This is a genomic window from Pseudarthrobacter sp. LMD1-1-1.1 (genome assembly GCF_040676255.1).
GTDB lineage: Bacteria > Actinomycetota > Actinomycetes > Actinomycetales > Micrococcaceae > Arthrobacter.
This window is the reverse complement of the sequence record NZ_JBEGHP010000001.1, coordinates 452,245-907,930: the sequence shown is the minus strand read 5'-3', so window position 1 is coordinate 907,930 and position 455,686 is coordinate 452,245. Positions and strand designations below refer to the sequence as shown.

Sequence of the window (455,686 nt, the reverse complement as noted above, 5' to 3'; positions counted from 1 at the left end):
TCCCCTGCGCCGACCGCCAGGGCCATTAGTTCGGCAAGGCTGGGGAACTCTGCCATCATCCGGGTTTCCCGTCGCCGGACCTGGACGCCGAGCCAGTAATCGCGCAGCACAAAGCCCGCTGCAGCACTGCCAATGATCACCCCGGCCGCGAGGAAAGGGCCGAACCTGCCCGCTGCGGCACCAATGAGGATGACGGTGAGCGAAAAAACGAAACCGGCCGCGGCCCACAGCAACTGCTCGGCTCGGAAGTCGATGGGTGACTTGTTGATTCCAGCCTGGGCAAGCCGCCGCGAGGTGGCCCCTGGCGAGGGGTTGAGTCTTCCCAGGGCGGACAGCCAGTCGCGGAAGACGGGACGGAGGATCCGTTCAAGGGGGCCGAATGGCGTGAGGTTCTGCTCGCCTGCGCGAAGGAGTCGCGACTCCAGGTTCTGCGACTTCAGCTGGGGCTCAATCCGCTCCGACAGTGTCAGGGGGCGCATCGGAGGGGACCGGAAAATCACGAGCCACAACCCCAGGCCGAGGCCGATTCCACACGCCACCGCTGCAGGAGAAGAGAGAATCATCGGAGCACCCTTTCGTCCTGCGGCAGCGCCCCGATCTTCAACATGATCGTGTAGCAGACCAAAGAGACCACCAAGCCCCCGAGCAGTACTGCGGCACCCATGGGCGTGTTGTATGCCTGGATTGCCTCGGGCCTTGTCGCGAGGAGGATCATCACGATCCACGGCGCAGCAACGGCGAGCCGGGCGGCATTGATGGTCCAGGACTGCCTCGCCTCGAGCTCGCTGCGGGTCCGCGCGTTTTCCCGAAGGAATTCAGCCAGTGTGCCCAGAAGCTTCCCCAGATCGGAGCCGCCTACTTCGCGCGTCAACCGGAGTGCTTCGATGATGCGGTCGGCAACGGGGTCGGCCAGCCGGTGTTTCAGCTTGTTCAGAGAGCCATCGAACTGGCCACCGGCGCGGTAGTCGGCACCGAACTCGCGAAAGAGGGGCCGCAGTTCCTCGGGCCCCTTGTCCCCGAGCTGGATAAGGGCTTCAGGCAGGGGCAGGCCTGCCCGGATTGCAGACCGCAGGTGATCGACGACGTCGGGCCAGAGCTGGCGCAGCATTGCCGTCCGTTTCCTGGCCCGCCAGCGGAGCATGGTGATCGGCAGCCACGCGCCGAAGAGCCCGAAGCAGCCGGCGATAGGCCAGGAGCGGCTAAGCGCGTAAAAGAGCAGTGCCACAAAGATCCCCAGCCCAAGGCACGTCCCCACCAGGCCGCGCGCCGAGACTTTGTCGACCCCGGCGGCCGCGAGCAGGTCGCCCACGCGGCCTGGCTTACGCTCGCGCTGACCGCGGCTCGGCGTTTCCCAGCACGACCACCAAATGAGGAAGAGGCCAACCCCGGCGACCGCTCCCACCAGAGTGGCCGTCATCGCGGTTCCAGCAAAGCGGCGACGTCGTACCCGGCCCTCGAGAATTTCTCCGCCGAAGGCATGGCGTTGGCGCGGGGATGCAGGGCGCCGTTCTCCAGGCCAAAGACCAGGGATGATTCGATGATGCCGTTCTCCACGCGGCGGCCCAGCGACAGGATCTGCGTGACTTGCCGCCGTCCGTCAGGATGCCTGCTGCAGTGCACGACGAGATCGATGCAGGATGCGACAGTGGGAACAACGAAAGCACTGGAAATGTTCTCGCCCGCCAATAGCGGGAGCGTGCATATCTTGGTGACTGCATCATGTGCCGAGTTCGCGTGGACAGTACACATTCCCGGCAGGCCGGAATACGATCAGACACAGTGCACACTCTGGCACCTGCGGGGAGAGAGGGCCGAGCCTTCGCTTCCCGCGCCCGCGGGGATGCAGGAGTGATGCTGTGGCCGGGCGCTCGAATCGTTTGGTGCGAATACAAGGACCTTTACCTACGTCCGCGGAGGCCCCAATACAGCATCGACCCAGATATTCACCTCAGCGACGCTGACGAAAAGCGACACGGTCTTGCCGCGCACCTCGCGCTTACGACGATGGGACAATCATCGTGACCAAAGTCGAACGAGTGGGGAAATGACAGAAGAATTAAGCATGGAGCCCTTGAACTGGACTGTGCGCAACGGCTCCATGCCAGTTATGCCGGGTAGCAGTCGAGACTTCAAAGAGCATTTGAAAGCCGTACTAAGCAGTGTGAAGCGTGACGTGTTCAATGACCCGCAAACGTCCATGCGCGACACTAGCGGAAAGACGCGACCGCTCTCCTGGTATGCCAATCAACTAGCGCCGGCGGGACTGCTAAAACGACAACCCGATCTTGGGATCCAACTAACGCCTTTTGCCCTAGCGTGGCTGGAAACAGACTCGCCCGAGATATTAGCCCGCGTTTTTCACCGCCACAACAGATACATTGGCGAACTCATGTCCCACTTGGCTGATGGTCCGAGGACGATTGTTCAACTCACGGCGTTGGCTAACACCGACTTTCGTCTCGGCTGGAAAAGCAACGACCCAGTTCGGCGACGAGTGAGTTGGCTTACAAATCTCGGCTTTTTATACGACGCAGGGGATCTTCGACACGGCCTCACTGAATCGGGCATGGAACTTCTAAAGTCTCTTTCGGTTGCCGAGCCGGCACTGCTTTGGCCCGAGCAGAGTGCCTCGGAGCAAGTCGAACTTTCCCGCCCAGGGCCAGAGGTAGCTGGCCTTTTGGATGCACTCCGTTCGGACGATTCGGAGCATGATAGACGGGGTCACGTCGTCTCTTACATCCCCACTTCGAGTGGAATGACGGCCGTTGATTCGTTGAAGCTCCTTACGTCTGCTGCAATTCCGGAGATCAATGTCGAGAACTTCGATGCCCTGTGCACCCAGCAATTCGGTATCAAGTCAAGTTCGGCAAAATCGGCGCTGACCACTATGCGCACCCTCGGGCTCTACAGAGCAGCAGGTCGCAATAGATTTACAGCCTCCCCGGCGGCTCAGGAATGGCTGGACGGCGGCGATGACACTGCCCTAATTCGAATCGCTCACTACCACGTCCGTTTTGTCGGCGAATTGCTTCGCCATGTGGACTCCCTTAAGCGGGCACCGAACCTGCATGAACTGGCAGCTTCTGAGTACGGGGTGGAAGCGGCCAACAGCTCGACGACATCTCGCCTGATGCAGTTGCTATACGCCACCGGCATGATCCATGATGTCGCGTACGCGCAGTATGAGACGACTCCCCTAGGAAGGCTCCTGCGGGAAGAACTGCCCCTGGCAACGCCAAAATCAGAGCGTGAACGAGCCGCGATACTCTCAGGTCTGGCGCCTTCTGAAGTAGTCAGCGATCTCGATTCCCTTGTAGCAGAACTGCGGGAGGCATCCGTCGACTCGGCCAATCCCACAAGGTTTGAAAAGAGCATCGTAGCCGCCTTTGAGAGCCTTGGTGTAAGCGCCCGGCACCTTGGAGGGGCCGGCCGAACCGACGTGCTGGTCGACTTGGGCGTGGGGGCGGTCTCAAGTGGACGCGCAATCGTCGATGGCAAGTCAGCAGGCTCTGGAATCGTGACCGAAAAGGCAATCAGCTTTCAGGCCTTGCGCGAGCATCGAAAAAAGCACGCTGCTAAGTATGCGGCGGTAGTTGCCCCATCATTCCAGGAGGGGCGGCTGCACGAGTGGGCACACGAGGAAGATGTCGCTCTGATCTCGATCGACCAGCTCGTCACTGTGTTGCAACGTCAGCTCGTCACACCACTCGCCCCATCGGAAGTTGCACTGCTATTCAAGCCCTCGGATGGGTGGGCAAACCTGGTCGACCTATGGGATGGATACGACCGAACCAACGAGCTAACTCGACTGGTGGTCGCAAGCCTAGTACGTGAAGCAAAGGAAGATGATCCCCTACTTGGATCGTCGCTGGACACTCGAAGCATCTACCGGGAACTTCGCGACCACATCCATCCCCGCCCGTCGGAAGAGGAACTACAAGGAGTTCTGTCATTTTTGTCCGCACCGTTCGTGCGGCTCGTTGAAGCGGGAAAAACCGGCTACACGCTATTGGAGTCCCCAGCAACGGCCGCCTATAGGCTGCGCTCCTTGTCAAGAGTGCTGGAATCAACGACGGAGTAACCCCCATGAGTTCTTTACCAACAGACATGCTCATTACCTATGGCTGCACCCAGTACATGCTGAGGGTGCTCGGAGGCTAGGCCGGCCGGACTTGCCTACTTCCGATTCTGTCGCGGCCCAAATGTCCACCAACCCTGTGGGAGTTACGGATCTCTTCCACATCGTCAATTTTCGGTTTGCGAAGGAATCGCGTGTATGCGGCAATCCTTCGGCTCACACCGCTAGCCGCGCTGCTTTTCCACCCGAACTTCGTATGCCAGAACGCTCTCCTGCGTCGTCCCAAACTCCCCACGGCCGCACGGAGGCGACCGCGCAGGTTCAAGTACTGCTTGACCAGTCGTTCGGGGAACCTCGCAGAGGGGCTTTCCTCATTCCCCGAGGGCGAATCTCAGCCGCGCGCTGACCCGCACCGCCTCTTCGTTGGAATAACCATCCTCGCCGAGCATGAGGTTGCACCACCGATGGGCCGTCCTGAGGTTCTCCGGGTCGTCCCCGCCATCGAACAGGCCAATAGATTCAATATGATCCAACGTCGGGTAGCGGTCGTCGGTCGGCCTCGCTTCGGGGTCGGTAGGAAGCATGCACACCTGGCATACCAATTTGTCCCGGTCCAGCACGAACTTCCGATGTTTGCTGTGACGGCTAACCGCCCGGCGCCTTCGTGCCGACGGCGAGACCGACAGAACGTCGGTAATGCCCTTTCGGCGCTTGCACTCGGGGCACCGGCAGCTATCCGACCGCCCCTCCCTGTCCAGCAACGCACGGCGGCATGTCTCATGCTCCTTTGCAAAATCGGCTCGAGATTGACCAGCTTCGTAAGGCCCTGCCCAGTAGTCGGCCTGACACCCCCAGCACATACCCAAGGAGTTGGCGGCCGCCCGCCGCATGAGCTTGCAAATGGTCGAACAGTAATCCCGGCTCCTGCTGTGGGACTCGAACTCGGCGCCGCACCCCTTACAGATCACTTGCTCGCGAATCACTAGCCCGCCGCCGTGCCCACCGATTTAGCAAACGCCCTGAGCTTTGGCATGGTAGGAAGGTCCACCCACATGCGGATCGAGTTCGGTGCAGGTGCCGCGCCGCCAACCCGGTAGGCACCGAAGCCGAGCTCGTCAAAGATGGGAGCCAGGGAGGCGGCCTTCGCTTCCGTCAGATGACCTATCTTGCGTCCCATGCCGTACACGGCGACGGCGTTGACGTCCCACTTGTTCTTCGGCTCGCGGACGAGCAGATACTCGGTGCCGCTGTGCTTGTAGCGGCCGGCGTCGGTGACCCAATACGCCGAGCCGACAATCCGGAACCGGCTGGACGGCAGCTCGCGGAGGTCGAGGATGGACATGGCGGCCTCGTCAAGCATGACCTTGTTCACGCCAGCGGCCTTCGGCGTAGGCTCCTGCTCCGGTTCCGGCCCCGATTCCTTGGCGGCGTGAGGCGGCAGCGGCGGCGCTTGTGGCTTTGGAGAGGGAGCAGGGGCAACTCGCGCTCCCCTCGGTCGTTGCGTTGTCGCCACGGCAAGCTCCGCCTCGCGCCGCTCCGGTGCCTCTACGTCCCGATGCGCGCTATTCAGCCAGCCGGTGAATTTCTTCAGCATCCCCATGAGGGCAGCGTAGCAGCGTGACCGACGCGCGAAGTGCTTCTAGCAACAGTAAGCACCCTCGTGTGTTTTCTAGGAGGTCCCTCACCGTCATAGCCACTTCAGGACGATCACGATCACGTCGGCCATGACGTATACGAGGGGCACCGTGGCGGCGACAATAGCGGTATCGAAAGAGTCCCCGACGGGACGGTATCGACGGTGCTTTTTGGCCCTAGAGCTACTCTTTCCTGGCGCTCCCCGGTCCCGGCAGTATCGCGTCGCCGCACGCCACTGGCCTTAGTTTTGCTGTGCACTGTCGACAACCTTTGTTATGAAGTTCACCATGTACTGAACCGCATCCGCCAGAGTGTCGGCAGTGGCTGTGTCGAGCGGCTCCCAAATGGCAATGTCTTCTTTTGACACTAGGCAATCCTCGGATTCCAGTTACGCACGAAAGAACCATCGGCGAAGACGGTAGTCTCACCGATGCCGTCAGCTTCCGGTACAACCGGTAAACAGTAAGCGGCCTCCGGGACTTGGAAGAGGTTCTCGCCTTCGAAGTTTTCCTCTGCCGACCAATTGTTCAACATGGAACGATGGAAGCTGCCCTGTAACAAAAGGCCGCTCTCGGCGCTCGCAGGCATTGATTCCCAAGCCGTGAGAGGGCTTTTTACTTTTCCGAGATAGGCTGCGGAAACGACTTGATTCAATTGGGGGAAACATGCAAAAAATGGCCGTGAGCGCTACCGCTCTTTCGCTCATTGCTTCTCTGTCTGGCTGTGGCGGTGCCGCCGAAAGCACCGGCCCCGCCGCCACAGCCAGTACGGCACCTGCTCCGACGCCTACTGTCACAAAGACGGTCACCGTCACGCCAACTCCAACCCCGACACCCGTCAAGACGAGCGGCTCCTACAAGGCAGACCTCGCCGCCCTCGGCGTGGTTCCGGACAATGTCCAGAGCTTCGCTGACTATATGACGAAGGAAATTTGCGACCAGACCGGGGACAATCTCGGCGTCTCCGTTAGGTCCATCGGCGGCAACTCCACCGGAGGCGGCGCCAACGGCGTCCGGCTTACCGTTGCCTACTTCTGTCCCAACAAGTTGCAGGAAGTCGAGTCCTATCTGGCCTACTTCAAGAAGTAACCCAACCGCATCAGCGGAAGAAGCCCCTCCCTCACATCGCAGTAGAGGGAGGGGCTTCTGTATGCTCTGCGGCTACTTATTAGGGCAATTCCGCTTGTCGTGGCCGTGGTAGTGACACACACTGCATTCCCCGGCAAATTGAGATACGGAGCACGACCTCCTGTCGTGGCCCGAAACCCCACACCATGAACAGCTCCGGCTACCCGGCATTGCTTCCCCTTTTACTCAACCTACAACTCCTGAAAAGCCCTATGGGGCCGCAAACAACAAGCGACTACTTATGCTGACTGGGATTCGATTTCGCCCCAACTCAGTGCGTGCGCCAACAAGAGACCGCGCAGTCGCCGTTGTTCTTTTTTGTCCACGTGCTGAAAATCAACAAAGCAGTGCCCAGGCGCCCGCATCTCACCCGTAGGTACAGGACATCCGCTGTCGTCCACGGCACGGAGAGATGCTTTGACTACTTCATCTACCGTCACCTTGAACACGCCCATTGACGAAGACCTGGCATTCTGGTTGTGCCAAGCACGGCTTTCCTGAGGCGTGACTTTTGTGGATCGCGAGTACGACGCCTTGCCCTTGTCCGCGTCGCTCGGCCCGAAAGCAGCGGCCCGAGGGCGCCCTACATTCTCGTCCCAGTGATGTGCGGGAATTTGGCGGTACAAGTCTTCCTGTTCATCCTCAAGTAACTCAATTTCACAAGACTCAAGCTCTACAAAATCGGTCACGAAAGAGCCTCCCCCACTCGCGCAATCACTTCTGACAGGTCTTCGGTATCGAATTCGGTGGCATCCCCGGAAGCCACATCAAGATGAAACAAGAAAAAATCGGGCTCCGGCGAGATTTCGAGCGTCACGACTCGCTGAGGAGAACTCCATTCAACTATCACTCCACCGTCTTCCCCGGGGTATACGCCCGGCGCGATCTCGCTCTTCTGTGTGGCTCGCAGCACTTCGCGGGCAGCATCGATCGCCGTGAACGAGATAAGCGGGCTCTTTTCCAGTTCCGGATGCCAGCTCTGTCCAAGGCTGGCCAGTTCCACGATTCTTCTCGACCAGGGCTCAGTCTCAATTTCGAGAAGTTCAACCTCATCCACAGTGAGAATCTGCTTGAGTTGATCCCCCAGCCAGCTCATTCGACCAGTAATACGAATCAGAGGAGCTTGAGCACTCGATTCGAGGACCTTTTTCAGATCCTCCAGCCTCTCGGCGTCCTTATAGCGTCCGTGCACCAGATCAAACAGCAGGGTCTTGATCTTGAAGTTCTTGGCATCTGCATTGAGTGCGATTAGGCGCCCAGCGACGGTCGAGGTGTACTTACTTCTTTCGAGCACCTCTTCCGCAGGCTCCTCGAGGTCAAGGGCAACCTGCTCGAAGATGGGACGAAAGACCCTGGGTGCAGTCTCAGATGTGATGCGTACTTCTTCGTGACTCTCGGTACCACTGAGAACCAACGAGTCTTCCTCGCGGAGGCTCGAACCGAAGTCACGGAAGGCGTCGAGTGAGGCGAGACTAAACAGAAGGCGTTGCTTCGACTGGGCAGATCTTTCCCTCTTACCACCTAATTCCGCGTCCGGTTCCTCAGGAGATTCCGTCGCCTCTGAACTAACGTCACCAAGCCCGATGCCGTCGTCGGCTTCACCTTCATTCTCGGCGATTGGCGCCTCTTCGTCCGACGCCTCGTCTTGCTCCGTGTCCGCAAGGACAACGCCGAAGTTCCGATTAATTATGTCCGCAAAAAGCGCTTCAACCTCGACACGGCCTGCATCGTAAAAACTATCGTAAGCAGACCGCGCTTTTTCCATCAATGGAACGGCACTGCCGTCCTCAATTTCTGTCACGGCTAAATCAAATGCACTGGAAAAGTCAGCCGGGACTTCTTCCCCAGGATTGGCTTCACGCCATGCCTGCTTAGCTGCCTCCAGAATCAATTCCCTGTATCGCTGCAATTCGACTAGCGCGTCGACCGGCAGTCTTCCCCCATTGAATCGTGCACCATCCAGCTTGAAGCTGGCGAAAAGGCCAGTTTCGTTGTCTGCTGGGTCTGCGTCGATTCCATCTGCGCCAATGGCGCCTTCGTCATCGTTCACGTGCTCAACATACAGGAGGGGTCTGTCAGAAGCGGCAAGCCATAGCCAAACCGTCACTAATTGTTACCCGCGGAAAACAATGCCGTGACCATTGCACACGCTCCACCGCAACGAGGAGGCTGTCGACGTACTCCAGCAGCGGCGCAAGCTTCCTGCGTGCGGAGAACTCCTACAAGGCCAGGACCAACTGCTTGCCACCCATGTCTCCCAGAGAATTGTCGAAAATTCTCTCCGACAGTTCACCCTTGCCCTCCGACCGACTCGCGCTGAAGCCCTGTGGGGCTCTGCCCTCGCGCCGACGGGCCGTGCCCTCAGTTCGGAAATATCGGGAAGCTGCATCCTCTGATAAGGCAGCCGAGGGGGAACGCTCAAGCCGAGTGCGGCAGTGTGACACCCGCAGATTCGCCTCTGCTCGAATCGTTCAGCAACCTGAGGGTCCTCCCCCCGCTGCAACTCCTGTTCGCTTGACGCGAACATTTTCACGCTTTTCAAGAAATCTGGGGGGCACGGACACTAATGGATGGCATGACCCGTTGCTTGCCAGTCCTCCAGTCCTCTCCCCATCCATGCACGGAGGGCTGCGGTGATGGGACGGCTCTCCAGCCAGCCGCCCCACCACCGCCACCCCCTGATGATGCACGGCGCCGTCAGGCGCTGCCGTGCCGATGAACGCGGTGAAGTCTGCGGGTCCGGTCAGGATCAGGGCAGCGCAACACTACCGAGTTCCCTCGACAAGGTGGAGGCATTCTGGGAAGGCCTAAGACCCAGAGGAATTGCCTCGTCAAGGACTGCAGGACTCCTGCCGTCAGCCGCAACATGTGCCCACGCCATTACAAGCAATGGGACCGCAAGTACGGCCATCTCCGCTGCCACTGGACTGGGTGCAAGGAGCATCAGGATGGCGGAGGACGCCGCATGAACGGCAAGTTCTACTGCCGGCTGCACGAGGTCGAGCACCTTCGCCAGACTCCGGAAGCAGAGCGCTTGAACTTGCTTCGCCTCGGCCTAAATCTCACGGCAAATGACAACGGATGCTGGCTTTGGTACGTCAACAACAACACCGGCAATTACGGCACATTCGTTCCCGAAGGTGCCAACGTCGCTAAGTGGCTGACCCACCGAGTCCTCTGGGACCTCCTTATTGGAGGCCATAAGCCTGGGATGGAGCTCGACCACAGGACCTGCAAACAACCTGCGTGCGCCAACCCACTGCACCTTGAACCCGTTACAAGGAGCACCAATCAGCGCCGGAAGCGCCAAGGACCTGAACGTCTTTGGCGCAATCCCGAGGCCTTGGCTTCACCGAAAGTTCTCACATTCGCGGCGACCTTCGGTCTGCCGCTCAAGGCACGGTTGTCGCCAGTAGCCCCTCCCCGCGCCGTCACGCGAAGGCCACCACGGCCTATCAAAACAGCTACTGAAACTACAACAGAAAGGAAGGCATGGCCGCCCACGACCCGGAAAGCCTCGTTCAGGCACAGGAATGGGAGCGCACGAAGCGTCACTATTTGAAATTAGGCCTCTGCGGCATGTGCGCAGCCCAGTCAGCGTGGGGTCACCAGAATGGATTCTCAAATTGCCGCCCGCCCTGCGCGGCCTGTGACGGTGTAGTAGCCCACTTTCCCACTATCGAGGTTGGTCCCTGGCGGAGCTTCGGGCGGCGCCTGGGAAGGGGAACCGCCCGGGCACGCTAGCAGGCGCTGCGTCAGGATCTATGCGTGGAGACAGGCGGCAAGGGTCCCATTCACCCGGGCGACTCTAAACCACGCGAAATCCGCTCGTGATGCGACATCCGATAGGCAGGTTGCTCCTCCAGGGAGCGACCTGCCTATCTTTCTTGGGCCTTCTGCCCTCAGAACAAGACCGGAATTGTTGTTATCCTCAAACTTTGTCCTGACAAAGTTCTTTAACCCGTACGGCACCATGAGCGCTATGACGGCCGGGCAGCCGCGTCTGTGGGTCGGGGTCTACCCCCAGGGGGTAAGCGAGGCCTCCGTCGTAAGGCGATCAATCATGGGCTTAGCGTCTTGGTGTTCGGTCGATCCCGAAGAGCTTCCCGGGCGGGAACCGGTCCGGGTATTTCGCTCGGTTCTCCCGGTCCCACTTGCGTACCAGCACGACCAGCAGGATCAGAAGTGCGACGCCTGCGACGATCACCACAGTCCAGGCTGTCATAGGGTCCATGTCCCCTCCTCTTCCATAATGGCCTTGTCCGGTGCGGCCTTCCGCTTGGCTTTCAGCACGTGCCATGCGACGACGGTGATAAGTGCTGAAGCTGCGAAAGCGTTACTGAGCGTGCTCGTCATATTGCCGCTGAAAAGGGCGGTCGTCCATACTGCGATGACGGCCCAGTAGACAACCTTGAGCGAGGTCACCATGCGGTCAGTTGTTGAGTGCTGCACGGGATTCATCGCCCCATTCCTGGTCTCAAGGCAAATTTTATCCCTGGTCCCGGCACCTGGAACAGGTGCATCTCGGCAGCCGCTCGTCCCCGCCAGCTCCGGCCTGGCAGCCTGATTGAAGTACCGATTGTTGTAGTTATAACAGTCATAACCAAGGAAAGCCGCCCACGTCCTCGTGAGACCGCTATGCTCCAAGCCATGCTCTTAAGCCCACCCCACGGGTCAGCGGAACGGGGCACTGGCGCAGGGCCTGGCGGACATCCTCCAAGTGCCCGCAAGAGACCGTGTGCTCGAAATTTTCGACAACGCCTGGGCAGGTTCGGGCGGAAGCCTCACCTGATCTCTAGGGTGTCTCCAGGGATCACTGGCGGGAGTCGCAGCGAGTTCTGGCGAGTAACGAAGGAGATGCTCGAGCAGTGCGGGGTCGGTCGATTACGGCAATCGGGAGCACAAGAGGCGGAGGTGAGCTCACGACGAGCCAAGGGCGCTTAAGACGCGGGTGACCTCCGTGCGCATCCGCATACCGACAAGAGACGCAGGTGCCCCAGGCGAATTTTCATTCCCCGTGTACCCAGTAGTTGGGGCGCATGGCCTTGGCTTGTTCCTGCGCCAGCTTTGCTCACGCCAGAGCGCGTAGGGTGGAAACCAAGTGCGACTATCTGGAAGGATGGAAACGTGAGGCAGCCCCGTCAGCCCCGTCAGCCGCGCCCCCCGCGGGAGCCCCGGGTGAAGGAGACTAATCGACTTACGCCCTGCCCCACCTGCGGGGCCCCGGTAGGCGAAGTCTGTTTCCGCGTCGAGACCGGCAAGGAGCTGGGCAAGACCCACCGCACAATCGCAAGGGACGCCGCCCGGCGCGAGGGCAGGTCCTCGTAAGAGCCCGTGCAGCTGATCGGATGGCGGGACGGGCCTTGCCTGCGCCAGGGCCGATTGGCAATTGATTTTTGGGCCCGTGAGGTCGTTGCGCGGTCGCTGATGGCCTCTTATAACCGGAAGTTCGACCGCCATGCCGTCGCGCAGGCGCACGTCAATACTTTCACAATCGCGGCTGGTCGTATTATTCACGCCACGTGATGTTGTCACGAATGTTGGTTATAACCGTCTTGGTAACGCCGTACTCCCGGGCCAAATGATTGATGGTTCCGCGTGGCCCCGGAAGTTGAGCACGGATGGCCCGGGCCTTTTCTTGGGTCAGCTTCGCGTGGGCATGTTTCTCCCCGCGCGGCACGGTGCCGTGCCGGAGCCTGTCCTGTCCAATGTTTTCCAGGGGTGTGGCCCAGCGAAGATTGTCGGGCCTGTTATCTGAAGGGTTCCCGTTGCGGTGCGCGGCATGCATTCCGGGAGCAGCAGGTGGGCCATTCCACGCCTCACAGACCAGGACATGAACGTCGCGAGGGTTGTTCTTGCCGCAGGAAACAGTGGCATAGCCGCGAGGGTCGATGTAGGGCTTCAGGATTATCCCTGTTCGCCCCCGAACTCGCCCCAACGAACTGACCCAATACCCCTCGTATAGCGTCCGGCGCCATTCTTCCCCGTCGATTTCATCATCAGGGTGGACATTGTGGGTGATCTCAGCAGCCCTGGCCCGACGGGCCTCCGCCTTGGACTCTTGTTCCAATCGTTCCAGAACGAAAGAGGAGGGTGGGGTTGTTGGTTTTGTCCTCACCTTTCCCCCCGCGAGCAAGCGAATGTATTGCGGTGTGCAGTCATACACTTGGGCAATCTTTTCGTAACTAACCCTGCGCTCGATCAAGGTGCGCATGGCGGCTACTTCGGCATCATTGAACCGCGCATGCGGGTTATTGAACCCACGCGAAGTGTTGTAGCGGCCTTGAGCCTTTCTGTCTGCCATATTCTCGGCATGCGTGCCCACGCGCAGATGCGTGATTTCCACGCAAAGGCGCGACTCGCATGATTCCGAGTGCAGCACGAACTGATCGGGCGATAGAACCTCTCCATACTCCAGTAGCCACGCAGCCCGATGGGCGGCCATCGTCCTGCCGCCCAGCACGAATTTTCCATACCCGCGATTGGTCCGTCCTGCAGTCCAGAGCAGACACCCGCCCGCGGACCTTGAAGTCTTGGCATAGAACCGCGCACGATCCGATCCGCGCGGATCTCCCGCTTCACCCGCGATGCGTAAGGGGAACGCCGTGCCGTCTTCCGGGGCGGCTTCCGATCTGCTGTCGGGAACGGGAGCAGAAGTTGTGATGCCTGCCGGCTCTTCGGCGACCATTTCATCTACCCTTCGACGAGTGAGCGGGGAATGAAATCCCTGCATGTATCACTAGTAGAGCAGACAAGACTGACAAACTTCGTTGGCATGGATGTATGCCCACTCGCCCGTACCAGTCTTCCGAGGAGCAAACGCTCCGCTGGGCGGAACGCAGGGCCGTGGTCGGAGCAAGAATTCGTGAGCTTCGCCTACAAGAGGGACTGTCTCAAGAGTCGCTGGCGTTGGAGTCCGGCCTCAGCCGCAACATGATCATTGGTATCGAGTGGGGGCGGAAGAGCGTCGCCTACGAGCGCCTCTGGGACATTGCCGCCGTATTGGGGTGCGATGTGAGAGACCTTTTTTCCCCAGCAGACCATCGGGCCAGGTCCGCTCCGTACCGAGGCGGACGCAAAGGCATGCAGCGAACGGTGTAGGCAGCGGGTCCTAAGGCCCCCGCTCCCGGAGCGATGTCACGTATTAGGGGAGCACCCGACCGCCCCTCCCCTAATAATGCACGCCCCCATCCATTCCCTTTGTGCCTTGGCTGCAGCGCGCTAGACGGGGAGTCTTCGCCCCCAATGCGCCGGAACTGTGCCTGGATTTATTGGACATGGGTCCCGGGCCCCATAAGGGTGCAGACAGCACCCTCAACGCGGCATCTCCCGGCAGAATTCATCGAACCTTATCTCCTCGTCGGTGCAATCCCCGGGGCCCGGCAATGCAACTTGCCGTGAGGCCCTGGGACGCCCTCGAGAGGCGACCACGCGTGGACCCAGGCGCGACATTCCATGTGGTGCCGCGAAGCCCAAACCACACAATTCTCCGCATGCCCGTCTCGTCAGACTTCGCACCCCATTGGAGCGTATAGAAACACATGGTTTACGAGGCACATCTGTTGGACATTCTCGCGAGGGGCCAATTTTCAAATCCGTAGGCCAAGCCTTCCGCTACGCCCTTCAGACTCGAGAAATCGCAGTGAAGTGCTCAAGCCCGGGGGGCTAAAGGGCGGAGGCTTCTGTGGACCGCTCTTGGCTCTGGCTCTGACTCGAAAAAGACATGAGCGGTTGTTTGTCGCATGCGCCGCACCTTCGCCGCGTGCCTACGCTGGCCTCGTTGACGACCAGGATCCGCCTCGGGTTCGTGTCCCATAGCTCCCCCACCTGACTGCACCACGCCGGATGGAACATCACGCCGGTCCTCGTAGCGTAGACCTGCCCGGGGCCGATCAGGGGGGCGTTGTCGGCCGGGTGGTGCCCTCGGCCCGGCTCCTCCTGCACGAGGACACCCATCTCATTGGCGCGCTTGTAGGCGAGGGTCACGCTCTTCTTCGTCCGCTTCTTCGACATGGCCCCCATACTAGAGGAAGCTGTCCGGCTCGGAGTGCTGGATGACCGTGGCGCACCGCGGCGTACCTGCCGTGCGGAATGGGACTGGCGCCGGTCACGTGGGGGCTTATCGGCGTGGCGGTTCTGAATAGCTTTGGTGTTCGCGGCGCGCATGTCGTTTTCACAAGTCGGCTGCACAAGCGCCCGCGGAATTCCGGGCTTGTGAAGCCGAGTATGGAAATTGAAATGTCAGAAGTGCCCTGCACGAGACTGCACTCTGCTCAATAGTCCTCTGCACCAAGCTGCCGGACCTACTTCTTTGGCGCCTGTGGCTCTCCTGTTGCCGGGACCCATCGGTAGAGGGTGGGTACGGAGACTCCTAGGGTGTCGGCGACCTCCCGGGGCGGTGTTCCTTGTTTGAGGAGTTTGCGGGCTGAGCGGATCTTGGCATCTGTCATGATGCGTTTGCGGCCGCCGACCCGTCCTTGTTGGCGGGCGGCCTGTAGGCCGGCCTGGGTCCGTTCGACCATGAGTTCCCGTTCCATCTGGGCCAGGGAAGCCATGACGTTGAAAAAGAAGCGTCCGGAGGCCGTTGTGGTGTCGATGGCATCGGTGAGGCTGACGAATCCGACGCCGCGGTCGCTTAGTCCGCCGGCGAAGTCCAGGAGGTCTTTCACGCTCCGGCCTAGGCGGTCCAGCTTCCACACCACCAGAGTGTCACCGTGGCGCAGGTTGTCCAGAGCCTGGTCGAGACCTGGGCGTTGGGACTTGGTGCCGCTGATGGTGTCTTTGTAGATCTTGTCGCATCCGGCCCTGTTCAGGGCTTCGACCTGCAGGTCCAGGTTCTGGTCCCGAGTGGAGACCCGGGCTGTGACTTTTGGCGCTAAACGGCGGTCTTTTCGCGGCGCTATTTGTCGCCTGGGCGGCGTTGCCGTGCTCTTTGGATGCGCAGTAGGAAGGGGTGAGGCTTTATTCGTTTCCCCTGGGCTGGGTTGCATCGAAGAACCACAGGTTGTCGCTGATGTGGGCTGCGCCCACGCCAGTACCTTTTTCGCGGATGAAGTCGAGATCTTCACTGGAGAGGATCATCTGACCGTGCTCATCGACTTCGAACTGGCCATCGGAATTGTTCTGGATCCGGGTAGTGATGGTATTCGGCACGAGCGCGCATGCTGGGTTGTCGAGAAGCCAGTTGCGTGTCTCTGAATCAAGTCGGTCCCACTCCTCTTTGAGGGTCATCTCCTTCAGCCCCATCCTCACTATTCCCGTTGAACTCGAATCCTCAAGCCGAGGGATTCCGCTTACAGTACGTCCGGGGTCCAAGAAAATACAGTGCCCCCTCGGCGAAGCCGAAAATTCGGGCAGGCATCCGGCGATGGCCCTGACTGTGGTGCGCTGGGGGTCTGGCATGCCCTACCCTGCCGAGCGACTGCTTTTGGGAGCGTCAATTCTGTGTGACCTGCCTGCCCGCCAGCCGCCGAGCTGCGCATCCAGCTTGCGTTCGTGTTCCTTGGTGAGAGTTCCGTTGCGGAAGCGTATTCGCTGCCCGTGCAGCCACGCCCCCAGCACCCGTTCTTCTTCGCTGGAGGCTTTCTGGAGCAGGGGCCAGTCGTTACCTTCCTGCCGGTATTGAACCAGTTCGGCCAGACGGCGGTCCCAACGGGCCGCGTTCTCCTCCGCCCGGGTCGGCTGCTTGTCCCAGCCGGGAATGGCGGCGAGGCCCTCACGGTATGCCGGGGAGAGCGTGCCGCGGGCGGCTGCCCTCGATCTCGAAAGGAGCCACGAAGCCAAGGCACGTTCACGCGGCATGCACCCGCCGCTGGATGGGAGCCGGCCCTCCCGTTCGTAGAAGCTGATGGTGTCGGCCATGTTCTTCAGCCCACCTGCTGTCGGCCGGGTGGCAGCACCCCTGGCTGCCTTGTGCTCGGCTTTGATGTCAGGTTCAGTCCGGGCTGCGATGGCCAGATGGTAGCGGACAGTGCTGTCCGCCACGCCCTCAATAGAAGCGATCTTCGATGTTGGAATGCCATTTCGGTACATCGTCACCCACTCCGCGTTGGGTGCTTTGCGTACGTTCCTTTGCGCGGGGAAGGGATGAGCTTGAGCGCCCTGTTCCTGACTCATTGCTCCCTCGGCTAATCGTTGCGGTCCAGCCGCTGGTGCGTACCAGCTCTCGCTTTTGCGAAATAGTATGCCTCGACAAATAGCCAGCCACGGAGTTGCGATCCTGAATGTCCATTCGTTGTTCTTGTGATTGCTTTGTATCATTTCCGTCGAAGGCCCGCGGTTCCCCCCAACCTGCGGGCCTTCTCCATAGGCTGGGATGTCCGTCCTGCTGGCTGATCATCCAAGATTGTGGACCTGGTGGAGAAATCTTGAGGCAACCTTGAGGTGCAGAAGCGAACATGGATCGGCCCCGTGAAGCAGACGCGGCGCTGGGCCCTGTGAGCCGACTTCTGTAGCAGCGCGGGAGTCGGGCCGAAGCCTGGATAGTGCGCCGTGGACGAGCAATAACGCCGCGACGCTGCGGCGCACTACTGAGCTCACACCGACTTCAGGGCGACTTCACGGCCCAGTTGCTCACCCCTCGCCCGGTAGACCACAGCTGTCGCGCCCTGCCCGATCAATGATCCGGTACCGTCCAGCAACCATAGGATCCGGCGATCCAGAGAGTAAATCCTCGGACACTGCCACTCCCACTTCCTGTAGACGATGAAACCCCGTCGGCCATAACCTGCGCCTCGGCGGCATTGGTCTCGGCCAATCGGCAGGCCGGATCTCCACCTGTTCAACTAAGCAGGGGCGCCCAGGTCAGGGGCTATTGCCGCCCGGTGGGGGCGATTATGCGGGGGCTGTTGTGGGGCGGGTTTGCCGGTGCAGGATCAGTGCGGTGGCGGCGAGGAGGACGGCGAGGCCCTGGGCTAGGGCGGTGAGGGTTTTGTCGAGAAATGTTGGAGATGGTAGGCGCCGGCGCCGTTTCAGTCGCTGCTGTCCTGACGGCTTGGTCGCATCCAGGAAGGGTTCGCAGTGAAGCTGCCTTCGCATCACTGGCCGGGGTGAATCCCTTACCTGCCTCAAGCGGTAACACCGTCAGGCACAGGCTCAACCGGGGCGGTGATAGACGCCTGAACGGGCCTTGCAAACCATCACCATGACCCGAATGGTCCACGATCCCGAAACACGGGACTACGTCGCCAAACGCACCCAGGAAGGCCGCAGCTACCGCGAGATCCGCAGATCCCTCAAGCGCTACCTTGCCCGAGCCCTCTACCGTCAGCTCAACACCCGTTTCGGCTCAACCAGGATCAGGCCGCCCAAGTGTTGCAGGGGCAGAGCCCAGGCAGCGCTTCCGAGCACAACGCGATTCCGCGCTACGCCTGGACCTCATCGCTGCCCCAGCGTCCTAGCGCGACGATCGCCTCACGCAAGGCAAGCCCGCGATCGGTCAGCACATAGGCCCGGGTGTTATGCCGGAGGGGCAGACGGGACAGTACCCCGGCCACCTCAAGCTCGCGCAGGCGGGTCGCGAGAATGTTTGTGGGCACTCCCAGATCGCGCTGCAGATCGCCATAACGCTGCGGTCCGTCGAGCAGCCGCTCCACGATGAGTAAGGCCCACCGTGCTCCCACGATTGCGAGGGCCGCGGCGAGGTCGCTCACTCGGTCGGATCGGCGTCCGGTTTCATGCAAAACGGCGAGTAGTGGTAGCCGTCAGGGTCGTCGAACTGGCGCTGGTACATGAAGGGGTAGTCGTCGGTGTCACCGATCCGCCCGCCGGCGGCGCCGGCACGTTCGACGAGCTCATCGACGGCCTCAGGGCTGCCGAGATCGAATGAGACCGTGACCTTCGAGGGCGTATCGGGTCCGCCGACCAGCTCCTCGGAGCCGCCGACGCTCGCATACATCTCGCGGCTGCCGAGCATGACGTACTGCTCGGGCGCGATCGCGAAGCATGACACGTTGTGATCGGACATTTCCGGGTTGAGGGTCCAGCCCAGGGCGGTATAGAAGGTGGTCGCGCGTTCGACGCTCTCGACCGGGCAGGTGATGAAAAGGCTCATGCGGCTCATACTTGCAAAATGCAAGTGCTCCGTCAAGACTCGGCCGCGATTCACGCCTTGTGGGCTTGCAGGAGCCCATTCAGGAGAGGCAGGGTACTGGGGACCAGACCTGCTTTTCGGCGGCGTTTAATGGGGGCTCTTTGGTGTCAGCGCCAGCGAGGAGAGTGTTTGCGGGCTGCTGCGCGGCAGCTCCGCGTGTTGTCTCTGGGCACCGTTCCCTGCTGCTGCTGGCGACGCCACTGTTCATGGAACTGCAGTCGGATTTCGCTGTCGGGTACCTGGCGGCTGCGACACGACGGTGCCGGTCCTGTGGCTTGAGTAACAGCACATTCGTGGCAGGCGGGTTGGGCCTGACGAACCAACACCGGCTGCGGCGGGGTTTTGACGGAAAGATTCTTTGGATGCATTGAGGGGCGCACCCTGGCTGAACTGGTCAGGCAAGGGGCGCCCCTCGTGGAGAGCCGAAAACTATTCGGCGAGTTTTGCTACTGACTGTGCCCAGACGAAGAACTTGTTGGTTCCGAGGTCTTTGACGGTCTTGATATTCAGGGCTTCCTTCAGCTTCTGGGCGTCTCCTTCGGAGAGGCCCTTTAGCGCTTCGACGGGAGCCTTGGCGAGCTCGTCGATTCCCTTGTCGAGGTATTCCTTGTCGAACTTCGCATTGATTCCAGCCATTGCGTCCTCCTGGTGCTAGGTGGTCCTGACCCATGCCGTAGTGGCATAGGCCACATTCAACCACGCGCACGGGCCTCTGCACCGCGAGTTGCAGTGGGCGCGTTGGGGCCGGCGGCAGGGTGGCATCCAGTCTCAGAGATGCCGCCGGCCGCCGGCCCTACCCCCATATACGGGTCCTGCCCCCAACAAGCGGGACCCTTGGCACCACGGTAGGTCCCGTACCCAAACGGCTGCCTAGGAACCGCACAAGGTTGGCTCAAGACCCGCTGGTTCTGCTGGTTATGTCGATCCGCAGGCGCCGTGTCAGGCCTGACGGTGGACGATAGGCTGGCACCATGACGTTGGGGGACGCGGCGGAGCCGCTTGTGCACATTCAGGACTTCCGGATGGACTTCGGGGACACTACGGTCATTAAGGACCTGTCCTTCGACGTGCAGGCGGGGGAGACCTTCGGGTTCCTGGGCAGTAACGGTTCGGGGAAGACAACCACGCTGCGGGCGCTGCTGGGCATTTACAAGCCCACCGCCGGGACACTGCATATCGGCGGTAAAGTCTTCGAACCCCGCGACGGGGCACGTCTGGGCTATCTGCCGGAGGAGCGCGGCCTGTATAAGAAGGAAGCCGTCCTGGACGTGATGGTCTACTTCGGCCGGCTCAAGGGCTTGTCCAAGGCCGCGGCCCGGACCTGGTCAGAGAATTACCTGGAGCGGGTAGGCATCCCGGAGAAGGCCAAGACCCGTCTGGACAAGCTCTCCGGCGGCCAGCAGCAGAAAGTCCAGCTTGGGGTGACCATCATGAACGACCCGGAGCTGCTCATCCTGGACGAGCCGACCAAAGGCTTTGACCCGGTGAACCGGCGCCTGCTGATGGACATCATCGAAGAGCACAAGCGGGCAGGGGCGACCGTCATCATGGTCACCCACCAGATGGAAGAGGTCGAACGGCTCTGTGACCGGGTCATCCTGCTCAAGGACGGCGTCTCCCGCGCCTACGGCACAGTCGAGGAAGTCCAGGAAGAGTTCGGCGGGACCGTCTACCGGGTCGGTTACGACGGCGTCCTGCCCGCCTCGGACCTGTACGAGATCATCTCCGCGATTGAGGGCCGGGCCGAGCTGGCACCAGGCCAGGGGGCATCCGAGGAGAAAGTCTTGCGGGAGCTCGTCGAGGCTGGGGTCAGTCTCCGGTCCTTCACCCCGGCACGGATCTCCCTGGAGGAAATCTTCATCAAGGTCTACGGCGAACAGCACGAACTGGCGGAGGCAAAGTAATGGCACTGAAGCAGCACAACCTCGGCACCGTGGTCGCCTTCGAATTCAGCCGGACCATCAAAAAGAAGGGCTTCGCCATCGCAACCTTGGCGATCCCCCTCCTGCTCATCCTGGTCTTCGCCCTGGTCTTTGCCTCCAACGCGAGCAGCAAGGACAGCGCGGACGCCCAGAAGAACGCCCAGTTCTCCTTCACATACAACGACGCCTCGGGCATCATCTTGGGCCCGGGCGCCAAGGCCGCCGGCGGGACGTACACGGACAACCCGGAGGCCGCGATCGCCGCAGTGCGGGACGGCAGCAGCGCGGCCTACTTCCAGTTCCCAGCGGACCCGACCAAGGAACCAGTGAAGGTCTACGGGGCTGACAAGGGCATGTTCGAGAACGGCAAGTACGAGGCCGTGGCGAAGCAGCTGCTGCAGGCCTCCGCCCAGTATGCGGTCGGCTCACCCCAGCTAACGGCCGCCCTGACAGGAAAGGTCCAGTTAGACTCCCAGACGTTCAAGGACGGCCAGCCCGCGGCCGGCATCGGGGGTGTGATCCCGCCCCTGCTGTTCCTGGTCATCTTCTACATCTCGATGATCCTGCTCTCGAACCTGATGCTGAACTCGACCCTGGAGGAGAAGGAAAACCGGGTTACCGAGATGATCCTGACGACCCTGAACCCCACCACCCTGATTACCGGCAAGATCATCTCCCTGTTCATGGTCGGACTTGTCCAGATCGGGGTGTTCCTGGCCCCGGTCGGGCTCGCGTACTTGTTCTTCCGTGATCGGTTGGCCCTGCCGGAGATGGACCTGTCCTCCCTGGTCTTCGAGCCCGGGCCCATGATTACCGGCGCCTTGCTGCTGCTGGGTGGATTCACTGTCTTCACCGGTGTGCTCGTGGCCATCGGGGCGATCATGCCGACCGCCAAGGAGGCCGGGACCATCTTCGGCCCGCTGATGGCCATGATGTTCATCCCCTTCTACACATTCAGCCTCGTCATCTCCAACCCGGGCGCGCTCATCGTGCAGATCTTCACCTACTTCCCGCTGACTGCCCCGGTCACTGCCCTGCTGCGCAACGGGTTCGGCACCCTGAACCCGGGGGAGGCCATCATTGTCATCGTCGAACTGTTCGTCGTCGGGATCCTAATCCTGCGCCTGGCGGTCCACCTGTTCCGCTACGGGTCCATTGAATACGGCCGGAAGCTTTCCATCGCCGGGACGTTCCGGCGCAGCGAACTGACCGCCAAATGACCACCGGCACCCTCGCAGAGCGGGGGTGAACAGGAACTGGTCGACAGAAAGCATGGGTGAATCGGCCATGGCAGAAATTGATCGGCATCCTGGTAAAGAGTCAGACCCCCGTCAGCAGAGCTCCGGGTGGGAAACTGTGGGCATGAACATCCAACAATGGTGGCTAAAGCTCCAGCCCTCCACCCAGCAATGGCTGATGGAGAACAACGGCGATGTTCTTCCCGACCGGATTACTGCGGAAATTATCGACGCTGGCGGTCCGCCGAAGGGTGATCCGTGGTGGGGTGAAATCCGGGAAGCGGAGGAACTTGTTCTTCCCGACGAGGCCATCGACTGGATCGAAGAGATTGCCAACGACGAAAACGCCAACTAGAGCTCTGCCACTTACCAGTGGGGGGAAACCTGACGGATGGTTGCCGGCCGGGTGGATGATGGTCGCATGCAGAGAATTCCCGGTTGGGTGGCAGCCGCTGTCATCACCACGATTGTCTTCGCGACCACGTACCTGGCCCTGCAACATATAGGCCGCCAAGCTGTCAACGATGCCCCGGCGGCGGCCGCAGCAGCACAGATCCAGCAAATCGGGTCTGATCCCGGGCTGGGACCGCGACTGGAACTGACGAAAGACAGCGGCATCTTTCTCATGGTCATTGGTGAGGACAACAAGGCAATTTCCACAACGGTCACCCTGCGCGGGAAAGTGCCAACCCTTCCGGTCGGTGTCCTGGACACCACCCGGGCAACCGGAACGGATGCTGTCACCTGGCAGCCGGAGCCTGGCCTGAGGATGGCTATCGTCACCCGGCAGGCCACCGGCAAAGTCGTTGTTGCCGGCCAATCCCTCACACCATTCGAAAACACCGATAAATGGACCCAGCTCATCCTGACGGCCGGATGGTTGACCAGCATGCTGGCTCTCGCCGCTGCCTACGCTGTCACGGCTTTTCTCACCCGGCACCACAAACCAAACCTCAGTACATCCGTCGGTGATCGCGAGGCCTAGTGCATTGCACTCCCGCTGATTCCAGGGGGCGTTTTCGCCATGTGTCCGATCCCGAGCTTAAGGCGGTCGGCCTTGGTCAGCAGCCTGCGCGCTGGCCTCTAGGATAGGAACAAAACCGCAGGCCAACAGGGGGTTAACTATGCCTGACGCTACTGCACACGGGCAGGACGGCGGCCGGCGCGACGATTTCGTAGACCGGTTCAAGTCCTGGGCCCTGCCGGTGCTGGCCGTGGTGCTGGCGGCCGGGTTTGGCACCACCAGCTTGGTCAACGGCCTTTCTGACCGGGACCGCAAAGCAGCGGAGGCCGCCGAGAGCCGCAGCGCTGAAACGATTCCGGTATGCGAAGTGACAGACCGGAAGGACCTGGCCCCGGCGTCCGGGGCCCTGTTCGGGGTCAACCTGAACCTGGACGCAAAACCACTGGCGCAATACGCGGCCGACCTTGGGCACAAGCCCGCGGTGAGCGTGTCCTTCGCTGACTTCCCCTACACCGCCGAAGAAAGCGTACACCTACAGCAGGCCGCGGCCCAGATCCGGGCCGACGGGCACATGATGCTGCTGACCCTTGAACCCAAGCAGGGCCTGGCCGCGATCACCCCCGACACCGTGACCGGCCTCGTGAACGACTTGGCGGCACTGAACGCCGAGGGCGTCCCGGTGATTGTCCGGCTCGCCCACGAAATGAACGGTTCTTGGTACCCCTGGTCCCAGCAACCCCTCGAATACAAGGACGCCTTCACCCGGGTGGCCGCCGCCGTCCACACCGGAGCGCCGGGTTCGGCGATGATGTGGGCGCCCAACTACGCCGGCGGGTACCCCTTCGCCGGAGGCCAGTACGAAGCCAAGCCCGGCACGCCGGACTTCGAGGCCCTGGACACCGACCACGACGGCACCCTGACGATGGCTGATGACTCCTATTCCCCGTACTACCCCGGAGACGAGGCGGTGGACTGGGTGGGCATGTCCCTCTACCACTGGGGCGCCCGCTACCCCTGGGGAGAAAACGAGACCCCCGAAGCCAACAAATTCGCCGACCAACTGACCGGCACTTACGCCGGGGCCAACGGTGACGACACCCTGCTCCCTGACTTTTACCAAATCTACGGCCAGGCCCACGGCAAGCCCGTCGCCATCCCTGAAACAGCAGCGCTCTACAACCCAGCCGCAGGCGGGGCCGCCGAAATCGACATCAAACGCATCTGGTGGGAACAGGTCTTCAGCCCCGACACCGCTGCCAGATTCCCAAACCTGAAAATGATCAACTGGTTCGAATGGGACAAAAACGAAGCCGAAGTCAACGGCCGGATCGACTGGACCGCCACCAACACCCCCACCATCCGGGACGCCTTCACCAACGCGCTGCCCGACTGGCTGCACTACGGCACCGGAACCAGCTGCCGGGCCGCCCAACAATAAAACCCCAGCGTTTCCCGCACTCGTGCCCGGTCTTTCGGGGCGCCAATGTCGTTTGTGTCCGTGTATGTGCAGCCCAGTAATCCGGGTATCAACCAAAATCCAGGGGGAAGGTGGGGCACTGTGAAGCTCACCGCGCGGATCAGGTCGGCCAGCGACGGATGGCTTGCCTTGGAGGTCATCGAGATGCCCGGTCTGGAGGCTGCGGCAAAGAGGTTTGAGGACATCCCCGATGCGGTGCGGGCGGCGGCTGCCCAATCCACAGGACGGCCACAGACGGAGTTCGACGTCGACATCGCGCTATAGGCGCCGGGATCAGCAGACGGTGACCGGGTTCGGGGTGCTGGACCAGGCATAGCTGGTGCCGGGTACCTTGTATTGCGCGTCGACACTGTAGGTCCATTTGTTGCCCGGGCTCGGCGCGGTGTAGCTCCCGCCGGGGTTGAGCGGGACAGGGGACGCTGCGAGTCCCGTGAAATCCTTCACGATTAACACATAGTTGTTGGCCTTGGCGACGGTGCCGTGGCTGGTGACCGTGATGGTGAGTCTGAATTTACTGCTGCCACCGTTCGGGGTACAGGTAACGGTGACGACATTACCCGTCGGGCTTGCCAGCTTGTAGGTACCCACTGAGGTGGTCCCGGCATTGAGGGTGCGGGTGAACACCGCGTTGGCGGCAGGCGCGCCGGCCATCAGGGACGCCATCAGGAGCCCGGCGATCAGGACCCGGCCCCGGTGTCTGAGGCACTTGACGATCCTCACCCCAACCCCCTCTCCCATGGACTTGCTAACTGATCTGCTGAAGCACCTCTATTGAGCTCCGTATCAACAATCCCTTTTAGACCTCAAGGATGAGTCAAGGGCGCATCATGTTGCCCGAAATTTGGTCCTCCAGGGATCCTCACGGCTCCAAAGTGGCTTTGACATGCGGAAACTTTGACGCTCTCTTGATGGAAGGCAAAGTCCTTCCTTGATGCGCCGGCGGCAGAGTTGTCCCCGGACAGGCCGATCGGGCTTGTAACAGCTCGGCCGGCCCTACTGGGGGAAGGCCCCCACACAGGAGAGCATCATGGGTATCACTCTGAAAACCACCACCGGCAAGATCATCGCTTCCGTCGCGCTGGTCGGCACGGCCGCCAGCGTCGCCGGCCTGGGCACGTTTGGTGCCTTCACCTCCACCACCTCAGCCAGCCAGGCTGTCACCGCCGGAACGGTCACGATCGCGCTGCCCGCAGCCGGCGTCGACAACACCCTGAACGTTCCCGTGACCGGGCTGCTGCCAGGCGACAAGGTGGAGAAGCTCGTCAAGCTCTCCAACACCGGCAACTCCGACCTGAACACCGTCACCCTTGCCACGGACGCCGGGGCGACCGCGTCGCTGCTGACCACCGATGGCACCAACGGCCTGCAGCTGACCATCGAGAACTGCAGCGTTCCCTGGACCGGAACCGCCGGCGCCTACGCCTGCACCGGTACGCAGTCCACGGTGCTCGCCAACGGCCCGATCATCACCGGCACCGCCAAGACCCTGGCCAACCTGACCGCACTGGCCGCCACGAAGGCGGACAACCTCAAGGTCACCACCGCCCTTCCCGCCTCCGCTGACAACACCTTTCAGGGCCTGACCAGCACCATTGGGTTCACCTTCACGGCGACCCAGCGCACCGCCGTCTCCAAGTAGACCCACCTGATTCCGGAACGGGGACCCACCCATGAGCGCCGCCATCAACAGCCCCAGCCTTACCCAACGCGGGACAGCAAAGGCAGACGGCGTGGGTCCTCGTTCCGGTACCCGCCGGGTCATTAAAGTGCTGCGCCGGGTGGTGTCCTGGCTGGCGACGGCCATGGTGTTCCTGGCCGTCGCTGCGTTCCTGGCCCTGGCGGTCGGTCCGCGCGTCTTGGGCTACCAGACCTCCACCATGCTGACCGGCTCCATGGCCCCACTGATCAACCCCGGTGACATCGTCATCACCCGGCCCGTACCGGTAGCGGACATCAAGGTCGGCGACATCATCACCTACCACATCCCGGTCGAGGACCAGCGGGTCGAGACGCACCGCGTCACCGCCATAACCCCAAAGCCGGACGGCACCTTCGTAGTGCAGACCAAGGGAGACGCGAACAACGGCGCCGACCCTTGGCTGGCCACGATCAGCACCCCTACCGTGGACCGGCACGCGCTGACCGTCCCCCACGTCGGAGAAGCCATCAGGGCCATCCGGCAGCCCCTGATACTGAACACCCTCATGTATGGGGCTCCCGCCCTCCTGGTCATCAGCATGCTCGCCGCGATCTGGCGCAAGATACCCGAGAAGACCGCAACGGGCGGCAATGACTAAAGTGCGAACCCTGTTTGATCCGCAAGTGATCCAGACGCTTGCCTGCACCATGGGCAACAAGCCCCTAGCGTTCCGCTTCCTCGGCGATTATTTCGACCTACTCCCCAGAAGGAAGCACCGCATCATCAGCGCCGTCCAGGACGAGGACCCGGAGGCGGCGATGGACGCCATCCTCAGCTTGAAAATCGCCTCAGCCATGGTCGGCGCCAGAGACGCTGAAGACCGGTGCCGGGTCCTGCAATCCCTGATCGCCAACCTAAACTTCCACGCGGCCGGCCCCGGAGCCATCGCTCTGGGATCCTCAGTCGATGCCCTGGTCGCCGACGCCCCAGAAATTCTTTCGACCCTTCGCCCCCGCCTGACCGGGTAATGACGTCCCTGCCACGCGCACAGTCCCCGACCATGAGGTGGGGACGTCCCCCCGGCCCTTACCGAGGCTCGCCGCCCGCATTGCCACCGTCGGTGACGCTGATTGTGGCTGACAGCTACTCTGAAGCTTCATCGTGTTGAACGGGAAGGCGGGCGGTTGTCATGTCCGAAGGGACGAAGGCTGATCCTTGGAAGCTTCTAACAGCCCCGGGGTCATCTGAATATCAGATGTACCGGGATCCCGATGCTGAACCTCCGGCGCTTGTCTGCCAGGTCGGAGCGACCACCTTGAAGTATCACCTCAGGGCGATCGAGGACCTGCACGCGTGGCTGACCGAACAAGGCGGCTGGGTTCCCCTGGGCGCTGCCGACGAATCCAAGCCAGCCCCGGACGGCAGCGTCGAGGCTTGGGGCCGTGACCCGGCAAACCCGGTCGGCGGCTGGTACGGGCTGCGTAAAGGCTACCGCGGCCGGTTTGGGATGTACCTTCCGCCACTGCTGGAGGCACTCGGGTTAGCAGAACTTACCCACGAGAAACGCAACAACACAGTCCGCGCCCTCCCCACGACCTAAACAACTTGTCTTGAAAAGCAAAAGCTTTTCGAGACACTGTTCAGGGCGTCGGGAGGAGCCAGCTGCGTGTCATTTTCAGAAGTCGGCTGCACAAGGGCCCGCGGAATTCCGGGGTTGTGCATACGAATATGGATATTGAAATGTCAGAAGTCGCCTGCACGAAGCTGCGTTCTGCTCAGTAGTCCTCTGCACCAACAGTCATCTTTCTGAAGCCGCCTGCACCAACCAGCAGAAGCTACTTCTTTGGCGCCTCGGTCGCGCCTGTTGCCGGGACCCATCGGTAGAGGGTGGGTACGGAGACTCCTAGGGTGTCGGCGACCTCCCGGGGCGGTGTTCCTTGTTTGAGGAGTTTGCGGGCTGAGCGGATCTTGGCATCTGTCATGATGCGTTTGCGGCCGCCGACCCGTCCTTGTTGGCGGGCGGCCTGTAGGCCGGCCTGGGTCCGTTCGACCATGAGTTCCCGTTCCATCTGGGCCAGGGAAGCCATGACGTTGAAAAAGAAGCGTCCGGAGGCCGTTGTGGTGTCGATGGCATCGGTGAGGCTGACGAATCCGACGCCGCGGTCGCTTAGTCCGCCGGCGAAGTCCAGGAGGTCTTTCACGCTCCGGCCTAGGCGGTCCAGCTTCCACACCACCAGAGTGTCACCGTGGCGCAGGTTGTCCAGAGCCTGGTCGAGACCTGGGCGTTGGGACTTGGTGCCGCTGATGGTGTCTTTGTAGATCTTGTCGCATCCGGCCCTGTTCAGGGCTTCGACCTGCAGGTCCAGGTTCTGGTCCCGGGTGGAGACCCGGGCGTAGCCAATGCGGTGCGTGGCCATGGGCGTTTTCTCTTCTCAAAACTCGGTTGGGGGGTCTTAGTTCGACTGTACCGTTTCGAGAACTATTTGTGAGAACAGGGGCCCGCGCTGCTCCTTTTTCTTCCTCAGCCCAATTTTCCGGGGCAGGACGTTACGCCACTGCGATGAGCGATCGTCCCCTGGATTCTCGATTCAAGCTGTTCTTGCAATCCTTCATTTTCGAGAAGCCCTCGCCTGACGCTACATTCGTCCCGTAACTGCCCAAATTAGGGCCATGAGCGTGTAAATAACGCCCAGAACTAGTCCCACAATCGCGAAGATCTTATTTTTCCTCGATGCCCCAAGTGGGCTCCGGACCAAGGCAATCGTAGATACGACGATGGCGGCTACGCAGATGAGCGGCCCAAGAACAGGAAATCCAAACAAGAAGAACGCCGCAATTCCCAGACCAAAACCCGTACCGGACGCCGCACTTACTCCACTTCCTGAGGAGCGCCGTGCGGCTGCCAGATGGGTGGAACCGGCAAGACCTGGAATCGCAAGTTCGGGGCCGGGTGGTGGAGCAGCCTGGACATGGTCCGTCCACCGGGTTCCGTCCCACCATCGAACTTGGTTGAAGTTCTCAGGGTTGGCATACCACCCTGCTGGAGGTTGGATCATGATGCCGCCTTCTGCTGGAGCTGATTTGGGTCGCTTGATTAGAGTTACTACACACCCTGCTGCGGCAGGGTTAGAAGGCCGCCTTGTCGTCCTTTGTTGCCGGCCTTGACGCTCTTAATTTGAAGCCAGCGGTAGCAAAAAGGGCGGCCCCCAGTCCATCAGGAATGATCCAGAAATCACGAGTTGCAGTCACCGGTATGAGTGGATTGAAGAGGAGTGCTGCGGCGGCGAATACAAGGCCCCATGCAGTTCTTTTTTGTTGGCCTGCAATGACACACATCCAGATGGCCATGGCGGACACGGCCCACCGCATTACGACGTAGAACTCATAGGGCGCTCCAAGAAAGGCCACGACGAGGAAGAAGGCGCCGATCACTGATGGGATGACAGCGGGGTACACGGTTATCAGCGGAGCGCCGTCCAACTGTTTTTCAGTAAAACCTGGGGCAGCAGGGTTCCGCTCTAGCGTGTGTATATAGGGACTAAATTCCACGGCTGGCTGTGGGTGCAAAGCGTCAACAGAAGGCTTGGGCGCAGCAGCTGGGGCAGACCCCCGATCATTACGATCGAAGGTGCGTGGGCTTCTGGACCAAGCGGGTGGTCGTTGACCGTTTTCTATACTCCTGACAAATTCCGCTGGTTCACCATCCACGGGATTTACTGCAGGTGATACCGGTCCAACTTCCCTCACGGAGGCTGCGATCGCATCGATAATTGGTCCGGCCTTCGTCTCCAGATTGCCCACTGCCCGAGGTGACGAGACGCCTCCAGTCCTGAGGCTTCCATAGCGCCAAACAGCGGCGCCTCCCTCGAGTCTGATCCATCCAACGAAGTCCGAATACGACAGCACCAGGATCGGCTCGGAAACGCCGTTTACGTAGATCGGCACAACCTGTCGGTTTAGGTCTCCGTGCACCACCTGGAACTGAATGCTCGACGTGAAGGCGCTGAATTTCTCACGCTTCTTACCCACAGGCACATCTCCAGTCCTCAGCCCTGCGGAACGCCCGCCCGGTCCCCTGGAGCTGATGGTACTCCTAGCTAAGGACAGGTGACTTCTGCCAAGAATTTCAGGTACGCGGTGCCTAGTGCAGGCGACTTTGGACATTCGTGCAGACGCCTTCGGAAACTGACAGCGTACCTGGATCGGAAACCCGTGCCAAGATCACTCGGTCAGCAAAGGTTTGCCCAAATGGATCACCAAGCCCAGCCCGGTCACACTGCCGTCTCGCAACCCATCGGTTACGAGGCACGTTGGATGAGACACGATCAGGCTCCATAAACAGCCCAAAATGTGTCTCACTACCATGTCTTGCAAGTTCCTGTTAATGTCTGAGTCTCCAACGACAGTTACGAGACAACTAGGAGGTAAATATGAGCAAGCTGATTGGGTATGCTCGCGTGTCCACGAAGGGCCAAGATTCGGAGCGGCAACAGGTAGACCTTTTGGCGGCTGGTGTGCGCCGCGATGATCTATACGTTGACCACGGCATTAGCGGCTCTCGTGCGAGTCGTCCGGCACTGGACAAAGCTTTGGATGCACTTCAGGAAGACGACACGTTGGTAATCGCGACCCTGGACCGCCTCGGCCGCTCGACGCAAAACATGCTCGCTCTTGCGAACGATCTTCAAAGCCGTGGAATCAACCTTCGGGTACTTAACTTAGGCGGCGGCGATGTGGACACGTCAACGGCCACAGGAGCGATGGTATTCACTGTCATGGTCGCACTCGCTCAGATGGAACTGGACATCAAACGCGAGCGTATCCGCGACTCAGTCAGCAAACGGCGCGCAGCAGGGAAGGACCTCGGCGGACGTCGCACGTCCTACACCGACAGTCAGATTGAAAACGCACGGCAGTTGGTGGCGGCCGGGAAACCCGCCAGCACGGTTGCTCGGGATCTGGGTATGTCGCGTGCAACGCTGTACAGGCGGCTCGCGGAACTCCCCCAGTAGGTCTACAGGAGTGGTAGCGGGCGGGACCGAAAGGTCTTGATCTCTTCTGCGGAGAGTGGCCCCCGCGCCCTACCGCGCTCCTGTGGGCGCAGCAGCACAGTGCCCGCGTCAAACACTCGTGGAGATCCCTTGCTGTGCGGATACAAGACCACATGGAACCCCCAGCGCAAAAAGTCACGGCGTGTATCGACGGGCAAATCCAGCCACTCGCGAGCATCCTCAGATGCAAGATCTACAGCCTTGGGCAACGTCATTCGGATCATGTCTGTGCGCGGAACGCCCTTCTCAGACACGAGTTCTACCATGCGGGCTTCCAGATCAGCTTGCTTCACCCTGATTTGTTCGGTCATCGTCGCTAGCTGAGCGAGCGAGATTATCCCTTCAGCGGCCATCTTGGCCGCGTCCGTCAAGCGCGTACGGAGGGCCTCTGCTTCCGCTTCCACCCCTTCCCGCTCGCCCGTATTGTCCGTCTTGACCTGCGACACCGACGAGGTCAGTATGCGATGAGCTATGACAGCACGATTGACTACCTCGTCCACATACTCAATTCTCTTGCCTACATGCCCCCTGCCCTTCTCAGGGCAGCGGTAAACAAAGTAGGACTCCCCATTGCGACCGACGACCGAGGCCGAACGCACTAGCGCCCCACAATGGCATTGGGCGATCCCAGCAAGAAGATGCCTGGCCTTATTGGACTGGGAACGGCGGCGACCGGGATCACTGAGGATGGACAGGACAGCCCGGTAAACATCTTCAGAAACGATTGCCGGGAACTCCGAGGGGCCGACGATCTCCCCTTTGAACTGGGCAAGGCCTGCATTGCGTGGGCGCTTCAGCATCTGCCCGAGCTGTGCATAGCCCCACGGCTTTCCGCGAGTGGTTGTTATTCCTTGGTCATTCAGTTCCCGGACTATTGACCCCATACTTTGCCCCTTGAGTACAGCTTGAAACGCATACCGCACCGTAGCGGCTTCAGTTTCATCGACGACCGGCCGATCACCGTCGACTTGCCAACCGAACGGGCGCGCTCCCCCCGTCCACTTACCCTTACGGGACAACTCTTCCATCTTGCGGCTGATTCGCTCGGCTTTGTGCTCCGACTCGTATCGCGCAAGGGTCCCAAGCATGCGGGCAGTCACGCGTCCCGAAGGCGTAGATAGGTCCAATTCGCCCGATCGCACCGCGAACGTCTTTACGTCATGCGCGGCACAAGCATCGATGTAATGCTCCAGTTCAACGGGACTTCGATGCAGCCGGTCCATGTGCCAGACCAAGACATAATTGACCATGCCCTCGCCTAGGCTCTTCAGCATCCTCAGGTAGGCAGGACGCGGCTTGGCACTGTAGGCACTAAGGTCGTTGTCCGCATACGTCGCGACGACCGTAAGCCCCATCGATTCCGCCAACTCTCGGCAGTCGGCCTCCTGGCGTTGCACGCCCAGCATCCCCCCGGTGCGATCCTGACTGATCCGGCAGTAGATGACTGCGTTCTTTCCCATAGGTAAAGCTTAATCTGCACTGTGCGTGAACGATAGTCGGGAAGGCCCGAGTTCAGGGCAATGAGCATGTCCAGGCTCTCGGCTTCGCGCACCTCCCCCACCATCAGCCTGTCCGGACGCATCCTCAGCGCTTCCTTCACCAGGCGCCGGAGTGGAATTTCACCCTCGCCTTCGAGATTCGGTTGACGGCACTGCAGGCCCACCACGTCCCGGAGGGCAAATTGCAGTTCGAAAATTTCCTCGACGGTGATGACACGTTCCCGGCTGCCGATGCTCGCGGCCAGGCAGTTCAGCATGGTGGTTTTACCTGCCTGGGTTGCTCCGGACACGAGGATGTTGAGGCCGCTGGACACCGCCGCGCCGAGAAAGCGTGCTGCCTGCGGCGTCAGCGTGCCCAACTCCACCAGATGTTCCAAGCGGCTGGCCTTCACCACAAACTTGCGAATGTTCACTGCCCAGTGACGGCGGGTGACATCTGGAATAACCACGTGCAGCCTTGAGCCGTCCGGCAGTGCGGCATCGACGAAGGGCGATGACATATCCAGTCTTCGGCCGGAGCTTTTGAGCATGCGCTCCACGAGATCGCGCACCTGCTGTTCCGTGAGGCTCAGCGACGTCAGTTCAGACTCGCCATTGCGCGCCACGTAGATTTCGTTGGGTGCATTGAGCCAGATTTCCTCGATGGAGGGGTCATCGAGGAGGGGTTGGAGTACACCGAAACCGGCGACGGCGTCGAAGAGGAACCGGCGGGCCGCATCAAGCGGGCCGAGGGGCGGCAGTGGCCCCATCAAAGCCCGTTCGTCATAGTCCGTGACGGCTGCTTCGACCAGCCGCCGGACCTCGCCTGCCTGCCTGAGCGGGTCCAGTCCGCGGCGGCGGATGAGCTCGCGGACTTCGTCCTCGACAATTCCCAGCGCGTTCATATGTTCCCCCATACAACTGCCGCCCCCGGCGGAGGCAGTGCGACTGGGCTACAGCCTAGGGAGCTTGCCCGGCGGCAACAAGTCATCCTCCGGCTGTGTGGATAACCGAGGAACCTCAAGATTGTCTCCAGTAGGCCTCAGGATTGGATCTGGATGACCACAGGATTCACATAAGTAACACCAGAATCACTGGTTTCGCTGGTAACACCGGTGCTATGGTGAGCGCGTTATTTATCGAAATAGCACTATCAGGTGCCTTCCTGGGGGAAATCACCTGAGCAGTATCCAAAGAGGCGCTTGGGGGAGCGCCCTCATTGTCTCCGGAGCACACATGAAGCGGAACCTGTCTCAGTCCCGTCGCCCAGTCCTGAAGTCTTTTGGGCTCGTACTACTTGCCTGCTCCCTTTTAACAGGACCGGGCCTGAGCGGAGTCGCCTTCGCCGTTGATTCCAGCCCGACGCCCGCTCCGTCACCGACGTCCACCGCGGCGCAATCCCAGACCGCGCCTTCGCCGGCACCGGCTTTGCAGGGTGCACCCTCTACAACCCCTCCGGCCGTCCCGACCGCTTCACCTGCAGCTCCCGCCCCTGCGCCGTCTCCCACCGGCACTAACCCGGCAGCGCCCTCCACCACGAAGAAGTTGTCCAGGCAGGAGCTGCTCGCTGCCGGTGGGGCCCAAATGGGACAGCGTTCCTCGCGGGTGGCACGTGATACGGCAATCGCGGCAGGCTCAGGCTTGTCGACGCAGTCTTTGTCCACGGAAGGCACTTGGAACCCAACATTTGGCGTCCTTGGACTGGACGTCAGCAAGTGGCAGCCAAGCGTGGACTGGCAAGGCGAGTGGAACAAGGGCGCGCGGTTTGCCTACGTAAAGGCGTCCGAAGGCACCTACTACACGAACGAATTATTCAACTCCCAATACCAGGGTGCACGGAACGTGGGCATGATTCGCGGTGCCTACCACTTCGCCCACCCGTCATCGACATCCGGCGCTGACCAGGCGCGCTTCTTCGTCAACAACGGAGGGGGCTGGAGCGCGGACGGCTACACACTGCCCCCGGTCCTTGACATTGAATACAACCCTTACGACGGCAACATCTGCTATGACATGACGCCCGCCCAAATGACGGCATGGATTGCGGACTTCGGCTCCACCATGCGGGCGTTGACGGGCCGGCTGCCGGTGATCTACTCAACCACCGATTGGTGGGCAACCTGCACCAACAACTCCGCCGCATTCGGGGACTACCCGTTATGGGTCGCTGCCTATCCGATGACACCGGCGTCATCGCCCGGAATGCTGCCGGCAAGCTGGAGCACCTACAGCATCTGGCAGTACAGCAGCACCGGTCCCTTTGCCGGCGACTCAAATGTATGGAACGGCGACTTCGCAGCACTCCAGCGGTTCGCGGGAAGCAGCGCTCCCACTATCCAGGTCCCGTCGCAGGCCACTCAGCAAATTGCAGCGTATGCAGGGAGCCACCCCTCCCTCGGCAGCCAAACCACCGCTATCACCTGCGGTTTAACCAGTGGCGGTTGCTACCAAGGGTTCCAGGGCGGGACCGTCATGTGGTCCTCAGCCTCCGGGGCTTTCGCTGTTTCGGCCGGACCGGTCACCGGCGCGTGGCAGGCCCTAGGCGCTGAGCGCAGTCCGGCCGGCTATCCGACCAGTGACTTGATCTGCGGACTGAAGAACAACGGCTGTTTCCAGAACTTCCAGGGCGGCAGCATCATGTCTTCCCCTGCCACAGGTGCCGCTTTCGTTCCATTTGGCGCGATCCGGGATGCCTGGGCGGCGCAGGGCTACGAAAACGGGCCATGGGGCTACCCGACGAGCAATGCGACATGCGGGCTGCGGTCGGGCGGATGCTTCCAACTGTTCCAGGCAGGATCGGGGCTGTGGAGTCCTTCCAGCGGCGCGCACCTGGTCAAATCAGGACCGATTCTTGATACCTGGGCAAAAGACGGGTTTGAGAACGGCCTCCTTGGCTTCCCCAGCACGGATGCGACCTGCACAGCTTCCGACTGCACCCAGCTGTTCACCGGCGGAGTTATTGGATGGACCTCCACAGCTGGAGCCTGGCCCATCTACATGGGCATCGGTGACACCTGGAAGGCAGCGCGCGCAAAGGGCGAACCGATCGGATTCCCCTTGGCCAAGGAAGTGTGCGGACTGCGTGGCGGCGGCTGCTACCAACTGTTCCAGGGTGGAAGCATCCTGTTCTCCCCCACATCAGGGGCGTACTCGATGACAGGCCGCATCCTCAACTACTGGGCGCAATCAGGCTTCGAAAACGGCCAGCTGGGCTACCCGACGGGTCCGGCCAGTTGCGGCGCCGTTCAGAGCGAATGCTGGCAGTCCTTTGAAAAGGGCACGGTCGCCTACTCCGCGGCCACACCGATCCAGACCGTCTCGGCCGGACCCATGGCCCAGGCGTGGAAGAACCTCGGCGCCTCAGGAGGGGCCCTCGGTTACCCCTCCTCAGCACAGATCTGCGGCCTCAAGGACGGCGGATGCTTCCAGATGTTCGCCAAGGGTGCCCTCATGTACTCCCCCGCAGCAGGCGCGCAGCCCAGCCTGCTCGGACCCATCCGTGACTTCTGGCAGAAGCAGGGGTTCGAAAACGGCGCCCTTGGCTACCCCGCCTCAAATGTTATTTGCGGGCTGGTCGGTGCCGGGTGCTTCCAGAACTACCTGGGCGGGACAGTGATGTGGTCCAATGCCAGCGCGGCGCACGCCATGTCGTTCGGCCCGGTCCGGGACGCCTGGATAGCTTCCGGTTTTGAGAACGGAATCCTTGGCTACCCAACGAGCGAACAGGTGTGCGGTCTGCGGAACGGCGGCTGCTTCCAGAACTTCGTCAACGGAACCGTGATGTACTCACCTGCCACCGGAGCCCAGACCATGTCATCGGCACCTATCCGCGACAAGTGGGCCACCACAGGCTTTGAGGGCGGATCGCTGGGCTACCCCACCAGCGGCGCCATCTGTGGCCTGCGGAACGGCGGCTGCTTCCAGAACTTCGAGAAGGGGACCATCATGTGGTCCGCCGCGAGCGGCGCCCAGATGATGATACCGGGACCCATCCAGCAGAGCTGGGCGGCGCAGGGCTTCGAAAACGGTGCGCTGGCATTCCCTACTAACGGCCAGACCTGTACCGCCGACAAGCTTTCCTGCAGCCAGACCTTCCAGGGAGGCACTGTCAGCTGGACCTCCACGGGCGGGGCGAAAACCCGCCTCAACTGACCCGGCCCGCAAACAGCAGGGGCGGGACCGCTTTCGCGGTCCCGCCCCTGCTGTTTTGTTTGTGGATCAGCGGCCGTGTTCCAGCAGCTCTATGAGGTAGGAGCCGTAACCGCTCTTGACGAGAGGCTCCGCCCGCTCACGCAGTTCGTCATCCGTGAGGAATCCCAGACGCCAGGCAATTTCCTCGGGTGCCCCGATCTTGAGCCCCTGCCGGTTCTCAGTGGTCCGGACAAAGTTCGAGGCGTCGTTCAGGTCATTGAAAGTTCCCGTGTCCAGCCATGCGGTCCCCCGCGGAAGAATCTCGACCTGCAGCTTGCCGCGCTCCAGGTAAGTGCGGTTGACGTCAGTGATTTCAAGCTCTCCCCGGGCGGACGGCTTAAGGTTCTTTGCAATATCCACGACGTCGTTATCGTAGAAATAGAGCCCGGGCACCGCATAGTGGCTCTTGGGTTCCGCAGGCTTCTCTTCCAGCGAGACCGCCTTGCCGTTCTCGTCGAACTCCACAACGCCGTAGGCTTTCGGATCGGCCACCCAGTAACCGAACACTGCACCACCGTCAATGTTTTCGAAGCGCCGCAGCTGCGTGCCCATGCCGTGCCCGTAGAAGATGTTGTCGCCCAGGACAAGGGCCACGCTATCGTCACCAATGTGCTCGGCACCGAGCACAAACGCCTGAGCGAGGCCGTCGGGAGACGGCTGCTGCTTGTAGGTGATGGAGACACCAAACCGGGACCCGTCCCCCAGGAGCCGCTCGAACTGCTCAGCGTCGTGGGGGGTGGTGATAATGAGGATGTCCCGGATGCCCGCGAGGATCAAGGTGGAGAGCGGGTAGTAGATCATGGGCTTGTCGTAGACCGGGACCAACTGCTTACTGACGCCCAAGGTGATGGGGTGGAGCCTCGAGCCGGTACCGCCGGCGAGTATTATTCCGCGCATGCACCCATCTTTCCTTTAGCTAAGTGCAGCGGCAAATCCGGTAGTCTTGGGAATTATGCAGCGACTTCTTGTTACCGGCGGTGCCGGCTTCATTGGCTCGAACTTTGTCCACTACGTTATTGAGAACACCGAAGACCATGTCACTGTTCTGGACAAGTTGACCTACGCCGGCAACCTCGCGTCGCTGCAGGGCCTCCCAGCCGACCGCTTCTCATTCGTTCAGGGTGACATTGCCGACCCCGCACTCGTGGACGGGCTCGTTGCCGAGGCAGATGTAGTGGTCCACTACGCAGCAGAATCGCACAACGACAACTCCCTGCACGATCCTCGGCCCTTCCTTGACACCAACATCATCGGTACCTACACCCTCATCGAAGCAGCGCGGAAGCACAACAAGCGCTTCCACCACATTTCCACTGACGAGGTCTACGGCGATCTCGAGCTCGATGATCCCGAACGCTTCACGGAACAGACCCCCTATAACCCGTCCAGCCCGTACTCCTCCACGAAGGCCGGGTCCGACCTTCTGGTCCGCGCCTGGGTCCGCTCATTTGGGCTCCAGGCAACCATCAGCAACTGCTCCAACAACTACGGTCCGTACCAGCACGTGGAAAAGTTCATCCCGCGGCAGATCACCAATGTGATCGATGGCATCCGGCCCAAGCTCTACGGCAAGGGGGAAAATGTCCGCGACTGGATCCACGCGAACGACCACTCCTCCGCCGTCCTGGCCATCATTGCCAAGGGGCGCATCGGCGAGACCTACCTGATTGGTGCCGACGGTGAGAAGAACAACAAGGACGTTGTTGAGCTGATCCTGAAGCACATGGGCCAGGCGCCGGACGCCTATGACCACGTCATCGACCGGGCCGGCCACGACCTGCGCTACGCGATCGATTCCACAAAGCTGCGGACCGAGCTCGGCTGGGAACCCCGGTTCTCCAACTTTGATACCGGCATCGAGGACACTATCGCCTGGTACCGGGACAACGAGGACTGGTGGCGCCCACAGAAGGCCGCCACCGAGGCCAAGTACAAGGAACAGGGCCAGTAGGGCATGTCCATCGAGTTCTCCAAAAAGCTCGCCGTCCACGAAACGCCCATTCCCGGCGTCGTTCTCTACGACCTTCCTGTCCACGGCGACAACCGCGGCTGGTTCAAGGAAAACTGGCAACGGGAAAAAATGGTTGCGCTCGGCCTGCCGGACTTCCGGCCCGTCCAGAACAACATCTCCTTCAACGAGAAGGCGGGTACCACCAGGGGGATCCACGCAGAGCCCTGGGACAAGTTCATCTCGGTCGCCACGGGACGGATCTTTGGAGCATGGGTGGATCTGCGTCAGGGGCCCACCTTTGGTGCCGTCTTCACCGCTGAACTCGACCCCAGCCAGGCGATTTTCATTCCGCGGGGCGTCGGCAATGCTTTCCAGACCCTTGAAGACACGACGGCTTACACCTACCTCGTGAATGACCACTGGTCCGCCGACGCCCAGGGCCAGTACACCTTCCTGAACCTGGCGGACGAAACCGTGGCCATCGAATGGCCCATCCCGCTCTCCGAAGCCGAACTGTCCGACAAGGACAAAGCGCACCCCCGCCTCGCGGACGTCGTGCCCATGCCACCGAAGAAGACCCTGGTCATCGGCGCCAACGGCCAGCTGGGTAAGGCACTGCGGAAAAAGTACGACGGCGACACTTCCGTTGAGTTCGCATCGCGCAGTGAGTTCGACCTCGGCAGTCCGGACGCGTTCAAAGGCCGCAACTGGAAGAACTACTCCACCATTATCAATGCGGCGGCCTACACGGCCGTTGACGCGGCGGAGACTTCGGAGGGGCGCGCAGCCGCCTGGGCCACCAACGTGACGGCGTTGACGCAGCTTGCGCGGATTGCCGTTGAGCATGACCTCACCCTGGTGCACGTCTCCTCTGACTACGTGTTCGACGGGGCCAAGGAAGTCCATGCGGAAACTGAAGCGCTCACACCGCTTGGTGTCTACGGTCAGACCAAAGCAGCAGGCGACGCCGTCGTCAGCGTGGTCCCCCGGCACTACATCGTCCGCACGAGTTGGGTCATCGGTGAAGGCAACAACTTTGTCCGTACCATGGCCTCGCTCGCTTCGCGCGGAGTAGAACCTTCCGTGGTGAACGACCAGTACGGCCGCCTCAGTTTCACTGATGACATCGCGGCAGGTATCCGGCATTTGCTGGACACCGGCGCTCCCTACGGCACCTACAACCTGAGCAACGACGGCGACCCGCAGTCGTGGGCGGACATCGCCGCGGACGTCTACGAATTGTCCGGCAAAAGCCGGGCCGCCGTGACGGGCGTGAGCACCAAGGAATACTTCGAGGGGAAGGATGCCGCCCCCCGGCCGCTCAACAGTGTCCTGGACCTCTCCAAGATCAAGGCAGCAGGCTTCGAGGCACCGCCGGCAGGGCTGCGCCTGACCGAGTACGTTAATTCGACCACGAGCGGATTCCCAGCATGACCGAAGCACGCCACGACACCCTCGTCATCATGCCGGCCTGGAACGAGTCGGAAGCAATCGGCAACACCATCGCGGAAGTCCTCGAGTTTGGACCCCCATGCGATGTGCTGGTGGTGGACGACGGCTCCCGTGACAACACCGCCAGGGTGGCACGCGCGGCCGGCGCCACCGTCGTGCAATTGCCGTTCAACATGGGCGTCGGCGGCGCGATGCGGACCGGCTTCAAATATGCCCAGATGCATGGTTACCGGCAAGTCATCCAGGTGGACGCCGATGGCCAGCATGACCCCCGGGACATCAAGGCAGTCCTTGACGGATTGCGCGACGCCGATATCGCCATTGGTGCCCGCTTCGCCGAGGCGGGGAACTACACCGTCCGCGGCCCCCGAAAGTGGGCAATGAACGTCCTGGCGTGGACAATTTCCCGGCTTGCACGGACAAAGCTCACCGACGTGACCTCCGGTTTCCGCGCAGCGAACACCAAAGCCATCCGCCAATACCTGGACCATTACCCCGCCGAGTACCTGGGCGACACGATTGATTCATTGGTCGTGGCGATCCGTTCAGGCTGCACTGTCCGCCAGGTTGGCGTTTCTATGAGGGAGCGTCAGGGAGGCACCCCCAGCCATGACCCGATAAAGGCCGCGATCTACCTCGGCCGCTCAGGGATGGCGCTCTTGTTCGCGCTGACGCGCAAGAAATCCACACCTTCCACCAACTAGGAATCCACATGTCCCTCCTTATGGGCTCCATCGTCGTCGTGGCGATTCTCTTCTTCGTCTTCGAAATGCTGCGACGGCAGAAGTTGCGCGAGAAATACGCTGTTCTCTGGATCGTCATCGGCATCGGCACTCTTCTGCTGGCGGCCTTTCCCGCCCTGCTTGAGCAAGCCAGTGGCCTGCTCGGAATCCAGGTCCCCGCGAACCTTCTCTTCATCACCACCCTCGTCCTCCTTGTCGGGGTATGCCTTCACCTGTCACGCGAGCAGTCGCAGGCCGAGGACGAGGTGCGCATTCTTTGCGAAGAGGTGGCCCTGTTGAAGGTAGAGCTTTCGGCACTGCAGCAGAGCGTCGGGTCACACCCGCGACAGGAAGGAACCACCGGCCCCGCTGCGTAGCAGAAGCATTTCCGCGGGCCTGGCCAGGCGGACCAAACAAAAAAGGGAGCGACCCCGCGGGGCGCTCCCTTTCCTATGCGGCCGGTCAGCCGAAGATGTGCTTTGCCAGCCGTGGGAGGGAGTCCACCTTGCCCATGGCCACAGACTTGACCACCAAGGATGCAGCATTCAGCCGCGAGGTGGTGTGGAAGGACGCAGCGCGGGCAGCGCGGTTCCAGCCAAGTTCCTTGAACCGGGCTGCCTGCCCCTCAAAGAAGCGCCGCTCTTCATCAAAGCGGCGTCCGTCCAGGGCACGCACGGAAGAATCTGACGCCGAGTGCCTCCGGTACAGAAAGGACAACGTGGGGTCCACCACAAGGGAGCCGCCTTCGGCCGCTATGTCCAGCAGCAGCGCGAGGTCCTGAACGACGTCCAGGCCGTCGGTGAAGCCGATCCGCACAATGGTCTCCGACCGCCAGGCCAACGACGGAAAGTATGCCCAGTCAGCACGTACCAGGCTCGTGGCCATCTGCTCGCCCTTGAGCTCGATCCGCTCACGGGTCTTCGGGGCGTAGGCCTTTTTGACGGCATCAGCCAGGGGAATGCAGGCAATGCCCTTTTCATCAATGACCTGGACACCCGGCTGGACAACGCTGGCATGCGGGTAGGTCTCGAACGCATCCACGACGACGTCCAGGTAGTTGGGCAGCATGACATCGTCTGCGCCCATGATGACCACATACGGTGCCTCGACCATGGTCAGCGCCTTGCGATAGTTGCCGTTGGCGCCCAGGTTTTTCTCGTTCTTGAGGTACGTAACGCGTGGGTCAGTAATCGTCGAGAACCAGCGTTCCGGCTCGGGGTCCGGGTAGCCGTCATCGATGACGATGAGCCGCCAGTCTTCGTTTTCCTGGTTCATCACGCTTCGGGCTGCGAGCTTCATCTGATCGACATCGCCGTAGTAGGGCAGCATTACGTCAACGGTCATGGACCTGGGATTCCTTCCGTGGGCTCCGCTCGAAGAACTCGGCGGCTTCCCCACGATTATAGTTGACCGGCCCCTGTCGGGCCTGTCAGGCACGGCTTGCTAGACTGCTTGGGGTCCTGCCCGCCCCGCTGGCACCGCCCGGAGTGAGGAGAATTACTTTTGGAGCCCACAACCACACGGCCGCGCATCAGTGTGTGCATGGCTGCCTACAACGGCGCCCGCCACATCAGCGAGCAAATCGATTCGATCCTTCCCGAACTTGGCCCCCACGACGAAGTCGTGGTCGTCAACGACTGTTCCACGGACAACACTGCTGCCATCGTCGCCGCCGTTCCGGATGGCCGGATCCGGCTGATCAATGCCGAACAAAACCGCGGCTACGTTTCAACATTTGAAAGAGCCCTTGGGGAGGCGCGGGGAGAGTTCGTTTTCCTTTCGGACCAGGACGACGTGTGGCTCCCGGGCCGGGTGGAACGCATGATCTCGGCCTTGGACGGCAAGGACATGGTGGTGAGCAACTGCCGGCACTTCGACGGAGCGCCCGGCTCATTCCATGAAATCCGTCTCAGGGCCAAGGATTCCACCCACCACGTGCGGAACCTCCTGGGCATCGTGGTCGGTTACCGGCTCCACTGGGGTTGCGCGATGGCCGTTCGGCGGAACCTTTTGGCGCAGGCACTGCCGTTCCCCCACTACATGAACGAATCCCACGACCAGTGGCTTGCCACTGTGGGCAACGTCAACCGTTCCATCGTCTACATGGAAGAAGACACCATCCTGCACAGACTTCACGGCGAGAACCTGACGCCCCACGGTATCCGCTCAGCCTCAAAAATAATCCGTGCACGGATCGCCTTCCTGCGCAACGTCTACATTGCAGTACGGCGCTCCCGGCAGGCGGGGCAGGCGTGATGGTCCAGCCCGGCCCGAACCCGACCATTCCCCACCCCGACGTGTGCGGAGTTGTATCGGCCTATAACCCCGGTGATGAAAATGTTGCCAACGTAAAGTGGCTGTTGCGCTTCGTCGCCCACGTCGTGGTTGTCGACGACGGCTCCCGCGACGATGTATCGCAGGCACTGGCAGAGATGGAGCAGGCAGGTGCCGTCGTTCTGCGCCTCGGCACCAATTCCGGCATCGCCAGGGCCCTGAACACGGGAATCAAGGAAGCACTCGAGCGCTGGAACCCGGAGTGGATTGTCACCATGGACCAGGACTCCAGGTTCACTGGAGACTACATCGGCGCCGCTCTCGCCACTGTTGCAGCATCCAGTGACCCGCACAGCGTAGGCATGGTGTGCGCGGAGTCGCACAACCACATCCCCCTGCCGGTATGGGGCAGTCAGGATGAGCCCCAGATCTTCGACCCCATGACCAGCGGCACGTTGGTGCGTGCACGCACGTTCGATGCAGTTGGCCTCTTCGACGAAGGGTTCTTCATCGATTGCGTGGATTCCGAGTTCAATGCCCGGCTCCGGGAGCACGGACTTCGTGCACTGGCAGGACGGGGCTGCAATCTCGAGCACAGCCTGGGCAGTGCACGGCCAATGAAGATTCTCGGCTGGCATGCGCACATCGGAGCCAAAAAGCTCTACATCTACTACCACGCGCCGTTCCGGGTCTACTACATCACCCGGAACTCGCTGACACTCGCGCGCCGTTATGCGCTGAAACAACCGGCCTGGGTGCTGCGCCGAATCTACATGGAAATCCAAAGCAACATTGTGCGCTTCGGATTTGGTCCCAACCGGCGCAAACACGCGGTTGCCGCTGCAGCCGGCATCCGGGACGCCGTTCGTCAGCGGATGGGCAAAATAGACGACGACCTCGCAGCCCGCCTGCGCTAGGCGCCGGCTCCCCCATTCCCCTGCACTGCCCGGTCAACATCGAAAGAAAACTCATGACCACCAACTCAGGATCAATCTTCGTCCTCTACCATCGTGGCTTGCGCACCGGAGGGCCCGAAGCCCTCCACCAGCTCGTCGATATGCTGCGTGAGCTTGGGCAGGACGCCTATCTGGTCCCGCACCCGCACACAGCAGGCAACGACCGCGTTGAGCAGTACGGGATTTACGACGCCCCGGAAGCACCTGAAATCATCGATTCCACCGAAAACGTGGTGGTCTATCCGGAGACCTACGTCCACGAGATGTCCCATATCAAGCAGGCCCGCCGCATGTGCTGGTGGCTCAGCATCGACAACTCGCTGACTTTCATGGCCGAGCGCATGTGGTACCGGAATACGGCCGGCCTGTTTGAAAAGGCAAAGGAAGCGGCCGTCCCCTTCGCCCGGATGTGGAAGAACGGCGTGACGCCGGCAAAACTGCGCACGGACAAGGACGTCATCCACCTCGTGCAGTCCTCTTATGCATGGGCCTTCGTTGCCACCAGGTTGGACGTCGTGCCATCCCTGGTCTCCGACTACACCCCCACCGGGGAGTTCCAGGCCACCGCCACCGCCAAGCGCAACCGCCAGCTGGTCACCTACAACCCCGCCAAAGGCGGACACATTATCGATGCGGTGAAGGCGGCGAGCCCATCCACCATTGAGTGGCAGCCAATCGTCGGGATGACCCGTGCCGAGGTTGTTGCGACCCTGCAGCAGTGCGGCGTTTATTTGGATCTGGGGCACCACCCCGGTAAAGACCGCATGCCTCGGGAGGCAACACTTTCCGGCGCCCTGACCATCGTGGCCCGGCGCGGATCCGGCGCCTTCTACGCTGACGTTCCCATTCCCTGGGAACACAAGATCACGCCGGGGGATACCGAGGTTGCCACTGCTGCAGCCATGCTTCCGCAGCTCATCGCCAACTTCGAGCAGGAAGTGGCGAAACAAGGCAGCTACCGCGAAACCATCCTCAACGAACGTTCCCGGTTCAAGCGGGAGGTTGAGGACGTCTTCGTCAACGGCCGCCTGGGCAAGGACGCCTATGACTATGTGTAGTCGACGCACCGCGGCCGGGACCACGGCATGATCAAAAGGATCGCGGCTTTCGCGGGATTGCCGCTGCTCGCCTCTCTTGCGTCATTCATCCTTTTGCCCATCATCGCCAGAGTGGGTGGGGCGCCGGCTTGGAATTCCCTCGCCGTAGGCCAGGCTGTAGGGGCAATCGCCGCGATCGTCATAGGTCTGGGGTGGCCGCTGACAGGCCCTGCCGCCGTCGCCTCAGAAAGCGATGCCGTAACCCGGCGCCGGCTTTACGCCACCAGTTTCGTCACCCGCGCATTTGTCTTCGTCTGCGCCCTCCCCCTTATGGCAGCCGCCCTCTCGATCACGGGAGCCAAAGAACAGTTCTGGGTTGCTTTCCTGATGGCCTGCGCCCAGGCGGCGGCAGGACTAACCCCGGCCTGGTACTGCATTGCCACCGGGCACGCTGGCAGGATCGCAAAATACGACGTCGTTCCCCGTATGGTGGCGACTCTGGGCGTCATCCCTCTTCTGTTCGCGACAGGTCAGATCTTCCTCTACCCACTGGCGCTTCTGCTGCTGGGCCTCGCGGGAACCATGTGGTTCAACAAGGATCATTCCCAACGGACGGACTTCGAGGGGCTGACGCCCCGCGCAGTGGTCCGCGAGATCTGGGCACTGAGGGGCGGTGCCGGCGTGACGGTCGCCGCAGGAGCGTACGCGTCCACCCCCGTCCTTGTGGTGCAGTTCGCCGCCTCTGCCTCCGGCCTGGCTGCGTTTGTATCAGCGGAGAAGCTGTACCGCATCGGACAGCTCGCGACGGCCGCGCTGGGAAACAGCCTCCAGGGGTGGGTCAACGAGTTCGGCTCAAACCATGCTGAGCGGCGAAAGTTTTCCCTCCTGGCTCTGTCAATCCTGGGAGCAGCCGGCTGGCTGATCCTTGCTGTTCTGGGTCCATGGGTCAGCACTCTCCTTTTCGGTTCAGAGCTGGCCGCTGACTTCTGGACCTGTTTCTGGTTCGGTCTGTCGTTCCTCCTCGTCTGTGTTACAACGTCCACCGGAGCCCACTGGCTGGTGCCCGCAAAACAAATGCGCACCGTTTTCTCCAGCACCATCGCAGGAGCCATCGTTGGGCTCCCGGCCATGGTCATCCTGGCGCACTTGATGGGCGGCCCGGGCGGCGCGCTGGGTCTGGTAGTGGGCGAAGTTGCGGTAACGGCCATACAGCTGCGTGCCATCATCCGTCTGCTGCGGGAACCGTCGCCGCAGGACAGGACTGAGGAAATTCCGTCGTGAACTGGCTGACCATTCTTCCGGCCTCGGTGGTCGCAATCCTGCTCCTGTATGTCCCCGGGGCCGCCATCGCGTCGTGCCTCAAGTTCCGGTTGGGCGGGGTTCTCGGCATCGCGCCACTGCTATCAACTGCAGCCGCCGGACTTGCCGGGGTCATCGGCGGGTACCTCCATTTGCCCTGGAGCGTCCTGCCGTATCTCCTCGTCAGCGCCCTCCTGGCTGCCGGAGCGTTGCTCCTGACTCGGCGCATTCCGTGGCGCCTGGCTGCCCCCGCCTGGAGGCAATCCCTGCCCCTCGCTGCCTTGGCACTCGCAACGCTGCCCATGACCTGGCGGTTCATCCAATTGGTGGGGTCACCGGACCACCCGTCGCAGGTCTTCGATAACGTCTTCCACCTCAATGCAATCCGCTTCATCATCGACAGCGGAAACGCCTCATCGCTGACGCTGGCGTCGATACAGGGAGTGCAGGGCCTGGACGCGGTCTATCCCGCGGCGTGGCATTCTTTTGCTGCCCTCCTGGTGCAGCTGGCTTCAGTGGATATCCCTACCGCCGAGAACGTCCTGAACCTGGTCATCGTCGTGCTCCTCTGGCCCGCGTCCTGCCTGTTCCTCGTCACGAAGACCATCTCGCGCAGGCCGGCGGCCCTCATCATCACCGCGGTGGTCGCCGGCACACAGGTCGCCTTCCCCTTCCTCATGATTGTCTGGGGCCCTTTGTTCCCGTACGCCATGGCCCTCAGCATGATGCCGGTAGTGATAGTCGAACTCGCAGCGCTGGTCCGCATCGGGCGGACGCGGACGGAACCACTGCCCAGCTGGGCAGCGGCACTGGTGTTGTCGCTGGCAGGCCTCGCATTTGCCCACACGAGCTCTATCAACATCACGGTGGCGCTTGGCCTTCCGATCCTCGCCATGTTGTGGTGGCGGATCATGCCGCGCCGGGAGATGTGGCGGGTGAACCCCGCCGGCGCGTGGCTGTTCCTTGGCGGGACCGTGGGGATCCTCGCCGTCGCCGCGGTCCTGTGGTTGAAGCTGCGCCCTGCCCCGTACGACAACTGGGGACCAACCGTGAAGCCGGGCGCCGCCGTCGGGGAAATACTCACAGCCAGCACGATGCAATCAGCCATACCGGCAGTAGTGGTCTCCATCCTGTCGGTCTACGGTCTCCTCACCACCTTCAAAGTGGGGAACTGGCGCTGGATGGCTGCGTGCTACGCCGTACTCGGCGGGCTCTATGTCGTTGCGGCGTCGTTTCCGAAAGGCAGCATTCGGGACCTCCTGATCGGCACCTGGTACCAGGACACCTACCGCCTCGCTGCACTCCTGCCCCTGCTGGTGACCCCACTTGCCGTCATCGGAGGTCTGCGCCTGTGGGACTCAGCCCGCTGCTCCCGCAGCGGTGCGCGGACGTGGCAGGTGTGGGAAGCTTCCATCGACCGGGCAGGCGCGAACGGGAAAACTGTGCTGTCCACGGCCGTTGTGGTGGTCTTCGCCCTCCTCGCTTCGTTCGCAGGACCGCTGAGCCACTACATCAATGGCGCCTCCTCCGTATACCGCTTCGACGCACATTCGGAGCTCCTCACACCCGATGAGCTGGCGTTGATACAGCGGCTCCCTGGTCACGTCCCTTCCGATGCAGTCATAGCTGACAATCCGTGGAACGGGAGTTCGCTCGCTTATGCCTACACCGGCCGCCGCGTCCTGACTACTCACCTGTTTTCAACAGACGACCCTGATACGGAACTGATTAATCAAAAGCTCGGAGACGCCGCGGACAACCCCGCCGTCTGCGCCGCCCTGCGCAATAAAAACGTGCAGTACGTCCTGGACTTCGGGCCCCGTTACCTGATCGACCTGCCAGGGTCCGAAAAGTACCCGGCGTTGACCAACCTTGCGCCGGGAAACGGAGTGACCCTGGTGGATTCGCAAGGCCCGGACGCACGGCTATACCGGATTTCCAGTTGTGGATGAGCGTGGCCTGCACCGGTGCGGCGCCGCCCGTGTCCCATACTTGCAGTGCTGGACCACTAGGCTGGATAGGTGATTCCCGTTTCTCGACGAACTAAAATCGGCGCCGCTGTTGTGCTGTCCGCACTCCTGCCCCTGTCCGCATGCGCAACCATGCCGCCGGGGACAATCGAGGGTGCCCTGACCGGAATTGGAAGCAATGCCGGCCAGGGAGCTGTCAGCGCGTGGGGCCTCGCATGGGGCAGCTCCGTGAAGGGAACCTACGTCAGCTACTCCCCCGACGGGTCTGCGGCAGGCCTGAAAGCGTTCCAGGACGGGCAGTCACAGTTCGCTGTTGGTTCCGCCCCACTCCCGGAAACCGAGGCTTCCGCGGTCCGGGGAATGTGCACATCCAAGGGTGCCATGTCCCTGGCTGCCGGTGTCCTGCCCGTGGGCGTAGCCGTCAAGCTCAAGGGCGTCAACGACCTCATCCTGGACGCCAAAACCCTTGCACAGATCCTGCAGGGGGGCATCACTCGCTGGAACGACCCCAAAGTAGCGGCACTGAATCCGGAGACTACCCTTCCGGACGTAGCCATCACGGTTCTGGTACAGGAGGGGCCCTCGGATACTGTCCGCCCGGTCAATTCCTACCTCAAGGACGCGGGAACTGACTGGAACGCGCCCGCCGAAGACAGGTGGCCGGGCAGCGTCAAAGGTCAAGTCCAGTCTCCCCCTTTGGATCTCGCGAACAAGCTGGACGACACCAACGGAGGCCTGTCAATCCTTGATGGAAGCATCATCGGAAACAGGTTTGTCGCTGCCCAGCTCGTCTTCGACGGCAAGCCCCGGCGGCTCCAGGCATCCTCAGTGGTCGACGCCGTGTCCACCGGTAACGTAGCCGCGTCATCAAGTGCAGTCACCCAAGCACTCGATGGGCGCTCGGGTTATGGCCTGGGCACCGTTATCTACATGTACATGTGCAGGGAGTACACCGACGACCATATGGGCCGGCTGGCCCGCTCATTCGCTGAAAGCGCACTCAGCGAAGAAGCACAAAAGAACGCGAACGCATTCGCCTTCGTCATGTCGCCAAGCAAGAAGGCGGTGAACGAAGGGCGCGCCCTCGTCAATGCAATTGGAGACGGACAGTGAGTTTATTCCTAAGAAGTGTTCGCGCGCGTTCCCTTCCCCGGCCCCTTCCCACCTTCGCGCTCCTGACTGGGATCTTCTTCCTGCTGTTTGGCCTGTGGTCCCTGGCAACACCCTTAATGGGCGTCCCCGACGAACCGGCCCACACCATCAAAGCGGCAGCCGTGGTCCGGGGCCAGGTCCTGGTTGAGGACGGCACATCATTTGGCCATGGCGTCCACGTCCGCGTTCCCAACTACATCGCCAGTCTCCATGCCCAGAGCTGCTACAAGTTCAACAGGGCGCAGGCAGCCGACTGCGCAGCGCCCATCTACGTGGACGATACGTTCACGAACATCGGTGTCACATCCGCAGGCTCCTACAACCCGATGTACTACTGGATAGTAGGGCTTCCCACCCTGTTCATGTCCGGCGCCCCCGCAATCTATGGCATGCGCCTGGTCAGCGCGCTCCTGTGCGCCGTGTTCTTCGCCGCTGGGTTCACAGCCTTGACTGAGCTGAGGCGGCCAAAGTACGCCGTCCTTGTCGCAGCCCTTGCAATGACGCCCATGGTTCTGTTCCTCGGCGGAGGCATCAACCCCAACTCGTTGGAGATTGCCGCCACAATGGCTGCCTTCTCAGGTTTCGTCGTCGTCCTTGACAACCGACGGGGCACCAAGCGTGTCCTGCCCGCCCTGGCCACCGTCGCGGCCGCGACGGTGGTGCTGGCCAATGCCCGGCAAATATCGCTGGTGTGGCTGCTGTGCGCCCTCGTCGTAGGGGTTTGCTCCTTCCGGCTCCGCAGGGTCGTAACCGTCTTCAGCGACCGGCGGGTCCTTACCGCCGTAGCACTGGCAGTTCCGGGGGCCCTGCTGGGCCTGCTGTGGATGTACATCGCGGCGAACGGCCCCGCCAACGTCGGAGTTGCTCCTGAGGGTATTGCCAGCCCGCACCCCGACGCTCCCCTCTACAGGGGCTTCATGATCATGCTTGACCAGACCTACGACTTCTTCCCGCAATACATCGGAACCATGGGCTGGCTGGACACGCCGGTCCCCGAACTGGTTGCCCTTGTGTGGGGCGGCCTCATGATTGCAGGGCTCGTGGTCCCCTTCTGCGTCCGCCCGCTGCGGAACTGGACGGGTTACTGGGTGGCGCTGGCCATGCTGTACCTGGTCCCGGCGCTCCTGCAAACCGCGTTGTGGCGCGGGATGGGATTCATCTGGCAGGGCCGCTACACGCTTCCCTTGGTGGTAGTTCTGTTTATCAGCGTGGGCCTTGGCCTGCGGAAGCTGCGGTTTCCCGGCGGCCCCCTGGCATTGCGCATTTCCAGGGTCTTCTTTTGGCTCATCGTTGCGTGCCACACGCTCGCCTTTGTCTATGTTCTGCGCCGCTACGTCGTCGGCATCAGCGAAATAGCCAACTGGCAAACACTGTTTTCGTCACCGCACTGGCAGCCGCCCCTGGGCTGGCTGCCTCTGACCGTCCTGTACCTGCTCGTGACGGCGGTGGGAGCCCTGCTCCTCTTCCGGTACCTCCACCCAGGAAGTCCCCTGGTGAAGGGAACTTTGTCCCGGAAGGGCAGAGCCCAACACAACTCAGGCCGGGCGGCAGATACAACGCAAGAAGTCGTTGGTCGGGAGACTGCGCCGTCAGGTGCACCTGCTGCGGCTGAAGCGCCGATGAGCGCCGGCGAGAGACTGCGGCAGGGAAAATAGACTGACCCGGGGCCACCCCGCGGGTCCGAGGGACTCTACCTTCGGGGCACCCCTGGGCCGCCCGTTGTCAACGTATTACACTGCAGACTGCCTGCCCGGCATCGAACGGCGGGCAGGCAGTCTTGCGGGTGGACGGACTGGGGCGTGGACAGCCGTCCAGCCAGCCGGTCCTCTACAGAATGGTTACGCCGGGCGGAATAGTCGCGCCGGCGGGCGTGGGTGGAAGCCTGAAGCGCACCACCCGCGTCGCCTTATGGGCGTGTCTCTTCCGGTGTACGCCGGAAGATCCAGTGCCGGTACAGGAAGTAATTCCACGCCGTCGTAAGGATCGTGGCAGCTGTCTTGCCGATGACGTAGGTCCAGCCGACGGCGTCAAACCCAGTGACGATGAGATCGCTGATCACGATGTTGACGATGACCAACAGGATGTACTTCAGCGCGCTGATGCTGCCACTGTTGTTGGCGCGGAACGTGAACAGGCGCTGCAGGAGGAAGTTGAAGACCAGGCTCACGATAAACGCGATGGGAGTCGCTATCCACAGCGGGACATCGAAAATTTCGTGGAGGATGGCCAGCAGCCCGAGGTCCAGGGCAAACGAAACGCCGCCAACGAGCAGGAACCTGACCACCGGGTGCCGGTAGAGCCCCATGACCATCCCCGGAACAGCTGGAGCAGCTTCGACGGGGGTTTCCGGTGATGAAGACGTGCCTGACGGCGGTGTTGGCATGGGTGGGTGATCCTCTCATGGTTGCGGAGTGTTCAGCCTCTGCACAGCCCGCCTCCAAGTATCCTTAAAGCTATCATGCCGTATTCCACTCGCTCCTTGCCCATGCCCAAAATCAGGACTGCCGGCCCGCGCCGCATCCCGCCGTCGCCCCTCCGGGTCCTCATCGTTGCTTGGCTGATTTTCGGCTCCATTGGCAGCGTCTGGAGCTTCGCGTCCCCCCTGATGTCCGTCCCTGACGAACCCGCGCACGCCATCAAGGCCGCTGCGGTGGCCAGAGGGCAACTTATGGGTACGGGATCGGGAGTGCAGGGCGATCCGTTGGTTGTCCAGGTCCCAGGATACATTGCGAACCTGAATGTCCGCAGTTGCTTTGCCCAGCACTCGAACATCACCGCGGACTGCGCCAAGCCGGTTGACGCAACGGACCGCGGCTGGACCGCAGGAAAGACGTCCGCCGGAAACTACAATCCTGTCTATTACGCGATCGTCGGCATGGGAAGCCGGGGCCTCAGTGGTGAGCCGGCAATCTACGCCATGAGAATCATCAGCAGCTGGCTCGTCGGATTCTTCCTGGCAGCAATCTTCACGGCCGCCTTCTCGCTTCGCCACTTCAGGCGGCCCGTCATCGCCGCCGCTGTTGCCCTGACGCCGGCGGTGTTCTTCCTCTCCGGTTCCATTAACCCCAATGCTCTGGAAATAGCAACCACCGGCGCCGTTTTCCTCAGCCTGTGCGCCGTCTTTGAACAGGTGGCTGGCAGGACATCACTGCAACAGCTCCCGCTGGTTCTCCTTACCCTGTCCGCATCGCTCCTGGCGCACACCCGTCCGCTTTCTCTGCTGTGGCTGGCGCTTGCTGCGATCGCAGCCGTGCTGTGCTACGGCTTCGGGACGCTTATGAAGACCCTGGCCCAGCGCGGCTTCCAGATCGCCATGGGCATCATTGCGTTGTCGTGCGTGTTCGCTCTGTGGTGGGTCTTCGCCGCCAGGAGCTTTGACAGCCTTCTTGCGGGCGCACCGATGCGGGCAGAAGACGCGGCCGTCGCCATGCTGGATAAGACGGTGTTCTTCATGGTCGAGTACGTCGGTGTCCTCGGCTGGATCGACACCATGCCCCCGCCGGGCACCCTTTACACCTGGGTACTCGGATTCGGCGCCCTGCTGTTTCTCGCCTACACAGCCCGCCCCGTGCGCGGCCGCTGGGTCATGGCCCTGCTCACGGTCACAGTCATCGCCGTGCCCACCGCGCTCCAGGCAAGTTCGAGTGAGAAGCTCGGCTGGATCTGGCAGGGCCGCTACGCACTCGCCATGGTGGTGACCTTGATTCTGGCAGCCGGGGTAACCACGCGGTTCCGCCAGTTCCGGATCACACCGTGGACCAAGTCCATGATCCGCTGGGGCCTGGTCCTGGGCGTCCTCGCCCACACGTACATCTTCCTGGAGGGACTGCGGCGCTACACCATCGGCATTCAGGATCACGTCAACTGGACTGAAATGTTTGATCCCCGCTGGCAGCCGCCGCTGACCTGGCAGGGCCTCGCCGTCATTTACATCGCACTTCTGGCAGCCGGTGCCGTGTGCCTGTACCGCCTGCTCACGGTGAAACCTGCAGGGGCCAGCCTGCCGAGTGCACATGCAGTATCCGCCGGGGACCGGGCCTAAGCCCCACCTGGAACGTGAAACGGCTGCCGGATGTGAATCCGGCAGCCGTTTCGTTGTTTAAGTGCAGCTACCCGTCCCCGTGGAAGGTTTTCCGCCACGCCTCCATGGATACCAGGTCCGCAAGCGCTGCGCGGTAGTCCGCCGCCAAGGCGTCCCAGTTTTTATAGAGCGCCGCGTGCTGAAGAGCGGACTGGCCCAGCATGGCTTTCAGCTTTTTTGGGTCGCGTTTATACCAGGAGGCGGCTGTTCCCTCGGCGTTGGATACTACGACGGAATCAAACTGCGCCGTACGGAACCACCTGTTGTCGACGTGGGCAAGGTAACCCTGCGGGCGTTCGAGCGAAGCCGGGGATGGCTGCTTAAGCAACTGCCGGGCCACTGTCGTCAGGCCCCACTTGACCATGTCCTTCTTCGCGGGCATCTGGCTGTCGGCCTGCCCCGAAAGTCCTGTCCCGAGGGAAGGTGCAGGAAAATCGTCAATGTCTTCACGCAGCTGTGCATCGGGGAAGGAGTCCCGCATCTTGTTGATGCTGGCCAGCTTGGTGGCGAGGGACGGATGCAGGTGGGAGGGACCGGTCATCAGGTCCGACCTCGCCGTCAGCCGGTTCTGCACCGTGAAGTACTGCAGCGAGACGAGGTGCTTTACGTCTTCCTGGAAAGATTCCCGCAATACGGAGCCGCCCTTCGGTTGGGGGCTGTGGAGGAGGGCGGTTATCAGGCGGTTCCGGTTATGGAAATATGCCTGCCAGCCAACCAGGTCGTCTTTGTCAATCCATGAGATATGCCAGAGCGCTGCGCCGGGCAACGATACGGTCCGGTAGCCGGCGGCCCGGGCGCGCAGCCCGTACTCCGAGTCGTCCCATTTGATGAACAAAGGCAGCGGAAGGCCGATGTCGCGTATGACGGAAGTGGGTATCAGGCACATCCACCAGCCGTTGTAGTCGACGTCGACGCGCCTGTGCAGCCACGGCGTCTGCCGGAGGTTCGACACACTGAAGTCGTGCCGCATCTGCATGTCCTGGTGTGGCTGGCTGGGTGAAAACCGCCGAGAATCAATCGTTTCGCCCATTGAATACAGCGTGCTGCGGCTGTACAGGTCGAACATGTGGCCGCCGACGATGGTGGGCTTACGGCAGCGGCCGGAGAACGCCATCATGCGCAGGATGCTCTCCGGCTCCATCACAACGTCGTCGTCAAGGAGCAGAACGTAATCGCTGCCGTTTTCAACAGCTTCATACATTCCGCGGGCGAACCCTCCGGAACCACCCAGGTTCGCCTGGTCGATCACTCGGAGCTTGGGGCCGATGCTGGCAGCGACTTCAGCGAAGCCGGGTTGATCGGCCACCTTTACGGTGCCCTGGTCAACAATCAGTACTTCCCGGGCCACCTCGAGCGCTTCCGGGTGTTCTGCCAGTGCACGGACGTTGGCAAGGCAGAAGTCCGGCTTGTTCATTGTGGTGATCTGAATGGTGGCTGTTTCAAGGGGGCGCTCTGCGGGAGCCCCTTCCCAGCGGGCCTCACCGAGGATAAGGTCACCCCGGCTTGAGGCCAGGTCGAACCAATACCACCCGCCGTCGCCAAAGGGTTTGATGGAAAGATTGAACTCTGTTCGTGAGTCGCCCTCGACTCTCGTGCCATCCACGCGTTGAATGGTGCCGCGTGCGTTTGATTTGTAGACGGTGATGGATCCGTGGCCGGACGTCTCGACCACCAGGCGAACCTCGCGCAGGTGTGTCCACCTCCGCCAGTAGCTGGCGGGAAACGCGTTGAAGTACGTTCCCAGCGAGATTTGCTCCCCTGAACGCACGCGGAGGGAGAACCGGGACAGCAGGTCGTCGAAGTGCACCTCCCGCTGGCTGGAACCCACAAGTTGCAGCTTGTCCTCTGCCCGTTTGGGATTCCGGGCCGACTCATCGCTTTCCCGGAAACGTATCCCTGTTGCCGGGCCGGGGTCCGCATAGAGCGACATCGTGTCGACTCCGGATTCCGGCGGGAATATCACCCGCTGGAGTGTCGCCCAGCCCGGCGAACCGCTCATGCGTCCACGCCTCCGCTTTCCAGCTTCACGCCGCTTTCGAAGTGCGGCCTGATCTTGTTGTCGAACATGCTCAGCGCGGACCCGATGGCCATGTGCATGTCCAGGTACTTGTAGGTGCCGAGGCGGCCGCCAAACAGGACATCCTTCTCCGCGTTGGCGAGGTCGCGGTACTTGAGCAGCCGCTCCCTGTCCGCCGAGGTGTTGACCGGGTAGTAGGGCTCATCGCCCTTCTCCGCAAAGCGCGAGAACTCGCGCATGATGACAGTCTTCTCACTCTGGTAGTCGCGCTCAGGGTGGAAGTGGCGGGGTTCGATGATGCGGGTGTAGGGGACGTCGTCGTCGTTGTAGTTCACAACGGACGTGCCCTGGAAGTCGCCCACCTCAAGGACTTCTTCTTCGAAGTCGATGGTGCGCCAGGACAAGTCGCCCTCGGCGTAGTCGAAGTAGCGGTCAACCGGGCCGGTGTAAACAACGGGGATGTTGCCCACCACTATGTTCTTGCTGTACTCGTGGGACTCATCGAAGAAGTCGGTGTTGAGCCGCACCTCGATGTTGGGGTGCTCCGCCATCTTCTCGATCCAGGCGGTGTAGCCGTTGGTGGGCAGCCCCTCGTACTTGTCGTTGAAGTACCGGTTGTCGTAGTTGTAGCGCACGGGCAGCCGGGAGATGATGCCGGCCGGCAGGTCCTTGGGATCCGTCTGCCACTGCTTGCCGGTGTAGTGCTTGATGAAAGCCTCGTACAGTGGGCGGCCGATCAGCTGGATGCCCTTGTCGTTCAGGTTCTGGGGGTCGGTTCCCGCCAGCTCGCCGGCCTGCTCCTGGATGAGGTCCCGTGCCTGGCCCGGTGTGAGGTTGGCGCGGAAGAACTGGTTGATCGTGGCCAGGTTGATCGGCAGCGAATAGACCTCGCCTTTATGGACGCCGTAGACCTTGTGCACGTAGTCGGTGAAGGTGGTGAACCTGTTGACGTACTCCCACACGCGTTCGTTGGAGGTGTGGAAAAGGTGGGCACCATACCGGTGGATCTCGATCCCGGTCTGTTCTTCCTTTTCGCTGTACGCGTTGCCTCCGATGTGGTGACGGCGGTCGATGACGACGACCTTCAGGCCGAGCTCGGTGGCGGCCTGTTCTGCGATTGTCAGGCCAAAAAAGCCGGACCCTACGATGACGAGGTCAGCGGTCACAAAATCTCCTGGTTCGAATGCGGGCAGCGCAAAGGCGTGCATTGTCTGCTGCTCCAGCCTACCCGAGGGACCGCAGGGCCCGTCGAATCAGCCTGCCCGCTGTGAGCTGGTGCACACGTCGTTTCAGGCAGGGCGCAGCACTCCGCCGCCCTCCAGGTAGGTGTCCCCCGTTTCCGGGCAGATCCACTGCCTGCCCTCCTGCAGGAGAGGCTTGCCCGCCTTCCCGACCCATCCGATTCGTCGCGCGGGGACTCCCGCCATCAGGGCAAAGTCCGGCACGTCCTTGGTGACGACGGCGCCTGCCGCCACCATGGCCCACGCACCGACCGTCACGGGTGCTATGCAGACGGCGCGGGCGCCGATGGCTGCTCCCTGCCGGATGGTGACGCCCACTTTGTCCCAGTCATCCTCCGTCTTCAGGCTGCCCTCCGGTGTCACCGCACGGGGAAAGACGTCGTTGGTCAGGACCACCGCCGGGCCGATGAACACTCCCGCCTCCAAAACTGCCGGCTCGTACACCAGTGCGTAGTTCTGGACCTTGCAGTTCTCCCCCAGGACCACGCCAGGGCCAATATAGGCGCCGCGGCCGACAACGCAGTTCTCCCCCAGGCGCGCTGCCTCCCTGATCTGGGCAAGGTGCCACACCTTGCTGCCTGCGCCTATGCGGGCTCCGGCGTCGACGTCCGCACTGTCAGCGATCGTGTTCAAAAGGGACTCCTTCGCTGCTGTCGGACCGCCTGGCCCGGTCCAGGGTGTAGTGATCCTAACCGGGCTGCCGCCTTCCGGGGAGGCCGGAAACCACACGTTTATCCACATAGGCCGTGAAACGCCTGCCGGGCGCGGCGCGCCCTGGCTAGCGTGTGGCTACATGCACGAAGGATCCCAAGCGATGACACTCAACTGCACACTGGTTGGCGGCCCGGGATCATCACAGGACCAGCCGCCCGTGGAACTGTCCATTAGCGCCCCGGCCGGCACGCCAGGCGAGATGATCCACGAGCAGCTGGTCCGGAAGTTCCGTACGGGCGCCGTCACCGTAGATGGGGAGGACCTGCGTTGCGTGGCCTTCGGAGTACCCCCGCTAATAGAGGCCGCGATCCTTGTCGACGGCGGCCCCATCCCGTCAACCCGGCGGCCGCGGCGCCGGCCGTCCCCTGAAGCCGCGGCTCCCCTGGCTCTTGCCGTCGACAGCGGCGCCGCCGCGGGGACGGTCGTTCCGTTGCGGCGCGGCAGATACAGCATCGGCCGAAGCGGAACGCGGATAGTCATCGCGGACCCGGAGTTGTCGCGTGAACACGCGCGGGTTGTGGTCACGGACACCGACATCCTGTTGATCGATTTGGACAGTGCCAACGGCACCTATGTTGACGGCGAAAGGATCCGGACCAAGGTCATCTCCACGGATTCCAGCATCAGATGTGGGCAATCGACCCTGTCGCTGATATTTGCAGACCCGCCAGGGCGGGCACTTGCTGACGCCGGCCAGTCCGTGACGGAGCCCATTGTCGTACCCGCCCGCGTTGACGCCGGAAACCGGGCAGCACTCGTTCTCACCGCGGTTCTCCCACTGGCAGCCGGGGTGCTGCTGGCCGTACTCACGGGGATGTGGATGTTCCTTGCCTTCTCCGCCGCTTCCGCATGCGCCGTCCTCGTTCCTGCTGCCAGCGGACGGCGGCAGAGACGGGACCTGTCCGCTGCCCTGCAGTCCGCGGTGAAGGAAGACAGGGAACGACGACGGCGGAGTGCACCGCCCCTGTCCCTCGTCGCCTTGACAGCACCACGGGGCAAGGAGACGTCCGGTCCCGGCTCCGGCGAAGGCGTCTGGTTGCGGCTGGGCCAGGCAGAGCAGGCGGCCAACGTCCGGATTGAACCGGCAGGCGCCGGTCCCGCGGTTCCACCGGCAGGGGCGGTCCCCCTGGTCCTGGACCCGGACCGCGGACTCACCACCATTGGCGGTCCGCGGTCCGCCACTGACGGCGCCATCCGGTCCATACTCATGCAGCTGGGTGGGTATCCGCGCGCAGGCGCAACTCACGTGCTGGTTCATGGGAAGCCGGGAAGCCTGCCACTCGCCGCCCGGTATCTGCCCAGGGTGACTCTCGCTGCCACACCACAGGCAGCCCTCAGTGTGGTGACCAGCGGTCATCCGCACGGCTGCGAGCGCGCCGTCCTGCTGATTCGAGGGGAAAGCGCTGAAGGGGCGGCTGATAACTCAATACGGGACGCAGCGATTCGACACGGATGGCAGGTACTCCACTTCCGGCCGGAAGAGGGGGAATGGCCCACACCGGACGTCTTTCTTTCCGAGCGCAGGTCTGTCCTCCTCGAGGATTCTTGCGAGACCTTCTTTGTTCCCGATCTGGTGCCGGAGGATGTCTTCAGCGGTTTCTGCCGGAGCATGGCAGGCGCTCCGCGGCAAGGCACGATGGAAGCGGGATCCGTTCCCGCCACCTGCAGCCTCGGCGAGATCCTGCCGTTGACGCCTGCAGCCACAGCCGACCGTTGGGGCTCCAGCGGGCAAAAGGACGGGCTGGCCGTACCCTTGGGCCTCGGTGCGGCAGGAACCAAGACCGTGGATCTGCACCACGACGGGCCCCACCTGCTGGTGGCGGGCACCACAGGCTCCGGGAAATCGGAACTGCTCCGCAGCCTTACGCTCGCACTGGCCCTCAGCTATCCGCCCGAGCGGGTCAACTTCTTCCTGATCGATTTCAAGGGCGGTTCGGGGCTTGGTCCGCTGAGTGACCTCGTCCACTGTGTGGGATTGCAGACCGACCTTTCCAGCTCCGAAATGGAACGGACACTGACCTCGCTCCGGGCCGAACTGCAACTCCGGGAGCAATGCCTTGCTGCGGCCCGGGTCCCGGACCTTTCCGCGTACCGCTCCACCAAGGCGGCGGAGGACTTTGTGCTCCCCCACCTGGTCATTGTCATCGACGAGTTCAGGATGCTGGTGGAGGATGCGCCGGAGGTGCTTCGTGAGTTGCTGCGCATAGCGTCCATCGGGCGTTCCTTGGGGATCCACCTGATCATGGCAACGCAGAGGCCGCAGGGAGCGCTGACAGCGGACATCCGCGCCAACGTTACTTCCAGCATCGCACTTCGTGTGCAATCCGACATGGAGTCGGTTGATGTGGTCAATTGCAGGAGCGCTGCGGCCATCAGTGTGGACGCACCTGGCCGGGCGTTCCTGGCCCGTGGGACGGAGGCCGCCGAGGAGTTCCAGGGTGCGTCACTGGCCGTGGCGGCGGGAGGTGACTCATGTCCCGTGGTTGTCCACCGGACGATCGATTTTCTGGCGGGCCAGGTTACCGGGCCCGGTAAGGCGCCAGCCTCTGTGCCAACTCCGGCGGAGGCTGTGGAACCCTTGGCGGCCATGGTGCGGAACCTCTGCACCCAGCAGGAGAAGCAGGTCCCGAGGAGGCCTGTCGCCCCTCCGCTGCCGGCGGATCTGGAAGTACCCGCCTCCGGTGGTCAGTCCCCCTGCTCTGCCGTTCCCGGTTCGCGGCCGCTGGAACCCGTCAACTTGTCGGGTGAAGTCCGCCTCGGCCTCATGGACGTGCCCGAACAGCAACGGGTGGAAGCCCTGGCGTGGAGTCCTGCCCGCCACAGCCACGCAGCATTTATCGGCAACCCTGCGTCCGGTGCCGGGGCGGCCTTGGAGCTGGCTGTCCACACATTGTCGACCCATGGCAGTGAATCCCACTTTTACATACTGGACGCCACGGGAGGTTTCCTCCCACTGGCCAGTGCGGGCCGGGTGGGAGCACTGGCCGGACTGGATGATCTGCGGCGTGGAGTTCGGATTCTGGAGCGGCTTGTCCGGGAGCTGGGTCAGCGGCGGAGCCAGCCAGCCTCCGGGAAGGTGCCTCTTGTTGTCGTCGTCTCCGGCTGGGGGTCCTGGGTGTCGGCTTTGCGTGCGGGACCGCTGGCATGGGCTGAGGACCTGGTCCATGACCTGGTCCGTGACGGCGCCCAGGCAGGGATAACGCTGCTGCTCTCCGGGGAGCGGGAGCTTGTCACTGCCAGGTTCTTCGGCGCCGTTCCCAATCGATTCTATTTTCCGGCTGGTTCCACCGAGGAGGGCCGTGCCATGTGGCCGCGAATGCCCTCGGTACCCGCCATTGAAGGGAGGGCTGTTGCCTTCGGCCCGGTTTCCAACGGCGGTCCGGCTGTCTGCCAGTTCTACCGGAGCCCGGCGCCGAGTGTCCTGGGCAAAAGCGGCGCGGGATATCCGGGTGCCTCGCTGCGGCCATTCCGGCTGGAACCCCTCCCCGAGCACATCACCGTGATGGAGGTGGCAGCAGTGGCGGCACCGGCACTCCGGCTGGGTCCATCAGCCGACGCCCAGCCAGGCCGGGAACCGGCCACCGCCGGTCATCAGCTGGGGCGGCCCACAACCCCCGTGAGGCAACGGGATGTCCTCCTCGGAGTGGCCGGGGATGAGCTCGCCGCGGCGTCCTTCCGCATTCCGGCCAGCGGGCTAGTTGCCGTGCTTGGCAACCCCGGAAGCGGCAAGAGCAATACCCTGCGCGCGTTGGAGGAACTCAACGCCGGCCAACTGTGGTGCGCACATGAAGGGCCGCCCCAGGACGCGGAGGGTTTTTGGGCAGATATGCTCCTGCAGGCGGGGAGTGGTTCTTTGCCGCGGGAGGCACTGCTGCTGGTTGACGACATCGACCAGCTCGCCCCTTCGGCACTGCGGGACGTGGGCCAACTACATGCCCTCGGCCATTCCCTGGTGGTAACCGCTGGTTACAGTCCTGCGCTTCTCCATCGTGTCCCGCTCCTCATGAATGCAAGGTCATCCGGCGTCGGGATACTGCTAGGCCCGCGTTCGATCGCTGACGGCGACCTTTTCGGGATACGGTTCGACGTCGAGTCCAATCCCCCACCGGGACGTGCTGCCCTCATCACCGGGGGCCGCGCCGTCCCCCTCCAGGTGGCGTGGGCTGGAGCAGGTGGGTGACCGGCCCGCGGCCCAGGAAGCGCACAGGGTCAGCCACGAATCGGGGACGGTCCAGCCTCAGAGGGCCGGCGGTGCACTCCCTGTGCGCGAGGCATGGCTGACAACCTTGTTGGTAAACAGGAGAACAATGGCGGTGACGGCGGGGATCAGCATCGCCAGGCCGGCCAGGACCAGGCCGCTGGTCATCGTGGGCACCCCGATCGTGAGGACGAATAGCTGGGCGACCAGCGCAGCCGCCCTGGTCCACCGGTAGCCCCGGTGGAGGAAGACTGCCACTGCGTACAGCCACGCCGAAAAAGCCAGCAGGAGTCCCAAAGTGAAGACCGCACCCCAGAAGGACAGGACCGGGCTGCCGCTGAACAACTCGTAGGCATACCAGCCTGCCGCCGCCAGGAGGGCAGTGGCCTCGGCAGCCGCAACGACGGCAACGACTTTAGCGGCTGCGGGCACCGGGTCCGGCCGCCCGCTGGTCCGGCGGTCGGGGACGCCGCCGGGTTGGTCGGAAAAGGATGGGGTACCTGCTGGGTCTACCGGGGGTCTTGACACACTGGCACCCTACCGGACATAGTCGGACACTGGTGAGGGCCGGAGCCGCCACTGTGATGCATCGCTCAGGTTTCACGGGATATCAGGCGTTATTACCCCTTGTTTACACAGCGTTAACATGACAGGCTTGATGCAGATGACCAAGGGGGCCCGGAGGGCCCTTTTCCTTTGTAGCCACTAGTGAATAATTTCACAAAGGCACTTCCCAGAAATGGAGCAACTGATCAGCATGGATTGGCGTAACCGCGCAGCGTGCCTCGACAAGGACCCGGAACTGTTCTTCCCCGTCGGGAATACAGGACCGGCCCTCCTGCAGATCGAGGAAGCAAAGAGCGTCTGCCGCCGGTGCCCCGTTGTCGACACCTGCCTGCAGTGGGCCCTTGAGTCCGGCCAGGACGCCGGAGTCTGGGGTGGCATGAGCGAAGACGAGCGCCGCGCCCTGAAGCGGCGCGCCGCCCGCGCACGCCGCGCCTCCTAGGAGCCCGGCGCCGGCAAGCCGGCACAGGACGACGCAACCGGCATAAAGAGGCCCTGTGACACATCCATTCCGGATTGTCACGGGGCCTCTGTCAGCTCAAGCCCGCGGCCAGGTAAACCACTGGCCGGAGCACACCTCCTACTTCCCGGCCAGGCTGAGCCGGATCTTGACTTCGGTCCCGCCGCCCTCGCGGCGCTCCCACGTGATGGTGCCGCCGAGCTCGCTCGTGACGAGCGTCCGCACAATCTGCAGGCCAAGGCCCTCCACATGCGGGGTCTGCGGAAGGCCCACGCCGTCATCGGCAATGGTTACGGTCAGCTCTTCGCCGTCCTCCGCTTCGGACCGGTCGGCAACCAGCCAGACGGTGCCGGCCCTCCCCTCAAGGCCGTGCTCCACAGCATTGGTCACCAGTTCGTTGATCACCAGGGCAAGCGGGGTGGCGAGATCGCTGGGGAGCTCCCCGAAGCTGCCGGAGCGTTCGGTCCTGACCTGCTGTGAAGGGGAAGCCACTTCCGCGGACAGCCGGAACTGGCGGCCGATCAGTTCGTCGAAATCGACGCTCTGCGTCAGCCCCTGCGACAACGTCTCATGGACCAGTGCGATGGTGGCCACGCGGCGCATGGCCTGCTCCAGGCCCTGCTTTGCTTCATCGCTCACCATGCGCCGGGACTGCATCCGCAGCAGGGCAGCCACCGTCTGCAAATTGTTCTTGACCCGGTGGTGGATTTCGCGGATGGTGGCGTCCTTGGTCACCAGCTCCATTTCACGGCGGCGCAGCTCTGAGACGTCGCGGCAGAGGACCAGCGCGCCGAACCGCTGCTGCTCATCCCGGAGCGGGATGGCACGCAGGGACAGGCTTACTCCCCTGGACTCAATCTCGCTGCGCCAGGGCATGCGGCCGGTGACTACAAGCGGCAGGGTCTCATCGACCAGCCGTCGGTCCTTGAGCAGGCCGGCGGTGACTTCAGCGAGCGAACGCCCCTCCAGGGACTCCCCGTCGCCCAGCCGGCGGAAGGCTGAAACTCCGTTCGGGCTCGCGTACTGCACCACCCCGTCGGCATCCAGCCTGATCAGCCCGTCGCCCACACGGGGAGCGCCCCGCCGGGAGCCCGTGGGCGAGGCAAAGTCCGGCCACAAGCCCAGGGTGCCCATCCTCAGGAGATCGTAGGCGCACTGCCGGTACGTCAACTCAAGCCGGGACGGCATCCGTGAACTGGAGAGGTCCATGTGGGTGGTAACAACTGCAAGTGTCCGCCCGTTGCGCACCATGGGGACAGCCTCGACCCGCAGGGCCATCTCACTGTTCCAGTTCGTCTCGCTGGAGCGCTCGATGGACCTGCTGTTCCATGCCTTGTCCACGAGCGGCTGCAGGTCGGAGCGGATGCCCTCACCCACGAAGTCACTGTGGAATGCCGTGTGCGTGGTGGAAGGACGCACGTGGGCCAGGGCAATGTAGCCAAGCTCCGGGTGGGGGAACCACAGCGCCAGGTCGGCGAACGCAAGGTCCGCAACCATCTGCCAGTCCCCCACCAGGAGGTGCAGCCATTCGGCATCGCCCGGCCCGAAATCAGCGTGCTCCCTGATGGGGTCCGTAAAGATTGCCACTGCACCTCCAGTTACGGCGCCTGCTTCCTAGCGCCGGACGATTGACCTCAAGAGCCTCAATGCTACCGACAGTGAGGCCATGTCGTCGGCCTCCAGTGCGTTCACCTCATCGAACATGCTCTTTGCCCGGCCCAGCTGCTCGGCATTCTGAGCCTCCCAGTCCTTGAGCCGCGCGTCCGGCGACCCGGTGGCGGACGTTGCGTCCAGCACCGCCGTCGTCATGTCCGACACCGTTGAGTACAGGTCATCGCGCAACGCTGCCCGTGCCAGCGCCTGCCACCGGTCCTGCCGGGGAAGGCTGCTGATCCGTTCAAGCAGCGAGTCCGCGTGGAACCGGTTGAACACGGTGTAGTAAACGGCCGCAATCTCCTCTACACGGTCCTTCCGGGAGCGGGCGATCTTGGCGATGTCCAGCAGCACGAAGCTCTCGAACAGCTCGGCCCAGCGCAGCGCAAGGCCTTCCGGGAGTTCCCACTCGCGGCCCTTCGCCAGCCACGCCGCCACACGATCGCGGTCGTCGCCGCGGAGGTAGTCCAGCAGCCGGGCCCGCATGGGATCCATCAGCGGCTTGAACTCTGCCACCACCTCGGCAATGGGGCGTGAAACACTTTCCTGGCTGAGCAGCCAGCGGACTGCCCGGTCCAGGAGCCGACGGATGTCCAGGTGCACTGTGCTCCAGTGCTCCGTGGGGAACGAGGCAGGCAGGCTGTTCAGCTCCCCCACCATCGCGTCCAGTTCATACACCTCGCGCAGCGCCACAAACGCCTTGGCCACGGCAACTTCGCTGGCGGACGTTTCCTCCATCACCCGGAAGGCAAACGTAATGCCGCCCAGGTTGATCATGTCGTTGGCCACCACCGTGGCAATGATTTCGCGGCGCAGCGGATGCGTGTCCAGTTCGGCGTCGAAACGTTCACGCAGCTGGTGCGGGAAGTAGGACCGCAGGGTGTCACGGAACCAGGGGTCATCGGCGAGGTCGCTGTCCCGCAGGGCCGACGCCAGCTCGATCTTCGCATAGGCGGCCAGTACTGACAGCTCCGGAGACGTCAGTCCCTGACCCTGCTGCAGCCGATCCCGCAGCGTTTCCGTCGTGGGCAGCGCCTCAAGGTCGCGCTTAAGGTCGGCGCTCTTCTCCAGCCAGTCCATGAGCCGCTCGTAACTTGGGCTCCACTCCGCCACGCGCGTCCGGTCGTTCAGGAGCAGGATGTTCTGGTCGATGTTGTCTTCGAGAACCAGGCGGCCCACTTCATCGGTCATGGAGGCCAGAAAGTCTGCGCGCTCCCCCGCCGGCAGCTTGCCGGCGGCAACCATCCGGTCAACGAAGATCTTGATGTTGACCTCATGGTCGGAGCAGTCCACACCGGCGGAGTTGTCGATGGCGTCCGTGTTGAGGATGACGCCCTGCAGCGCTGCTTCAATGCGGCCGCGCTGGGTCATTCCCAGGTTGCCGCCTTCGCCCACTACCTTGACCCGCAGGTCCCGGCCGTTGACCCGGATGGCATCGTTTGCTTTATCGCCAACGGAGGCGTTCGACTCGGAAGACGCCTTGACGTAGGTTCCGATTCCGCCGTTGTAGAGCAGGTCAGCCGGCGCCAGCAGGATGGCGCGCAGGAGCTCCGGCGGGCTGAGCTCAGCGGTTTCCGCCGGAAGCCCCAGCGCGGCCCGGACCTGCGGCGACACGGGAATGGACTTGGCCTGGCGGGCAAAGACACCGCCGCCTTCGCTGATCAGCGACTTGTCGTAGTCGTCCCAGGAAGACCGGGGCAGGTCGAACAGCCTCTGGCGCTCCGCGAACGAGGCTGCCTCATCCGGGTTGGGGTCCAGGAAGATGTGCCGGTGGTCAAATGCCGCCAGCAGGCGGATGTGCCGGGACAGCAGCATCCCGTTGCCGAACACGTCGCCGGACATGTCCCCCACGCCAACCACGGTGAAAGGTTCGGTCTGGGTATCCAGGTCCAGCTCGCTGAAGTGGCGCTTCACCGATTCCCAGGCGCCCCGCGCCGTGATGCCCATGGCCTTGTGGTCGTAGCCCACGGAACCGCCGGAGGCGAATGCGTCCCCCAGCCAGAAGCCGTACTCCGCGGACAGACCGTTGGCTATGTCCGAGAAAGTAGCCGTTCCCTTGTCCGCCGCGACCACAAGGTAGGAGTCGTCGTCGTCATGCCGGACAACGTTCGACGGCGGCACGAGCCGTTCGCCGTCGCCTTCGGTAAGGAGGTTGTCAGTAAGGTCCAGCAACCCGCGGATGAACGTCTTGTAGCTTTCGACGCCTTCGGCCATCCAGGCCGCGCGGTCGGTTGCGGGGTCCGGAAGCTGCTTCGCGAAGAAGCCGCCCTTGGCTCCCGTGGGCACGATGACGGCGTTCTTGACCGTCTGCGCCTTGACCAGGCCCAGGACTTCCGTGCGGAAATCCTCCCGCCTGTCGGACCAGCGGAGCCCGCCGCGGGCAACCTTGCCGAACCGCAGGTGCACACCCTCGACGCGCGGGGAGTAAACCCAGATTTCGAACATGGGCCGCGGGAACGGCAGCCCCTCAATGTGGGCGGGATCCAGCTTGAAGCTCAGGTGCGGCTTGTTCTGGTAAAAGTTGGTGCGGAGGGTGGCCTCGATCAGGTTGACGAAGGTGCGCAGCACGCGGTCGGCATCGAGAGTGGCAACTTTTTCGATGGACGCTGCCAGTTCCTGACGCACCGAAGCCTGGGCCTCACCGCGTTCACCATCGCTGATGGAGGGATCGAAGCGGGCCGCGAAGAGGGCGCTCAGCCCCCGGGTCACATCCGCGTTGGCCAGGAGCGTGTCCGCCATGAAGCCGAAGGAACTGCTGTTGCCCATCTGGCGCATGTACCGGGCGTAGGCGCGAAGCATGGTGATTTGCCGCCATTGCAGGCCTTCCCGCAACACCAGGCGGTCAAAGTTGTCCGATTCCGCAGCACCGGTGACGGCCGCGCCAAAGGAGTCGGCAAGGAGCCCGCCCGTCGACAGGGGGTCCACTCCCGCCGGGTACTTCAGCCCCAGGTCGTACAGGAAGAAGTCCCGGTGGTCTGCTGTTTCGATTTCAAAGGGCCGCTCGTCCAGGACCTCGAGGCCAAGGTTGTGGAAGTAGGGCAGGATCTGGCTCAGGCTCTTGGGCTCCAGCATGTAGAGCTTTACCCGGGCGTCTTCCTCCAGTGTTGCACCGGCGCCTTCGGGAAGATACACGTGGACTCCGGGACGGTCCTGCCGTGCCCCCGCACTCCGCTCGGCGGCGGCCCCGTACTTTTCGAACCGCGCGATGTCTTCGAGGGCGTCCTCTACTTCATAGTCCACCCGGTAGCTGGCAGGGAACGCCTCGGCCCAGGTGGCAGCCAGTTCCTTGGCTTCGGCTGGGTCCCGGCCCTCGCGCAGGACCTCCGCGATGCCTTCGCTCCAGGACCTTGCCGCCCGGACCAGCCGCTTTTCCAGCTCGTCACTGTTGACATGGCTGACGTCGGCGTCCTTGGGCAGCCGGATGCGGAAGAACAGGCGCGCGAGTGCCGATTCGGTCATGCGGGCTTCGTAGTCGATCGAGACTGCCTGGAAGGTCTCCCGAAGTTCTTGTTCGATGCGAAGCCGGACGTTGGTGGTGTACCGGTCCCGGGGCAGGTACACGACGGCGGACATGAAACGCCCGTAGATGTCGGGCCTCAGGAACAGCCGGGTACGGCGCCGTTCCTGCAACTTCTGGATACCAAGCGCAGTTGCGGCCAAATCGGGGATTTCGATCTGGAACAGCTCATCGCGTGGGTAGGTTTCCAGGATTCCCAGCAGGTCCTTGCCCGAGTGCGAGTCCGGCGGGAAGCCGGCGTTCTGAAGGACAGCATCCACCTTTTCCCGGACGATGGGGATGTCGCGGACGGAGCCGGCGTAGGCGCTGGTGGCAAAAAGGCCAATGAAGCGGCGCTCGCCGTTGACGTTGCCCGCAGCGTCGAAGCTTTTGATGCCGATGTAGTCCAGGTAGGCCGAGCGGTGCACGGTGGACCGCGAGTTGGCCTTGGTGATGACGAGGGCGCGCTTTTCCCGCGCCTTTTTACGGCCGGTATCGGTGAGGTGCTGGATGTGCGGGGAGTCCGCGGCTGCCCGCAGCAGTCCGAGGCCGCTGTCCTCGCGCAGTTCCAGGACGTCTTCGCCGTCGACGTTGAGCAGATCGTATTCGCGGTAGCCCAGGAACGTGAAGTTTCCGTCGTCCAGCCAGCGCAGCAGGTCCTTGGCCTGCCGCAATTCGGCAATCTGCGCAGAGTTGGCCACCTTGTCCAGGCTTTCGGCGATCTCCAGCGCCTTTTGGCGCATCCTTGGCCAGTCCTCGACGGCGGCCCTGACATCGTTCAGGACGCGGGTCAGGCCCGCGAGCAGGGAAGTCTTCGCTTCGTCGGAAACCCGGTGGACTTCGACGGCAATCCAGGACTCCATGTGCGAGGCATTTTCACCTTGCGCAATGAGGTGGGAAAGGTTGGGCATTGCCGCTGTGTCCCCGCTGGAAATGCCCAGATGTGCCGGAACCCTGTTGACCTTGACCAGTTCGCCCGTTTCCCGGTTCCTGGTGGCTACGAAAAGCGGGTGCACCACGAGCCGGATGGCCGCGTGCTGCCGGACAAGTTCGGCGTTGACGGAGTCGACCAGGAACGGCATGTCGTCAGTGACCACAAAGATGACGCTGCTGTCCTCTTCATCAATGATCGATATCTTCGCCTGCCCGGGCTGCCGCACGGACGCTGCCCGGCGGTGTTCCTCGGCACGGGCTTCCAGAACGTCCCGGGGGTAGCTTCGGGCATCCTCCTCAGCCAGGTGCTGGTAGTAGTCCCCCATGAAGCCTTCAAGGCCTTCAATGGAGAGGGGCTGGTCCTCCACACTGGATCCAGACGACATCGACAACGCCTCCATCAGAGATATTCGCCGCACCTTTGCAGCTCTTATGGCGAGCCTAGTCCTTTGCCCTTCGCCGTGGTGTGGAAGAAAATACAGAGGATTTGGCATTTCGCTGGGCTGGTGCACAAACCAATTCACGGATGGCACGCCGAAGCGCGGAGTCGGGGCAAGCTTCAAGCAGCAGTGACCCCGCAAGGAGTGCTGCGTCGGCGGCGCCGGCGTCGTAGGGCAGGAACGCTTTGATTTCCGACGCGGGACCGTACCGTTCCCAGGCATCCCGCAACTGGCGTTCCGGGGCTCTGCCCACGGAGGAGGAACGCACCTTGTTCATGACGATAGTGGGTGAGGCCTGCGGTACAGCGCCTTCGAGTTCGGAAAGCGCACGGACCATCCGTGGTACGCCCACGGGATCAGCCGCACCAACGGCGTAGACCTCGTGCGCCAGTTCCAGGGGACGCAGCGTCGCGGCGTTCCGCCGCGGCGCCATGGTGTCGAAGCTCAGCTCTTCATCGGCTTCGAGGCAAAAGCCGGTATCCACCACCACAACGTCCGCGATCTGCCGCGCCCGTTCAAGAACAAGTGCCAGGGCAGTGGCGCGCAGCTCGGTCCAGCGGTCCGCGCGGGTTATTCCCGTAAGCACCCGGAACGTCCCGGATGCAGTGGCGACTGTGGCGGCCACCTTCCTGAGGGCGTCCGGGTCCAGCAAACCCTGGTCGGCAAGCCTGCACGCCTGGGCAAGCCCGGCCGACTCATCCAGGAGACCCAGCACCGCCGCGACGCTTGCACCGTAGGTGTCCGCGTCGACCAGCAGGACATCCCGGCCATCGGCAGCCATCTCGCCGGCGATGTTCACCGCCACAGTGGTCCTGCCGGGCGCCCCGGCCGGACCCCAGACAACGATGAGCCTGCCCGCCGGTTCGCCCTCCGCATCAGGTCCAGGCTGCACGGGGTCCATGGCCAGCGCAGCTCCGGTGTCAGCTCCCGCGCTCAGGATGGCGGGACGGGCCGCACCTGTCAGCTGGGCAACGGCATCGGCGATCCTGTCCGAAAGCTCCGCTGAATCCACTCCCGTCAGCGCCGAGGCGACACCAATTTTGCGGAGCCGGGCCGCCTCCTCGGCATTGTCCGTCAGTGCGATGACCGCCACCCCAACAGCTCCAAGCCGGTCGACAAGGGAAGCCGTTAATCCGTCGGACCCCTCGGCCACTACGGCCGCCCTTGCCAGACCGCTTTGACAGGCAGCGAGAAGCTCGGGAAGTTCGGTGCATCGTCGAACCACTGTCACCGGACCGTGCAGCCTTTCGAGGCCGCCCACCAGGTCCTCCCGGCTTTGGCCAACGGTGACAACCGGGATACTCATCGGGCCCCGCCCGGATTCCACACAACGGATATCTTCGCGTCGTTGGCTTGGGCACCCAGCAACGCAGGCATCTGTTTGTCCTCCACCAGGACCATCAGCACGGTGGTCTTTGACGATCCGAGGGCAGTGGACCCGGTGGTGACCTCAGCGATTTCAGCTCCGGGAAGGACGAGTTTCGGCTCGCTGAATCCGTTCTTTGCATCCGGCTGCGCCACCCAGACGTCCACCCTCGCACCAGCAACCGCCTGGGACGGCAAAGTCTGCGCGATGTTGAGCGCCACCGGCTTACGGTCCAACCGGTCCACCTCCCCAAGACTTGCCCTGGGAACCAGCTGGTCCTTGGCGATCCGCTGCACAGCGACGACGTCCTGGGGCAGGCCGTCCTCCACGGTGATGTAGTGCTGCTCCGTGTCGCCCAGGCGGACCTTCGCGCGAACCACGTTCTCCGCTGTCAGGCGCTCACCCACGGCAATGCCGTCCCGCGCCGCGAAGACCTCGGTGGTGCGGTCCGCGCTGCCGACCAGGAAAGTAACCCCGGCGACGGAGACCAGGACCAGGAGAATGCCCACCAGCAACCGCGGGTCCTTCCAGGACGGGCGCTTCAGCCGTGGCGCCGTGGCGCTTGAATCAGGAACCATGCCGTTCTCCCCCTAGGTACACCGGACCTGCCCACTCTGGCCGGACTCCTCATTGTTACCGCCAGGGACCGGGAACAAAAGTCATTTGCCTAAATACCGGCTAACTGTGGAAAACGGGCACAAACAACGTCATGTGATGGCAAAATGGGCATATGCCAAGGTTCCTCACGCTCGCAGACGTCGCCGAGCAACTCCAGATCAACTCCCCCGCCGCGTACGCCTTGGTCCGCAGCGGGGAGCTGAAGGCCATCCAGGTTGGCGGCCGCGGGCAGTGGCGCGTCGAGGAGAAGATGCTGGAGCAGTACATCGAGGAACGCTATGCCGAGGCCAGCCGCATGATCCAGGAGTCCCGCTCCAAGTCAGTGTGACGCCTCTAAGCTCCGCCGGCCTTATGGGACCTGATCATCGCCAGCGCCGTAAAAGGTATCGCTGACACCTGGCCAACGCTTTGGGTCCTTCTTGCCTCGCCCGGAATCACCGCGGCAAGGTCGATGTAGTCCCGGCCAACCCGGTCAATGACGCCCTCCACCCGCGCGGCTCCGACTCCCCCGCCAATCGTCACGGTCACCTCCGTCCGATCCCGGGCAAGGGCACGCAGGGAATGGGCAAGTCCGATTGAACGGCGGACCGGGGAGTCCTCCGTCCGCACATGCCTGCCCAGGCCCACGTACCGGGCAGCGGCCGCGTAGGGAATGAGCACCTGGTGCCGTCCTTCATCCAGGACCAGCGCATCAGCTCCAACATGGGTCAGCTCCCCTTGCGCCGATTCGCCGCACAGGAGGTGGACCGTGATCCTGTAACCAACGGCCGCCCGCAGCCTGCCATCGAGCCGCAGGCCAACCATCTCGGCCCGCGTCCGCTCACTGATCTCGCTCTCGAGCGCCAGCCGGTCAGCCTCCGCTAGCTGGCTTTCCATGTCATTGAAGAGTGCATCCCAGCGCATCCCGCCAGCGTAGGTTCCCCTGCCCCGCCCGTCAACGCGCCCCTCATTTCACTCCAACGTCTGGACAAAACGCGCTTAGACGGTTCAGACTGTGTCAACCAGCATCAAACAGCATCAAACGACATCAAGGCGGTTGAAATGGGTCACTCTGATAGGACGGGAAGGTCGGATGCCGCGATAGCGCTGGCCCTGCTCGTGCTTGGAATCGTGCTCTGCATCCTGGGAGCGGGCCAGCTGGCGCAGTGGCAGGACACCGCTGCCCATCAGCAGGGGTGGACCGTGGAGGTCCTCCTGGCAGCGGCAGCAACAGCAGCCGGCCTCGGACTTTTGCTGTGGTGGGCATTTTCGATGCTGGCTGCTGGAGCCTCCGTCCTGCTGGAGCGGCTGGGCCGGAACCGGGCTGCTGCGACCGCCCGCCGGCTCTCACCTGCTTTCATGCAGCGGGCTGTGATTGCCGCCCTTTCGATGCAGCTGATAGCGGGTGCCGCGGCACATGCGGCCACCACCGCGCCGGGGCCGGAGTGGACACCCACGCACGAACAGTCCTCGGCGGCTTACGCCAATCCTGCAGCGGCGCACGTTGCTCCGACACCCCGCCAGGGCACTGGCCCGGCCCTGCATTTCTCTGTCCAACCAGGCCCAGCGGAGGTGCCACCACCCGGCCGGGAAGCCGCGTCGCCGGCATGGCAATCCACCGCGGCCCTGCCCACTGCCGCCACGCCCAGCCCGGGATGGCAACCGGCTTCCCCGGTGGTGGAGCCGGGCCTGCTCGCAGCACCGGAAACCAGGACCGCCGCCGGCACGGAGCCGGATCCGCGGGCAACGGGCGGCGGGGCGGGCCCGGTAACCGTGCTTGCCGGCGACACACTATGGGACATCGTGGCGGCCCAGCTGGGGCCGGAGGCATCGGATGTGGACATAGCCCTTGAATGGCCGCGGTGGTACGCAGCGAACCGCGGACTGATCGGCGGGAGCCCGGATGTCCTGCTTCCGGGACAGATACTCCAGGCGCCGCAGGCGCCATAGCCACTGACGCTTTCGGTGCTGCGCCGGCGCCGGGGCAGGCAATAGACCATCAGCTATTCCGCTATTCGAACCAAGGGGAACACCATGACCGCAGTGACACCTGTCCAGACCGCCCAGCGGCTGGCTGCCAACACCGTAAACGGCGGGAGGGTACTCGGGAAAACCGCGTCAGCGTCAACAACGGCGGTGACCGCAGGCCGTTCCCGCGCCGCGGACCCATCGTCCCTGAGGCCCGTCAGTGAAGCTGCGGAAGTAAGGTCCATCACCCGCGGAACGGTTCAGGCCGCCATGGAGGTCCTGGCAGGGATCCGTCCCATACACCAGCTGGCGCGCCGTCTGGATCCGCGGTGCCTGGCATCGCTGCAGCACCGGGCCGCGCTGATCAGGCGCGAGCTAACCAGGACGGGCAACCCCGCCCTGGCCCGGCTCCACCGAAACTCCACAGTCCGCTCGGTGCGGGTGTGCGAGGTGGCCGAGGGAATTTATGAGGCAAGTGCAGTCGTGGTGGATGACGTACGGGCACGTGCCGTTGCCGTCCGGCTTGAGCGCAGCAAGCAGGTCTGGCGCATCGTTGAACTCGTCATCGGCTAAGCCGTTGGGTAATTTGGTGCGCACCCGAGAGCACATGGTGCGCCATGCAAACAGGGCAGGGACCCATCGGCCCCTGCCCTGTCCATCAACGCCTGTGCACGTTTACGGCTGTGTTCTAGCGCTTTTTCTTCTTCGCCGGGCGCTTGGCGGCGTCCTGGGCAGCTGCCTTGGCAGGGTTGCCGGAGCGTCCACTTCCTGCCCGGGTTTCCACCCGGGTTTGTGTTCCGCCGGTCTCGCTGGGAGCCGTGTACTGCAACTGCGCGGGCTTTTCGGGGGCCTCAAGTCCGGCAGCATGCACCTGCGGGTCCACGTGCTCAGTGTGTCCGCCGGCGGCGTCCTGGACGACGACGTCCTGGGCCGGCGTCACCTCGACCTCAAGGTTGTACAGGAAGCCGACGCTTTCCTCCCGGATGGCTTCCATCATGCTTTGGAACATCGCGAAACCTTCGCGCTGGTACTCCACCAGCGGATCACGCTGCGCCATGGCGCGCAGGCCGATGCCCTCCTTGAGGTAATCCATCTCGTAGAGGTGTTCCTGCCACTTGCGGCCAATGACGGAGAGGACCACGCGGCGCTCGAGCTCGCGCATGCTTTCGGAGCCGATGACCTCCTCGCGGGCCTGGTACACCAGGCGGGCGTCGGAAAGGATCTCCTCCTTCAACAGCTCCACGGTGACCCTGGACTTGCCACCGGCCTCCTCGATGATGTCTTCGGGAGTAACGCTGACAGGGTAGAGCGTCATCAGGTTCGTCCACAGCTGGTGGAAGTCCCAGTCGTCGCCGTTCCCTTCCGCGGTGGCGGCGTCGATCAGGGCAGTGATGGTGTCCTCAATGAAGTACTGCACCTTCTCGTGCAGGTCATCACCTTCCAGGATCCGACGGCGGTCGCTGTAGATGGCTTCGCGCTGGCGGTTGAGGACGTCGTCGTACTTCAGCACGTTCTTGCGCTGCTCGGCGTTGCGGCCTTCGACCTGTCCCTGGGCAGAGGCGATGGCCCTGGATACCAGCTTTGATTCCAGCGCAACGTCGTCCGGCACGGAGCTGTTCATCAGCCGTTCCGCCGCCCCGGAGTTGAAGAGCCGCATGAGGTCGTCGGTCAGCGACAGGTAGAACCGGGATTCCCCCGGGTCGCCCTGGCGGCCGGAACGGCCGCGGAGCTGGTTGTCGATGCGTCGCGACTCGTGGCGTTCGGTGCCCAGGACGTACAGGCCGCCGAGGTCCAGGACTTCCTCGTGTTCGTCCTTGACGGACTGCTTGGCGGCTTCGAGCGCTGCGGGCCACGCGGCTTCGTATTGTTCGGAGTTCTCCTCCGGATCCAGCCCGCGCTTGGCGAGTTCGGCGACGGCCGTGAATTCGGCGTTTCCGCCCAGCATGATGTCAGTACCGCGGCCGGCCATGTTCGTGGCCACAGTGACGGCACCCTTCCGGCCTGCCTGGGCGACGATGGCAGCTTCGCGGGCGTGGTTCTTGGCGTTCAGGACCTCGTGGCGGATGCCCTCCTTGGCGAGCAGCTTGGACAGGTACTCGCTCTTCTCCACGCTGGTGGTGCCCACCAGGACGGGCTGGCCCTTTTCGTGACGCTCGGCGATATCGCGGACCACGGCGTCGAACTTTACAACCTCATTCTTGAACACGAGGTCCGGCTGGTCGATCCGCTGCATGTCCCTGTTGGTGGGGATGGCCACGACGCCCAGCTTGTAAGTGCTCATGAATTCGGCCGCTTCAGTCTCGGCTGTACCGGTCATGCCGGAAAGCTTGCCGTACATACGGAAGTAGTTCTGCAGCGTCACGGTGGCCAGGGTCTGGTTTTCGGCTTTGATCTCGACGCCTTCCTTGGCCTCGATCGCCTGGTGCATGCCTTCGTTGTAACGGCGGCCGGCCAGGATGCGGCCGGTGTGCTCGTCCACGATCAGCACTTCGCCGTCCAGGATGACGTAGTCCTTGTCACGCTTGAAGAGTTCCTTGGCCTTGATGGCATTGTTCAGGAACCCGATCAGCGGGGTGTTGGCGGACTCGTACAGGTTGGAGATGCCGAGGTAGTCCTCCACCTTTTCGATCCCGCTCTCCAGGACGCCCACCGTGCGCTTCTTTTCGTCGACCTCGTAGTCCTTTTCGGGCTGCAGCCGGAGCACCACTTTGGCGAATTCGCTGTACCAGCGGTTGGTGTCCCCCTGGGCAGGTCCGGAGATGATCAACGGGGTGCGTGCCTCATCGATGAGGATTGAGTCCACTTCATCGACGATGGCGAAGTTGTGGCCGCGCTGGACAAGTTCGGTCCGGTCCCATGCCATGTTGTCGCGCAGGTAGTCGAAACCAAACTCGTTGTTGGTCCCGTACGTGATATCGGCGGCGTACTGCTGGCGGCGGACGGCGGGATCCTGGTTGGCAAGGATGACACCGCTGGTCAGGCCCAGGAAGCGGTAGACACGGCCCATGAGCTCGGACTGGTATTCGGCGAGGTAGTCGTTGACCGTGACCACGTGGACGCCCTTGCCGGTAAGGGCATTCAGGTAGGCGGGAGCGGTCGCCACCAGGGTCTTGCCTTCACCGGTCTTCATTTCAGCGATGTTGCCCAGGTGCAGGGCGGCGCCGCCCATCAGCTGGACGTCGAAGTGGCGCATGCCCAGGGTGCGGGAGGACGCTTCACGCACTGCCGCGAAGGCCTCCGGAAGCAGGTCGTCGAGCTTCTCGCCGTCCTGGTGGCGGGCGCGGAGGCGGTCCGTCTCCTCGCGCAGTTCGGCGTCGGTAAAGGTCTTGAATGAGTCTTCGAGGGCGTTGATGGAATCGGCATAGTTCCGCAGCTGCCGGAGTGTTTTCTTGTCACCCGTGCGGAGAATTTTTTCGATAAGTGATGCCACGTGAAGATGCTCCCAGTCTGATGCCGCCGAATTCTGGCGTGTTCAGTCTACGGGAGAGACACGCCGCTGGTGCCCCTTTTCCCTGAGAGCGGATACTCCCTACGGACGTGCCAGCTCCTGCGCCAGCCGGGCGGCGAGGTCCCCTGCCGGCCCCACTTCCACATCCGGCAGGCCAAGCCACTGGCCCATAAGCTTCAGCTCGGCGGCAAGTTCGACGGCGGTATCCGCCGGTGCGTCGGGCTCGGCGAACGCGGCCCTCGCCAGCAACCGGCCGGCGGCCCGGTCCGCTTTCAAATCCACCCGTGCCACGATCCTGTCACGCAGCAGGAACGGCAGCACGTAATAGCCGAAGCGCCGGTTGGGTTCCGGGGTGTAGATCTCGATCCGGTAATGGAAGCCGAACAGCTCGGAAAGGCGCCGCCGCTCAAAGACCAGGGAGTCGAACGGGCTCAAGAGCGCGCGGCCGGTGGCACGCCGCGGCAGCAGCGAATCGACATGCCGGAAAATCTTCCGGTTCCAGCCCGCCACAGTGACGGGTTCCAGCCTGCCTTGCTCCACCAGGTGCTCCACAGCCAGGGCTGTGGCCTTGACCGGAGTCCGGAAGTAGTCGGCGAAGCAGCGGATGGTGCCGATTCCGTGGGCCTGGGCGGCCGCGTCGGTCAGGCGCCGGAGTGCAGCCTCGGGATCCTTCTCCCCTGCCGCGGCGGCCGCACCCGGGAGGACCTTGGAGGTCAGCGTGTACCTGCGTTCGAACTGCCCGGTCCGGGAGGCCGCCGACACCAGACCCGCTTCGAAGAGGTGTTCAAGGACCCGTTTCACCGCGTTCCAGTTCCATCCCCAGTTGTCCGCCTGTTTCTCTTCGACATGCCCAATCCGTGCCGTCAGTTCAGATGCCGTCATGGGCCGGGAGCGGGCGAGGACCGCCAGGATCCTGGCAGCAACATCGTCCCGGAGCACGGGGTCCATCCGGGACGCGCCCACCCAGGCCCGCTTTTGCCAGAGAAGGAGGTCCTGGTAATGCTCCGGCCGGATGTAGCTGGCTTCGTGTGCCCAGTATTCGAACATCCGTCGCGGGTGGCTGGCGGACATGCGCTGCAGGATGTCCCGGTCATAGTTGCCAAGGCGGGAATAGAAGGGCAGGAAGTGGCTGCGGACCAGGACGTTAACGGAGTCGATCTGGACCAGCTGGAGACGGGCAAAGGTACGGCCCACCGTCCGTGCTGTCACGGGGCCGGTGGGCCGTCCTTTGTGGAGTCCCTGCGCTGCCAGCGCGATCCGCCGGGCCTGGTCAAGGCTCAGCGTTGCCGACAATTCAGACCTCTCTGGTGGTTGGTACCACCTTGGACGTTGGCAGGTACGTCAGACAGTGGCGGCTGCGTCGTCGGAGCGGTAGGCAAGGACCTTTTCCTCCACGACAGTGTCGCCTGGCTCGCATTCGTGGTCCAGGGTGATGACGCCGTAGGTCCAGCCGCGGCGGCGGTAGACCACGGACGGCGTGTTGGTGGCCTTGTCCACGAAAAGATAGAAGTCGTGGCCGACGAGCTCCATGTTGTCCACGGCGTCGTCGAGGGTCATGGACGCAGCGGGGAAGACCTTGCGCCGGATCAGTACCGGCGAGCTCCCGGCCGGGATGTCATTCTCGACATCGTAGGGGGACTTTTCCTCCGGCGCCTGCGCTGTTTCGCTCCTGCGGTTGGCCTCGAGGTAGAGCGGTTCGTGCGCGCTGGCTGGTTCCAGGGAGGCGGTAGCTTCACGGACGGCCTTGGGCGTGTGGCGGCCATGGTGGACCTTTTTGCGGTCCTTCGCGCGCCGGAGGCGCTCAAGCAGTTTGTTGTAGGCGAGGTCAAAGGCGGCAAATTTGTCTGCGGCGCTCGCTTCGGCACGGATTACGGGGCCCCTGCCCAGGACTGTCACTTCAACGGTCAACTGGTCGCCGGTTTGCCGGGCGTTGGTCTCCTTGGAGACTTTCGTATCCACCCGCTGGATCTTGTCGCCAAGCGATTCGATCTTTGCGATCTTTTCCCCGGCGTATTCGCGGAACCGGTCTGAAACGGTCAGATTTCGTCCGCTGATCATAAACTCCATGGTGCCCTCCAAATGACTTCGGTGACACGACGGCGGCACTTCCCTGGGCCGGGCTGTTTGACAGTCGAGCCCCTCTCCGAGCCGCCATCGAAAGGTACATTCTGTTCTTGGTACCCACCACCGACGTTAGTTCATAGCCACCTGTTATTCATCCTTTCCCGGTTTATTTTTTTCTAAGTCATGGCTCCTTCCGTGCGGGCCGGCGGCGGGCGTGCCGGGGTCCCCCGCAGCGGGCGGGCGTGTCGCGGCAAGCACGACGGCGCCCCTCACCTGGGCTCCGGCCAGGTGCAGGGCACGGGCTGCTTCTCCGATGGTGGCGCCGGTTGTCAGGACGTCGTCGACAATGATGCAGGGACGGCCCACGACCTTGGTTCGGGCGCGGGATTTGACCTGCATGGAACCCCTGACACGCTGCGAGCGTGCGCCCCTGCCCAAACCTTTTTGGCCGCCCAGACCTTTCTGGCCGCCCAGAGCCTTTGGCCCTTCCAGACGGACCCGGGGCTTCTTGCCCAGGACATCCGCGACGTCGAGGCCTGGCAGTTGCCGTTCGGCCTCCTTCAGGAGCAGATGGACGGGGCTGAACCCCCGGTTGACGTACGCCGCGGTGCCGGTGGGCACCGGAACCAGCAGGAACCCGCTGCTGCCCCGGGCGGCTGCCCCGACTGCTACGGCCAGCGCCCGGCCAAGGTTCCTCCCAAGCTGGTGCTGGCCGTGCCTTTTGAATGACAGCAGGCCTTGGGCCAACTCGTCCCGGTACACCCCCGCGGCCACCACCGGCAGCATGATGGTCCCGTCGACATCCATCAGCGCGGGGGCTCCGCTTTCCGCACGGAAAGGCTCCCTGGTCAGCTGGCGGATGCGGCTGCCGCACGGGGCGCAAAGGGTGCGGTCTTCGGCCCCGCAGCAGACGCAGTCCACCGGCACCGCCAGGGCGAGGAGATCTGCCGCCGCGCCGGACACCCAGTCGGCAAGGCGCAGGAGCGCTGCGGCGTGCTCGGCCCTGTGCAGTGCCGGCCAGGGCGGCGGCGGTTCAAGGTCGGGGTCCATCCGTCGGGTCCCCTGCCGGCCAGGTCCAGCTGTTCCGCTTCCGCCGGATATTCCGTTCACTGCCCCAGCATGCATCAGATGCCCGGGCATCAGGAGGGCCTGGGGCGCCTATGTGGACAAGTCGGAGGACAGGGGTCAGCCCGGAAACGCGGGGTCGATGGGACCCTTGATCTGCGGCGACCAGCCGTTGCCGAGGCGCTGGAAGATACCCTCTCCGGACTGGACATAGATGTCGTCTGCACCGTTTCCGGCGCTGATGGCAACCAGGCCGGGCCAGGGAGCCAGCTGCTGCGGCTGTCCGGAGGTGAGGGACAGCAGCTCCGGCGTGACGTTCGCACCGGCTGCCTCCTTCATGACGGCAACGGTGGTTCCGTTCACCCACACGCCTTGGTCAGGATCGCCGGCGCTGACCAGAGTGATGGGCGCGGTCAGTTCGCGCGGTGTGCCGTCGCCGGCGCGGATCACGCCGGTCACCTGCACCTTGGACTTGCCGTTCTGCTCGGAGATGACCAGGGCGCGCACGCCGTCGCGTGAGATGCGGAACTCCTTCACCGTCCGGCCGGCAAGCCACGATGGTGCCAGCGTCACGGACGGAACAGGTGCCCCTTCCGCCACTCCGGCTGGATGGAACGCCACGACTTCGGTGGTACCCGTTGCACCCGGTCCGGCGGTCCATACCCAGTCGTTGATACTGAAGGACGGCCGGCTGAGGGTGCTCCGGGTGGTCAGGGAACGCGCCGGCTGGCCCGGGCTGATGCTGTACAGGGTGGTGCGTCCGTCATTGAGGAAGGCGGCGGTCTGCGACACCGGCGATTCCGCAGGGTAGCGCGGGTTGAGCGCAGAGACGGGCTGCATGTCGGGCAATGGGGAAATGCGGTTGTTTTCGTAGCGCACCAGGTCGTTGCCACTGATGGCGATCTGGCGCGAAGGCACTGTTTTATCCAGCACCGGGGGAAGGACGGACCCGTTGTCCTCCACCCGGACCAGGTCCTGGTTGGCGCGCAGCTCAACGTTGACCACATCCGGCTGGCTGCGGAACGTCAAGGTCAGCTGCATCTGCATGCGCAGCCGGTCCTCCGCCGAGGTTTCCGTCAGCTCCTTTGCCGTCAGGTCCACCTGGGCGGCCCCGGAGACTACCGGGACTGACTCGCGGGCCAGTTTGATTCCCGAGGGGAATGCGCTGGCGACGGCGCCGCGGAGGTAGGGGGCGGGGCCGGCCAGCAGCGCGCTGGTCATGGCCTTGACGGTCTTGTTCTTCAGGAACCAGCGGACATCCGGGATGGCGTAGGTGAACGTGGGGTCGTAAAAGTAGATGGGGTAGGCGCCGTAGATCACCTTGAATGTTTCCTCGGCAATGGCGGTCCCGTCCGGAATCGCGGAGATCCGCCACTCGCCGTCCACCTGGGTCACCGTCACCGGAATGCGTTCCACTGTTCCCGGCGGCGACTGGGTGGCGATGCCGTCGGCGTCCACTGTGTAGGAGACATCCAGCTCGTAGTTGAAGACGTTTTCCGTTGCTGTGGGGACGACGCGCGCCTCCCGGTAGACCAGGGCGCGTTTGTCCGGCTTCCAGGACACCGCCGACGCCTGCGTGAGGTACTGGCGGGCAACGGCGTAGTCGTCCTCGTAGCCGCTGCCGGCCCGGTAGAAGTAGTCGATGATTGTCTCCGGGGACGCACCGGGCTGGGGTGCTGCGGGAAGGAAGACGGGCGCGTTGACGTTGCCGGCGCTGCTTTCGCTGCTCTTCCCCACCGGGCCCGAGGTGGGGATCCGCGCGCAGCCCGACAGGAGGACGATGAGTAGCGCGAGCAGTGCCGCGGGGTACCTGGCGTGGCGCATCGAGGCCCTCATGGTGTCTCCTCGGGAGGCCGCACTGGAGCGGGACCGGCCGCACCAGTCTGGAGCAGCAGCATGTTCTTGTAGTCCTGTTCCGCGGGGATGGTTCCCGGCGCGCCGGGTATGGTGGCGTCCCTGGGTTCCAGTTGAACTGGTGACTCGGTGATTTCGCCGTCCTGGCGCAACGGAAGGGTCAGCCGGAAGTTGGCGCCATCGCCCTTCCTGCCCCACGCCTGGAGCCAGCCGTGGTGCAGTTTGGTGTCCTCCATGGCGATGGACAGTCCCAGGCCGCTGCCTCCCGTGGTGCGGGCGCGGGCGGGATCGGCACGCCAGAACCTGTCGAAGACCCTGGCCGCCTGCGATGGGTCCATTCCGATCCCGTGGTCCCGGACGGAAACGCCCACTGCCGTCTCGTTTGCCGCGACCGTGACGGTCACCGGCTTGCCCTCACCGTGCTCCACGGCGTTCAGGATCAGGTTCCGCAGGATCCTGTCGATCCGCCGGGCGTCCATTTCCACGATCACGGCATCGTCCGGGGCCGTGTAGAGGATTTCCGAGCCATACTCGGCCGCGACCGGGGCCGCGCCCTCAATGACGTGGGCGATCACTTGGAGCAGGTCCTCGGGTTCGGCATCGAGGACCGCTACGCCTGCATCGAAGCGGCTGATTTCGAGCAGGTCGGAGAGCAGCGACTGGAACCGCTCCACCTGGTTGTACAGCAGTTCGGCGGACCGTTTGTTGATGGGGTCGAAGTCGTCCCGGGCGTCGTAGAGAACTTCCGCGGCCATCCGGACGGTGGTCAGCGGAGTCCTGAGCTCGTGCGAAACGTCGGACACAAAGCGTTGCTGCATCTGCGACAACGTGGCCAGCTGCGTGATCTGCTCCTGCAGGCTGGCTGCCATGTGGTTGAAGGAGGCACCAAGGCGGGCCACTTCGTCCTCGCCCTTGACCACCATGCGCTCCTGCAGCTGGCCGGCCGCGAGCTTCTCGGAAACCATGGCGGCGTGACTCACCGGGCTGACCACGTTGCGCGTGACATACCAGGCGACGGCGCCGATCAGCAGGACCAGGACCGCACCGCCGGCCCAGAGGACGCTTTGGATCTCGTTCAGCGTTTGCTGCGCGGTGTTGAGGTCGTAGATCAGGTACAGCTCGTAGACGGTACCGTTGAAGGTCACCTTGTTGCCCACGGCGATTCCCGGCCGGTCCTCGGTCCCCACGGGAATGACCGTGGATGCCCAGTACTGGTCCTTCCCGGACTCCTGCACTGCTTTGCGCAGCTCAGGGGGGATGACGCTGACCGTCAGCTGGTCCGACGCGCGGGATTCAACCCAGCGGTTGCGGGGTTTGGTCTGGTTGGGCATCGCCTCGAAGACGTAGCGCCGTTGGATGACCGAACCGCGCCCTTCCACGGCGCTGAGCGTGTCCGAGACCAGGGTAATGACGCTCGACTGGTCGGTGACCTGGGCGCCGTCGAACGTCTCCTGAACCTGCTTCACGTTGTAGCGTGTCTCGGATTCCGCCTGCGTCAGCCGCTCTTGGAACAGGTTGTTGGCGATCTGGTTGGACAGGTAGGCACCCACCACGGCGAACGACGTCACGGCCAGCATCAGGGTGGTGAGAACGGTCCGGAACTGCAGGGACCGGCGCCAGCGCTGCTGCAGCGCCCGCCCAAGGTATCTCAGCCCCGGGAGGAAACGTCGGACTCCGGTCCGCACCAGCCGTGCAACGCGAAACGCCACGATCACGGCGCGGCGCTGCCAGATCCGTGCGCGGAAGGCAACATGCCGAAGACCGGGAGTCACGGAAGGTCCGGGCACGTCGGCCTCGTCGCCGCCCTGGGATGGGCTGTCCTGCCCGGCGCCGCTGCTCAAACCTTCATCACCGGCGTGCGGCGTTGCGCGCCGGCCGGGTTGCCCGTCCTGCGCAGCGGGGTCAGACCCCTGCTTTGTAGCCGACACCACGCACCGTCAATACAACTTCCGGAGCTTCCGGGTCCTGCTCGATCTTGGACCGCAGGCGCTGGACATGGACGTTGACCAGGCGGGTATCAGCGGCGTGGCGGTAGCCCCAGACCTGCTCCAGGAGCAGTTCGCGGGTGAAGACCTGCCAGGGCTTGCGGGCCAGTGCCACCAGCAGATCGAATTCCAGCGGCGTCAGGGAGATCCGCTCGCTGCCCCTGCTGACGGTGTGCCCGGCGACGTCGATAGTGATGTCCGCGATCTTAAGCGTTTCGGGCGCCTTCTGGTCGCCGGGGCGCAGGCGGGCGCGCACGCGTGCCACCAGTTCGGCCGGTTTGAACGGCTTGGGCACGTAGTCGTCAGCACCGGATTCCAGTCCGCGGACCACGTCTGAGGTATCGGACTTGGCGGTCAGCATGACGATGGGAACATCGGATTCGCCGCGGACCTGGCGGCAGACCTCGATGCCATCCATGCCGGGAAGCATCAGGTCGAGCAGGACAAGGTCCGGCCGCGATGACCGGAAAACGTCGAGGGCCTGGGCGCCGTCGGCGCAGAAGACCGGCTCGAAGCCGTCATTACGGAGGACAATTCCAATCATCTCGGCCAGCGCTTCGTCATCATCTACCACCAGAATGCGTGCCTTCATAGCTATATATTCCCTTATCGGGATGGGTTTGTCCTGTTGAGCGGCTTCCCGGCATGGCGGGACACTAGGCCGGCCGACGGCGGAACTATAGTCTTGGGGTCATGCCCTGCATTGCCGGTGCGCGCCTTCCGGCGGGCGGCCCGCGGGGCGGGCGGACTGATATGGGGGAGGAAATCAGTGTCAGCACAGGAGCCGGAGCGCGGGGAGCCAACGCCGGGGTGGCCCGGCGGCGGGCATGACGGTGGCGGACATGACGACGGCGGGTCCGCCGGCATCGGGGGACACAGCCCGGCAGCACCTGCCTGGGAGCAGCCGTGGGCGCCACCGGCAGGGCAGCAACCCGACGCAGGCCGGCAACCCGGCCCAGGACAACAATCCGCTGTCGGACAGCAGGGGGCGCCAAGGCATCCGGCGCAGCAGGCACCCGGGTGGGAGGAGCGGCGGCCCTGGCAACAGCAGCCGCCGCAACCGCCCCAGTGGCAACAGCGTGGACAGTACCCCTACCCTGCAGCGCCGCACTCCGGCCCGCAGTACCCCGGTCCGCCATACCCCGGTGCGCCATACCCCGGCGCGCCTTACGGAGCCTCCCCCTACGGACAACCCCGCTATGTCGCCCCTCCAAAGCCCGGCATCATCCCCCTGCGTCCACTGATGTTCGGGGAAATCCTGGATGGCTCGTTCCAGGGCATCCGGCGCAACGCCAAAGCGATGCTGGGAGCCGGCATCCTGGCCCAGTCCCTGTCGGCCATCCTCGCCGCAGTCCTTACTGGGGTCGTTGCAACGTCGTCCGGGTCGATTGAATCCTGGGCGCGGACGGCCAGCAGAGCCGACGTCGCGTCCCTCGGGATTGGGCTGATGGTTACCTTTGCCTTTCTGTCCATCCTGTCCGTCTTCATGTCCGTGGTTCTCCAGGGCGCCATGGTGGTCATCGTGGCAAGGTCCGTCCTGAACCGGCCCACCGGCTTCCGGCGCATGCTGTCACTGGTGCGTCCACGGATCGGGGCGCTGATCAGGCTGGCCGCGGTGCTGGTGGCTGCCGGGGTGGCCACGATGGCGCTTTTCTTCGCTGTCATCGTGCTCCTGTTCTCCAATGTCCGCGGCGCGGGAGCGCTGCTGGTCATCCCGCTGATGATGGGCTTCGCCGTCCTGTTCCTCTGGGTGGCGATCAAGCTCATGGTGGCGCCTGCCGCCGTCGTCATCGAAGAATTGGGCGCCCTGGCCGGACTGCGCCGCTCGTGGACCCTCACGCGGGCAAACTGGTGGCGCATCCTTGGCATCACCCTGGTGGTGGGAATCCTGGTCGCCGTGATCACCCAAGTGGTCCTGATCCCCGCAAGCATGCTGCCGACGGTCCTGTCGGGAGTCGTCTCGCCGCACGGCGGCAGCGGGCAGGACGCGGCGCTTACCGTGACCATCAGCATCATCACCGCGGTGGTCGGCGCCTTGGTGGGTGCGGTGGGCTACGCCTTCCAAACGTCTGTCATGGCCTTGCTCTATATGGACCTGCGGATGCGCAAAGACGGCCTGGACATCGTGCTGCTGCGCGATCTGGAGACCGGAGCGGATCCCGACGGGATCCCGGGCCGGAACGCCGGGACCGGGAGCACCCCGTACCCCGGGTACGGCACAGCGCCGGGGGCATGGCCGTATGGCCGCTGAGCCGCCGGTGCTCCCTGGAGCCGACGAGGCCCGGCAATGGGCGGCAGAAGAGTTGGCCAAACCTGAATACCGGGACGCCGCCCCCTCCTGGCTGGACGCTCTGTGGCGGAACTTCCTCGACTGGCTCCAGTCCCTGGACGGCTCCCCCGGGGACGCCGCACCAGTGCCCAGCCCCGTCATCGCCCTCGTCATTGCCGTCATCATCGCGGCCGCCATCCTCCTTGCCCGCCCCCGGCTGAACGCGCGGGCACGGAAGGCCAGCGACGTGTTCGAAAGGGAAACCGCGCTGACCGCCGGGGACTACCGGAACCGCGCGGAAGCCGCAGCCGCGGCCGCACAATGGGGAGACGCCGTCGTCGACCGTTTCCGTGCGGTGGTCCGCAGCGCCGAGGACCGGACCATCCTTGATCCGCAGCCAGGCAGGACGGCGGACGAGGCCGCGCAGGCGCTGTCCGTGCCGTTCGCCGGTGAATCCCGGCGCCTGGCCCGGGCGGCGGCCACATTTGACGGCATCCGCTACGGAAACAGGGCAGCGGGCAGCGGCGATTACCAGGAAATGGTGGCCCTGGACGCGGCATTGGGTGCCAAGAAACCCGCCGCCGCCGGCAGCACGGTGACGCCGATATGAGCGGACCCGCCATTGCCGGCACGGACCCGGCCCAAGGAACCCGGCAGTCCCAAGAACCTGGGCCGACAGGCCGGAACGTCCCCGTCCGCACGTTGAAGAAGTGGCTGCGGCAGCACCGTGCCGCCACCGCAGCAGCAGCGGTGGTGGCAGCTGCACTGGCCCTGCTCATCGGTACGCAGCTGGCGCCCAAGGGTGACAGGGTGCCCCTTTCAGTCCACAATGCCGGACCGGAAGGGGCCAGGGCGCTGGGCGAAATCCTGGGGCGGCACGGAGTTTCGGTCCATACGCCCGGCCGGTTCGACGCTGCGCTGGACGACCTGCACTCAAGCTCCTCCCCCACCCTCCTGCTCTATGACAGGAACGGTGTGCTGGACAGGCAGCAGGTGGCCGGCCTGATGGCTGCTGCTGGCCGCGTGGTGGTGGTCACCCCCAGGCTGGACACACTCGCCGCCCTTGACAGCGGCATCCACCAGGCCGGCGTCGTCCCCGACGCCTCTCCGGTCCTTGACCCCGGCTGCACCCAACCTGACGCGGAAGCGGCAGGACAGGTCACGGGCCACAAGGGATTCGTGTACGACGGCGGCACCACCTGCTACCGTGCGGCAGGAACCGCCGGGATGCTTGCCGTCAGCGGTGACGGCCGGCTGGCCGTCCTGGGCAGCACGGCGGTCCTGGGCAACGACAAACTGGACGAGCTGGGAAACGCCGCGCTGGCGGTCCGGCTGCTCGGCGCGGCACCGGACCTCGTCTGGTACCTGCCCTCGATCGAAGATGCAGCGGACAACGGGTCCGGGAAAACCCTCGACGACCTTGCACCGGGCTGGGCCCGCTTCCTGGGCCCCTGGCTGCTGCTGGTGGCGGTGGTCGCCATCATATGGCGTGGCCGCCGGCACGGGCCGCTGGTGTTCGAACCGTTGCCCGTGGTGGTCAAGGCCGTTGAAACGGCGGAAGGCCGCGCCCGGCTCTACCAGGATTCACGTGCCGTCGACCAGGCCCGGGACAACCTGCGCGCCGGCTTGCTGGTGCGGCTCTCCGGAAAACTGCGTCTGGGCCCCGGCGCCACCGCGGAGGACACGATTGCCGCGGCAGCCCGGCTCCTCGGCAGGGACGCCGCCGGCGTCCGCGCCCTGGTCAATGAACGCCCCACAACCGAAGCCCGGCTGGTGGCCTGGTCCCAGGCCCTGGAGAAACTGGAGAAAGAGGTCATGACCCGATGAGTGAACAGAGCAGTGGCCCGGGGGTCCTGAACCCCACAGACCCCAACAGCCCAATGAACGACGACGGCCCACGGCAGGCGCTGCTTGCCGTCCGCCAGGAGGTGGCCAAGGCAGTGGTGGGACAGGACGCCACGGTCACGGGCATGCTGATTGCCCTGCTTTCGCAGGGGCATGTGCTGCTGGAAGGCGTACCGGGGGTCGCCAAGACCCTGCTGGTCCGGGCGTTGTCCTCCGCCCTGAGCCTGGACACCAAGCGGGTGCAGTTCACCCCCGACCTCATGCCGGGCGATGTCACGGGATCGCTGGTTTACGACTCCCATACGTCCGAGTTCAGCTTCCGGGAAGGACCGGTCTTCACCAACCTCCTGTTGGCCGATGAGATCAACCGGACCCCGCCAAAAACCCAGGCTTCCCTCCTCGAAGCCATGGAAGAGCGGCAGGTGTCCGTGGACGGAGCCGCCAGGCGGCTCCCGGCCCCGTTCCTGGTGGCGGCAACCCAGAACCCGGTGGAATACGAGGGGACCTATCCGCTGCCCGAGGCGCAACTGGACCGGTTCCTGCTCAAGCTCACCATGCCCTTGCCCGGACGCGGTGAGGAGATTGAGGTCATCCGCCGGCATGCCGCCGGATTCGATCCCCGGGACCTGGCAGCAGCCGGAGTCCGGGCCGTGGCGGGCGCCGAGGACCTGGAACGTGCGCGGGAAGCTGTCAACCGGGTAGCGGTGGAACCGGAAATCATCGGCTACATCGTTGACCTGGTGCGCGCCACCAGGGCCGCGCCCTCCTTCCAGCTTGGTGTCTCACCGCGCGGTGCCACTGCCCTGCTCAATACATCCAGGTCCTGGGCCTGGCTCTCGGGGCGTCCTTTCGTCACCCCGGACGACGTCAAGGCCCTGGCCCTGCCCTGCCTGCGGCACCGGGTGGCGTTGCAGCCCGAAGCCCAAATGGACGGGGTCCGGGTGGACGACGTCCTGGGCAGCATCCTGGCCTCCGTCCCCGTTCCCCGCTGATGGCCGTCTCGGGGCGCTTCGTGGCGGTGGTGCTGCTGGGCCTGGTGCCGGTGCTGCTGTTCCCGGGATGGTTGACCGTGTTCACCACGGCCGCCGTGCTCGTTGCCCTGTTGGGCGTCGACCTGTTGTTGGCAGGATCCCCCAGGCGGGTGGGTGCGGTACGCGCGGAGCCGGAGAACGTCACGCTCAACAACGCGGTGGAAGCGGTCCTCACGCTCCGCAACGGGGGTACCCGCAGGCTCCGGGGATCGTTCAGGGACGGGTGGCAACCTTCCGCGGGCGCCCAAAATCCCATTCAGGCCATCGACGTCCCGGCGGGCGAAAGCAGGCGCTTCGCGGTCAGGCTCCGGCCGGTCCGGCGGGGGGACCTCGCCGCGCCGCACGTGACCATCCGTTCCTATGGGCCGCTCCGCCTGGCAGCCCGGCAGCGGACCATCGATTGCCCCGGCTCGGTGCGCGTACTGCCGCCATTCCATTCCCGCAGGCACCTGCCCTCGAAGCTGCGGAAGCTGCGCGAACTGGATGGCAAGGCCGCCGTCCAGATCCGCGGTGCCGGCACGGAGTTCGACTCCCTGCGTGACTACGTCCGTGGCGATGATGTGCGGTCCATTGACTGGCGGGCTACGGCCAGGCGCTCCTCGGTGGTGGTCAGGACCTGGCGACCGGAACGGGACCGGCGGGTGGTCATGGTCCTGGATACCTCCCGCACCTCGGCGGCGAGGATTGCCGACGAAACCCGGCTGGACACCGGGATCGAGGCTGCGCTCCTCCTGGGCGTGCTGGCCGAACGGGGCGGTGACCGGGTGGACTTCGTGGCCTTCGACCGCAGGACCCGGGCGCGCGCCGGTTCCGCGGGCCAGGACAACATCCTGGGCCGGCTGGTCCAGGCGATGGCTCCCCTTGAGGCAGAGCTGATCGAGATGGACTGGCCGGCTGTCCCGGCGCAGGTCCGCGCCGTCTCCGCGCACCGGTCCCTCGTGGTGCTGCTGACATCGCTGGACAGCGGAGCGCCCGAGGAAGGCCTGCTGCCCGTGGCGGAGCGGCTGGCCAGCCAGCACGTGGTGGTGGTGGCGGCGGTCCGCGACCCCCAGCTGGGCACCATGCTCCGGGAACGCACCGACGCCACCGGCGTGTTCCGTGCGGCTGCCGCCGAACGCGCCCTCCTGCAGCGCGCGGCGGTCACCGCTGAACTGCGCCGCTACGGCGCAGAGGTAGTGGACGCGGAACCCCACGACCTGCCACCCCGGCTTGCGGACATGTACATCCGGCTCAAGGCTGCCGGTAGATTGTGAAGCCGGAGGCAGACAGCGCCGCCGCAGGCAACAGGAGGTCCACGTCATGAACGTCCCCATCTACCGGCAGGCCCTGGGCACCGGGTTCTCCCGGCTGCAGCCCGAGCTCCAGGAGTACTTCTCGCTGGCACCGGGTTCCGGACAGTACGGGGTAGGGGAAGGAACGTTCGACGTCGTGGGGTGCCGCCAGCGGTGGCTGCGCCCTTTGCTGCGGCTGGCGGGCGGCGAAGAGGCCTTTTTCCCGGAATATGGTGAGAACATCCCGTTCCGGATCGAGAACCACGCCCACCAGGATCCGTTCGGCCGCTCCAGCCTTACCGCCCGCCGTGAAATCCGCTTCCCGGACCGCACCCGGCTCTTCCAGGACACCACCAGTGCCACCCATACGGGTGGCAACACCCAACTGGTGGACTACGTGGGACGCTATCGGCGCCTGGTGACGGACCTGAACCTGAGTGTCACGGCTGAGGGCAGGCTGCGCGGCGTTTCGGAGGCGTCGAGGCTCTTCATGGGTCCTCTGCGGGTGCCGCTTCCGGCCGCCCTCGACGCCAAGGCTTACGCCGAGCAGTGGTGGGACCCGGCCGAAGGCAGCAACGGACGGCACCGCATCCAGGTGAAGGTCATCCAGCCGCAGATCGGCCTGGTCCTGGTATACGCCGGGGCCTTCGACTACCGCTTGCGCCCGTACACCGGCGGCAGTTCCGCCCAAAGCTACCTGCCCCGATACGCCCAGCCGGACCGCTGGGAAAACAGCGTCTAGCTAACCCAGCGCCTGCTGGTTCAGGCCGTCGGCTACCTGGGTGAGCCGGTGCAGGACGGCCGTGGCCTGGGCAGGTGTGTGGCCGGCCAGGCCTTCCGAGGGCGTCACCCGGATGGCGGCCAGCAGCGACGGCGGCAGGCCCAGCTGGCGCCAGGGGCGCCAGACGGATTCCACGCACTGGGCCACTTTGGGCAGCGGACCGCCGGCAGGCACGTCCAGGGCACCAGCCCAGAACTGTTTCCCAGCCTCAACCGCTCCGGCCACCTGCTCCCACTGGCGGTTGGTCAATGCCTTCAGCGGCAACGCGACGCCGTCAGCCCCTGCCGAGAGGGCCAGGTCGATGGGGGCTTCGATTTCGGGGAAGGACACGACAACCTCGGCTGCACCGGCTGCACGCAGGGAGTCCAGGACCAGGCGCCATGACTCGCGTGCTTCCGATCCCGCAATCGCGCGGAGGGTGCGGTACCCGCTGGCGGTGGGTATGGTTCCGGCCAGGACGGCGGCAATGGCGGGCTCGTCCACCTGCACCACGAGCCGGGCGCCGGGCACGGCCGCGGCCACCCTGCTGAGGTAACCGGCCACGCCCGCCGCGAGGGAGGCGGCCAGGTCCCTTCGGGCGCCGTAGTCCAGCAGGGCGCGTTCACCGTTGTGCAGGTACAAGCCGGCGGCAAGGCTCAGCGGTCCCACCAACTGCACTTTGAGTTCACCCGCCGATACGTCTTCCGCGCCGACAACATCGGCCAGGACGTTCAGGTCGGTGGACAGCGCCGACGCTGACCGCCGCATGTCCTTGCCCGGGCGGTCCACGAGCCGCCAACCGTGCGGCTGCACATCCACCGCGAGTTCCTCCAGGAGGGAGGCGGTACGGCCCAGGGCGTCGGACCCTACCCCCCGGTCCGGCAGTTCAGCCAGGAAGGGAAGGTGCGGGCTGCCAAGCTCACCGCGGATGATCCGGGCAGCTTCCAGCGGATCTTCGCCCGGCCACGGGCCCATGCCGGTGGCCGTGACTTCCTTGGCCCGGGGCTGGGTGGCAGAGGCCGCGTTTGATGAGGCAGCGTTTGATGGATCACCGGTGAAAGGGGCACCCGCCGGACGCGGGCCGGAGCCCGCATTGCGCTGTTCCCGGTTCACGCCAGCGCGGAGGTCTGCGGCTGCTGGCCCGAGGAGGCCTGGTGGTCCTCGGCAATGGCCTCGTGGTGGCGGATCACTTCACCGATGATGAAGTTGAGGAACTTCTCCGCGAAGGCCGGGTCGAGGTGGGCATCCTCGGCAAGGCGGCGCAGCCGGGCGATCTGCGCGGCTTCACGCCCCGGGTCACCGGCGGGGAGTCGGTGGTTTGCCTTCAGGAAGCCTACTTTTTGCGTCGCCTTGAAGCGCTCGGCCAGGAGGTACACCAAGGTGGCGTCGATGTTGTCAATGCTGGAGCGGATGGACAGCAGTTCAGCCATCACGGAATCGTCCACGTGGCCTGCAAGGGAGCTGGCGGATGGATCAAATTCGTCGGCGCCAGGAGAGCTGGGGTTGTGCTGCGTCATGGCTCCAGTCTAGGGGAGCCGGAGGAACCACCGCGGGTGTGAAGCGCCGGTGCCGCCCATCTGGCGGCACCGGCGCTGTCCGCGGCTGGACTGCCTGCAGGACTTCCTGCGGGTCAGATTCCCAGGAGCGCGCGGTGCTCCTCCCGGCGTTTGGCCTGTTCGGCCGGGTCCGGCACCGGCAGGGAGGCGATCAGCCGGCGGGTGTAGTCGTGCTGGGGGTTGCCCATGACCTGGCTGCCGATCCCCTGCTCCACCAGTTTGCCCTTGTACAGCACGCCCACCCAGGAGGACAGGATGTCCACAACGGCAAGATCGTGGCTGATGAACAGGCAGCCGAACCCGAACTCCTCCTGGATGTCCCGGAACAGCTCCAGGACTTTTGCCTGCACCGAAACGTCCAGGGCCGACGTCGGCTCATCAGCGATCAGCAGGCGCGGGTTCAGGCTCAGGGCACGCGCCAGTGATGCCCGCTGCCGCTGGCCGCCGGACAGTTCGTGCGGGTACCGTCCCGCGTACGACGCCGGCAGCTGGACCGATTCAAGCAACTCGCCAACGCGCTTGCGGGCCTGGGCGTCGCTCGGCCGGGTGTGGATGAGCATGGGCTCGGCGATGCATTCGCCAATGGTCAGCTGAGGGTTGAAGGAAGCGGCAGGGTCCTGGAACACGAAGCCGATGTCCTTGCGCAGGGGCTTGAACGTGCGTTCCCGAAGGTTCAGCATCTCGTAGCCCAGCACTTTGAGGCTTCCGGCGGTGGTCCGGTTGAGCCCGGCGATGGCGCGGCCGATGGTTGTCTTGCCGGACCCCGACTCCCCCACCAGGCCGAAGACCTCACCCCTGGACAGGGTGAAGCTGACACCGTCAACGGCTTTGAAGGCCGGTGTCCCCAAGCGCCCCGGGTACTCGATCACCAGGTTGTCGGCGGCCACCAGCACTTCCTCATCCTGGTGGCGCCGCTCGGTGAGGCCTTCCGACGCCGAATTGCGGCCCAGGTGCGGCACCGCGGCAAGGAGGTTGCGGGTGTAGTCCTGCTTTGGTTCAGCGAAGAGCTTCTTCGCTGAAGCTTCCTCCACGACGTCGCCCTGGTACATCACCACCACCCGGTCCGCCAGGTCGGCCACGACCCCCATGTTGTGGGTGATCAGCACGATCGAGGTGCCATATTTGTCCCGAAGGTCCCGGAGGAGTTCCAGGATTTCCGCCTGGACGGTGACATCCAGGGCGGTTGTGGGCTCGTCGGCAACAATGAGGCCGGGGTTCAGCGCCAGGGCGGCCGCGATCACCACGCGCTGCTTCTGGCCGCCGGAAAACTGGTGCGGATAGTAGTTGACCCGGTGCTCGGGATCGGGGATACCCACCTTGCCCAGCGCCTCGATGGCCCGGGCTTTGGCCTCCTTGGCAGATACCCGCCTACCGCCGTTGGCACCCGCGTGGGCACGGATGCCTTCGGCAATCTGCCAACCGACGGTGAACACGGGGTTCAGGGCGGTTGAGGGCTCCTGGAAGACCATGGCCACGTCCCGGCCGCGGATCTGGCGCAACCGGCCGGGGCTGAGGCTGATGACGTTGGCACCATTGATCAGCACCGCGCCGGAGCTCACAGCCGTTTCCGGGAGCAGGCCAAGGATGGTCTTGGCGGTGACCGTCTTGCCGGAGCCGGATTCCCCCACAATGGCCAGGACCTCACCCGCCTTGACGTCCAGGCTGACATCCTTGACGGCGTATACGTCGCCACCGTCCGTGGCGAAGGTGACCTTCAGGTGGTCGATATCCAGTACTGTCTTCCGGTCCTGGTCCTGACGGCCGGACACTGAACCGGGATTTTCGTAACCGGGCTTCTCACTCACGGGTTGCTCAATTCTGTTTCGGTGCCGGATCCATGGGGAACGGCAGGAGTGGCCGGTACGGCAGCGGCTGCCGCCTTGCGGCTGCTGCGCTTGCGGCCGCGGAGCCGCGGATCGTTGAGGTCGTTGATGCTTTCGCCCACGAGCGTCAGCCCGAGGACTGTCCACACGATGGCGAGGCCCGGGAACAGCCCGGTCCACCAGATGCCCGAGGTCGTGTCGGCCAGCGCCTTGTTGAGGTCAAATCCCCACTCGGCCGCCGAGCTTGGCTCAATGCCGAAGCCCAGGAAGCCCAGCCCTGCCAGGGTAAGGATGGATTCAGACGCGTTGAGCGTGAAAATCAGCGGCAGGGTGCGGGTGGCGTTGCGGTAGATGTGCCGGGTCATGATGCGGATGTTTGACGCGCCCACCACCTTGGCGGACTCGACGAAGGGCTCCGCCTTGAGCCGGATGGTCTCGGCACGGATCACCCTGAAGTACTGCGGGATGAACACCACCGTGATGGAAATGGCCGCGGCCAGGATTCCGCCGAACAGGCTGGACTGTCCACCACTGATGACGATTGCCATGACGATGGCAACCAGCAGTGACGGGAAGGCATAGATGGCGTCAGCCACGACGACCAGGACGCGGTCCAGCCACCCGCCGATGTAGCCGCTCACCAGGCCGAGGATGACCCCGGCGAAGATGGAGAGGACCACGGCCACGATGATGACCAAAAGTGCCGTCTGGGTACCCCAGATGACGCGGGACAGGACGTCGTAACCGCCCACCGTGGTGCCCAGGAGGTGTTTCCCGCCGGGGGCCTGCTGGGTGGGGAAGCTGCCGTCGGCATCGGAAAGCTGCGCGAAGCCGTAGGGCGCCAGCAGCGGTGCTGCCAGCGCGGTGAGCAGGAAGATGCCGGTGAGGACGAGCCCCACCACCAGCATGAACCGTTGCAGGCCGACGCTTTTGTTGAAGTGCGAAACAACCGGCAGCCGCCGGAACAGGGAAGCCCGCGGGTTGGCGACGGGTTCGAGAGTTGTATTGGCAGACATTTCAGTACCTCACGCGGGGATCGATCAGCGCTGCGATGATGTCCACGATGAAGTTGGTGACGGCGACGATGACGGCCAGCAGCACAACGATGCCCTGCACGGCGACGAAGTCGCGCGCCGTGAGGTAGTTGGCCAGCTGGAAACCGAGGCCTTTCCATTCAAACGTCGTCTCAGTCAGCACGGCGCCCCCGAGAAGGACGGCGATCTGCAGGCCCATGACCGTGATGATCGGAATCAACGCCGGTTTGTAGGCGTGCTTGGTCACCAGGCGGAACTCGCTGACACCGCGTGAGCGCCCGGCCTCCACGTAGTCCTTGCCGAGGGTACCGATGACGTTGGTCCGGACCAGGCGCAGGAAAACGCCGGCCGTGAGCAGACCCAGCGCCAGCGCCGGAAGGACCGCGTGGGACATGACGTCGCTGAAGGCGGCCATGTTTCCGCTGCGCAGGGCGTCCAGCCAGTAGATGCCGGTCGGCGCCTCCAGCGCGGTCAGGGACAGTTCGGTCCTGGTCCCTGCGCGGCCGGCGACCGGAAGCCAGCCCAGCCATACGGAGAACACCAGCTTGAGCAGCATGCCGGCGAAGAACACCGGGGTGGCGTAGAACAGGATGGCGAGGATCCGGAGCACTGCATCCGGCAGGTGGTCACGCCGGTGGGCGGCGACCATGCCCAGCGGGATGCCGACCAGCAGCGCCACGATGATGGCGTTGATGGAAAGCTCCAGCGTGGCGGACCCGTAGGTGGTGAGCATCTCGGTGACCTTGCGGTTGTCCGAAAGCGTGGTGCCGAAGTTCCCTGTGACCAGTTGGCCCAGGTATTCGAAGTACTGCACGAGCAGTGGCCGGTCGTATCCGGCGGCGTGGATCCTTTCCTGCAGCTGTTCCGGGGGCAGCCGTCCGCCCATGGCGGCGGTGATGGGGTCACCGGTGATCCGCATCAGGAAGAACACCATGGTGACGAGGATGAGGATGGTGGGGAAGATCAGCAGGAAGCGGACCAGGATGTACTGGCCCAGCCCGCCTCCTGTTTGCTTTTTCTTGGGCGGAAGGAGTGCGTCGGCGTCACTGGGTGGCGCGTCAATCAAAGTTGTCATCGGTACCTGGATTCGTGGTGACCGGGAGCCAGCAGTCCCCTCGTTGCTGGCTGATGACCGGCAAAAGGCGGGACACCGTTGCGGCGTCCCGCCTCTGGCCCGTCAGAGCCCGATGGGGGTGGAGTGCTTACTTGGACAGGACGCCAAGGCGGGTCTTGAAGGAGGGATCCAGGGTCTTCTCGACACCCTTGACGTCCTTCCCGGCCACCAGCAGCTGCGAGCCCTGCAGGAGCGGCAGCGTGGACAGGTCCTTGGCAACGGCCGTCTGGACGTCCCCGATCAGCTTCTGGCGCTCGGTCTTGTCCGGCGTGGTGAGCTGCTTCTGCACGAGGTCCGTGACGGTGGGGTTCTCGTAGTGGTTCTTCAGGAAGTTGCCGGGGATGAAGAACGGCGTGAGGTAGTTGTCCGCGTCCGAGTAGTCCGGGAACCAGCCCAGCTGGTAGACGGGGTAGGCGTCGGCGGTACGTGCCTTGGAGTAGGTCACCCATTCGGTGGACTGCAGGTCCACGGTGAACAGGCCCGACTTCTCCAGCTGCTCCTTGACCATGGCGTACTCGTCACCGGAGGACTTGCCGTAGTGGTCGGGGTTGTACTGCAGCTTCACGTTGACCGGGCCGGTGACTCCGGCGTCCGCCAGGGTCTTCTTGGCCTTGTCCAGGCTGGGCTTGCCACTGCCGTCGCCATACAGGTCCTTCATCGGCTGGGTTGCACCAGGCAGACCATCGGGGACAACGGAGTACGCCGGGACATAGGTGCCCTTGTAGACCTGGTCGGAGATGGCCTGGCGGTCCACAATGTCAGCCATGGCCTGGCGGACGGCGAGTGCCTTCGCCGGGTTGGCTTCGGGAGTCTTGGCGCCGAAAGGCATGGTGTCGAAGTTGAAAACGATGTAGCGCAATTCGCCGCCCGGGCCCTTGTAGACCTTGACCTTGGAATCCTTGTCCAGGTCCGCGGCGTCGGTTGCGGTCAGGCTGCGGCCGGCAACGTCAATGTTGCCGCCCTGGACGTCCAGCTTGAGGTTGTTGGAGTCGGCGTAGTACTTGATGACGGCGCTGTCGTTGGCCGGCTTGCCCAGCAGTCCGTTGTAGTCAGCGTTGGCCTTGAGGCTGACAAGTTCGTTCTTCTTGTAGGAATCGATGGTGTAGGGGCCGGCAAAGGGCTTTCCGGCGACGATGTCCTCATCGCTCATCACCTTGTCCGCCGGGAAGACTTCCTCGTCGATGATGGGTCCGGTGTTGGTGCCCAGGACGCTGGGGAACACCTGGTCATTCCCTGCTTTGAGGTTGAACACCACGGTGGTGTCGTCCTTGACGTCAACGGACTTGAGGTTCGAGAGCAGGGACGCCGGCCCGTTGGGGTCGTCGATCTTCACCACGCGGTCGTAGGAGAACTTCACGTCCGAAGCGGTAAGCGCGTGGCCGTTGGCGAACTTCAGGTTGGGCTTGAGCTTCACCGTGAACTCTGTGGGCGAGGTAAAGGACGCGGACTCAGCGATGTCCGGGCTGACTTCAGCCGAGCCGGGCTTGGAGTTCATCAGGAAGGGGTAGACCTGGTTCATCACCAGGAAGGATCCTGCGTCGTAGGAGCCGGCGGGGTCGAGGGTGACGACTTTATCCGTCGTTCCGAAAGTGATGGCACCGCCACCGGCATTTCCGGTAGACGTTCCCCCGCCGCCGCCCGAGGGCCCTGTGCAGGCTGTCAGGGCCAGGGCGGAGATGCCTGCCAGCGCGATGGCGCGGTGCAGGGCCGTTGTGCTCTTGATCATCTGTGAACTTCTTTCCGATGAGTACGCGCACGCCCGCGGTCATAGGTTGATAGCCCCAGACGCCGGCGTGCAGTGCTGATCCCTAGATTGAATCAGAGAGTCAGCCCTCAGGACGGCCGTTTTTGTGAGTTCAAACACAAAATTTTCCTAAAAGTTACCCGGCGGAGCCTGGCAGCACCGTCAAGGGACGCCGCCCGGGCACAGCACAGCACCGCCACGGCAGAACCGTGGCGGTGCTGAAGGCGGACTCGTTACAGCGCGGCGCGCTGGAGCGAGCGGGCAGCGTCGATGGTGGCCTGCCCCAGCACGCGGCTGCCCTGGTAGAGCACAACCGTCTGGCCCGGCGCGACGCCGCGCAGCGGCGCCACCAGACGGACCACCAACTGGCTTGCCCGGGCGCCGTCAGTGGAGGGCTCCATCCGCGCGGTGGCCGGAACCGGATCCCCGTGCGCCCGGACCTGTGCGTAGCATTCGAACTCGGCGCCTGTCTCCACCTCGGCGATGGGCAGGCCCGCCCAGGAGACCTTGATGCCGCGGATCTCATCGATGGCCAGCAGCGCCTCGGGACCGACCACCACTTTGTTTTCCTTGGGCCGGATTTCCAGCACGAAGCGGGGCTTGCCGTCGGCGGCAGGGGTTCCGAGCTTGAGGCCGCGCCGCTGGCCGACGGTGAAGGCGTTGGCGCCGGGGTGCTCCCCTACCTTCGCGCCGGTTTCATCCACGATGTCACCCTGGGCCATGTCGATCTTCTCGGCCAGCCAGCCGGCGGTGTCGCCGTCGGGAATGAAGCAGATGTCATGGCTGTCGGGCTTGTTGGCCACGGAGAGGCCCCGCCGTTCCGCTTCGGCGCGTACCTCGGCCTTGGACGGGGTGTCCGCCAGGGGGAACATGGAATGCTTGAGCTGCTCGTGGGTGAGGACGCCCAGGACGTAGCTCTGGTCCTTGGCCCAGTCCGCCGCGCGGTGCAGTTCCCGGTTGCCGTCAGCGTCCTCGATGACCTTGGCGTAGTGGCCCGTGCAGACGGCGTCGAAGCCCAGCGCGATGGCCTTTTCCAGCAGGGCGGCAAATTTGATGCGCTCGTTGCAGCGCATGCAGGGGTTCGGCGTCCGGCCGGCGGCGTATTCGTCAATGAAGTCCTGGACGACGTCTTCCTTGAAGCGCTCGGAGAAATCCCACACGTAATAGGGAATGCCCAGCACGTCGCAGGCCCGCCACGCATCCCGGGAGTCCTCGATGGTGCAGCAGCCGCGGCTGCCCGTGCGCAGGGTGCCCGGCATGCGCGAAAGGGCCAGGTGGACGCCGACGACGTCGTGCCCGGCTTCCACCGCGCGGGCGGCGGCAACGGCAGAGTCAACTCCACCGCTCATGGCTGCTAGTACTCGCATGCTGGCTTTCTGTTGGGGGATGCCCGCTGCCCGGAGCCGTGCTGGGCGTACCGGCGGCGGAAACGATCTTCGCCTATCCATTCTACGGCGGCAGGCAAATCAACCCGCTCCCCGCCCGCCGGAGCGGGCGGCGGGACGCGCCGGCCGGCTCTCAAGCGCCCGGGAAACCCTGCCGCGCCGCGGTACCCGCGGTCTGGATGGAGGACTCATGTCCGGCCATGCCCGCCTGGCGGGCCCGCGAATAAGCTTCGGGCAGCGCTGCAAGGAGGGCGTCGACGTCGGCCTCCGTGGAGGCGTGCCCCAGGCTGAACCGCTGGGCTCCGCGCGCCGTTTCCTCGTCCAGGCCCATGGCCAGCAGTACGTGGGAGGGGCGGGGCACCCCTGCCGTGCAGGCCGAACCCGTGGATGATTCGACGCCGGCAAGGTCGAGGAGGAACAGCAATGAGTCCCCTTCACAGCCCGGGAACGTGAAGTGCGCATTGCCAGGGAGCCGGCGGTCGCCGGGCGCCCCGCGGAGGACCGCCTCCGGAACACGTTCGCGGACGCCGTCGACCAACCGGTCGCGCAGGGCTGCGATCCGGGCCGCCTCGGCGGGCAGCCCGGCAGCGACAGACTCCGCGGCGGCGGCGAAGGCAGCGATGGAGGCGGTGTCCAGCGTCCCGGAACGGACGTCGCGCTCCTGGCCGCCGCCATGCTGTACCGGGGTGAGTTTGACGGCCCGCCCCAACAGGAGTGCGCCAACACCCACCGGGCCGCCGATCTTGTGCCCGGAGATGGACATGGCATCCAGGCCGGAATCCTTGAAGTGCACCGGCACCGAGCCGAATGCCTGGACGGCGTCGGAGTGCACCGGGACGCCGGCGGCGTGCGCGAGTTCCACGATCTGCCTGATGGGCTGGATGGTGCCCACCTCGTTGTTTGCCCACATGACAGTCACCAGCGCCACGGCGCCGGGGTCACGCGAGAGCTCCTCTTCGAGGGCCTGGAGGTCAACAACGCCGTCACCGTCAACCGGCAGCCACGCCACGTCGGCGCCCTCGTGGCGTTCGAGCCATTCCACAGTGTCCAGGACTGCGTGATGTTCGACGGCGGAGCAGAGGATGCGGCGCCGCCTTGGGTCTTCTGCCACCCGGGACCAGTACATGCCCTTCACGGCGAGGTTGTCCGCCTCGGTGCCTCCGGAAGTGAAGATGACCTCCGAGGGATGGGCGCCGGCCGCGGCCGCGATGGCCTCCCTGGCGTCCTCGACGGCACGGCGCGCCCTGCGGCCGGAGCCGTGCAGCGATGAGGGGTTGCCGGTCCGTGCCAGTTCACGCGTCAAGGCAGCGAGCGCGGCACCGGAAAGCGGCGTAGTGGCGGCGTGGTCGAGGTAGGCGGGCATCCTCCAATTCTATCGCGGCCGGTCCTGGTGGCCGCCGCGTGGAGCGGTCAGCTCCCGCCGGTAATCCGTGCGCAGCAGTGGCCCGCAACGGGGACAACCCGGTCCTCGGCGCCGCCGCAGCCAACCGCAGCCCCCCGCAGGAAGGCGCCGTTCATGTCGCACACCACTGCCGCATGGGACCGCGACAGCCGGTGGAACGGGCAGTTGGGCAGCAGGTATCCCCCGTCCCCGTCGGGCTCCGGCTGGTAGCCCGTTTCTGCCAGGAACTCTTCCAGGCCTGCAGAACCTTCTGCCAGTTCCCGGCCTTTCCGGAAGGCGACGGCGCGCAATGACTCCCCTACCGCCAATCCTTCGCCCTCGGTGGCCTCGATGGCCTCGGCCATCAGCTCCCCGGCGAGGTCGTAGTTCCGGTCCGGTATGGACGCTCCCACTTCACTTCCAACCGGCCGGTACATCTTGGCGGGACGACCTGACCCCGGACCGGTCCTGCCGGCGGGTTTGTGGAATTCCACAGCCAGCAGGCCGTCCTGGACCAGCCTGTCCAGATGGAAGGAGACGGTGCTGCGCGCCATGCCGGCAGTTTCGGCCACCTCGTCGCGTCCCAGCGGGCGGGGTGAGGCTGCGACCAGTTCAAAAAGCTGCAGCCTCTTGGCGTCGGTCAGCGAGGCAACGGCAGCAATCCTGTCCGCCCAGGGAAGTCGGTACATGGCGCCTCCAATTCCAAAGTCAAGATGTCTTGATTATAGACCGTCATCTTTCTAAAATTGGCCTACCTACTTTTAGAAGGAGAGCACCATGAAATCAGCATCGGCAATGCGGGCCCAACATGCACCAGCCACCGTGCCGCCGGCGCGGCAGGCGTTCCTGCTCCTGCGTACCGTGTTCACCGTCGCACCGATCCTCTTCGGCCTGGACAAATTCACCAACATCCTCACGCACTGGACCATGTACCTGGCACCCCAGGCCACGGCCATCGTGCCGCTGCCGGCCCAGACCTTCATGTACATCGTGGGGGTCGTGGAAATCATCGCCGGCGTGGCCGTGGCGGTGCGTCCTAAATACGGCTCGTTGATCGTGGCCGCGTGGCTGGCCGGAATCATCATCAACCTGCTCCTGCTGGGCAGCTTCTACGACGTCGCGCTGCGTGACTTCGGGCTGTTGGTTGGCGCCCTGGCCCTCAACCGGCTGTCAGTGGGGACCAGCCGGACCACTGCGTGACTCCGCTGGCGGTTGCCGGGCGCAGGACATTGCAGCCACACAGACCCGCCGGCGGCTGAGCCCTCCAGCCGCCGGCGGTTTTGCGCCTGTCAACGCAGGGACTTACGCGGCCGGCGGCACCAGCGGCAGGTACCGGGCCACGTCCTGGCGGGCCGCGCCAAGTGTTGCCGCATCCGGACAGGACACCGACACGTAGGCCGATGACCCGGCAGTACCGAAAACCCTTGCCAGTAACGCAATGGCACGCCCGCCGGGAGCTGCCTGCTCCAGCGCCAGCACCTCCACGTTCCGGCCGGGAGCCTCCGGGGTACCACCCCACTGCAGGGTTGCCGTCTTCAAGTACGAGGGCTGGATGGTTGCGTCCAGGTACTGGAACAGGGCAACAGTGGACTCCCGGTCGTCACCGCGGACCAGCGCCGCCTGGCCGGTGGTGGCCCGTGCGGAAACGATGCAGCCATCGGCCTTGGCATATTGGCTGGCGCCGGCCACGTTTTCCTTCGCCAGCTTCCAGCCCGGCGCACCTTTGAGATCATCGGAGATTCCCACGGGCACTCCGGGAGCCAGGTCGCCGCCGGCAGCGAAGGGCATATCACGCGCTGCCACCGCCGCGGCATCATGGCCGGGGGTGATGGTGGGTGTGGCCAGCACCGGAGTGCCGGCGGGGGCTGCGGTGACGGAGGGATCCAGGACGTCAACGCTGCATCCGCTCAAAAGCACGGCCCCCAGGCAGCCGATCACCAGGGCCGCTCCCCCGTGCCATGCCCTGCCGGCCCGCTCCGCCGTCGTCGGCATCTCCATCTCCACTGCGTCACATCCCCTTCAACCGGTGTTCGCACCGCGCACGCACGAGTCTAGACTCCGGCCTTCCGGGAACCCACCAGCCCGGGATGTTCGTTGTCACCGCAGGCGCACCATCCACGATGGCTAGACTGGGCGGGCGCTCCGCTTTCCCGCCGGGACTGAGGAAGCCGCGCACCAAGAGAAGGAAGATTGCTTGACCGAGAGCAGCAGCTCCCATTACCAGGTCCTCCGGGTGGCCGTCACCGCCACCGAGAAAGAAATCAAGGTGGCCTACCGCCGCGCGGCCAGGATGGCCCATCCGGACCACGGGGGCGACGCCGCAACGTTCCGCCGCGTAACCGCTGCCTATGAGACGCTGATCGATCCGCAGCGCAGGAAGGCGTACGACCGCTCCTACGGCGCGGGCACCGTCCGGGACGCTTCGTCCGACGACGGCGCCCACTTTGATGCCCCCGCCGCTGGAAGCCGGGCGTCCGCCACAGTCCGCCGGCCGGGCAACGTCAGGAATACAGCGGGGGACCCGCCCGTATACGTTCCCCCCTACGAGGGAAACGACGCTCCGCTCATCCCGCTGGCACAGGCGCGGCAGCAGGTTCACGGAATGCCTCGGAAACGGGGAATTTTCGGCGCCGAGGCCCGCATCCAGCGGGAAATGCGCACCGTGCAGCTGCTGACCCGGCAGGTGCTGCCGGCCATCCCCGCCGCCCGGCTGATCAACGGCCTGCAGTCGCCGGCGGACAACAGCCACATCGACCACGCTGTCCTTTCCGGCTACCGGTTGGCCCTGGTCAACTCGATGCTCCTGCCCAAGGGCGCCTATGCCTGGGACGGACGGACCCTCAACCACGGGGGCCGCGCGGTGGCACCCCCGCAGCTCGCCCGGGTGGTGTGGGCCATGCAGGACATCTTTCCCGAGCTCAACGTCACGGGATGGACCGTGGTGCACAGCCCCGACGGCAACCTCCACGAGCCGGTGATCGATCACCACCGCCGCCCCGCAGGAGACCTGGAAACCGTCCAGATCGTCAACGCAGCGGGCATGGTGCGCGGCCTGAAGGAATTCCTGGCGTCCGGCCCGGCTCCCAACACCGTGAACATCCCGGTCCTGGCCAGGCTCCTGCGCGGCATGCACTGACCGTGGGTAGCTAGGATGGGGAGGTGTTCCGCATCCTTTTCCATGAACCTGAAATCCCCGGCAATACCGGCAACGCCATCCGCCTTGCCGCGATCACCGGTGCCGAACTGCACCTTGTGGAACCCCTGGGCTTCGACTTCTCCGACGCGAAACTGCGCCGGGCAGGGCTCGACTACCATGACCTCGCCGTCGTCACCGTGCACAAGACCATCGAAGACGCCTGGGAGCACCTGCAGCCCGAACGCGTCTACGCGTTCACTTCGGACGGCACCACCAGCTATACGGACATCGCCTACCGTCCGGGAGATGTGCTGCTCTTCGGCCGTGAATCAGTGGGCCTGCCGCCGGAGATGAAATCCGATCCCCACGTGACCGCCACGGTGCGCCTGCCCATGTTGCCGGCCCTCCGTTCCCTGAACCTGGCCAACGCCGCCTCCATCGCGGTGTACGAGGCCTGGCGCCAGCAGGGCTTCGCCGGCGCCAGGATCTAGCCCCGCCGGGCACCGGTCCACGCCGGCACGGAAAAACTTGCCGGCTGCCCCATCCACCCTCCACGCGGCACCGAATGGCTTTTGAAGACATTCGAGCGGACCAAGGAGCGGCAGGTGACCCTACTGGAGGCACGTTCCAGGCCGGACAACCGCAGTCGGCACGGCACTGCTGAGGATCCGTCGCCCGGAGACTTATGCTTGGAGGTAATGGAAACTCCCAACGCGCCGAACTCCGAAGGCTCCGCCGCGGTGACCGACCCACCTGCAGACCTCAGCCAACGCCTCTCGGCCCTTTTGGCGGGGATTGCCCGCGGGGACCAGGCGGCTTTCGCCGAGTTCTACCAGCTCACGTCCCGCCGGGTCTTCGGCATGGCACGCCGCGTCCTGATCGACCCTGAGCTCAGTGAAGACACCACCCAGGAAGTCTTCCTGCAGGTCTGGCAAAACGCTGCGAAGTTCGATCCGCAGGCCGGCAGCCCGTTGTCCTGGCTGATGACCATCTCGCACCGCCGCGCGGTGGACAAGGTCCGCTCGTCGCAGTCCTCCACGGACAGGGAAGCCAAGTACGGTGCCAGCACGCAGGAGATCGATCACGACAGCGTGTCCGATGAGGTGGGCAGCAGGCTGGAGGCCGAGGCGGTGGTCCGCTGCCTGGGGACGCTGACCGAAACCCAGCAGGAGTCCGTGCGCCTGGCTTACTACGGCGGCCTCACCTACCGGGAAGTCGCAGAACGGCTGAACGCAGCAGTGCCCACTATCAAGTCCCGCATCCGCGATGGACTGATCCGATTGAAGACCTGTTTGGGGGTGAGTTGAGATGAGTGGAATGGATGAAAGCCGCGACGGCATGTCACGTGCCTTCGGGGACACCGTGGCCATGGACATTGCTGCCGGCCGCGCCGTCGACCTTGCTGAGCTCTACGCCCTGGATGCGGTCACGGAGCAGGAACGCGAAGCCATCGACCGTTACATCTCGACTGCCCCGGAAACGGAACGCCGGGCCTTCCTTGAGCGTGTCCGCCAGTCCCGGGAGGCCTTGGTCCGCACGTTCCGTGCAGAGGAGGAACCGCCGTCGGACCTGTTCCAGCGGATTGTCGCCCAGCTTCCCGCCCAGTTCCCCGGGCAGGACGGCCTGACCGGCGGGGGCGCACCGACGCCGGCCGGCAGTACGGCACTGCCTCCCCGGCAGGGGCCACAGGACGAACTGGCAGAGGCCCGGAAGCGCCGGGAGCAACGCCGGGGCGGATCCGGCACCCGCCGGTGGCTGGTGGGCGTGGCAGCGGCAGCAGCCATCGCCCTGGGCGGCGTAGGCGTGGGCGCGTACATGGCTGACCAGAACGATCCCGTCAACCAGGTGGCCAGGGCCAACGACCTGCGTGAGGCCTCCGTGAACGTCGTGGGCGGCGGCAAGGCAACCCTCCTGATCTCCGCGTCAGAGGACGCAGCCGTGGTGAAGATGAGCGGTGTGCCCGCTCCCCCGGCCGGCAAGGTCTACCAGATGTGGCTGATACCCAAGGACGGCTCCGCTCCGGTGTCGCAGGGCCTGATGGACGAGCAGGCGCTGTCCAAGCCTGCCGTGGTCCAGGGCATCCACTCGGCGGCATCACTGGGCATTACTGTCGAGCCTGCAGGCGGATCCAAGGCACCGACGCTGCCGACGGTGGCGGCGGCCCCGCTGGGCGCGTAGCACCCGCAGTAACCGGAAACGCCTCAACCCAAAACGCCCCGTTCCTCCCACCGGAAGGAACGGGGCGTTTGGTTTAACTCAGAATCCCGCGATGGTGCCGGGCCCATTGATTGCCACCACATGGAACGCCTCCGCGCTGCGCCCCTCAGGGAAGCCGGCCCTGCCGGCGTTCAGGTGCATGCCCTGGCGGACGGTGGCCTCCATGGCCTCCACGTCCGGGTGCTGGCTCACATGGACGTGGATGGCGGCGAGCTTGGCTTCCACCTGGCCGGTGACGTCGACGAAGTGGTTTTCCCGTTCCCCGGGGCCGGCGTAGAGCCACAGCCACGGCAGCTTGTACGCTTCCAGGCCTGCTTCTGCCAGTTCCGGGTAGGCAAACGGGTTTTCGAGGGCCGGATACACCGCCCGGGTCACCGCCTCCCCCACGGCCAGGTGGTCAGGATGGCTCTTTTGGATCCGTTCCCAGTTCCGTTCCGGATGCATGGCAAGGACGACGTCGGGACGGATCTCGCGGATCAGCCGCACCACCCCTTTCATCACCTCGTGCGAGGCCTCGAGGTACCCGTCACGCTGGTGGAGGTAGTGGATGTCGGTGACGCCCACCAGTTCCGCCGCCCGGCGCTGCTCGGCGTCGCGCATCGCGATGATGTCGGCGCGGTGGGCGGGGTCGAAGCCGCCCGCGTCGCCGTCGGTCATGATGCAGTAACTCACCTGCACGCCCGCTGCCGTCCACGCGGCGATGGTACCGGCAGCGCCGAAGTCGATGTCGTCAGGATGTGCCGCAAAACAGAGCACCCGCCCAACCCGGTGGATATCCGGGTTGAACGGGCTCTGTGCCTGCTCGTGGGAGGCAGTCAAAGAATTAGCCTTTTCGTTTCTTGATCTCGGCGGTGGCCTGCGGCAGCACGTCGAACACGTCGCCGATGATCCCGAAGTCGGCGATCTCGAACACCGGCGACTCCGCGTCCTTGTTGACCGCAACAATGACCTTGGACGTCTGCATGCCGGCTTTCTGCTGGATGGCGCCGGAAATGCCTGCCGAAATGTAAAGCTGCGGGGAGACGGTCTTACCGGTCTGCCCAACCTGCGCGTCATGGCTGATCCATCCGGCATCCGTGGCGGCACGCGATGCACCTACGGCGGCGCCGAGGGCATCGGCCAGTTCCTCGACGGGGCCGAAGTTTCCGTCCATGCCGCGTCCACCGGCCACCACGATGCGGGCATCGGTGAGGTCGGGACGGCCGCTGGCCACCTTCTGCTCCCGCGCGGTGATCCTGGCCGCGGCGGCTACTGCCGGTACCTCCACGGTGGCGGTCTCCGGGCTGGTGGCGGCGGGAGCCGGTTCCGGAGTGACGTTGTTGGCTTTGAGGGTCAGCACGGACACAGGGGTGGTGGCCTTGCAGGCGGTGTTGTAGGAGCCGGCAAGGACGGACTTGTGCGCGGTGCCGTCCGGATCCACGGCGACGACGTCGGTGATGACGCCGGCATTCAGGCGGATACCCAGCCGTGCCGCTATTTCCTTGCCTTCCGGCGAGTTGTCCAGGAGCACGATGCCGGCGCCGCTGCTTTCAGCCGCGGCGGCCAGGTAGGCCGCTTTGGGCGCCACCAGGAAGTCGTCCAGGTCATCCGTTGCCGGACGCAGGATGGTTCCCACGCCGTACTCGGCAAAGGTGGCGGCGGCGGCGTCGGACAGGTCTCCGTTGAGCGCCACGGTGCTCTCGCCGAGGGAACGCGCCAGGGTCAGCAGCTCGAGGCTGCTCTTCTTGAGCGAGGCGCCGGGGTTATCGATGAATACAAGTACTTTTGCCATGTCGGTGTCCCTCTTAGAGCAGCTTCTGGGCGGCCAGGAAGTCAACCAGCTTGATGCCGGCGTCGCCTTCGTCGGTGATGATGGTGCCTGCAGTCCTGGGCGGCCGCTCTTCCGCACTGGTCACGGTGGTCCAGGAACCGGCGAAGCCCACCTGGGCGGGGTCCACCCCGATATCGGCCAGGGACAGCGTGCTGATGCTCTTGCGCTTGGCGGCGATGATGCCCTTGAAATTGGGGTACCGCGGCTCGTTGATCTGGTCCGTCACGGACACAACGGCGGGCAGCGGGGCCTCCACCGTTTCGGAGGAGGTGTCGGCATCGCGGCGGGCCGTCAGCCGGCCGCCGTCGACCTCCAGCGTGGAAGCGAACGTCACCTGCGGCAGCCCAAGCCGCTCGGCCAGCTGCGCCGGAACAAGGGAGGTCTCGCCGTCGGTGGATGCCATGCCGGTGATGACCAGGTCCACGTCACCCAGGTGGCGGACCGCGGCTGCAAGCGCAAGCGAGGTTGCCGCGGCGTCGGAACCGGCCAGGGCGTCGTCCGTGAGGTGGACCCCCTCGGTGGCGCCCATCTGCAGCGATTTCTTGACCGCGTTGACGGCTCCTGCGGGCCCCATGCTCAGGGCGATGACCTGGTTGCCCGCCTTGCTTCCGCCGCGTGCCTCCACCAGTTGCAGTGCTGCCTCGAGCGCGTATTCGTCAAGCTCGGACAGGATGCTTTCGTCGCGGTCCGCGGTATTGCCCTCCCCGTTGAGGTGACGGTCGAACTGGGCGTCCGGTACATGTTTGACCAGGACTACGATCTTCAATGTCTCTTCCACTGTTTCTACAGCAGCCTTCCATGCTTGTGGACAGCCAGCCGGGTGGGACATGGCCGCGAAATGCCCGGCAGGCGGGTAAACCCTAGCTAACCATATCGGCGCGTCCCGGCGCCCTCTTCCGTTAACGCCTGTGTCAGGCTTTTTACGGGACATGGCGACGGCGGCGCCCCCTCAGGTGGGGACGCCGCCGTCGTCATGTGCCTGGCGTTGATGCTGCCCTGCGTCAGCTGGCTGCAGCACCCAGCGTGACGTCGAACGTCTGCTCGCTGCCGCCGCGCTGGACGGTGATCTTCACCTTGGAGCCCGCAGGCTGTTCACGCACGGCCGCGGTCAGCTGGTTCGGTTCGCCGATGGTGAGGTCGTTGAACTTGGTGATGACGTCGCCAACCTTGATGCCGGCCTTGCCTGCCGCTGAATTGGGGTCAACGGTGGCCACGTCGGCTCCCACCGAGAATTCGGAGGACCCGCCCGCAGAGGCCTTGGCCTTGACGCTGACGCCGAGCTGCCCGTGGGATGCCTTGCCGCTGTCGATGATTTCCTGCGCCACCCGCTTGGCGTTGTTGATGGGGATGCTGAACCCAACGCCGATGTTGCCGCTTTGGGACGTTGACGTGCCGGACCCGGCGGATGCGATGGCCACGTTCACGCCGATGATCTCGCCCTTGCTGTTCACCAGGGCGCCGCCGGAGTTACCGGGGTTGATGGCGGCATCGGTCTGGATCACGTTGATGGCGATGGAGCCCTCGCTGGAGCTTTGCTGGCTCTGGCCGCCGCCGGGAGGGGCGAACTGGAATCCCTGGTCACCGCCCTGGCTGTTGTCACCGCCCTTGGGCGCTGCGGACGATGCCACGCTGATGGTGCGGTTGAGGGTGGACACGATGCCGTCCGTGACCGTTCCGGTCAGGCCGAGCGGGGAACCGATGGCAATGGCGGTGTCGCCAACGTTGAGCTTGGAGGAATCACCGAGCGTGGCAGGGGTGAGTCCTGACGTGTCGTCAACCTTGATGACGGCGAGGTCGGACAGCGGGTCGGTGCCCACCAGCTTTGCCGGCAGGACCTTTCCGTCGCTGGTGCGGATTTCCAGGGTGGCATTGGCGGTCTGGCCATCGAGGGTCACCACGTGCGTGTTGGTCAGGATGTGCCCCTGGTCGTCCAGGACGATGCCGGAACCGGTGCCCCCGGAGCTGCCGCTGGTGGCGCTGATGGTGACGACGCTCGGCGAGGCCTTCACGGCGGCAGCGGTGATGGCGTTGACATCGTCCTTGTTGTTGACGATGACAGTGCCGGGCTGGTTGCTGCTGCCGACGGCCGAGGTGCTGGACCCGGTGTTGCCAAACAATTCACCGGCACCAACCGTTGCCACTCCGCCGCCCACGAGCCCTGCTGCGAGGATGCTTGCCACCAGGGTACCGACGCCGAAGCTTGCCTTCCGGCGCGGGGCATCCTTGGGGTTTGGCGCGAGGCCGACACTTCCGTTGGGCGCCCCTTGGCCTCCGCCAGGCATAGCGTGGCCGTGCTGGTCCTGCTGCTGGCCATAATGTCCGGACTGGCCGTAGAAAGGCTGCCGCTGGGGGTAGACGGGGCGGGGTGCGCCCGGCAATTCCTGGGTTTCATGCGGCCCTGCGGGGCTGTGCTGCCGGTCCCCTGCGTTGTAGCCACGCTCCTGTCCGCCGGTGGCTCCGCCATTCCCATACTGAGCAGGTGCCGGGCGGTCTCCGGGCTGCTGCGGGCCCTGCTGCTGCCACGGGCTCCGGCTGTCCCCCTGGTTGTCCTCCGGGACCGGCCCTGGGGTTTGATTCTCAGTCATGGGACTTCCTTTCATGCTCGTCTGCCATTAACTATGACCCGTCCCGCTGGAACAAGCTCGGATGTTTGCTGAAAGCTTCCTGAATGCCGGGCCGATGGCTGTTGCGCCGCCGGAGCGTTTCGCTGGCGGCATATTCGGCCGCATGGACTGGCTGTGGGGTGCACCATAGAATCAAGATGAATTGCCACAGCGACCTGCGGCTTCACACCAAGCGTGGGGGCGCTGCTGGATTCGACGACTGATTCGTCCCGAATCGGTGTCAGGCGTGCTGAAGGGTTGCACATGCGGTCAAAGTTCAAACGTATCCTCGCCGTGATCGGCCTTGCCGGGCTGCTGGCGGTACCCGCCGGCGCCGCCTGGGCCGAAGACCCGGTAACCATTCCCTCCGGGACCAACATTGTTGATAACGCCAACGTGCTGGGCAGCCGGAAGGGTGAGGTCCAGGATGCGATCCAGAAGCTGCTGAAGGACCACAAGTACAACCTCTACGTGGTCACGGTAAAGTCCTTCGACAACCCCTCCGACCCCACGGCCTGGAGCCAGGTTGTGGCCAAGACCAAGGGTATGGGCAAGGCGGACGTCATCCTCGCCATCGCCACCGACCAGGGCAAGTACTACTTCTCCCCCAATTCGGCCAGCGCCATCTACTCCAAGCGCTCCAACATCACCCAGAATGCGGTGGTGGCCAACCTCGCAGGTGGCAAGAAGGACTACGCGCAGGCAGCCATGGACACCGCCTCCGCCGTGGGCGACGCCGCCGGCGGCGGCAGCGGCAACGTCTCTTCCGGTAATGGCGCCGGAGCCGGCCTCCTGGTGGGTGCAGGTGTGGTGGTCGCCGGAGGCGGCGCCTACCTGTACTTCCGCAACCGCCGGAAGAAGGCCGCCGGCCAGGTGGCCTCCAGCGGAAGCTACGGCCCCCAGGGCGCCGAACTCGATCCGCTGGCATCCCTCAGCGTGGAGGAACTTCGCCGGAAGAGCGGTTCCCTGCTGATCGAAGCGGATGATGCCATCAAGTCCAGCGAGCAGGAGCTCGGCTTCGCCCAGGCGCAGTACGGTGATTCCGCGGTCGGAAACTTCACCAAAGCCTTGGCGGAAGCGAAGGCCCACATGACGGAGTCCTTCAAGCTGCAGCAGCAGCTCGATGACCACATCCCGGATACCGAAGAGCAGCAGCGGACCTGGCTGGGTGAGATCATCCGCCGCTCGGAGGCCGCGCTCGAGTCCCTCCAGGAGCAGAAGGCGGACTTTGACTCCCTGCGCGAGCTGGAGAAGAACGCCCCGCAGGCCCTGGCAGCCGTCAACGCCGGAGCCCGCGAGGCCGACGGCAAGATCTCCAGCGCCGAACAGTCCCTGCAGGAAATGCGGTCCAAATACGCGGACAGCGCGCTGGCACAGGTTTCGGACAACATCGTGCAGGCCAAGGAACGGCTCGCCTTTGTGCAGAATGCGTCCGAAACCGCCCAGCAGAAGCTCGGTTCGGGCGAAGGCAGCCTGGCTGCCGTGGCCGTCCGTGCGGCCGAGGAAAGCCTGCACCAGACCAACGTCCTTTTGGATGCCATTTCCAAGGTCGCCACCAACCTCGACGAGGCCCGCAACGGCCTGGAAGCCGCCGTCGTGGACACGTCCCAGGACCTTGCCCAGGCGAAGGCAATGATCCAGTCCGGCACCCACGCGGAACTGGCCGGCCCCGTAGCCGCGGTAGAGGCTGCACTGGCACAGGTAAAGACCGAAATCCAGGGCGGCAGGATCGACCCCATCGCCACCCTGCAGCGGGTGGAAACCGCACACCAGTCCCTGGACCAGGCCCTGACCGGCATCCGCGACCAGCAGGAGCAGGCCCGCCGCGCGCAGGCATCCCTGCAGCAGACCATCATGTCAGCCCAGGCCCAGATCAGCGCCACCTCCGACTACATCACCGCCCGCCGCGGCGGCGTGGGCACCGAGGCACGCACCCGGCTTGCCGAGTCCCAGCGGAACCTCGACTACGCCCTGTCCATCGCCCGCACCGATCCCGTCACCGCCCTCACCTATGCGCAGCAGGCCCACGCCCTGGCCGCGCAGGCCACCCAGCTGGCCCAGGCCGACGTGGACCACTTTGACGGCTACGCGAACCAGGGCTTCGGCCGCGGCGGCATGTTCGGCGGCGGAGGCGGCGGCGGCCTCGGCGGTGCCATCCTGGGCGGCATCCTGATCAACTCCATCCTCAACGGGGGCCACGGAGGCTGGGGCGGCGGTGGCGGCTGGGGTGACGGCGGCGGCGGTGGCGGCTGGGGTGGTGACTCCGGCGGCTTCGGCGGCGGCGGGGACTTTGGCGGCGGCGACTTCGGTGGCGGCGACTCCGGCAGTTTCTAGAGACTTCCGCCGGATACGCCGGAAGATCCCGGCGGGCGGACAGACGCAGTACACCACTGTGCACCGGTTCCAGTGGTCAACACAGAGCAGGACGAAAGGCAAACACCATGGTTAAGCAGTCCATTTTCGGCCGGATCGCGCAGCTGGCGAAGGCGAACATCAACTCCTTGCTGGACAACGCCGAAGATCCGCAGAAGATGCTGGACCAGATGGTCCGCGACTACACCAACAACATCGCCGAAGCCGAGTCCGCCGTGGCGCAGACCATCGGCAACCTCCGGATGCTGGAAGACGACTACAACGAGGACATCAACAACGCCCGCGACTGGGGCAACAAGGCACTTGCCGCCTCCCGCAAGGCTGACGAGTTCCGCGCGGCCGGCGACGTAGCCGACGCCGAGAAGTTCGACAACCTGGCAAAGGTGGCCCTGCAGCGCCAGATGGCGGCCGAAAGCGAAGCCAAGGGCGCAGAGCCGAGCATCGCCTCCCAGCGCGAGGTAGTGGACAAGCTGAAGACCGGCCTGGACCAGATGAAGAACAAGCTCAACCAGCTGACCAGCAAGCGCAACGAGCTTGTTGCCCGGTCCAAGACGGCAGCGGCACAGTCACAGGTCCACGACGCCATCAAGAGCATCGACATCATGGACCCCACCAGCGAGGTGGGCCGCTTCGAGGAAAAGATCCGGCGCGAAGAGGCCAAGGTCCGCGGGCAGCAGGAGCTTGCAGCCTCCAGCCTGGACGCCCAGTTCAACCAGCTGGAGGACCTGGGCGAGCAGACGGAGATCGAAGCCCGGCTGGCGGCCCTCAAGGCCGGAAACTCCAAGCCTGCCCTGGGCGCCGCAAGCCCCACATCGTCCGAATCGACCGTCGACGAGGCCGACTTCGACAAGCTCTAAAGTTCGGGGCACCGCCTCCAGCTGAAGACGCAATGGCCGGGACCGTGGTCCCGGCCATTGCTGCGTCCGCGGTGTGTAGCGTGGTGCCATGACTTCTTCTGATGGCACGTCCCTGGTTTGGCTGCGCGATGACCTGAGGTTGGACGACAACCCTGCCCTCGCAGAGGCCGCCGGCCGGGATGCGCCGCTGACAGTGGTTTACATCCTGGACGAGGAGTCCGACGGCGTGCGTCCCCTCGGTGGGGCAGCGCGCTGGTGGCGGCACCACTCCCTGGCCGCACTGTCCGCCGACCTCGAAAGCAAGGGATCCCGCCTGGTACTCCGGCGTGGTCCCGCCGGCGACATCATCAGGGACCTTGCCATCCGGACGAAGGCAAGCCACCTTTTCTGGAACCGCCGTTACGGGCAACCCGAACGGACAATCGACGCCGGGCTCAAGGACTGGGCGGCCGGGAACGGGATCGAGGCGGCCAGCTACCAGGCGAACCTCCTCTTCGAGCCCTGGACAGTGAAGACCGGGGCGGGCGGACCCTACAAGGTGTATTCGCCCTTCTGGCGTGCGTGCCTGGCATCCCAGGACATCCGTGACCCCTACGAGGCGCCGGATGCGCTGCCCGGCCCCGCGCCTGCCGGGAAGGGCCTGCCCGGCAGTGACACGCTCAGCAGCTGGCAGCTCCTGCCCTCCAAACCCGACTGGAGCGCCGGGCTGGCCGCCACGTGGGTGCCCGGCGAAAAAGGGGCCCAGGAGCGGCTTGAGGACTTCCTTGACGGTCCCATCGAGGAATACGGCACTGGCCGGAACCTGCCCGGAACCGAGGGCACCAGCCGGCTCTCACCACATTTGCGCTTCGGCGAGGTGAGCCCGTTCCGCGTGTGGCGCGAGATTCGCCGCCGGCATCCCCGCAAGGTTCCTTCCGACGTCGGCACCTACCGGGCCGAACTGGGCTGGCGGGAATTCAACTGGCACCTGCTGTACCACAACCCCGACCTGGCGACCCGGAACTTCCGCCCCGCCTTCGACAACTTCCAGTGGGCCTCCCCCAGCCGGCAGGAGCTCGCCGCGTGGCAGCAGGGAAACACCGGCTACCCGCTGGTGGACGCCGGAATGCGGCAGCTGTGGCAGACAGGCTGGATGCACAACCGGGTGCGCATGGCCGCCGCGTCATTCCTGGTCAAGAACCTCCTGACCGACTGGAGGGTCGGGGAGGAATGGTTCTGGGACACCCTGGTGGATGCCGATGCCGCGAACAACCCCGCCAACTGGCAGTGGGTGGCCGGCTCGGGGGCGGATGCCTCGCCCTACTACCGGATCTTCAACCCGGTGACCCAAAGTAAGAAGTTCGACGCCGACGGCCGCTACCTGAGGGCGTTCATCCCCGAACTCCGGGAGCTCAAAGGCAAGGAGATCCACGAACCGTGGGCGGCGGACACCGATGGATACCCCCATCCGCTCGTGGACCTGCCCGAGTCGCGGGAACGGGCCCTGGACGCCTACCAGAAGCTCAAGGACGCCTGACGCCGCCCCTGCGGCGCCGCCCCGTCAGCGGCTGACCTTGCCCATCAGGGACGCGATGGGCCTCAGGAAGACCGGCCGGGCCAGGAACCAGGCCGCCACCATGACCGCCACGGAGGCGAGGAATACCCAGAAGCCAAACCAGCCGTCGTCGTCGCGGACCCCGTACATGTGGTTCAGGTTCCGCAGTGCGCCCGTGGCGAGCACCAGGAAGACGTGGACCACGATGAAGGCAACAAAGTAGATCATTACCGGGAAGTGGACGGCACGGGCCCATTCAATGGGGAACGCCTTGTTGAGGCCGGCTGCCTTCTTGGGCCACGCTGCGGACATCCGCAGGCCCGTGATGAACGACAGCGGCGCTGCGATGAAGACGGTCACGAAGTATGCCAGCAGCTGCAGGGCGTTGTAGTTGATCCAGCCGTCCTCGGTGGGCCAATCCAGCGACGCGTACTGCAGCGCGGCTGACAGCGCGTTGGGGAAGACGTCCCAGCTGGTGGGGACGATGCGCATCCACTGCCCGGTGGCCAATAACAGGACCGCGAAGATGAGCCCGTTGAGGATCCAGAGGGCATCCAGGGTCAGGTGGAACCACAGTTCGAGGCTGATCTTGGTGGGCGCGTTCCTGGTGCGGATCAGGCCTTTGTTGTTCCTGGTCCAGTACCCGCTGGGGCGGGTGGTGGTCCGGACCTGCCACCCCGTGCGGATGATCAGGAGCAGGAAGAACGCATTGAGGAAGTGCTGCCAGGCCAGCCAGGCGGGGAATCCTACGGGCGCGTTGTCCGGAAGTTCGGACCGGCCCGGGTAGTCGGCGACAAAGGACGCCACGGCCGGCAGCCCAATGAGCAGCCTGGCCACCAGCACAACCAGGACCAGTGCCACGAGGACGGCGGGAACCATCCAGTAAAGCCGGGACCGCTTACCCGTCGCGGAGCCGGGCTTCTTCGTGGGTGTGGCCATCGAACAACATACCTCTCAGGAATGACGGGGGGCTGCCCGCAGATCGCGGGACCCTTCGAAAGAGAATACTAGGAACTGGGCGCATCCAAGGAAAAGAAAGGCCCCGACCGGCGTAACTGCCGGTCGGGGCCTTCATAAGTTGCGGGGACAGGATTTGAACCTGTGACCTCTGGGTTATGAGCCCAGCGAGCTACCGAACTGCTCCACCCCGCGTCGCTTGATCAACACTACCCTACTTTCGCGGCCGCCCTGACCACTTCTCCGCGAACCCGCCGTCACCGGTGGATCCGCCAGTCACACCACAGCACCCGGGAAAGGCAAAAGACCCCGGACAAAGCAAAAGACCCGGACATTGTTTCCAATGTCCGGGTCTTTCCTCAGTTGCGGGGACAGGATTTGAACCTGTGACCTCTGGGTTATGAGCCCAGCGAGCTACCGAACTGCTCCACCCCGCGTCGCAAGAACTACTTTACCGGGAGGTGAACCGCAGGCCAAATCGTGGCGGCGTGACGTCCGTTACGCCGGCCCGGCACCCGGCCCCGCGGGGACCGGGTGCCGGGTGCCGCCGTCGTCCTACTGCCCTGCGGACGGGGACGGGGACGGTGACGGCGAGGACGAAGGCGACCCGGAGGCAGCGGGGGCCGGGCTGGCCTCCGGAGCCGTGACCGGAATCTTGGCCTCGGCGTCCATCGCCTTCTTCAGCGCGGCCGCAACCTTCTTCTGTGCGTCGCCATAGGCAGCGAAGTCGCCGGCTGCGAGCGCCGTTTGGCCTGCCTGGATGGCGGAGTTCGCCTCGTCCAGGGCCGCCTTGAGCTGCGCCTTGGCGTCCGCCTCTGCGGGCGTGGCAGGCGCTGAAGGACCGGCCGGCGTCTGGCCATTGTTGGCCGAGTCCCCCGCGGCTGCGCCGGAATCCCCACCGAAGAGCTGCTTGAGGGCTGCATCAAGTGTGGGCGCGAAGCCCACCTTGTCGCCGAAGGCCACCAGCACGCGCTGCAGCGTGGGGTATGACGTCTCACCCGTCGACTTGAGGTAGACCGGCTGGACATAGAGGATGCCACCGCCAACGGGGAGGGTGAGCAGGTTGCCGTTCAGCACGTCGGACGCGCCCTGCCGCAGCAGGTTGAGTGCCTGCGACACGGTGGGGTCCGAGTTGAACTTGTTTTGCGCCTGCCCCGGACCGGGCACCTGGGTTTCCGGCGGGATCTGCAGCAGCCGCAGCTTTCCATACCCGTCAGCCTTCACGCCGGCCTGGTTGCCTGCATCCGAATCAGCGGCGAGGAAGCCGTACAGGACGTTGCGCGCATTACCGTTTACGATCTGCGGGATGAAGGACGACGTCAGCTGGAACGCCGGCTTCTGCTGGTCCGGCATCTGCAGCGACATGTAGAACGGCGGCTGCTTTACGTCGGTGTCCACGGTGGGGTCAGCCGGCGTGCTCCAGGCGTCGTTGTTCTTGTAGAAGCTGGTGGGATCGGTGACGTGGTACTGCCCCAGCAACTCGCGCTGGACCTTGAACAGGTCCTCCGGGTAGCGCACGTGGCTCATCAGTGCACCGGACATCTCCGAATACGGCTTCAGCGTTGAAGGGAAGACCTTCTGCCAGGCCTTGAGGACGGGGTCGGTGTCGTCCCAGGCATACAGGGTGACCGAGCCGTCATACGCATCCACCGTCGCCTTGACGGAGTTGCGGATGTAATTCACTGTGCTGTTCGGCAGGGCCACGGCGCGGCCGGAACTGGTCTGCGAATCAGCGGTGGCATCGGACAGCTGCTTCTGCTGCGAGTAGGGGAAGTATTGGCTGGTGGTGTAGCCGTCCACGATCCACTTGACGCGGCCGTCCACCACAGCCGGATAGGCGCCGCCGTCAACAGTCAGGTACGGGGCCACCTTCTGGACACGCTCGCGGGGGTTGCGGTCGTAGAGGATCTGGGACTCGGGGTTCACGCCATCGGAGAGCAGCAGGTCCGAGGACTGGAACTTGATGGCGTAGAGGATCTTGTTGAAGAACGAGCCGACGTTCGGCCCGCCGTTGCCCTTGAAGGTGTACTGGGTTTCCCCTTCCCCTTCCTTGCCGGAGGGGCGGTCCTGCTCGCGCGGCGTGGCGCCGTCCGGCGCACCCACGATCGAGTATTCAGGCGAGGATTCACCGAAGTAGATCCGCGGTTCGTAGGTGGTGTCATTACCCAGGACGCCGGTGGACGGAATGCCGGACTGCAGGAACTCAGGCTTGCCGTCGACGGTGAACTTGTTGCCCTTGGCCGCCACAACCCCGTAGCCGTGCGTGTATACGACGTGCTGGTTCAGCCAGCCCTGCTGGTTGGTGGCCACGTTCGTGGGGTTCAGCTCCCGCACCGCGATCACGGTGTCCTGGATCTTGCCGTTCACCTCATAACGGTCCACGTTGAGGGCCTTGGGGAACTGGTAGTACGGGCGGTACTGTTCCAGCTGCGCAAAGGCGTCGGAGATCAGGTTCGGGTCCAGGAGGCGGATGTTCGCCGTGGTCTGCGCGTCGGGTGCAAGCGCCCCGGTGTTGGCAGTGTTGGTGGCGTCGTAGCGGGTTTCCTGGATGCCGTCCAGGCCGTAGGCCTTGCGCGTGTTTTCGATGTTGCGCTGGATGTACTTGCTTTCCAGGGTCTGCTCCGACGGGCGGACCTGGAACTGCTGGATGACCCACGGGTAGACGCCGCCGGCCAGGATGGAGGTGATGATCAGCATGGCTGTGCCGATCACGGGCAGGCGCCAGCGGCCGATGACGGCAGCAACGATGAAGAGGATGGCCACCAGGACGGCAGCAACGGCGAGGATGGCCTTGGTGGGGATGACGGCGTTGACATCGGTGTAGAGCGCACCGGCCCAGCGGCCGCCGTTGCTCTGCACGGACGAATAGCGGTCCAGCCAGAAGTTGACGCCCAGGAGCACCAGGAACGCGGCGCCGGTGACGGCGATGTGGATCTGCGCTGCCCGGCTGGTGAACACGCCGCGCTCCATGAGCCGGATGCTGCCGTACAGGTAGTGGGTGAGGATGCCGGCGATGCCTGCGATCACCACCACGCTGATCAGGAACCCGGTGACGAACCCGAGGAACGGCAGGGTCATCAGGTAGAAGCTGATGTCCATGTTGAACTGCGGATCGGGTTGGCCGAAGCCCACCTGGTTGAAGAACAGCAGGACTTTCTGCCACTGGCTAGCGGCTGCGCTGCCCGCGAAGAGTCCGAAGAGGACCGGCAGGCCGATCATGACAATCCGGCGGACCGGCTCAAGCTGGGCCTGGTACCGGTTGAGGTTGTCCCGGACCTCAGAGTCCGGGGCGTAGACGGGCCGGGCGTTGTAGGCAATGCGGATGGAGAAGAAAACCGCCGCGAACATGATGGCGAAGCCGGCCGCGAAGGTGGCGATCTTGGCAAGGTTTTCGGTGATGAAGACCTCGAGGAAGCCCAGCTGCCGGTACCAAAGGACGTCGGTCCAGACGTTGGCGAAGAAAATGAAGCCCACTACCACCAGGGCGACGACGATGAGGGTGGGCGTCAGGGCTCCCCGTCGCGATGGGGGCCTTCCTGTGGACGTGGTGCTGGCGGGACGGGACAAACTGGGTACCTCATAGCTGGTCGTCGAAACATTCGAAGCGTGCGAGCGACGTACGGTACCGGTCAAACGGCTGGTTTCGTCCGTCATCAGTGCCACGAGTGGCGGTAAAGCTTAGTTCCTGTCGAAACTGTTTGGGCCCAGTCTATGCATGGCGCAGGCGGCCTATTTGCCCGTGCACGCCGGAAGTGCGGATGTGTCCTGCCCGCTCCCGGCCAGTTCCACCGCGTGCCGTGCTTCCGCGAGGTTCTCCACGCGGACCACCTGGAGGCCGTCGGGGATGTGTCCGGCAACCTCGTCGCAGTTGGCGGCGGGCGCCAGGAACAGGGACGCTCCGGACGAGCGCGCACCCCGCATCTTCTGGCCGATGCCGCCGATGGGTCCCACCGCACCGTCCGGCGAAATGGTGCCGGTTCCCGCGATGTGCTTGCCGCCGGTGAGGTCGCCCGGCGTCACCGTGTCGATGATGCCCAGCGAAAACATGAGTCCGGCGCTGGGGCCACCCACCTTGTCCAGGGAGATCTGCACCTGGAAGGGGAAAGTAAACAGGTACTTCAGCATGACGCCGAGAATGAAGCGGCCCTGCCCGTTGTCCTTGGGCGTCACCTCGAGGGCAACAGGCTGGCCGGCCCGTTCCACCGTCACCGCGGCCGGGGCCCCCTTGCCCGCAGCCAGTTCATCCTGGATGACGGAAAGTGAGGTGATTTCCTTGCCGTTGATGGACTTGAGGATGTCCCCCTGCTGGATCTTGCCCGCAGATGCCGAGTCCTTGGACAGCCCCGCGGCCTGGAGCTGCTGGCCGAAAGGAATCTTGAGTTCGTTCAGGGCGGAGGCCACCGCGTTCTCCTGGGACGTGGCCATGGCCACCGCGCTCTGTTCCTGGGCCTCCTCCTTGGTGGTTCCCGTGGGATAGATCAGTTCCACAGGGTAGACGGCCTTGGAGTTGTCCAGCCACGCGGAGAAGGCGTTGAGGATGCTGACGGAGCCGGTGGGGCCGCCGTCGACGTACACCGTGGTCAGGTCCAGGCTCCCGGCTGCGGGATAGGTCTCGTGGCCGCTGACGTTGATGACCGGATGCCCCTGGCTCTCCCCCAGCGTGTTGTAGGTGGGCCCGGGCGACTCGATCACGTAAGGCACCGGAAGGGTGCCCACGGCAATCCCCAGCCCCAACGCCGCCAGCCCGGCAACCATCATGGTGGAAAGCCGCCTGCCCGGGCGTCCGCCGTCGGCCGCCCTGGCGCTGCTGCCCGCGCCTGCCACGCCGCTTCCGCCCGGGCCTTCCGGCGGACTGCCGGCCCCAAAGGGGCCGGGGCTGGAGAAGGGGGAAACATCGGGAACGTGGTCCTCGGAGGGGTGTCCGCCACGGGTTGTAGTCACCCCACCAACAGTACGCGGTGGCGGCGCGCCGGGGCGCTTTGCCTAGAGCGAACGACGGCGGCGGGCGGCAGACAGCCGACCCCCACCGGGGTACCGTGAAGGTTGATCAACAGTCACACCATCGATCGGCGGGACCATGACCTCCAACCCACTCAATCCGTCCAACGGCGACGACACCCCTAAGGATCCGTTGACCGAAATGCTGCAGAACCTGATGGGCGGCAAGGGGATGGAAAACTTCGACCCCTCCGAACTCGCCAAGGCTGCCGGCCTGCCGGACGACCCCAACCTGCTGGCCCAGATGTTTTCCCAGGTGCAGGCCATGATGAGTGCACCGTCCGAGGGCCCGGTCAACTGGACGCTGGCCCATGACAACGCCCGGCGCGTTGCCGCCGGCAGCTCCGACCCGTCGGTTTCGGCCCAGCAGTCGCGGGAGGTGGACGAAGCCCTCCGCCTCGCCGAGCTGTGGCTGGACCCGGTCACGGACCTGCCCGCCACCGGCCTGATCGGCAAAGCCTGGTCACGCGCCGAATGGGTGGAGGCCACCCTGGGCACCTGGAAGCGGCTGACCGAACCCGTGGCCAACAGCATCGCCAATGCGCTGTCCTCCGCCATGACGGAGCAGATGCCGGAGGAGATGAAGTCCATGATGGGCGGCGCCTCCTCCATGCTGCAGAACATGGGCGGCGCGATCTTCGGCATGCAGCTGGGCCAGGCCATCGGCGCCCTGTCCAAGGACGTGGTGAGCTCAACCGATATCGGCGTCCCGCTGGCCGACCTTGAAATGGCACTGCTGCCGGCAAACGTTGCCGCCTTCGGCGAGGGCCTGTCCCTGCCGGAGAACGATATCCGGCTGTTCCTTGCCGTGCGGGAAGCCGCCCACGCTCGGCTCTTCGTGCAGGTGCCCTGGCTGCGCAGACACCTTCTGGGTGCGATCGAGGCCTATGCCCGCGGCATCCACATCGACACCTCGCGCATCGAGGAACTGGCCCGCGACCTGGACCCGAGCAACCCGGAGGGCATCCAGGAGGCGTTGTCCCAGGGTGTGTTCATGCCGCAGCGGACCCCCGCCCAGGAACAGGCCCTGGAGAAGCTCGAGACGGCGCTCGCCCTGGTGGAGGGCTGGGTTGACGAACTGACGGCGGCGGCCACCGAGAAGGTGCTGCCGTCGGCCGGGGCGCTCCGGGAAACCGTGCGGCGGCGCCGGGCAACGGGCGGTCCGGCCGAGCACGCCTTCGCCTCCCTGGTGGGGCTGGAGCTGCGGCCGCGCAGGCTTCGAGATGCCGCATCCCTCTGGGCCACGCTGAAGGACGAACGCGGGATCGAGGGCCGGGACGCCATCTGGCACCACCCCGACCTGCTGCCCACGGCCGAAGACCTGGACGATCCGAAGGGCTTCAGCTCACGCCGCAAGCTGGCCGAGGCCAGCGACAGCGAAGTTGATGACGCCCTGCAGAAACTGCTGAGTGGCGGGTTTGACGATGCCTCCGCTGAAGACGGCGGAGCCGCGGACACCAAAGATGCCGGGGACAACGACGACGACGGAACCGGCCAGCCCAAAGGCTGACATATAGAGACCCAAAGAAAGACCCCGGTGGGCCAGGATTTCCTGGCCCACCGGGGTTTTCAGCATCCGATCGGTGTTCCGGACGTGGGCTGGCCGGCGACGCCGCTGCCGGCCGTGCCGTCCTTCTGCAGCCCCTCCAGCCCCCGGGACGTCGCGAACGAAACGCCCTCCAGGAATGCTTTGGCCCGCTGGGTTTCCGGATACGCCTCCAGCAGCTTCCAGAATGCGGCGTTGTGTGAGGCCACCAGGAGGTGGGCCAGTTCGTGCAACAGGACGTAGTCGATGACCCATTGGGGCATCGGCCGCAGTTTGTCCGACAGCCGGATGGTTCCGTCGGCCGGCGTGGCGGAGCCCCACCGGGAGTTCTGGTTGCTGACCCAGCGGACGGACGTGGGCGCCGGCCTGCCGCCGAGGTACTGTGCCGACAGCTGTGCGGCGTGGGCTGCAAGGGCATCATCGGTGGCGGGGCGCCGCCGCCCGGCTGCAGCCCGCCGCTCCCCCTGCTTGTGCAGCTTCGCCAGCATGCGCTGCACCCACTCCCGTTCCTGGGCAGCAGTGAAACGCGCCGGAATGGCGACCACCGCCGTTCCGTCCTCCCAGAATGCGGCTACCGTCCGCGTCCGCCTGGCAGAACGCCGCACCTCAACCGGAGAACCGTGGGATGTGGTCAGTGATGCTGCCTGCGGCGTGCCGCTGCTTGCCGGGCTGCCCCGCCTCACAGGACGGAACTTTCGACCAGGACCCGGAGGACGTCTTCACCGTACTTTTCGAGCTTTGACGGGCCGACGCCCGCGAGGCCGGCGAGCTCCTCCAGGGACGCCGGCCTGGCTTCGGCAATGGCGGTGAGGGTGGCATCGGTGAAGACGACGAACGCAGGGACGTCCGCCGACTGGGCCACCTCGCGGCGCCAGTTTCGCAGGGCGTCAAAGGTCTGTTCCTCGTACGTGGGGGGACAGGCGTTGCAGCGGCCCACCTTGCGTTCGGCCCCGGTGGCGAGCATGGTCCCGCAGACCCGGCACACAGCGGGCGCGGCAGCCTTCCTCCGGGGCGGGGTTCCCTTTCCGCGGGCACTTGAACTTGCCACCGAGTCAGGCCGCAGCCCGTCCAGGAACCGGGACGGCTTCCGGTTGGCGCGGCCGCCGGGAGTCCGGGCGGTGCTCCACGAGAGGGACAGGTGCTCACGGGCCCGGGTGATGCCGACATACAGCAGCCGGCGTTCCTCATCCACCGATTCGGGAGAATCCGCGAAGGAAATGGGCATCAGGCCCTCACTGAGCCCCACCAGGAAGACCGCGTCCCATTCCAGGCCCTTGGCTGCGTGGAGGGAAGCGAGGGTCACGCCTTGGACGGTGGGCGCGTGCTGGGCCAGGGAGCGTTCCTGGAGTTCGTTGACGAAATCGGCCAGGCCAAACCCGGCACCACGGTTTTGGACGAGTTCATCGGCGAGCGCCACCAGCGCCGCGAGCGACTCCCACCGCTCACGCAGGGCTCCCCCGCTGTGCGGGGCAGAATCCGTGTACCCGAGGGACGAGACGATGTCCCGGACCAGCTGGCCCAGGGGTTCCGGTGTATCGGTTTCGGAAACGGCCCGGGTGGCTGCGCGCAGCTGGAGGATGGCGTCCCGGACCTCCTTGCGGGCGAAGAAGCGTTCGCCGCCCCGGAGCTGGTAGCCGATTCCTGCCGCCGCGAGCGCCTGTTCGTAGGCTTCCGACTGGCCGTTGGTGCGGAAAAGGACGGCTACCTCGCTGGCGGGAGTCCCGGCGTCGAGCAGTGCCTTGATCTTCTGCGCCACCGTGGCGGCTTCGGCCTCGTCATCCGAGCATTCGGTGAACTGGGGCGCCGGGCCGGCGGGGCGCTGCGCCACAAGCTGAAGGGGAGCTGCCCAGGCGGCGTCAGCGGCAGGGCCACCACTCCGTCGGCCGGCCAGCAGGTCATTGGCCAGTTTCACCACCTGCGGGGTGGAACGGTAGTCCCGGACGAGCTTGACCACATTGGCCTGCGGATAGCGGGTTTTGAAGTCCAGCAGGTGCCTGGGCGATGCGCCGGTGAAGGAGTAGATGGTCTGGCTGGCGTCGCCCACCACGCACAGTTCGTCACGGCCGCCGAGCCACAGCTCCAGGAGCCGCTGCTGCAGCGGGGAAACGTCCTGGTACTCGTCCACGACGAAGTGCCGGTACTGTTCCCGGACCGTGGCAGCAACCTTCTCGTCCTCCTGCAGGATGCCCACCGTGATCAGCAGGACGTCCTCGAAGTCGATCACGTTGCGGTCCGTCTTGACGTCCTCATAGGACTGGAAAACGCGGGCCACCGCAGTAAGGTCGAACCCGCCGGGAGCGCCCCTCCCCTGCGCGTTTTCCAGGTAATTGGCGGGGGTAAGCATGGACACTTTGGCCCACTCGATCTCAGACGCAAGGTCGCGGATGGAGGCCCGGTCCGTACTGAGCCGGAGCCGCCGGGCGGCCTCGGCAAGCATCTGGGCCTTGTGGTCCAGCAGATTGGGCAGCGTGCCGCCCACGGCCTGCGGCCAAAAGAACTGCAGCTGGCGCAGGGCCGCGGCGTGGAACGTCCGGGCCTGCACATTTCCGGCACCGAGGTCGCGCAGCCGGCTTCGCATTTCCGCCGCCGCCCGGGCAGTGAAGGTCACGGCGAGCAGGCGCTGAGGGCTGTAAACGCCCGAGTGGACGCCATAGGCAATGCGGTGGGTGATGGCACGGGTCTTGCCGGTCCCCGCGCCGGCCAGCACGCACAACGGGCCGTTCAGCGTGCTGGCCACCTCACGCTGTTCTGCGTCCAGCCCCCCAAGGATCCGGTCCTCAAGGGAGGCTGCTCCGTCAAAATTTTCTGTAGTCACTTCTGCTGCTTTGTTTCTCGACTACCGCGTGCTGGAGTCTGGTGGATGGAATAACTTAGTCGCCGGTCCGGTCCTGGATCCGGCCGCCGTACCAGTGCTCAATGAGGGAGCGGGCAATGGAGAGCCTGCTGGAAATGGTGATCTCACCACTGAGCACCGCTTCCTGGAGTTCCTCGCGGCTGAACCAGCGGGCCCTGGTGACCTCCACGCCGTCGGGCGTTGCCTGGGCGTCCTCGGTGACGGCGGTAAATCCAAGCATAAGGGAGGCCGGGAACGGCCATGACTGCGAGCCGAGATACTGGCAGGCAGTGACCCGGACGCCGACCTCTTCCTGGATCTCGCGGACCACAGCATCCTCCAAAGACTCCCCCGGCTCAACAAACCCGGCCAGGGTGGAGTAATTCCGGGCGTCCACGGGGCCACCCCCGCCAAGGAGCAGCCGGCCGCCCGGGCCGACGACCGTGACGATGATGGCGGGATCGGTCCGTGGATAGTGCTCAGAATTGTCGGCCGGGCAACGGCGTACCCAGCCGCCGGCTTCAACGTCCGTCGGTGTGCCGCAGCGGGGGCAGTGTGTGTGGGCTGCATGCCAGTTGGCGATGGCGCTGGCTTCCACGAACAGGGCTGTGGAGGTGGCGGTCAAGCCTGCTGCGACGTCACGGAAGCCGGCCCAGGACGCATCCGCGGGAATACCGGCGGTGCCGGGATCCGGAGGTGCAGGCAGGACGAACAGCAGCAGCTCGGTCCCCGCCGGAACGTCCGAAGCAGGCAGGGCGGATCCGAGGTACACCACGAGCTCCGGCGCTGATCCCGCCGCTTTGAGGTGTGCCAGGAGTTCCCTGGCCCCGGTCAGGACCAGGTTGCTGCCGCGCACCAGGCCTTGCCGGCCTGAGAGTACTGCGGCCAGCGCGTCCGGCCCGGCCAGCAGGTCATCAATCATTCCGGCCCTGATGCGGGCGGCTGATCCGCGGTCCACCAGTGCCGGCCTGACCGGCAGCAGGGTGTCCACCAGATGGTTCGCCGGCAACGGCGCCGGTACAGCCTGGTGGACGGTTACAGCGGACTCCGTGTGGCTCATGCTTCCACCGTACTGACTGCTACAGACATTTCACATTTCGGCCGGGCCCCATCGGCCCCGGGGTGCCCCCTAATTCCAGCTATCTGGAGACTCGCCGCGGCCAGACCGCCGTCAGGGACGGCGCGCAATCTACCGTGGAACGGTGAGAAGAAAACCGATTGAACTGGCGGCGATTGCAACCGCGGCAGTCCCCGGACTGACCCCGACAGCTGTTAGCTCTGCGCCGGACGACCCCGCGGACTTCGACTCGGCCCTGCTCCTCGATTCCGAAGGCAAGCGTTGGCGGGTCCGGTCGCCGCGGCACGCCGAAGCCAGCGCACGGCTGGAAACGGAGTTCCTGGTGCTGCGCGCCTTCGCTCCCGCTGTCCGGGCGGAACTGCCGTTCCTGATGCCAACGGTCGCCGGCAGTGTCCGGCTTGGAAGCCTGACCACCTTCGTCTACTCACACCTGTCCGGGAGCACGCGCAGCGTGGAAGAGCTGACCTCGGGACCGTCAGGGCTTGCCCGCGAAATCGGTTCCGCGCTGGCCGCGGTCCATGACCTCCCCCGGTCGCTGGTCAGCAATGCCGACCTCCCCAGCTACACGCCCAATGAGTTCCGCCAACGGAGGCTGAACGAACTGGACCAGGCGGCAACGACGGGCAAGATCCCCGCCGCACTGCTGCGCCGCTGGGAACATGCCATGGAGGACGTATCCCTCTGGCGGTTCAACCCCTGCGTTGTCCACGGCGACCTGCACGAGGACAACCTGCTGGTGGAGTCAGGCCGGGTGACTGCGGTAACCGGCTGGACGGACCTGCGCATCGGCGACCCCGCAGACGATTTCGCCTGGCTGGTGGCCTCCAACGAACAGGACTTCATTGATGCCGTACTGAAGTCGTACACGTCCAGCCGCCGCGACGTGCCGGACCAGCACCTGCTGCGCAGGGCCGCCCTGTCAGCCGAGTTTGCCTTGGCGCAGTACCTGGTCAAGGGCCTCGCAGCCGGCGACCACAACATGGTCAGCGAGGCCGAGGGAATGCTCGAAAGCCTTGCCAGCGACATCGCCGAATTCGGCGGCCAGCCGATCAGTGTGGAGCCGCTGCCGGCCAAAGGCACTCCCGCCGGACCGGCAGCAGCCGTACCGGCGGCGGCCGGAACGTCCGCTGCAGTCCCGGCCCCCTTGCATGGCAGTTCCGCGGTCAGTCCCGCAGTGACGGTCATCCCCGTCCCCGCCGAACCGGCAGCAGACACCACGCCGGATGTCCCGGCGCCGGCGGCAGTTCAAGCACAGCCCGCCGTCCACGTGGCCCCCATCCCGGCGGAGCCTGCCGCCACGGATGCTGAGGCCGCGGAGGTGCGGGCCGGTGACACCAAGGCGGCGGACGACACGTCCACGGCAGCTATCTCGGTCATCAACGCGAACCGGAGCTGATCCGGACAGGCCGGCCCCCTGAGGAACCACCGTGGCGTCCCTCAGGTGCGGGCGCGGCCTCAAGGCCGGGTAATCGCAGCGGCAACGATTCCTTCCAGGTCGGCTGCCGTCCCAAGGTCGTGCGGCCGCACTACCGCGTTGTCAGCAACGTAGAAGAATGCCGCCCGCACTTCCTCCAGCGGAACATCCTTGAGCCGCGCCCATGCCAGCCGGTAGACCGCCAGCTGCACCGCCCGGGTCTTCAGCTGCTGTGCGGACGGCGGCCGGCCGGTCTTCCAGTCCACCAGGTCCCAGCGGCCGTCGGCGTCCTGGAATACTGCGTCCACCCGTCCGCGGACCACCACTTCGCCCACCCTGGTTTCCACGGGAACCTCGACGAAGGCCGGTGACCTGTCAGCCCAGGGGGAAGCCTTGAAGGTGGCCACCATCTCATCAAGGTCGTAGGCAGCATCGATGTGGTCGTCCGAACCCGGTGCTTCGCCGAGGTCCAGCATGCCGGCCTTTCCGAAATACTCCTCCACCCAGGCATGGAACGCCGTACCCTTCCGCGCCGACATGCCCGGTTCGCGCGGCACAGGGCGGCGCAGGCGGCCCAGCACTGCCGTGGGGTCGTCTCCAAGGTCAACAAGGGTGGAAGCCGATATATGGGTGGGCAGGTGCACGTCCTGGCCACCTGACCTCCTTGCCCTGCGATCCAGCAGCAACGCAGCTTCGCGTGCCCAGCCTGCAGCGGCCCCCGTGAGGCCTGGCAGTGGACGGCCTTCCTCTCCGGGCTTGCCCGCCTGCCCTGTCCCCCCAGTCCGAGGCGGCCGGGCGGAACCGGCGGCCAGTAGTCCGAGCACCTGTTGCGCCGCCGTTTCCATGGCCGTCCTGCGCCCGCCGGCCAGGCGCAGGCGTTCACCCGTGCGTGGGTCGACGGGTCCTTCAAGGGGATCGTAGGGCCAGCGGGCTTCTTCCGTCTCCTGCGTCAGCGGGCTCTGTTGGGGCAACGCTGCCTCTTCCAGCGAGAACGGATGGACTACAGCCGGCACCCGGGATCTGCCATCAGCCGGTTGCGTGAGGGCTTCCAGTTCCGCGAGGAACGGGGACATTTCCGCGCGACCGGCCCGCGATCCCACCCAAGCGGCACTGGACACCCACAGGACATGCTTGGCCCTGGTGTAGGCGACGTAAGCCAACCGCCGTTCCTCCGACTCCCCGTGGGCCTGCACGCCGGCTTTGTACTCTTTCTCGGCATCCAGCCAGCCTTTCTGGTCCGGCTGGTCGAGGTCCCACTGCGGCAGGTCTGCCCGGTCCCCACGCAGCGGCCAAGGCAGCGCAGCAGAGCCGCTGCTCCAGCGTGAATCCCGGTCGCTGGGGAAGGCGCCCGCGTTCATCCCCGGGACAAACACGACATCCCACTCCAGGCCCTTGGAAGCGTGCACCGTCAGCAGCTGCACGGCTTCCCGGTTGACGCCGCTGGCCGGCGCCTCCAATCCGTTTTCCTCCGCCGACGCAGCCTCAAGCCAGGACAGGAAAGCGAGGATGTCCACCCGTTGGGAGGTGCGGAGGAACCCTGCCGCCGCATCCTGGAAGGCGTCGAGGTTGCGGCGGGCCTGATGGATGCTGATTCCGGGGCGGGCGGCCACCTCGATGTCCAGCAGCATGGCCCTTTCGACCTCCCCCAGGAGCGTGGTGAGGTCGTCCCCGAGGTAGCCACGAAGTTGCCGCAGCTCGGCTGACAACCTGGCCAGCCTGCTGCGCGCCTCCGTGCTGAGGGTGCGGCCATTGGACGAGGTCCATCCGTCCCGGGGCAGGAAGTCCAGGGCCTCCACCAGGCTGGCTCCGTCGGTCAGGTCACCCTCGAGGATGGGGGCATCTGCTTCGTCGTTGTCCTGGACGTCGTCATCGAACCCCTGCGCAGCCTTCCCCCGGCTGCGTGCCAGCTGGCCGGACCAGTCGCGCAGGGCCATGAGATCGGCAGGTCCTATCCGCCACCGGGCACCTGCGATAAGCCGCATGAGGGCATCAGACCGGCCTGGGTCTGCAAGGACGCGCAGGGTGGCCACCAGGTCCACGATTTCCGGGGTGTCCAGGAGGCCGCCGAGGCCCACGATTTCATAGGGGATGCCCCGGGCCTCGAACTGCCGCCGGACGGGCTCCATCTGCGCGCGTCGGCGGCACAGCACGGCGAGCGCAGGGGGCTCCGGTGTACCGTCCGGCTTCAGCTCGAAATCCGTCACCCGGTACCGCAGGACATCGTCAGCCAGGGCAGCAGCTTCCTCTACGTCGCTGGCGAAGCGCCCCAGCACCACGGTTCCGTCCACGGCGTGCGGGCTCGGTTGCAGCGGCGGTACTTCAGCAGCGGCCGGCCTGCTTCCGGCAGGTCCATGCTGCGCAGCTGTCCGGCCAAGGGATTGGGACATGATGTTCGCAGCTGCGAGGATCGACCGGCCGTTCCGCCATGCAGTGGTCAGGAAGGAGGTGGGCGCGGGCGCCCAGCCGGTTCCGTCCTCCGCTTCCCCGGTGCGCACGGGAAACTCGCGAACGAAGTGGAACAGCTGCCCCGCCGAAGCGCCGCGAAAACCATAGATCGACTGGTTGGGGTCGCCGACCGCCGTCACGGCATGGCCGCCGCCAAAAAGGCGGGAAAAGAGCACCAGCTGGGCATACGACGTGTCCTGGAATTCGTCGAGCAGAACCACTTTGTATCTTTGGCGTTCCATCTGGGCCGCCAAAGGAACATCCTGCGCCACCTTGGCAGCGAGGGCCACAAGGTCGCCGAAGTCGAGCGCCCCGCGGGCCCGTTTGGCGGCGGCGTAGCGGCCCACCATGTCGACGACGCTTGCCCGGGTCCGCAGCATACCGCCGAGGTCCAGCGCCGCCTTTGGTGTGTTCCTCTTCTTGTCGGCCAGGTACGGCAGGGATTCAAACTCCGAAAGACGCGCCATCAGCCACGCTTCCACGTCTTCGGGTTCCTGAAGGTGTTCGGCGCATTCACCAGCCAGCTGTATGACGGCCTTGACCAGGGTGGACTTTGCGGCGCGGAAGTGCTGGTATTCGCCGTCGTAGGCTTCAACCACCTCGCTGGCCAGCTGCCAGGCCTGCGCACCCCCCAACAGAACCACGTCCCGCTCCACCCCGAGCCGCAGGCCGTAGTCGGAAACGATGCCGCTGGCGAATGAGTGGTAGGTGGACACTTTGGGCTCCAGGGCGTCACTGCTGAGCAGCCCCGCCGGGAAAAGCTCCCGGTGGTCGTCCTTCGCGGCAAGGCGCTGCAGCGCCAGGAGTTTTGACCGGATCCGGCTGGCGAGTTCACCCGCAGCTTTGCGGGTGAAGGTCACGCCCAGGACTTCCTCAGGGGTAACCCATCCGTTGGCCACCAGCCATACCACCCGGTCCGCCATGGTGGCGGTCTTGCCCGATCCGGCGCCCGCGATGACCAGCCGGGGCGCCAAGGGCGACGAGATGATGGCGGATTGCTCGGGCGTGGGAGTGTTCTTCTCGCCGAGCAGCAAGGACAGTTCTTCGGGGCTGAAACGCACCGCCGGGGTGGCTTCCACAGCAGGCAAGGCCCCACTCATTCGGTCACCTGCCGTCCACGCACGCACAGCGGGCACACCTCGGGAAGACGGCAACCATGACCGCCGTGGCTGCCCTTGGCAGGATCGTGCCGGGCAATGAATTCACGTCCACCCATGACGGCTGCGGCCTCCTTGACCATGTCCAATGCCCAGTTCTCCTGTGGGTCGAGTGGTTCCTGCTGTTGGATCGCTGGACTTTTTGCCCCGGTCCCGAGCTGCGCCAGCACGGCCCCGCCGGACAGGCCCTGGCCGCCGCCGGAAGCGTCAAACCCGCCCGCGAGCACTGCTGCCTGGTACGCGCCCAGTTGCGGATGGCGGGACAGTTCGTCCTTGCCCGGCTGCCTCTTGCCGGTCTTGAGGTCCACCACTACCAGCCGGCCTTCCCCATCGATCTCCAGCCGGTCCACCTGGCCGCGGAGCACGGCGTCCCGCGGCGGAGCTTCATCCACCGCCACCCCTCCGAGGGCCACTTCGAAGTCCTGTTCAACACCCAGCAGGCTGCGGCCCTCGTCCCTCATGGACAGCACATACTGCGCCAGCTTCCGCACCATGGACTCGGCACGCTGGAAGTCCAGTCGGCCCTCCCAATTGTCCTTCATGCCCAGCGCAGGCCACCGGCGCACGAGTTCGGCAACGTACTCGGATCCGGGTGCGTCCGGCATGTCCTGCGCGATGGCATGTACCAGGGTGCCCAGGCTGCGGGCGAAGTCCGTGGCAGGCTCCCCTCCCGCTGCCTGGACGAACCAATCCAACGGCGACTTCTGCACCGTCTCCACCTTCGACGGGGACACGGACACAGTTCCCCCGGGCGGGACCACAGCCTCGGATGTGGTCAGGGGGGCGAGTCCCCACCAGCTGCCAGGGTGGGCTCCTGCCACAGCTGGTTCGGCCGCTGCGAGCTGCGCCAGGATCCTGGCGGCTTCCGCCGCCTGTGGCGCCGCGGCATCGAGCTGGGCATGCTGCCTGAGCTCCGCCACCAGGGCGCGGAGTGTCATGGGCCGTTCCACCTGGGTGAAAGCCCGGCCCTCGGCTTCCGGCCCCAGGGGTGAAACAAAATCCAGGAACGACGACGGTTGGTGGTCCTCCGACGAAACCGCCGTGCAGACCAGCAGTTCGCGTGCCCTGGACACCGCCGTGGAGAAGCTGCGGAGTTCGTCATAGCGGATATCCCGCAGGCGGCTGAGGGGATCGCGCTGCAGGGCATATTGCGGGCCATGTTCCACGGCGTCCGCGTACAGGGTGCTGCCGAGCAGTTCACCGCGGAGCCTCGTATTGGGCCACACCCCCTCCTGCAGCCCGGCAATGATCACCACGGGCCACTCCCGCCCTGCCGCGCTGGCCGGCGTCATCAACTCCACAGCGTCATCGAGCTGGGCCCGGGCGGCGAGGGTGTCCATGGGAAGCTCCTGGTTCAGGAGATACTCCAGGAACTGTTCCGGCCCGGCGCCGGGCATCTGGTCCACGTAGCGTTCCGCGGTGTGGAAAAGCGCCATCATCGCATCAAGGTCGCGGTCAGCCCGCGCCCCATGCGGTCCGCCCGACAAAGCTGTCGCTGTCCAGGCCGACGACAGGCCTGTTGAGTCCCAGAGCGCCCACAGTACCGACTCGGCGTTGGCCCCCGGGAGTCCGGCTGCTTCCCGCCCCGCACGGATCATCCGCGCGGTGCGCCGTGCTGCGCGCCCTTCGATCCCCAATGCGCCCAGCGCCCCCGGCTCAAGCAGGGCCTGGACCAGCAGCGCATCACTGGCGCGGCCCCCGCCGCCCAGGAGTTCCTCGCGCCGCAACGATTGCCGGAGCCTGCGCAGCTCAATGGAGGTAGCGCCGCCGATGCGGGAGGTGAGGAGGGACACCGCGGCTTCGGGCGTCAAAAGCTCCGGATCCAGCGCAATGGCGAACGCATCGAGGAGCGGACGTACGGCTACCTCATCGCGCACGGCGGATTCAGCCACGGGCACCCGTACGGGAATGCCCTGCCCGGACAAATAGCGCTGCAACTCGCTGACCTGGCCGCCGTTGCGCACGATCACTGCCATGTCCGCAAGATCACGGTTGTGGTTGATGTGCTGGTCCAAGATCCGCTGGGCAACGTACCGCAGCTCATGCACCGGAGTAGGGACAAGGTGGGCCTCGACGATGCCGGGTTCGCCGGCGTCTCCGGGCCGGCTGAGGCGGCGGGCCAGTTGGCCGCCTGCCCGCTGCGAGATGCGGCCTGCGACGTTCAACCACGCCTCTGCCACTGCAGGCGCCAGGCCGTGGGCATGCCACAGCGGACGCTCGAGGACAGCCGATTGTGCTGACAACAGCCGGGGCAGTTCAGCCACCAAGTCCGGCCGGGCGCCCCGGAACCCCTGGACCACAGTGTCTGGGGACGACGTCACGTAGCAGTCTTTACCGGCGGCGATATCCGCCAGCAATTCAAAGATGGCCGGGTTTGCTTCCTGGATATCGTCCACCAGGACAACCTGCAGCCTGGCACGTTCCGCTGCAAGGAATTCCGGCGCGTCCTGGAAGATCTGCCGGGCGGCCGTGATGATGCCGGCGGGGTCAAAGGCTTCGGGCATCCGCAGGTCGAGGACGTCCCGGTACTCGGCGTAGAGGCGCGCCGCCGCCTTCCAGTCCGGCCGGCCGCAGGCGTCCGCCAGTTGCGCAAGGTCTTCAGCCGTGCGGCCCGATTCAATGATGCGGTCAAAGAGTTGCCGCACCTCCTGGCGGAACCCCCTGGTTTCCAGGGCGCCATCAAGATCGGACGGCCACGGCAGTTCCAGGCCCGGCAGCCTGTGGCCCTCAAGGAGTTCCTTGATGATGAGGTCCTGTTCGGGGCCTGACAACAGGCGCGGCGGCCTGGACAACGGTATGACGCCTTCAGCCTTGGCGCGCCGGATCAGGTCGAATGCGTACGAGGCCCATGTCCTGGCAGGAGTGGTGCTGAGGCTCCTGTCCAGCCGGGCAGTGAAACGGTCCCGCAGGAAGTCGGCAGCAAGCCGGGTGGGCGCAAGGATCAGCATGCGTTCCGGATCCACGCCGTCGCGGAAGACCCGCTGGACCGCGGCCTCCACGAGGACGGTGGTTTTTCCCGTGCCTGGTGCACCCGGAACCAGGACTGGCCCGGAGCCTTGGGTGACGTCAACCGCTGCCTGCTGGTCGGGTGTCAGCAGGAATGACTCGGCGTGCACCCGCCGGGGCGGCAGCAACCGGAGGGCACTGCCGCCGTCCGGGCTTCCGGGCATGGGGAAAGCCGGCTCCCTGCCTGCTTCCGGCTCCTGCCGGTGCGGGTCCCAGGGTCCGGTCAAAGGAATCGTTACGGTCACAAAATCATTCCATCATCAGGCACCGACAACCTGTGGAGCCGACGCTCCAGTTCCTCGGCAACTGCGTCGATACTGTCAAAATCACTGTCTGTTGGCGCCCAGCGTGCCGTGCCCAAATCCACCCGCCACCGCCCCTCCCCCGTGCGGAGGTAGGAACTGTAGTCGCCAACCAGCGGAGTGCCTTCTTCAAGGTAAAGCAGGAGGGCCTCGGCCTCGTGCCCCGGGGGTGCGTGGCCGCTGGCCTTCAGGACGCGCCACCAAGGGACGGCGCCACCGTGATGGCTCATGACGGAACCGACCTGGCGCGGGCCGCCCGCACCCAGGAGCTCGGCAACGTCCCCATAGGATACGGCCGCCCCCGGCGGTACCAGGCCCACGACGGCCAGGACCGCCTGGACGTACTCATTCCGCATTGATCCAATCTAGCCGCAGTGGCGTTCCCGGGAATTGTCGGTGGGTCCCCTTAGCGTTGAAGCATGAGTTCCTGGAACACCCTCCCCCGCGCAGCGTTCGATCTGGAAACCACGGGCCGCAACTCGCGGGCGGCAAGAATCGTCACGGCATCAATCACCGTAGTGGACCACCAGGGTGAGGTCATCAAGGAGCATGAGTGGCTGGCCGATCCGGGGGTGGAGATACCCGTGGAGGCCAGTGACGTCCACGGCATCACCACCGAACAGGCCAGGCGTGAGGGCCGCCCTGCCCACGAGGTCACGCGTGAGGTGGCCACAGTCCTTCAGGAGCTGTTTGATTCCGGCACCCCGGTGATCGCCTTCAACGCGAGCTATGATTTCACGGTCCTCGCCGCCGAGTCGGCCCGGTACGGGATTCCGCAGCTGAGCCGGTTCCCCGTCCTGGATCCCTACATCATGAACAAGCAGGTTGACCGCTACCGCAAGGGGAAGCGGACACTCACCGCGCTGTGTGAGGAGTACGGGGTGGTCCTGGACAATGCGCATACCTCCGCGGCGGACGCCCTGGCCACCCTCAGGGTGCTGGATGCCATGGCGGGCAAGTTCCCCAAGCTGATGATGCCGGCCAGCCAGCTGCACCAGCTTCAGGTGGACTGGGCGGTCAGCCAGGCATCGGACTTCCAGGAGTACCTCCGGAAGACGAAACCGGCCGCCGTGATCGAGGGAGACTGGCCCGTGCTGCCGCCGCAGGATGCTACGGCAGGGGGCTTCTAGGCTGCGCCGGTGCTTCTTCAGTGGGAGGCATGTCACAGTCACGCCGCTTAATAAAGCGCAGGCTTGAAGCAAGGGCATCGTTCGCCCCAGCAGCGTAATAGCGCTGCAACTGCGGGCACTATCAGCCGTGGGGCGGAATAAAATTCGGCCTCACAGCGGACGGACTCCCCTTTGTTCGCCTAACCTCCGGTATCCGCCCAAGTGAGACAATAAAGTTTTGCCGGTCACCCCTGCCGCGGACAGCTGGATCAGCGCCGGGCAGGTGCCAGGCGCCACAGCGCTGCCTTGCGGCCCGGTCGACTTATGCCTCATATGAAAGTGACAACCTGATGAAAATCAAAGCGATGAAATGGCTCACTACCGCTCCTGTTGCAGTGGCCCTCGCGGTTTCCCTTGCAGCCTGCGGTGGCGGGTCTTCCCAGCCCAGCGGCACCCCCACCGATGCCCTCGCCGGCAGCGACCAGCAGACGCTGGACAAGTACACCACCGCCAGCGTCACCCCGATCGATAAGATCGACAAGTCCAAGCTCGGCCTCATCACCGAAGGCACCCTGCGTGTAGGAACCCTCTCGGACGCCCCGCCCAACATCTTCATCGATCCCTCCGGCAAGTTCACCGGCTACGACAACGAACTGCTGCGCGCCATCGGTGACAAGCTGGGCCTGAAGGTTGAATTCGCCTCCACCGATTTCTCCGCCCTGCTGTCCCAGGTGGCCAACAAGCAGTTCGACGTCGGGTCCTCCTCGATCTCCACCACCGACGCCCGCCGGAAGACCGTTGGCTTCACCAACGGTTACGACTTCGGCTACATGGCTGTCGTCACCAAGAACGGCTCCAAGGTCAACGGCTTTGCCGACCTCAAGGAAGGCGTCCGCATCGGCGTCGTCCAGGGCACTGTGCAGGATGACTACGTCACCAACACCCTCAAGCTGGAGCCTGTCCGCTTCCCGGACTACAACACCGTTTACGGCAACGTGAAGAACGGCCAGATCGACGCCTGGGTGGCACCGTCCCAGCAGGCGACCGGCCAGGTCAAGGACGGCGACAACACCAAGATCGCCGAAAAGGTTGTGAACACCCAGAACTTCACCGCGTACGCAGTGAACAAGGACAACCAGCCCCTGATCGACGCCCTCAACTCCGGCCTGGACGCAGTCATCGCCGATGGGACCTGGACCAAGCTGACGTCCGAATGGTACAAGGACCGCCCGACCGTTGCTGAGCAGACCCCGCAGGGCTGGAAGCCGGGCAGCAAGGCCGTCCAGATCCCGGCCGCCAAGTAACCAGGGCGTTCCATGGATATCCTCAAGCAACTCGCTGACACTTTCCTTGACTGGAAGGCGATGGGCGAAGTCATCCCCAAGATGTTCGCCGTCGGTTTGCCGAACACCCTCGTGCTCGCCATCATCTCCGGCATCATCGGGACAGCCCTCGGGATGCTGCTCGCCCTGATGGGGATCTCCCGGAACGCAGCAGCGCGCTGGGTCGCACGGGTCTATACCGACATCCTCCGCGGCCTTCCGCCTGTCCTGACCATCCTGGTCATCGGATTCGGATTCGGTCCGATCGTCCGTGAATTTACGGGTTCGACGAGCCCGTATCCGATGGCGGTCGCAGCACTGTCCCTGATGTCCGGCGCCTACATCGGGGAGATCTTCCGCTCCGGCATCCAGAGCGTTGACAAAGGGCAGCTGGAGGCATCCCGCGCCCTGGGGTTCGGCTACGGTGCATCCATGCGCCTGGTAGTGGTTCCCCAGGGCATCCGCCGGGTGCTTCCTGCCCTGGTCAACCAGTTCATTGCGCTGATCAAGGAGTCATCCCTGGTCTTCCTCCTCGGCCTATTGGCCAGTGAGCGGGAAATCTTCCAGATCGGCAAGGACGCGGCAGCCACCACCGGCAACCTTTCGCCCTACGTGGCGGCCGCCGTCTTCTACCTGGTACTCACCATCCCGTTGACCCACTTCGTGAACTGGATCGATGCCCGGTTGCGCAGCGGCCGGCCCGAAAAGAAAGAACCGGACGACGCCGCAGCCGTCGTTGGAAAGGGAGCCCAGGCATGAGCGAGTTCGCATCAGGAACGCTGAGCGCCAAGAACATCCACCTTTCCTTCGGAAGCAACCACGTGCTGCGGGGCATCGACCTGCATGTGCCCCAGGGCACCACGGCGTCAGTCATCGGCCCGTCGGGATCCGGTAAGTCCACCCTGCTGCGGGTCATGAACCGGCTGATCGAACCCGACCAGGGGGACATCCTGCTGGACGGCCGCTCGGTCCTGAAGGACAATCCCGACGAGCTCCGCCGCAGGATCGGCATGGTGTTCCAGCAGTTCAACCTGTTCCCCCACAAGACGGTGGAGGAAAACGTCTCGCTGGCCCTGCGCAAGCTGCGCAAGCTCTCGAAGGAGGAGGCGCGCAGCGAGGCGCTGGAACAGCTGGACCTGGTGGGCCTGAAGCACAAGGCCGAGTCCCGGCCAGCCAACCTTTCCGGCGGCCAGCAGCAGCGCGTGGCAATCGCCCGTGCACTGGCCATGAAGCCTGAGGTGATGTTCTTCGACGAGGCCACCTCTGCCCTGGACCCCGAGCTGGTCAAGGGTGTCCTGGCCTTGATGACGGACCTCGCCAAGGGCGGCATGACCATGGTGGTGGTGACCCACGAAATGGGCTTCTCCCGCAACGTCTCCGACGCCGTGACGTTCATGGATGCCGGGGTCGTGGTGGAGTCCGGGCCGCCTGAGCAGCTCTTCACCGAGCCAAGGACGGACCGGCTCAAGGGCTTCCTCTCGGACGTCCTCTAACGCCCCGCACGCAAAGAAAATCCCCGGCTGCAGCCTGCAGCCGGGGATTTTTCTTAGGGGACGACGGCGGTGCTAGCCCTGGGCGGCTGCGGCCGCTTTTGCCGCGGCAGGCAGTGCGTCGTAGATCCGGTTCATGGCGGCGTCGTCGTGGGCGGCGGAGAGGAACCACGCCTCGAAGACCGACGGCGGCAGGTAGACCCCGGACTCCAGCATGGAGTGGAAGAACGGCGCGTAGCGGAACGCCTCCTGCGCCTGTGCATCGGCGTAGTTGTGGACCCCGTTGGCGGAGGTTCCAAAGGCCACCGAGAACAGGTTTCCCGCGAACTGGATCGAGTGGTCCACCCCTGCGGAGTCCAGCGCGTTGGAGACGGCGGAGGAGAGCTCCAGGGAACGGACGTCGATGAAGGAGTAGACATCGCGGGTGGCGTGGGTCAGGGTGGCAACGCCGGCCGCCATCGCCACCGGGTTCCCGGACAGCGTACCGGCCTGGTAGACGGGGCCGGTGGGCGCGAGGTAGTCCATGACGTCGGCACGGCCGCCGAGGGCCGCCGTCGGCATTCCACCGCCGATGACCTTGCCGAAGGTGAGCAGGTCGGGGGTCCACGGGTTTTCCGCATCCGGCGCACCGCCGGTGAGGCCCCAGTAGCCCGAGTAACCGGTGCGGAACCCGGTCAGGACTTCATCGACGATGAGGAGCGCGCCGTGCTCCCGGGTGATCTGCGACAACCCAAGGTTGAATCCCTCGGCAGGGGTGACTACGCCCATGTTCGCCGGCGCGGCCTCGGTGATCACGGCAGCGATGTTCGGCCCGTGCACGGCGAAGGCTTCCTTGACGGCGGTGAGGTCGTTGTACGGCAGCACCAGCGTTTCCGCGGCGGTTGCTTCGGTGACACCGGCGGAGCCGGGCAGGGCGAGGGTCGCCAGGCCGGAGCCTGCGGCAGCCAGGAGTCCGTCCAGGTGGCCGTGGTAGCAGCCGGCGAACTTGATGATCAGGTTGCGGCCGGTGAATCCGCGGGCCAGCCGGACGGCGGTCATGGTGGCTTCGGTGCCGGTGGACACCATCCGGAGGCGTTCGACGGCGGGAACGCGCTCCTGGACGATGGCTGCCAGGTTGGCCTCGTCCGGGGTGGAGGCGCCGAAGGAGAGCCCCCGGTCGACGGCGGCGTGGACCGCCTCCAGCACGGCCGGGTGGGCGTGGCCCAGCAGGGCCGGGCCCCAGGAGCAGACCAGGTCCACGTATTCCTTGCCGTCGGCATCTGTCAGGTACGGTCCCTTCGCGGAGACCATGAAGCGCGGGGTCCCACCGACGGAGCCAAAGGCCCGCACCGGCGAGTTGACGCCGCCGGGCATCAGCCGGCGGGCGCGGTCGAAGAGTGCCTCGTTGCGAGGATTGCTGGAAGTCATGGTTTCTATTCTCTCAGTTAGCCGGGAAGCTCAGTCAGCCGGCGAGCAGTTCCGCCACCCGGGGCGCCACCGCCGTGCCCATCAGTTCGATGGAGCGCATCATGGCGCTGTGCGGCAGCGGACCGTTGCTGTATTTCAGGTCGAAGCGGTCAACACCCAGGTTCCGCTTCAGCCGGACGATTTTTTGGGCCACCGTTTCCGGTGATCCGACGTAGAGGGCCCCTTCTGCGGAACAGAGGGCATCGAACTCTCCGCGTCCGGCCGGACCCCACCCGCGCTCGGCCCCGAGCCTGTTCCGGAGTGACAGCCAGTGGGGATAGAGCTCTTCCCGTGCCTGCTCATCCGTGTCGGCAACATGGCCCGGCGAGTGCGTGGCCATCTGCTGCATGGGATGTCCGTACTTACCCATCGCCTCGCGGTAGAGGTCGGCCAGGGGCCGGAAGCCCCGCGGCTGGCCGCCGATGATGGCGAAGATGATCGGGTAACCGTACTGGGCGCACCGCAGCACGGATTCGGGGGTGCCGCCCACGCCGATCCAGGTGGGCAGCAGGTGGTGCTCCAGGGGCGGGTAAACGCTCAGCCCGTGCAGGGCGGGACGCGTGCGGCCTTCCCAGTGCACGGGTTTTTGCGCCCGGACCTTGTCGAACAGTTCGAGTTTTTCTTCGAACAGGACCTCGTAGTCCGCCAGGTCCAGCCCGAACAGCGTGAAGGACTCAATGAACGATCCGCGCCCGAGCATCACTTCGGCCCGGCCGTTGGAGATGGCGTCCACGGTGGCAAAGCGCTGGAACACCCTGATGGGATCGTCCGAGCTGAGGACTGTCACGGCGGATCCGAGCCGGATGCGGGACGTGCGCGCCGCGGCGGCGGCCAGGAAGACTTCCGGCGCGGAGACGGCGTAGTCCTTGCGGTGGTGCTCCCCCACGCCAAAGGCATGGAGTCCGACGGCGTCCGCCAGTTCCGCCTGCTCCAGCAGTTGGCGCAGGACTTGGGCGTGGGGCTGCGGGCTGCCGTCCGGGTTCGCGCCGATGTCACCGAAGGTGTTCAGGCCAAGGAGGATGCGGTCCTCCCCCACGGGTGCGGTTGGCGCGGTGGAAGGTTCGGTCACCGGGTTTCCTTCAGCCAGCCGGCCAGTTCGGCGGCCCAGTAGGTGAGGACCGTGTGGGCGCCGGCACGCCGGATGCCCAGTACGGACTCGGTGATGGCGGCGCGGCGGTCGATCCACCCGTTGGCGGCGGCGGCCTCGATCATCGCGTATTCGCCGGAGATCTGGTACGCGGACACCGGTACCGGGCTCATGGCGGCAACGTCTGCCACGATGTCCAGGTAGCTCATGGCCGGCTTGACCATGATGATGTCTGCTCCCTCGGCCAGGTCCAGTTCCACCTCACGCAGGGCCTCGGTGCGGTTTCCGGCGTCCATCTGGTAGGTCCGCCGGTCGCCCGTGAGCTGGGAGTCCACGGCCTCGCGGAAAGGTCCGTAGAACGCGGAGGCGTACTTCGCGGCATACGCGATAACGGACGTGGTGACGTGCCCTGCGTCGTCCAGTGCCGAGCGGATGGCGGCAATCTGGCCGTCCATCATGCCGGAGGGGCCCAGCATGTGGGCGCCGGCCTCTGCCTGGGCCACGGCCATCCTGGCGTAGATCTCCACGGTGCGGTCGTTGTCCACGTAGCCGTCGGCGTCGAGCACTCCGCAGTGCCCGTGGTCGGTGAATTCGTCCAGGCAGACGTCACTCATGATCACCAGGTCATCGCCCACCTCCGCGCGGACGTCCCGGATGGCTTTGTTCAGCACGCCCTCCGGATCCAGGGACGCGGTGCCCTCGGCGTCGCGGGTTTCGGGAATTCCGAAGAGCATGATGCCGCCCAGGCCGAGCTCAACCGCTTCGGCGGCGGCCCGTTTCAGGGTGTCGGTGGTGTGCTGGACCACGCCCGGCATGGACGTGATGGGGTTGGGCTCGGTGAGTCCCTCCCGGATGAAGGCGGGAAGGATGAGCTCGGCCGGGGCGAGGCGTGTTTCGGCGGTGAGCCGGCGCATGGCAGGGGTGGTGCGCAGGCGGCGGGGGCGTTGGGTGGGGAAAGTCATGGGTCCTGTCCTTCGCATGGTTGTGAAGCTTTGTGGAGGGAAAACGTGCCGGCCCGGTCAGGGCGGGTTGAGGGCCTTCGCGACGGCTGCCACCAGCCCGTCCGGTGTGGGCTCTGCCGCCACTTCGGCGACCTCAAGGCCCAGGGCTGTGGCCTGGTCCGCCGTCGAACGGCCAATTGCCACCAGCCGGCAGCCGGCGAGCGGACCAAGGGCGGCGATCCGCCGCACCGCGCTTGGCGAGGCGGCGATCACGGCGGCAATACGCCCTTCGGCGATGTCCGTGGCGGCAGCTTCCGGCGTCAGGAGGGAGTACGACGGCGGCTGCGGGCCGGCGTCGGCCGCTTCCGCCCGGACGGCGAGACGGCGCTCCGCTGCCGCCGGGTAGTCGACGGTGCGGTAGGCAGTCACAGAGGTGACGTCGGCGCCGGCGGCTTCCAAGCCCGCCGCTAGTGTGCCGGCCGCGATGTCCGCCTGCGGCAGCAGGATCCTGCCCCTCCCGGACCAGACGGCGAGCAGGCCGGCAGCTGACTGCTCGCCGGCCGGCGTGAGCGCTACGTCCAGTCCACCCGCTTCCAGCAGCCGGTGAGTTGCCGGACCGATGGCGGCGATCCGCGTGGCGGCAGGTACCAGGTGGTCCAGGCGCAGGCCACGTTCGGCGGCTTTTTCCCTCAGGACGTGCACTGTTGTGGCGCTGCTGACCACCAGCCAGTCGAAGGCGCCTGCTGCAAGGGCGTCACAGGCGACGTCCAACGCGTGCTGGTCCGGCGCCCTTTCGAAATCGATGAGCGGGAGCAGCACCGGCAGGGCACCGGCCCCTTTCAGGGCCTCCACCAGGGCGCCCGAGCGCTCCGGGCTGCGGGTGACCAGGACCCGGACCCCGCCAAGCGGCATGCTTCCATGCGGCGTGGCGGATCCGGAGTCACTGGAAGGCTGCGTCATTGCCAGGTCAGGACGCCTGCAGGTCTGCGATGTCGGCGGCTCCGGCAGCAAGGAGGACCTCCGCCAGTTCGATGCCCAGCAGGGTGGCTCCCACCTCGGTGAGCCCGTCGGTGGCACGCCGGTCCCGGACCGTGGCTGTGCCGTCAACGGCGCACACCACGGCTTCGAGGTGGAGCATGCTGCCCTTGCGGTAAGCGTAGGCCCCCACCGGGGCGGCACAGCCTGCTTCGAGCCGGGCCAGGAGCGCGCGCTCGGCCGTGACGGCCAGGCGGGTGTCGGGGTCGTCCAGCGCTGCCAGGGCCTGGGCCAGGACGTCACGGGAGCCGTCAGCCGCGCCGGGCTTTGCCGGGGCGTCCGCTGTCCGGCACTCGATGGCCAGTGATCCCTGGCCCGCGGCGGGCAGCATCACGTCGGTTTCCAGGTATTCGGTGACGGCGTCCAGGCGGCCGATCCGCTCCAGGCCGGCGGCTGCGAGCACCACGGCGTCCAGGTCACAGGACTTTCCGGGGACCACCTGGCCGGTGGAGTTGCCGGGCAGCCCGGGAACGCGGCCCAACCGGGTATCGACGTTGCCGCGGATGTCCACGATGTCCAGGTCCGCGCGGGCGGCGCGCAACTGGGCCGCACGCCGTGGCGAACCGGTGCCAATGCGGGCGCCGGCCGGCAGGTCTGCCAGCTTGAGTCCGTCGCGGGCGCACAGGACGTCGCGGACGTCCACCCGGCGCGGGGTGGCGGCAAGGCTGAGCCCTACTGCTGCCCCTGTCGGCAGGTCCTTGAGCGAGTGGACGGCAACATCGCACTCATTGCGCAGGAGCGCGTCACGCAGGGCGGCAACAAAGACGCCGGTGCCGCCCATCTGGGAGAGCGAGCCCGTGAGGACGTCCCCGTCGGTGCGGACATGCACCAGTTCCACCGGGAAACCGCCGACGGCGGCCAGCTGGTCCGCGGTCTGCTGGGTTTGGGTGAGCGCCAGCTTGCTGGCGCGTGTTCCGATCCGGACCGTCACAGCTGGGCCGTTTCCGCGGAACCGCCGGACGGGTACGGGTCATGGCCGGTGCCCACGGTGGTGTCAGCCCCTGCAATGGTGGGCTTTTCGCCGCGGAAGTTGGCGCAGCATCCCGGCCGGCAGACGTCGTACCAGGGACCAAGATCCGTCAGGGCGGGGCGGTCACTGATGTTGTTGGCCACCGTCCGCTCGCAGATCAGGTCCACCAGGCCGTCCACGAACTTCCGGTGCGTACCGGGCGTGGGGACGCGCGTGGCGGCCAGGCCCAGGTTGCCGCAGGTTTCCATTGCTTCGGTGTCCAGGTCCCAGACAACTTCCATGTGGTCGCTGACGAAACCGAGCGGAACGATGACGATGCCCTTGACGCCCTGGCCGGCCAGTTCCTCGATGGCGTCATTGATGTCCGGTTCCAGCCACGGCACGTGCGGGGCACCGGAACGGGACTGGTAGACCAGGGACCACGGTGCGGTCAGCCCGGAGTCCTTCTCGACCCGATCGATGACGGCGGCGGCATTGGCGAGGTGCTGGGCCACGTAGGCGGAGCCTTCCTCGAACACGCGGGGCTCCCCCTCGGAGCGGCCCGCAGCTTCGGCGTCCCGGGTGGGGATGGAGTGGGTGGCGAACAGGATGTGGACGGGGGCGTCCGGCGTGCCGGCTTCGGCGAGCTTTGCCCGCACGTCAGCCAGGCCGGTGGCGGTGCCCTCCACGAACGGCTCCACGAAACCGGGGTGGTCAAAGTACTGGCGGACCTTGTCCACTTCGAGCTTGCCGTCCAGGCCGGTCTCCGTCAGCGCCATGCCGATGTCCTCGCGGTACTGGCGGCAGCTGGAGTAGCAGGAGTAGGCACTTGTGGTGAGCATCAGCACCCGTCGGTGCCCGGCGTCGTACGCTTCCTGCAGGGTCTGCGGGATGTACGGGGCCCAGTTGCGGTTGCCCCACAGCACGGGCAGCTCGATGCCGCGGGCAGCCAGCTCGGCTTCCAGCGCTGCCTTCAGCTCGCGGTTCTGCTGGTTGATGGGGCTGACGCCGCCGTTGGCGCGGTAGTGGTGTGAGACTTCCTCAAGCCGCTCGTCCGGGATCCCCCGGCCGCGGGTGACGTTGCGGAGGAACGGGATGACGTCATCCTGGCCTTCCGGGCCACCGAAGGAGGCCAGCAGGACGGCGTCGTAGTTCTTGGGGGCCATGCGTCCGGCCTCGGTCACCGGGTTGACGGCGGTGGCGGCCTGCTGTTCCGGGCTCATGCCAGTACCTCGGCAACCTCGTCGGCGGAGATGCGGCGTCCGGTGTAGAACGGGACTTCCTCCCGCACGTGGTTGCGTGCCTCCGTGGCGCGGAGGTGGCGCATGAGGTCCACAAGGTCAACGAGTTCGGGGGCTTCCAGGCCCAGGATCCATTCCCAGTCGCCCAGGGCGAAGGAGGAAACGGTGTTGGAGATGACCTGGGGGAAGTCGCGGCCCAGGAGGCCGTGGTCGCGGAGCATTTTGCCGCGTTCGGCCTCGGGCAGGATGTACCACTCGTAGGAGCGCACGAACGGGTAGACACAGAGCCACTCCGCCGGAGCGACACCGCGGGAGTATGCCGGGGTGTGGTTCTTGGCGAACTCGGCCTCGCGGTGGACACCCATCGCCGACCAGACGATCTCGGTGCCGGCGAACAGGGTGCTGCGGCGAATGTCCCGGATGGCCTGCTGCAGCGCTTCCGGTTTGGGTCCGTGGAGCCACACCATGACGTCGGCGTCGGCGCGCATGGCCGAGACGTCGTAGCTGCCCCGGTGGGTGACGCCGGCCGCGGCGAGCCGCTCCAGCAGCGCTTCGAAGTCGGCGGCGGCGTCAGCGCTGCGGACCACTGACTCCGACCTCTTGAATACCGTCCAGAGGGTAAAGAACTGCTCGGCTGATTCTTCGGTTTTAGTGACAGATTCGGCAGAAGTGTGGCTCATGGTTACAAGTTTGCCCCTTCCCCGCCCCAAGACGAAACCGAAAAGTTCTACAGCTCGTAGAAGTGAGCAAAGTCACATTCCCTCATGCAGCAGGCCACCAGGTGCACCCCCTTAGAGGCGGCGCATCCGCAGGAACACCAGCCCGGCAGCCGCTCCCACACCGACCAGGCCCGCACCCAGCCACACCATGGCATCGGGCACGCCAGGCAGTGGGCCGGTGGAGGAAACTGCCTGTCCCGGTCCGGCCGGGGCGCCGGCGGCCTGCGGCGCGCGGGTGGGCTGGGACGGGCGCGCATTGATGGACAGCGACGTCGGCAGAGCGGACGCATATGCGGCATCCGGACTGCCGGCCGGCGTCTGGGCCGGCGCGCCGAATGCACTGCCGTCCGCTACGGTGGCGCCGGCAACGAAAGGACTGCCCGCCACGCCGGAGCCCGGCACTGCCGCCTGGGTACCCGGGGCCAAAGCAGCCCCTCCGGCTGGCGCTCCGGATGCGGCCCCGGCCGTTCCGGCGGCCGAAGGAACGGCTGAACGGGCCGGTGCCCCGGCCGCCGTGGACGTGCCGGTTGCTGGGTCAGCGGCCGGCGCTGACCCAGTGGAGGGCCCGGACGCCGTGGGAGACTCTGGCCGGTCCGTGGCCGGAGAGCCGGTCGGAGTGGCGGCGGCCGTGGTCCGCGGGCCAGGTGCCAGGGGCGTTCCCGAGGACGTCGGACTGGGTGCGGTTGTCGACGTGACCGCCGCGGACGGGGAACCGCTGACCGCCGGAAGGAGGGAATCCGGCACCGGAAGTATTGACCATGGCGTGCGCGGGGCACCCGTGGCCGGGGATCCCGCCGTGGGTTCGCCGGCCCCCTGCCGGCCGTCCCTTTCATGCCCGGATCCAGCGTTCCCCGTGGCTTCCTGCGTTCCGGGAGCGCTTTGACGGGCCGCCGTGGACAGTCCGAACGCCGCGGCGGTTGCGGCTACGGATCCTTGTGCCGCCGGATCCTGCGGAGGGGGGACCGCGTCGTCGGCCAAGGACGCCTGGACGCCGGTGGAAAGAACCAGTACCGCTCCGACGGCCGCTGCTGCGGTGCCGCGCCGGAGCCCCCCATGGATACCGGTCCGGGAAAGTGAAAGCTCGGACCTGTGTTGAACCATAGTCATCGACCCTAACCAGAACGGCTGGCCGATTGGAAACCGGCAAGGAGGCCCGGCCGCCCGCCACGCCGGAGCCGCGGACCGGCTTCGGGGCGCTGACCAGCACCGACGCTCAGGCGGCAGTCAGTTGGCCGATTTGCTCACGTGTGTCCGCCACCACAGCAGCCAACCCGTTCCCGGCAACCCATCCGCCCACGACGGCCAGGCCGCCCGCAGCGCTGCAGGACCGCCGGATGTCCGCCGCCCGTGCGCGGTGCCCGACGGCGGCGAACGGCAGGGCTCCGCGCCACCGGACCACGTCCCAGCCGCGCACGTCTCCGCCGGTGATCCGGACGCCCAGCAGGGCAGATGCGTCGCGCAGGGCGGCCGCGAACAGCTCATCATCGGTCTGGGGGCCGATGGCCTGGGCCGAAGCATCGTCCACCCGGCCGTAGGAAAGGCGCACCACATGGCGCCCAGGGCCGGCAGCGGCGGTCAGCCAATCCCATTTGCCCGTGGCGTGCGTCAACGCCTTCGCTTCGATGCCGGGCGTTTGCGGTGCCACCAGGATTCCCGTTCCACGCGGCCGCCGGTCCAGGTCCGGCTTGTCCAGGACCAGCGTGACCAGCTTGACGTCCGGCCCGGAGGCCGGTTTCTTTCCCGAGATTGCAGGTACGGCATGTTCGAGCAGTTCGACGGCGGCAGGGCCCTCCACGGCCATGACAAGCAGCGCGGCATGGAAGGCCGCCCCGGCGGCGTCGACGCGCCAGCCTTCCGGGGTGCGGGAAACCGCCGTGGCGGCAGTGCCCAACAACAGGGTCACGCCGCGGCGTTCGAGCTCCGCCACCAGGGCGTCCACCAGGGTGTGCATGCCGCCTTCGAGGCCTGCGACGGCGGACCCGGCCTTTGCCGGTTGGGGCGTCCCGGCTTGGCCGGTTGTCCCGGCGCCGCGCCGCTGTGCCGAAACTGCGGCAGCGAGGGAACCATGCCTCCGCAGGCCTGCACGCAGGCCCGGAGCCACCATGTCGACGTCGAGCAGGCCGGGATCGGCGGAGTGGACACCGCCCACCACGGGCGAGACGAGGCGTTCCAGCACGCGCGAGCCCATGCGGGTCCGGACCAGCGCGGAGACGCTGGTGACGCCGGCGCCGGCCCCTATGGATGCGGGCAGCAGCCGGTCCAGGGAGGCACGCAGCGAGCCGAGGATGCCCAGGGTACGGCGGACCTCAGGGTCCCAGGGGTTGGCAGGGATGCCCAGGACTCCGGTCCGGGGCAGCTCGCGGGGCCCGTCCGGAAGCTGCACCCAGGCACCCCCGGGCCGCGGGGGAACGATCTTTCTGCCGAGCCCAAGGTCCGTGCAGAGCCGGGCTACGGCGTCGGACCTGGTGGCGAAGGACTCAGCGCCGCTGTCCAGGGTGAGCCCCGCGACCGTATGGCTGCCAACACAGCCGCCCCACGCCGTCCCGGCTTCCAGGACGGTCACCTCATAACCGGCTGCTGCGAGTTCCCGGGCGGAGAGCAGCCCGGAGATCCCGCCGCCCACCACGAGCGCCTGGCCAGGTTTCGCCGGGGAGCTGGCCACGGATTACTCCGGCGAGATGGAGTGGATGAGCTCCACCACCCGGGTCAGGACGTCCGGGTCCGTTTCGGGCGGTACGCCGTGTCCCAGGTTCAGGACGTGGCCCGGGGCGCCGGCGCCGGCGGCGATGACCTGGCGGACGTGCGCCTCCAGGATGTCCCAGGGTGCTGCCAGCAGCGCGGGGTCGATGTTTCCCTGCAGCGGAACCGTTCCGCCCAGGCGGCGGTTCGCCTCATCGAGCGGCAGCCGGTAGTCAACGCCCACCACGTCCACTCCCACGTCCCGCATGGCCACGAGGAGTTCGGACGTGCCGGTGCCGAAGTGGATGAGCGGGGCACCCAGGTGGCGGACATGGTCCAGGGCACGGGCCGACGCCGGCGCAACGTATTTGGTGTAGTCGGCCAGCCCCAGCGAGCCCGCCCAGGAGTCGAACAGCTGGGCGGCGGAGGCGCCCGCCTCCAGCTGGGCCTGGAGGAACATGCCGGAGGCGTCGGCAGCCCAGTTGGCCAGCGCGTTCCATGTCTCCGGGTCCGCGTGCATCATGGTCCGCGGGCCCAGGTGGTCGCGGGACGGCTTTCCTTCCACCATGTAGGCGGCCAGCGTGAACGGTGCGCCGGCGAAACCAATCAGGGGCGTCTTGCCCAGTTCGGCCACCGTGAGGCGGACGGCTTCACGGATCGGCTCCAGGGCTTCCCACGTGAGCTGCGGCAGGGCGGCAACATCGGCCGCGGTGCGTACCGGCTTGTCGAGGACCGGCCCGACCCCGGGCACGATGTCCACTCCCACGCCGGCGAGCTTCAGCGGGATGACGATGTCGGAAAAGAAGATGCCGGCGTCCACGTCATGGCGGCGGACGGGCTGCAGCGTGATCTCAGAGGCCAGCTCCGGGCGGAGGCAGGAGTCCAGCATGGCGATGCCTTCGCGCACCTTGAGGTATTCGGGCAGCGACCGGCCGGCCTGCCGCATGAACCAGACGGGACGGCGGGACGGCTTGCCGCCGCGGTAGGCCGTGATCAGCGGGGAGTCTGCTGTGCGGCCGTCCATCAGTGGATGGTCTGCGGCGAGGGTGCCGGCAGCGGAGACGGCAGGGCTAGGAGTCATGCTTTTGATTGTGCCCAAAAAGAGCTGCAAAAGATAACGACAACCTGTCGCTGACGGCACGGGAATCCTTGAGGTGGCACGGATCACGTCCAGGTGTGGCGACTATCCTTTCCGGTGGTTGTTCTACCGGGCAACGAAAAAGCTATGATTGGTCTGCTGTGGTTCTTTTCTCATTGGTGGCTACACACGCCGACATCGATCTTGAAACCGTTGCTCAGTTGAGCAACGGTTCCTCCGGGATTGCCGCATCCGCGCTCACCGAATCCCCTGCCGTGGCCGGAGCGGTGGTCCTCGCCACCTGCAACCGCTATGAGATCTACGGCGAAGCGCCCAATCCGAACGACGTCGAAGCGGCCCGGGCTGCACTGGTGTCGCGGATCAGCCAGGCCAGCGGACTCTCCGAGCCCCTCGTGTCACGCTCCTTCAGCACCCGGACCGGTCCCGAGGTAACCCAGCACCTGTTCGCCGTCAGCGCCGGACTGGATTCCGCCGTCGTTGGCGAGCGCGAGATCGCCGGCCAGGTGCGCCGCGCCCTTATCACCGCACAGCACGACGGTACTGCCAGCGCCGGCCTGGTCCGGCTGTTCCAGGCCGCTTCGAAAACCGCCAAGGACGTCGGCGCGCAGACGGCCCTCGGTTCCCGGGGGCTTTCCATCGTTTCGGTGGCCCTGGACCTGGCCACTGATCTTTCCGAAAACCCCGACTGGACCACCAAGAAGGTTGTGCTGTTCGGGACCGGCGCGTACGCCGGCGCCACCATGGCACTGCTGCGTGAACGCGGCTGCACGGACATCTCCGTCTACTCCTCATCCGGCCGGGCCGAAGGATTCGTGGCCTCGCGCGGCGGGTCCGCCCTGGATGTGGATTCGCTGCGCCCAGCGGTGGCGGCCGCCGACGTCATGATCGGCTGCAGCGGCTCGGACACCCGGGTTGAAGCGGACGAACTCGCTCAGGTCCGCGCGGACTCACCCCAGCCCCTGATTGCCATCGACCTGGCGCTCACCCACGACTTCGATCCCGCCGTCGGCGAGCTGGACGGCGTGGAACTGCTGACCCTGGAATCGGTGCGCCTGGCCGCGCCGCAGGAGCAGGCGGAATCGCTGGCCCAGGCAAGCGGCATCGTCAAGGGCGCCGCCAAGGCCTTCGAGCAGGAGCGCGAAGCCCGCTCCGTGGACTCCGCCATCGTTGCCCTGCGCCGCCACACCATGAACGTGCTGGACGCGGAGATGGAAAAGGTCCGTGCCCGGCACGGCTGCACCGCTGCCGCTGAAGAAGTGGAGTTCGCGCTCCGCCGCATGGTCAAGCAGTTGCTGCACGTCCCCACCGTCCGCGCCCGCGAACTCGCCGCAAACGGCCAGCAGGATGATTACGTTGCGGCGCTCGAGGCGCTGTACGGCATTACCGTCGAGCAGCCGGGCACCTCTCAGCCCGCCACAGCCGCGCCCGCAGTGGTGGAGGCCGAGTGCCCGGTGGACCACAAGGGCCGCGAAACCGCCTGAGGTTCTCCCTCCCCGACGCCCCATCACCATTTGCCCCGAAATTGGAAACGCCCCATCACTTTCTTCAGGGAAGTGATGGGGCGTTTCTCAAAAAGCCGCTAAAGGTGATGGGGCGTCCGGGTCAGTAGACGGGTTTCCCGGGTTCCACGTCCCGCACCCAGGCCAGGATCCCGCCGTCGAGATGGCTGACGCGCTGGTAGCCGGCCTGCCGGGCCGCCGCCAGGACGTTGGCGGAGCGTGTCCCGGCCTTGCAGTGGAACACGATGTCCCGGTCCTGCGGAAGTTCATCCCAGGCTTCGCCGGCCAGGATGCGTCCCTGCGGGATCAGTTTGGCCCCGTCGATCCGGACGATGTCGTACTCCCCCGACTCCCTGACGTCCACCAGTTCGAAGTCCTTGAGCCCGGCCTTGCGCGAGGCCAGCATGGTGGCCAGCTGGGTGGCCGTGACAGTGTGTTCCGTGTCCGACGGGGCGGCCGGAGCGATGCCGCAGAACGCCTCGTAGTCAGTGAGTTCCGTGATGGGCTGGGCGGCCGGGTCCTTCGACACCCGGATTTCACGCCAGCTGCCGCCCAGTGCGTCAAACAGGGCCACGCGGCCCAGCAGGGAACGTCCGACGCCGGTAATCAGCTTCACCGCTTCGGTCACCATGAGCGATCCCACGGCGGCGCACAGCATGCCGAAGACGCCGCCCTCACCGCAGGACGGCACGGAACCGGCAGGCGGCGCCTCGGGGTACAGGTCCCGGTAGGTGGGTCCGTGCTTCTCCCAGAACACACTGACCTGGCCATCGAAACGGAAAATGGAACCCCATACGTAGGGCTTTCCCAGGATGGCGGCGGCATCGTTCACCAGGTACCGGGTGGCGAAGTTGTCGGCACCGTCAAGAATGAGGTCGTACCCGCTGAACAGTTCCAGGGCATTGGACGAGTCCAGGCGTACGTTGTGCAGCCGGACGTCAACCAGCGGGTTCAGCCCGGCGATGGCATCGCGTGCCGATTCGGTCTTGGGGCGGCCCACGTCGCTGACGCCGTGGATCACCTGGCGCTGCAGGTTGCTCAGGTCAACGACGTCGTCGTCGATGATTCCGATCGTTCCCACACCAGCCGCGGCGAGATACAGCAGGGCGGGGGCACCCAGGCCGCCGGCGCCGATGACCAGCACCTTGGCGTTCTTGAGCCGCCGCTGCCCCAGCGCGCCGATCTCGGGAATGATCAGGTGCCGGGAGTACCGTTCAACCTCGGCGGGAGTGAGGCCGGCAGCCGGTTCCACCAGCGGATCCAGGGCAGGGGTTGCAACATTTGCGGTGAAAGTCGAAGCCATACTTCAATGTATGCCCCGGGATACCGCCGGGTCATATTACCCCGCAGTAAAGTGAAGGGTAACTGCAATGGAAAGAAGGACAACTGTGGTCCCTGAAGCACGGGCTGACCGTCCGGCCTCCGCCGCACCCCAAACTCCCTCCCGCCCCGCAGGCCAGCGGTCCGCCCGCCTGCCCCGGGATGAGCGCCGGGCACAGCTCCTTGCCGCGGCCCAGGAGGTGTTCGTAGCCAACGGCTACCACGGTGCGGCAATGGATGAGATTGCAGAAACTGCCCATGTGAGCAAACCGGTGCTGTACCAGCATTTTCCTTCCAAGCGCGAGCTCTACCTCGCCCTGCTGGAAAGCCATCTGGCCTCGCTGACCGAACTGATGCTGGGCGCCCTGAACTCCACCACTGACAACGATGAACGCGTCCAGGCTGTCATGCGCGCCTACTTCCACTTCATCGCCAATGACGACCAGGCCCACCGCCTGGTGTTCGAGTCCGACCTGATTAATGATCCCGATGTGAGCTCGCGGCTGGAAACGTTCAACAGGACCTTCGCCGACGCCATTGCCCGGGTCATTGCGGAGGACACCAAGCTCCCCCACCTGGAAGCGGAACTGCTGGGCCGCGGCCTGGCCGGAATGGCGCAGGTCAGCGCCCGGTACTGGCTGGAAACGGACGGCAACCTGGACCTCGATGTGGCCAGCGACCTCATCTACCGTTTAGCTTGGCGCGGAATCTCTCGCTTCCCCAAAGAGTCCTAGACTACAAATAAGACAACACCTCGTAGAGAAACACGAGTACTTTCACAGGCTGGGAGGCCCCCTTGGAAATTAAGATCGGCGTTCAGAACGTTGGCCGCGAAATCGTGCTGGAATCAACCCAGGATGCGGAGACGGTGGCCAAGGTTGTTGGCGAAGCCATTAATGAGGGCAGCGAACTGCGCCTGAAGGATGACAAAGGACGCCTGATCATTGTTCCGGGCAACGCACTGGCTTACGTGGAAATCGGTGCCGAGGAGGTCCGGCGCGTAGGTTTCGGCCAGTTCTAGTCCGGCCCGTTTCACCCTCTGCCCGTCCCCGGCCACCGCAGTTTTCCAAGGAGATCCATGCTTTCGCTGACCATCGTGGTGCTGGCAACCGTCGCCGCCGGCTTCGTCGTCTGGGCCAATGACAAGCGGCATGCCAAATACGGTGCGGCAGTTCCGGCCGGTGTTGCCGCGGGTGTTGCGGCGCTGGCCTGGATCATCCTGATGACTGCGGGCTTCGGCTACTTGCCGGGGACCACGTGGCTTCCGTGGGTCCTGCCCATGGTCCTGGGAGTAGCTGCGGCCATCGCCGCCGTCATCTACCTGGGCCGTACCCGCGCCCGCCGCGACACGGAACGCCTGACTGTTATTCTGCGGCGCTGACCGCCGGCAGGGCAGTACATACGCGTGTGGCCACCACCCATCCGGGCGGTGGCCACACCTGTTTCACGGGGGTCAGAGGAACTCCGCCCGGCCCTCCATCGCGGAGGAGGCAAGGGCGTGCTCCCGGCGCGGGATGCGCCCGGCGGCCCTGGCCATCCTGCCGGCGATCACTGCGTGCTTGAATGCCTCGCCCATGAGCGCGGGGTTCTGGGCACGCGTCACTGCCGTGGCCAGCAGGACGGCGTCGCAGCCCAGCTCCATGGCCAGCGCGGCGTCTGACGCCGTGCCGATGCCTGCATCCAAGACCACCGGCACCGACGCGCGGGAAACGATCAGCTCGATGTTGTGCGGGTTCAGGATCCCCAGTCCGGTGCCGATCGGGGCGCCCAGCGGCATGACGGCGGTGGCGCCGAGGTTCTCCAGCCGCAACGCAAGCACGGGGTCGTCATTCGTGTAGGCGAAGACCTTGAACCCGCGGTTGACCAGCTGCTCCGTGGCGTCCACGAGTTCCACGGCGTCCGGCAGGAGGGTCTGCTCGTCGGCGATGACCTCCAGTTTCACCCAGTCGGTCTCCAGGGCCTCCCGCGCCAGTTCGGCGGTCAGGACCGCATCCCTGGCCGTGAAGCAGCCGGCCGTGTTGGGCAGCACGCGGATCCCATGGTCCACCAGCAGCTGGAACAGCGAACCGGTTTCAGCCGTGGAGTACCGGCGCATGGCCACCGTGGTCAGGGCGGTGCCGGAGGCCAGCAGCGCTGCGCCCAGGCCGTCCAGGCTGGGTGCCCCGCCCGTGCCCATGATGAGCCGGGATCCGAGGGCGACGCCGTCAATCACCAGGGCGTCGGCGGCGCCCGGGTTTCCGGCGGGGTTGATGGTGCTGGTTTCGGTCATGGCGTCAGCCTCCCTGTACTGCAGTGACAAGTTCAATATCGTCGCCCTCGGCGAGCGCGGTGGCGAACCATTGGCTCCGCGGCACCACCTGGGCATTATGTGCGACGGCGACGCCCAGTTTCCCGCCGTCCGTCGCCTGTCCGTTGGGTGCCAGCGGGCGTCCGGTGACTTGGCTGACGAGCGTGGTGATGGAGGCGCCGTCGGCCACCTCGTGCGTGTTTCCGTTCAGGGTGATGTTCACGCTGTCTCCTTGATGTGGGGTGTGGTGGCGGCTGCCGCCGGCCGGGAGAACCGCTCCGGGCTGAAGGGCGACCAGCGGGAATCTGATGTCCCGTCCAGCAGTGCCGTGCAGATGGCGGCTGCGGCGGGGGTGAGCAGGACGCCGTGCCGGAAGAACCCGGTGGCGATGATGAGTCCCGGGACATGCCCGGCGGCAGGGTTTCCGGACCCCGGATCCACCGGCACGCGGCCCAGCAGGGGCGCGTTGTCAGGGGTACCGGGGCGGGCCCGGGCGGTGCACTCGAGCAGTTCCAGTTCAGCGACGGCGGGCACCAGCGCCTGCGCGTCCCGCAGCATCTGGTAGACGCCTCCGGCGCTCACGGCATCGGAGAGCGCGTCCTCGCGCTGGGTTGCCCCGATCACCACAGTCCCGTCCTGCCGGGGGACGATGTAGACGGGGACTCCGTGCACCAGCCCTCGAACCGTGGAGGTCACCAGGGGCTGGAGGTGCTGCGGAACGGCGAGACGGAGTATGTCCCCGTGGACTGGGCGCAGTGGCAGGTCGAGGCCGTCGGGCAGGCCGCCAAGGTCCCCTGCCTGCAGGCCGTTGGCCACGATGGTTTCCGTTGCCAGGACGGTGCCGCCGCCAGCCAGTGAGGTGCCGACGACGCTTCCGCCCTCCCACAGCAGGCCGGCGGCCCGGTCCGGCACGGCATACCCATCCACCGCGCCCGCGGCGGCCAGCTCCGGGGACTTCAGTGCAGCGCCCGCGAGTGCCAGCCGCATGGCCGCCACCAAACGCCGGGGATCCACCTGGTGGTCCGCGGGTGTGTCCAGGGCGCAGGCGATGGCGGGGCTGAGCAGCGGCTCGCGTTTGCGGGCTTCGCGCACGGTCAGTGGCTCCACCCCCAGTCCGTTGGCCTGTTGTACCGCGCGGAGGTCCATCAGCGCGCGGCGGTCAGCGGCGTCGGCACCCACGGCGAGTGTCGGCGTCGTCAGGTATCCGCAATCCGCCCCCGTCGCACCGGCGATCCCGGCAGCGAACCCTGGCCAGCGGGACGACGCCTCAAGCATCAGTTCCAGGAGGTCCTCCTCCTGGTAGTGCAGTTCGCTGACCGGGGCCAGCATGCCCGCGGCGGCCCAGCTGGCACCGTTTCCGGGTGAGTCATCGATCAGGGCAACGGAGCGTCCGGAACGCTGCGCCTCCCAGGCGATGCCGTGGCCCACCACTCCCCCGCCGATGACGGCGACGTCGGCACGGACGGTGGAGTTTGCGCTGGCGCCTGCGGGCCCGGGGAGATCGTCAACGGGGTTGCGCATGTGGTTCCTTCCCTACGCCGGCATTAACCGGATCAGGTCAAGCGGTCGGCTCTGACGCCCTCTCAGCCCGGCGCTTTGTGACAGCTGCCGCGGGCTCCCGCAGTACCAGCCCAGTTTAGAGGAACTAGGCTTGCAGGCATGAATGTGTCCGCCTCATCCCTGCCCGCCGGCCCCCACGCCCCAGCCTCCGCTGCCCTCCCCGCCGAAGTTGCCAACGCGGGCCACATTGACGCCCTCAAGGCAGCGCGCCTGTACCTCTGCACCGACGCACGGACCGCGCGCGGCGACTTCGCGGACTTCGTTGACGCCGCGTTTGCCGGCGGCGTGGACATCATCCAGCTGCGCGACAAGACCATCGAAGCCGCAGAGGAACTGGACCTCCTGGCAGTCCTGAAGGAAACAGCGGTACGCCATGGCCGGCTGTGGGCCGTCAACGACCGTGCGGACATCGCCGTGCTGTCCGGGGCGCCGGTGTTCCACATCGGCCAGAAGGACCTTCCGCTGCCGGCAGCGCGGACGCTGGTCAACGGCAACGCGGCCATTGGACTCTCCAGCCACACCACTGAGCAGGTGGACGCCGCGTTGGCCGCAACCGTTGGGCCGTCCGGGCTGGACTACTTCTGCGTGGGTCCGGTCTGGGCCACGCCCACCAAACCCGGCAGGGCCGCCGTCGGCCCCGAACTGGTGACATATGCCGCCGAAGCCTCCCCGCAGGCCGGAGATCCCGTGCCATGGTTTGCCATCGGCGGCATCGACCACGGAAACGTCCGCGACGTTGTGGAGGCCGGTGCCGGCAGGATCGTGGTGGTCCGCGCCATCACCGAAGCACCCGACCCCGCGGCCGCCGCCGCCTCCCTTCTCGACGCGCTGGACGGCACCGGCTCCTGAGCCTGCTTAATTCCGGGACTTGGGGATACGCTGATTTTTGTGTCACATCATCGGTTGGCCCCCAACGTCCATGACCACAAGAACGCCCTGGAAGAGGCGCTGGGCCTGCTGCGGACGGAACTTGAACTGCCAGGACCGTACCCCGCCGAAGCAGTGGAAGACGCCCGCGCCGCCATCGCCGCGCTGAAACTGCCGTCCTACGACCTGACCGCCGTCGGATTCGTGACCATCGATCCGGCGTCCTCCACGGACCTGGACCAGGCAGTGTTCATCGAACCGGACGGAAACGGCTACCGGGTCATGTACGCCATCGCCGACGTTCCGGCGTTTGTTGCTCCGGGCGGCCCGCTGGACGCCGAGACGCGGCGCCGCGGACAGACGTTCTACGCCCCGGACGGACGGATCCCGCTGCACCCCGAGGTGATCAGCGAGGGCGCCGGAAGCCTGCTGCCCGGCCAGGAGTGTTCGGCTTTCGTCTGGGACTTCACGCTCGACGGCGACGCGACAGTGCTGTCCGTCGGCGTCCGGAGGGCGCGGGTCATCAGCCGTGACAAGCTCAGCTACAAAGGCGCCCAGGCCGATCTCGACGCCGGGACTGCCTCCCCCGTACTGGGCCTGCTCCGCGAGGTGGGACTGAAGCGGGTGGCGCTGGAACGGGCACGCGGGGGCGCCAGCCTGAACATGCCTGAGCAGGAGATCGTCCAGTTGCCCGACGGCGGCTACCGGATCGACGCTGTTCCGCAGCTTCCCGTGGAGGACTGGAATGCACAGATTTCGCTGATGACCGGAATGGCGGCCGCACAGCTCATGCTGGAGGGCAAAGTGGGCATCCTGCGCACCATGCCTGCCCCGGATGAACGGTCCCTGCGGCATTTCCGGCTGCAGACCGAGGTGCTGGGCAGGCCATGGGACGGGGAAGTCAGCTACGGCGAGTACCTCCGGTCCCTCGATCCCACCGATCCGCGCCAGCTGGCCATCATGCACTCAGCCGGCATGCTGTTCCGTGGCGCGTCCTACACAGCTTTCGACGGCACTGTCCCGGAAGACGGCATCCAGTCGGCCATCGGCGCAGCCTATGCCCACACCACCGCGCCGCTGCGCCGCCTCGTGGACCGCTTCGTGCTGGTCATCTGCGAGGCCCTGAGCAACGGCGGCGACGTTCCCGGCTGGGCGCGGGAAGCCCTGCCGCTGCTCCCGGGCATCATGGCGGGATCGGACCAGCTGGCCTCCCGCATGGAACGCCTGGCCCTGGACACCGTGGAAGCGGCGCTGCTGCTGAACCACATCGGGCAGGAGTTTGATGCGATCGTCATTTCCGGATCCAAGCCGCAGAACGGAAACGGCAACGGGAATAGCAAGAATGGAAACGGGAACGGGAAAAACGGCAACGGAAACGGGAACGGAAGTTCGGGGATCATCCAGATCGCCGAACCTGCGGTGACTGCACGCTGCGCGGGCGAACTGGAGTCCGGCACCAAGGTCCGCGTCCGGCTGGTTTCCTCGGACATCACCACCCGGCAGATCCACTTCGAACTCATTTCCTGACGGGCCGGCGGGCCCCTGGGCGGGCCGAAACCGTGTTTCCGCGCCCGTACGGCTAGACTGGAGGGGTAGAACTGGATGCCCGGTCGTTGATTTCCTTGATTTGAAACCAACAAGCCCGCCCCTACGCGATCTTGAGAAGTACCCGTTGGTCACCAGTGCCAGCATTTAGATAGCCCGCGATCGGCTTCCACTGGAATCGCTTGCGCGCCTGAGCGTGCTCCGGAGCGGCCAGCCATGGGCCGGCCCGTTGAGCAGGCAGCGCCATTGCCCAAATGAATAAGGAAACTCCCCTGTGAGTGAATTGCATACCCACCAGCTCCTGAGCGATGAGTCCGGCACGGAGACCATCGAGCCGGAAGAAACCATCATCTCCGACGAGACGCCGCACGAGATCGCGGAGAAGTCCTTCGCCGACTACAACGTCCGCGCAGACATCGTTGAATCCCTGGCCGACGCCGGCATCACCCACCCCTTCCCCATCCAGGCCATGACCCTGCCGGTCGCGCTGGGCGGCCACGACATCATCGGCCAGGCCAAGACCGGTACCGGCAAGACCCTGGGCTTCGGCATTCCGGCGCTGCAGCGCGTGATCGGGCAGGATGATCCCGGCTACGCCAAGCTGGCCGTGCCCGGCGCACCGCAGGCCCTGGTCATTGTTCCCACCCGTGAATTGGCGGTCCAGGTAGCGAACGACCTTCAGACGGCGGCGCGCAAGCGCAACGCCAGGATCACCACCATCTACGGCGGCCGCGCCTACGAGCCGCAGGTCGAAGCCCTCAAGCAGGGCGTCGAGGTAGTGGTGGGAACCCCCGGCCGGCTGATCGACCTTTTCAAGCAGAAGCACCTGAGCCTGAAGAACGTCAAGATCGTGGTGCTGGACGAAGCCGACGAAATGCTGGACCTGGGCTTCCTGCCGGACGTGGAGACGCTGATCGCGGCAACGCCCGCCGTCCGCCAGACCCTGCTGTTCTCCGCCACAATGCCCGGCCCCGTCATCGCCATGGCACGCCGGTACATGACCCAGCCCACGCACATCCGCGCCGCGGATCCGGAGGACGAGGGCCTGACCAAGCGCGACATCCGCCAGCTGATCTACCGTGCGCACAGCATGGATAAGACCGAAGTGGTGGCACGCATCCTGCAGGCCCGCGGCCGCGGGCGGACCATTATCTTCACCAAGACCAAGCGCACCGCCGCCAAGGTGGCCGAGGAACTGGTGGACCGCGGGTTCGCCGCCGCCGCCATCCACGGCGACCTGGGCCAGGGCGCCCGCGAACAGGCGCTGCGCGCCTTCCGCAACAACAAGGTCGATGTCCTGGTGGCCACCGACGTTGCCGCCCGCGGCATCGACGTCGAGGACGTTACGCACGTCATCAACTACCAGTGCGTGGAAGACGAGAAGATCTACCTGCACCGGGTGGGCCGCACGGGCCGCGCCGGCAACAAGGGCACCGCCGTCACGTTCGTGGACTGGGACGACATGCCGCGCTGGGGCCTGATCAACAAGGCGCTGGGGCTGAGTGTGCCGGAGCCGGTGGAAACCTACTCTTCCTCGCCGCACCTCTACACGGACCTTGACATCCCCGAGGGCACCAAGGGCCGCCTGCCCCGCGACAAGCGGACCCTGGCCGGCGTCGACGCCGAAGTCCTCGAGGACCTCGGCGAGACCGGCAAGAAGAACAGCCGCGGCGGCCGCGACGCGGGCCGCTCACGCGACCGGGACGGACGGGGCCGCGGAAACAGCGACGCCGGCAAGGGCGGCAGCCGCGAAGGCGGCCGGAGCAATGACTCGACGGGCCGCACGGGCGAGCGCCGTCGTCGTACCTCAACTCCGGAGACCGCATCCGCCGCTGAAGCTGCGGCACCCGCGGCAGAGGGCGAAAAGCCCAACCGCGCCCGCCGGACCCGCACCCGCACCCGCCGCCGCAACGGCGAAGTGGTGGCCGGTGCGGACAACGGCAGCCAGCCGGGCAACTCCGAGGCCTAACTGCCCTGATGACTGACACTGTTTGGGCGCCGGACGGCGGCAGCCTGGTGGTGCACGCGGACAACGCGGCGTACCTCCCCACGCTGCCGGACGGCGCCTTCACACTGATTTATGTGGACCCGCCCTTCAACACGGGCCGGCCGCAGCAGCGCCAGGAAACCCGGATGGTGGTGAACGCCGGCGGCAGCGGGGACCGGGTGGGCTTCAAGGGCCGCTCCTACGACACCATCAAGGGCGCCCTGCACCGCTACGATGATGCGTTCAGCGACTACTGGTCCTTCCTGGAACCACGGCTCGTGGAGGCCTGGCGCCTGCTGGCCGACGACGGCACCCTGTACCTGCACCTGGACTACCGTGAGGTGCACTACGCCAAGGTGATGCTGGATGCCATCTTCGGCCGCGAATGCTTCCTGAACGAGATCATCTGGGCGTACGACTACGGTGCCCGGGCGAAAAACCGGTGGCCCACCAAGCACGACAACATCCTGGTGTACGTCAAGAACCCCGCGAAGTACCATTTCGACAGCGCCGAGGTGGACCGCGAGCCCTACATGGCGCCGGGCCTGGTGACCCCGGCCAAGCGGGAACTGGGAAAGCTGCCCACCGACGTCTGGTGGCACACCATCGTCTCGCCCACCGGCAAGGAAAAGACCGGCTACCCTACGCAGAAGCCGGAGGGCCTGGTCCGCCGCGTGGTCGCTGCGTCGTCCCGGCCCGGTGACTGGTGCCTGGACTTCTTCGCCGGCTCCGGCACCCTCGGAGCAGTTGCCGCCAAGCTCGGCCGCAGGTTCGTGTGCGTGGACCAGAACCAGCCCGCCATCGACATCATGGCCAAGCGGCTCGGAGCGCACGCCACCCTGAGCTCCTTCCCGTCCAGCTAGCCAGGGTGTTGTCCGCCCCTCAAGGACGGACGACGGCGGCTCCCGTACCCAGTTCCTCGATCCGCGCCAGCATCTCCGGGGCCGTGAGGTTTTCGCCGAGCAGGTTGGGCTTGCCGGTGCCGTGATAGTCGGAGGAGCCGGTGACCAGCAGGCCATGCCGGGCCGCAAGTTTGCGCAGGAAATCCCGGCCCTCTTCCGGGTTGTCCCGGTGGTTGATCTCCAGGCCTGCCAGCCCGGCGTCGATCATGTCCCTGTACGTCCGCTCCCCCACGATCCGGCCCCGGGCGGAAGCCACGGGATGGGCAAACACGGGCACGCCGCCGGCGGCACGGACCAGTTCGACGGCGGTGGCCGGGTCCGGGGCGTAGTGCGGGATGAAGTAGCGGGACCGGGAGGTGAGGATGGACGCGAATGCCTCGGACCGGTCCTCCACGACGCCCGCGGCGACGAGGGCATCGGCGATGTGCGGCCGGCCAAGGGTGGCTCCGGGCGCCACGTGGTGGATCACGTCGTCCCAGGTGAGCGGATAGTCCTCGGCAAGGATGGTCACCATGCGTTCGGCGCGGGTCAGGCGGGAGTCCTTGGCCTTCGTGATTTCCTCGAGCAGCCCGGGATGGGTGGGATCGTGCAGGTAGCTCAGGAGGTGGACACTGATGCCTTCCTCGGTCCGGCAGGAGACTTCCATGCCCGGCACCAGGGCCACCCCGCACGTGGCGGCGGCCGCGGCGGCCTCCGCCCAGCCGGCCGTCGAATCATGGTCGGTCAGGGCCACCACATCCAGTTCCGCACGGGCAGCAGAGGCCATGACATCGGCCGGGGTCTCGGTGCCGTCGGAGACGTTGGAGTGGGCATGCAGGTCAATCCTCACTTATTCAGCGTAGTGGACCGGGGACAGGAGACCGGGGAGGCCTGTTCGCGTAGCCGGGATGCTGGTGAGACGATGGTGCCGTGAACGATGCCGAAAACACCCAAAACTCTGCTTCCCAGCCGCTGGAGGACCGCGTCAACAACCGCTCCCAGCGGCCCAGTTCCAACGCCTTCAAGGCCTTCATGGCCAGCAACTGGGCGCCGTCCAGCCAGGAGCTCCCCCGGCGCGACGCCGTCGCCGGCTACGCCGCATCCCGGCGCAAGGCGATCTCGGCCCAGTTCAAAGGCGAACGCCTGGTTATCCCCGCGGGGCCGCTCAAGGTCCGTTCCAACGACTGCGACTACCGCTTCCGCCCGCATTCCGGCTTCGCCCACCTGACGGGCCTCGGCCTGGACCACGAGCCGGACGCGGTCCTGATCCTGGATCCGGTGGAAGAGGGAACGGGCGACGACGGCGCGCACCACCGCGCCACGCTGTACTTCCGGCCGCTGGCCGGCAGGGACACGGAGCAGTTCTACGCGGACTCCCGCTCCGGTGAGTTCTGGATTGGCGCCCGTCCCACCCTCGAAGAGTTCGAGGCCCGGCTGGGACTGGCCACCGCGCACATCGACCAGCTGGAAACGGCAATCACCAAGGATGTGGGCGCCCCGGAGATCGGCGGGATCTCCATCCGCCTGGTCCGCAAGGTTGACGACAACATCGATGCACTGGTGGACACGGCCCGGTACAACACGGCCAAGGACCCCGAGAACCTGGACCTCGAGGTGCTCGACGCCCTGGACGAGAAGCTCAGCGAAGCCCTCTCCGAACTGCGCCTGCTCAAGGACGAGTGGGAAATCGAGCAGATGAAGATTGCGGTGTCGGCCACCGTTGAAGGATTTGAAGAGGTGGTCAAGGCCCTGCCGCGTGCCCTCACGCACGCCCGCGGTGAACGCGTGGTGGAGGGTGCCTTCTTCGCCCGTGCCCGCGAGGTAGGCAACGAACTGGGCTACGACACCATCGCGGCGTCCGGCAACAACGCCACAGTGCTGCACTGGACCCGGAACACGGGCCGGATCCACGCCGGCGAACTCCTGCTCCTGGACGCCGGCGTCGAGGCCGACTCTCTCTACACCGCGGACATCACCCGGACCCTTCCGGCCAGCGGCACCTTCAGCGACATCCAGCGCAAGGTCTACCAGGCGGTCCTCGACGCTGCCGACGCCGGATTCGCAGCGGCCCAGCCGGGAACCAAGTTCCGCGACATCCATACTGCGGCCACCACAGTCCTGGCTGAGCGCCTGGCCGAATGGGGAATCCTGCCCGTCAGCGTGGAGGAAGCCATCAGCCCGGAGGGCCAGCAGCACCGCCGCTGGATGCCGCACGGCACCAGCCACCACCTGGGCCTGGATGTCCATGACTGTGCCCAGGCCAAGCGGGATCTCTACCTCGACGGGGTACTCACCGAGGGCATGGTGTTCACCATCGAACCGGGCCTGTACTTCAAGAAGGAAGACCTCGCAATCCCGGAGGAATACCGCGGCATCGGCGTCCGGATCGAGGACGACATCCTCATGACCGCCGAGGGCCCCGTCAACCTCAGCGCAGCCCTGCCGCGCAAGGCGGAGGATGTGGAGGACTGGATGGCCGGCATCTACCGGACCGAAGAAGCCTGATACGCGCTGAAGAAATCAAAGAGCGGGGCCGCTGGAATGATTCCAGCGGCCCCGCTCTTAGATTGTGGCACCGGTTCCTGACGCCGTCCGCCCCGTGTACCCGGACGCACCTGCGCCGTTACTGCCGGTGGTCGCCCCGGCGCTGGTCCCCGTCCGGACCATACTGGTTTTCCACCGGGTGCTCCGCACCATCCTGCACGTGGTCCCCTGCCCGGTGTTCTGCTTCTGCCCGGTGTTCCGTGGTTTGTCCCACGCCAGGCTGCCCCGCATCAGCGGCAGGGCCCTGGGGCAGGCGCACGCCGTACTGCGGGCGGCCGTCCGGCAGGTCCGGGTAACGGACGGAACGGAACGGCTGCGCCGGCTGCTGGCCGCTGTGCTGCTGGCCGGCGTCGTACTGCTGCGCCGGCTGCTGGTCGGTATGCTGCTGGCCTGCGTCGTCCGGGTACCCGTGGCCTTCCTGCACCGGTCCGTTGTGGGCGGACGAACCGGAGGACCGCTGGCCGTAGGGATCGTTCCACCCGGCGGGGCGGGCCGGGCCCTGCCCCTGCTGCTGCCCGGGCTGCTGGTGGTGCTGCTGCTGGTACGGCTGGTTGTAGTAGTCATGCTGCGTATACGGGCCGTGGCCGGATGCTGCGTCCGAGCGGGACATGGGCAGCTGCTGCAGGAGCCGCCGGGCCTCGTGGGCTGCCTCGGGGGCCACGATCACGTCGTAGCTGGTGGCCACCACCTGGCTGGTGGAGGTGAAGTCCCGCTTGCCGCGCTGCATGGCGTAGGTGACGATGCCGAAGAGCATGAAGAACGCCGCGCCCATCAGCACCGAGGTCATGATGGAGAAGTACCCGGGTGACGGAGCGAAGAAGGAGAGCATGACGCCCACGAACAGGCCGAACCACATGCCGCTCAGCGCTCCCGACAACGCTACCCGCGGATAGCTCAGGCGCCCCGTAACCCGCTCCACCATCTTCAGTTCATTGCCCACGATGGACACCATCTGGACCGGGAACTGCTGGTCCGCCAGGTAGTCAACCGCTTTCTGGGCGTCGAGGTAGGAAGTGTAGGAGCCAACGGTGTCACCGGTGGGAACAGCCCGGGCATCGTCCGGTCCGTTCGCGGCGCCGGCCTTGGGAGCACCAAAAATGTTCGACATAAACCCATTCTTGCCCATCTAGGTGGGTGCCGCCTGTAAATTCAGCTAAAAGAGAGCAGACTCGGTAGCCTGTAGTGGTGAGCACAACACCTACACGCGTCTTCGTGGCACGCCTCCTGGGCCTCGACGTCTTCGACCCGCTGGGCGACCGGCTGGGCCGGCTGCGCGACGTTGTTGTGCTGTCCCGGGGAACCCGGGGAGCTCCGCACGTGGTGGGCATTGTGGTGGAAGTTCCAGGCAAGAAGCGCGTCTTCGTGCCCATGACCCGCATCACCTCGATCGACCAGACGCAGATCATTTGCACGGGCCTGGTCAACCTGCGCCGGTTTGAACAGCGTGGGGCGGAAACCCTGGTGGTGGCCGAGATGTTCGACCGCCGGGTCACCCTACGCGACGGCAGCGGCGACGCCACGATCGAAGACATCGCCATAGACCAGCACCGGTCCCGCGACTGGTTCGTCAGCAAGCTCTTTGTCCGGCGCGGCCACTCCCTGTCCCCTTTGAGCCGGCTGCGCCGCAACGAAACGCTGATCATCGACTGGGCGGACGCCCAGCAGGGGCCGCGCACCGAACCGCAGGCCGCCACCCAGTTCGTGGCCAACCACGAGGACCTCAAGCCCGCGGACTTCGCCGAGGCCCTGCAGGAAATGAGCGACAAGCGCCGCTTCGAGGTTGCCAGCGAACTGCAGGACGAACGGCTGGCCGACGTCCTCCAGGAACTGCCGGAGGACGACCAGGTAGAGATCCTCTCCGCCCTGGATGTCCAGCGCGCCGCGGACGTCCTGGAGGAGATGGATCCTGACGACGCCGCCGACCTCCTCGGAGAACTCCCCTCCGCCCAGGCAGAGGAACTGCTCCAGCTCATGGAGCCTGAAGGCGCCGAGGACGTCCGCCGCCTGCTTGAGTACGACGAGGACACCGCCGGCGGCCTGATGACCCCGGTGCCTGTCATCCTGCCGCCGGAGGCCACCGTCGCCGAAGCCCTGGCCCACGTCCGGCGCGAGGAGCTCTCCCCCGCCCTGGCGTCGTCGATCTTCATTGCCCGGCCGCCGCTGGAAACGCCCACGGGCCGCTTCCTGGGCGTGGTGCACATCCAGCAGCTGCTGCGTTTCCCGCCGTTCGAGGCACTGGGAAACCTGGTGGACAAGAACCTTGAGCCGTTGTCCGACCAGGCCCACATCAGCGAAGTGGCACGGACTTTGGCCACCTACAACCTGAACTCCCTCCCGGTGGTCAATGACGCCGGCCGGCTTGTGGGGGCGGTGACTGTTGATGACGTCTTGGATCATTTGTTGCCGGACGACTGGCGCGCCCATGACGGCGAAGCCCCGATAAGAAAGCTCGGTGGCCGCATTGGCTGATAACAGCGCTCTGAAGAACACCAACCAGCGGAACCTGGCCAATGCGGAATCAAAAGGCAGTCTCGATACACCCCTAAGCGCGCGCCAGCGGATCCTGCCCAAATTCAAGCCTGACCCGGACGCGTTCGGGCATGCCACCGAGGGCTTTGCCCGGTTCATGGGCACGCCGCAGTTCCTGGTCTACATGACCGTGTTCTGCATTTTCTGGCTCGGTTGGAACACCTGGGCGCCGGTGGAGTGGCAGTTTGATTCGCGGGACCTTGGCTTCACCCTGCTGACCCTTATGCTGTCGCTGCAGGCCTCCTACGCCGCACCCCTGCTGCTGCTGGCGCAGAACCGGCAGGATGACCGCGACCGCGTCTCGCTGCAGCAGGACCGGCAGCGGGCCGAGCGCAACCTGTCCGATACCGAATACCTGACCCGGGAGCTGGCCTCCCTGCGCATCGCGCTGCGCGAGGTAGCAACCCGCGACTACGTCCGGGCCGAGCTGCGCTCGCTCCTGGAAGACCTCCTGGAAGCGCAGGAGGAACTGCGGACCCATGAGGACTCCGGGCCCGGCTCGCACGAATCCCCGCGGGACAAGGTCAAGGACAAACTGCGCGAGCAGCGGGACCGGCAGCGCAACCCGCGCACCCAGCAGATCCCCCGGGTCAAACCCGGCCACTCTGCCCAATGACAAGCAGGCCGTCCGTCACCGGCCGGCCCGCCGCCTATACCGCACGAAAGCCGAGGCTCCGTCCATGAGCGCCCCCACCCACCCCGCAGCCGCCGGCCGGCCACCACTGGTCAGTGCCGTCAACGATGCCCTGGCCACGGTCATCGATCCGGAGCTGCGCCGCCCCATCACGGAACTGGGCATGGTGGACTCCGTCCAGGTGTCCGACGACGGGAAGGTCACCGTCGCGGTCCTGCTCACCATCGCGGGCTGCCCGTTGCGGGATACCATCACCGCCGATTCGCAGAAAGCCCTTTCCGCGGTCCCCGGCGTCACGGCCGTCGACGTCGAGCTCAAGGTGATGGACCAGGCGCAGCGCGATGCCCTCAAGGAGAAGCTGCGCGGACCGGGCGGCCAGCGCACGATTCCCTTCAACGAGCCAGACTCCCTGACCAAGGTCTACGCGGTGGCCAGCGGCAAGGGCGGCGTGGGCAAGTCCTCGGTGACGGTGAACCTGGCCACGGCACTGGCCGCCCAGGGCCTCCGGGTGGGCATCGTGGACGCCGACGTCTACGGCTTCTCCGTACCCGCCCTGCTGGGCATCACGCAAAAACCCACGCAAGTGGACGACATGATCCTTCCGCCCGTGGCCTACGGCGTGAAGGTGATTTCCATCGGCATGTTCGTGACCGGCAACCAGCCGGTGGCCTGGCGCGGACCCATGCTGCACCGGGCGTTGGAACAGTTCCTCACCGACGTCTACTTCGGCGACCTGGATGCCCTGTTCCTGGACCTCCCGCCAGGCACCGGCGACATCGCCATCTCCGTTGCCCAGCTGTTGCCCAAGGCTGAAATCCTGGTGGTCACCACGCCGCAGGCAGCCGCAGCCGACGTCGCCGAACGGGCCGGTGCCATCGCCACGCAGACCGGGCAGAAGATCGCCGGCGTCATCGAGAACATGTCGTATCTGGAGATGCCCGACGGTGGCCGGATGGAGCTGTTCGGCAGCGGCGGCGGGACGGTGCTCACAGAACGACTCAGCGCCACGGTGGGAGCGGACGTCCCCCTGCTGGGCCAGATTCCCCTGGACATCGAGCTGCGCGAGGGCGGGGATGCAGGGGTTCCGATCGTCCTTGGCAGGCCCGGGGCTCCAGCGGCGGCCGCGCTTACCGGCATCGCCGGGCAGCTTGCCGCTAAACCGCGCGGCCTCGCCGGGATGAAGCTGGGTCTGCAGCCCCGCTGAGTGGGAGGCCTAGGTAGCTTCGGTGTCGAACGGGGCGGTCTCGCCCGGGGCGAGCCGCTGGACTACCCTTTCGGGCCGGCTGGGGGCGGCATCTGCTGCGGCGGCAGCGCCGGAAACGGCAGCCACCGCGGCGGGGGCGCCTGCGCTGACGGGCTTGGTGTCGTCGTCGAGCAGTGCTTCCTTGATGATGCGCCGGGGATCGTACTGGCGGGGATCGTATTTCTTCCAGTCGACATCATCGATGTCGATGCCCACTTCTTCCTTGATTTGCTCACGGGCACCGTTGGCCATCCGGCGGACTTCCTTGACCAGGTTCGCCAGCTTCTGGGTATATTCCGGCAGCCGCTGGGGGCCGATCACCAGCACGCCAATGATCAGCAGAAGGATGAACTCCGGGCCGTTGATTCCAAACACTTTAGGAAGATTACCCTCTCCGGGCAGCGAGTGACGATTCCCACCCGGCGGGCGGGTAAACAGTCCGTGTCATTGGGTGAACAGGGCCGCGATCTTGTTGATTCCGCGCTCCAGCCGTGCATCCAGGGGTTCCGCGGCCTGCCCTTCCGGCCGGTCCGGGACGTCTGCCGCGACTCCCTCCGCCGCGGAATCGGCAAGCCGCTTGAGGATGGGCATGGCATCGTCGGCCTGCTCCGCGGGCAGGTCGGAGCGGTAGGTGATGGTCAGGCCTGCGGCCCGGTACGTGGCGGACCACTGGGAGGTGCCCGGCACCTGCACCGGTCCACCCTCCTGGCCCGCAGCGCTCTCCCCTTCGGCAACCCCGTGAACCACCGGGGCGTGGCCTGCTGGTTCATTGGCGACAGGGTGCTGCTCCGTGACAGTGGCGTGGTGTGCGCCGTCAGTGAGCCTCAACTCCACTGCGGGCTCCCCGTTGACCACCAGCGCACGCGCCGCTTCCAGATGGAATCCCATGGCCTGCAGGTCCGGACACGCCCATCCTTCGGAACGCAGGGTGGCCAGCTGCGTGGCGCTCAAGGGCCGGCCGTCAGCGGGGGTCTGCGATGAGACATGCGAAAAAGCGGCCTCGGTTCCCGCCGGTTCGCCGGCTCCGGGGTCGCCTGCTGCCGTGAAAGCACCCACGGCCAGCACGCCCGCCGCAGCTACGGTTCCGCCGGCGGTGAGCGCAAGGGCCCGGGCGGCCATGCGGGAGGTGACACCCTGGGGCGGCGGCACCGGGGCGGCCGGCTGGGCTGCCAGTTCGTGGGTCCGGGCCAGCAGCCGTGCGGTCAGGTCCTGGCTGGCGGGCGGAATGGGGGCATCCCGCAGGCGCTCAAGGTACTGCCGTTCCCGGCGCACCGTGGCGGCACACTCCTGGCAGGCCTCAAGGTGGCTGCCGGTGCGCTGATGCCTGCCGCCGAAAGGAAACTGGGACTTCATGTGCCGTTCAGAGGATGCCGGCGATGCGCGGCATCGAAAGCTTGCGGCGGGACTGCTGCGGGCGCGGATCGCGGTGGGCCAGCTTTTCGCGGAGCATGGTCCGTCCCCGGTGGATGCGCGAACGGACGGTGCCCAGCTTCACGCCCAGGGCCTCGGCGACTTCGTCGTAGGAGAGCCCTTCAAGGTCGCACAGGACCACGGCGGCGCGGAAGTCCGGCGGCAGTTCCTCCAAGGCGGCCTGCACGTCCAGGTCCAGGTTGTTCAACTCGAAGCTTTGCTCCGGACCCGGCTCCCGGCCCGGCAGCCGGGACTCGGCGTCCTCCGCCAGTGCGTCGAAACGGATCCGGGTCTTCCGCCGGGCCTGGTCAAGGAACAGGTTGGTGGTGATGCGGTGGAGCCAGCCATCGAGGGTTCCGGGCTTGAAGTTCTCCAGCGAACGGAACACGCGGACAAAGACCTCCTGGGTGAGGTCCTCGGCGTCGAACTTGTTGCCGGTCAGGCGGTAGGCCAGCCGGTAGACCTTCGCAGAGTGGTTGGTGACCACTTCTTCCCAGGTGGGACGGACCCACTCATCGTCGGGATTGTTTACTGCAGGGACAGGTGCCACAACTGAAGATGACATCGTCCACTCCCCTCGTGGAATGCTAACGCCCGGATACTGTTGACATCTCTGATTCGGCGCCGGTCACCTTTTGGATGAGCGGATACCAATCATTTCAAACTTGGCTGGGAATTTCCTGATCGGGCGCAAACTTCAGCCGTCGGCGCAACGCCCGCTTCCCTGCCCGGCCCGGCCGGACACAGTAGGCTTGAGGAGACATTCCCCCTTTACGCCCAGAAAGCGATTATTCATGAGCGCCGACAAGTCCAGCAGCTGGTCCTATGCAGAAGATCTGCCCGCTGAGGATGAGGTTATGCTTCGGGCCCGGGAACGTTCTTTTGAATTGGGCGTCAGCGCCATCAGTCCCGGCGTGGGCGCGGTCCTCACGGTCCTGGCCGCCGCGTCCAAGGCGCAGACGGCGGTGGAGATCGGCACCGGCGCCGGCGTCTCCGGCGTCTGCCTGCTGCGGGGCCTTGGCGCGCACGCTGTCCTGACCACCATCGATGTGGACGTGGAGCACCTGCGGGCTGCCCGCGAAGCGTTCGCCGAGGCCGGCAGTCCCGCCAACCGGACCCGCACCATTTCCGGCCGCGCGGGCGACGTCCTGCCCCGGCTCACGGACGGCGCCTACGATCTTGTCTTCATCGATGCGGACAAGCCCGGACTCCCCGGCTATGTGGAACAGGCCATCCGGCTGCTCAAGCGCTCGGGCCTGCTGGTCATCAACGATGCCCTGGACAAGGACAAGGTGGCCAACCCTGCAGGCCGCGAGCCCAACACGGTGACCCTGCGGCAGGTGGGCAAGGCCATTCGCGACGACGACAGGCTGGCGTCGGCAATGCTTCCCACCGGGGACGGCCTGTTGGTTGCCGTCAAGAAGTAGTCGCCGCATGAAGGTCGGGGTGCGCAGCCCGCGGGCTGCGCACCCCCACCGGCACGACTATTCGGTAACGCCGACCAGGCATTCCTTGAGGTTGGCTGCCTCGGCAGCGTTCAGTTCGACCACCAGGCGCCCGCCGCCTTCGAGCGGGACCCGCATGATCAGGCTGCGGCCCTCCTTGGTGACTTCCATTGGGCCGTCGCCGGTGCGTGGTTTCATAGCCGCCATGAGGAATTCCCCTCCATTTTGTCCCAGGACTAATCAGCCCGGGCGGGCTGTGTCCGCATGTCGATCAGGCCGCTGTGGCGGGGTGGTTGGACCACCGCCGAGGCTGCGCGTTTTCTGAATGCTTTTGTCCTTGCTTACCTATCATTATCGCGGAATTACCCGCACGTAGCTAATCGATGGACATTTCCCGGAACGTGTCATTCCCGCCCTGACCTGCGCGAAAGCCGGTTTTGCTACGGCGGATAATCCCCTCCGCCGGGCAGCGGCGCCCACGCCCACAGCCACACGATCCAGACGATCTGCAGCAGCAGGAACATGGCCACAACGGTCCCCCGGTACGCCCTGGACCGGGACAGGAAAACCGTGCCCAGTGCCAGCGGAAACAGCGGCAGCAGCATCCTGAAGGTACTGGTCTGGGGGTGGAGGAACGCCAGCAGGTAACCCATGTAGCAGGCGCACCAGAGCCGCAGTTCGACGCCGAGCCGCACCACGGGGCGCAGGAACAGCATCACGCCGAACAGGGCCACGAAAACCAAGGGTGCGAGGACGCCCAGCACAGGACCAAAGAGGTCGACGCCGGTGTCGAACCACGGCTTGAAAGGCACCAGGTCGCGGCCCCGCCAGACGGTTTCGGTTTTGGTGTACGCCTGCAGGTCCCCGGTGGCCGCCCATGCCGCAGCCGGCCACGCCAGGGCGGACAGGCCGGCGACGGCGGTGAGTCCGGTGAGTGCCGCCAGGTCCTTGACCGAGTGGGTATTGTCAGCCGGACCCCCTTGCCGCCCGCGGCGGAGATTCGCGGCGGCGTGGAAGACCAGGAGCAGCCCCAGCATGGCAGCGAAGGGAACGCCCACGGGCCGGGACAGGCACAGCAGGACCACTACGGGGGCGGCCCAGAGGTACCGGCGGCGCACCACCAGGAGCAGGGCCCCAGCGAGCAGCAGGAGGGACAGCGGCTCGGCGTAGGGCACTTGCAGAACAGCCGAAACAGGGAAGACCGAGAAGAACGCAACACCCCACATAGCGGGTGCGTGCGGGGCCTTCTGCCGGAAGAGGGCGTACACCGCGAGCGCAGCACCCCATCCGGCCAGCATGGCGACCACCGTAAGTGCGGCGGCAGGGTTCAGGCCGGTGAGGCGGCTGAGTCCGCCGGCCAGCGCAGGAAAAAGAGGGTAGAAAGCCCACGTGTTTTCCTGGACGTTCCCGGCGGCGTCCGTGGGAAGGACCGACGGGTAGCCGTTGGCGATGACCTGTGCGTACCAGCGGGCATCCCAGATGTTGATGAAGTTCCAGTAGTCCGGCTTTGGCGGAAACCAGGGGTTGGGGCCCTGGTGGAGCGCCGCGGCCATGAAAATGCAGGCTGTTACCAGCCTGGACCCGCCGTACAGTGCGGTGACCTGGAGCCACCATGGCCAGCCGCTGACGGCGGACGCAGCCCGGTGGGCCATATTGCCGGCAGAGGCCAGCGGGCTGCGGCGGGCAACCGTGCTCACAGGCCGCCCTTCCGCGGGGCAGCGCCTCCATGGACCGCCGGGTTCCCGCCCTCTCCCGCGTCCGGCACTTCCGGAACCGTGCTGGGGGCCTGGGGCCCGCCGTCGTCCGGCTGGCCTGGGCCGGCGCCGGTTTGCGCTTCCGTGGCGGCCAGCCGGTCCCGCAGTTCGGCCATTTCCGCGTCGCGTGCCGCCAGCTGGTCCCGCAGTTCGTCCAGGACCTGGTCCACCTGGTCCATCCGGTAGCCGCGCAGGCCCAGCGAGAAGCGAAGCCGGGTCACGTCCTCCGGAACGGCGCGCTCCGGCAGCAGCACCGGCGGCAGGTTGGCCGGCGGCTCTTCGAAACCGCCCAGCAGGACAGGAAGCACCGCCCCGTCCGGCCTGCGGGAGCGCCGGCCCAGGCCGGCCCAAAGGACCGCCGCCACAAGGACGACGGCGAGGAAAACCAGAAAGAAGCTCACTGCTCCATCGTGCCAGACCGGTGGCGCCAACCGCGGCCCGCGGCTACTCCGGCCGCTGTTCCCCGTTCAGTGACGGGGCCACCGCGCCGTGGAGGACCCGGTCCACGGCTTCGGCGGGGTCATCAACCAGCTGGATAAGGTCAAGGTCCTTCTCGGAGACCATGCCCTCGGCCACCAGGGTGCCCCTGATCCACTCGATCATCGGTCCCCAGAAGTCGACGCCCAGGAGGACGATGGGGAAGGACGTCACTTTCCGGGTCTGGACCAGGACCATGGCCTCGAACAGCTCATCCAGGGTGCCCAGGCCGCCGGGCAGCACAATGAAGCCCTGCGCGTATTTGACGAACATGGTCTTGCGGGCAAAGAAGTAGCGGAAGTTGATGCCCAGGTCCACCCACTGGTTCAGGCCCTGCTCGAAGGGCAGTTCAATGCCGAGACCCACCGATACGCCGTTGCCTTCCACCGTTCCCCGGTTGGCCGCCTCCATGGAACCCGGGCCGCCGCCGGTGATCACGGCGACGCCGGCTTCGGCGAGCTTGCGCCCCACTTCCACGCCCATCTCGTAGTACACGCTTCCGGGCTTGGTGCGGGCTGAGCCGAAGACGCTGACGGCCTTCCCGATGTCCGCCAGCGCGCCGAAGCCCTCGACGAATTCGCTCTGGATCCGCAGGACCCGCCAAGGGTCGGTGTGGACGAACTGGCCGGGGCCTTTCGTATCGAGCAGGTGCTGGTCCGACATTTCCACGGCCGCCTGCTTGCGGCGCAGCTCGAGGGGCCCCTTACGGCGCGGCTGGGTATTCTTGGCCGGATCTGCGTTGATGCTCATTCCCCTAGGCTAACCTCCAACTCCAGGTATCTCTTGAATCACGATCGGCATGAACTTGGGGTGATTGGCGTCATAACCCACGGTTGTTCGCTAGATTCTTTCCTATGACTACTCATGTGCCCGGCGATGCTCTCGTCTCCCTGAACGCCGTTAACAAGCATTACGGCCAGCTGCACGTTTTGAAGGACATCAACCTCCAGGTCCGCAAGGGCGAGGTTGTTGTGGTCATCGGGCCCTCCGGCTCCGGTAAGTCCACCCTCTGCCGGGCAATCAACCGCCTGGAAACCATCGAGGGCGGAACCATCAGCATCGACGGGAAAGTCCTCCCCGAGGAAGGCAAGGAACTCGCACAGCTCCGCGCCGACGTCGGAATGGTCTTCCAGTCGTTCAACCTGTTCGCGCACAAGACCATCCTTGAAAACGTCACCCTGGGGCCGATCAAGGTCAAAGGTGTTTCCAAGGCGGCAGCGGAAAAGGACGCCATGGCGCTCCTGGAACGCGTGGGCGTGGGCCACCAGGCTCCCAAGCTGCCGGCCCAGCTCTCGGGCGGCCAGCAGCAGCGCGTTGCGATCGCCCGCGCCTTGGCAATGAAGCCGAAGGTGATGCTGTTCGACGAGCCCACGTCAGCGCTGGACCCCGAAATGATCAACGAGGTCCTGGACGTCATGGTCCAGCTCGCCAAGGAAGGCATGACCATGATCGTGGTCACCCACGAGATGGGCTTCGCCCGCAAGGCGGCCGATCGTGTGGTCTTCATGGCGGACGGCCAGATCGTGGAGGACGCCACCCCGGAGGAGTTCTTCACCAACCCGAAGAGTGACCGGGCCAAGGACTTCCTGTCCAAGCTCCTCACCCACTGACTTACCGAACAACCACACTTCAGATCGCATCCAGGCCGGAAAACCCGCGGCCACCAATGAAAGGAATGTCATGAAGGCATTTATGTCCCGGCGAAAGTCCTTCGTCGTGGCGGCTACCGCTGCCCTCGCACTGTCGCTCAGCGCCTGCGGCGGCGGAGACTCAGGCGGCTCCAGCAACCCAAGCCCCGTTGAGAAGCCGTCGTTCGCTGCCGGAACCACCATGGCGAAGCTGTCCTCCGCCGGCACCATCAAGATCGGCACCAAGTTCGACCAGCCGCTGTTCGGCCAGGTGGGCCTGGACGGCAAGCCCGTAGGTTTCGACGTCGAAATGGGCAAGCTGATCGCCGCCAAGCTGGGCATCCCCGCAGACAAGATCGAATGGTCCGAGACCGTTTCCGCCAACCGCGAGCCCTTCATCGAGCAGGGCAAGGTTGACCTGGTCATCGCCACGTACACCATCAGCGACAAGCGCAAGCAGGTTGTGGACTTCGCCGGCCCGTACTACGAAGCCGGCCAGGCCCTCATGGTGAACAAGGACAACGACACCATCAAGAAGCCCGAGGACGTCAAGGGCAAGAAGGTCTGCTCCGTCACCGGTTCCACCCCGGCCGCCACGATCGTGGACAAGTACGGCGCCGAGCTCGTCCCGGCCGCCACCTACTCCGCCTGCCTGGAGCCGCTGCGCAACAAGCAGGTTGAAGCCGTGACCACTGACAACGTGATCCTCGCCGGCTTCGTTGACAAGGAGCCGGACGCCTTCAAGCTCGCTTCCGACGAGACCTTCACCAAGGAGCCTTACGGCATCGGCCTGAAGAAGGGCGACACCGAGTTCCGCAACTGGATCAACGACCAGCTCGAATCCTTCGAAAAGGACGGCTCCTACAAGAAGGCCTGGGAAGCCACTGCAGGTTCAGTCATCAAGACTGCCCCCAGCCTCCCGGCCATCAACCGTTACTAAGTAGCGTCCGCCGCGCCGCCGGGGCTGTTCAGCAGCCCCGGCGGCACCGCCTTTAATCCGTCCACGCTTACAGCCGAAGGATCTTATGGACGTCATCTTTGAAAACCTGCCCCTGTACTGGGAGGGTTTTCTCCGCACTCTTTTTCTCTCCGTTGTCTCCGGCATTTTCGCGTTGATCCTTGGCACCTTGCTTGCCGCGGCACGCGTCTCCCCGGTCGCAGCGCTTCGCGGTTTCAGCACCGTGTACGTGGAAGTCCTCCGCAACACGCCGCTGACCATCGCATTCTTCTTCGCAGCGGTGGTGCTCCCCCGGATCGGGGTCAAGTTCGAGCAGTTCGAGATCGCCGCAATCATTGCCCTCAGCACCTACACCGCCGCGTTCATCGCCGAAGCTGTCCGCTCGGGCGTCAACAGCGTGCCTGTGGGCCAGGCCGAGGCCGCACGCAGCATCGGCATGAAGTTCGGCCAGGTTCTCTCTCTCATCATCCTTCCCCAGGCACTGCGCACGGTGATCCCGCCGCTGATCAACATCCTGATCGCCCTGGTCAAAAACTCCTCGGTGGCCGGTGCCTTCTTCGTCCTGGAACTGTTCGGTTACGGCCGCCAGCTGGCCAACGCCAACGGTGACGCCGTGATCACGGTCCTGCTGGGCACGGCGTTCTTCTATCTGCTCCTCACCGTTCCGCTGGGAATCCTCGCCAACACGGTGGAACGAAAGGTGGCGATTGCCCGATGAGTTCCGTTCTCTACGACGTCCCGGGTCCCAAGGCCCGCCGGGTCTCCCTCATTGCCTCCATCATTGGCGGCCTGCTGATTCTTGGCCTGCTGGCCTGGGTCGTCCTGACCCTTTCCCAGCAGGGCATCTTCGAAGCCCGCCGCTGGCAGATCTTCACCCGTGCCGATGTTTGGCGCCTCCTCGGCAACGGGCTGGGATCCACCCTCTCGGCAGCGGCACTTGCCGCAGTCATCGCGTTCCCGCTGGGCCTGCTGCTGTGCCTCCTGCGCATTTCGGACGCCGCCGCCATCCGGGTACCCATGCGGGTCATCCTGGAGTTCCTGCGCGGCATGCCCGTGGTCCTGATGATGCTCTTCATCCTCCTGGGCTTCGGCACCTCCGCGTTCGTCGCCGTCGTGGCCGGCCTGGTGCTGTACAACGCGGCGGTCTTCGCCGAAATCATCCGGGCCGGTATCCAGTCCCTCCCCAAGGGGCAGCGCGAAGCCGGCCTGGCCATCGGCCTGACCAGCTACAAGTCGCGCATGCTGATCGAACTGCCGCAGGCAATCCGCCGCATGATGCCCTCGCTCGTTGCGCAGATGGTGGTTCTGTTGAAGGACACCTCGCTGGGCTACATCGTGGCGTACGGCGAACTGCTGCGGGCCGTCCAGGTCATGGCGGACTTCCTGGGTACCCAGTACCTGTTCCCCATCTTCTTTGTGGCGGCGGCCATCTACATCGCCATCAACATCTCGGTTTCACGGCTTGCCGTATGGATCGAGCGCCGCGGCTCCAAGAAGGCGGCCGGCGGCACGGCGAAGGCCGAACCCGATGTCCTGGAGGCTGCGGCACCCTAGGCTTCGAAGCTGCAACAGAAAAGGTCCGGAATTCCCGTGGGGAGTTCCGGACCTTTTCCGTTAAGGACCGTCAGCCGGCGAGCCAGCTTTGCAGCGCGGCGAGGCACTTGCGGACGGCATCAGCGTGGACGTGCTCGTTGTCCTTGTGTGCCAGCAGTGCATCGCCCGGGCCGAAGTTCACCGCGGGGATGCCCAGCTCGCTGAAGCGTGCGACGTCGGTCCAGCCGTATTTGGGTTTGGGCTCGGCTCCCACGGCGGCAACGAAGGAGGCGGCAGCCGGGTGCTGCAGGCCAGGACGCGCTCCCGCGGCGGCATCCGTGCGGACCACGTCGAAGCCCTCCAGCAGTTCCCGGACGTGGGCTTCGGCCTGGTCCGGCGTCTTGTCCGGGGCGAACCGGTAGTTGATTTCCACCACACAGCGGTCCGGGATGACATTGCCGGCCGTGCCGCCGTTGATCTTTACCGCGTTGAGGCTTTCCCGGTACTCCAGCCCGTCAACGTTGATGGTCCGCGGTTCGTAAGAGGCCAGGCGGGCCAGGATAGGGGCTGCTGCGTGGATGGCGTTGCTGCCCATCCATGCCCGCGCCGAGTGTGCGGCCTCGCCCGCCGTGCTGGCCTCGAACCGGCTGGTGCCGTTGCAGCCGCCCTCCACCGTGCCATCCGTAGGCTCCAGCAGGATGGCGAAATCTCCGTGCAGCAGGTCTCCGTGGTTGCGGACCAGGCGTCCCAGGCCGCTCTTGACCGCCTCCACTTCCTCGTGGTCGTAGAACACAAAGGTGACGTCCCGCTTGGGCTGCGCGCCGCCGTCAAACATTCCTGCTGCCAGCGCCAGCTGGACCGCCACGCCGCCCTTCATGTCCGTGGCTCCGCGGCCATAGAGGACGCCTTCACCCGGAACGCCGGATTCCCAGCTGGACGGGACGGTGCCCTTGGAACCTTCAGTCAGGGGCAAGGGAACCGTGTCCAGGTGCCCGGCGAGGATGACCCGTTCGGTGCGGCCCAGTTCGGTGCGGGCGACGATGGCGTCACCGTCGCGCACCACCGTGAGCTGGGGAATTTCCCGCAATGCGGCTTCGACGGCGTCCGCGAGTTGCTTCTCGTTGCCCGACACGCTGTTGATGTCCATGAGTGCGGCGGTCAGCAGCGCAACGTCCTGGTGCAGGTCAAGGGTGGACACGGAAGATTCGGGGGCAATTTCAGCAGTCACGAAGCCAGTCTAGTTCGAACCGCCTGCCCGGCCCTCGATAGACTGGAGCACATGACTGAGACTGCTTCCTCCGCCGTGCCCGAAACCCTGACCTCCAACACTGAAGACCGTTCCGCCTATGGCTTTGGTGTGGCCACCATCGCCACCACCGGCAGCGACACCACGGTCCTGGACGTCTGGTTCCCGGCACCGGCACTCGGTGTTGCGGCCGAGGACCTCCGTTCGGTGGAAAACGCCGACGAAGCCCTGACCGCCATCGCTGAGAACGGCGCAGACCAGGACCGCGGCACGGAGCAGAAGGTGGTCTTTGTCCAGATCAACCTCGACGAAGCCCCCGCCGACACCGCGGACGCCTACCTCCGGCTGCACCTTCTCTCGCACCGCCTGGTCCAGCCCAACACCATTAACCTGGACGGCATCTTCGCCAAGCTCCCCAACGTCGTGTGGACCAACTTCGGCCCCGCCGCCGTCGAGGGCTTTGAACTGACGCGCGCCAGGCTGCGCCGGCGGGGCGCTGTCACCGTCTACGGCATCGACAAGTTCCCGCGCATGGTGGACTACGTGGTCCCCAGCGGGGTCAGGATTGCCGACGCCGACAGGGTGCGCCTGGGTGCGCACCTCGCCGCCGGCACCACCGTCATGCACGAGGGCTTCGTGAACTTCAACGCCGGAACCCTGGGCACCTCCATGGTGGAGGGGCGCATCTCGGCGGGCGTCGTGACCGGGGACGGCAGCGACGTGGGTGGCGGCGCGTCCATCATGGGCACCCTGTCAGGCGGCGGCAAGGAAAAGATCACCATCGGCGAGCGGGTCCTGCTCGGGGCAAACTCAGGCGTGGGCATCAGCATCGGTGACGATTCGGTGGTGGAAGCCGGCCTCTACGTCACGGCGGGCACCCGCGTCCGCGTCCCGGGCCCCAAGGACGAGGTGGGCGAGGACACCACCAGGATCGTCAAGGCTGCCGAGCTCTCCGGCGTCCCCAACCTGCTGTTCCGCCGCAACTCCACCACGGGCGCGGTGGAGGCTCTCCCCCGCAAGGGCCAGACCGTGGAACTGAACGACGCCCTGCACGCCAACTAGTCTCTTCGTGGCACCTCTGTCTGCGGCGCGCAGGCGCGGCCTGCGCCGCCTGGCGGTGCTGCTCCTCACCCTGGCACTGGCAGCGGGAGGCATTTACACGGCGGTCTACTTTGTGCAGCGTTCCGAGACCCTCGTCTCGGAGCGCTGCACCGCCACGGCCGGCGGCCGGACCGGGGAACTGGCGCCGGACCAGGCGGCCAACGCAGCCCTGATCACCGCCGCGGCCGTCCGGCGGGGCCTCCCTCCGCGTGCCGCCACCATTGCCCTGGCCACTGCCATGCAGGAGTCAAAGCTGCGCAACATCGGCCACGGCGACCAGGCCGGCCCTGACTCGCGGGGGCTCTTCCAGCAGCGGCCGTCCCAGGGCTGGGGCACCGAGGCCCAGATCATGGACCCGTACTACGCCGTCAACGCCTTCTATGACGCCCTGGTGAAGATCCCTGGGTACGAGACGCTGGACATCACTGACGCCGCCCAGCAGGTCCAGCGTTCCGCCTACCCCAAGGCCTATGCCCAGCACGAGGAGATGGGCCGGGCCTTCGCTTCCGGGCTGACCGGACAGACTCCGGCGGGAGTCCAGTGCACGCTGCGCTCCCCGACGGCAGGCGGGAATTCAACAACAGTGGTGACGGAGCTGGAGCAGGCGTACGGCGGCGTGGATGCGCAGGTGGACGGCGCCACCCTGGTAGTGGACGCGGACGGGGCACTGGCATGGTCGGTGGCCCAGTGGGCGGTTGCGAATGCCAAGGACCTGGCGGTGACCAAGGTGGAAGTCGCCGGCCGCAGCTGGGACCGGCCAGGCGGGGACGGATGGCAGGCGTCGGGGGCCGCCGCCGGGCAGGTGCGCATCACCGTACGGCAGGACGACGGCGGCACGTGACCTCCCGCCGTCGTACTCCCTGCAGTGGCTAGACCAGGATTTCCAGCACCGGCTGGACGTAGCTGCGGAACAGCTCAGGCTGGCCCATCAACTCATGGCTCATGATGATCTTGTCCGGTTCCAGGTACCAGGCCCGTTGCTCGTCCAGCGGCAGCTCAATGATGGTCAGCGTGAAATCCCGGGAGTCCCGCCCCACCTCCATCAGCCGGTCGTCCACCATGTCCCCGAGCAGCTGGTCCGTTCCGCTGGCCACGCGCTGGGCTTCGAGTTCGGCGTATTCGCTCCTGCGTTCCCTGGCCCAGGTGAGGGCAGAGCCGAAATGGGCCTGCAGGAGCCGTTGGAGCGCCGGCGAGTTGCCGAACGCTTCGAAATCTGGCGGAGACAGTTCCGGGGAGGTGTGGGGGTGCGCCTTGAGCAGCTGCTCCCACCAGGCCTCCCACTCTGTCTTCAGTGCGCTGAGGCCGCCAACATCCGCGGTCAGGTGCTTATGGTCCGCCGAGCGGACTTTGGGTGATGCATGGGACAGCATGGGACGGCCCACGCCGTTCAGGCCGGCGGCGTCCCGGACGTAAAGAGCAATCATCATCGGCCCGGATGTGTCGGTGGTGATCTGCCACCCTGAACCGCTTGCGTGCTGCATCCAAAGTCCTTTCCTGGCCTACCGGTGCCGGGCATCGTGATCGGTCCGGCCTACCCGGCTATCAGTCTATTCCCGCAGGCAGTCCACGGAAGTGCAGGACAGCCTTTTGATCCCTTACCGTCCGATCCCGTCCAGGTGGCGATCAAGCACGTCGCGGCACATCTGCGCCGTCATCCAGCCGGGCTGGAGCAAGGCGTGCATGCACAGTCCGTCCAGCGTTGCCAGGAGCCGTTCGGCCTCCACCACCAGGTTCTCCTGCGGTTCATCATCCGGGAGCAGGGTTGCGACGAGTGCGCCCATGATGGCTGCGATTTCGCGGTGGCTGCGGTCCGCCTCCGCGGCGAGGAACGGCCTGATGCGGGCGGCGTTCTTGAAAGCCAGCCACGCACATGCTTCCACAGCTGTTTCCTCGTCCAGGGGAAGCATGCCGCCCAGAAGGGTTGAAACAGCCTCCCGCTGTTCGGGGCTGGCTGCGGCAGCACCAAGCACGGCGGGCAGCAGGGCTTCCAGCCGGCCGGCCACCCGGTCCACCACCGTGCCGAACGTAAACGCCAGGAGCTCCTCACTGCCCTGGAAGTAGTGCCGGACCGAGCCGACCGCCAGTCCTGCTTCGTCCGCAACTTCCCGGAGCGAGGCACGCTCGAGACCGTCCACGGCAATGATGCGGAGAACCGCCTGGACCACATCCTGCCGCCGGGCATCGGCGTCTACAATTTTGGGCACCATTCTTATTAGCACACTTGTGCTTTATCTGCCTTGTCACAGTCCGCCCGCCATCCGGGACACGGCGGCGGGCAACGCTGCACGTGGGATAGCGTTGAGGCATGAAAATCTTGGTCACAGGGGGCACCGGCTACATCGGTTCCCACACTGTTCTTTCCCTGCAGGAAGCCGGCCACGACGTGGTCGTCATCGACAACCTGGTCAATTCCAGCGAGGAGTCGCTGCGCCGCGTGGCCGAACTCAGCGGCAAGACCGCGGAGTTCCACAACGTGGACCTGGTGGACGAGGCCGCCGTCGAAAAGGTGTTCGCCGGCAACGGCATCGAGGCCGTCATCCATTTCGCCGGCCTCAAAGCCGTGGGTGAATCAGTGCGGGAGCCGCTGAAGTACTACTACAACAACCTGGTGGGGACGTTGAACCTGGTCCGCGTCATGGACAGGCACGACGTCCGGTCCATCGTCTTCAGCTCCTCGGCCACCGTCTACGGGGAACACAACCCCATCCCGTACGTGGAAAAGATGGAGATCGGCGCCAACAACCCGTACGGGCGCACCAAGGAACAAATCGAGGACATCCTCTCGGACCTCGGCGCCGCTGACTCGCGCTGGCACATAGCACTGCTGCGCTACTTCAACCCGGTTGGCGCACACCCCTCGGGCCGTATCGGCGAAGACCCGCAGGGCATTCCCAACAACCTTGTCCCGTTCATTGCCCAGGTGGCCGTGGGCCGGCGCGAGAAGCTCATGGTCTTCGGCGGCGACTACGACACCCCGGACGGCACCTGCCTGCGCGACTACATCCACGTGGTGGACCTCGCCGAAGGACACGTGGCGGCGCTGAACCACATCGCGGACCGCACCGGTGTTTTCCGCTGGAACCTCGGTTCCGGCAAGGGCTCCTCTGTCCTGGAGGTCCTGCGTTCCTTTGAGAAGGCAGTGGGCCAGCCCATCCCCTACGAGATCACCGGCCGCCGCGCAGGCGACCTTCCGGCGTTCTGGGCCGATGCCACCTCAGCCCTGGCAGACCTGAGCTGGTCCACCACCAAGACCGTGGACCAGATGTGCGAGGACCACTGGCGCTGGCAGAAGAACAACCCCCAGGGCTACGCCTCCTGACCCTGCCCTCCCCATCGATTGCTCCGCACTTGTCGTTATGGAGCCCCAAAACGACAAGTACGGAGCAGTCGATGGTTCTTAACGCGGAACGGCCGCCCACCTGTGAAAGGTGGGCGGCCGTCGTCGTCATGGCTGTTGCTGTCCCTGACGGGCAGGGGATCAGCGGGCGGGGTAGTCGCGCTCCGGCTCGCCGATGTACAGCTGGCGCGGGCGGCCGATCTTGGTGTTCGGGTCGCTGATCATTTCACGCCACTGGGCAATCCAGCCCGGCAGGCGACCGATGGCGAACAGGACGGTGAACATCTTCTCGGGGAAGCCCATGGCCTTGTAGATCAGGCCGGTGTAGAAGTCCACGTTCGGGTAGAGCTTGCGCTGGATGAAGTAGTCATCGCTGAGCGCCTTCTCTTCCAGGCGCATGGCGATGTCCAGCAGTTCGTCGTTGCCGCCGAGCTTGCTGAGGATCTCGTGGGCCGTGGCCTTGACGATCTTGGCGCGCGGATCGTAGTTCTTGTAGACGCGGTGTCCGAAGCCCATCAGGCGGACGCCGTCTTCCTTGTTCTTGACTTTCTCCATGTAGTCCTCGGGCTTGAGGCCCTCGGCCTGGATCTGGCGCAGCATCTTCAGCACTGCCTCGTTGGCGCCGCCGTGGGCAGGGCCGAAGAGGGCGTTGATGCCTGCCGAAACGGAGGCGAAGAGGTTGGCGTTGGAGGAGCCCACCAGGCGCACGGTGGAGGTGGAGCAGTTCTGCTCGTGGTCCGCGTGCAGGATGAGGAGCAGGTCCAGTGCCTTGACGATGACCGGGTCCAGCTCGTACTGCTCGGCGGGGAGGCCGAAGCTCAGGCGCAGGAAGTTCTCCACCAGGTTCATGGAGTTGTCCGGGTACAGCATGGGCTGGCCGATGGACTTCTTGTGCGCGTACGCGGCGATGACCGGCAGCTTGGCCATCAGGCGGATGGTGGAAACCTCCACCTGCTCGGCGTTGAACGGGTCCAGGGAGTCCTGGTAGAAGGTGGACAGCGCGGACACGGCCGAGGACAGCACCGGCATGGGGTGCGCGTCGCGGGGGAAGCCGCCGAAGAAGCCCTTGAGCTCCTCGTGCAGCAGGGTGTGGCGGCGGATCTTCTGGTCGAACTCGTCCAGCTCAGTGGGCGTGGGCAGGTTGCCGTAGATCAGCAGGTAGGACACCTCGAGGAAGCTGGAGTGCTGCGCCAGCTGCTCGATGGGGTATCCGCGGTAGCGCAGGATGCCCGCATCGCCATCGATGTAGGTGATGGCGGAGGTGGTTGCTGCGGTGTTCATGAAGCCGGGGTCAAAGGTCACGGCACCGGTCTGCTTGAGCAGCTTGGAGACGTCGTAACCCTCGTTCCCTTCAACAACCTGGATGCGCGGGAGCTTCAGCTCGCCACCTGCGTGGAGCAGGGTCGCAGCATTGTTGGTCTCAGTCATGGAGTCCCCTTCATGAGGCGTCTTCGGCCTCTGTCGAAAGCTTGATCCAACATCAGGTGAGCCGCGCACTCGAGCCTGAGAAGACAGGTTCCAACACCCGGGCTGCCTTCTTGTAGAAAGCCACCATTGATCGTCAACTTAAAAAGTACCGCTCCTTGGCGGGTGTCACTAATCCGCAGGCTTCCCATCCAGCCTAAAATGCGCCGGATGTGGGGCGAGTCACACGAATGTTACGTGTGCCTAGGAGCCGGAACCGGCCAGCCGTGCAACGGCTGCATCGATCCGCTCGTCGGATCCGGTCAGGGCCACGCGGACATAGCCGTTGCCCGCCTCTCCGTAGAAGACTCCCGGGCCCACCACGATGCCGCGCTCAGCCAGGCGGGCCACCGTGGCCCACGTGTCCTCCCCCGCCGTCGACCACAGGTACAGGCCGGCGTCGGACTCCTTGATCTCCAGGCCGAAGTCCAGCAGCGCGGGCACCAGGCGTTCACGGCGGCCCCGGTACAGGTCCTTCTGGGCCTCAACGTGGGTGTCATCCCCCATCGCCACCCGCATGGCCTCCTGGACCGGGTAGGGGACGATCATGCCTGCATGCTTGCGGCTGTTGACCAGGTTGGGCATCAGGTCCGGATCACCGGCAACGAAGGCTGCGCGGTAGCCCGCCAGGTTGGACTGTTTGCTCAGCGAGTACACGGCGAGAAGGCCCTGGTGCGAGCCGCCTGCCACGTAGGGATCGAGGATGCTGGGGACGCGCCGGCCGCCGCGCTGGACGTCCCAGTCGCCCCAGCCAAGCTCTGCGTAGCATTCGTCCGATGCCACCACAGCGCCGATTTCACGGGCCTGGACCACCAGCGCCTTCAGTGACTCCGCGTCGCGGACACTGCCCGTGGGGTTGCCCGGGGAATTGACCCAAATGAGGCGCACGCGTGCACGCGTGGCGTCGTCAAGCTCGTCCAGGTTGTCCGTGGCCACCGAGGTGGCCCCGGCAAGGGTGGCGCCGATATCGTACGTGGGGTAAGCCACCTTGGGGCGTACGACGACGTCTCCGGACCTGAGGCCCAGCAGCAGCGGGAGCCACGCAACAAGTTCCTTGGACCCCACTGTCGGCATGATGTTGCGGGGGTCGAGGCCCGCCACACCGCGCCGGCGTTCAAACCAGCCCGCGATGGCTTCCCGAAGCGCGGGAGTGCCGTGAACGGTGGGATAACCGGGGGCATTCGCGGCCGCCTTCAGTGCATCCTGGACCAGCTGCGGGGTGGGATCCACCGGGGTCCCGATGGACAGATTGACTGCCCCGCCCGGGTGTTCCGAGGCTTTGGCCAGGTAGGGGGCCATGGCCTCCCACGGGTAGTCGGGCAGGTTCAGGCCAAACGAATTCACTGCTGCGGTCACGTTTCCCGTCCGCGTCAGTGGTCTTGGTTCTGCGGCGGCAGGGCGGCGATCATCGGGTGGTCCTTGCCCGTGTTGCCGATCTTGGCCGCGCCGCCCGGAGACCCCAGGTCATCGAAGAATTCGACGTTTGCCTTGTAGTAGTCAGCCCATTCCTCCGGGGTGTCATCCTCGTAGTAGATGGCCTCCACGGGGCACACCGGTTCGCAGGCGCCGCAGTCGACGCACTCGTCCGGATGGATGTACAGCGAACGCTCGCCCTCATAGATGCAGTCGACCGGGCACTCCTCAATGCATGCCTTGTCCTTAACATCCACACACGGCTGCGCGATTACGTACGTCACGTCCCTGGCCTCTCCACGTTGGGTTCCGGCTTGCCCGCCGGCTCTTGCATCCGGCAGCACGGCCGGACTATTGACATCTGAGCCTATTATCTCCCAGCCCTTTCCCGCTAACCTAGCCGGCGGCCTAGTATGAACTGGTGAGTCTGCCAGTGTCCGCCCCCGTCCGCTTCCTTGCCGCGGCTGAGCCCGGAACCCGGGTGGTGGTGCGCTACCGGATTGAAGGTGGCCTCACGGACGCCCTGGGCCACCTGCTGGCGTGCGACGCCGGTTCCTGCACCGTCCGTACCCGCCGGGCCGACGTCGTCATTCCCCTGGAGCTTGTGGTGGCCGCGAAGGAAGTGCCGCCCGCTCCCCCGCGCCGCGCCGCTGCGCACTGACACCGCCTCTCACTGCGCAGGGGCTGTCCCTGCGCAGCCACTCCTGCCGTCATTGCGCAGTGCGGTACGTGGCCAGCGCCCGCTGCACCATCCTCACGAACCCGTCCGGCTCGTTAATCAGCATCTCGAAGGTGACCCGGAGGGTTGGAACACCCTGGACAACGGTGACATTCCACCGCCGCCGGTCCTCGCGGTAAGCCTCCCGGCTGCTGTGGTGGGCGTAGCCGTCGGTTTCAACTCCGAGCAGGCCGTCAACGAGCAGATCCAGATGTCATCCCGGGGATCCTGACCTGCAGCTCGACCGTGTGCCCGGCTTCCTCCAACAGGTATCGCGCCATCGTTTCGATGATGGACCCGGATTGAGGGCGGATCCGGGCCACCAAGTCCCTGAGGCCCTTTTCGCGGCAGCCGGAAACCGCTCCCGCAAGGCCGGAAGTTGGATGAGCCCGTTCTTGACCGCGGACTCCGCAATGGCCAGTCCCTCCAGGGGCGCCAGGCAGCGCAACGACTGGCACACGATGTCCAGGGGTGTCAGCGGGATCCTGCTGCGGTGCACGATGCAACCAGGGACAGGCCTGCCGTGTGATGCGGCCAGATGCGTCCTGTCCGGGCGCCTGACCACCCACAAGCCCGCGGCGCTGGCAGCCGAGACGCACCCCAGGACAGCATGGTGGCGGGCTGCGTGAATGAGCACAGGATCAGCTTGCGGGTGGGCATAGACCCCACGGGCAATCCTTTGGACTGAGCCCGCAGCCACGCCGGCCTCCAGGCTCCGGCGCGAAACCCCCGCCATTGACAGTGAATGGGTACTGGCAACGCCGCCCAGGGCAGTTAGGGCTTCTGAAAGAGTTGGCATAACTGCATGCTTGCCGCTTACGGAGCCGGACGCAGGACCCGGAAACCGCCATGTGGAAAACCGTCCGTGCGCGGTGACAGCGCCGCTCGTTGAGCACGGACTGTCCCTGCGCAACGAGCGTCCGGTTCGCTGCGCAATCGCGGGCTTAGACGCAGAACGCCACCGGCAAATACCGGTGGCGTTCTGAGGACCTGCGGAGTTACTAGGCCTTGGCGCGGGCGCGGTTGGCCTTGGCGCGCTCGTTGGTGTCCAGGATGACCTTGCGGATGCGGATGGCTTCCGGGGTCACCTCGACGCACTCGTCCTCGCGGGCGAATTCAAGCGACTCTTCGAGTGTCAGGTCGCGCGGCGGGGTCAGGTTCTCGAAGGTGTCCGAGGAAGCGGCACGCATGTTGGTGAGCTTCTTTTCCTTCGTGATGTTGACGTCCATGTCGTCGGCGCGGGAGTTCTCGCCCACGATCATGCCTTCGTAGACCTCGGAGGTGGGCTTCACGAAGAAGGAGCCGCGTTCCTGCAGGTTGATCATGGCGAACGGGGTCACAACACCGGCGCGGTCGGCGATCATGGAACCGTTGGTGCGGTACTCGATGGGGCCGGCCCACGGCTCGTAGCCTTCCGAGATGGAAGCTGCGATGCCTGCGCCGCGGGTGTCGGTCAGGAACCGGGTACGGAAACCGATCAGGCCACGGGCCGGAACGATGAACTCCATGCGGCACCAGCCCGTGCCGTGGTTGGCCATGTTGGTCATGCGGCCCTTGCGGGCTGCCATGAGCTGGGTGACGGCGCCCAGGTATTCCTCGGGCACGTCGATGGTCATGTGTTCCATCGGCTCGTGGATCTTGCCATCAACGGTCTTGGTGACAACCTGCGGCTTGCCGACGGTCAGCTCGAAGCCTTCACGGCGCATCTGCTCCACCAGGATGGCGAGGGCGAGCTCGCCACGGCCCTGGACTTCCCAGGCGTCGGGACGCTCGGTGGGCAGGACCTTGATGGAGACGTTACCGATCAGTTCCTTGTCAAGACGGTCCTTGACCTGGCGGGCAGTAACCTTGGCACCCTTGACCTTGCCGGCCAGCGGCGAGGTGTTGATACCGATGGTCATGGAGATCGCGGGATCGTCCACGGTGATCAGCGGCAGCGGCTGGGGGTTCTCGGCGTCGGTCAGGGTTTCACCGATGGTGATCTCCTCGATGCCGGCGACGGCGACAATCTCGCCGGGGCCGGCGGACTCGGCCGGCACGCGCTCCAGCGCCTTGGTAGCAAGCAGCTCGGTGATCTTGACGTTCTTCAGCTCGCCGTTGGCGCGGGCCCAAGCCACGGTCTGGCCCTTGCGCAGGGTGCCGTTGTAAATACGCAGCAGGGCCAGTCGGCCAAGGAACGGGGAGGCGTCGAGGTTGGTGACGTGCGCCTGGAGCACACCCTCCGGGTTGTACGTCGGAGCCGGGATGTGCTCGATGATGGTCTTGAACAGCGGCTCAAGATCCTCGTTCTCCGGAGCGGTGCCGTCAGCGGGCTGCTCAAGGGAGGCGCGGCCGACCTTCGCGGCGGCGTAAACCACGGGGACCTCGAGGATCTTGTCCAGGTCGAGGTCGGGGACCTCGTCGGCCAGGTCGGAGGCGAGGCCGAGGAGCAGGTCCATGGACTCGTGCACGACCTCTTCGATCCGCGCGTCGGGGCGGTCGGTCTTGTTGACCAGCAGGATCACGGGCAGGTGCGCGGCGAGGGCCTTGCGCAGCACGAAGCGGGTCTGGGGCAGCGGGCCCTCAGAGGCATCGACGAGCAGGACGACGCCGTCGACCATGGACAGGCCGCGCTCGACCTCGCCGCCGAAGTCGGCGTGGCCGGGGGTGTCGATCACGTTGATGGTGATGGTCTCGCCGTTCGAGGACGGACCGTTGTAGGCGACAGTGGTGTTCTTCGCCAGGATGGTGATGCCCTTTTCGCGCTCCAGGTCACCGGAGTCCATGACGCGGTCTTCTACGTGGTTGTGCTCGGCAAAGGAATGGGTCTGCTTGAGCATGGCGTCGACCAGGGTGGTCTTGCCGTGGTCAACGTGGGCCACGATCGCTACGTTGCGCAGGTCACTGCGCGATGCAGTGGCTACCGCAGTGTTGGTGGAGGTTTCAGACATGCGTTATTGCTCGATTCAGTGGTGAAGTCAGCTGAGGTATCGCGACATTTCCAACCGGAACGCACGACGGACAAGGCCCTTGGCACAGGGCGCCTTCCTCTATTCTAGCCGCTGAGCCATTTGTTGGCCTAAATTCCAGCGGGACTGACCGCCGCCGCTTGAGCCAAGATCAGCCACCGTCCCGCACTTGGCGTGACCAAGTTCACTGCCGCCTGCGTGTGCATGGCATGATGTCTGTGACAAAAAGCCCATCCTTTGAGCACGCCGGAGACAACGATGCCCCCTGCCAAGGCCAGCACCATGCGCGGTGCCGCGTGGGCTGTGGCCGCAGTGGTCGCCGGGCTCGTGGTCGCGGGATCCGGTGGAGACGGACTTTCCGCTGGTCCGGGCGGCAGCAGCCTGTCGAGGGCAGCCCCAGGCCAGGCGGCCAACAACCAGGCGTCAGCCGTGAAGCCGGGCACCGCGAAGGTGTCGGTGGCAGCCACTGCCCACGTCCTGAATACAGGCAACGGCCGGCTGGAAGCAGTTGTGCCCGATGTGGGCAAGACTGTCCTGCTGATTGGGGATTCGCAGTCGGAACCCGTTGACGGCTGGCCCCGCCTGGGCCTGGCCGCTGCCGGGTACAACGTGTACTTTTGCGGCCGCGGGGGCACCGGCTACGTCGCGGCGAACGGCGCCACCGGTAACTACGTGGACGCCCTGCAGCGCGGGGACTGGCAGCTCCCCTCCGGCACCCCCGCCCTCATTGTGGTCGAGGGCGGTGGCAACGACGCCGCCGGAGGCGCAAGCAACGCGCAGATCGCACGGAACGCCGAGCGGCTGATCGCTGAGCTGCGGAGCCGCTATCCCGGCACACGGCTGGCAATGATCGGCACCCTGGCCCGGGGATCGAACGACGGCGGCGGCCGGCGGAGTGAGGTTGATGCTTTGCTCGGTGCCGTGGCGGCAGCAAATGGACTGCCCTTTATCTCCACCGGAGACTGGCTCACCAGGTACGGGCTGGCGAAGGACCTCGCCGATGCGGTGCACATGAACACCGAAGGCCGCACGGCACTGGGCGGGATTCTTGAGCGCAGGCTAAGGGAACTCGGACTGGACCGGAAAGCCGCAGCGGAGCAGGGCGCCCTCGCCGCCGTGCCTGCAGCCGGGAGCACCTTCCAGGACTGACAGCTGAACCGGGCTGGTTCCGCCCGCCACCCAGACAGTTTCGCCGGTCAATCAAACCAATCAATTTAAACGGCTGGAGCCGGGACCAAAAGGTCCCGGCTCCAGCCGTTCAGGGAAAACGTCCCGCTATGCCACCTCAGGCGGAAGCATCAGCTTCGCGCCGGGAATGGCGTTGAGCAGGGCCTTGGTGTACTCCTGTTTGGGCGATTCGAAGACGTCGTCCGTGGACCCGGTCTCCACCAGGCGGCCCTTCTCCATCACACAGACGTGGTCCGCGATCTGGCGCACCACGGCAAGGTCGTGCGTGATGAACAGGTACGTCAGCCCAAGGTTGGCCTGCAGGTCGGCGAGCAGGTTCAGCACCTGCGCCTGCACCAGCACGTCCAGCGCGGAGACTGCCTCATCACAGATGATGACCTCGGGGTCCAGCGCCAGTGCCCGTGCGATGGCCACGCGCTGCCGCTGGCCGCCGGACAGCTCATTGGGATACCGCTGCATGGCGGACTGGGGCAGAGCCACCTGGTCCAGCAATGTCCGGACTTTCTTCTCCCGGCTGGCCTGGTCCCCGATCTTGTGGACCCGCAATGGTTCTTCGATCGTGCGGTAGATGTTGTACATCGGATCGAGGGAGCCGTACGGGTCCTGGAAGATCGGCTGGACCCGCCTGCGGAACTTGAACAGCTCGGCAGGCTTCAGGGCCGAGGTGTCGACGCCGTCGAACAGGATCCTGCCCTCGGTCGGCTTCTCCAGTTGGAGCACCATCTTGGCCACTGTGGACTTGCCGGAACCCGACTCCCCCACGATCGCCGTCGTGGTTCCCCGCCGGACGTCGAAGCTTACGCCGTCAACGGCCGCGAAGTCCGTCGTCTTGCCCAGCCCCGAGCGGAGCTTGTAGACCTTCCGCAGGTCCTGGATCTGCAGGAAAGTGTCCGGCTTCACCGTTTCGGCGGCAGGTGCCAGCAGGTCCGACGTCTCCACGCCCTGTTCCTTGGCCACCTGGATGCGGCGGCTGGCAAGGGATGGCGCGGACTCCACGAGCCGCTTGGTGTAGGGGTGCTGCGGGTTGCGCAGCAGTTCCAGCGACGGCCCCGCCTCAACGACGCGGCCCTGGTACATGACCACGACTTTGTCGGCACGCTCGGCTGCGAGGCCAAGGTCGTGGGTGATCAGCAGCACCGAGGTGCCCAGCTCGTTGGTCATGGTTTCCAGGTGGTCCAGGATCTGCCGCTGGACGGTGACGTCAAGGGCCGACGTCGGCTCGTCCGCGATCAGCAGGCGCGGCTGGCAGGAGAGGCCGATGGCGATCAGCGCACGCTGGCGCATGCCGCCCGAGAACTCGTGCGGGTACTGGTTGGCCCGGCGCTTGGCGTCCGGCAGTCCGGCCTGGGACAACACCTTGGCGATATCGTCCGGCCCGCTGGGCCGGCCGTTTGCACGCAGTGTCTCCCGGACCTGGTAGCCGATCTTCCATACCGGGTTCAGGTTGGACATTGGGTCCTGCGGCACCATGCCGATGGTGTTGCCGCGCAGCTCGATCATGCGCTGCTCGGAGGCGTGGGCGATGTCCTCGCCGTCGAGCAGGATCTGGCCGCCGGACACTTTGCCGTTGTTGGGCAGGAGACCGATGGCGGCCAGGGCTGTGGTGGACTTGCCGGAACCGGACTCGCCCACGATGGCCACCGTTTCACCGGGCATGATGGTCAGGTGTGCATTCCGCACCGCCTGGACGTCGCCGCCGCCGGTCTTGAAGGTGATGGCGAGGTCGCGGATTTCGAGCAGCGGCCTGACGCCGGTGGCACCGGCCTCATCAATGCGGACGTCTGGACTTGTCATCTCTTTATCTCTCATCGCTGACGGCTCTTCGGGTCGAGGGCGTCACGCACGGCGTCACCCAGCATGATGAAGCTCAGCACCGTGATGGACAGCGCCGCGGCCGGGTAGAGCATGATTTCCGGCCGGGTCCTGATCGATGCCTGGGCGCCTGCAATGTCGTTGCCCCACGACATGATGCTCTGGGGCAAACCGATGCCCAGGAAGGACAGGGTGGCTTCGGCCACGATGAACACGCCAAGCTCCAGCGTCGCCAGGACGATGATGGGTGCCAGGGCGTTCGGCAGGACGTGGCGGATCAGGGCGCCGAATTTGGAGACGCCCAGCGCGCGCGCGGCTGTGACGAAGTCAGCGTTGCGTACCTCGATGACTGCACCACGGGTGATGCGCGCCATCTGCGGCCAGGCCAGGAGCGAGATGACGAACACCACGGTCCATACGCTCTTGTTCTCCCGGAACAGCGGCAGCTGAGTGATCACCAGCGCGCCCAGGACAAGCGGCAGGGCGAAGAAGATATCGCCCAGGCGGGCGAGGACGGCATCGATCCAGCCACCGTAGTACCCCGCGAGGGCGCCGAGCGTCACGCCGATAACCAGCACGCAGAGCACGGAAAGCAGGCCCACGGAGAGGGAAGCCTGCGTGCCGTGGATGACCCTGGAGTAAACGTCGCAGCCCTGGAAGGTGAAGCCAAACGGGTGTCCGGCCGTGGGGGCGCCTTCGGAGTTGGCAAGCTCGCAGCCCTCGTTGGGGGGCGTGGACGTGAAGAGGCCCGGGAACAAGGCAATCACGATCAGGGCAAGGATCAGCAGTGCCGAGATGATGAACAGCGGACGACGGCGGAGCTTGCGCCACGCGTCTGCCCACAGGCTGAGCGGGGCCTGGTCCGTCTTGACGGCGTCCGTTGCCTGCAGCGGTGTCTCGTCGATGGGGGCCACGAAGTGGCTGTTATTACTGGTCATAGCGGATCCTCGGGTCAAGCCAGGCGTACAGGAGATCGACAAGAAGGTTCGCCACGACGAACACCAGCACCAGCACGCTGACGATGGAGACGATGGTGGGGCCTTCACTGCGGAGGACAGCCTGGTAGAGCTTGTTGCCTACGCCGGGAACGTTGAAGATGCCCTCAGTAACAATGGCACCGCCCATCAGGCCGCCAAGGTTGGCGCCCAGGTAGGTCACCACAGGGATCAGGGAGTTGCGCAGGATGTGCGCCATGACCACCCGCGGCCGGGAGAGGCCCTTGGCCGTGGCGGTCCGCACGTAGTCGGCATTCATGTTTTCGCTGACTGATGCGCGAGTCAGGCGGAGGACGTAGGCGAAGGAGACAAGTCCCAGGACCACGGCCGGGAGCAGCAGGGTCCCCCAGTTGGCGTTCGCGCCCACTGTGGGTTTGGCCCAGCCAAGCTGCACGCCGAAGACGAGCTGGAAAACGAAGCCGAGGACGAAGGTGGGGACTGCGATGACAACCAGCGAGGCCACCAGGACGGTGGAGTCGAACCAGCCGCCGCGCCGCAGCCCGGCGAAAACGCCGAACGCAACACCGAAGACAGCCTGGATGGCCAGCGCCTCGATGGCGAGCATCGCCGTCACCGGGAAGACACGGGCAAGGCTGGCCGCGATGGGCTGGCCCGTGAAGTCATTGCCCAGGTTGAAGGTGAAAAGGTTCTTGAGGAACAGGCCGTACTGGACCCAGAAGGGCTGGTCCAGGTTGTACTGGCTGCGCAGGGTGTCGATGACAGCCTGCGGGGGCTGGCGGTCGCCGAACAGCGCGGCGATGGGATCGCCCGGCAGGGCGAACACCATGTAGTACACCAAAAGGGTAGTGCCGAGGAAAACAGGGATCACCTGAAGGAGTCGGCGCAGGATGAACCGGATCACAGGATCACCTGCCTTCCGGTAAAGGGGAAAACGCGTTCATGAATGCCTTCCTGCCGCTTGCAAGCCAATGGGGGCCCGGACGCAACCGGAACCCCCATCAGCCTGACGGCAAGTTAGATCTGGTGACTACTTGGCGGTGATGCCGTAGTACAGGATGCCGCCGTTCCAGCCGGTCTCGGCCTTCACGATGTTGTTGCTCCAGACGATCGGGCGTGCCTGATCCCAGAGCGGCAGGCCGGGCAGGTCCTGGAACAGGACTTCCTGTGCCTGGTTGAACTTGGTATTTGCCTCGTCCGTGCTCTTGGCAGCCAGGCCCTCCTTGAGGAGCTTGTCGAACTCAGGGTTCGAGTACTTCTCGTAGTTGGAGGAAGCGTTGGTGGCCCAGACCGGTCCCAGGAAGTTGTACAGCGACGGGTAGTCGCCCTGCCAGCCCGCGCGGGTCAGGCCGGGCAGCTGCTGGGACTTGCGGAGGTTCAGGACTTCAGCGAACTTGGCGAACGGCTGGATTTCAGCCTGGATGCCGAGGTTGTTCTTGAAGCCGTTGGCTACCGCATCGATCCATTCCTTGTTGCCGCCGTCGGTGTTGGAGGCGATCTGGAGCGGCTTGGAGCCGTCGTACGGCTTGATCTTCTCGGCCTGTGCCCAGAGGTCCTTGGCCTTGGCGGCGTCGAACTTCAGGACTTCGCTGCCCTTGAGGCCTTCCTTGAATCCGTCGATGACCGGCGGAACGAATGCCTTGGCCGGGGTGCGGGTGCCGTTGAAGACAACCTTGGCGATTTCCTCGCGGTTGATGGCGTAGGACAGTGCCTGGCGGCGCAGCTTGCCGGCTTCACCCTGGAAGTTGGGGTTGTACGGCGGGATGTTCAGCGTGGAGTTGGTCGCAACCGGCTTCGTGGAGTTGCGGTCCGGGAAGTCGGAGACGTAGGTCTTCAGGGCGTTCGACGGGAGAACATCCGTGATGTCGAGGTTGTCCGACTGCAGGTCCGTGTATGCGGGGCCCGGATCGGTGTAGAACTTGAAGGTCACGCCGCCGTTCTTTGCCTCGCGCGGGCCCTTGTAGTCAGCGTTCTTGACCAGGGAGATCGACTGGTCGTGGACCCAGGAACCCTGCTTTTCGAACTTGTACGGACCGTTGCCAACGGGGTTTTCACCGAAGGTCTTGGGGTCGGTCAACGCGGCGGACGGAAGCGGGAAGAAGGCGGAGTAGCCAAGGCGCAGGGACCAGTCCGCTTCGGGCTGGGCGAGCTTGACCGTGATGGTGGAATCATCGGTTGCTGCCAGGCCGGACATGGTGTCGGCCTTGGGAGCAGGAGTGGTGGTGGTCTTGCCGTCAGCACCCTTTTCCGAGTTCACAGCCGAAACGTCTTCGTAACCGGCGATGGACTCGAAGAAGAATCCGTTGTTCTGCAGGTTCTTGGAGTTTGCGGCGAAGTTCCAGGAGTCGACGAAGGTCTTTGCCGTGATGGCTTCACCGTTGGTGAACTTCTGGCCCTGCTTGACCTTGATGGTCCAGTTCTGGGCGTCGGAAGACTCGATGGAGTCAGCGAGGGCGTTTACCGGCTTGCCGCTGGCGTCGTACGTGCGCAGGCCTTCGAAGAGAAGCTCGACCACGCGGCCGCCGTAAACCTCATTGGTGTTTGCCGGCAGCAACGGGTTTTGTGGCTCGTTGCTGTAGGCGGTGATGACCTTGTTCGGATCGCCGGCAGCTTTGCTGGCCCCGTCAGTGCTGCCGCCGCCGCCGGCGCCGCACCCGGTCAGGGCAAGCGCGGCGATTGCCACGATGCCCAGTGCTTTGGAAGTGCGCGTAAAACGCATTCCGCCTCCTATGAGTTGTGGGAGAGATGTATAGGGGAATCTTGTGCTTCCCCGCAGGTCGGACGCAGCTCACCGCTGTGACGAAACCTACACAATACGAGTTAGCCTAACCGCACGAAGTCCAGATATTGGTACTCCGTTGCCAAACCGTGACCGGCGGCTTTTCAATGCCCCGGGCGGCGGCGATAGTTAGGCACGTCACATGCTACTCGCCGGTAGGCCGTACGGCGAATCGGTGCCGCAAGAGCCAAAGGACCCAAAAAAAGCGTGGCCCCGGCTAGGACAGCCGCCACTCCGCAACGTTCCACCACACGCCGAGGGGACCGGGGCTGGTCTTCACGCCGGCCACCCGGGAATTGAACGCAGTCGTTCCCGGGGTTTGATACAGGGGCAGGCCGTACGCGTCCTCCCAGATGTGCTTGTCGATCTCGGCCAGGAGCTCGTCCTGCTTGCCCAGGTCCGTGGTCACGGCCAGTTGTTCCATGATCTTGTCCGCGTCAGCGTCGGAATAGCCCGTGAAGTTGCTGCCGGCGCCGGTGCGGAAGATCTGGGGCACCCTGCTGACACCTGCCTCAGTCCCTATCCAGCCTGACAGGGCGGCGTCGTAGCCTCCCCTGCTCAACGCGGCCGCCCAGTCTGCACTCCCCTGGCCGCCGTCGACAACCCGGAACCCCGCCAGGGCGGCCGAGTCGCGGATCAGGGCGAAGGCTTTGGCCCGGTTCGGGTTGTCCCGGTTATAGAGAATGCGGATGCTGGGGGTGGCGTCCTTGAGGAGCCTCTTTGCGCCATCGATGTCCACCTTGGCGTAATCGGACGACCCGTTGTTCTTCACGGTCTCGTCGTACTTTGGCTGTCCGGGCAGGAACACCTGGGAGTCCAGCGGCTTGTTGTCCGCCACCTGGGCGCCCACCACGGCGTCCACAATCGCCTGCCGCGGCACCGTCTTGAGGAAGGCTTCCCGGACATCCTTGTCGGCAAACGTCCCGGAGAAGTTGAGGTCAAGGTGGTCGTAGCCGGACTGTTTGTACCGTTCAACGGTGATGCCCTGGCCTGAGAGGCCTGTGAGGAGACTGTCCGTGGCAGCCGAGGGCTGGGGCGAAATGATGTCCGCCTGCCCGTTGCGCAGGGCATCAACCGCCGCCGGCACGGCCCCCGTGAACCGGACATTGATCTCGTCCAGCCACGGTTCCGCGCCCCACACGTAGTCCCGGTTCCGGACCAGCTTCATGGAAACTTCAGGCACGATGTCGCGGACGATGTAGGGGCCGCTGGACAGGTAGAGCGCAGGATCATCCGGAACGGATTTCGTGTCGAACCCGGTGTTCCAGAAGTCGCTGACCTTTTTGAGGGCCGGGTGCGACGCCGGTTTGTCCGGGTTGCCCCGGGGCGTGTCCTTGAGGAGCTTGACCAGGTCCTCCTCGTCGTTGAGTCCGCTCTTGGCAGCAACGACATGGGCCGGGAGTCCGACGTCGAACGCCACTTCCCAGTCAGCGTACGGTGCGGCGTACTCAATGGTGATGGAACGGCCGTCCGACCCGATTTCGGGAAACAGGGTACCCGCCAGGCCTGTGGTGTCGGAGGCGACCGAGAAGTACTTGGTGCCCTTCCCTGCTGCGGGGTCGACGTCGTCGAAGTAACCTGACCCTGCGGCCCAGCTCAGCAGGAGGTCTGCGGCTCCGATGGGCGCCCCGTCCGACCACTTCACGCCCTCGTTGACCGTGTACTTTACTTTGAGCGGCTGGTCGGAGACCTTCTCGAAGTGGCCGAACTTGTCGTTGCGGACCACCTTGGAGCTGTCGTCCAGGTAGAAGAAGCCCGAGTGCGTGATGGCGCCGATCTTCGAGTTGATGTCGGTGTTGCCGTTGGCGCTGTAGGGGTTGAACGAGGAGAATGCGTTGACCTCAGCCACAGTGACGCTGCCGCCGCGCTTCGCCTCCCCCACCACCACGGACGGGGCGCTGCCGCCCGAACAGCCGGAAAGAACCAGGGCAGCCGCCAACGCGGCGATGAGCAACTGCATCAGACGCCGGACCGGCATGCCGCCTCCTTGTGGTTTTCCCTCTCCGGAGGGGACTGGGGCCGCTTCGATCACGCCCTACAAACTCAGGATACTTGGTGCTGCTGCCCGCCAACCCAATCCGAACCTCCTGGCAATGGGGTACGTAGTCCGGGCCGCCGGACGGGACCTACGGCCCAAGCCCGGGCCCGGCCGGTTCCGTAGCATGCTGGCAACGGAACCTCAGGAAGGAAAAGCTCGATGAGCATCCCCCAACCGTCCAATGTGCCCGGAAGTGCAGTCCCGCCCCTCGAACTGCCGTACTACGGTGCTCCGCCGGTGGACGCGGTCAAACGCGTCTTCCAGAAGTACGCGGTCTTCTCGGGGCGCGCCAGCCGAAGCGAATATTGGTGGTGGTTCCTCGCTTCCGGGCTGTCCTCAGCGGTGCTGAATTCCATCAGTCCCACTGTGGTCAACGGCCAGGTGACGGGGTCCAGCGCCCTGGGTGGCTTGTGGTTTCTCGCCACCGTTGTCCCGTCACTCGCATTGGCGTCCCGACGCCTCCACGACGTGAACCTCAGCACCTGGATGCTGCTGCTCGCCCTCATCCCCGTGCTTGGATGGATTGCGCTCATCGTGCTGCTCGCGCAGCGGGAGAACCCGTCTGGCCAGCGTTTCGACAAGTACCCGGCACGGGAGCGTGGGCAAGCGTCATCCGCTCCCCCGTCCTGGCCTCAGCAGCAGCCTCCCTACCCGCCCGGTCCCGCTGGTCCGACCGGGCCGTAGGCCAAGGCAGACCTCCGGCAATTTTTCCGCCCGGACAGTAGCCCAGCGTCGTTCCGGGACAGGCAGTGCGCCTGTTCCTGCGGAAATCAGACGTTGAAGCGGAACTCCACCACGTCGCCGTCGGCCATGACGTATTCCTTGCCTTCGATCCTGACCTTGCCGCGGGATTTCGCCTCGGCCATGGATCCGGCGTCCACCAGGTCGTCGAAGGAGACGACTTCGGCCTTGATGAAGCCGCGCTGGAAGTCGGAGTGGATGACGCCGGCTGCCTGCGGTGCCGTGTCGCCCTGCCGGATGGTCCAGGCGCGCGCTTCCTTGGGGCCCGCCGTGAGGTAGGTCTGCAGCCCCAGGGTGTGGAAGCCCACGCGTGCCAGCTGGTCCAGGCCGGATTCGTCCTGGCCGTTCATCTCGAGCATCTCGCGGGCTTCTTCCTCGTCCAGCTCCACAAGGTCGGCTTCGAGCTTGGCGTCCAGGAAGATGCAGTCGGCCGGGGCCACCATGGCGCGCAGCTCTTCCTGCTTTTCCGGGCTGCCCAGGATGCCTTCGTCGGCATTGAACACGTAGATGAAGGGCTTGGCCGTCAGCAGGCCCAGCTCCTTGAGGTGCTCCATCTCCAGTTTGTCGCTCTTGATGGAGGAGTAGATGGTGTCTCCCCGCTCCAGCACCGCCTGCGCGGCCTTGATGGCGGCGAGCTCGGCGGCTTCCCGCTTCATGATCTTGACTTCTTTTTCGATCCGCGGGATGGCTTTTTCGATGGTCTGCAGGTCCGCGAGGATCAGCTCGGTGTTGATGGTCTCCATGTCCGAGCGGGGATCCACCTTGCCGTCGACGTGGATCACGTCGGGGTCATCGAAGACCCGGACAACTTCGGCGATGGCTTCAGCTTCGCGGATGTTGGCCAGGAACTGGTTGCCGAGCCCCTCCCCCTCCGACGCGCCCTTCACGATGCCGGCGATGTCGACGAAGGATACCGCGGCGGGCAGGACGCGCTGGGAGCCGAAGATCCCGGCGAGCTTCTGCAGCCTGGGGTCCGGGAGGTTCACGACGCCGACATTGGGTTCGATGGTGGCGAACGGATAGTTCGCGGCCAGGACCTGGTTGCGGGTGAGCGCGTTGAAGAGGGTTGATTTGCCGACGTTGGGCAGTCCGACGATGCCAATAGTTAGAGCCACGAGCATTGATTCTACCCGCCGGACCCCGCGGCCCAGTACCCGGGAATGTCACTGCCCATGATTGTCAGAGCCCCGTGCAACAGTGAAGCCATGGATGCTTTTGCCTTGATTCTGGCCCTCTTCATGCTGCTGCTGGGTGCGCTTGCCGGCGCTGCAGCCACCTACTTCTCATTGCGCCGGAACTCGCACGCCCTGGAGTCGGACTTCGACCAGGTGTCGTCACGCCTTTCCGAGGTCACTGCGCAGCTGGCAGCGGCCGACGCCGAGCGGCGGCTTTTGGCCGCACAGAACCGTGAGCTGGGTGAGGCCCGGACACAGGACGGCACGGTGCTGCGTGCCCTGGCGCCCGTGGCCGAGAAGCTGTCCGCGGTGCAGCAGCAGGTGGCGCTGCTGGAGCGGGACCGGGTTGAGCAGTACGGCCAACTGGCCCAGCAGCTGCAGGAGGCCAGGCTGTCCGATGAACAGCTCATCCGTTCCACGCATGCCCTGGAATCGGCGCTGCGTTCCAACAGCGCCAGGGGCCAGTGGGGCGAGGTGCAGCTCCGGCGCGTAGTGGAGGCTGCCGGCATGCTCCGCCACGTCGACTTCGTCGAGCAGGTCCACAGCGCAGGCCACGACTCAGCTGTGCGGCCGGATCTGGTGGTGCAGCTGCCGGGTGAAAAGCAGCTGGTTGTGGACGCCAAGGTGCCGTTGTCGTCCTACCTTGAGGCACAGGAACTGGGCTCGGTGGACCCGCGCCTGGCCCCGGCTGGACCGCAGTCGGCGAACGATGGCCGCAACAGGCAGGCCCTCCTGGCGGCACACGCCAAGGCCCTTAGGGCGCACGTGGATGCGCTCGGTACCAAAAAGTACTGGGATATCCCCGGAAACTCCCCGGAACTGGTGGTTTGTTTCATCCCGGCCGAGTCCATCCTGGCGGCGGCGCTGACAGCTGACGCCGGGCTCCTGGACCACGCGTTGTCCCGTAATGTCGTCCTCGCCTCGCCGAGCACCCTGCTGGCCGTGCTGAAGTCCGTGGCATTCACGTGGCGCCAGGACGTCCTGACAGACAGCGCACGCGAGCTCTTCGAACTTGCGCGGCAGCTGTACGACCGGATGGGCACGCTGGGCGAGAACGTCACCAAGCTCGGATCCTCGCTGAAGACGTCCGTGGACCGGTACAACGCCATGGTGGGAACGCTGGAAGCCAGGGTCCTGCCCACCGCGCGGAAACTCAACAGCCTGGAGGAAACAGGCTTGGTTGCACCACCCTTGGTGGAGGTGCAACCGCGGGCGCTGGTGGCACCCGAGCTGCAGGGCGACGGGGAAGCAGCCTGACACGGCCGCCGAAATGCAGAATGGGCCGGGCAGCCAGTGGCTGCCCGGCCCATTCCGTTGGAATTGTGTGCCGGTTTTAGCTGCGGGTCCGTCGTCCGCCCAGCGCACGGCTGACATCGCCGGCCTGTTTCAGGGTGGCCCGGAGTTCCTTGGGCAGCGAGAAGAGGAGGTCTTCCTCGGCCGTCACGACTTCCTCCACGGCTCCGTAGCCGTAATCAGCGAGCAGCCGCAGCACGTCCTGCACCAGCACCTCGGGAACGGATGCCCCCGACGTAACGCCCACGGTGGCGACGCCTTCAAACCAAGCCTCGTCAACCTCGTTGGCGAAATCCACCCGGTACGAGGCTTTGGCACCGTATTCGAGCGCCACCTCCACCAGCCGGACGGAGTTGGACGAGTTGGCCGAACCCACCACGATCACCAGGTCCGCCTTGGGCGCGATCTTTTTGATGGCCACCTGGCGGTTGGTGGTGGCGTAGCAGATGTCGTCGCTGGGCGGATCCTGCAGGGTGGGGAACCGTTCCTTGAGCAGCCGGACGGTTTCCATGGTCTCGTCCACGCTGAGTGTCGTCTGCGAAAGCCAGATGACTTTTTCGGGGTCGCGGACGGTGACCTGGTCCACTTCGTGCGGGCCATTAATGATCTGGATGTGTTCCGGCGCTTCCCCTGAAGTGCCTTCCACTTCCTCATGGCCGTCGTGGCCGATCAGGAGGATATCGAAATCGTCCTTGGCGAAGCGGACGGCTTCCTTGTGCACTTTTGTGACCAGGGGGCACGTGGCATCAATGGTGCGCAGGCCCCGGGTTTCGGCGGACTCGACCACTGCCGGGGACACTCCGTGGGCGGAGAAGATCACCAGGGCACCTTCGGGCACCTCATCGGTTTCGTCCACGAAGATGGCGCCCTTTTCCTCCAGCGAGCTGACCACGTGGACGTTGTGGACGATCTGCTTGCGGACGTACACGGGCGGACCGTAGTGTTCCAGCGCCTTTTCTACGGCGATCACGGCACGGTCAACACCGGCGCAGTAACCGCGCGGAGCGGCCAGCAGTACCTTCTTGGTGCCGTTCACGGGGGCCGCAGCTGCTACTTCCTCCGGGGAGCGGCGCCTGCGCGGAATGGTTGGCATAGAAAGGGATACAGCCGAGGTGGTCATGCCTCCATGCTACCGGCTGGCCCCAACCCGTTTCCGGGATGCGAACAACGTCACAATGCCCACCGCCACCAGGACGCCGCCGGCAACCCCGGCCGTGGTGATCCACGTTTGGAAGTCCGCGCCGGCGGCGGCAAGGAAATGGTCGCGGAACATATTGGCCACCGCGTTGCCGGTGTCCGTGGCCTGGGCGCGGGCTGAGCCAAGCTGCAGTCCCAGTCCCCACAGCCCGGCAAGCGCCAGTCCGCCGAGGCCCGCGGCCAGCAGCACCGTCCCGCGGCGGCGTGCCGCCACGAGCGCCAGCAGGAACGCTACGGCCGACCCGATGGCCAGGATGTAGCCCATGGGCGCGTAGGTGGCCAGCCGTTCAGTCCATTCCCTTTGCGCAGGCTGGCCTACATTGATCAGCGTCTGTTCCGGCGGATCGAGGGGAAGCCTGGTTGTGCGGGAGATCTCCTCCGAGCCCAGGGCAACCAGTGGGGCAACGTCCAGGGTCAGGGACGACGCCGATGCTCCTCCCTGGGATGCCGCGGCCGGATCGGCAAAGCTGAGGCGGTGGCTTCTGCGGAGGGTCTCCTCCCAGGCCGCCGGATAGCCGGGCAACCCGGTCAGCGACTCCGCCGCCTTTTCAAGCATTGGCTCCACCAGCCCGGAGAGGAACCCGGGAACCGACCCGGTGTCAATCGTTCCCACTGCGGCCGCAGCCAGCTTCTTTTGGAATTCCGTGTTTTTGCCAAGCGGAGCTGCGAGACGGACGAAGCCGTCTTCCTGGACGATGTTCCGGTCCACCCAGATGGCGGGAACGGCAACGGCGGCGAGGAGGATGCCCAGCACGGTGGCGATGGCAGAGATAAAAGTGCGCACAACAGGTCCTTAGGGGTTGGGGGCCTTATCCCATCCTAGGCAGGGTCCGGGGGCTGGCCCTGTCAGTCCCCGGTGCTAGACCTTATGGATAAGGTTGATTGACCGCCCACAACAGTTGAAGGACCGCATGCCCGCAGCACCAGCCTCCCACCGGCGTCCGCATGTCTGACCAGGCCTCGTTACCGGGTACTGCCCCCACCACCCTGCCGGCCACCGCGGCGGAAACCAGCCCGGAAAACCCGTGGCCGCTGCAGCTGCTGTCGCAGAAGCTCAAGGCGCACATCGACCGTACCCCGTCGGCGTGGGTTGAGGGCCAGGTCATTGAACTGAACCGGCGCGGGACCAACGCCTACATCACGCTTCGGGACGTGGATGCGGAGGTGTCGCTGCCGGCTTCCGTCTGGACCAAGGTCCTGGAGCGGCAGAACCTTCCACTGGAGCGCGGTTCACGGGTAGTGGCCCTGCTGAAACCGGAGTTCTGGCTGAAGACGGGCCGGCTGAACATGCTGGTACGGGACATCCGGCCGGTCGGACTGGGTGACCTGCTGGCCCGCATTGAGCGGCTGCGCCAGGCCCTTGCAGCTGAGGGTCTTTTCGCCGACTCCCGGAAGAAGCGGCTGCCCCTGCTGCCGCACCGCATCGGCCTGATCACGGGACGGGACTCGGACGCCAAGAAGGACATCCTTCGCAACGCGGCCCTGCGGTGGCCGGCGGTGGAGTTCGAGATCCGCGAGGTGGCCGTCCAGGGGAACACAGCCGTGTCCCAGGTGGTCCGTGCCCTGCGTGAACTGGACGACCGGCCTGAGGTGGATGTCATCGTCATCGCCCGGGGCGGCGGGGCACTGGAAGATCTTCTGCCCTTTAACAGCGAGGAGCTGATCCGGGCCGTGGCCGCGGCCAACACACCCGTGGTGAGCGCCATTGGCCATGAGGCGGACCGCCCGCTGCTGGATTACGTCGCCGATCTGCGGGCCTCCACCCCCACCGACGCCGCGAAGCGGATCGTGCCCGAGGTATCCGAGGAACTTGCCGGGGTGCGCCAGGCGCGGGAACAGCTGCGGCGCTGCGTGGAACGGCTGGTGGACCGGGAGACGGACCGGCTGGCGGCACTGCATTCGCGGCCCGTCATGGCGGCGCCCGAGGGCATGGTCTCCGTCCGGGGCGAGGAAATCGAACGGCTGCTGCGGCGCTCGTCCGCCGCGGTGAGCTCCACGGTGGTGCGGGCAGCGGACCAGCTGGAGCATCTGAAAGCCCAGGTCCGTGCGCTCTCACCGCAGAAGACCCTGGACCGGGGGTACGCCGTCGTCGAACTGGCAGGCGACCAGGCCGCACGGATCGTCGAGGCCGGCCACGCCGTCGTCCGCAGGCCCGCCGAAGCACCTGCGGGTGCCGCCTTGTCCATCCGTGTCGCGGAGGGCCGCTTCGGAGCCACCTCCACCGGCCCTGCGGAGTCCACCAGGGCACCGCACTTAGGAAACCCAGACCAGCACCAGGAAGTGGAAGAGAAGGCATGACCGAACAGAAACCAGAATCCGATGTCGCCGCGCTGAGCTATGAGGAAGCCCGGGAGCAGCTCATCGCCGTGGTGGGCAGGCTGGAGGCCGGAGGGGCAAGCCTGGAGGAATCCCTGGCCTTGTGGGAGCGTGGCGAGGCACTGGCCGCGCGGTGCGAGGAGTGGCTCGAGGGAGCACGGAAGCGCTTGGCCGCTGCCCGGAACCAGCCGCTGTAACCAACGAACCGCCGGACCGGGCCAGCCCTGGGAACCGCGGCTGTCAAACTGGGGGAACCTGCTCCGGCCCAAGGGCCCGGGTCAGGAACGAGCCACGAGCTCCCGTTCGATGTCGACGTCGAATTCAGCCTTGGGCCACTCCAGGCGGAAATCGGACAGCGCCGATATCACCAGTTGCTGCACGGCGATGCGGGCGAACCATTTCTTGTTGGCCGGAACCACGTACCACGGGGCAATCGCTGAGCTGGTCTCGTCAAACGCGGCCTGGTATGCAGCCATGTAGTCATCCCAAAAGGCGCGTTCCTTCAGGTCGCCGCTGCTGTATTTCCAGTGCTTGGCAGGGTTGTCCAGGCGGGCCAGCAGCCGGGATTTCTGCTCATCCTTGCTGATGTTGAGCATCACTTTGATGATCTTGGTGCCGGCGTCGGTTTGGCGGGCTTCGAATTCGTTGATGGCCCGGTAGCGCCGGCTGATTTCTTCCGGGGTGGCCCAGTTGTGGACGCGGTGGATGAGGACGTCCTCATAGTGGGAGCGGTCAAAGATGCCCACCATCCCGGCTCCGGGGACCTCCTTCTCGATACGCCAGAGGAAATCGTAGGACTTCTCCTGCTCGGTGGGGGCCTTGAACGCCTTGAACTGGACGCCCTGGGGGTCCATGGTTGCCATGACGTGGTTGACGATTCCGCCCTTGCCGGCTGTGTCCATGGCCTGCAGGACCAGGAGGATCCGTTTCTTTCCGCCGGCCCGGGATTCGGCGAACAGCTGTTCCTGCAGCTCCGAGAGCGTCCCGTCCATCTCAGCCAGCAACGCCTCGCCGTCGGCCTTGTTGCCGCTGTAGCCCGGAGTGGCGTCCGGGTCCACCGCTGCCAGGGAAAATCCCTTTCCAACGCGGAGAGTCTCAGACGGATGCTGGTCGAAGCCAACGACGCGGGCCATGGGGTTCCTCTCCGCAGGGGGTACACGGGCCCGGTGGCCCGTGAGCACAGGCTAGTTCCCCTGGTACCTGCTTAGGAAGTCCCCCATGCGCCCAATGGCTTCTTCGATGTCCTTCACGTTGGGCAGCGTCACCATGCGGAAGTGGTCCGGGCGCACCCAGTTGAAGGCGCGGCCATGGGATACCAGGATCTTCTGTTCCCTGAGCAGGTCAAGGACAAACTTCTCGTCATCCCGGATGTGGTAGACCTCGGGGTCAAGCCGCGGGAACAGGTACAGGGCGCCTTTGGCCTGCTGCGTGCTGACGCCGGGAATGGCGTTCAGCATGTCGTAGGCCTTGTTGCGCTGCTCCAGCAGCCGGCCGCCCGGGAGGATGAGGTCGTTGATGCTCTGGTAGCCGCCCAACGCCGTCTGGATGGCGTGCTGGGCCGGGACATTGGCGCACAGGCGCATGTTGGCCAGGAGGTTGATGCCTTCGAGGTAGTCGGCGGCGTCCTTCTTGGGTCCTGAAATGGCCATCCAGCCTGCCCGGTAACCGCAGACGCGGTAGGCCTTGGACAACCCGCTGAAGGTCAGGCACAGGACGTGGTCGCCCGTGAGGCCGGCCAGGTTCACGTGGACGGCGTCCTCGTACAGGATCTTTTCGTAGATCTCGTCGGCGAAAATCACCAGGCCGTGCTTTTCGGCCAGGGCCACGATGCGTTTCAGGGTCTGTTCCGGATACACAGCGCCGGTGGGGTTGTTCGGGTTGATGACCACGATGCCCTTGGTGCGGGGAGTGATCTTGGCTTCCATGTCCTCCAGGTCAGGCTGCCAGCCCGACTCTTCATCGCAGAGGTAATGCACGGGTTTTCCGCCGGCGAGCGCTACGGAGGCCGTCCAGAGCGGGTAGTCCGGCGTGGGGATGAGCACTTCGTCGCCGGAGTCCAGCAGCGCCATCAGGGACATGGTGATGAGCTCGCTGACGCCGTTGCCCAGGTAGATGTCGTCAACGTGGATGTTCTGGATACCGCGGGTCTGGTAGTACTGCGAGACGGCGGTGCGGGCAGAAAATATGCCGCGGGAATCGCTGTAGCCCTGGGCGTGGGGCAGGTGGCGGATCATGTCCACCAGGATGGCGTCGGGCGCCTCGAAGCCGAACGGTGCGGGGTTGCCGATGTTCAGCTTGAGGATCCGGTGGCCCTCCGCCTCCATCTGCTGGGCGGCTTCGAGGATCGGTCCACGGATGTCATATAGGACGTTATTGAGCTTCGTGGACTGCCTGAATTCTGCCATCCCTCAAATATGCCACAGGAAGGATGAATGGCCGTTGAGACATCCGCCACATGGCCGGCGGCGGCTGCCGGACCTTCGAAAGGCCGGCAGCCGCCGTCGTTGTCACCTACGTGTTACTGCCCGGGGGCAGGGAACGCGGACCTACTTGACGATGCCCTTCTCCTTGAGCCAGTTGGTTGCTGCCGTCTTGGCGTCCTGCTTCTGGCTGCCGCTGACGGAGCGGTTGAGGTTGATCAGGTCATCGGTGGTGAGGGTGCTGGAGACCGAGTTGAGTGCCTGCTTAGCCTTGTCCGTCATCTTGGCCTTGTTGTACAGCGGCAGGACCTGCTGGGCGATGAAGTTGTTCTTGGGATCGTCCAGCACCACGAGGTCGTTGTCCGCGATGGACGGCGTGGTGGTGTAGATATCGGCCACCTGCACCTGGTCCTCCAGGAGGGCCTTGAGCGTTACCGGGCCGCCGCCGTCGCTGAAGGGCTCAAGCTTCTTGGGTTCGCAGTTGTAGTTCTTCTTCAGCCCAGGCAGGCCGTAGGCGCGCTCGGCGAAGGTGGCCGGGGCGCCGACGACGATCTGGCTGCAGACCTTGGCCAGGTCCTCAATGGATTTCAGCTGGTACTTCTCGGCCGTTGCCTTGGTGACCACCATGGCGTCCTTGTCTTCGGCCTTGGACACGTCCAGGACGCCAAGGCCATCCGGCAGCTTGCCCGGCAGCGCCTTGGCGATGTCACCGGCGGAGACTTCCGTGGCTTCCTTGTCCACGTAGAGCAGCAGGTTGCCGCTGTAATCCGGCACCACATCCACTGACCCGTCCTGGACGGCCTTGAAGTAGACCTCGCGGGAGCCGATGTTCGGTTTGGTGGTGGCGGTGATTCCGTTGGCGTTCAAGGCGCCGGCGTACAGCTCGGCGATGATCTGGCTCTCCGGGAAGTCCGCGGAACCCACCACCAGGGATGTGGCCCCACCGGAAGCGCCGGCGCTGGATGCGGGCGCGTTCTTCAGCGGATCGGACGAACCGCCGCAGGCTGACAGCGCCACTGCCAGGCCAAGCCCGGCGGCAAGGCCGCTGAACGCCCGCCTGCCGAGGCGCTGGGGACGGCTATCTTTCATGATTTACCTCCTTGTACAACAGTCTCCGCAACAACGGGGTCTGTGAGATCAACCGCAGCCTCCTGGCTGCGGAAGGACAGCTTCGAGGCCCCTGGTGTCAGGAACAGCCTCTGGAACAGGGACAGGAGAAGGTCGACGGCGATGGCCAGCACTGCGATGAGGAGGGAACCTCCCAGCATCTGGGGGAAGTCGCTGAGGACCAGTCCGTCAAAGAGATACCGGCCCAGTCCGCCGAGGTTGATGTACGCCACCACCGAGACGGTGGCGATCACCTGCAGCACACCGGTCCGGAAACCGCCGAACATGACGGTGAGGGCGTTGGGCAGTTCGGCCCGGAACAGAACCTGCAGTTCCGTCATGCCCATGGCCCGGGCGGCATCAACCACGTTCCGGTCCACGCTGGAGATGCCCGCGTAGGTCCCTGCCAGGAGCGGGGGCACCGTGAGGATTACCAGGGCCCAGATGGGCGGCATCAGCCCGATGCCTGCCAGGAGCACGAACAGGATCAGCAGGCCAAGGGTGGGCAGGGCGCGCAGTGCGCCGGCCAGGGCCACGACAGCGACGCGTCCCCTTCCCGTGTGGCCGACGAACATCCCGACGGGTACTGCAACGGCGGTGGCGATCAGCATGACCAGGCCGGTGTACTGGAGGTGCTCCCCCAGCCGGGCGGGAATGCCCATGCTTCCGGCCCAGTGCAGGGGGTCGGCGAGCCAGGCGAAGGTATCGGCGAAGACGTTGCTCATGCTGCCTCACCCACTGTGGAAGCAGCCTCTTCAGCAGCGGTGGTTCCGGAGGGGACGCCCAGGGCTCCGTGGTTCTTCAGCTGCCCGGCCCGCTCCCAAGGGGTGAGGACGCGTTCCAGGAGGACCAGGACGGCGTCCATCAGCAGCGCGAGGACCAGGATGGCGATGATGCCCACCACCACCTCGGTGACGAAGTCGCGCTGGAGCCCGTCAGTGAAGAGCATGCCCAGGTTGCCCACGCCCAGGAGGGCCGCAACGCTGACCAGCGAGATGTTGCTGACGGACACCACCCGGAGGCCGGCAAACATGACCGGAAGGGAGAGCGGCAGGTCAACCTGCAGGAACCGGGCCAGGGGCTTGAACCCCATGGCCTGCGCGGCCTGGCTGACGTCCGCGTCCACGGAGTCGAAGGCATCAAGGGCCGCGCGCACCAGCAGGGCCACGGCATAAATGGTCAGCGCCACCACCACGTTGAGGGGATCCAGGATCCGGGTCCCCAGGATGGTGGGAAGGATGATGAACAAGGCCAGCGACGGGATGGTGTAGAGCAGGGAAGAGGCCGTCAGCACCACGGAGCGGAGCGCACTGTTTTGCCGCGCCAACTGTGCCAGCGGGATGGAAATGAGCAGGCCCAGGACCATGGGGACCAGCGCCAGCACCAGGTGCTGGCCGCCGCGCTCCAGGATCATGCCGGTATTGGCCAGGAACCATTCCATCAGAGGGCAGCCTGCCGCACCTGGCGCGCTTCTTCGATCAATGCCAGGACCTCACCGCCGCGGACCACGCCCAGGACCACGCCGCCGGCATCCACGGCGACGCCCAGGCCGGAGGGCGAGGACAGGGCGGCATCCAGGGCGCGGCGGAGGCTCTCTCCGGGGCGGAACAGCGAGCCGCCGGGAATCAATTCAGTCTCCGTGCCGGGTGCCGACCATCCCAGCGGACGCTTGTCCGCGTCCACCACCAGTTGCCAGCCGCCGGCAGCGCTGGAATCGGACTGGTACCCTCCGGAGGCCCGGATGATCGTGGGCACCGGGTGGATCGCCACGCCGTCGGACGGGGAAAAACCAAGGTGGCGGAAGCCGCGGTCGCGCCCCACGAAGGAGGCCACGAAGTTGTTGGCCGGCGCCCGCAGGATCTCCTCTGGCGAGGCGTACTGGGCCAGCTTGCCGCCGGTGGCAAAGACAGCCACCTTGTCGCCCAGGATGGTGGCCTCATCAATATCGTGGGTCACGAAAACGATGGTCTTGGCCAGATCCTTTTGCAGCCGCAGCAGCTCGTGCTGGAGTTCGTCGCGGACAACGGGGTCCACCGCGCTGAACGGCTCATCCATGAGGAGTACGGGCGGGTCCGCAGCGAGGGCGCGCGCCACGCCCACGCGCTGCTGCTGGCCGCCGGAAAGCTGCGACGGGTAGCGCCCACCCAGCGACGGCGCCAGGCCCACCACATCCAGGAGTTCGCGGGCACGCTTCCGGGAGTCCGCTTTGGAGACCCCGTTCAGGCGCGGAACGGTGGCGATGTTGTCCAGGACGGAGCGGTGCGGCAGGAGCCCGGCGGACTGCATCACGTACCCCATTGACCGCCGCAGTTCGGCCGCCGGTACCGACGTGACATCCCGGCCGTCCACGGTGATGGTCCCGGACGTGGGTTCCACCATCCGGTTGATCATCCTGAGGGACGTTGTTTTGCCGCAGCCGGAAGGACCCACGAAGACGGTGACGGACCCTTTGGCGATGGACATGGACAACCCGTCCACGGCAGGCTGGCCGCCCGGATACTGCTTGGTAACGCTCTGGAACTCGATCATCGCCTGGTCCATGGTGCGGACTTACCTGTTCTCTTGGACGGGCTGTTCCCAGCACCGCGACACTGCCATAAGCACGCTGATAGTTACGGTAACCCAAACCGGGTCAGGCTTCAGCAGCTCGGGCCCTAATCCGTACAAAGGAATCCCTACTGTAACCATTCGGAACCCCGGCCGGGATGGATGGGATTCCCTGGATCCGGCCCTGCAGCGGCTCCTGTCACGGGCGCCGCGGCCGGGCCTACAGTGGAGGCGTGACCAACTTGGAAGTATCGCCGCAGCAGGAAGTTTGCCCACCCGCACCCGAAGGAGGGATGTCCGGCCCCTGCCTGCAGCTATGGCCGGAACGTGAAGTACCCCTGGGCGGCGTCCGCGCCATGAACGTCAAGCGCACGTTGCCCCAGCGCGGCCTTCCCACGATCGGGGCCTGGTGCTTCCTGGACAGTTTCGGCCCGGACCGGACCGCGATGTCCGTCCTTCCCCACCCCCACATCGGGCTGCAAACGGTCACCTGGCCGCTGGCGGGGCACATCCGCCACCGGGACAGCGTGGGCAGCGACGTGGTGGTGCGCCCCGGGGAGCTGAACATCATGACAGCCGGCCACGGCGTCTCGCATTCCGAGTTCGCTGTGCTTCCTGCCGGCGGCGGGGAGTTGCCGCTGCAACGGGGCCTGCAGCTGTGGGTGGCCCTTCCCGACGGGGACCGGCACCGGGAACCGGCATTCGAACAGCACCGCGAGCTGCCACGCGCTGCCGGGCCGGGCTTCACGGCGACGGTCATGGTGGGCGAGCTTGCCGGGGTGGCCTCCCCCGCAACAGTGTTTTCGCCGATCGTCGGCGCGGACGTTTCCTGCGAGGGCGAGGCGGTGCTGCCGTTGAACCCCGGCTTTGAGCACGGCATCCTGGTGCTCGACGGCGGCCTGGCGGTGGACGGGCAGGACCTGCCGGCGGGACCGCTGGGCTACCTGGGCACCGGCCGCAGCGAACTCAGGGTGGAGGCTCTCCCCGGTACGAGGTTCCTGCTGATCGGCGGCGAGCCGTTTGGTGAGGAACTGCTGATGTGGTGGAACTTTGTGGGCCGCACCCATGACGAAGTGGAAAAGGCCAGGGACGACTGGGAAGCGCAGGCCGGCCTGCCGGACGCTGAGACGGCTGCAGCCCGCTACGGCCTGGTGCCGGGCCACGGCCCGGATGCCGGGGCGGAAGCCGGCCGGATTCCCGCTCCCCCGCTCCCCGGTGTCCGGCTGACACCGCGGAAGCGTTCCGTGGGCTAGGCGGGTTCGGCCACCAGCTGCAGCACGCCGAACACCGGTTCCTGGTCCAGCACCCTGACGTCGGTCACGCCGGTTTCGGCGAGGTTCCGGCGGAAGGACTCCTGCAGGGGTGCCACGTTCATGCCCAGACCGCCGCCCAGGATCACCGGACCTTCGATTTTCAGCTGGCCCAGCACCTGGCCGGCCAAAGCAGCGAGGTCCTGCCCGGCCTGCTCCAGCAACATGGCGCTGTCCCGGTGCCCGGAGGCCGCGGCTTCCACGACGTGCCTGGCCTGCTGCGCCCAGAAGCGCCTCCCGGTGTCCGGGGAGTGGAACAAGGCGATGAGCTTGTTGGGGTGGTCCAGCCCGCAGGATGCCAGGAGCGCCGCCGTGAGCTGGTCGACGGGCAGGCCCTGGTTCATCCTGCGGAGGCTGTGCCGCACCGCTTCCCGGCCCAGCCAGTAGCCGCTGCCTTCATCCCCCAGCAGGTATCCCCATCCGCCGGCCCTGGCCTCGCCGCCGTCGGCGTTGCGTCCCCACGCGGCAGATCCGGTGCCCGCGATGACCGCTACTCCGGTGGCGGCGCGGCCCGCGGCCAGCAGGAGGCGGGAGTCATGGACAACGGTGACGCGTGCTTCGGGAGCCAGGGGCTGGATCAGCGCAGCCAGGGCGGCGGCGTCTTCATCGGTATCGATTCCGCCGGATCCCGCGTATACCCGGTCCACGTGACCTCCGCCGATCGTGGCGAACAGGTCCGCAAGGTTGCGTGCCGCCTGCTCGCGGCTGACATTCTGGACGTTGGAGCTTCCGGCCGATTCGTCGGCTGCGGGGTGGCCGTCCTCGAAACGGATGCCGTGGGTCTTGGTGCCCCCGATATCCAGCCCGATCGTGATGCCGTGCAAAGGACTGGCCGCGGAGCCTGCCGCTTGGTCAAAAGGAGTGGCAGAGGAGTTCTGGGTGTTTGTCACGTCACAAGGGTACTTGCCCCATGGTGTTTGGCACCCCGCCGCCCCTGCACCGGAAGCCAGCCGCCGCCGTCGGACATTTTCCCGGCTCAGCGGCCTGCCCTCGTGACCAGCCCGGCCAGCAGCGCGGGCCCCTGCCCCACCACCAGCTCGCGGAAAAGCCTGGCCGGAACCGGCTCGCTTTCCGGTTTCCTGCGCCGCCAGCTGACGCCGACTTCCCGGAAGGCGAGTGCCGAGTCCAGCGGAACCTCCACCCACCCCAGGTCCCCGGTTTCGGGACGCGGAGTCCGGCCGGGAGCGTCGCCGCCCGGCGGCAGGATGCTGACGCCAAGGCCGGCGGAGACCAGGCCGCGGACGGTGTGGGAATCCTGGCTTTCGAAGGCGATCCGCGGACGGTACCCGGCCTCGCGGAAGAGCGCGTCGGTCAGGGAACGCAGCCCATAGCCGGGCCCGAGCACTACGACGGGCTCCATCCGGATGTCGGCCAGCCGGGCCATCCGCTGCCGGGCAAGCGGATGGGCGTGATGCACCACCAGGCGCAGCGGCTCGCGGTACAGCGGCGCCGAGCCGAGGTTCTTGCCCGGCGGCGCCACGGGTGCCGTGAGGGCGAGGTCCGCCTCCCCCGCTGACAACTCATCCAGGCAGGTATCCCGGGCGCCTTGGCTAAGGCGGAAGCCGGTCCCGGGATGCCGGGCACGGAAGGCGCTGATCAGCAGCGGCAGGGTGGCTTCGCCGAAGGTGTGCTGGAAAGACACGGACACGGTGCCCCTGACCACCTGCGACTCGTTCCGCACCAGATCGAGTCCGGCCTGGAACTCTGCGAGCGCCTGCTCGACGTACGGCAGCAACGTGCGGGCAGCCTGAGTCAGGCGGACTCCGCGGCCGTCCCTGACCAGGAGTTCGGTGCCGACGGCGGCACTGGCCCTCGCCAGCGCCCGGCTCACCGTTGACTGGGGTACTCCGAGCAGTTCGGCCGTTTCCGTCACGTGCTCCGTCCGGCCCAGCTCTGCGAGCACCGGCAGCAGCGGCAACAACTGCGCAAGTTGTTTCCGGTCAGGCTCCATCGGCAGTTCCTCCCAAGGGAAAACAATCCATAATTGCTATCACTTTGGCATAAAGCATGCATTGGATGCATTCATCCGCCGAGACTACGCTGGCTGGATGCCTCAGAACGCAAGCGCCGGCACTGACGCTTCCCCCCTCTGGAACGGCCACGCCAAGGGATCCAGGGCCTACGGGCGGATCCTGGCCGGCCTGTCCTGCGCCGGCGTGGCCACCTTCGCCCAGCTCTACTCCACCCAGGCGGTCCTTCCCCTCCTGGCGGCCGACCTGCGCATCACTGCTGCCGAGGCCGCCCTCACTATTTCCCTCGCCACCGTTGGCCTCGCCGCCACGGTAATCCCCTGGTCCTTCCTGGCGGACCGGATCGGCCGGGTGAAGGCCATGATGTGGGGCATCACCGCGGCCACCATCCTGGGACTGCTGGTACCCATGTCCACCAGCTTCACCATGCTGCTGGTCCTGCGGCTGCTGGAGGGAATGGCCCTGGGCGGCATTCCCGCCATCGCCATCGCCTACCTGAACGAGGAAGTCAGCAAAGCCCACGCCGCCCTCGCCGCGGGAAGCTACGTGGCCGGCACCACGCTGGGAGGACTGTCCGGGCGGCTGGTGGCGGGGCCGGTTGGCGAGCTCTGGGGATGGCGGTCCGCGGCGCTGGCCGTGTCACTGCTGGCGACCGTTGCCGCCGTCGCGTTCCTTGTCCTGGTGCCCCGCGCCCGGGGTTTCGTCCCGGCCCCGGCTTCCGGGCTCCGCAGTGCCATCGGGACCCTGGGCGGCCACCTGCGCAATATCAGGCTGCTGGCCCTGTACGCCCAGGCATTCCTGATGATGGGCGGCTTCGTGGCGGTCTACAACTACCTGGGCTTCCGGTTGTCCGGTGCGCCGTTCGGGCTTCCGGCGACAGTGATCAGCCTGATCTTCCTTGCCTACCTGTCCGGCACGTTCTCCTCCCGCTGGGCGGCGGGGATGACCACGCGGTACGGCCGCCGGAGCGTGCTGCTGGCAGGACTTGCGCTGGCCCTGGCAGGACTGGCCCTGACACTCACCCAGTCCCTGGTCCTGATCCTGGCCGGGCTGGTGGTGTTTACCGGCGGTTTCTTTGCAGCCCACAGCATCGGCTCCGGCTGGACGGGTGCCATCGCCAGGACCGGACGGGCGCAGGCAGCGTCACTGTACAACCTTGCCTACTACCTTGGTTCCAGCCTGCTGGGCTGGGCCGGCGGCCTGGTCTTCCAGGCCTGGGGCTGGAACGCCCTTGCGGGAGCTGTCATGGTCCTGGCCTGCCTGACTGCGGCAACTGTCGCCGTCGTCCATCCGCCGGCGGAACGCGCGTCCTGAGCCGGCGTGCCGCGGACGAATTAACCAACTTCACGAGGCCTTGGGAGGGTTTGGATGTTCGGCAGGACGCGTGCCTGCTGCGCAGCTCGCGGCGATTCTGCGGTCTAGGATGAACTAGGACCGCTTGGAAGGAACCGCAGTGAGCACGAATGCAAGGAACACCAGGCCCGGGGCGCACCTGGAGCCGCTGGACGCCATCGACGAGCGACTCCTCGCGGCCCTGGTGGCGGATGCCAGGATTTCCAACAAACAGCTCGCCGAGATGGTGGGGATTGCGCCCTCGACGGCACTTATGCGCACCCGTGCCCTTTCGGAGCGGGGCATCGTCCAGGGTTACGAGGCGAAGCTGAGCCTGTCAGCCATCGGCAGGTCCGTACAGGCACTGGTGGCTGTACGGCTCCGCGCCCACGACAGGGACCAGATCGACCGTTTCACCGCCCGCGTGCCGCACCTGCCCGCCGTGCTGTCCACCTTCCACACCTCAGGTTCGGTCGACTACCTGCTGCACATCGCCGTCGGGACTACAGAAGACCTGCGGGACTGGGTATTGGACAACCTGGCCACCGACCCCGTGGTGGGGCACACCGAAACCACCCTCGTCTTCGAGCACATCCAGGGCAACCACGGCCCGCTTCCGGACTAGCAGCGAAACAGCCCCGGGGGCCACGGTTCAGGCGGCGGACTGCCGCCTCGCCGTTTGGACCAGCGTCGCGGCGGCAAGTCCAAGGGCCGCCGCACCGCACAGCAGGACGAAGCCCTGCACGGCCGCTGCCATGCCGAACGCGGCGCTGGCCCAGCCCAGGCCCAGGACCGGCACCGCGCTTCCCAGGTAGGTGATGACGTAGACGGTGCTGATGATCTGCGCGTGGCGGGCCGGTTCCACCCTGGCCGCCACATCGTTGAACACGGTACGGAATGCCAGCCCCTGCCCCACTCCGGCGGCAATGGCTGCGCCCACCAGCATCACGGGGCTGTGCCAGGTCCCGGCGGCGCCCAGCAGCATGACGGAGATGCCCAGCACGGCCAGGCCGGCGGGCACGGTCAGGCGCCCGCGCACGGTCACCAACTGGCTCAGGGCCGATGCACCAAGCGGCAGCCCGGCGAGAACGCCGATCAGCGGCCGGGAGTCCGTACCCAGGACCTGGGCGAAGTATCCCGGGGCCAGGGACAGGGAGAAGCCAAACACGGCAAAGCTGAGGAAGCCGACGCCGGATGCCAGCCAGAAAGCGCCCCTCGCCTGGCGGGACACGGAGGGCCTGCGCGGCGCAAGGGCATGCAGCGGCCGGGACACAGCGGGAACCATGATGGCCGGGCGGGCACGGATCAGGTACAGCGGCACCAGGAGCCCGGCGAGCAGCAACGAGTGGACGGCGTACGGAGCCGTGGTGGCGCCGGGAAGCAGGGACAGCAGGCCGCCGATGACAGGCCCGGCCGCAACTCCCCCTGAAGAGGCCAGCAGGGTAAAGCGCGACGCCCATTCCGGCCGGGAGGGAAGCAGTTCACGCAGGGCAGCCGCGCTGGCCCCCGTGGCAAGCGCGACTGCGATACCCTGCAGGGCCCGGCCGGCGCACAGGGCCGCCAGCGAGTGGGCCTCGGCAAATATTCCGCCGCCCGCCAGTCCGGTCAGCACGGCCACCAGGAGGGCTGCCCGCCTGCCGATATGGTCCGACCAGTGCCCGGCCAGGAGCAGGGTCCCCACCAGCGCCAGGACATAGCTGGCGAATGCTGCTGTGACTTCCAGGCTGGACAGTCCCAGGTTGGCCTGCAGCAGCGGGTACAGCGGCGTGGCAAGGTTGGCGCCCACCAGGAGCATGAAGATGGCGGCCCCGGAAATCACCAGCCGCGCCGTGGTGGAGGCATTCCACCCGCTGGGCGTGGCCGGTACCGGACGCATGCGCAGTTCGCTGAAGACCGTCATTGTGCCGCCTTAAGGATCGCCGCGGCGGGTGGTCCTTGTGGGAGCCCTTCACGGATACAACAGTGTTGATACAAGAGTGCGGCACGGCTGCGCCATCCATCCGTTACGAGGTGGATAATTGAGCAAAATCATCAACTTACGGATCACCGCATGATGGAGAGTGACGATCTTGAACAAGTTGGACACCACAGACCTGAAGATCCTCCTGGCCCTCATCAGGGATCCCCGGATCCAGATCGGCGAGCTCAGCGACTCCCTGGGCATCGCCCGCAACACGGCCCAGTCGCGCGTGCGCCGCCTGCTCCGCACCGGCGTACTGCGCCCTGGCGGCCGCGAAGTCGATCTCGAAGCGGTGGGCTATGACGTGGTTGCTTTCGTCACCATCGAAGTCTCCCACCGCGAGCTCGACGGCGTCGTGGCGGCGCTGCGCCTCATCCCTCAGGTCCTGGAGGTCCATGAGATCTCAGGCCGCGGGGACGTCTGGTGCCGGGTGGTTGCCACCGACACCCACAACCTCCAGTCCTCCCTGCGGCAGGTCCTGAGGATCAAGGGAGTCATCCGGACAGAGACCGTCCTGGCCCTGCACACCCATATCCCCTACCGCACCGAGCCGCTCATCAGTGGCCTTAGCAGTGCCGCCGCCCCGGCTAGGATTTCCTGAATGACCATCATCGATAACGCCGTCTACGTCAACGGCGTCCGCCACGCCGAGCCCGAAAGCCTGGAACAGACCTTTGAGACCCTGGCCCGGCACGGCGGCATGGCATGGATCGGGCTCTACCGTCCCACTGCGGAAGAAATGACCGCCGTCGCCAATGAGTTCGGGCTGCACGCCCTCGCGGTGGAGGACGCCGTCTCGGCACACCAGCGGCCCAAGCTGGAGCGGTACGACGACAACCTCTTCACCGTCCTGCGTCCGGCCCGGTACCTGGATGTGGACGAGACCGTGGAGTTCGGCGAGCTCCACGTCTTCACCGGGAAGAACTTCGTAGTGACCGTACGGCATGCGGAAACGGCGGGCGTGGCCCGCGTGCGGCAGCGGCTGGAGGCCCGCCCCGACCTCCTCCAGCACGGGCCTGAAGCTGTTCTTTACGCCCTGCTGGACCGGGTGGTGGATGACTACGCGCCGGTGGTGGCGGGCCTGGAGAACGATATTGACGAAATTGAGGACCAGCTGTTCAGCGGCGATTCCTCGGTGTCACGCCGGATCTATGAACTGGCCCGCGAAGTCATCCAGTTCCAGCGCGCCATCCACCCCCTGCCGGAGATGCTGGACCAGCTGAAGCGGGGCTTCGAGAAGTACGGGGTGGAAACCGAACTCCGGCACAACCTGCGCGACGTGGAGGACCACGTGGAGCGGGTGATTTCCCGGGCTGACTCGTTCCGGGACTTGCTGCAGAATGCCCTGACCCTGGACGGAACCCTGACCGCCAACCGGCAGAACGAGGCCAGCGCCGAGCAGAACGAACAGGTCAAGAAGATCTCATCCTGGGCAGCGATCCTGTTCGCGCCGTCATTTGTGGCCGGCATCTACGGGATGAACTTCGACAACATGCCTGAGCTCCACTGGGCCGGCGGTTATCCCTACGCCTTGGTCCTCATGGTTGCCGCCGGGGCCCTCATGTACGGAATTTTCAAAAAGAAGGGCTGGATCTAGGGGCTTCGGCGCTGCGGGCCCTGCCGGCCCCGCCGGCCCCGCCGGCCTTTCCGGCCGCCAGCGCCGCCCGCGCGTTGCCCGCTGCGTGGACAAGGACCGAGACAACCAGGAACGCAACCAGGACCTGGGCCGTGGAAACAAACACCCTGGCCCACCCGCCGTCGAGCGTGGGATCCAGGAAGTCGTAGACGTACCATCCGTCGAGGCCCCCGCGGATCCAGGAGAACGCAAGGAAAGCCACGGGATAGCCCAGCCAGGCGAGGGGCCGCCACCACGCCCCGCGCAACGTCCGTGTCACCAGGAGCCAGTCGAGCGCCGTCACCAACGGGGCGAGGCGGTGGTGCACCATCTGGGGCCAATACAGATCCCAGCTCCACCACGGTTCACCCGGCGGAGCCACCAGCACCACATAGATGATGCCCGTCATCACCAGATAAAGGACCAGCGCTCCGAAAAGGTGGTCCCACCAGTGCGGCAGCCGGGCCCGCCGCCGGACACCCGAAACAATCAAAACGAGCCCCAAGGCAAGGTTTCCCTGGACGGTGAACTCCGAGTACAGCTGGGGAACATCCACGTCATTGCCCGGGAGGGTGGCATCAAACGTCTTCTGGACCAGTGCGGCGAGCACGAAGAGTCCGACAGATATGCGGACGGACCGGATCCAGGGACGGTCAGGGTGCAGGGCGCGGTTGGCAGGGGTATCCCGGCGGACCGGTGGGACCAAGGCCAAAGGACCGGCGGCGGGCTCTGTGAGGCTCATGGAGAAAGCGTGGAGCCGCGGAGGCGGAAGGGCTAGGGCCTTTTGGCAGTAAGGAGTTCACCGCCGGCCGGGCCGCCAGCCATTGGCCAGGACGGCGGATGTACCGTCAGGCGTTGGTTCGGCGCTTGAGCCAACCCCAGACGCCGGTGGCGACGAAGAGGATTAGGCCGATGATGGCGAGCCAGAGCAGGCCCTTCACCACGAAGCCGACGATGGACAGGATGAGCCAGATGACCAGCAGGCCGATGATGATTCCCATGGGCCCCACTCTAGGCCCCCATAATTCAATCGGGCCGCCCATCGGTCCCGCGTTTTGCCACGTGGCATTTTGCCCACTGGACTGCCCGCAGCGTCTGCCTCCGGCCGGCAGTGTTGGCTTGGGTCAGGCCGCGGTGACCCGCCCCGTGCTTCCGTCCACCATGACGGCCTGCCCGTCGGCCAGGGTGCTGGTGCCGTTCCCCGTGCCCATGACGGCCGGGATGCCGTACTCCCGGGCGACGATCGCGGCATGGGAGCCGGCGCCGCCCAAATCCACCACCACCGCAGCAGCCCGCTGGAACAGTGGGGTCCAGGATGGGTTGGTGTAGGGGCAGACCAGGATTTCACCGCTCCTGAGCAACCCGAATTCCTCCGGGCTGCGGATCACCCGTACTGTCCCGGTTGCCTGGCCGCGGCTGGCAGGCATGCCGCTGGCCAGGACCCCGTGCGGCCGCCGGGAGTCCGCGAACAGGGAAACGGGGTCCAGCAGCGGGATACCGTCAAGCTCCCTGCGCTTGGCAGCCCTTGCCAGCACCAGGCGGCGGTACCGTTCCCGGTCGTCCGGTGGCAACGCCCCGCCGTCGGGCATTGCGGCCAGTTCCTCGAAGCGCAGGTGGTTGACCTCCTGAGGGTCCGCCAAAACTCCTGCGATGACCAGGCGGCGCCCCAGCTCCAGCAGCCCCCGGCGCAGGGGCGGCAGCACTTTGGTGGCATGGAAGTGGCTGTCCTCCCGGAACGCCATCCCGGTTTTGGCTGCCTGGACAGTGGACAGGACGTGGCGGCGGAGGACAGCCACGCGGAGGGCAGGATGCCGCATCAGGTCCGCGAGCGCCTCGCCGGTCTGGTCCCGGACCGGCGGGCGATCGCCCATCATCGACGTGATGAGCCCGAGCACCACCTCGGGCGCGTCCGACCACGTGGGCGCGCTGCTGAGCAGCACACTGACCGTTTCGCGGTGGCCGTACTCGGCCAGGAAACCGTCGAACGCGGACCGGAAGCCGGCGAACTCCTGTTGGTGCTCAAGGGCAGCCAGTAGTTCGCCCGGTGCGAGGCTGCTGAACGCCTGCTTCAGGGCCGGGCTGGTCCTGACCTGGTCAGCCAGATTCCCGAGCGCCGTGTTGGCCTGGCTGGTGCGGGTCTCCGCACCGGCGATGAGTGCGGGTGCAAGCTTCAGTTTGCCCAGTGGGAGGAGCAGCAGGCGTAATTCCAGTTGGGGAAGGAGTATCCCGGGAAGGTACGAGATCCTGAGTTCGGTGATCCCCCGCATGGTGGTGAAGGCCTCAGTGGCGAGCGAAACGACTCCCTGCCAGGAGAGCGGGCGCGGGTCCTGGGCCGCCAGCCTGCTGACGTTGTCCAGAAAGGCCGTAAACCTGCTGTCGAGGGTCCACCGGGAAGGGTCGTAGCGCCTGGCCCGGCGGATAAGGGCCAGCGGCGCTGCCAGCGTCCGCAGGGTGGGCCGGGGTACCGGCGGAACCAGCCGCACCACCACACCGTCCTCTTCGGGCAACAGTTTCTCCACGGGCGGGAATGACACCCCCACGCTGCCGGCTATGCCGTGGAGCATGGCCAGGATGCCGCGCTGCATCCATCCGGAGACGTCCAGGGGGTAAGGGCGGACCTGGAACATCTCCAGCAAAAAGGGCGCCAGCAGGCGCTGGATCGGGTTGAGCCGCAATGGCTGCGGGGGCAGGGCCGTTATGGGCCGGGCCTGCACCAGGAATATACGGCGGCCGGCAATCGCCCATTCGATGTCCTGGGGGCGGCCGAAATGGTCCTGCACGCCCACCGCCAACCGTGCCAGCTCAGCCGCCTGGCCGCTCCCGAGTCCGCGGACGGGCTCCCCTGCCCCAACGGACCTCTGGGTGCCGCCTTCGGTCCCTGCCCGGATAACCACCTCATGCCGGCCCGGCCTGAAGGCGCGGATCCCGCCCGCCCGGTCCAGGACATACCGTTCAGGGATGACCTCGCCTGCAACCACCGCCTCACCCAGACCGGGGCTCGCATCGATGAGGATTTCGTTGCGCTCACCAGTTACCGGGTTGGCGGTGAACATGACGCCCGCAAGGTCTGCGCGCACCATTTCCTGGACGACGACGGCCATGGCGGCGCCGCCGGGGTCCACACCCTGCCTGCCGCGGTAGGCAATGGCCCGGTCCGTCCACAGCGACGCCCAGCAACCCACCACGGCCTGGACCACCGCCGTCTCGCCATGGATATTCAGGTAGGTATCCTGCTGCCCGGCGTATGTGGCCCCTGGCAGGTCTTCGGCGGTGGCGCTGGAACGGACCGCCACCGGGCTCCCGCCCATCCCCGCATATGCCGCGGCAATGTCCTTGCGGACACGGTCCGGCATCTTTGCCTCCGTGAAAAGACTGCGTACCTCCGCCGGCGCGGCGCCTGCCTTGAGCAACCGGCCAAGCTCGCCGCCCACCCCGGATTCCTCCAGCATGGCAAGGTATGCCCTGGTGGTCACTACAAACCCGGGCGGAACCGGAAAGCCGGCGCGGACCAGTTCCCCAAGGTTGGCGCCTTTCCCACCGGCCAGGGCGACGTCGCGGGCACCAAAATCCCCCAGGTTGCCGACCGTCGTCACATTCATTCCGGGGCTCCTGACACTGTTCCGCCCGCTGCTCACTCCACGCTAAGCCCCCGGGACCGGGCACACAACAACAACCCAGCCAGCGGTGCTAAGGCATGTATGGACGGGAAGCCAGCGCGGGTGTATACCGATGGAAGCCGCGACCTCGGCCGGGGAGAGGGTCGGATTCCCAGGAAGACGAAATGGCCAAGCGCATAGTAGTTTGCTGCGACGGAACGTGGGCAACCCCGGACCAGGCTGACGACGGGCAGCCGTGCCCCACCAATGTCACAAAACTCGCCCTGGCCATCGCCCCGGCCGGCAAGGACCAGGACGGCACCGACATTGAACAGAGGGTCTTCTATCATCGCGGCGTGGGCACCGGACGCCAGGGCCGTCTCGGTGGAGGCGCGTTCGGCGCAGGGCTCTCCTACGACATCCTCGCCGCCTACCGCTTCATCATGGGCAACTTCCAGCCCGGAGACGAGCTGTTCCTGCTGGGCTTCAGCCGCGGCGCCTACACAGCCCGCAGTACCGCTGGACTGATCAGGAACGCGGGCATCCTGCGCCGGCGTTTCCGTGGAAGGCTGGGCGCCGCCTTCAGCCTCTACAGGGACCGGACTGCCACCACCAACCCGCGTTCGGTCGAAGCCACGCTCTTCCGCCGGTCCTTCTCCCACGAGACCCGGATCCACTGCATCGCGGTCTGGGACACCGTGGGGGCGCTCGGCATCCCGCTCACCGGGGTACCTGTCGTTGACAGGTTCAACCGCAGGTTTGCCTTCCACGACACGGCGCTGTCCACCACCGTCGACAACGCGTTCCAGGCCTTGGCAATCGATGAAAAAAGGAAACCATTCGCTCCGACGCTCTGGCAGCCGCAGGACGACGCGGGAACCCAGAGACTGGAACAGGTATGGTTCACCGGAACGCACGGGGACGTAGGCGGCGGCAATCGGAGCACCCTGCTGTCCGACGTTGCCTTGTCATGGATCGTTGAACGCACCCGGAGCGCAGGGCTTGCCTTCTGCCCCGATGCCTCCGGGGCCGCGGCAGGGGCGCCGGTTGAGCCGTACAACCAGTACCCGCCGATCCAGGAATCCCGCGTTGGTTTTTGGAGAATGCTGCCTGCCTACGTCAGGCCCATAGGATCAACCGATCCGGCGCACGAACGGGTGGCCGAGTCCGCTCTGAAGCGGCATGATGCCGATCCTACCTACCGGCCGTCCAACCTTGTCCGCTATCTGGGGGAAAGGCCCGGCACTCCATCCCTGTCCTGAGGGGCGGCCGGTCACCCGCCGGAACCGGCCGGGTGCCTGCAAATGGTGGAGCTAAGGAGATTCGAACTCCTGACCTCTTCGATGCGAACGAAGCGCTCTACCAACTGAGCTATAGCCCCGGACGTATCCGCGCCCTGACGGACTGCTGCCCGCCGGTGCGGGACCGGTGTCCCTAGGCTACAAATTTTCCCGGCTCAACGCCAATTGACGCGCGCAGTGGGCGGCGGAGGAAGGCAAGGCGCTGCCGGGCCCTATGCGCGGCGGCGCTGCAGGACGTCGTCGAGGTTGCTGAGGGCGCTTTGAGCCTTGGACAACTGCTGTGCTTCCGCTGCAGCAGCCGTCTCTGCCGCGGGCGCTGCGGAAGCGCCCTGCTTCAGTGACGGCTTGCCGACTGCCTTGGGCGCTTCGGGAAGCTCAAGCGGCTTCGGCTCGGGACGTTCCGCCTTTGGGGCTTCCACGTACACGGGCTTGGGGACTTCCACCGGCTCCCAGGGGGTGCTGGCGGGGGCGGCCGGAGCAACTGCCGGTGCGCTGGTGTCGCCGGCAGCCACGGCAACGGCGAGGGCGGCTTCGCGAAGCTCCATGGCGGTGAGCGGTTTGACCTTCGGCTCCCCCGCCTCGGCGTCGAAAAGCCGGCTTTCCGGCAGCACGGGGGCGGTTTCGGGCTTCGCAGGCAGGGCGACGGCGTCTTCCGGACGGCGCGCCGGGGCGCTCATCGCGGAGCGGAAGGCGGCGTCCACCTTCGCCTTGCGGTCACGGATGGCGAGCCAGCGCAGCAATGCCACGGATGCAACCGCCAGCAGGGTGCAGGTGAGCGGCAGAGCGGGCGAGCCGATGCCGAAGGGAAGCAGCACACCTGAGATGAATGCAGTCACCAGGGAAAGGAGTCCCACAAGGGCCAGGCCAGTGCGGCCGTAGCGGATGCGGAACGGCGCCGCAGGTGGGGTGCTTGCAGTGCCGGCAAGGGATGCGGCACTCTTCCTGGGTTCCATGGCTTTCTCCTGCTGGGCGGCGACGTTCAGGACCAGGCCGGCATGCGGATCCGGCCTTTCATCGGCGGGGGCGTCTGCCAGGAACTCGCCGGCGGGCTGGAACTGGTGCCTGCGGTTCCGGAGGACGTAAGGGGCAACCCATACAATCCAGAGCGCGACGGCAACCACAAGGATCACTGAGCTGCTAAGGGGGAAGTCCACACTCAAAACCGTATGAGCATCATGCCTGCTCAGGCCGCATTAGCTGCGGTGTGTCGTGCCCACACTGGCAAACCGTTGGATTTATGACCGGCGCGACGCCAGCCACGGACCCAGGAGGCCTTCCGGGACCTCTTCGGAGGTGAGGGCGAACGAACGGTGGTCCGCCCATTTGCCGTTGATATGCAGGAAACGGGGACGGTACCCCTCGTCCCGGAACCCCAGCTTTTCCACCACCCGCAGGCTGGGTCCGTTCTCGGGCCGGATGTTGATTTCCATCCGGTGCAGGCCAAGCGTACGGAAACAGTGGTCCGTTACCAGCGCCACGGAGGTGGGGGCTATCCCCCGTCCCGCCCGGGATTGGTCCACCCAGTACCCCAACGTTGCCATCATGGCCGAACCCCAGACGATGGAAGACACCGTCAGTTGGCCCACGATGGCCGGATTCCTCAGGCCCGGCCTCCACTCCGTGATGACGAAGGGCAGGGCGGTAGCCTGTGCAGCCTGCAGGTTGAGCGAGCGGACCATGTGCCGGTAGTCGGGAAGTCCGCCGGACGGGTCCGGGTTGGAGGCTTCCCACGGTGCCAGCCACTCGCTGTTCCGTGACCGGACTTCTGTCCACTCTTTCTTGTCCCGGTACCGGATGGGCCGCAGGACCAGGTCGCCGCACTCGAGGGTGGCCGGCCAGATGGGACCTGTGCGCACGGCGCTACCGGGAGAGGCCGGCGGTGAAGCCCGGCAGCCATTCCCGCAGGCCGGGCCCCAGGTCATCGCTGTCGATGGCCAGCTGGACGCAGGCCTTGAGGTAGCTGAGCTTGTCGCCGGTATCGTAACGGCGGCCCCGGAACACCACGCCATACACGCCATGCCCCTCGCCGTCGCCGGAGGCGAGTTCCTGCAGGGCATCCGTCAGCTGGATTTCGCCTCCGCGGCCCGGCTCCGTGTGCTCGAGGACTTCGAACACGGCGGGGTGCAGGACATACCGCCCGATCAGCGCCAGGTTGGACGGTGCTTCCTCGGGCGAGGGCTTCTCGACGAGCCGGTTGACGCGGACATAGTCCTCGCCGTCGATGGCCTGGACGTCGGCGCAGCCGTAGGCGCTGATCTGGGAGGGTTCCACCTCAATGAGGGCGACGACGGACCCTCCGGTTTTCGCCTGCACGTCAATCATGGTGCTGAGGAGTTCGTCGCGGGCATCGATGAGGTCGTCGCCCAGCAGCACGGCGAAGGCTTCATCGCCCACATGCTGCTTCGCCCGGAGCACGGCATGGCCCAAGCCATGGGGATCGCCCTGCCGGACGTAGTGGATGTCACCCAGCTGGCTGGCGGCCTGGATGGACGCAAGCTTTTCCGTATCGCCCTTGTCCTCAAGGGTCGATTCGAGGGACGGCACCCTGTCGAAGTGGTCTTCGAGGGCCCGCTTGTTGCGGCCGGTAATCATCAGGATGTCGTTGAGGCCCACATGGACGGCTTCCTCCACCACATACTGGATGGCAGGCTTGTCCACGACGGGAAGCATTTCCTTGGGCATGGCCTTGGTGGCTGGCAGGAACCTGGTGCCCAGGCCCGCTGCGGGAATGACGGCTTTGCGGACTCTGGGTTTACTGGTGTTCACCGGACTAATCTAACGTCAGCATCAAGTATTTCAGTAACCCCCGGCACCGAAGGCCGGCACGCGGCCTCAAGGCGCGGAACACCGGACTTCAGGGAGGACAACATGCTGCAGGAGACAAACGCCGTCAAGGACGGGATCCGGGCTACCCACCGGCAGCGGCGGGCAAGCCTGACACCGGCGCAACTGGAAGCTGCCGGCCAGCCCCTGGCCACCCATGGGGAAGCCTGGGCTGGATCGGTGACGGAAGGCCGTCCCGGGATAGCATGCGTATACCTTGGCGTGGGTCAGGAACCACCTACCCTGCCGCTGATCGAAGCCCTGCACCGCAGCGGCCACCAGGTCCTGCTTCCGGTGTGCGAACCGGCCAGGGAGTTGAGCTGGGTGTTCTGGACTCCGGACACCGGCTTCGAGCGCAGCAGGTACGCGCCCATCCTGGAACCCACGGGGCACCGGCACGGGCCCGAAACCGCCGGCGACGCCGCTGTGCTTTTCATTCCCGCCACAGCCGTGGACCTGGCCGGCAACAGGATTGGCCAGGGCGGCGGCTACTACGACAAATTCCTGGGGCACCTCGCTACGGCCGGGAAGGAAATCCCGCTGGCCGCTGTTATCTACGACGAAGAATTGCTGCCCGCCGGACGGATCCCGGCCGAGGAGTTCGACCGTCCAGTCCCGGCCGTCCTGGTCCCTTCCGGGTACCGGCCCCTGGCGGGCGGCGCCTGAACACCGTCGTTCCGTGCACAGTGATAGAATTAGCACTCAGGCCCTGCGACTGCTAATGGTTTACCAGGTGGCAGCACGGGACCTCTCGTTTGCCCAAGAGGAGGAGCACCAGTGCCAACATATGCTTACGCCTGCAAGGATTGCGGCCACGCCTTCGACATCGTCCAGTCGTTCTCGGACAGCAGCCTGACGTCCTGCCCTGAATGCGAAGGCACGCTGCGCAAGAAGTTCAACAGCGTCGGTGTCGTCTTCAAGGGCTCCGGCTTCTACCGCACGGACTCCCGCGATTCCAAGGGCAGCTCCGTTTCCGCCGCGCCTGCAGCGCCTGCTGCCGCCCCCGCCGCGCCGGCGCCCGCAGCCGCCGCGAGCTAATCCGGCACAGACTTCACGACGGCGGCCGGCGCTTTCCAGCGTCCGGCCGCTTTTGTCCACATAGGCCTTATCCCGGCTCCCTTGCGCGTGCGCCCGGAGTTAGCGTGGGCGCATGCCCCTTCTTCCCCGCCGCCGTGCCGCCCTCCGGTATTCTTCGGGCCCCGCAGGCGCTGCCCGCAGCCCAAGGAACCGCCCCCTGCCCGCGCGTGTTGCCGCCTGGTTGAGCCGGAACCGCCGGCTCGCCGCTGCACTGTTGCTGTGCGCAGCCGCCGCCATCGCCGTCCAGCAGCTCACTCCTGCCCCGCTCTCCACCGCCACCGCACTGGCCGCAGCCCGGGATCTTCCTGCCGGGACCGCCGTGACGGACGCGGACGTGGTCCGAGTCCAGGTGCCCCCTGGCATGGTGGCCGACGGCTTCCTCCGGGATGACGCCGCCGCCACCGGCAAACAGCTCGCCGCACCGATGCGCAAGGGCCAGCTCCTCAGCGATGCCCAGCTGGTGGGTCCCGGGCTCCTGGCAGGTACACCGCCCGGTTCAGCCGCAGTTCCACTGCGGATGGCGGATGCCTCGTCGATTCAGCTGGTCTCCCCCGGCCAACTGGTCAACGTTGTGCTCACATCGGCCAATGGGTTCGACCAGCAAGGCCCGTCGGAGGTACTGGCGTCGGCCGTCCCCGTGCTCTGGACCTCCAACAAGGGCGGCCAGAGCGGCCAGTGGCTGGGCACCACGGAGACCGACGGACTGATCGTGGTGGCAGCCACCGCAGAACAAGCATCACGCCTGGCCGGAGCGTCAACCCATGGCCGGCTGTTCTTCGTCCTGGTCGGCCCGCCGTAAGCTTGCGCCGGTCAGCCCCAGTGCGGCGGCTTCTGTTCCTTCAACCACGTGTCGTGGTCATCCTCCCGGTCACCCCAGCTGCGGGCGTCATCCTCTGCGGCCTTGCTCGGGAGGATCTCTTCAGTGCCGCCTGTTACTGTCCGGGGCGCCGGTGCCGTTTCGGCCGGGCCTGCAGGAACGTCCCCGCCGGTTACTGTTTCTGCCTGCCCGTCCTGGAGCTCATCCTGGCGCATGTCTTCCTCGCGGCCGTCTTCATCAAGCCTGCCGTGTGCAGGTTTCTTTTCCTCGGTCATGGATCCCGCTTCCTGGTGTCCGCTGTCACCGGTCCGGCCTGCGCCGGGATCCCCGGGGAGGTAGGAAACTCCGGCGGACGGCGCGGCGTCAATTCCATTGAGCGCCTGGTCAACGTCGTCGTCAAGGAAGCCCGCAGACTGGTGGGTCCTGCCCGGCAGCACCATCTTTTCCAGGCCCAGATAGCCGGCAATGCGGTCTGCGCAGGACGACGGGTCCGTGAACACTTCGATGGTCCACAGCGGCATGTACCGCCAGCCAAGGCGTTCCAGCAGTTGGGGACGCAGCCTGCTGCGTTCCCGCACGCTCATGGTGCGGTACTGCGCAGTGCCGTCGGACTCGATGGCCACCGGCCGCGGGATGTCGGAGTCCTCCTGGCCCATGGTATTCAGGGGGTCGGCGGCTGCCACTACATCGATTGCCCCGTCGTATTGGTGCCAGACCCTGGCGCCCCGGGCACGCAGCCGGTCACCGAGATCCGCCACCAGCGGGTCCGCGCCAAGCGCCTGTTCGCTGGCGGCGGCGCGGGACGCGGGGGTGCCAAGATCCGTGTTGCCGGAAATTTCCCGGTCCAGCAGCGCGTACAGGTCCACCGCCCCGTGGGTAAGCCGGGTGTGGTCCAGGTCCTCGGGCCGGAAGCACGTAAGTACGTGCAGGGAACGCCGGGCCCGGGTCATGGCCAGGGCAAACTTCTCCCGGCCGCCTTCAGCGGACAGCGGCCCGAAGTTGTGGAGGGCACGGCCGTGCGGGGTCCGCCCGAATCCCGGCGAGAAAATGACATGGTCGCGGACCAGGCCCTGGGCACGTTCCAGGTCCACCACGCGGAAGGACTCCGGGCCGGCGCCGAAGAATCCGGCCAGGCCCGGCTGGTTGGACAGCTGGAGCCGGATGGACTCGCCAATCCTCGCGGCGTGGCGCAGGCTGGCGGTGACGACGGCGAGGGAGGTCCGCGGACGCAGGCGGGCGTGCTCGAAGACCAGCTCCACTACGCGGTTGACCTCGGCAACCACGGACTCCACGCCTTCGTGGTCGGCACTGGGAAGGCCGGTGCCGTCCGGCAGGTATTCCACCAGCAGGGACCGGTCCAGCCCCGTGGCCGACTGGCCCTCGGGCAGCCGGCGGAGGCCGCCGTCGTAAAAGTTCTTGCTGAGCTGCAGGACCAGGTCCTCGTCCACTGCGCGGTACACCACGTTGAGCCGCCACACCGGCAGCACTGCGGAGAGCGCGGTGAAGGCGCTCTCCACGCGGTGGTGGGCGGACTCGCCGGGTGCAAGCCGCTCTACCCCAACCGTGAACGTCCGGGGCGTGGCGATGCGCGGGTCGCCGAAGGCGATCACCTGCCGTGCCCTGGCAATCGACGGCAGGACAGCCTGCAGGGAGGTGGCCTCCGCGTCGAGGATCACGACGGCGTCGAAGTGCTGTTCTGCCGGAAGCAGGCCCGTCATCAGGTACGGGCTGACGGACCAGACCGGGACGAGTGTGCCGATCAGCTCAGGCGCCTGCGCGGTGAGGGAAGGCAGGGACACCCGGCCGTCCTTGAGCAGGCTGCGGAGCAGGTCTGCCTGGCGCGGCTGGGCCGCGATGGCTGTCCGCCACCGTTCCGCGAGGTCCCACCGCAGGCGGGCGGCGCCGCTGGCAATGTGGGCATTGTCGGCCAGCCGGTATTCCGCTTCCAGCTGGCGCAGGGCGTCGCCGTCGGACATCGCCAGGTAGTCGTCGCCGCTGATCATTGCCTCAAGCGCGGACTGCCACCACGCCAGCTCCAGCTCCGCGGCGACGGATCCTTCCGGAACTTCCCGTTCCGCGAGATCGGCCAGGAGTTCACCCAGGCCATGTTCGCGCATGTTCTCAATGAGGAGTGTGCGTTCGGGCAGCGTCTTGAGCGTATCGGTGTCCGCCACCAGGCGGTCCAGCCGGTCCATCAGCTGCGCGTAGGGCACCGTGGCCAAAGCCCCGCCATCTTCGGTGTGCTGCAGCGCTTCGCCCAGCTGTGCCAGCTCCTGGTCCAGTGACCGGTACATGGCGTTCATTTCAGCCAGGCCGGAGGGAACGGCGGGATGGCGCTGCGTGGTGGCGTAGCCAGCCCAGAGGGCACGCTGTTCCTGGACCAGCACCAGGGACGAGTGCAGGTCCGCGATGTGGACGCCCGGGCGCACGTATTCCTTGGCCACCCGGCGCAGCCTGGAGCGCTGCATGGCGGTCAGCTCGATGCCGCGCTCCCGCCGCCACGCGGACGGCGCCGTGGCGGAGATCAGGTCTGTCACGGGCCGGTCGAAGATGTCCGGGGTGAACTTGTCCAGGCTGCCGCGGACGGCAACCAGCAGTTCCAGCTGCTCGCCCCACTCCGCGAAGGACCCGCCCAGGCGGATCTCGGCGTGCTCGGCAACGGCGTCCATGCGGTCGCGCAGGACGGGGAGGCTCTTGGCCACCGAGCGGACCAGGTCCTGGGCTTCCTCGGTTTCCTTCCGGGTCAGCAGCCGGGCGCCGTGCCAGGGGCTGGTGGTGGCCGCCTTGCTGAAGCTGCCCAGTTCCGCGGCGCGCCGCAGCCTGCCGGCCAGCTCCTCACGGTCCCGGATGCTGTCCAGGACGCTGCGCTTGAGCCGGACGGTGGTGGCCGGGGCAGGATGGATCGAGGTGAGCTCAGCGAGTGACTGCATGGCCTGGTACGGCGAGCAGCCCCACCTCTCGCGGACGTTGTGGAGCGATGCCACGTGGTCCATCAGGGCGTGCCGGTGTTCGGTCAGGGTGGCGTGCAGGTTCCCCAGCTGGGGTTCCAGGGACTTTTCATTGCGGACGATTGCCCGGACCAGCTGGCCTTTCAGCTGTTGGGCGGTGACGTTCCCGGTCAGCTGGAAGAGGATGGACTCCAGGCCCAACGTCTCCAGGTGCCCGGAAACCTCGTTCAGGCTGGCGCGGCGATCGCCCACCACCAGCACTGTCTTGCCGGCATCCACCAGAGCGCCGATGGTGTTGATGGCCGTCTGGGTCTGGCCGGTCCCGGGCGGGCTGCTGACCACCAGGGAGTCCCCGGCGCGGGCAGCATCAACCACGTACTGCTGGTCCGTGTCGGCATCCAGCAGCAGCAGCTCGTCCTTGGGGTGCCTGTTGTCCAGGTGCGGGAAGCGGGACGGGTCCGGTTCCTCGACGTCCACCACTTCGCCTCCGGCGGCGGTGGCCAGCGCAGAGACGATGGGGTGGGAATCGTTGATCCAGGGGTCGTCGAGGTTGCCGGAGAGGTCCGCAAAGGTGGAGACCAGCAGGTTGTGCTGGGTTTCAGCGCCGTGGATGGGCCGGATCAGGGTGGCCAGCCGGTCCAGGACGGGCTGGGGGTCGAACCGCGCGGTGCTGTAGGCCAGGCGGGTCACGGCGTTGACGTCGAACACGATCCCGTGGATGTTTTTCAGGTGCCGAACCAGGGCGGGGTTGATCTGCGCCTGTTCGGTCAGCTGCAGTTCGAAGTCATCCTCCCCGGGGCGCACCGTCAGGGAGATGGCGGTCAGCATGACCGGGGCTGACACGCGCTGGGGTTTGCCCCCGACGGCGGATGTCCACACCACGGTGCCCGCCGACAGGTATCCGGCGTCGATGCCGCGGTCGTTGGCGAGTTCGAAGATCTTTGACCGGATGTTGCGTGACGCCCTCGCGGCCACCACATACTGCTGGCGGTCACGGATCAGGGTGGACAGGCGTGTGCGGCGCCCGGCCATGAGCTGGGCAAGGCCCGAGGGGTGTGCCGAGGTGAGGTCGATGGAACCTTCCGGCGTCTTGGTGAAGCGGAGCATCGTGTCCGCGCCGGTGACGGGTTTGAGCCCGGACAGCCATTTACGAAGCTCTTCCGAGCCTTCCGGGTGGCCTTGACCAACTGACACTTCTGCCTTCTTTTCTGCGTTTGCACGTGACGCCCTGGACCATACCGGCATAGATTCGAGAGTAGCCGCTCCGGCGCCGGACTTGAGCGACCGCAACACTGGGGCACCGGAAATTGCGGAGGAATTCGCTGGGAAAAAGCAGTGGCCGGCCCCCGCTGACGGAGGCCGGCCACTAGGATGCTATTCCCACTCGATGGTTCCCGGCGGCTTGCTGGTGACGTCCAGCACCACCCGGTTGACGCCGTCCACCTCGTTGGTGATCCGGCTGGAGATCCGTGCCAGCAGGTCGTAGGGCAGGCGCGACCAGTCGGCAGTCATGGCGTCTTCCGAGGAGACCGGACGGAGCACGATGGGGTGGCCGTAGGTGCGGCCGTCGCCCATGACGCCGACGCTGCGGACGTCTGCGAGCAGGACTACGGGCATCTGCCATACCTCGTTGTCCAGCCCGGCCGCGGTCAGCTCGGCACGCGCGATGGCGTCCGCCTTGCGGAGCAGGTCCAGCCGCTCCTTGGTGACCTCGCCGACGATCCGGATGCCCAGGCCGGGGCCGGGGAACGGCTGGCGGCCGACGATTTCCTGGGGCAGGCCGAGCTGGGCGCCGACGGCACGGACCTCGTCCTTGAACAGGGCCCGCAGCGGCTCAACGAGCTCGAACTGCAGGTCCTCGGGGAGGCCGCCCACGTTGTGGTGGCTCTTGATGTTGGCTGCACCTTCACCACCGCCGGATTCGACGACGTCCGGGTACAGGGTGCCCTGGACCAGGAACTTGATCTTCTCGCCGTGGGCTGCGGCCTCGGCGATGATGGCCAGTTCGGCTTCTTCGAAGGCGCGGATGAATTCCCGGCCGATGATCTTGCGCTTGGTTTCGGGATCGCTGACGCCGGCCAGGGCCGAGAGGAAGCGTTCCTGTTCGTTGGCCACGTACAGCTTCACGCCGGTTGCGGCCACGAAGTCGCGTTCAACCTGTTCCGCTTCGCCTTCACGCAGCAGTCCGTGGTCCACGAACACGCAAGTGAGCTGGTCGCCCACGGCGCGCTGGACCAGGGCTGCCGCCACTGCCGAATCGACGCCGCCGGAGAGGCCGCAGATAACGCGGGCATCCCCTACCTGCTGGCGGATGCGCTCCACCTGTTCTTCCAGGATGTTGCCGGTGGTCCAGTTGGGCTCCAGCTTGGCGCCCTTGAACAGGAAGTTCTCGAGCACCTGCTGGCCGTAGGCGGAGTGCTTGACCTCAGGGTGCCACTGCACGCCGAAGAGGCCCTTTTCCTCGTTGGCGAAGGCTGCAACTTCGGCGCCTGCCGTCGTGGCGAGGACATCGAAGCCTGCAGGGGCTTCGTGCACGGAGTCGCCGTGGCTCATCCAGGTCTTCTGGTGCTGGGGCATGCCCTCAAGCACCGAGCGGCCGTCACCGAGGATGGTGGTTTCCGTGGATCCGTACTCCCGCAGGCCGGTCTTGTCCACCTTGCCGCCCAGGGCGTTGGCCATGGCCTGGAACCCGTAGCAGATCCCAAAGACGGGGACGCCGGCTTCGAAGAGGTCGGCACCCACGCTGGGGGCGCCGTCGGCATAGACGCTGGAGGGGCCACCGGAGAGGATGATGGCGGCAGGGTTCTTGGCCAGGAGCTGCTCGGTGGAGTAGGTATGCGGAACCACTTCCGAATACACATTCGCTTCCCTGACGCGGCGGGCAATCAGCTGCGCGTACTGGGCACCGTAATCAACAACCAGCACCGGCTTCTGGGAAGTCTGGGATGCAGTGGGAGTAGTCACCGTAATAGCCTACTTTGCGCCCTTGCACCGGCGCACCTTCAGAAGCCGCGCTGTGACGCAGCAGACGTCCGACGGCGGATGGCCGGCGCGCGCCGGGCCCGTTTCAGTAGCGCTGGGGAGCCTGCGGATTGGCGGCAAGCTCGGCTTCCACCTCTGCGTGGAATTTCTTCTCCACGATGAAGGACAGGAACGGCACGACGCCGCCCAGTGCCAGCAGCACCAGTTTCAGGAAGGGCCAGCGCATCAGGGACCACAGCCGGAAGTTGGAGATCAGGTACACAACGTACATCCAGCCGTGCACGATCAGGACGGTGACGGAGACGTTCATGCCGTTGAGCACGCCCGCCGGCTCGGCGTCGGCGAATCCGAAGCCGAACGGCTGGCCGGTCACAGCGTTGGTTCCGCCGGCGAACAGGTACTGCCCGAAGCCGTACCGTGCCACCAGTTCCGCACACAGCAGCAGGAGCATGGTGCCGGTGAGGTAGGCCATGACCTTGTAGAACTTCAGGGCGGACCGGATCTGCGCCTCGGTACCGCCGAAACGGCGCTTCTTCCCGGAGGTCTTGCCGGAGGCCTGCGATGAGGGGGTGGCCGGTTTCGGATCAATCATGGCTGTACCTTCTGCTGGTGCTGTTCAGGCTGCTGGTGCTGTTCGGCCTGCTGTGGAAGCTGTTGGTTTTCGTCGTGCCCGTCACCGTCGTCCCCGGCGTCGTCAAGGGCCTCCTCCAGGTCCCGGTGGTAGTCGTCCTTGACCAGCCGCCACCAGATGAAGAGGGCGAACCCGGCGAAGACAACCCACTCGATGGAGTAGAAGAGGTTGAGCCAGTTGATGTGCTGCGCCGGCGGCTGCGGACCGATGTCCAGTGGAAGGAGGTTTCCCGGAACCGCGGCAGCGCTGACGTCCCGGCCCCCCACCACTTCCGCGGTGGCAGACACGAAGCCTGGGTAGCTGCTGACCTCCCAGTAGTTGATGAGCTCCGCCACGGAGACGGCGGAGGCCTCCCCCGGTTTCGGAGCCTTCCCCGCCACCGGCGCTTCGGACGGCAGCAGCCGGCCGGTCAGCTCAACAAGGCCCGACGGCGGTGCTGCCGCGTCCCCGGGCTGGGCGACCCACCCGCGTGCCACCGGGATCCACGTCTGTGGTGAGGCACCTGCTCCGGACAGGGCGGGGGCACCGTTAACGGCGAAGGCTGAAACAACCCAGTAGCCGGTTTTGCCGTCGTGGAGCCTCCCGGGAACCAGGACCTGCTTGTCGGGACTGTACGTCCCCTGGGCAGTGACCATCTGGTCGGCAACACTGCCGTGGAAGAACTCACCCGGCTGCAGGGTGCCGGTAAGCGGCCGGACCTGTTCGGTGGCGGGATTGACCGGCACCTCGGGTTGGGTGGAGCGGCCGAATTGCCACTGGCTCAGCAGCACGAAGACCCCGGAGAGAGCGATCGCGAAGATAAAGCCTGCGATCCATCGGGGCTTAAGGGCTGTTTTCCACACGTCTTAACCGTACTTCGTAGTTCTGTAGAACAACTAAACGCCGGGGGCGTCCGGGCCCGGAGGCGGGACCGGGGATGCGCCTAGTGGTCGAAGAACACCAGGCTGGAGTTGATGAGCTCGGCGATCACTTCGGCGTCGTAGGCACGCCGCAGCGACTCGCGGAATGATTCCTTGGAGAGTGACCGGGCCAGGGTGGCCAAGACTTCCAGGTGGTCGGAGAAAGAGCTCGCCGGGGTGGCAATCAGCAGGATGACCGTGGCTGGACCGTCGGCTGCACCGAAGTCCAGGGCGTGGCCGTACTTGGTGATGCCGACGGCGATGGAGGTCTGGGACACGAATTCGCTGCGGGCATGCGGCAGTCCGATGCCGCCCGGGAGCCCCGTGGCCAGCTGGTGCTCCCGGGCATTGACGTTTTTCAGGAACCCGTCAAGATCCGAGATCCGCCCTGCGGCGTGGAGCCGCTCTGCCAGTTGGTTGGTGGCGTCGGTCTTGTCCTTCGCCTCCATTTCCAGGATCACCATGTCGGCGGTGGTCAGGTGGGCGTCATACGGGTCCAGTGGTTCCGCCAAGGCGTTTCCCTTCGGTCAGCAGTGGGGCGAACGGCCCCTCAACGCAAGGGCACGATATCTTCCGCGCCCAGGCGGGCGGCGTCTGCGGATTCGTCGTCCGGCTGTTGCTGGCTGAGGCGTTCGGCCTCCACGCGGGCAAGGTAGTGGCGGACTTCGTTTTCACGCTGCGTGTCACTCCAGCCAAGGACGTCACCCATCAGTTTAGCGACAACGGGGGCGGCGGACACGCCGCGGTCCCATGCCTCGATGGAGATCCTTGTGCGCCGCGTCAGGACGTCCTGCACATGGCGGGCACCTTCGTGGCTTGCGGCGTAGACGGCCTCTGCCTGCAGGTAGTCGTCGGCGCCAGGGAGTGGCTCCGCCAGCTCCGGGTTCTGCTCAATGAGGGCCAGGACCTCAGGCGTCATGGACCCATACCGGTTGAGCAGGTGCTCGATCCGGGCGACGTGCACCCCGGATTCCTCTGCGGTGCGGTTCCGGCGGTTCCAGGCGGCCCGGAAACCGCTGGCGCCCAGGAGCGGTATGGTTTCGGTGCAGCTGGGCGGGACGCGTTCGTCCATGGTGCGGGTGGCCTCGTCAACGGCATCCTTGGCCATGACCCGGTAGGTGGTCCACTTTCCGCCTGCCACCACCACCAGTCCGGGAACAGGGTGCGCCACCACGTGCTCGCGGGACAGCTTGGCGGTGGAGTCGTTTTCGCCGGCCAGCAGCGGCCGCAGGCCGGCATAGACCCCTTCGACGTCTTCCCGGGTCAAGGGCCGCTTGAGCACCTGGTTGACGTGCTCCAGGACGTAGTCGATGTCCTTGCTGGAAGCGGCCGGATGGGCCTTGTCCAGGTGCCAGTCAGTGTCAGTGGTGCCGATGATCCAGTGCCGTCCCCATGGGATGACGAACAGCACCGACTTCTCGGTGCGCAGGATCAGCCCCACCGTGGACTGGAAGCGGTCGCGGGGAACCACCAGGTGGATGCCTTTGGAAGCACGGACCTTCAGCTGGCCGCGGTCGGTCACCATGGCCTGCGTTTCGTCGGTCCACACGCCGGTGGCGTTGATGACCTGCTTGGCGCGGATGCTGAACTGCGTCCCGTCCTCGCGGTTTTCCACCTTGGCCCCCACCACGCGTTCGCCTTCGCGGAGGAAGTCCACCACCTTCATCTGGTTCACGGCGTGGGCGCCGTAGTAGGCAGCCGTGCGGACCAGGTTGGCGCAGTATTTGGCGTCATCCACCTGGCCGTCGTAGTACCGGATGGACCCGACGAAGGCGTCGTTCTTGAGGCTGGGGGCGGCCCGGAGCGTTCCCCGGCGGCTGAGGTGTTTGTGGAACGGCACTCCCCTGCTGTGGCCGGCGGAGACTGACATGGCGTCATAGAGGGCGATGCCGGCACCAACATAGGGCCGCTCGATGAAGGGTTTGGTCAGCGGATACAGGAACGGCACGGGCCGGGCCAGGTGGGGTGCAATCTCGGAGAGGAGCAGCCCGCGTTCCTGCAGGGCCTCTTTGACCAGGGCGAAGTCCAGCATTTCCAGGTAGCGCAACCCACCGTGGATCAGTTTGGAAGACCGCGACGACGTGCCTGCCGCCCAGTCGCTTGCCTCGACGATGCCCACGCTCAACCCCCGGGTCACGGCGTCGAGCGCGGCTCCCGTGCCGACGATGCCGCCGCCGACAATCAGGATGTCCAGTTCCTGGCCGGGTTCCGTGGTGGCGCGCAGCCGCTGGATGGATGCTTCCCTGGCTTCCGGGCCAAGGACCCCGCCATTTGCAGGAACACTCTTCATTGAACGCCTCCAGTGCCTCTAGTGCCGGTAGTAAACCCACACTACTTGCTGGGGGCGTGCTTTGGGCAGGGCGGGAGCGCGCCCGCCCCGCCCTGCCGCGGCGTGTCAGTTCCCGGCGTACGGCGACACGACGACGTCGACCCGCTGGAATTCCTTCAGGTCCGAGTATCCGGTGGTGGCCATGGAGCGCCGCAGGGCGCCAATGAGGTTGGACGTGCCGTTGGTGTGGTGGCCTGGTCCAAACAGGACCTCCTCCAGCGGGCCCACAGTGCCTACGTTGGCGCGGTCTCCGCGCGGCAGTTCGGTGTGGTGGGCCTCCTGCCCCCAGTGCCAGCCCTTGCCGGGGGCTTCTTCAGCCCTGGCCAGGGCGCTGCCCAGCATGACGGCGTCGGCGCCCATGGCGATCGCCTTGACGATGTCACCTGAGGTGCCCATGCCGCCGTCGGCAATAACGTGGACGTAGCGGCCGCCGGATTCGTCCATGTAGTCGCGGCGTGCCGCGGCGACGTCGGAGATGGCTGAGGCCATGGGCGAGTGGATGCCCAGCGCGCGCCGCGTCGTGGTGGTGGCACCGCCGCCGAAGCCCACCAGTACGCCCGCAGCGCCGGTGCGCATGAGGTGCAGCGCCGGAGTGTAGCCGGCCGCGCCGCCGACGATGACGGGGACGTCGAGTTCGTAAATGAACTGCTTCAGGTTCAGCGGCTCGTGGTCCTTGGAGACATGCTCTGCGGACACGGTGGTGCCACGGATGACGAAGATGTCGACGCCGGCGGCCAGGACCGTCTTGTAGTGTTCCTGCGTGCGCTGGGGGGTCAGGGACCCGGCAACGGTGACGCCGGCGTCACGCATTTCGGCGAGCCGGGACGTGATGAGCTCGGGCTGGATGGGTGCCTGGTACAGCTCCTGCATGCGCGTGGTGACGGCAGGGCTGTTGGTTTCATCCTGGAGCGCCGCGATCTCATCGAGGATGGACTGCGGATCCTCGTACCGGGTCCAGAGGCCTTCCAGGTCCAGCACGCCGAGGCCGCCCAGCTTGCCGAGGGCGATTGCGGTGGCCGGGGACATGGCCGAGTCCATCGGCGCGGCGATCACGGGCATCTCGAACTGGTAGGCGTCGATCTGCCAGGAGACGGAGACGTCCTTGGGGTCGCGGGTGCGACGGTTGGGGACGATTGCAATGTCATCCAGGGAGTAGGCACGACGCCCACGCTTGCCACGGCCGATCTCGATCTCATAAGTCACTGCTCTAGGTTATCCCAGCAGGTCCGCTGGCCTGGCCTGGGCCGGCGCTGAAGGTCATCGCTGGCCCTGGCGACTGCGCCGAGCAAGCACGTAGCCTTGGGCAGGGGGCTTCGGTGGATGCTCCCGCGACAGCTTCCACGATTGGGCCTCCTTCCGATATGACGCACTCCATTCCTTTTCCCGCCGACACGCCTGTCCATTCGCTCGACCATTGGCTCTCCCCCGAACTGGCCCGTGTCAGCCCGCCGGACGCCCCCTCCCGGCTCCGCGAGCTGGCCGATGCCCAGGGCACTTTGGCCGCCGGCTGGAGCGGGGCGATCGCCGGCGGCCCCGTCCTGGCCCTGGCAGGCGCCTTCACCTCCGTGATGTCGGGGAATCCCGCGGCAGCGCTTGTCCTGCTCCCGCTGGGGGCCGTCCTGGTGCTGCTGGGCCTCTTCGGGTGGAAACGGGTCCGATCCGTCCTGCCCCGGACTGACAAGGCCCTGATCACCCGTGGCCCCGGATCTGCCCGCGGCGGCATCGGCATGGTGTCGTTCCTGGCTGTCGTTCTCGGCGGGATCATTTACCTGTACCTGCCCTCCGCCATGGCGAAGGGCGCCGGTGAGGTCACTATCCTGGTGGGCAGCTACGTACTCATGCTGGCCCTCCTGGTCGCGTGCATCATCGTCCCGTCCGCGGTCCTGGGCCGGGCCCGGGAGTCGTTCCGCCTGCGGGTGCAAACCAGCCCGAGGCTTCGGAGGGCACTCGAGGAAGATCTGGCCGTCTGGCGCGATCCCTACGGCAACGCCGCTTACGGCCCCCTCTGACATCCGGGAAGCGCAGGATTGTGATGGGCAGTCGGTGGACATTTGACGGGCATATCGCCGGGATCGGCACTGCCTCCGGGTTGCGCGCCGTAGTTGGAATGTGGCAGGACTCCCCCTTTGGGTCCTTCTCGGACGTCATGGTGCAGCAGCCTTCTGGGCATCGCCTTCTGCTCGCTCCGACATCCGAGGTGGCCGGCTTCATTGCCGCCACCTACACCTTTGATGAAGTGCGGGTGCTGGACGTTGCTGCCTCGCTCACCGACCACACGTTGACGGTCGATGCCGGCCCGCTGGCAATCCAGGCCGTCACCGGTTCGAGGACCCTGCTGGGAACAGCGCTGCGGACAGTACCCCGGCGCCTTGCAGTCCATCCCCGCTGGCTCGCCGCGGTCAATCCGTTCGCTGCCCTCGCGGCACCCGGCGCCCGCACCTACGGAACTGCGGGCAGCGGAAGGACGGAGTTCTATGGGGTGACGGACCTGCACCACGTGACGTCCGCCGTTGTCCGCTGGAATGGTGCCGATGCCGGAGCGCTGGCCCCCATCCGGCCAGCCGTCACGTTCGGCTTCAGCAGCGTCCCTCCCCGCCCGAGCATCGCCCGCGTGCGTACCACCGTGGTGGACGGCAGGCACGGAGGTTAGATCTGCCCATCGCTGCATGCGCGGGCCTGTATTAGCCTTGGCACCGGAAAATTGATTTTGGGGGGAACAGCGTGGCACCAGGCGACGAATCAACGGCATCGGCTCCTGCCTGTTCCGGCATCAGGGATCTGAGAAGGGTGCCGGACGCGACGGCTTACGGCTACGCCCAGCGCCGGTCCTGGATCTTTTTTGCCTGGTGGTACCCGGCAGTGCTGTCCATCGCCGGCCTGCTTCACGCCGTGCTCGCGCTGGCACTGGGCCAGAGCGCCGAAACCGGCATCGGTATGGCCGTTCTGGGGGCAGTGCTGGCTTCCACGGGTTGGGCCTTGACCGCCTGGCTCCGGTTCACCCGCAGGCCACCGCGCCCCGCTTCTAACCTTCTGCGGGTGGAGCGGGGGATCCGGGTTCCCCAGTGATGGTCTGGACTATCTTGGTCGCCACCACGGCCGCCGTTGTGGCCTTGATCCTGTTCACCCTCAACGGCGCCTCTCCGGAAAATTTGCCGGTGCTCGGACTGCTGGTCACGGTTCCCCTCGGCTCGGCCGCCGGCCTGCTGCACACCCGCCGCCTGATGTGCAACAACGCCGGACTCTACGCCCGCTGGCTCGAACGCCGTTCCCTGACGGAGCATTCATGAGGGGTGGCGTGGCTTCGCCCAGCACTGAGGCCGTCCCGCAACTAGCCCTGGGCCCTGCTCATCGCAGGGCCCGTGTCTTCTGGTTTTGGTGGATGGGCATGGTCTTCGCCGTACCCGGCGCGGTTCAGGCGATTGTATTGGCCGGCACTGGCCAGAATCCCGGGAACGGACTTGTGCTGCTGGTGCTGGTTTCACTCCTGGTGGTGGCCACGCCGCGAGGGACGTCCCCTGATGTCCTGCCCATCCTTGCGTTGCGTTTTTGGTTGCCTTTCCCTTGTCGGTTGGAGCAGGAATGCTGTACCCGCGGCATCTGCAACAGCACCGGGACCGCCTGTACGCCGCCTGGTTGACGCTGACAGAAGTGCCCGATCGGCGGGCGGGCTCCCCCGACCTGCATCAGACTCCTTCAGGTTCCTCCACGGAAAGCTGGGACTCGAACATCCTGAAGTACCGGCCGCGCAGGGCCACCAGTTCCTTATGGGTGCCTTTCTCCACAATGCGGCCATCCTCCAGCATGTACACCACGTCCGCCTTCTCGATCGTGGCGAGCCGGTGGCTGATGGCGATGATGGTGCTGCCGCGGTCAGCGAAGAGCCTGGTGAAGATTCGGTGCTCAGCGAGGGCATCGATGGCCGAGGTGGGCTCGTCCATCACCATGAAGGATGCGTCGCGGTAGAAGTTCCGTGCCATGGCCAGGCGCTGCCACTGGCCTCCGGACAGGCCACTGCCCTTCCGTCCGCGCGGATCCTCCATCCAGTTGCTCACGTGGTTGTCGAGTCCGTTCGGCAGCCTATTGATGAAGTCGAGCGCCTCGGCGTCGGCTGCAGCCTTGCGGACGCGGGCGTCGTCCCGAGGTGAATCAACGTCGCCGAAGTAGATGTTCTCGGCCGCCGTGGCGAACTCGTACTTCAGGAACTCCTGGCTGAGCACGGCAAGGTGGCGGTGCCAGGATTTAACGTCGACGGCGGCGAGGTCCACGCCATCGAGCAGTATCTGCCCTGAGTCGGGCCGGTAGAGTCCGGCGAGGATGCGGATGAGGGTGGACTTCCCGGCGCCGTTCTCCCCGACGATGGCGATGTGTTGGCCCTGCCGGATGGTGAGGCTGATGCCCTTGATCACCTCGATGTCGCTGCCCGTGTAGGTGAAGCGGATGTCCTTCAGCTCCACTTCCCTGGGCGCCTCCAGGAGGGGTGGGGCATGTTCCGAGTGCACGGGCATCGCCATGAACAGCTCGTAGTCCTTCAGGTTGGCCAGGTCTTCATCAATGGAGCTGAGCGAGGACACCAGGCTGTTTGCGGTGGACAGGGCACGGCTGACGATCTGCTGGACGTAGAGGAACTGGCCCACCGGGGCTGCGCGGGCAATGATCTGGCCCACCACCCAGATCAGCGAGACCACTTCCGCGCCGTACTGCAGGGCGTCCGCCGCCAGCTGCCTGGGGATGTATCGGCGCTGGTAGTCCAGGCGCCGCCGTTCGTCGGCGTCCCGGAGCCGGGACCGAAGGTCCATGAGGAAACCGACGATGCCATAAAGCCGCATTTCGGCAATGTGCTGCGGCCGGAGGAGGTTGGTCTCGATCATGCGGCGCTGGCGCCGCGAGTCCACCTGCGTGTTCCAGTGCGCAATCTGTTCCCTGGACAGCTTGAACTGCAGGTACACGCTCGGAACGATGGCCACCAACACGATGACGGCGATCCACCAGCTGACCAGCAGCAGGGCGCCCACGGCCAGGATGACCGAGACCAGCTGGGTGAAGATCGCGGCAATCCGGTCCAGGACGCGGGCGTAGGAGTCGGAGAACCGTTTGGCGCGGTCGTAAAGGTCCACTGTCTCCTTGTCGTCGTAGCGCCAGAAGTCCAGGGAGAGGAAGCGCTCGTACATCTGGTCCCCCACGATGGCGCCTACTTTGAAACTCATCAGCTGCTGGATGTAGCGGTCCACGCTGTTGAAGGCGCCCCAGAACAGGCCCAGCGCGGCAGTGACGACGACGTACACGATGGCAAGCCGCCCCGCTCCGCCGTCGCCCGCGTACGCTGCCGCCAATGCTGTGGTGGTGAGGGACGCGTAGAAGGTGGTGACCAGCGGCAACACAGCGGAAATCAGGGAACCCAGCACCTTCATGACGACGGCGCCCGGGGAGGCATGGAAGCTCACCCGGAGCACCTGGGCCACGGCCTTGGCATAGGGGCGCACGGCAAGCCGCTTTTGCGGGTCGCGTTTAGGGGTCAGCTCCGCCGGATGGCGCGGTTGGGACATGGAATCAGCCTAATGCGGGGCGGTCCGTCACGATGTGGAATGGAGACAGCGCAGCAGGGCATCTTCGCCTGGCGAGTGTGCCATGTAGTGGAAGTCCGGCGGCCCACCGGCCAATCGACGTGCTCCACCGCTGTGGTACGCCGCGCTCATCCACTCCGGGCCACGCCATTGTGGCCAGTGGGATGGTTCGGGGTCGGGGTGTTCGGGTTTGTAGTGGCGTCCGGTGGGTGAGGTCCAGCCGGGCGGCTCGTTCTTGGTGGCCGGGTCGGGTGTCCATTGGCTGTGGTGTTTGAGTCGATGGTGTTTGGGGCAGAGCTGGGCCAGGTTGCTGACGTTGGTGGTGCCGCCGCGTTGCCACGCTTGTAGGTGGTCGGTTTCGTTGTCGGGGGTGCGGTTGGTGCAGCCGGGGAAGGTGCATTTGGTGTCGCGCATCCTGATCCAGCGTTTGATGGTTTCGGTGAGCCGGTAGTTTTTCCGGCCGATCTCCAGCGGTGACCCGTCGCGGGGGTCGACCAGGACCCGGTAGAACGATTCCGCCCCGTCGGCGACAAGCCTCCGCGCCATGGAGGCCGGGATCGGTCCGAAACCGTCCAGCACTGCTGGTTCGTCGGTCGCTCCGAGGAGGGAGAACACCGGCACAGTGACCAGGACGTCGGCCCGCGGGGTGGGCACCTTTCCCATCGCGGTCGTGCTTGCGGTGGCCGCGGTGGTGCCAGAGGAACGTTCACCCGCAACCTGCCCGGTGCCGACGAGCAGCGAGGCTGCGATGTCGGGGCGGAGTTGGGTGAGGGTGCGCTCTTCGGTGGGCCCTTGGAGGCCGCGGGCGGTGGCGGTGGTCCGGTTCCAGATGGCGCACGCGGTGTCCCCGGGCAGGTACAGCGAGATCCAGGCCATGCCGTCCCGGTCGGGGACATATTCCATCCGCCGGTCCGCCGCACCCTTGGCGTGCCGCTTCTCGATGGAGTCCGGATGATGGCGTTCCCTCCACCCACGGACCTTGGCCCGGAACCGGGACGGGAGGAGCTCGCCGGGAGCCGCACCCCGGGCGGGGTTGGCAGCGGCGGGGTCGAAGAAGTGTGCCACCAACCCGGCGGCGCCAGCGGCATCGAGGCCGTCGGTTTCGTCGGCGATGATCTTTGCGTGCTGCCAGGACAACGACCCGGCCGACAGGGCCTCAAACACGGGCGGGAACAAACAGATCCGGCGGGACTGGTCCACGAGGGCGCCCGCTGCGGCCGAGCTGATGGTCAGGACCCCGGCGACCTCCTCGACAACGGAGACGTAGGCGTAGGTGCGGTCTTGAACGGAAGCGTCCGGCGGGGTCATCGCCTGCTGGAACTCCACTGCCTCGGCGGCGTCCCGTGCTTTCATCGCAGCGAGTTGTGCTTCCAGTCGGGATGCAGCTTCCAGTCGTGCAAGCCGAACCTCATACCGCCGCTGCAACACATCCACACCGACACCGACATCCACGCCAGCACCAGCGTGAGCCCCGGAAGCCAGGAAAGCGTCCTCTTTCTCCAGGGCGCTCAGGGCAGCAACAGAGGCACGAACACCCTCCAACGCCACCCCAGCACTACCGCCGATTCCCATAAGAACATCATCCAACGGGGGTCCGACATTCAAACCGACCGCGTTCTCCGGTACCCAACAACAAGAGGAGGCGGGAAAATCCCGCCTCCTCTTTCACACGCCTCAGCGTGAAAAACCCTTCGCCGTTAGCGCGATCCGTAGTTCGGCGCCTCGACGGTCATCTGGATGTCGTGCGGGTGCGATTCCTTCAGGCCGGCGGAGGTGATCCGGACGAACTTGCCGCGGACCTTCAGCTCGGGAATGGTGGGCGCTCCGGTGTAAAACATGGTCTGGCGGAGGCCTCCCACCAGCTGGTACGCCACTGAGGACAGCGGGCCACGGTACGCCACCCGGCCTTCGATGCCTTCGGGGATCAGCTTGTCGTCACCGGACACGTCGGCCTGGAAGTACCGGTCCTTGGAGTAGGACGTGTTCTTGCCGCGCGACTGCATGGCGCCGAGGGAGCCCATGCCGCGGTAGGACTTGAACTGCTTGCCGTTGACGAAGATCAGGTCGCCCGGAGACTCGTCGCAGCCAGCCAGGAGGGAGCCCAGCATGACTGTGTCGGCGCCGGCCACCAGGGCCTTGCCGATGTCGCCCGAGTACTGGAGGCCGCCGTCGGCGATCAGCGGCACGCCGGCCGGAATGGCAGCCTTGGCGGATTCGTAGATGGCCGTGATCTGCGGGACACCCACGCCCGCCACCACACGGGTGGTGCAGATGGAGCCGGGACCAACGCCCACCTTGATACCGTCGGCGCCGGCGTCAATCAGCGCCTGGGCACCTTCACGGGTGGCAGCCTGGCCGCCGATAACGTCCACGTGAGCGGCGACGGGATCGGACTTCAGCCTGCGGATCATATCCAGGACACCCTGGGAGTGGCCGTTGGCGGTGTCCACGAACAGCGCGTCCACGCCGGCGTCCACCAAGGTCATGGCGCGCTCCCAGCCGTCGCCGAAGAAGCCGATGGCGGCACCCACCCGGAGGCGGCCTTCATCGTCCTTGGTGGCCAGGGGGTACTGCTCGGCCTTGGTGAAGTCCTTGGTGGTGATCAGGCCCTTGAGCCGGCCCTGCTCGTCCACGAGCGGGAGTTTTTCGATCTTGTTGGTGGCCAGCTTGTGCGAGGCTTCCTCGCGGCTGATGCCCACGTGCCCGGTGACCAGGGGCATCTTGGTCATGACGTCGCTGACCAGCCGCAGCGGAAAATCGGACTCCGGCACAAAACGGGTGTCGCGGTTGGTGACGATGCCCAGAAGGCGGTTGTCCTCGTCCACCACGGGGAGGCCGGAGACGCGGTAGTGGGCGCAGAGATCATCGAGCTCGCGCAGCGTTGCCTCGGGGCGGATGGTCAGCGGGTTGGTGATCATCCCGGACTCGCTCCGCTTGACCCGGTCCACCTGGTCCGCCTGGTCGGCGATGGACAGGTTGCGGTGCACGACGCCCAGGCCGCCCTGGCGGGCCATGGCGATGGCCATGCGGGACTCGGTGACCGTGTCCATCGCCGCGGAGAGCAGCGGGGTCTGAACGGTGATGCGCTTGGAAATTCGTGAGGACGTGTCTGCCTCGGACGGGATGACGTCGGTGTGGCCCGGCAGGAGCAGGACGTCGTCGTAGGTCAGGCCGATGAAGCCAAAGGGGTTGTGTTCGGGCTCGGTCATGAGTGCGCCTCTTACCTTGGTTGCTGGGTCACGGGTAGGGGTTGCAGCCGATGACCAGACCGTAATTACGGAACTGGCCTGTGCAGACGATCCTGCGGGAGCACCGTGCAGGACGGCGTTCCGGGGGCAGAAAGTGTTGAGTAAATATTAGAACCTCGGCGCCAATCCCCCTATTCCAGGCCGGCAATGTGAGCAACCCCACGAGCCCGGCAGGCGGAATGGTTCAGCTCCAGCCGGTGGCAGCCAGCAGCCGCTGCTCGAACATCGGGATCATGGTTTCCACATAGGTCCTGGTGAGGTGGTTGTCGTCCTTGTAGACGTACACGTTTCCCACCACGGCCGGGCAGACGCCCCGCGCGCAGATGAAATCGCTCATGTCCATCAGGTGCAGCCCCGGCAGTTTGCCGCGGTAGTTCTCCAGCGGTGACGGCTCCACAAGGGACTCCGCCAGGGACGGGTTGCAGGCAGGGGCGCTTGCACCGTTCCGCTGGGCACACTGCGGCATGTTGAAGGTGAACCGCGGGTTGTCCCGGATGCCGACGATTTCGATCCCGGCGTCCGCGAACGGCCGGACGCCATCGAGGTATCCCGGCACTTCGGTTTCGAACGGGGCGTCCTCGTGGGTCAGCGACGCCACGGTGAACACGGCGTCCGGCCGGTGTTCCAGGACATAGGCGGAGCTGGCCCTGTTGTAGGCGTTGCATTCGGCGTTCCTGGTGTCCGATTCGGCGCCGAAGCGGCAGGCAGGCATCAGCAGCGTCACCAGTTCCCAGCCACGGGCCGCTGCCACGGGCGCCAGCGCGGCGAGGTACTGCTGGGCGTGGGAGTCGCCCAGGACCACGATGCGCCGGGTGGCCGGTTCCTCCGGCAGCTCCTGCCGGCAGCCCTCAAGGATCGGATCGCCGGTGGCGTTGGCTCCTGTGCAGGGCGAATCGATGCCGGCCCAGTCGTTGTCCAGTGCGGTGGGCCCGGGGATGGTCCGCGCCCTTGGTGCGGGCGAGTTTTCGTTTTCCGGGGTGAGCGCCAGGGCACCTGGCGTCAGCTCCCGCGGTTGGGCCGCCGTCGCGCTTTCCTCTGCGGTGAGCGTCGTCTGCCAGACCGCGACAGGCCCCGCCAGGACGGCGCCGCAAGCGACGATGACGACGGCGGTCCGCCAGGCGCGCAGCTTGGGCCAGTGCCAGTCGCGCAACGGCTTTTCCACGAAGCGCGTGGTCAGCACGGCAAGCACGATGGAGGCCCCGACGATACCAAGACCCTGCTTGAGGTTCGGCGCTTCGACGCCTGTGGCGGCCAGCACCAGCACCAGGACGGGCCAGTGCCAGAGGTACAGGGCGTAGGAGTTGTCCCCCAGCGCGACGGCGGGCCGGCTGCTGAGGAGGCGGTCCACCCCGTACCGGCTGCCCGACTGGCCCGCGACGATGATCGCTGCTGCCGCAAGGGTTGGCCACAGGGCCACATATCCGGGGAAGGAACGGTCAACGGTAAGGACCAGCCCGCAGGAAACCATGGCCGCCAGGCCGGCCCAACCCAACGCCACGCGCAGGACGCGGCCGGGCTTGAGGTACGGCAGCGCCAGTGCCAGCAGGGACCCCAGCGCAAACTCCCACAGGCGGGCCCGGGTATCGAAGTAGGCGTACGCCTGGTTGGTGGCGGTCTGGTCAATGGAGTAGGCCAAGGACACCGCAAATACGGTACCGAACACCAGCGCCAGCAGGCCCCGGTACGTCAGCCAATGCAGGCGGGGTACCCTGCGAAGCCCGGCCAGCACGGCCGCCGTGGCGGCAAAGACCAGCGGCCACAGGATGAAGACCTGGCCTTGGATGGACAGGGACCAGAAGTGCTGCAGGGGGCTGGCACCGGCGTGGTCCTGCGCGTAATAGTCCACCGACAAATCCGCAAGGAGCCAGTTTTGGCTGTACAGCAGTGACGCCCAGGCCTGGTCGAGCACTTGCGGCCACCGGCCCTGCGGCAGGATCAGCCAGGTGCCGGCGAGAACTCCGAGAATCACCACGACGGCGGCTGGCAGCAGTCGCTTGAACAGGTGCAGCCAGTGCGCCAGGAGCCCGAAGGGTTTGCCTGATTCCGCCTTGCGGACGAAGGACAACGTGAGCAGGAAGGCCGAAACCAGCAGGAAGATGTCCACGCCACCGGACACGCGGCCCAGCCAGACGTGGTAGGTGACAACCATCAGGACGGCCAGGGCCCGCAGCCCCTGGACCTCGGGCCGGAAGGTGGGCTTCCGTTGGCGGGGGGCGGCGCCGGGGCCGGGTTCGGGTGCCTTCGGGGTTTCCGTTATCGACACTAGAACCTCTCACAATGCCCGCCAGCCAAAGCCCCAAGCCTAGCCAACGCGCTGTTCAACAGCCAATCACGCCGCCGGTTCAGACTATGCTGGCCCCAGTCGTGGAAGGGAGCGGGCGTGGTTGTCCAGCTGCGGATTTGTGTGCCCGGGGAGCTGTCCGACGTGACCCGGCAGACCTGCCGCGACCAGCGCGGAACGGCAGAGGTCGCTGTGGTCCGGGGCGCCTCCGTGGTGCCGGAGGGCGATGTTATTGAAGTCCTGATCGCCCGGGAGGCAGTGGAGGAACTGCTGGAGAAGCTGAATATCCTGAAGGTCCGCGATGTTGGCTCCATTTCCATGTCCACACCGGAATTTGTGCTGTCCAGGAATGCGGACCGGGCAGAGCGGGACGCCCCCGGGGATGGCGCCGACGCGGTGATCTGGGATGACGTCACCCGCCAATCCGGCGAAGACTCCCGGCTGACGTGGAACTTCCTCGCGTTCCTGGTGCTGGCCACGCAGCTCGCGGGGATCGGCATCGTGACCGATTCCCCCATCGCCATCGTGGGCGCCATGGCGGTGGGCCCTGAGTTCGGACCGCTGGCCGCGCTGGCGGTTTCGATCGCCACCCGGAAGTGGAGGCTTGGCCGCCGGGCTGCAGTCGCCCTGGCCGTGGGCTTCCCGGTTGCCATGCTGCTGGCGGCACTGACGGCGTGGCTGTCGATCCCGCTTGGCCTCTTCCCGCGGGATGCCCTGGACAAGGGATCCGCCGTCGAGTTCATCTACCATCCCGGCCCGTATTCGTTGATCGTGGCCCTCCTGGCCGGAATCGCCGGAATGCTCTCCATCATTGGCCGGCGTTCGGCGGCACTGATCGGCGTGTTCATCTCCGTGACCACGGTGCCGGCCGCCGGATACGTGGCGGTGGCCTTGGTGCTGGGCGAGTACCAGAAGGCCGCCGGTTCCGCGCTCCAACTGCTGCTCAACCTCGTGGGCATCGTGGTGGCCGCCCTCGCGGTGCTGCTCTTCTACCGGGTGGTCGCACGGCGCCTGCCCGACGGGGTGGCACGCAGCCTGAAGCGCCAGCGGACCGGAACAGGCCGCTGACCGCTCGCCTCTAGGAGCGCAGCAGGGCGCGCAGGGCCTGGATGGTGTCCGCTTCCGCCGGGGCCTTGTCGTCCCGGTAGCGCTTGACGCGAGCGAACCTCAAGGCGATCCCGCCCGGGTAGCGCGGCGACTGCTGCACGCCGTCGATGGCTATTTCGACGACCGTGACCGGTTCAATCCAAACAGTGCCTGCCGTGCGCCGCACCTCAAGCTCCTGGAACCGCTCCGTCTGCCAGCGCAGCAGTTCATCGGTGAGTCCCTTGAACGTCTTGCCCACCATCACGTAGCCGCCGGGTTCGCCGAACTCCCCGGTGGGGTCAAGGGCACCCAGGTGCAGGTTGGAGAGCATTCCCGTGCGGCGTCCGGAGCCCCATTCGCAGGCGAGCACCACCAGGTCATACGTGTGGACCGGTTTCACCTTCACCCAGTTGGATCCACGCCTCCCGGCGGCGTAGGTCGATTCGATCGCCTTCACCACCACGCCCTCGTGGCCCGCGGCGAGTGCATCCCGCGACACCCGTTCGGCAACGGCCGGATCCGCCGTGACCTCCCCGGGAATCCGGTGTGCCGGTGCAACGCGTTCCAGGACGTCGATGCGGGTGGACAGCGGTTCATCCAGCAGGTCACGTCCGTCAATGTGGAGCACATCGAAAAACCAAGGATGGAGCAGCGTTTCGCGGACTGCATCGGCGCCGAAGCGGGACATCGTTTCCTGGAAGGGCCGCGGGGCGCCGTCCTCATCCAGGGCGAGCGTTTCGCCGTCAAGGATCACGTCCTGCACGGGCAGCCCGCGGACCAAGTCAACCACCTCGGGCAGCCGGTGCGTCACCTCCGCGAGGTTCCGGGTGTAGATGCGCACGTCGTCGCCGGAGCGATGCACCTGGATGCGGGCGCCGTCGAGCTTGAATTCCACCGAGGCCTCCCCCGTCGCTTCCAGGGCGGCACCCGCGCTGCCGGCGGTGGCCGCGAGCATGGGCTGCACCGGGCGACCCACCACCAGGCCGACGGCGTCAAGCTCGGCCGCGGTGCCGGTGAGCGCCAGGAAGGCGGTTCCTCCGAGGTCCCCGGAAAGCATTGCCGCACGCCGCACCGCCTCGACGGACCTGTCTGCGGCGCGGGCGATGGCGTCCGTCAGTACTCCTTCCAGGGCGCCGGTGCGCAGTTCCCCGAGCAGCACGCCGGCGATGAACGACTGCTCCGACGCGGTGGCCGCTCCCATTAGCGTCCCGAGGATGGAGGCCCGCCCCGCACCCGACCCGCTGCCCGCCGTTGCCAGGAGCCGGTCCAGCGCGGCATCAAATTCCGCCACGGTGAGGCTTGGCTCCGCGGCGGGTTCTTCCTTGGCCGCCGCCACGGCGCTCCAACCGACGCCAACCCGGCCCTGACGGGGCTTGGCGCTGAGCAAACCCACCGCCGTCGGGATCTCCGCCGGTTCCAGCCGGCGCAGCAGGTGGGCCAGGGCATCCACTTTCGCGAGCCGGGACCGGGTCGATGCAACGGTTTTCGTGGTGTCCACGAGCTCAAGGAGCAGCATGGCACCATCCTGCCACGGGCACCGGACCGGGACACTGGACAGAGCCCCGGTGCGGGTCCACAATGTGCGCGTGGGGATCATCGTGGCGAACCTGTTCATCACCCTCGACGGCGTGTACCAGGCGCCGGGCGGCCGTGAAGAAGACCCCGAAGGCGGATTCGCGTTCGGCGGCTGGCAGGCGCCGGTGTCCGACGACGAGGCCGGCGCCTCGATAGCGGACGAGATCAGCCGGATGGATGCCCTCCTCCTCGGCCGGAAGACCTATGACATCTTTGCGTCCTACTGGCCGCACCAGTCCGGTGACATAGCCGATGCCCTGAACCGGGTCCCCAAGTTCGTTGTCTCCGGCACGCTGGCGGACCCGGACTGGGCCGGCACCACCGTCCTGCCGGATGCCGCGGCCGCCGGCGGCCTCCGGGACGGGTTCGGGCAGCTGCACATGTTCGGCAGCGGGATGCTGATCCGTTCCCTCCTGGCTGCCAATGTGCTGGACCGCCTCCACCTCTGGCTGTACCCGGTGGTCCTGGGCCAGGGCAAGCGCCTGTTCGATGAGGGAACGGTTCCCTCCACTTTCACGCTGGCCGAGCAGGCCCGCAGTTTTCCCAAGGGTGCGGTGTCGCTGGTGTACGAGCGTGCCGGAGAAGTTGAGACGCGGGAGATGGACGCCGGCTAAGCGCCCACCGCCCCCTAACCTCGCTTCGCTCAGCCAGGGAACCCTGGCGGCGTGGGCCCACCCACCGCCCCAGAAGCAGCAACGCAAAAGGCTGGCCCGGCAGATGCCGGACCAGCCTTTTCAGCGGTAGGCCGCCAGGGCGCAGCGTTAGTGGCTGTGGCCTGCGTGCTCGTCCTCTTCGGCCGGCTTCTCCACGACCAGGGTCTCGGTGGTGAGAACCAGGGCGGCGATGGAGGCCGCGTTACGGAGGGCTGCACGGGTGACCTTGACGGGGTCGATGACGCCCGCGGCAATCAGGTCCTCGTACTCACCTGACTTGGCGTTGAAGCCGTTGTTGGTCTCAAGGTCGGCAACCTTGGAGGTAACAACGTAGCCATCGAAGCCGGCGTTCTGGGCGATCCAGCGCAGCGGCTGCACCAGTGCGCGGCGGACGATGCCCACAGCTGCGGCGGCGTCGCCTTCGAGGGCCTTGACGGAAGCGTCCTCATCCAGTGCCTTGAGGGCGTGGATCAGGGCGGAGCCGCCGCCGGCAACGATGCCTTCTTCGAGGGCAGCGCGGGTGGAGGACACAGCGTCCTCGATGCGGTGCTTCTTTTCCTTGAGCTCAACCTCGGTGGCAGCGCCGACCTTGATGACTCCGATGCCGCCGGCAAGCTTAGCCAGGCGTTCCTGGAGCTTTTCGCGGTCCCAGTCGGAATCGGTGCGGGTCAGCTCGGCGCGCAGCTGGGCAACGCGTGCAGCGACGTCCTCGGCAGAACCGGCGCCGTCCACGATGGTGGTGTTGTCCTTGGTGACCGTGATGCGACGGGCGGTACCCAGCACCTCCAGGCCCACGGAGTCCAGGCTGAGGCCCAGTTCCGGGGAGACAACCTGCGCACCGGTGAGGGTGGCGATGTCCTGCAGCATGGCCTTGCGGCGGTCGCCGAAGCCGGGAGCCTTGACGGCTACGACGTTCAGGGTGCCGCGGATGCGGTTGACGATCAGCGTGGACAGGGCCTCGCCCTCAACGTCCTCGGCGATGATGAACAGCGGCTTGGAACTCTGCAGCGCCTTTTCGAGCAGCGGCAGGAATTCCTGGATCGAGGAGATCTTGCCCTGGTTGATCAGGATGAGTGCGTCCTCGAGGACTGCTTCCTGGCGCTCCGCGTCGGTGACGAAGTACGGGGACAGGTAGCCCTTGTCGAACTGCATGCCCTCGGTGAGGACCAGTTCGGTCTGGGTGGTGGAGGACTCTTCGATGGTGATGACACCATCCTTGCCCACCTTGCCGAAGGCCTCGGCGAGCAGTTCGCCGATTTCGTCGCTCTGCGCCGAGATGGCGGCAACGTTGGCTACCTGGGTGCCTTCGACCGGGCGGGCGTTCTCCAGCAGGCGGGCGGCCACGGCCTCAACCGCAACCTCGATGCCGCGCTTGATCTGGCCGGGGGCAGCGCCGGCTGCAACGTTGCGCAGGCCTTCCTTGACCAGCGCCTGTGCCAGGACCGTGGCGGTGGTGGTGCCGTCGCCGGCAACATCGTTGGTCTTGGTGGCTACTTCCTTGGCCAGCTGTGCGCCAAGGTTCTCGTAGGGGTCGTCCAGCTCGACTTCGCGGGCGATGGTGACGCCGTCGTTCGTGATGGTGGGGGCACCCCACTTCTTGTCCAGGACGACGTTGCGGCCGCGGGGGCCGAGCGTCACCTTGACGGTGTTCGCGAGCTTGTCGATGCCGGCCTCAAGGGACCGGCGGGCAGCGTCGTTAAACGCAAGCTGCTTTGCCATGGTTTTGTCCTTTCAAAGACAGAAACCCCGCGCTGCCGGCCAGCGTGAGCATGGCCGGCAGCACGGGGATCCGGAAGAGTTACTTGACGACGATTGCCAGGACGTCGCGGGCGGACAGCACGAGGTACTCGGTGCCGCCGGTCTTGACTTCGGTTCCGCCGTACTTGGAGTAGATGACGACGTCGCCAACGGCTACGTCAACGGGAACGCGGTTGCCATCTTCGAAGCGGCCGGGGCCTACGGCGACAACTTCGCCTTCCTGCGGCTTCTCCTGTGCGGAGTCCGGGATGACCAGGCCGGAAGCCGTGGTCTGCTCGGCTTCGAGCGGGCGGACAACAATACGATCCTCAAGAGGCTTAATAGAGACCGACACTCGGACCTCTCCTTTTCGTCAGCAAATTCGTGGACTGGAAAGCTTTCCGCCGTAGCTGGCAAACCGTCGTCGCGGTGCCGGCAGCAGCCTGGCTGGCAGCTCTCCATGTGTTAGCACCCTCCTAGGGAGAGTGCTAATGAAGACTCTATGTATGAGTTAGCACTCGGTCAAGGTGAGTGCCAACGTTTCGTCATGGGCGTACAGCCCGGGGCGGACGACGGCAGGTGGCCGGGGACGCGAAATGGCGCCCTGTCCCTACCGGCCCAGGTCGTCGAAGTCCACGTCCTCGCCGCCCTCCGTGTCGCTGCCGCCCTGCTTCCGTCCCCGGAAGAGCACCCAGCCGGACACCGCTGCGGCGAGCAGCGCAGCAGCGAGGAAGAAGATGCTCCCGGCCCGCGCGCCGTCGTACAGCCCGCGGATGTCCCGGGCCTCCTGGGTGTTGTCCTGGACGTCGTTGCCTCCCACCGAGTAAACGGTGGCGTTGAACGTATCGAGCAGGAAGATGATCACCAGCAGCGCGATGCAGACCACGGCCACGACGGCGGCGGCGATCAGCACAGGACGGGCGAACCTGGCCGGATGGCGGTCCCCGGACTCGTGGTCGCCGGTCTCGCGGGGGGCTGCGCTCTCATCCATGGATTCAACACTATCCGCATCCCGGCCACGCGCTCCTCCACTAGGCTGGAACCCATGGCTCAAGCTCCCCAGGACCAGATTGCACAGGACCAGATCGCACCATTGCTGACCCCCGAAGGCTGGGAGTTGCTGGCGTCCCTGGGCCCCTACCGGGACGAGGACTCGTTCGAGCTGAACTCCGCGCTCCGGAAAGCCGGACACCCCGCCGTGCTCGTGTCCGCCGTCCTGACGCAGTCACGGCTGCGGACCAAGGCAGAGGGGAAATTCGGGGAGTTCGCCCGGCAGATGCTGTTCACCCAGGCGGGCCTGGAGCAGGCCACGCGCCTCAACGTCGCCGCCCACCACGCCCAGCGGTTCGCTGCCGCGGGGATCAGCCGCGTGGCGGACCTGGGCTGCGGCCTCGGCGCCGATTCCCTGGCGCTGGCCTCCCTGGACATCAATGTCACCGCCGTCGAAATGGACGAAACCACGGCGGCGTGCGCCACGGTGAACCTCATCCCGTTCCCCAACGCCACAGTGGTGCATGCGGATGCGGAATCGGTTCCGCTGGACGGGGTGGATGGCGTCTGGCTGGACCCTGCCCGGCGGGTCACCTCCACTTCCGGCACCAAGCGGATCTGGGACCCCGAGGCATTCTCCCCGCCGTTGTCCTTCGTGGAATCACTGGCCGCCCGGGGCAAGGCAGTGGGCGTGAAGATGGGACCGGGCATGCCGCATGAATCCGTGCCCGCGGGCTGCGAGGCGCAGTGGGTCTCGGTGGCCGGTGACGTCACCGAGGTGACCCTGTGGTTCAACGCCGTGCGCCGGCCTGGAGTCCGCCGCGCCGCGTTGGTCCTGGGGCCGAAGGCTCCGGCGGAGCTGACCAGCCCGGAGGATTTCGGCGGCGGCCCGTCAGCGCCGGTGGGACCGGTGGAGGGATACCTGTACGAACCCGACGGCGCCGTGATCCGCGCCGGACTGGTGGCGGACGTAGCACTGCAGCTCGGTGGCCACCTGGTGGACGAACACATTGCCTACATCTGCGCTCCGGAACTCCTGGCCACCCCGTTCGCCCGGGCCTACAAGGTCCTGCAGGTCATGCCCTACAACGTGAAGGCGCTCAAGGCCTGGGTGAAACAGGAGGGCATCACCGTGCTGGACATCAAGAAGCGCGGCACCGCCGTCACCCCCGAAGAGCTGCGGAAACAGCTGCTGCCCGGCGGAAAGAACGCCAGGAAGGGCGGCAAAACGGCCACCCTGGTCCTGACGCGCATCGGTGAGGACCGGGTGGCCATCGTGGTGGAACCCGCCTAGCTGCCCCTACTGGGCGCGCATGAACTCCTCGGCGGCCCGCACCTGGTCCGGGGTGGGCCGGACGCCCGTGTACAGGACGAACTGTTCGAGTGCCTGGATGGTGGCCACTTCGGCCCCCGTGATCACCGGCTTGCCGGCCGCGCGGGCGGCCTTGATGAGGGGGGTTTCGGCGGGCAGCGCCACCACGTCGAACACCAGGCGGGCCGCGTTGATGGCTTCCGCCGGGAAAGCCACGGTGTCCGCTTCCGTCCCGCCGGCCATCCCCAGCGGGGTGACGTTGATGAGCAGGTCGGCCGTCCCGCCGTCGAGCGCTGCCCGCCACTGGAAGCCGTACTGGTCCGCGAGCGCACGCCCCGCGGCCTCGTTCCGGGCCAGGACGGTGACGTCGGTGAATCCGGCGTCCCGGAGGGCGGCAACCGTGGCCTTGGCCATGCCCCCGGCGCCCTGCACCAGCACCGAATAGTCCGTGGGGACTGCATTGGTGGCGAGGAGTTGTTCGATCGCGGTGTAGTCGGTGTTGTACGCCTTGAGGTGCCCGTCCGTGTTCACGATGGTGTTCACCGAGTCGATGGCCTTGGCGGAGGGGTCCATCTCGTCCACCAGGGCGATGACGTCTTCCTTGTACGGCATGGAGATGGCACAGCCACGGATGCCCAGCCCGCGGACACCGGCAATGGCCTGTTCCAGGTTGGTGGGTGCGAAGGCCTTGTAGATCCAGTTCAGGTCCAGCTGCCCGTAAAGGTGGTTGTGGAACCGGGTCCCGTTGTTGCTGGGACGGGCCGAGAGCGAGATGCAGAGGGTCATGTCTTTATTCAGAATGGGCACCAGACCATTAAACGCGTTCCAGCCCAAGTGGGTAGCGCCAAGTGTCGTTTTGACGCCTCAAAACGACAGTTCGCGCTACTTAGTTGGGTCGGGGGCAGCCGGCTCCCGCGGGGAAAGGCCCGACGGCGGCGGGCAGCTTTCCCGGAGCGGGCGCCTTCCCTGCCAGCACGGCGGCCAGCGCGTCGAAGGCGGCGTCGGTCCGGCCATAGAGTGCCACCTTCACCGGCGCACTGGACCCCTGGAGCGGCCACGGAGCGTCGAGGGACACGGCGATGTCCCCACCGGCCGGTTTTCCACCAAACCCGATGAGGTTGACCAGCGGGCCTGATCCCACGGTGAGCCCGGCGCGCGCTGCGGCGGCTTCGAAGCGCTCCCGGTCCCCCGGTCCCCCGCCGGCCACCCGCACGGAACCGGGCACCAGGGGTCCGCTGCAGGGACCGGAAACAACGGTAACGGCCGACGCCGAGACCTGGGCGGACAGGGCGGCCCCGCTTCCGGCCGGCGCACCTGAGCCCGCTGTTCCGGCAGGCGGGGTGGTCCGGGCATGCCAGATCATCATGGTGGCCACCCGCTGCGCTGCTTCATCCAGGCGTGCGGCGGGAAGGGTGCCGGCAGCCAGGGCCTGGACGATGGCGGCGTGCGCCTGCTCAACGTCCGCAGGCATCAGCAGCAGGTCGGCACCGGCGGCCAGTGCCTTCACTGCAGCCGCGCCGGCCGGGTACTGCTTGTCAACGGCGCCCATGTTGAGGGCGTCCGTCACGGCCACGCCCTTGAAGCCCAAACCCCTGAGCGCCGAGTAGCTGGGGGCAGAGAGCGACGCCGGGACGCCTGGTTCCAGCGCGGGTACGGCAATGTGCCCGGTCATGACCACGGGGAGGCCCGCTGCGACGGCAGCCTCGAAGGGTTTCCAGTCCCGGCCCCGGAGCACGTCGATGCCTGCCGGCTGGACGGGGAGGCTGAGGTGGGAATCCGCCGTCACCGAGCCGTGTCCGGGAAAGTGCTTGACGGTGGGGAGCACGCCGGCGTCCAGCATGCCCTGGGAGAAGGCGGTGCCCTGGGCCGCCGCCGCGGCCGGGTCGCCGGACATGGAGCGCGCCCCGATGGTGGGGTCTGCAGGACCGACGGTCACATCCGTGTCCGGCGCGAAGTCGAGGTCGAAGCCCAATGGCACCAACTCGCTTGCCAGGCCCTTGCCGGCCTTGCGCGTCAGGTCCAGGTTGCCGGCGGCCCCGTAGCTCATGGGAGCGGGCCACTCGGTGAGGGGCGGCCCCAGGCGTGCCACCGCGCCGCCTTCCTGGTCCACGCTCATGATCCCGGGCCAGCGCCGTCCGTCGGCGGCCACAGCCTGCTGCAGCCGCTGGTTTACGGCGCCCATGGCGGCCACGTCCACCTTTCCCTGCGGGTCGCGCGGCACGTTGTCGCCCATGATGATGGATCCGGCCAGGTGGAGGCGCTGGATGAGCGCGGCGTGGGCTTCCACCTGGTTGCCCTTGAAGAACGGGAGCAGGACCTGCCCGGCTTTCTGCTCCGGCGACATCGCCGCAACGGCCGCCACGGCGGCCTCCTGGTCCCGCTGCTCCGGTCCCCACCCCAAAGGCCGGGAACCCGGGTCAGGCGACGGGGAAGCCGGAGGAGGCGCCGGCGTCGTACTTGCTGATGCGGTGGGGGACGCGTCGGCGGGCGGGGCGGAGGATGAGGGCGGTGCGGCGCTTGGGGCGGCTGAACAGGAGGCCAGCGCCATTGCGGACAGGGCCAGGAGGAGGGGGAAGGATTTGGCAGGACTGTGACGCAGGGGGAACGGTGCCATCAGTACGATGCTACCCCTGCACTAGACTTGAACCATCCGTTCGCCTGCCGGCTGCAGCCTGTGAGCGGCATCAGCCAGCGGCAAACCGGACAGTAAGGAAACGTGTGAAGATCGACTTCGCGTCATCGAGGCAATCCACCCTCGGTGTTGAGTGGGAGCTGGCACTGGTGGACGGGAAGACGGGCGAGCTCGCTTCCGTGGCCAACCAGGTGCTCCGCGGCGTGGCGTCCCGCCACCCCGAACTCAACGAAGACGACGAACATCCGCACATCAAGCAGGAACTGCTGCTCAATACGGTGGAACTGGTCACCGGGATCTGCGAAACGGCAGCCGAGGCCAAGGAGGACCTCAGCCGGTCCGTCGCGGCCGTCCGTGAAATCACCGATCCCATGAACGTGGAGCTGTTCTGCGCCGGCAGCCACCCGTTCAGCCCTCCGCAGCTGCAGCCGGTGACGGACAAGGCACGCTACGCCAAGCTCATTGACCGGACCCAATGGTGGGGCCGGCAGATGGTCATCTATGGCGTCCATGTCCACGTGGGGCTGGACCGCCGGGACAAAGCCCTCCCCGTCCTGGACGGCCTGGTCAACTACTTCCCGCACTTCCAGGCGCTGTCCGCGTCCAGCCCGTTTTGGGGCGGCGAGGACACCGGGTACGCCTCGCAGCGGGCCCTGATGTTCCAGCAGCTTCCTACCGCGGGGCTGCCCTTCCAGTTCAAGTCCTGGGAGGAATACGAGTCCTACGTCCAGGACATGTTCACCACGGGCGTCATCGACACCATCTCGGAAATCCGGTGGGACATCCGGCCGGTGCCCGCCCTGGGCACCATCGAGATGCGGATCTGTGACGGCCTGGCCACCCTGGAGGAAGTGGGGGCCATTGCGGCGCTCACCCAGTGCCTGGTGGACGAGTTCTCCACCACCCTGGACAACGGCGGCACCATCCCCACCATGCCGCCATGGCACGTCCAGGAGAACAAGTGGCGCGCCGCCCGGTACGGCCTCGACGCCATCATCATCCTCGACGCCGCGGGCAAGGAGCAGCTGGTCACCGACCACCTGCTGGAGACCCTGAACCGGCTTGAACCGGTTGCCGCCAAGCTGCGCTGCTCCGACGAGCTGGCCGACGTCGAGAAGATCATCCGCCGCGGCGCCGGATACCAGCGCCAGCGCCGGGTGGCTGCCGAGAACGGCGGAAACCTGCAGGCTGTGGTGCTGGACCTGGTCAAGCAGATGCGCAACGGCCCCACCGCCTGACCACCCCCCTTACTTGCCCCATCAGATATGGCTCCTAAACCGGCGGGTTAGGAGCCATATCTGAGGGGGCGTCGCAGGGTTTGCCGGGTGTCAGGCCGGGAGCGACACCGAGGTGACGGGCATCGACGAATCCGGGGCGAATCCAATGCCGCTGGGTTCGGCGCCGGCCATCACCAGCTGCGCGCCGAGGGCGGCCACCATGGCGCCGTTGTCCGTGCACAGGTCCAGCGGGGGAACATGCAGGCGGATGCCGGCGGAGGCGCAGCGTTGCCCGGTCAGTTCACGCAGGCGGGAGTTTGCCGCCACGCCCCCGCCCAGCAGGACGTCCTTGATGCCCTGCTCGCGGCAGGCCAGGACCGCCTTGGAGGAGATTACGTCCACCACTGCTTCCTGGAACGCTGCCGCGATGTCGGCCACCGGGATCTCTTCGCCGCGGGCCTCGAACTGCTCCACGCAGCGGGCCACGGCCGTCTTCAGGCCGCTGAAGGACCAGTCGTACCGGTGCGGGCCGGGTTCGTCGGCTGTGCCCATGTATTTGGGCTGGGTCAGGCCGCGGGGGAAGCGGATCGACTTGGGGTTGCCGGAGCGGGCCATCTTGTCGATGGCCGGTCCGCCGGGGTAGCCGAGTCCCAGGATGCGGGCCACCTTGTCGTAGGCCTCGCCAGCGGCGTCGTCGATGGTGGAGCCCAGGAGCTCCACGTCACTGGTGATGCTGTTGATCCGCAGGATTTCGGTGTGGCCGCCGGAGACCAGCAGGGCGCCCAGGTTCTCCGGCAGCTCCTGCCTGCGGCCGGTACCACGGTCGTCCAGCAGTCCGACGCCCACATGCGCCACCAGGTGGTTGATGGCGAACAGGGGTTTTCCGGTGGCCACGGCGAGCGCCTTGGCAGCGCACACCCCGACCATGAGCGCGCCGGCAAGCCCGGGTCCGGAAGTGACGGCGATCGCGTCCACCTCGTCCAGGGTGACCCCTGCATCCGCGAGGGCCTGCTCGAGGGTGGGAACAAAGGCGTCCAGGTGGGCCCGGGAGGCGATCTCAGGGATGACGCCACCGAAGCGGACATGCTCGTCCATGGAGGACGAGACCGTGTTGGCCAGGAGGGTGGTGCCGCGGACCAGGCCGACGCCGGTTTCGTCGCAGGATGATTCAATGCCCAGTACCAGGGGCTGCGTACGGTTCATGCCTGGCCTGCTTCCGTTGCTTCGTGTCCTTCAGGGTGTGCTGCGGGCAGCTGGAGCCGCATGATGAGGGCATCCACGCCGTCGCGGTAATAGCGGGGGCGGACGTGGATCTGTTCGAATCCAAACCGCACATAGAGCTGTTGTGCCCGCGGGTTGTCGGCACGGACCTCGAGCAGGACATCGGCGGCGCCGCGGTGCCGGGCCTCCTCGATCAGTTGCGTGAGCAGGGTGCTGCCGATGCCCCGCCCCTCGTGCTCAGGGACGACGGCGATGGTCTGGACGTCCGCGATGGGTTCAATGCACATCAGGCCGGCGTAGCCCACGATGCCTCCGCTGGTCTCCGCCACGAGGTAGCGGCGGGTCTCCGGCTGGGAGAGTTCGTCCAGGAACATCTGGACGGGCCACGCGTCAATGGGGAAGAGCTTGTGCTCCAGTGCGCCGACGGCGGGCACATCGTCCAGCGTCATGTCGCGGACGGTCACGTCCGCCGCGCGCGGGTCCGGGGTGCTGCTCACAATGCCCGCTTCCGTGGTCCGGGGACCTGCGCGTCGGATTCCCGCAGGTACAGGGGGGTGGAGTCCAACAGGGTGTCTCCTGCCGCCAGCCGCGCCAGGGCGAACTGGCCAAGATACAGGGCGTCCGGCTGCTCAGCGGCGAAATCCGGGTGGGCCTGAAGCACCCCGGCGTAGAGGCCCGCGCCGGCGCCGAACGCAGGCAGGTCCGGGAGGGCAGACGCGAACCCGACGTGGGGGCCGTCCTCCAGCACGGGCAGCTGGCCGTCATCCAGGCTGTACCGGGCCCAGTAGACCTCTTTGCGGCGGGCGTCCGTCACCACCAGGAACTCGGAAGCGGCTGCGGTGGACTCCGCAACTTCCAGGGCCATCGCGTCCAGGCTCACCAGGCCATGCAGCGGCTTGCCCCACACGAAGGCCAGCGTGCGGGCGGTGGCAATGCCGGAGCGCAGCCCGGTGAACGGGCCCGGGCCAACGCCCACCACCAGGGCGTCCACGTCCTGCCCGGTCACACCCGCCGACTCCAGCATGGCGTCGATTCCGGGCGCAAGCACCTCAGCGTGGCTGCGGGTGTCCTCCGTGGCGAAGCTGGCAAGCACGCTTTCCGGGGCATCATCGGTGACCAGCGCAGCGCTGGCTACGGCCGAGGTGTCAATGGCGAGGATCAGCATGCCGCTCCCCCGTCGGGTCCAGCCAGTTCAGGAAAGTTCGCCCAGCGGGGACCGTAGCCGCGCATGACGATGGTCCGGGGCTCGTCGGTGTCTTCGGCGTCGAAATCCAGGCTTGAGGAGGTGGACGCCGCGGCGCCGCCCAGGCCGATCGCACGGTGCAGGTCGATCTCCAGCCGGCTGTCGCTCAGGTGCTCCACGCGCTCATGTCCCCACTCGACCACCGTCACCGAGGAATCCATGGTGTTTTCGAGGTCGATGTCGTCAATCTCCGCAGCCGAGCCAAGCCGGTAAGCGTCCACGTGCACCAGGTCCGGGCCGCCCGGACGCGGGCCGTCCGGGAGGTTGGGATGAATCCGGACCAGGACGAACGTCGGCGAGATGATGCCCGGGCGGACACCCAGGCCTTCGCCCAGGCCCTGGGTGAAGGTGGTCTTCCCGGCACCCAGTTCGCCGGACAGCACCAGCAGGTCCCCGGTCTGCAGCACCTCCGCCAGGCGTGCGCCGAAAGCGTGCGTCTGTTCCGCCGTCGTCGCCGTGAAGGTCTTTTCCCAGTTGGCGGGCAGGTCTTCGGGCGTGCTCATGCCGCTCCCTTGCCAGGGACGCCCACCAGGTTATTGCCGGCGTCCGCGCGCTCGTCTTCGTTGATGAAGCGGCGGGGAACACGGGGACTGATCCTGGTTACGACCTCGTAGTTGATGGTCCCGGCGGCGCGTGCCCACTCGTCCACCGTGGGTCCGCCGTCGGCGCCGTTACCGAACAGCTCCGCCTCCGCGCCATGCAACGCGGCGCCGGGGGCCTCCGGACCAAGGTCGATGACCATCTGGTCCATGGCGATGCGCCCCACTACCGGGTACGTTTTCCCGGCCACGCGGACGGGGCCGCCGGTGGCGAGGCGCGGAACGCCGTCGGCATAGCCCAGCGGAATCAGCGCCAGGGTGCTCGCCGTCCTGGTGCGGTAATGCAGCCCGTAGGAGACGCCCTGCCCCTCCGGCACCTCTTTGCACTGCGACACCAGGGTGCGCAGCGTCATGGCGGGGCGGAGGCCGAGCTCGGCGGAGGTCTGCCCGTCGAACGGCGAAAGCCCGTAGATGCCTAGGCCTACCCGGACCATGTCGAAGTGGGTGTCCGGCCGGGAAAGGGTGGCGGGGGTGTTGGCAAGGTGGCGGACCTCAGGGTCCACGCCCGCGTCCTCGGCGATGGCCAGGGCTTCCCGGAATGCGGCCACCTGCTGGTCCGTTTCGGGCCGCTCCGGCTCATCGGCCACGGCGAGGTGCGAGAAGATGCCCACCACGCGCAGCAGGCCCTGGTCCTGGTACTCCACGGCCTCCCCCACCAGGCGGTCCCAGGCCTCGGGGGTTGCGCCGTTGCGGCCCAGCCCGGTGTCCACCTTGAGGTGCACCCGTGCGGGACGTTCCTGTTCGCGGGCGGCAGCCACGATGCGTTCGAGCTCCCAGCCCGAGCAGCCGATGTCGATGCCGGCAGCCACGGCGGCGCCGAAGTTGCTGTCGGTGGTGTGCAGCCAGGCGAGGAGGGGCGCGTCGATGCCGGCGGCGCGGAGCGCGAGGGCCTCGGAAATGTGCGCCACGCCCAGCCAGGACGCGCCGGCCTGCAGGGCCGCACGGGCCACGGGAACGGCGCCGTGCCCGTACGCGTCGGCCTTGACCACGGCCATGACTTTCGCGGGGGAAGCAGCGGCGGCAAGCCGGCGGACGTTGTGCCGGATGGCCTCCAGGTCGATCACGGCGGACCGCTCATGGCGGGGGTCCGGCCCGGAGGCAGCGCTGAATTCACCGGTTGTTGCGGGGTAGGTCACCTAACTGATTCTAATGCGGGCACTTCGCGCCGAATAATCGGGGCGTCACGCGCTCCTCAGGCGTCGGACAGGTGCGCTATGGTGGCCGACGCCCGGCGCTGCGCCGCCAGCGGCACGTCCTCGATGATGTCCGAGAGGAATCCAAAGCGCCGCAGCCATTGGCTCATCTGCCGTTCCGGGCGGGCATTGGCACGTTTCCACCAGTCAGCGATGTCCCCCCAGCCAGGAGCGGCCAGGGATCCGCCAACCTCCTGCACGGCCAGGGAGGCGCACAGGTTGGCAAACCGCAGCCTGTCCCCCAGCGGCCAACCGGCCAGGGTGCCGACGATGAACGCTGCGTCGAAGCAGTCACCGGCTCCGGTGGGGTCGTGCGCCTTGACCGGAAGCGACGGGACCCACTCCTCCTCCCCGGTTTCCGAGTCAACGGCCATGGCCCCCTGCGCTCCCAGGGTCACCACGGCCACCGGTACGCGGTCCGCCAGAGCGTAGAGCGCACTCCAGGGATTGTCCTTGCCGGTGAACGCCATGGCCTCGCGCTGGTTGGGCAGGAAGGCGTAAAAGTACTGCAGGTTTTCAAGCCGCACCGGCGCCCACTCGCCGCTGGGATCCCACCCCACGTCGCCGAACAAACGCACTCCGGCCCCATGGGCGGCCCGGACCCACGGTTCGATTTCCATGCCCACCTCCGCGATGCCGGCGAGCGCCTTGGGCGGGCTCCCGATCAGCTCGGAGTTGGTCACCGGCGCTGAATGCCCGTGCGTGACCATGGACCGGTCCTGGTCCACGCAGAGGGACACGGTCACCGGGGAGTGCCAGCCCGGGACGCGGCGGGAAAGGCTGAGGTCCACATGTTCCTGGCCGGAGAGGATCTTCCAGTTGAAGTCGCCGTATCCGTCATCCCCGAACGCCGCCGCCAGGCCGGTGCGTAGCCCCAGCCGCGCGGCGGCGATGGCCTGGTTGGCAACCCCGCCGGGGCAGCTGCCCATGCCGTCACTCCAGATTTCCGTGCCGGGTTCGGGCCCGTGCGGGAGGCCGGTGAAGATGATGTCCTGGAAAACGGTCCCGGCCAACAGGAGGTCGAATCCGGGTTCCCCCGGCGAGCGGACGCCAGCCAGCGGATCGAAGGGGCGGGCTGGCATCGCGTCCATAGTGCGCAGGATACGCCGCGCGGCAGTGCTCCGGTAGGGGCTTTGGACACGGTATGGACACGGTGTCGGAGGCTGGTCCTAGACTGCATGCATGCGGCTTCTGATTGCCGGCGGCGGGGGTTTCAGGGTGCCGCTCATCTACCGGGCGTTGGTGTCCGGGCCCTTTTCCGGGCTGGTCACGGAGCTGGTGCTGCACGACGTCGATCCCGGACGCCTTGACGCCGTCACCGCCGTGCTGCGCAGCATGCCGGCAGGCCAGGGTGCGCAGCTTCCGGTGCATGCCACCACAGATCTTTCCGCAGCACTGTCCGGCACCTCCATGGTCTTCGCTGCGATCCGGCCCGGCGGCACCGCAGGCCGCGTCGCGGATGAAGAAGTGGCGCAGGACCTCGGGCTGCTGGGCCAGGAGACCACCGGGGCCGGCGGTATTTCCTACGCTTTGCGGACCATCCCCCACATGGTGGGCCTTGCCTGGCTGATGCGCGAGCGCTGCCCGGACGCCTGGCTGGTCAACTTCACCAATCCGGCCGGGATGGTCACCGAGGCGCTGCGCCCTGTCCTGGGGAACCGGGTCATTGGGATCTGCGACTCTGCGGGCGGGCTGGTGCAGCGGGCGGCGCGCGCTGCCGGTGTGCCCTTGCCGGCGGGACGGCTCGACGGCGTGGGCTACTACGGGCTGAACCACCTGGGCTGGCTGTACCGGCTGGAGTCCGGCGGACGGGACATGTTGCCGGGCCTGCTGGCGGACGCCGCGGCGCTGCGGTCCTTCGAGGAAGGCCGGTTGTTCCCGCAGCCGTTCCTTGCCGGGCTGGGACTGCTTCCCAACGAGTACCTGTATTACTACTACCAGCGCGATGCGGCCCGGCAGGCAATGCAGGCCATGGCACGCACCCGCGGGCAGACCATCCACAACCAGCAGCAGGAGCTGTATCCGCGGCTGGCCGCCGCCGGGCCCGACGCATACCGGTTGTGGGAGGCGGCGCGGCGTTCCCGCGAAGAGGGGTACCTTGCCGAAGCCCGGCACGACGGCGAGCGCCGGAATGAGGAGGACCTGACCGGCGGTGGCTACGAACGGGTGGCGCTGGCGGCCATGCAGGCACTGGCCGGCGGCGGCGATACGCAACTGATCCTCAACACGGTCAACGCATTGCCGGCGGCCCGGGCACCGGAGCCCACCGACGCTGCCCCTGCCCCTCCCCAACCCGCCATTCCCGGCCTGCCGGCGGACGCCGTCGTCGAGGTTCCCTGCACCGTCACCCCGGCCGGAGCCGTCCCTCTGCCCCAGGAGAAGCCGGCGGAACCGCAGCTGGGCCTGCTCCGGCAGGTCAAGGAGGTGGAACGGCTCGTTGTCCTGGCCGCGGGCACCGGCAACCGGGATGCCGCCGTCGAGGCCTTCGCCCGGCACCCGCTCGTGGATTCGGCGGACCTGGCCGCGAAGCTGATGGCCGGTTATGAGCGGGCGTTTCCGGACCTGGGGAAGACGTGGGAGGGCGGTGGGCGTTAGGGGAAGGAGTAATGTTTTATCGGATGCGCACTGAGCCGGCTCCCCTGACACGCGCCGGCGGCCGGAAGGAGGTCCCGTGGCACTGATCCGCAGGGTCGCTTTGCTTTCCCTCCACACCTCCCCCATGGAACAACCCGGTTCCGGGGATGCCGGCGGAATGAACGTCTATATCCGCGAGCTGGCCTCGGCACTGGCCGAGGCAGGCGTGGAGGTGGAGATCTTCACGCGGGCCACCTCAGCCGACCAGCCCGCCGTCGAGCATCCCGACCCCGGCGTGTGCGTGCACAACGTCCTGGCGGGGCCGCCAAGGAAGGTCCCCAAAGAGGAACTTCCCGGGCTGCTGCATGCCATGGTCGCGGAAATCGAACAGATCCGCCGCCGCCAGCCGCACGGCCGGTACGACGTCATCCACTCCCATTACTGGGTGTCCGGGATAGCGGGGCTGGAGCTGTCCGAGCTGTGGGGTGTTCCGTTGGTGCACACCATGCACACCATGGCCAAGGTCAAGAACCTGCTGCTGGAATCCGGTGAGCAACCCGAGCCCCGGCGCCGCGAACTGGGCGAGCACCGCATCGTGGACGGCGCTGCCAGGCTCATTGCCAACACCAGCTCCGAGGCCGCCGAACTCGTGTCCCACTACGGCGCCACCTACGACCGCATCGACATCGCGCCGCCCGGCGTGGACCTGGCCACGTTCACCCCCGCGTTCCGGGCACGGTCCAGGGCGGAGCACGGCGTCAGCCCGGACACGTTCCATCTGGTGTTCGCCGGCCGCATCCAGCGCCTGAAAGGCCCCCAGGTCCTGGTCAAGGCCGCGGCGCTGCTGCGGAAACGCCGCCCGGACATCGACCTGCGCGTCACCATCCTGGGCGCTTTGAGCGGCAACAAGGAGTTCAACCTCCGCTGCCTGGTGGCAGAGGCGGGAATGGACGACGTCGTCACGCAGCTTCCGCCGGTGAAGGCACCTGAGCTGGCGTCCTGGTTCCGTGCGGCCGACGTCGTGGTGATGCCCTCCTTCAGCGAATCCTTCGGGCTCGTGGCACTCGAGGCCCAGGCCTGCGGGACCCCCGTGGTGGCCACCCGGGTTGGCGGACTGTCCCGCGCCATCTTCCACGGCCGGACCGGGCTCCTGGTGGACGGCCACCATGCTGCCGATTGGGCCGATGCCCTGGAGGCCCTGTACGACGACCCTGTCACCCGCGAGGACCTGGGCCGCGCTGCCGCCATCCGTGCCCAGAACTCCGGCTGGCAGCGCACTGCTGCCATCACGCTGGAAAGCTACCATGCCGCCGTCGACAACTTCGTGGGGCGGCACCTGGCCCCGGTGGTGCCGGCTTCCTGACGGTCGTTGGCTTGTGCGTTGCTGGTATCGGGTGCCGTTGGAGCCGGGTGCTGTTAGCTTAGGGGCAGGTCTCCGGCGCCGGCCGGTGCAGGAAAGACTGCGCAGGAAAGGACAAGGATGTCTGCTCTCCCCTCTGATCTGGAAATAGCCCGCGCCGCCCGTATCCGCCCCATCGGGGAAATCGCGGCTGCAGCCGGGATCAATGCCGATGCACTGGAACAGTACGGACGGTACAAGGCCAAGATCGATCCCGCCCGGCTTGCGGCCCCGGCTCCGCACGGCAAAGTGGTGCTGGTCTCGGCCATGTCGCCCACCCCGGCCGGCGAGGGCAAGTCCACCACCACTGTGGGGCTGGCGGATTCGCTGGCCCGCGCCGGCCACAAGGTGATGATCGCCCTGCGGGAACCGTCCCTGGGCCCGGTGCTCGGCATGAAGGGCGGAGCCACCGGCGGCGGCTACTCGCAGGTGCTGCCCATGGACGAGATCAACCTGCACTTCACCGGCGATTTCCATGCGATCACGTCGGCCAACAACGCCCTGATGGCACTGGTGGACAACCATATCTACCAAGGCAATGCGCTGAACATCGATCCGCGCAGGATGACGTTCAAACGCGTCCTGGACATGAACGACCGCTCCCTGCGGGAGGTGGTCATCGGACTGGGCGGACCGACGCAGGGCGTGCCGCGGCAGGACGGGTTCGACATCACCGTGGCTTCCGAGATCATGGCTGCCTTCTGCCTCGCCACGGACCTGGCGGACCTCCGCTCACGGCTGGGCCGGATCACGTTCGGCTACACCTATGACCGGGCACCGGTGACGGTGGCGGACCTCGGCGTGGAGGGAGCCTTGACGCTGCTCCTGAAGGAGGCGGTCAAGCCCAACCTGGTGCAGACCATCGCCGGCACCCCCGCACTGGTCCACGGCGGTCCCTTCGCCAATATCGCCCACGGCTGCAATTCGCTCATTGCCACGCAGACCGCCCGGCGGCTGGCGGACATCGTGGTGACCGAAGCTGGCTTCGGGGCTGACCTTGGCGCCGAAAAGTTCATGGACATCAAGGCGCGGTACGGCGGCCTGGCCCCGTCCGCCGTCGTGGTGGTGGCAACGGTGCGCGCCCTGAAGATGCAGGGCGGGGTGGCCAAGGACCAGCTGGCCCGCCCGGATGTCGCTGCCCTGGAGGCCGGGGTGGTTAACCTGCGGCGGCACGTGCACAACGTGGAGAAGTTCGGCGTCACCCCCGTGGTGGCCATCAACAAGTTCTCCTCCGATGCGCCGGAGGAACTCGACTGGCTGCTGAAGTGGTGCGCAGCCGAGGGCGTGCGCGCCGCCGTCGCCGACGTGTGGGGCCGGGGCGGCGGGGGCGACGGCGGTGACGAACTCGCGGCCCTCGTTGCGCAGGCGGTGGAGGCGCCCAGCAGTTTCCGCCACCTGTATCCCCTGGAGCTGTCCGTGGAGGACAAGATCCGCACCATCGCCCAGGAGATTTACGGAGCCGACGGCGTGGACTTCTCCGTGCCGGCGCTGAAGCGGCTTGCCGACATCGAGCGGAATGGGTGGGGTTCGATGCCCGTGTGCATGGCCAAAACCCAGTACTCGTTCACTGACGATGCCTCCCGTCTGGGCGCCCCCAAGGGGTTCACCATCCACGTGCGCGACCTGCTGCCGAAGACCGGTGCGGGCTTCATCGTTGCCCTCACCGGAGCAGTCATGACGATGCCCGGCCTCCCGGCCGTCCCGGCTGCGCTGCGCATGGACGTGGACGCGGACGGCAACCCCGTGGGCCTCACCTAGCCCAACGCCCGATCACCTTCCGCCCCCAAATCACCAACGCCCCATCACCTCCCGCCCTTAATCCACCAACGCCCGATCGCCTTGGAACCATCCAGGTCTGTTCCTGTGGATAACTCCTGCAGTGGTCTAGCCTTCTACGCCAGAATGCCAGCATGCATAAGCGCGCTGATCTACCGTCGACCCTGGCAACCTCCCCGTTCACATACGACTCGGCGGTGACTGCCGGTGTGTCAGCGAAGCGGCTGCGGAAGGATGACGTGGTCCACGTCAGCAGGCGGTTGTACCGCCCGTCGACTTGGAGCTTCGAGCTGGAAGCCGCGGCACGGGTCCTCTCCGAGGTTTCGCCAGGCGCGTGGATTTCACACGTCACAGCTGCACGTTTGCACTGTCAACTGCTCCCCGCGTGGCTGTCGGATTCTACTGAACTGCATATGAGCAAACCGAAGCATTTACCGCAGGTGCGCCGGAAAGGTGTGGTTGCCCATAAGGTCATAGCCAGTGCTGACGAAATTGAAACTGTCGATGGTATCCGCATCAGTACCCGTTCCCGAACCTGGCTCGACTTGGCCCGGCGGCTGTCGCTGGCTGAGCTGGTCTGCCTTGGAGACCAAATCATCCGCATCCCGCGAGCGGAGTTTGAAGCCAGGTCACAGCCCTTTGACACATTGGAGGGTCTCAGCGCTTTGGTCAGCCGGCACCCTAATCTTCAGGGGGTCGTGCGTGCCCGGGAAGCTTTGGAGCTGATGCGGGTCGGCGCTGATTCGGCACCGGAATCGATGCTGCGGCTGGCCATGCTTGACGCGAACCTGCCAGAACCTGACCTGCAAATCGCACTTCGACCGAATGATGCAGCTTCCCCTACTGCCGACCTGGGCTACCGTCACCGGCGCCTTGCAGTCCAGTACGACGGCGGTCACCATCTTCTTGAGGCTCAGCGACTGAGTGATCGACGGCGCGACAAGGCCTTCGAGTCAGCTGGGTGGACGGTTCTGGTATTCACCAAGGACGATGCCACGGACGGTTTTCAACGAGCTGTAGCGGCAATCAAACGGCACCTTCGCACGGCGTGGATTGACCATTCCTACTCGGCCGGTTTTGCCGGAAACGGGTGACCAAAACACCACCACCGCCTCCAAAAACGCGGCCGCGGGGTTTACGCTCGTCAGGGGACAAATAGTGATGGCGCGTTTCGGGAGAATACGCCGGAAGTGATGGCGCGTCCCGGAAAAGCCGGCCGGAAGTGATGGCGCGTGTTAACGCAGGACGCTCCCCCACCCGGTAAGGGTGAGGGAGCGTCCGGGCACCGGGAAAAGACGGTTTAGCGCTCCAGGTCGCCACGGATGAATGCTTCGACCTTCTCGCGGGCGAGGTCGTCGTTGAACTGCTCCGGCGGGGACTTCATGAAGTAGCTGGACGCCGAGAGCAGCGGGCCACCGATGCCGCGGTCCAGGCCGATCTTGGCGGCACGGATCGCATCGATGATCACACCTGCGGAGTTCGGCGAATCCCAGACCTCCAGCTTGTACTCCAGGGACACCGGGGCGTCGCCGAAGTTCCGGCCTTCCAGGCGCACGAACGCCCACTTGCGGTCATCAAGCCACTGAACGTAATCGGACGGGCCGATGTGTACGTCCTTAGCAGCCAGCTCGGCTTCCACGTTGGAGGTCACGGCCTGGGTCTTGGAGATCTTCTTGGACTCCAGGCGGTCACGCTCCAGCATGTTCTTGAAGTCCATGTTGCCGCCGACGTTCAGCTGGTACGTGCGGTCCAGGGTCACGCCGCGGTCTTCGAACAGCTTGGCCATGACGCGGTGCGTGATGGTTGCACCGATCTGGCTCTTGATGTCGTCGCCGACGATCGGAACACCGGCGGCGGTGAACTTGTCAGCCCACTCCTTGGTGCCGGCAATGAACACGGGCAGTGCGTTGACGAATGCTACGCCGGCGTCGATCGCAGCCTGGGCGTAGAACTCGGCAGCCTGCTGGGAACCCACGGGCAGGTAGCAGACCAGGACGTCAGCTTTGGCGTCCTTCAGGGCCTGGACCACGTCCACGGGCTCTTCGGTGGACTGCTCGATGGTCTCGAGGTAATACTTGCCCAGGCCGTCCAGGGTGTGGCCGCGCTGGACCGTGACACCCGTCGGCGGAACATCGGCGATCTTGATGGTGTTGTTTTCGCTGGCCAGGATGGCATCGGAAAGGTCAACGCCGACCTTCTTGCCGTCAACATCGAACGCGGCGACGAACTCGACGTCGCCCACGTGGTACTGGCCGAACTCAACGTGCATCAGGCCGGGGATGGTTTCTGCCGGGTCGGCATCCTTGTAGTAGTGGACGCCCTGCACCAGCGAGGCGGCGCAGTTGCCCACGCCAACGATTGCAACACGAATGGGATGTGAAGACACAGAACTCCTTTGGGGACAAACGTCAGCCGGCCTGGTTGGCCTCCGAGGAATGGACGACGGCGGCCGGCTGGCTTGGCGCCGCGCGGCGCCTTTTCATACTACCCAACACAGCGGGACCGGCAGTTGTTCCGCCGGTCCCGCTGTGTAATGAAAACAAGCTCCTTAGGCGTTCTGCTTCCAGAGGTTGATGTCCGATTCCACGGCGAATTCATCGATCGCCGTGAGCTCCTCATCAGTGAAGCTGAGGTTGTTGATGGCGGACAAAGTGTCCTCGAGCTGCCGCACACTTGAGGCGCCAACCAGGGCCGAGGTGACGGGAGAACCCTTTGGCTGGTCCCGCAGGATCCAGGCAATGGCCATCTGGGCCAAGGACTGCCCGCGGCCCTCGGCGATCTTCCGCAGTCCCCGGACCCGGTCCAGCTTCTCCTCCGTGATGGAGTCCTCGGAGAGGAAGCGTGCCTTGGCTGCCCGGGAGTCTTCCGGGATGCCGTGGAGGTAGCGGTCAGTGAGCATCCCCTGCGCCAGGGGCGAGAAGGCAATGGACCCGGCGCCCACCTGGTCCAGCACCTCGTACAGGTTGGGCGAGCCGTCCTCGGTCCAGCGGTTGAGCATGGAGTAGCTGGGCTGGTGGATCAGCAGCGGCGTGCCGAGTTCCTTGAGGATCCGGGCGGCCTCGAGGGTCTGTTCGGGGGTGTAGGAGGAGATTCCCGCGTACAGCGCCTTGCCGGACCGGACAGCGTAATCCAGGGCGCCCATGGTTTCTTCCATGGGCGTCTCGGGGTCCGGGCGGTGGCTGTAGAAGATGTCCACGTAGTCCAGGCCCATCCGCTGCAACGACTGGTCCAGGCTGGAGATCAGGTACTTGCGGGAGCCCCATTCTCCGTACGGGCCGGGCCACATGTAGTAGCCGGCCTTGGTGGAGATGACCAGCTCGTCACGGTAGGGCCTGAAGTCGTCCCGCAGGTGCCGGCCGAAGTTCGTTTCCGCGGATCCGTCCGGAGGACCGTAGTTATTCGCGAGGTCGAAGTGGTTGACGCCCAGGTCGAAGGCGCGGCGGAGGATGTCCCGCTGTTCCTCGAAGCGCTTGTCGTCGCCGAAGTTGTGCCACAGGCCCAGGGAGATGGCCGGGAGCTTGAGCCCGCTGCGGCCCACCCGGCGGTAGGGCATGGTTTCATAGCGGTTGTCCGCTGCTGAATAGGTCATGCGTTCTGTCCTTCCTGTTGGGTTGCGATGATCGCGGCACTCCAGGGCGCCATGGCGAGGGCCCCGCCGTCCAGGCCGGTCCCGTCGTCCGTTGCCAGCAGGACGCTGCCGGAGGCGCCGTCAAGCCGGACCTTTGAGTCGGAGAAGTTCACCAGCACCTCAACGGGGCCGCGCCGGAAGCGCAGCCAGCCCGCGTCGTCGTCGAACGAAACGTCTGTCCCGTCAAAGCCAAGCCCGGCCAGATCCGGATGGGAGCGGCGCAGCGCCGTCAAGGACCGGTACAGGTCCAGGAGCCGCGCATGGTCGCCCGTTGAAGCCTCGGCCCAGTCCAGCTTGGACCGGCGGAAGGTTTCCGGATCCTGGGGATCGGGCACGACGGCGGGATCCCACCCCATGCGCTCGAATTCCCTGATGCGCCCTTCCGCGGTGGCCTTTCCGAGCTCCGGTTCGGGGTGCGAGGTGAAGAACTGCCACGGTGTGGAGGCCCCGTATTCCTCGCCCATGAACAGCATGGGCGTGAACGGCGAGGTCAGGGTGAGCACCGCGGCTACGGCAAGCTGCCCGTAGGACAGTGACTGGGAGAGCCTGTCCCCCGTGGCCCGGTTGCCGATCTGGTCGTGGTTCTGGTTGCAGACCACCAACGCCGCCGGGTGCACCAGCGAGCCGTTGATGGGGCGTCCGTGGTGCCGGCCGCGGAAGCTGGAATAGCTGCCGTCGTGGAGGAACCCGTCCTTGAGGACCTTGGCCAGCACGGCCAGGGAGTCGAAGTCCGAGTAGTAGCCGGTGGTTTCGCCGCTGACGTTGACGTGGACGGCGTGGTGGAAGTCGTCGCTCCACTGGCCGGCCAGGCCGTACCCGTTGGCGTCACGGGGGTAGATCAGGCGCGGGTTGTTGAGGTCCGATTCCGCGATGAGGGTCTTGGGCAGCCCGGTTTCGGCCGAAATGGCGTCGCCGAGGGCCCCCAGGTCCTCCAGGATGTGCACGGCCCGCTCGTCCCGCAGCGCGTGCACGGCGTCCAGGCGGAGCCCGTCCACGTGGTAGTCGCGCAGCCACAGGGCTGCGTTGTCCAGGATGTACTCGCGGACAACGTCCGAGCCGGGGCCGTCCAGATTCACCGAGTCGCCCCAGGTGTTGGCGTCGCCCTGTTTCAGGTACGGGCCGAACTTGGGGAGGTAGTTGCCGCTGGGTCCCAGGTGGTTGTACACCACGTCCTGGATGACGCCCAGTCCTGCAGCGTGCGCGGCATCAACGAACCGCTGGTACGCAGCAGGACCGCCGTAGCCTTCGTGCACGGCGTACCACTGGACACCGTCGTAGCCCCAGTTGTGGGTGCCGTTGAAGCCGTTGACCGGCAGCAGTTCCACGAAATCGATGCCCAGGTCCGCCAGGTAGCCCAGCTTCTCCACGGCGGCGTCGAGGGTTCCTTCAGGCGTGAAGGTGCCCACGTGCAGTTCGTAGATGACGGCACCCTGCAGGTCCTTGCCGCGCCAGCCGGAGTCCCGCCACACATAGGCCGCAGGATCGTAGGTCCGGGACTGTTCATGCACGCCGGAAGGGATCCGGCGGGACCGGGGGTCCGGAACAGGGGTGGTGTCCCCGTCCAGCAGGTAGCCGTAGTCCACGTCCCCGTCGGCCGGGGCGTCAGGGGCAGTCCACCACCCTTCGGAGCCAGGCGCCGTATCCTTCTTCCGCATGGGATATTGCCGGCCGTCGGCCAGCAATACCACCGAGGAAACGTCCGGGGCCCACACGTCGAAACGCTCGGGTCCTACGTTGACCAGGGTCATGCCTTTTCTCCATCCACAGGTACCAGCAGGGCCACCGGGAAGGTACCCAGCACCTCTGCCACCGAAACCTGGCCCGGGCCGAAGCTGGCTCCGGTCAGTTCGTCACGCATGGCAGTGGAAAGGTCGACGGCGGTGTCCCGCCACCCGCCGGCAGCCTCCAGTCCGGCGGGGAGCCGGGTGGCAAGCGTCAGGGCACCGGAGGTCGCAGAGGTTCCGCGGGTGAACGCGAGCAGGTGCCCGGCCGCCGCGCCGGTGGCCGCCACCGGGGTGTAGCCCTGGAACAATTCCGGACGGTCGCGGCGCAGGCGGAGTGCCCGCGAGGTGACCAGCAGCTTGCTGGCCTCTGTGCCCGAGTCCGGCAAGGCGCCGGCGTCGAGCTTTGCCAGCTCTGCCTGCCGTGCGGCGAAGTCTACGGGACGGCGGTTGTCCGGGTCCGTGAGTGACCGTTCCCAGTACTCGCTGCCCTGGTAGACGTCCGGCACGCCCGGCATGGTCAGCTGGACCAGCTTGGCGGACACCGAATTGGTAGCCGAGTAGGCGTCGATGCGGGCCACGAAGTCCCCAACCACCTTGGCCACCGTGGCGTCGTCGAAGACCGCATCCACGGCAGCCTTGACCTTGGCCTCGAAATCCTCGTTGGGCTCGGTCCACTTAGTGGAGTTGCCGGCCTCCCTGGCCGCCTTTTCCGCATAGCCCTGCAGCCGCTCCCGGCTTGCCGGCCATGCACCAATGATTGCCTGCCACAGCAGGTTCTCGTAGGTTCCATCCGGAATCGGCGCCAGTCCGCGGAGCGTCTCCAGTGTTTCCGCCCATTCCTGCGGCAGTTCGGCGATAACCGAGATCCGCGCCCGGGCATCCTCGCTGCGCTTGGTGTCGTGGGTGGACAGGGTGGTCATGGACAGCGGCAACTCCTGCTCGCGCCGCTGCATCCGCCGGTGGAATTCCTCGGGCGCCACAGCGAACTCGGTGGGCTCGGCACCCACCTCGGTCAGCGTGCCCAGGCGTGTGTAGCGGTAGAACGCGGTATCTTCCACGCCCTTGGCCATGACCATGCCGGAGGTCTGCTGGAAGCGGACGGCGATGGGATTGGCGGGGTCCAGCAGCAACGGCAGGAGGGTTCCCACCGCCACTTCCAGGTCCGGCCGGTGCGCCGCGGCGGACTCGCAGGCTTCCTTGAGGACGTCCGCTCCCACCGGCAGGTAGGACCGGTAGACCGGGAAGGACGCGATGATCTCGGCAATGGCGTCGGCCGCCTGGTCCACGGTGATGCCGTGGGACTCGGGGACCAGCCGGGCAAGGCGCAGCACCTCGGAGCGCAGGATGCCGTCGGCGATCATGCGCTTGGTGCCGCGGATCATCTCCGCGTAATCGGCGGGCCCGGACGTTCCCCGCAGGGATGCGTCAAGGGCATCCAGGGCCTGCTGCCCGGCAGGGTCCACGAAGACCCGGTCCACGTCCGCCAGGGCGTCGTAGCCGGTGGTCCCTTCGCAGGCAAAGTCCTGAGGCAGCACTTCGCCCGGTTCGAGGATTTTCTCCACCAGAACGTACGCGCCGCCACTGAGGTCCTTGAGCCAGCGGAGGTAGCCCGCGGGGTCAGCCAGACCGTCCGGATGGTCCACGCGGAGCCCATCCACCAGGCCTTCGGTGAACCAGCGGCCCACCTCGGCGTGGGCCTTCTCGAAGACCGACGGCTCTTCCACCCGGATGCCGGCGAGGGTGGTGACCGCAAAGAAGCGCCGGTAGTTCAGCTCGGCATCGGCCCGGCGCCAGTCCATGAGCTGGTAGTGCTGGCGGCTGTGGACGTCCTGCGGGGAGTCACCCTCGCTGTACGTGCCCTCGGCCAGCGGGAACCGGTGGTCGTAGTAGCGCAGTTCACCGTCCTTGACCTCGAGTTTGTCCAGGTCGGAGTCCGAGCCCAGCATCGGCAGCCGTACCTTTCCGCCGCCAAGGTCCCAGTCGACGTCGAACGCTTCAGCGTACGGCGACCCGCGGCCTTCCTTGAGCAGGGACCACCACCACGGGTTCTGCGCCGGGGTGGCAACGCCCACGTGGTTGGGCACGATGTCCACCAGGACGCCCATTCCGTGCTCGCGCGCAGCCTTGGAGAGGGCCAGCAGGCCTTCCGGGCCACCGCGGTCCGGGTCCACCGCGGAAGGGTCGGTCACGTCGTAGCCGTGGTCCGAGCCCTTCTCCGCGGTGAGGATGGGCGACAGGTACACCCAGTCCACGCCGAGGTCCTTCAGGTACGGAACCTTGTCGGCGGCGTCGAACAGGGTGAAGCTGCTGCGGATCTGCAAACGGTATGTGGAGACCGGAGTCCTCATGCTTTAGCTTTCTTGTCAGCGCCCGTTGCCCTCGCCTCGCTCGCTTCCGCGGCCTTGGTCTGGGCCTCCGCCATCTCCTCCTGGGCCTCCTCGTGCTCGGCCATGGAGGCCAGGGACGCTGCCGCGGACGTATCCACTTCGGCTTCGGGGCCGGAGTAGGCGCGCAGGACCACCATGGACTTCGCGTCCAGCGTCAAAGTGGCACCGGCCTTGAGCGGTTCGTAGGCGTCGGCCTGGGCGGCAGTGTCAATCAGGACTTCCCAGTACTGCGAGTACTCGTCGGACGGAACGCAGAAGTCCACCTCATCATCGTGGGCGTTGAAGGCCATGAGGAAGCTGTCGTCGGTGATCCGGCGGCCGCGTGAGTCCTGTTCCTGGATGCCGTCGCCGTTGTAGAACACGCCGATGGTCCGGCCAAAGCCGCTCCCCCAGTCCTCCGGCAGCATCTCGGTGCCGTCGGTCTTGAGCCAGACGATGTCCGGCAGCTTCTCGCCTTCGCCGCGGCGCACGGGGCGGCCGTCGAAGAAGCGGCTGCGGCGGAAGGTGGGGTGGTCGTGCCGGAGCTTGTTGACGAATGCGGTGAACTCCACCAGCGGCTGGTCCATGGCTTCCCAGTGCACCCAGCTCAGCTCGGAGTCCTGGCAGTAGGTGTTGTTGTTGCCCTGCTGGGTACGGCCGAGTTCGTCGCCGTGGAGCAGCATGGGGACACCCTGGGAGAGCAGGAGCGTGGCGATGAAGTTCCGCTGCTGGCGGGCACGCAGGGTCAGCACCTTCTCGTCGTCGGTGTCTCCCTCCACGCCACAGTTCCAGGACCGGTTGTGGGATTCGCCGTCGTTGTTGCCTTCGCCGTTGGCCTCGTTGTGCTTCTCGTTGTAGGAGACCAGGTCCCGCATGGTGAAGCCGTCGTGGGCGGTGACGAAGTTGATGGAGGCCACAGGGCGCCGGGCGGAGCTTTCGTACAGGTCCGCGGAGCCGGTCAGGCGGGACGCGAACTCGCCCAGGGTGGAGGGTTCGCCGCGCCAGAAGTCACGGACGGTGTCGCGGTACTTGCCGTTCCATTCGGTCCACTGCGGCGGGAAGTTGCCCACCTGGTAGCCGCCGGGGCCAACGTCCCACGGCTCGGCGATAAGTTTGACCTGGGAGACTACCGGGTCCTGCTGGATGAGTTCGAAGAAGGTGGAGAGCTTGTCCACGTCGTAGAACTCGCGGGCCAGGGTGGAGGCGAGGTCGAAGCGGAAGCCATCCACGTGCATCTCGGTGACCCAGTAGCGGAGGGAATCCATGAGCAGCTGCAGGGAGTGCGGGTGGCGCACGTTCAGCGAGTTGCCGGTGCCGGTGTAGTCCATGTAGTGCTTGAGGTCGTTGTCCACCAGGCGGTAGTAGGCCTGGTTGTCGATGCCCTTGAAGGACAGCGTGGGGCCCAGGTGGTTGCCCTCGGCCGTGTGGTTGTAGACGACGTCGAGGATCACTTCGATGCCGGCGCGGTGCAGGTCGCGGACCATGGCCTTGAATTCCTGGACCTGGTGCCCCACATCGCCCGTGGAGCTGTACGTGTTCTGCGGCGCGAAGAAGCCGATGGTGTTGTAGCCCCAGTAGTTGTTGAGGCCCTTCTCTTCCAGGGTGCCGTCGTTGACGAACTGGTGAACGGGCATGAGCTCGATGGCGGTGACGCCGAGCTTCTTCATGTGGTCGATGACCGCGGGGTGGGAAACGCCAGCGTAGGTGCCGCGCTGCTCTTCGGGGATCTCAGGGTGGAGCTCGGTGAGGCCCTTGACGTGGGCTTCGTAAATCACCGATTCGTGGTACGGGATCTTCAGCTGGCGGTCGCCGTCCCATTCGAAGAACGGGTTGATGACCACGCCGTGCATGGTGTGCGGCGCGGAATCGGCGTCGTTGCGGGAGTCGGGGTCGCCGAATTCGTAGGAGAACAGCGCGGGGTCCCAGTCGATCTGGCCCTGGATGGCCTTGGCGTAGGGGTCCATCAGCAGCTTGTTCGGGTTGAAGCGGTTGCCGGCGGCGGGGTCGTACGGCCCGTGCACCCGGTAGCCGTACTTCTGACCGGGCTGGATGTGGGGCAGGTAGCAGTGCCACACATAGCCGTCCACTTCGGTCAGCTCGATCTTGGTTTCGGTCAAGTCATCGGCCAGGAGGCAGAGTTCGACCCGCTCCGCCCGTTCGCTGAACAGGGCGAAATTGGTGCCGGTGCCGTCAAAGGTAGCTCCCAGCGGGTAGGCAGTTCCAGGCCAGACTTCCATCGTGCTCCTCATTATTTGGTCAGCAGCAGACGGCATTGGAACGCCCCTGCTGCTGGTGCGAACTAATGCCTACCGTAGTGGTTGGCTGTGACTATTACGTTTCCAGGCTTCATAGTTACTAAGCATGCTGACTTTACCCCAGGTTTCGGGTAGGGCATCTGCAATTCCGCCAGCGGCGATCGGCCCGCCGGACGCCGCCTCCGACGCAGCCCTCCCGGCCCGGCCGTGCAACGCGGCACCCAGCGCGGCAATGGCAGCCCAGCGGCTGTCCCCTTTGATGCCCACCTCGCTGAAGCGCCCGACGTCGGGCCCGGCCTGGGCGAGCAACGCACCGATGACGCCGGCCAGGACGTCCCCGCTGCCGGCGGTGGCGAGCCAGGGCGTGCCGTCCGCCTGGCTGAAGGTGGTGCCCCAAGGCGCGGCCACGAGCGTGGTGGCGCCCTTGAGCAGGACGGTGGCCCCTGTGCGAACAGCCGCCTGGCGGACTGCGGCAAGCGTGCCTGCTTCCACGGCTTCCCTATCCTCCCCGTGGCCCAGGCGCTGGAACAGGGATGCCAACTCACCGGCGTGCGGGGTCAGCACCACGTGCGGCGCGAGCATGGCAGGCAGGGCGGGCAGCGCGCCGGCATCGGCCACCACCGGAAGGTCCGATGCAATGGCGTCCCGGGCGCGGGTCAGCTGTTCATGGTCGTGCGGGCCCATCCCGGAGCCCACCAGCCAGGCCTGCACGCGGTTCTCTGCAACGGTTCCCGTGCTGCAGACCACCTCGGGGCAGGACTGGCGGACCAGGTTGGCCACGGACGGCGGACCGAGGTACCGGACCATGCCCACTCCGGCTGCCAGTGCTCCCCGGCAGGCGAGGACGGCAGCGCCGGGGTAGACCTCGGATCCGGCCACTACGCCCAAGACGCCGCGGGAGTACTTCTGGGCGCGCCGGGCGGGGTGCGGCAGGAGTCGGGCCAAGTCGGCGTCCTCGAGCCGGCGCAGGGATGGTTCCGGCAGGTGCTCCTCAATCCCGATGGGCACAACCACCACGCGGCCGGCGAAGTCGGCCCCAGGGTCGGCCAGCAGGCCGTTTTTCGCTCCCCCGAACGTGACGGTCAGGTCGGCCGGCAGGACCGGCTCGGTGGCCTCGCCGGTGTCCGCGTCCACGCCGCTGGGAAGGTCGCAGGCCACCACAAGTCCGCGGCGGTGTGCGCCGGTGAGAGCCTGGACCAGGTCCGCGGCACTCCCCCGCAGCCCGCCCTTGGCGCCGGTTCCCAGCACCGCATCGATCACGACGTCGGCGCGGGCGGCTTCGGCGGACAGTCCGGGCAGTGCTTCTTCGGATAGCCGCTGCACCAGGCCGCCCGCGCGCTCTAAGGCGGCCAGTCCGGCCGGATGGGCCGCGTCCCCGGTGAGCACCGCCGTCGTACGCATTCCACGGGCGGCCAGGAAGGCGCCGGCGAACAGGCCATCGCCGCCGTTGTTGCCCTTGCCTGCCAGCACCACCACTCGCGAGCCGTTCAGGCGGCTGCCGCGGGACTTGAGTTCATTGACGACGGCGCCGGCCAGCCCGTGTGCGGCGCGCTGCATGAGCACGTCCCCCTTGCCGGCAGCCAGGAGGGGTTCCTCGGCGGCCCGGACCTGCGTTCCGGTGTAGGCGCTGATCATGCGGCGGAGGCCTGGTCAGCCCTCGGCCAGCACCGTGGCGGTGGCGATGCCGCCGTCGTGGCTGATGGACAGGTGCCAGCGCTTGACGCCCTTGGCCTCGGCAACGGCAAGGACGGTGCCCTTTACCTGGACGGTGGGGCCGTTACGGTCGAGGCCGATCCAGCAGTCCTGCCAGTTCATCCCGGCGGGCGCACCAAGTACCTTGGCCACCGCTTCCTTGGCGGCGAAACGGGCGGCGAGGGAGCGGGTGTTCAGCTCGCGTTCCGCGGGCACGAACAGGCGGTCCCTCAGGCCCGGCGTCCGTTCCAGCTGGCGGCCGAACCGCTCGATGTCTACTACGTCTACCCCAATGCCAACGATCATGGGTGTCATTCTACGGTGAGGCTCCCTGCGGAAAGCGGGCGCGCACGCGGGTCATTCGGGCTGTCCGCCATCAGCGGAAAAGCGTGACTTTCAGGCTGACGCGCGGAGAGCGCCCCGACATCCCGGGGCTTCGATGGCCGGGGCGGGCCAAAAGTTACGCAAACCCGCTCGGCACGCAGGCGTTAAAGCAGAAGCCCCGGGCCGTGGGGCCCGGGGCTTCTGTTTTACGATATTCCGCTTATTCGACGGTGACGCTCTTGGCGAGGTTGCGGGGCTGGTCCACGTCGTAGCCCTTGGCTGCGGCGAGTTCCGCGGCGAAGATCTGCAACGGGACGGTGGTCAGCAGGGGCATCAGCAGGGTGGGGGTCTCGGGGACGTAGAAGACGTACTCGGCGTAGGCCTTCACGGCTTCGTCGCCTTCCTCGGCGATGACCAGGGTCCGGGCGCCGCGGGCGCGGACTTCCTGGATGTTGGAGACCACCTTGGCGTGCAGCGAGTCACGCCCGCGCGGGGACGGGACCACGACGAACACGGGCTGGCCTTCATCGATCAGGGCGATGGGGCCGTGCTTGAGCTCACCGGCCGCGAAGCCTTCGGCGTGGATGTACGCGATTTCCTTGAGCTTCAAAGCTCCTTCGAGGGCCACGGGGTAGCCCACGTGACGGCCCAGGAACAGCACGGACTTCTCGTTGGCCATGGACCGGGCCAGCTCGCGCAGCGGGCCGGCGTTGTCCAGGATGGTCTGGATCTTCGCGGGGATCTTGTTCAGGTCCGCCAGGACGTCCTTGATCTGGCCCGAGAAGATGTTCCCGCGCAGCTGCGCCAGGTACAGGCCCAGCAGGTACGCGGCCGTGATCTGGGCCAGGAACGCCTTGGTGGAAGCCACCGCGATCTCCGGACCGGCGTGCGTGTAGAGCACGGCGTCGGATTCACGCGGGATGGTGGAGCCGTTGGTGTTGCAGATCGAGATGGTCTTCGCACCCTGTTCCCGGGCATACCGGACAGCCATCAGGGTGTCCATGGTCTCCCCGGACTGGGAGATGGAGACCACCAGGGTCTTCTCGTCCAGGATCGGGTCCCGGTAACGGAACTCGTGCGCGAGCTCCACCTCGGTGGGGATCCGGCACCAGTTCTCAATCGCGTACTTCGCCACCATGCCCGCATACGCGGCGGTGCCGCAGGCCAGCACGATGATCTTGTTGACCTCCTTCAGCAGCTCCGGGTCGATCCGCAGCTCATCCAGCGTCAGCTTCCCGTCCAGGTCCGACCGGCCCAGCAGGGTCTGCGCGACGGCGTCGGGCTGGTCATGGATTTCCTTCTCCATGAACGAGGAGAACCCACCCTTTTCCGCCGACGCCGGATCCCAGTCCACGTGGTATTCCTTGCCCTGCGCCGGGTTGCCAAAGAAATCAGTGATCTCCACACTGTCAGCGGTGATCGTGACGATCTGGTCCTGGCCCAGCTCCACCGCGCGGCGGGTGTAATCGATGAACCCGGACACGTCCGAACCCAGGAAGTTCTCCCCCTCGCCCAGGCCCACCACCAGCGGTGAGTTACGGCGCGCGGCCACGACGACGTCAGGCTGGTCCGCGTGCACGGCCAGCAGCGTGAAAGCACCCTCAAGGCGCTGGCACGCCAGCTCCATGGCCCGGGTCAGGCCACCGTTGGCGGTATCCCCGCCCAGCTGGTTGCGGAGGATGTCCGCCAGCAGCGCCGCGGCGACCTCCGTATCCGTCTCGGACAGGAACGTCACACCCTTCTCCAGCAGCTCAAGCTTGAGCTCGGCGAAGTTTTCAATGATGCCGTTGTGGATCACGGCGAGCTTGCCGCCATCAGCCAGGTGCGGGTGCGCGTTGCGGTCCGTCGGACCACCGTGCGTCGCCCACCGCGTGTGGCCAATACCGGTCAACGTCTCCGGCAACGGCCGGGCCTCCAGCTCACCAATCAGGTTGCTCAGCTTCCCGGACTTCTTCCGCGACTCGATAGCCCCCTGGGACACCACAGCCACACCGGCAGAGTCATAACCGCGGTACTCCAGACGCCGCAGCCCCTCCAGGACAACATCCAACGCACTGTGACCATTAATTGCACCGTCAACCGAACGGCCTACGTAACCCACGATTCCACACATAGGCACAAGACTATCGGCAGCGTGCCCCTTGCTCTAAACCGGGAGGCTCTCCGGCGGTGCCTCCGTGACGGGTGCCGCCGCACTGAGCAGGGGCGTCATTTCGCGATGGGCCGGGAGCGGGGCAGAATCTTTAGCGTGACTTCGCAACGCAATGAAGCGAACGGGGAGGGTGCCTCGCCGTTCGTGGAGCTGGACAGGCATACCTGGTCCCGGCTCGCAGCCCAGATGGAACAGCCCCTTAATGAAGAGGATGTGCTGCGCCTTCGCGGGCTTGGCGACCCCCTGGACATCAAGGAAGTCAGGGATGTCTACCTGCCGCTCTCGCGGCTCCTGCACCTGTACGTGGAGGCTGCCGGTCAGCTGCACGCAGCCACCACCACGTTCCTGGGCGAGCAGACCCAGCGCACCCCGTTCGTGATCGGCGTCGCCGGCTCTGTTGCCGTGGGCAAGTCCACCATCGCCCGCGTGCTGCGGGAGATGCTTCGCCGCTGGCCGGGCACCCCCAACGTGGAGCTCATCACCACCGACGGGTTCCTCTACCCCCTGGCCGAGCTCAAACGCCGTCAACTGCTGGACCGGAAGGGTTTCCCGGAGTCCTATGACCGGCGGGCGCTCCTGCGCTTCGTGAGCGAGATCAAGGGCGGCGCCGAGGAAGTGCGCGCGCCCTGGTACTCCCACGTCACGTACGACATTGTGCCCGGCAAGGAAGTGGTGGTCCGCCGCCCGGACGTGCTGATCGTTGAGGGCCTGAACGTGCTGGCCCCTGCCCGTCCCCGGCATGACGGGCGCCAGGGCCTGGCCCTGAGCGATTTCTTTGACTTCACCATCTACGTGGACGCCAAGACCTCCTACATCGAGGAGTGGTACGTGGACCGGTTCCGGAAGCTGCGCAGCACCGCGTTCGCGCAGCCGGAGTCCTACTTCCACCGCTACGCCACGCTGTCCGATGAAGAGGCGGAGAACACCGCCCGGGACATCTGGAAGCGGATCAACGAGCCCAACCTGGAGGAGAACGTGCTGCCCACCCGCGGCCGGGCCCAGCTGGTGCTGACCAAAGAGGCGGACCACTCCATCCGCCGCATGCTGCTCCGGAAGGTGTAGCACAGGTGTGCTACCAATGCGGGTCCGCCAGCCGGCGCAGCTTCACGCGCTTCCTCGCGGCGGGGGCCGGGCTGACTGTCCTGGCTGCCTGCACACCGGAGGCACCCAAGGCGGCGGCGCCGTCGTCGTCCGCTGCCCCTTCTCCTTCCCCCTCCCCTGCGGCCGCTACCGCGTCAGCCGGCCCGACGGCGAACGCGGCCACAGTGGGCCAGCCGCCCGAGGCGCCGGCCCCCACACCGTCGCCATCGGCGGCCTTGGCGCGGCAGTTTTCGCTCGATGATCCGGCGAGCCCCTGGGTCATCGTGAACAAGCACCGGGCGCTGAAGCCGGCGGACTATGTGCCGGCTGACTTGGTGCGTCCCGCCGTCGCGATCTCGGCCGCTGGTGAGGCGTCGCTGCTGAACAGCACCACGGCGGCAGCGGCCGAGGCGATGTTCGCGGCGGCCGCGCGGGACGGTGTGACGACGGTCCTGGCCAGCGGCTACCGCTCATACAGCACGCAGGTGACCACGTACAACGGGTATGTCGCGGCGCGGGGGCAGGCCGACGCCGACACCGCCAGTGCGCGGCCCGGCCACTCGGAGCACCAGACCGGGTGGGCGTTCGACATCGGGGACGGCGGAGGTGCCTGCAGCTTCCAGCCGTGCTTCGCGGAGCAGCCTGCCGCCACGTGGGCGAAAGCGAACGGGCACCGGTTCGGATTCGTGGTGCGCTACCCGTGGATGCTGCACCCCATCACGGGGTACTACTACGAGCCGTGGCACCTGCGGTACGTGGGGGTGGAGGCGGCCACGGACATGCTGAACCGCGGCATCGGCACCCTCGAGGAATACTTCGGCTTGGAAGCGGCACCGGCGTACCTGTAATCCCGGTGCGCTAGGTTGGTTCTCATGCTTAGTGGATTCAAGAACTTCATTATGAAGGGCAACGTTGTTGACCTTGCCGTGGCCGTTGTCATGGGTACCGCGTTCGGAGCGGTGGTCACGGCGCTGGTGAACAAGGTGCTGATGCCGTTCATCTCAGGCCTGGTGGGGGCACCGAATTTCGACAGTTTTGCGAAGGTAAACCTGAACGGCAACGCCATCGAATTCGGAGTACTGCTGACTGCAATCGTAAACTTCCTGCTGATCGCGGCTGCCATCTACTTCGTGGTGGTGATGCCGATGAACATGATGATCGAGCGCCGCAACCGACGGCTGGGGATCAACAAGGACGTCAAGAAGGATGCTGCCGAGGACCCGCAGGTTGCATTGCTGACCGAGATCCGGGATGCACTGAAAGACCGCGCTATCTAATTTTTCCCAAACGCAAGTGGCCCGTCTCCCGGCTGGGAGGCGGGCCACTTTTCTTGCTGTGCCTAGTTTGAGGCGAGTTCCAGTGCGAGTTCGGTCCGGACCACCTGGGCCAGGTGTTCGGCGATGGACTGGGCAGTCTCTTCGTCGGCGGCTTCCACCATCACGCGGACCACCGGCTCGGTGCCGGAGGGACGGAGCAGGACGCGGCCGGTGTCGCCGAGGGCGGCTTCCGCAGCTGCCACGGCCTGGGCCAGGACGTCGCTGCTGCCCACGCGGCTGCGGTCGACACCCTTGACGTTGATGAGCACCTGCGGGAGCTTGGTCATGACCGTGGCGAGTTCCTTGAGCGGCTTGCCGGTCAGGGCCACCTGTGCGGCGAGCTGAAGCCCGGTGAGGAGGCCGTCGCCGGTGGTGGCGTGGTCGGAGAAGATCACGTGGCCGGACTGTTCGCCGCCCAGGTTGTAGCCGCCGTCGCGCATGCCTTCCAGGACGTAACGGTCCCCCACCGCGGTTTCCAGGATGGTGATGCCGGCGTCGCGGAGGGCGAGCTTCAGGCCGAGGTTGCTCATGACGGTGGCCACCAGGACGTCGTCCTTGAGCTTGCCGGACTGCTTGAGCGCGATGGCGAGGATAGCCATGATCTGGTCACCGTCCACCTCGTTGCCCTCGTGGTCCACGGCCAGGCAGCGGTCGGCGTCGCCGTCGTGGGCGATGCCCAGGTTCGCGCCGTACTTGACCACGGCCTCCTTGAGGGGGCCCAGGTGGGTGGAGCCCACGCCGTCGTTGATGTTCAGGCCGTCAGGGTCGGCGCCGATGACGATGACGTCGGCGCCGGCGTCCTTGAAGAGCTGGGGTGAGCAGCCGCTGGCGGCACCGTTGGCGCAGTCCAGGACGACGGTGAGGCCGTCCAGGCGGTGCGGGAGGGTGCGGAGCAGGTGGACGATGTAGCGGTCCTCTGCGTCGGAGAAGCGCTGGATGCGGCCAACGTCGGGCCCGGTGGGGCGGACGGCTTCCTTGGTCATCTGGGCCTCGATGGCGTCCTCGACGTCGTCCGGCAGCTTCTGGCCGCCGCGGGCGAAGAATTTGATGCCGTTGTCCGGCGCCGGGTTGTGGGAGGCGGAGATCATGACACCGAAGTCGGCGTCTAGGTCCGCGACCAGGTAGGCGGCGGCGGGGGTCGGCAGGACGCCGGCGTCATAGACGTCGATGCCAGAGCTGGAGAGCCCGGCTTCCACGGCGGCGGCGATGAATTCACCGCTGGCGCGCGGGTCGCGGGCCAGCACGGCGCGGGGCCGGGAGCCGTTGGAGTTGCGGTCGTGACCAAGCACGACGGCGGCCGCCTGGGCCAGCTGCAGGGCCAGCTCTGCTGTCAGCAGGCCATTGGCCAGCCCCCGGACACCATCAGTTCCAAATAATCTAGACACCGGTCAAGTGTAGAGGATGGGTGCCGCCAAGATCTGCGTAGTCGGCGTTCCGCAGCTGGCCCTACCTGTCGAGTACCTGCTGACGGTCTGGGCACATTACTGGGACTACTTGGTTTTTTTGCCTGCTACCTGTCTTTACTCGAAACCCTCGCCACGCCTATTTGGCGGCCCCTACGATCCATGCATGACACCTAGCTATGGGGGCTTGGCGCTCGAAATTGTAGTACCGGTCTACAACGAAGAAGCGGTACTGGAACGAAGCATCACAAGGCTCGCCGAATATCTGACGAATGAAATGCCGTCGACGTGGAAAATCACCATCGCCGATAATGCAAGCACTGACCGGACACCGGTGATTGCCGCTCGACTTAGCGAGCACCTGCCAAACGTTGAGTATCGGCGTCTCGAGGTCAAAGGACGCGGGTACGCGCTAAGGGACGCCTGGTCTGCCTCCGATGCAAAAGTGCTGGCCTACCTGGACGTCGACCTCTCCACGGATCTTGCAGCGCTTCCACCTTTGGTGGCCCCCCTGCTGTCCGGGCATTCTGATATTTCCATCGGCACCCGTTTGGGCCAGAGTTCCAGGGTGAGCCGCGGTCCCAAACGGGAGTTTATTTCCAGGTCCTACAATTTCCTGCTGCGGCGCACGATGCAGGTCAGGTTTTCCGACGCCCAGTGCGGGTTCAAAGCCATTCGAACCGACGTGGCAAAACGGTTGCTTCCCCACGTTGAGGACAACGGTTGGTTTTTTGACACGGAGCTTTTGATTATCGCTGAGCGTTCAGGGCTTCGCATTCACGAGATTCCTGTCGACTGGGTGGATGATCCGGACAGCCGGGTGGACATCAAGCAGACAGCTCTGGATGATCTCAGAGGCATGGTGCGCGTAGCGGGCTCGCTGGTAAATGGTGTGATTCCCGTTCAGGCTCTTTACGCGGAGCTCGGGCGTCGACCGATCGTGCCCCTGGGCCGTCCAAGCTTCTTTGGTCAAGTGCTCCGTTTCGGGCTTGTGGGGATTGCCTCCACCGTGGCGTTCGCCGTGCTTTATTTGTTGCTTCAGGGTCCGTTCAGTTCTCAAGAGGCTAATTTTCTGGCCTTACTTCTGACCGCTGTTGGCAACACCGCAGCGAACCGGCGCTTCACTTTCGGGATCATCGGGCCTTCGAGACTAGTAACCCAGCAGATTCAAGGACTGATTGTCTTCCTGCTCGCATGGGGCATCACTTCTTCGGCCCTGCTCATCCTCCATGCCGCCAACCCGGATGCACTGCCGAGCATGGAACTACTGACGCTAACAGGCGCCAATGTCCTTGCGACCTTAATGCGGTTCGTATTGCTGCGCCTCTGGGTCTTCCGGGCCCGCGGTAATGATCAACGGTCAGGCCTGGTTGCGCTGCAGCCCTTTGCGGAATCCGCACAATGAGTGTGGCAGAGATGAGCCGCGGCGCGGCTTCCCCACTAGGCGTTGACGCTCGCGGACCTTGGCCTTGGGAGAAAGTTGGGCTTGCCGTCCTCCTAACCGCCACGGCTGCAATGTTCCTTTGGGGGCTGGACCGCAACGGGTGGGCTAACCCGTACTATTCGGCGGCTGCACAAGCCGGCTCACAAGACTGGAAGGCCTTTCTTTACGGTTCCCTAGACGCCGGAAATCTTATTACGGTGGACAAACCGCCTCTCAGCATCTGGATCATGTCCCTCTCAGTCCGAGTATTCGGACTAAACTCCTGGGCATTGCTGGTCCCCCAGGCGCTCATGGGCGTCACCACTACCTGGCTGATTTATAGAATCATCCGCAGAAGCCACACCGCTGCACCGGCACTTCTGGGCGGCCTTATCTACGCAACCACACCCGTGGTCGTCCTCATGTCCCGGTACAACAATCCGGAACCGCTCATGGGGCTGCTGACTGTTGCAGCGGTCTATTTCATGCTCCGGGCCGTCGAAAGCAACCTCTGGCACTGGTACCTGATCGCAGGTGTATCACTGGGCCTGGGCTTCATGGCCAAGCAAATCCAAGCACTTCTCCCCATCCCGGCTCTAGTGCTCGTGGTCCTGATTTTCGGCGCAGGGACCATCTCATCACGACTCCTTCGGCTCGTCGGATCGTTTGTCGCTTTGGTCATCAGTGGCGGCTGGTGGATGGCCCTCGTCGAACTTACGCCGGCGGCAAATCGACCATTCGTCGGAGGATCAGCAACGAACAGCATCCTGGAACTCACTCTCGACTACAACGGCCTCGCTAGATTTATTCGCATCCCGACCCAAATAAGCGGGAATCGAGCTACTTCGAAGGATGAACTTGCACCCTACAACGGCGGCTTCACGCGAATCTTCGATGGCAACTTCGCCCCTGAGATAGCGTGGCTTACGTTCACGGCAATAGCTTTGACGATCGTACTGGTGGTTTTGTATCGAACCTTGAGACTTGCACGACTGCAAAAGTGCCTGGTCGTGGTATCCACCAGTTGGTTTGCGATCACGTTCCTTTTGCTCTGTTTCATGGGATCCATGATCCACACCTACTACACCTACTCACTAGCCGCGCCGGTCGCTCTGGTGATTCCAGTCGGACTCGCCGTTCTCTGGCAACAGCGGGACAGGTTCGCCCTTCGGATGATTGGCGCTCTGGTTGTTGGTTCGTCCACGTATATGTGCGTCAGAGTTCTCAATTACAGCGATCAGTGGCCAACGTGGTTCCGGGTGCTCGTTGTCATAACCGGGATCGCCGCCGCGGGTGGATGGTTAGTGAGTAAAGACCAAAAACAAGCACTAATCGCCTCCACTGCCGTCGCAGCGGCCCTAGTGATAGCCCCCTTTGGAGCTGATGTCTACACCATTTCCACTACGCAAAACGGCACCAACCCCCAGTCCGGCCCCATAGCCAACGATCCAATGGCCATGTCCCGGCTCCTGTTGATGGCAAAGGCCGGATCCCCAGCTTGGGCTCTACAAACCGCCTACGGTTCGACACCAGTTGAATCCATAACAGAAATGCTTAGCCTGACCAGAGGCAAAAGCACCTGGGCCGCAGCCACTTTCTCAGCCCAGAATGCAGCCCTGTACCAACTTGAATCAGGCCAGCCTGTGATCGCTGTGGGCGGTTGGCTCGGAACGGACCCGGCTCCGACTCTAGCTCAGTTCGAGGCACTTGTGGCTGAAAGAAGAGTTGGCTACTTCATCTGGCAACAGGACCTTCTGGACCGGGGCGAACTGAGCCAGAACACGATTGATATCTCACGATGGGTGCAGGAAAACTTTAGGGAGCAGAACGTTGATGGCGTCACGATCTTTGACCTCGGTTCCTAACGGCGAAAAGTTGTCATCGCGACCGAAATATAGAAGTGGGGCAAAACGTTGGGCTTCCTTTGCACGGCAACTCTTTCGAGGCACCAGGGAAGGCTCGGCTTGGGAGCGACCTGCTCTTCTTCTACTGCTCCTCACGAATACGGGCCTCTATTTCACCAACATCGGCATAAATGGGTGGGCCAACTCTTTTTATTCGGCAGCAGTCCAATCCGGGACAATGAATTGGAAAGCATTTTTCTTTGGCTCGTCCGATTGGGGAAACGCAATCACGGTGGATAAACCCCCTCTCAGCTTATGGATAATGGGGGCATCGGCCAGATTGTTTGGATTATCGCCCACAAGCATACTGATCCCCCAAGCAGTCATGGGAGTTACAACAACGCTTTTGATCTACGTGATTGTCCGCCGTAACTTTTCGGCTGTTACCGCTTTAGTGGCAGCAACGACATTCTTCACGACCCCAATCATCACCCTTCTCTCCCGATACAACAATCCTGACCCTTTGATGTTGCTGCTTATGGTCGCGGCGACCTATTTTGTGATACGGGCGGTAGAATCCGGAAACTGTATACCTTTTGCGTTTGCAGGCGCCCTGCTGGGGCTCGCCTTCATGACTAAGCAGCTCCAGGCACTCCTTAATGTGCCCGCACTCGGGGTAGCCTTCATGGTTTCGGCCACTTGTGTATGGACAAAGAAACTTCGAGCCTACACGTGTGGGGCCGTCTCCCTGGTGCTTCTTGGTGGGTTGTGGACAGCAGCAGTTGAACTGATACCGCCCAACAGCAGACCATTTGTCGGGGGTTCGACTAATAACAGTGCAGTTGAACTCACACTCGCTTATAACGGCCTAGGTCGACTCTTTCCGACGCAGAAGGACCCAACCGTTGGTTTGATTCCGGAGGCTTTCAAATCTGCGGAAAGCGACGCTGGTTTTCTGCGGTTGCTCAACGGCAACTTTTCACAGGAGATAGGCTGGCTGCTCGTGGTCGGATTGTTCTCGTGCGTATGGCTGCTGCTCGCATGGCGGGGTGTGGCCAACACTCCGGCACGTCGGGCTACCGCTGTTATCTCTCTGGTCTGGTTCCTGACCGCTTACATCATGCTGTCGTTCATGGGAGATGGCATTCACACGTATTACACTGCGACATTGGCCCCTCCCATGGCACTCATGATTGGCATGGGCCTCGAGTCAATCTTGGCTATGAAGTCTAGGATACTCGGCCGGATCCTAGCCTCATGTAGCGTACTAATTGGGTCCCTGGTGGAGTGGGCACTCCTGAGTGGAGTCGAAGGCTGGCATGCTGCTTTCATCAGTGCGTCACTGGTCTTGGGCCTTGTGGGTGCCGCGCTCCTGGCAATCAGGCCGCCCGCAAAGTGGATAAACGTCGTCGCGTGTGCCTGTGCGGCTGGCGGTTTAATAGCCGGTCCCGTAGCAACGTCTGTGTACACGACGTCAGTGGCTCACCAAGGTTCAAACCCAGTTTCGGGCCCACTCACCAAAAGCAGCACCTCGATTAGTCGATTCCTGGCAAATGTAGAAGCTAAGGGAGCAGGGTGGTCCTACGATCTGGGTTTCGGGTTTGATCCATCACCGGCATTGACTGCGCTAACTCGTGATACTTCTTCATGCGATTGGGGAGCGGCTACGTACCCGTCACAATCAGCAGCGAAGCTTCAGCTGGCTAGCTCCAAGGCGGTGCTACCGCTTGGCGGTTTCAACGGCACGGACCCTGCACCGACACTGGAGCAATTTCAATTGCTCGTCCAAGAGGGAAGGATATGCCTACTCGTCTGGCACCAGGACCATTTGGACCTTCCCGGCCGGAGCTCTGACCTTCTCGAAATATCTCGCTGGGTCAAATCCAGGTTTTCATCCACCCTAATAGACGGTGCGACCGTCTACGACCTGAAGGCGCAGCAGAAGGCATACAGATGAAGGCTGGAGGACGGTAATGCCCGCCTCTCAAATTGTTCATGTAACCAGTAACGCAAGAAGCCCGCCCCGCCAATGGCGAGACGGGCTTCTGTGCTAGCGGGTTTAGCGCTTGGAGTACTGCTGAGCCTTACGGGCCTTCTTGAGACCGGCCTTCTTACGCTCGATGACACGGGCGTCGCGGGACAGGTAACCGGCCTTCTTCAGCGTCGGGCGGTTGTTCTCAACATCGATCTCGTTCAGCGAACGGGCGATGCCGAGGCGCAGGGCACCGGCCTGGCCAGAGATGCCGCCGCCGTGGATGCGGGCGATGACGTCGTAGGCGCCTTCGAGATCAAGGATCTTGAAAGGCTCGTTGACGTCCTGCTGGTGCAGCTTGTTCGGGAAGTAGTTCGCCAGCTCGCGGCCGTTGATGGTCCACTTGCCGGAGCCGGGCACGACGCGGACGCGTGCAACGGCTTCCTTACGGCGGCCAACGGCTGCGCCGGCAACGGTCAGTGCCGGACGCTCCTTCTTGGGAGCAGCTTCAGCAGCTGAGCTCTCAGAGGTGTAGCTGGTCAGGTTTTCCTCGGCCTCTACGACCTCGGTGGTCTCTTCGTTCTGAGCCACGATTCTCCTTGTATAGATAAGTTGTTTGGTGGCCAGGACTACTGGGCGACCTGGGTGATTTCGAAAGTTTTGGGCTGCTGGGCAGCGTGCGGGTGCTCAGCACCGCGGTACACCTTCAGCTTGCCCAGCTGCTGGGCAGCGAGGGAGTTCTTGGGGAGCATGCCCTTGATGGCCTTCTCAACGGCGCGGACCGGGTTGGATTCCAGCAGTTCCGCGTAGTTGACGGAGGTCAGGCCGCCCGGGTAGCCGGAGTGGCGGTATGCGCGCTTCTGCTCCAGCTTGGCGCCGGTCAGGGCTACCTTTTCAGCGTTGATGATGATGACAAAGTCGCCCATGTCCATGTGGGATGCGAAAGTGGCCTTGTGCTTGCCGCGCAGCAGGATTGCGGTCTGGCTTGCAAGACGACCAAGGACAACGTCGGTGGCGTCAATGACGTGCCACTGGCGGTTGATATCGCCGGGCTTCGGGGTGTACGTACGCACGGTGTTTGCCTCGTTCTTGTTCTGGCGTTCTTGTTTAGGTGTCGCTAGCTCGCGCACCTACTGTCTGCGCGCTACCGGAACAGAGGTGAGGGCTCCATGTAACCAGTCATCCTGAAGTTCCGAATGTGCACGTTGAGTAGTTATCCTGCAACCGGATCCTCAAGCGGGCACGCACCATCGGAATAGGACACGCACAACGACTCCCAAGATTAGCGCGTCAGGTGGTTCGGGGTCAAAATGAGGTAGCCGGAGGCCGCTGGGGCCACGCCGGCCCAATCAACGCAGGGGGATGCAGTGCTGTCAGCGGCGAATGGGGATCCCACCAGCACACTGCTAGTCGTCGGCGCCGGGATTCTGGGAGGCATCCTCTCCCCCATCGCCGAACTCCTGATTGCGAAGCTTCTTCCGAGGCTCGGCGAGACGCCGGGACTGCAGGCAAGAATTACGACGGCGACGCTCACCGGCATCGCATGCGCGGCCTTTGCCGCGCATTTCGGCAACGCATTGACCCTTCCAGCCTTCCTTTTACTTTCCGTATTGGGCACCCAGCTGGCACGGATAGACATGGCGCTCCATTTGCTGCCAAATCCCCTCGTGTTAATACTGCTGGCCGGCGGTCTTTCACTGCTTTTATTGCCGGGACTATTTGGTAAGCAATCTGACGATCTGCTCCGCGCATCCCTGGGAGCGGTTATTTTGTTCGCTGCCTACCTGATTTTGGGACTCGTTTCCCCCGGCGGCATCGGGATGGGCGACGTGAAGCTCGCCGCGCCTGTCGGCCTTTACCTGGGGTACCTAGGTTGGAGCCAACTGCTCTACGGCGGCCTCATTGGCTTCGTCTTGAATGGCATCGTCACAGTGCTTGTGCTCAGTCGAAAAGGCCGGAATAAGGCCACCGAAGTACCCCACGGCCCCTCGATGCTCGGAGCTGTCGCCGCAGTCACGTTCTTCATCGGCTAGCAAACCCAGCCGATTATCCTGCCGCACGCCGGCCGCTTCATCAACAACAGCAAGTAACCAGCCTGATACATATGAACGGCGACTGAGTACTCGACCCCGTATTCGAGTACGTACTTTTGGTGTCTGCCCCAAAAGTCGAGTACCACTACGCATTGTTGCCCCATACCCCCCAGTGACAATCTCTTCTTAGCGAAGTCCAGCCGCTAAATATTTATGGGGGCAGCTGGAAATTCGTTGGAATAAAAAAGAACCAATTTCACCGAATTAAAGGAAAATACAATGACTTCTCTTATGGTCTCAATGACTGCGTTCATCGCCGGCGTCAAGGATCGCTTCTCTTCGGAAAAGGGTGCAACAGCTACCGAGTACTCGCTTCTTGTAGGGCTCATCGCACTGGTGATCGTCGCCGGCGTCACGCTCTTCGGTACCAACCTTCAGACCTTCTTCAGCAGCCTTGCTACGAAGGTTGGCGGCTGGTAACAGCCCCAAATTGAAGGGAACAAAAGCGATGCGCAATCTCAATGCATACGTCCGACAAGTGATAACCGCGTTTCGCGCTGTTGTCACCACGGAGAAGGGCGCGACGGCAACCGAATATTCGCTTTTGGTTGGCCTCATTGCTCTCGTCATCGTCGCTGGGGTAACGCTCTTTGGAACGAACCTTCAGACCTTCTTCAGCAGTCTCGCGACCACGGTCGGCGGTTGGTAGTTCGAGATGCACCCGGTGTGCCGCGCTCATCAGCGCGGCACACCACATCATTTTCACGCTGCAACCGTCCAGGGGGACACATTGAAACGCAGCCCAAGAAATCGCAAAGACGCAGAGCGCGGCGCCGTTGCCGTTGAGTTTGCGCTCGTGGCGCCAATTCTTGTCGCTTTGATTATTGCAATTGTCGAGTTCTCCAATGCATACAACGTTCAGGTCTCGGTCACCCAGGCGTCACGTGAGGCGGCCAGAACCATGGCAATCACGCACGACGCAGCGAAAGCAACTGCCGCTGGCAAGACTGGCGCACCATCGATCAATACAGCTTTGTTGAGTTTTGACTACTCTGCTGCTTCCTGCCCCACAGTAACCCCGACTCCGAGCGCGGAAGTGACCGTGACATATACGGGATCATCCCTCACCGGATTCTTCGGATCATCTCTCGTCCTTAAGGGCAAAGGAGCAATGCAATGCGGTGGGTAACTAAGCGTGTCGGCGATGACGAGTCCCGCGAACACGGCGCTGCCGGCGTAATGGTCGCCGTCATGATGCTGGTCCTCATCGGTGCCGGCGCCATGGCTGTTGATGTCGGACAGATCTATGCGGAACGCGCGCAGCTTCAAAACGGAGCTGACGCTGGCGCGCTTGCAGTGGCCAAGAGTTGTGATCCTGGCCCGTGCGTGGCTTCCCTGGCCGGTCCGTTGGCCAACGCGAATTCGAATGACGGCACCAGTGACGCTTCTGTAGATCTGAGCGTCGCCGGCCAGGTAACGGTCACTACATCGACGAGAAATGGCTCTAGTAGCTTCTTGACCAAGATGTTTGCCAGCGCCCTGAACGCCGGGCCGGTCACGGTTGGCGCCACCTCGACGGCCGCTTGGGGGTCGCCTGGATCGGGTCCAGCTACGTTGCCCATTACATTTGCGCCGTGCCAGTTTGACGTCGATGGAACCGTGCACACGATTTTGACTCACGGCAGTGAGAACTGTGTCAGCGACAGCCCGTCGGGGGCGACCATACCAGGCGGATTTGAGTGGTTGATGCCGGACCCGGGCAAGTGCCAGGCCACCGTGTATCCGGACGATCCGTCAACAGCAGGAGTCACCGACCCCTATGCCAAGACAAACACAGGGCTGAGTATTCCCTCGGAATGCAAGGCACTCATACCCACGTATCTGAACAAGGTGATCCTGTTTCCCGTCTTTACGCCTGCCACCGGCACCGGCGCGGGCGGTAAGTACTACATCAAGGGTTATGCCGCCTTTCTTCTCCTCGGATACAGCTTCCCCGGAGCCGAAGGCGGCGACCTTACAGGTCTTGGCGGCAGCAACCGCGGCGTCCGAGGCAAGTTCGTCGAATGGGTAGCCGACCCAACGCTGTACGGCGGCGGCGGCTACGACGGCGGCGGCGCCGATCTGCCGCCACATCTGGTCAAGTAGGAACCTAAGGGGAAAGTAATGAAAGCACGCCTACTGGGAGGCATTGCCGCACTGGTTGTAGCAGTCATTGGCACAGTCCTTCTCTTCAATTACGTCCAAGGCGCGGACCGACGCGCGTTAGCTAATACCGAAACAGAGGATGTTCTGATTGTGAAACAGAACATCCCGGCAGGAACGCCGGCCAGCCAACTCGCGCAGTACGTCACTACTAAGGCGGTGCCCCGCACCGCCGTCGCAGCGGATGGCGTTCATGACCTGGGCTCGTTGGGATCAACCGTTACTTCAGTGGCGTTGGTGCCCGGCGAGCAGCTCCTCAGCAGCCGCCTCGTTGACGCAAATGCTTACCTCGGCCCTTCACGAGTTGCTGTCCCTGCCGGGCTCCAGGAGATCACTCTTCGCCTAGGGATTGAGAGGGTAGTGGGCGGCAAAATCCAGGCCGGCGACACAGTAGGCGTCTTCATCTCCATGGCCGATCCTTCGGGCGGTGGCAACGGAACCCAGCTGACATTCCACAAGGTTCTCGTCACTGCCGTTCAGTTCAGCTCGGGGGCCGCCGCGCAGACGCAGGCGCAATCAACTCAGGGGAGCTCATCGGGTGCCCTCAACGCCGCCAGCGAGAACAAGCCGGCAACCAGCGACTCCTACCTGATCACATTTGCCAGGGACGCCGTTGACACCGAAAAGCTGGTCTATGCCGCTGAGTTTGGAAAGGTCTACCTCTCGAAGGAGCCGGCCAACGCCACCGAAGGCACCCAAGGTGTCGTCAACCAGACAAAGGTATTCAAATGAGCCGCTTCATCTTGATCTCGCCCTCCACCGACTACGAACGGAAAGTTCGGGCGTCTGTAGCGCCCCTCAGCGGTTCATTGCAGTTTTTCCAAGCCGCCTACCTCCCCGAGTCCCCTGACGACATCCTTCGGCAGCAGGCAGGCGAACCTCCTGAGGTGCTGATACTTGGTCCCGGCCTTCCGCAGGACGAGGCTCTCAAATTCGCTGCGGTGATGGACCTGCAATACCCAGAAATCAGCATAGTCCTGGCAGCGGAAGATGACGGCGAACTGGCATTGAACGCCATGCGTTCCGGCGTCCGCGACCTGATACCGCCGGCAGCCGACCTGGACCAGGTCCGAGCATTGGTGGAACGGGCCAGCCTTGCCGCCGCCGGACGGCGGCGCGGTTTGGCCCCCAACACGGCTGAGCGGCCTGCCGCTGAAGGAGGGCGGGTCATCGCCGTCATGTCCCCCAAAGGTGGAGTGGGAAAGACGACGGTGGCGAGCAACCTGGCAATCGGCCTTGGACAGGTTTCACCGATGAGCGTGGTGGTGGTCGACTTAGATCTCCAGTTCGGCGACATCGCAAGCGGCCTAATGCTTGAGCCTGAATTCACGATCACGGACGCTGTAGTGGGTGCCGCGAGCCAGGACGCAATGGTGCTAAAAACATATTTGTCTCTGCATCCCAGCAACATTTACGTCCTGTGTGCGCCCCGCAATCCCATCGATATGGACCGGATCTCCGGCGAAAACATCAGCCACCTGCTTTCCCAGCTGCGGGCTGAGTTCCAGTATGTGGTGGTCGATACCGCCCCCGGCCTGGGCGAGCACGTGCTGGCAACGCTGGAGCAGGCCACGGACGCTGTTTGGGTTTGCGGCATGGACGTCCCCAGTATTCGTGGATTGCGAACCGGATTCCAGATCCTCTCCGAACTCGACCTGCTCCCTGATAACCGGCACGTGGTCCTCAACATGGCTGATCGACGAACAGGCCTTACGGTCCAGGACGTGGAGGCCACCATTGGCGCTCCGGTTGACGTTGTCCTACCGAAGTCCCGCGCCGTGCCGTTCTCAACAAACAAGGGAGTCCCACTGCTTCAGGACGGAAGCCGGGATGGAGCGGCCAAGGGCTTGCGGAAGTTGGTCGAGCGTTTCAAACCAAATTGGGAAGCGCCGCGCAAGAAGGTCCACAGAAGGGCGGTAGTGCAGTGAGTCTCTCAAACCGTTTTGCAAAGATGCGCGGCGAGTCCGATCCAGGGGCTCCCGCAATTTTCCCACCTGCCGCATCTACTTTGGGCGCCATCCAGCAGGCCCAGGCAGCAGAGCAAGCCCAAGTCCCGGTGACAGTCGAAGTTACCGGCGGGATAGCAAGTGAGGCGCTTACAGGCCTTAAGGAGCGTGCCAGTCAGGCACTTTACGAGAGGCTTGGCTCCCGCATCACAGACTCATCCCTTGAGGAGGCCGAACTCCATCAGTTCGTGAAGGATGAACTGAAGGCAGTGGTTGATGAGGAACAGGTCCCCCTGTCGCAGGGTGAGCGGCAGCGACTCACGCGGGAAATCATTGACGATGTTCTGGGTCACGGGCCCTTGCAGCGGTATCTGGACGATCCGTCGGTCACAGAAATCATGGTCAACAGGGCTGACCAGATCTATGTGGAGCGAAACGGCCACCTGTTCCTCACTGACACTAAGTTCAGCAACGAGGAGGCGCTGCGGAGGGTCATCGAACGGATCGTCACGCGAATTGGTCGACGGATCGACGAATCCTCCCCCCTTGTGGATGCACGCCTGGCTGACGGTTCGCGCGTTAATGCCATCATCCCCCCGTTGGCAGTAAACGGAGCGTCTTTGACAATCCGTAAGTTTGGGCGGGAGGCGCTAACGGTACAAAAATTGATCGGATTCGGAAGCCTGTCGCCCGAAATGGCCGAACTGCTTCAGGCTTGCGTACTGGCCCGCATGAACATCATCGTTTCGGGCGGAACTGGCACCGGAAAGACGACAATGCTGAATGTCCTTTCGTCTTTCATCCCTGCCACAGACCGCATCGTGACGATTGAAGATGCCGTCGAACTGCAGCTCCAACAGGACCACGTGGTCAGGCTGGAGAGCCGCCCTGCGAATATTGAGGGCAAAGGCGAAGTTTCCATTCGTGACTTGGTCCGCAACTCCCTTCGTATGAGACCTGACCGCATCGTCGTCGGTGAGGTCCGTGGAGGCGAATCGCTCGACATGCTCCAGGCGATGAACACCGGCCACGACGGGTCAATCTCAACCGTCCATGCCAACTCACCTCGTGATGCAGTAGCCCGCCTGGAAACCCTCGTCCTGATGGCAGGAATGGATCTGCCGCTGAGGGCAATCCGGGAGCAAATCGCGTCAGCCGTCAACTTGATCGTGCATATCTCCCGGCTCCGCGACGGAACTCGCCGGGTCACGCACATTACTGAAGTGCAGGGTATGGAAGGAGACATTGTCACGCTTCAGGATGCTTTCGTCTTCGACTATTCCGCCGGCATTGACGCGAACGGAAGGTTCCTTGGAAAGCCCGTTCCGACCGGGGTCCGTCCGCGGTTCACGGACAGGTTCGAAGAACTGGGGATCAGGATTTCTCCCTCCGTATTCGGAGCCCAAGGGCCAAGGAGCCGATAGATGGAAACTCCAGAGACCCCGATCATGATCCTGGTAGCGGGGGTGCTAATGATCTTCACGTCGATCATCGTCACTTTCGTCGTCGTTCTGAAACCCGGACATGCAATCCCGCTCTCACGCCGCCGCCCGGATGTGCCCGCAAGCGCTTCCAGGCTGACGGTGCTGACCGATACTGCCGTTGGCGTCATTAATAAGCGCCTCAAGGGGAAGAACAACTTCCTAATTACTCGCGAGAAGCTGGAACGGGCGGGGCTGAAGGCCCAGCCTGCTGACTTCCTACTCATGATGGGTGCTGGCGCGCTGGCGGGTAGTGTCTTCGGATTCCTTCTCGGAGGACTCTTCTTCGCGATCATTCTGCTCGCAGTAGTTCCCGCCGGAATGCTCGTCTATCTTTCGGTCCTTACCTCCAGGCGCAAGAGCAAGTTCGACGAGCAACTGCCGGATACCTTGCAGATGCTGACGGGAAGCATGCGGGCCGGTCATTCCCTCCTGCGGGCTATCGACGCGTCCGCGCGTGAAAGTGACGCACCCATGTCGGAAGAACTGAGCAGGATCGTCAACGAAACCAGGATCGGTCGCGACTTGGGGGAATCGATGGCGGAAGTGTCTTCCCGCACAGGCAGCGAAGACTTTGGCTGGATCTCCCAAGCCATCGAGATCCACCGGGAAGTGGGCGGCGATTTGGCGGAAGTACTTGATCACGTCGGCGAAACCATCCGTGACCGTAACCAGATACGCCGTCAGGTAAAGGCCCTAAGCGCCGAAGGAAAAATGTCGGCTGCCGTTCTTATGGGACTGCCGGTGGTTTTGTTCTTCGCCCTGATCCTGATCAACGGACAATATGCGAAGACGTTCACGAGTACAGTTCCCGGTTTCCTGATGCTAGGCGCTGCGGCTGTAATGCTCACCGCCGGTGGCTTTTGGCTTAGCCGGCTGATTAAGCCGAAGTATTAGGAGAGCAACATGTCACCCATTGCACTCGGAGCCATACTTGCCATCGTTTTGCCCGTCACGTACCTAGTGTGGTCGGTAGCGGCTATAGATAGGGTCGCCCTTCGGAACATTCAGGCGAACCTGGGACAACGGGCCAGGAACGCAGCTCCGCAAAGCATGACCCTGGAATTCAGGGAAATGGCCCGCAAGGTAACGCCCGTTCGATATGTCGCCTGGCTTGACAAGCAGCTCGCCGCCCTGGGACGTCCCAAGGAGTGGCCGCTTGAGCGACTCCTCGTGGTAAAACCGCTGCTCGCTCTCGGAACCGGACTTCTGGCTCTGTTGTACTTCCTCGCCTCGCCGGAGCCGGCACGCTTCGCGGTCCTCATTGCCGCTCTTGCGTTTGGCTATTTTGCACCGGACCTGTTGATACGCAGTAATGCCGAGAAGCGGAGAGACCAGATTCGGCAGGAGCTGCCGAACACTCTGGACCAGATGTTGATCTCTGTCCAAGCGGGTCTTGGATTTGAAGCGGCCATGGCACGCACAGCGCAGAACGGAGGCGGCCCCCTGGCTGACGAAATGATGCGGACGCTGCAAGATATGCAGGTAGGGCGTTCCCGCAAGGAAGCCTATTTGGCCATGTCCGACCGTGTTGACGTTCCGGACCTGCGTTCATTCATACGTGCCATTGTGCAAGCGGATGCATACGGAATCGCGATCGCCAAGGTGCTGAAAGTCCAGGCCCACGAAATGCGGATGAAGCGCCGCCAGCGTGCCGAGGAACATGCCATGAAGATACCGGTGAAGATCCTCTTTCCATTGATTTTCTTCATCTTTCCGACCCTCTTCATCATCCTGCTGGGGCCGGCAGTCATGAACATCATCGCTGCATTCTCCTAGGAGGAGATATGAAGAACCTGGTCACAACCTTGTCCCTGGCCCGAAGCATCACACAGCGGCTTAGGAGTGAAGAAGACGGGGCCACCGCCACCGAATATGCGATCACAGTAGGTTTCATTGCCATCGTGATTGTGGCCGGTGTGGGCCTATTTGGAATCTCGCTCAACGGCTACTTTGGCAACCTCACCACCGGAATTAAGACCGCACTCGGCATCCCCTAGCAAGGTTCGCGCCTCCGGGCGCTACCCAAGGCGCCCAAAGACCGGACCCCCTCGGCACCCAGAACCGAGGGGGTCCTTTTGTGTGTCCAGCCCTGACAGAAATCCATCAGCAGCACAGGACAAACCCAGCAAAAGCGCAGGAAAAGTACACGGCGTAAAGGCTTTGCCAAGGATGCTGCAAGTTCCGGTCAAGACCGCCAAAGCCGTTGCTAACTTCGATCCAGTGCTGGTGCAGGGCCAGCCAATCCGTCTCGCTCAGGAGTCAAAATGCTTTCTCTCTACACCAACGTCATGATCCGTCTTCGCAGCGAAAAGGGCGCAACCGCCGTTGAATACGGCATCATGGTCGCCCTCATCGCAGTCGTCATCATCGTCGCCGTCAGCACCCTCGGCGGCCAGCTCAACACCCTCTTCAGCGGCGTCACCAAAGACATCGCGCACCCGACCTCGACCCCTATCCCCTCCCCGTAGCACCCCCGGGCAGCCGTTCCGGACCCCATATCGAAACGGCGGCATTCTGCCCAGCAGAACCAAGCGAACCAGAAGGAGGTGCAGCAGGTGAAACGTCATTCGGAGCGCGGCGCGGCCGCCGTCGAATTCGCGATCCTGCTGCCCCTCCTCTTGATGCTTGTGCTGGGAACCATCGAATTCGGCCGGGCCTACAACGCCCAGATCACCCTGACCAACGCAGCCCGCGACGGCGTGCGCGTCATGGCGATCAACAACGATCCAACCGCCGCGAAAACCGCAGCCAAGAACGCAGCGGCATCAGTAAGCAGCACCATCCCCACTTCCGATATCACTCTCAGCACCGCCACGTGCAGCACGGGGAACCAGGTAACGCTGACCATCAAGTACACGCTGTCCACTATCACCGGTATCGCCGGCCCATTCCCGATGACCGGCAAAGGAGTCATGCTGTGCGGCGGTTGAGCTGGAGTAATCGGGGCGCCACGCTGCACCGCGAGCGCGGCGCCATCAGCGTCATCGTCGCCATTCTCATGGTGGCTCTCCTAGGGTTCGTGGCAATCGCTGTGGACGTGGGTCTGATTTATTCCGAACGTGCGCAGCTCCAGAACGGGGCCGATGCTTCTGCAATCGCCTTGGCGCAAAAATGCGCAAGGAACAGTGCCGATACAACGATGTGTTCACCGACGTCGACGCTTGCCGCAAGCCTTGCAAACCAGAATGCCTTGGACGGCATGAGCAACGTGAACAACATCCAGCTGGACACAAAGGCCAGGACTGTTTCGGTCACCACAACTGCCAAGGAGAAGGGAGCGCCAGACAACTCGGTCTCCCTCTTCTTCGCCGGGGTGCTGGGCATTCCTTCGAAAGAGGTTGGCGCCAAAGCCTCGGCCGTATGGGGCAGCCCAAAGGCGGGTCGCACGGCATTTCCCTTGGCTTTCTCAATCTGCCAGGTCAAGGACAACATCGATGGCGCGCTGCAGCTTTTGCAGGACCACGGCCAGAATGCCAACGCCTCGTGCAATTACGGACCCTCCGGAGCGGCGGTGTCCGGCGGCTACGGGTGGCTGGTCCAAGACGCCGGAAAATGCGGCGGCACGATTGACCTGGCCGTGAGCGAGGGCGGCAGCGACCCGGGCAACAACGCTCCCGGCAACTGCGATGCCACCCTGAACGGCTGGGGAAAGGACATCGCGGCCGGCAAGAAGGTTATCGTGCTGCTCCCGGTCTTCGACAAAATCACCGGTACTGGCTCCGGGGCCGTATACAGCTTGGTTTCCTTTGCAGCCTTCGATGTCACGGGCTGGAAGTTCAGCGGCGGCACAGGCCTCCCTTATGAATTTCAAAGCACCAAGTCCACAACTACCGGAGTCACCACAGCTACCCAATGCACCGGAAACTGCCGCGGCATCATCGGCAAGTTCGTCACCTACGTCTCACTTGCCGACGGGTACACCCTTGGCCCCGTGGACCCTTACGGCGCCACAATCGTCCGCCCTACCCTCTAGCGCTACCCCCTTCAGGAGAAAAAGTGAAGTCTCGCATGCTCGCCGGCACGGCCGCAGTAGCCCTGGCGCTTGTGGGAGCCATCCTCATCATCTTCTACGCGAACGGCGCCGACGCACGGGCCATGGCCAGCACCAACCCCAAGAAAGTGCTGGTTGTCCAAAAAGCCATCCCCGCCGGAACTCCTGTGAATGATATGACGGCCTCGCTCGTCATTGAGGACGTCCCCGCGGCCGGTGTGGCTACCACCGCGCTCACGTCACTCGATGGCAAGGGCGGAATGGTTGCCTCCGTGGACCTGGTCCCGGGCGAACAGCTCCTGGCGGAACGCCTCGTAGCCCCCAAGGACGCCAAGAGCAGCAGTGCCGCCAAGGTACCCGCAGGGCTGCAGGAAGTGACCTTCGAGCTGGAACCGAAAATGGTGGTCGGCGGCCGTCTCGAGGCGGGCGATCACGTTGCGATCGGATTCAGCTTCCCGGCCGGTGCGGACAAGAGCAAGCCAGCCGAGCCCACCACCCAGCTCGCCCTCCGCAAAGTCCTGGTCACGGCCGTCCAGCGGGCCGCGCAACCAACTGCCAAGCCCACCGACGGAACCAACCCGCAGGACACCACTCTTCCCCAAGGCTCCTTCATCGTGACCGTGGCAGTGAGTGACGTGGACGCAAGCAAAATCATCTTTACCACCATCAACGGAAGCCTCTGGCTCACCAAGGAACCCCTCGACGCCCAGGACAACGGAGGCTTCATCGCCAGGAAGGACACGGTGTACAAATGAGCCGCTTCGTCCTTCTCTCCCCCAGCGCCGAGTTCGACCAAAAGCTGCGCGCCGCCGTCGCCCACGGCCTGCGCGGCACCGTCCAGACCATCGCGAGCGACATCCTTCCCGCAGGCCCGGCGGAACTGTTCGCCCTCCTCAACCAGGAGCAGCCGGAAGTCCTGATCATCGGCCCGGACGTCCCCTACGAGGAGGCGCTGCGGTTCGCCAAGGTCTTCGATGTCCAGCTCCCCGGCCTGAGCCTGGTCCTGGTCAGCGACGTGGACCCTGACTACCTCCTCTACGCCATGCGCGCCGGCATCCGCGACATCCTCAGCCCGCAGGCCGACGCCGCGGAAATCAGGGTGCTGCTGGAGCGCGCCTGCCAGTCCTTCGCCACGCGCCACCGCGGCCCGGAGACCCAGCAGGCAGAGAACGGCAGCGGCCTGGTCATCGGCGTCTTCTCCCCCAAGGGCGGCGTGGGCAAGACCACGCTGGCCACCAACATCGCCATCGGCCTGGGCCAGATCGCGCCCATGAGCGTGGTCATCGTGGACCTGGACCTGCAGTTCGGGGACGTCGCCTCCGGCCTCTACCTCAACCCACAGCACACCGTCACGGACGCCGTCACCCCCGCCGCCGCCCAGGACTCCCTGGTTTTGAAGGCCTTCCTCACGGTCCACCCGGCCGGCATCTACGCGCTCTGCGCCCCGCCCAACCCCGTGGATGCGGACCACATCACCCCGGAACAGATCGGCCACCTGCTGGAACAGCTGGCCCACGAGTTCCAGTACGTGGTCATCGACACCGCCCCCGGCATGCCGGAAATCGGCCTCGCCGCCATGGAACAGTGCACCGACGTGGTCTGGGTCAGCGCCATGGACATCCCCAGCCTGCGCGGCCTCCGCTCCGGCCTGGAAGTCCTCCGCCAGCTGGACATCATGCCCGAATCCCGCCACGTGGTCCTCAACATGGCCGACGCCAAATCCGGCCTGAACGTCCGCGACGTCGAGTCCACCATCGGCGCGCCCGTCGACGTCAGCGTCCCCCGCTCCCGCGCCGTGGCCCTGTCCACCAACCGCGGCATCCCCGTCCTCCAGGAATCCAAGAAGGACCCGGCCGTGAAGAGCCTCCGCCAGCTGGTGGAGCGCTTCAACCCGGCATGGCGCACGCAGGCCCAGCGGAAACTTCACCGAAGGGTGGTCATCTGATGAAACTCTCCGAACGCATCAACGCGGTGCAGTCACGCAACCAGGCGGCGGGCACCGCGCTGCTGGAGCCGCCCCTCCCCGCACCCGCGCCCTCGCCAGCCCCCGCGGACAGCATGGAACGGCACCCGGCGCACGCCGCCGTCGTGCATTCAACGTACGACGCCGGCACGCAGCAGGTGCCCACGGCACCCAGGGTGGACGTCTTCGCAGCCATGAAAGACAGGGCGGCCACCGCACTGTTCGAACGCATGGGGACGCGCTTCAACGACGCCGCCGTGAGTGAACAGGAACTGCGGAGCACCGCCAAGGAGGAACTCACCCGCATCGTGGACGCCGAGCTGGTTCCGCTGACGCCGGAAGAGCGCACCCGCCTGGTTCAGGACGTTGCCGATGACGTGCTGGGTTACGGGCCCCTCCAACGCCTCCTGGACGATCCCGCCGTCACCGAAATCATGGTCAACCGCATGGACCAGATATATGTGGAGCGCAAGGGAAAGCTCACGCTTAGCGAATCCCGGTTCAGCTCCGAGGAGCACCTGCGCAAGGTCATCGAACGCATCGTGTCCAAGGTGGGCCGCCGCATCGACGAATCCTCCCCCTTGGTGGACGCCCGTCTGGAGGACGGCTCCCGCGTGAACGCAGTCATTCCCCCGCTGGCCGTTGGCGGCTCCTCGCTGACCATCCGAAAATTCAGCAAGACCCCGCTGACCGTCCGCAACCTCATCGACTTCGGCACCCTGACGCCGGAAATGGCCGAGCTCCTGAACGCCTGCGTCAAAGCCAAGCTGAACATCATCGTCTCCGGCGGCACCGGTACGGGCAAGACCACCCTCCTTAACGTCCTGTCCTCCTTCCTGCCACATGATGAACGGATCGTCACCATCGAGGACGCCGTGGAACTGCAGATCCAGCAGGACCACGTGGTGCGGCTGGAAAGCCGGCCGCCCAACACCGAGGGCAAGGGCGAGGTGACTATCCGCGAGCTCCTCCGCAACTCCCTCCGCATGCGCCCGGACCGGATCGTGGTGGGTGAGGTCCGTGGCGGTGAATCGCTGGACATGCTCCAGGCCATGAACACCGGCCACGATGGCTCCCTCTCCACCGTGCACTCCAACTCGCCCCGTGACGCCGTGGCCCGCCTGGAAACCCTGGTACTCATGGCAGGCATGGACCTTCCACTGCGGGCCATTCGGGAACAGATTGCCTCCGCCGTGAACCTCATCGTCCAGATCTCCCGCCTCCGCGACGGCTCCCGCCGCATCACCCACGTCACGGAGGTCCAGGGCATGGAAGGCGACATCGTCACCCTCCAGGACGCCTTCGTGTTCGACTACTCGGCAGGTGTGGACGCACAGGGCCGGTTCCTGGGCAGGCCGGTGGCCACCGGCATCCGGCCCCGCTTTATTGACCGGTTCGAGGACCTGGGCATCCACGTGTCCCCCGCGGTGTTCGCCACCCCGCTGGGTCCAGGCGCGAAGTAGGGACGGGCCCATGATCATCGCCATTGGAAGCGTCATCCTCCTCGCTGCCATCTGCCTGCTGGGCGTGGCGGTGCTCCTGCCGAGCGCCCCCACGGTGCCGCTGGACCGCCGTCGTCCGTTTGAACCCGAGCCGCCGTCCTCGCTGACCCGCCTGGCACTCTCCGGCGTCAGGTCATTCGAACGCCTCCTCGCCGGCCGGAACGTCAAGCTGTTCTCCCGCGCGGAACTGGAAAACGCAGGCCTGCGGCTCAGCCAGGCCGAGTTCTTCCTGCTGGTGGGGATCGGCGCCTGCGTCGGCATGCTGGTGGGCCTGGTGACCGTCGGCCCTCTCATGGGACTGTTGCTCGCCCTGCTGGCACCCTTCGTGGGCAAACTGGTCCTCGGATTCCTGGCCGGCAAGCGCCGGACCGCCTTCGACAGCCAGCTGGGCGACACGCTGCAGCTGCTCTCCGGCGGCCTGCGCGCGGGCCACAGCATCCTGCGCGCCATCGACGCCGCCGCGAACGAGTCGCAGAAGCCGACGTCGGAGGAGATGCGGCGGGTGATCACCGAGACCAGCCTCGGCCGCGACCTGCTCGCCGCGCTCAACGACACCGCCGACAGGATGAAGAACGAGGACTTCGTGTGGATTTCGCAGGCCATCCAGATCAACCGGGAGGTGGGCGGCAACCTGGCGGAGGTGCTGGACCAGGTCAACGAGACCATCCGCGAGCGCGCGGAGATCAAGGGCCACATCAAGGCCCTGGCCGCGGAAGGCAAGTTCTCCGCCTACATCCTGATCGCCATGCCGTTCGGCATCGTGGCCATGTTGCTGGCAGTGAGCCCCAGCTACATGAACTCGATGTTCACCCATCCGCTGGGCTGGGTGATGATCGGTGCCTCATTTGTCCTGATGGCCATCGGCGCGCTGTGGATGCGCAAGATCATCGACCTGAAGTTCTGAGGACCCCATGAACCTCATCGTCCTGCTCTCAGTCCTGCTGGTCTGCCTCCCCCTGGGGGCCGTGGCCTGGTCCGTCCTCACCGTGGACAAGCAGGGCCGCGTGGCGGTTACCGACCTGCTTTCCCGCGGTGCCCCGCCGGCCGCAGTTGCACCCGCCTCCAAGCGGGGACTGCTCGAAGCCCTGGGGCGGCGCCTCACTCCCCCGGCCTACGTCGCGTTCCTGGACCGCCTGCTGTCCCTCGCCGGGCGCCCGGCCTCCATGCCACTGGGAAAGGTGCTGGGGTCCAAACTGGGGCTCGGCGTGGCAGGTGCGGCGGCTGGCCTCTACCTGACCTCCATCGGCAGCTCGCCGATTATGAAGCTTGCCGGGATCTTCGTCCTGTTCCTTGGCTACTTCATCCCGGACCTGCTCCTCTACAGCAAGGGGCAGGAGCGGCAGAAGGCCATGCAGCTTGAACTGGCCAACACGCTTGACCAGATGCTGATCTCCGTGGAAGCAGGGCTTGGCTTCGAAGGCGCCATGGCCCGGGCCGGTGAGAACGGCAAGGGCCCGCTGGCCGAGGAACTGGTCCGCACCCTGCAGGACATGCAGGTGGGACGCAGCCGCCGCGAGTCCTACATCGCGCTGGCGGAACGGACCAGCATCCCGGAACTGCGCAGCTTCGTGCAGGCCGTGGTCCAGGCCGATACCTACGGCATCGCCATCAGCCGGGTCCTTCGCGTCCAGGCCAAGGTGATGCGGGTAAAGCGCCGCCAGCGGGCGGAGGAAAAGGCCATGAAACTGCCGGTCATGATCCTTTTCCCGCTGCTGTTCTTCATCTTTCCGGTCCTCTTCATCGCCATCCTGGGACCCGCCGTAATCAATACGGTGATGACATTCAGCGCACAATAAACGATACGCAGGGCGACGGCAAGGTTGCCTCAAGGTTTACACAGAATGATAAGAAATTGGACCCCGAGCGATTTCCAGGAAGTAGCCTTGAACAATGCAGAGTCAGGATCCCGGTTCCAGCGGAAAGAGCCCCGCTGTGGACTCCCCGCCGGCCGGGGTCTCGTTGCCTGCAGCCCCCGGCCCGGCCGCAGGCGCGGCCCTCTCACTGGAAGCGGCTGCGCTCTTGCCGCTCATTGACGCAGCCGTGCTGGAGGAGCTCGAGGACGAGCTGGCCGGATCCGGACTGGCCCAACGCTTTGCCCGTGACTACGCCGCCATGTGGGACCTGCGCCTGGCCCGGCTGGGAACAGCCGTGGACAGCCAGGACGAGGCCTCGGCCCTGGATGCCGTCATCAGCCTGAAGATCAGCTCCGCCATGGTGGGCGGACTCCGGTTGGCCAGGCTCGCCGAACTCCTCGAAGGCCTGATCCGGCAGGGCGACTTCGTCCGGGGCCAGGCCATGATGGCCGGCGTGGCCCAGGACGGGGCACGGACGGTGTCCGAGCTGCAATCGACCTACATCCTGGAAAAGGGCTGACGCCTAGGCGTCATCGGGGCGGCGGGGCGCCAACCGGTACCCCACCCCGCGGACCGTCTGCAGCCAGCGAGGTGACAGCTGGTCCTCCTTGAGCTTGCGCCGCAGGTTTCCCACGTGGACCTCAACGGCCCGCTCGTCGGCCTCGCTGATGTACGTGTCCCGTTCATAGAAATCGCCCCGCACAGCCCTCACCAGGTCAGCCCTGGTGCAAACGGCGCCGCCGCCCTTGAGCAGCACATGCAGCAGGTCGAATTCACTGCGGGTCAGTCCCAGCGGCTCACCCTTGACCTCCACGGTGCGTGTCCGGTGGTTCAGCAGGAGACCGTTGTGCCGCAACACGCCGGACTCGCCGTGCATGTCAGGAACCGGCGCCTGTCCCAAGCGGGCCGCCGCGTCCCCGGTTATCTCATGCCGGGGCCTGCGCATCATTGCCGCCACCCGAGCCCGGAGTTCCCTTGGCCTGAATGGCTTGGCGATGTAATCGTCCGCGCCTGTGTTCAGCGCCGAGAGCAGGTCCGGTTCCTCCGTCCGTCCGGTCAGCATCACTACATAGGCATTACTGAAATTCCGGATTCGCCGTAAAACCTCGAACCCGTCAATGTCCGGCAGGCCGATATCGAGCGTTACAACGTTGGCCTGCTTGCTGCGGACCACCTCAACCCCGGCCCGCCCATCAACAGCTGTATGCACTTCGAAGCCCGCTTGGGTCAGTACGCCTTCAAGGAGGTTGCGTACATCCGCGTCATCTTCGATTACTACAGCTACACCAAGATCGTCCATTGCTATCCCTGCGCCAGGCGGAGATGGCCCCCCATTGGCCCAGCGCCAATGCCATTCCCGCTCCAACCATTTATACGCTACTAGTAAGCCCCGATGATCACAGCTGTATTCGTCCGGAAAATTGAAAAGTCAATTATTATGACAAGACATGTGCACTATGGATGGGAAAGGGTAAGTACCGGGGTAAGGAAAGCAATTCAAAGACCCGGCAGGGCCTGTAATCTAGTTGCGAAAGGGTACGAGTCAGAAACATGGCTGAGCCATTGTTCCACCGGGGGCCTGGCCGGTTCTTCGGCGGGCTGGGGCCCCGCGCCCAGGTGGCGTTGTGCCAGCTCCCCCTCACCCTTGTAGTGCTGGTCCTGGCGGTGATCACACCGTTCGCGTGGCCCTCCCTTTTGCACAGCCCGTTATTCGGCGCAGGGCTGGCACTCCATGGCATCCTGTTCCTTGCCTGCTTCCTGGTGCCCTGGGAGCGATTGCCGCACAGGCCGTACCTGGTGATCCCTGTGCTGGACTTTGCGGCGATCGCGTTCCTGCGCAATGGCGCCGCACCGCTCCTCCCGGGCCTGGCCGTCCTGGTGGTCTTTCCGGTCATCTGGCTCTCCGCGTCCGGAGTGCTGGCACGGAGCAGCCTGGTGCTCAGCTTCCTGGGACCGTTCTTCATCATGGCTCCCTCGGCCGTGGACCACTTGCCCGCTGTCACGGCATCGGACCTCACCACGGTGGTTCTTTTCCCCGTGATGATGCTTGCTGTTTCGCTGGCCATCCGCTTCGCGAGCGTCAACCTGCGGCTGCAGCAGCGTGAACTGGCGGAGAAGGACCGGGAACTCCGGGACCTGCTGGCGGCAAGCCGGGAACGGGAAAAGCTGCTCGAAACCGTCCTGGACGCCACCGACGTCGGTATTGCCGCCGTCGACCGTTCCGGCCACTTCCTGGTGTCCAACAGCCGCCAGCGCAGCTTCCGCCGCGCCACAGGCGCTGACGAGGCCTTCCCCGGCCAGGGGCACCAGCTCATCTTCGGCCAGGACCGCCGCACCCTGCTCCCCCCGGACCGCAGGCCCATCAGCCGGGCCATGGCGGGGGAATCCTTCGCCGACTACCTGGTGTGGGCCGGTGAGGGGCCGGAGCAGCGCGCCGTCTCCACGGCGGCACGTCCGCTTGTCAGCGAGGATGGCCGGCTCACCGGGGCGGTGGTGGTTTACACCGATGTGACCGGCTGGGTGGAGTCCGTGGCCGCGAACCAGGAACTGGTCTCCAACGTCTCGCACGAGTTCAAGAACCCGCTGAACTCGATCATTGGCAACGTGGACCTTGTCCTGGATGAGGCAGACCTGCTGCCGCCGCACGTGGCCAAGCGACTCGTGGTGGTCCAGCGGAACGCGGAGCGGTTGATGGACCTGGTGGCCGACCTGACGGCTTCCGCCTCCACCACCTTGAATGTCCACCCCAAACGGACCGACCTGGCCAGCCTGGTGGAGACCAGCCTCAGTTCGGCCCAGGCCTCGGCACAGCGGTCCCACGTGGAGATCGCCGCCGATGTCCCCTCTCCCCTCTGGGCCTACGCCGACCCGCTCAGGATCGGGCAGGTCCTGGACAACCTGGTCTCCAACGCCATCAAGTACTCCCCCGGCGGCGGCAGGATCAGCATCAGCGCCACAGCGGACAGGCAGTGGGTTAGGCTGAGCGTCACGGACACCGGGATGGGCATGTCGCACGAAGACGCGGCAAAGGTCTTCACCCGCTTCTTCCGGACGCAAGCGGCCCAGCAGGCGGCCATTCCCGGGGCGGGGCTGGGCCTGTCCATCACGCGGATGATCGTGGAGCGGCACGGCGGCAGCATCATGTGCGAGAGCGGCGAGGGCCAGGGCAGCACTTTCACGGTGACGCTGCCGGCGGAGGGCCCGCCTCCGGCGTTTTAGGAGATCAGGGCGCGGCCCGGGTCAGTGCTCGCGCACGGCCCTGGTCTGTTCGGCGCGGGCCAGCAGCTCGCTGTCCGAGGGATATGCCACTTCCTCCAGCACCAGGGGATGCGGGGCCGCAAGGACAGACTTGGCATCCCGCTTTTGCAGCAGCAGCCGTTCGTACAGCCAGCCGGGTTCCTCCACGCCCTCCCCCACGTACAGGGCCGAGCCAATCAGCGCGCGCACCATGTTGTGGCAGAAGGCGTCGGCCTGGACGGTTGCCACGATGACGCCGTCCTCGCCGCGCCGGAACTCGAAGCGCTGCAGCTCGCGGATGGTGGTGGCCCCTTCGCGGGGCTTGCAGAAGGAAAGGAAGTTCTGCAGGCCCAGCAGCCGGGCGGCGCCCTCGTTGAGCAGGTCCACGTCCAGCGGGTTTTTGTGCCACAGGGTGAAGTACCGCTCCAGGGGATCCCAGAGGGCAGGCCCGTCCGCGATCCGGTAGCTGTACCGCCGCCACAGCGCCGAGAAGCGTGCGTCAAAGCCGGCGGGTGCCGGCGAGATGTCGTGGACCTCCACCGCGCCGTGCAGGTCGCCGAGGGCGCGGTTCAGGGCACCGCGGAGGCGCCGCAGCATGGCGACGGCGGGATCGAGTTCGTGCCCGCGCGGCAGTCCCAGCCACTCGGCTTCGGTGAGGTCCAGATGGACCACCTGGCCGCGGGCGTGCACGCCGGCGTCGGTGCGCCCCGCGACGGTGACCCGTACCTGGCGCCGGACCAGGAGCTCGATTGCTTCCTCCAGCACACCCTGGACGGTCCGCCGCCCCGGCTGGAGCGCCCAACCGCTGAACGGGCCGCCGTCGTACGAAAGGTCAAGCCGGATACGCAAAAACCCGCCGCCCCCTGAAACGGGGGCCGCGGGTTTTTGGTGGTTCACAGACCTAAGTCTATGCGAAGAGAATCAGCGAATTACTTCGCGTCCTTCTCCTCGGCTGCGGGAGCCTCGGCAGCTTCCTCAGCGGCCGGAGCCTCTTCGGTTGCAGCTTCTTCAGCAGCAGGTGCCTCTTCGGTTGCAGCAGCTTCCTCAGCGGCCGGAGCCTCTTCAGCGGGAGCTTCCTCGGCAGCCGGAGCAGCCTTGGCAGCAGCCTGGGTAGCCTCGGCTACGACGGCCTGCTTGGCGGAAACCGGCTCGAGGACCAGTTCGATGACAGCCATGGGAGCGTTGTCGCCCTTGCGGTTGCCGATCTTGGTGATGCGGGTGTAGCCGCCGTCGCGGTTCTCCACAGCCTGCGCAATGTCGGTGAACAGCTCGTGGACGACGCCCTTGTTGCTGATCAGGCCGAGGACGCGGCGGCGGGAAGCCAGGTCGCCACGCTTGGCGAAGGTCACCAGGCGCTCTGCGTACGGCTTCAGGCGCTTGGCCTTGGTCACCGTGGTGGTGATCCGCTTGTGCTCGAACAGGGATGAGGCCAGGTTCGCGAGCATCAGACGCTCGTGAGCCGGGCCGCCGCCGAGGCGCGGACCCTTAGTGGGGGTAGGCATAATTGTTTCTCCTCATGTGGAAGCCGTGGGCGGCACACCATGGTGCTGCCCGCCGGCCAAGGTCTGGTTTAGAGTTCGTCGTCGCCGAACGCGGCGTCGTCCTCTTCGATTGCTGCGGCGCGTGCTGCGAGGTCAAAACCGGGAGGCGAGTCCTTGAGGGACAGGCCCAGTTCAACCAGCTTTGCCTTGACCTCGTCAATGGACTTTGCACCGAAGTTGCGGATGTCCATCAGGTCAGCCTCGGAGCGGGCAACGAGTTCACCCACGGTGTGGATGCCCTCACGCTTGAGGCAGTTGTAGGAACGGACGGTGAGGTCCAGATCCTCGATCGGCAGTGCCATGTCGGCTGCCAGGGCAGCGTCGGTGGGCGACGGGCCGATCTCGATACCTTCAGCTGCGGTGTTCAGCTCACGGGCCAGACCGAACAGTTCCACCAGGGTGGTGCCTGCGGAAGCAACGGCATCGCGCGGGGCGATGGCCTGCTTGGTCTCGACGTCGACAATCAGCTTGTCGAAGTCGGTGCGCTGCTCAACACGGGTTGCTTCCACGCGGAAAGTAACCTTCAGCACCGGCGAGTAGATGGAGTCAACCGGGATACGGCCGATCTCTGCGTCGCCGGACTTGTTCTGAGCTGCCGAAACGTAGCCGCGGCCGCGCTCGATGGTCAGTTCAAGTTCGAACTTGCCCTTCGAGTTCAGCGTGGCAATGTGCAGATCCGGGTTGTGGAATTCGACGCCGGCCGGCGGAGCGATGTCCGCGGCGGTGACGACTCCGGGGCCCTGCTTGCGCAGGTAAGCCACGACGGGCTCGTCGTGCTCGGAGGAAACCGACAGGCTCTTGATGTTAAGGATGATCTCGGTGACATCTTCCTTGACACCCGGAACCGTGGTGAACTCGTGCAGCACACCATCGATCCGGATGCTGGTTACGGCAGCACCGGGGATGGAGGAGAGCAGGGTACGGCGGAGGGAGTTTCCGAGGGTGTAGCCGAAGCCCGGTTCCAGCGGTTCAATGATGAAACGCGAACGGTTTTCGGAGACTACCTCTTCGGAGAGGGTGGGGCGCTGTGCAATGAGCACTTAGGTTTCCTTTCGGCGAGCATCCGCTATATGACGCAACACAGGTGGTGGAAATTCGGTCTGAAGACTTAACGCGCTGGGCTTGCCCGGACCATCACTGGTCCGGGCAAGCTCCTGCTGCGGAAAAGAATTAGACGCGGCGGCGCTTCGGCGGGCGGCAGCCGTTGTGCGCTGCGGGGGTGACGTCCTGGATGGAGCCAACCTCGAGGCCTGCGGCCTGCAGCGAACGGATGGCGGTTTCGCGTCCGGAACCCGGTCCCTTGACGAAAACGTCTACCTTGCGCATGCCGTGCTCCTGCGCACGCTTGGCAGCGGCTTCGGCGGCCATCTGCGCAGCGAACGGGGTGGACTTGCGCGAGCCCTTGAAGCCAACCTCACCGGAGGAAGCCCAGGAAATAACAGCGCCGGTCGGGTCCGTGATGGAAACGATGGTGTTGTTAAAGGTGCTCTTGATGTGCGCCTGGCCAAGCGCGATATTCTTCTTGTCCTTCTTACGCGGCTTGCGAACCGCGCCACGAGTCTTCGGGGGCATTTTTTCTCCTACAGAAAGTTATTGGGGAAAGTCCGTAAATCCCGAGCGGGGATTTTAACGGGCCTTCTTCTTGCCGGCGACGGTACGCTTCGGGCCCTTGCGGGTACGTGCGTTGGTCTTCGTACGCTGACCGCGTACGGGCAGGCCCTTGCGGTGGCGCAGGCCTTCGTAGCTGCCGATTTCAACCTTGCGGCGGATATCTGCTGCTACTTCGCGGCGAAGGTCACCCTCAACCTTGTAGTTGCCTTCAATGTAGTCACGCAGCTCAACCAGCTGGGCGTCAGTCAGGTCCTTGACGCGGACGTCAGCGCTGATGCCAGTGGCGGCCAGGGTTTCGTGTGCACGGGTCTTGCCCACGCCGTAGATGTAAGTAAGCGCAATTTCCAGCCGCTTTTCGCGGGGAATGTCTACGCCAGCGAGACGAGCCATAGTGGCAGTACTCCTTGATAAACCGGAGGTCGTAGGCAGTACACCCGCACGTTCCGTGCGGCCCCAGCCTCCGACCGGGGGTTAGCTGTCCGGACTCTTTCGAGCTCAATGTTCCAGATCAGCTTGTGCTGCCTTTATTTACTTGCGTGGGTTAGCAACCCAGGATTTCCTTCAGGGAAGGAAATTAGCCCTGGCGCTGCTTGTGGCGCGGGTTCTCGCAGATCACCATGACCCGGCCATTACGGCGGATCACTTTGCACTTTTCGCAGATCTGCTTGACGCTCGGCTTGACCTTCATGGCGTTCCTTTGCGTGTAGCAGTTTGGTCAACTGGAGCAGCAGTCAGTTTGCACTGCCGCCGCCCAGCAATTTACTTGTAGCGGTAGACGATACGACCACGGGTGAGGTCGTACGGGCTCAGCTCCACCACTACGCGGTCCTCAGGGAGGATTCGGATGTAGTGCTGACGCATCTTTCCAGAGATGTGTGCCAGAACGATGTGCTTGTTGGTGAGCTCAACGCGAAACATCGCGTTAGGCAGCGCCTCGGTCACAACGCCTTCGATCTCAATGACCCCGTCCTTCTTGGCCATACCCTCCGCTAACTGTTGTTGCCGCAGCCCCGCCGGATAGCACCGGGCATGACCACGAACGTTTTTGTTGGATCGATTGCCGTCTCCAAGCCCAAAAGGGCGTGGCAGTCCAGACAACCAACAAACAACACTACCCTGTTGGCCGGTAAAAGTTAAATCGGCCATAGTAGCCTACGCGGTGCCGTACGCACCATATTCGCCGGCCGGAGTGCTCACGGCACCAGCCGCCGCCACACCGTCCAGGATGGCCAAACGGACGACGTCGGCTGCCGCGCTTTGGAGCGTGATGAGACTGACCTGGCGGGCAGCGTCGTCGGAGCGGCCGAGTGCCACAGCACCGGTTGCCAGGCAGAAGACTGTGTCCCCGTCGGCCAGGGTATGGCTCGGGTTCAGCGCCCGGGCAATCCCGGCATGGGAAGCAGAGGCAGTCCTCTTACATTCGGCCACATCCAGAACGGCATTGGTGGCCACAACGACAAGGGTGGTGTTAAGGGGCGGCGCATCAGTGGTCTCCACGGAGAACTGCACCGCTGGTTCAAACGGGAGTCCGAGTGCGTTGACTATGGCCAGGGCTCCGACCACAACCCCGTCCCCGAGCGTGGCCGACGCTGTGCCAACTCCCCCTTTATATTGCCCCCGGCCGATCAGTGCCCCGGTGCCGGCACCCACGTTGCCCCGCCCGGCGTCGTGCCCCTCCTTTTGTGCTGCCGCGGCGGCCGTTGCCGCGTAGCCCATGTCCGGCGTCGGCCGTGCGGCGAAGTTCCCGCCCCTGCCGAGGTCGAAGATGGCCGCGGCGGGGACGATGGGCACCACTCCCCCGGGAACGGCAAAGCCGCGGCCGTTTTCCTCGCACCAGCGCTGAGCGCCCGCAGCGGACGCCAGCCCGTAGGCGCTGCCGCCCGTGAGGACCAGGGCGTCCACGGTGCCGACCAGGGTGGTGGGGTCAAGGGCGTCCGTTTCGTGCGTGGCCGGGCCGCCGCCCTGGACATCCACCGAGCCCACCGTGCCCGGCGGCGGCAGGACAACGGTAACGCCCGTCAGCCATCCGTCGGTGTCCTTCTGGACGTGGCCCACGCGGATGCCCGGGACATCGGTAATGGTTCCCATGCCCCTATTGTCCCCTCCGCTGGCGCGCCCCTGCCGCAACGGCGAACTTTATGCGAGACTGCAATCAACACAGCGTTAACGGGCGACGAAGCCTTGGATAACAGTTCCCTGACAAGGGCATATGCGGGTTTCAGCCCCCTGACGGTCTGGTGTAGTAGTCCCTAGATCAAGCCAGGGCCGGCCACGAGCAGGCTCCCAACCCGGGAGAGACACGCATGACCCGTCAACTCGCCCAGCACCCCGCCACCAAACCCAAGAGGCCCCCGGGGCGTTCGGCAAAAGTTCCACGACGGCGGTGGACCGCAAGGACCCGCCGCGACTTCTTTGTTTTCCTTGCCATGGCGCTGCCCAACCTGGTGCTGATCGCCGTCTTCACCTACCGGCCGCTGTTCAGCAACATGTACTACTCCACGTTGGACTGGACCCTCGGTTCCCCCACCGCCAGCGTGGTGGGCTTCGCCAACTACGTCACCTTCTTCACCAGCAACGATGCCCCGAAAGTCCTGGGCACCACCGCAGTGTTCACGCTGGTGACGGTGGGCGGTTCGATGATCCTGGGCCTGCTGGTTGCGCTGGCCTTGAACGCGAAGGTCCGCGGCACCACGTTCGCGCGCTCCGCCGTCTTTGCCCCCTACGTCCTCTCCGGCGTCGGCGTGGGCCTGGTGTGGCTGTTCATTTTTGATCCGGGCTACGGCGTCCTGGCCTGGCTGCTCCGGGGCATCGGGCAGCAGAGCCCGCAGTGGATCAACGATCCCCAGCTGTCGCTGGTCATGGTGATCCTGGTTTACGTGTGGAAGAACCTGGGCTACTGCGCGGTGGTGTACCTCGCCGGGCTCCAGTCGCTTCCGCAGGAGGTCATGGAGGCGGCGTCCCTCGACGGTGCCAACGGGTTCCGCCGCTTCGTCAGCATCTCGCTGCCGCTGCTGTCCCCCACCACGTTCTTCCTCCTGATCACCACCATGCTCAGCTCGCTGCAGGCCTTCGACCTCATCCGGATCATGACACCCCTGGGCACCGGCACCAGCACCCTGATTTACGAGGCATACCTCCAGGCCTTCGGGGCCTACAACAGGGCCGGCTACTCAGCGGCCATCTCGGTGGTCCTGTTTGCCATCCTCCTGGTGATCACCGTGCTCCAGCTGCGGTTCGTGGAACGAAAGGTTCATTACTCGTGACATCCCTATCACCGGTGAGCCCGGACCCCGCCGCTCCGGCCATCGCCGCACCGGACCCCGGCCTTCGCCGCGACCGGCCGTTCTCCCGCCGGAACCTTGTCCAGACCCTGGTCGGCGGCTACCTGCCGCTGCTGATCGCCACGCTGGTGGTGTTCCTTCCCCTGCTGTGGATGGTGCTCAGCTCCTTCAAGCAATCGGGCGAAATCGTCACCACCGACCTGAAGATCCTTCCGGAAAGCCTGAACCTGGAGAACTACCGGACCGCCATGACTACGGTCCCCTTCGGGCAGTTCTTCCTGAACAGCACCATCGTCACCCTGTCAGGGGCAACCATCAAGGTGCTCCTGGCCATCCTGACGGCGTACGCCCTGGTCTTTGTCCGCTTCCCGTTCCGGAACTTCATCTTCCTGCTGATCCTGGTGGCCCTCATGGTGCCGCCGCAGGTATCCATCCTGCCCAACTTCATCCTGATCGCGGGGATCGGCGGGAAGAACACCCTGTGGGGCATCATCCTGCCCGGCCTTGGCACCGCGTTCGGCACGTTCCTGCTGCGGCAGCACTTCCGTACCCTGCCCGCCTCCATTCTCGAATCTGCAGAGATGGACGGTGCCGGGCACTGGCGCCGGCTGTGGCAGATCGTGGTCCCCGTCTCCGTGCCTTCCATTGCCACGGTAGCCCTGGTGACCATCGTGACCGAGTGGAACGACTACATCTGGCCGCTGATCATCACGGACCGGCCGGAAACCATGACCTTGCCGGTGGGCCTCACCCTCCTGCAGAACAACGAGAGCAACGCCGCCGGCTGGGGTGTCCTCATGGCCGGGGCAGTCCTGGTCATCGTTCCCATCCTGATCATCTTCGCGGCCCTGCAGCGCTACATCGTGGCGGGCCTCACCCAAGGCAGCGTGACCGGCTAAGCCGCCGGCCGCCGTCGTACTACCCAACCTCCAAGTACTCCCCCTTCCGCAGGCAACAACCGAAAGGAACTGTCATGACACTTCACCTGGACCGGAGGCACTTCCTGGGCCTGGCAGGGCTCACCGCCTCTGCCGCAGCCCTGGCCGCATGCGGCGGACCTTCTACAAGCGGCGGTGGACAGGCCACGTCCCAGGCGGCCGATATCGACTTCAGCGGCGTGAAGCCTGCTGCCAAAATCGACTTCTGGTCCAGCCACCCCGGACAGTCCCAGGATGTGGAAAAGAGCCTGATCGAGAAGTTCCAGGCCAAGAACCCGGGCATCGCCGTCAACCTGGTCACCGCCGGGGCCAACTACGAGGAAATCGCCCAGAAGTTCCAGACCGCGCAGGCAGCCAAGTCCGGCCTCCCGGGTGTCGTTGTCCTCTCCGACGTTTGGTGGTTCCGGTACTACACCAACGGCAGCATCATTCCGGTGGACAGCCTGACCAAGCAGCTGAACATGAAGATGGACGATTTCCAGCAGTCACTGGTCAATGACTACAAGTACGACGGAAAGCAGTGGGCGCTGCCCTACGGCCGGTCAACGCCGCTGTTCTACTACAACAAGGACCACTTCGCGGCAGCCGGGATCCCGGACCGTGCTCCCAAGACCTGGCAGGAATTCGGCGAGTGGGCACCCAAGCTGAAGGCAAGCTCCGGCGCCCAGTACGCCTACATCTATCCGGCTCTGGCCGGCTACGCGGGCTGGACCCTGCAGAATATGCTCTGGGGCTGGGGCGGGGGCTGGTCCAAGGAATGGGACATCACCTGCGACTCCGCCGAATCCGTCGCCGCGCTGCAGTGGGCCCAGGACTCGATCTACAAGGACAAGTGGGCGGGTGTCTCGTCCAAGGAAGCGGCCGACGATTTCTCCGCAGGCCTGACTTCGGCCACCATCGCCTCCACGGGCTCGCTGCTGGGCATCCTGAAGTCGGCCAAGTTCAACGTGGGTGTCGGCTTCCTGCCCGGCGGCCCCAAGGCGACCTCCAACGTCTGCCCCACGGGTGGTGCAGGCCTGGGCATCCCCAGCGGCATTTCCAAGGAGGAACAGCTGGCCGCCGGGATGTTCCTGGACTTCGTCACCCAGCCGGAGAGCACCGCGGAGTTTTCCGCCGCCACCGGCTACATGCCCACCCGCAAGTCGGCCGACATGAAGGCGGTCCTGGCCAAGACGCCGCAGATCCAGACCGCAGTGGACCAGCTCGCGGTGACCAAGGTCCAGGACAACGCCCGCGTGTTCCTGCCCGGTGCTGACCAGGAGATGGCAAAGGCCGCTGCGAAGATCCTCACCCAGCAAGGCGACGTCAAGTCCACCATGACGGACCTGAAGACCACCCTGCAGGGTATCTACGACCGGGACGTGAAGCCGAAGCTGAAGTCCTAGCCGCTGTCGAAACGCGAAAGCCCTGGCGGGACCCGGATCCGGGTCCTGCCAGGGCTTTTGTGCGTCACGCAGAAAAATGCGCGTAGAAGAGGGGGAAGCGTGTCCCCTTAGGGGATCGGCACCGGGGTGACGCCCAGGGGCACCAGGTGCTCCGCACCGCCGTCGGGCGCCGACAGCACCCAGATGCCCTTCTCGTGCACTGCCACGGAGTGCTCCCACTGGCAGGAGCGCTTGCCGTCGGTGGTTACCACGGTCCAGTCATCCTCCAGGACTGCGGTCTCGATGCCGCCCCGGACCAGCATGGGTTCAATGGCAAGGCACAGGCCAGGCTTGATCTTGGGGCCCCGGTGGTTGGTGCGGTAGTTCAGGACGTCCGGGGCCATGTGCATCTCGGAGCCGATGCCGTGGCCCACGTAGTCCTCCAGGATGCCCAGCGGCTTGCCGGGGACGGAGGAGACGTAGTCGTCAATGGCGGCGCCGATGTCCCCCACGTGCGAGCCGCCGGCCAGGGCAGCGATCCCCCGCCACATGGCGGCCTGGGTGACGTCCGAGAGGCGCTGGTCTTCCGGGTCCGCTGTTCCCACGATCACCGTGCGCGCGGAATCCGAATGCCAGCCGTTGACGATCGCGCCGCCATCGATGGAGATGATGTCGCCGTCCTGCAGGACGCGGCTGCCCGGAATGCCGTGCACCACTTCCTCATTGACGGACGTGCAGATGGTGGCCGGGAAGCCGTGGTAGCCGAGGAAGTTGGACTTGGCGCCTGCCTCGTTGAGGACGGCGGCGAAGACATCGTCCAGGTGCTTGGTGGTGACCCCCGGCACCGCGGCGGCAACGGCGGCATCCAGTGCACGGCTGAGAACCAGGCCGGCCTCGTGCATGGTGCGCATCTGGGCGTTGTTCTTGTATTCGATGCGGGGCTGGCCGAAGGCCATGATGTTTCCTTTCAAATGGCTGAGGCTCCTCCCGGATGCCGGGAGGAGCCTCGATAAAACCGGGCGCCTTGGGTCAGGCGGCCTGTGCGGCCTTGATGGCCTGCATCACGCGGTTGGTTACTTCGTCGATCGGACCGATTCCGTCAACCTTGGTGAGGATGCCGCGGTCGGCGTACTTCGCCACCACAGCTTCGGTCTGCTCGTGGTAGAGGTCCAGGCGGTGGCGGATGACGGCTTCGTTGTCGTCGCTCCGGCCCGTTTCCTTGGCCCGGCCCAGGAGGCGGTGTACCAGCTCCTCGTCGTCGGCAGTCAGCTGCAGGACCACGTCGAGCTTCTCGTCGCCGTCGGCGAGGATCTCGTCAAGGTAGTCCACCTGCGCGGTGGTGCGCGGGTAGCCGTCCAGCAGGAAGCCGTTCTCGACATCGGACTCGTTCAGGCGGTCACGGACCATCTTGTTGGTCACGCTGTCCGGGACGAAGTCACCGTTGTCCATGTACTTCTTGGCCTCGACGCCGAGCGGGGTTTCGCCCTTCACGTTGGCACGGAAGATGTCGCCGGTGGAGATGGCCACAACGCCGAGGCGTTCTGAAATCCGCTCCGCCTGCGTTCCTTTTCCGGAACCGGGAGGTCCAATAATCAGCATTCTCGTCATCGCAAAAGCCCTTCGTAGTGACGTTGTTGTAGCTGCGCATCAATCTGCTTTACGGTCTCCAACCCAACGCCCACCATGATCAGGATCGAGGTGCCACCGAACGGGAAGTTCTGGTTTGCGTTGATCAGCACGAGTGCCACCAGCGGGATCAATGCCACGAAGCCCAGGTAGAGGGCGCCGGGCAGGGTGATCCGTGAGAGCACGTACTGCAGGTAGTCAGCGGTCGGCCTGCCGGCGCGGATACCTGGGATGAAGCCGCCGTACTTCTTCATGTTGTCTGAGACTTCTTCAGGGTTGAAGGTAATCGCGACGTAGAAGTAGGTGAAGAACACGATCAGGACGAAATAAACCGCCATGTAGATCGGGTGGTCACCGCGGGTGAGGTTGTTGTTAATCCACTCAACCCACGGTTGCATGGGCTCGCCGTTCCGGGGCTGGTTGAACTGAGCGATCAGTCCGGGAATGTAGAGCATGGAGGAAGCGAAGATCACCGGAATGACACCGGCCATGTTCACCTTGATGGGAATGTAGGTACTGGTGCCGCCCACAGTGCGGCGTCCGATCATCCGCTTGGCGTACTGCACCGGGATGCGGCGCTGTGACTGCTCGACGAAGACCACCAGGGCCACGGTGAGCAGACCCACCACCAGGACCAAGAAGAAGGTTCCCGGTCCCTGCGAGGTCCAGATGGCACCCAGGGAGGTGGGGAACTGGGCGGCGATGGAGGTGAAGATGAGCAGCGACATGCCGTTGCCCACGCCCTTCTCCGTGACGAGCTCGCCCATCCACATGATCAGGCCGGTGCCTGCCGTGAGCGTGATGATGATCAGGATGGTGGTGATGATGCTGCTGTCAGGGATCACCGGCAGCTGGCAGCCGGGAAGCAGCTGCCCTGAGCGGGCCAGGGACACCAGCGTAGTGGCGTTGAGCAGGCCCAGGGCGATGGTGAGGTAACGGGTGTACTGGGTCAGCTTGGACTGTCCCGACGCGCCCTCTTCGTATAGCTGCTGGAACCGGGGAATGACCACCCGGAGCAGCTGCACGATGATGCTGGCCGTGATGTAGGGCATGATGCCCAGGGCGAAGATGGACACCTGGAGCAACGCGCCGCCGCTGAAGAGGTTAACGAGCTGGTACAGCCCGCCGGCGGTCTGACCGTTCTGCAAGCATTGCTGGACATTCTGGTAGTTCACACCGGGCGAGGGAATGAAAGCACCCAAGCGGAAGATGGTGATGATTCCCAGCGTGAACAACAACTTGCGTCGCAGATCAGGCGTGCGAAAGGCCCGGCCAAATGCGCTAAGCAAGCGTCCTCCTGTGGTGTCAATAAGGGTGGGGGTGGCGGAATTTGATAAATCCCGACATCCGAGTCTAACGGGTCTATGTGCCGAGCGAACAATCCGGGCCGGCCGGCATGCGCCGGAAGGCGGGAATTGTTCGCCAGGCGGATACGAAAAACTCCCGGTATCCGGGGCCGAAGCCCGCGGATACCGGGAGTTTTACAGCTGGCGCCGTCCTTTACAGGGCGGTGGTGCTTCCGCCTGCTGCAGCAATCTTTTCGGCGGCGCTGGCCGAGAATGCGTGGGCGGTGACGTCAACCTTGACGGTGATGTCGCCGGTGCCCAGCACCTTGACGGGCTGGTTCTTGCGAACGGCACCCTTTTCGACCAGGTTCTCCACGGTGACTGCGCCACCTTCCGGGAACAGCTCGTTGAGCTTGTCCAGGTTTACCACCTGGAACTCGACCCGGAACGGGTTCTTGAAGCCACGCAGCTTGGGCAGGCGCATGTGCAGCGGCAGCTGGCCGCCGGCAAAGCCAGCCTTCACCTGGTAGCGGGCAGCCGTACCCTTGGTACCGCGGCCGGCGGTCTTACCCTTGGATGCCTCACCACGACCAACACGGGTCTTGGCGGTCTTGGCACCCGGTGCGGGACGCAGGTGGTGAACCTTCAGGGCGTTCTGCTTCTCAGCAGCCTGCGCCTTATCAGCAGTGTTCTCTGCCATTTACTTCGCCTCCTCTACCTTTACCAGGTGCGGAACCGTGTTGAGCATTCCAACGGTTACGGCGTCGGCGGTGCGGACAACAGTGTGTCCGATCCGCTTCAGGCCGAGGGACCGCAGGGTGTCGCGCTGGTTCTGCTTGCCGCCAATGGCGGACTTGATCTGAGTGATTTCCAACTGAGCGTCCGAGGGGACCAGGTTCTTAGCCAAGACTAAACACCTGCCTTCGGAGCCAGGAGGGCCTTCACCAACGCTGCCGGAGCGATCTCGTCCAGCGGCAGGCCGCGGCGTGCTGCCACTGCTGCCGGCTCTTCGAGGCGCTTCAGGGCATCAACGGTCGCGTGAACGATGTTGATGGCGTTGGAGGAACCGAGCGACTTGGAGAGGATGTCGTGGATGCCCACGCACTCCAGTACTGCACGGACCGGACCACCGGCGATAACACCGGTACCGGCGGAAGCCGGACGCAGCATTACGACGCCGGCAGCGGCTTCACCCTGAACGCGGTGCGGGATGGTGTTGCCAACGCGGGGAACGCGGAAGAAGGACTTCTTGGCCTCTTCAACGCCCTTGGCGATAGCAGCGGGAACTTCCTTGGCCTTGCCGTAGCCCACGCCGACCATACCGTTACCGTCACCAACGACGACCAGTGCGGTGAAGCTGAAGCGACGACCACCCTTGACGACCTTGGAGACGCGGTTGATGGTGACAACGCGCTCTACGAACTGGTTCTTTTCGGCTTCACGGCCACCGTCGCGGCCGCCACGGCCACCGCGGTCGCCGCGGCCCTGGCCACGGTCGCCACGCTCGCCGCGACGGGCGCCACCACGGCGGTCCTCGGCAGCGGGGGCAGTGGTCTCAGCAGCTGCGGCTTCGGGCGCCTTCTGATCTGCAGACACAGTGTCCTTTTCCTTGTTTGCTTCGGTCACAGTGACAGCCCACCTTCGCGTGCACCGTCAGCGACGGCGGCGATCCGGCCGTGGTACTTGTTACCACCACGGTCGAACACAACAGCCTCGACGCCGGCAGCCTTGGCACGTTCGGCAACGAGCTCGCCAACGCGCTTGGCCTTGGCAGTCTTGTCACCGTCGAATGCACGAAGGTCAGCTTCCAGAGTGGACGCGCTTGCTACGGTCTGGCCAATGGTGTCATCGACAACCTGGACAAATACGTGGCGTGCGGAGCGGTTGACCACCAGGCGGGGGCGGACAGCCGTACCGGAAATGCGCTTGCGGATACGAAGCTGGCGGCGGCTGCGACCAGCAGCCTTGCTCTTGTTCGTACGCTTCTTGTTAATGGAGATGGCCATGGTTACTTACCAGCCTTTCCGACCTTGCGGCGGATGACTTCGCCGGCGTAACGGATGCCCTTGCCCTTGTACGGGTCAGGCTTCCGCAGCTTGCGAATGTTGGCAGCGACCTCGCCGACCTGCTGCTTGTTGATACCTGAGACAGAGAGCTTGGTCGGTCCCTCTACTGCAAAGGTGATGCCGGCCGGAGCCGAAACGTTGACCGGGTGGCTGTAGCCCAGAGCGAACTCAAGGTCAGATCCCTTGGCCTGAACGCGGTAACCGGTACCGACGATTTCAAGCTTCTTCTCGTAGCCTGCGGTGACGCCCTGGATCATGTTGGCGATCAGGGTGCGGGTCAGGCCGTGGAGCGAACGGGAGGCGCGCTCGTCGTTCGGGCGGCTGACGGTCAGGGTGTTCTCGTCCAGGGCAACCTCGATGGGGCTGGCCACAGTGTGGGTCAGCTCCCCCTTGGAACCCTTGACGCTGACGACAGAGCCGTCAACCTTGACCTCAACGCCGGCAGGAACGGTGATGGGGAGACGTCCAATACGTGACATTATTCTCTTCCTTTCCCGTTACCAGACGTACGCGAGGACTTCGCCGCCCACGCCCTTCTTGCCGGCCTGCTTGTCAGTCAGGAGGCCGGAAGAGGTGGACAGGATAGCGATACCCAGGCCACCGAGCACGTGCGGGAGGTTAGTGGACTTCGCGTAAACGCGGAGACCCGGCTTGGAGATGCGGCGTACACCGGCGATGGAACGCTCGCGGTTCGGACCGAACTTGAGGTCCAGGGTCAGCTTCTTGCCAACCTCGGCGTCCTCTTCCTTCCAGCCGGCGATGAAACCTTCGGCCTTGAGGATGTCGGCAACGCGCGCCTTGAGCTTGCTGTAAGGCATAGACACGGAGTCGTGGTATGCCGAGTTTGCGTTACGCAGGCGCGTAAGCATATCTGCGACAGGATCTGTCATTGTCATGTGGGCTCATGCCCTTCCTCATAACGGTTTCCGCCGTTCCATTCCCGGGGGAGCGGAGCGGCCGGACCTTTTACGTAGTTAATTAAGCTTCGGTTTTGAACGGGAAACCAAGCGCCTTGAGCAGCGCGCGGCCTTCGTCATCGGTCTTGGCAGTGGTGACAACCGTGATGTCCATACCGCGGACGCGGTCGATCTTGTCCTGGTCGATTTCGTGGAACATAACCTGCTCGGTCAGACCGAAGGTGTAGTTGCCGTTGCCATCGAACTGCTTGCCGCTGAGGCCGCGGAAGTCGCGGATACGGGGCAGAGCCAGGGTGACCAGGCGGTCCACGAATTCCCACATGCGGTCGCCACGCAGGGTAGCGTGTGCACCGATGGGCATGCCTTCACGCAGCTTGAACTGTGCGATCGACTTGCGGGCCTTGGTAACCTGCGGCTTCTGGCCGGTGATCTGGGTGAGGTCGCGGACAGCGCCGTCGATCAGCTTGGAGTCCTTGGCGGCATCTCCAACACCCATGTTCACAACAACCTTCACCAGACGGGGTACCTGGTTCACGTTCTCGTACTTGAATTCATCCTGGAGCGTTGCCTTGATGGATTCGGCGTACTTGGTCTTCAGACGAGGAACGATCTTCGTTGCCGGAGTCTCGAGAGTCTCAGTCATTAGATGTCCTTCCCGGAGCTCTTGGACACGCGGACGCGGACGGTCTTCTTGACACCGTTCTTCTCCACAGTGTCGAGGCGGAAGCCCACACGGGTCGGCTTCTTGGTCGACGGGTCAACCAGGGCCACGTTCGAAATGTGGATCGGGGCCTCTACGACCTCGATGCCGCCGGTCTTGGTGCCGCGCTGCGACTGTCCAACACGGGTGTGCTTGGTGACGCGGTTGATACCCTCAACCAGCACGCGGTTGGTGTCGGTGAAGACGCGCAGAACCTTGCCCTGCTTGCCACGGTCGCCGCCGCGCTCAGCCTTGGCGCCAGTGATGACCTGAACCAGGTCACCCTTCTTGATCTTTGCAGCCATGGACTAGAGCACCTCCGGAGCCAGAGAAACGATCTTCATGAACTTCTTGTCACGCAGTTCACGACCAACCGGTCCGAAGATACGGGTACCGCGGGGGTCACCGTCGTTCTTCAGGATCACAGCTGCGTTCTCGTCAAACTTGATGTAGGAACCATCCGCACGGCGGCGTTCCTTCTTGGTACGGACGATGACGGCCTTGACCACATCGCCCTTCTTTACGTTGCCGCCCGGGATTGCATCCTTGACGGTGGCGACAATGACGTCACCGATGCCTGCGTAGCGACGGCCAGATCCACCGAGAACGCGAATGGTAAGGATTTCCTTAGCACCCGTGTTGTCGGCGACCTTGAGTCGCGACTCCTGCTGAATCACTATTTACTCCTTGCGTCGCGCCGGTTCTCAGGCCGTGATGTTGCTACGGAATGAGCCTTGCGGAACGGTTGATCGGGGTGTCTCTTGACCTGCCTGGATTTTGCCAGACCAGGCCTAAACGCCCGTGCCAGAAGCAGTTGCTCCCACCCGGTCCGGGACGGATCCCGGGCGCACAGGGGCACTATGCTGTGGCACGCTTGTTTACGAGGTTGATGATGGCGCGCGAAAGGCGCCATACAAACTCAATATCCTAGCATGTTTTCCGCCAGTCCCCATATCACCACCGTCCCCTGCCCGGCAAGACGGACGACGGCGTGACGCAGGCCAGCCTTTCCGCCCGCCTAAGGTGCCGCTCCCCCGCCAGCACAACGCCCCATCACCTCCTGCAGCAAAACAACCAACGCCCGATCACCTCCAGCAGCAAAACAACCAACGCCCGATCACCTCCAGGCGTACCGGCGACGGGAAGTGATGGGGCGTCGCCGAAAAGGCGGTAATAAGTGATGGGGCGTCGCCGAAAAAGCGGTAGTAAGTGATGGGGCGTTTAGGCGGGACGGACGACGGCGTCACGCAGGGCAGCCTTTCGGCCCGCTAACGGTGCCGCTCCCCCGCCAGGCGTGGCGCCGCCGTCGTCCGCTTCACTCAAAAGCTGCCTGGCGTGACGCCCGCGTTAAGCGAGGAAGCCCCCGCTCCCGGAAGGGAGCAGGGGCTTCCAGCGAAGCAGCAGGTGCTACTTGGCCTTTTCGAGGATTTCCACGAGCCGCCAATTCTTGGTGGCGGACAGCGGACGGGTCTCGGCGATGACAACGAGGTCGCCGATGCCGGCGGTGTTCTCTTCGTCGTGTGCCTTGACCTTGGAGGTGCGGCGGATGACCTTGCCGTACAGTGCGTGCTTCACGCGGTCTTCAACCTCGACAACGATGGTCTTTTCCATCTTGTCGGAGACCACGTAACCGCGACGGGTCTTGCGGTAACCGCGCTGCCCAGCCTTGGCTTCGGTAGCAGTTTCGGTCACGTTCTGGTCCTTTTCACTCACTTGGCGTCCTCCTCGGTCTCAGCCTTTTCAGCCTTTTCGGCCTTCTTGGTTGAAGCCTTCTTGGACTTCTTCTCTTCCTTGGCTTCCACAACCGGTGCGGCAACCTCGGCACGAATGCCCAGCTCGCGTTCGCGGAGAACGGTGTAGATGCGTGCGATGTCCTTCTTTACCGCGCGCAGGCGACCGTGGTTCTCCAGCTGTCCGGTGGCGGACTGGAAACGCAGGTTGAACAGCTCTTCCTTGGCCTTGCGGAGTTCTTCAACGAGACGCTCGTTGTCGAAACCGTCCAGCTGTGCGGGAGCCAGATCCTTGGATCCTACTGCCATTTCTATTCACCACCCTCGCGACGCACGATGCGTGCCTTCAACGGCAGCTTGTGGATTGCCAGGCGCAGGGCCTCGCGAGCTACCTCTTCATTGACACCGGAGAGTTCGAACAGAACCCGGCCCGGCTTGACGTTGGCGACCCACCATTCCGGTGAACCCTTACCGGAACCCATGCGGGTTTCGGCAGGCTTCTTGGTCAGCGGACGGTCCGGGTAGATGTTGATCCAGACCTTACCGCCACGCTTGATGTGGCGGGTCATTGCGATACGAGCGGACTCGATCTGACGGTTGGTGACGTATGCCGGGCTCAGTGCCTGGATGCCGTACTCACCGAAGGAGACCTGGGTGCCGCCCGTAGCAGCGCCGGAACGACCCGGGTGGTGCTGCTTACGGTGCTTTACTCGACGTGGGATAAGCATTTAAGCCTGTCCTCCTTCTGCAGCAGCAGGTGCTGCTTCAACTGCCGGTGCTTCGGCAGCAGGAGCTGCTTCAGCGGCCGGACGGTCGTTGCGACGGCGGCGGTCACCGCGGTCCGCGCCACCCGGGCGGCCGGGACGCTCGCCACGGCCACCGCGGGACGGTGCGGCAGCAGCCTGTGCAGCCAGTTCCTTGGCGGTGACGTCACCCTTGTAGATCCAGACCTTCACACCGATGCGGCCGAAGGTGGTCTTGGCTTCGTAGAAGCCGTAGTCGATGTTCGCGCGGAGGGTGTGCAGGGGCACACGGCCTTCGCGGTAGAACTCCGAGCGGGACATTTCAGCGCCACCCAGGCGGCCCGAGCAGGCGATACGGATGCCCTTGGCACCTGCACGCTGTGCGGACTGCATGGCCTTCTTCATCGCACGGCGGAACGCCACGCGGGAAGTCAGCTGCTCTGCAACGCCCTGGGCCACAAGCTGGGCTTCCATCTCGGGGTTCTTGACCTCGAGGATGTTCAGCTGGACCTGCTTGCCAGTGAGCTTTTCGAGCTCGCCGCGGATGCGGTCTGCTTCTGCTCCACGGCGGCCGATGACGATGCCGGGACGGGCCGTGTGGATGTCCACGCGGACGCGGTCACGGGTGCGCTCGATCTCGACCTTGGCGATGCCGGCGCGCTCCATGCCCGTGGACATGAGCTGGCGGATGCGGATGTCTTCGCGAACGAAGTCCTTGTACCGCTGGCCGGCCTTGGTGCTGTCAGCGAACCAGTGCGATACGTGATCGGTGGTGATGCCGAGTCGGAACCCGTGCGGGTTTACTTTCTGTCCCACTTAGCGAGCCTCCTCTTTCTCCGGGGTAGCGACTACCACGGTGATGTGGCTGGTGCGCTTCTTGATCTGAAATGCACGACCCTGGGCACGCGGCTGGAACCGCTTCATGGTCGGGCCTTCATCAACAAACGCTTCGCTGATGATGAGGTCGCCTTCGTCAAACGCCACGCCGTCGCGGTCCGCGAGGACCCGGGCGTTGGAGATTGCTGACTGAACTACCTTGAATACCGGCTCCGAAGCTGCCTGCGGGGCAAACTTCAGAATTGCCAGAGCCTCATTCGCTTGCAATCCACGAACAAGGTTGACGACGCGCCGGGCCTTCATAGGCGTTACGCGGATGTGGCGCGCAATTGCCTTGGCTTCCATTGCTTTCCTTCTCTCGTCTTTGACGTAAACGCAGGCGCCTAGCGGCGCTTGCCCTTACGGTCGTCCTTGACATGGCCGCGGAATGTCCGCGTGGGAGCGAATTCGCCGAGCTTGTGCCCGACCATCGACTCAGTGACAAACACCGGGATGTGCTTGCGTCCGTCGTGTACGGCGATCGTGTGTCCGAGCATGTCGGGGATGATCATCGAACGGCGGGACCAGGTCTTGATGACGTTCTTGGTGCCCTTTTCGTTTTCCCTGGCTACCTTCACAAAGAGGTGCTGGTCAACGAAAGGACCTTTTTTCAGGCTGCGTGGCATGTGTCCAGGCTCCTATCGCTTGTTCTTGCCAGTACGACGGCGACGCACAATAAGCTTGTCGCTCTCTTTGTTGGGGCGGCGGGTGCGGCCTTCCCGCTTACCGTTCGGGTTGACGGGGTTACGTCCACCGGACGTCTTACCCTCGCCACCACCGTGCGGGTGGTCGACCGGGTTCATGGCGACACCACGGACGGTCGGGCGAACGCCCTTCCACCGCATACGGCCGGCCTTGCCCCAGTTGATGTTCGACTGCTCGGCGTTGCCGACCTCGCCGACGGTTGCGCGGCAGCGCACGTCAACGTTGCGGATTTCGCCGGAAGGCAGACGCAGCTGGGCGAAGCGGCCTTCCTTGGCAACAAGCTGGATGGATGCGCCGGCGGAGCGGCCCATCTTGGCGCCGCCACCCGGGCGCAGTTCAACTGCGTGGATGACAGTACCCACCGGGATGTTGAGCAGGGGCAGGTTGTTACCGGGCTTGATGTCAGCACCGGCACCTGCCTCGACAACGTCACCCTGGGCGAGCTTGTTGGGAGCGATGATGTAACGCTTGGTGCCATCAACGTAGTGCAAGAGGGCGATGCGAGCCGTGCGGTTCGGATCGTACTCGATTTCGGCAACGCGGGCGTTGACGCCGTCCTTGTCGTGGCGACGGAAGTCGATCAGACGGTACTGGCGCTTGTGTCCGCCACCCTTGTGACGGGTGGTGATCTTACCGGAGTTGTTACGGCCGCCCTTTTTGGGCAGCGGACGTACCAACGACTTTTCCGGCGTCGACCGCGTAATTTCGGTGAAGTCCGCTACGCTCGAGCCACGACGGCCCGGGGTAGTCGGCTTGTACTTACGGATTCCCATAATTTATTTCCTCGTTAAAGTGGTCTCCGCTACGCGAGCGGACCGCCGAAGATGTCGATGGTGCCTTCTTTGAGGGTGACAATCGCACGCTTGGTGTTCTTGCGGGTACCCCATCCGAATTTGGTGCGCTTGCGCTTACCGGCACGGTTGATGGTGTTGATCGATTCGACCTTGACGGAGAAGATCTTCTCCACGGCCAGCTTGATCTCGGTCTTGTTCGAACGGGGGTCCACCAGGAAGGTGTACTTGCCCTCGTCGATCAGGCCGTAGCTCTTTTCCGACACGACGGGTGCAAGCACGACGTCGCGGGGATCCTTGATGGTGGCTGCACTCACTTGGCATCCTCCTCGTTCTTAGCTGCCTTAGCGGCAACGAATGCGTCGTAGGCAGCCTTGGTGAAGACAACGTCATCAGAGACGAGAACGTCGTAGGTGTTCAGCTGGTCTGCGTACAGAACGTGAACGCCGGCGAGGTTGCGCACGGACAGTGCAGCAACGTCGTTATCGCGCTCGATGACGACCAGCAGGTTCTTGCGGTCGGAAACACCGCGGAGCGTTGCCAGCGCGGTCTTGGCGGAGGGCTTGGTGCCTTCAACCAGTTCTGCGACAACGTGGATGCGACCGTTGCGGGCCCGGTCAGACAGTGCGCCGCGCAGTGCAGCAGCAATCATCTTCTTGGGGGTGCGCTGGCTGTAGTCACGCGGGGTCGGACCGTGGACAATGCCACCGCCGGTCATGTGAGGAGCACGGATGGAACCCTGACGGGCGCGGCCGGTACCCTTCTGCTTGAACGGCTTGCGTCCTGCACCGGAAACTTCAGCGCGGGTCTTGGTCTTGTGGGTACCCTGGCGTGCAGCAGCGAGCTGGGCAACGACGACCTGGTGCAGCAGCGGCACGTTGGTCTGAACGTCGAAGATCTCTGCAGGCAGGTCAACCTGGACAGTGTTAGCCATTGAACTAGGCTCCCTTCACGGCGGTGCGTACGAAGACGACCTGGCCGCGGGCGCCGGGGACGGCACCCTTGATCAGGAGCAGCGACTTCTCGACGTCAACCGCGTGGACCGTGAGGTTCAGCGTGGTGTGACGAACGGCGCCCATGCGGCCGGCCATTTTCATGCCCTTGAAGACGCGGCTCGGGGTGGATGCGCCACCGATTGAACCGGGCTTACGGTGGTTCTTGTGGGCACCGTGGGAAGCGCCAACGCCGTGGAAGCCGTGACGCTTCATAACACCGGCGAAGCCCTTACCCTTGGTGGTCCCGACGACGTCGATCTTCTGGCCGGCTTCGAAGAGCTCTACAGAGAGCTCCTGGCCCAGCTCGTACTCGGCAGCATCTGCGGTACGAAGTTCGACGACGTGGCGGCGAGGCGTGACGCCTGCCTTTTCAAAGTGACCAGCCAGCGGCTTGGTGACCTTGCGGGGATCGATCTGGCCGTAGCCGATCTGAACGGCGACGTAGCCATCAACATCTGCGTTGCGCAGCTGGGTGATGACGTTCGAGTCTGCCTGGACCACAGTGACGGGGATGAGCTTGTTGTTCTCGTCCCAGACCTGGGTCATGCCGAGCTTCGTGCCCAGCAGGCCCTTTACGTTACGGGTTGCGGTCATAGTCTCTCAGCACCTCCCTACAGCTTGATTTCGATGTTCACGTCAGCCGGCAGGTCGAGACGCATGAGCGAGTCGACAGCCTTCGGCGTGGGATCGATGATGTCGATAAGACGCTTGTGCGTGCGCATTTCAAAGTGCTCGCGGCTGTCCTTGTACTTGTGCGGAGAGCGGATAACGCAGTACACGTTCTTCTCCGTCGGCAGCGGCACGGGGCCGACTACCGTTGCGCCTGCGCGCGTGACCGTCTCAACGATCTTCCGTGCTGAAACGTCAATGACCTCGTGGTCGTATGACTTCAGCCGGATGCGGATTTTTTGTCCCGCCATGTCGCCTGACTCTCTTTCAGTCTGTGCTTCCCCGGTTTAGGGCTGCCCTGTTCACTTACTCGTTGTATGGCTGCCGAAGCATTTGAGGTCGTAACCACCATCCGCCGCACAAACTGAATCCGGATAAATCCGGGTTCCTCACCTTGCCGGCGCAACCGACCCCCGCGGTCGGGCGTGTCGCGCTGAACACGCATACAAATCCGCAATTCCATTGGGGTGGGTTATGTTTGGTCTTCAACTTGGACCCTGCACCCGGCATTATCCGGATCGGGACGCGAAGAAGCGCTTGAACAACTCATCTAGTATGCCGGAAAAGCCGGGCAGATGCGAATTGGCACCCGGGCCGCCGCCTGCACGCCCCATTGCAGTGGAAAGAAACCGGCTGGATGATAGGGGCATGACCCTGGAAGGCACTGAAGCGGTGACGGAACTGGCCGGGCGCGTGCCGGCGTCGTTCACCCTGGGCGTCGCCGCCGCGGCGTTCCAAATCGAAGGCGCGCTGAAGGACGGGGGCCGCGGCCCCTCGGGGTGGGATGCCTTCGCGGAAAAGCCCGGCGCCATCATGGACGGGCACTCCCCCGCCGTGGCCTGCGACCACTACAACCGGCTGCCGGAGGATGTGGCGCTGCTCAAGGAGCTGGGCGTTGATTCCTACCGGTTCTCGCTTTCCTGGCCACGGATCCAGCCCGACGGCCGGGGCAGCTTCAATGCCGAAGGCCTGGATTTCTACGACCGCCTCATCGACCAGCTCCTCGATGCCGGCATCTCCCCGATGGCCACCCTGTACCACTGGGACACCCCCCTGCCGCTGGAACACCGTGGCGGGTGGCTGAACCGCGACACCGCCCAAAGGTTCGGCGACTACGCCCGGGCCGCCGGTGAGCGGTTCGGCGACCGTGTGGCCCAGTGGGTCACCCTCAACGAACCGGTCTCGGTCACCCTCAATGGCTACGCCCTCGGGGTGCACGCGCCGGGGCGCCGGTTGATGTTCGATGCCCTTCCCGCCATCCACCACCAGCTCCTGGCGCACGGGCTCGGCGTGCAGGCGCTGAGGGCGGCCGGAGTGGCGGGCGGCGTTGGCCTGACCAACCTGCACTCCCCCGTCAGGCCCGCCACCCGGAAGATCGGCGACCGGCTCGTCGCGCACCTGTACGACCTTCTGATGAACAGGATCTACGCCGATCCCGTCCTGCTAGGCCGCTATCCCTCACTGCCCCTGTACGCCAAGCCCTGGCTGCGCTCCATCGGCAGAATCTCCGATGCCGACCTGAGGACCATCCACCAGCCCCTGGACTTCTACGGGCTCAATTACTACTTCCCGGTGAAGGTGGCCCTGGGGCCGGGCATCACCCCCATGCCTGCGGACATGCACAAGGAAATCGCCAAGCTGCCCTTCCACGAAGTGGGTTATCCGGAGTACGGCAGCACCGGCTTCGGTTGGCCCGTGGCACCGGAGCACCTGGGGGTCCTGCTGCGGGAAATGAGGGACCGGTACGGAGAGGCGCTTCCGCCGATGTACATCACCGAGGGCGGAGCCAGCTTTCCTGAACCCGACAGGGTTTCAGAGACGCTGGAGGACACCGACCGCGTCGAGTATCTGGCTGCGCACTTGGGGACAGCTCTTGAAGCTACTGCTCCCGGCGGCATGGCCGAGGGCGTTGACCTGCGCGGCTATTACGTGTGGACACTAATGGACAATTTCGAGTGGGCCGCCGGCTACTCGCAGCGTTTTGGCCTGGTGCACGTGGACTTCGATTCACTGGAGCGGACCCCCAAACGGTCCTTCTACTGGTACCAGGCGCTGTCACGCGCCCGGGGCCACCGGCGGGACTAGCCGGCGGGCTACCAGCGGCATGTCACTGCCGACATGTCACTGGAGGCCCAGCACTGTAAGGAAGATCAGCACGCAGTTCAGTCCCACGATGAGCGTGGCGCTCGTCCAGCCCGCAATCCGAAGCGGTTTCGAGTCCGCGTGGATGCCCATCACCTTGCGGCTGCCGGTGAGGCGGATCAGCGGAATGAGCGCGAACGGGATGCCGAAACTCAGGAGGACCTGGCTCAGGACCAAGGCCAGCGTTGGTTCAATGCCGGCGCCCAGGACCAGCAGAGCCGGGATCAGGGTGAGCGTGCGGCGCATCAGCAGCGGAATCCTGACCTTCAGCAGCCCGCCCATGATGGTGGCCCCCGCGTAGCACCCCACCGACGTGGACGCCAGGCCCGAGGCCAGGAGGCCAATGGCGAATACGACGCCGATGACGGGCCCCAGTGCCGACGTCACGGCTGCGTGCGCTCCGGCAATGGTGTCCGTCCCCTCCACTCCGCGAAGGCTGGTGGCGGCCAGCAGCAGCATGGCTATATTGACGATTCCGGCAAGCAGCAGGGCACCGGCGACATCCACGCGGGTGGCCCGGATCAACCGCGTCCTGACTGCCGGGTCTTCGGAGAAGCCGTGACGGTCGCGGGCCAGGGCCGAGTGCAGGTAGATCGCGTGCGGCATGACGGTGGCTCCGAGCATGCTGGCTGCGAGCAGGACGGTATCGGTTCCCTCGAAGCGTGGCACAAGGCCGGCGATGGCACCACCGGCATCCGGTGGCGCGACGAACAGGCCCGAAACAAACCCGACGGCAATCACGCCGAGCAGGGTCAGAATGGCGAGCTCGAAGGACTTCTGGCTCCGGTTCGACTGCAGTGCCAGCAGCAGCATGGACGCCAGGCCGATGATGAACCCGCCCGTGAGCAGGGGCAGGCCGAACAGCAGGTTGAGCGCAACGGCGCCGCCAATGACTTCCGCCATATCCGTGGCCCCGGCAACGATCTCAGCCTGCACCCAGTAGGCACGGCGCCGCCCGGTTCCCAGGCGTTTGCCGAGGATTTCCGGAAGGCTCATTCCGGTGGCCAGGCCCAGCTTGGCCGACTGGTACTGGATCAGCACCGCCATGGCATTGGCTGCCACCAGAACCCAGACGAGCAGGTACCCGAAGTTTGCGCCGGCAGTCAGGTTAGCCGCCACGTTCCCCGGGTCCACATACGCGATGGCGGCCACGAACGCGGGCCCCAGCAGCAGGAGGCGGGACCACACTTTGGTGGAGGCGGATTCCGCCGCCAATGTTGAAACAGCCATCACGTGTCCTCGTCGTTGCGGGCGTCAATAAGACGAGGATACCGCGAATTTAGGTATACCGAAAAGTAGGAATAAGGCATACCAGCAATGGGCGCTGCCAACCCACGTTACTGGTTCTTGTTTGCCCTGTTGATCCGCTTGGCCCGGTCGATCTCGTGCCGGAAATTCCTTTTGACCCAGAACACCCCGGCCACGACGGCCACCGCGATGATCAAGAAAATAAGCCACCCCATAAGGATCTCCTTTCAGTGCTGCAACAGTATCAGTGGCCCCTCCCGGCAGCACCCGCGGGGTCCCCGCCAAAAAGGGTAAAAGAAAGCCCCGCTGCTTGGAGCAGCGGGGCTTTCTTTGTGGATTCAGCGCGGGCCGGGGCCCGGTGGATCCTCTATCAGCAAGTACTACTTGATGATCTTGGTAACGCGTCCCGACCCAACGGTGCGGCCGCCTTCGCGGATAGCGAAGCCGAGGCCCTCTTCCATAGCGATGGGCTGGATGAGCGCAACGGTCATCTCAGTGTTGTCGCCAGGCATAACCATTTCCGTGCCCTCGGGCAGGGTGATAACGCCAGTTACGTCCGTGGTACGGAAGTAGAACTGCGGGCGGTAGTTGGAGTAGAACGGGTTGTGACGTCCGCCTTCGTCCTTGGAGAGGATGTAGACGTTGGCCTCGAAGTCGGTGTGCGGGGTGATGGAACCCGGCTTGACGACAACCTGGCCACGCTCGACATCGTCGCGCTTCAGACCGCGGAGCAGCAGGCCACAGTTCTCGCCGGCCCATGCTTCGTCGAGCTGCTTGTGGAACATCTCGATACCGGTAACCGTGGTCTTCTGGACCGGGCGGATGCCGACGATCTCGACCTCGGAGTTGATGGCGAGGGTTCCACGCTCGGCGCGGCCCGTAACAACGGTGCCACGGCCGGTGATGGTGAAGACGTCTTCGATCGGCATCAGGAACGGCTTGTCGCGGTCACGTACGGGGTCCGGAACGGACTCGTCGACAGCAGCCATCAGGTCCTCAACGGACTTGACCCACTCGGGGTCGCCTTCCAGGGCCTTCAGGCCTGAAACGCGGACAACCGGAGCGTTGTCGCCATCGAAGCCCTGCGAGCTGAGGAGCTCACGAACTTCCATTTCGACGAGGTCGAGGAGTTCCTCGTCATCGACCATGTCAGCCTTGTTCAGTGCGACCAGCAGGTAGGGAACACCAACCTGGCGGGCCAGCAGAACGTGCTCGCGGGTCTGAGCCATCGGGCCGTCGGTAGCGGCAACCACGAGGATTGCGCCGTCCATCTGGGCAGCACCGGTGATCATGTTCTTGATGTAGTCAGCGTGACCGGGGGCGTCTACGTGTGCGTAGTGACGCTTCTCGGTCTGGTACTCCACGTGGGAGATGTTGATGGTAATACCGCGCTGACGCTCTTCGGGTGCAGAGTCGATCGACGCGAAGTCACGCTTCTCGTTGAGATCCGGGTACTTGTCGTACAGCACCTTGGAAATGGCGGCCGTCAGCGTCGTCTTACCGTGGTCAACGTGACCAATGGTGCCGATGTTGACGTGCGGCTTAGTCCGCTCGAACTTTGCCTTTGCCACAGGTTCCTCCTAGAACGTTTTCAAATAGCTTGCCCTCCAGCCGCGCTTATCGCGGTAGAACTCAGGCAAGTCTACTTGGGGGGCTTTGGATTGGTGAAATTGCAGATTCAGGAACTAATACTAATCCCCTGAGCCTGTTCGTGCAGGGGCCGGAATCCGGCCGGATTACTCCGGCCGGCCCGGCCACCTGCACCGGCCACGCTGTCCGCTGGCAGACAGCGCCACCGAGGTGTTCGCTTCGAAAGTCCGGAAGGACTACTCGCCGCGGGACTTCTGGATGATCTCGTCGGCAACTGCCTTCGGGACCTCGGCGTAGCTGTTGAACGTCATGGAGTACACAGCACGGCCCTGGGTCTTCGAGCGCAGGTCACCGATGTAGCCGAACATGCCGGACAGCGGAACGTGCGCACGGATGACCTTGACGCCCTGTGCATCTTCCATGGACTGCATCTGGCCACGGCGGGAGTTGAGGTCACCGATAACTTCACCCATGTATTCCTCAGGGGTGCGGACCTCGACATCCATCAGCGGTTCGAGCAGAACCGGGTTCGCCTTGCGTGCAGCTTCCTTGAAAGCCATACGGCCGGCGATCTTGAACGCCATTTCCGAGGAGTCAACATCGTGGTACGCGCCGTCGATCAGCGTGGCCTTGATGCCAACAACCGGGTAGCCGGCCAGGACGCCGTCGTTCAGTGCATCCTGGATGCCCGCGTCAACAGACGGGATGTACTCGCGGGGAACGCGGCCACCAGTGACCTTGTTCTCGAACTCGTACAGCTCGCCCTCGGCGGTGTCCAGCGGCTCGATGGCAATCTGGATCTTTGCGAACTGACCCGAACCACCGGTCTGCTTCTTGTGCGTGTAGTCGTGGCGTTCGACGGCGCGCTTGATGGTTTCGCGGTAAGCAACCTGGGGCTTGCCCACGTTGGCCTCAACCTTGAACTCGCGGCGCATGCGGTCCACCAGGATGTCCAGGTGGAGCTCGCCCATGCCGGCGATGATGGTCTGGCCGGTGTCTTCGTTGAGGGACACCTGGAAGGTGGGGTCCTCAGCGGAGAGCTTCTGGATGGCCGTGGACAGCTTCTCCTGGTCACCCTTGGTGTTCGGCTCGATGGCAACCGAGATCACGGGCTCCGGGAAGCTCATGGACTCGAGCACAATCTGGTTGCTGGCATCGCACAGGGTGTCACCGGTGGTGGTGTCCTTCAGGCCGATGGCTGCGTAGATGTGGCCGGCGGTAGCGCCCTCAACGGGCATTTCCTTGTTGGCGTGCATCTGGAACAGCTTGCCGATGCGCTCCTTCTTGCCCTTGGTGGAGTTGACCACCTGGGCGCCTGCTTCCACGTGACCGGAGTACACGCGGATGAAGGTGAGCTGGCCGAAGAAGGGGTGGGCCGCAATCTTGAACGCCAGGGCCGAGAACGGCTCGTCAGCGGAAGGCTTGCGGGTCAGTTCCTTCTCTTCGTCACGGGGGTCGTGGCCGACCATCGGGGGCACGTCGAGCGGGTTCGGCAGGTAGTCCACAACCGCGTCGAGCATGGGCTGAACGCCGCGGTTCTTGAACGCGGAGCCGCAGAAGATCGGGTAGAGCTCGGAGTTGATCGTCATCTTGCGGATGCCGGCCTTGAGCTCGTCGATCGAGATCTCTTCACCCTCGAGGTACTTCTCCATGAGTTCCTCAGAGGACTCTGCGACGGTCTCAACGAGGTTCGCGCGGTACTCCTCAGCCTTTTCCTGGAGGTCAGCGGGGATCTCGCGGATCTCGTACTTGGCACCCATGGTCACGTCGCCCTTGGCGTCGCCGGGCCACACCAGTGCACGCATGTAGAGCAGGTCCACGACGCCGATGAAGTCGTTCTCGGCACCGATGGGCAGCTGCATGACCAGCGGCTTGGCACCGAGGCGGCTGATGATGGTGTCTACGGTGAAGTAGAAATCAGCACCGAGCTTGTCCATCTTGTTGACGAAGCAGATACGCGGAACGTTGTACTTGTCCGCCTGGCGCCAAACAGTCTCGGACTGCGGCTCAACGCCTTCCTTGCCATCGAAGACGGCAACTGCACCGTCGAGGACGCGCAGGGAGCGCTCCACCTCAACCGTGAAGTCCACGTGGCCGGGGGTGTCGATGATGTTGATCTGGTTGTTTTCCCAGAAGCAGGTCACGGCGGCAGACGTGATGGTGATGCCGCGTTCCTTTTCCTGTTCCATCCAGTCGGTGGTCGACGCGCCGTCGTGCGTTTCGCCGATCTTGTGGTTCACACCCGTGTAGAACAGGATGCGCTCGGTGGTGGTGGTCTTGCCGGCATCGATGTGGGCCATGATGCCGATGTTGCGGACCTTACTAAGGTCGGTAAGCACGTCCTGTGCCACGGGGTCTCCTTTTGGGATGGACTACACGTTCGCCGCCGGCTCGGTTGAGCCGGCGGCGCCCGGGGAGTATTACCAGCGGTAGTGTGCGAAGGCCTTGTTGGACTCGGCCATCTTGTGGGTGTCTTCGCGACGCTTCACAGCGGCACCGAGACCGTTCGACGCGTCCAGGATTTCGTTCTGGAGGCGCTCGGTCATCGTCTTCTCGCGGCGGGCCTTGGAGTAGCCAACCAGCCACCGCAGGGCGAGTGCGGTGGAGCGGCCCGGCTTGACCTCAACCGGAACCTGGTAGGTGGCGCCACCGACACGGCGGGAGCGGACCTCGAGGGAAGGCTTGACGTTGTCCATGGCCTTCTTCAGGGCTGCAACGGGGTCGCCGCCGGACTTGGCGCGTGCGCCTTCGAGTGCACCGTAGACGATGCGCTCTGCCGTGGACTTCTTGCCGTCAACGAGTACCTTGTTGATGAGCTGGGTTACCAGCGGGGAACCGTATACCGGATCCGAAACGAGCGGCCGCTTGGGGGCCGGACCCTTGCGAGGCATATTACTTCTTCTCCATCTTTGCGCCGTAGCGGCTGCGGGCCTGCTTACGGTTCTTCACACCCTGGGTATCGAGGGCGCCACGGACGATCTTGTAGCGGACACCCGGGAGGTCCTTAACACGACCACCGCGAACGAGCACAATGGAGTGCTCCTGCAGGTTGTGGCCAACACCGGGGATGTAGGCGGTAACTTCCACGCCGCCGTTGAGGCGCACACGTGCCACCTTACGCAGAGCCGAGTTCGGCTTCTTCGGGGTGGTGGTGTAGACGCGGGTGCAGACACCGCGGCGCATGGGGCTGCCCTTAAGCGCGGGAGCCTTGGTCTTTGAGACCTTAGGCGTGCGGCCCTTACGGACCAGCTGGTTAATCGTAGGCACTCTCGTGTTCTCCGTTTTATCCGGAGTGGCTGTTTCCGGCCACTCTCCTGTTGCGTTGCCCCGCCGCCCGGGCCCTGAAGGGAATCTCCATGGCGGCGAAGGCGAAGCCTTAATAGTCGGATCGCACACCGGCACGAAACGTACATTCCTGTAGTTCCCTAGGCATGCAAAAATGTGGCATACGTTGCACAAGAACCCTGCAAACCGGAAACGTCGCTCTGGTCCAGCTTCTCAGCTGGTACCGGCGCACTCATCCACTGCCACAATAACAATTGGTAACAAGTCTAGCATGGACGGGCTCCATGCCTTAATCGACGGGTTAAACGGGGATGGTCCCCCACCTTTCGGTGCGGGACCATCCCTCTTGCATCCTAAGGGCGGGGCGGAGGGTCCCTACGTGGCGCGGAACGCAACACGAAAGGGACCGCCCTGCCCGTCAGCGGAAGTCGTTGCCCAGGTCGTAGTCATCCAGCGGGATGGCGTGGAACTCGGGAGCTCCGTCACCGCCCAAGGTGTCGTACGAGAAGTCACTGAATGCGCTGGGGCCGGTGAACAGGTTGGCCTTTGCTTCCTCAGTGGGCTCCACGGTGACCTCGGTGTAGCGCGGGAGGCCCGTGCCGGCCGGGATCAGCTTACCGATGATGACGTTTTCCTTCAGGCCGAGCAGCGGATCGCTCTTGCCTTCCATTGCCGCCTGCGTCAGGACGCGGGTGGTCTCCTGGAAGGAAGCTGCGGACAGCCAGGACTCGGTGGCCAGCGACGCCTTGGTGATGCCCATGAGCTCAGGACGTCCGGAAGCCGGAGTCTTGCCCTCGGACACAACGCGGCGGTTGGCGTCCTCGAAGCGGCTGCGCTCGGCGAGCTCGCCGGGCAGCAGGTCCGATTCGCCGGACTCGATGACCGTGACGCGGCGCAGCATCTGGCGGACGATAACCTCGACGTGCTTGTCGTGGATACCGATGCCCTGGCTGCGGTAAACGCCCTGCACTTCGTCCACGAGGAACTTCTGTGCCGCACGCGGGCCCATGATGCGCAGGACCTGCTTGGGGTCGACCGGGCCGTTGATCAGCTTCTGGCCCACGGAGACGTGGTCGCCGTCTTCGATCAGCAGGCGTGAACGGCGGAGGACCGGGTAGGCGATCTCTTCCGTTCCGTCATCCGGGGTGATGACCAGGCGCATCTGGCGCTCGGACTCTTCGATGGTGATGCGGCCGGCTGCTTCAGCAATCGGGGCGACACCCTTCGGAGTACGGGCTTCGAAGAGCTCCTGGATACGGGGCAGACCCTGGGTGATGTCGTCGCCACCACCGGCGGAAACAGCACCACCGGTGTGGAACGTACGCATGGTCAGCTGGGTACCGGGCTCACCGATGGACTGTGCGGCGATGATGCCCACGGCCTCGCCGATGTCCACGGTCTTGCCGGTGGCCAGCGAGCGGCCGTAGCACAGGGCGCAGGTGCCGACGCTGGACTCACAGGTGAGTACGGAGCGGACCTTGACCTCGGTGATGCCTGCCTTGAAGAGCTCATCGATCACGACGTCGCCGCAGTCGGTGCCGGCGGCTGCGAGGACGTTGCCCTCGGAGTCCACGACGTCGACGGCCAGCGTACGTGCGTAGGCGCTGTTCTCGACGTTCTCGTCCAGGACCAGCTCACCGTTGGAATCGGCGACGGCGATGGGCGTGACCAGGCCACGCTCGGTGCCGCAGTCCTCTTCACGGACGATGACGTCCTGCGAGACGTCCACCAGACGACGGGTCAGGTAACCCGAGTTGGCGGTACGCAGTGCGGTATCGGCCAGGCCCTTACGGGCACCGTGCGTGGCGATGAAGTATTCCAGCACCGACAGGCCCTCGCGGTAGGAGGACTTGATGGGGCGCGGGATGATCTCACCCTTCGGGTTGGCCACCAGGCCACGGATACCCGCGATCTGGCGGACCTGCATCCAGTTACCACGTGCACCGGAGGACACCATGCGGTTGATGGTGTTCATCGGGGACAGGCTCTCACGCATCACGGAGGCGATGTCGTTGGTTGCCTTGTTCCAGATCTCGATCAGTTCCTGGCGGCGCTCGTCGTCGTCGATCAGGCCCTTGTCGTACTGGCCCTGGATCTTGGCGGCGCGTTCTTCGTACCCGGCAAGGATTTCCGGCTTGGCAGCAGGAACCTCGATGTCGGAGATGGCGACGGTGACGCCTGAACGGGTGGCCCAGTAGAAACCGGCATCCTTCAGGTTGTCCAGCGTTGCCGCGGTGACGACCTTGGGGTAGCGCTCGGCGAGGTCGTTGACGATCCGGGACAGTTCGCCCTTGTCGGCAACGGCTTCAACCCACGGGTAGTCCTCGGGCAGGGTCTGGTTGAAGACAACCTGGCCCAGGGAGGTCTGGACGAGTGCCGGCTGACCGGGCTCCCAGCCTTCCGGGGCTTCCCAGCCGGCGTAGGGGACGAATCCTTCGAGCCGGATCTTGACCTGCGAGTTCAGGTGCAGCTCGCGTGCATCGAAGGCCATGATGGCTTCCGACACGGAGGAGAAGATCCTGCCTTCGCCGGCGGAACCCTTGCGCTTGGTGGTCAGGTGGTACAGGCCGATGATCATATCCTGCGAAGGCAGGGTGACCGGGCGTCCGTCAGAGGGCTTCAGGATGTTGTTCGAGGACAGCATCAGGATGCGAGCCTCAGCCTGCGCCTCGGGGCTCAGCGGCAGGTGGACTGCCATCTGGTCGCCGTCGAAGTCGGCGTTGAACGCGCCACAAACCAGCGGGTGCAGCTGGATTGCCTTGCCTTCAACAAGCTGCGGCTCGAACGCCTGGATGCCCAGGCGGTGCAGGGTAGGTGCACGGTTGAGCAGCACCGGGTGTTCGGTGATGATCTCTTCGAGCACGTCCCAGACCTGCGGGCGGTAGCGCTCCACCATCCTCTTTGCCGACTTGATGTTCTGGGCGTGGTTGAGGTCAACCAGGCGCTTCATCACGAACGGCTTGAAGAGCTCCAGGGCCATCTGCTTGGGCAGGCCGCACTGGTGCAGCTTCAGCTGCGGGCCGACGACGATGACCGAACGGCCGGAGTAGTCGACGCGCTTGCCGAGGAGGTTCTGGCGGAAACGGCCCTGCTTGCCCTTGAGCATGTCGCTCAGGGACTTCAGCGGACGGTTGCCAGGTCCGGTGACCGGGCGGCCGCGGCGGCCGTTGTCGAAGAGGCTGTCAACAGCTTCCTGAAGCATGCGCTTCTCGTTGTTGACGATGATCTCCGGAGCACCCAGGTCAAGCAGGCGCTTGAGGCGGTTGTTGCGGTTGATCACGCGACGGTACAGGTCATTGAGGTCGGAGGTCGCGAAGCGGCCACCGTCCAGCTGGACCATGGGGCGCAGTTCCGGCGGGATCACCGGGACGGCGTCGAGGACCATGCCGAGCGGGCTGTTGTTGGTGGTCAGGAATGCGTTGACCACCTTGAGCCGCTTGAGGGCACGGGTCTTGCGCTGGCCCTTGCCGTTGGCAATGACGTCGCGCAGCAGGTCGGACTCGGCCTGCATGTCGAAGTTCTCGAGGCGCTTCTTGATGGCCTCGGCACCCATGGAGCCTTCGAAGTACATGCCGTAGCGGTCGCGCAGTTCGCGGTACAGGCCTTCGTCACCTTCGAGGTCGGCGACCTTCAGGTTCTTGAAGCGGTCCCAGACCTGCTCGAGGCGCTCGATGTCGGCGTCGGCACGCTTGCGCACGTTGGCCATCTGGCGGTCGGCGGAGTCGCGGGCCTTCTTCTTGTCGGCAGCCTTGGCGCCTTCGCCCTCGAGGCGTGCGATTTCGCCTTCAAGGTCGCGGGCAATCGCGGCGATGTCGGCATCGCGGTTGTCGATCAGCTGCTTCTTCTCGATGTCGTGCTCAACCTGCAGGTTGGGCAGTTCCTCGTGGCGGGCAGCTTCGTCGACGCTGGTGATCATGTAGGCAGCGAAGTAGATGACCTTTTCGAGGTCCTTCGGGGCCAGGTCAAGGAGGTAGCCCAGGCGGGACGGAACACCCTTGAAGTACCAGATGTGCGTAACGGGGGCGGCCAGTTCAATGTGGCCCATGCGCTCACGGCGGACCTTGGCGCGGGTGACTTCAACGCCACAGCGCTCACAGATGATGCCCTTGAAGCGCACGCGCTTGTACTTGCCGCAGTAGCATTCCCAGTCCCGGGACGGGCCGAAGATCTTCTCGCAGAAGAGGCCGTCCTTCTCGGGCTTGAGCGTGCGGTAGTTGATGGTTTCCGGCTTCTTAACCTCGCCGTACGACCAGCCGCGGATGTCTTCCGCGGTGGCGAGGCCGATCTGCATGAGGCCGAAGGAGGATTCGCTGGACATATGGTCCCTGTTCTCTCTTGTTCTCTAAATTCTGAAGTCTTGGTGCGGGATGAGGGAGGTGGGGTTCGACGGCGGGTGCGCACCCGCCGTCGAACGCCCGCCTGCTAAACCTCTTCTACGGAGCTGGGCTCTGCGCGAGACAGATCGATGCCCAGTTCTTCCGCAGCCGTGAAGACTGCGTCATCAGAGTCACGCATTTCAATTGTGGTTCCGTCCGTGGAAAGAACTTCCACGTTCAGGCACAGCGACTGCATTTCCTTGATCAAGACCTTGAAGGATTCTGGAACGCCCGGCTCGGGGATGTTCTCGCCCTTGACGATCGCTTCGTAGACCTTCACACGACCGTGGATGTCATCGGACTTGATCGTGAGGAGTTCCTGGAGGGTGTAGGCGGCGCCGTAAGCTTCGAGCGCCCACACTTCCATTTCACCGAAGCGCTGGCCACCGAACTGTGCCTTACCACCCAGCGGCTGCTGCGTGATCATGGAGTACGGGCCGGTGGAGCGTGCGTGGATCTTGTCGTCCACCAGGTGGTGGAGCTTCAGGATGTACATGTAGCCGACCGAGATCGGATCCGGGAACGGCTCGCCGGAGCGGCCGTCAAACAGGCGGGTCTTGCCCGAGGAGTTGATCAGGCGGTCACCGTCGCGGGTCACGTTGGTGGAGTCCAGCAGGCCCGTGATTTCCTCTTCGCGGGCACCGTCGAACACCGGCGTGGCAACAGTGGTGGGACCACTCTCGCGCGGCAGGTTCGGCAGCTGCTTGACCCACTCGGGCTCGCCTTCGATCTTCCAACCGGTCTTGGCAACCCAGCCGAGGTGCGTTTCGAGCACCTGGCCCACGTTCATACGGCCCGGAACACCCAGCGGGTTCAGGACGATGTCAACGGGGGTGCCGTCGGCAAGGAAGGGCATGTCCTCGATCGGAAGGATCTTGGAGATAACACCCTTGTTGCCGTGGCGGCCGGCGAGCTTGTCGCCGTCGGTGATCTTGCGCTTGGCGGCCACGTAGACGCGGACCAGCTGGTTCACGCCCGGGGGCAGCTCGTCGTCGTTGTCGCGGTCGAAGACGCGCACGCCGATGACGGTTCCGGACTCGCCGTGGGGAACCTTCAGGGAGGTGTCGCGGACTTCGCGGGACTTCTCACCGAAGATGGCGCGCAGCAGGCGCTCTTCCGGGGTCAGCTCGGTTTCACCCTTCGGGGTGACCTTTCCGACCAGGATGTCCCCTGCTTCAACCTCGGCACCGATGTGGATGATGCCGCGCTCGTCCAGGCCGGCCAGGACTTCCTCGGACACGTTGGGGATGTCACGGGTGATTTCCTCGGCACCAAGCTTGGTGTCGCGGGCATCGATCTCGTGCTCCTCGATGTGGATGGAGGAAAGGACGTCCTCGGCAACGATGCGCTGCGAGAGGATGATGGCGTCCTCGAAGTTGTGGCCTTCCCATGACATGAATGCCACGAGCAGGTTCTTGCCCAGTGCGAGCTCACCCTGGTCCGTAGCCGGGCCGTCGGCGATGATGCCGCCAACTTCCAGGCGCTGGCCTTCGTTCACCAGGACGCGGTGGTTGTAGCAGTTGCCCTGGTTGGAACGGGCGAACTTGTTGATGCGGTAGTTGGTCTCGGTGCCGTCGTCGTTGAGCATGATGACGAGCTCGGCGGAAACCTCGGTGACCACACCGGCCTTCTTGGCGATGACAACGTCACCGGCGTCGACGGCGGCGGCGCGCTCCATGCCGGTGCCCACGACGGGGGCCTCGGAACGGACCAGCGGCACAGCCTGGCGCTGCATGTTGGCACCCATGAGTGCACGGTTGGCGTCGTCGTGCTCCAGGAACGGGATCAGGGCCGTAGCCACGGACACCATCTGGCGCGGGGAAACATCCATGAACTCGACGTCGGCGGCGGGAACCAGCACGGGCTCGCCTCCACCACCGCGGGCACGGACCAGGACGGTCTCTTCAGCGAACTTCTTGTTCTCGTCCAGCGGCGCGTTGGCCTGGGCGATCAGAACCTCAGCCTCGTCGTCGGCCGTCAGGTACTGGACGTCGTCGGAGACGACGCCGTCCTTGACGAGGCGGTACGGGGTCTCGATGAAACCGAACGGGTTGATGCGGCCGTAGGAAGCCAGCGAACCGATCAGACCAATGTTCGGGCCTTCAGGGGTTTCGATGGGGCACATACGTCCGTAGTGGGACGGGTGCACGTCACGGACTTCCATGCCGGCGCGGTCACGGGACAGACCACCGGGGCCAAGGGCCGACAGGCGGCGCTTGTGGGTCAGGCCCGAGAGCGGGTTGTTCTGGTCCATGAACTGCGACAGCTGGGAGGTTCCGAAGAACTCCTTGATGGCCGCAACCACGGGGCGGATGTTGATCAGGGTCTGCGGCGTGATGGCCTCGACGTCCTGGGTGGTCATACGCTCGCGGACAACGCGCTCCATGCGGGACAGGCCGGTGCGGACCTGGTTCTCGATGAGCTCGCCGACGGCGCGGATGCGGCGGTTGCCGAAGTGGTCGATGTCGTCGATCTCGACGCGCAGGTCCACTTCCTGGCCATCGCGGGTGCCCTTGATGGTCTTCTCGCCGGCGTGCAGCGCGACGAGGAACTTGATCATGGCGACGATGTCTTCAACGTGCAGGACAGAGGCTTCCTTGTCGCCAAGGGAGCGGTCGATGCCAAGCTTGCGGTTGATCTTGTAGCGGCCAACCTTGGCCAGATCGTAGCGCTTGGAGTTGAAGTACAGGTTGTCCAGCAGGGAATGGGCAGCCTCGACGGTGGGCGGCTCGCCCGGGCGCAGCTTGCGGTAGATGTCCAGCAGGGCGTCTTCGCGGGTTTCGGTGGCGTCCTTCTCCAGGGTTGCCCGCATGGAGTCGTACTGGCCGAACTCTTCGAGGATCTGGCCTTCGGTCCAGCCCAGGGCCTTCAGCAGCACCGTGACGGACTGCTTGCGCTTGCGGTCGAGGCGGACACCGACCTGATCGCGCTTGTCGATCTCGAGCTCGAACCATGCACCGCGGGACGGGATGATCTTGGCGGTGAAGATGTCCTTGTCGCTGGTCTTGTCGGCGGCGCGCTCGAAGTAGGCGCCCGGCGAACGGACCAGCTGGGAGACGACGACACGCTCGGTGCCGTTGACGACGAAGGTGCCCTTCTCGGTCATCAGGGGGAAGTCACCCATGAACACGGTCTGCTGCTTGATTTCGCCCGTGTTGTTGTTCATGAACTCGGCCTTGACGTACAGCGGAGCCGAGTACGTTGCGTCCCGGTCCTTGCACTCAGCCATGGTGTACTTGGGGTCAGCGAACTCCGGATCGGAGAAACTCAGGGACATGGTGCCCTGGAAGTCCTCGATCGGGGAGATCTCTTCGAAGATGTCCGACAGGCCGGACGTGGTGGCGACGCTGAGATCGTTTTCTTCGACAGCCTTTGCCACGCGTGCCTGCCAGCGCTCATTGCCGACCAGCCAGTCAAAGCTGTCCGTCTGCAGGGCAAGCAGATTCGGAACGTCAAGGGGTTCGTGAATCTTTGCGAATGAGAGCCGGCGAGTGGCACCATCAGTGCTGTCGGCAGTGTTAGCGGTTTCGTTATTAGAGGTGCTCGAGGCGACCAAGAGGGATCCTTCCACAGACCTTCAGGCGTTTTCAGATCTCCCCCGCTGTGCACCCTGCGAAGTGACTCCGCAGCGCTACCATCCGGTTCCGCTATATGACCCGGGGCCTGAACTGACTATGCTGTGACCGTTGTTACGGCACGTTGATTGCCAGCTGCCAGGCAAAGCCCACCGCTATATGAAGGCTGAAGGTAAACAGGGAAGACGCAAATATCTACGATACGGCAAAACAACCTACGTGTCTACCCCACATCCCGCCGGATTGCAAGCACCCAGTTTCCGGCGGCCTGCACCAGGAGTGCCGGACCGCCTAGAGGCGCAGCGTGACGCCCTCGGCCGTGCAGGTGCCGGCGTTCACGAAAACGGCATCCCTTACGGCGTCCTTGGATTCCTGGGACGGCTTGCCCCCGGTTTCCGCCACCGACGAGTGGTCGATGGCCAGCAGGCTCAGCGAGGTGAACAGGCCCCTCAAGTCCCCGGAAACAGTGTCCTTGGCGTCCTGGGCCCGGGAGTACACGTCCTCGTAGCCCTGTGAATCGGTGGGGGAAACGGCGCCATAGTCCGCCACCAGTTTGTTGAAGAGTTCGCAGGCCGCCTTGGTTCCCCCTGACCGGGCCGCACCGGTACTTCCAGGCCCGGTGGAGACGGCAGGGCTGGTGCTTGCCGCGCCGTTGTCCGAGGGTGCCGGCGTGGCCTGGGTTGTTTCCGCCGGCGCCGGCGTGGACATCGAGCAACCCGCCAGCGCACTGCCCGTCAGTACGGCCATGGCGGCGATGGCAGCCGCAGTAAATGTCTTGTTCACGATGTCGCTCCGTCCGTCCCGGCTCCGGACCTGGTGTCCCCCTGCAAAGCGCGTCCCCCTGCAAGGCCTCGCCGTCCACCCTACGCAAGCGGCCGCCGTCGTGCACAACACAGTGGATGGGTACCTCTCCCCTGCCGTCCGGGGCTGCAAAGCCCGGCGGCACGGTGCCGCGCAGGAATGCACGTGGCGCTCCCGGCGTTTGAATAGTTGGGTGACCAGGCTCACGATAGCCTTGGTGGCTTAGACCGAAACCGGACTGAAAGTGGTAACCATGGACAACACTCCCCACAGCAATGACGTTGTCATCCTCGGGGCCGCACGGACTCCGCAGGGCCGGATCAACGGCCAACTGTCCAGCCTCACGGCAGTGGATCTCGGTGCGCACTCCATCAAGGCCGCACTGGCCTCCAGTGGCGTCGATGCCGCGGATGTGGAGGCTGTCATCATGGGCCAGGTCCTGCAGGCAGGCGCCGGGCAGAACCCTGCGCGGCAAAGCGCCATCGGCGCCGGCATCGGGTGGAATGTGCCTGCCGTGACCGTCAACAAGGTGTGCCTTTCCGGGCTGACCGCGGTGATTGACGCCGCCCGGATGATCCGCGCGGGCGAGGCTGCCGTGGTGGTGGCCGGCGGCCAGGAGTCGATGAGCCGGGCACCGCACCTGCTTCCGGGATCGCGGCAGGGGTGGACCTACGGCTCCATCCAGGCGCTGGACGCTGCCGCCCACGACGGGCTGACCGATGCCTTTGACGGGGAGTCGATGGGCCTGTCCACCGAGACGCGGAACCTCTCGCTGGGTATCGACCGCACCTCCCAGGACAACGTCGCCGCCCAATCGCACCAGCGCGCGGCGCTTGCGGCGAAAAACGGAACGTTCGACGGCGAGATCGCACCTATCAGCGTCAAGCAGCGCAAGGGCGAGCCCCTGGTGGTGGACACCGATGAAGGGGTCCGCCCCAATACCTCGATCGAATCACTGGCCGGCCTGCGCGCTGCATTCGTCACTGACGGCACCATCACCGCAGGCAACTCCTCTCCCCTGTCCGACGGCGCCGCCGCCCTGGTGATCGCATCCCGCGGCTACGCAGAGGAGCACGGGCTCGAATACCTGGCGGTGGTCGGGAAGCCGGGACAGGTGGCCGGGCCTGACAACTCCCTGCATTCCCAGCCGTCCAACGCCATCATGAACGCCCTGGGGAAAGCAGGGTGGAGCACCGCCGACCTTGACTTCATCGAGATCAACGAAGCCTTCGGCTCGGTGGCCGTGCAGTCCCTCAAGGACCTGGACTACCCGCTGGAGAAGTGCAACCTCCACGGCGGCGCCATTGCCCTGGGTCATCCGATCGGCGCCTCGGGTGCCCGGCTGGCCGCCCACGCCGCCCATGAGCTGAAGCGGCGCGGGACCGGCAAGGCTGCAGTGTCCCTCTGCGGCGGGGGCGGGCAGGGCGAGGCCCTCCTGCTGTACCGCGACTGATGGCGGGCTCATCCGGAAACGGAGCGGACGGCGTCGGGCGGGAACGGTTCCTGGCCGACGCCGCTGCCCGCGGCCTGGCAGTTGACGTGGTGGAACGGCCCGCAGCGAAGAGCCTCGAAGAGGCTGCGGACATCATGGGAATCACACCGGCGGACATCGTCAAATCCCTGGTGGTGAAGCACAAGGACGGGACGTTCCTCTTCGCGCTCATCCCGGGCGACCGGCAGATTTCGTGGCCCAAGCTCCGTGCCCTGGTGGGCGTGAACAAGCTGTCGCTGCCGCCCGCAGGAACTGCACTGGAGGCAACCGGCTACGAGCGGGGCACCATCACCCCGCTGGGCAGCACCACCGCCTGGCCCGTCTATGCCGACGCCACGATCACCGGGCGGCGCATCTCCATGGGCGCCGGGGCACTCGGCTACAGCGCGTTCGTGGATGCCGATGAGTTGACCGCAGCCCTGGGCGCCGTGGTGGCGGACATCAGCGAACCGTCCTGAAACGGAAAGCCTTTGTTAAAGCAGGAAACCCCGCCCACCGAAGTGGACGGGGTTTCCGAAGGAAAAGGCGTTGTTACTTGAGGGTAACGGTGGCGCCTGCAGCCTCGAGCTGCTCCTTGGCCTTCTCGGCAGCTTCCTTGTTGGCGCCTTCGAGAACAGCCTTGGGGGCGCTGTCAACCAGGTCCTTGGCTTCCTTGAGGCCGAGGGAGGTGATGGCGCGAACTTCCTTGATGACTGCGATCTTCTTGTCACCGGCAGATTCGAGGATGACGTCGAAGTCGGTCTTCTCTTCAACCTCTTCAGCAGCTCCGCCACCGGCGGGGCCGGCAACTGCAACAGCAGCGGCGGTAACTTCGAAGGTCTCTTCGAAGAGCTTGACGAACTCGGAGAGCTCGATGATGGTCAGTTCCTTGAAAGCTTCAATGAGCTCTTCGTTGCTGAGCTTCGCCATGGTAGGCGTCCTTCCTGTTGTGGTGTCCCGCCGGCGTTAGGCCGGGATAACACCGGAGTCTGGTGGGGTAAAGAGAATTAGTTCTCTTCGGCAGCAGGAGCTTCAGCGGGAGCTTCAGCTTCAGCGGCAGGGGCTTCTTCAGCGGCAGGCGCTTCGGCAGCTGCCGGTGCACCGTTCTCTTCTTCAAGCTTGAGGCGCAGTGCGTCGATGATGCGTGCAGCTGCGGCGGCAGGTGCCTTGAGGACGCCTGCAACCTTGGCGAGCTGCAGCTCGCGGGACTCGAGGGCAGCCAGTGCGGCGACCTCGGTGGCGTCCAGCGCCTTGCCCTCGAAGTAACCGGTCTTGATGACCAGCTGCTTGTTGGCCTTGGCAAAATCCGTCAGGCTCTTGGCAGCGGCAACTGCGTCACCCTTGATGAACGCGATTGCAGTGGGGCCGGCAAGCTGGCCGTCGAATGCTTCGACGCCGGCTTCCTTGGCTGCAATGGCGGTCAGGGTGTTCTTGACGACCGCGAACTTGGTGTCCTGGCCGAGAGAAACACGCAGCTGCTTGAGCTGTGCAACGGTGAGCCCGCGGTATTCGGTCAGGACAGCGGCGTTCGATTCCTTGAAATCGTTAGTGATCTCAGCTACTGCTGAAACCTTGGTAGGCGTTGCCATAACCCTCCTTCCGGGGATAGTGCCGGTATTCGACGGTCCCCGCTCAAGAGAGCTAAAACTAAAAACGCCCCGCGCAGATGCACGGGGCTTGGCTCAACACGTTTATCCCGTGGAGCTTTGCTTCGTTCACCTGCGCCGGCCGCCCTGCGTTGAGGGTCCTTCGTCCGGAAAGCCACTGTGGTCCCCAGCGCACAACTGCAGAGTTGAGCCATGTTCAGGAGAGTGGATTTCCAACAACCGACGGTCTTTGGTACTCCCAGCTTACGCGAGGCATTGCCGGTCCGCCAAATCGGCGCTCAGCTGGTGCTGGTGCGCAGCGTGGGGAGCTCCTTCTGCCAGATACCCGTCACGCCGGCCGTCTGGAATCCGAGCTGCTTGTTGACCGTCAGCAGGTACCGGTTCTCCGGCGCATTCCAGGTGTAAATGATGCGTGCGTCCGGGAACTGCTCGCTGAGCCGCTCCATGTTGGCCACCTTGATCAGCAGCCCGAGCTTGTTGCCCCGGTGTTCCTGCAGGACCAGGGTGTCGTCCTGGAACACCACGTCAGCCCGGTGCGCCAGGACCGTGATGGTGGTCAGGCCCACCAGCGCCCCGGTGGCGATGTGCTCGACGGCGGTGACCACCGTTCTCCTGCCCTGCGCGATGGCGACGTCCTCCGCCTCACGCAGGATGCCGCCGTCGAACACCATGTCCTGTTCAATCGGCGCATCCAAGGACGGGTCAACGTCGGCGCCGGCCTGGTTTTCGAGCGCGGCCACGGCCTCCAGCCAGCGGTCCGGGCAGCGGTCCGTCCAGTGGTGCAGCCGGTACCTGCCGTTATTGGCTTCCTCGGCTTCAGCCTGGAGGTCGGCCACGAGCTTGGTGTCCAGGGGCAGGAGACAGGAGCTGAACTGCTCAATGTGCTGCAGCGTGTACCCGGTCTTCTGCGCGAACTCCACTTCGCGGCTCTCCAGGGGCACAAACCCCTGTCCGGAGCCGGGCACCAGCTGGGCCCGTTCAAACTCATGCAGTGACGCGCCCGGATGGTTGGTATCAACCAGGATCATGGTGCGGCCTTCACCCCTGGCCAGCTGTTCGGCAGCCTCAAGCAGGCGGCGCCCCACCCCCTGCCGCTGGAACTCGGGCAGGATGTCCAGGGTGAGCTCGGCCAAGTCCAGGTGGTCGGTCAGGGGCAGCGCGATATCAACCGTGCCTACAATGGCGCCGTCCACCTTGGCAACGAGGATCAGCTGGCGCTCGTACGGGTCCGCGAACTCAAGCAACTTTTCCTGCGGACCGTACGCAAGATCGTCGCTGCCCCACGTCTGCATCCGGACCTTGCGGCCCACCTCCACGGCGGCGAGGAAGTCCGCCGCGTCCGGGGTGTCCAATGAGTCGGGTACATACAGCTGCTCGATCTTCACGTCTATTGCCATGCGGGCATCATCCCAGCCGTTTCTGCCACTCACCTTCATAGCCGGCGGGCCTGAATCCAAGGGCGGTATTTATCGCCAGCATATGCTGGTTTTCGCTGGCATTCCATGTCAGGACCGAGCGCGCCCGGGGCCATTTTTCCTGTGCACGCCGCAGGTTGGCCGCCTTGATCAGCATCCCCAGGCGGTGGCCGCGGTGCCCCGCCGCGACAAGGGTGTCCTGCTGGAGCAACGACTCCGGAACCTGCGGGCGCCAGGCCAGGACGGAGTAGGCGACCAGTTCACCGGTGGGGCGGTACACCGCCGCGGCCACAGAGGTCTGCACACCGCTGCGGACCAGGGCCTGTTCATCGTCCCGCACGCGGCGTACGTCCCAGTCCTCCCGCTCCCAGTCCATTCCGGCTGTGGGGGCGTCCGTGCTCATCCGCGCGCGCAATCCGGCATAGCCGTCAACGAGCGTGTCCGGGCAGTGGCCGTCCCAGGCCGTCAGGATGTAATCGCCGCTGCGGGCCAGGGCTTCAGCCTCCAGGCGTGCCAGCCGGGCATCCGGTACGGGCAACATGAGCCGGCTGGAACGCTCCACCTGCTCAAGCGCATACCCGGCGGACAGGGCAAAGGCGGTTGCAGGGTCATCCCCCGGCAGTTGGCCGGCCCCGGATCTCGCGGCGACCATGGGCGAATCACGCCGTACAGCGTCCAGCGGCACCTCATGGAAGGAGTCCAAGGATGACCTGCCGCGTGCCCGTGCCACGGTTTCGGCGTGCTCCAGCAGGGCGCGTCCCAGTCCCCTGCGGCGCCGGGCAGGTATGACCAGGACGTCGATGCCTGCAGTGGCCAGGTTCTCGCGCAGGGGCAGCGTCACCGAGCACATTCCCACCGGTTCCCCGCCGGCCCGGGCCAGGAACAGGTGCCGTTCCTCGTACTCGTTGCCGCGCCAGAACTCCAGCGCTTCAGCCGGAGTAAGGCAGCGTTCCAGGCTCCCCCAGACAGCCAGCGCCTCTGCCTCCTTCAAGGCCTGGCAGGCCAGAAGGTCCGGAGACGGCTCGGTGCCAGGGAGGTCCTGGCCGCGCGGAGGAATGACGACGGCGGCAACCGCCAGGGCAGCGGACGGCGGCGAAGACGCGGGCTGGGTTCGCTTGGGCTGGTCCATGCCGCCAGCTTAGGCACTGCCCGCGGGTATGGACGCAAAAAAGAAGACCGCCCCGGCACATGAGCGCCGGAACGGTCTTCAGTTGCTCCGGAATCACTCCGGGAGCAGGAACTTCAGTGAGGGACTATGCCTCGGTGAGCACCTTGGTGACGTTGGGGTCCACGGAGATGCCGGGGCCGAACGTGGTGGCAACGGTGGCCTTCTGGATGTAGCGGCCCTTCGCAGCGGACGGCTTGAGGCGAAGAACCTCTTCCAGTGCTGCTGCGTAGTTCTCGGCCAGCTTGATGGCGTCGAAGGAAACCTTGCCGATGATGAAGTGCAGGTTGGAGTGCTTGTCGACGCGGAAGTCGATCTTTCCACCCTTGATGTCGTTGACGGCCTTGGTGACGTCGGGGGTCACGGTGCCCGTCTTCGGGTTCGGCATCAGGTTACGCGGGCCCAGGACCTTACCGAGGCGGCCAACCTTGCCCATGAGGTCAGGGGTGGCAACGGCGGCGTCGAAGTCGGTCCAGCCGCCGGCGATCTTTTCGATCAGGTCGTCGGAACCAACGAAGTCGGCGCCGGCTGCGATTGCGGCCTCAGCCTTGTCACCCGTTGCGAAAACCAGGACGCGGGCGGTCTTGCCGGTGCCGTGGGGCAAGTTGACGGTGCCGCGGACCATCTGGTCAGCCTTGCGGGGGTCGACGCCGAGGCGGAAAGCGACCTCAACGGTGGCGTCGAACTTGGACGGGTTGGTGTCCTTGGCCAGCGTTACTGCCTCGAACGGTGCGTAGTGCTTCTCCGCGTCGATCTTGGCGGCTGCTGCCTCATATGCTTTGCTGCGCTTTGCCATGCTGCTTATTTCTCCTTGTGCAGTTGTGGTCTGCGGACCGCGCTGGGCCCTGCCACAGTCGGCGATCCGGTTCGTTATCCGGCCCGGATGGCCAACATTTCAATTTTTTTGGTGCCGGTGTCCCGGCGGTGCCGCCCGTCGTCGTCAATTACCACGACGCTGGACAGCGGTCAGGGATGTTAGCCCTCGACGGTGATGCCCATGGAGCGGGCGGTGCCGGCGATGATCTTCGCTGCGCCTTCGAGGCTGGTGGCGTTGAGGTCTTCCATCTTGGTGGAAGCGATCTCATTGACCTGGGCCTGGGTCAGCTTGGCAACCTTGACGGTGTGCGGGGTGGATGAACCCTTGGCGACGCCTGCAGCCTTCTTGATGAGCTCTGCAGCCGGCGGGGTCTTGGTGATGAACGTGAAGGAACGGTCCTCGTAGACCGTGATTTCCACGGGGATGACGTTTCCGCGCTGGGCTTCCGTCGCAGCGTTGTACGCCTTGCAGAATTCCATGATGTTGACACCGTGCTGGCCAAGCGCAGGACCGATCGGCGGGGCCGGGTTGGCGGCACCTGCCTGGATCTGCAGCTTGATGAGGCCGGTGACCTTCTTCTTGGGAGCCAATGTAGGGTCCTTCTCTCAATAACGTCCTGGGGCACAGGAGCGTGCCTCAGGTTTTTGGCCGCCATGGCAAGGCGGCCGGCCGTTCCGGTGCCACTAAGCGGGCGGCACCGGGACGAATTCTAGGATTCTCAGATCTTGGTGACCTGGTTGAACGCCAGGGTGACCGGCGTTTCGCGCTCGAAGATGGAGACCAGCACCACGAGGGTCTGGGACTCGGGCTTGATCTCCGAGATCGTGGCGGGGAGGGTCTCGAACGGACCTTCCTTGACGATGACGGACTCGCCGACCTCGAAGTCGACGGCCACGGGAACCTGGTTCTGCTTGTTGACCGGCTTGCCCTTCTCGGCCTGCTCTTCCTCGAACACGGGAGCGAGCATGGAGAAGACCTCGTCCAGGCGCAGCGGGACCGGGTTGTGGGCGTTGCCCACGAAGCCCGTGACGCCGGGGGTGTGGCGGACGGCGCCCCAGGAGGCATCCGTCAGGTCCATGCGGACCAGGACGTAGCCGGGGATGCGGACGCGGTTGATCACCTTGCGCTGGGCGTTCTTGATCTCCACGACTTCTTCCATGGGCACCTGGATTTCGAAGATGTAATCTTCCATGTCCAGGGTCTGGATGCGGGTTTCAAGGTTGGCCTTCACGCGGTTCTCGTAACCGGCGTAGGAGTGGATGACGTACCAGTCACCCTCCTGGCGGCGCAGCTTGGCCTTGAACTCCTCGGCCGGGTCAGCGGCTGCGGTGGCTGCAGCGGCGGCAAGGGCGTCTGCGGGCTCGTCTTCACCCTCGGCGTCGGAAGCGGCGGCTTCGTCGGCGTCAACAACTGCTGCGTCGGAGGCTGCGTCGTCGGATTCGGGCGTGGAGGACTCAACCTCGGACTCTTCACCGGCTTCTGCCGTGACGTCCGGGGATTCTTCCAGCCCAGTCTCGGTTACCTCGAGCTCCTGCTCAGACACTTGGTCTCCTGCTTCCTCATTGCCTAACATGCCTATTTAAATGGCTCAATTCCGCACGCCGGCGCTTCCTTCCGGTTTCCCGGGCGAAACACGCGGCCTGCGGACCGTGCAGCCTTAGCTGTCCTTGGAGCCGGTGCCGCCGAAGATCCAGCTGACAGCGGTTCCAAAACCAATGTCCAGCAGGCTGACGATGACCATCATGATGGTCACGAACACCAGCACCACGAGCGTGTAGTTGATCAGTTCCTTGCGGGTGGGGGCAACAACCTTCTTCAGTTCGCCGATGATCTGGCGGACAAAGAGTGCAATGCGGGCGAAGAAGTTTGCCTTGGCTTCCTTCTTAGCTGGGCGGCCCTTGGAGCTGCTGGCAGCTGTTTCGGTCACCTGGTCCTCGCTCATCTTTGCAATGGTGGATTACCCGGCCCTGATCAGAACCATGGTTGCTGCGCCTGCTCCGGGCTTTCGCCCGGAGCAGCTTGCGCAGGGCAGACAGGACTCGAACCTGCAACCTGCGGTTTTGGAGACCGCTGCGCTACCAATTGCGCCACTACCCTATGGAGTGAATTCCACTTCTTTGATGGCCCAACACCAGTTTGGACTGGGGCGCACGCCATCATCTGTGTTTCAACACCGGTGAACCAGTCTACGCAAGAACTTCGCGTAGGTAAAACCAGCCCGTTCCGGCCCATCCGCAGTCCGGCCTGAAACGTGCTGCGTGGGGCAGTCATAAATCAAAACCGGCACCCCGGAGGGTCCGGTGAACAGCATAGAGTAGAACTCGTCGAATCCCACATTCCAGCCTCCGGGCTGCAAGCGAAGAACGGACCTGCCAATGTCTTCCGCCCGCGTTTCCCAACGCATTTCCGCTATTGCCGAATCCGCAACCCTGGCCGTTGACGCCAAGGCCAAGGCGCTGAAGGCAGCTGGCCGGCCGGTTATTGGTTTCGGTGCGGGCGAACCCGATTTCCCCACCCCGGACTACATCGTCCAGGCGGCCATCGAGGCTGCCGGCCAGCCCAGGTTCCACCGCTACTCCCCTGCCGGCGGCCTGCCCGAGCTGAAGAAGGCAATTGCGGAGAAGACGCTGCGCGACTCCGGCTACACCGTGGATCCCTCACAGGTGCTGGTCACCAACGGCGGCAAGCAGGCCGTCTACAACACCTTCGCCACCCTGGTGGATCCGGGCGACGAGGTCATCGTGCCTGCCCCGTTCTGGACCACCTACCCGGAGGCCATCCGGCTGGCAGGCGGCGTGCCCGTGGAGGTCTTCGCCGGGCCCGAACAGGACTACCTGGTGACTGTTGAACAGCTCGAAGCGGCCGTGACGGACCGGACCAAGATCCTGCTGTTCGTCTCGCCGTCGAACCCCACGGGTGCTGTGTACTCCCCCGAGCAGGTGGCGGAGATCGGCAAGTGGGCCGCGGCCAAGGGCCTGTGGGTGGTCACGGACGAAATCTATGAGCACCTGACCTACGACGGCGTCCCGTTCACGTCCATCGCCACCGCTGCCCCGGAACTGGGCGACAAGGTGGTCATCCTCAACGGCGTTGCCAAGACGTACGCCATGACCGGCTGGCGGGTGGGCTGGATGATCGGCCCGGCAGACGTCATCAAGGCCGCCACCAACCTCCAGTCGCACGCCACGTCCAACGTGTCCAACATCATGCAGATCGCCGCCCTCGCCGCCGTGTCCGGCCCGCTGACCGCCGTCGATGAGATGAAAGTGGCGTTCGACCGCCGCCGCAAGGCCATCGTCGCGGGGCTGAATGCGATTGACGGCGTGGAATGCCCGACGCCGAAGGGCGCCTTTTACGTATACGCCGACGTCCGTGCGCTGCTTGGTAAGGAATTCCCCACCGCGTCCGGCACCGCCACGCCGCAGACCTCCGCGGAGCTGGCCTCGCTCATCCTCGACGAGGTTGAGGTGGCAGTGGTTCCGGGCGAGGCGTTCGGCCCCTCCGGCTTCCTGCGCCTCTCCTACGCCCTGGGCGACGACGACCTCGCCACGGGCGTCCAGCGGCTGCAGGACTTCCTGGGCAAGGCCCAGTAACGCCCCATCACCTTTCGCAGGAAGAACCAGAACGCCCCATCACCAAGTGATGGGGCGTTCTGGTTTAAGGCCCGAAAGGTGATGGGGCGTTGGAGATATAGGGGCGGGAGGTGATGGGGCGTTTAGAGGAGGCGGCGCTCCGCGGCCCACTTGGTGAGTTCGTGGCGGCTGGAGAGCTGGAGCTTCCGCAGCACCGCCGAGACATGGGTCTCCACGGTCTTGATGCTGATGAAGAGTTCCTTGGCCACTTCCTTGTAGCTGTAGCCCCGGGCGATAAGCCGCATGACCTCAAGCTCACGGGCGGAGAGCTTGTCCAGTTCATCATCGGCGATGTCCGCGGGGGCGGTGCCGAAGGCGTCCAGGACAAAACCGGCCAGGCGGGGCGAGAAGACTGCGTCGCCGCCGGCCACCCGGAACACGGCATCGGTAATTTCGGCGCCGGAGATGGTCTTGGTGACATAGCCGCGGGCGCCGGCACGGATGACGGCGACCACGTCCTCCGCGGCGTCGGACACACTCAGGGCCAGGAACCGGGTGCTGGACAGGAGCGCGGCGGAGCCGGCGATGACTTCCCGGCCGCCGCCGCCCAGTCCGCCGGGGAGGTGGACATCCAGGAGGACGACGTCGGGCCGCTGCTGGGCAATCACGGCGATGGCCTGCTCCACGGTGGCAGCCTCCCCCACCACCTGGATGCTGGGGTCGAGGTCCGCTTTCAGGCCGGACCGGAAAATGGCGTGGTCGTCCACGATGACCACCCGGGCCGAGTTGGCCGGCCGGGCACTTCCGGCACCTGTTCCCTGGGTTGTGTTCATGATTTTCCTTCCGCGTGTTCTGCTGCGGCAGGCAGCCGGAGGCGGACCTCGGTGCCGTCGCCGGTGCTGAGGATGGCAGCCGAGCCGCCGTGCCGTTTCATCCGGCCGATGATTGATTCCCGGATACCGAGCCGGTCCGCGGGCACGTCCCCCAGCTCAAAGCCCGGTCCCCTGTCCTTGATGAAGATCTCGGCCTGCCCGTCAGACGCTTCAAGGTAGACCGAGACCGTCCCGCCACCGTGCCGTGAGGCGTTGAGCATGGCCTCCCGGCTGGCCTGGACCAGGGCCTCGTGCGCCTCGGTCATGACGGCGTCACCAACGGTGACCACTTCCACGGCATTGCCGAGCAGGTCCTCGACCTCGCCGGCAACAGCCTTGATCCGGTCCGAGAGCTGGCCGCTTTCGCGGCCTGGATCCTGGAACAGCCAGCCCCGCAACTCGCGTTCCTGGGCACGGGCCAGGCGGACGACGTCGTGCTCGTTGCCCGCCCGCCGCTGGATCAAGGCGAGGGTCTGCAGCACCGAATCATGGAGGTGGGCGGCAATCTCGGCACGTTCCGTTTCCCGGATCCGGCCCGCGCGCTCCGCTTCCAGGTCACGCCAGAACTTCAGGGCCCAGGGCAGCAGGACCAGCACCACGCCGCCCAGGACGGCCACCGAAGCGAGCAAGGCGAGCCAGGTCTGTTCCCAGGAACCCGAGCCGGACACCATCACCAGAACCCCGGCCACCACCAGCGCCAGACCGGCGGCGAGCCGGCCCCAGCCGCCGGCCTGGTCCGCCTTGGTCTTGTCCACCAGGCCTGCACGCCGGGTCTCGTCCAGCTGCATCCACGCGATCGAGGCACCGCCCAGGACCGCGGCAGCCGGGATCAGCGTTCCCAGGGACACGTCCACACCCAGCAGCTGGGCGATCATGATGCCGGCGACGAGCAGGAGCCCGCAGCCCAGCAGGATTTCCTTGCCGTACCGCATTCCGCGCGCGCGGAACCAGGGGGGAACCGGAGCCCCGCCCCGGTCCTCCGGGACGGGACCAGCGGCACTTGCCGGGGTTCCGGCGTCGGCCGCTCTTCCTGGGCCGGGCTGGCTCACCGCGGGGGCAATGGGCGACGCCGGGCGGCGGGCGTTGCGGCGGGCGGCCTCGTCCGCAGTGGGCACCATGACCCAGAGCCAGGCATAGAAGACCAGGCCCGCCCCTCCAGCAAAGGACGCCAGGACCATGCCCAGGCGGACGTTCTTCACCGGCCAGCCCAGGTGCGCGGCAAGGCCGGAGCACACCCCCGCGATCACACGGTCGCTGCTCCGTGCCAGGGGCGGCCGCGCCGGAAGGGTTGTCATGAGTCAATCCAAACACGGATCAGGGTTGCCCGGACCGCATTCGGCCGCTTCCCGGGGACAGCTCAGGGACGGTTCAGGGTTTCCCCCAGTAGAGCGCCAACCGGCCTGGACGGGAGGATCGAGGTATGAACCCGCACACTCCCTCCCCCGACGACGAACACCCTGCCGAACCCCTCCCCGACGGGCAGCCCGGCACGAACAGCGAGCGGCCTACCGAGCCCCTGCCGTCCTCCGCCTCCACGCCTCCGGAGCCCGCCCCGGTCCCGCCTGCGGACGACTCCCAGCGCTACGCGTTCCAGGGCACCCCCGCCCCGGCGCCGTCCACCGACTTCTTCGGCTGGATCCGCAGCAACGGCATCTACCGGGGCAACGACCGCTGGGTCGGCGGCGTCTGCAGCGGCATCGCCCACCGGCTCGGCGTTGATCCGATCATCATCCGCGGCGTCTTTATCGTCCTGACCCTCCTGGCAGGCATTGGCGTACTGCTGTACGGCCTGGCCTGGGCCTTCCTTCCGGAACCGGACGGCAGGATCCACGTCCAGGAAGCAGGGGCCGGCCGCTGGTCCAGCGGCATGACAGGTTCCCTGATCGCTACGGTCCTGGGCCTCACCGGCCTGGGGGGAGGCTTCTGGGGCTGGAGCCATAATGGCCTGAGCGGCCTGCTCTGGACCCTCTTCTGGGTGGGTGGCGCCATCTACCTGATCTACTACCTCTCCCAACGCAACAAGGCCCACCCCACCATGGCCGGGCACGGCACGGCGGCCCCGGGCGGGACCTACCCGATGGGCAGCACCGCCCACACCTCAACGTTCACCGCCGGCACGGCTCCCGGGCCTGCCCCCGCAGCACCCACCTACGGCAGCGGCACCACCGGTTCAGCGCCCACCGGCTCCTACGGCCACGGCAGCTACAGTCCCGCCGGGAGCGTCCCGGCCGCTGGCGGCGTTGGCGGCGCCGGAGTTGGGGCCGGCGGCGTTGGAACCGGCGGCGTTGGCAGCGCAGGCACCTCCCCGGGCGGCCCCGGCAGCGGCATACGCGGTGAAGCCGGATACCCCACCCCGTGGGTCCCGCCGCGGCCGCCAAAGCCCCGCCCATCCGGTCCCGGCGCCCCCGCAGTCGCCATCGCCACGGGATCTGCCCTGCTGGTGGGCGGCGGACTCAAGGCCCTGGACGCCGCGAACATCATCAACCTGGGCGGCTCCGGCAACGCCGTCGTGTGGGCCAGCGCGGCGGCCGTCCTCGGCCTGGGCATCCTGGTGGCGGGCTTCCGCGGCCGGACGTCCGGCATCCTGAGCCTCTTCGCGGTGATCGCGCTGGTCACTGGCGGCATCTACAACACCCTGGACGACGGCCGGATGCGGTTCCAGCAAGTTGACTGGAACCCGGCCAGCATCGAGGAAGCGCGCGGCGGCATCGACATCACCGCCGGCCGGGGAACCGTGGACCTCACGGGACTCTCCCCAACCGCCCCCCTGACGTCCGACGTCGTGGTTCCCCTGGACATCACCGCCAGCAACGTGACCGTGGTGATCCCGCAGAACCTGCCCGTTGACATCAAGGCGGACATGACCATGGGCAACCTGAACGAAGGAAGCGGCCAGCGCGGCGGCACCACCACCCGCGAAAGCAGCTACAACACGGACCGGCCAGGCAACCACCTGGTGGTGCAGATCGACGGCACCTTCAGCAACGTCACGATCCAGGAAGGCAACTGACATGGACAACAGCAACATTCCGACGACGGCGGGCCAGGACACTGCCGGACCGGCACCGGCCAGGGTGGGAACGGTGGTGTGGGGACTGATCGTCCTGGCACTGGCCGCGCTGATCATCGTGGCCCAGCTTGGCATCGTGACGCTCAACGGCACCTACGTCCTGATCGGCCTCATGATCGGCGCGGGCGTGGCCCTGGTGGTGGGTGGCCTGCTCTCAGCCCGGAAACGTGACAACGAACCAACTACCGGGAAGTCTTGAACCATGGATAAGTTCTTCAGCATTGTCAGGGGCTTCGGCCTGAAGCGCGGCCCCGAGCGCTGGCTTGGCGGGGTTTGTGGCGGCATCGCTGCCAAACTCAACGTGGACGTGGCGTACGTCCGCATCGCGTTCCTGCTCTTCGCCCTGCTTCCGGGCCCGGCATTCGTCTTCTACGTCCTGGCGTGGATCACCCTCCCGGACCAGCGCAACGAGATTCCGCTCCAGGCGTTCCTGGACCGCCGGTCGCTGAACCGGCCCTGACCGCCCGGGACCACGGCCCCGGCCCCGTGAATGATCACGGGGCCGGGGCCTTTTCCGTCTCCCCCGCGTCCGGGGCCGGGCCGGCCCCCATGTAACCGGTTTGTGTCGTACCCCACACACCCCACTACACTTCTAGGTGAGCTCAGCGTGGCGCTCTGCCTGTAAACCTTCTCCCCAGGATTTGAGCCGAACATGAAAATTGGAATCCTCACCAGTGGTGGCGACTGCCCCGGATTGAACGCAGTGATCCGAGGTGCAGTGCTCAAAGGCATTGCGGTCCACGGCCAGGAGTTCGTCGGATTCCGTGATGGCTGGCGGGGCGTGGTGGAAGGGGACATCATCGATATCCCCCGCACCATGGTCCGCGGCATCGCCAAACAGGGTGGCACCATTTTGGGCACCTCCCGCACCAACCCGTTCGAAAACGGCGGCGGCCCGGAGGCCATCAAGGCCCACATGGACCGGCTGGGCATCGACGCCATCATCGCCATCGGCGGTGAGGGAACCCTGGCCGCGGCCAAGCGGCTGACCGACGCCGGGCTCAAGATCGTAGGCGTCCCCAAGACCGTGGACAACGACCTCGACGCCACCGACTACACCTTCGGTTTCGATACCGCCGTCCAGATCGCCACCGAGGCCATCGACCGGCTCCGCACTACGGGTGAGTCCCACCACCGGTGCATGATCGCGGAAGTGATGGGCCGGCACGTGGGCTGGATTGCGCTGCACGCCGGAATGGCTGCCGGGGCGCACGCCATCCTGATCCCGGAGCAGAAGGTCAGCATCGAGCAGATCACCGAATGGGTCAATGAAGCCCACGCCCGCGGCCGCGCGCCCCTGGTGGTGGTGGCTGAAGGGTTCGTTCCGGAGCACATGGAGAGCCCGCACTCCGAGCGCGGCCTGGACACCTTCGGCCGTCCCCGCCTGGGCGGCATCGCAGACCAGCTCGCCCCCGAACTCGAAGCCCGGACCGGCATCGAAACCCGTGCCACCATCCTGGGGCACATCCAGCGCGGCGGCGTCCCCTCGGCCTTTGACCGAGTCCTGGCCACCCGGCTGGGCATGGCCGCCATCGACTCCGTGGTCGAAGGCTACTGGGGCACCATGGTGGCACTGAAGGGCACCGACATCCAGCATGTCGCCTTCGAGGAAGCCCTGGGCCAGCTCAAGACCGTCCCGCAAAACCGCTACGACGAAGCCGCGGTCCTGTTCGGCTAAGCCTGCAGGCCCCCCTAGGCTGGGACCATGACACTCGATCCCGGCTCAGCGGCCATCATCCAGTTGGCGTGGGCACGCCGGCTGGGCCTTGACGACGACGCGTTCGGTGACTCCCTGGCATCGGGGGAACGGATTGTCCGGGCCGACGAATCGGCCCGGACTGTCGACTTTGTGCGGCTGTTCGGAAGTTCCGCCCTGGTGGGACCACGGAGCGTCATCGACGCCGCGGCGGACATTCCCGATGAGGAAATGGCCCAGCACGTCACCCTCCTAAAACTGACCAGGGAGCAGGGCGGCCACGGACTCGGTGCCGCAGCCCTGTTCTTCGCCGACGACCTGCCCCTCCAGCAGCCCTCCGAGGAACTGACCGTCTCGCACGGTAATCCGGAAGCGATCGAGCTGGAGGGAAAGTGCCCGCCGGACGACGTCAACGAGGTGGGTCTTTCCGACCTCGAGAACCGGTACACCATCGTCCATGAAATCGATGGCAGGCGCGTGCCCCTTGCCTGCGGCGCTTATGGCGAGTGGGAAGGCCTGCTGGCCAACATGGGGGTCCTGGTGGATCCTGAGTGGCGGCGGCATGGTCTTGGGGCCCTGGCCGGATCCATCGCCGCCCACGAGGCCCTTGCCGCAGGGCTGACGCTGCAGTGGCGTGCAGACGTCAGCAACACCGGCTGCCTTGCCCTCGCCCGGAAACTGGGCCTCTCAGCCGGCGGAATCCAGACCAGCGTCCACCTTCGCTGACGCAGGGCTCCCCGCGGCGCCCCAGTCCTGGACCGGCTTCGGCTTGGCAAAGAACAGGGCAACGGCTGCGGCAACCAGCACCACTGCGGCGGGGAGGAGGATCGACTGGGCCATTGCCGTCGAAAACCCTGCGTGCAGGAACCCGGGAAGCGTACCGCCGCCCATGCCCATGCCCTCACCGGATGGGGCGCCGGGGCCGCGGGACGGGAGTTCGGCCGCCAGCCGGGACTGGATGAGGACGGCGATCGCAGCGCTGCCCAGCACGGCCCCGAACTGCCGGGTGGTGTTGTACACCCCGGAGCCTGCGCCGGCCTGGCGCGGCGGCAGGTTCCGGGTTGCGGTTGTGCTCAACGGTGCCCAGATGCCGGCGTTGGCAAAGCCCAGGACTGCGCTGGGAAGCAGGAACAGCAGGATGGGCGTGTCCGGCTGCATGAGCAGGCCATTCCAGACCAGGGCGACAGCCATCAGCGTCAGGCCGCCGGCGGCCAGATATTTCGGGTTGACCCGGTCCACGATCTTGCCCACCACCGGCGCCATGCCGCCTGAGATCAGCGCCATGGGCACCATCAGGAGTGCCGACTGGGTGGGCGTCAGACCGCGGACCAGCTGGTAGTAGAAGATCAGCGGCAGGCTGAAGGACGTGACGGTGAACCCCACCATCGTGATTCCAAGGTTGGCGAGGGAGAAGTTCCGGTCCCGGAACAGACCCAGCGGCAGGAGCGGCTCGCCCTTATTGAACCGCTGCCACGCCACGAACGCGGCCAGGACAACAAGGCCGGCAATAATGAGTCCCCAGACGCTGATGGGTCCGGTGATGGTGCCCCAGTTGTACGTCTCGCCTTCCTGGATGCCGAAGACCAGCAGGAAGAGCCCGACGGCGCTCAGCAGGACGCCGGGGATGTCGAACCGGTGCGGGTGCGTGCTCAGCGCCGGGACGTTGCGCATTGCCAGGATGAAGCCCACGACGCCGATGGGCACGTTGATGAAGAAGATCCACTCCCAGCCCAGGCCGTCCACCAGGACACCGCCCAGGATGGGCCCCACCAGGGTGGCCATGCCGGCCGTGGCACCCCAGATGGCCATGGCGGAACCGCGGCGGTCCGGCGGAAAGATGCGGGTGATGACCGCCATGGTCTGGGGCGTCATGACCGCTGCGCCTAGCCCCTGCACCACGCGGGCGGCGATAAGGGTTTCCACGTTTTGGGCCAGGCCGCACCAGAGGGAGGCCAGGGTGAACACCACCAGTCCGAGCAGGTACAGCTTCCGGGGGCCGAACCTGTCACCCAGCCGGCCCGTGATGAGCAGGGGAACGGCGTAGGCCAGCAGGTAGGCACTGGTCACCCAGATCACCGAGTTAATGTCGGCGTTCAGGCCCTCCATGATCCGGGGATTGGCCACCGAGACGATGGTGCTGTCGATCAGGATCATGAAGAACCCGATCACCAGGGACCACAGCGCCGGCCACGGCTTTTCTACGTTTTCCACTCTGTCATCCTTCTGGAGTTTTGTTTGGTGCCGGTCAGAAACCCGGAAAAGTCAGCCCAGCAGGTCCAGGATCTCCGTGCGGGCAAACATCTGCGCCGCTGCCCGTGCCGACGGCGCACCGGCGTCCGGATCCGCTCCGGCGCCCAGCAGAACCCGGGCCACGTCCGTGTAGCCCTTGAACGCCGCTCCTGCGAGCGGGGTCTGGCCCCTGTCGTTGGCGGTGTTGGCTTCCGCACCGTGCTGCAGGAGCAGCCCAACGGTGCCGGCGTGCCCGTGGTAGGCCGCGAGCATCAGAAGGGAATCGCCGGCGGAGTTCGTCATGGTGGCGGGCACCCCGGCGTCCAGGTAGGCACCCAGCAGCTCGTCGCTGCCGTCACGGGCAGCTTGGAAGAGCGTGTGCGCCAAAGCCAGCGCGTCGTCGTCGTGCCCCTCCGTTGCCTCCGCCCCGGCGTGGACGGGCGCGGTGTTCTCGGTCATCAGCGTGGCCCCCTCAGGAATCCGGTCTGGCGCCCCACGACCTGGCCGGCGTCGGGGGCGACGATGAGTTCCTGGACGGCCGGATACGGCTCGTCGCCGTCCAGGACCGTCAGTATTTCATCCGAGGCCACGGAACGCTTGATGACTGCCAGGGCGACGGGACCCATTTCGTAGTGCTGCGCCACCGAGGTCACGGTACCCACTTTCCGCTCCTCGGCCATGACGGGACTCCCGGCAGCGGGCAGGGTGTGCTGCGAACCGTCCAGCTGCAGAAACACCAGCCTGCGCGGCGGGTGGCCAAGGTTGTGGACGCGGGCGATGGTTTCCTGCCCCTTGTAGCAGCCCTTGGCCAGGTGCACGGCGGTGCGCAGCAGGTCCAGTTCGTGCGGGATGGTCTTGTCGTCCGTCTCGGCCCCGATCCTGGGGCGCCACGCTGCGACCCGGAGGGCCTCGGCGGCGAGCACGCCGGCCAACGCCCGCCCGGCGACGGCGTCCTCCAGCCCGGCGGCGGGGATAAGGTACTCGAACCAAGGGCGCTCAAGCCCGGGATGGTTCTCCTCTGAGACGGTGGCATAGGAGTATCCGCCGGCGGAGACGTGCGGCCACGGATCCTGCCAGGCGAGGTGGCCGGACCATTCGGGCACGGCACGTGTGCTGCCCACAACGGCCCAGTCCGCCGAAACGTCGGCGATCTCCACCCGCAGCATGAACTTCATGCGGTTGAGGTACTCGGCAAGCGGGGCGGCTTCGGCTGCCTCCACGATCAGCCAGGTGCTCTCCCCGTCGTCGACCACCCTGGCGTCGAAGTCGATGCGGCCCTGGACGCTGAGGAGCAGTAGTTCGCTGGACTCGCCGGGTTTCAGGGCTGCCACCTGCTGTGAGGACAGGGTATTGAGCCAGCTGAGCCGGTCCGGCCCGGTGACGGTGACCACGCCGCGGTGGGAAAGGTCGACGACGGCTGTTCCGGCAGCAAGGGCGCGCTGCTCGCGCAGCGGCTCGCCGTAGTGGGCGGCGACCCCGGCGTCAGGGCCGGCGGCCTCGACGGCCCCGGGGCGCGACAACAAAGGGCTGGGCGTAGTCATATGAAGTAGAAGTCCTTGGAGGTCAGCGGTATTCCGGGTTTTCGAAATCGAATCTTGTACCGGCAGCCCATTCGCCCGGCAGGTTTCCGTACGCGGGATAGCCCCCGGCGTCCTTCAGGATCCGGGCCAGGTGCAGGAGGTTCCACGTCATGAATGTGGTGTTCCGGTTGGTGAAGTCCGTCTCCGGGCCGCCCGAGCCTTCATCCAGGTAACTGGGCCCGGGGCCCACCGGCCCGATCCAACCGGCATCGGCCTGCGGGGGGATGCTGAAGCCGATGTGCTGAAGGCTGTACAGGACGTTCATGGCGCAGTGCTTGATGCCGTCTTCGTTTCCGGTGATCAGGCAGCCGCCGACTTTCGGGTAGAACGCCCATTGGCCCTTGCCGTTGAGCTCCCCCGAGTGGGCGTAGAGGCGTTCGATCAGCTTCTTGGTCTGGGAGGAGTTGTCCCCCAGCCAGATGGGTCCGGCAACCACAACAATGTCGGCTTCCTGGACCGCGGGGTAAAGCTCGGGCCATTCGTCGGTGGCCCAGCCGTACTGGGTCATGTCCGGGTAGACGCCGGTGGCGATGTCGTGGTCCACCGTGCGGATCACCGTGGTGCTGACGCCCTGCTTTTCCATGATCCGGCGGCTGATGCGGATCAGTCCATCCGTGTTGGAGGTCTGGGGCGACTTCTTGAGCGTGCCGTTGAAAAAGACAGCCTTGAGGTCGCCGTAACCGGCCGGCGCTCCTGCTGCTTTCCTGGTGCCTTCTTCCACGGTGCCGCTCCCTTTTTCGCGGGTCAGGAGACCCTCTTTTTGGTCAGGAAACCCTCGTTGGTCAGGAAACCTTGTGCAGGAACGCGGAAGCGTGTGCCTCCAGGCCCTTCCCTGCCTCGCCGCCCGCGGCAACGTCCCACCGCCACAACAGGTTGCCGTCCACCAGCCCGAAAATGCGGGTGGCCGCGCTGTAGTCCTTCGAGTGGCTGCCGCGCATCACCATGTCGGTGGTCAGCTGGATCTGGGGACCCTTGATCTGGCCGTAGTACAGCTCCGAGATACCGCCGGGATGCGAGATGGACACGGAGATGTCGAAGCCGCCGTCCTTGTTGCGCAGTGCCTCAACCTCGTCGGCACTCTTCAGCACCGGCACGATGTCGGCGGGCACCAGGCCGGGACCGCCGTCGGCATCAAGCTGCTTGCGCTCCAGCGCCCAGAAACCCGTCTCGACGGTGAGCGGCCGCAGGCGCGTGCCTTCGTCGTCGGTCAACCAGCTTTCGGCACGGTACTGCAGGTACGGCAGGCCGTTGTGGGTGAAGGAAACGTGCTGCAGGAAGTGTTCGGAATCCTCGTCGCCGCTGCCCAGCCGGCCCCGGCCCTCCCACTCACCGATGAGCCAGGAAAGGGGGACGAGTTCGGGGGTCAGGTCTGTAGGAATCTCAATGGGCATTGGTCTTACCTCCAGATACGGCCGGTCCTTGAAAAGGGGTGGCTACTTCTGGCCCTTGAAGAGGCGGTAGACCACGAAGCCGGCGAACCAGGCCATGGACAGGCTCGCAATGCCGAGCAGGACAAGGAAGAAGATTTCAAAAGCAAGTACGGACATGGTGCCATCCTAACCCGTTAGTAGATGAGTAGTTTGTCTATGAAGTACGCGAGGGATCCGACGGCCGAAACCGGGGCAAGGCCCATGCCCAGCGCGGCCGGGATGTTCAGCGGGGCACCGCGGAGCGTTGTTAGCCGCCGGAAGCTGGCCAGGACCGCACCGACCACCACGCCGAAGACGGCGGCCGGCAGGACGGCGATGTCCGACAGGACCAGCCCGGCAAGCGGTCCGGCCAGCCCGGCAAGCACCACTCCCAGCGGGGCGACGATGCTGTCCGGCCAGCGGATAAGCCCTGCCAGCAGGGCCACTGCGGCGCTGATCGCCGCCACCAGCAGCATTTCCCGGACACCGTTGAACCGGGAGCCGGCAATCCAGCCCGCGCCGAGGCAGGACAACAGGACACCTGCACAGCATCCAAGGGTGGACTCCAGCCGCTGCGCCTGCCCGGTCCCGCGGATCAGCTGCACTACGAAGACGGCCATCATTCCCAGGGCGACGAAGGCCGGCGTCCAGTCCAGGTACCCGGGGGCGGGCGCCAAGCCCGCCGCCACTGCGGCGCCTGCGCCCGGCAGGGCGATGACGGCGGCGAGGGTCTTTTTAGCGGGAATGCGCAGGAAGTGCGGCCAGCCGATGCCCACGGCCGCGGCGATCAGGATGCCCACCACCACGAGTGCTTCCGGCGAGGCGTAGACCCCGGCGATGATCGCAATAAGGCCGGCTATCCCGACGACGCCAACGGTCCAGGAGCCAAGCGAACGGACGGGCGCCTGCAGTTCCGCCGTCATGCGGAGCCCGGCCTGTGCTTCGTCGGTGCACTCACTGCGCTGTTTTCCCATCCTGGCGATCGGCCGGAAGGCTGGTCAGCCCCCTCACGGCAGGGCGGTCCGCCCTGGTCCAATCCTGCCTTATGTGAACTGGATATGTCGCAAAACGTGCTGGTCCACGTCGCGGATCTGTGGTCTGGAAGGGGCTGACGGGTATACTCAAGGTTCAGCTACGCTCCCTGCTGAGGTGGCTGGCCGGCGGCATGCTGACGGACCAAAACCTCCTGCAGGAAGCCAGTACCGGCCGGTGAGAATCCGGTTCAGTCGCCCAACGATGCGCGGACGGCCCTTGGAGGAACAATGTCGCACATCCTGTTACTGACCAACAGCACCGGTTCTTCGGTGGACATCCTGCCTGCCCTTGAGCTGCTGAACCACAGGGTCCATATCCTCCCCGCCGAGCCGACGGCCCTCCTCGAAACAGACCCCTGCGACATTGTCCTGCTGGACGCCCGCAAGGACCTGGTGGGCGCCCGGTCCCTCACCCAGCTCCTGAAGGCCACTGGCCTTAGCGCCCCGCTCGTGCTGATCCTCACTGAGGGCGGCATGGCTGCGGTGTCCTCCGCCTGGGCCGTTGACGACATCGTCCTCGATTCCGCAGGCCCCGCCGAGGTGGAGGCCCGCATCCGGCTGTCCGTTGCCCGGGCCGTACCCGAGCAGGAAGACACCCCGAGCGAAATCCGTGCCGCGGGCGTCGTCATCGATGAGGCAAGCTACACGGCCCGGGTCAACGGGGCGCCCCTGAACCTGACCTTCAAGGAGTTCGAACTCCTGAAGTACCTGGCGCAGCACCCCGGCCGCGTCTTCACCCGGCAGCAGCTGCTTACCGAGGTTTGGGGTTACGACTACTACGGCGGCACGCGCACCGTGGATGTCCACGTCCGGCGGCTGCGGGCCAAGCTCGGCGCGGACCACGAGAACCTGATCAGCACCGTCAGGAACGTGGGCTACCGCCTCACCCTGGTCCGGCAGCAGGAAGATGAACTCACCGAGGCCTGAGCCTGGACCGCCGCCGGCGTATAGCCTTGGCTCATGACTCCAGCGCATCCGCAGAAGTGGCCCGTCCATGTCGTCCGGGGCGGAGCTGACCAGCAACTGCTGAAAGACTGCCGCGACCTTTTGGCCGCGGCTGAGGAATCGGACGGCAACCCCTCCATTTCCGAGCAAACCCTGGTGACCATGCGCGCCGGGGATTCGGCGGAGCACACGCTGCTGACGCTGGCCCTCTACGCCCCGGACGAGGATTCCGACCCGGTGACCGGCCAGGATCTGGCGGGCTTCGCCGTCGTGGTTGAAGAGCAGGACGGAACCGGCATTCTGGAAATCGCCGTCCATCCCTCGTACCGGAACCAGGGTGTGGCGGACCGGCTGGTGGGCGCGCTGAAGGAGGTCCGGGGCTTTGAGGGGCTGAAGGCGTGGTCCCACGGCAACCACGAGGCCGCGGCCGACCTTGCCGCCCGCTACGGGTACGCGCCGGTGCGCGAGTTGTGGAAGATGCGGATGACGACGGCGGGCGCGGCCCTGCCCGACGCCGGCCTTCCGGACGGGGTGGCCATCCGTCCCTTCGTCCCCGGCAAGGATGAGGAGGCGTGGCTGGCCGCCAACCGGGCGGCGTTCGCCCACCACCCCGAGCAGGGCGGCCTCACCAGGGCCGACCTCGACGCGCGCATGGCCGAGGACTGGTTCGACCCGTCCGGCTTCCTCCTGGCGGAAGACCGGGACGGGCGCCTGCTGGGGTACCACTGGACCAAGGTCCACCCCCGCCACGGTGAGCACCCTGCGATCGGCGAGGTTTACGTGGTGGGCGTGACGCCGGAGGCGCAGGGCATGGGCCTGGGCAAGGCTTTGACCATTGCCGGCATCAAACACCTCCGCGACGCAGGACTAAACGGCGTGATGCTTTACGTGGATGCTGACAACGCCCCGGCCGTTGCCCTGTACCGCCGGCTCGGCTTCACTCGCTGGGACATGGACGTCATGTACGGCCCGGCCGGCGGGTAGGCAGGCCGCGAACCAATCCCCGGCGCCGCGTAAAACAAAGGCCGTGGGGCCGGTGAATGCTTGTAAGGTTGAAATGGAGCCGCGCGGGGCGGAAGCGCCGGCACTGGAGCGCCAGCTAAAGGAGAAGCCATGAACCCGGAACCGTCCGGAACAGCCACGTCCCAGGATGTTGCGGTGCCTGTCCGGGCCCGCTTCGGCTCCTCCGAGGTACCGGCATCACGGGCCACCCAGGACCGGATCGACATCCCTGAGTTCGCACCGAACCTGCAGCCGGAAGGCGACATCCGCCCTGACCGGTTCCTGGACCGCGAGCTGAGCTGGCTTGCCTTCAATTCCCGCGTGCTGGAACTGGCGGAAGACCCCACCCTCCACCTGCTGGAACGGGTGAGCTTCCTGTCCATCTTCGCCTCCAACCTGGACGAGTTCTTCATGGTCCGCGTGGCAGGCCTCAAGCGCCGCATCGCCACCGGACTCGCCGTCCCCTCCCCTGCCGGCCTGAGCCCGGTTGAGGTGCTGGAGCGGATCAGCGAGGAAGCCCACCGGCTCCAGCAGCGGCATTCGCAGGTCTTCGCGGAGCAGATCCGCCCCGCCCTGGCCTACGAACACATCCACGTCATGCAATGGGGGGAACTGGACGACGCCGCCCAGCAGCAGCTCAGCGTCATGTTCGCGGAAAAGGTCTTCCCCATCCTCACGCCCCTTGCCGTGGATCCGGCGCACCCGTTCCCCTACATCTCCGGCCTTTCACTGAACCTTGCCGTGGTGGTCCGGAACCCGGTCAGCGACAAGGAGCTCTTCGCCCGCGTCAAGGTCCCCGACCAGCTGCCGCGGCTGATCTCCATCGACGGCCCGCGCGCCGGTGCCGTGCCGGGCCGTGTGGCACGGTTCATCGCGCTTGAAGAAGTCATCGCCGTGCACCTGGACAAGCTGTTCCCCGGCATGGAGGTCCTGGAGCACCACACCTTCCGCGTGACGCGCAACGAGGACGTGGAGGTGGAGGAGGACGACGCCGAAAACCTCCTGCAGGCACTGGAGAAGGAACTCCTCCGCCGCCGGTTCGGCCCGCCCGTCCGGCTGGAAGTCACCAACGACATCAACCCCAATATCCGGGCACTGCTGATCCGTGAACTGGGGGTCGAAGAGTCCGAGGTGTACTCGGTGCCCGCACCACTGGACATGCGGGGCCTGTCCGTTATTGCCGGAATCGACCGTGCGGACCTGCACTACCCCAAGCATGTCCCGCACACGTCGCGGTATCTGAACGAGTCCGAGACATCCAAGGCTGCCAACGTGTTCGCCGCCATGCGGCGCCGGGACATCCTGCTGCACCACCCGTACGATTCGTTCTCCACATCAGTCCAGGCGTTCCTGGAACAGGCCGCGGCGGACCCGAAGGTCCAGGCCATCAAGCAGACCCTGTACCGCACCTCCGGCGACTCCCCCATCGTGGACGCCCTGATCGACGCTGCCGAGGCCGGCAAGCAGGTCCTGGCCCTGGTGGAGATCAAGGCCAGGTTCGATGAGCAGGCCAACATCTCCTGGGCCCGCAAACTGGAACAGGCCGGCGTGCACGTGGTGTACGGCATCGTGGGCCTGAAAACCCACTGCAAGCTTTCGCTGGTGGTCCGGCAGGAGGTGGACGGCCTTCGCCGCTACTGCCACATCGGCACCGGCAACTACCATCCGCGCACCGCACGGTACTACGAGGACCTGGGCCTGCTGACTGCCAACGACCAGGTGGGCGAGGACCTTTCCAAGCTGTTCAACCAGCTTTCCGGCTACGCGCCCAAGTCAACCTTCAAGCGCCTGCTGGTGGCACCCCGCTCCGTGCGCTCCGGGCTCATCGACCGGATTGAGACGGAGATCCGCAATGCCCGGGCAGGCGTGCCGGGCCATGTGCAGATCAAGGTGAACTCAATGGTGGACGAGGCCATCATCGACTCCCTGTACCGTGCATCCCAGGCGGGTGTGAAGGTGGACGTGGTGGTCCGCGGCATCTGCTCCCTGCGCCCCGGCGTTCCCGGCCTGAGCGACAACATCACGGTGCGTTCCATCCTGGGCCGGTTCCTTGAACACTCGCGGGTGTTCGCCTTTGCCAACGGCGGGGACCCCGTGGTGTACATCGGCTCCGCGGACATGATGCACCGGAACCTGGACCGACGGGTGGAGGCGCTGGTGCAGCTCAGCAGCCCGGACGACATCACCTACGTCCTGGACCTCCTGCGCCGCTACATGGACCCGGAAACCTCCAGCTGGCACCTCGACAACGAGGGCCGCTGGATCCGGCACCACCTCTCCGAGGACGGGAAGCCGCTTGAAGACGTCCAGTCCTGGCTGCTGGCGTCCCGTCCGCGGCAACGCAGCCTGAGCCGGCGATAAGGGCCGCCGCGTTGTCGAGCGATGCACTCGTAGCTGACCAGACTGACCACCCGGGGGAACCCATAGCTGTAACTGCTGCGGGCGCCATTCCGTGGCGCGCCGGCAGGGACGGCCTGGAGGTCCTGCTGATCCACCGGCCCCGCTATGACGACTGGTCATGGCCCAAGGGAAAGATCGACGCCGGCGAGACAATCCCCGAATGCGCCGTCCGTGAGGTGTGGGAGGAGATCGGCCTCAAGGCGCCCCTGGGGATACCGCTGCCGCCCATCCACTACCACGTGGCGTCGGGCCTCAAGGTGGTCCACTACTGGGCGGTCAGGGTCAACGGTGACAGCCTGGTTCCGGACGGAAAGGAAGTGGACAGCGTCATGTGGTGCGCCCCCGAAAAGGCCGCCCGCCTGCTGTCCAACCCGTCCGACGTCGGCCCGCTTGAATACCTGCGCGACGCGCACGAACGCGGTGAGCTGGACACCTGGCCCTTACTGGTGCTCCGCCATGCCAAGGCAAAGCCGCGCTCGTCCTGGAGCAAGGCCGAGGGCGAACGCCCGCTGGCGGCCACCGGATCCCGGCAGGCCCAGGCCGTGGGCCGGCTCCTGGAGGTATGGAAGCCCATGCGGGTGGTGACCAGCCCCTGGCTGCGCTGCGTCGCAACCGTGGCCCCGTATGCCCGGGCCACGGGCGCGAAAGTGAAGCTCGCGGAGGGCTTGACCGAGCACAAGCACCAGCGCAGTCCGAAGAAAACCGCCGCCGTCATCGAGTCCCTGGTCGATAAGCAACGGGCCGTGGTGGTCTGTACCCACCGGCCTGCCCTGCCCACAGTGCTCAAGCAGCTTGCCACCCACATGCCATCACACCTGGCGAAGCTGCTGCCCGCCCATGAGCCGTTCCTGTCACCGGGCGAGGTGGTGGTCTGCCATGTGGCCAACAGCGGTAAAAAACGGGTTGTAGCGGTGGAACAGTTCAAGCCCTTTGACGACTAAGGAAACCCGCGCCGCTTGACCCGGGGCCGGTATCCCCCTTGACTTGGGTGAACGATGCACAGTTCTGGGGGATAACGTGCCGGCTGCCATGACCGCTGTTCTTTCTGATGCTCCACCCGTTGCCGTCCTCTGGCCGTTCCTGCTCGCCGGCGGCGCGTACCTCCTGCTCCGATCCCTGATCCGTGGCGCCCGGGGCCCGGATTTCACCGCAGCAGCATCCCGGCACGCGTTTTGCATCGGAGTGATCGGCTGGCTGGGAAGTTCGCTGCTGCCGGCTGCCAACGCAGGCATCCTGCCATTACCTGGATCATCGACGGTTCCCGTGGACATTGCCCCGGCCCTCGCGTGGCCGGTTCTCGGCTGCCTGGCCGCACACGTGCTGGGGCAGGCAAGCTACCCCAAAGCACGCCCCCGGCCGGTCCTGCAGAGCGGAAAGCCTCCCCGGCTCCGAGGGTTGGTTTCCCGTCCCCTCGCCTGGACGGTGACGGTGATCTTCCTACTGTCCGCCGCCCAGATCGCGTGGACGTCCACCCTGCCCGGTTTCGACCCCCGCCCGTATGGCTCACGTCCGGATGGTGACGGCGGCTATGCCACCTTCGGCGGGGAAGGCCGCATACCCGGCATAGACCTTGGGATGTACCTGGGCGGAGCGTTGTTCGTCCTGGCTGGGGGAACCCTCGCCGTGCTGTTGCTGATCAGCCGCAGGGCGCCGGTGGACGGACTTGCTCCCGGACCGGACAGAGTCCTGCGGACCCTCACCACGAACCGCCTGCTCCGTACGGTGGCGACAATCGCGTCCGGGTTGGCGGCCATTGCGGGGAACCACGCAGCCCGGCCCGATCCGGCCGTTGGCCCCGTGAACTGGTTCAACCCGGCCGGTGCGTTGAATCTGGCGGTGCTGCTACTGATGTTGCTGTGGGCACCGCCCAGGTTTCCCGGGGCTCCAATATCCCCCCGGGATGCCAGCGCGCGGGCCCAGCCGGCGACGCGGCTGTCGGTATCAATCGGCGCCGCGATGGGGCTGGCAGCGTTCGTGCCAATACCCGCTGCATTCTTCGCCCCGGGAGTCGTGACGGGGCATCCCGCGCTTTTCGTGGCGGTATCCGCAGCTGGAGTCCTGGCCGTTGTTTCACTCGGCGAACTGCTGGTCCACCGGAATTACGGGACCGCGGACGAGCCCCGGCACTGGCCCCGCCAACCGGTTTCACCCGTCCTGGCCTGCACCCTGGTTGCGGTTACTACCGTTCTCGTGGCTGTCGTTTTCCTTGTTGCCTGGCGGCAGGTTGAGCTGGGAGTGGAGCAGTCATGGCCGGTCACTGTTTGGACCAGTGCCGGGGTTGTGCTCGTTTCGGGCTTTCCCCTGCTGCTTGCCCGCCGGCGCAGCAGCGTTCCAGGGGCTGTCCCGGGACTCGACGCCGCACTCCGCGCCATCGCCGTGCACCGGGTGGTCCGGACGCTGGCGGCGTTCCTGGCCGGCCAGGCCGGGGTGCTTCTGATGAGCGCCGGACCAAAGCTGTACCGGGCATCGCCACTCAGTCCGGAACCGTGGGACATCTTCTGGCAGGCTGCCCCAGCCGTGGGGGCCCTCCTCGCAGCCGCGGGCGTGGTGATCGCCGTGATCCCCGTCGGTGGAACAGCCCAGCGCGGCGGCGTATCACCGCCAGCCGGACATCTTCAGCCAGTAGACTTGGGGCGTGAGCATCCCAACGCCTTATGAAGACCTCCTGCGCGATGTCCTGGCCACCGGCACCCATAAATCGGACCGCACGGGCACCGGAACCACCAGCGTTTTCGGGCGGCAGATCCGCTTTGACCTCTCCAAAAGCTTTCCGCTGATCACCACCAAGCGGGTCCACTTCAAGTCAGTGGCAGTTGAACTCCTGTGGTTCCTGCGCGGCGAGACCAACATCAAGTGGATGACGGACCAGGGCGTCACTATCTGGAACGAGTGGGCAGATGCCGACGGCGACCTGGGCCCGGTCTACGGCGTACAGTGGCGAAGCTGGCCCACCCCTGACGGCGGCCACATCGACCAGATCGCCGAACTGATCGAGAACCTGAAATCGAATCCGGACTCCCGCCGGCACATCGTGTCAGCGTGGAACGTTTCCGAACTCAACGACATGGCGCTCCCGCCCTGCCACGCGTTCTTCCAGTTCTACGTGGCCAACGGCAAGCTCTCGTGCCAGCTCTACCAGCGCTCCGCTGACATGTTCCTGGGCGTCCCCTTCAACATCGCCTCCTATGCGCTGCTCACCTGCATGGTCGCCCAGCAGGTGGGCCTCGAGCCCGGCGAATTCGTGTGGACCGGCGGTGACGTGCACATCTACGAGAACCACATGGACCAGGTCCTCAAGCAGCTTGAACGCGAGCCCTACGAGTACCCGCAGCTGAAGATCACCCGCAAGCCGGCCTCGATCTTCGACTACACCTTGGAGGACTTCGACGTGGTGGGCTACCAGCACCACCCCACGATCAAGGCGCCGATCGCCGTATGAGCACCGAAAACTTCACTGATCCCCAGTCCTTCACGGAGGAGCTGGCTGCCTCGATCACCGGCGTCGGCCTGGTCTGGGCGCAGACCTCCGACGGCGTCATCGGCAAGGACGGGGACATGCCCTGGCACCTGCCCGAGGACCTCAAACACTTCACCCGCCTCACCAACGGGCATCCGGTCATCATGGGCCGGAAAACCTGGCTGTCCTTCCCGGACAAGTACCGCCCGCTGCCCGGGCGCACGAACATTGTCATCACCCGGCAGAAAAGCTGGGCCAACACGCCCGAGGCGGAAGGCGCCGTCGTGGTTCCCTCCCTTGATGACGCGCTCCTTGAGTCGCAGTTTGTCGACGGCGGCGAGACCGTCTGGATCCTGGGCGGCGGTGAGGTCTTCCGCCAGTCCACCGAGCTCGCCAACGTCGCGGTGATCACCACCATCGATGTGAAGGCCGACGGCGACACTTTCGCCCCGGAGCTTGGCCCCAGCTGGGAGGCCACTGCCTCCGTCCCGCCGGACGGCTGGCTGACGGCCGCCAACGGCACACGCTACCGATTCACCAAATGGTCACGGACCGAGGGCTAGGAACATGCTGAAGAAACCGGAAACCCTGTTCGTCCTGGGCTACATGCTGCTGCCCCTGCTGGCGCTGCTGTCCGCGATCGTGGGGCTGACCATGATCCTGGGAGGCAACAAGATCGCCGGAGCCATCGTGCTGGTGGTGGTCACGCAGGTGTTCACCTTCGGGGCGTTCTTCGCTCTGCGCGCGCGGAAGGCAGCCGTACTGGAGCAGTCAGACCAGGGCTGACGCTCACTGCAGCGGCATGGGGAGGCCACCCCATCGCGCGTGGTTCTGTCCTGGCCTAGGCTGGGGCACGCAGCACTCTGGGGGCTGTTGAATGAATATTGGGGGGAATCCTGATGGCAGGAACTTTATGGGGTGCCGACGTCGAGCAACTGCGGGCCCTCGCGCAGCAGTTCAACAAGACGGCGGATCTGCTGCAGCAGCAGTCGACGCAGCTGAGCAGTCAGATCAACAACAACCCGGCCTGGAAGGGCTCGGATGCCCAGCGGTTCCGCTCGGACTGGAACACCAGCCACCGGACCCTTCTCCAGCAGACCGTCTCGCGGCTGCAGCAGGAATCGAAAGTACTGCTCAACAACGCTGATGAGCAGGAGAAGGCGAGCGGCGGGGCACCCGGCTCCGCGGGCGGCCCGGGCTTCGGCGGATCTGGCGGGCCAGGTTCCGGATCTCCCGCGGATCCTTGGGGGCCCGATTGGCTGGCCAAGGGTTCGCCATTCCGGGACGGGTGGGGTCTTCGCGGCCAGATCAAGGCGGGCTTGGATCTGCCGAAAAGCGTTTTTGGTTTGGGCACGATGGCCGCCAAAGGCCTGGACAGCTTTACTGATGCTGAACTCTGGGCCAAGCTTCCGGGCAAGAGCATCACTTACAATTTGCTGGATTCCGCGACAGATATCCTCGGACTCAAGAATCTTCAGAAATATATCCCGGCACTCAACCAATTCGGCGGTGTCTTTAAAGAGAGTCCATGGTTGTTCAAGGGTCAGGGTGCAATTCTCGAAGGCCTTGGAAAAGGCGGGCTCGGCCGGGGCCTGGGGTGGGCCGGCGTGGGCCTGAACGCTTTCGACACGGCGGGGTATATCGCGGCAGGCAAACCGGAGGAGGCCTTGTGGTCGGGCGCCAAGACGGCACTCGGCGTGGCCTGCTTCCTTCCGCCGCCTGCTGGAACCATCTGCACGGTGGTCAGTGCCGGAATCGCGATTTACGAGATCCCTGCCGTCAAGGAGTTCGTGAACAACGCGGCCAGCAACGTCGCGGATACTATGGCCAGCGCTGTGAAGGATCCTGGCCGGTTCGTCGAAGACACCGGCAAGAATCTGGCCGACCTCGGCAAGAGCGCCGCCAGCTTCCTCGGCTTCGGATAACTCAACTAAAGGACAAATTCGTGACAGCCAGCACTGAATCCATCAACCCGCCGGACACGGCGGTTGGCTTCGGCTTTGCCGAAATCGCATACCTGATCAGGAGGTTCGATACCGACGCCGCGAGGAAGTCCGCCCAGGTACTCCGGCTGGAAGAGGAAGTCCAGTCGGACCCCATCTGCGTCGCGGGAGGATCTTCGCTTCTCGCCCGTGGCTTTGCCAGCGTCGATGACGACCTTGAATTGGAAGGGCCCGCGGTACCCACCGCGTACGCCTTGTCCAGGGCGAGCCGCTGGACGGAAATCAGCCTGGTCGACGGCGAGAAAACGGACACTGTGGTACACGTGGAGTCCGACAAAGTATCTGTGCTGATGCAGCCCAGGACCCTGGGGACCTGGTTCGTCTTTGCCCAGGACCCCTCTATCGACGGCGCAGACGCCCAACTCTCCCTCATCAAGGAACATCGGCGGACTCATCCCGAAGGGACCGCCTTTATCCGGGTCAAGTCGATCTCTGGGGAAGACCACCTGCTCATTCGACCGGAAGGCCTCGGCTGGGCGGTTGGCAAGGTTATCGATCCCACCCGGGATGTCGAGGAAATCACGGGCCTGGACACATACGGCCTGCTTACCCGTATTCGGGAAACCCGCGGAGAAACCACATGAGCAGCGAAGACCCACGACCGGTTCCTCCGGTCAAGCGCAAAGGCTACTACAAGCGCCAAATCCAACTGGAGGCCGAGAGGCAGGGACTCACGCCCGAGGAATACGGGGTCTATAAAGGCTCAACGGGCAGCGTGATCAAACCCGTCAATTCAGCAGGCGGACTGCTCTTCCTTGCCATCTTGATCTCCCTGTTCTCTGGCATTGTGGTGGGTGCGGCAATCATCGTCCTTACCGGTGACGGGGTCACCAACTGGGTGCAATTCGTCATCGCCTGTGTGATTGTGCTTTTCCTGGTGCCCACCTCATGGGCTTACTACTTCAAGGAACGCAAAGCGGCACGGCTGCGGAAGGCGGCTGGAAAAACACTTGAACCTCCCACCCGACGCTCAAGCAGGCCGGACTGGTAGCCGAATTGGGTCTCCGACGGTGCCGGTGAAGCACCGCCTGGCCGAGAACGGTGAGATCGTCAGCTACACGGACGAAGAGTACGGGGTCAGGAAGGGTGACGGCCCTGTTCGGCCTGATGGTTTACGGCACGGTCCGGATGGCAGTGACAGACAGTGGGAAATTCTGGGCGAGATCTGGTGAATGTACCTGCTCGTCCTCTACCCGCTGTTCGCAGGCCGGTCCGGATACTTCCGGGAGCGCAAGGCGGAGAGGCTCCGCAAAGCCAGGAACCTCCCGCGGCCCGTTGGATAGCGCCTTACCCAGCCGGCCGACGTCGTAGGCTCATGGCGGCACGCAGTGACGTAACCGACTGCGCCCTTCCGGATGCGAAGTCTAAACTGGACCAATGACTACAGCAGCTACCCCTTCCGTCGGCCTGGTCGGATGGCGCGGCATGGTCGGTTCCGTCCTCATGCAGCGCATGCAGGACGAGGGCGACTTCGCCAACATCAACCCGGTGTTCTTCTCCACCTCCAACGCGGGAGGTGCCGCGCCGTCGTTCGCTGACGGCGCCGGCAAGCTCGAGAACGCGTTCGACCTCGACACCCTGGCCAAGCTGCCCATTATCGTCACCGCCCAGGGCGGCGACTACACCAAGCAGGTCCACGGCGAGCTCCGCAGCCGCGGCTGGGACGGCCTCTGGATCGACGCCGCCTCCACCCTGCGCATGAACGACGATTCGATCATCGTGCTGGACCCCATCAACCGCGATGTCATCGACAAGGGCCTGGTCAACGGCACCAAGGACTTCATTGGCGGCAACTGCACCGTCTCCTGCATGCTCATGGGCCTCGGCGGCCTGTTCAAGAACGGCCTGGTGGAGTGGGGCACCTCCATGACCTACCAGGCAGCCTCCGGCGGCGGCGCCCGGCACATGCGCGAGCTCCTCAGCCAGTTCGGCACGCTCAACGCCGAGGTCAGCACGGAACTGGACGACCCGGCGTCGGCCATCCTGGACATCGACCGCAAGGTCCTGGCCCACCAGCGCACCGACATCGACGCGACCCAGTTCGGTGTCCCCCTGGCCGGCTCCCTGATCCCCTGGATCGACGCGGACCTGGGCAACGGCCAGTCCAAGGAAGAGTGGAAGGCCGGGGTGGAAACCAACAAGATCCTGGGCACCTCCGAGGAAAACCACGTGATCATGGACGGGCTCTGCGTCCGCATCGGCGCCATGCGCTCCCACTCCCAGGCCCTGACCTTGAAGCTCCGCGAGGACCTGTCCGTGGCCGAGATCGAAAAGCTCCTGGACGAGGACAACCAGTGGGCCAAGGTGGTTCCCAACACCAAGGAGGCCTCCATGGCCGAGCTGACCCCCGTGGCCGCCTCCGGCACCCTGGACATCCCGGTGGGCCGCATCCGCAAGATGGAAATGGGCCCGCAGTACATCAGCGCCTTCACCGTGGGCGACCAGCTCCTCTGGGGCGCCGCCGAGCCGCTGCGCCGCATGCTCAACATCGCCACCGGCAACCTGTAGCTTCCAGCTGCCTCACTAGCGGCCCTCGCCCGCATAACCGTTGCTGCCCGGCACCGGTTATGCGGGCAAGGGCCGCTTTTGCGTTCCGGAATGGCGCGCCAGGAATGCGTACAGCCGTTGCCGCAGCTCTCCTGGCCGGTTCAGCTGCTGCCAATTGATCCGGAAGACTGCCCAACCCAGCTCCTGCAATGCGTTCTCCCGGCGCCGCTCCGCGATCAGCACATCCGCCGCCGGCTTGTAGTCCGTGTACTTGGCGACGCCGTCGAACTCGATAATCACCCGGGCGTCGGGGTCCGCGAAATCCGCCCGGAAAATGCCCTCGCGGGTGGTGATCCCAACCTGCGGTTCGAACATGCGCAGGCCAAGAGAATGCAGCATCAGCCTGGTCCGGGTCTCCCCCGGGGACTCGGACCGGGCATCCAGAACAGCCAGCAGGTCCCAGGCGAGCCTGCCGCCGCGGACCACTGGACTGTCGTTCAGCAGCTGCCGCATGGCCTCGATGGACGCACCCTTGCGCAGCGCGTGGTCACCGATCACAGCGGCCTTTTCCAAGGGCAGGATACGTGCGCAGTCCAGCACGGTCCGCTCGGCACTGGTGGTAAGGACTTCCCGCCCGTCGGGCGTCCACAGTGAAGCCTTCTCAGCTTCCGCGAGCGGCAGCCTGTGAGTCCGGACGTCCCTTCTTGCGCTGGCCTTCGAGTTGGCGTACTGGGTTGTCACGTGCACGGCGGGCCCGCCTTCCCAGACAAAAAGCCCCCGCAACAATGCCGCGCTCACGTGGCTGTACCGGGACCGGCCGTGGGTGGACTCGAAGTGGGCCATCAGCCGGGCCTGGTCCCGGTCCCATTCTTTGAGCCCATGCCAGTTTCTGCTCCGGACGTAGGCTCCCCGCCGCAACCGGAGCACGGTACCGCTCTTCACGGCCGCAGTCAGCACACGGTCGTCCAGCCCGGCAGCCGCCAATTGGCGGGTTGACGCCACCACCTGCTTGGGCCAGCGATGGTCGACGTGGGCCTGCAAATCACCGGAATTCATTGTCCAAGGGTCGACGGCGGACACCGGCATCGGAAGCACGGGACGCCGCTATGTGGATGGCCCGCGGTACGAGCGGCCCTTACCCGCACAACCGTTGCTGCCCGGGGCCGGTTATGCGGGGCGGGACCGGTTAAGCGGCCAAGGACCGGTTATGTGGTGCTGGAAGCCGCTCAGGTGGCCAGGAACGTCGTGTAGCGCCGGCCGGTCTTGGCCAGGGCTGCCTGCGCCGCCGGACCAAGCGGCCGGGCTTCGTCGAAGAGTTCGGGTACGACGGCGGCACCCGGCCCGGTGCCCTGCAGCGCCCAGGTGCCAACTACCTTCCCCGCGGCAACCACCGTCTTCTTGAAGACACCGTTCCCGCCGGGCACGATCAAGTCGGAGTGCTCCGGCGACAGGACGAGGCTGCGGTCCGTGTAGCCCAGGACAAACTCATCAAAACCCGGCAGCAGCTGGACGGACCGGCCGCCGGGCACGCCGGAGTCCAGCAGCGCCGCCACCTCCGGGGACAGCCAGTAGCTGGTCCCCGCGAACTCCAGCTCCACCAACTCGCGCCGGACGTGTTCAAACGCCGTGCGTACCTCGGTCAGCGGCAGCTGCGTCCACCAGGCGAAGTCGCGGAGGGTGGCCGGCCCATGGCTGCGGAAGTAACGGAGCAGGAACTCCGCCAGGGCCGCCTCGCGTTCCAGGCTCCTCGATACCGGAATCCACTCATCAAACGCCGCGATCAGCTGCTGGTTCCCGCTCAGAGGCCCCAGCACCAGCCAGCCGTGCCGGCAGAGCGAACCCAGGAGATGAATCCCGCGCTGGCCCAGCGTCGGCTGGCCTCCGTCGTCGAACACCTTGAACAGCCCCGCTCGGCCGACGGGTCCGTCCGCCAGGATGCGGTCCAGTGCCAGGTCTCGGGCCTTCTCTACATCCGCCCACGTAATCTCCAGCTGCCGGTGACGGCCCGCGATGCTCCTGGTGAGCCTCTCGGCCGTGAGGTCCAGCATCCAGCGCAGGTCCTCCGGAGCCACGAGGTGCAACGTCCCGCGCATCGGCCAGGACCGCACCACTGTGCCGGCATGGATGGCCGCCCGGACATCGGTGATTCCCGCCCCGGGCACGCGGACACCCACCGCCCAGAGTGCCGCGGGCAGGTCCTGGGCCTGCATGGCGGTCATCCAACGGACCAGCCCGGGCACAGAGGTGGCCTCAATCCCGGCGAGCCGCTGGGACACCAGCCGGAGCCTGCCGACCATCCTGCCGTCGCGCAGGGCACCAAATGCAGCCATGCGCCCATCCTAGGCCGGGCGCGGCCCTGCGGGGACGGCTAGAGTTCGAGGCCGATGAGCAGCGGCTCCGGGTGCAGCGAAATGCCGAAGTGGCGTTCGACGCCGGCCCGCACCTCCCGCGCGACGGCCACCATGTCGGCGGCGCTGGCGGAGCCACGGTTGGTGATGGCCAGGGTGTGCTTGGTGGACAGCGACGCCCGGCCTCCGGCCACGCCGTCGTCTTCCAGGCCGAAGCCCTTCCCGAAGCCTGCCTGGTCAATCAGCCATGCGGCGGAGAGCTTCACCATCCCGTCCTGCCCGGCCGGGTAGCGCGGAGCGTTTTCCGGCAGCTTGTCCGCGACGTCGGCCGCCACGATGGGGTTGGTGAAGAAGGACCCGGTGGAGTAGGTGTCCCGGTCAGCTGCGTCCCACACCATCCCCTTGGAGGCGCGCAGGCGGAGGACTTCCCGGCGGACGTCGTTCGCGTAGGCGCGCTGGCCCACTTCCACCCCCAGGGCCCGGGCCAGCTCGGCGTACCGGATGGGCGCGCTCATCCGGCCCAGCGGCAGCTGGAACTCGACGGTGAGGACCACGTACCGGGGCGAACCGTTGACGGTGGTCTGTTTGAGGATGGAGTCCCGGTAGCCGAACTTCAGCTCCGAGTTGGTGAAGGTCTGCACGGCGTTCCGCTTCCGGTCCCAGGTGCGGACGGCGGCGATGGTCTGGGAAACGTCAGCACCATAGGCACCCACGTTCTGGACAGGCGTGGCCCCCGTTGAACCGGGGATGCCGGACAACGCCTCGATACCGGACCAGGCGTGCAGCACCGCGTGCGCTACCAATTTGTCCCAGTTGTGGCCGGCCTGCACCACCACTGCCACTCCCCCGCAGGAATCCTCGGCGTTGACCGTGAACCCCTCGGAGGCGATCCTGATGACCGTCCCGGGAAACCCGTCGTCGGACACCAGGAGGTTGGATCCGCCGCTGACGATCAGCACCTGTTCCGCGGCGGCATCCGCCGAGCGGACCGCGTCGATGATGTCCGCCTCGGTGCGGGCCTCGATGTACTTGCCGGCAGGGCCTCCGACGGCGGAGGTGGTCAGGGAGGAAAGGAGCGTGGAAGTCACCTGTCCACGTTACTTGAAGATAGTGTGCAGGCGCAGTGACGCGCAGTACCTTCAGGCCAGCTTCCGGGCCACCGGGGAGAGGACAAAGCTCACCGCGAGCATCACCATCACGGCCAGCAGCGAATGCAGGATGCCCACGTGCTCGGCCAGCAGCCCCAGCAGCGGCGGCCCGCACAGGAATGCGGCATAGCCGATGGTGGACACCACGGACACCCGGGCGGCAGCCATCGCGGGGTCGTCGGCTGCGGCGGACATGCCCACCGGGAAGCCCAGGGATGCTCCCAGGCCCCACAGTGCGAGCCCCACGTAGGCAAGCCACGGCACCGGCGCAAAGACGAAAATGCCCAGGCCCAGCACAGCCATGGCAGCGCACCACCGCATCACGGGGACCCTGCCAAACTTGTCCAGCAGCACCGTCCCGGCAAAGCGCCCGATGGTCATGAACGTGACAAAGAGTCCGTAACCGGCGGCGCCGGCAGCGTCGCTCTGCCCGTGCCCGTCGGCCAGGGCCAGCGCCACCCAGTCCCCCGCGGCGCCTTCGGCCAGGGCCAGGCCGAGGACCAGGACGCCCAGGAGCAGGGTCCGCCGGTCCCGCCACGCCTGTGCGATCTTCCGCTTGTTGTCCAGCGGCGCGTCACCGGAGGCGGTTGCGGGAGCGATGACCGGAATTGGCCCGGTGCTGGGATCCTCGAAGGTGTCCGGGGAGTAGCTGCGCTCCCCCGCTACCGGGGTGATGTCGGCACGGAACCAGGACGCCGCCGTCGCCACCGAAACAGCCACCACCGTCCCTGCCGCCGCGAGGTGCCAGAACACGGGCAGCGACACTGCGGCGGCGAGGGCACCCAGCCCCGCGCCTGCCACCGTTCCCAGGCTGAAGGCACCGTGGAGCCGCGGCATGATGTGCCGGCCCACCGCGCGTTCCACCGCGGCACCTTCAACGTTGGATGCCGTGTTCCAGCTTCCGGTGCCCAGGCCAATGATGGCCAGGCCGATGGCGGTTGCCACCGGGCTTGCCAGCACGGTTGTGCCAAAACCCGCCGTCAGCAGGCCTGCACCCACCAAGATGCTGCCTGTCCGGATGGTCCGCTTGGAGCCCAGCCGCAGCACGATCAGCCCGGACGCAGACACGGAGGCGAAGGACCCCAGCGTCATGCACAGCAGGATGACGCCGATGTTGCCTGGGGTGAGGTCCAGGGTGTCCCGGATAGCGGGCAGCCGGGACACCCAGGAGGCAAAGGCAAGGCCGCTGGCGCCGTAGGCCACCACGACAGCGTTCCGCCAGGCAGTGACCTGCCCGGCCGTTGCGGTGGTTCCTGCAGGAGTGGTCAAAAGGTGCAGCTCAAGACAGCTTGACGAGGGCCTGGGCCTTCATCAGGACTTTTTGCCCGGCGGAAACAACGGTGAGGTCGACGCGCGCGGTGCCCGCGTCGGCGTCGAGCTTTCCGATGGTGCCGCTGACCTCGATGGTGGCCCCGGGCTGGTCGGTTCCGGTGGTGTCCGTGACCAGGACCGGCTTGGTGAAGCGGGTCTGGAAGTCGACGACGGCGGCCGGGTCGCCCGCCCAGTCCGTGACCAGCTGGACGGCGGAGCCCATGGTGAACATGCCGTGGGCGATGACGCCGGGCAGTTCCACGCCGGTGGCGAAGGCCTCGTTCCAGTGGATGGGGTTGAAGTCGCCGGACGCCCCGGCGTACTTGACCAGGTCGGTGCGTGTGACCTCGATGGTGCGGCTGCCGATTTCCTGGCCGGCGCTGAGTTCGTTGAAGGTGGGGCTCATGGTTACTGTCCCTCTCCGCGGACCAGGATGGATGACGTGGTGGTGGTGACGGGTTCCCGCGAATCACCGGAACCGAGGGCGAAGATCTCCGAGCGGGTGGTGATCATGGCGCCGCCGCCCATGGCACGGACGCCGTCAACATGCAGTTCGGCAACGAGCCGGTCACCGGCGACGATGGGCCGGTGGTGGGTGAAGCGCTGGTCTGCATGGACCACGCGGGAGAAGTCGATGCCTGCTTCCGGGTCCTCGATGAGCTGTGCGTCGGCACGCTGGGCGATGATGATGGCGAAGGTGGGCGGTGCCACCAGATCGGCGTGGCCCAGGGCCCTGGCTGCGTCCACGTCAAAGTGCGCGGGATGGGTCGCCTTCACGGCGCGGGCGAACTCACGGATTTTCTCGCGGCCGACGTCATACACCTCTGCGGCAGGGTAGCTACGGCCCTGCAGGTCCGGATTGATAGTCATGGATTCCAGCCTATCGTTGCCACGCCCTTCAAAAGACGCCCGCTGCACTGGTATGATGATTTCATCATTCCATCAATCCGCTGTCCGGGATATGACCGGCCGGCCATCGCGCACAGGAGCGCCACCTTTGATGCTGTCTTCCGCCCAAGCCCCGCTCTACGAGATCAAAGCGAACCTTTTCAAGGGCCTGGCCCACCCGGCCAGGATACGGATCCTTGAGCTGCTGGCCGCGGCGCCGCAGGAGTCTGCCCCGGTGAGCTACCTCCTGGCAGAGACCGGGCTGGAGGCCTCGCACCTCTCCCAGCACCTGGCCACCTTGCGGAAGCACAAGGTGGTGACCTCCGCACGCAGCGCCAATGCGGTGACGTACCAGCTCGCCCACCCAGGAGTCTCGCAGCTGCTGGCCATCGCCCGGACCTTCCTCGTAGACAGCCTGGCCGGCTCCAATGAGCAGCTGCGGCTGGCACAGCAACTGCCGGCAGAACACCTGGCCGGCGGGTCAGCCAAGTGACCGCCGACCCGGTCACGGCCCGGGGCACGGCCGCGGGGAGCATCACCCGGTTCCTGCCCTCCCGGAAGGATTACGCCGGGCTTGCCGGCACCTGGCGTACCGACCTGCTGGCAGGAATCACCGTGGGCATTGTGGCGTTGCCGCTGGCCCTGGCGTTCGGCGTCAGCTCTGGGGTGGGTGCCGAAGCGGGCCTCATCACGGCGATCGTGGCCGGGCTGGTGGCAGCCGTCATGGGCGGCTCCCCGGTACAGGTGTCCGGTCCCACGGGAGCCATGGTGGTGGTGCTGGCCCCCGTGGTGGCGGTCCACGGCATCGGCAGCGTCGCCCTTTTGTCCCTGATGGCAGGGCTGCTGGTCTGCGCGCTCGGCTTCAGTGGCCTGGGCCGGGCCGTGGCCTTCATCCCCTGGCCCGTCGTGGAAGGCTTCACGCTGGGCATTGCCGCCATCATCTTCCTCCAGCAGGTTCCGCTGGCCACCGGCACGTCCGGCACCCCGGGGCACAACACCCTCCTTGCCGCAGTTGAGGCGGCAGCGGGCGCTGCCGCCCCGACCGTGGTGCTGACGCTCGCGCTCGTGGCGGGAGTCGCCCTCGTGATGGTCCTGGTGCAGAAGCTGTTCCGCGCCCTGCCGGCCAGCCTGCTGGCGGTACTCCTGGCGACCGCCGCCGCCGAAATACTGCAGCTGGACGTCCCGCGGATTGGTGCACTCCCGCATTCCCTTCCGGCACCGTCCATCCCGTCCCTGGACCCTGCTTCCCTTGGCAACCTGGCAATGCCCGCCGTGGCTGTCGCCTTCCTGGCTGCCATCGAGTCACTGCTCTCGGCGCGCGTGGCCGCCGGGATGGCCGGGCCGGACGGCAGGCCCACCGGCCCCTACAGCCCCGACCGTGAGCTGATGGGACAGGGCCTGGCTTCCATCGCGGCCGGCCTGTTCGGCGGAATGCCGGCCACCGGAGCCATCGCACGGACCGCGGTCAACGTGCGTTCCGGCGCCAGGACCCGCCTGGCCGCAGCGGTGCACGCCATCGTGCTGCTGGGCATCACCTACCTGGCCTCCGGAATGGTCAGCCGCATCCCGCTGGCAGCACTGGGCGGGGTCCTGATGGTCACGGCGGTACGGATGGTCTCGCGGCGCACCATCACCGCCATCCTGCGTTCCACCCGGGCAGACGCCGCGGTCTTCGTGCTCACGGCCGTCATCACGGTGGCATTCGACCTCATCGTTGCCATCCAGATAGGGCTGGCCGCGGCCGCCCTCTTCGCACTGCGGAAATTCGCTTCACTGAGCGGGGTCCAACGCGAGGAGATTCCCGGTCCGCGGTTGGAAGGAGACGAACACATCGCAGTTTTCCGGCTGGATGGAGCGATGTTCTTTGGTGCCGCCGAGCGCATCCTCCAGGAGATCAGCCAGGTCAAGGACGTGCAGGTGGCCATCATCAGGTTGTCCCAGTTACGGATGCTGGACGCGACCGGCGCCCACGCCCTGGTGGAGGTCATTTCCGCGCTGGAGCTGCGCGGCATCACCGTTTTGCTCAAGGGTGTGCGGCCTGACCACCTTGACCTGGTGACCAACGTGGGCGTGATCCGTTCCCTGCGGCACCACAAGCACCTGTTCGACCAGCTCCCGGATGCCGTGGAACATGCCCGCAGCCACGTGCTGCGGAACGCGGCAGCTAGCGCCTGAGGTTTTTGCGGATCGCCTGGCCGCGCACCACGATGCCCACGACGTGGAGGACCAGCCCCAGCCCGATGAGGGGCAGGGAAGCCATGGCCAGTGCCTGGTTGCCGCTGGTGTTGCCCACCAGATTCAGGATGATGCCGACGGCGATCAGTCCCATCGCGCTGAAGACCAGGACTTTGTAGCGGGTGGGCGCGGTGGCCCAGAATTCGTTCAGCACCGTCCAAGTCTACCGAGTGCCCGGCCACCCCGGCGGGCGGGCCGGGTCCCGGTATCAGAACAATGCTTCCTGCACTGCCGGCACCTCTGAGGCATACTCCCCCAGCACGACGGTCCGGGCAGCCAGCTGGGACAGGTTCACCACGAATTCGGCGTCCGTTCCGTCCAGCCGGGCCAGCGCGTTGGCCCCGCCCAGGGCTGCGATGCTGAAACCGTGCCGCCCCTGGTCCAGGGCATGCGGATAGGCGTGGCGGGACGCGCTTCCGTACAGGGCATCAGCATGCGCGGGACGCAGCCACTGCTCCTCCACGGCCTGAAAGCCGTCGACGGCGGTGCGCGCCAGCAGGGCCCGTACGTCACCGGCGGCGCGGGAATTGGCTTCGTCCACCGCGGCGGCCGGCAGCGGCCGGAGCAGCGCCTCCGCCTTCGCGGCCGAGCGCACCTGCTGGGTCAGGCCGACGCCGGCCGTCACCAGGTCCTCGAGGACCCGTACCACCCGGCCATCCTCCGCCCTGGCAACATACCTCGCCACTGCGGCCCCCTGCTCCGCCAGCCGGTTCCACTTCCGCGGGCCGGAGGCCGTTCCCACCTTGGTGGCGCCTCCCGCGAACGTGGCCACGTAGAGCCAGTGTTCCTGCATCAGGTAGTCCCGCAGGCCGGGGGTCACCCTGCCGCCACGGTGGAAGTCGTGCATCAGGCGGGACTCGTCAAGTACGAAGCACCGCTCGCACTGCTTGCCCCGAAGGGCCGGGGCGGCGGAGCCGCACAGGATGTGGCGGCGGGAGCCCGCTGACTGGACCTGGACGTGGCCCAGGCAGAACCGGCCGGGTTCCACCACCTTGAAGCCGAGCCGGCTGCCCGCCCTGAGGCTGAGCTCCCGGAAGTCCCCCTCGGGTGACTGGAGGCGCAGGACCGGGCCGCCGGCGTCGTCCGCTGGGGTTGAGGCAGGCGGGCCATCCCAAAAGACCCCGTGGACCAGATAGCGGGTATCGGTCACGGGGTCTCCTGAAGTGATGGGTGGCGCTACAGCGCGGGCTGCACCCCAAAGGCTACCGCGAGCTTCATGATCTTTTCGGCGCGGCCCAGGCGGGGCAGGTCGGAGCCGTCACGGATGACGCGCCCGTTGGCTTCGAAGTCGTTCATGAAGTCGGTGGCCCAGGCGACGTCCGACGGCGTGGGGCTGATGACCTCGTTGATCACCGGGGTCTGGTCGATGGCCAGGCAAAGCTTGCCGGTCATGCCCATCATCACGGTGATGCCGGTCTGCTCGCGCAGGATGGGGTGGTTGGTGCCGACGGTGGGGCCGTCGATGGGGCCCGGCAGGTTGCCGACGCGGCTGGCGACGACGAGCTTGGCGCGCGGGTAGGCCATGGCCTCCGGGGTGGCAGCCATGCCCGTGTCGCGGCGGAAGTCACCGGAGCCGAAGGCCAGGCGGAACGCGCCCTGGGCCTTGGCGATGTGGTTGGCTTCCTCGATGCCGAGCGCGGATTCCACCAGCGGGATCACGGGCGTCTTGCCGTCCATGCGGTGGTAGCTCTCGGTCACCTGGTCAGCGGATTCGGTCTTGGCGAGCATGACGCCCAGCAGGCCGGGCGTGCCGCGCAGGCCGGCCAGGTCATCGGCCCAGAACGGGCTGGTGGCGTCATTGATCCGGACCCAGGCCTTACCACCGGCGGTCAGCCAGTCGATGACGTTGTTGCGGGCCTGGTCCTTCTGCGACGGGTCCACCGCGTCTTCAATATCCAGGATGATCGAATCGGCCCGGGATACGGCCGACTGGTCGAAGAGCTCCGGCTTCATGGCATTGACCAGCAACCAGGAACGGGCGATCTCTGCAGGGATATTGCGTTCCGGCCTAACGGTTTCGGCGGCGATGGTAGACGTCATGCTTTCTACAGTATCCGGCCTGCAAGCGGCACGGCGAAGAAAACGGCCGGCTTGTGAGGATCAATACGAACTAAACGGGTTATGACCGGGCCCTAACGGGAAGCAGGTAGCAGTAAGTGTCGTTATGAGGCTCCATAACGACACTTACTGCTACCCAGTCGGGCGGAGTCAGGGGATATTGCTGCCCCGCGCGGTGACCCACAGCTTGTACCAGTCGGCACGGCTCAGCGCCCCGGCCACGCGGGCGGCGTCCGCGCAGGCCCGGATCCGGCCCGGATTGACCGTGCCAACGACCGGTGCGATCCCGGCCGGATGCTTCATCAGCCATCCCAGGAGGACGGCCTCGCCGGAGGTGCCGTATTGGTCCGCAAGCTGCGCCACGAGTTCTGCCGTGGCGGCCCCGGCTGACGTGGGGCTCCCGGGTTCGGCACCGGTGTAGGCGCCGCGGGCCAGCGAGCCGTACGCCTGCAGGGTGATGTTGTTGCGGGTGCAGTATTCCAGCGTGCCGTGCGGAAAACTGTAGTCCAGGTGTTCCGGGTGGTTGACCAGGACCTGGCTTTCCAGCCACGCCCGCTTGAGCAGGCTCATCCCCAGCTGGTTGGCCACCACAGGGGTCTCCAGCCGGTCCTGCAGCACGTCGATCTGGGCAGCGGACATGTTGGACACGCCCAGTTGCCGGACCTTGCCTTCGGCCATGAGCTGCCCGACGGCGGCTGCCACCTCCGCCGGGTCCGCCAGGGGGTCCGGGCGGTGCAGCAGGAGGATGTCCACGTAGTCGGTCCGCAGCCGGCCGAGGCTGCCGTTGACCCGTTCCAGGATGGCCTCCCGGCTCAGGTCGTAGTGGGTCTGCAGGCCACGCTCGTTCAGCCGGATGCCGCACTTGGTCTGCAGCCGGATGCGCTCCCGCAGGCCCGGGGCCGCGGCCAGCACCTCACCGAAAACGGCCTCGGACTTTCCGCTGCGGTAGATGTCGGCGTGGTCGAACAAGGTGATGCCCGCGTCCAGGGCGGCCTGGACGGCAGCAGCGGCCTGGTCCACATGGTCAGCCCCATGCGGCTCGTCAGACCAGCTGCCGCCCAGTCCCATGCATCCGTAGATGACTTCCTGCATCAGCCCCGGTCCCCCGTCCGGACTCCCTGCTTTGGCAGTCCCCGGGTGCCCGCGGGCTCCGGGATCAGCGCAGCCATGCGGTGGTGTTGGCCGGCAGCTTGCCGTCCTCCAGCGGGGCACTGCTGACCAGGACCGCACCGGCGGGAAGGTCGACGGCGGTGTTCCCGAAGTTGGTCACGGACTGCCACCCGTTGGGGCGCTTGAAGTGCAGGACGTCCGGGTTGCCGTTCTCCACCCATTCAAGGTCCTCGTCGGTCAGCAGTTCGCGGCGCAGTTTGAGTGCCTTGCGGTAAAGCTCCAGCGTGGAGCCCTCGGTCCCGTCCTGGGCCTCGACGGCATACTTGCTGAACCAGTCCGGCTGCGGCAGGTGGGAACCGCCATCGCCGAAGCCGAAGGATGTGCCTTCCACCTTCCACGGCAGCGGCACGCGGCAGCCGTCACGGCCGATTTCCACGCCCTTGTTGCGGAAGAAGGACGGGTCCTGGCGTTCCGATTCGGGAATCTCGGCCACTTCCTGCAGGCCAAGTTCCTCACCCTGGTACAGGTAGGCGGATCCGGGGACAGCCAGCATCAGCAAGGTGGCGGCGCGGGCGCGGCGCTCACCCAGTTCAATGTCCATCTGGTCCTTGGGGCCGCCGGCGAGCAGCCAGTCCTTGCCGTCCTGGCCCTTGGCACCGGCCTTCGCCTTGGCCACCTGCGGCAGGCCGTAGCGGGTTGCGTGGCGCACCACGTCGTGGTTGGAGAACACCCAGGTGGAGGAGGCACCGGTGGCCGCCGCCTCGGCAAGGTTCCGGGTGATGATTTCCTTGTACTCGGCGGCGTCGAAGTCGGCCTGCAGGAGGTCGAAGTTGAACGCCTGGCCCAGGCCCTGCGGGCTGGCGTAGCGGGCCCGGCGGGTGGCGTGGACCCAAGCTTCAGCGACGGCGGTGCGCGGCGGGTTGTACTCGTTGAACACCTCGCGCCATTCGGCGTAGATCTCGTGGACTTCGTCGCGGTCCCAGAACGGATGCGTTCCGTCGTCGAATCCGTCCACGCCGGTGTTGGCGGCGCTCAGTTCAAGCTTGGACAGCAGCGGCTCGGTGAGGTCCTTGGTGAGGGCGTGCGCCACGTCAACGCGGAAGCCGTCCACGCCCCGGTCCGACCAGAAGCGCAGCGTCTTGAGGAAGTCATCCCGGATTTCCCGGTTGGACCAGTTCAGGTCCGGCTGCTCCTTGGCGAAGATGTGCATGTACCACTGGCCGGGGGTGCCGTCGGGTTCGGTGATGCGCTCCCAGGCCGGTCCACCGAACACAGAGTCCCAGTCCGAGGGCGGAAACTCGCCGTTGGGGCCCTTGCCGTCCCGGAAGATGTAGCGGTCGCGGGCCGGGGAGCCCTTCGGGGACGCCAGCGCTTCCTGGAACCACTTGTGACGGTCGGAGGAATGGTTGGGGACGATGTCCGCGATCAGCTTGATCCCGGCGTCGTGCAGTGCCTTGGCCATCTCGTCGAAGTCAGCCAGCGTGCCCAACTTGGGGTCGACGTCGCGGTAATCATCGACGTCGTACCCGCCGTCGGCGAGCGCGGACGGGTAGAACGGGCTGAGCCACACGGCGTCGATACCCAGCGTCTTCAGGTAGGGGACCTTGGCGGTGATGCCCTTCAGGTCGCCGATGCCGTCGCCGTTGGAGTCGGCGAAGCTGCGGGGGTAGATCTGGTAGACGGAGGCCTGGCGCCACCAGTTGGGGTCGGCCAGACGGTCAGAGTCGGACAGGGTTGCCAGAGTGGCGGTGGTGGACAAGGACTGACCCTTTTCTTCAGTGCGGCTATATTTATATTGAGTCTAAATTTACTTACTCAAGTATTATCTGGTGCTTTGGACAGGAAGGTCAACAGGATGCCTGAACCGGTTCCCGCTACTCCCCAACTGCTGCGGCGGGTCAGTGCCGGCGCGGTCCTGGAGTTCATGCGCGCCTCAGGGGCTGTCACCGTCACCGACGTCATGGCAGCGACGGGCCTGACCCGCGCCACCACCATCGCCGTCTGCGAGGACCTGGTCCGGCGGGGCTGGCTCCTGGAACTGGAAAACCAGCGCGAGTTCGGCGGGTACCGGAAGGGCCGCCCGGCCCGGCGCTTCGAGCTCAATGAGCGGGCCGGCGTGGTGCTGGGCATGGACATTGGATACTCAAAGGTCACCGTGGTGGTCTCCGATCTCCGGGGTACGACCATGGCTCGGTCCAGCCGCCCCTTCCAGGCCGGCGAGGTCGGCTCCCGGGAGCGGATCGCCTTTATTGACGGCGTCGCCATGGCCGCACTGCGCTCGGCCGGGACGGATCCCGGGCAGGTGCTGGCCGTGTGTGCCGGTGTGGCAGCACCAGTGGACCGGCACGGGGAGGTGGTCGCCACGCAGGAATTCTGGGGACTGTTCGACCTGGGACTGCCGCCGGCACTCAAAGCAGCCCGTGGATGGACCGTCCTGCTGGAAAACGACGCCAACCTCGCTGCCCTGGGTGACCGGTGGCAGGGGGCCGCCGCCGGCATCGACGACGTCGTGGTGATTTTGGCCAGTGAACGGCTGGGCTCCGGCATCGTGGAGGGCGGCCGGCTGGTGCATGGAACCCGGGGCAGCGCCGGGGAGCTCGCCTACCTGAACCTGGTGGAAGGCGTAGGCGATACATACGGCATCGCCCATCAGGCCCGCACGTGGGCCGCCGAAGCGCTGGCCACCGCCGCACCGACTGCCCTCCGGGCCTTCCAGCCCGGGCGTGTGGAGGCCGAACAGGTCTTCGCAGCAGCAGCCCAAGGCGATGCGGTGGCGTTGGGGATCCTGGACCGGCTGGCGGACAGGATGGCGCGCGTTATTGGCACCGTGGCCACCATGCTCAACCCGGAACTGGTGGTGATCGGCGGCGGTGTGGCGGATTCCGCGCACGTGCTCCTGGCCCCGATCAGCGAGCGCCTGGCCGGGTACACAGCCACCCCCGCCCGCGTGGCAGTATCCCCGCTGGGCGATTCCATCGTGACCGTAGGCGCGGTGCGCCGCGCCCTGGACTACGTGGAGGGGAATTCCCTGGACCTGGTGCTGGCTGCGGCCGCTACTCCGGCATGACCATGGTGCGCAGGTCCAGCTGACGGAGCACCCGGTCCGCCACCTCGGGGTCCATGTCCGGCTCGTTCCGTGCCGCCACCACTTCCTGCCGCGCCGCGTCCAGTGCGATGGTCTGGACGGCGATGGCCAGTTCGCGTCCCCGCTGGCGCTTTTCGGCCAGCGGTTCGTTCCGCAGGCTGCCGTCCGTCAGTTCCGCGTGCAGGCGGCGCATCCGGTCCTTGACCAGCGTTACCTTTTCCGGCGGCAGGTCCGTCATCAGGTCGTGCTGCTTCAAGGCGGCGACGGCCGCGGCCTGGGCGCGTGCGGCGAGCAGCCGGACAGCGTCGCGTTCCGCCGTTCCATCCTCGGAGGCCTTGAGGACACGCATCAGCCACGGCAGGGTCAGGCCCGGGAGGACCAGCGTGGCCAGCAGCACCGCGCAGGCAATGACCAGCAGATAGTCCCGCCCCGGGAACGGCGTGCCGTCCGCCAAGGTCAGAGGAAGCGCCAAGGCCAATGCCAGGGTGGCCAGGCCGCGCATGCCGCACCAGGTCAGGATGAGGACTTCCTTCAGGGACGTGGGCTGCAGGACGTTCTTCCGTTTCCGGGCACCCAGTGCCAGGACGGCCAGCCACAGGAACCGGACAGCGAAAACCAGGACGCAGACCACCGCGGCCACTCCGATCATGCCGAAGATCTCCGCCCCCTCATCGCGAATGACATGCCTGATTTCCAGCCCCACCAGGCCGAATGCCAGCCCGGTAACCAGCAACTCCACCACATCCCAGAAGGCGTTCCGGGTGACACGCTCCGCCGCGTCCTGCGGGCGGGCATGGCGCTGCATTTCAAGGGCCGTGACCACCACGGCGATAACGCCGGAGGCGTGCACCTCCTCGGCGAGGATATAGGCGGCGAAAGGCACCACCAGGGTCACCGCGCTCCGGGCCACCATGGACGTGACCAACCGGGTGACCAGCGCGATCAGCCAGCCCATGGCGATGCCCACCAGCACGGCGAGCGCCGCGCCCATCAGGAACTGCAGGACGACGTCGGGCCCCACCTTGGTGCCGCCCACGGCTGCTGCCACGGCTGCCTGGAAGATGACGATGGCTGCGGCGTCGTTGAACAACCCCTCGCTCTGGAGGACGGTGATGAGGCGGCGCGGCATGTGCACCCGGCCTGCAACGGATTCCACCGCCACAGGGTCCGGCGGCGCCACCATGGCACCAAGGGCGATGGCCGCGGGGACCCCGATGCCGGGAATCATCAGCCACGCCGCGCCGGCCACCACCGCCGTGCTGATCACCACCAGGGCCACGGCCAGCATGATCAGCGTCCGCCACCGGACACGGAACACCGCCCACGAACTCCGCTGGGCGGTGGCGAACAGGAGCGGCGGAAGGAAGATGGGCAGGATCAGGCCCGGTTCAATCTCCAGGTCCGGGAAGCCGGGAATGAACGTCAGCGCCGCCGCCAGGAGGAGCATCAGGACCGGGTATGGCAGCCGGAGCCTGTCCCCCAGGCCCACGGCCACCACCGTGGCCAGCAGCAGTCCAATGATGAGTGCGAGCTGGTCCATAAGCCTCTTCGCCGCCGGCTATGCGCGGGGTTCCAGGGCTGCCGCCACGGGAAGGGTGCCGTCGCGGAATTCGATGGTCCGGCCTGCAGTCTGGGGAAGGTCCAGCACGGCCGCTGCCACGATGGCCGTATTGGCACGGGAGGTGTCCCGGTCCCCTTCCGGTGAAGGGTCGACGTCGATCAGACCGGTTCCGGGCTTGTCCGTCAGCGCGCCGGGCCCAAGGATGGTCCACGCCAGGCCGGTGCCGCGCAGGTACTCGTCCGCTGCAGCCTTGGCTTCCGCGTAGGCAAAGAAGCTGTTGTCCTCCGGCACCCCGTGATCCTTGCCGGCACCGAAGTAGGAGACCATGATGTACCGGTCCACGCCGGCCTGGGCCGCGGCATCCATGGAGCGGATGGCGGCGTCCCGGTCCACCGCGTAGGTGCGTTCGGGATTGCCGCCGCCGGCCCCGGCCGACCAGACCACGGCGTCATGCCCGGCAAGGGCATCGGCGAGGACGGCCGTCGTCGAATTTTCCACGTCCAGGACCAACGGCGTGGCCCCGGTGCCGGCGACGTCGTCTGTGTGCTCGGGATTCCGGATGAACGAGGTGACGGAATGGCCCTCACCGGTGAGAAGGGCGGACAGGAGGAGGGCCACTTTGCCGTGGCCGCCGATGATGGCGATGCGTGTCATGCACCCATTCTGCCTGCACGGCACCTTCACGCAGAGCCATTTGGCGTTGAACAGGGCCTTTATGCACTGTTGGGAATTTCCGCCTTTTCCTGTTTCGACTACTTCCCCAGGCAAGTGCGCTGTCTGGATAGCTGAAGCGTTCGTTCTGGTTGATGTGTTCACCCTCTTCGCGGTGCAGCCACGGGCCGGGACGGCAGCGGTTCAGCGGGCACGGTAACGCAGGTACACCACCCCGTTGCCGAACCGGTGGTCCTCCAGTAACTCCAGCCGTGCCTGCAGCCCGTCCGGCAGGAAGCGCAGGCCGCCGCCGACGGCCACCGGATTAATGAACAGCCGGCATTCGTCCACCAGCCCGGCTTTGAGGGCGTGTGCCGCGAGGGTGGGGCCGCCGATGCTGATGTCCCGGCCGCTGTCCTTTTTGAGGTCCCGCACGGTTTCCGGGAGGAACTGCCGCTCAAGGCGGGTTTTCGAGGTACTGGGCGTGTCCAGCGTGGTCGAGTAGACCACCTTGTCCGCCCCCTGCCAGATGCGGGCGTAGTCCTGGATGACCGGCGGCTCATCCCGGGTGTCCATGGTTTCCCAGACCGACATCACCTCATACATCCGGCGGCCCAGGAGGTACGTGCCGACGTCCCGTTCCATGTCATTGATGAAGGCGTGGACTTCCTCATCCGGAGCGGACCAGTTGAAGTTGCCATCCCTGTCTGCCGTGTAGCCGTCGATGGACATGATTGCGGAGTAGATCAGCTGCGCCATGGGCCCATTCTGCCGGTCCAACCCTTCGCGGAACAGCCATGCCGGGAGGTTTGCGGCCGGCAGGCGCCCTGGCCGGGTCAGAGCAGGTTCGCTGCCAGGGTCCTGGCGATGAACGTGCCGTAGCGGTCGGCGGACCATCCCCGCTTGATCACCAAGGTCTCGTAAAGTTCGGCGGCGGTGGAGGTGAACATGACGTCGGCAGCTTCGGCCGTGGTAAGTCCGGGCTTGAGGAGCCCCCTGCCCACCAGCTGCCGCGCATTGTGCAGCATCCGGCGGTAACGGGCCTCGTCCACATCCCGCAGCAGTGCGGCCATGGAAGCGTCCCCGCTGGCCGCCGCGTCCCTGATGAGGAGGTAGACCGGGGCGCCGATGGGACTGATCTCCGTGGTGAACCGGCCGAACCGCTCCATCAGCCGTGCCGGATCCGTTTCCGTCGCCTGGGCCAGATCAGACCTCTGCTCCGCCGGCGGACCGCCCGCACCGAGGAGGCTCTCCTCGTAGATGGCGCGGACCAGCCCCGCCTTGCTGCCGAAGTTCTTGTAGACCGACTCGGCGGATACGCCGGCAGCGCGCGCAATCTCCGCAATGGTGGTCGCACCAAATCCTTGCGCAAGGAACAGTTCCCGGGCGTGCGCACGGACGCTGTGCAGCGACTCCGCGGCCAGCTGCCGGCGCCGCCGGGCGTCATAACTCCGCTTGGCGGGGCGTTTGCCGGAGGCATTGACTGGGCTCTGCATGCGGTCTTAAACTCCAATCAATACAGTTCACTGTATTGAAATTAATCTAACAGGTCACAGCCTCGCCCCGCGAGGCACCAAGGAGCATTTCCATGGACACGCCAAACGGCGTGGACCGCCTCCCCGACGGCCCTGTTCGCCGAATGTTTTCCGCGACACAGCGGCGCGACCTCGATGCCCTGGTGGCCGAGTTCGCCGACGACTACGTCAACATCACCCCCAACCACCCCGCCCGCAGCTTCACCGGAAGCTCACAGGTGCGGAAGAACTGGTCCGCACTGTTCGCGGGGATCCCGGACATGACCGTCACAGTGCTGGACTCGGCAACCGGTACCGGCGGAAACGTATGGGTCGAATGGGGGTCACATGGCAGCCGCCTGGACGGCACCGCCGTCGAGCAGGCCGGCGTCGCCATCTTCAGCCTCCGCAACGACCGGATAGCGGCCGTGAGGTTCTACCTGGAGCCTGTCGAAAGGGACACGGCGGACGTGAATGCCGCCGTCCAGGCCGTCACCGGAGCAGGAACGGAAGGAGCAAGGCCATGATCCTCCTGGTCGGAGCCACGGGTGACCTGGGCGGCCGGGTGGCACGGCTGCTGCGTGAATCAGGGCAGGATGTCCGCTGCCTGGTCCGGCGCACCACCGACGATTCGCCACTCCGGGCGATCGGCGCGGAAGTTGCGCGCGGAGACCTCACCGAGCCTGCCACGCTGCCGCCCGCGTGCGAGGGCGTCCAAACCGTGGTTGCCACGGCGACGGCGATAAGCCGCCGGCTCGCGGGGACCAGTTCCGCCACCATTCGGGACGTCGACGAGGTGGGCATGGGCCACCTCATCGACGCTGCGGAGGCCGCCGGCGTGCAGCGCTTTGTCTACCTGTCCTTCCCCATCGGCAGCGCCAGCCTCCGGACCCCACTGGAACAGGCCAAGCTCGCCATTGAACGGCGGCTGGCGGGCTCCCCCATGCGGGCCGTGGTGGTCCGCTCCGACGGCTTGCAGGAAGTCCAGCTCAGCCGCGCCGCCCGGTTCGACCTCGCGGCGGGAAAGGCAGCCGTCATCGGCAAGGGCGACAACCGCCGCCGGCTGGTGTCCACCGGGGATATTGCCGCCCTCCTCGCCGCCGTGGCGCTGGAGCCCGATCCGCCGTTACAGATTGACGTGGGCGGACCTGAGCCGCTGAGCAAGAAAGAGATTATTGCACTGGCAGGGGAACTGGCCCACCACCCGATGAAGGTGCAGCGCATGCCACGCCCCGTGGCGCGCGTGGCCACGCTCATGCTGCGGCGCAGGAACGACGCCATGGCTTCCGCACTGGGCGCCGGGTTGTCCTCGGACATCGAGGTGGCCACCTGGGATGACACGCCCCTCCGCCGGCGCGGGATCGACCCGAAGTCCGTCAGCGACTTCCTCAAGGAGCAGGCGCAGGCGTTGTCCGGCCGCTGACGGCGCGCTCAGGGCCGGCGCGACACCAGGGATTGCTGGCCCAGGGTCCACAGGTTGGAGACCGTCCAGTAGACCAGGACGCCGATGGGGAAAAAGATCCCGCCCACACCGAAGATCAAGGGCAGGACATACAGGAGGATCCGCTGCTGGCGCATCAGCGGGCTATCAAGGTCCTGCCCGGCCATGGTCCGTGCCGCCACCAGCTTCTGGGTGAGGAACTGGCAGGCAATCATCACCAGGATCATGGCGACGGCGAGCACCGCAACGGCGGTGGGGTCACCGCCGCCGTGCAGCAGCGAGGCGGACAGCGGAGCTCCAAGAATGCTGGAGGAATCGAACTGGACCACCTGGTCCCTGCCCAGCGCGCCAATGCCCTGGTCCTGCCGCGCGGCACTGGTGATCCCGGACAGCACCTGGAAGAGGGCCAGGAAGAATGGCGCCTGGATCAGCAGCGGCAGGCATGCCGAGAACGGGTTGGTGCCATGCTTCCTGTACAGGGCCATCTGTTCCTGGGCCAGGGCCTGCCGCGAGGCCTGGTCCGTCCGGCCCTTGTACTTGTCCTGGAGCTCCTTCAGGTCCGGTTGCAGGAGCCGCATCCGGCGCTGGGCCCGGACCTGGGCCAGGAATACCGGAACCAGCGCGGCGCGGATCACCAGCACCAGCCCGACGATGGACAGCGTCCAGGTCCACCCGTCCCCCGGCGGCATTCCCGCCGCGCCGAGGCCGTCGTGGAAAGCCACCATGATGACGGACACCAGCCACCGGAACGGCTCCATCACCGCCGCCAGAAAGTCCACCGATTCCCCCGTCCGCAGTTGCTGCCAAGCTACTGCGGATCCCGGGTACAGGAAAGCCCCCGGGATCATTCGATCCAGGGGGCTTAGCCTGTAGCGGTGGGGAGGCTCGATCTCCCGACCTCACGATTATGAGTCGTGCGCTCTAACCAACTGAGCTACACCGCCACGAATGAGAAAAACCTGCGTCAAGCCGGTCAAACCGCCTTGACGCAGGCCCTCATTCAGAGCCCCCCACCGGAATCGATCCGGTGACCTCGTTCTTACCAAGAACGCGCTCTACCACTGAGCTAGGGGGGCAACGAGTAAATACTCTACCGGAAGATTTACGCACCAACAAATCGGCGTCCAGGCCCTCCCTGCGCCTGGAATGGCACCCATTGCCAGGACCGCCAAAGCGGCATTTTCCGCGTAATTCCGGGGCTGGAGGGGCACGGACAGCGGAGCGGCCGACGCCGGGAAGGGCCTTCCAGAGGCCCGTTGAGTACATTCCGCGGCGGGAATGTGTCCAGCCCCACATTCGGCTTCGACTTAAATGCCGATGGGCCGGCTCGAAAGCCGGCCCATCGCCATCGTCAATCCCTCAACGCGCGGAAGTGTTTACCACTTGCCCTTGCGGTTGAACTCGCGGTGGCCGCTGTCGCCGCCGCTGCGGGGCTTGCGGGAGCCGTCGCCGTGGCCGGCGAAGCGGGAATCACCGCGGTCGCTGAAGGACCGCTCTGAACGCTCGCTGTACGAACGGCCGCCGCGGTCAGCGGAGGTCCGCTCGCCGTCGTTCTTGCGGAATTCCTTCTTGAACCCGCCGTTGCCCTTGAAGTTGCCGCCGCGGTTGCCCTGGTAGGCGCCACGGTCGCCGGAGGGCTTGCGGCCGTTGTCCAGTTCGAGGTGGATCAGCTCGCCGCCGATCCGGGTGCGGGACAGGGCGCGCAGCTGCTCGGGGCTCAAGTCCGCGGGCAGCTCCACCAGGGAGTGGTCCGAACGGATGTCGATGCCGCCGATCTGCGCGGAGGAGATGCCGCCCTCGTTGGCGATGGCGCCCACAATCGAGCCGGGCATGACCCGCTGGCGGCGGCCCACCGCGATGCGGTAGGTGGCGTTGCCCTCGGTCAGTGCACGGGTCGGCCCGCGCGAACCGAACCCGTCCTTGGAGCGTTCGCGCTTCTGGAACTCGGGTGCGGCGGGCAGTTCCTTGACCAGCAGCGGCTGCCCGCCCTGGGCCATGACGGCCAGTGCCGCAGCGATTTCTGCTGCCGGCACCTTGTGCTCCTCCTCGTAGGAGGCGATCAGGTCGCGGAACATCGAGACGTCCTCGGATTCGAGGGTCTCGGTGATGCGCTCGGCGAACTTGCCAAGGCGCAGCGTGTTCACGGTCTCGGCGGTCGGCAGGTGCATCTGCTCCACCGGCTGGCGGGTGGCCTTTTCGATGGCGCGCAGCAGGTACTTCTCCCGCGGCGTCATGAACAGGATCGCGTCACCGTTGCGGCCCGCGCGGCCGGTACGGCCGATCCGGTGCACGTAGGACTCGGTGTCGTGCGGGATGTCGTAGTTGACCACGTGGCTGATGCGCTCCACGTCCAGGCCGCGGGCAGCAACGTCGGTGGCCACCAGGATGTCGATGCGGCCTTCCTTCAGCGCGTCAACAGTGCGTTCACGCTGCTGCTGCGGGATGTCGCCGTTGATGGCGGCAGCCTGGAAGCCGCGGGACTTCAGCTTGTCAGCCAGGTCCTCGGTGGCCATCTTGGTGCGCACGAAGGCGATGACGCCGTCGAACTCCTCCACCTCAAGGATGCGGGTCAGCGCGTCCAGCTTGTGCGGGCCCATGACCTGCAGGTAGCGCTGGCGGATGTTGGTGCCCGTGGAGGTCTTGGTCTTGACCGAGATCTCGGCAGGATCGTTCAGGTACTGCTTGGACATCCGTCGGATCTGGCTGGGCATGGTGGCCGAGAACAGCGCCACCTGGCGGTCCTCGGGGGTCTGCTGGAAGATCTGCTCCACGTCTTCGGCGAAGCCCATGCGCAGCATCTCGTCGGCCTCGTCCAGCACCAGGTACTGCAGTTCGGACAGGTCCAGGGAACCCTTGGAGATGTGGTCGATCACGCGGCCGGGGGTACCCACAACCACCTGGGCGCCGCGGCGCAGGCCGGCCAGCTGGGGACCATAGGCGGAGCCGCCGTAGACGGGCAGCACGGTGAAGTCATCGATGTGCTTGGCGTAGGAGGTGAAGGCCTCGGCAACCTGGAGGGCCAGCTCGCGGGTGGGGGCCAGGACCAGGGCCTGGGTCTTGCGGGACGGGCCGTTGAGGTCGTGGAGCTCTGCCAGGCGGGACAGTGCCGGCACTGCGAATGCTGCAGTCTTGCCGGTACCGGTCTGCGCCAGGCCCACCACGTCGCGGCCTTCAAGCAGCAGCGGGATGGTGGCTGCCTGGATGGGGGACGGCTTTTCGTACCCGACATCCTGCAGGGCGGCCAGGACGCGGCCATCGATGCCGAGGTCGGCGAACTTGACGGTGTTTTCGTCAGCGTCGGCGGCGGGGGCGTCCGTTGCGGGAGCCTCGGCGGCGGGAGCGGCTACGGGAGCCTCAGCGGCAGCCACGGGGGCATCCTCGACAACAGCAGTGGTTTCGTTCTGATTTTCGGGCATAGAGAGATATTCCTCATCCATAGGGGGCCAGGCGGCACTACCCGAGGTGAGCGGAGCCGCAGTACACGTGCCGATGATGCCGGGCAAACGTTGACCGGCCGGTCACAGAAGTCCGGCGCTTTCGCAATCCCGTGGCAGGACTTCGCGCTGCATCTCTTGGCTGCTATCCCAGCAGTCTGTACAGCGTTTTCTTTAGCCGGCTCTCCCTATGAAAATGCCCGCATCGCTTGCGCGGGCCCCAACACTTGCCAGTCCTGCCTCAAGAATTGGGCAGGAAAAAGGGATTTCCGGAGTGGGGGATGTTTCAAGTGTAGGGCACGGACGCCGCGGACCGGAAATTGAACAGCCGACGACGGCGGGTGAGCTTGCGCACACAGCCCGCCGCATGGCCGTGGGGCCGGGCGGTGCTACCGTCCCAGCCGCCGCAGCAGTGCCTCAAACTTGGTGTGGTACTCGTCCTGGAGCCGGATCTCGCCGTCGGCCTCTGCTCCGCGGAGGGCTGCAATGATGCCCGCGTCCGGCTCACTGAACCACTGGCCAATGGTGACGCCGTGGCGCGGGACGAACGTGCGCTCGATGGTGTCGCCAGCCTGGATGCTGCCGGTGCGGAGGACGCGCAGGTAGGTCCCCACCCGTCCTTCGTCGGTGAAGCGCTTCACCCACTGTGGTTCCTTCATGCGCCGCTGGAACGTGGCGCAGGGCGTGCGCGGGGAGGTGACTTCCAGTTCGACGCCGGAGCCCACCATCCAGCGCTCCCCGATGACCGCGTGGGTGGCCTCGATGCCGGACACCCGCAAATTCTCGCCGAAGAAGCCCGGGGGTACCTCCCGCCCCAGGGCCTCGGCCCAGTAGTCGGCGTCGGCCTGGGAATAGGCGTAGACGGCTTGGTCCTCCCCGCCGTGGTGGGCCCTGTTGGCCTGGATATCCCCGCGCAGGCCCAGCTTGTGCACCTTGACCGGACCATTCGCTGGGCGCTTGTCGATGGCCGTGACGCCCACGCTGCCCGCATCCCCCAGGAGTTGGTGGACGCGGCAGACGGCAAGGACAGAACCTGATTCCATGGCATCAGTCTAGGGTTTCCGCGGGACGCGCCTGCAGGTCCGAACCATGGGCACTTCTCCCCCGTTGCCGCAGTGCGTTCCTGCTCGCAGGCGGCACCGGCAGGGACTACGCTGATTCGAGACTTGCATTGGGGGTGCAGTGCTGTGCCCACATCGCGTGACGAATTTGAGGGGGACGCCGTGGACTCGAACCAGAAAGACCCAAAAGAGGAGCCGGAGACCGGGCCTGCACCTGACGGAAGCACTGGCGCCGGCAGCACCGCCAAGCCACCGCCCTGGCAGGTCCCCAAGCCGGACCTGCGTCCCGAACTGCTCAACGAACCCGTCACCCCCGTGGATCCGTTTGCACGCGAGCGGGAGAAGCAGCTCGACCAGGCCGCTGCCCGCAAGAAGCGCTCACAGCGGCGCACCGTGGTGGTGGGCCTCGGTGTGACCGCGCTCCTGGCCGGCACCATCACGGCGGTGGTGGCCAGCAATGAGGATGACCCCGAGTACGCACAGGTCTGTTTCAACGACGAAACCGGCGAGCGCGTGGCGGACACCAACTGCGACAGTTCCGCCGGCCGCGGTGGCGGCATCTACGCCTGGTACTTCTACTCCCGCGGGGCGAGCGTTCCGCCCATCGGCCAGAACAGGTCCACCGCACCCAACTTCACGCGCAGCATCCCCACTGGCGCCAAGGCATCCACGGGTTACAGCAGCAAGGGCGGCACGGTCAGCCGTGGCGGGTTCGGTTCAAGCGCCAAGAGCGGTTCAAGCGGCGGCGGCGGCAAGGTCTCGGGAGGCTGAGGGATGAAACGGTTGTTGTCTGAGCCCCGGCCGGGCTGGAAGCAGAAGATCGAAGAGCAGGGCTTGGTCTTTTCCACCACCACCATGGATGACGGGCGCAGGATCGAGTACTGGAACGAATCGGCGTACTACGAGTTCACCATGGACGAGGTGGAAACCCTCGAGCTCGCCGCCGAGGACATGCACCGGATGTGCCTGGAGGCGGCGAAGTTCCTGGCCACCGGCGCCATGGGCAGCATCGGCATCGGACCCCAGGCCCTGGAGCTGGCAGCGGAATCCCTGCAGGCCGGCGACGTGGACGTGTACGGCCGGTTCGACTTCATCTACGACGGCCAGGGCGGTCCCGCCAAGATGCTCGAATACAACGCGGACACCCCCACCGGGCTCATCGAGGCCGCTGTGGCCCAATGGTTCTGGCTGCAGGACGTCCACCCGGAAAAGGACCAGTGGAACGGCATCCACGAGGCCCTGATCCGGCAGTGGAAGAAGTTCCAGTACCGCACGGGAATGAGCACGCTGCACGTGGCCCATTCGGAGGTTGAGGAATCCGGGGAGGACTGGATGACCGCCGCCTACATGCGCGACGTCGCCAGCCAGGCCGGATGGACCACCATCGGCATCAACATGTCCGATATCGGGTGGGACCCCAACCTGAACCGCTTCGTGGACCTGGACAACTTCATGATCAGCACCATCTTCAAGCTCTACCCCTGGGAGCTGATGATGAAGGAGGAGTTCGGCCCCCGCCTCCTGGAACGGTCCCACAACCCCCGCTGGGTTGAACCGGCCTGGAAAATGCTGCTCTCCAACAAGGCCCTGCTCGCCGCACTGTGGCACCTCTACCCCAACCATCCCAACCTGCTGCCGGCGTACCTCACGGACCCGGGGCCGCTGAAGGAATGGGTGGCCAAGCCCCTGCATGGCCGTGAGGGCGACAACATCCGCATCCACGCGTACGGCCTCAAGCTGGAGCAGCCCGGCGGGTACGGCCGGGAGGGCTGGTGCTACCAGCAGTACCACCCGCTGCCGGACTTCGACGGCAACCGTCCGGTCCTGGGCCTGTGGGTGGTGGACGGCGAGTCCGTGGGCTGCGGCATCCGCGAATCGGACGGGCCGGTCACGGACTACTTCTGCCGCTTTGTGCCCAACACCATTGACGCGCCGGCGCCGCTTTCGGCGGTGGCTGACTCCACCAAGGCAGGAATCACCTTATGAGCACGGACATTTCGACGGCGGGAAGCCAGGGCCGCGGGGCCGGCACCCCGGTGCCGGCCAAGGGTCTGCGGGCCGGGATCCTGGACCTGGGCGACTCCGTGATGCTGGGGCTGGCCTCTACCGCCCCGGTGTACTCGCTCGCTGCCACCCTGGGCCTGATTGTTGCCGTCAACGGCAACTACACTCCCCTGATCCTGCTGCTGGGCTTCATCCCCGTCCTCTTCATCGCCTACGCCTTCCGCGAGCTCAACAGCGCCATTCCTGACTGCGGCACCACGTTCACCTGGTCCCGGCAGGCCTTCGGCCCCTGGGCCGGCTGGCTGGGCGGCTGGGGCGTGGCGCTGGCCGGGATCGTGGTCCTGGCCAACCTGGCGCAGGTGGCGGGCCAGTACCTGTGGCTGCTGATGGGCGACGGGTCACTGGCACAGAACAAGCTGCTGGTCACCGGAACCGGCCTGCTGTTCATCGTGCTGATGACCCTGGTGAACTACCGCGGGATCAGGCTGGGCGAGCACGTCCAGCGCGTCCTCACGTATGTCCAGTACATTGCGCTGGGCATCTTTGCGCTGGCCATCGTCATGCGGATCGTCGGCGGGGCGCCCGAGGGCCAGGCCTTCGACTTCGAATGGTTCAATCCGGTGGGCGCTTTTGCCGACCCCGGCGCCGTGGTGCACGGCGCCCTCCTTGCCCTGTTCATCTACTGGGGCTGGGACACCTGCCTGGCGGTCAATGAGGAAACCGAGGACCCGTCCAAGACGCCGGGCCGGGGCGCGGTCATCTCCGCTTTCGTGCTGGTGGCCATCTACGTTTCGGTGGCGCTGCTGGTGATGATGTACGCCACCGTGGGGTCCGAGGGCATCGGCCTGGGCAATGAGGCCAACCAGGACGACGTGTTCCTGGCCATGAAGGATGTGGTCCTGGGGCCGTGGGGCTGGCTGATCGTCGTCGCGGTCCTCGCCTCCGTCCTGTCCTCCACGCAGACCACCATCCTGCCGACCGCCCGCGGCACCCTGTCCATGGGCGTGCACGGCGCCCTGCCGGCGAAGTTCGGCGAGGTGCACCCGCGCAACCAGACCCCTGGTTTTTCCACCAAGGTGATGGGTGCCGCCGCGGCCGCCTACTACGTGGCCATGAGCTTCCTCAGTGAAAATCTGCTGGCGGACTCCATCAGCGCCATCAGCCTTTTTATCGCGTTCTACTACGCCCTGACCGGCTTCGCCTGCTTCTGGTACTTTCGCGGAACGCTCAGGGACTCGGCCCGCAACCTCTGGTTCCGCGGCATCCTCCCGCTCGCGGGCGCGCTGCTGCTGACCTCCGCGTTCTTCATCTCGGCCGTCCAGATGTGGGACCCGGCGTACGGCGATACCCGGATCTTCGGCGTCGGCGGTGCCTTCGTGAGCGGTGTGGTGCTGCTGGCGCTCGGCGTGGTGCTCGCCGCTGTCTGCCGGTTCCTGCCCGCCACCCGCGGCTACTTCCTGGTAAAGAAATGACGGGTAAAAAATGACTGCTGAAGAGATGCCCCGTGATGAGATGCGCGGTGAAGCCGTGACCGCGGGCCCGTCCGACATCCTGGACCTCGACTCCCTGCTGTCAGCGGAGGAACTGGAGCTCCGGCAGAAAGTCCGCGACTTCACCCACCAGCGGATCAAGCCGGAGATCGCCCGCTGGTACGAGGACGCCGTCTTCCCCCTGGAGCTGGCGGCGGAACTGGGTGAGCTGGGCGTCCTGGGGATGCACCTGGAGGGCTACGGCTGCCCGGGCCGGTCCGCCGTCGAGTACGGCCTGGCAGCCATGGAACTGGAAGCCGGGGACTCCGGCATCCGCACGTTCGTGTCCGTCCAGGGTTCGCTGGCCATGACCGCCGTCCACACCTGGGGCTCCGAGGAGCAGAAGCAGGAGTGGCTGCCCCGGATGGCCGCCGGCGAGGTCATCGGGTGCTTCGCCCTGACGGAGCCCACGGCAGGCTCGGACCCCGCCTCCATGGCCACCTCCGCGGTCCGGGACGGCAGCGGGGACGACGCCGGCTGGGTGCTCAACGGCACCAAGCGCTGGATCGGACTGGCCTCCGTGGCCGGCGTCATGGTGGTGTGGGCCATGACGGACGACGGCGTGCACGGCTTCCTGGTGCCCGCCGGCACGCCCGGCGTGACGGCCACGCCCATCCGGCAGAAGCTGTCCATGCGCGCCTCCATCCAGTGCGACGTGGTGTTCGACGACGTCCGGCTGGGTCCCGAGGCCCTGCTCCCGGCTGCGCGCGGGCTCCGGGGCCCGTTCACCTGCCTTAACGAGGCCCGGTACGGGATCGCATGGGGTGCCATGGGCGCCGCCCGTGATTCGTACGAGGCAGCGCTGGAATACTCGCTGGGACGGCTGCAGTTCGGCAAGCCGCTGGCGGGCTACCAGCTCACGCAGCAGAAGCTGGTGGACATGCTGGTGGAGATCCAGAAGGGCACCCTGCTGGCGCTGCAGCTGGGCCGCCTCAAGGACGCGGGGACTATCCGGCCCGAGCAGATCTCGCTGGGCAAGCTGAACAACGTCCGCGAGGCCATCAGGATCGCCCGCGAGGCCCGCTCCATCCTGGGCGGCAACGGCATCACCACCGACTACTCACCGCTGCGGCACGCCGCGAACCTGGAATCAGTGCGGACCTACGAGGGTACCGACGAGGTGCACACCCTGGTCCTGGGCCGGCACGTCACGGGCCTCGACGCCTTCCACTGACCCCTCCCCCAACTGGGTAGCGCGAGGTGCCGTTTTGACTCCTCAAAACGGCACTTCGCGCTACCCAGCTGGGGTGGTCAGGCGGAGAAGCCTCCGTCGGACTTGATCAGCTGCCCGGAGACCCAGCGTCCGGCTGGTGAGAGCAGGAAGGCCACGGTCCCGGCAACGTCCGGCGGGGTGCCCAGGCGGCCGCCCGGCTGCCGCGCCGTGAGCTCTTCACGCACTTCCTGGGTCATCCAGCCGGTGTCCACGGGACCGGGGTTCAGGACGTTCGCGGAGATGCCCTGTGGTCCCAGCTCGCGGGCTGCGGCAATCACGATCCTGTCCAGGGCGCCCTTGGAGGCGCCGTAGGGAAGGTTGAACGCTGTGTGGTCGCTGGTCAGCGCAACGATCGCGCCGCCGTCGTCCGTTGCCTGCCGCGCGAAGGCGGCAATCAGCTGCCAGCTGGCGCGGGTGTTGACCGCAAAATGCCGGTCGAAGGATTCAATGGTGGTGTCCAGCACGCCGGAATCCACCGACTCGGCATGGCTGAGCACCAGGCCCTGCAGCGGACCGGCCAACTGGGCGGCCTCCGCCACGAGCCGGTCCGGGACCCCGGGATCCTGCAGGTCGGCCGACAGGACGTGGACCTGGGCGCCGATGGCTTCCAGCTCCGCGGTCAGGCGGACCACGTCTTCGGGTTCGCTCCCCCACGGCATGCGGGCGTCGTAGTCGGCCCAGTAGGACAGGACCAGGTCCCAGCCGTCCGCCGCGAGCTGGCGGGCAATTCCCGCGCCGATGCCGGCCAGCCGGCCCACACCGGTGACCAGGGCAACAGGGCGGGCTGGGGCGGCTGCGAGGGGTTCCATCCGACCAGCCTAGCGGCGCCGCGTTTCAGGCCGCTGCGGGCTCCGCTTCCCGCGCGGTGTGGTGCCGGCGGATGGTGGCGCTGATGACGGCGGCGATGGTGCACATCGCGGCCGCGCCGAACCAGGCGTAGGTGTAGTGGCCGGTCGCGTCCCGGAGGGCCCCGGCGGCGATGGCGGCTGCTGCGGCGCCCAACTGGTGCGCTGCAAAGACCCATCCGAAGACCACGCTGCCGTCAGCTCCGAACGTTTCGCGGCAGATGGCTGCCGTGGGTGGAACGGTGGCCACCCAGTCCAGGCCGTAGATCACTACGAACACGATCATGCTCGGCTGGACCTCGGCGTTCAGCAGCAGCGGAAGCACCAGCAGGCCGATCCCGCGGAACTGGTAGTAGACGGCCAGCAGGACGCGGGGGTTGAACCGGTCCGTCAGCCAGCCCGAGGCGATGGTCCCGATGATGTCAAAGATCCCGACGACGGCCAGCAGGCCCGCGGCAGTGGTTTCAGGCATTCCGTGGTCGTGCGCGGAGGGGATGAAGTGGGTGCCGATCAGGCCGTTGGTGGTGGCGCCGCAGATGGCGAACCCCGCCGCGAGGGCCCAGAAGGTCCTGACCTTGCTGGCGCGCCGCAGCACCTGGAGGGCGCGGACGGCAGCGTTGGTGCGGGGTCCGCTGTCCTGGACCGGTGCAGCCTCTTGAGCCTCGTCGACCGGCACAGCACCATATGGCAGCACCCCGACGTCGGCAGGCGAGTTCTTGAGGAACTTCAGCACCAGCGGGACCACGGCCAAGGCGCCGGCAGCGATGAGCAGCGAGGCCTGCCGCCAGCCGGGGTCCTGCGCGAGCATGGCGATGAAGGGCAGGAAGACCAGCTGGCCGGCCGCGCTGCCGGCAGTGAGGATGCCAATCACCAGTCCGCGGCTCTTGGTGAACCACGTGTTGGCGATAGTGGCGGCGAAGACGAGGGCCATGGAGCCGGTGCCAAGGCCGATGAGCAGGCCCCATGTCAGCAGGATCTGCCAGGACTGGTTCACCAGCACCGTCAGCGCGCTGCCCATGCCGATCAGGACCAGGGCCGTTGCCGTCACGGCCCGGATGCCGAACCGTTCCATCAGGGCTGCGGCGAACGGGGCGGTCAGGCCGAAGAGGACGAGGTTGATGCTGACTGCCGCCGACAGGACCGTGGTGGACCAGCCGAACTCCTGCTGGAGCGGGACCATCAGGACGCCGGGGGCAGCCCGGAAACCGGCGGCCCCCACCAGGGCAAGGAAGGCGACGGCGGCGACAATCCAGGCGGGGTGGAAGCGGCGGCGCGGTCCGCGCGGGGTCTGCAGCGTTGACGTGTCCGCCGCTTCCCCGGGCAGGGCGCTCACGCGGCCGTTCCTTTCCCGGAGGCGGTGGACAGCCGGATGGGCTGTTCGGACCGGGCGCGGCTGTGCCAGCTGGTGTTCGCCGCGGTGAGCCGTTCCCCGCATTCGGTGCAGGTGTCCGCCGAACTGGTGGCTTTTCCGCAGCCGGAATGGATGACGTAGAGATGCGCCTGGTCCGAGGGCGCCGGCAAGTGCTTCTCGGCCCAGATGGTCACCGCGTTCAGGACCGGGAGGGCGTCTTCACCTTTGGGCGTGAGGACGTACTCCTGGCGGGTGCGGCCGCCGTCGTCGTACGCCCTTTTCTCCAGCAGCCCGGACTCAACCAGGCCTGCCAGCCGCTTGGTGAGGACCGAGTCCGCCACTTCCAGCCGGCTCCTCATGGCGTCGAAGCGCCCGTTGCCGAAGAAGACCTCGCGCAGGACCAGGATGGACCAGGGGTCACCCAGGATGTCCAGGCCGCGGGCCATGCTGCAGGTGCGTTGGGACCAGTCGGATCGAAGAGGCATACCGGAACACTAGTTGACTTTCTTCAAGAAAGCCAGAGATTCGGCTGCCGTTACGGGATGTGGGAGAACGCCTGGTCGAGGTCTGCGATCAGGTCTTCCTTGTCCTCGATGCCGCAGGACAGGCGCAGCAGGTTCACCGGGACGGCCAGCTCGGTGCCCTTGACGGACGCGTGGGTCATCTCGGACGGGTAATTCATCAGTGACTCGATCCCGCCCAGGGACTCCGCCAGCGTGAACACGGACGTTGACTCGGCCACCTTGCGGGCAGCGGCCTCACCGCCCTTGAACTGCACGGAGACCATGCCGCCGAACTTGCGCATCTGCTTTTTGGCGAGCTCGTGGCCCGGGTGCTCCGGCAGGCCCGGGTACAGGACGGCCTCAACCTCGGGGCGCTCCAGCAGCCACTCGGCCACGGCCTGGCCGTTCTCGCTGTGCCGGTCCATCCGGACGCCGAGCGTCTTCAGGCCGCGGGTCGTCAGGAAGGCGTCCATGGGGCCGGACACGGCCCCCACCGCGAACTGGACGAAGCCGATCTTCTCCGCCAGTTCCTCGTCCTTGACCACGACGGCGCCACCCACCACGTCGGAGTGGCCGCCAATGTACTTGGTGGTGGAATGGACCACCACGTCGGCTCCCAGGGCGAGCGGGTTCTGCAGGTAGGGCGAGGCGAAGGTGTTGTCGACCACCAGGAGGGCCCCGGCGTCGTGCGCAATGTCGGCGAGCGCCACGATGTCGGTGATCTTCATCAGCGGGTTGGACGGCGTCTCCACCCAAACGAACCGGGTCTTGTGCGCAGCCACTGCGCGGCGGACCCTGTCCAGGTTGGCCATGTCCACCGGGGTGTTGCCGATCCCCCAGTCACCCAGGACACGGCTGATGAGCCGGTAGGTGCCGCCGTAGGCGTCGTTGCCCAGCACGATGTGGTCCCCGGGGCGGGTCAGTGCGCGGATCAGGGCGTCCTCCGCGGCGAGCCCGGAGCTGAAGCTGTAGGCGTGCGTGCCAAGCTCCAGTGCCGCGAGCTGTTCCTGGAGCGCGTCCCGGGTCGGGTTGCCGCCGCGCCCGTACTCATAGCCGCTGCGCAGGCCGCCGATGCCGTCCTGGGCGTACGTGGAGGAGAAATGCAGCGGCGGGACCACGGCGCCGGTGCGCGGCTCGAAGGCCTGGCCGGCGTGGACGGCGCGGGTGTTGAAACCCTGGTTTTCAGAGGCAGTCATGATGCTCCTTTTGGGTGACGCAGATCAGTTGCTGAGGTAGGCCAGCAGGTCGTGCCGGGTGAGGATGCCCACCGGCGCGCCCACGAACGTGACCATCAGGGTGTCCGTGTCAGAGAGCAGTTCCCTGGCAGCGGAGATGGTTTCCAGTGAGCCGATCACGGGCAGCTTGGGGCCCATGTGTTCGGAGATCTTGTCCGTCAGCTTCGCTTCGCCGCGGAACAGTTTGGCGGTCAGGGTGCGTTCGTCCACGGCGCCGAGGACCTCGCCCATGACCACCGGCGGTTCCTGCGAGAGGACCGGGATGTGGCTGACGCCGAACTCGTTCATGATGTTGATGACGTCGCGGACCGATTCGTTGGGGTGGATGTGCACCAGGTCCGGCAGCTCGCCGTTCTTGGATTTGATGACTTCCCCCACGGAGGTTTCCTCGCCGCCGGAGAGGAACCCATAGGAGCGCATCCACTGGTCGTTGAAGATTTTGGCCAGGTAGCCGCGGCCGGAGTCGGGCAGGATGACCACGACGACGGCGCTCTCCGGCAGGTCCTTGGCCGCCTGGAGCGCGGCTACTACGGCCATGCCGGAGGAACCGCCCACCAGCAGGCCCTCCTCCCGCGCCAGGCGCCGGGTCATGGCAAACGAGTCGGCATCGGAGACGGCGATGACGTCGTCCGGGATGGTCTTGTCGTAGTTCGCCGGCCACATGTCCTCGCCGACGCCCTCCACGAAGTACGGGCGCCCGGTGCCGCCTGAGTAGACCGAGCCTTCGGGGTCCGCGCCGATGATCCGGACCACGCCGCCGTCGGACTCGGGCCTGTCAGCCGAAACCTCCTTGAGGTACCGGCCTGTGCCGGTGATGGTGCCGCCCGTGCCGGCGCCGATGACGCAGTGGGTGACCTTGCCGTCGGTGTCCCGCCAGATCTCCGGACCGGTGGTCTTGTAGTGGCTGCCGGGCGCGGCAGGGTTGGAGAACTGGTCCGGCTTGAAGGCGCCCGGGGTCTCGCGGGTAATCCGGTCCGAGACGCCGTAGTAGCTCTGCGGGCTGTCCGGCGGCACGGAGGTGGGCGTGACCACCACTTCCGCGCCGTAGGCCTGGAGCACGGCACGCTTGTCCTCGCCCACCTTGTCCGGGACCACGAAGACGCACTTGTAGCCCTTCTGCTGCGCCACCAGGGCAAGGCCCACCCCGGTGTTGCCTGAGGTCGGCTCCACGATGGTGCCGCCGGGCTTCAGTTTGCCCTCGCGTTCGGCGTCCTCGATCATCTGCGCCGCGATGCGGTCCTTGATGGACCCGCCGGGGTTCAGGTACTCCAGTTTGACCAGGACAGTGGCCTTGATGCCCTCAGTCACGTGGTTGAGTTTGATGAGCGGGGTGTTGCCGATGAGGTCCAGGATGGACTGGGCGTACTTCATAGGTACAAAGCTACCGCTTCCTGCGCTGCCTCCCCCGCCCGGGGTGCGAGGATAGGCCGGTGAAGCAGTTCGCATGGCTGAGAGCCACCCGCAGCTACCTGCTGCCCGGCGCAACCCTGGCAGCGGGCGTGGCCACCCTGGCATCCGGGGTGCTGCCCTTTCCCGCCTTCGGGGACCTGGCGTCCCGGACCATTCCCATCCTGGCCTTCGTGCTGGCCATGTCCCTGGTCACCGAACTGGTGGACGAGGCAGGGCTGTTCCGGGTGGTGACGGACCGCCTGGCCACCCTGGGCCGGGGCCGCGTCTTCCTGCTGTGGCTCCTGGTGGTGGCTGTGGCTACGGTGTCCACGGTGTTCCTGTCCCTGGATACGACGGCGGTGCTGGTCACACCCGTGGTGGTCCTGCTGGCCGTCCATGCCCGGATCCCGCCGCTGCCGTTCGCGTTGACCAGCATCTGGCTGGCCAATACCGCGTCCCTGCTGCTGCCGGTGTCCAACCTGACCAACCTCCTGGCGCAGGACCGGCTGGGCCTGAGCCCCTTGCGCTTCGCCGGGCTGGTGTGGGCTCCGGCCCTGGTTGGCCTGCTGGTCCCCCTTGCCCTGCTGTGGCTGGCGTTCCGGCGGGACCTGCGCGGAACGTACGGACCCCAACCTGCGCATCCTGTCCGCGACCGGACCCTGCTGAAAGCCGCGGGGATCACGCTGGTGGTCCTGCTGCCGGCGCTGGTGTCCGGACTGCCGGTCCAGTATCCGGCACTGGCCGCCGCCGCCGTCCTGGTGGCGGTCTTCCTCCGGCGCCGGCCCTCTGCTCTGCGGTGGTCCATGGTGCCCTGGCGGCCGCTGATGCTGACGGTGGGGCTGTTCATGCTGATGGAGGCCCTGCACGCGCACGGCCTCACCACCCTGCTGGCGGGTGTGGCCGGGACCGGGGACAGCCTGCCTGCCCTCCTGCAGCTGGCCGGCCTCGGCGCCGGCGCGGCCAATGCTGCCAACAACCTCCCCGCCTACCTGGCGCTGGAGCCGGTAACCGGTTCCCCGGCACGGCTCGCAGCACTCCTCATCGGGGTGAACCTCGGCCCGCTGGTGACCCCGTGGGCCTCGCTGGCCACGCTGCTGTGGCACGAACGGCTCCGGGTGCTGAACGTGCCCATCAGGTGGGGCGGGTTCGCAGCGGCGGGGCTGGTGGCGGCGGCCCTGACCGTGCCGCTGGCCGTCCTGGCTCTGTGGGCAGTGTCCGGGATGCCCTGATCCGGCCCTCGGATCAGCTGTCTCGGCTCAGCTGACTGGGGCCTGGCCGCCCTCACCGGCGGGGAGGTTTTCCCAGAGGCCCATGACGTTGCCTTCGGAGTCCTTGAAGTAGGCCGTGTACCCCATGCCGGGAACTTCGTTTTTGGGTATGAGCACGGAACCGCCGGATTCCTCTACGGACTTCAGGGTTGAGTCGATATCCGGCACATCGATGGTGATGACCGGGCTGGTGATCTGTCCTTCGCGGGCCATCATCCCGCCGTTGATGGCCCCTGGAGTTGTTGATTGCCCGGCGTCGTCCATGTCCGTGGTGATGACCATGTTGTAGTCCATGCCGGGCACCGGTTCGATCCGCCAGCCCAGGGCGTCCCGGTAGAATTTCCTGGCCCGTTCCTGGTCGTCCGCCGGGATCTCGAAATGCACTACGCCGCCCATGGTTGCCCTCCGTGTTCCTGTGCTTGTCTGCTGGTTGGGTGCCTTGCCGCGCAGGCGCCCGGGTGCCACACGCGGCGATCCTAATCCGGGGCCGCAGTGCGCGTAAGGGCCGATGGTCCCGCCGCTGTCAGTGGTCCGTGGGACGATTGAAGGCATGACGATCGCAGAGGCACCTCCCCGGCTGGCAGCCGCGGCGGACGTGTCCCTGCGGTGGTATCCGGAGGCCCCCTACAGTCTTTCCCGGACCATTGGCCCGCTCCTGCGCGGCAACAGCGATCCCTCCTTCTGCGTGCAGGGGGACGTCGTCTGGAATGCCTTTACGACGCCGGACGGTGCGGCCACCATGCGGCTCGCCCCCTCGGGTGGCGGCGATGTGGGCGCGCCGTTGGTGTATATCCAGGCGTGGGGCCCCGGCGCCGCAGCTGCCGTGCAGTCGGCGCCCCGCCTGTTGGGAGCCGACGACGACTGGCAGGGTTTCGATGAACCGGCCTTCCATGCCACGCTGCCGCGCATGGTGCGGGAGGCCCGGCGCCGCAGCCTGGCGGTCCGGCTGCCTTCAAGCGGCCGCATGGTGGACCAACTGGTGCCGATCATCCTGGAGCAGAAGGTGACGGTGATCGAGGCGCGGCGTGCCTACCGCTACCTGGTGCACCGCTACGGGACTCCCGCACCCCTGGCAGGGACGTCCACGCCGGGCGGTTTGCTCGTGGCACCGACGGCCTCCCAGTGGCTGCAGGTTCCCAGCTGGGAGTGGCACAAGGCCGGCGTGGGACCCCAGCGCTCCGCCACCGTCATGCGCGCCCTGCGCTCCGCCGCCGCGCTTGAACGCCTCGCGGCGCTCCCCGCGCTGGAGGCAGCGGAGAAGATGCAGGCCATCCCGGGGATTGGGGTGTGGACCGCCGCGGAGGTGGTGCAGCGCACCCACGGCTGCCCGGACTCGATCTCGGTGGGCGACTACCACCTCGCGGCCTACGTGGGGGCCGCACTGACCGGACGCCGGACCGACGACGCCGGGATGCTCCGCCTGCTGGAGCCCTGGCGGGGGCACCGCCAGCGCGTGGTCAGGATGATCCAGGCCACCGGCTTCCGCAAACCCACCTTTGGCCCGCGGATGACCATCCAGGACCACCGGGGGCACTGACCTGCACGGCACTTCCGGCCGCCTGGAAACGCTTGATCTCCGTGCCAGAGGGTACGGAGCCGGTATGGGGTGCCCCGCGGGGTGCCACACCCGTCCGGCTGGACGGCACCAGGCTGGCAGGCAACCTCGACCGAAAGGATCCCATGAGCTCCGAAACAGGCAGCACCAACCCAAACGCCGAGGCTGTGCCCGGGACGTCCCAGGATCCCGCGGTCCTGGATCCGGACGCCCAAGACCCGGACGCGGAGCAGAAGCTCAAGCTGCAGCTGGCCATCTTCGACGTGTCGCGCGACGCCGGAGGCAGGAGCCTCGAGGAAATCCGGGACATGCTGCATACAGCCTTTGCCGCGCGCGGCGTCGCCCCGCCTCCCGGCACCTGGGTGGAGTCCGTGGCGTCGTCGGCGTTTTACGGTGAGCCCTACATCATCGACTACCCCACGGCCATCGCCGCGGACAACCTGGAACCGGCCCCGAACCCGGAGGTCCGCGAGCGGCTCGCCGCCCGGCGGGAACTGCGCGAGGTGCAGCTCCCACCCGGAATCTTCCCCTCCCAGGAGGAGTGGAATATCCCGGCCAACGAAGTCACCAGCGCGGACCGGGGACGCGGCGGGCGAGGTGCCCTCCGAGCCCTGACGGCACCTGAAGGCCCCTCCCGGCAACTCTTGGCAGCGGTAGGGCTGGCAGGAGTCGTGCTGGCTGCCCTTGCGGTTATCCAGGTATCACGCCGCACCTCCAGGGGCTCCTTGGAGGGCTAGGGCAGTTCTCCCCATCCCGCCTTTGTCCGCCGTCCCATAGGCTGTGTTGGAGGCTGGGACTGATCTGGGGGAAAGACGTGGCAGTAATTCATAGGGCCCGCGAGGCCTGCACTGCGTAGTGCGGTGATGGCCGCTCCTGCCATCGCGACAAGTTCACGCCGACTGTGGGGCTGGGTGGCACGAAGGCCGCTGCCTCCCCTGCAACTGCCGACTTGTCCATGGCGGCCGATGCTCCTGATCCCACTCCGGCCTACTTCAATGGCCTGCAGCCCGGCTCCGAAGCTTCCCATAACGGCTGCACCATCAAGATCACCTCGATCTGCGACGGCGAAGTCCGCTTCGATCTGGTGCAGCAGCCCGATGGAAAATCCTGAGGCCGGCTGGCTCATGGCGAGAAATTCGGAGGCGTGGGGCTGGCTCCTTGTCCTGGCAGCCCTGTCCTCGGCCCTGCCCCTCGCTGGCTGTGCCCAGACCGAAACAACGGTTGATTCGAAGCCGCAGGCAGTAGCCACGAAAGGCCAAGGGAGCGCTTCCAGTCCGAGCTGCACCAGCACTGGAAACTACAAGGTGTTCCCATCAGCCAACGGCTCATTCCCGCTGCTTCCAGCAACCTCCACAGCGGAGCCACCCCTGGTCCGGCTTTCCAGTACGCACCTGAAGAATGACCCGGTGACCGCGGACTTGTCGGTTGCCCTCCTTTCCGGTGGCAGCCCTGCGTCAAAAGAGTTCCGCGGACTCGCTCTCGGCCAGCAGGCATCCTTCGACGGCTACACGGTCCGGGTCACCTCCATCTGCGAGGGCGAAGTCCGCTTCGACCTGGTGCAGCAGCCCGGGTAGTCAGAGGCCCAGCCGGGCCACGGCCTCCTCGCGCATCTGGACTTTGCGGATCTTCCCCGAAACCGTCATGGGGAAGCTCTCCCGAACTTCCACATAGCGGGGAATCTTGTAGTGGGCCAGCCGCCCGCGGCAGAACTCTGCGAGGGCCCCGGCGTCGAGGGGCCCGGCCCCCGGCTTGAGGATAATGCAGGCCATGAGTTCCTCGCCATACCGCTGATCCGGGACCCCGATGACCTGGACGTCCTGGATGTCCGGGTGGGTGTAGAGGAATTCCTCGATTTCGCGGGGGTAGATGTTTTCGCCGCCGCGGATCACCATGTCCTTGATGCGGCCCTCCACCACCACATAGCCGTCATCGTCCATGCGGGCCAGGTCCCCGGTGTGCATCCAGCCCTCTGCGTCGATGGCCTCGGCGGTCTTGTCCGGCTGGTTCCAGTATCCGGCCATGACGGCGTAGCCGCGGGTGCAGAGTTCGCCGATCTGCCCGCGTTCCAGGTCCTCCCCGGTGGCAGGATCCACGATCTTGCTTTCCAGCTGCGGCATGGTGCGGCCCACGGTCTCGGTGCGCTGCTGCAGGGTGTCGCCCTTGCGGGTCATGGTGGACACCGGCGAGGTCTCGGTCATGCCGTAGCAGATGGCCACGTCCACCATGTTCATTTCCGAGATGACCCGGTTCATCACCTCGATGGGACACAGCGAACCCGCCATGACCCCTGTGCGGAGCGTGGACAGATCGTAGGAACCGAAGTCGGGCAGTGCGAGCTCGGCGATGAACATGGTGGGCACGCCGTACAGGGAGGTGCCGTGGAAGTCCTGGACGGCCTCGAGCGCGGCGGCGGGTGAGAAGCCCCGGCCCGGGATGATGGTGGCGGCGCCGTGGCTGAGGGCGTTGAGGTTGCCAATCACCATGCCGAAGCAGTGGTAGAACGGCACGGGGATCACCACGCGGTCATGCTCGGTGTAGCCCAGCAGCTCGCCGATCGCAAAACCGTTGTTCAGGATGTTGTGGTGCGTCAGCGTGGCCCCCTTGGGGAAGCCGGTGGTTCCGGAGGTGTACTGCAGGTTGATGGGATCGTGCGGGCTGAGTTCGGCCATACGGGCCACAAGGTGCGAATGCGCGACGGCGTCAGCGCGCTTGAGCAGCTCGGCGTACGTGAGTTCGGCGTCGCTTTGGGGGCTGCCGGCTTTCAGCGCGTCCAGGCCATGGTCCGGCAGGAAGACGAGTTCCCGCAGGTCCGGGCAGGTAAGGAGGGCCTGGCGGCCCATGGCCACGTAGTCGCTGTTGGCGTCCGACGGCGCCGTGACCAGCATGCGCATGCCGTTCTGCTTGACCACGAACTCCAGTTCGTGGCTGCGGTACGCGGGGTTGACGTTGACCAGGATGGCACCCATCTTGGCGGTGGCGTACTGCAGCAGCGTCCACTCGGCGCAGTTGGGGCTCCAGATGCCCACCCTCTCCCCCTTGGCGACGCCCAGGGCGAGGAGCGCGCGGGCCAGCCGGTCGACGTCGTCGTTCATCTTGGTGTAGCTCCAGCGGCGGGCGTCAGCGCCCGGCACGGGTGCGGCCTCGATGAGGGCGTCGTGGAGGGGAAACTGCGCGGCGACGCGCTCGAAGTTCGCGCCGATGGTTTCCTCCAGGAGCGGGACGTCAGTGTCCCCGGCTGTATAAGCACGCATGATGGCACGCTACCAACAGGATCCCGGCAGGAGAAGCATGCCGGCACCGCAACACTGCCGGTTCGTTCCCGGGCGCCCGGTATTGTGAAATCCATGAGTGCACCCATTGACCTGATAGCAACGTTCATCCCCAACGACGGCGAGTTCCACCGCGTCAAGCTGGCCCTGGAAATCGCCATCGACGAGGTGGTGAAGGAGCCAGGCTGCATCCAGTACGAACTGACCGAAGCCACTGAAGAGAAGCTGGTCCTGACCGAGCAGTGGGCCTCCGAAGAGGACTTGGACAGGCACTCCAAGGGCATCGCCGTGCAGGACCTGAACGAATCGCTGAGCGCGCTGCTGGCCGAACCGGTCAAGGTGGAACGCGTCTAGCGCAGCCGTTAAACGCAGAATGCGGGACCTCCTGTGGGAGGTCCCGCATTCTGCGTTTATTGGGTTTTAGAAGTCGGGGATCTGCGTGCCGTCCTGGGGACCGTTCTGGCCGGCAGGCTTGCCGGCGGCGGCTGCTGCTTCCTCGCGCTGCTTGGCCACATGGGCGTGGACCTCGTCCATGTCCAGCGCCTTCACGGCGTCCACCACCTGTTCAAGCTGCTGGGCATTGAGGGCGCCGGGCTGGGAGAACACCAGCACCTTTTCACGGAAGGCCATCAGCGTGGGAATGGAGGTTATGCCTGCCTCCGCCGCGAGCTGCTGCTCCGCTTCGGTGTCCACCTTGGTGAAGAGGACGTCCGGGTGCTTCTCGGAGACTGACGAGTAAGTGGGGCCGAACTGCTTGCAGGGGCCGCACCATTCTGCCCAGAAATCGACCAGGACAATGTCGTTTCCTTCAATCGTCGATGCGAACTGTTCACCTGTGATGTCAAGGGTAGCCATGTGTCCACGGTACGCGTCCGGCCGGGGACTGTCGCGGTTGTTCGCTCCCCGCGTCATTGGGAATACCGGGAAGGACGACGGCGGCCGCCGGGTTCAGGCGGTGGCATCCCAGAGATGCGGGGCCGGGGTGCGGCTGCCGGGCAGGGCACTTGAGGCCCGCCATTCGTGGATCCATTCGGGAAGGACCAGGTCCGCCGGCGGGGCGCCGAACTCCTCAAGGATGTCTTCCTGGCTGACCGGGCCCGTCCTGGTGACCAGCCGGGTGGCGATATAGGCACGGGCGTAGATTTCGCCGTCGGACACCATGCGCTGCTCGAAGAAGATCGCCTTGGTGTCCAGCCCGATGATGCGGGTCTCGATGGCGTACTCGTGCCACAGCTGCAGGGATTTGCGGAAGGAAATGGTCTCCGCGGACACCACCGGGCTCCAGCCGCGGCGGCGCATCCGCTTCCAGACGCCGCTGCGCACCATCAGGTCGAACCGGCCCAGGTCCATCAGGGACAGGTACATGCCGTTGTTGACGTGCATGGCGATGTCGATGTCCGTGGGCAGGACGCGCAGGGGCAGGGACGACGGGTCCCACATCGCCAACGGCGGACGGCGGCCGGAGCGGAAGAGCATAAGGAGGGTTCTCAGGAGCTGGTGCATGCCTCAATGTTACCCGCCGGTAACATTTTGCGGGAGGGCGGGCCGTACCCCCGCCCCGTAGGATTTCCTGCATGACGCAGCAACGCTACCGGGCCCTGGCGGAGTGGCCTTTGATGGCTACCGCCCTGGTGTTCCTGGCCGCGTACGCCTGGCAGGTGATCGGCCGGATCGAAGGCACAGGAGCGGACTGGCTCGAGGGCGCCATGTGGGTCACCTGGTGCGTCTTTGTCCTGGACTACGCGGCAAACCTGTGGCTGGCGGAAAACCGCAGGCAGTGGTTCGTCCGGAACCTGCACGAGCTGGTGATCGTGGCCCTGCCGTTCTTCCGGCCCCTGCGGCTGCTGCGCTTGGTGACGCTGTTGTCCGTGCTGCACCGGACCGTGGGCGAAACGCTGCGCGGCCGGGTGGTCACTTACGTGGCGGCGTCCGCGGCGTTGCTGGTTTTCGTGGGGGCCCTGGCCGTGCTGGACGTGGAACAGTGGGCACCCGACGCCAAGATCACCACATTCGGTGACGCCCTGTGGTGGGCCACCGCCACCATCACCACCGTGGGCTACGGGGACATGTACCCCGTGACGCCCATCGGCCGCCTGGTGGCCACCGCCCTCATGATGAGCGGGATCGCGGTCCTCGGTGTGGTGACGGCGTCCATCGCCTCCTGGCTGGTCCAAAGGGTGGAAGACACAGCCGAAACGGTGGCCGAGGCCGTGGAGGAACCGGTGCGGGCCGAGGTGGCCGAACTGGTCAGCGAGATCGCCCTGCTGCGGCGGGAGATCGCGGAACTGCGGGAACGCCGGCCCCTTTAACGGCAAGTATCCAACGTTCCGGCGTCGAGTAGCGACCCCGTTCCGGGCGAGTAGCGGGCCAGCAAAATCGGGTAACCCCTACTGGTGCCCCTGCGTTGCCCCATTCCTAGACTCGGGATTCCTAGGACCAACACGCACTGGCAGGTCCCCCGGGCGGCTTCCGGGAGCTCCTGCCGTCACGCGGAGCCCCGCATTTTCTGGGTATGCGGATGCCTCCAACCTGCGCCGCTTCCGACTCCGGCACCCGCCGGAGCCGGCGGCGCAATAACATCTCGCTTCGTCCAGCGTCCTGGTGTGCACGCAGCGCCCCGGCGGGACCGAACACTGATGGGCAACCCATGAACCAGCCTTCCTTCCCCTCCCCCGACGGCACCAGCAGAAGCTTCGCCACCGACGAACCCCGGACCGACCTCACCACCGGCCGGCCGGTCATCAGCAACAAACTATGGGCCGGCATGGCCACGGCAGCGGTGGTGGCGGCGGTGGGCGTCGGCGCCATGGCGGCGCCCCCCGCGTCCCTCAACGGGAGCACGACGGCGGCGGCGCAGGTAGCAGAGGCACCCCCGCCGCCGTCGGCAAGCAGCGCCGCCCCAACACCTCCTGCAGCCGCTCCCGGCGCGGCGGAAGCAGTGGCAGCGCAGGCGGCCGCTCCGGCCGCCGAAGCGCCGGCCCCACCGGCCGACCCGGCTCCGGCTCCGCCGCCCGCAGCACCTGAGCCTGCGCCCGCATCGGTCCCCGAACCTGCCGGCGACCCCAACCTGTACACGGTGGTCCCGGGCGACACCGTTGGGGCGATCGCGGCCAGCCATGGCGTGGACATGAATGCCATGCTCGCGGCCAACGGATTGAGTGCCTACAGCTTCATCTACCCGGGCGAAACGCTCCTGTTGACGGGCCCGCCGATCGCAGTTGCCGAGCCTGCCCCTGCCCCGGCTGCCGCGCCCGCCCCCGCAGCGGCACCGGTTGCTGCTCAGGCATCCGCTCCGGCCGCCGTTGCGCCGGCGGCTCCTGCCGTCCGGACCATCTACGTGGCCGGTTCGGGTGGCCAGTCCATGGTGGACGCCTGCATCGGGCCCATCCACTACACCCCCAATGACGGCTACTCCCTGTTCATCACCGAACACGATTTCTGCGGTGGCTGGGCCCGGTTCTCAGGAATCGGAGTGGGTGAGACTGTGAGCATCCCGGGTTACGGAACGTACACGGTGACCGGGCGCGGCACAGTGCCAAATCCCGGAACCACCAATGACGTCATCTCGGTGTTCGGCGGCTTTCCCCGGGCGATCCTGCAGACCTGCATTCCGGGGACCAGCACCATGCTCCTGGTCGCGCTGAACTGAAATTCCGGAATTCATAAGCTTGTCCGCGGGTCCGGGCCTTCAAGGGCCGGATCCGCGGACAAGCCAATGATGCGCCAGTGGCACGCTACACGCCGTGGCGTTCTGAAATGTGTTCCACCAGTTCGCCCACGCGCTGTTCGGAGTAGTTGCGGGCAATATCGCCCTGGCTGATGATGCCTACCAGTTTGTGGTCCGAGATCACCGGAAGCCTGCGGACCTGGTGCTGCTCCATCATGTCGATGGCTGCATCAACGTTGGCGTCGGCGTCGATGCAGAACGGCTTGCCGGCAGCGAGCTCGCGGGCCATCATCTGGCCGGGGTCGCGGCCGGCGGCAACGCACTTGAGCACGATGTCACGGTCAGTGATCATGCCCTTCAGCTTGCCGTCGTCACCGCAAATGGGAAGCGCTCCGCAGTCGAGGTCCATCATCATGCGGGCCGCGTCCGTCAGTGACTCTGTTTCCCTGACGCACCGCGCGTCAGTGGTCATGAATTCACGTACAGCACTCATTGAATCCTCCTTCATCGATGGATTATCGACGCAGGGCATCGGAGCACTTGCGCCGATGCTGCCAGATTACGCCCGCACCAACATGGTGTCGACGGCGGGTGGAGCGTTGCCGCCACTTCCCTTCCAACGCCCCATCACCTCCCGCCGCTTCCGCGCCGATGCCCCATCAGATTTGGTGAAGCGCGCCGACATACTGCCGCGGCCACGTGCCCTGCGGACTGAGGGATACGCGGGAAGTGATGGCGCGTCCCCGGATCCGGGACCGGACGTGATCGCGCGTCCCCGGATCCGGGACCGGACGTGATCGCGCGTCCCCGGGATTGGGACGGGAAGTGATCGCGCGTCCCCGGATCCGGGACGGGACGTGATCGCGCGTCCCCGGGATTGGGACGGGAAGTGATGGCGCGTTCGGGGCGGGAACGAAAAAGCCTCCGGAACCTGATGGTTCCGGAGGCTTCTCATTGGGTGGCAGATGAGGGATTCGAACCCCCGTAGGCGTTGCCAGCTGATTTACAGTCAGCCCCCTTTGGCCGCTCGGGTAATCTGCCGAACTTCAAAAGAAGTACCCGCCGATGCAGTGGGCGGAAGGGTCCGTTTCCGGTCCTTCCCGCTTCAGTAACCGCGGGCAAGACAACTTTACAGAACTTCCGGCGAAGAATCGAATCGAGCCCTCCATGGCCGCAAAACCAGCAAAACGGCGGGGAATTTCGGCCCTTAAGCCTCCCCCAGGATCCGCCCCGCCAGCTTGGCTTCGAAGCTGACCGCCTGCTCCTCGGTGATCTGGTTGAGCTGCACAGCCCTCTGGAGGTCGGCGCGGACCCCGTCCATCCGGGCCGAGGCATCCGCCACGGGACTGAAGACAATTGAGGCCGCCACTGCAGCCGCCGCCACCGAGGACGCTGCGGCAGCCACCGCCCCTGCTGCCGTACTGGTGCTCCGGGTAACGTAACGGGCGGCTTTGCGGTGCATGGTGTTCCCTTCAACTGCGGTCCAACTGCTCCAACTCTCGCCAGCCCTCCTTCGTTCCCCCGGTGCGTCCGCTGAGAGGGAACTGTGAATGCGCCGCCCCCACCGGCCCGGCCATCCGTATTAGGCTGGATGCCAGTGATCCAGGCCCTGTATCCGCACGGGGCTCCCATCAACAAAGGAGAGTCATGGCAGGCGAGTCAACGTTCGACGTCGTAAGCAAAGTGGACAAGCAGGAAGTGGCCAACGCGCTCAACCAGTCCCAGAAGGAAATCGCCCAGCGCTATGACTTCAAGGGCGTGGGCGCCGAGATCGACTTCAGCGGCGAGAAGATCCTCATGAAGGCCAACTCGGAAGAGCGCGTCAAGGCCGTCCTGGACGTTTTCCAGTCCAAGCTGATCAAGCGCGGCATCTCGCTGAAGTCCCTGGACGAGGGGGAACCCTACGCCTCGGGCAAGGAGTACCGCCTGGAGGCCTCCATCAAGGAAGGCATTGCCCAGGACCTGGCCAAGAAGATCAACAAGCTCATCCGCGACGAAGCACCCAAGTCGGTCAAGTCGCAGATCCAGGGCGACGAACTGCGTGTTTCCTCCAAGTCGCGTGACGACCTGCAGGCCACCATGGCGCTGCTGAAGGACTTCGAGGAAGCAGACCTGCAGTTTGTGAACTTCCGCAGCTAGTCACCCGCCGCCGTCGTTTTCGACGCGGAAATAGTTACACGCCACGCCTAGAGGCCGGTGCAGCCCGCATTCCGGGTGCGCCGGCCTTTCTGCATGTTCCCCCTGCTTTACGCAGCGCGGAGCTGCCAGGGCGCTTGGGGCCGTGGCGTTTGGGACCCGGAAGGGTAACCTGGGGACAATTACGGCACGTTTAGTTTGCGTAATCGACGGCGCCGGGTAATCTCTTCCTTAGGCCTGCCTAAGTAAGGGCAGCCTGAGCGAAAGAACACTCCATGACTGCCAACTTCCTGATCGGCCTGCGCGAAGGACTCGAAGCCACCCTGGTGGTGGTCCTCCTCATGGCCTACCTGGCCAAAACGGACCGCCGCCATCTCATTCCCCGGTTGTGGGTGGGCGTGGCAGCGGCCGTTGCAGTGTCCGTTGCCTTCGGCGCCCTGCTGACCTTCGGCCCCAAAGGGCTCACCTTCGAAGCGCAGGAGGCCATCGGCGGCACCCTGTCCATCGCCGCCGTCGGCCTGGTGACGTGGATGGTCTTCTGGATGGCACGCACCGCACGAACCCTGGGCAGCGACCTGAAATCCCGCGTGGACAGGTCCGCGGGCGGAGCAGGTTGGGGGCTGGCCGTCGTGGCCGCCATCGCGGTGGGACGCGAGGGCCTGGAAACAGCCCTCTTCCTCTGGGCAGCAGCCAAGGCCACGGGCGAATCCACCCAGCCGCTCATCGGCGCCCTCCTGGGCCTGGCCGCCGCGGCCGGCTTCGGCTACCTGCTGCACCGGGGCATCCTGAAAGTGAACCTCTCGCGTTTCTTCACCTGGACCGGCGCGGCCCTGATCATCATCGCCGGCGGCGTCCTGTCCTACGGGATCCATGACCTCCAGGAAGCCGGACTGCTCCCGGGCCTGCACTCCCTGGCCTTTGACATCAGCGGCGCCGTCCCGCCGTCGTCCTGGTACGGCACCCTGCTCAAGGGCACCCTCAACTTCTCCCCCGCCACCACCTGGCTGGAAGCCGGAGCCTGGCTGCTCTACGTGCTGCCCGTGCTGTTCCTGTACCTCCGGATCAACCGCAAAGCACCGCCCGGCCCCGCCGGCTCCCACAACACTGCCGTCAAGGCCGTAGCCGCCGCCTAAATCCCCCTCACCCGCACCAAAGGAATCCCCATGCCTGGCTTCACCCTGCCCAAAAACGCCCGCGTCCCCGGGACGAAGATAGCTTCCCTGGCCGCCGCCGTCGTCGCCGTGCCGTTGATCCTCACGGGCTGCACGGACAACACCAAGGCCCCGGACACCGCCGGGGGCGCCATTGACGTCGTCAGCTCGAACAGCGAATGCAAGGTCTCCGCCACCAGCGTACCCAGCGGCAACCTCACGTTCTCGGTCAAGAATGAAGGCACCGAGGTCACGGAGTTCTACCTGCTGGCCGCGGACGGGCTGCGCATCCTTGGCGAGGTGGAGAACATCGGCCCGGGCCTGAGCCGCAACCTGGTGGTGACCGCACCCGCCGGCACCTACACCACCGCGTGCAAGCCCGGCATGGAAGGCGACGGGATCAGGGCTGCGCTGGAGGTCACCCCGTCCGGCAACCAGCGGCCGGCGGACGCGGATTTCCAGCACCTCCTCGACACCGCCACCACGCAGTACGCGTCCTACGTCAAGGACCAGGGCGAACAGCTGCTCACCGGGACCGAACAGTTCGCCGCGGCCTTCGCTGCCGGTGACGCGGCGACGGCGCGCGGGCTGTACGCCGCAACGCGCCAGCACTGGGAGCGGATTGAGCCCGTCGCCGAGTCCTTCGGGGACCTGGACCCGCAGCTTGACGCCCGCGAGGCCGATCTCGAGCCGGGCCAGGAGTGGACCGGGTGGCACCGCGCGGAGAAGGACCTGTTCCCGCCTGCCGGCTACACGGCGTTGACCGCCGCCGAGCGCTCAGCCATCGCCGACCGCATGGTGGCCGACACAAAGGACCTCGTTGAGCGCACCCGCACGCTGGAGATCTCCGCGGACATGCTGGGCAACGGCGCCAAGGAGCTCCTGGATGAAGTTGCCACCGGAAAAGTGACAGGTGAAGAGGAAATCTGGTCGCACACGGACCTTTGGGACTTCCAGGCGAACGTGGATGGTGCCCGCATCGCGTTCGAAAACCTCAAGCCGGCCCTGCAGCAGAAGGACGCCGCCCTGGCCGCATCGCTGGATGAGAAGTTCGCCGCGCTGCAGGCCGAACTCGCCACCCATGCCCAAGGCGCCGCCTTCACCTCCTACGACAAGCTGACGCCGGAACAGGTCCAGCGGCTGGCCTCCCTGGTGGACGCCCTTGGGGAGCCCCTGTCCCGGCTGACGGCGGCGGTGGTCCTGTGACCGGCTGCCCGTTCAGCGGCCGGGCGCCGGAGGCATCGGAGCCAACCACCGGGCCCGCTTCCGCCCAGGCACCGTTGGACCCCGCCGTAGGGGAACGGCCGACGGCGGGCGCACGTCTGAGCAGGCGCGGACTGTTTGGCATCGCCGGACTGGGCGGGGCTGCGGCAGGACTGGCGGCCGGCTTCCTTGGCCACGACGCGGTGGCGGCCTCCGCGGCACCTCCCGCCGCCGACAGTCCGGTGGTCCCCTTCCACGGGGACCACCAGGCCGGCATCACCACCCCCGCCCAGGACCGCCTGCACATGGCCGCGTTCGACGTCACCACCACCAAACGCGACGAGCTCATCCAGCTGCTCAAGGACTGGACACGCGCGGCCGAAGCCCTGACCGAAGGCCGCCCGGCCGGCGCAACCGGCGCGGTGGATGGCCCCTACGGCGCTCCGCCCGAGGACACCGGCGAGGCCCTGGACCTCAACGCGGGCAAGCTGACCCTGACCTTCGGCTTCGGCGCCGGCCTGTTCGAGAAGGACGGCGTGCCCCGGTTTGGCCTGGACGGCCGGCGGCCCGAGGCCCTGATCGACCTGCCGCACTTCCCCGGCGACGACCTGGACCCCGCCCGCAGCGGCGGCGACCTGGTGGTCCAGGCCTGCGCCGACGACCCCCAGGTTGCCGTCCACGCCATCCGGAACCTGGCCAGGATCGGGTTCGGAAAGGTCCGGGTGCGGTGGTCCCAGCTGGGATTCGGCCGGACCTCATCCACCACCCGCGCCCAGCAGACCCCTCGGAACCTCTTCGGCTTCAAGGACGGCACCAACAACCTCAAGGTCGAGGACGACCAGCTGCTGGACCAGCACGTGTGGGCCACGGCCGGCCGGCCTGAAGATGCCTGGCTGGCGGGCGGCAGCTACCTCGTGGCGCGGCGGATCCGGATGCACATCGAGACCTGGGACCGGACGTCGCTGGGCGAGCAGGAGGGCCTGATCGGCAGGACCAAGGGCACGGGCGCGCCCCTGTCCGGCGGCGAGGAGTTCACCGAGCCCGACTTCACCCGGCAAGGCAAAGGCGGCAAACCCCTGATTCCGCTCGATTCCCACATGCGGATGGCCCACCCGAGCCAGAACAGCGGCGTCCGGATGCTGCGCCGGGGCTACAACTACACGGACGGTTCCGACGGCGTAGGCCACCTCGATGCCGGCCTGTTCTTCATCGCCTTCGTCACCGATCCCCGGAGCCACTACGTCCCCATGCAGATGGCAATGGCCAAGGCCGACACCCTGGCCGTGGAGTACCTGAAGCACACGGGTTCGGGGCTGTTCGCCGTTCCCGGTGGGGTGAAGCCCGGCGGATTCATTGGGGACGGGCTGTTCGCATAGCCGTTCGGGTGTCCGACGGCGGGTCCCGGCTACTGCTGCCGGCCCGCCATCCGCTCCAGCCGGGCGATCCGGTCCCGCATGGGCGGGTGGGTGGCGAACAGCTTGTTCATGCCGCCGCCGCGGAACGGGTTGGCGATCATCAGGTGCGAGGCGTTGACCAGCCGCTGGTCCTGCGGCAAGGGCGCAAGGCTGACGCCGCGCTCAATCTTGGCCAGGGCTGAGGCGAGGGCCAGCGGATCGCCAGTGAGCTGCGAACCGTCCTCGTCGGCGTCGTACTCCCTGGTGCGCGAGATGGCCATCTGGATCAGCGACGCCGCGAAGGGTGCCAGCAAAGCCATGGCGATCATGGCCAGCGGGTTGGCGTTGCGGCGATCGCCGCCGCCAAAGAACAGCAGCATCTGCCCCACCGAGGTGATCACGCCGGCGACCGCTGCGGCCACGGACGAGGTGAGGATGTCGCGGTTGTAGACGTGCATGAGCTCGTGGCCCAGGACGCCGCGGAGTTCGCGCGGGTCCAGCAGCTGCAGGATGCCCTCGGTGCAGCAGACGGCGGCGTTCTGCGGGTTGCGGCCGGTGGCGAAGGCGTTGGGGTTCATGGTGGGCGAGACGTAGATGCGCGGCATGGGCTGGTTGGCGCGCATGGAGAGCTCGCGGACAATCTGGTACAGCTGCGGCGCCTGGGCTTCGGTCACCGGGAAGGCCTGCATGGAGCGGATGGCGATCTTGTCGCTGTTCCAGTACCCGTAGAACGTGGTGCCGACGCCGATCAGGGCCATGATCCAGATGGGCGCCGAACTGCGGGTGCCGACGCCGATGATCGCACCGAGGCCCAGCAGGACTGCCCACAGCACCCCGAAAAGCGCCGCGGTCTTCAGGCCGTTGTGATGGTTGTGCACGTTTCCTCCTTGCTTAAGGAACGGCTTGCTAGGGCACCGGGTTCCGGGCATCGTACTTCCGGAAGCCGGGCTGGAGTTTCGCCGCGAGCCATGCCCCCGCAATGCACAGCGCACCGCCGAGCAGCAGGACCCAGCCCTCATTCAAAAGCTTAGTCGCGCCGCCGGCCAGCAGGTCCCCGATCCGGGGGCCGCCGGCCACCACCACGATGAACACCCCCTGCAGGCGTCCTCGCAGGTGGTCCGGGGCCGCGGCCTGCAGGATGGTGTTCCGGAAGACGCTGCTGATGGAGTCGGCGATCCCGGCCAGCGCACAGCAGAAGGCGGCCGGCAGGAGCCACAGGGTGACGGCACCGTCCGGTGCGGGGCCTGCGAGCAGCACCACCAGGCCGAAGGCGGCGATGGATGCGCCCCATCCCATCACGGACACCACCACGGCGGTCCCCTGGCGGCGCACGCTGCCCAGGGGACCGGAGAACAGCCCGGCCAGGAAGGCCCCGACGGCGGTGCAGGCCAGCAGGATGCCCACGGTCGCCTCGCCACCGCCGATCATGAGGGCAGCGACGGCGGGGAGCAGCGCCCGCGGCTGGGCAAGGATCATGGCCACGAGGTCGATGATGAAGGTCATCCGCAGGTTGGGGCGCGTTCCCAGGAAGCGGAAACCCTCAACCACTGAACGAAGTCCCACTTTGCTGCGGGTTCCGGCGGGTGGCATGGGCGGAAGCCGGTAGACGGCCCAGAGGACGAACGCGAAGCTGGCGAAGTCGATGGTGTACGTCCAGCCGAACCCCAGCCACGCCACCAGGACACCGGCCAGCAGCGGCCCGGCGGTCATGGCCAGGCCAGGGACAGCAGGCTCAGGGCGTTGGCCGCCGGCAGGAGTTCCTTGCGGATGAGCATCGGGATGATGGCACTGCGGGCCGGCTGGTTGATGGCCTGGGCCCCGCTTTGCAGCGCCACCAGCAGGTACAGCACCCACACGTTGCCCAGCTGCAGCCATGCCTGCAGCGCGATCAGCCCGGTGGTCAGCCAGAGGACCGTGGAGGCCAGCAGGGCGATGCGCCGGCGGTCGTGCGCGTCCGCGATGGAGCCGCCCATCAGGCCGCCCACCACCAGGGGAACCAGCGCGAAGATGCCCAGCAGGCCAACGTAGAAGCTGTCCTGGGTCAGCCGGTACACCTCAAGGCTCACCGCCACCAGGGTGAGTTGGCTGCCGACGGCGGACACTGCCGATCCCAGCCACAGCCGGCGGAATGCGGGGCTTTCCTTGAGCGGCGTGACATCGGCAAGAATTTTCCCCACCCCGCAACATTAGCGGGCGACACGGAAAGGTAAGCCGAGCCTTATTGTGAGTTATTAATAATAAGTGCTTCAATGGAGCCATGACGGAGCACTTTGATGGCCAGGAAGCGTGGGCTGCAGCCCTGCGCGCCCATGGCCGCAGGGTGACCAAGCAGCGGCTCGCTGTACTCGCCGCCGTCGAACGCCACCCGCATTCCCCAGCCGAAAGCATCCTTGCCGCCGCCCGGACGGAACTGCCGGAACTCACGGCCCAGTCCGTCTATGTGGTCCTCGGCGACCTGACGGACCTGCACATGCTGCGCCGGTTCGAGCCGCCCCACTCCCCCGCCCTGTACGAAACACGGGTGGACGACAACCACCACCACGCCATCTGCATCAGTTGCGGCCGCGTGGAAGACGTGGACTGCGCCGTCGGCCACGCCCCCTGCCTCACGCCGCACTGGAATCCGGACGCCAAGCCGATGACCATCCAGATCGCCGACGTCATGTACCAGGGCATCTGCCAGGAGTGCCAGCAGGCCCAACAGCTTCCTCCCCACAGTCCCTCGCAAGAAAAAGAGAAATAGGAGAACAATGACTGCCGTTTCCACAACCCAGTCAGGTGCACCGGTTACGTCGGACGCACACTCGAAGTCAGTTGGTGCCGATGGTGCCATCATCCTGACCGACCACTACCTGGTGGAAAAGCTCGCCCAGTTCAACCGTGAGCGGGTTCCGGAGCGCGTAGTGCACGCCAAGGGCGGCGGCGCATTCGGTACGTTCAAGGCCACCGAGGACATCTCCAAGTACACCAAGGCAGCGTTCCTGCAGCCTGGCGTCGAGACCGAGATGCTGATCCGCTTCTCCTCCGTGGCCGGCGAGAACGGTTCCCCGGACACCTGGCGCGATCCCCGCGGTTTCGCCGTGAAGTTCTACACCACCGAGGGCAACTACGACCTCGTGGGCAACAACACCCCCGTCTTCTTCATCCGCGACGGCATCAAGTTCCCGGACTTCATCCACTCCCAGAAGCGCCTGCCCGGCACGCACCTGCGCGACGCCGACATGCAGTGGGACTTCTGGACCCTGTCCCCCGAGTCCGCCCACCAGGTCACCTGGCTGATGGGCGACCGCGGCCTGCCCGCCTCCTGGCGCGAGATGCAGGGCTACGGCTCGCACACTTACCAGTGGATCAACGCCGAGGGCGAGCGTTTCTGGGTCAAGTACCACTTCAAGTCCAACCAGGGCGTGAACTCCATGACCTCCGAGCAGGCCGAACAGCTTGCCGGCTCCGACGCGGACTTCTATATCCGCGACCTGTCCGAGAACATCGAAGCCGGCAACTTCCCGTCCTGGGACCTGCACGTGCAGGTCATGCCGTACGAGGATGCCAAGACCTACCGCTTCAACCCGTTCGACCTCACCAAGGTGTGGCCGCACGCGGACTACCCGCTGATCAAGGTGGGTACCATGGAGCTGAACAAGAACCCGGAGAACTACTTCGCGCAGATCGAGCAGGCCACCTTCGCGCCGTCGAACTTCGTGCCCGGCATTGCCGCTTCCCCGGACAAGATGCTGCAGGCCCGCATCTTCTCCTACGCGGACGCCCACCGCTACCGCGTGGGCACCAACCACGCCCAGATCCCGGTGAACCAGCCCAAGAACCAGGTCAACAACTACAGCCAGGACGGCCAGGGACGTTTCCTCTTCAACGCCCCCTCGGTTCCGGTCTACGCCCCCAATACCTTTGGCGGCCCGGCTGCCGTTGAGCCGCAGAACCCGGCCGGCGGCTGGGAGAACGACGGCGAGCTGACCCTCGCCGCGCACTCCCTCCACGCCGAGGATGGCGACTTCGTTCAGGCCGGCGCGCTGTACCGCGAGGTCTACGACGAGGCCGCCAAGGCCCGTTTCCTGGAGACCATCACCGGTGCTGTGGGCGGCGTGAAGCGCTCCGACATCAAGGAACGTGCCATCCAGTACTGGACCAACGTCGATGCCGAGCTGGGCGCCAAGCTCCGCGCCAACCTTGGTGCCGCTGCAGCCCCGTCGGCTCCGGCTTCGGACGCTGAGTCCGCCAACAAGATCGGCTAGTCAGGCCTCCTGCCGGCTGAATTAAAGAACACCCCGTCACGGTCTTCCGTGGCGGGGTGTTCTGCTGTCCGGCTCCGGTTGTGCACATACGCCGCCGGGGATCTGGCCGGTTGGGGACGGCGGCCCTAGGCTCCGTAGATGAACACTTTCGCAGGCATTCCCCCGGAAGCCTTCCGCTTCTACGCGCAGCTGGAGGACAACAACAACCGCGACTGGTGGCTGGAACACAAGGCAACGTATGACGCCTCGGTCAAGGAGCCCCTCACCCTCCTCCTCTCCGAGCTGGAGCCCGAGTTCGGACCTGCCAAACTCTTCCGCCCCAACCGGGACATCCGATTCTCACTGGACAAATCACCGTACAAGACCGCCCAGGGAGCCTTCGCCGCACGCCAGGAAGGCGTGGGTTTCTACCTTCAAATCAACGCGGACGGGCTGTTGATCGGCGGCGGCTACCACTCCCACACGCCGGCGCAGCTGGCCCGGTTCCGCGCGGCCGCTGACGCTTCCGCCAGCGGCGCAGCCCTGCAGGACATTGTGGATGCCGTGGCCGTGGCCGGTTTTGCCATCGAGGGTGAGAAGCTGAAAACCATCCCGCGGGGTTTCGACAAGGACCATCCCCGCGCCGAACTGCTCAAGCACAAATCGCTGTCCGCGGGTGTCGAGGTGGGCCAGCCGGAGTGGGTGTCCACACCGGCCGCGAAGGAGCAGATCGCGGAACGCTGGCGGCAGCTGCGGCCGCTCGTGGAATGGGTGGGACGGTACGCGGCGCCGTGACCGGCCGGGAGCGCTGAACCGGGCTGGGCGGACCGCCCGGAAACGCGGCTGCCCGCCCGGCGCAGGCCGGGCGGGCAGGTCAACAATGGGAGTTGCGGGCCGTCAGGTCCGGCTCAGTTCGTCCTCGTCTTCAGGCTCCGCGGCTTTCCGGGGAGCCGCGCCGGGCGCGCCATTGACGCTCGCGTTGGCCTCGGCGAAACGCTCATTGAGCCGCGAGTGGCGCTGGCCGTAGGCGAAGTAGATGGCCAGGCCCAGCACCAGCCAGAAGGCGAAGAAGATCCAGGTCTCCACAGCGAGGTTGGTCATCAGGTAGAGGCACAGCACCGCAGAGACGATGGGCAGCACCTTGCCGAACGGAACCCGGAAGGCCGGCTTCAGGTCCGGGCGCTTCTTGCGGAGCACCAGGATGCCCAGGCTGACCACCACGAACGCGGACAGCGTACCGATGTTGATCATTTCCTCGAGCAGGTCCACGTTGGTGAGGCCTGCAACCAGCGCCACGGCGGCACCGCAGATGACCTGGAGGCGCACGGGAGTGGACCGCTTGTCGCTGGTCTTGGACAGCGCCCGGGGCAGCAGGCCGTCGCGGCTCATGGCAAGCACCACGCGGGACAGGCCCATGAGGAGCACCATGATCACGGTGGTCAGGCCCACCAGGGAACCGAAGGCGATGACCTTGGCCGCGGAGGTGTCTCCCACTGCCTCGAAGGCCGTGGTGAGGGTGGGGCTCTTGGCTTCGGCCAGCTGGGTGTAGGACACCATGCCGGTCAGGGCCAGGGACACGAGGATGTAGAGCAGCGTGACCAGGGCCAGGCCGCCGAAGATGCCGCGGGGCAGCGTCTTCTGTGGGTTCTTCACTTCCTCTGCGGAGGTGGCCACCACGTCGAAGCCGATGAAGGCGAAGAACACCAGGGCGGCACCGGCGAAGATGCCCATGGTGCCGTACTGGGCAGGGGCAGCTCCGGTCAGGAAGCCAAAGAAGGACTGCTTGAGGACGTCCGCAGCGCCGGTGCCGCCCGTGGGCTCAGCTGCCGGAACGAAGGGGGTGTAGTTCTCGAACTTCACGTAGGTGAAGCCCACCACGATCACGAACAGCACCACCGCGATCTTGATCAGGGTGAAGACGTTGCCTACACGGGCGGAGAGCTTGGTGCCCAGCACCAGCAGCACGGTAAAGATGGCCACGATCAGAAATGCGCCCCAGTAGAGGTCCACGCCCCCCAGCGAGATGGCCGGCGGGATGTCCAGGCCGGTGAGGGCGAACACCTTGCTGAGGTAGATGCCCCAGTACTTGGCGATCACGGCGGCGGCGGTGAACAGTTCCAGGATCAGGTTCCAGCCGATGATCCAGGCAAGGAGCTCACCCATGGTGGCGTACGTGAAGACGTAAGCGGATCCCGCTACGGGAATGGCCGTGGCGAACTCGGCGTAGCACATGATGGCCAGCGCGCACGTGACGGCCGCAATCGCGAAGGACAGCGTAACGGCGGGACCTGCAAAGTTGGCGGCGGCCTTTGCGCCGACCGAGAAGATGCCGGCGCCGACAGCAACGGCGACGCCCATAATCATGAGGTCCCAGGTGCTGAGGGAACGCTTGAGCTTGCGTCCGGGCTCATCGGCGTCGGCAATCGACTGCTCGATGGATTTTGTCCGCAGAAGGTTCATTGGGGGTCACAATCCTGGTTTGTGAGGGAAACAGACCTATCAACGATACTGTCCATCCACTGGACGGTCCCAATCGTCCCGAATAGTGAGACGGTCCCGATGCCGAATATTCTTCCGCCAATGCACTCGGGGCCCTCCGAATGGAGAGCCCCGAGTGGCATTTGGTCGAACTTCCTAGGACGGCCAGTCCATCAGCGTTGACCGGATCAGGAAGCGTTTACCTTCAGGCGCTTCAACGGAAAAGCCGCTCCCGCGTCCGGGTACGACATCGATGGTCAGATGGGTGTGGCTCCAGTAGTTGAACTGCTCCCGGGACATCCAAAACTCCAGCGGCAGGGGCTGCAGACCGTCCGAAAGGTCGAACAGCCCCAGCAGGACATCCGCGTCCCCCGTGATGAAGTCCCCAGCCGGATAGCACATGGGCGAGGACCCGTCGCAGCAGCCGCCGGACTGGTGGAACATGAGCGGGCCATGCTTGTCCCAAAGCGTCCGGAGCAGATCCACGGCAGCCGGCGTGAGTGCCACCCGGGAGAAATCTTCCCCGGGCAGCGTCACGGCGGCAGCGAGCCCTTCAGCCGGCATCAGAACCTCAGCACCACGCGGCCGTCGATCTTGGCGTGCTTCATCTCATCGAGCACGGCATTGACCTCCGACAGCTCCCGCACGGACACAGTGGGGTGGATCTTCCCGCGGGCATAGAAGTCAAGGGCTTCCTCCATGTCCTGCCGGGTGCCGACGATCGAGCCGCGGACAGTCAGTCCCTTGAGCACAATCTCGAAGATCGGCGCCGGGAAATCCCCCGGCGGCAGTCCGTTGAACACGATGGTGCCGCCGCGGCGGGCCATCCCAATGGCCTGTCCGAACGCTGACGGGTGCACCGCAGTGACCAGGACTCCATGGCAGCCTCCTGTCTCCCGCTGGATTACTTCCACCGGGTCCTCATGCAGGGCGTTGACCGTGAGTTCAGCGCCGTGGGCCTTGGCCAGGGCCAGCTTGTCGTCAGCGATGTCCACGGCGGCAACCCGGAGTCCCATGGCCACGGCGTACTGGACCGCGATGTGCCCCAGGCCGCCGATGCGGAAATGGTGACCCACTGGCCCGGCCGGGTCTCGGTCATCTTCAGCCCCTTGTAGACGGTGACGCCGGCGCAAAGCACCGGCGCCACCTCGACGGGGTCGGATCCCGCCGGTATGCGCGCCGCGAACCGGGAGTCCACCAGCATGTACTCCCCGAAAGAGCCGTCCACGCTGTACCCGCCATTCTGCTGCGCCTCGCACAGTGTTTCCCACCCCGTACGGCAGTACTGGCAGTCGCCGCAGGCTGACCACAGCCACGCATTGCCCACCAGGTCACCGACGGCGAGGTCGGAAACTCCGTCGCCGAGGGCAACCACCTCGCCCACGCCCTCATGGCCGGGAACGAACGGAGGCGAGGGCTTGACCGGCCAGTCGCCTTCCGCTGCATGGAGGTCGGTGTGGCAGACGCCCGTGGTCAGGACCTTGACGAGGGCCTGTCCCGGCCCCGGCGTGGGAATGGCGATGTCCTTGACCGACAGGTCGGCGCCGAATTCGGTTACTACTGCTGCTTGCATTGTCGTCGTCATTGGCGAAGTCCTTGCGTCGTTGTAGTGGTGCGGGCTGGGGCTTAGAAGAAGCCCAGCTTGTTTTCGTCGTAGCTGACCAGGAGGTTCTTGGTCTGCTGGTAGTGGTCCAGCATCATGGCGTGGTTCTCGCGCCCGATGCCTGAGGACTTGTAGCCGCCGAAGGCGGCGCCTGCCGGGTAGGCGTGGTAGTTGTTCACCCAAACGCGTCCGGCCTGGATCTCGCGGCCGGCGCGGTAGGCCACATTGCCGTTGCGGGACCAGACGCCGGCGCCCAGGCCGTACAGGGTGTCGTTGGCGATGCCCATGGCGTCGTTGTAGTCACTGAACCGGGTCACCGCCACCACGGGGCCGAAGATCTCCTCCTGGAAGATCCGCATCCGGTTGTGGCCCTCGAACACGGTGGGCTGGACGTAGAAGCCGCCGGCGAGGTCGCCCGGGAGTTCGGCACGGGCGCCGCCGGTGAGCACCTTGGCGCCTTCCTGCTTTCCGATGTCGATGTAGGACAGGATCTTCTCCAGCTGGTCGTTGGAGGCCTGCGCGCCAACCTGCGTTTCGGTGTCCAGCGGGTTGCCCTGGATCATCTTCTCCACCCGGGCCACGGCGTCGGCCATGAAGGACTCGTAGATGTCCTCCTGCACGAGGGCCCGCGAGGGGCAGGTGCAGACTTCGCCCTGGTTGAAGGCGAACAGGGCAAAGCCCTCCTGGGCCTTGTCGTAGAAGGCGTCGTTTTCCTGGGCAACGTCGTTGAAGAAGATGTTGGGGCTCTTGCCGCCCAGTTCCAGGGTGACGGGGATGAGGTTCTGGCTGGCGTACTGGCTGATGAGCCGGCCGGTGGTGGTTTCACCGGTGAAGGCGATCTTCCGGATCCGGGAGCTGGAGGCCAGCGGCTTGCCGGCCTCGACGCCGAAGCCGTTGACCACGTTGATCACGCCGGCGGGCAGCAGGTCCCCAATGAGTTCCATCAGCACCAGGATTGATGAGGGCGTCTGCTCGGCGGGCTTGAGCACCACGGTGTTGCCGGCGGCGAGCGCGGGAGCAAGCTTCCAGACGGCCATCAGGATGGGGAAGTTCCAGGGGATGATCTGGCCCACCACGCCGAGCGGTTCGTGGAAGTGGTAAGCGGTGGTGTTGTCATCGAGCTGGGACAGGCTGCCCTCCTGGGCGCGGACCGCGGAGGCGAAGTAGCGGAAGTGGTCCGAGGCCAGCGGCAGGTCGGCGTTGAGGGTTTCCCGGACGGGCTTGCCGTTGTCCCAGGTTTCGGCCACGGCGAGCATCTCGAGGTTCTCATCGATGCGGTCGGCGATCTTGTTCAGGATGGCGGCGCGTTCCGCCACGGAGGTTTTGCCCCAGGAGGGTGCGGCCTTGTGTGCCGCGTCCAGGGCGAGCTCGATGTCCTCGGCGGTGCCTCTGGCCACCTGGCAGAACGCCTTGCCCGTCACCGGGGTGATGTTCTCGAAGTACTGGCCCTTCACCGGGGCCACCCATTCGCCGCCAATCCAGTTCTCGTAGCGTTCCTTGAAGGTGACCTTCGAACCGTCGGTTCCCGGCTGTGCGTAAACGGTCATGTGCTTAGCTCCTTTGCTGTGCAGAAGGCTGGCCCATAGGGGCGCTCGCCGATGAAGCCAGCGTAGGAGCGGGGAGGTTGCAGCAAGGTTGCAACGATGCGACGCCGGTCACAACGGGCGCCGGCGGGGCCGGGTTTCAGGCGCGGAGTTCGGCTTCCAGCCGTTCCAGGTCGGCGACGACGGCGGCCCGCTTGGGTGAGCGCGGCGGCAGGAGGCGGAGCGCGGCGCGGCGGATGACGACGTCGTCCCTTGCCTCCGGGAGCGCAGCGTACTTGAGCAGGGACTCGGCGCTGCCGTCCGTGAGGACCGCTTCCCGGAGCAGGGAGGACACCCTGCTCCTGAGATCGAGGATGCCCGGCGCTTCCGAGCGCGGAAGCACCTCACCCCGGTAGATCTCGAGGGCGATGCGGTGCGCACCGCGCTGCAGGCAGCTGAGCACCTGGCCGGTATCCGGCACCAGGTCCAGCGGGAGCCGGTACGGGCGGGAGCCGGGGACAGCGTCGGGACTCAGCTGCTGGATGACCTTGCGCAGCCGGACCATCTCGGCCCGGAGCGTGATGGTGGAGCCCTCCCCCGGGTACAACAGCAAGCCCAGTTCCTCGGCGCTGAGCCCTTCCGGATGCGCGCTCAGCAGGGCCAGGATCTCGCTGTGCCGCGCGGACAGGGAAACGGTCCTGCCGCCCAGGCTCAGCAAGGCCTGGTTGCGGCCCAGCAACTGCAGGCTGTTCCGGTAGAGGCTGCCTTCGACGCCGCCCTGCCCTTGCCTGGCGGCTGCGGCCGGGGACCGTCGTCGTACAGGTTTCCTGGCGAGCTCCGCCGCAAGCTGCAGGCGCTCCACCCGCAGCTGCGCCTGGGCGGCAGCAACGGTGGCCTCCACCAGCGACAGCGTGTGAGGCGCCACCGCGGTGGCCGTCCCGGTGATGTCCACGACGCCGAGCACGGCACCTGAGTCGGGGTCATGGAAGGGGACGGCGGTGCAGCTCCAGGGGTGGACTGCCCGCTGGTAGTGCTCGGCGCCGGCGATCTGGATGCCCCTGCCCAGGGCAAGGGCGGTGCCCGGAGCGCTGGTGCCGACGCTGGCCTCGGACCAGTCGGCGCCGGGGACGAACATCATGCCTTCGGCCCGGCGTTGGAGGGTAGGGTCGCCATCCACCCACAGCAGCCTGCCCACCTCGTCACCCACCGCAACCAGGAGCCCGCTGTCATGGCTGGGCTGGACCAGGAGTTTGTTGATGACCGGCATGATCGCGGCCAGGGGATGCTGCCGCCGGTAGTCCTCCAGCTGCTCCCAGTCGAAAGCCAGCGGCGCGGCCGCGTTGTCCGGGTTGGCCTTGAAGCTTGCCGACCGCTGCCAGGACTCCTTGATGAGGTTGCGCAGCCCGGGGATCTCGGGGGTGAGGTTGCCGGGGTCCGAGCCCAGGCGCTCGTGGCCGGCCAGCGCGGCACGCTGGCGCGGTTCAGGGTGGAGCAGGTTCGTCATCGAACTCCCGTTCCGGAGTCTTGTCCGGCTGTGCAGGGCTGGAGGGTGGCCAAGTCAGCATAGCTGGACAACAACCCTCTGTCACCGGCCTGCCCGGACCAGCTCTTCCAGGGCGTCCGCGCCCGCCGCTGCTCCCCCGGCGGCCGCGTAGCCCTCCGCCACCCGTCGCGCCCCCGGCGCCTTGCCCAGGGCCTGGTGGACGGCTTCCCGGAGCCGCTCCGGGGTGAGGCGCTTCCGGCTGAGCCGCACGCCGGCGTCGGCCGCCACTACCCTTGCGGCTACCTCGTGCTGGTCGCGGCCGAACGGGACCACCACCACGGGCACTCCCTTTGAGAGGGCCTTCTGCGTTGCCCCCATGCCGCCATGGGTGATGGCAACGGCGGCGCGGTCGAGGACAGGGCCGTGCGGCACGAAATGTTCCAGCCGGGCATTGGACGGAACGGGCTGGAAGCGGTCCAGGCCGGACGCCCTGGCGGCACCCGCAGAGCCGGCCTGGGCAGCAGGCAACGTGGCGACGACGGTATAGGGCTCCCCGGCCAGGGCTGCCAGGGCGGTCCGGACAATGGCGTCATCGGCCTGGTACTCGGAGGACGTGGTCACCAGGACCACCGGGGCGGTGGCCTCCCCGAGCCAGGTAGGATTTTCGGCCGGCGGCTCCCAGTCCAGGGCGCCGATCATGCGCACATCCGGAGCCCAGTCCGGGTGCGGATATTCGAACGGCCCGGCGGTGGCCACCAGCATCAGCGGGGCGGTGCGGAACATGGAGTCGGCGCCGGTGACCGGGGGAAGCATGCCGCCGGAGATGTCGTCCCGCAGGGCGTTGATCCGGGGCAGCATCAGCTTTTCGACGGCGCCAATCACCAGGCGCCGCACCACCGCATCCCGGGCCATGCCGAGCGGCCCCGGCAAAGGAGCCAGTCCCGGCCCGAACGGGGGCGTACCCCTTGACGGCAGCGGCGGGGTGTAGGGGCTGAAGGTTGCCCACGGCAGCCCCGAGTGTTCTGCAAATATTCGGGCACCCCAGGCGTTGATGTCGATCAGCAGCAGGTCCGGCCTGATCCCGGCAATGGCCCGTTGCAGGTCCGGGGCATCGAACCGGGCACGGGCCGCGAAGGTCTCAACACTGGAGGCCAGGGCAGCCTTGGCGTTTGTGGCGCGGTAGTCCGTGGCCTCGATCGCAAGAATCCTGCCGTCCACCGGCCCGGCGTGGAACCCTGACTCCGTGAGCTGGGGAACCTGCCGTGGCAGGGTGCGGATGTGGACATCATGGCCTCGGGCCTTGAGTTCCTCGAGCAGCGGAACCATGGGGAAGAGGTGTCCGATGGCGGGCGAGGTGTAGGCAAGGACGGTGGACATCAGGGCCTCCGCGTGAAGGTTTCCAGCATTTCGAGCAGGGAGCGGGCCACCTGGCCGCGGCTGAGCCCGGCGTCCAGGCGCAGGAGCTTCCAGGTGTAGACGTCGCAGAGGGCGACGAACTGGGCCAGCCGGCGGTCGTGGTCGGGGCTGCCCTTCAGGGGGTCGAGGAAGGGGGCGAAAACGCGGCGGCACCATTCGCGGTGCAGGCGGCGCGCTCCCCCGGTGATTTCCGCCAGGACGGGGGAGGTTTGTTCCTCGGCGAGCAGCTTCAGGGCCAGCGCGCCGGTGGTTTCGTAGTGTTCCAGGAGGTTGGCGACGGCGGCGGGCACGTCGCCGGGAGGAACGGCGCTGCGCTGGTTGTCCACCCGGGCCGTGGCCGCCTTGGCGCTGGCGTCGATGAGGCCGGCGCGGTCCCCGAACCTGCGGATGATGGTCTGGACGGTGACGCCGGCGCGGGCAGCCACCGCGCCCAGGGTGATGTCGGCGAGCGGCCCCTCCATGAACAGGTCTTCGGTGGCCTGCAGGATCCGGCGCCCGGTTTCCTGCGCGGAGGTGGCCCGTTTTGGGGAGCTGTAGGGACGGGTTCCGGCCCCGGCAATATTCATGTTAATGAGACTAACTCGAATACTCCGCCAGGGGTAGGGGTCAGCCGCGGGAAATGCGGATCATCTCCTCGCGCGGCACCACCTTGATGCGCTCGCGGACCACGTGGTCCAGGCCCTCAGGTCCGGTCCAGGCGGCACCCAGTCCCGCCTCGTGGGCGTCGAGCTTGTTCCACCCTTCCCAGGTGGTGTATTCGATGCCGCGCTCTTCCAGCAGGTCGATGATGGCCTGGGGATCCGGGTTCCTGGCCGCCGGGAGGGTGAGCCGGTCCTCCAGCAGGAAGCCGATGGTCTCCAGGGCGTCGCCCTTGGTGTGGCCGATCAGGCCCACAGGTCCGCGCTTGATCCAGCCCGTGGTGTAGATGCCCGGAACGGGGTTGCCGTCGGCGTCGAGGACCCGGCCGCCTTCGTTCGGGATGACGCCCCGCTTGGCGTCGTACTCCAGTTCGTCCAGCGCGGAGCCGTGGTAGCCGATGGCCCGGTAGACAGCCTGGACAGGGTATTCAACGTACTCCCCGGTGCCCTTGGCGTTGCCGGTCCCGTCCAGCTGCATGCGCTCGAACTTGATGCCGCCCACCTTGCCCGTGCCGTCGTCGAGCACTTCAACGGGGCTGTGCAGGAAGTGCAGGTGCAGCCTGCGGGACGAGGGGTTCTCCGACTCCGCATGCTCCTCCACCAGCCAGTTGGTGAGGGTGTTCACCATGGTCTTGACCTGGTTGTTGGTGCGGATGGCGTCGTCCGAGGCGTCGTCGAATTCAAAATCCTCGGGGTAGAGGACGATGTCGACGTCGTCCATATGGCTCAGTTCCCGCAGTTCCAGCGGGGTGAACTTGACCTGGGCGGGGCCGCGGCGGCCAAAGACGTGGACATCCGTCACCGGGGACGCCTTCAGGCCGGCGTAGACGTTGTCCGGGATCTCGGTGGTGAGCAGTTCCTCGGGGTGCTTGACCAGCATGCGCGCCACGTCCAGGGCCACGTTGCCGTTGCCGATCACCGCGATTTCCTTTGCCTCCAGCGGCCACTCGCGGGGCACGTCCGGGTGGCCGTCGTACCAGGACACAAAGTCGGCACCGCCGAAGGAACCGCGCAGCTTGATGCCCGGAATGTCCAGGTCAGCGTCCTTGATGGCGCCCGTGGAGAAGATCACGGCGTCGTAGAAGGCCCGGAAATCGTGCAGCGTGAGGTCCCGGCCGTAGGTGACGTTGCCCAGGAACCGGATGTCGCCCCGGTCCAGGACCTTGTGCAGGGCGTTGACGATGCCCTTGATCCGGGGATGGTCCGGGGCCACGCCGTACCTGATCAGGCCGTAGGGTGCCGGGTAGGCCTCGAAGAGGTCGATGCTGACCTGGAAGTCGCCGTCCTTGACCCCGCTGGACTTGGTGAGGATGTCCGCAGCATAGACTCCTGCCGGTCCCGCGCCGATAATGGCGACGCGGAGGGGACGGTTGGCGGCGGTTTCGCTGTGATTGGACACCGGGAACCCTTCTGAACTGGTCCTGCTCATGTTTCATGAGGGTGCGCCGCATGGTGCAGCGCACAGTCCCCCATTCTAGTTGGCGGCCAGGGCCACTACCTTGCCTTCGCGGTACAACAGTGCCCTGAGCTCAGCTTCCGCCGAGTCCAGCCGTTTCGGATCGATGGTTTCGCCGTCATGGTAGTGGTCCACCACCCGCGGGTCCACGTAGCTCTTGCGCGCAATAGAGGGAGTGTTTCCCAGCGTCTCCGCCGCGTCGTACATGGCGCGGCTGATGGCCCGCTTCCGCTTGGCCGCCGTCCGCTGGACTCCGGTCCTCGCCAGGCTTTCCGCAGCTGCCACGGTCCCGCGCAGGGTCCGGAAGTCCTTGGCGGTGAAGTCTGAGCCGGTCCGCTCCTTCACGTAGGCGTTGATGTCCGCACTGGTGACCGGGCGCCAGGTCCTGCCCTCCTTGTAAGCCAGCAGCCTCGCGTTCGGTCCCCGCCGCTTGAGCAGGCGCAGGAGGGCGGCGAGGTCGGCGTCGCGGATTTCCGATTCCCAGTCCTTGCCGCTCTTCGCCGGGAAGCGCAGGGAGATCCGGTCCTTGCGCACCTGGACGTGGGCGCAGAGCAGGGTGGCCAGCCCCCGACTGCCGTTCTCGTTGGTGTACCGCTCCGAGCCAACCCGCAGGGATCCGCTGTCCAGCATCCGGAACGCCCCCGCCAGGACACGGTCGCGGGTGAAGCCCTCGCTCCGCAGGTCCATGGTGACCAGCCGCCGGGCTGCGGGCAGCGATTCGGCAAGCTGGAGGGACCGGTCAAACTTCACCCGGTCCTTCCGCTCGCGCCACTCCGGATGGTAGATGTACTGGCGGCGGCCCACGGCATCCACACCGGTGGCCTGGATGTGGCCGTTATCGAACGGGGCGATCCAGACGTCGGTCCAGGCCGGCGGGATGCCGATGCTTTCCAGGCGGTCCCGGATCGGGCCCGGCGGCAGGGTGGAGCCGTCCAGGTCCCGGTAACTGAAGCCTTTGCCGGCGGCCACCCTGCGGTAGCCGCGGCCCGAGGCGTTGCTGCGCCGGAGCCTCATGGGGTGGGTTTCGGGAAAAGCGCACGTGTCATGAAAGCAAGCCTACTGATTATTTTCCGGAATACCGCCTGCCTGCTGGAATACCTGCCCACAGGATGCTGTTATGGACTTCGTGCCCACGCCAGAAGGAACCTCCCCCGCCACGCCCGCTGTTGCCACCACCGCAGCACCCGCGCCGCCTGCGCCGGAGGGCCCCCGGCCCGTCGCCAAGGACTCGACGTCGGGCATGCTGTTCGGCATCGGCGCGTACGTTTTGTGGGGGCTGCTCCCGCTGTACTTCTTCATCCTGATGCCGGCCGGCGCCGTCGAAATCGTGGCCAACCGGGTGGTGTGGTCACTGCTGTTCTGTGCTCTCCTGATCACGGTGACCAGGGCGTGGGGCGTGCTCGCGGTGGCGCTGAAGGACCGCCGGGTCTTTGGTTCCCTGGCGCTGGCGGCGTTCCTGATCGCCATCAACTGGCTGACCTACACGTACGGCGTCACCACGGGACAGGCCGTGGAAACGTCCCTGGGCTACTTCATCAACCCGCTCGTCTCTGTGCTGCTGGGTGTGCTGGTCCTGAAGGAAAGGCTGCGGCCGCTCCAGTGGGCCGCCGTCGGCGTCGGCTTCGTGGCGGTGGGTGTGCTCACCTACTCCTACGGGAAGCTGCCATGGATTGCCCTGACCCTGGCGTTCAGCTTTGGCCTGTACGGCTTCGTCAAGAACCGGGTGGGATCGAGGGTGGACGCCATCACCAGCCTCAGCGTGGAGACCATGGTGCTGGCCCCGTTGGCCGCCGTGGCCATGGTGGTCCTGGCGGCAGGCGGCAGCTCCACGTTGACGTCCCAGGGAGCGGGGCACTTCTGGCTGCTGCTGGCATCGGGCGTGATCACCGCCGTACCGCTGCTTTTCTTCGGTGCGTCCGCACGGCGGCTGCCCATGACCACCATCGGACTGCTCCAGTACTTCGCCCCCGTCCTGCAGTTCCTGGTGGCGCTGCTGGTCTTCCGGGAGGCCATGACCGTTGAGCGCTGGATCGGTTTCGGGGTGGTGTGGCTGGCCCTGCTGCTGCTGACCCTGGACATGCTCCGGACGGCACGCAGGAACTCCCTCGCCCGCAGGGCAGCGGTCCGCCAAGGCGCCTGAGCCCGGCCTTCCCGCCCAGGGTCAACCGCCCAGGGCGCGCTTCACGGCATCGTACGCCGGCGTGGGTTTCCCGTCGTTGAACAGGTGGTCGTGGCCCTGCCGCAGGCTCCCGCCGTCGTCGATCCACCAGTCGTAGCGGTCATCCACTCCCCACGTGGTGTAGGAGATGCAGGTGCGCGAGCGCAGGCAGGTGGCCAGCACCGTGGCGTACTGCTTCGCCTGGGCGTCCGTCCCCTGCCCGTCCGTGACGTCGTTTTCGGAGATGCGGACGTGGAGCCCGGCGTCCCCAAAACGCTTGAGCGTCCGGGTGAGGTCGTCAGCGGAGATGGCGTCGGTCTTGAGGTCGTAGACGTGGGCCTGGAGGCCTGCCCCGTAGATGTGCCCGCCCTGCGCGTTCGTGTCCAGGATGAGCTTGAGCAGTGCGTCCTGGCGGCGCCCCGGCACGTCGGCGCCGTTCTCGTTGA

Annotated in this window: 425 protein-coding genes, 7 tRNA genes, 5 pseudogenes and 1 riboswitch (2 of these 438 running past the window's edge); of the genes and pseudogenes, 177 read left to right on the top strand and 260 right to left on the bottom strand. The window is 65.5% G+C overall.

All coding sequences use genetic code 11. The features are described 5' to 3' along the window. The 3 genes and pseudogenes from MRBLMD1_RS04365 to MRBLMD1_RS04355 form a co-directional block, all read right to left on the bottom strand. On the bottom strand, positions 1-563 hold the 5' portion of the coding sequence (locus MRBLMD1_RS04365; protein ID WP_364397734.1) for a type II secretion system F family protein. It extends 379 nt beyond the left edge of the window; the window shows 563 of its 942 coding nt (coding positions 1-563); it begins with the start codon at positions 561-563; its stop codon lies beyond the left edge, outside the window. Next, the gene (locus MRBLMD1_RS04360; RefSeq protein WP_364397732.1) at positions 560-1,417 is read right to left on the bottom strand and encodes a type II secretion system F family protein; all 858 of its coding nucleotides are present in this window, start codon (positions 1,415-1,417) and stop codon (positions 560-562) included. Before MRBLMD1_RS04360 ends, MRBLMD1_RS04365 begins: the two co-directional genes overlap by 4 nt. Further along, positions 1,414-1,764 (bottom strand): annotated as a pseudogene (locus MRBLMD1_RS04355) (CpaF family protein); the annotation flags it as partial. The gene MRBLMD1_RS04360 and the pseudogene MRBLMD1_RS04355, both read right to left, overlap by 4 nt. A gap of 280 nt (positions 1,765-2,044) precedes the next feature. On the opposite strand from MRBLMD1_RS04355, the gene MRBLMD1_RS04350 reads away from it, so the two are divergent. Beyond that, entirely contained in the window at positions 2,045-4,081 is a 2,037-nt protein-coding gene (locus MRBLMD1_RS04350; protein WP_364397730.1) for a hypothetical protein, read from the top strand. A gap of 368 nt (positions 4,082-4,449) precedes the next feature. On the opposite strand, the gene MRBLMD1_RS04345 is transcribed toward MRBLMD1_RS04350, so the two are convergent. The 3 genes from MRBLMD1_RS04345 to MRBLMD1_RS04335 form a co-directional block, all read right to left on the bottom strand. After that, a complete protein-coding gene (locus MRBLMD1_RS04345) occupies positions 4,450-4,662 on the bottom strand; it encodes an HNH endonuclease (protein WP_364397728.1) in 213 nt (70 codons plus the stop codon). Between the two features lie 398 nt (positions 4,663-5,060). Further along, positions 5,061-5,450, bottom strand: a complete 390-nt coding sequence (locus MRBLMD1_RS04340) for an HIRAN domain-containing protein (RefSeq protein WP_364397726.1) — start codon at positions 5,448-5,450, stop codon at positions 5,061-5,063. Positions 5,451-6,079: 629 nt separating this feature from the next. After that, positions 6,080-6,367 (bottom strand): hypothetical protein, encoded by a 288-nt coding sequence (locus MRBLMD1_RS04335; protein WP_364397724.1) that lies wholly within the window; start codon positions 6,365-6,367, stop codon positions 6,080-6,082. Positions 6,368-6,393: 26 nt separating this feature from the next. On the opposite strand from MRBLMD1_RS04335, the gene MRBLMD1_RS04330 reads away from it, so the two are divergent. Beyond that, complete coding sequence (locus MRBLMD1_RS04330; protein ID WP_364397722.1) at positions 6,394-6,801, top strand: hypothetical protein; 408 nt, start codon at positions 6,394-6,396, stop codon at positions 6,799-6,801. A 278-nt stretch (positions 6,802-7,079) separates the two neighbouring features. Here MRBLMD1_RS04330 and MRBLMD1_RS04325 read toward each other — a convergent pair whose 3' ends face one another. The 5 genes from MRBLMD1_RS04325 to MRBLMD1_RS04305 form a co-directional block, all read right to left on the bottom strand. After that, positions 7,080-7,529 carry a hypothetical protein gene (locus tag MRBLMD1_RS04325; protein WP_364397720.1) on the bottom strand — a complete coding sequence of 150 codons (450 nt, stop codon included), beginning with the start codon at positions 7,527-7,529 and terminating at the stop codon, positions 7,080-7,082. Further along, the gene (locus MRBLMD1_RS04320; protein ID WP_364397718.1) at positions 7,526-8,890 is read right to left on the bottom strand and encodes a hypothetical protein; all 1,365 of its coding nucleotides are present in this window, start codon (positions 8,888-8,890) and stop codon (positions 7,526-7,528) included. The genes MRBLMD1_RS04325 and MRBLMD1_RS04320 overlap by 4 nt, the downstream gene beginning before the upstream one ends. A 2,019-nt stretch (positions 8,891-10,909) precedes the next feature. Continuing rightward, positions 10,910-11,074, bottom strand: a complete 165-nt coding sequence (locus tag MRBLMD1_RS04315; RefSeq protein WP_364397717.1) for a hypothetical protein — start codon at positions 11,072-11,074, stop codon at positions 10,910-10,912. Next, complete coding sequence (locus tag MRBLMD1_RS04310) at positions 11,062-11,301, bottom strand: hypothetical protein (RefSeq protein ID WP_364397715.1); 240 nt, start codon at positions 11,299-11,301, stop codon at positions 11,062-11,064. Before MRBLMD1_RS04310 ends, MRBLMD1_RS04315 begins: the two co-directional genes overlap by 13 nt. A gap of 1,048 nt (positions 11,302-12,349) precedes the next feature. Next, a complete protein-coding gene (locus MRBLMD1_RS04305; RefSeq protein ID WP_364397713.1) occupies positions 12,350-13,528 on the bottom strand; it encodes an HNH endonuclease in 1,179 nt (392 codons plus the stop codon). 95 nt (positions 13,529-13,623) lie between these two features. Here MRBLMD1_RS04305 and MRBLMD1_RS04300 point away from each other — a divergent pair, with 95 nt between their 5' ends. After that, positions 13,624-13,941, top strand: a complete 318-nt coding sequence (locus MRBLMD1_RS04300; protein ID WP_364397711.1) for a helix-turn-helix domain-containing protein — start codon at positions 13,624-13,626, stop codon at positions 13,939-13,941. A 564-nt stretch (positions 13,942-14,505) separates the two neighbouring features. Here MRBLMD1_RS04300 and MRBLMD1_RS04295 read toward each other — a convergent pair. The 4 genes from MRBLMD1_RS04295 to MRBLMD1_RS04280 all read right to left on the bottom strand — a co-directional run bounded on the left by MRBLMD1_RS04295 (position 14,506) and on the right by MRBLMD1_RS04280 (position 16,824). Continuing rightward, positions 14,506-14,853, bottom strand: a complete 348-nt coding sequence (locus MRBLMD1_RS04295) for a hypothetical protein (RefSeq protein ID WP_364397709.1) — start codon at positions 14,851-14,853, stop codon at positions 14,506-14,508. 290 nt (positions 14,854-15,143) lie between these two features. Then, positions 15,144-15,743 (bottom strand): recombinase family protein, encoded by a 600-nt coding sequence (locus MRBLMD1_RS04290; RefSeq protein WP_364398020.1) that lies wholly within the window; start codon positions 15,741-15,743, stop codon positions 15,144-15,146. Positions 15,744-15,801: 58 nt separating this feature from the next. Beyond that, the gene (locus MRBLMD1_RS04285) at positions 15,802-16,086 is read right to left on the bottom strand and encodes a hypothetical protein (RefSeq protein WP_364397707.1); all 285 of its coding nucleotides are present in this window, start codon (positions 16,084-16,086) and stop codon (positions 15,802-15,804) included. A 159-nt stretch (positions 16,087-16,245) separates the two neighbouring features. Further along, complete coding sequence (locus MRBLMD1_RS04280; protein ID WP_364397705.1) at positions 16,246-16,824, bottom strand: helicase associated domain-containing protein; 579 nt, start codon at positions 16,822-16,824, stop codon at positions 16,246-16,248. Positions 16,825-17,780: 956 nt separating this feature from the next. On the opposite strand from MRBLMD1_RS04280, the pseudogene MRBLMD1_RS04275 reads away from it, so the two are divergent. Then, positions 17,781-18,118: pseudogene (locus MRBLMD1_RS04275) on the top strand (transposase); the annotation flags it as partial. A gap of 85 nt (positions 18,119-18,203) precedes the next feature. On the opposite strand, the gene MRBLMD1_RS04270 reads toward MRBLMD1_RS04275, so the two are convergent. The 3 genes from MRBLMD1_RS04270 to MRBLMD1_RS04260 form a co-directional block, all read right to left on the bottom strand. Then, on the bottom strand, positions 18,204-18,491 hold the full coding sequence (locus MRBLMD1_RS04270; RefSeq protein WP_364397703.1) for a winged helix-turn-helix transcriptional regulator: 288 nt from the start codon (positions 18,489-18,491) through the stop codon (positions 18,204-18,206). Continuing rightward, positions 18,488-18,892, bottom strand: a complete 405-nt coding sequence (locus MRBLMD1_RS04265) for a VOC family protein (protein ID WP_364397701.1) — start codon at positions 18,890-18,892, stop codon at positions 18,488-18,490. The genes MRBLMD1_RS04270 and MRBLMD1_RS04265 overlap by 4 nt, the downstream gene beginning before the upstream one ends. A 468-nt stretch (positions 18,893-19,360) precedes the next feature. Beyond that, the gene (locus MRBLMD1_RS04260) at positions 19,361-19,567 is read right to left on the bottom strand and encodes a hypothetical protein (protein WP_364397699.1); all 207 of its coding nucleotides are present in this window, start codon (positions 19,565-19,567) and stop codon (positions 19,361-19,363) included. A gap of 335 nt (positions 19,568-19,902) precedes the next feature. Between MRBLMD1_RS04260 and MRBLMD1_RS04255 the strand changes: the two genes are divergently transcribed. The 6 genes from MRBLMD1_RS04255 to MRBLMD1_RS04230 all read left to right on the top strand — a co-directional run bounded on the left by MRBLMD1_RS04255 (position 19,903) and on the right by MRBLMD1_RS04230 (position 24,796). Further along, entirely contained in the window at positions 19,903-20,835 is a 933-nt protein-coding gene (locus MRBLMD1_RS04255; RefSeq protein ID WP_364397697.1) for an ABC transporter ATP-binding protein, read from the top strand. Then, a complete protein-coding gene (locus MRBLMD1_RS04250) occupies positions 20,835-22,073 on the top strand; it encodes an ABC transporter permease (protein ID WP_364397695.1) in 1,239 nt (412 codons plus the stop codon). Before MRBLMD1_RS04255 ends, MRBLMD1_RS04250 begins: the two co-directional genes overlap by 1 nt. A gap of 142 nt (positions 22,074-22,215) precedes the next feature. Beyond that, positions 22,216-22,446, top strand: coding sequence for a hypothetical protein (locus MRBLMD1_RS04245; protein ID WP_364397693.1), 231 nt, complete (start codon positions 22,216-22,218; stop codon positions 22,444-22,446). Between the two features lie 36 nt (positions 22,447-22,482). Next, on the top strand, positions 22,483-23,076 hold the full coding sequence (locus tag MRBLMD1_RS04240) for a hypothetical protein (RefSeq protein WP_364397691.1): 594 nt from the start codon (positions 22,483-22,485) through the stop codon (positions 23,074-23,076). A 139-nt stretch (positions 23,077-23,215) separates the two neighbouring features. Further along, positions 23,216-24,493 carry a glycoside hydrolase family 26 protein gene (locus MRBLMD1_RS04235; RefSeq protein ID WP_364397689.1) on the top strand — a complete coding sequence of 426 codons (1,278 nt, stop codon included), beginning with the start codon at positions 23,216-23,218 and terminating at the stop codon, positions 24,491-24,493. A gap of 120 nt (positions 24,494-24,613) precedes the next feature. Continuing rightward, positions 24,614-24,796 (top strand): transcriptional regulator, encoded by a 183-nt coding sequence (locus MRBLMD1_RS04230; protein ID WP_364397687.1) that lies wholly within the window; start codon positions 24,614-24,616, stop codon positions 24,794-24,796. Positions 24,797-24,805: 9 nt separating this feature from the next. Here the strand turns inward: MRBLMD1_RS04230 and MRBLMD1_RS04225 are convergent, their stop codons facing one another. Next, a complete protein-coding gene (locus tag MRBLMD1_RS04225) occupies positions 24,806-25,252 on the bottom strand; it encodes a hypothetical protein (RefSeq protein ID WP_364397685.1) in 447 nt (148 codons plus the stop codon). A 307-nt stretch (positions 25,253-25,559) separates the two neighbouring features. On the opposite strand from MRBLMD1_RS04225, the gene MRBLMD1_RS04220 reads away from it, so the two are divergent. From MRBLMD1_RS04220 to MRBLMD1_RS04205, 4 genes are all read left to right on the top strand, one after another. Next, a complete protein-coding gene (locus MRBLMD1_RS04220; RefSeq protein WP_364397683.1) occupies positions 25,560-26,171 on the top strand; it encodes a TasA family protein in 612 nt (203 codons plus the stop codon). A 31-nt stretch (positions 26,172-26,202) separates the two neighbouring features. Next, positions 26,203-26,829, top strand: a complete 627-nt coding sequence (locus MRBLMD1_RS04215; RefSeq protein ID WP_364397681.1) for a signal peptidase I — start codon at positions 26,203-26,205, stop codon at positions 26,827-26,829. Next, complete coding sequence (locus MRBLMD1_RS04210; RefSeq protein ID WP_364397679.1) at positions 26,822-27,199, top strand: Hpt domain-containing protein; 378 nt, start codon at positions 26,822-26,824, stop codon at positions 27,197-27,199. The genes MRBLMD1_RS04215 and MRBLMD1_RS04210 overlap by 8 nt, the downstream gene beginning before the upstream one ends. A 161-nt stretch (positions 27,200-27,360) precedes the next feature. After that, the gene (locus MRBLMD1_RS04205) at positions 27,361-27,771 is read left to right on the top strand and encodes a DUF6855 family protein (RefSeq protein ID WP_364397677.1); all 411 of its coding nucleotides are present in this window, start codon (positions 27,361-27,363) and stop codon (positions 27,769-27,771) included. A gap of 235 nt (positions 27,772-28,006) precedes the next feature. Here MRBLMD1_RS04205 and MRBLMD1_RS04200 read toward each other — a convergent pair whose 3' ends face one another. The 3 genes from MRBLMD1_RS04200 to MRBLMD1_RS04190 all read right to left on the bottom strand — a co-directional run bounded on the left by MRBLMD1_RS04200 (position 28,007) and on the right by MRBLMD1_RS04190 (position 30,200). Then, positions 28,007-28,588: a recombinase family protein gene (locus tag MRBLMD1_RS04200; protein WP_364397675.1), complete on the bottom strand. Its 582-nt coding sequence runs from the start codon at positions 28,586-28,588 to the stop codon at positions 28,007-28,009. A 219-nt stretch (positions 28,589-28,807) separates the two neighbouring features. Further along, the gene (locus MRBLMD1_RS04195) at positions 28,808-29,227 is read right to left on the bottom strand and encodes a DUF2510 domain-containing protein (RefSeq protein ID WP_364397673.1); all 420 of its coding nucleotides are present in this window, start codon (positions 29,225-29,227) and stop codon (positions 28,808-28,810) included. 70 nt (positions 29,228-29,297) lie between these two features. Continuing rightward, positions 29,298-30,200, bottom strand: coding sequence for a DUF6804 family protein (locus MRBLMD1_RS04190; RefSeq protein WP_364397671.1), 903 nt, complete (start codon positions 30,198-30,200; stop codon positions 29,298-29,300). Positions 30,201-30,601: 401 nt separating this feature from the next. On the opposite strand from MRBLMD1_RS04190, the gene MRBLMD1_RS04185 reads away from it, so the two are divergent. Next, entirely contained in the window at positions 30,602-31,183 is a 582-nt protein-coding gene (locus MRBLMD1_RS04185) for a recombinase family protein (protein WP_364397669.1), read from the top strand. 2 nt (positions 31,184-31,185) lie between these two features. Here the strand turns inward: MRBLMD1_RS04185 and MRBLMD1_RS04180 are convergent, their stop codons facing one another. From MRBLMD1_RS04180 to MRBLMD1_RS04170, 3 genes and pseudogenes are all read right to left on the bottom strand, one after another. Next, the gene (locus MRBLMD1_RS04180; RefSeq protein ID WP_364398018.1) at positions 31,186-32,250 is read right to left on the bottom strand and encodes a recombinase family protein; all 1,065 of its coding nucleotides are present in this window, start codon (positions 32,248-32,250) and stop codon (positions 31,186-31,188) included. A 30-nt stretch (positions 32,251-32,280) separates the two neighbouring features. Next, a pseudogene (locus tag MRBLMD1_RS04175) lies at positions 32,281-32,610 on the bottom strand (recombinase family protein); the annotation flags it as partial. Then, positions 32,499-33,605, bottom strand: a complete 1,107-nt coding sequence (locus MRBLMD1_RS04170; protein ID WP_364397667.1) for a CpaF family protein — start codon at positions 33,603-33,605, stop codon at positions 32,499-32,501. The gene MRBLMD1_RS04170 and the pseudogene MRBLMD1_RS04175, both read right to left, overlap by 112 nt. Before the next feature lie 736 nt (positions 33,606-34,341). On the opposite strand from MRBLMD1_RS04170, the gene MRBLMD1_RS04165 reads away from it, so the two are divergent. After that, complete coding sequence (locus MRBLMD1_RS04165; RefSeq protein WP_364397665.1) at positions 34,342-36,852, top strand: GH25 family lysozyme; 2,511 nt, start codon at positions 34,342-34,344, stop codon at positions 36,850-36,852. Positions 36,853-36,918: 66 nt separating this feature from the next. Here the strand turns inward: MRBLMD1_RS04165 and rfbA are convergent, their stop codons facing one another. Beyond that, entirely contained in the window at positions 36,919-37,788 is an 870-nt protein-coding gene (gene rfbA / locus MRBLMD1_RS04160; RefSeq protein ID WP_159631583.1) for a glucose-1-phosphate thymidylyltransferase RfbA, read from the bottom strand. A gap of 55 nt (positions 37,789-37,843) precedes the next feature. Between rfbA and rfbB the strand changes: the two genes are divergently transcribed. From rfbB to MRBLMD1_RS04140, 4 genes are read left to right on the top strand one after another with little or no spacing between them, the layout of a single operon-like run. Beyond that, positions 37,844-38,842 carry a dTDP-glucose 4,6-dehydratase gene (gene rfbB, locus MRBLMD1_RS04155; protein WP_159631582.1) on the top strand — a complete coding sequence of 333 codons (999 nt, stop codon included), beginning with the start codon at positions 37,844-37,846 and terminating at the stop codon, positions 38,840-38,842. A 3-nt stretch (positions 38,843-38,845) separates the two neighbouring features. Next, a complete protein-coding gene (locus MRBLMD1_RS04150) occupies positions 38,846-40,276 on the top strand; it encodes a bifunctional dTDP-4-dehydrorhamnose 3,5-epimerase family protein/NAD(P)-dependent oxidoreductase (protein ID WP_364397662.1) in 1,431 nt (476 codons plus the stop codon). Continuing rightward, positions 40,273-40,998 carry a glycosyltransferase family 2 protein gene (locus tag MRBLMD1_RS04145; RefSeq protein ID WP_159631580.1) on the top strand — a complete coding sequence of 242 codons (726 nt, stop codon included), beginning with the start codon at positions 40,273-40,275 and terminating at the stop codon, positions 40,996-40,998. Before MRBLMD1_RS04150 ends, MRBLMD1_RS04145 begins: the two co-directional genes overlap by 4 nt. Before the next feature lie 8 nt (positions 40,999-41,006). Beyond that, a complete protein-coding gene (locus MRBLMD1_RS04140) occupies positions 41,007-41,393 on the top strand; it encodes a DUF2304 domain-containing protein (RefSeq protein WP_159631579.1) in 387 nt (128 codons plus the stop codon). A gap of 85 nt (positions 41,394-41,478) precedes the next feature. Here MRBLMD1_RS04140 and MRBLMD1_RS04135 read toward each other — a convergent pair whose 3' ends face one another. Further along, the gene (locus tag MRBLMD1_RS04135) at positions 41,479-42,360 is read right to left on the bottom strand and encodes a glycosyltransferase family 2 protein (RefSeq protein ID WP_159631578.1); all 882 of its coding nucleotides are present in this window, start codon (positions 42,358-42,360) and stop codon (positions 41,479-41,481) included. A 192-nt stretch (positions 42,361-42,552) separates the two neighbouring features. Between MRBLMD1_RS04135 and MRBLMD1_RS04130 the strand changes: the two genes are divergently transcribed. The 7 genes from MRBLMD1_RS04130 to MRBLMD1_RS04100 all read left to right on the top strand — a co-directional run bounded on the left by MRBLMD1_RS04130 (position 42,553) and on the right by MRBLMD1_RS04100 (position 51,359). Beyond that, positions 42,553-43,272 carry a glycosyltransferase gene (locus MRBLMD1_RS04130; protein WP_364398016.1) on the top strand — a complete coding sequence of 240 codons (720 nt, stop codon included), beginning with the start codon at positions 42,553-42,555 and terminating at the stop codon, positions 43,270-43,272. A gap of 104 nt (positions 43,273-43,376) precedes the next feature. Beyond that, complete coding sequence (locus MRBLMD1_RS04125; RefSeq protein ID WP_364397659.1) at positions 43,377-44,207, top strand: glycosyltransferase; 831 nt, start codon at positions 43,377-43,379, stop codon at positions 44,205-44,207. A 53-nt stretch (positions 44,208-44,260) separates the two neighbouring features. After that, complete coding sequence (locus MRBLMD1_RS04120) at positions 44,261-45,304, top strand: hypothetical protein (protein ID WP_364397657.1); 1,044 nt, start codon at positions 44,261-44,263, stop codon at positions 45,302-45,304. A 27-nt stretch (positions 45,305-45,331) separates the two neighbouring features. After that, positions 45,332-46,564 carry a lipopolysaccharide biosynthesis protein gene (locus MRBLMD1_RS04115; RefSeq protein WP_364397655.1) on the top strand — a complete coding sequence of 411 codons (1,233 nt, stop codon included), beginning with the start codon at positions 45,332-45,334 and terminating at the stop codon, positions 46,562-46,564. Further along, a complete protein-coding gene (locus MRBLMD1_RS04110) occupies positions 46,561-48,534 on the top strand; it encodes a DUF6541 family protein (RefSeq protein WP_364397653.1) in 1,974 nt (657 codons plus the stop codon). Before MRBLMD1_RS04115 ends, MRBLMD1_RS04110 begins: the two co-directional genes overlap by 4 nt. A 69-nt stretch (positions 48,535-48,603) precedes the next feature. Then, positions 48,604-49,665, top strand: a complete 1,062-nt coding sequence (locus MRBLMD1_RS04105; protein WP_364397651.1) for a substrate-binding domain-containing protein — start codon at positions 48,604-48,606, stop codon at positions 49,663-49,665. Next, positions 49,662-51,359: a DUF2142 domain-containing protein gene (locus MRBLMD1_RS04100; RefSeq protein ID WP_364397649.1), complete on the top strand. Its 1,698-nt coding sequence runs from the start codon at positions 49,662-49,664 to the stop codon at positions 51,357-51,359. Before MRBLMD1_RS04105 ends, MRBLMD1_RS04100 begins: the two co-directional genes overlap by 4 nt. Before the next feature lie 251 nt (positions 51,360-51,610). On the opposite strand, the gene MRBLMD1_RS04095 is transcribed toward MRBLMD1_RS04100, so the two are convergent. Beyond that, complete coding sequence (locus MRBLMD1_RS04095) at positions 51,611-52,087, bottom strand: GtrA family protein (protein WP_275179516.1); 477 nt, start codon at positions 52,085-52,087, stop codon at positions 51,611-51,613. A 75-nt stretch (positions 52,088-52,162) separates the two neighbouring features. Between MRBLMD1_RS04095 and MRBLMD1_RS04090 the strand changes: the two genes are divergently transcribed. Beyond that, positions 52,163-53,746 carry a DUF2142 domain-containing protein gene (locus MRBLMD1_RS04090; RefSeq protein WP_364397646.1) on the top strand — a complete coding sequence of 528 codons (1,584 nt, stop codon included), beginning with the start codon at positions 52,163-52,165 and terminating at the stop codon, positions 53,744-53,746. 67 nt (positions 53,747-53,813) lie between these two features. Here MRBLMD1_RS04090 and MRBLMD1_RS04085 read toward each other — a convergent pair whose 3' ends face one another. The 3 genes from MRBLMD1_RS04085 to MRBLMD1_RS04075 form a co-directional block, all read right to left on the bottom strand. Then, complete coding sequence (locus MRBLMD1_RS04085) at positions 53,814-55,784, bottom strand: glycosyltransferase (RefSeq protein WP_224026515.1); 1,971 nt, start codon at positions 55,782-55,784, stop codon at positions 53,814-53,816. Then, positions 55,781-56,968, bottom strand: coding sequence for a UDP-galactopyranose mutase (gene glf, locus MRBLMD1_RS04080; RefSeq protein ID WP_364397644.1), 1,188 nt, complete (start codon positions 56,966-56,968; stop codon positions 55,781-55,783). Before glf ends, MRBLMD1_RS04085 begins: the two co-directional genes overlap by 4 nt. A gap of 123 nt (positions 56,969-57,091) precedes the next feature. Further along, a complete protein-coding gene (locus MRBLMD1_RS04075) occupies positions 57,092-57,676 on the bottom strand; it encodes an acyltransferase (RefSeq protein ID WP_236560757.1) in 585 nt (194 codons plus the stop codon). 181 nt (positions 57,677-57,857) lie between these two features. On the opposite strand from MRBLMD1_RS04075, the gene MRBLMD1_RS04070 reads away from it, so the two are divergent. After that, positions 57,858-61,937 carry an FtsK/SpoIIIE domain-containing protein gene (locus MRBLMD1_RS04070; protein WP_364397641.1) on the top strand — a complete coding sequence of 1,360 codons (4,080 nt, stop codon included), beginning with the start codon at positions 57,858-57,860 and terminating at the stop codon, positions 61,935-61,937. Positions 61,938-61,994: 57 nt separating this feature from the next. Here MRBLMD1_RS04070 and MRBLMD1_RS04065 read toward each other — a convergent pair whose 3' ends face one another. Next, positions 61,995-62,387 (bottom strand): hypothetical protein, encoded by a 393-nt coding sequence (locus tag MRBLMD1_RS04065; RefSeq protein WP_364398014.1) that lies wholly within the window; start codon positions 62,385-62,387, stop codon positions 61,995-61,997. A gap of 325 nt (positions 62,388-62,712) precedes the next feature. On the opposite strand from MRBLMD1_RS04065, the gene MRBLMD1_RS04060 reads away from it, so the two are divergent. Next, on the top strand, positions 62,713-62,961 hold the full coding sequence (locus MRBLMD1_RS04060; RefSeq protein WP_003804966.1) for a WhiB family transcriptional regulator: 249 nt from the start codon (positions 62,713-62,715) through the stop codon (positions 62,959-62,961). Positions 62,962-63,099: 138 nt separating this feature from the next. Here the strand turns inward: MRBLMD1_RS04060 and MRBLMD1_RS04055 are convergent, their stop codons facing one another. Genes MRBLMD1_RS04055 through MRBLMD1_RS04040 form a run of 4 tightly spaced genes read right to left on the bottom strand, consistent with a single transcriptional unit; the run spans position 63,100 to position 71,445 of the window. Further along, positions 63,100-64,566 (bottom strand): sensor histidine kinase, encoded by a 1,467-nt coding sequence (locus MRBLMD1_RS04055; RefSeq protein ID WP_159631565.1) that lies wholly within the window; start codon positions 64,564-64,566, stop codon positions 63,100-63,102. Between the two features lie 27 nt (positions 64,567-64,593). Beyond that, positions 64,594-69,447: an NAD-glutamate dehydrogenase gene (locus MRBLMD1_RS04050; protein WP_364397639.1), complete on the bottom strand. Its 4,854-nt coding sequence runs from the start codon at positions 69,445-69,447 to the stop codon at positions 64,594-64,596. A gap of 55 nt (positions 69,448-69,502) precedes the next feature. Further along, a complete protein-coding gene (locus MRBLMD1_RS04045) occupies positions 69,503-70,807 on the bottom strand; it encodes an AAA family ATPase (RefSeq protein WP_364397637.1) in 1,305 nt (434 codons plus the stop codon). Further along, on the bottom strand, positions 70,804-71,445 hold the full coding sequence (locus MRBLMD1_RS04040; protein WP_159631562.1) for a hypothetical protein: 642 nt from the start codon (positions 71,443-71,445) through the stop codon (positions 70,804-70,806). The genes MRBLMD1_RS04045 and MRBLMD1_RS04040 overlap by 4 nt, the downstream gene beginning before the upstream one ends. A gap of 152 nt (positions 71,446-71,597) precedes the next feature. On the opposite strand from MRBLMD1_RS04040, the gene MRBLMD1_RS04035 reads away from it, so the two are divergent. Continuing rightward, complete coding sequence (locus tag MRBLMD1_RS04035) at positions 71,598-71,813, top strand: helix-turn-helix domain-containing protein (RefSeq protein WP_018768505.1); 216 nt, start codon at positions 71,598-71,600, stop codon at positions 71,811-71,813. 5 nt (positions 71,814-71,818) lie between these two features. On the opposite strand, the gene MRBLMD1_RS04030 is transcribed toward MRBLMD1_RS04035, so the two are convergent. Next, positions 71,819-72,388, bottom strand: coding sequence for a hypothetical protein (locus tag MRBLMD1_RS04030; protein ID WP_364397634.1), 570 nt, complete (start codon positions 72,386-72,388; stop codon positions 71,819-71,821). A gap of 138 nt (positions 72,389-72,526) precedes the next feature. Here MRBLMD1_RS04030 and MRBLMD1_RS04025 point away from each other — a divergent pair, with 138 nt between their 5' ends. Together MRBLMD1_RS04025 and MRBLMD1_RS04020 are read left to right on the top strand one after the other, a co-directional pair. Next, positions 72,527-73,414 (top strand): LysM peptidoglycan-binding domain-containing protein, encoded by an 888-nt coding sequence (locus MRBLMD1_RS04025; protein ID WP_159631560.1) that lies wholly within the window; start codon positions 72,527-72,529, stop codon positions 73,412-73,414. Between the two features lie 84 nt (positions 73,415-73,498). Continuing rightward, on the top strand, positions 73,499-74,005 hold the full coding sequence (locus MRBLMD1_RS04020; protein WP_201302405.1) for an Rv3235 family protein: 507 nt from the start codon (positions 73,499-73,501) through the stop codon (positions 74,003-74,005). 115 nt (positions 74,006-74,120) lie between these two features. Here MRBLMD1_RS04020 and secA read toward each other — a convergent pair whose 3' ends face one another. From secA to mtrA, 7 genes are all read right to left on the bottom strand, one after another. After that, positions 74,121-76,862, bottom strand: coding sequence for a preprotein translocase subunit SecA (gene secA / locus MRBLMD1_RS04015; protein WP_364397631.1), 2,742 nt, complete (start codon positions 76,860-76,862; stop codon positions 74,121-74,123). 99 nt (positions 76,863-76,961) lie between these two features. Then, positions 76,962-78,173 carry a winged helix-turn-helix domain-containing protein gene (locus MRBLMD1_RS04010; RefSeq protein WP_364397629.1) on the bottom strand — a complete coding sequence of 404 codons (1,212 nt, stop codon included), beginning with the start codon at positions 78,171-78,173 and terminating at the stop codon, positions 76,962-76,964. A gap of 48 nt (positions 78,174-78,221) precedes the next feature. Continuing rightward, entirely contained in the window at positions 78,222-78,947 is a 726-nt protein-coding gene (hpf, locus tag MRBLMD1_RS04005; protein ID WP_159631557.1) for a ribosome hibernation-promoting factor, HPF/YfiA family, read from the bottom strand. Positions 78,948-79,091: 144 nt separating this feature from the next. After that, complete coding sequence (locus MRBLMD1_RS04000; RefSeq protein ID WP_364397626.1) at positions 79,092-79,994, bottom strand: ComF family protein; 903 nt, start codon at positions 79,992-79,994, stop codon at positions 79,092-79,094. Positions 79,995-80,129: 135 nt separating this feature from the next. After that, positions 80,130-81,845, bottom strand: a complete 1,716-nt coding sequence (locus tag MRBLMD1_RS03995; RefSeq protein ID WP_364397624.1) for an LpqB family beta-propeller domain-containing protein — start codon at positions 81,843-81,845, stop codon at positions 80,130-80,132. Beyond that, on the bottom strand, positions 81,842-83,635 hold the full coding sequence (gene mtrB / locus MRBLMD1_RS03990) for an MtrAB system histidine kinase MtrB (protein WP_364398012.1): 1,794 nt from the start codon (positions 83,633-83,635) through the stop codon (positions 81,842-81,844). Before mtrB ends, MRBLMD1_RS03995 begins: the two co-directional genes overlap by 4 nt. A gap of 130 nt (positions 83,636-83,765) precedes the next feature. Continuing rightward, positions 83,766-84,440 carry an MtrAB system response regulator MtrA gene (mtrA, locus tag MRBLMD1_RS03985; RefSeq protein WP_159631554.1) on the bottom strand — a complete coding sequence of 225 codons (675 nt, stop codon included), beginning with the start codon at positions 84,438-84,440 and terminating at the stop codon, positions 83,766-83,768. Positions 84,441-85,091: 651 nt separating this feature from the next. Here mtrA and MRBLMD1_RS03980 point away from each other — a divergent pair. The 6 genes from MRBLMD1_RS03980 to MRBLMD1_RS03955 are packed head-to-tail and all read left to right on the top strand — an operon-like array spanning position 85,092 to position 91,006. After that, positions 85,092-86,099, top strand: a complete 1,008-nt coding sequence (locus MRBLMD1_RS03980) for a hypothetical protein (RefSeq protein ID WP_364397621.1) — start codon at positions 85,092-85,094, stop codon at positions 86,097-86,099. Further along, positions 86,089-86,727 (top strand): DUF4129 domain-containing protein, encoded by a 639-nt coding sequence (locus MRBLMD1_RS03975; RefSeq protein ID WP_364397619.1) that lies wholly within the window; start codon positions 86,089-86,091, stop codon positions 86,725-86,727. The genes MRBLMD1_RS03980 and MRBLMD1_RS03975 overlap by 11 nt, the downstream gene beginning before the upstream one ends. Then, positions 86,724-87,944 (top strand): DUF4350 domain-containing protein, encoded by a 1,221-nt coding sequence (locus tag MRBLMD1_RS03970; protein ID WP_364397617.1) that lies wholly within the window; start codon positions 86,724-86,726, stop codon positions 87,942-87,944. The genes MRBLMD1_RS03975 and MRBLMD1_RS03970 overlap by 4 nt, the downstream gene beginning before the upstream one ends. After that, the gene (locus MRBLMD1_RS03965) at positions 87,941-88,954 is read left to right on the top strand and encodes an AAA family ATPase (protein ID WP_364397615.1); all 1,014 of its coding nucleotides are present in this window, start codon (positions 87,941-87,943) and stop codon (positions 88,952-88,954) included. The genes MRBLMD1_RS03970 and MRBLMD1_RS03965 overlap by 4 nt, the downstream gene beginning before the upstream one ends. Then, positions 88,954-90,246 (top strand): DUF58 domain-containing protein, encoded by a 1,293-nt coding sequence (locus MRBLMD1_RS03960; protein WP_364397613.1) that lies wholly within the window; start codon positions 88,954-88,956, stop codon positions 90,244-90,246. Before MRBLMD1_RS03965 ends, MRBLMD1_RS03960 begins: the two co-directional genes overlap by 1 nt. Before the next feature lie 46 nt (positions 90,247-90,292). Continuing rightward, positions 90,293-91,006 carry a DUF4166 domain-containing protein gene (locus MRBLMD1_RS03955; RefSeq protein WP_364397611.1) on the top strand — a complete coding sequence of 238 codons (714 nt, stop codon included), beginning with the start codon at positions 90,293-90,295 and terminating at the stop codon, positions 91,004-91,006. Here MRBLMD1_RS03955 and MRBLMD1_RS03950 read toward each other — a convergent pair whose 3' ends face one another. The 9 genes from MRBLMD1_RS03950 to MRBLMD1_RS03910 form a co-directional block, all read right to left on the bottom strand. Further along, positions 91,007-91,999: a hypothetical protein gene (locus tag MRBLMD1_RS03950; protein ID WP_364398010.1), complete on the bottom strand. Its 993-nt coding sequence runs from the start codon at positions 91,997-91,999 to the stop codon at positions 91,007-91,009. A gap of 134 nt (positions 92,000-92,133) precedes the next feature. After that, the gene (locus MRBLMD1_RS03945) at positions 92,134-92,541 is read right to left on the bottom strand and encodes a chorismate mutase (RefSeq protein ID WP_159631548.1); all 408 of its coding nucleotides are present in this window, start codon (positions 92,539-92,541) and stop codon (positions 92,134-92,136) included. 113 nt (positions 92,542-92,654) lie between these two features. Beyond that, positions 92,655-94,349: an ABC transporter ATP-binding protein gene (locus MRBLMD1_RS03940; RefSeq protein ID WP_364398008.1), complete on the bottom strand. Its 1,695-nt coding sequence runs from the start codon at positions 94,347-94,349 to the stop codon at positions 92,655-92,657. A 32-nt stretch (positions 94,350-94,381) separates the two neighbouring features. Then, positions 94,382-95,419, bottom strand: a complete 1,038-nt coding sequence (locus MRBLMD1_RS03935; RefSeq protein ID WP_159631547.1) for an ABC transporter permease — start codon at positions 95,417-95,419, stop codon at positions 94,382-94,384. Between the two features lies 1 nt (position 95,420). Further along, the gene (locus MRBLMD1_RS03930) at positions 95,421-96,512 is read right to left on the bottom strand and encodes an ABC transporter permease (protein ID WP_159631546.1); all 1,092 of its coding nucleotides are present in this window, start codon (positions 96,510-96,512) and stop codon (positions 95,421-95,423) included. A gap of 127 nt (positions 96,513-96,639) precedes the next feature. After that, complete coding sequence (locus tag MRBLMD1_RS03925; protein ID WP_224026534.1) at positions 96,640-98,277, bottom strand: ABC transporter substrate-binding protein; 1,638 nt, start codon at positions 98,275-98,277, stop codon at positions 96,640-96,642. Positions 98,278-98,528: 251 nt separating this feature from the next. Next, a complete protein-coding gene (mnmA, locus tag MRBLMD1_RS03920; protein ID WP_307488435.1) occupies positions 98,529-99,662 on the bottom strand; it encodes a tRNA 2-thiouridine(34) synthase MnmA in 1,134 nt (377 codons plus the stop codon). Positions 99,663-99,813: 151 nt separating this feature from the next. Next, the gene (locus MRBLMD1_RS03915) at positions 99,814-101,043 is read right to left on the bottom strand and encodes a cysteine desulfurase family protein (RefSeq protein WP_364397607.1); all 1,230 of its coding nucleotides are present in this window, start codon (positions 101,041-101,043) and stop codon (positions 99,814-99,816) included. A 47-nt stretch (positions 101,044-101,090) separates the two neighbouring features. Then, positions 101,091-101,750, bottom strand: coding sequence for a helix-turn-helix transcriptional regulator (locus MRBLMD1_RS03910; RefSeq protein ID WP_364397605.1), 660 nt, complete (start codon positions 101,748-101,750; stop codon positions 101,091-101,093). Positions 101,751-101,838: 88 nt separating this feature from the next. Here MRBLMD1_RS03910 and MRBLMD1_RS03905 point away from each other — a divergent pair, with 88 nt between their 5' ends. Next, the gene (locus MRBLMD1_RS03905) at positions 101,839-102,261 is read left to right on the top strand and encodes a hypothetical protein (RefSeq protein ID WP_159631541.1); all 423 of its coding nucleotides are present in this window, start codon (positions 101,839-101,841) and stop codon (positions 102,259-102,261) included. Positions 102,262-102,363: 102 nt separating this feature from the next. On the opposite strand, the gene MRBLMD1_RS03900 is transcribed toward MRBLMD1_RS03905, so the two are convergent. Continuing rightward, entirely contained in the window at positions 102,364-103,059 is a 696-nt protein-coding gene (locus tag MRBLMD1_RS03900) for a hypothetical protein (protein ID WP_201302507.1), read from the bottom strand. A 196-nt stretch (positions 103,060-103,255) separates the two neighbouring features. Here MRBLMD1_RS03900 and MRBLMD1_RS03895 point away from each other — a divergent pair, with 196 nt between their 5' ends. From MRBLMD1_RS03895 to MRBLMD1_RS03880, 4 genes are all read left to right on the top strand, one after another. After that, positions 103,256-104,197, top strand: coding sequence for a J domain-containing protein (locus MRBLMD1_RS03895; protein WP_159631540.1), 942 nt, complete (start codon positions 103,256-103,258; stop codon positions 104,195-104,197). Positions 104,198-104,220: 23 nt separating this feature from the next. Continuing rightward, positions 104,221-104,688 carry a tRNA (cytidine(34)-2'-O)-methyltransferase gene (locus MRBLMD1_RS03890; protein ID WP_159631539.1) on the top strand — a complete coding sequence of 156 codons (468 nt, stop codon included), beginning with the start codon at positions 104,221-104,223 and terminating at the stop codon, positions 104,686-104,688. Between the two features lie 207 nt (positions 104,689-104,895). Then, a complete protein-coding gene (locus tag MRBLMD1_RS03885) occupies positions 104,896-105,504 on the top strand; it encodes a sigma-70 family RNA polymerase sigma factor (protein ID WP_159631538.1) in 609 nt (202 codons plus the stop codon). 10 nt (positions 105,505-105,514) lie between these two features. Beyond that, positions 105,515-106,375 carry an anti-sigma factor domain-containing protein gene (locus MRBLMD1_RS03880; RefSeq protein ID WP_159631537.1) on the top strand — a complete coding sequence of 287 codons (861 nt, stop codon included), beginning with the start codon at positions 105,515-105,517 and terminating at the stop codon, positions 106,373-106,375. Between the two features lie 78 nt (positions 106,376-106,453). On the opposite strand, the gene MRBLMD1_RS03875 is transcribed toward MRBLMD1_RS03880, so the two are convergent. From MRBLMD1_RS03875 to MRBLMD1_RS03860, 4 genes are all read right to left on the bottom strand, one after another. Then, positions 106,454-107,233, bottom strand: coding sequence for a PIG-L deacetylase family protein (locus MRBLMD1_RS03875; protein WP_159631536.1), 780 nt, complete (start codon positions 107,231-107,233; stop codon positions 106,454-106,456). A 4-nt stretch (positions 107,234-107,237) separates the two neighbouring features. Next, positions 107,238-108,185: an electron transfer flavoprotein subunit alpha/FixB family protein gene (locus MRBLMD1_RS03870; RefSeq protein WP_224026541.1), complete on the bottom strand. Its 948-nt coding sequence runs from the start codon at positions 108,183-108,185 to the stop codon at positions 107,238-107,240. Positions 108,186-108,198: 13 nt separating this feature from the next. After that, positions 108,199-108,990 (bottom strand): electron transfer flavoprotein subunit beta/FixA family protein, encoded by a 792-nt coding sequence (locus tag MRBLMD1_RS03865; RefSeq protein ID WP_159631534.1) that lies wholly within the window; start codon positions 108,988-108,990, stop codon positions 108,199-108,201. Between the two features lie 235 nt (positions 108,991-109,225). After that, a complete protein-coding gene (locus MRBLMD1_RS03860; protein WP_364397600.1) occupies positions 109,226-110,809 on the bottom strand; it encodes a S1C family serine protease in 1,584 nt (527 codons plus the stop codon). Positions 110,810-111,091: 282 nt separating this feature from the next. Between MRBLMD1_RS03860 and MRBLMD1_RS03855 the strand changes: the two genes are divergently transcribed. The 3 genes from MRBLMD1_RS03855 (at position 111,092) to MRBLMD1_RS03845 (ending at position 115,573) form a co-directional block, all read left to right on the top strand. After that, a complete protein-coding gene (locus tag MRBLMD1_RS03855) occupies positions 111,092-113,161 on the top strand; it encodes a TPM domain-containing protein (RefSeq protein ID WP_364397598.1) in 2,070 nt (689 codons plus the stop codon). A gap of 107 nt (positions 113,162-113,268) precedes the next feature. Next, on the top strand, positions 113,269-114,057 hold the full coding sequence (locus MRBLMD1_RS03850) for a PspA/IM30 family protein (protein ID WP_364397596.1): 789 nt from the start codon (positions 113,269-113,271) through the stop codon (positions 114,055-114,057). Positions 114,058-114,145: 88 nt separating this feature from the next. Further along, positions 114,146-115,573: a cryptochrome/photolyase family protein gene (locus MRBLMD1_RS03845; RefSeq protein ID WP_364397594.1), complete on the top strand. Its 1,428-nt coding sequence runs from the start codon at positions 114,146-114,148 to the stop codon at positions 115,571-115,573. Between the two features lie 24 nt (positions 115,574-115,597). On the opposite strand, the gene MRBLMD1_RS03840 is transcribed toward MRBLMD1_RS03845, so the two are convergent. The 5 genes from MRBLMD1_RS03840 to MRBLMD1_RS03820 form a co-directional block, all read right to left on the bottom strand. After that, a complete protein-coding gene (locus tag MRBLMD1_RS03840) occupies positions 115,598-116,530 on the bottom strand; it encodes a cytochrome b/b6 domain-containing protein (protein ID WP_364397592.1) in 933 nt (310 codons plus the stop codon). A 139-nt stretch (positions 116,531-116,669) separates the two neighbouring features. Continuing rightward, a tRNA-Met gene (locus tag MRBLMD1_RS03835) sits at positions 116,670-116,743 on the bottom strand. A gap of 168 nt (positions 116,744-116,911) precedes the next feature. Further along, positions 116,912-116,985, bottom strand: a tRNA-Met gene (locus tag MRBLMD1_RS03830). A gap of 118 nt (positions 116,986-117,103) precedes the next feature. Next, a complete protein-coding gene (locus MRBLMD1_RS03825) occupies positions 117,104-120,115 on the bottom strand; it encodes a UPF0182 family protein (protein WP_201302403.1) in 3,012 nt (1,003 codons plus the stop codon). A gap of 162 nt (positions 120,116-120,277) precedes the next feature. Beyond that, the gene (locus tag MRBLMD1_RS03820; RefSeq protein WP_414703662.1) at positions 120,278-121,489 is read right to left on the bottom strand and encodes a YlbL family protein; all 1,212 of its coding nucleotides are present in this window, start codon (positions 121,487-121,489) and stop codon (positions 120,278-120,280) included. 136 nt (positions 121,490-121,625) lie between these two features. Between MRBLMD1_RS03820 and MRBLMD1_RS03815 the strand changes: the two genes are divergently transcribed. Next, on the top strand, positions 121,626-123,056 hold the full coding sequence (locus tag MRBLMD1_RS03815; protein WP_159631527.1) for a zinc-dependent metalloprotease: 1,431 nt from the start codon (positions 121,626-121,628) through the stop codon (positions 123,054-123,056). 59 nt (positions 123,057-123,115) lie between these two features. Here the strand turns inward: MRBLMD1_RS03815 and MRBLMD1_RS03810 are convergent, their stop codons facing one another. The 3 genes from MRBLMD1_RS03810 to nudC are packed head-to-tail and all read right to left on the bottom strand — an operon-like array spanning position 123,116 to position 126,985. Next, positions 123,116-123,775 carry a M48 family metallopeptidase gene (locus MRBLMD1_RS03810; protein WP_364397589.1) on the bottom strand — a complete coding sequence of 220 codons (660 nt, stop codon included), beginning with the start codon at positions 123,773-123,775 and terminating at the stop codon, positions 123,116-123,118. Next, a complete protein-coding gene (locus MRBLMD1_RS03805) occupies positions 123,772-125,907 on the bottom strand; it encodes an ATP-dependent DNA helicase UvrD2 (RefSeq protein WP_159631526.1) in 2,136 nt (711 codons plus the stop codon). Before MRBLMD1_RS03805 ends, MRBLMD1_RS03810 begins: the two co-directional genes overlap by 4 nt. Positions 125,908-125,962: 55 nt before the next feature. After that, positions 125,963-126,985 (bottom strand): NAD(+) diphosphatase, encoded by a 1,023-nt coding sequence (nudC, locus tag MRBLMD1_RS03800; protein ID WP_364397587.1) that lies wholly within the window; start codon positions 126,983-126,985, stop codon positions 125,963-125,965. Positions 126,986-127,127: 142 nt separating this feature from the next. Between nudC and MRBLMD1_RS03795 the strand changes: the two genes are divergently transcribed. Then, on the top strand, positions 127,128-128,399 hold the full coding sequence (locus MRBLMD1_RS03795) for a macrolide 2'-phosphotransferase (protein WP_159631524.1): 1,272 nt from the start codon (positions 127,128-127,130) through the stop codon (positions 128,397-128,399). Positions 128,400-128,458: 59 nt separating this feature from the next. On the opposite strand, the gene MRBLMD1_RS03790 is transcribed toward MRBLMD1_RS03795, so the two are convergent. From MRBLMD1_RS03790 to MRBLMD1_RS03780, 3 genes are all read right to left on the bottom strand, one after another. Further along, positions 128,459-131,962: a UvrD-helicase domain-containing protein gene (locus tag MRBLMD1_RS03790; protein WP_364397584.1), complete on the bottom strand. Its 3,504-nt coding sequence runs from the start codon at positions 131,960-131,962 to the stop codon at positions 128,459-128,461. After that, the gene (locus MRBLMD1_RS03785) at positions 131,959-135,189 is read right to left on the bottom strand and encodes an ATP-dependent helicase (RefSeq protein ID WP_364398005.1); all 3,231 of its coding nucleotides are present in this window, start codon (positions 135,187-135,189) and stop codon (positions 131,959-131,961) included. Before MRBLMD1_RS03785 ends, MRBLMD1_RS03790 begins: the two co-directional genes overlap by 4 nt. 77 nt (positions 135,190-135,266) lie before the next feature. Continuing rightward, positions 135,267-135,683, bottom strand: a complete 417-nt coding sequence (locus MRBLMD1_RS03780) for an MGMT family protein (protein WP_255172697.1) — start codon at positions 135,681-135,683, stop codon at positions 135,267-135,269. A 63-nt stretch (positions 135,684-135,746) separates the two neighbouring features. Here MRBLMD1_RS03780 and MRBLMD1_RS03775 point away from each other — a divergent pair, with 63 nt between their 5' ends. From MRBLMD1_RS03775 to MRBLMD1_RS03760, 4 genes are all read left to right on the top strand, one after another. Next, positions 135,747-136,457 (top strand): 3'-5' exonuclease, encoded by a 711-nt coding sequence (locus MRBLMD1_RS03775; RefSeq protein WP_159631521.1) that lies wholly within the window; start codon positions 135,747-135,749, stop codon positions 136,455-136,457. Between the two features lie 329 nt (positions 136,458-136,786). Continuing rightward, positions 136,787-137,740: an ABC transporter substrate-binding protein gene (locus MRBLMD1_RS03770; protein ID WP_159631520.1), complete on the top strand. Its 954-nt coding sequence runs from the start codon at positions 136,787-136,789 to the stop codon at positions 137,738-137,740. A 12-nt stretch (positions 137,741-137,752) separates the two neighbouring features. Beyond that, on the top strand, positions 137,753-138,517 hold the full coding sequence (locus tag MRBLMD1_RS03765; RefSeq protein WP_159631519.1) for an amino acid ABC transporter permease: 765 nt from the start codon (positions 137,753-137,755) through the stop codon (positions 138,515-138,517). After that, positions 138,514-139,251 (top strand): amino acid ABC transporter ATP-binding protein, encoded by a 738-nt coding sequence (locus tag MRBLMD1_RS03760; RefSeq protein WP_159631518.1) that lies wholly within the window; start codon positions 138,514-138,516, stop codon positions 139,249-139,251. Before MRBLMD1_RS03765 ends, MRBLMD1_RS03760 begins: the two co-directional genes overlap by 4 nt. Positions 139,252-139,323: 72 nt before the next feature. Here MRBLMD1_RS03760 and hemL read toward each other — a convergent pair whose 3' ends face one another. The 11 genes from hemL to hemE all read right to left on the bottom strand — a co-directional run bounded on the left by hemL (position 139,324) and on the right by hemE (position 150,426). After that, complete coding sequence (gene hemL / locus MRBLMD1_RS03755) at positions 139,324-140,655, bottom strand: glutamate-1-semialdehyde 2,1-aminomutase (RefSeq protein ID WP_159631517.1); 1,332 nt, start codon at positions 140,653-140,655, stop codon at positions 139,324-139,326. A gap of 34 nt (positions 140,656-140,689) precedes the next feature. Further along, positions 140,690-141,763, bottom strand: a complete 1,074-nt coding sequence (locus MRBLMD1_RS03750; protein WP_364397580.1) for an LLM class flavin-dependent oxidoreductase — start codon at positions 141,761-141,763, stop codon at positions 140,690-140,692. Next, complete coding sequence (gene hemB, locus MRBLMD1_RS03745) at positions 141,760-142,743, bottom strand: porphobilinogen synthase (RefSeq protein ID WP_364397578.1); 984 nt, start codon at positions 142,741-142,743, stop codon at positions 141,760-141,762. The genes MRBLMD1_RS03750 and hemB overlap by 4 nt, the downstream gene beginning before the upstream one ends. 57 nt (positions 142,744-142,800) lie before the next feature. Then, positions 142,801-143,682 carry a uroporphyrinogen-III synthase gene (locus MRBLMD1_RS03740; RefSeq protein ID WP_414703661.1) on the bottom strand — a complete coding sequence of 294 codons (882 nt, stop codon included), beginning with the start codon at positions 143,680-143,682 and terminating at the stop codon, positions 142,801-142,803. Positions 143,683-143,689: 7 nt separating this feature from the next. Further along, positions 143,690-144,688 (bottom strand): hydroxymethylbilane synthase, encoded by a 999-nt coding sequence (gene hemC / locus MRBLMD1_RS03735; protein WP_159631513.1) that lies wholly within the window; start codon positions 144,686-144,688, stop codon positions 143,690-143,692. Then, entirely contained in the window at positions 144,685-145,929 is a 1,245-nt protein-coding gene (locus MRBLMD1_RS03730; RefSeq protein WP_364397573.1) for a ferrochelatase, read from the bottom strand. The genes hemC and MRBLMD1_RS03730 overlap by 4 nt, the downstream gene beginning before the upstream one ends. Then, positions 145,926-146,627: a hydrogen peroxide-dependent heme synthase gene (gene hemQ / locus MRBLMD1_RS03725; RefSeq protein WP_141181959.1), complete on the bottom strand. Its 702-nt coding sequence runs from the start codon at positions 146,625-146,627 to the stop codon at positions 145,926-145,928. Before hemQ ends, MRBLMD1_RS03730 begins: the two co-directional genes overlap by 4 nt. A 111-nt stretch (positions 146,628-146,738) precedes the next feature. After that, positions 146,739-147,092, bottom strand: a complete 354-nt coding sequence (locus MRBLMD1_RS03720; RefSeq protein WP_364397571.1) for a hypothetical protein — start codon at positions 147,090-147,092, stop codon at positions 146,739-146,741. Between the two features lie 109 nt (positions 147,093-147,201). Continuing rightward, a complete protein-coding gene (locus MRBLMD1_RS03715) occupies positions 147,202-147,426 on the bottom strand; it encodes a hypothetical protein (RefSeq protein ID WP_159631510.1) in 225 nt (74 codons plus the stop codon). A gap of 453 nt (positions 147,427-147,879) precedes the next feature. Then, positions 147,880-149,328 (bottom strand): protoporphyrinogen oxidase, encoded by a 1,449-nt coding sequence (gene hemG / locus MRBLMD1_RS03710; protein WP_159631509.1) that lies wholly within the window; start codon positions 149,326-149,328, stop codon positions 147,880-147,882. Positions 149,329-149,331: 3 nt separating this feature from the next. Then, entirely contained in the window at positions 149,332-150,426 is a 1,095-nt protein-coding gene (gene hemE, locus MRBLMD1_RS03705) for a uroporphyrinogen decarboxylase (RefSeq protein WP_364397568.1), read from the bottom strand. Between the two features lie 158 nt (positions 150,427-150,584). On the opposite strand from hemE, the gene MRBLMD1_RS03700 reads away from it, so the two are divergent. Further along, the gene (locus MRBLMD1_RS03700) at positions 150,585-151,925 is read left to right on the top strand and encodes a glutamyl-tRNA reductase (protein WP_364397566.1); all 1,341 of its coding nucleotides are present in this window, start codon (positions 150,585-150,587) and stop codon (positions 151,923-151,925) included. 121 nt (positions 151,926-152,046) lie between these two features. On the opposite strand, the gene moeB is transcribed toward MRBLMD1_RS03700, so the two are convergent. After that, positions 152,047-153,246 (bottom strand): molybdopterin-synthase adenylyltransferase MoeB, encoded by a 1,200-nt coding sequence (moeB, locus tag MRBLMD1_RS03695; protein ID WP_364397564.1) that lies wholly within the window; start codon positions 153,244-153,246, stop codon positions 152,047-152,049. An 85-nt stretch (positions 153,247-153,331) separates the two neighbouring features. On the opposite strand from moeB, the gene MRBLMD1_RS03690 reads away from it, so the two are divergent. From MRBLMD1_RS03690 to MRBLMD1_RS03680, 3 genes are all read left to right on the top strand, one after another. Next, complete coding sequence (locus tag MRBLMD1_RS03690) at positions 153,332-153,997, top strand: TetR/AcrR family transcriptional regulator (RefSeq protein WP_159631505.1); 666 nt, start codon at positions 153,332-153,334, stop codon at positions 153,995-153,997. Positions 153,998-154,059: 62 nt separating this feature from the next. Next, positions 154,060-154,284: a DUF3107 domain-containing protein gene (locus MRBLMD1_RS03685; protein WP_159631504.1), complete on the top strand. Its 225-nt coding sequence runs from the start codon at positions 154,060-154,062 to the stop codon at positions 154,282-154,284. A gap of 57 nt (positions 154,285-154,341) precedes the next feature. Continuing rightward, entirely contained in the window at positions 154,342-154,644 is a 303-nt protein-coding gene (locus MRBLMD1_RS03680) for a hypothetical protein (RefSeq protein ID WP_159631503.1), read from the top strand. A gap of 72 nt (positions 154,645-154,716) precedes the next feature. Here MRBLMD1_RS03680 and MRBLMD1_RS03675 read toward each other — a convergent pair whose 3' ends face one another. From MRBLMD1_RS03675 to thiO, 3 genes are all read right to left on the bottom strand, one after another. After that, positions 154,717-155,532: a thiazole synthase gene (locus MRBLMD1_RS03675; RefSeq protein ID WP_307488365.1), complete on the bottom strand. Its 816-nt coding sequence runs from the start codon at positions 155,530-155,532 to the stop codon at positions 154,717-154,719. A gap of 4 nt (positions 155,533-155,536) precedes the next feature. Continuing rightward, positions 155,537-155,773 carry a sulfur carrier protein ThiS gene (gene thiS, locus MRBLMD1_RS03670; protein WP_159631501.1) on the bottom strand — a complete coding sequence of 79 codons (237 nt, stop codon included), beginning with the start codon at positions 155,771-155,773 and terminating at the stop codon, positions 155,537-155,539. Beyond that, positions 155,770-157,071: a glycine oxidase ThiO gene (gene thiO, locus MRBLMD1_RS03665; protein ID WP_364397560.1), complete on the bottom strand. Its 1,302-nt coding sequence runs from the start codon at positions 157,069-157,071 to the stop codon at positions 155,770-155,772. Before thiO ends, thiS begins: the two co-directional genes overlap by 4 nt. Then, positions 157,064-157,182: riboswitch (TPP riboswitch) on the bottom strand. It overlaps the preceding gene by 8 nt. Before the next feature lie 27 nt (positions 157,183-157,209). Between thiO and thiE the strand changes: the two genes are divergently transcribed. The 4 genes from thiE (at position 157,210) to MRBLMD1_RS03645 (ending at position 162,372) form a co-directional block, all read left to right on the top strand. Then, on the top strand, positions 157,210-157,959 hold the full coding sequence (gene thiE / locus MRBLMD1_RS03660; protein WP_364397558.1) for a thiamine phosphate synthase: 750 nt from the start codon (positions 157,210-157,212) through the stop codon (positions 157,957-157,959). Positions 157,960-157,998: 39 nt separating this feature from the next. Next, on the top strand, positions 157,999-159,504 hold the full coding sequence (locus tag MRBLMD1_RS03655; protein ID WP_364397556.1) for an RNB domain-containing ribonuclease: 1,506 nt from the start codon (positions 157,999-158,001) through the stop codon (positions 159,502-159,504). Between the two features lie 292 nt (positions 159,505-159,796). Then, positions 159,797-161,491 (top strand): DEAD/DEAH box helicase, encoded by a 1,695-nt coding sequence (locus tag MRBLMD1_RS03650; RefSeq protein WP_159631498.1) that lies wholly within the window; start codon positions 159,797-159,799, stop codon positions 161,489-161,491. Between the two features lie 8 nt (positions 161,492-161,499). After that, complete coding sequence (locus tag MRBLMD1_RS03645; protein ID WP_255172721.1) at positions 161,500-162,372, top strand: DNA-methyltransferase; 873 nt, start codon at positions 161,500-161,502, stop codon at positions 162,370-162,372. A 19-nt stretch (positions 162,373-162,391) separates the two neighbouring features. Here the strand turns inward: MRBLMD1_RS03645 and MRBLMD1_RS03640 are convergent, their stop codons facing one another. Further along, positions 162,392-163,240, bottom strand: a complete 849-nt coding sequence (locus MRBLMD1_RS03640; RefSeq protein ID WP_159631496.1) for a PHP domain-containing protein — start codon at positions 163,238-163,240, stop codon at positions 162,392-162,394. 80 nt (positions 163,241-163,320) lie between these two features. Here MRBLMD1_RS03640 and MRBLMD1_RS03635 point away from each other — a divergent pair, with 80 nt between their 5' ends. Next, a complete protein-coding gene (locus MRBLMD1_RS03635; protein ID WP_364397552.1) occupies positions 163,321-164,895 on the top strand; it encodes an aminopeptidase P N-terminal domain-containing protein in 1,575 nt (524 codons plus the stop codon). Positions 164,896-165,013: 118 nt separating this feature from the next. Here MRBLMD1_RS03635 and MRBLMD1_RS03630 read toward each other — a convergent pair whose 3' ends face one another. Beyond that, positions 165,014-166,042, bottom strand: a complete 1,029-nt coding sequence (locus MRBLMD1_RS03630; protein WP_364397550.1) for a general stress protein — start codon at positions 166,040-166,042, stop codon at positions 165,014-165,016. A 77-nt stretch (positions 166,043-166,119) separates the two neighbouring features. Between MRBLMD1_RS03630 and MRBLMD1_RS03625 the strand changes: the two genes are divergently transcribed. The 3 genes from MRBLMD1_RS03625 (at position 166,120) to MRBLMD1_RS03615 (ending at position 169,301) form a co-directional block, all read left to right on the top strand. Continuing rightward, complete coding sequence (locus MRBLMD1_RS03625) at positions 166,120-167,403, top strand: magnesium transporter MgtE N-terminal domain-containing protein (protein ID WP_159631493.1); 1,284 nt, start codon at positions 166,120-166,122, stop codon at positions 167,401-167,403. After that, positions 167,387-168,079: a DUF1003 domain-containing protein gene (locus MRBLMD1_RS03620; RefSeq protein ID WP_159631492.1), complete on the top strand. Its 693-nt coding sequence runs from the start codon at positions 167,387-167,389 to the stop codon at positions 168,077-168,079. Before MRBLMD1_RS03625 ends, MRBLMD1_RS03620 begins: the two co-directional genes overlap by 17 nt. 64 nt (positions 168,080-168,143) lie before the next feature. Next, the gene (locus tag MRBLMD1_RS03615) at positions 168,144-169,301 is read left to right on the top strand and encodes an Mrp/NBP35 family ATP-binding protein (protein ID WP_159631491.1); all 1,158 of its coding nucleotides are present in this window, start codon (positions 168,144-168,146) and stop codon (positions 169,299-169,301) included. A 9-nt stretch (positions 169,302-169,310) separates the two neighbouring features. Here the strand turns inward: MRBLMD1_RS03615 and MRBLMD1_RS03610 are convergent, their stop codons facing one another. The 3 genes from MRBLMD1_RS03610 to sigE all read right to left on the bottom strand — a co-directional run bounded on the left by MRBLMD1_RS03610 (position 169,311) and on the right by sigE (position 171,315). Further along, complete coding sequence (locus tag MRBLMD1_RS03610; RefSeq protein WP_159631490.1) at positions 169,311-169,715, bottom strand: Sec-independent protein translocase TatB; 405 nt, start codon at positions 169,713-169,715, stop codon at positions 169,311-169,313. A gap of 69 nt (positions 169,716-169,784) precedes the next feature. Next, complete coding sequence (locus tag MRBLMD1_RS03605; RefSeq protein WP_364397546.1) at positions 169,785-170,693, bottom strand: anti-sigma factor; 909 nt, start codon at positions 170,691-170,693, stop codon at positions 169,785-169,787. Positions 170,694-170,700: 7 nt separating this feature from the next. After that, positions 170,701-171,315, bottom strand: coding sequence for an RNA polymerase sigma factor SigE (gene sigE, locus MRBLMD1_RS03600; RefSeq protein WP_159631489.1), 615 nt, complete (start codon positions 171,313-171,315; stop codon positions 170,701-170,703). A 229-nt stretch (positions 171,316-171,544) separates the two neighbouring features. Between sigE and MRBLMD1_RS03595 the strand changes: the two genes are divergently transcribed. Beyond that, entirely contained in the window at positions 171,545-172,177 is a 633-nt protein-coding gene (locus MRBLMD1_RS03595) for an O-methyltransferase (RefSeq protein ID WP_159631488.1), read from the top strand. Between the two features lie 57 nt (positions 172,178-172,234). Here MRBLMD1_RS03595 and MRBLMD1_RS03590 read toward each other — a convergent pair whose 3' ends face one another. From MRBLMD1_RS03590 to MRBLMD1_RS03575, 4 genes are all read right to left on the bottom strand, one after another. Further along, positions 172,235-172,402: a DUF3117 domain-containing protein gene (locus MRBLMD1_RS03590; RefSeq protein ID WP_009357720.1), complete on the bottom strand. Its 168-nt coding sequence runs from the start codon at positions 172,400-172,402 to the stop codon at positions 172,235-172,237. Positions 172,403-172,635: 233 nt separating this feature from the next. Then, complete coding sequence (locus MRBLMD1_RS03585) at positions 172,636-173,892, bottom strand: hypothetical protein (RefSeq protein ID WP_364397543.1); 1,257 nt, start codon at positions 173,890-173,892, stop codon at positions 172,636-172,638. Continuing rightward, the gene (locus MRBLMD1_RS03580) at positions 173,889-174,350 is read right to left on the bottom strand and encodes a DivIVA domain-containing protein (protein ID WP_364397541.1); all 462 of its coding nucleotides are present in this window, start codon (positions 174,348-174,350) and stop codon (positions 173,889-173,891) included. The genes MRBLMD1_RS03585 and MRBLMD1_RS03580 overlap by 4 nt, the downstream gene beginning before the upstream one ends. Before the next feature lie 43 nt (positions 174,351-174,393). Further along, on the bottom strand, positions 174,394-175,176 hold the full coding sequence (locus MRBLMD1_RS03575; protein ID WP_159631485.1) for a TIGR00730 family Rossman fold protein: 783 nt from the start codon (positions 175,174-175,176) through the stop codon (positions 174,394-174,396). Between the two features lie 104 nt (positions 175,177-175,280). On the opposite strand from MRBLMD1_RS03575, the gene MRBLMD1_RS03570 reads away from it, so the two are divergent. The 4 genes from MRBLMD1_RS03570 to MRBLMD1_RS03555 all read left to right on the top strand — a co-directional run bounded on the left by MRBLMD1_RS03570 (position 175,281) and on the right by MRBLMD1_RS03555 (position 178,566). Continuing rightward, entirely contained in the window at positions 175,281-176,036 is a 756-nt protein-coding gene (locus MRBLMD1_RS03570) for an amino acid ABC transporter ATP-binding protein (RefSeq protein ID WP_026265670.1), read from the top strand. 70 nt (positions 176,037-176,106) lie between these two features. Beyond that, complete coding sequence (locus tag MRBLMD1_RS03565) at positions 176,107-176,994, top strand: glutamate ABC transporter substrate-binding protein (protein WP_141159890.1); 888 nt, start codon at positions 176,107-176,109, stop codon at positions 176,992-176,994. Between the two features lie 85 nt (positions 176,995-177,079). Beyond that, positions 177,080-177,730, top strand: coding sequence for an amino acid ABC transporter permease (locus tag MRBLMD1_RS03560; protein ID WP_018768597.1), 651 nt, complete (start codon positions 177,080-177,082; stop codon positions 177,728-177,730). Beyond that, the gene (locus MRBLMD1_RS03555; protein ID WP_224026575.1) at positions 177,727-178,566 is read left to right on the top strand and encodes an amino acid ABC transporter permease; all 840 of its coding nucleotides are present in this window, start codon (positions 177,727-177,729) and stop codon (positions 178,564-178,566) included. The genes MRBLMD1_RS03560 and MRBLMD1_RS03555 overlap by 4 nt, the downstream gene beginning before the upstream one ends. A gap of 70 nt (positions 178,567-178,636) precedes the next feature. On the opposite strand, the gene dapE is transcribed toward MRBLMD1_RS03555, so the two are convergent. Then, entirely contained in the window at positions 178,637-179,773 is a 1,137-nt protein-coding gene (gene dapE / locus MRBLMD1_RS03550) for a succinyl-diaminopimelate desuccinylase (protein ID WP_364397536.1), read from the bottom strand. A 51-nt stretch (positions 179,774-179,824) separates the two neighbouring features. Between dapE and dapD the strand changes: the two genes are divergently transcribed. Next, positions 179,825-180,853: a 2,3,4,5-tetrahydropyridine-2,6-dicarboxylate N-succinyltransferase gene (gene dapD, locus MRBLMD1_RS03545; RefSeq protein ID WP_159631481.1), complete on the top strand. Its 1,029-nt coding sequence runs from the start codon at positions 179,825-179,827 to the stop codon at positions 180,851-180,853. A gap of 16 nt (positions 180,854-180,869) precedes the next feature. Continuing rightward, positions 180,870-181,733: a hypothetical protein gene (locus MRBLMD1_RS03540; protein WP_364398003.1), complete on the top strand. Its 864-nt coding sequence runs from the start codon at positions 180,870-180,872 to the stop codon at positions 181,731-181,733. 28 nt (positions 181,734-181,761) lie between these two features. Here MRBLMD1_RS03540 and MRBLMD1_RS03535 read toward each other — a convergent pair whose 3' ends face one another. Continuing rightward, on the bottom strand, positions 181,762-182,373 hold the full coding sequence (locus MRBLMD1_RS03535; RefSeq protein WP_159631480.1) for a hypothetical protein: 612 nt from the start codon (positions 182,371-182,373) through the stop codon (positions 181,762-181,764). A gap of 114 nt (positions 182,374-182,487) precedes the next feature. Further along, complete coding sequence (locus MRBLMD1_RS03530) at positions 182,488-183,096, bottom strand: TetR/AcrR family transcriptional regulator (protein WP_364397532.1); 609 nt, start codon at positions 183,094-183,096, stop codon at positions 182,488-182,490. A 101-nt stretch (positions 183,097-183,197) separates the two neighbouring features. Here MRBLMD1_RS03530 and galE point away from each other — a divergent pair, with 101 nt between their 5' ends. Then, on the top strand, positions 183,198-184,211 hold the full coding sequence (galE, locus tag MRBLMD1_RS03525) for a UDP-glucose 4-epimerase GalE (protein WP_275179573.1): 1,014 nt from the start codon (positions 183,198-183,200) through the stop codon (positions 184,209-184,211). A 159-nt stretch (positions 184,212-184,370) separates the two neighbouring features. Here the strand turns inward: galE and MRBLMD1_RS03520 are convergent, their stop codons facing one another. The 3 genes from MRBLMD1_RS03520 to fdxA all read right to left on the bottom strand — a co-directional run bounded on the left by MRBLMD1_RS03520 (position 184,371) and on the right by fdxA (position 187,390). After that, entirely contained in the window at positions 184,371-185,657 is a 1,287-nt protein-coding gene (locus MRBLMD1_RS03520; protein ID WP_056334606.1) for a citrate synthase, read from the bottom strand. A 240-nt stretch (positions 185,658-185,897) separates the two neighbouring features. Further along, positions 185,898-187,049, bottom strand: a complete 1,152-nt coding sequence (gene dapC / locus MRBLMD1_RS03515) for a succinyldiaminopimelate transaminase (protein WP_224026579.1) — start codon at positions 187,047-187,049, stop codon at positions 185,898-185,900. A 14-nt stretch (positions 187,050-187,063) separates the two neighbouring features. Then, positions 187,064-187,390 carry a ferredoxin gene (fdxA, locus tag MRBLMD1_RS03510; protein ID WP_013601705.1) on the bottom strand — a complete coding sequence of 109 codons (327 nt, stop codon included), beginning with the start codon at positions 187,388-187,390 and terminating at the stop codon, positions 187,064-187,066. Between the two features lie 137 nt (positions 187,391-187,527). Between fdxA and MRBLMD1_RS03505 the strand changes: the two genes are divergently transcribed. Then, positions 187,528-187,767 carry a hypothetical protein gene (locus MRBLMD1_RS03505; protein ID WP_275179574.1) on the top strand — a complete coding sequence of 80 codons (240 nt, stop codon included), beginning with the start codon at positions 187,528-187,530 and terminating at the stop codon, positions 187,765-187,767. Positions 187,768-187,819: 52 nt separating this feature from the next. Further along, a complete protein-coding gene (locus MRBLMD1_RS03500) occupies positions 187,820-188,056 on the top strand; it encodes a hypothetical protein (protein ID WP_364397525.1) in 237 nt (78 codons plus the stop codon). Between the two features lie 769 nt (positions 188,057-188,825). On the opposite strand, the gene typA is transcribed toward MRBLMD1_RS03500, so the two are convergent. Beyond that, positions 188,826-190,754 (bottom strand): translational GTPase TypA, encoded by a 1,929-nt coding sequence (gene typA / locus MRBLMD1_RS03495; protein ID WP_159631474.1) that lies wholly within the window; start codon positions 190,752-190,754, stop codon positions 188,826-188,828. Positions 190,755-191,030: 276 nt separating this feature from the next. Here typA and MRBLMD1_RS03490 point away from each other — a divergent pair, with 276 nt between their 5' ends. Beyond that, a complete protein-coding gene (locus MRBLMD1_RS03490; RefSeq protein ID WP_364397521.1) occupies positions 191,031-191,921 on the top strand; it encodes an SGNH/GDSL hydrolase family protein in 891 nt (296 codons plus the stop codon). A 126-nt stretch (positions 191,922-192,047) separates the two neighbouring features. On the opposite strand, the gene MRBLMD1_RS03485 is transcribed toward MRBLMD1_RS03490, so the two are convergent. The 5 genes from MRBLMD1_RS03485 to MRBLMD1_RS03465 form a co-directional block, all read right to left on the bottom strand. Next, positions 192,048-193,754: a dipeptide ABC transporter ATP-binding protein gene (locus MRBLMD1_RS03485; RefSeq protein WP_159631472.1), complete on the bottom strand. Its 1,707-nt coding sequence runs from the start codon at positions 193,752-193,754 to the stop codon at positions 192,048-192,050. Between the two features lie 11 nt (positions 193,755-193,765). Further along, positions 193,766-194,710 carry an ABC transporter permease gene (locus MRBLMD1_RS03480; protein ID WP_224026584.1) on the bottom strand — a complete coding sequence of 315 codons (945 nt, stop codon included), beginning with the start codon at positions 194,708-194,710 and terminating at the stop codon, positions 193,766-193,768. Beyond that, positions 194,700-195,629 carry an ABC transporter permease gene (locus tag MRBLMD1_RS03475; protein WP_159631470.1) on the bottom strand — a complete coding sequence of 310 codons (930 nt, stop codon included), beginning with the start codon at positions 195,627-195,629 and terminating at the stop codon, positions 194,700-194,702. Before MRBLMD1_RS03475 ends, MRBLMD1_RS03480 begins: the two co-directional genes overlap by 11 nt. Before the next feature lie 126 nt (positions 195,630-195,755). After that, positions 195,756-197,444: a peptide ABC transporter substrate-binding protein gene (locus MRBLMD1_RS03470; RefSeq protein WP_159631469.1), complete on the bottom strand. Its 1,689-nt coding sequence runs from the start codon at positions 197,442-197,444 to the stop codon at positions 195,756-195,758. A 277-nt stretch (positions 197,445-197,721) separates the two neighbouring features. Further along, positions 197,722-199,482 (bottom strand): ABC transporter family substrate-binding protein, encoded by a 1,761-nt coding sequence (locus MRBLMD1_RS03465; protein ID WP_364397515.1) that lies wholly within the window; start codon positions 199,480-199,482, stop codon positions 197,722-197,724. A gap of 219 nt (positions 199,483-199,701) precedes the next feature. Here MRBLMD1_RS03465 and MRBLMD1_RS03460 point away from each other — a divergent pair, with 219 nt between their 5' ends. Then, positions 199,702-200,226 carry a DUF805 domain-containing protein gene (locus tag MRBLMD1_RS03460; RefSeq protein ID WP_364397512.1) on the top strand — a complete coding sequence of 175 codons (525 nt, stop codon included), beginning with the start codon at positions 199,702-199,704 and terminating at the stop codon, positions 200,224-200,226. An 86-nt stretch (positions 200,227-200,312) separates the two neighbouring features. Here the strand turns inward: MRBLMD1_RS03460 and ychF are convergent, their stop codons facing one another. Further along, positions 200,313-201,398 carry a redox-regulated ATPase YchF gene (gene ychF, locus MRBLMD1_RS03455; protein WP_364397509.1) on the bottom strand — a complete coding sequence of 362 codons (1,086 nt, stop codon included), beginning with the start codon at positions 201,396-201,398 and terminating at the stop codon, positions 200,313-200,315. 90 nt (positions 201,399-201,488) lie between these two features. Here ychF and MRBLMD1_RS03450 point away from each other — a divergent pair, with 90 nt between their 5' ends. Then, positions 201,489-202,715, top strand: a complete 1,227-nt coding sequence (locus tag MRBLMD1_RS03450; protein WP_364397506.1) for a DNA recombination protein RmuC — start codon at positions 201,489-201,491, stop codon at positions 202,713-202,715. A 76-nt stretch (positions 202,716-202,791) separates the two neighbouring features. Here MRBLMD1_RS03450 and MRBLMD1_RS03445 read toward each other — a convergent pair whose 3' ends face one another. Together MRBLMD1_RS03445 and MRBLMD1_RS03440 are read right to left on the bottom strand one after the other, a co-directional pair. Then, complete coding sequence (locus MRBLMD1_RS03445; RefSeq protein ID WP_159631464.1) at positions 202,792-203,871, bottom strand: 4-hydroxy-3-methylbut-2-enyl diphosphate reductase; 1,080 nt, start codon at positions 203,869-203,871, stop codon at positions 202,792-202,794. Positions 203,872-203,880: 9 nt separating this feature from the next. Further along, positions 203,881-204,732: a hypothetical protein gene (locus MRBLMD1_RS03440; RefSeq protein WP_364397503.1), complete on the bottom strand. Its 852-nt coding sequence runs from the start codon at positions 204,730-204,732 to the stop codon at positions 203,881-203,883. Between the two features lie 161 nt (positions 204,733-204,893). On the opposite strand from MRBLMD1_RS03440, the gene xseA reads away from it, so the two are divergent. Together xseA and MRBLMD1_RS03430 are read left to right on the top strand one after the other, a co-directional pair. Then, positions 204,894-206,246, top strand: coding sequence for an exodeoxyribonuclease VII large subunit (gene xseA, locus MRBLMD1_RS03435; RefSeq protein WP_364397500.1), 1,353 nt, complete (start codon positions 204,894-204,896; stop codon positions 206,244-206,246). Beyond that, positions 206,243-206,461 carry an exodeoxyribonuclease VII small subunit gene (locus MRBLMD1_RS03430; protein ID WP_364397497.1) on the top strand — a complete coding sequence of 73 codons (219 nt, stop codon included), beginning with the start codon at positions 206,243-206,245 and terminating at the stop codon, positions 206,459-206,461. Before xseA ends, MRBLMD1_RS03430 begins: the two co-directional genes overlap by 4 nt. A gap of 81 nt (positions 206,462-206,542) precedes the next feature. Here MRBLMD1_RS03430 and MRBLMD1_RS03425 read toward each other — a convergent pair whose 3' ends face one another. The 6 genes from MRBLMD1_RS03425 to MRBLMD1_RS03400 form a co-directional block, all read right to left on the bottom strand. Then, on the bottom strand, positions 206,543-207,397 hold the full coding sequence (locus MRBLMD1_RS03425) for a polyphosphate kinase 2 family protein (protein WP_224026591.1): 855 nt from the start codon (positions 207,395-207,397) through the stop codon (positions 206,543-206,545). Between the two features lie 51 nt (positions 207,398-207,448). Further along, positions 207,449-208,669, bottom strand: a complete 1,221-nt coding sequence (locus MRBLMD1_RS03420; RefSeq protein WP_159631460.1) for a pyridoxal phosphate-dependent aminotransferase — start codon at positions 208,667-208,669, stop codon at positions 207,449-207,451. A gap of 141 nt (positions 208,670-208,810) precedes the next feature. Further along, complete coding sequence (locus tag MRBLMD1_RS03415) at positions 208,811-209,773, bottom strand: ABC transporter substrate-binding protein (protein WP_159631459.1); 963 nt, start codon at positions 209,771-209,773, stop codon at positions 208,811-208,813. Beyond that, a complete protein-coding gene (locus tag MRBLMD1_RS03410; RefSeq protein WP_224026593.1) occupies positions 209,770-210,516 on the bottom strand; it encodes an ABC transporter permease in 747 nt (248 codons plus the stop codon). Before MRBLMD1_RS03410 ends, MRBLMD1_RS03415 begins: the two co-directional genes overlap by 4 nt. Further along, positions 210,513-211,232 carry an ABC transporter permease gene (locus MRBLMD1_RS03405; protein ID WP_364397492.1) on the bottom strand — a complete coding sequence of 240 codons (720 nt, stop codon included), beginning with the start codon at positions 211,230-211,232 and terminating at the stop codon, positions 210,513-210,515. The genes MRBLMD1_RS03410 and MRBLMD1_RS03405 overlap by 4 nt, the downstream gene beginning before the upstream one ends. Beyond that, positions 211,232-212,332: an ABC transporter ATP-binding protein gene (locus MRBLMD1_RS03400; protein WP_364397489.1), complete on the bottom strand. Its 1,101-nt coding sequence runs from the start codon at positions 212,330-212,332 to the stop codon at positions 211,232-211,234. Before MRBLMD1_RS03400 ends, MRBLMD1_RS03405 begins: the two co-directional genes overlap by 1 nt. Before the next feature lie 239 nt (positions 212,333-212,571). Here MRBLMD1_RS03400 and MRBLMD1_RS03395 point away from each other — a divergent pair, with 239 nt between their 5' ends. Continuing rightward, positions 212,572-213,591: a pirin family protein gene (locus MRBLMD1_RS03395; protein ID WP_224026595.1), complete on the top strand. Its 1,020-nt coding sequence runs from the start codon at positions 212,572-212,574 to the stop codon at positions 213,589-213,591. Here the strand turns inward: MRBLMD1_RS03395 and MRBLMD1_RS03390 are convergent. Together MRBLMD1_RS03390 and MRBLMD1_RS03385 are read right to left on the bottom strand one after the other, a co-directional pair. Next, positions 213,588-214,538: an N-acetylglucosamine kinase gene (locus tag MRBLMD1_RS03390; protein WP_364397485.1), complete on the bottom strand. Its 951-nt coding sequence runs from the start codon at positions 214,536-214,538 to the stop codon at positions 213,588-213,590. The genes MRBLMD1_RS03395 and MRBLMD1_RS03390 overlap by 4 nt on opposite strands. An 86-nt stretch (positions 214,539-214,624) precedes the next feature. Next, positions 214,625-215,599 carry a LysR family transcriptional regulator gene (locus MRBLMD1_RS03385; RefSeq protein WP_364397483.1) on the bottom strand — a complete coding sequence of 325 codons (975 nt, stop codon included), beginning with the start codon at positions 215,597-215,599 and terminating at the stop codon, positions 214,625-214,627. Between the two features lie 97 nt (positions 215,600-215,696). Between MRBLMD1_RS03385 and MRBLMD1_RS03380 the strand changes: the two genes are divergently transcribed. Next, on the top strand, positions 215,697-216,932 hold the full coding sequence (locus MRBLMD1_RS03380; protein WP_159631452.1) for an MFS transporter: 1,236 nt from the start codon (positions 215,697-215,699) through the stop codon (positions 216,930-216,932). 139 nt (positions 216,933-217,071) lie between these two features. Beyond that, positions 217,072-217,575 (top strand): Lrp/AsnC family transcriptional regulator, encoded by a 504-nt coding sequence (locus MRBLMD1_RS03375; RefSeq protein ID WP_159631451.1) that lies wholly within the window; start codon positions 217,072-217,074, stop codon positions 217,573-217,575. A 27-nt stretch (positions 217,576-217,602) separates the two neighbouring features. Here MRBLMD1_RS03375 and MRBLMD1_RS03370 read toward each other — a convergent pair whose 3' ends face one another. Then, positions 217,603-218,850 (bottom strand): MFS transporter, encoded by a 1,248-nt coding sequence (locus MRBLMD1_RS03370; protein ID WP_364397478.1) that lies wholly within the window; start codon positions 218,848-218,850, stop codon positions 217,603-217,605. A 169-nt stretch (positions 218,851-219,019) separates the two neighbouring features. Here MRBLMD1_RS03370 and MRBLMD1_RS03365 point away from each other — a divergent pair, with 169 nt between their 5' ends. Continuing rightward, positions 219,020-219,511 carry an Lrp/AsnC family transcriptional regulator gene (locus tag MRBLMD1_RS03365; RefSeq protein WP_201302400.1) on the top strand — a complete coding sequence of 164 codons (492 nt, stop codon included), beginning with the start codon at positions 219,020-219,022 and terminating at the stop codon, positions 219,509-219,511. After that, positions 219,512-220,507, top strand: a complete 996-nt coding sequence (gene corA / locus MRBLMD1_RS03360) for a magnesium/cobalt transporter CorA (protein WP_364397475.1) — start codon at positions 219,512-219,514, stop codon at positions 220,505-220,507. Here the strand turns inward: corA and MRBLMD1_RS03355 are convergent. The 3 genes from MRBLMD1_RS03355 to MRBLMD1_RS03345 all read right to left on the bottom strand — a co-directional run bounded on the left by MRBLMD1_RS03355 (position 220,485) and on the right by MRBLMD1_RS03345 (position 224,124). After that, positions 220,485-221,267, bottom strand: a complete 783-nt coding sequence (locus MRBLMD1_RS03355; RefSeq protein WP_364397472.1) for a Pr6Pr family membrane protein — start codon at positions 221,265-221,267, stop codon at positions 220,485-220,487. The two genes, corA and MRBLMD1_RS03355, sit on opposite strands and share 23 nt — an antisense overlap. 106 nt (positions 221,268-221,373) lie before the next feature. Then, the gene (locus MRBLMD1_RS03350) at positions 221,374-221,526 is read right to left on the bottom strand and encodes a hypothetical protein (protein WP_364397469.1); all 153 of its coding nucleotides are present in this window, start codon (positions 221,524-221,526) and stop codon (positions 221,374-221,376) included. Positions 221,527-221,649: 123 nt separating this feature from the next. Continuing rightward, the gene (locus MRBLMD1_RS03345) at positions 221,650-224,124 is read right to left on the bottom strand and encodes a PEP/pyruvate-binding domain-containing protein (RefSeq protein ID WP_364397466.1); all 2,475 of its coding nucleotides are present in this window, start codon (positions 224,122-224,124) and stop codon (positions 221,650-221,652) included. A gap of 182 nt (positions 224,125-224,306) precedes the next feature. On the opposite strand from MRBLMD1_RS03345, the gene MRBLMD1_RS03340 reads away from it, so the two are divergent. Continuing rightward, entirely contained in the window at positions 224,307-225,383 is a 1,077-nt protein-coding gene (locus MRBLMD1_RS03340) for a DUF2235 domain-containing protein (RefSeq protein ID WP_364397463.1), read from the top strand. 43 nt (positions 225,384-225,426) lie between these two features. Here the strand turns inward: MRBLMD1_RS03340 and MRBLMD1_RS03335 are convergent. The 4 genes from MRBLMD1_RS03335 to galU all read right to left on the bottom strand — a co-directional run bounded on the left by MRBLMD1_RS03335 (position 225,427) and on the right by galU (position 228,188). Next, positions 225,427-225,502, bottom strand: a tRNA-Ala gene (locus MRBLMD1_RS03335). A gap of 132 nt (positions 225,503-225,634) precedes the next feature. Next, entirely contained in the window at positions 225,635-226,552 is a 918-nt protein-coding gene (locus MRBLMD1_RS03330; protein WP_364398001.1) for a hypothetical protein, read from the bottom strand. A gap of 105 nt (positions 226,553-226,657) precedes the next feature. After that, a complete protein-coding gene (locus MRBLMD1_RS03325) occupies positions 226,658-227,278 on the bottom strand; it encodes a GNAT family N-acetyltransferase (RefSeq protein ID WP_159631445.1) in 621 nt (206 codons plus the stop codon). Positions 227,279-227,282: 4 nt separating this feature from the next. Further along, positions 227,283-228,188 carry a UTP--glucose-1-phosphate uridylyltransferase GalU gene (gene galU / locus MRBLMD1_RS03320; protein ID WP_159631444.1) on the bottom strand — a complete coding sequence of 302 codons (906 nt, stop codon included), beginning with the start codon at positions 228,186-228,188 and terminating at the stop codon, positions 227,283-227,285. Positions 228,189-228,290: 102 nt separating this feature from the next. Between galU and MRBLMD1_RS03315 the strand changes: the two genes are divergently transcribed. From MRBLMD1_RS03315 to MRBLMD1_RS03305, 3 genes are all read left to right on the top strand, one after another. Next, positions 228,291-228,911, top strand: coding sequence for a 5-formyltetrahydrofolate cyclo-ligase (locus MRBLMD1_RS03315; RefSeq protein ID WP_364397459.1), 621 nt, complete (start codon positions 228,291-228,293; stop codon positions 228,909-228,911). Between the two features lie 111 nt (positions 228,912-229,022). After that, positions 229,023-229,283: an FmdB family zinc ribbon protein gene (locus MRBLMD1_RS03310; protein WP_159631442.1), complete on the top strand. Its 261-nt coding sequence runs from the start codon at positions 229,023-229,025 to the stop codon at positions 229,281-229,283. 112 nt (positions 229,284-229,395) lie between these two features. After that, positions 229,396-230,121, top strand: a complete 726-nt coding sequence (locus MRBLMD1_RS03305) for an RcpC/CpaB family pilus assembly protein (protein WP_159631441.1) — start codon at positions 229,396-229,398, stop codon at positions 230,119-230,121. A gap of 11 nt (positions 230,122-230,132) precedes the next feature. Here MRBLMD1_RS03305 and MRBLMD1_RS03300 read toward each other — a convergent pair whose 3' ends face one another. From MRBLMD1_RS03300 to MRBLMD1_RS03270, 7 genes are all read right to left on the bottom strand, one after another. Then, complete coding sequence (locus tag MRBLMD1_RS03300; protein WP_364397455.1) at positions 230,133-234,332, bottom strand: DUF4011 domain-containing protein; 4,200 nt, start codon at positions 234,330-234,332, stop codon at positions 230,133-230,135. A 129-nt stretch (positions 234,333-234,461) separates the two neighbouring features. Continuing rightward, positions 234,462-236,051 (bottom strand): glutamine-hydrolyzing GMP synthase, encoded by a 1,590-nt coding sequence (gene guaA / locus MRBLMD1_RS03295; protein ID WP_159631439.1) that lies wholly within the window; start codon positions 236,049-236,051, stop codon positions 234,462-234,464. A gap of 103 nt (positions 236,052-236,154) precedes the next feature. Next, positions 236,155-236,661, bottom strand: coding sequence for a DUF3817 domain-containing protein (locus MRBLMD1_RS03290; protein WP_275179597.1), 507 nt, complete (start codon positions 236,659-236,661; stop codon positions 236,155-236,157). After that, a complete protein-coding gene (locus tag MRBLMD1_RS03285) occupies positions 236,658-237,542 on the bottom strand; it encodes an SURF1 family protein (RefSeq protein WP_364397450.1) in 885 nt (294 codons plus the stop codon). Before MRBLMD1_RS03285 ends, MRBLMD1_RS03290 begins: the two co-directional genes overlap by 4 nt. An 80-nt stretch (positions 237,543-237,622) precedes the next feature. Then, positions 237,623-238,111, bottom strand: a complete 489-nt coding sequence (locus MRBLMD1_RS03280; protein WP_159631436.1) for a PTS sugar transporter subunit IIA — start codon at positions 238,109-238,111, stop codon at positions 237,623-237,625. 38 nt (positions 238,112-238,149) lie between these two features. Further along, positions 238,150-239,889, bottom strand: a complete 1,740-nt coding sequence (locus tag MRBLMD1_RS03275; RefSeq protein ID WP_224026611.1) for a glycerol-3-phosphate dehydrogenase/oxidase — start codon at positions 239,887-239,889, stop codon at positions 238,150-238,152. Positions 239,890-239,994: 105 nt separating this feature from the next. After that, positions 239,995-241,131 (bottom strand): GuaB3 family IMP dehydrogenase-related protein, encoded by a 1,137-nt coding sequence (locus tag MRBLMD1_RS03270; protein WP_159631434.1) that lies wholly within the window; start codon positions 241,129-241,131, stop codon positions 239,995-239,997. Between the two features lie 158 nt (positions 241,132-241,289). On the opposite strand from MRBLMD1_RS03270, the gene MRBLMD1_RS03265 reads away from it, so the two are divergent. The 4 genes from MRBLMD1_RS03265 (at position 241,290) to MRBLMD1_RS03250 (ending at position 243,215) form a co-directional block, all read left to right on the top strand. Continuing rightward, a complete protein-coding gene (locus MRBLMD1_RS03265; protein ID WP_159631433.1) occupies positions 241,290-241,937 on the top strand; it encodes a hypothetical protein in 648 nt (215 codons plus the stop codon). Between the two features lie 23 nt (positions 241,938-241,960). After that, entirely contained in the window at positions 241,961-242,578 is a 618-nt protein-coding gene (locus MRBLMD1_RS03260) for a hypothetical protein (RefSeq protein WP_159631432.1), read from the top strand. Positions 242,579-242,715: 137 nt separating this feature from the next. Beyond that, positions 242,716-242,994 carry a hypothetical protein gene (locus tag MRBLMD1_RS03255; RefSeq protein ID WP_364397444.1) on the top strand — a complete coding sequence of 93 codons (279 nt, stop codon included), beginning with the start codon at positions 242,716-242,718 and terminating at the stop codon, positions 242,992-242,994. A 14-nt stretch (positions 242,995-243,008) separates the two neighbouring features. Then, the gene (locus MRBLMD1_RS03250; RefSeq protein WP_364397441.1) at positions 243,009-243,215 is read left to right on the top strand and encodes a hypothetical protein; all 207 of its coding nucleotides are present in this window, start codon (positions 243,009-243,011) and stop codon (positions 243,213-243,215) included. A gap of 396 nt (positions 243,216-243,611) precedes the next feature. On the opposite strand, the gene MRBLMD1_RS03245 is transcribed toward MRBLMD1_RS03250, so the two are convergent. The 4 genes from MRBLMD1_RS03245 to MRBLMD1_RS03230 all read right to left on the bottom strand — a co-directional run bounded on the left by MRBLMD1_RS03245 (position 243,612) and on the right by MRBLMD1_RS03230 (position 250,994). Then, positions 243,612-245,471 (bottom strand): ABC transporter ATP-binding protein, encoded by a 1,860-nt coding sequence (locus MRBLMD1_RS03245; RefSeq protein WP_364397438.1) that lies wholly within the window; start codon positions 245,469-245,471, stop codon positions 243,612-243,614. A 27-nt stretch (positions 245,472-245,498) separates the two neighbouring features. Next, entirely contained in the window at positions 245,499-247,061 is a 1,563-nt protein-coding gene (locus MRBLMD1_RS03240) for an HNH endonuclease signature motif containing protein (protein WP_414703660.1), read from the bottom strand. A gap of 125 nt (positions 247,062-247,186) precedes the next feature. Next, positions 247,187-248,698: an IMP dehydrogenase gene (gene guaB / locus MRBLMD1_RS03235; RefSeq protein ID WP_159631427.1), complete on the bottom strand. Its 1,512-nt coding sequence runs from the start codon at positions 248,696-248,698 to the stop codon at positions 247,187-247,189. 223 nt (positions 248,699-248,921) lie between these two features. Then, positions 248,922-250,994, bottom strand: coding sequence for an acyltransferase family protein (locus MRBLMD1_RS03230; protein WP_364397999.1), 2,073 nt, complete (start codon positions 250,992-250,994; stop codon positions 248,922-248,924). A 123-nt stretch (positions 250,995-251,117) separates the two neighbouring features. Here MRBLMD1_RS03230 and MRBLMD1_RS03225 point away from each other — a divergent pair, with 123 nt between their 5' ends. Further along, positions 251,118-252,086, top strand: coding sequence for a DUF389 domain-containing protein (locus MRBLMD1_RS03225; RefSeq protein ID WP_159631426.1), 969 nt, complete (start codon positions 251,118-251,120; stop codon positions 252,084-252,086). A gap of 10 nt (positions 252,087-252,096) precedes the next feature. On the opposite strand, the gene MRBLMD1_RS03220 is transcribed toward MRBLMD1_RS03225, so the two are convergent. Beyond that, complete coding sequence (locus tag MRBLMD1_RS03220) at positions 252,097-253,620, bottom strand: ATP-dependent DNA ligase (RefSeq protein WP_364397430.1); 1,524 nt, start codon at positions 253,618-253,620, stop codon at positions 252,097-252,099. A gap of 70 nt (positions 253,621-253,690) precedes the next feature. Between MRBLMD1_RS03220 and MRBLMD1_RS03215 the strand changes: the two genes are divergently transcribed. Next, a complete protein-coding gene (locus MRBLMD1_RS03215) occupies positions 253,691-254,293 on the top strand; it encodes a dihydrofolate reductase family protein (protein ID WP_364397427.1) in 603 nt (200 codons plus the stop codon). A 147-nt stretch (positions 254,294-254,440) separates the two neighbouring features. On the opposite strand, the gene groL is transcribed toward MRBLMD1_RS03215, so the two are convergent. The 3 genes from groL to MRBLMD1_RS03200 all read right to left on the bottom strand — a co-directional run bounded on the left by groL (position 254,441) and on the right by MRBLMD1_RS03200 (position 257,060). Further along, complete coding sequence (groL, locus tag MRBLMD1_RS03210; RefSeq protein ID WP_159631423.1) at positions 254,441-256,051, bottom strand: chaperonin GroEL; 1,611 nt, start codon at positions 256,049-256,051, stop codon at positions 254,441-254,443. Positions 256,052-256,130: 79 nt separating this feature from the next. Continuing rightward, positions 256,131-256,424, bottom strand: coding sequence for a co-chaperone GroES (gene groES, locus MRBLMD1_RS03205; protein WP_003805290.1), 294 nt, complete (start codon positions 256,422-256,424; stop codon positions 256,131-256,133). 255 nt (positions 256,425-256,679) lie between these two features. Next, positions 256,680-257,060 carry a hypothetical protein gene (locus MRBLMD1_RS03200; protein ID WP_159631422.1) on the bottom strand — a complete coding sequence of 127 codons (381 nt, stop codon included), beginning with the start codon at positions 257,058-257,060 and terminating at the stop codon, positions 256,680-256,682. 54 nt (positions 257,061-257,114) lie between these two features. On the opposite strand from MRBLMD1_RS03200, the gene MRBLMD1_RS03195 reads away from it, so the two are divergent. Next, the gene (locus tag MRBLMD1_RS03195) at positions 257,115-258,353 is read left to right on the top strand and encodes a class I SAM-dependent methyltransferase (protein WP_159631421.1); all 1,239 of its coding nucleotides are present in this window, start codon (positions 257,115-257,117) and stop codon (positions 258,351-258,353) included. Positions 258,354-258,359: 6 nt separating this feature from the next. Here the strand turns inward: MRBLMD1_RS03195 and MRBLMD1_RS03190 are convergent, their stop codons facing one another. Further along, the gene (locus tag MRBLMD1_RS03190; protein WP_268891508.1) at positions 258,360-259,178 is read right to left on the bottom strand and encodes a shikimate 5-dehydrogenase; all 819 of its coding nucleotides are present in this window, start codon (positions 259,176-259,178) and stop codon (positions 258,360-258,362) included. A 79-nt stretch (positions 259,179-259,257) separates the two neighbouring features. Further along, the gene (locus MRBLMD1_RS03185) at positions 259,258-260,715 is read right to left on the bottom strand and encodes a glycoside hydrolase family 3 N-terminal domain-containing protein (protein ID WP_364397997.1); all 1,458 of its coding nucleotides are present in this window, start codon (positions 260,713-260,715) and stop codon (positions 259,258-259,260) included. A 374-nt stretch (positions 260,716-261,089) separates the two neighbouring features. Here MRBLMD1_RS03185 and MRBLMD1_RS03180 point away from each other — a divergent pair, with 374 nt between their 5' ends. Next, on the top strand, positions 261,090-262,241 hold the full coding sequence (locus MRBLMD1_RS03180; protein ID WP_159631420.1) for a glutamate--cysteine ligase: 1,152 nt from the start codon (positions 261,090-261,092) through the stop codon (positions 262,239-262,241). Positions 262,242-262,331: 90 nt separating this feature from the next. Here MRBLMD1_RS03180 and tsaD read toward each other — a convergent pair whose 3' ends face one another. From tsaD to MRBLMD1_RS03150, 6 genes are read right to left on the bottom strand one after another with little or no spacing between them, the layout of a single operon-like run. Next, entirely contained in the window at positions 262,332-263,423 is a 1,092-nt protein-coding gene (tsaD, locus tag MRBLMD1_RS03175; protein ID WP_364397423.1) for a tRNA (adenosine(37)-N6)-threonylcarbamoyltransferase complex transferase subunit TsaD, read from the bottom strand. After that, positions 263,420-263,890, bottom strand: a complete 471-nt coding sequence (gene rimI, locus MRBLMD1_RS03170) for a ribosomal protein S18-alanine N-acetyltransferase (RefSeq protein WP_307488503.1) — start codon at positions 263,888-263,890, stop codon at positions 263,420-263,422. Before rimI ends, tsaD begins: the two co-directional genes overlap by 4 nt. Positions 263,891-263,934: 44 nt before the next feature. Further along, positions 263,935-264,606 carry a tRNA (adenosine(37)-N6)-threonylcarbamoyltransferase complex dimerization subunit type 1 TsaB gene (gene tsaB, locus MRBLMD1_RS03165; protein WP_364397420.1) on the bottom strand — a complete coding sequence of 224 codons (672 nt, stop codon included), beginning with the start codon at positions 264,604-264,606 and terminating at the stop codon, positions 263,935-263,937. Beyond that, on the bottom strand, positions 264,600-265,187 hold the full coding sequence (tsaE, locus tag MRBLMD1_RS03160) for a tRNA (adenosine(37)-N6)-threonylcarbamoyltransferase complex ATPase subunit type 1 TsaE (protein ID WP_364397417.1): 588 nt from the start codon (positions 265,185-265,187) through the stop codon (positions 264,600-264,602). Before tsaE ends, tsaB begins: the two co-directional genes overlap by 7 nt. Beyond that, entirely contained in the window at positions 265,184-266,419 is a 1,236-nt protein-coding gene (alr, locus tag MRBLMD1_RS03155) for an alanine racemase (protein WP_364397414.1), read from the bottom strand. The genes tsaE and alr overlap by 4 nt, the downstream gene beginning before the upstream one ends. Before the next feature lie 56 nt (positions 266,420-266,475). Continuing rightward, entirely contained in the window at positions 266,476-267,567 is a 1,092-nt protein-coding gene (locus MRBLMD1_RS03150) for a carbohydrate kinase family protein (RefSeq protein WP_364397411.1), read from the bottom strand. A 91-nt stretch (positions 267,568-267,658) separates the two neighbouring features. Between MRBLMD1_RS03150 and MRBLMD1_RS03145 the strand changes: the two genes are divergently transcribed. From MRBLMD1_RS03145 to MRBLMD1_RS03130, 4 genes are all read left to right on the top strand, one after another. Beyond that, on the top strand, positions 267,659-269,071 hold the full coding sequence (locus MRBLMD1_RS03145; protein WP_364397408.1) for a 6-phospho-beta-glucosidase: 1,413 nt from the start codon (positions 267,659-267,661) through the stop codon (positions 269,069-269,071). 76 nt (positions 269,072-269,147) lie between these two features. After that, on the top strand, positions 269,148-270,413 hold the full coding sequence (mshA, locus tag MRBLMD1_RS03140; protein ID WP_364397405.1) for a D-inositol-3-phosphate glycosyltransferase: 1,266 nt from the start codon (positions 269,148-269,150) through the stop codon (positions 270,411-270,413). A 117-nt stretch (positions 270,414-270,530) separates the two neighbouring features. Continuing rightward, entirely contained in the window at positions 270,531-272,207 is a 1,677-nt protein-coding gene (locus MRBLMD1_RS03135; protein ID WP_364397402.1) for a formate--tetrahydrofolate ligase, read from the top strand. A 152-nt stretch (positions 272,208-272,359) separates the two neighbouring features. Continuing rightward, positions 272,360-273,319 (top strand): DUF559 domain-containing protein, encoded by a 960-nt coding sequence (locus MRBLMD1_RS03130; protein WP_364397399.1) that lies wholly within the window; start codon positions 272,360-272,362, stop codon positions 273,317-273,319. Positions 273,320-273,525: 206 nt separating this feature from the next. On the opposite strand, the gene MRBLMD1_RS03125 is transcribed toward MRBLMD1_RS03130, so the two are convergent. The 8 genes from MRBLMD1_RS03125 to glmS form a co-directional block, all read right to left on the bottom strand. Then, positions 273,526-274,611: an inositol-3-phosphate synthase gene (locus MRBLMD1_RS03125; RefSeq protein WP_141159814.1), complete on the bottom strand. Its 1,086-nt coding sequence runs from the start codon at positions 274,609-274,611 to the stop codon at positions 273,526-273,528. A 162-nt stretch (positions 274,612-274,773) separates the two neighbouring features. After that, positions 274,774-275,814, bottom strand: coding sequence for an L-glyceraldehyde 3-phosphate reductase (gene mgrA, locus MRBLMD1_RS03120; protein WP_364397396.1), 1,041 nt, complete (start codon positions 275,812-275,814; stop codon positions 274,774-274,776). Continuing rightward, positions 275,811-277,601 carry a malto-oligosyltrehalose trehalohydrolase gene (gene treZ / locus MRBLMD1_RS03115; RefSeq protein ID WP_364397393.1) on the bottom strand — a complete coding sequence of 597 codons (1,791 nt, stop codon included), beginning with the start codon at positions 277,599-277,601 and terminating at the stop codon, positions 275,811-275,813. Before treZ ends, mgrA begins: the two co-directional genes overlap by 4 nt. Then, complete coding sequence (gene treY, locus MRBLMD1_RS03110; protein WP_364397390.1) at positions 277,598-279,925, bottom strand: malto-oligosyltrehalose synthase; 2,328 nt, start codon at positions 279,923-279,925, stop codon at positions 277,598-277,600. Before treY ends, treZ begins: the two co-directional genes overlap by 4 nt. Continuing rightward, a complete protein-coding gene (gene glgX, locus MRBLMD1_RS03105) occupies positions 279,922-282,180 on the bottom strand; it encodes a glycogen debranching protein GlgX (protein WP_159631407.1) in 2,259 nt (752 codons plus the stop codon). Before glgX ends, treY begins: the two co-directional genes overlap by 4 nt. A gap of 69 nt (positions 282,181-282,249) precedes the next feature. Then, the gene (locus tag MRBLMD1_RS03100) at positions 282,250-283,833 is read right to left on the bottom strand and encodes an NAD(P)H-hydrate epimerase (protein ID WP_364397386.1); all 1,584 of its coding nucleotides are present in this window, start codon (positions 283,831-283,833) and stop codon (positions 282,250-282,252) included. 15 nt (positions 283,834-283,848) lie between these two features. Next, positions 283,849-284,196: a holo-ACP synthase gene (locus MRBLMD1_RS03095; protein WP_159631405.1), complete on the bottom strand. Its 348-nt coding sequence runs from the start codon at positions 284,194-284,196 to the stop codon at positions 283,849-283,851. 238 nt (positions 284,197-284,434) lie between these two features. After that, positions 284,435-286,327: a glutamine--fructose-6-phosphate transaminase (isomerizing) gene (glmS, locus tag MRBLMD1_RS03090; protein WP_364397383.1), complete on the bottom strand. Its 1,893-nt coding sequence runs from the start codon at positions 286,325-286,327 to the stop codon at positions 284,435-284,437. Between the two features lie 105 nt (positions 286,328-286,432). Between glmS and coaA the strand changes: the two genes are divergently transcribed. Genes coaA through mscL form a run of 3 tightly spaced genes read left to right on the top strand, consistent with a single transcriptional unit; the run spans position 286,433 to position 288,723 of the window. Then, positions 286,433-287,428, top strand: coding sequence for a type I pantothenate kinase (coaA, locus tag MRBLMD1_RS03085; RefSeq protein ID WP_364397380.1), 996 nt, complete (start codon positions 286,433-286,435; stop codon positions 287,426-287,428). A gap of 5 nt (positions 287,429-287,433) precedes the next feature. Beyond that, positions 287,434-288,294, top strand: coding sequence for a M15 family metallopeptidase (locus MRBLMD1_RS03080; RefSeq protein ID WP_364397377.1), 861 nt, complete (start codon positions 287,434-287,436; stop codon positions 288,292-288,294). Between the two features lie 24 nt (positions 288,295-288,318). Then, on the top strand, positions 288,319-288,723 hold the full coding sequence (mscL, locus tag MRBLMD1_RS03075; protein ID WP_307488161.1) for a large conductance mechanosensitive channel protein MscL: 405 nt from the start codon (positions 288,319-288,321) through the stop codon (positions 288,721-288,723). Between the two features lie 62 nt (positions 288,724-288,785). On the opposite strand, the gene glmM is transcribed toward mscL, so the two are convergent. Beyond that, positions 288,786-290,147, bottom strand: a complete 1,362-nt coding sequence (glmM, locus tag MRBLMD1_RS03070; RefSeq protein WP_364397373.1) for a phosphoglucosamine mutase — start codon at positions 290,145-290,147, stop codon at positions 288,786-288,788. A gap of 184 nt (positions 290,148-290,331) precedes the next feature. On the opposite strand from glmM, the gene MRBLMD1_RS03065 reads away from it, so the two are divergent. The 3 genes from MRBLMD1_RS03065 to MRBLMD1_RS03055 all read left to right on the top strand — a co-directional run bounded on the left by MRBLMD1_RS03065 (position 290,332) and on the right by MRBLMD1_RS03055 (position 295,389). After that, complete coding sequence (locus MRBLMD1_RS03065; RefSeq protein ID WP_175316446.1) at positions 290,332-291,570, top strand: bifunctional glycosyltransferase family 2/GtrA family protein; 1,239 nt, start codon at positions 290,332-290,334, stop codon at positions 291,568-291,570. A gap of 110 nt (positions 291,571-291,680) precedes the next feature. Further along, on the top strand, positions 291,681-293,453 hold the full coding sequence (locus tag MRBLMD1_RS03060; protein ID WP_364397994.1) for a glycosyltransferase family 39 protein: 1,773 nt from the start codon (positions 291,681-291,683) through the stop codon (positions 293,451-293,453). After that, positions 293,422-295,389: a glycosyltransferase family 39 protein gene (locus tag MRBLMD1_RS03055; protein WP_364397370.1), complete on the top strand. Its 1,968-nt coding sequence runs from the start codon at positions 293,422-293,424 to the stop codon at positions 295,387-295,389. Before MRBLMD1_RS03060 ends, MRBLMD1_RS03055 begins: the two co-directional genes overlap by 32 nt. A gap of 102 nt (positions 295,390-295,491) precedes the next feature. Here the strand turns inward: MRBLMD1_RS03055 and rpsI are convergent, their stop codons facing one another. Continuing rightward, positions 295,492-295,995 (bottom strand): 30S ribosomal protein S9, encoded by a 504-nt coding sequence (rpsI, locus tag MRBLMD1_RS03050; protein WP_159631395.1) that lies wholly within the window; start codon positions 295,993-295,995, stop codon positions 295,492-295,494. A gap of 38 nt (positions 295,996-296,033) precedes the next feature. After that, entirely contained in the window at positions 296,034-296,477 is a 444-nt protein-coding gene (gene rplM, locus MRBLMD1_RS03045) for a 50S ribosomal protein L13 (RefSeq protein ID WP_015937805.1), read from the bottom strand. Between the two features lie 294 nt (positions 296,478-296,771). Between rplM and MRBLMD1_RS03040 the strand changes: the two genes are divergently transcribed. The 20 genes from MRBLMD1_RS03040 (at position 296,772) to MRBLMD1_RS02945 (ending at position 312,898) form a co-directional block, all read left to right on the top strand. Next, the gene (locus MRBLMD1_RS03040) at positions 296,772-297,437 is read left to right on the top strand and encodes a prepilin peptidase (RefSeq protein WP_364397367.1); all 666 of its coding nucleotides are present in this window, start codon (positions 296,772-296,774) and stop codon (positions 297,435-297,437) included. Between the two features lie 279 nt (positions 297,438-297,716). After that, positions 297,717-297,917: a Flp family type IVb pilin gene (locus tag MRBLMD1_RS03035; RefSeq protein WP_175316341.1), complete on the top strand. Its 201-nt coding sequence runs from the start codon at positions 297,717-297,719 to the stop codon at positions 297,915-297,917. Positions 297,918-297,945: 28 nt separating this feature from the next. Beyond that, entirely contained in the window at positions 297,946-298,146 is a 201-nt protein-coding gene (locus tag MRBLMD1_RS03030) for a Flp family type IVb pilin (RefSeq protein ID WP_364397364.1), read from the top strand. A gap of 81 nt (positions 298,147-298,227) precedes the next feature. Further along, positions 298,228-298,626: a TadE/TadG family type IV pilus assembly protein gene (locus tag MRBLMD1_RS03025; protein WP_364397361.1), complete on the top strand. Its 399-nt coding sequence runs from the start codon at positions 298,228-298,230 to the stop codon at positions 298,624-298,626. Next, positions 298,614-299,582, top strand: coding sequence for a TadE/TadG family type IV pilus assembly protein (locus MRBLMD1_RS03020; RefSeq protein WP_364397358.1), 969 nt, complete (start codon positions 298,614-298,616; stop codon positions 299,580-299,582). Before MRBLMD1_RS03025 ends, MRBLMD1_RS03020 begins: the two co-directional genes overlap by 13 nt. A 150-nt stretch (positions 299,583-299,732) precedes the next feature. Further along, positions 299,733-300,371, top strand: coding sequence for an RcpC/CpaB family pilus assembly protein (locus MRBLMD1_RS03015; RefSeq protein WP_364397355.1), 639 nt, complete (start codon positions 299,733-299,735; stop codon positions 300,369-300,371). Further along, entirely contained in the window at positions 300,368-301,567 is a 1,200-nt protein-coding gene (locus tag MRBLMD1_RS03010; RefSeq protein WP_364397352.1) for an AAA family ATPase, read from the top strand. Before MRBLMD1_RS03015 ends, MRBLMD1_RS03010 begins: the two co-directional genes overlap by 4 nt. Beyond that, a complete protein-coding gene (locus MRBLMD1_RS03005; protein ID WP_414703659.1) occupies positions 301,564-303,009 on the top strand; it encodes a CpaF family protein in 1,446 nt (481 codons plus the stop codon). The genes MRBLMD1_RS03010 and MRBLMD1_RS03005 overlap by 4 nt, the downstream gene beginning before the upstream one ends. After that, positions 303,010-303,963: a type II secretion system F family protein gene (locus MRBLMD1_RS03000; protein ID WP_364397349.1), complete on the top strand. Its 954-nt coding sequence runs from the start codon at positions 303,010-303,012 to the stop codon at positions 303,961-303,963. It abuts the gene before it with no gap. A 9-nt stretch (positions 303,964-303,972) separates the two neighbouring features. Then, positions 303,973-304,845, top strand: coding sequence for a type II secretion system F family protein (locus MRBLMD1_RS02995; RefSeq protein WP_414703658.1), 873 nt, complete (start codon positions 303,973-303,975; stop codon positions 304,843-304,845). An 8-nt stretch (positions 304,846-304,853) separates the two neighbouring features. Beyond that, a complete protein-coding gene (locus MRBLMD1_RS02990; protein ID WP_364397343.1) occupies positions 304,854-305,066 on the top strand; it encodes a Flp family type IVb pilin in 213 nt (70 codons plus the stop codon). 267 nt (positions 305,067-305,333) lie between these two features. Next, a complete protein-coding gene (locus MRBLMD1_RS02985) occupies positions 305,334-305,537 on the top strand; it encodes a Flp family type IVb pilin (protein ID WP_364397340.1) in 204 nt (67 codons plus the stop codon). Between the two features lie 87 nt (positions 305,538-305,624). Further along, the gene (locus tag MRBLMD1_RS02980; protein ID WP_364397337.1) at positions 305,625-305,999 is read left to right on the top strand and encodes a TadE/TadG family type IV pilus assembly protein; all 375 of its coding nucleotides are present in this window, start codon (positions 305,625-305,627) and stop codon (positions 305,997-305,999) included. Next, positions 305,987-307,042, top strand: a complete 1,056-nt coding sequence (locus tag MRBLMD1_RS02975) for a TadE/TadG family type IV pilus assembly protein (protein ID WP_364397334.1) — start codon at positions 305,987-305,989, stop codon at positions 307,040-307,042. The genes MRBLMD1_RS02980 and MRBLMD1_RS02975 overlap by 13 nt, the downstream gene beginning before the upstream one ends. A 23-nt stretch (positions 307,043-307,065) precedes the next feature. Beyond that, on the top strand, positions 307,066-307,815 hold the full coding sequence (gene cpaB, locus MRBLMD1_RS02970; RefSeq protein WP_364397332.1) for a Flp pilus assembly protein CpaB: 750 nt from the start codon (positions 307,066-307,068) through the stop codon (positions 307,813-307,815). Then, a complete protein-coding gene (locus tag MRBLMD1_RS02965) occupies positions 307,812-309,005 on the top strand; it encodes an AAA family ATPase (protein ID WP_364397329.1) in 1,194 nt (397 codons plus the stop codon). Before cpaB ends, MRBLMD1_RS02965 begins: the two co-directional genes overlap by 4 nt. Beyond that, positions 309,005-310,486 (top strand): CpaF family protein, encoded by a 1,482-nt coding sequence (locus tag MRBLMD1_RS02960; RefSeq protein WP_364397326.1) that lies wholly within the window; start codon positions 309,005-309,007, stop codon positions 310,484-310,486. The genes MRBLMD1_RS02965 and MRBLMD1_RS02960 overlap by 1 nt, the downstream gene beginning before the upstream one ends. Positions 310,487-310,496: 10 nt before the next feature. Next, positions 310,497-311,429 carry a type II secretion system F family protein gene (locus MRBLMD1_RS02955; RefSeq protein ID WP_364397323.1) on the top strand — a complete coding sequence of 311 codons (933 nt, stop codon included), beginning with the start codon at positions 310,497-310,499 and terminating at the stop codon, positions 311,427-311,429. A gap of 7 nt (positions 311,430-311,436) precedes the next feature. Further along, positions 311,437-312,321, top strand: a complete 885-nt coding sequence (locus MRBLMD1_RS02950) for a type II secretion system F family protein (RefSeq protein ID WP_364397320.1) — start codon at positions 311,437-311,439, stop codon at positions 312,319-312,321. Positions 312,322-312,415: 94 nt separating this feature from the next. Further along, a complete protein-coding gene (locus tag MRBLMD1_RS02945; protein WP_364397317.1) occupies positions 312,416-312,898 on the top strand; it encodes an Hpt domain-containing protein in 483 nt (160 codons plus the stop codon). Positions 312,899-312,901: 3 nt separating this feature from the next. Here MRBLMD1_RS02945 and MRBLMD1_RS02940 read toward each other — a convergent pair whose 3' ends face one another. Next, positions 312,902-313,678, bottom strand: coding sequence for a response regulator transcription factor (locus MRBLMD1_RS02940; RefSeq protein WP_364397314.1), 777 nt, complete (start codon positions 313,676-313,678; stop codon positions 312,902-312,904). Positions 313,679-313,929: 251 nt separating this feature from the next. On the opposite strand from MRBLMD1_RS02940, the gene MRBLMD1_RS02935 reads away from it, so the two are divergent. Beyond that, complete coding sequence (locus MRBLMD1_RS02935) at positions 313,930-315,597, top strand: sensor histidine kinase (RefSeq protein ID WP_364397311.1); 1,668 nt, start codon at positions 313,930-313,932, stop codon at positions 315,595-315,597. Positions 315,598-315,618: 21 nt separating this feature from the next. Here the strand turns inward: MRBLMD1_RS02935 and MRBLMD1_RS02930 are convergent, their stop codons facing one another. From MRBLMD1_RS02930 to MRBLMD1_RS02895, 8 genes are all read right to left on the bottom strand, one after another. Beyond that, on the bottom strand, positions 315,619-316,512 hold the full coding sequence (locus MRBLMD1_RS02930; protein ID WP_364397308.1) for a tRNA pseudouridine synthase A: 894 nt from the start codon (positions 316,510-316,512) through the stop codon (positions 315,619-315,621). Positions 316,513-316,544: 32 nt separating this feature from the next. Further along, complete coding sequence (gene rplQ, locus MRBLMD1_RS02925; protein ID WP_275179642.1) at positions 316,545-317,117, bottom strand: 50S ribosomal protein L17; 573 nt, start codon at positions 317,115-317,117, stop codon at positions 316,545-316,547. Between the two features lie 68 nt (positions 317,118-317,185). Next, positions 317,186-318,196 carry a DNA-directed RNA polymerase subunit alpha gene (locus tag MRBLMD1_RS02920; RefSeq protein ID WP_013601812.1) on the bottom strand — a complete coding sequence of 337 codons (1,011 nt, stop codon included), beginning with the start codon at positions 318,194-318,196 and terminating at the stop codon, positions 317,186-317,188. Between the two features lie 130 nt (positions 318,197-318,326). Further along, complete coding sequence (gene rpsK, locus MRBLMD1_RS02915; RefSeq protein ID WP_009358720.1) at positions 318,327-318,728, bottom strand: 30S ribosomal protein S11; 402 nt, start codon at positions 318,726-318,728, stop codon at positions 318,327-318,329. Positions 318,729-318,782: 54 nt separating this feature from the next. After that, positions 318,783-319,157, bottom strand: coding sequence for a 30S ribosomal protein S13 (rpsM, locus tag MRBLMD1_RS02910; RefSeq protein ID WP_003803743.1), 375 nt, complete (start codon positions 319,155-319,157; stop codon positions 318,783-318,785). Positions 319,158-319,341: 184 nt separating this feature from the next. Beyond that, positions 319,342-319,455 carry a 50S ribosomal protein L36 gene (gene rpmJ / locus MRBLMD1_RS02905; RefSeq protein WP_009358722.1) on the bottom strand — a complete coding sequence of 38 codons (114 nt, stop codon included), beginning with the start codon at positions 319,453-319,455 and terminating at the stop codon, positions 319,342-319,344. 71 nt (positions 319,456-319,526) lie between these two features. Next, on the bottom strand, positions 319,527-319,748 hold the full coding sequence (gene infA / locus MRBLMD1_RS02900; protein WP_009358723.1) for a translation initiation factor IF-1: 222 nt from the start codon (positions 319,746-319,748) through the stop codon (positions 319,527-319,529). Between the two features lie 171 nt (positions 319,749-319,919). Next, positions 319,920-320,855, bottom strand: a complete 936-nt coding sequence (locus MRBLMD1_RS02895) for a P1 family peptidase (RefSeq protein WP_364397303.1) — start codon at positions 320,853-320,855, stop codon at positions 319,920-319,922. A 215-nt stretch (positions 320,856-321,070) separates the two neighbouring features. Between MRBLMD1_RS02895 and MRBLMD1_RS02890 the strand changes: the two genes are divergently transcribed. The 3 genes from MRBLMD1_RS02890 to MRBLMD1_RS02880 all read left to right on the top strand — a co-directional run bounded on the left by MRBLMD1_RS02890 (position 321,071) and on the right by MRBLMD1_RS02880 (position 324,371). Next, positions 321,071-322,030 carry a carbohydrate ABC transporter permease gene (locus MRBLMD1_RS02890; protein WP_201302398.1) on the top strand — a complete coding sequence of 320 codons (960 nt, stop codon included), beginning with the start codon at positions 321,071-321,073 and terminating at the stop codon, positions 322,028-322,030. Continuing rightward, a complete protein-coding gene (locus MRBLMD1_RS02885; RefSeq protein ID WP_414703657.1) occupies positions 322,027-322,947 on the top strand; it encodes a carbohydrate ABC transporter permease in 921 nt (306 codons plus the stop codon). Before MRBLMD1_RS02890 ends, MRBLMD1_RS02885 begins: the two co-directional genes overlap by 4 nt. A gap of 74 nt (positions 322,948-323,021) precedes the next feature. Continuing rightward, a complete protein-coding gene (locus MRBLMD1_RS02880) occupies positions 323,022-324,371 on the top strand; it encodes an ABC transporter substrate-binding protein (RefSeq protein ID WP_224026661.1) in 1,350 nt (449 codons plus the stop codon). A 107-nt stretch (positions 324,372-324,478) separates the two neighbouring features. Here the strand turns inward: MRBLMD1_RS02880 and map are convergent, their stop codons facing one another. From map to rpsJ, 23 genes are all read right to left on the bottom strand, one after another. Then, positions 324,479-325,306, bottom strand: a complete 828-nt coding sequence (gene map, locus MRBLMD1_RS02875) for a type I methionyl aminopeptidase (RefSeq protein ID WP_224026662.1) — start codon at positions 325,304-325,306, stop codon at positions 324,479-324,481. Between the two features lie 73 nt (positions 325,307-325,379). Beyond that, positions 325,380-325,949: an adenylate kinase gene (locus MRBLMD1_RS02870; RefSeq protein WP_201302397.1), complete on the bottom strand. Its 570-nt coding sequence runs from the start codon at positions 325,947-325,949 to the stop codon at positions 325,380-325,382. A 5-nt stretch (positions 325,950-325,954) separates the two neighbouring features. After that, positions 325,955-327,265, bottom strand: a complete 1,311-nt coding sequence (gene secY, locus MRBLMD1_RS02865; RefSeq protein WP_159631367.1) for a preprotein translocase subunit SecY — start codon at positions 327,263-327,265, stop codon at positions 325,955-325,957. Positions 327,266-327,476: 211 nt separating this feature from the next. After that, positions 327,477-327,962, bottom strand: a complete 486-nt coding sequence (gene rplO, locus MRBLMD1_RS02860) for a 50S ribosomal protein L15 (protein ID WP_013601817.1) — start codon at positions 327,960-327,962, stop codon at positions 327,477-327,479. After that, positions 327,963-328,169, bottom strand: coding sequence for a 50S ribosomal protein L30 (gene rpmD / locus MRBLMD1_RS02855; RefSeq protein ID WP_009358731.1), 207 nt, complete (start codon positions 328,167-328,169; stop codon positions 327,963-327,965). A 2-nt stretch (positions 328,170-328,171) separates the two neighbouring features. After that, a complete protein-coding gene (rpsE, locus tag MRBLMD1_RS02850) occupies positions 328,172-328,888 on the bottom strand; it encodes a 30S ribosomal protein S5 (RefSeq protein ID WP_141159772.1) in 717 nt (238 codons plus the stop codon). Then, a complete protein-coding gene (gene rplR / locus MRBLMD1_RS02845; protein ID WP_159631366.1) occupies positions 328,885-329,268 on the bottom strand; it encodes a 50S ribosomal protein L18 in 384 nt (127 codons plus the stop codon). The genes rpsE and rplR overlap by 4 nt, the downstream gene beginning before the upstream one ends. Positions 329,269-329,270: 2 nt before the next feature. Next, positions 329,271-329,807, bottom strand: a complete 537-nt coding sequence (gene rplF, locus MRBLMD1_RS02840) for a 50S ribosomal protein L6 (protein ID WP_159631365.1) — start codon at positions 329,805-329,807, stop codon at positions 329,271-329,273. An 18-nt stretch (positions 329,808-329,825) separates the two neighbouring features. Then, positions 329,826-330,224 (bottom strand): 30S ribosomal protein S8, encoded by a 399-nt coding sequence (gene rpsH, locus MRBLMD1_RS02835; RefSeq protein WP_015937843.1) that lies wholly within the window; start codon positions 330,222-330,224, stop codon positions 329,826-329,828. Between the two features lie 82 nt (positions 330,225-330,306). Next, positions 330,307-330,888 (bottom strand): 50S ribosomal protein L5, encoded by a 582-nt coding sequence (gene rplE / locus MRBLMD1_RS02830; RefSeq protein WP_018769138.1) that lies wholly within the window; start codon positions 330,886-330,888, stop codon positions 330,307-330,309. Next, on the bottom strand, positions 330,888-331,250 hold the full coding sequence (rplX, locus tag MRBLMD1_RS02825) for a 50S ribosomal protein L24 (RefSeq protein ID WP_364397292.1): 363 nt from the start codon (positions 331,248-331,250) through the stop codon (positions 330,888-330,890). Before rplX ends, rplE begins: the two co-directional genes overlap by 1 nt. Before the next feature lie 3 nt (positions 331,251-331,253). Next, positions 331,254-331,622, bottom strand: coding sequence for a 50S ribosomal protein L14 (rplN, locus tag MRBLMD1_RS02820; RefSeq protein ID WP_003803789.1), 369 nt, complete (start codon positions 331,620-331,622; stop codon positions 331,254-331,256). 730 nt (positions 331,623-332,352) lie between these two features. Continuing rightward, positions 332,353-332,658, bottom strand: coding sequence for a 30S ribosomal protein S17 (rpsQ, locus tag MRBLMD1_RS02815; protein ID WP_043454607.1), 306 nt, complete (start codon positions 332,656-332,658; stop codon positions 332,353-332,355). Continuing rightward, the gene (gene rpmC, locus MRBLMD1_RS02810) at positions 332,655-332,984 is read right to left on the bottom strand and encodes a 50S ribosomal protein L29 (protein ID WP_159631364.1); all 330 of its coding nucleotides are present in this window, start codon (positions 332,982-332,984) and stop codon (positions 332,655-332,657) included. Before rpmC ends, rpsQ begins: the two co-directional genes overlap by 4 nt. Positions 332,985-332,986: 2 nt before the next feature. Continuing rightward, positions 332,987-333,403, bottom strand: a complete 417-nt coding sequence (gene rplP / locus MRBLMD1_RS02805; protein WP_043454603.1) for a 50S ribosomal protein L16 — start codon at positions 333,401-333,403, stop codon at positions 332,987-332,989. Then, on the bottom strand, positions 333,404-334,234 hold the full coding sequence (rpsC, locus tag MRBLMD1_RS02800) for a 30S ribosomal protein S3 (protein ID WP_141942674.1): 831 nt from the start codon (positions 334,232-334,234) through the stop codon (positions 333,404-333,406). It abuts the gene before it with no gap. Then, positions 334,235-334,600, bottom strand: a complete 366-nt coding sequence (gene rplV / locus MRBLMD1_RS02795) for a 50S ribosomal protein L22 (protein ID WP_009358304.1) — start codon at positions 334,598-334,600, stop codon at positions 334,235-334,237. A 38-nt stretch (positions 334,601-334,638) separates the two neighbouring features. Next, positions 334,639-334,920, bottom strand: coding sequence for a 30S ribosomal protein S19 (gene rpsS / locus MRBLMD1_RS02790; protein WP_003803803.1), 282 nt, complete (start codon positions 334,918-334,920; stop codon positions 334,639-334,641). Positions 334,921-334,932: 12 nt separating this feature from the next. Continuing rightward, positions 334,933-335,772 (bottom strand): 50S ribosomal protein L2, encoded by an 840-nt coding sequence (rplB, locus tag MRBLMD1_RS02785; protein ID WP_141159767.1) that lies wholly within the window; start codon positions 335,770-335,772, stop codon positions 334,933-334,935. A gap of 29 nt (positions 335,773-335,801) precedes the next feature. Next, the gene (gene rplW / locus MRBLMD1_RS02780; RefSeq protein WP_011692807.1) at positions 335,802-336,107 is read right to left on the bottom strand and encodes a 50S ribosomal protein L23; all 306 of its coding nucleotides are present in this window, start codon (positions 336,105-336,107) and stop codon (positions 335,802-335,804) included. Further along, a complete protein-coding gene (rplD, locus tag MRBLMD1_RS02775) occupies positions 336,104-336,724 on the bottom strand; it encodes a 50S ribosomal protein L4 (protein ID WP_141159766.1) in 621 nt (206 codons plus the stop codon). The genes rplW and rplD overlap by 4 nt, the downstream gene beginning before the upstream one ends. Before the next feature lie 4 nt (positions 336,725-336,728). Then, the gene (rplC, locus tag MRBLMD1_RS02770; protein WP_159631362.1) at positions 336,729-337,379 is read right to left on the bottom strand and encodes a 50S ribosomal protein L3; all 651 of its coding nucleotides are present in this window, start codon (positions 337,377-337,379) and stop codon (positions 336,729-336,731) included. A gap of 17 nt (positions 337,380-337,396) precedes the next feature. Continuing rightward, on the bottom strand, positions 337,397-337,705 hold the full coding sequence (gene rpsJ, locus MRBLMD1_RS02765) for a 30S ribosomal protein S10 (protein ID WP_003803825.1): 309 nt from the start codon (positions 337,703-337,705) through the stop codon (positions 337,397-337,399). A 397-nt stretch (positions 337,706-338,102) separates the two neighbouring features. Between rpsJ and MRBLMD1_RS02760 the strand changes: the two genes are divergently transcribed. Then, the gene (locus tag MRBLMD1_RS02760; RefSeq protein WP_364397285.1) at positions 338,103-339,539 is read left to right on the top strand and encodes a GH1 family beta-glucosidase; all 1,437 of its coding nucleotides are present in this window, start codon (positions 338,103-338,105) and stop codon (positions 339,537-339,539) included. A 36-nt stretch (positions 339,540-339,575) separates the two neighbouring features. Here the strand turns inward: MRBLMD1_RS02760 and MRBLMD1_RS02755 are convergent, their stop codons facing one another. From MRBLMD1_RS02755 to MRBLMD1_RS02715, 9 genes are all read right to left on the bottom strand, one after another. Then, positions 339,576-340,826 (bottom strand): Nramp family divalent metal transporter, encoded by a 1,251-nt coding sequence (locus tag MRBLMD1_RS02755; protein ID WP_307488092.1) that lies wholly within the window; start codon positions 340,824-340,826, stop codon positions 339,576-339,578. 107 nt (positions 340,827-340,933) lie between these two features. Beyond that, on the bottom strand, positions 340,934-341,059 hold the full coding sequence (locus MRBLMD1_RS02750; protein ID WP_256371453.1) for a hypothetical protein: 126 nt from the start codon (positions 341,057-341,059) through the stop codon (positions 340,934-340,936). A 165-nt stretch (positions 341,060-341,224) separates the two neighbouring features. Beyond that, a complete protein-coding gene (tuf, locus tag MRBLMD1_RS02745; RefSeq protein WP_141159762.1) occupies positions 341,225-342,415 on the bottom strand; it encodes an elongation factor Tu in 1,191 nt (396 codons plus the stop codon). A 255-nt stretch (positions 342,416-342,670) separates the two neighbouring features. Continuing rightward, the gene (gene fusA, locus MRBLMD1_RS02740; protein ID WP_159631359.1) at positions 342,671-344,785 is read right to left on the bottom strand and encodes an elongation factor G; all 2,115 of its coding nucleotides are present in this window, start codon (positions 344,783-344,785) and stop codon (positions 342,671-342,673) included. A gap of 69 nt (positions 344,786-344,854) precedes the next feature. Beyond that, positions 344,855-345,325 carry a 30S ribosomal protein S7 gene (gene rpsG / locus MRBLMD1_RS02735; RefSeq protein WP_003803829.1) on the bottom strand — a complete coding sequence of 157 codons (471 nt, stop codon included), beginning with the start codon at positions 345,323-345,325 and terminating at the stop codon, positions 344,855-344,857. A 1-nt stretch (position 345,326) separates the two neighbouring features. After that, positions 345,327-345,701: a 30S ribosomal protein S12 gene (rpsL, locus tag MRBLMD1_RS02730; RefSeq protein WP_009358312.1), complete on the bottom strand. Its 375-nt coding sequence runs from the start codon at positions 345,699-345,701 to the stop codon at positions 345,327-345,329. Positions 345,702-346,137: 436 nt separating this feature from the next. Beyond that, positions 346,138-350,037 (bottom strand): DNA-directed RNA polymerase subunit beta', encoded by a 3,900-nt coding sequence (locus tag MRBLMD1_RS02725; RefSeq protein ID WP_159631358.1) that lies wholly within the window; start codon positions 350,035-350,037, stop codon positions 346,138-346,140. A 104-nt stretch (positions 350,038-350,141) separates the two neighbouring features. Beyond that, the gene (gene rpoB / locus MRBLMD1_RS02720) at positions 350,142-353,651 is read right to left on the bottom strand and encodes a DNA-directed RNA polymerase subunit beta (protein ID WP_364397278.1); all 3,510 of its coding nucleotides are present in this window, start codon (positions 353,649-353,651) and stop codon (positions 350,142-350,144) included. A gap of 310 nt (positions 353,652-353,961) precedes the next feature. Then, entirely contained in the window at positions 353,962-354,453 is a 492-nt protein-coding gene (locus MRBLMD1_RS02715; protein WP_364397275.1) for a hypothetical protein, read from the bottom strand. 271 nt (positions 354,454-354,724) lie between these two features. Here MRBLMD1_RS02715 and MRBLMD1_RS02710 point away from each other — a divergent pair, with 271 nt between their 5' ends. Together MRBLMD1_RS02710 and MRBLMD1_RS02705 are read left to right on the top strand one after the other, a co-directional pair. Further along, a complete protein-coding gene (locus MRBLMD1_RS02710) occupies positions 354,725-355,924 on the top strand; it encodes an acetyl-CoA C-acetyltransferase (protein ID WP_159631356.1) in 1,200 nt (399 codons plus the stop codon). Then, positions 355,924-356,421, top strand: a complete 498-nt coding sequence (locus MRBLMD1_RS02705; protein WP_159631355.1) for an aminoacyl-tRNA deacylase — start codon at positions 355,924-355,926, stop codon at positions 356,419-356,421. Before MRBLMD1_RS02710 ends, MRBLMD1_RS02705 begins: the two co-directional genes overlap by 1 nt. Before the next feature lie 73 nt (positions 356,422-356,494). On the opposite strand, the gene rplL is transcribed toward MRBLMD1_RS02705, so the two are convergent. The 9 genes from rplL to MRBLMD1_RS02660 form a co-directional block, all read right to left on the bottom strand. Next, entirely contained in the window at positions 356,495-356,872 is a 378-nt protein-coding gene (gene rplL, locus MRBLMD1_RS02700) for a 50S ribosomal protein L7/L12 (RefSeq protein ID WP_018760467.1), read from the bottom strand. Between the two features lie 77 nt (positions 356,873-356,949). Next, positions 356,950-357,531 carry a 50S ribosomal protein L10 gene (gene rplJ / locus MRBLMD1_RS02695; RefSeq protein WP_141942696.1) on the bottom strand — a complete coding sequence of 194 codons (582 nt, stop codon included), beginning with the start codon at positions 357,529-357,531 and terminating at the stop codon, positions 356,950-356,952. Positions 357,532-357,827: 296 nt separating this feature from the next. Then, positions 357,828-358,946: a GNAT family N-acetyltransferase gene (locus MRBLMD1_RS02690; protein WP_364397269.1), complete on the bottom strand. Its 1,119-nt coding sequence runs from the start codon at positions 358,944-358,946 to the stop codon at positions 357,828-357,830. A 7-nt stretch (positions 358,947-358,953) separates the two neighbouring features. Beyond that, positions 358,954-360,093 (bottom strand): GNAT family N-acetyltransferase, encoded by a 1,140-nt coding sequence (locus MRBLMD1_RS02685; RefSeq protein ID WP_364397266.1) that lies wholly within the window; start codon positions 360,091-360,093, stop codon positions 358,954-358,956. A gap of 124 nt (positions 360,094-360,217) precedes the next feature. Further along, positions 360,218-360,925 (bottom strand): 50S ribosomal protein L1, encoded by a 708-nt coding sequence (rplA, locus tag MRBLMD1_RS02680; protein WP_159631352.1) that lies wholly within the window; start codon positions 360,923-360,925, stop codon positions 360,218-360,220. Positions 360,926-361,104: 179 nt separating this feature from the next. Then, a complete protein-coding gene (gene rplK, locus MRBLMD1_RS02675; protein ID WP_018760472.1) occupies positions 361,105-361,536 on the bottom strand; it encodes a 50S ribosomal protein L11 in 432 nt (143 codons plus the stop codon). A gap of 128 nt (positions 361,537-361,664) precedes the next feature. Beyond that, complete coding sequence (gene nusG, locus MRBLMD1_RS02670; RefSeq protein ID WP_364397261.1) at positions 361,665-362,489, bottom strand: transcription termination/antitermination protein NusG; 825 nt, start codon at positions 362,487-362,489, stop codon at positions 361,665-361,667. Positions 362,490-362,603: 114 nt separating this feature from the next. Then, the gene (secE, locus tag MRBLMD1_RS02665) at positions 362,604-362,888 is read right to left on the bottom strand and encodes a preprotein translocase subunit SecE (protein WP_159631350.1); all 285 of its coding nucleotides are present in this window, start codon (positions 362,886-362,888) and stop codon (positions 362,604-362,606) included. Positions 362,889-362,970: 82 nt separating this feature from the next. Continuing rightward, a tRNA-Trp gene (locus MRBLMD1_RS02660) sits at positions 362,971-363,043 on the bottom strand. 278 nt (positions 363,044-363,321) lie between these two features. Between MRBLMD1_RS02660 and MRBLMD1_RS02655 the strand changes: the two genes are divergently transcribed. Continuing rightward, positions 363,322-364,539 (top strand): pyridoxal phosphate-dependent aminotransferase, encoded by a 1,218-nt coding sequence (locus tag MRBLMD1_RS02655; RefSeq protein WP_224026671.1) that lies wholly within the window; start codon positions 363,322-363,324, stop codon positions 364,537-364,539. A gap of 122 nt (positions 364,540-364,661) precedes the next feature. On the opposite strand, the gene MRBLMD1_RS02650 is transcribed toward MRBLMD1_RS02655, so the two are convergent. Both MRBLMD1_RS02650 and MRBLMD1_RS02645 read right to left on the bottom strand, forming a co-directional pair. Beyond that, complete coding sequence (locus MRBLMD1_RS02650; RefSeq protein ID WP_224026672.1) at positions 364,662-365,351, bottom strand: LuxR C-terminal-related transcriptional regulator; 690 nt, start codon at positions 365,349-365,351, stop codon at positions 364,662-364,664. Beyond that, entirely contained in the window at positions 365,348-366,685 is a 1,338-nt protein-coding gene (locus MRBLMD1_RS02645) for an ATP-binding protein (RefSeq protein WP_159631348.1), read from the bottom strand. The genes MRBLMD1_RS02650 and MRBLMD1_RS02645 overlap by 4 nt, the downstream gene beginning before the upstream one ends. A gap of 125 nt (positions 366,686-366,810) precedes the next feature. Between MRBLMD1_RS02645 and MRBLMD1_RS02640 the strand changes: the two genes are divergently transcribed. The 5 genes from MRBLMD1_RS02640 (at position 366,811) to MRBLMD1_RS02620 (ending at position 370,882) form a co-directional block, all read left to right on the top strand. Beyond that, entirely contained in the window at positions 366,811-368,400 is a 1,590-nt protein-coding gene (locus tag MRBLMD1_RS02640) for a PspC domain-containing protein (RefSeq protein WP_364397256.1), read from the top strand. A gap of 1 nt (position 368,401) precedes the next feature. Further along, the gene (locus tag MRBLMD1_RS02635; protein ID WP_159631347.1) at positions 368,402-368,659 is read left to right on the top strand and encodes a hypothetical protein; all 258 of its coding nucleotides are present in this window, start codon (positions 368,402-368,404) and stop codon (positions 368,657-368,659) included. A 3-nt stretch (positions 368,660-368,662) separates the two neighbouring features. After that, positions 368,663-368,920, top strand: a complete 258-nt coding sequence (locus tag MRBLMD1_RS02630) for a PspC domain-containing protein (protein ID WP_159631346.1) — start codon at positions 368,663-368,665, stop codon at positions 368,918-368,920. A gap of 192 nt (positions 368,921-369,112) precedes the next feature. After that, entirely contained in the window at positions 369,113-370,138 is a 1,026-nt protein-coding gene (locus MRBLMD1_RS02625; protein WP_159631345.1) for an ATP-dependent 6-phosphofructokinase, read from the top strand. A gap of 27 nt (positions 370,139-370,165) precedes the next feature. Further along, the gene (locus MRBLMD1_RS02620; protein ID WP_364397251.1) at positions 370,166-370,882 is read left to right on the top strand and encodes a GNAT family N-acetyltransferase; all 717 of its coding nucleotides are present in this window, start codon (positions 370,166-370,168) and stop codon (positions 370,880-370,882) included. On the opposite strand, the gene MRBLMD1_RS02615 is transcribed toward MRBLMD1_RS02620, so the two are convergent. From MRBLMD1_RS02615 to MRBLMD1_RS02590, 6 genes are all read right to left on the bottom strand, one after another. Beyond that, positions 370,844-372,367, bottom strand: coding sequence for a DHA2 family efflux MFS transporter permease subunit (locus MRBLMD1_RS02615; RefSeq protein WP_364397248.1), 1,524 nt, complete (start codon positions 372,365-372,367; stop codon positions 370,844-370,846). The two genes, MRBLMD1_RS02620 and MRBLMD1_RS02615, sit on opposite strands and share 39 nt — an antisense overlap. A 51-nt stretch (positions 372,368-372,418) precedes the next feature. Beyond that, positions 372,419-372,844, bottom strand: a complete 426-nt coding sequence (locus MRBLMD1_RS02610) for an ankyrin repeat domain-containing protein (protein ID WP_364397245.1) — start codon at positions 372,842-372,844, stop codon at positions 372,419-372,421. Then, positions 372,844-373,926, bottom strand: a complete 1,083-nt coding sequence (locus tag MRBLMD1_RS02605) for a YgfZ/GcvT domain-containing protein (RefSeq protein WP_364397242.1) — start codon at positions 373,924-373,926, stop codon at positions 372,844-372,846. The genes MRBLMD1_RS02610 and MRBLMD1_RS02605 overlap by 1 nt, the downstream gene beginning before the upstream one ends. 22 nt (positions 373,927-373,948) lie before the next feature. Continuing rightward, positions 373,949-374,686: a flavodoxin family protein gene (locus tag MRBLMD1_RS02600; protein ID WP_159631341.1), complete on the bottom strand. Its 738-nt coding sequence runs from the start codon at positions 374,684-374,686 to the stop codon at positions 373,949-373,951. A 61-nt stretch (positions 374,687-374,747) separates the two neighbouring features. Beyond that, the gene (locus tag MRBLMD1_RS02595; protein WP_159631340.1) at positions 374,748-375,356 is read right to left on the bottom strand and encodes an FABP family protein; all 609 of its coding nucleotides are present in this window, start codon (positions 375,354-375,356) and stop codon (positions 374,748-374,750) included. A gap of 173 nt (positions 375,357-375,529) precedes the next feature. Next, positions 375,530-376,297, bottom strand: a complete 768-nt coding sequence (locus tag MRBLMD1_RS02590) for a permease (RefSeq protein ID WP_364397987.1) — start codon at positions 376,295-376,297, stop codon at positions 375,530-375,532. Positions 376,298-376,636: 339 nt separating this feature from the next. Between MRBLMD1_RS02590 and MRBLMD1_RS02585 the strand changes: the two genes are divergently transcribed. The 12 genes from MRBLMD1_RS02585 to asd all read left to right on the top strand — a co-directional run bounded on the left by MRBLMD1_RS02585 (position 376,637) and on the right by asd (position 388,723). Then, positions 376,637-377,335: a winged helix-turn-helix transcriptional regulator gene (locus MRBLMD1_RS02585; protein ID WP_159631339.1), complete on the top strand. Its 699-nt coding sequence runs from the start codon at positions 376,637-376,639 to the stop codon at positions 377,333-377,335. Between the two features lie 33 nt (positions 377,336-377,368). Next, the gene (gene mshD / locus MRBLMD1_RS02580) at positions 377,369-378,337 is read left to right on the top strand and encodes a mycothiol synthase (RefSeq protein WP_364397237.1); all 969 of its coding nucleotides are present in this window, start codon (positions 377,369-377,371) and stop codon (positions 378,335-378,337) included. 129 nt (positions 378,338-378,466) lie between these two features. Continuing rightward, a complete protein-coding gene (locus MRBLMD1_RS02575) occupies positions 378,467-380,716 on the top strand; it encodes an RNA degradosome polyphosphate kinase (protein WP_159631337.1) in 2,250 nt (749 codons plus the stop codon). Positions 380,717-380,727: 11 nt separating this feature from the next. Continuing rightward, positions 380,728-381,696 carry an NUDIX hydrolase gene (locus MRBLMD1_RS02570; RefSeq protein ID WP_159631336.1) on the top strand — a complete coding sequence of 323 codons (969 nt, stop codon included), beginning with the start codon at positions 380,728-380,730 and terminating at the stop codon, positions 381,694-381,696. Between the two features lie 88 nt (positions 381,697-381,784). Next, complete coding sequence (locus tag MRBLMD1_RS02565; protein WP_364397233.1) at positions 381,785-383,413, top strand: hypothetical protein; 1,629 nt, start codon at positions 381,785-381,787, stop codon at positions 383,411-383,413. Further along, on the top strand, positions 383,391-384,194 hold the full coding sequence (locus tag MRBLMD1_RS02560; protein WP_255172872.1) for a thymidylate synthase: 804 nt from the start codon (positions 383,391-383,393) through the stop codon (positions 384,192-384,194). The genes MRBLMD1_RS02565 and MRBLMD1_RS02560 overlap by 23 nt, the downstream gene beginning before the upstream one ends. Further along, positions 384,191-384,775, top strand: a complete 585-nt coding sequence (locus MRBLMD1_RS02555; RefSeq protein ID WP_364397229.1) for a dihydrofolate reductase — start codon at positions 384,191-384,193, stop codon at positions 384,773-384,775. Before MRBLMD1_RS02560 ends, MRBLMD1_RS02555 begins: the two co-directional genes overlap by 4 nt. 4 nt (positions 384,776-384,779) lie before the next feature. Continuing rightward, a complete protein-coding gene (locus MRBLMD1_RS02550; protein WP_141159734.1) occupies positions 384,780-384,998 on the top strand; it encodes an NF038396 family protein in 219 nt (72 codons plus the stop codon). 113 nt (positions 384,999-385,111) lie between these two features. After that, a complete protein-coding gene (locus MRBLMD1_RS02545; RefSeq protein WP_364397225.1) occupies positions 385,112-386,137 on the top strand; it encodes a hypothetical protein in 1,026 nt (341 codons plus the stop codon). 20 nt (positions 386,138-386,157) lie between these two features. After that, positions 386,158-386,799 (top strand): hypothetical protein, encoded by a 642-nt coding sequence (locus MRBLMD1_RS02540; RefSeq protein ID WP_364397222.1) that lies wholly within the window; start codon positions 386,158-386,160, stop codon positions 386,797-386,799. Beyond that, positions 386,796-387,206 carry a hypothetical protein gene (locus MRBLMD1_RS02535; protein ID WP_159631328.1) on the top strand — a complete coding sequence of 137 codons (411 nt, stop codon included), beginning with the start codon at positions 386,796-386,798 and terminating at the stop codon, positions 387,204-387,206. Before MRBLMD1_RS02540 ends, MRBLMD1_RS02535 begins: the two co-directional genes overlap by 4 nt. Positions 387,207-387,592: 386 nt before the next feature. Beyond that, a complete protein-coding gene (asd, locus tag MRBLMD1_RS02530; RefSeq protein ID WP_364397219.1) occupies positions 387,593-388,723 on the top strand; it encodes an aspartate-semialdehyde dehydrogenase in 1,131 nt (376 codons plus the stop codon). A gap of 57 nt (positions 388,724-388,780) precedes the next feature. On the opposite strand, the gene MRBLMD1_RS02525 is transcribed toward asd, so the two are convergent. The 6 genes from MRBLMD1_RS02525 to MRBLMD1_RS02500 form a co-directional block, all read right to left on the bottom strand. Beyond that, entirely contained in the window at positions 388,781-389,758 is a 978-nt protein-coding gene (locus tag MRBLMD1_RS02525; protein ID WP_364397216.1) for a type IV toxin-antitoxin system AbiEi family antitoxin domain-containing protein, read from the bottom strand. A gap of 170 nt (positions 389,759-389,928) precedes the next feature. Continuing rightward, a complete protein-coding gene (locus tag MRBLMD1_RS02520) occupies positions 389,929-391,032 on the bottom strand; it encodes a winged helix DNA-binding domain-containing protein (RefSeq protein ID WP_364397214.1) in 1,104 nt (367 codons plus the stop codon). A gap of 38 nt (positions 391,033-391,070) precedes the next feature. Beyond that, positions 391,071-392,138: a UDP-N-acetylmuramate dehydrogenase gene (locus MRBLMD1_RS02515; protein ID WP_364397211.1), complete on the bottom strand. Its 1,068-nt coding sequence runs from the start codon at positions 392,136-392,138 to the stop codon at positions 391,071-391,073. 51 nt (positions 392,139-392,189) lie between these two features. Beyond that, complete coding sequence (locus MRBLMD1_RS02510; protein ID WP_364397208.1) at positions 392,190-393,467, bottom strand: MFS transporter; 1,278 nt, start codon at positions 393,465-393,467, stop codon at positions 392,190-392,192. Between the two features lie 10 nt (positions 393,468-393,477). Continuing rightward, positions 393,478-393,915 (bottom strand): MaoC family dehydratase, encoded by a 438-nt coding sequence (locus tag MRBLMD1_RS02505; RefSeq protein WP_364397205.1) that lies wholly within the window; start codon positions 393,913-393,915, stop codon positions 393,478-393,480. Between the two features lie 2 nt (positions 393,916-393,917). Beyond that, entirely contained in the window at positions 393,918-394,379 is a 462-nt protein-coding gene (locus tag MRBLMD1_RS02500) for an FAS1-like dehydratase domain-containing protein (RefSeq protein WP_224026691.1), read from the bottom strand. Positions 394,380-394,509: 130 nt separating this feature from the next. On the opposite strand from MRBLMD1_RS02500, the gene MRBLMD1_RS02495 reads away from it, so the two are divergent. Further along, the gene (locus MRBLMD1_RS02495) at positions 394,510-394,890 is read left to right on the top strand and encodes an ArsR/SmtB family transcription factor (protein ID WP_159631312.1); all 381 of its coding nucleotides are present in this window, start codon (positions 394,510-394,512) and stop codon (positions 394,888-394,890) included. Next, positions 394,887-396,572: a SulP family inorganic anion transporter gene (locus MRBLMD1_RS02490; RefSeq protein WP_364397200.1), complete on the top strand. Its 1,686-nt coding sequence runs from the start codon at positions 394,887-394,889 to the stop codon at positions 396,570-396,572. Before MRBLMD1_RS02495 ends, MRBLMD1_RS02490 begins: the two co-directional genes overlap by 4 nt. On the opposite strand, the gene MRBLMD1_RS02485 is transcribed toward MRBLMD1_RS02490, so the two are convergent. The 5 genes from MRBLMD1_RS02485 to MRBLMD1_RS02465 all read right to left on the bottom strand — a co-directional run bounded on the left by MRBLMD1_RS02485 (position 396,562) and on the right by MRBLMD1_RS02465 (position 401,559). Beyond that, positions 396,562-396,786: a DUF3188 domain-containing protein gene (locus MRBLMD1_RS02485; protein WP_224026693.1), complete on the bottom strand. Its 225-nt coding sequence runs from the start codon at positions 396,784-396,786 to the stop codon at positions 396,562-396,564. The genes MRBLMD1_RS02490 and MRBLMD1_RS02485 overlap by 11 nt on opposite strands. A 54-nt stretch (positions 396,787-396,840) precedes the next feature. Beyond that, complete coding sequence (locus MRBLMD1_RS02480) at positions 396,841-397,782, bottom strand: DUF2797 domain-containing protein (protein ID WP_364397197.1); 942 nt, start codon at positions 397,780-397,782, stop codon at positions 396,841-396,843. Between the two features lie 26 nt (positions 397,783-397,808). After that, a complete protein-coding gene (locus tag MRBLMD1_RS02475; protein WP_141942759.1) occupies positions 397,809-398,672 on the bottom strand; it encodes an HpcH/HpaI aldolase/citrate lyase family protein in 864 nt (287 codons plus the stop codon). 168 nt (positions 398,673-398,840) lie between these two features. After that, positions 398,841-399,782 (bottom strand): aldo/keto reductase, encoded by a 942-nt coding sequence (locus MRBLMD1_RS02470; protein ID WP_364397193.1) that lies wholly within the window; start codon positions 399,780-399,782, stop codon positions 398,841-398,843. A 64-nt stretch (positions 399,783-399,846) separates the two neighbouring features. Next, entirely contained in the window at positions 399,847-401,559 is a 1,713-nt protein-coding gene (locus tag MRBLMD1_RS02465) for a glycoside hydrolase family 13 protein (protein WP_159631302.1), read from the bottom strand. Positions 401,560-401,655: 96 nt separating this feature from the next. Here MRBLMD1_RS02465 and MRBLMD1_RS02460 point away from each other — a divergent pair, with 96 nt between their 5' ends. Beyond that, positions 401,656-402,867 carry an ROK family transcriptional regulator gene (locus tag MRBLMD1_RS02460; protein WP_159631300.1) on the top strand — a complete coding sequence of 404 codons (1,212 nt, stop codon included), beginning with the start codon at positions 401,656-401,658 and terminating at the stop codon, positions 402,865-402,867. Here MRBLMD1_RS02460 and MRBLMD1_RS02455 read toward each other — a convergent pair. The 4 genes from MRBLMD1_RS02455 to MRBLMD1_RS02440 form a co-directional block, all read right to left on the bottom strand. Then, positions 402,854-404,425 carry a Na+/H+ antiporter gene (locus tag MRBLMD1_RS02455; protein WP_159631298.1) on the bottom strand — a complete coding sequence of 524 codons (1,572 nt, stop codon included), beginning with the start codon at positions 404,423-404,425 and terminating at the stop codon, positions 402,854-402,856. The genes MRBLMD1_RS02460 and MRBLMD1_RS02455 overlap by 14 nt on opposite strands. Before the next feature lie 18 nt (positions 404,426-404,443). Then, a complete protein-coding gene (locus MRBLMD1_RS02450) occupies positions 404,444-405,100 on the bottom strand; it encodes an SDR family oxidoreductase (RefSeq protein ID WP_159631296.1) in 657 nt (218 codons plus the stop codon). Positions 405,101-405,301: 201 nt separating this feature from the next. Next, a complete protein-coding gene (locus MRBLMD1_RS02445; protein WP_159631294.1) occupies positions 405,302-405,856 on the bottom strand; it encodes a dihydrofolate reductase family protein in 555 nt (184 codons plus the stop codon). 77 nt (positions 405,857-405,933) lie between these two features. Continuing rightward, a complete protein-coding gene (locus MRBLMD1_RS02440; protein WP_159631292.1) occupies positions 405,934-406,593 on the bottom strand; it encodes a TetR/AcrR family transcriptional regulator in 660 nt (219 codons plus the stop codon). Positions 406,594-406,685: 92 nt separating this feature from the next. Here MRBLMD1_RS02440 and MRBLMD1_RS02435 point away from each other — a divergent pair, with 92 nt between their 5' ends. Next, complete coding sequence (locus MRBLMD1_RS02435; RefSeq protein WP_159631290.1) at positions 406,686-407,138, top strand: nuclear transport factor 2 family protein; 453 nt, start codon at positions 406,686-406,688, stop codon at positions 407,136-407,138. Then, a complete protein-coding gene (locus tag MRBLMD1_RS02430) occupies positions 407,135-408,034 on the top strand; it encodes an SDR family oxidoreductase (RefSeq protein ID WP_159631288.1) in 900 nt (299 codons plus the stop codon). Before MRBLMD1_RS02435 ends, MRBLMD1_RS02430 begins: the two co-directional genes overlap by 4 nt. 8 nt (positions 408,035-408,042) lie before the next feature. Here the strand turns inward: MRBLMD1_RS02430 and yidC are convergent, their stop codons facing one another. The 5 genes from yidC to MRBLMD1_RS02405 form a co-directional block, all read right to left on the bottom strand. Beyond that, positions 408,043-408,831, bottom strand: a complete 789-nt coding sequence (yidC, locus tag MRBLMD1_RS02425; protein WP_236560744.1) for a membrane protein insertase YidC — start codon at positions 408,829-408,831, stop codon at positions 408,043-408,045. Positions 408,832-408,922: 91 nt separating this feature from the next. Continuing rightward, positions 408,923-408,996 (bottom strand) — tRNA-Met (locus MRBLMD1_RS02420). A 60-nt stretch (positions 408,997-409,056) separates the two neighbouring features. Beyond that, positions 409,057-409,128, bottom strand: a tRNA-Thr gene (locus MRBLMD1_RS02415). Between the two features lie 300 nt (positions 409,129-409,428). Next, complete coding sequence (locus MRBLMD1_RS02410; protein ID WP_364397184.1) at positions 409,429-411,468, bottom strand: DEAD/DEAH box helicase; 2,040 nt, start codon at positions 411,466-411,468, stop codon at positions 409,429-409,431. 407 nt (positions 411,469-411,875) lie between these two features. Beyond that, positions 411,876-412,529, bottom strand: a complete 654-nt coding sequence (locus tag MRBLMD1_RS02405) for an MOSC domain-containing protein (RefSeq protein ID WP_159631282.1) — start codon at positions 412,527-412,529, stop codon at positions 411,876-411,878. Positions 412,530-412,709: 180 nt separating this feature from the next. Here MRBLMD1_RS02405 and MRBLMD1_RS02400 point away from each other — a divergent pair, with 180 nt between their 5' ends. Genes MRBLMD1_RS02400 through MRBLMD1_RS02385 form a run of 4 tightly spaced genes read left to right on the top strand, consistent with a single transcriptional unit; the run spans position 412,710 to position 417,254 of the window. Next, on the top strand, positions 412,710-413,318 hold the full coding sequence (locus MRBLMD1_RS02400; RefSeq protein ID WP_159631280.1) for a Tat pathway signal protein: 609 nt from the start codon (positions 412,710-412,712) through the stop codon (positions 413,316-413,318). Between the two features lie 3 nt (positions 413,319-413,321). After that, a complete protein-coding gene (locus MRBLMD1_RS02395) occupies positions 413,322-414,533 on the top strand; it encodes a glutathionylspermidine synthase family protein (RefSeq protein ID WP_364397179.1) in 1,212 nt (403 codons plus the stop codon). Beyond that, the gene (locus MRBLMD1_RS02390) at positions 414,530-416,023 is read left to right on the top strand and encodes an APC family permease (protein ID WP_159631275.1); all 1,494 of its coding nucleotides are present in this window, start codon (positions 414,530-414,532) and stop codon (positions 416,021-416,023) included. Before MRBLMD1_RS02395 ends, MRBLMD1_RS02390 begins: the two co-directional genes overlap by 4 nt. A gap of 10 nt (positions 416,024-416,033) precedes the next feature. Beyond that, positions 416,034-417,254, top strand: coding sequence for an acyl-CoA dehydrogenase family protein (locus tag MRBLMD1_RS02385; RefSeq protein WP_414703656.1), 1,221 nt, complete (start codon positions 416,034-416,036; stop codon positions 417,252-417,254). 77 nt (positions 417,255-417,331) lie between these two features. Here the strand turns inward: MRBLMD1_RS02385 and MRBLMD1_RS02380 are convergent, their stop codons facing one another. From MRBLMD1_RS02380 to MRBLMD1_RS02360, 5 genes are read right to left on the bottom strand one after another with little or no spacing between them, the layout of a single operon-like run. Further along, positions 417,332-418,102, bottom strand: coding sequence for an SDR family oxidoreductase (locus MRBLMD1_RS02380; protein ID WP_159631273.1), 771 nt, complete (start codon positions 418,100-418,102; stop codon positions 417,332-417,334). Between the two features lie 25 nt (positions 418,103-418,127). After that, positions 418,128-419,471 (bottom strand): MFS transporter, encoded by a 1,344-nt coding sequence (locus MRBLMD1_RS02375; RefSeq protein ID WP_159631271.1) that lies wholly within the window; start codon positions 419,469-419,471, stop codon positions 418,128-418,130. After that, positions 419,468-419,974, bottom strand: coding sequence for a winged helix-turn-helix transcriptional regulator (locus tag MRBLMD1_RS02370; RefSeq protein WP_159631269.1), 507 nt, complete (start codon positions 419,972-419,974; stop codon positions 419,468-419,470). Before MRBLMD1_RS02370 ends, MRBLMD1_RS02375 begins: the two co-directional genes overlap by 4 nt. A 50-nt stretch (positions 419,975-420,024) precedes the next feature. Next, complete coding sequence (locus tag MRBLMD1_RS02365; protein WP_159631267.1) at positions 420,025-421,188, bottom strand: cystathionine gamma-synthase; 1,164 nt, start codon at positions 421,186-421,188, stop codon at positions 420,025-420,027. A gap of 24 nt (positions 421,189-421,212) precedes the next feature. Then, positions 421,213-422,598 carry a cystathionine beta-synthase gene (locus MRBLMD1_RS02360; protein ID WP_159631265.1) on the bottom strand — a complete coding sequence of 462 codons (1,386 nt, stop codon included), beginning with the start codon at positions 422,596-422,598 and terminating at the stop codon, positions 421,213-421,215. A 59-nt stretch (positions 422,599-422,657) separates the two neighbouring features. Here MRBLMD1_RS02360 and MRBLMD1_RS02355 point away from each other — a divergent pair, with 59 nt between their 5' ends. Beyond that, positions 422,658-423,845, top strand: a complete 1,188-nt coding sequence (locus tag MRBLMD1_RS02355; protein WP_364397172.1) for an SLC13 family permease — start codon at positions 422,658-422,660, stop codon at positions 423,843-423,845. Positions 423,846-423,872: 27 nt separating this feature from the next. Here MRBLMD1_RS02355 and MRBLMD1_RS02350 read toward each other — a convergent pair whose 3' ends face one another. Then, the gene (locus MRBLMD1_RS02350; protein ID WP_364397984.1) at positions 423,873-424,280 is read right to left on the bottom strand and encodes a VOC family protein; all 408 of its coding nucleotides are present in this window, start codon (positions 424,278-424,280) and stop codon (positions 423,873-423,875) included. Between the two features lie 154 nt (positions 424,281-424,434). Between MRBLMD1_RS02350 and MRBLMD1_RS02345 the strand changes: the two genes are divergently transcribed. The 4 genes from MRBLMD1_RS02345 to MRBLMD1_RS02330 all read left to right on the top strand — a co-directional run bounded on the left by MRBLMD1_RS02345 (position 424,435) and on the right by MRBLMD1_RS02330 (position 427,013). Then, complete coding sequence (locus MRBLMD1_RS02345) at positions 424,435-425,421, top strand: DNA-3-methyladenine glycosylase family protein (protein WP_364397169.1); 987 nt, start codon at positions 424,435-424,437, stop codon at positions 425,419-425,421. A gap of 143 nt (positions 425,422-425,564) precedes the next feature. Continuing rightward, positions 425,565-426,176 (top strand): hypothetical protein, encoded by a 612-nt coding sequence (locus tag MRBLMD1_RS02340; RefSeq protein ID WP_159631259.1) that lies wholly within the window; start codon positions 425,565-425,567, stop codon positions 426,174-426,176. A gap of 218 nt (positions 426,177-426,394) precedes the next feature. After that, on the top strand, positions 426,395-426,550 hold the full coding sequence (locus MRBLMD1_RS02335) for a hypothetical protein (protein ID WP_364397166.1): 156 nt from the start codon (positions 426,395-426,397) through the stop codon (positions 426,548-426,550). After that, positions 426,537-427,013: a hypothetical protein gene (locus tag MRBLMD1_RS02330; RefSeq protein WP_364397164.1), complete on the top strand. Its 477-nt coding sequence runs from the start codon at positions 426,537-426,539 to the stop codon at positions 427,011-427,013. Before MRBLMD1_RS02335 ends, MRBLMD1_RS02330 begins: the two co-directional genes overlap by 14 nt. Here MRBLMD1_RS02330 and MRBLMD1_RS02325 read toward each other — a convergent pair whose 3' ends face one another. After that, positions 427,014-428,690, bottom strand: a complete 1,677-nt coding sequence (locus MRBLMD1_RS02325) for an AMP-binding protein (protein ID WP_159631255.1) — start codon at positions 428,688-428,690, stop codon at positions 427,014-427,016. A gap of 93 nt (positions 428,691-428,783) precedes the next feature. Here MRBLMD1_RS02325 and MRBLMD1_RS02320 point away from each other — a divergent pair, with 93 nt between their 5' ends. Beyond that, a complete protein-coding gene (locus tag MRBLMD1_RS02320) occupies positions 428,784-429,062 on the top strand; it encodes a putative quinol monooxygenase (RefSeq protein ID WP_159631253.1) in 279 nt (92 codons plus the stop codon). A 66-nt stretch (positions 429,063-429,128) separates the two neighbouring features. Here the strand turns inward: MRBLMD1_RS02320 and MRBLMD1_RS02315 are convergent, their stop codons facing one another. Then, the gene (locus tag MRBLMD1_RS02315) at positions 429,129-429,563 is read right to left on the bottom strand and encodes a thioredoxin family protein (RefSeq protein WP_159631251.1); all 435 of its coding nucleotides are present in this window, start codon (positions 429,561-429,563) and stop codon (positions 429,129-429,131) included. Between the two features lie 93 nt (positions 429,564-429,656). Next, positions 429,657-430,211 carry an acyl-CoA thioesterase gene (locus MRBLMD1_RS02310; RefSeq protein ID WP_364397160.1) on the bottom strand — a complete coding sequence of 185 codons (555 nt, stop codon included), beginning with the start codon at positions 430,209-430,211 and terminating at the stop codon, positions 429,657-429,659. A gap of 71 nt (positions 430,212-430,282) precedes the next feature. Between MRBLMD1_RS02310 and MRBLMD1_RS02305 the strand changes: the two genes are divergently transcribed. Further along, the gene (locus MRBLMD1_RS02305) at positions 430,283-431,017 is read left to right on the top strand and encodes a potassium channel family protein (RefSeq protein WP_224026715.1); all 735 of its coding nucleotides are present in this window, start codon (positions 430,283-430,285) and stop codon (positions 431,015-431,017) included. Positions 431,018-431,355: 338 nt separating this feature from the next. Next, on the top strand, positions 431,356-432,357 hold the full coding sequence (locus MRBLMD1_RS02300) for a LysM peptidoglycan-binding domain-containing protein (RefSeq protein ID WP_364397156.1): 1,002 nt from the start codon (positions 431,356-431,358) through the stop codon (positions 432,355-432,357). Positions 432,358-432,442: 85 nt separating this feature from the next. On the opposite strand, the gene MRBLMD1_RS02295 is transcribed toward MRBLMD1_RS02300, so the two are convergent. From MRBLMD1_RS02295 to MRBLMD1_RS02285, 3 genes are all read right to left on the bottom strand, one after another. Continuing rightward, positions 432,443-432,868, bottom strand: coding sequence for a CBS domain-containing protein (locus MRBLMD1_RS02295; protein ID WP_159631244.1), 426 nt, complete (start codon positions 432,866-432,868; stop codon positions 432,443-432,445). A 466-nt stretch (positions 432,869-433,334) separates the two neighbouring features. After that, a tRNA-Tyr gene (locus tag MRBLMD1_RS02290) sits at positions 433,335-433,416 on the bottom strand. Positions 433,417-433,582: 166 nt separating this feature from the next. Beyond that, on the bottom strand, positions 433,583-433,837 hold the full coding sequence (locus MRBLMD1_RS02285; protein ID WP_364397153.1) for a hypothetical protein: 255 nt from the start codon (positions 433,835-433,837) through the stop codon (positions 433,583-433,585). 185 nt (positions 433,838-434,022) lie between these two features. Here MRBLMD1_RS02285 and MRBLMD1_RS02280 point away from each other — a divergent pair, with 185 nt between their 5' ends. The 4 genes from MRBLMD1_RS02280 (at position 434,023) to efeB (ending at position 438,241) form a co-directional block, all read left to right on the top strand. Further along, positions 434,023-434,514, top strand: a complete 492-nt coding sequence (locus MRBLMD1_RS02280) for a YajQ family cyclic di-GMP-binding protein (RefSeq protein ID WP_159631240.1) — start codon at positions 434,023-434,025, stop codon at positions 434,512-434,514. Positions 434,515-434,786: 272 nt separating this feature from the next. Next, positions 434,787-435,644 carry an iron uptake transporter permease EfeU gene (gene efeU / locus MRBLMD1_RS02275; protein WP_364397150.1) on the top strand — a complete coding sequence of 286 codons (858 nt, stop codon included), beginning with the start codon at positions 434,787-434,789 and terminating at the stop codon, positions 435,642-435,644. A 30-nt stretch (positions 435,645-435,674) separates the two neighbouring features. Continuing rightward, positions 435,675-436,868, top strand: a complete 1,194-nt coding sequence (gene efeO / locus MRBLMD1_RS02270; protein ID WP_224026720.1) for an iron uptake system protein EfeO — start codon at positions 435,675-435,677, stop codon at positions 436,866-436,868. Next, entirely contained in the window at positions 436,865-438,241 is a 1,377-nt protein-coding gene (efeB, locus tag MRBLMD1_RS02265; RefSeq protein WP_414703655.1) for an iron uptake transporter deferrochelatase/peroxidase subunit, read from the top strand. The genes efeO and efeB overlap by 4 nt, the downstream gene beginning before the upstream one ends. Before the next feature lie 29 nt (positions 438,242-438,270). Here the strand turns inward: efeB and htpX are convergent, their stop codons facing one another. Together htpX and MRBLMD1_RS02255 are read right to left on the bottom strand one after the other, a co-directional pair. Continuing rightward, entirely contained in the window at positions 438,271-439,137 is an 867-nt protein-coding gene (gene htpX, locus MRBLMD1_RS02260) for a zinc metalloprotease HtpX (RefSeq protein WP_159631232.1), read from the bottom strand. 28 nt (positions 439,138-439,165) lie between these two features. Then, a pseudogene (locus MRBLMD1_RS02255) lies at positions 439,166-440,436 on the bottom strand (MFS transporter). An 80-nt stretch (positions 440,437-440,516) separates the two neighbouring features. Here MRBLMD1_RS02255 and MRBLMD1_RS02250 point away from each other — a divergent pair. From MRBLMD1_RS02250 to MRBLMD1_RS02240, 3 genes are all read left to right on the top strand, one after another. Then, positions 440,517-441,002: a Fur family transcriptional regulator gene (locus tag MRBLMD1_RS02250; protein ID WP_364397145.1), complete on the top strand. Its 486-nt coding sequence runs from the start codon at positions 440,517-440,519 to the stop codon at positions 441,000-441,002. A gap of 7 nt (positions 441,003-441,009) precedes the next feature. Then, positions 441,010-442,506 (top strand): catalase, encoded by a 1,497-nt coding sequence (locus tag MRBLMD1_RS02245; RefSeq protein WP_364397142.1) that lies wholly within the window; start codon positions 441,010-441,012, stop codon positions 442,504-442,506. Positions 442,507-442,644: 138 nt separating this feature from the next. Continuing rightward, on the top strand, positions 442,645-443,280 hold the full coding sequence (locus MRBLMD1_RS02240; protein WP_364397139.1) for a DUF2461 domain-containing protein: 636 nt from the start codon (positions 442,645-442,647) through the stop codon (positions 443,278-443,280). Positions 443,281-443,382: 102 nt separating this feature from the next. Here MRBLMD1_RS02240 and MRBLMD1_RS02235 read toward each other — a convergent pair whose 3' ends face one another. From MRBLMD1_RS02235 to MRBLMD1_RS02195, 9 genes and pseudogenes are all read right to left on the bottom strand, one after another. Beyond that, complete coding sequence (locus tag MRBLMD1_RS02235; RefSeq protein WP_159631222.1) at positions 443,383-444,945, bottom strand: amino acid permease; 1,563 nt, start codon at positions 444,943-444,945, stop codon at positions 443,383-443,385. A gap of 174 nt (positions 444,946-445,119) precedes the next feature. Continuing rightward, a complete protein-coding gene (locus MRBLMD1_RS02230) occupies positions 445,120-445,527 on the bottom strand; it encodes a DUF779 domain-containing protein (RefSeq protein ID WP_364397136.1) in 408 nt (135 codons plus the stop codon). Then, positions 445,527-446,548, bottom strand: a pseudogene (gene adhP, locus MRBLMD1_RS02225) (alcohol dehydrogenase AdhP). The gene MRBLMD1_RS02230 and the pseudogene adhP overlap by 1 nt, the downstream one beginning before the upstream one ends. A gap of 41 nt (positions 446,549-446,589) precedes the next feature. Beyond that, positions 446,590-448,113 (bottom strand): aldehyde dehydrogenase family protein, encoded by a 1,524-nt coding sequence (locus tag MRBLMD1_RS02220; RefSeq protein WP_159631218.1) that lies wholly within the window; start codon positions 448,111-448,113, stop codon positions 446,590-446,592. A gap of 136 nt (positions 448,114-448,249) precedes the next feature. Next, positions 448,250-449,593 carry a GAF domain-containing protein gene (locus MRBLMD1_RS02215; protein ID WP_364397133.1) on the bottom strand — a complete coding sequence of 448 codons (1,344 nt, stop codon included), beginning with the start codon at positions 449,591-449,593 and terminating at the stop codon, positions 448,250-448,252. A gap of 81 nt (positions 449,594-449,674) precedes the next feature. Continuing rightward, positions 449,675-450,949 carry a glycosyltransferase gene (locus tag MRBLMD1_RS02210; protein WP_224026729.1) on the bottom strand — a complete coding sequence of 425 codons (1,275 nt, stop codon included), beginning with the start codon at positions 450,947-450,949 and terminating at the stop codon, positions 449,675-449,677. After that, a complete protein-coding gene (locus tag MRBLMD1_RS02205; RefSeq protein ID WP_364397130.1) occupies positions 450,949-451,554 on the bottom strand; it encodes a TetR/AcrR family transcriptional regulator in 606 nt (201 codons plus the stop codon). Before MRBLMD1_RS02205 ends, MRBLMD1_RS02210 begins: the two co-directional genes overlap by 1 nt. A gap of 40 nt (positions 451,555-451,594) precedes the next feature. Next, positions 451,595-453,055 (bottom strand): FAD-dependent oxidoreductase, encoded by a 1,461-nt coding sequence (locus MRBLMD1_RS02200; protein WP_414703654.1) that lies wholly within the window; start codon positions 453,053-453,055, stop codon positions 451,595-451,597. 45 nt (positions 453,056-453,100) lie between these two features. Beyond that, complete coding sequence (locus tag MRBLMD1_RS02195; protein ID WP_364397127.1) at positions 453,101-454,096, bottom strand: DNA topoisomerase IB; 996 nt, start codon at positions 454,094-454,096, stop codon at positions 453,101-453,103. A 103-nt stretch (positions 454,097-454,199) separates the two neighbouring features. On the opposite strand from MRBLMD1_RS02195, the gene rarD reads away from it, so the two are divergent. Beyond that, positions 454,200-455,222 carry an EamA family transporter RarD gene (gene rarD / locus MRBLMD1_RS02190; RefSeq protein WP_364397124.1) on the top strand — a complete coding sequence of 341 codons (1,023 nt, stop codon included), beginning with the start codon at positions 454,200-454,202 and terminating at the stop codon, positions 455,220-455,222. Between the two features lie 21 nt (positions 455,223-455,243). On the opposite strand, the gene MRBLMD1_RS02185 is transcribed toward rarD, so the two are convergent. Further along, positions 455,244-455,686 carry the 3' end of an endo-1,4-beta-xylanase gene (locus MRBLMD1_RS02185; RefSeq protein WP_364397121.1) on the bottom strand. 1,240 nt of this gene lie beyond the right edge of the window, so only the last 443 of its 1,683 coding nucleotides appear in the window; its start codon lies off the right edge, out of view; its stop codon occupies positions 455,244-455,246.

Coding starts and splice junctions, on each gene's coding strand:
- rplV (WP_009358304.1), bottom strand. CDS start 334,600: ATGGAAGCCAAGGCAATTGCGCGCCACATCCGCGTAACGCCTATGAAG.
- MRBLMD1_RS02385 (WP_414703656.1), top strand. CDS start 416,034: ATGACTGCTGAAGAGATGCCCCGTGATGAGATGCGCGGTGAAGCCGTG.
- MRBLMD1_RS02535 (WP_159631328.1), top strand. CDS start 386,796: ATGAGCAGCGAAGACCCACGACCGGTTCCTCCGGTCAAGCGCAAAGGC.
- MRBLMD1_RS03955 (WP_364397611.1), top strand. CDS start 90,293: ATGAACGTCCCCATCTACCGGCAGGCCCTGGGCACCGGGTTCTCCCGG.
- MRBLMD1_RS03790 (WP_364397584.1), bottom strand. CDS start 131,962: ATGAGTGGGGCCTTGCCTGCTGTGGAAGCCACCCCGGCGGTGCGTTTC.
- MRBLMD1_RS03340 (WP_364397463.1), top strand. CDS start 224,307: ATGGCCAAGCGCATAGTAGTTTGCTGCGACGGAACGTGGGCAACCCCG.
- MRBLMD1_RS02320 (WP_159631253.1), top strand. CDS start 428,784: ATGAGTGCACCCATTGACCTGATAGCAACGTTCATCCCCAACGACGGC.
- rplJ (WP_141942696.1), bottom strand. CDS start 357,531: ATGGCAACGCCTACCAAGGTTTCAGCAGTAGCTGAGATCACTAACGAT.
- MRBLMD1_RS03935 (WP_159631547.1), bottom strand. CDS start 95,419: ATGTCTGCCAATACAACTCTCGAACCCGTCGCCAACCCGCGGGCTTCC.
- rfbB (WP_159631582.1), top strand. CDS start 37,844: ATGCAGCGACTTCTTGTTACCGGCGGTGCCGGCTTCATTGGCTCGAAC.
- MRBLMD1_RS04150 (WP_364397662.1), top strand. CDS start 38,846: ATGTCCATCGAGTTCTCCAAAAAGCTCGCCGTCCACGAAACGCCCATT.
- MRBLMD1_RS03960 (WP_364397613.1), top strand. CDS start 88,954: ATGGCCGTCTCGGGGCGCTTCGTGGCGGTGGTGCTGCTGGGCCTGGTG.
- MRBLMD1_RS03300 (WP_364397455.1), bottom strand. CDS start 234,332: ATGCCGGTATGGTCCAGGGCGTCACGTGCAAACGCAGAAAAGAAGGCA.
- MRBLMD1_RS02410 (WP_364397184.1), bottom strand. CDS start 411,468: ATGCCCGAAAATCAGAACGAAACCACTGCTGTTGTCGAGGATGCCCCC.
- MRBLMD1_RS02350 (WP_364397984.1), bottom strand. CDS start 424,280: ATGGGCGGCGTAGTGCATTTCGAGATCCCGGCGGACGACCAGGAACGG.
- hemE (WP_364397568.1), bottom strand. CDS start 150,426: ATGACTCCTAGCCCTGCCGTCTCCGCTGCCGGCACCCTCGCCGCAGAC.
- MRBLMD1_RS04070 (WP_364397641.1), top strand. CDS start 57,858: ATGACACTCAACTGCACACTGGTTGGCGGCCCGGGATCATCACAGGAC.
- MRBLMD1_RS03630 (WP_364397550.1), bottom strand. CDS start 166,042: ATGTCGAACATTTTTGGTGCTCCCAAGGCCGGCGCCGCGAACGGACCG.
- MRBLMD1_RS03925 (WP_224026534.1), bottom strand. CDS start 98,277: ATGATCAAGAGCACAACGGCCCTGCACCGCGCCATCGCGCTGGCAGGC.
- MRBLMD1_RS03730 (WP_364397573.1), bottom strand. CDS start 145,929: ATGAGCCCGGAACAGCAGGCCGCCACCGCCGTCAACCCGGTGACCGAG.
- MRBLMD1_RS02595 (WP_159631340.1), bottom strand. CDS start 375,356: ATGCCCATTGAGATTCCTACAGACCTGACCCCCGAACTCGTCCCCCTT.
- MRBLMD1_RS03245 (WP_364397438.1), bottom strand. CDS start 245,471: ATGTCCCAACCGCGCCATCCGGCGGAGCTGACCCCTAAACGCGACCCG.
- MRBLMD1_RS03195 (WP_159631421.1), top strand. CDS start 257,115: ATGGCTCAAGCTCCCCAGGACCAGATTGCACAGGACCAGATCGCACCA.
- rplL (WP_018760467.1), bottom strand. CDS start 356,872: ATGGCGAAGCTCAGCAACGAAGAGCTCATTGAAGCTTTCAAGGAACTG.
- MRBLMD1_RS02625 (WP_159631345.1), top strand. CDS start 369,113: ATGAAAATTGGAATCCTCACCAGTGGTGGCGACTGCCCCGGATTGAAC.
- MRBLMD1_RS03555 (WP_224026575.1), top strand. CDS start 177,727: ATGAGTTCCGTTCTCTACGACGTCCCGGGTCCCAAGGCCCGCCGGGTC.
- MRBLMD1_RS02710 (WP_159631356.1), top strand. CDS start 354,725: ATGGACAACACTCCCCACAGCAATGACGTTGTCATCCTCGGGGCCGCA.
- MRBLMD1_RS03590 (WP_009357720.1), bottom strand. CDS start 172,402: ATGGCGGCTATGAAACCACGCACCGGCGACGGCCCAATGGAAGTCACC.
- MRBLMD1_RS03975 (WP_364397619.1), top strand. CDS start 86,089: ATGGCCGCTGAGCCGCCGGTGCTCCCTGGAGCCGACGAGGCCCGGCAA.
- MRBLMD1_RS03370 (WP_364397478.1), bottom strand. CDS start 218,850: ATGACGGTCTTCAGCGAACTGCGCATGCGTCCGGTACCGGCCACGCCC.
- MRBLMD1_RS04170 (WP_364397667.1), bottom strand. CDS start 33,605: ATGAACGCGCTGGGAATTGTCGAGGACGAAGTCCGCGAGCTCATCCGC.
- glgX (WP_159631407.1), bottom strand. CDS start 282,180: ATGGAAGTCTGGCCTGGAACTGCCTACCCGCTGGGAGCTACCTTTGAC.
- MRBLMD1_RS04145 (WP_159631580.1), top strand. CDS start 40,273: ATGACCGAAGCACGCCACGACACCCTCGTCATCATGCCGGCCTGGAAC.
- MRBLMD1_RS02870 (WP_201302397.1), bottom strand. CDS start 325,949: ATGCTGATTATTGGACCTCCCGGTTCCGGAAAAGGAACGCAGGCGGAG.
- MRBLMD1_RS02940 (WP_364397314.1), bottom strand. CDS start 313,678: ATGGACGATCTTGGTGTAGCTGTAGTAATCGAAGATGACGCGGATGTA.
- MRBLMD1_RS02645 (WP_159631348.1), bottom strand. CDS start 366,685: ATGACAACCCTTCCGGCGCGGCCGCCCCTGGCACGGAGCAGCGACCGT.
- MRBLMD1_RS03915 (WP_364397607.1), bottom strand. CDS start 101,043: ATGCCCGCCTACCTCGACCACGCCGCCACTACGCCGCTTTCCGGTGCC.
- efeU (WP_364397150.1), top strand. CDS start 434,787: ATGACTGCCAACTTCCTGATCGGCCTGCGCGAAGGACTCGAAGCCACC.
- MRBLMD1_RS04215 (WP_364397681.1), top strand. CDS start 26,203: ATGAGCGCCGCCATCAACAGCCCCAGCCTTACCCAACGCGGGACAGCA.
- MRBLMD1_RS02440 (WP_159631292.1), bottom strand. CDS start 406,593: ATGCAGAGCCCAGTCAATGCCTCCGGCAAACGCCCCGCCAAGCGGAGT.
- MRBLMD1_RS02520 (WP_364397214.1), bottom strand. CDS start 391,032: ATGGCTGCATTTGGTGCCCTGCGCGACGGCAGGATGGTCGGCAGGCTC.
- MRBLMD1_RS04260 (WP_364397699.1), bottom strand. CDS start 19,567: ATGGCTGGAATCAATGCGAAGTTCGACAAGGAATACCTCGACAAGGGA.
- MRBLMD1_RS03020 (WP_364397358.1), top strand. CDS start 298,614: ATGCGGTGGGTAACTAAGCGTGTCGGCGATGACGAGTCCCGCGAACAC.
- MRBLMD1_RS04295 (WP_364397709.1), bottom strand. CDS start 14,853: ATGTCGAAGAAGCGGACGAAGAAGAGCGTGACCCTCGCCTACAAGCGC.
- MRBLMD1_RS02565 (WP_364397233.1), top strand. CDS start 381,785: ATGACCGCTGTTCTTTCTGATGCTCCACCCGTTGCCGTCCTCTGGCCG.
- MRBLMD1_RS03950 (WP_364398010.1), bottom strand. CDS start 91,999: ATGGGCCCGTGGCCGGGCGAAGATCCGCTGGAAGCTGCCCGGATCATC.
- MRBLMD1_RS03010 (WP_364397352.1), top strand. CDS start 300,368: ATGAGCCGCTTCATCTTGATCTCGCCCTCCACCGACTACGAACGGAAA.
- MRBLMD1_RS02525 (WP_364397216.1), bottom strand. CDS start 389,758: ATGAATTCCGGTGATTTGCAGGCCCACGTCGACCATCGCTGGCCCAAG.
- MRBLMD1_RS03065 (WP_175316446.1), top strand. CDS start 290,332: ATGACACCTAGCTATGGGGGCTTGGCGCTCGAAATTGTAGTACCGGTC.
- MRBLMD1_RS02895 (WP_364397303.1), bottom strand. CDS start 320,855: ATGGGAACCATTACCGATGTCCCGGGCATCCGCGTGGGCCACGTCCAG.
- MRBLMD1_RS03290 (WP_275179597.1), bottom strand. CDS start 236,661: ATGATTGATCCGAAACCGGCCACCCCCTCATCGCAGGCCTCCGGCAAG.
- MRBLMD1_RS03845 (WP_364397594.1), top strand. CDS start 114,146: ATGACTTCTTCTGATGGCACGTCCCTGGTTTGGCTGCGCGATGACCTG.
- rplQ (WP_275179642.1), bottom strand. CDS start 317,117: ATGCCTACCCCCACTAAGGGTCCGCGCCTCGGCGGCGGCCCGGCTCAC.
- tsaE (WP_364397417.1), bottom strand. CDS start 265,187: ATGAGCACGCCCGAAGACCTGCCCGCCAACTGGGAAAAGACCTTCACG.
- MRBLMD1_RS03675 (WP_307488365.1), bottom strand. CDS start 155,532: ATGACCGAAACCAGCACCATCAACCCCGCCGGAAACCCGGGCGCCGCC.
- mgrA (WP_364397396.1), bottom strand. CDS start 275,814: ATGACCTATTCAGCAGCGGACAACCGCTATGAAACCATGCCCTACCGC.
- MRBLMD1_RS03760 (WP_159631518.1), top strand. CDS start 138,514: ATGAGCGAGTTCGCATCAGGAACGCTGAGCGCCAAGAACATCCACCTT.
- MRBLMD1_RS03240 (WP_414703660.1), bottom strand. CDS start 247,061: ATGGGAATCGGCGGTAGTGCTGGGGTGGCGTTGGAGGGTGTTCGTGCC.
- MRBLMD1_RS03885 (WP_159631538.1), top strand. CDS start 104,896: ATGGAAACTCCCAACGCGCCGAACTCCGAAGGCTCCGCCGCGGTGACC.
- MRBLMD1_RS03855 (WP_364397598.1), top strand. CDS start 111,092: ATGCGGTCAAAGTTCAAACGTATCCTCGCCGTGATCGGCCTTGCCGGG.
- MRBLMD1_RS04350 (WP_364397730.1), top strand. CDS start 2,045: ATGACAGAAGAATTAAGCATGGAGCCCTTGAACTGGACTGTGCGCAAC.
- MRBLMD1_RS02240 (WP_364397139.1), top strand. CDS start 442,645: ATGAACACTTTCGCAGGCATTCCCCCGGAAGCCTTCCGCTTCTACGCG.
- MRBLMD1_RS02360 (WP_159631265.1), bottom strand. CDS start 422,598: ATGAAGTACGCCCAGTCCATCCTGGACCTCATCGGCAACACCCCGCTC.
- MRBLMD1_RS02215 (WP_364397133.1), bottom strand. CDS start 449,593: ATGACGAACCTGCTCCACCCTGAACCGCGCCAGCGTGCCGCGCTGGCC.
- infA (WP_009358723.1), bottom strand. CDS start 319,748: ATGGCCAAGAAGGACGGGGTCATTGAGATCGAAGGCGTTGTGACCGAG.
- MRBLMD1_RS03480 (WP_224026584.1), bottom strand. CDS start 194,710: ATGACCAGTAATAACAGCCACTTCGTGGCCCCCATCGACGAGACACCG.
- MRBLMD1_RS04120 (WP_364397657.1), top strand. CDS start 44,261: ATGACCACCAACTCAGGATCAATCTTCGTCCTCTACCATCGTGGCTTG.
- MRBLMD1_RS03405 (WP_364397492.1), bottom strand. CDS start 211,232: ATGGAATGGTTCCTGGCCAATACCGGCATGATCCTGGAGCGCGGCGGC.
- MRBLMD1_RS03575 (WP_159631485.1), bottom strand. CDS start 175,176: ATGAGCATCAACGCAGATCCGGCCAAGAATACCCAGCCGCGCCGTAAG.
- MRBLMD1_RS02475 (WP_141942759.1), bottom strand. CDS start 398,672: ATGACGTCTACCATCGCCGCCGAAACCGTTAGGCCGGAACGCAATATC.
- MRBLMD1_RS02210 (WP_224026729.1), bottom strand. CDS start 450,949: ATGTCCACCGTCCTTGCCTACACCTCGCCCGCCATCGGACACCTCTTC.
- MRBLMD1_RS02295 (WP_159631244.1), bottom strand. CDS start 432,868: ATGAGTGCTGTACGTGAATTCATGACCACTGACGCGCGGTGCGTCAGG.
- MRBLMD1_RS03470 (WP_159631469.1), bottom strand. CDS start 197,444: ATGCGTTTTACGCGCACTTCCAAAGCACTGGGCATCGTGGCAATCGCC.
- rpmC (WP_159631364.1), bottom strand. CDS start 332,984: ATGGCAGTAGGATCCAAGGATCTGGCTCCCGCACAGCTGGACGGTTTC.
- MRBLMD1_RS03740 (WP_414703661.1), bottom strand. CDS start 143,682: ATGACGCAGCCTTCCAGTGACTCCGGATCCGCCACGCCGCATGGAAGC.
- MRBLMD1_RS04115 (WP_364397655.1), top strand. CDS start 45,332: ATGATCAAAAGGATCGCGGCTTTCGCGGGATTGCCGCTGCTCGCCTCT.
- efeO (WP_224026720.1), top strand. CDS start 435,675: ATGCCTGGCTTCACCCTGCCCAAAAACGCCCGCGTCCCCGGGACGAAG.
- rplE (WP_018769138.1), bottom strand. CDS start 330,888: ATGACTGAGACTCTCGAGACTCCGGCAACGAAGATCGTTCCTCGTCTG.
- MRBLMD1_RS03595 (WP_159631488.1), top strand. CDS start 171,545: ATGAGCGCCGACAAGTCCAGCAGCTGGTCCTATGCAGAAGATCTGCCC.
- MRBLMD1_RS03565 (WP_141159890.1), top strand. CDS start 176,107: ATGAAGGCATTTATGTCCCGGCGAAAGTCCTTCGTCGTGGCGGCTACC.
- MRBLMD1_RS03645 (WP_255172721.1), top strand. CDS start 161,500: ATGACTGACACTGTTTGGGCGCCGGACGGCGGCAGCCTGGTGGTGCAC.
- MRBLMD1_RS02300 (WP_364397156.1), top strand. CDS start 431,356: ATGAACCAGCCTTCCTTCCCCTCCCCCGACGGCACCAGCAGAAGCTTC.
- MRBLMD1_RS02370 (WP_159631269.1), bottom strand. CDS start 419,974: ATGCCTCTTCGATCCGACTGGTCCCAACGCACCTGCAGCATGGCCCGC.
- MRBLMD1_RS02755 (WP_307488092.1), bottom strand. CDS start 340,826: ATGGCTGTTTCAACATTGGCGGCGGAATCCGCCTCCACCAAAGTGTGG.
- MRBLMD1_RS04220 (WP_364397683.1), top strand. CDS start 25,560: ATGGGTATCACTCTGAAAACCACCACCGGCAAGATCATCGCTTCCGTC.
- MRBLMD1_RS04210 (WP_364397679.1), top strand. CDS start 26,822: ATGACTAAAGTGCGAACCCTGTTTGATCCGCAAGTGATCCAGACGCTT.
- mnmA (WP_307488435.1), bottom strand. CDS start 99,662: ATGCGAGTACTAGCAGCCATGAGCGGTGGAGTTGACTCTGCCGTTGCC.
- MRBLMD1_RS04245 (WP_364397693.1), top strand. CDS start 22,216: ATGAACATCCAACAATGGTGGCTAAAGCTCCAGCCCTCCACCCAGCAA.
- MRBLMD1_RS03315 (WP_364397459.1), top strand. CDS start 228,291: ATGCTGCAGGAGACAAACGCCGTCAAGGACGGGATCCGGGCTACCCAC.
- MRBLMD1_RS03460 (WP_364397512.1), top strand. CDS start 199,702: ATGAGCATCCCCCAACCGTCCAATGTGCCCGGAAGTGCAGTCCCGCCC.
- MRBLMD1_RS02390 (WP_159631275.1), top strand. CDS start 414,530: ATGAGCACGGACATTTCGACGGCGGGAAGCCAGGGCCGCGGGGCCGGC.
- MRBLMD1_RS03765 (WP_159631519.1), top strand. CDS start 137,753: ATGGATATCCTCAAGCAACTCGCTGACACTTTCCTTGACTGGAAGGCG.
- MRBLMD1_RS04240 (WP_364397691.1), top strand. CDS start 22,483: ATGGTTGCCGGCCGGGTGGATGATGGTCGCATGCAGAGAATTCCCGGT.
- MRBLMD1_RS02985 (WP_364397340.1), top strand. CDS start 305,334: ATGCTTTCTCTCTACACCAACGTCATGATCCGTCTTCGCAGCGAAAAG.
- MRBLMD1_RS04265 (WP_364397701.1), bottom strand. CDS start 18,892: ATGAGCCTTTTCATCACCTGCCCGGTCGAGAGCGTCGAACGCGCGACC.
- typA (WP_159631474.1), bottom strand. CDS start 190,754: ATGTCTGAAACCTCCACCAACACTGCGGTAGCCACTGCATCGCGCAGT.
- hpf (WP_159631557.1), bottom strand. CDS start 78,947: ATGGAGTTTATGATCAGCGGACGAAATCTGACCGTTTCAGACCGGTTC.
- MRBLMD1_RS03520 (WP_056334606.1), bottom strand. CDS start 185,657: ATGACTGAGACCAACAATGCTGCGACCCTGCTCCACGCAGGTGGCGAG.
- MRBLMD1_RS04345 (WP_364397728.1), bottom strand. CDS start 4,662: ATGCTTCCTACCGACCCCGAAGCGAGGCCGACCGACGACCGCTACCCG.
- MRBLMD1_RS03465 (WP_364397515.1), bottom strand. CDS start 199,482: ATGCCGGTCCGGCGTCTGATGCAGTTGCTCATCGCCGCGTTGGCGGCT.
- MRBLMD1_RS02575 (WP_159631337.1), top strand. CDS start 378,467: ATGAACCCGGAACCGTCCGGAACAGCCACGTCCCAGGATGTTGCGGTG.
- MRBLMD1_RS02245 (WP_364397142.1), top strand. CDS start 441,010: ATGACTGCCGTTTCCACAACCCAGTCAGGTGCACCGGTTACGTCGGAC.
- sigE (WP_159631489.1), bottom strand. CDS start 171,315: ATGTCATCTTCAGTTGTGGCACCTGTCCCTGCAGTAAACAATCCCGAC.
- MRBLMD1_RS02395 (WP_364397179.1), top strand. CDS start 413,322: ATGAAACGGTTGTTGTCTGAGCCCCGGCCGGGCTGGAAGCAGAAGATC.
- hemB (WP_364397578.1), bottom strand. CDS start 142,743: ATGACTTTCCCCACCCAACGCCCCCGCCGCCTGCGCACCACCCCTGCC.
- MRBLMD1_RS04200 (WP_364397675.1), bottom strand. CDS start 28,588: ATGGCCACGCACCGCATTGGCTACGCCCGGGTCTCCACCCGGGACCAG.
- MRBLMD1_RS03095 (WP_159631405.1), bottom strand. CDS start 284,196: ATGATCGTTGGCATTGGGGTAGACGTAGTAGACATCGAGCGGTTCGGC.
- MRBLMD1_RS02725 (WP_159631358.1), bottom strand. CDS start 350,037: ATGTCCAGCGAATCCTCCTTCGGCCTCATGCAGATCGGCCTCGCCACC.
- MRBLMD1_RS02550 (WP_141159734.1), top strand. CDS start 384,780: ATGCTGAAGAAACCGGAAACCCTGTTCGTCCTGGGCTACATGCTGCTG.
- MRBLMD1_RS04140 (WP_159631579.1), top strand. CDS start 41,007: ATGTCCCTCCTTATGGGCTCCATCGTCGTCGTGGCGATTCTCTTCTTC.
- tsaB (WP_364397420.1), bottom strand. CDS start 264,606: ATGCTGATCCTCGCCATTGACACCTCGGCCGTAGCCAGCGCTGCGCTG.
- MRBLMD1_RS04205 (WP_364397677.1), top strand. CDS start 27,361: ATGTCCGAAGGGACGAAGGCTGATCCTTGGAAGCTTCTAACAGCCCCG.
- MRBLMD1_RS03425 (WP_224026591.1), bottom strand. CDS start 207,397: ATGGCCCGCGTCGTTGGCTTCGACCAGCATCCGTCTGAGACTCTCCGC.
- MRBLMD1_RS03350 (WP_364397469.1), bottom strand. CDS start 221,526: ATGGGAATCATCATCGGCCTGCTGGTCATCTGGCTCATCCTGTCCATC.
- rplF (WP_159631365.1), bottom strand. CDS start 329,807: ATGTCACGTATTGGACGTCTCCCCATCACCGTTCCTGCCGGCGTTGAG.
- MRBLMD1_RS02230 (WP_364397136.1), bottom strand. CDS start 445,527: ATGCCGGCTGAAGGGCTCGCTGCCGCCGTGACGCTGCCCGGGGAAGAT.
- map (WP_224026662.1), bottom strand. CDS start 325,306: ATGGCCTTCGGCCAGCCCCGCATCGAATACAAGAACAACGCCCAGATG.
- MRBLMD1_RS04040 (WP_159631562.1), bottom strand. CDS start 71,445: ATGGTTCCTGATTCAAGCGCCACGGCGCCACGGCTGAAGCGCCCGTCC.
- MRBLMD1_RS04300 (WP_364397711.1), top strand. CDS start 13,624: ATGCCCACTCGCCCGTACCAGTCTTCCGAGGAGCAAACGCTCCGCTGG.
- treZ (WP_364397393.1), bottom strand. CDS start 277,601: ATGACCCTGGTCAACGTAGGACCCGAGCGTTTCGACGTGTGGGCCCCG.
- rplD (WP_141159766.1), bottom strand. CDS start 336,724: ATGGCTAACACTGTCCAGGTTGACCTGCCTGCAGAGATCTTCGACGTT.
- MRBLMD1_RS03000 (WP_364397349.1), top strand. CDS start 303,010: ATGGAAACTCCAGAGACCCCGATCATGATCCTGGTAGCGGGGGTGCTA.
- MRBLMD1_RS03840 (WP_364397592.1), bottom strand. CDS start 116,530: ATGGCCACACCCACGAAGAAGCCCGGCTCCGCGACGGGTAAGCGGTCC.
- MRBLMD1_RS02505 (WP_364397205.1), bottom strand. CDS start 393,915: ATGAGCCCCACCTTCAACGAACTCAGCGCCGGCCAGGAAATCGGCAGC.
- rpsG (WP_003803829.1), bottom strand. CDS start 345,325: ATGCCTCGCAAGGGTCCGGCCCCCAAGCGGCCGCTCGTTTCGGATCCG.
- MRBLMD1_RS04180 (WP_364398018.1), bottom strand. CDS start 32,250: ATGGAAGAGTTGTCCCGTAAGGGTAAGTGGACGGGGGGAGCGCGCCCG.
- MRBLMD1_RS03490 (WP_364397521.1), top strand. CDS start 191,031: ATGCCCCCTGCCAAGGCCAGCACCATGCGCGGTGCCGCGTGGGCTGTG.
- MRBLMD1_RS02495 (WP_159631312.1), top strand. CDS start 394,510: ATGCTGTCTTCCGCCCAAGCCCCGCTCTACGAGATCAAAGCGAACCTT.
- groL (WP_159631423.1), bottom strand. CDS start 256,051: ATGGCAAAGCAGCTTGCGTTTAACGACGCTGCCCGCCGGTCCCTTGAG.
- thiO (WP_364397560.1), bottom strand. CDS start 157,071: ATGCGCAACCCCGTTGACGATCTCCCCGGGCCCGCAGGCGCCAGCGCA.
- rplB (WP_141159767.1), bottom strand. CDS start 335,772: ATGGGAATCCGTAAGTACAAGCCGACTACCCCGGGCCGTCGTGGCTCG.
- MRBLMD1_RS03265 (WP_159631433.1), top strand. CDS start 241,290: ATGACGCACTCCATTCCTTTTCCCGCCGACACGCCTGTCCATTCGCTC.
- MRBLMD1_RS03305 (WP_159631441.1), top strand. CDS start 229,396: ATGCCCCTTCTTCCCCGCCGCCGTGCCGCCCTCCGGTATTCTTCGGGC.
- MRBLMD1_RS03780 (WP_255172697.1), bottom strand. CDS start 135,683: ATGCGGAATGAGTACGTCCAGGCGGTCCTGGCCGTCGTGGGCCTGGTA.
- MRBLMD1_RS04135 (WP_159631578.1), bottom strand. CDS start 42,360: ATGACCGTTGACGTAATGCTGCCCTACTACGGCGATGTCGATCAGATG.
- MRBLMD1_RS02950 (WP_364397320.1), top strand. CDS start 311,437: ATGAACCTCATCGTCCTGCTCTCAGTCCTGCTGGTCTGCCTCCCCCTG.
- MRBLMD1_RS03970 (WP_364397617.1), top strand. CDS start 86,724: ATGAGCGGACCCGCCATTGCCGGCACGGACCCGGCCCAAGGAACCCGG.
- MRBLMD1_RS04315 (WP_364397717.1), bottom strand. CDS start 11,074: ATGGACCCTATGACAGCCTGGACTGTGGTGATCGTCGCAGGCGTCGCA.
- MRBLMD1_RS04185 (WP_364397669.1), top strand. CDS start 30,602: ATGAGCAAGCTGATTGGGTATGCTCGCGTGTCCACGAAGGGCCAAGAT.
- MRBLMD1_RS02345 (WP_364397169.1), top strand. CDS start 424,435: ATGACGATCGCAGAGGCACCTCCCCGGCTGGCAGCCGCGGCGGACGTG.
- rpsH (WP_015937843.1), bottom strand. CDS start 330,224: ATGACAATGACAGATCCTGTCGCAGATATGCTTACGCGCCTGCGTAAC.
- MRBLMD1_RS02315 (WP_159631251.1), bottom strand. CDS start 429,563: ATGGCTACCCTTGACATCACAGGTGAACAGTTCGCATCGACGATTGAA.
- coaA (WP_364397380.1), top strand. CDS start 286,433: ATGGGCCGGGAGCGGGGCAGAATCTTTAGCGTGACTTCGCAACGCAAT.
- MRBLMD1_RS04060 (WP_003804966.1), top strand. CDS start 62,713: ATGGATTGGCGTAACCGCGCAGCGTGCCTCGACAAGGACCCGGAACTG.
- MRBLMD1_RS03100 (WP_364397386.1), bottom strand. CDS start 283,833: ATGATCAGCGCCTACACCGGAACGCAGGTCCGGGCCGCCGAGGAACCC.
- MRBLMD1_RS02280 (WP_159631240.1), top strand. CDS start 434,023: ATGGCAGGCGAGTCAACGTTCGACGTCGTAAGCAAAGTGGACAAGCAG.
- rpsS (WP_003803803.1), bottom strand. CDS start 334,920: ATGCCACGCAGCCTGAAAAAAGGTCCTTTCGTTGACCAGCACCTCTTT.
- MRBLMD1_RS04285 (WP_364397707.1), bottom strand. CDS start 16,086: ATGGGGCTGAAGGAGATGACCCTCAAAGAGGAGTGGGACCGACTTGAT.
- MRBLMD1_RS02470 (WP_364397193.1), bottom strand. CDS start 399,782: ATGCAGGAAGTCATCTACGGATGCATGGGACTGGGCGGCAGCTGGTCT.
- MRBLMD1_RS03355 (WP_364397472.1), bottom strand. CDS start 221,267: ATGAGCCTCACAGAGCCCGCCGCCGGTCCTTTGGCCTTGGTCCCACCG.
- rpmJ (WP_009358722.1), bottom strand. CDS start 319,455: ATGAAGGTCAAGCCGAGCGTCAAGCAGATCTGCGAAAAGTGCAAAGTG.
- rplP (WP_043454603.1), bottom strand. CDS start 333,403: ATGCTTATCCCACGTCGAGTAAAGCACCGTAAGCAGCACCACCCGGGT.
- MRBLMD1_RS02205 (WP_364397130.1), bottom strand. CDS start 451,554: ATGAATATTGCCGGGGCCGGAACCCGTCCCTACAGCTCCCCAAAACGG.
- guaB (WP_159631427.1), bottom strand. CDS start 248,698: ATGACCGAGCCCGAACACAACCCCTTTGGCTTCATCGGCCTGACCTAC.
- MRBLMD1_RS03680 (WP_159631503.1), top strand. CDS start 154,342: ATGCTTTCGCTGACCATCGTGGTGCTGGCAACCGTCGCCGCCGGCTTC.
- MRBLMD1_RS02195 (WP_364397127.1), bottom strand. CDS start 454,096: ATGAGGCTCCGGCGCAGCAACGCCTCGGGCCGCGGCTACCGCAGGGTG.
- MRBLMD1_RS02310 (WP_364397160.1), bottom strand. CDS start 430,211: ATGCACCAGCTCCTGAGAACCCTCCTTATGCTCTTCCGCTCCGGCCGC.
- MRBLMD1_RS03945 (WP_159631548.1), bottom strand. CDS start 92,541: ATGACGCAGCACAACCCCAGCTCTCCTGGCGCCGACGAATTTGATCCA.
- MRBLMD1_RS02460 (WP_159631300.1), top strand. CDS start 401,656: ATGCCTGAACCGGTTCCCGCTACTCCCCAACTGCTGCGGCGGGTCAGT.
- MRBLMD1_RS03910 (WP_364397605.1), bottom strand. CDS start 101,750: ATGTACCGACTTCCCTGGGCGGACAGGATTGCTGCCGTTGCCTCGCTG.
- MRBLMD1_RS02750 (WP_256371453.1), bottom strand. CDS start 341,059: ATGGGGTGGCTTATTTTCTTGATCATCGCGGTGGCCGTCGTGGCCGGG.
- asd (WP_364397219.1), top strand. CDS start 387,593: ATGACTACAGCAGCTACCCCTTCCGTCGGCCTGGTCGGATGGCGCGGC.
- MRBLMD1_RS03185 (WP_364397997.1), bottom strand. CDS start 260,715: ATGTCGCCGGAGCAGAAAGCCGGGCAGGTCCTGCTCCCGTTCTTCAAG.
- MRBLMD1_RS03410 (WP_224026593.1), bottom strand. CDS start 210,516: ATGAGCAACGTCTTCGCCGATACCTTCGCCTGGCTCGCCGACCCCCTG.
- MRBLMD1_RS04360 (WP_364397732.1), bottom strand. CDS start 1,417: ATGACGGCCACTCTGGTGGGAGCGGTCGCCGGGGTTGGCCTCTTCCTC.
- MRBLMD1_RS02445 (WP_159631294.1), bottom strand. CDS start 405,856: ATGGCGCAGCTGATCTACTCCGCAATCATGTCCATCGACGGCTACACG.
- MRBLMD1_RS03615 (WP_159631491.1), top strand. CDS start 168,144: ATGAGCGCCCCCACCCACCCCGCAGCCGCCGGCCGGCCACCACTGGTC.
- MRBLMD1_RS02455 (WP_159631298.1), bottom strand. CDS start 404,425: ATGGACCAGCTCGCACTCATCATTGGACTGCTGCTGGCCACGGTGGTG.
- MRBLMD1_RS02200 (WP_414703654.1), bottom strand. CDS start 453,055: ATGAGCAGGACCAGTTCAGAAGGGTTCCCGGTGTCCAATCACAGCGAA.
- MRBLMD1_RS04025 (WP_159631560.1), top strand. CDS start 72,527: ATGGGTCACTCTGATAGGACGGGAAGGTCGGATGCCGCGATAGCGCTG.
- MRBLMD1_RS02450 (WP_159631296.1), bottom strand. CDS start 405,100: ATGACACGCATCGCCATCATCGGCGGCCACGGCAAAGTGGCCCTCCTC.
- MRBLMD1_RS03430 (WP_364397497.1), top strand. CDS start 206,243: ATGACCGAACAGAAACCAGAATCCGATGTCGCCGCGCTGAGCTATGAG.
- MRBLMD1_RS02330 (WP_364397164.1), top strand. CDS start 426,537: ATGGAAAATCCTGAGGCCGGCTGGCTCATGGCGAGAAATTCGGAGGCG.
- MRBLMD1_RS03055 (WP_364397370.1), top strand. CDS start 293,422: ATGGCGTCACGATCTTTGACCTCGGTTCCTAACGGCGAAAAGTTGTCA.
- MRBLMD1_RS03030 (WP_364397364.1), top strand. CDS start 297,946: ATGCGCAATCTCAATGCATACGTCCGACAAGTGATAACCGCGTTTCGC.
- moeB (WP_364397564.1), bottom strand. CDS start 153,246: ATGGCTTCGACTTTCACCGCAAATGTTGCAACCCCTGCCCTGGATCCG.
- MRBLMD1_RS04000 (WP_364397626.1), bottom strand. CDS start 79,994: ATGGACCCCGACCTTGAACCGCCGCCGCCCTGGCCGGCACTGCACAGG.
- MRBLMD1_RS02335 (WP_364397166.1), top strand. CDS start 426,395: ATGGCGGCCGATGCTCCTGATCCCACTCCGGCCTACTTCAATGGCCTG.
- MRBLMD1_RS03900 (WP_201302507.1), bottom strand. CDS start 103,059: ATGGAGATGCCGACGACGGCGGAGCGGGCCGGCAGGGCATGGCACGGG.
- MRBLMD1_RS02890 (WP_201302398.1), top strand. CDS start 321,071: ATGACCCGTCAACTCGCCCAGCACCCCGCCACCAAACCCAAGAGGCCC.
- MRBLMD1_RS03815 (WP_159631527.1), top strand. CDS start 121,626: ATGACCTCCAACCCACTCAATCCGTCCAACGGCGACGACACCCCTAAG.
- MRBLMD1_RS02880 (WP_224026661.1), top strand. CDS start 323,022: ATGACACTTCACCTGGACCGGAGGCACTTCCTGGGCCTGGCAGGGCTC.
- MRBLMD1_RS03995 (WP_364397624.1), bottom strand. CDS start 81,845: ATGAGGGCCTCGATGCGCCACGCCAGGTACCCCGCGGCACTGCTCGCG.
- MRBLMD1_RS03385 (WP_364397483.1), bottom strand. CDS start 215,599: ATGGAGCCTGACCGGAAACAACTTGCGCAGTTGTTGCCGCTGCTGCCG.
- MRBLMD1_RS02955 (WP_364397323.1), top strand. CDS start 310,497: ATGATCATCGCCATTGGAAGCGTCATCCTCCTCGCTGCCATCTGCCTG.
- MRBLMD1_RS02990 (WP_364397343.1), top strand. CDS start 304,854: ATGAAGAACCTGGTCACAACCTTGTCCCTGGCCCGAAGCATCACACAG.
- MRBLMD1_RS02655 (WP_224026671.1), top strand. CDS start 363,322: ATGTCTTCCGCCCGCGTTTCCCAACGCATTTCCGCTATTGCCGAATCC.
- secE (WP_159631350.1), bottom strand. CDS start 362,888: ATGAGCGAGGACCAGGTGACCGAAACAGCTGCCAGCAGCTCCAAGGGC.
- MRBLMD1_RS03220 (WP_364397430.1), bottom strand. CDS start 253,620: ATGCTGCTCCTTGAGCTCGTGGACACCACGAAAACCGTTGCATCGACC.
- MRBLMD1_RS03150 (WP_364397411.1), bottom strand. CDS start 267,567: ATGGACGCGATGCCAGCCCGCCCCTTCGATCCGCTGGCTGGCGTCCGC.
- MRBLMD1_RS02285 (WP_364397153.1), bottom strand. CDS start 433,837: ATGCACCGCAAAGCCGCCCGTTACGTTACCCGGAGCACCAGTACGGCA.
- MRBLMD1_RS02380 (WP_159631273.1), bottom strand. CDS start 418,102: ATGGAACCCCTCGCAGCCGCCCCAGCCCGCCCTGTTGCCCTGGTCACC.
- MRBLMD1_RS02705 (WP_159631355.1), top strand. CDS start 355,924: ATGGCGGGCTCATCCGGAAACGGAGCGGACGGCGTCGGGCGGGAACGG.
- MRBLMD1_RS02605 (WP_364397242.1), bottom strand. CDS start 373,926: ATGACTACGCCCAGCCCTTTGTTGTCGCGCCCCGGGGCCGTCGAGGCC.
- rpsM (WP_003803743.1), bottom strand. CDS start 319,157: ATGGCTCGTCTCGCTGGCGTAGACATTCCCCGCGAAAAGCGGCTGGAA.
- corA (WP_364397475.1), top strand. CDS start 219,512: ATGACCATCATCGATAACGCCGTCTACGTCAACGGCGTCCGCCACGCC.
- rimI (WP_307488503.1), bottom strand. CDS start 263,890: ATGACGCTGGACGATGTGCCCGCCGTCGGCGCACTGGAGCACAAGCTC.
- MRBLMD1_RS02935 (WP_364397311.1), top strand. CDS start 313,930: ATGGCTGAGCCATTGTTCCACCGGGGGCCTGGCCGGTTCTTCGGCGGG.
- rarD (WP_364397124.1), top strand. CDS start 454,200: ATGGACTTCGTGCCCACGCCAGAAGGAACCTCCCCCGCCACGCCCGCT.
- MRBLMD1_RS02960 (WP_364397326.1), top strand. CDS start 309,005: ATGAAACTCTCCGAACGCATCAACGCGGTGCAGTCACGCAACCAGGCG.
- MRBLMD1_RS02590 (WP_364397987.1), bottom strand. CDS start 376,297: ATGACGGCGGAACTGCAGGCGCCCGTCCGTTCGCTTGGCTCCTGGACC.
- MRBLMD1_RS02555 (WP_364397229.1), top strand. CDS start 384,191: ATGAGCACCGAAAACTTCACTGATCCCCAGTCCTTCACGGAGGAGCTG.
- rplC (WP_159631362.1), bottom strand. CDS start 337,379: ATGACCGCAACCCGTAACGTAAAGGGCCTGCTGGGCACGAAGCTCGGC.
- MRBLMD1_RS02650 (WP_224026672.1), bottom strand. CDS start 365,351: ATGAACACAACCCAGGGAACAGGTGCCGGAAGTGCCCGGCCGGCCAAC.
- MRBLMD1_RS02500 (WP_224026691.1), bottom strand. CDS start 394,379: ATGACTATCAATCCGGACCTGCAGGGCCGTAGCTACCCTGCCGCAGAG.
- MRBLMD1_RS02630 (WP_159631346.1), top strand. CDS start 368,663: ATGGATAAGTTCTTCAGCATTGTCAGGGGCTTCGGCCTGAAGCGCGGC.
- MRBLMD1_RS02685 (WP_364397266.1), bottom strand. CDS start 360,093: ATGGACCAGCCCAAGCGAACCCAGCCCGCGTCTTCGCCGCCGTCCGCT.
- MRBLMD1_RS03275 (WP_224026611.1), bottom strand. CDS start 239,889: ATGAAGAGTGTTCCTGCAAATGGCGGGGTCCTTGGCCCGGAAGCCAGG.
- MRBLMD1_RS03870 (WP_224026541.1), bottom strand. CDS start 108,185: ATGGCAAAAGTACTTGTATTCATCGATAACCCCGGCGCCTCGCTCAAG.
- MRBLMD1_RS02365 (WP_159631267.1), bottom strand. CDS start 421,188: ATGACTGCCTCTGAAAACCAGGGTTTCAACACCCGCGCCGTCCACGCC.
- MRBLMD1_RS02620 (WP_364397251.1), top strand. CDS start 370,166: ATGACACTCGATCCCGGCTCAGCGGCCATCATCCAGTTGGCGTGGGCA.
- MRBLMD1_RS03485 (WP_159631472.1), bottom strand. CDS start 193,754: ATGACAAGTCCAGACGTCCGCATTGATGAGGCCGGTGCCACCGGCGTC.
- MRBLMD1_RS04020 (WP_201302405.1), top strand. CDS start 73,499: ATGACCGCAGTGACACCTGTCCAGACCGCCCAGCGGCTGGCTGCCAAC.
- glmS (WP_364397383.1), bottom strand. CDS start 286,327: ATGTGTGGAATCGTGGGTTACGTAGGCCGTTCGGTTGACGGTGCAATT.
- MRBLMD1_RS02945 (WP_364397317.1), top strand. CDS start 312,416: ATGCAGAGTCAGGATCCCGGTTCCAGCGGAAAGAGCCCCGCTGTGGAC.
- MRBLMD1_RS02325 (WP_159631255.1), bottom strand. CDS start 428,690: ATGCGTGCTTATACAGCCGGGGACACTGACGTCCCGCTCCTGGAGGAA.
- MRBLMD1_RS03400 (WP_364397489.1), bottom strand. CDS start 212,332: ATGGACCAGGCGATGATCGAGTTCCAGAGCGTTACCAAGCAGTATCCG.
- MRBLMD1_RS02965 (WP_364397329.1), top strand. CDS start 307,812: ATGAGCCGCTTCGTCCTTCTCTCCCCCAGCGCCGAGTTCGACCAAAAG.
- MRBLMD1_RS03770 (WP_159631520.1), top strand. CDS start 136,787: ATGAAAATCAAAGCGATGAAATGGCTCACTACCGCTCCTGTTGCAGTG.
- MRBLMD1_RS04255 (WP_364397697.1), top strand. CDS start 19,903: ATGACGTTGGGGGACGCGGCGGAGCCGCTTGTGCACATTCAGGACTTC.
- MRBLMD1_RS02430 (WP_159631288.1), top strand. CDS start 407,135: ATGATCCTCCTGGTCGGAGCCACGGGTGACCTGGGCGGCCGGGTGGCA.
- MRBLMD1_RS02235 (WP_159631222.1), bottom strand. CDS start 444,945: ATGAACCTTCTGCGGACAAAATCCATCGAGCAGTCGATTGCCGACGCC.
- MRBLMD1_RS03715 (WP_159631510.1), bottom strand. CDS start 147,426: ATGGTCAATACTTCCGGTGCCGGATTCCCTCCTTCCGGCGGTCAGCGG.
- MRBLMD1_RS02690 (WP_364397269.1), bottom strand. CDS start 358,946: ATGGCAATAGACGTGAAGATCGAGCAGCTGTATGTACCCGACTCATTG.
- MRBLMD1_RS02995 (WP_414703658.1), top strand. CDS start 303,973: ATGTCACCCATTGCACTCGGAGCCATACTTGCCATCGTTTTGCCCGTC.
- MRBLMD1_RS03850 (WP_364397596.1), top strand. CDS start 113,269: ATGGTTAAGCAGTCCATTTTCGGCCGGATCGCGCAGCTGGCGAAGGCG.
- MRBLMD1_RS02635 (WP_159631347.1), top strand. CDS start 368,402: ATGGACAACAGCAACATTCCGACGACGGCGGGCCAGGACACTGCCGGA.
- MRBLMD1_RS03860 (WP_364397600.1), bottom strand. CDS start 110,809: ATGACTGAGAATCAAACCCCAGGGCCGGTCCCGGAGGACAACCAGGGG.
- MRBLMD1_RS03880 (WP_159631537.1), top strand. CDS start 105,515: ATGGATGAAAGCCGCGACGGCATGTCACGTGCCTTCGGGGACACCGTG.
- MRBLMD1_RS03445 (WP_159631464.1), bottom strand. CDS start 203,871: ATGACCACCTCGGCTGTATCCCTTTCTATGCCAACCATTCCGCGCAGG.
- MRBLMD1_RS04250 (WP_364397695.1), top strand. CDS start 20,835: ATGGCACTGAAGCAGCACAACCTCGGCACCGTGGTCGCCTTCGAATTC.
- MRBLMD1_RS04095 (WP_275179516.1), bottom strand. CDS start 52,087: ATGCCAACACCGCCGTCAGGCACGTCTTCATCACCGGAAACCCCCGTC.
- MRBLMD1_RS02340 (WP_159631259.1), top strand. CDS start 425,565: ATGAGCTCCGAAACAGGCAGCACCAACCCAAACGCCGAGGCTGTGCCC.
- MRBLMD1_RS02640 (WP_364397256.1), top strand. CDS start 366,811: ATGAACCCGCACACTCCCTCCCCCGACGACGAACACCCTGCCGAACCC.
- MRBLMD1_RS04310 (WP_364397715.1), bottom strand. CDS start 11,301: ATGAATCCCGTGCAGCACTCAACAACTGACCGCATGGTGACCTCGCTC.
- rplA (WP_159631352.1), bottom strand. CDS start 360,925: ATGGCAAAGCGCAGCAAAGCATATGAGGCAGCAGCCGCCAAGATCGAC.
- galE (WP_275179573.1), top strand. CDS start 183,198: ATGAAAATCTTGGTCACAGGGGGCACCGGCTACATCGGTTCCCACACT.
- MRBLMD1_RS03965 (WP_364397615.1), top strand. CDS start 87,941: ATGAGTGAACAGAGCAGTGGCCCGGGGGTCCTGAACCCCACAGACCCC.
- MRBLMD1_RS03060 (WP_364397994.1), top strand. CDS start 291,681: ATGTTCCTTTGGGGGCTGGACCGCAACGGGTGGGCTAACCCGTACTAT.
- MRBLMD1_RS02760 (WP_364397285.1), top strand. CDS start 338,103: ATGACCCTGGAAGGCACTGAAGCGGTGACGGAACTGGCCGGGCGCGTG.
- MRBLMD1_RS04235 (WP_364397689.1), top strand. CDS start 23,216: ATGCCTGACGCTACTGCACACGGGCAGGACGGCGGCCGGCGCGACGAT.
- rplO (WP_013601817.1), bottom strand. CDS start 327,962: ATGGCAGAGAACACTGCTGATAAGGCGCAGGCTGCTGAGAAGCAGAAC.
- MRBLMD1_RS02405 (WP_159631282.1), bottom strand. CDS start 412,529: ATGGAATCAGGTTCTGTCCTTGCCGTCTGCCGCGTCCACCAACTCCTG.
- xseA (WP_364397500.1), top strand. CDS start 204,894: ATGTCTGACCAGGCCTCGTTACCGGGTACTGCCCCCACCACCCTGCCG.
- MRBLMD1_RS03785 (WP_364398005.1), bottom strand. CDS start 135,189: ATGCCCGGAAGCCCGGACGGCGGCAGTGCCCTCCGGTTGCTGCCGCCC.
- MRBLMD1_RS04050 (WP_364397639.1), bottom strand. CDS start 69,447: ATGTCGTCTGGATCCAGTGTGGAGGACCAGCCCCTCTCCATTGAAGGC.
- tsaD (WP_364397423.1), bottom strand. CDS start 263,423: ATGAACCGTACGCAGCCCCTGGTACTGGGCATTGAATCATCCTGCGAC.
- rplX (WP_364397292.1), bottom strand. CDS start 331,250: ATGGCTGCAAAGATCAAGAAGGGTGACCTGGTTCAGGTCATCACTGGC.
- nudC (WP_364397587.1), bottom strand. CDS start 126,985: ATGAGCCACACGGAGTCCGCTGTAACCGTCCACCAGGCTGTACCGGCG.
- thiE (WP_364397558.1), top strand. CDS start 157,210: ATGAATGTGTCCGCCTCATCCCTGCCCGCCGGCCCCCACGCCCCAGCC.
- MRBLMD1_RS02220 (WP_159631218.1), bottom strand. CDS start 448,113: ATGACCGTTTACGCACAGCCGGGAACCGACGGTTCGAAGGTCACCTTC.
- mscL (WP_307488161.1), top strand. CDS start 288,319: ATGCTTAGTGGATTCAAGAACTTCATTATGAAGGGCAACGTTGTTGAC.
- MRBLMD1_RS03930 (WP_159631546.1), bottom strand. CDS start 96,512: ATGACAACTTTGATTGACGCGCCACCCAGTGACGCCGACGCACTCCTT.
- MRBLMD1_RS03380 (WP_159631452.1), top strand. CDS start 215,697: ATGCCTCAGAACGCAAGCGCCGGCACTGACGCTTCCCCCCTCTGGAAC.
- MRBLMD1_RS04195 (WP_364397673.1), bottom strand. CDS start 29,227: ATGATCCAACCTCCAGCAGGGTGGTATGCCAACCCTGAGAACTTCAAC.
- mtrA (WP_159631554.1), bottom strand. CDS start 84,440: ATGAAGGCACGCATTCTGGTGGTAGATGATGACGAAGCGCTGGCCGAG.
- MRBLMD1_RS03905 (WP_159631541.1), top strand. CDS start 101,839: ATGAAATCAGCATCGGCAATGCGGGCCCAACATGCACCAGCCACCGTG.
- MRBLMD1_RS03200 (WP_159631422.1), bottom strand. CDS start 257,060: ATGGATGAGAGCGCAGCCCCCCGCGAGACCGGCGACCACGAGTCCGGG.
- rfbA (WP_159631583.1), bottom strand. CDS start 37,788: ATGCGCGGAATAATACTCGCCGGCGGTACCGGCTCGAGGCTCCACCCC.
- MRBLMD1_RS03035 (WP_175316341.1), top strand. CDS start 297,717: ATGACTTCTCTTATGGTCTCAATGACTGCGTTCATCGCCGGCGTCAAG.
- rpsJ (WP_003803825.1), bottom strand. CDS start 337,705: ATGGCGGGACAAAAAATCCGCATCCGGCTGAAGTCATACGACCACGAG.
- MRBLMD1_RS03570 (WP_026265670.1), top strand. CDS start 175,281: ATGACTACTCATGTGCCCGGCGATGCTCTCGTCTCCCTGAACGCCGTT.
- MRBLMD1_RS03605 (WP_364397546.1), bottom strand. CDS start 170,693: ATGAAGTCCCAGTTTCCTTTCGGCGGCAGGCATCAGCGCACCGGCAGC.
- MRBLMD1_RS03145 (WP_364397408.1), top strand. CDS start 267,659: ATGCGGCTTCTGATTGCCGGCGGCGGGGGTTTCAGGGTGCCGCTCATC.
- mshD (WP_364397237.1), top strand. CDS start 377,369: ATGACTCCAGCGCATCCGCAGAAGTGGCCCGTCCATGTCGTCCGGGGC.
- MRBLMD1_RS03260 (WP_159631432.1), top strand. CDS start 241,961: ATGGGCAGTCGGTGGACATTTGACGGGCATATCGCCGGGATCGGCACT.
- MRBLMD1_RS03450 (WP_364397506.1), top strand. CDS start 201,489: ATGGATGCTTTTGCCTTGATTCTGGCCCTCTTCATGCTGCTGCTGGGT.
- MRBLMD1_RS04035 (WP_018768505.1), top strand. CDS start 71,598: ATGCCAAGGTTCCTCACGCTCGCAGACGTCGCCGAGCAACTCCAGATC.
- MRBLMD1_RS03420 (WP_159631460.1), bottom strand. CDS start 208,669: ATGGCAGAATTCAGGCAGTCCACGAAGCTCAATAACGTCCTATATGAC.
- MRBLMD1_RS02435 (WP_159631290.1), top strand. CDS start 406,686: ATGGACACGCCAAACGGCGTGGACCGCCTCCCCGACGGCCCTGTTCGC.
- MRBLMD1_RS04045 (WP_364397637.1), bottom strand. CDS start 70,807: ATGAGTATCCCGGTTGTCACCGTTGGCCAAAGCCGGGAGGACCTGGTG.
- MRBLMD1_RS03560 (WP_018768597.1), top strand. CDS start 177,080: ATGGACGTCATCTTTGAAAACCTGCCCCTGTACTGGGAGGGTTTTCTC.
- MRBLMD1_RS02305 (WP_224026715.1), top strand. CDS start 430,283: ATGACGCAGCAACGCTACCGGGCCCTGGCGGAGTGGCCTTTGATGGCT.
- MRBLMD1_RS03415 (WP_159631459.1), bottom strand. CDS start 209,773: ATGAAAGATAGCCGTCCCCAGCGCCTCGGCAGGCGGGCGTTCAGCGGC.
- MRBLMD1_RS02585 (WP_159631339.1), top strand. CDS start 376,637: ATGTCGCACATCCTGTTACTGACCAACAGCACCGGTTCTTCGGTGGAC.
- treY (WP_364397390.1), bottom strand. CDS start 279,925: ATGAGGACTCCGGTCTCCACATACCGTTTGCAGATCCGCAGCAGCTTC.
- MRBLMD1_RS03130 (WP_364397399.1), top strand. CDS start 272,360: ATGCATAAGCGCGCTGATCTACCGTCGACCCTGGCAACCTCCCCGTTC.
- MRBLMD1_RS03775 (WP_159631521.1), top strand. CDS start 135,747: ATGAGTTCCTGGAACACCCTCCCCCGCGCAGCGTTCGATCTGGAAACC.
- MRBLMD1_RS04305 (WP_364397713.1), bottom strand. CDS start 13,528: ATGGTCGCCGAAGAGCCGGCAGGCATCACAACTTCTGCTCCCGTTCCC.
- hemQ (WP_141181959.1), bottom strand. CDS start 146,627: ATGAGCCACACTTCTGCCGAATCTGTCACTAAAACCGAAGAATCAGCC.
- MRBLMD1_RS03980 (WP_364397621.1), top strand. CDS start 85,092: ATGTTCGGGGAAATCCTGGATGGCTCGTTCCAGGGCATCCGGCGCAAC.
- MRBLMD1_RS02545 (WP_364397225.1), top strand. CDS start 385,112: ATGGCAGGAACTTTATGGGGTGCCGACGTCGAGCAACTGCGGGCCCTC.
- MRBLMD1_RS03535 (WP_159631480.1), bottom strand. CDS start 182,373: ATGCAGCACGCAAGCGGTTCAGGGTGGCAGATCACCACCGACACATCC.
- hemL (WP_159631517.1), bottom strand. CDS start 140,655: ATGACTTCCAGCAATCCTCGCAACGAGGCACTCTTCGACCGCGCCCGC.
- MRBLMD1_RS04090 (WP_364397646.1), top strand. CDS start 52,163: ATGCCGTATTCCACTCGCTCCTTGCCCATGCCCAAAATCAGGACTGCC.
- MRBLMD1_RS02610 (WP_364397245.1), bottom strand. CDS start 372,844: ATGACCGAGAACACCGCGCCCGTCCACGCCGGGGCGGAGGCAACGGAG.
- MRBLMD1_RS03135 (WP_364397402.1), top strand. CDS start 270,531: ATGTCTGCTCTCCCCTCTGATCTGGAAATAGCCCGCGCCGCCCGTATC.
- MRBLMD1_RS03345 (WP_364397466.1), bottom strand. CDS start 224,124: ATGAATGTGACGACGGTCGGCAACCTGGGGGATTTTGGTGCCCGCGAC.
- MRBLMD1_RS02250 (WP_364397145.1), top strand. CDS start 440,517: ATGACGGAGCACTTTGATGGCCAGGAAGCGTGGGCTGCAGCCCTGCGC.
- MRBLMD1_RS04030 (WP_364397634.1), bottom strand. CDS start 72,388: ATGCGCTGGGATGCACTCTTCAATGACATGGAAAGCCAGCTAGCGGAG.
- MRBLMD1_RS04085 (WP_224026515.1), bottom strand. CDS start 55,784: ATGAGCGGTTCGCCGGGCTGGGCGACACTCCAGCGGGTGATATTCCCG.
- rplR (WP_159631366.1), bottom strand. CDS start 329,268: ATGGCCATCTCCATTAACAAGAAGCGTACGAACAAGAGCAAGGCTGCT.
- dapD (WP_159631481.1), top strand. CDS start 179,825: ATGACTGAGACTGCTTCCTCCGCCGTGCCCGAAACCCTGACCTCCAAC.
- rpsK (WP_009358720.1), bottom strand. CDS start 318,728: ATGCCCCCGAAGACTCGTGGCGCGGTTCGCAAGCCGCGTAAGAAGGAC.